This window comes from Aquitalea sp. USM4 (genome assembly GCF_004328945.1).
GTDB classification, from domain to species: domain Bacteria; phylum Pseudomonadota; class Gammaproteobacteria; order Burkholderiales; family Chromobacteriaceae; genus Aquitalea; species Aquitalea pelogenes.
In genome coordinates, this window is sequence record NZ_CP029539.1 from 917081 (window position 1) to 1378453 (window position 461373).

Genomic DNA, 461373 nt, shown 5'->3' on the forward strand with positions numbered 1-461373 from the left:
AGCGTCAACGGGACTTTGTTCATTCGGGTGCTCTCCTGAGGCGGTACCCCCGCCGTCATCAAAAACACAAGCCGCCGTACGAGACGGCGGCTTGGCTGTTGCAGTTCAATGTCTGGATTGTAACGGCAAATCGTCCGCGGTTCAAAGCTTCAACGCACAACTTGCCGTCACATTCCGACAGTCCACCACATCAAGGCTTGATGGAGGCGTGCAGTTCCTGAACGCTGTAGACATCAAACTCTTCCACATGGGCCATGCCCACGCACACTGCCTTGGCACCGGCCAGGGTGGTGTACTGCGGAATGCGCGCCTGCAGGGCACTGCGGCGGATGGAATGGCTGTCCTGAATGGCCTGACGCTTTTCGTCCACGGTGTTGACCAGCACGTCGATTTCGCCGTTCTTGATCATGTCGACGATGTGCGGACGGCCTTCGTTCACCTTGTTGACCACCTGCACCACGATGCCTGCTTCGGCCAGGGTCTTGGCAGTGCCGCGCGTTGCGCAGACGCCAAAGCCCAGACGTTGCAGCTCGCGTGCCACGTCAACCGCGCCGTTCTTGTCGGACTGACGTACCGACAGGAACACCTTGCCGGTGCGCGGCAGCTTGTCGCCGGCGGCCAGCTGGCTCTTGACGAAGGCTTCGGCAAAGCTCTTGCCCACGCCCATCACTTCACCGGTGGACTTCATTTCCGGTCCCAGGATGGTGTCCACGCCCGGGAACTTGATGAAGGGGAATACGGCTTCCTTCACTGCGTAGTACGGCGGGATCACTTCCTTGGTGAAGCCCTGCTCGGCCAGGCTGATGCCGGCCATGGCACGGGCGGCAATCTTGGCCAGCGGAGCGCCGGTCACTTTAGACACAAACGGTACAGTACGCGATGCACGCGGGTTCACTTCCAGCACGAAGATGGTGTCGCCCTGGATGGCGAACTGCACATTCATCAGGCCGACCACGTTCAGCGCACGCGCCATGGCTTCGGTCTGACGACGGATTTCGTCCTGTACGGCCGGGAACAGGCTGTACGGCGGCAGCGAGCAAGCGGAGTCACCGGAGTGCACACCAGCCTGTTCGATATGCTGCATGATGCCGCCGATGACCACGTCCTTGCCGTCGGAGATGCAATCCACGTCCACTTCGATGGCGTCGTTCAGGAAGCGGTCCAGCAGCACCGGGCTGTCGTTGGACACCTTCACCGCTTCGCGCATGTAGCGTTCCAGATCGGCCGGTTCGTGCACGATTTCCATCGCGCGGCCGCCCAGTACGTAGGACGGACGCACCACCAGCGGATAGCCGATTTCCTCGGCCAGCTTCATCGCGTCGGCCGGAGTGCGGGCGGTGCGGTTCGGCGGCTGTTTCAGGCCCAGTTCGTTCAGCAGCTTCTGGAAGCGCTCGCGGTCTTCGGCAGCGTCGATCATGTCCGGCGAGGTGCCGATGATGGACACGCCATTGGCTTCCAGCGCACGCGCCAGTTTCAGCGGGGTCTGGCCGCCGTACTGTACGATCACGCCGAACGGTTTTTCGATGCGGCAGATTTCCAGCACGTCTTCCAGCGTCAGCGGTTCGAAGTACAGACGGTCGGACGTGTCGTAGTCGGTCGATACGGTTTCCGGGTTGCAGTTGACCATGATGGTCTCGAAACCGGATTCGCGCAGCGCCAGCGCTGCATGCACGCAGCAGTAGTCGAATTCGATACCCTGACCGATACGGTTGGGGCCACCACCCAGTACCATGACCTTCTTGCGGTCGGTGGGCTTGGCTTCGCACTCTTCTTCGTAGCTGGAGTACATGTAGGCGGTGGAGGTGGCAAACTCGGCCGCGCAGGTATCCACACGCTTGTACACCGGATGCAGGCCCAGCGCCCAGCGCTTGGCACGCACGGCAGCCTGGTCGGTATTCAGCAGCTCGCCCAGGCGACGGTCGGAGAAGCCCTTGCGCTTCAGGCGACGCAGTTCGTCAAAGCCCAGTTCTTCCACCTTGCGGCCGGCCAGGGCTTTTTCTTCGCCCACGATGTCTTCGATCTGGGCCAGGAACCACGGGTCGATCTTGCTCAGCGCAAACACGTCGTCACGGCTCATGCCCACGCGGAAGGCATCGGCCACGTACAGGATACGTTCCGGTCCCGGGGTGCTGACTTCGTGACGGATGGTTTCTTCGTTGGTGGTGACCGGATTGAAGCCGGACAGGCCGGTTTCCAGGCCACGCAGCGCCTTGTGCATGGATTCCTGCAGGGTGCGGCCCATGGCCATCACTTCGCCCACCGACTTCATCTGGGTGGTCAGGCGGTTATCGGCCTGCGGGAATTTTTCGAAGGCGAAACGCGGAATCTTGGTAACCACGTAGTCGATGGACGGTTCGAACGAAGCCGGGGTGGCACCGCCGGTGATGTCGTTCTTCAGTTCGTCCAGGGTGTAACCCACGGCCAGCTTGGCGGCAACCTTGGCAATCGGGAAACCGGTGGCCTTGGAGGCCAGTGCCGAGGAACGCGATACACGCGGGTTCATCTCGATCACGATCATTTCGCCGTTCACCGGATTGGTGGCGAACTGCACGTTGGAACCGCCGGTGTCCACGCCGATTTCACGGAGTACCGCGATCGATGCATTACGCATGATCTGGTATTCCTTGTCGGTGAGGGTCTGTGCCGGGGCCACGGTGATGGAGTCACCGGTGTGCACGCCCATCGGGTCGAAGTTCTCGATGGAGCAGATGATGATGCAGTTGTCTTTCTTGTCGCGCACCACTTCCATTTCGTACTCTTTCCAGCCGAGTACGGACTGCTCGATCAGCAGTTCATGGGTGGGAGACGCTTCAAAACCGCGCTCGCAGATCGCCAGGAATTCTTCCTTGTTGTAGGCGATGCCGCCACCGGAGCCGCCCATGGTGAAGGACGGACGAATCAGCGTAGGGAAGCCTACCTTGGATTGCGCGTCCAGCGACTCTTCCATGGTGTGGCAGACGAAGGACAGCGGGCAGGACAGGCCGATCTTGGCCATGGCTTCCTTGAAGCGGCCACGGTCTTCGGCCTTGTCGATGGCGTCTTCGGTGGCACCGATCAGCTCGACGTTGTATTTTTCCAGCACGCCGTGCTTGGCCAGGTCCAGCGCACAGTTCAGTGCGGTCTGGCCGCCCATGGTGGGCAGAATGGCGTCCGGGCGTTCCTTGGCAATGATTTTTTCCAGAACAGGCCAGGTAATGGGTTCGATGTAGGTGACATCGGCCATGTTCGGGTCGGTCATGATGGTGGCCGGATTGGAGTTCACCAGGATGACTTTGTAACCTTCTTCACGCAGGGCCTTGCAGGCCTGTGCGCCGGAGTAGTCAAACTCGCAGGCCTGGCCAATCACAATGGGGCCAGCGCCGATGATGAGAATACTCTTGAGGTCGGTACGTTTCGGCATGTTATCGCTCAGTCAATTTCAATTGTTCAGTTCAGGCTGGCTGCCGCCAGTTTGGCCCCGAAGCCCAGAAACAGCGCGCCCACTCCGCCAGACATGACAGAGGACAGTTTGCGGCGGCGACGGAAGGCTTCGGCCAGTCTTGCTCCGGACACGATGATGGTGGCCAGATACAGGGCACTGCACAACTGCAGCAGCGTGCCCAGCGCAAGAAAGGTCAGCACCGGGTGCGGATAGGCCGGGTCGACGAATTGCACGAAGAAAGACACGAAGAACAAGATGGCCTTGGGGTTCATCAGGCTGATGACCAGCGCCTTGACGAAGGGACGGCTGGCGTCCACTTCGCGGCGCGCTTCCGGCGCAGCAGCATCCCCGCGGGAAGCATTGCGCCAGGCACGCCAGGCGCCACGCAGCATCTGCAGCCCTAGCCAGGTCAGGTAAGCACCGCCGGCGTACTTGACCATGGCAAACAGGGCCGGATTGGCCTTGAGCACCCCTGCCGCCCCTGTGGCGGCCAGCGTCATCAGGATGGCATCACCGGTAAATACCCCGCAGGCACCCACAAAGCCGCGACGGATGCCGCGCTGTGCCGCCACCGACAGCACATACATGGAGTTGGGGCCTGGCAGCAGCACGATGATGATGGTGCCGATCAGGTAGGTGGTGATATCGGTAATGCCCAGCATGCTTGTTCTCCGTATGCTCCGTTTACTTCGCCTGGCTCATCGCCGTGATGAAGCGGTCAAACAGATAGGCCACGTCTTCCGGGCCTGGGCTCGCTTCCGGGTGACCCTGGAAGGAGAAGGCCGGACGGTCGGTCAGCGCAATGCCCTGTACGGTCTGGTCGAACAGACTGCGATGGGTCACACGCACATTGGCCGGCAGGGTGGATTCGTCCACCTGGAAGCCGTGGTTCTGACTAGTGATCATCACGCGGCCGCTGTCCAGATCCTGCACCGGATGGTTGGCACCGTGGTGGCCGAACTTCATCTTGCTGGTCTTGGCACCGGTGGCCAGACCCAGCAGCTGGTGACCCAGGCAGATGCCGAATACCGGCAGACGGGTTTCCAGGATTTCGCGGATGGCAGCGATGGCGTAGTCGCACGGCTCCGGATCGCCAGGGCCGTTGGACAGGAACACACCATCCGGATTCAGCGCCAGCACGTCCTTGGCCGGCGTCTGCGCCGGCACCACGGTCAGCTTGCAGCCGCGTTCGGCCAGCATGCGCAGGATGTTGTGCTTCACGCCGAAGTCGTAAGCCACCACATGGAACGGGGTTTGGGCCTGCTCGCTGTAGCCGCTGCCCAGTTTCCATTCGCCCAGCTTCCACTGGTAGGACTCGGTGCAGCTCACTACCTTGGCCAGATCCTGACCGGCCATGGAACCGAAACCGCGTGCCAGTTCCAGTGCGCGGGCTTCGTCCAGATCGGCACCGGCCATGATGCAGCCGGCCTGTGCGCCTTTTTCACGCAGGATGCGGGTCAGGCGGCGGGTGTCGATATCGGCAATGGCCACGACATTGTTCTTGGCCAGGTAGTCGGACAGCGAATCTTCCGCGCGGAAGTTGCTGTGCAGCAGCGGCAGATCACGAATGATCAGACCGGATGCGAAAACGGCGCGGGATTCGGTATCTTCCGAATTCGCGCCGACATTACCGATGTGGGGATAAGTCAGGGTGACGATTTGTTTGGTGTAGGAGGGATCGGTGAGGATTTCCTGATACCCGGTCATGGCGGTATTGAATACCACTTCGCCGACCGTATGGCCGGTGGCTCCGATGGCACTGCCCTTGAAGAGGGTACCGTCAGCCAAGACGAGGATCGCTGGTACGGTTGACACTGACTAGCTCCTGTTGCGTTTCGCTTGTATGTTTTTGCGGATTTTTATGTGAATAACGGGACACGACGTTTTGCGCCTGTCCCGTTTGGTTAAACCTTACCATCATACCGCTTTCGGCCAGTTGAAACAAGTCACAAGCACCTGTTTTTGCATCACTTCCTGATTTGTCCTGCCTTGTTTCCAATACTTTTACATAAAGAAACAGCCACCCGCAGGTGGCTGTTCAGCACCATAAAACGCAAGATCAGAACAGGGTATCGTCCAGTTCCAGCACGCTGTCAGCCCCGTCAACAATGGCTGCGGCCAGGCCGCCAACCTGCGGCAGCAGGTGCTCGGCAAAGAAGCGGGCGGTGGTGATCTTGGCCTTGAGGAAATCCTCGTCCACACCATCTTCACCCAGCTTTTCGCGTGCGATCAGCGCGGTGCGGCCCAGCTGCCAGCCACCCAGCACAATGCCCATCAGCTTGAGGAAAGGCACCGAACCGGCGGCCGCCAGCTGCGGCTGCGTGCCAAAGCTGCCCAGGATGAAGGCAACGCAGCGCTCAGCCTCGGCAGCAGCCTGCTGCAGATTGCGCGCCATGCTGGCATAACCGGCAGCCGCCAGCTTGTCGGCAGTCGCTCGCGCCTCTTCCAGCAGCGCACGGGCCGTCGCGCCGCCTTCGCTGAAGGTTTTGCGGCCAATCAGGTCCAGCGCCTGGATGCCGGTGGTACCTTCGTAAATGGCGGTAATGCGCGCATCGCGGTAGTACTGGGCCACGCCGGTTTCCTCGATAAAGCCCATGCCGCCATGTACTTGCACCGCCAGGCTAGTCAGCTCGTTGGCCTGCTCGGTATTCCAGCCCTTGACGATGGGGATGAGGAAGTTCACCAGCGCCTGATTGCGCGCGGCTTCGCTGGCCACCGGGTGGCGCGAGGCGCGGTCCAGTGCCGCAGCGGTGTAGAAGGCCAAGGCACGCTGGGCTTCGATCTGGCTGCGCATGGTCATCAGCATGCGACGGATGTCCGGGTGCTTGATGATGGCCACACCAGCCGGGTCGGGCGAGCCAATGGCGCGGCTTTGCACGCGGTCACGCGCATACTCGACCGCCTTCTGGTAAGCGCGCTCGGATACCGACATGCCTTCCACCCCCACCCCGAGACGGGCGTGGTTCATCATGGTGAACATATAGCCCAGGCCCTTGTTGGCTTCGCCCACCAGATAGCCGACCGCACCACCGTTATCGCCAAAGCTCATCACCGCTGTCGGGCTGCCATGAATGCCCAGCTTGTGTTCCAGCGAGACGCAACGCACGTCGTTACGCGCACCCAGGCTGCCATCGACATTGACCAGGAACTTGGGCACGATGAACAGGGAAATGCCCTTCACCCCGGCCGGTGCATCCGGCAGGCGGGCCAGCACCAGATGGACGATGTTGTCGGCCATGTCGTGCTCACCCCAGGTGATGAAAATCTTCTGGCCGGTCACCAGATAGCTGCCATCCGCCTGCGGTACGGCACGCGAGCGCACCTGGGCCAGGTCGGAACCGGCCTGCGGCTCGGTCAGGTTCATGGTGCCGGTCCATTCGCCACTGGACATGCGCGGCAGGTAAACCGCCTTCAATTCTTCCGAGGCATGGTGGTGAATCGCCTCCACCGCACCCAGCGTCAGCAGCGGTGCCAGCGAAAAGGCCAGATTGGATGAGCACCACATTTCTTCGGCAGCAATCGCCACCAGCGCCGGCATGCCCTGCCCGCCAAAATCAGCCGGAGCACGCAGACCCACCCAACCGGATTCGACATATTGCTGCCAGGCTTCCTTGAAGCCAGGCGCGGCGGTCACTTCGCCGTCCTTCAGCGTGGCACCCTTGTCGCCCTGCTTGTTGATGGGTGCCAGCACGCCTTCGGCAAACTTGGCGGCTTCTTCCAGAATGGCATCCACCAGCTCGACCGAGCAGTCTTCATAACCCGGCAGGCTGCACACCGAGGTCAGTTCGGCCAATTCATTCAGTACAAAACGGATTTCCTTGACTGGCGCGTTATAGATCATGAATCTCTCCTCATTCTTGCTGCACAACAATCGTCGTAGATATGAAAAAACCGGCACGCCGTCTACCTGATGCATGAGCGCACCTTCCCGTTAGCGGGTAACGGGAAAGCTGGCTCCTCCACGAAGCAGACCGGTCGTTGCCGGTTGTTTTTTGTTTTGATCCGGCGGCTATCTTGCCTGCTCGGATGGGGAGGGTCGCCCCTCCCCGCACGCCATTACTTGGACAGCTCGGCCAACAGTTCCGGCACCACGGTGAACAGGTCACCCACGATGCCGTAATCGGCCACCTGGAAGATCGGCGCTTCTTCGTCCTTGTTGATCGCCACGATCACCTTGGAGTCCTTCATGCCGGCCAGATGCTGGATGGCACCGGAAATGCCCACGGCGAAGTACAGTTGCGGCGCAACCACCTTGCCGGTCTGGCCAACCTGGTAGTCGTTCGGTGCGTAGCCGGCATCAACGGCAGCGCGGGAAGCACCCACGGCAGCACCCAGCTTGTCCGCCAGCGGTTCGATCACGGACTTGAACTGCTCTTCCGAACCCAGCGCACGACCACCGGATACGATGATCTTGGCAGCGCCGAGTTCCGGACGATCCGACTTGGTCAGTTCCTGGCCGACAAAGCTGGACAGCTGTGCATCAGCCACAGCAGTCACGCTTTCCACAGCAGCACTGCCACCCTGAGCGGCAGCAGCGTCGAAAGCGGTGGTACGTACGGTGATTACCTTGATGGCATCAGCCGATTGCACGGTAGCCAGCACGTTGCCGGCATACACCGGACGTACGAAGGTGTCAGCGGATTCGATAGCGGTGATTTCGGAAATCTGTGCCACATCCAGCAAGGCAGCCACGCGCGGCAGCAGGTTCTTGCCAAAGGAGCTGGCCGGAGCCAGTACATGGCTGTAGCCCTTGGCCACTTCCACCACCAGGGCGGACAGCGACTCTGCCAGACCATGGGCGTACTGGGCGGCATCAGCCAGCAGTACCTTGGCCACACCAGCCACGCTCTTGGCCGCATCGGCAGCAGCAGCGGCGTTGTGGCCGGCCACCAGTACATGCACTTCGCCCAGCTTGGCTGCGGCGGTTACGGTATTCAGGGTGCCTGCTTTCAGGCTCTGGTTGTCGTGTTCAGCGATAACGAGAATGGCCATGGCTTACAGCACCTTTGCGTCGTTTTTCAGTTTGGCTACCAGCTCGGCAGCATTGGCTACCTTGATGCCGGCAGAGCGCTTGGCCGGTTCGGCCACTTTCAGCGTTTTCAGGCGCGGCGTGACGTCCACACCCAGGTCGGCCGGGCTGGTCTTGTCCAGCGGCTTCTTCTTGGCGGCCATGATGTTGGGCAGCTTGATGAAGCGCGGCTCGTTCAGGCGCAGGTCGGCGGTAACAACGGCCGGCAGACGCAGCTTGACGGTTTCCAGGCCACCGTCGATTTCGCGGATCACGTCCACGGTTTCGGCAGCGACATCCACCTTGGAGGCGAAGGTGCCTTGTGCCCAGCCCAGCAAGGCAGCAGCCATCTGGCCGGTCTGGTTGGCATCATCGTCAATGGCTTGCTTGCCGACGATCAGCAGCTGCGGCTGTTCCTTGTCAGCAACGGCTTTCAGCAGCTTGGCCACGGCCAGGGGCTGCAGTTCGGTTTCGGTTTCCACCAGGATGGCGCGGTCGGCACCCATGGCCAGGGCGGTGCGCAGGGTTTCCTCGCACTGCTTGACACCCATGGACACGACCACGATTTCGCTGGCCTTGCCGGCTTCTTTCAGACGGACGGCTTCTTCTACCGCGATTTCGTCAAAGGGGTTCATCGACATCTTGACGTTGGCGATATCCACATCAGAACCGTCGGCCTTTACGCGAACCTTCACGTTGTAATCGACAACGCGTTTAACAGCGACTAGAACTTTCATATTCCTCCAGCGAATAGCTCTCTGGGTTAATCGAACTGGGAAGGGACTTGCTACCGTGGTGTTTCCCGATTATGCCCTAACGCTTTTTCAAACGAGCGTTTGGTTGATTATTTGTGTGTGACACGTAGCAAAAAAACAACTGATTGCAGATACTACGTCATTTCCGCTTAATTTGCATTTCGTCTGCCGCATGGCACAATGCAGTGCAACAATTTCAACGTCATAGCCGGAGAATCATGCATGACTGTCTACTTTGAAGATATCAAGGTTGGCGACTCGGCCGAGTACGCCAAAACCATCACCGAAGCCGATATCCTGATGTTTGCCGCGGTCTCCGGTGATGACAACCCGGTGCACATCAACCAGGAATATGCCGAAACCACACCGTTCCAGACCCGCATTGCCCACGGCATGCTGACCGCCAGCCTGATCTCCACCGTGGTGGGCACCAAGCTGCCCGGCAACGGCACCATCTACCTGTCGCAATCCACACGTTTCAAGGCACCGGTGCGTATTGGTCAGACTGTCACCGCCCGCGCCACCGTGGTGGAAATTTTCCCGGACAAAAAGCGTGTGAAGCTGGCCACCCAATGCCTGGTGCAAGGCAAGGTGGTGCTGGATGGTGAGTCGCTGGTGATTGCACCAAGCCGAGCCGAATAAGGATGAAAACAGCTTTGCAGGTAGTGGCCCTGACCGATGAGCAGGGCCATGTCATTGCACCGGAGCTGCTGGCCAGCTGTAGCCAGCTGCATCATCAGCTGCGTCCCATGCTGCCCGTGGACGGTGCTGCATATGCAGCAAAAATGCAACGGGTGTGCAGCTACGGTGCCCGTATGGTTGCAGCGGTGGACAGCGAGGGCCGCCCTTTGGGCCTGGCCCTGTTCCGGGTATATGAAAATACCTACGAGGACCTGCGGCTTTATATTGACGACCTGGTCAGTGACGAAGCACATCGCTCACGCGGCATCGGCAGCCTGTTGCTGGACTGGTGTGCAACAGAAGCCCGTCGGCTGGGATGTGGCTATCAGGTGCTGGATTCCGGCACCTGGCGCACCGAAGCCCACCGCCTGTACTTCCGCCAGGGCTTCAGCATTTCCTCGTTTCACTTCACCAAGCCATTGAAGTAAACATTGGAGCAATCCGGGCCGTAGCCATGCCACAAGGGAGCACAAGCTCCCTTTTCTTATTTGGCTTGTGGTTGGCGCTGATGCTGGCAAGCCAGAGCCCAGCGCACCGGTTCGGCCACCAGTTCATCCGGGTAATCCTGCCGCTGCTGCAAAGCAGCCACGATGTCCGGATCATACGGCGCATTACCCAACCCCACGGCCAGATTGGAGAGCCATTTGGCATAGCCGATACGGTATATCGAGCTGCCGGCCAGTTTTTCCTTGAACATGGCCTCGCTCCAGCCAAACAACTCCAGCAGGCTGACCTGATCCAGACCATGCCGCACGGCAAAGTCCGGCTCGCGGGTATGCACGGAAAAGCGGTTCCACGGACAGGTCAGCTGACAATCGTCACAACCATAGACACGGTTGCCAATCATGGGGCGAAACTCAAGCGGAATGGCCGTTTTCAGCTCGATGGTGAGATAAGAGATGCAGCGGCGCGCATCCACTTTGTAAGGTGCGGTGATGGCCTGTGTCGGACAGACATCGATACAACGGGTGCAACGGCCGCAGTGTTCTGGCTCGGACACATCGGCAGGCAGAGGAAGGTCGGTAAACAACTCGCCCAGAAAATACAGCGAGCCTTGCTCGCGGCTCAACAGCAAGGTGTGCTTGCCGCGCCAGCCAAGGCCGGACTGCGCGGCCAGCGCCACTTCGGCCACCGGCGCACTATCGGTAAACACGCGGTAGCCAAACGGGCCGATATGCTCGGCCACTTTGTCTGCCAGTTTCTGCAAACGTGCCCGCAGCACCTTGTGATAATCCCGCCCCAAGGCATAGCGCGACAGATAGGCAAGTCGGCCATCTGCCAGCACGTCTTCGCTGGCCAGCGCCTCCGCCGGCCAGTAAGGCAGGCGCACGCTGACAATGGACAGGGTGCCGGGTACCAGGTCCGCTGGTTTGACCCGCAGGCTGCCATGCCGGGCCATGTAATCCATCTGGCCATGGCACCCCTCATCCAGCCAGGCCTGTAATTGCACCTCGGCCTGCACTGGCAGCTGGGCCTTGCTGATTCGAGCCGCGGCAAAGCCCAAATCTTGCGCCCAGGCTTTGATTTGCCCGGCCAATTCGGGATAATCCAGTTTTTGATAGGATTTCTCAGTCATATGGTCATGGATGATACCAGCGTTCGCAGTGGCAACCTGCCCGATGAGTCAGCAACCCTTGCGCTTGGCGCGAGCATGGCCACAGCACTGCAGGCAGGTGTAGTCATTTTCCTGCAAGGCGACCTTGGTGCAGGTAAAACCACATTTACCCGTGGCCTGCTGGCTGGCCTGGCCTATCATGGCAAGGTAAAGAGCCCCACCTACACGCTGGTGGAAAGCTACCCGTTTGCCGACTTCACCATCCATCATTTCGACCTGTATCGTTTTGCTGACCCGGAAGAATGGGATGACGCAGGTTTCCGTGATTACTTCGGCAAGGATAGCGTTTGTCTGGTCGAGTGGCCGGACAAGGCCGGTGCTTTGCTACCGCCTGCCGATCTGACACTGGAACTTGAAGTCAGCAACACAGGTCGCACGTATCGTTTAACTGCAAGAACAGAAACCGGACAGTCATGCCTGACTCGACTTTCGACCCCATCCGCCGCCGCCTGATTGGTGCGGCTGCCGCCACTTTCCTGCTTAGCGTCAGCAAGCTGGGCTTTGCCAGCAACAGCCAGGTGGTTGCCATCCGTATCTGGCCGGCATCCAGCTACACCCGCATCACGCTGGAAGCCAGTGACGCCATCAAGTTTAAACAGTTCACCATCAGCAATCCCGACCGGCTGGTGATTGATCTGGAAGGTGTGCAGCTAAACAGCGTGCTGAAAGACATCAGCAGCCAGATTGCCGATGCCGATCCGTATATCAAGACAGCCCGCGCCGGGCAATTCAGTCCGGATACCGTCCGCCTGGTGCTGGAACTCAAAACCGATGTCAAACCGCAGGCTTTCACCCTCAATCCGGTGGCGGAGTACAAACACCGTCTGGTGATCGACCTCTACCCCTCCAGTGGCGCACAAGATGACCCGCTGATGGCCTTGCTCGACGATTACAACAAGGGCAAGCTCACCGAGCCGCCGCCACAGGTAAAGCCGAAGAAAAACGACAGCAACCGCCCCATCGTGGTGATGCTGGACCCAGGCCACGGTGGTGAAGACCCAGGTGCCATCGGCATGAATGGCACTCGCGAAAAAGACATCGTCTTGCGCATCGGCAAGCAGCTGAAGCGCATGATTGATGCCGAGCGCAACATGAAGGCATTCATGACCCGCGAGGAAGACATTTTCATTCCGCTTGGCGTACGCGTGGCCAAGGCGCGCAAGCTGAATGCCGACCTGTTCATTTCCATCCATGCCGATGCCGCGCCCAACCGTAGCGCCCGCGGCTCTTCGGTTTTCGCCTTGTCCGAAAAAGGCGCTTCCAGTGCCTTCGCTAAAACCATGGCCCAGTCTGAAAACAGCTCGGACCTGATTGGCGGGGTGAAGATTGCCAGCAAGGACAAGTTCCTGGCGCATACCTTGCTCGACCTGACCCAGACCGCCACCATCAATGACAGCCTGAAACTGGGCAAGATCATGCTAGGCAAGGTAGGCGGTCTGAACAAGCTGCACAGCTCCCAGGTGGAACAAGCCGGCTTTGCCGTACTCAAGGCACCGGACATTCCGTCCATCCTGGTGGAAACCGCCTTCATCAGCAATCCGGAAGAAGAGCAACGCCTGCTGGACAGCGACTTCCAGCAACAGATGGCCGGCTCTATCCTCAGTGGCGTAAAAACCTACTTCACCCAGGGTGCCGCGCTGGCAGCGCGAGCCTGAGGCAGGAAGAGGACGCAAAAAAGCCCGCTTGAGCGGGCTTTTTTCTTGAATGGATCAGCGGTAGCGCGCCGGATCAATCTCGCTATCCGGGCTTTCCTCCACCGCAGGCACACGGTATGTCTCGTTGGCCCACTCACCCAGATCAATCATCTTGCAGCGCTCGCTGCAAAAGGGACGATACTGACTGGCTGGCTCCCAGCGCACGGCGGCGCCGCAAGTGGGACAGGACACAATACGAACAGCTTGGGACATAAGGCTTAGAACTTGCAGTTGGTCAAAGTGAATTCAACATCCGACTCGGTCTGGCGCGGACGGCTCTCACCGGTGACTGCGCTGACAAAACGGACATTGATGGCATATTTGTTGGCCGAGAGTTCCGGCAGCACGTTCAAGGCCGGATCGTAGGCAATACGAATCATCTGCACCACCTTGCCACCGGACATCTGCTGGAAGGCGCCATTGCGCGCAACATAATGATGCGTCTTGCCACTATCACGCAACAGATGAAGCAGGATGCGCGCAGCCTCGGCCGTCGGCATCAGCGGTGCCGCCCAGCGCCGCATGTCACGACGTCGCTCTTCAGCCGGCTTCTGCTGCCACAAATAGTAGGACGGCAGATCGAACTGGCAAGTCCCGCCGGGAATGCCTGCACGCTGCTTGATCGCCATCAGCCATTCGTTTTCGCGCAGATGCTGGCCGAACTTTCCGGTAATGCCATGCAGCTTTCCGGCAGCCAGCTCGATTTCATCCAGCACCTTGTCCAAGCTGTCTTCCGCCACATTCGGATTTTCGCGCAGCGCTTCGAGCACCTGCTTCTGACGTTCAAGCTCCTGCAGCAAGTCGGCTTTCAGGTCAGCACGGGATGCAGTTTCCAGCAATTCGAACAACACCAGCAATGCCGCATGGTGGTCCATTGCATGGTCTTTGCCCAGAAAATAGGCCAGGCGATCATACAACTGCTCCAGACGCAGCAATGTGCGGGTTCGCTCGGTGACAGGAAACTCGAAACTGATCACAAGACGTCTGCCCTTCTTGGTGGCTTGGAAAATGCCTTGTCACGCGCCGTGGGCAAGGTTTGCAAGATAATACTGGTGTTTGGCCTCGACTTGAAGCTGTAATGCTGCAAGTGTGCCGCCATTATCAATGACATCATCGGCCAGTGCCAGTCTTTGGGCGCGGCTCATTTGCGCTGCCATGATGGCGCGCACCGCTTCAGCAGTCAAACCACTGCGTGCCTGCACACGCTGTAGCTGTAAATCCTCATCACAGTCCACCAGCAGAGTACGCTGCACCAGCGCCCGATATTGCGGACTCTCAAACAGCAAAGGTACAACCAGCACTGCATATGGTGCTGTTGAATTTGCCAGCTGCTGCAGGCTCTGCTCCATGATCAGCGGGTGCAAAATGCCCTCGAGACGTTGCCTGCTCGCCGGATTGGCAAACACCAATTCACGCATGCACTTTCTATCCATGGCACCGTTGCCATCCAGCACACGCTCGCCAAATGCAGCCACAATCGGTGCAATCGCCCTGCCACCTGCGGCTGTGAGCTGATGGGCAATCACATCGGTATCCACCACATCCGCACCCAACAGGGCAAAATGATCGGCCGCTGCACTCTTGCCGGAGCCAATCCCGCCAGTCAGGCCCACCACCTTAATGGACATAGCTACCCAGATACCAACTGACGATTTGCTTGCCCCATAGCAGTGCAATCCACCCGGCAGCAGCCAGATATGGACCAAACGGCAATGCCTGGCCACGGCCAATACGCGACAGCAACATCAGGACAATGCCAACCACAGCCCCTACCAGGGAGGAAAGCAAAATGATCAGTGGCAACATGCTCCAGCCCAGCCAGGCACCGAAAGCTGCCAGCAACTTGAAGTCGCCGTAGCCCATGCCTTCCTTGCCGGTACATAACTTGAAAAGCCAGTACACCAACCATAAGCTCAGGTAGCCTGCTACTGCACCGATCACCGCATCCTCAAGCGGAACGACTCCGGTGTACAGATTGAATAACAAGCCAGCCCACACCAAGGGCAGGGTCAGATCATCAGGTAACAGCTGGGTATCCGCATCAATGAAGGTGAGTGCGACCAGCACTGCCGTCAACAGCAAGTAACCCAACATGGGCAGGCCCCAGCCAAAGCGCCATGCAACGGAAGCAAACAACAGGCCGGTGAGCAACTCAACTGCCGGATAGCGCCAGCTGATGCCGGTGCCACAGTGCGCGCAGCGACCGCGCAGCAAGGCATAACTGAGCAAGGGGATGTTCTGCCAGGCCTTCACATCCTGCTTGCAGCCAGGACAATGCGATGCAGGCACCAGCAGATTGTATCGCTCAGCATCCTGGACATCCCGACCGAGATATCGATCACATTCCCGCTGCCAGCCACGTTCCATCATGACCGGCAAACGGTGAATGACCACATTCAGGAAACTACCCACCAACAAGCCCAGCAACAACACCATCACCACCAGCAAGCCAGCATTTGCTGACAGCAGACTTCCGATTTCCGCCATGCTTAACCCACCACCTGGCCCATTTTGAAAATCGGCATATACATGGCAATAACCAGGCCGCCAATCAGTACACCCAGAATCACCATGATGGCGGGTTCCAACAGGCTGGAAAGCGAAGCAACAGCGTTATCCACTTCTTCTTCATAAAAATCCGCAATCTTGTCCAGCATCTGGTCGAGTGAACCCGACTCCTCACCAATGGAGGTCATCTGCAGCACCATATTGGGAAACAGCCCGGTACGCTGCATGGAATAGCTCAGGCTGGAACCGGCACTGACATCGTTTTGAATCAGTTTTGTCGCCTCGCTATATACCTGGTTACCCGATGCGCCACCGACAGAATCCAGCGCTTCAACCAGCGGGACACCCGCGGCGAACAAGGTAGACAAAGTACGCGACCAACGTGCGATGGTGGCCTTACGAATGATGTCACCGATGACCGGGAGCTTCAGCAGGATGCGGTCAAACTGTTCCTGCAACTTGGGCGTACGCTTGAATGCATAGAAAAACGCAAAGATTGCACCGAAAATGCTGCCGAATATCAGCCACCACCAATGAACAAAGAAGTCGGACAACCAGATGACAATCAGGGTTGGTGCAGGCAAATCAGCGCCAAAGCTGGAGAACAGATCCTTGAATGCCGGAATCACGTAAATCATGATCACGGCGGTAATGATGAAGGCCGTCGCCACAATGGCGGTGGGGTAGATCATGGCGGACTTGATCTTGCCCTTGATCGCCATCACCTTTTCTTTGTAGGTAGCCAGCTTGTCCAGCAAGGAGTCCAGTACACCACCGGTTTCACCTGCTGCAATCAAATTGCAGAACAACTTGTCGAAATACAGTGGACGCTTGCGAAAGGCCTCTGCCAGAGACAGGCCAGTTTCCACATCCGCGCGTACTTCAAGCAGCATTTTGGTAACTGCTGGATTGCCATGCCCTTTGGCGGCAATATCAAATGCCTGCAGCAAGGGCACACCCGCCCGCATCATGGTGGAAAGCTGACGGGTAAACAGCGTAATGTCTTTTTCGGTAATCTTGCGGCCAAAACCACTGCGACGGCGCTTGACCTTGACGACATTAATCCCCTGCCGACGCAACTGGGTCTTGGCGACAGCCTCGGTTTCGGCACGTAATTCCCCGCGCACTACCTTTCCTGCACGATCCTTGCCTTCCCATTCCCAGATAAAACCCGGGTTTACCTTTTTCGCCACGGTTGCCATGGTTTATATCTTTCTTATACCTAATCGTTGGTCACAGCCTCGATCTCGGCCAGCGAGGTCAGCCCACGCTTTACCTTCAGCAAACCGGCATGACGCAAATCAATCATGCCCTCTTGCAAGGCAAGGTCACTGATATCAATGGCAGTACCATTCTGCATGATCAGACGGGTCATGGCATCACTGATGGGCATGACTTCATAAATACCGGTACGTCCTTTATAGCCCGAGCCACGGCATTCGTCGCAGCCAACAGGACCGTATGGTTTCCAGCTGCCATCCAGTTCCTCCGGGCGGAAACCCGCCCGCAGCAATGCCGGTTCAGGAATATCGATCGGTGCCTTGCAGTGGTTGCACAAGCGTCTGGCCAGACGCTGGGCCATGATCAACAGTACCGAACTGGCTACGTTGAATGGTGCCACACCCATGTTCAGCAAACGAGTCAAGGTGGCAGGCGCATTATTGGTATGCAAGGTGGAAAACACCATGTGGCCGGTTTGTGCGGCCTTGATGGAAATGTCTGCCGTTTCGAAATCCCGGATTTCACCCACCATGATGACATCAGGATCCTGCCGCAGAAACGCTTTCAAGGCAGACGAGAAGGTGAGACCAGCCTTCTCGTTTACATTGACCTGGTTAATGCCAGGCAAATTGATTTCAACCGGATCCTCCGCCGTCGAAATATTGATATCCGGCTTGTTCAGGATATTAAGGCAAGTATAAAGCGAAACCGTTTTACCACTACCGGTAGGCCCGGTTACCAGCACCATCCCGTATGGACGCGCAATGGCTTCGAGCAGCATTTTCTTCTGCTCTGGTTCAAAACCCAGCTGTTCGATATCCAGTGATGCGGCAGAAGCATCCAGAATACGCATTACGATCTTCTCGCCAAACAGGGTTGGCAAGGTACTGACACGAAAATCAATTGAATGTGTCTTGGACAACACCAGCTTCAAACGACCATCCTGCGGTACGCGCTTCTCGGAAATATCCAAGCGCGATATCACCTTGATACGGGACGCGATTTTTTCTTTCAACAGCAAAGGCGGCTGCGCAATCTCTTTCAGCTGGCCATCCACACGATAACGAATGCGGTAAAACTTTTCGTAAGGCTCGAAATGGACGTCGGATGCCCCTCCGTTAATGGCGTCCAGCAGAACCTTGTGAATGAACTTGACGACAGGAGCGTCATCGACATCAGGCTGATTGGTTTCACTGTGCGGAGTGGGCTCATCCGGATCAACAAACTCCAGATCACCAAACTCCTCGTTCTCCAAGGCCTTGATCGCAGCAGTTGCATCTTCGGTGTACTTCCCAATCACTTTGGAAAGTTTGTCATCTTCAACCACGACCACTTCAACCGTCAGACCGGTCTTGAAAGTAATGGCGTGGAACGCGGATGTCTGGGTCGGATCAGACGTACCAATAAACAGCTTGTTACCACGCTTGAACAAAGGAACCAGACGACGACTGCCAATCAATTCATCATCAACCAGCCCTTTGGGCAGCTGAACAGGATCGATGGCACCCATGTCCAACAAAGGATAACCAAATACACCCGACGCAAAAGTGGCAACCTCCACTGCGGACATCTTCTTGCTGGCAATCAATTGCTCGACAAAACTGATGCCAGATGCCTGCGCCTGACGCTGGATAGCCTCTGCATCCTGTAACAGCAATGCATTGTTCTGCACCAGCGCTCTTCCCAGACCAGATATCCCAGCAGAAGCTTCCATAACTCCCCTTTGCGACTAGACGCTACCAATCAAGCCATATGGCATGCTGGCATTATATGCGCTGCACGGACAAAGTGGCAGGCCCCATGGCTAGGCTCGCTCACTATCTCGCTTCTACAGCAGAATAATGCAAAAAGGACTGCCGAAGCAGTCCTTTTATTAAGTTTAACTCTCTGAACGAGAATTAGAACTTGTGCTGAACACCAACAGCAACGGTGCGCTCGTTGGAGAACTTGTTATCGTTCGAATCACGATAGGTGTTCTGAACGTAACCGTAAGAAGCGTAAGCAGTGGTACGCTTGCTCAGAGCATAGTCAGCACCCAGTACGTACTGGTTCAGGTGACCCTTAACATCGGTACCGTCAACCGAAGCACCCCATACGCGACCGTAGGAGAATTTCGGAGTAATGGCGCCAAAGGTGTAACCCAGGGTCAGGCCAGCTTCTTTTTTCTTCAGCTCGGAACCGTTCGGCAGGTCAGTGGTAGAGGCGAAGCCGAAGGTAGCGTCGGTAGTACCGGAAGCCAGCTTGGATTGACCGTAGTAAGCAGCAGCCAGGATGTTGTTGGCATTGTAGCCAGCTTCCAGGCGCCAGTAGTTACCAGCCTTGTTACCAGCGATGTTGTTGTTGAAACGCTGATAGCCGAAGGTACCGAAGTAACCGGAGTTGGTATAGGTGGTACCGAAGCTGAAGGTGTTTTGCTTGTTGGTAGCGTTGGTTTCGTCAACACCGTAAACAACAGCACCGCTCAGGCCGGCAACGAATTCCGGAATATCGTAACGGATGGCGTTGTTAACACGACCGTCCAGCTGGTTGATGGAGCTGTAGGACTGACCGTTAACACCCTTGTTACCGTAGATCCAGGCATCCGGAGCGCCAGCGTCGGAGTTCAGGAAGGTGCTCAGCTTACCGATACGTACTTTACCGAAAGCACCTTGCAGACCAACGAAGGAATCGCGAGTAGCGAAGGTGTTGGAAGCGTTAACGGTGGTACCGTCGATGCTCAGGCCTTGCTCAACTTGCCAGATGGCTTTCAGGCCATTGCCCAGGTCTTCGTTACCCTTGAAACCGATCAGGGAACCGGTGTCGTCGATGCGGGAAACAGCCTTCGGCTTGCCGTTTACATCCTTAACGCCGTTAGCGTAGGTCTTGTTGCTTTCCACATCGGCTTCGATAGTGCCGTAAATGGTTACATCAGCCATTGCGTGAGCTACCGGCAGAGCGGCCAGAGCCAGGGCGATCAGCTTCTTGTTCATCGCTAATTCCTTTCGAAGTCAGTTAATGTAGTCCTGTTAGATTGCCTTGCCAGCGCAAGACACCCGGACATTTTTTCACCGCCGATTGATCGGCTGGTTGCTGGCTGAAATATAAAACGCCCGTTGCAAAAATACAAAACATCGCAGCGAAACCGTAGTAACAGCCAGAAGCACCCAGCCAGCAACAAAACGACAAGTCTTTGTTTTTATTGATATTTAATGAAAATTATCGCTTCAAACCGGCAAAACCAAAAAAACAACAACCCCAGCAAAGTGTTGCAAAAATGCTAATAATGGACTGTTTTTTTGCATACCCACCAACCACCTGACAACGCCCTATCATGTCCAACACCAACATATTCTGGTTCCGCCGCGACCTGAGGCTGGATGACAATGCAGCGCTGTACCATGCACTGAAAGCTGGCAAACCCGTCCGCTGCCTGTTTGTTTTTGACCGTGAAATTCTGGATGAACTTGCTGCCGATGACCGACGGATTGACTTCATCTGGCAGTCAATTGCCGAGCTACGACAGGAGCTGAGTCGCATAGGCAGCGATTTGCATGTGGCACAAGGGCGAGCCAGTGATGTTGTTCCGGCACTGGCGCAACAGTGGCAGGCAGATTCTGTATTTGCCAACCGTGACTACGAACCTGCAGCACGCGTGCGTGATCAGCACGTCGCTGAGCAGCTGGCACAACAGGGGCGTCAACTGCAGTTGTTCAAGGATCAGGTCATCTTTGAAACAGATGAAATTCTCACCACCACACGACGCCCCTACACGGTATTCACACCTTATAAGAATGCATGGCTGAAAAAACTGGATGGCTTTTACATGCAGGCCTATCCGACTCACCAGTATCTGCAGCACCTGGACCGATGGAGCTCCTCTCCCACTCCATCACTGGAAGAACTGGGTTTTAAAGCCGGCCTTGTGAGCCTGAAAGGTGGCAGTCATGCGGCACAGCAGCTGTTTGCCGACTTTTGTCAGCGCATCACACACTACAAGATATGGCGTGATTATCCGGCAACCAAAGGGGTGTCCTATCTTTCCACCCACTTGCGCTTCGGTACTATTTCCCTGAGAAAGCTGGTTCAATTTGCCTGCCTGCAAGGTGGAGAAGGGGCGGACTGCTGGCTGGGCGAGTTGATCTGGCGTGATTTCTATCAGCAGCTGATTTGGCACTTTCCCATTGCTGCCGGACAAAGTTTCAAGGAAGAGTATCGTCAGCTTGCCTTTGAGAATCGTGAAGAGTGGCTGATTGCATGGCAGGAGGGACGTACAGGCTATCCGATCGTAGATGCGGCAATGCGTCAACTGAACCAGAGCGGCTACATGCATAACCGCTTACGCATGATTACAGCCAGTTTTCTGGTCAAGGATTTGCTGATTGACTGGCGCAAGGGGGAAGCCTACTTCGCCGCCAAGCTGCTCGACTTCGACCTGGCAGCCAACAATGGTGGCTGGCAGTGGGCAGCCTCAACCGGCTGCGATGCACAGCCCTATTTCAGGATATTCAATCCGGTCACCCAGTCCGCCAAGTTTGATCCTGATGGCAAGTTCATCCGTCGCTATGTACCCGAACTGGCCCAGTTCAACGACAAGGACATTCATGCTCCATGGCTGGCAAAAAATCCGCCCATGGGCTTTCAACTGGGCAGAGACTACCCTAAGCCACTGGTTGACCATGCGGAACAGCGACAGAAGGCCTTGATGCTGTTTGGCAAAAACAAGGAATGACAATAGCAAAAGCGCCCATGTGGGCGCTTTGCTTTTACAACGACAGCTTCAGCAGCTCACTTTTTCGCCGGCGCGGCCTTGGCTGCTGGTGCAGCCGCCTTGGCAGGGGTTGCGGCCGCAGGAGCGGGAACGGTACTAGTCCCGGTGACACTGATGTCCTTCTTCAACTTTTCCAGTGTCTTGTCGCCGATACCGCTTACCTTCTTCAGATCATCTACCGTCTTGAATGCACCATTCTTGGTGCGGTAATCGATAATGGCTTTGGCCTTGACCGGGCCGATGCCATTGAGAGACTCAAGCTGCTGCTGGTTAGCCGTATTAATGTTGATGGCGGCCAGTGCGGAGGCGCAGATAAAAAACATACCAACAATCAGCGCAAACAGTTTTTTCATGAAACGAGGCTCCTTACATTGATTGAAAACATTCCAGTCAATAACGATGCAACAGTAATTCCAGTACTACTTTGCTACCGATGTAAGCAAGCAACAAGGTCCCGAAGCCAGCCAGTGTCCAGCGTATCGCAATCTTCCCGCGCCATCCCTTGAAGTGTCGCCCCAAGAGCAAAGCAGCGAACAATAACCAGGAGATAACGGAAAAGACTGTCTTATGGCTCAGGGCAACTGCTTTGCCAAACACCTCTTCAGAAAAAACGATGCCGGTCAGCAGGGATACCGTCAGCAGCAGGAAGCCGATGCCGATTACCTGAAACATCATTTTTTCCAATGAGAGCAAAGGCGGAAGCTGTCGTACCAGCGATAACCAACGCTTGTCGTGCAGGGCTTTCTCGAGGAACAACATCAATACGGCCAGCAACGCTGCAATGGCAAACAGACTGTAAGCCACAATCGATACCAAAACATGCAGGGCGAAAGCCGGATTGCCAAGGTCATGGATGATGTGCTCACCCGGAAATACCAATGAAAACACCAGTGTGAACACGGCCAATGGCATCATGAACAACTGCAGGCCCTCTACCCGGTAGAAAAAGCCGCATGTCCAGTAAATCACCAGCATCATCCAGACCACAACCGACAGGGCACGCCCCACTCCCAAGGAAAACATCACGCCTTCCGACAAAGGAGACACTACCGCATAGGCATGCACTAACAGCAGGAAACCCAGCGCGGTATGCTCCAGTTTCGGGTTACGCGGCAAACTGGCAACACCCTTCCAGTTACCGATGAAGTGCCATGAGAGCCCGGCATAGGCCAGACTCAGCAGAATAGTCAGGGAAAAAAGAAACGCGGTCATGGTGTTAGCGCCATCATTTGCGGGCGTCAACCCGGCAGCTCGTGGTAAAATCGTAAGTTTGAAAGTCTACACCAACCTGTCCCTTGTTGGCAGACAGAAGGACTCAGCATGTTAGACAACCTGACCAACCGCCTGTCCGGCGTCATCAAGAACCTGCGCGGCAATGCCCGCCTGACCGAAACCAACATCCAGGATGCACTGCGGGAAGTCCGCATGGCATTGCTGGAAGCCGACGTCGCACTTCCTGTTGTGAAGGCATTCATTTCCCAGATCAAGGAACGTGCTCTGGGTCAGGAAGTCATGGGCAGCCTGACACCGGGGCAAGCCCTGGTCGGCGTGGTCAACGAAGAACTTGTCAAATTGATGGGGGAGAAAAACGACGCCCTCAATCTGGCAGCTGTTCCACCAGCCATTGTACTGATGGCTGGCCTGCAGGGTGCAGGTAAAACCACAACCGTTGGCAAGCTGGCCAAATTACTGAAAGAAACCCAGAAAAAGAAAGTTCTGGTGGTTTCCGCTGACGTTTATCGTCCAGCTGCGATCGAGCAGCTGAAATTGCTGGCTGAACAGGTAGGTGTCGAGTGGTTCCCCTCCGACGGCAATCAAAAGCCGGTGGATATCGCACGTGCCGCTGTTGATCATGCCAAGCGCCACTTTTTTGATGTACTGATGGTGGATACTGCCGGTCGCCTGGCCATTGATGAAGCGATGATGGCCGAGATCAAGGCGGTGCACGCCGCCATCAATCCGGTCGAAACGCTGTTTGTGGTGGATGCCATGCAAGGCCAGGATGCAGTCAATACTGCGCAGGCCTTTAATGAAGCCCTGCCGCTGACCGGCGTTATCCTGACCAAGATGGATGGTGACTCGCGCGGTGGTGCTGCGCTGTCCGTACGCCACATCACGGGCAAACCGATCAAGTTTATTGGTGTTGGCGAAAAAGTAAGCGGGCTTGAAGCCTTCCACCCGGATCGTATCGCCAGCCGTATTCTGGGCATGGGTGATGTGCTGTCCCTGATCGAAGAAGTCCAGAAGGGCATCGATCAGGATGAAGCTGCTGCCATGGCCAAGAAGCTCAAGTCTGGCAAGGGCTTTGACCTGGAAGATTTCAAGGCACAGATGCAGCAGATGAAGAAAATGGGCGGCATGTCCAATCTGCTGGAGAAAATGCCTGGTCAGCTTGGTCAGATGGCCAAGGGTATTCAGGGTGCAGAAGCAGAAAAGTCCATGCGTCGCATTGAGGGCATCATCAATGCCATGACCATGGAGGAACGTCGCAAGCCCGAGTTGATCAAGGCCAGCCGCAAACGCCGCATTGCCGCAGGCTCCGGTGTGACGGTGCAAGAGGTCAACCGCCTGCTGAACCAGTTTGAGCAGACCCAGAAAATGATGAAGCAGTTTTCAGCCAAAGGCGGGCTGATGAAAATGATGCGCGGCATGAAAGGCATGATGCCGGGAATGTAAGCAAAACGGGTGCTCTGCACCCGTTTTGCTTGATGTGAAGGGAAATCATGTTGTTTGATGTAGTGGTACTCACCAAGCACAGCCTGCTGGAACTGGATACCGATGACTGGTACTGCAAACAGGTCCATCACGAAGATGGTTTGGTGCTGGATGCCCTGACAAAGCAGGGTTTGCGTGTCGCACGCAAAGCGTGGGATGACCCGGATTTTGACTGGCAGCAAACGCGAAGCCTGCTGTTTCGGACCACCTGGGACTACTTTGACCGCTATGCAGAATTCCGCCCTTGGCTAAACAAGGTGGCCAAGCAGACCACCCTGTTTAATAGTGCAGCACTCATCGACTGGAATATCGACAAGCATTACCTGCGCTTCATTGCAGAAAAAGGCATCAATGTCGTGAAGACCCACTACATTGAAAAGGGTGATAAGCGCCCCCTGGCACAATGCCTGGCGGAGAGTGGCTGGTCAGACGCCATTCTCAAGCCGGTTGTGTCAGGATCGGCACGGCATACTTACCGTCTTGCGCCTACGAATGCACTGGCACTGGAATGCACTTTTGCTGAACTGGTTCAACAGGAGGCACTGCTGTTACAGCCTTTCCAGCATGCAATCCTGACCGAAGGCGAGATATCGCTGATGGTGATTGATGGTCAGTTCAGCCATGCCATCCGCAAGGTGCCAAAAACTGGCGACTTCCGGGTACAGGATGATCATGGAGGCAGTGTCCATCCACACATGGCCAGCCATGAAGAGCAGCAGTTTGCGGAACATGCCGTTGCGGCGATTCCGTTTGATGTGCTTTATGCGCGTGTGGATATCGTGCGCGACAATGCCGGTCAGCTAGCCATCATGGAAGTTGAAATGATTGAACCGGAGCTTTTTTTCCGCTATCGGCCTGAAGCTGCCGATAGCCTGGCTAGCGGATTAGCACGCCGCCTGGCCGCGCTGTAAAAATAGATTTGTTTTGTACTGAAACCTGCCAGCATGTCTGGCACACCACGTTTGGAAATACCTCGTCATGAATCTGAACCCGCTGATCGCCCTGAGTCCTCTGGATGGCCGTTACGCCGCCCAGGTTGAAGGCTTGCGCAACCTGTTCTCCGAATATGGCCTGATGAAATTCCGTATCAAGGTTGAACTGGAATGGCTGAAAATGCTGGCCGCCGAGCCGGGCATCGAGGAAGTGAAACCTTTCTCCGAAGCGACTATCCGCGAAATCGATGACGTCATTGCCAACTTCACCGTGCAGCATGGTGAAGAGGTGAAAGCAATTGAAGCCCGCACGAACCATGACGTCAAGGCAATCGAATACTGGCTGAAAGAACGCCTCTCCGGCAATGCAGAAGTAATGGCAGCCAGCGAGTTCATTCACTTCGCCTGCACTTCCGAAGACATCAACAACCTGTCTCATGCCCTGATGCTGAAGACCGCACGCAATACCGTGGTCTTGCCTGCACTGGACGAAGTGATTCACAAGCTGCAACAACTGGCGCACGAACTGGCTGACCTGCCCATGATGTGCCGTACCCATGGCCAACCCGCCACGCCGTCCACCATGGGCAAGGAACTGGCCAACACCGTTTACCGCCTGAAGCGCCAACGTGAACAACTGGTGTCGCAGGAAATCCTGGGCAAGATCAACGGTGCCGTTGGCAACTACAATGCGCATCTGGTTGCCTACCCGCAAATCGACTGGGAAAGCCTGTGTGGCCGCTTCGTCTCCGGACTGGGCCTCACCTTCAATCCCTACACCATCCAGATCGAGCCGCATGACTACATGGCCGAGCTGTACCAGGTGGTAGGCCGCATCAATACCATCCTGATCGACCTGAACCGCGATATCTGGGGCTACATCTCGCTGGGCTACTTCAAGCAAAAAGTGAAGAAGGATGAAGTAGGCAGCTCGACCATGCCGCACAAGGTCAACCCGATCGACTTCGAGAACTCCGAAGGCAATCTGGGCATGGCCAATGCCATTCTGCAACACTTGGCAGAAAAGTTGCCGGTTTCCCGCTGGCAGCGTGACCTGACCGACTCCACCGTACTGCGCAATATGGGCGTTGGCTTCGGCTATACCATGCTGGGTTTCAAAGCCTGCCTCAAGGGTCTGAACAAGCTGGAAATCAATCCGGTAGCCATTACCGAAGAACTGGGTCGCAGCTGGGAATTACTGGCCGAACCGATCCAGACCGTAATGCGCCGCTACGGTGTACCCAACCCTTACGAGCAATTGAAAGAGTTGACCCGCGGCAAGGATGGCATTACCCGCGAAACTCTGTCTGCTTTCATCAAGGGGCTGGAGATTCCGGAAGCTGAAAAGGCACGTCTACTGGAGCTGACTCCGATTGCCTACGTTGGCAAGGCAGCAGAACTGGCAAAACGCATCTGATCATCCCTGACCAGCCAAGCAAACCGCCTTCGATGAAGGCGGTTTTTTATTGCCTATCGCATTAGGCATGAATCAGAAAAAGAAATGGGCCATCTTCCAAAGAAGACGGCCCGAAAATATGACTCGAGGGAATACGTTCCTGAACAGCAAACTGAACGTAATGGTGTGCTTGCGCACATACAAGAAAAGACCACTCTGCTGAGTGGTCTTTTCTTGAAAACTTGGTTGCGGGGGCAGGATTCGAACCTACGACCTTCGGGTTATGAGCCCGACGAGCTACCAGACTGCTCCACCCCGCGTCAGAGAAATGAATAGTACCTGTTATTTCTCGAAGCGTCAAGCTTTCGTCCGATAAAAGCAATTGCCTGCGAATGCAGGCATTGCCATCGGGACATGCATTACTTGATATTGCTTTCCGCCTTGGCTTTGGCAATGACGTCATTAAGCACTTCGATCAGACGCTCCGGAGCAGCCGGTGACAGCGCATACTTGCCATTCACGACAATGGTAGGCGTTCCTTCGATGTTGTAGGCACGAGTGATCTGGCTGGCGCGTGCAACCTGACTGTTGATACCGAAGGAGTTATAGGTTTGCATGAACTTGGCCAGGTTCACACCGGGCTGTTTCTTCAGCCAGTCATTCAGCACCGAAGGATCGGCCAGGTTGATTTTCTGCTGCATGACGGCGTCGAACACCGGCGCATTCAGCTTCTCCATATATCCCGTGACATTCAGCGTGGCAAACAGGCGGGCAAAACCTTCCATCGGCTTTTGCCAAACAATCTGTTCGCGACGGAAATCAACATAGGCCGGCTTTTTCCTTTCCCAGGCGGTGATCAGCGGGTCCAGATGAAAACAATGGATGCAGGTGTAGGAGAAAAACTCGATCACCTCAACCTTTTTGGGATTAGCCACCGGCTGCGGCTTGGCCATCAGCACATAATCCTTGCCCAGTTCGGAAGCAGCATTGGCAAAACCACTGACCAGCAACAAGGTCATCAACAACCATTTTTTCATTTTTTGTCCTCTAGACGTTTATTTGAATCACTCTGCCTTGACGACGGCAGCATTGATACCATCCTGCTTCAGCTGGGCACGCAGGCGATCGATATCTTCAGGCTTGCTCAATGGGCCGATACGGACGCGATGGACCATGCCCTTGTCAGGAATCGAAACAGACTGGATTTTGGCCTCAACACCCAGCAAGGCAAGCTTGGCCTTGAGGTTGTCAGCTTCATTTTCATTCTGAAAGGAACCCAGTTGCAGGAAGACCTTTTTGGCTGGTGCGGCAGTAGAAGGTTCCCGGTCTTTACCTGCTGCCTTGCCATCGGCAGGGACTGCATCCACCTGACCGGGCAGGATTTTGTAGAAGTCAAAACGCTGTTCATCCTTGGCCGTAGTGGCCGGGGACGTAGCCGGTTTGTTCTTGGCACTTGCCGCAGGGGCCGTGCTTGTGGCCGCCGGCTGCTCTGCGGGCATCGGTGGCGGTGCCGGCTGTTCGACTTTCACCGGAGCAGACGCAGCAGGTGCCGGCTGATTGGCTTGTACATCGGCAATCTTGGTACCCGGTTCCAGAAGTTCTGTCGATGGCGCCGAGCTTGCAGCAGAACCGGCTTTGCGATCCAGTTTTTCCAGATTGGAAAATGGCGTTGCAGAACGATTCAGATACATGGCGAGGCCCACTGCAACGGCAACGCCCACGATAAGGCCGATGACAATACCCGCTACCAGCCCCCCGCCTCCACTCTTGCGACCAGGACGTCCTCGCCCGGAAGCGCTGGTACGAGAGGAATTCTTCACATCACGATTTGCCATGTACTACTACCATTTCCATACAATCAATCGGTACATTATCTATTAAAACCAGACGAAAATATATTTACCGAATCACACACCAAAACCACTCCTTCTTAATTGAATGGCTTGCAGCATATGATGTCGTTCCAGTTTCACGCTTCCTTGCAGATCCGCCACCGTACGCCCGATGCGTAATATCCGGTGATAACTTCTGGCCGACAGTCCCAACTTTTCCAGAGCACCTGCCAGCAAGGCAAGTGCTGCCGGGTCTGCCGCGCCATATTGCTCCAGCGCCAATCCGGAAAGACGGGCATTACTGCATCCCTGACGCTGCAACTGCACATCACGCGCCTGCTGAACCCGAAGACGCACCAGCTCGCTTCCCTCGCCGGCCACCGCACTGGTGAGTTCATCCGCACCCAGTGCCGGAACCGGTACATGCATGTCGATCCGGTCCAACAATGGGCCCGATAATTTGCCAACATAGCGGGCAATTTGTTCCGGTGTACATTGACAGCGCCCGGAAGGCTGCCCCTGATACCCGCAAGGACAGGGATTCATGGCAGCAACCAGTTGAAAGTCGGCGGGAAAAATGGCTTGCCGGCTGGCGCGCGAAATATGGATTACTTTGGACTCCAAAGGTTCACGCAATACTTCCAATACCTTGCGATCGAATTCTGGCAACTCATCCAGAAACAACACGCCATGATGTGCCAGACTGATTTCACCCGGCCGCGGATCTGAACCGCCGCCAACCAGGGCAACGGCTGATGCGGTGTGGTGCGGAGCCCTGAATGGTCTTTGGCGCCATTGTTCCAGTAAAAAGCCTCGCGTGCCAAGTGACTGAACCGAGGCGGCCTCCAGCGCTTCTTCCTCATTCATCGTTGGCAGAATGCCCGGCAAACGCGATGCCAGCATGGACTTCCCCGTACCCGGCGGCCCTACCAGCAACAGGCTGTGTCCACCTGCAGCGGCAATCTCCAGGGCATAACGTGCTGCGGCCTGGCCTTTGACATCGGCCAAGTCCGGATAAACGGGCCGTGTGTCATTCTGGTTGACGACGATGGGTGAACAGGGCTGGGTGCCATTCAGGTGTGCACAAACTTGCAGCAAGCTATCCACGGCATAAACCTGATCTGCCAGCACCAACGCAGCTTCCTGAGCACAGTCTCGCGGCAACATGAAGGCACGGCCTGCACGACGGGTTTGGCATGCCATGGCCAGGGCACCGCGCACTGCACGCAGCTGGCCACTCAGTGCCAGTTCGCCGGCAAATTCATAGTCTGCAAGATGTGGGCATTGTATCTGGCCGGCGGCAACCAGAATGCCAATGGCAATGGGAAGGTCGAAACGGCCAGAGTCCTTGGGCAGATCAGCTGGTGCCAGATTGACCGTAATGCGACGCGCGGGGAATTCAAAACCAGAATTGAGAATGGCGGCCCGGACACGGTCCCGGCTTTCCTTCACTTCGGTGTCGGGCAAGCCGACGATGGTGAACTGCGGAAGTCCATTGGCCAGATGGACTTCAACGGCAACTTCCGGGGCATGCAGCCCGGCCAGGGCACGGCTCGCTACTACGGCCAGAGCCATCGTGCTCAGGAATGACCCAATTCAGCCTGGGCTTCGGTCCTGGCCTGGGCTTCCTCAGGGAAAACCTGGGCTTCAAGCTTGGCCAGGCGGGCTTCCAGTGCAGTCAGTTTTTCACGGGTACGCACCAGTACTTCCTGTTGCACATCGAATTCTTCGCGGGTCACCAGATCCATGCGGGAGAAAGTGGATGCCATCATGGCCTTGATGTTCTTCTCGATATCCTTGGCCGGACTGGCTGCGATGGTATCGCTGATCTTGCTGCTGATTTCTTCAAAAATCTTCTGACTCAACATCTTGGTGCTCCTTTGCAGGTAATCGATAGTCCGCTTCGAGTGTAGCAAAATCCATTCGGCGCTGCAGCGCAGCGAGCAACGCACCAATTGAGTGCAGAGGCTCAATAATAAATGCTCCGCCTTGGTGCTGACAGCCATTAATGCTCAGCAATTACAGATTTAATCGCGGAAAACACTTAGGTAACAGCAAGATAATAAGCTGGCACGGTTTATGCAGTAGTGTTTCTCAGTAACGCAAGCAACTAACCGGGTCCACCGAAAAGGAGTGAACATGAAACTGGTCACCGCCGTGATCAAGCCTTTCAAGCTTGATGAAGTACGTGAAGCGCTATCCGCCATTGGCGTGCAAGGCATTACCGTCACGGAAGTCAAAGGATTTGGCCGTCAGAAAGGTCATACCGAGCTGTATCGTGGCGCTGAATATGTCGTGGACTTCCTGCCCAAGGTCAAACTGGAAATTGCCATTGATGACAGTCTGCTGGACCAGGTTGTCGAGGCCATCGAAAAATCGGCACGTACCGGCAAGATTGGTGATGGCAAGATTTTTGTCTTCGATCTTGAACAAATCGTGCGGATCCGGACCGGGGAAACCGGTACCGACGCGGTTTAAGCCACGCTATAGCCATACAGGGGAAATCACATGAAGAAGAAACTTGCTGCCTTGGGTACCGGCCTGTTGTCACTGGCCCTGCCCGTTCTGGCTGATGCACCGGCAGGTCCGGCCATGGCTGACTTCAAGGTCATCAACTCCGGCGACACAGCCTGGATGCTGACCTCCACCGCACTGGTGCTGTTCATGACCATTCCGGGCCTGGCCCTGTTCTACGGCGGCATGGTCCGCAAAAAGAACGTACTGGCCACCCTGATGCAAAGCTTTGCCATCACCGCGCTGGTGACCGTACTGTGGGCCGTCGTTGGCTACAGCCTGGCCTTTACCGTTGGCAATCCCTACCTGGGTGACCTGAGCCGTGTCTTCCTGGATGGCATGGACTACATTGCCGACACCAAAAAAGTTGCCGTTCATCCGTCTGCTGGATCGATTCCGGAATCGGTGTTCATGATGTTCCAGATGACCTTTGCCATCATTACCCCGGCACTGATCACCGGTGCCTTTGCTGAACGGATGAAATTCTCTGCCCTGCTGATCTTTACTGCGCTGTGGTCCTTGCTCGTTTATGTACCGGTTGCCCACTGGGTTTGGGCACCGGGCGGCTGGATGAGCGGTCTGGGTGTGCTGGACTTTGCTGGCGGTACCGTGGTTCACATCAACGCTGGTATTGCCGGCCTGATCTGTGCCCTGGTGATGGGCAAGCGCGTGGGTTTTGGCAAGGAAGCCATGCCGCCGCACAACCTGATCCTGACCCTGATTGGCGCTTCCATGCTGTGGGTGGGCTGGTTTGGCTTCAATGCCGGCTCTGCGGTAGCCGCTGATGGTCGTGCCGGCATGGCCATGGTGACCACCCAGGTTGCCACTGGTATTGCTGCACTGGCCTGGACTTTTGCTGAATGGATCCACAAGAAAAAACCCTCGGTACTGGGCATTGCTTCCGGTGCTGTAGCTGGCCTGGTTGCCATCACTCCTGCAGCTGGTTTCGTGGATGTAAAGGGTGCCCTGATTATTGGTGCAGTGGCTGGCGTGGTTTGCTTCTGGGGTGCAACTGGCCTGAAACACATGCTGGGCTACGATGACTCGCTGGATGCCTTCGGTGTACACGGTGTTGGCGGTATCGTTGGCGCGCTGCTGACCGGTGTATTTGCGGTGAAGAGCATCAGCGGTGCCGAAGGTAGCCTGGCTACCCAGGCAATCGGTGTGGGTGTGACCGTGGTGTACTGCGCCATCATCACCTTCATCCTGCTGAAAATCATTGATGTGGTTGTTGGCCTGCGTGTGGCTGAAGACGAAGAACGCGAAGGTCTGGATGTGGTTCTGCACGGTGAGCGTGTGGAGTAAGCAGCCAACACCATCAACAAGTTGTGGTAAGGGACTTCGGGGCGCTTCGGCGCCCTTTTTTTCTGCCCACGTTAAACTGACATGAAAAAAGCACCGAATGAATCGGTGCTTTTTTGATCTTGCAACAACAGCTAACTGGTTTACAGACCAGCGTCAGCGCGCAGCGCTTCCACCTTGTCGGTGCGTTCCCAGGTGAATTCCGGCTCTTCGCGGCCGAAGTGGCCGTAAGCGGCGGTCTTGCCGTAGATCGGGCGCAGCAGGTCCAGCATCTGGATGATGCCTTTCGGGCGCAGGTCGAAGTGCTTCTTCACCAGTTCCACGATCTTTTCGTTCGGGATCTTGTTGGTGCCGAAGGTATCCACTGCAATCGAGGTCGGCTCGGCCACGCCGATGGCGTAGGAAACCTGGATCTGGCACTGACGGGCAAGGCCGGCAGCCACGATGTTCTTGGCCACGTAGCGGCCAGCATAGGCGGCCGAGCGGTCCACCTTGGACGGGTCCTTGCCGGAGAAGGCGCCACCACCGTGCGGTGCTGCACCGCCATAGGTGTCGACGATGATCTTGCGACCGGTCAGGCCGCAGTCGCCCATCGGGCCGCCAATGACGAAGCGGCCGGTCGGGTTCACCAGATACTTGGTTTCGGCAGTCAGCATTTCCGGCGGCAGGACCGGCTTGATGATGTCTTCGATGACGGCTTCGGTCAGCGTCTTGTGATCGATTTCCGGGCTGTGCTGGGTGGACAGCACCACGGTGTCGATACGCTTGGGCAGGCCGGTTTCACCATCGTACACGCAGGTGATCTGGCTCTTGGCGTCCGGGCGCAGCCACGGCAGGCGGCCGTCCTTGCGCAGTTCGGCCTGGCGCTGCACCAGACGGTGGGCGTAGTAGATGGGGAAGGGCATCAGCGTCGGGGTTTCGTCGCAGGCATAGCCGAACATCAGGCCTTGGTCGCCAGCGCCCTGGTTCAGGTCCAGGCCTTCGCCTTCGTTCACGCCTTGGGCGATGTCTTGCGATTGCTTGTCATAGCAGGCCATGACGGCGCAGCCGTGGTAGTCGAAACCCAGCTCGGAGTTGTCGTAACCGATGCGCTTGATGGTCTCGCGTGCAATCTTGATGTAGTCGACATTGGCCGAGGTGGTGATTTCACCAGCCAGCACCACCAAGCCGGTGTTGACCAGGGTTTCGGCTGCTACGCGAGCGTATTTGTCTTCGCGCAGGATGGCATCGAGGATGGCATCGGAGATTTGGTCGGCTACTTTGTCCGGATGGCCTTCCGATACCGATTCCGACGTAAACAGATATTCGCTCATTTGTTTGTTGATTCCCGAATAAAGCAAAACAGTGTGATGATAAAATAGGCCGCTTTACGATCACCACTGACTAAACCATGTCCAAGCTGGTCCAACTCGTGTTGTCCTTGCTGGCGCGTTTGCCGCTGTCGTGGCTGCAATGTCTCGGCGCCATTCTGGGGCGGCTTACTTACCTTTCATCCCCCCGCTATGCAGAGCGGATGAGAAGTAATCTGGCGTCGAGTAAAATCTGTGAAAATTATCAGGTTTTACAAGGACTAGTCAAACAATCCGCACTGGAAACCGGTAAAGGTGCACTGGAATTGTCAATAGCCTGGTGCCGGGAGCCGGAAGACATTGCCGCACTGGTGAAAGCCTGTCATGGCTGGGAGCATGTTGAGCGCGCCTTGCAAGCCGGCCATGGTATCGTTTTTGTCACCCCGCACCTTGGCAGTTATGACATTGCCGGCCGTTACATCAGCTCGCGCCTGCCCTTTCCGTTGACTGCCATGTACCGGCCGCCAAAACTGACCTGGCTGGAACCGGTAATGCAGGCAGGACGTGCCCGTGGCAAGGGCAAGACCGCGCCGGCAACCGGTGCCGGTGTGCGCATTCTGATGAAGGCTTTGAAATCAGGCGAAGCTACCATCATTCTGCCCGATCAGGTTCCCGGCAACGGGGAAGGGGTATGGGCACCTTTTTTTGGCAAACCGGCTTACACCATGAGCCTGGTGCCACGCCTCGCGCAGGTGAGCGGGGTGGAAGTGCTGTTTTTTGTTGGCGAGCGCCTGCCACGTGGCGAGGGCTTCGTCGTGCATATCGAAGCCATGTCCCAACCATTCAGTGGTGACAAGGATGCCGATTGTGCGCTGCTCAACCGGACCGTTGAGGACATGATCCGCCGCTTACCCAGCCAGTACCTGTGGAGCTACAACCGTTACAAATGTCCTGCGGGCGTTACTCCGCCGGACCATCAGCAAGGAAACCCATGAAGATTGTTTTTGCCCTGTTATGGCTGATTCGCCTGCTGCCCATGTGGGCGATTGGTTTGCTGGCGGATGGAATTGGCTTGGTGGCTTATCACCTGGCGGCAGACCGTCGCAAGGTGGGCCTCACCAATCTGCGCATTTGCTTCCCTGATATGAGTGAGGCTGAACGAAAACGCCTGATCAAGTCCAACTTCGGCTACATGATCCGCCTGGCGCTGGAATACGGCGTCGCCTGGTGGAGCTCTGCCGATCGTATCCGCAAGCTGGTCAGCATCAAGAATCTGCATATCGTGGAGGAGCTGCGCGCCAAGGGTGAGGATGTGATCCTGTTTTACCCGCACTTTGTCGGCTTCGAAATGTGTGTTTTCGCGCTGAACCAGGTACTGCCACTGGTGAGCGTTTACTCGCAGCAAAAGAACGACACGCTGGATGCCCAGATCTACGCTGGCCGTCAGCGCTACAACAATTGCTATATCGTGCCGCGTAATGAAGGCCTGCGTTCCATCATCAAGGCCATGCGCAAAGAACACACGCCCTTCCTCTACCTGCCTGACCAGGACTTCGGCGCGCGCGACTCGGTGTTCGTGAAATTCTTCGAGAAGGACGCCGCGACAATTACCGGACTGTCACGCATCAGCAAACTGGCCAAGGCGCACGTGGTTCCCTTAATCGCGCGCCGTGTTGGCAATCGCTTCGAGCTGGAATTTTATCCGGCATGGGAAAACTACCCGACCGATGATGTAGTAGCTGATACCCGGCGCATGAATGCCTTCCTGGAAGAGCGGATCCGCGAGATACCCGACCAGTACTTCTGGCTGCACAAACGCTTCAAAAGCCGTCCAGAAGGTGAACAGCGCATTTATTGAATGCCATGCCTTCAACAAAAAACCCGGCCCCGTGCCGGTTTTTTTTGTCTGTCGCAATTGGAAAGCCCGCAGATAAGGATCAATCCTTCTTTATAGGGTCTTTAATCCTCCAACCTGGCGCGTCTGCCCTCCCCTACTACCCTGCACTGCCATGCCCGGCGACTGCAAACCCAGTCGCTACCTGCAAGCAATCCTTTGTCCCGAACAGGCAATGACAGGCCATGAAAAAACCCGGCCGGGGCCGGGTTTTCTTTGCAAGCTGAACTGCCTAGTGACTGCGCTTTTTCCAGAACATCTGGTAGACGAAACCGGGAAACGCAAACACCACAAACAAGGCAACCGTCGTGACATAGAACTGCCAGTGCTGCTGTTGGACCGGCATCTGCTTGGCCTCGAGAAAACGGGCAAACAGGCCGACCAGCAGAAACAGCACGGCCATTTCCAGTAAACGCCAACCGAAATGCTTGTTGGCAACCGGCAGCACACCAGCCAGACGCGAGGTCAGGAACGGCAGGTTTGCCGCCATGAAGGCGACGATCAGCAAGGTAGCAACACTGGCTTGCATGTACAGGGCTCTCGCTTAGATGGCTGCCAGCGATTGCTTCATCGCTTGCATGCACAGCACGATTACACGTTCCGGCACTACGCCCAGTACCAGCAGCGCAATGGCATTCAGCGACAGCACCAGCTTCATGTCGGCACGCATCACGATGGCGGAAGTATCCTGTGCTTCGTCGAAGTAGATGTTCTTCACTACACGCAAGTAGTAGAAGGCACCAATCAGCGACATCATCACGGATACCACGGCCAGCCAGTACAGATGGATATCTGCAATGGCCTTGATCACGGCGAATTTGGCATAGAAACCTGCCAGCGGCGGAACACCGGCCATGGAGAACATGGTCAGCAGCATCAGCAGTGCATACCAGCTGTTGCGGCTGTTCAGGCCCTTCAGATCGTCCAGGGTTTCGCATTCGAAACCGGCACGGGACAGACCCAGCAGGATACCGAAGCTGACCATGGACATCAGCACGTAGATCAGGGCGTAGAACAGGGCAGCGGCGTAACCATCCGGGGTTCCAGCCAACAGGCCCAGCAGCAGGAAGCCCATATGGGAGATGGTGGAGTAAGCCAACATGCGCTTGATGTTGGTTTGTGCAATGGCAGTGATGTTACCGATTGCCATCGACAGCACAGCCACCAGGGCCAGCATGGCCTGCCAGTCGGCGACCATGGCTTCCAGGCCTTGTACCAGGATACGCAGTACAAATACAAACGCAGCCAGCTTCGGCGCTGCACCCACCATCAGGGTAACGGCTGTTGCCGAGCCTTGGTAAACGTCCGGTACCCACATGTGGAAGGGAACGGCACCCAGCTTGAAGCACAAACCAGCCACGATGAACACAAGGCCAAATACCAGCAGCATGTCGTTGGCGGTATGGGCCTTGATTGCCTTGGCAACCAGCGCCAGATCCAGCGTGCCAGTGGCACCGTAAATCATGGAAATACCGTACAACAGCAGACCGGAAGCCAGTGCACCAAGCACGAAGTACTTCATGGCCGACTCGGTTGCTTTCACCGAGTCGCGTTGCAGCGCAATCAGCGAATACAGCGACAGCGACAGCAGTTCCAGACCCATGTACAGCGACACGAAGCTGGAAGCAGATACCATGAAGTTCATGCCCAGCAGAGCGAACAGTGCCAGGGAGAAGAACTCGCCGCGCAGCAGGCCGCGGTCAGCAATGTACTGACGGCTGTATACCAGCACGATGGCGGTACTGCCGTACATTGCCAGTTTTACCAGACTGGACAGTGCATCGCTGACAAACATGCCAGAGAAGGTATGTACCGGCACCACCGGATAGGTTTGCACCTGCAACACGGCACAGACTGCCAACGTCAGCAAGGCGAGGCCGTAATGCATGCCGCGCTTTGCGTCCGAAATAAAGGCATCGAGCATGAGGATGACCAGAATTGCCCCGGACATGAACAGTTCGGGCAATGCAGGCATCAGGTTCAGATCAGCCCAATTCATTATGTTTTCCTTATGGCCTTAGCTTAGAGCTTGGTCTGCGCAACATGCGCAATCAGGTCATTTACCGACAGGTGCATCTTCTCGACGAAGCCTTGCGGATACAGACCCATGCCCAGCACCGCAATGGCCAGAACGACCAGCACCAGGAACTCGCGTTTGTTCACGTCAGCCATTTCTTCGACATGGTGATTGCTCACCTCGCCAAAGATCACCCGCTTGTACATCCACAGTGTGTAAGCAGCACCGAAGATCAGGGTGGTTGCGGCCAGCGCGGCGTACCAGAAGTTCACCTGTACCGCACCCATGATCACCATGAACTCACCGGCAAAACCGGAAGTCGCCGGCAGACCGGAGTTGGCCATGGCAAACAGCATCATGAAGGCAGCAAAGATCGGCATCTTGTTGGCCACACCACCGTAGTCGGCGATGTTGCGGCTGTGCACGCGGTCGTACATCACACCGATACAGAAGAACATGCCGGCGGAAACGAAACCGTGCGACACCATCTGTACCAGCGCGCCTTCAACCGCCCACTGGTTCAGATGCGAACCGGTGAACATGAACATGCCCAGGGTGACAAAACCCATGTGGGAAATGGAAGAGTAAGCCACCAGTTTCTTCATGTCGGTTTGCACCAGCGCCACCAGACCGATGTACACCACGGCCACCAGCGACAGGGCAACCATGATCCACGACAGTTCACGTGCGGCATCCGGCAGGATGGGCAGGGCAAACCGCAGGAAGCCGTAAGCACCAATCTTCAGGGTGATGGCTGCCAGCACCATGGAACCACCAGTCGGCGCTTCCACGTGGGCATCCGGCAACCAAGTGTGCACCGGCCACATCGGCACCTTCACGGCGAAGGACAGGAAGAAGGCGATGAACAGCAGGATCTGTACGTGCAGCGGAATCTTGGCAATTGCCTGGAAGGCCTGGATGTCGAAAGTCTTGCCAGCCTGGAAGTACAGGTAGATCAAGGCAACCAGCATCAGCAGCGAACCGAGCAGGGTATACAGGAAGAACTTGAAGGATGCATACACACGACGCGGACCACCCCAGACACCGATGATCAGGTACATCGGGATCAGCATGCCTTCAAAGAAGACATAGAACAGGATGGCATCCAGCGCGGCAAAGGCACCGTTGATCAGACCGGACATGATCAGGAAAGCGGCCATGTACTGCGACTGGCGCTTCTTGATCACTTCCCAGCCAGCCAGCACCACCATCAGGGTGGTGAAGCTGTTGAGGATGACAAACAGCATGGAAATGCCGTCAACACCCAGATGGTACTGGATGCCGAAGGAGGCAATCCACGGCTTTACTTCCTCGAACTGCATGCCGCCGTTCAGGTTGTCAAAGCCGGTAAACAGCGGCAGGGACAACAGAAAACCGATCAGGGCACCGGCTACGGCGACCCAGCGAGCCAAGGTGGCCCGTTGGTCTCCTCCCGTAGCCAGTACCAGCAACCCGGCCACGATCGGGGCCCAGATCACCAGACTTAACTGATTTGTGAACATAGTCAAAACCTAAGTAGTTATTCCAATTCCAGAGGTCTGGGCCTTAGCGCAGGATGATCTGCGAGAACCACAGCGTCATCAGAGCCAGCACGCCAATGATCATGGTCGTGGCATAACTGTAGATGAAGCCGGTCTGCAGCTTGCGAACCACTCTGGAGAAGGTTCCCACCAGCTTGGCTGCACCATTCACCACCAGGCCGTCGATCAGCAGCATGTCGCCCACCTTCCAGAAGAAGGTACCCAGAGCACGGGAGCCCTTGGCAAACACTGCGAAATACAGTTCGTCCAGGTAGTACTTGTTTTCCAGAATCTGGTTCACGAAGCTGAACTTCTGCTTGATGGCAGCCGGAATCTGCGGCGCCTTCATGTAGAAGAACCAGGCAGTCACCACACCGGCCAGGGCCAGCAGGAAGGGCAGCGAAGTGAATGCGTGAACGCCCATGGCAACAGAGCCGTGGAATTCGTGAGCCAGTTCTTCCAGCGCCGGGTGTGCTTCACTGTTGATGGTGATCACGCCCTTGAAGAAGGAACCGTACAGCAGCGGCTCGATGGCAAAGAAGCCCACCAGCACCGACGGAATGGCCAGCAATACCAGCGGCAGGGTCACTACCCACGGCGACTCATGCGGCTTGTCGTTCGGACCCAGGCCATGATGGTGGTCGTGATCGTCATGACCATGATGATGGTCGTCCTTTTTCTCCATCCAGCGTTCCTTGCCATGGAAGACCAGGAAGTACATGCGGAAGGAGTAGAAGGCAGTCACGAATACACCGGCAATCACCGCGAAGTAGGCAAAACCGGCTGCCGGCAGATGCGACAGCTGTACCGCTTCGATGATGGAGTCCTTGGAGTAGAAGCCGGAGAAGAACGGAGTACCGATCAGCGCCAGCGAACCCAGCAGCGAAGTCAACCAGGTAATCGGCATGTACTTGCGCAGGCCACCCATATTGCGCATGTCCTGGTCATGGTGCATGCCCATGATGACGGAACCGGCGCCAAGGAACAGCAAGGCCTTGAAGAATGCGTGGGTCATCACGTGGAACATGGCCACCGGGTAGGCGGAAACGCCCAGCGCAACGGTCATGTAACCCAGCTGCGACAGCGTGGAGTAAGCCACCACACGCTTGATGTCGTTCTGCACGATGCCAAGGAAGCCCATGAACAGGGCGGTGATGGAACCAGCCACCAGCACCACGTTCAGCGCGGTATCCGACATTTCAAACAGCGGGCTCATGCGCGATACCATGAAGATACCGGCAGTCACCATGGTCGCCGCGTGAATCAGCGCGGAGATCGGGGTCGGGCCTTCCATCGAATCCGGCAGCCACACGTGCAGCGGGAACTGTGCCGACTTACCCATCGCGCCGATGAACAGCAGGATGCAGGTGACGGTCAGCAGCGACCACTCACAACCCGGGATGATCTGGATGGTCTTGTGTGCCAGTGCCGGAGCCGCAGCGAATACATCGCTGTAGTTCAGCGAGCCACCGAAGTAGGCCAGTACCAGACCGATACCCAGCAGGAAACCGAAGTCACCCACGCGGTTAACCAGGAATGCCTTGAGGTTGGCATAGATGGCGGTCGGGCGCTTGAACCAGAAGCCGATCAGCAGGTAGGACACCAGGCCCACTGCTTCCCAACCGAAGAACAGCTGGATGAAGTTGTTGCTCATCACCAGCATCAGCATCGAGAAGGTAAACAGCGAGATGTAGCTGAAGAAGCGTTGATAGCCCGGGTCTTCCTGCATGTAGCCGATGGTGTAGATATGCACCATCAGCGACACGAAGGTCACCACGACCAGCATCATTGCTGTCAGCGAGTCCACCAGGAAGCCGACGGAGAACTCATAGCCCCCTACCGTCAGCCAGGTGTAGACCGGCGCATTGAAAACTTCAGCCTGCCCCGTGAGGAAGGCATAAAGTACCTTGAAGGACAGGGCTGCCGAGACTGCCACGCCGAGAATGGTCACGACGTGGGAAGCGCGGCGGCCGATTGCCCATCCAAACAAGCCTGCAATGATGGACCCCACCAGAGGTGAGAGCGCTATCAGCAGGTATAAGCTTTTCATATCCATGCTTGTGTGCTTTGTAGTTTGGTAACCGGTTTGCCTTAGCCCTTGAGGCTGCCCAGGTCTTCAACGTTGATGGTCCGCATATTGCGGAACAGCACCACCAGAATGGCCAAGCCAATGGCGGATTCTGCCGCTGCTACCGTCAGGATGAAGAACACGAAAATCTGGCCTGCTGTATCGGACAGGTAATGCGAGAAGGCAATGAAATTGAAATTCACCGCCAGCAGCATCAGTTCGATGGCCATCAACAGCACGATCAGGTTCTTCCGGTTCAGGAAAATCCCCAGCACGCTGATGGCAAACAGGATTGCGGCCAGCACCAGGAAGTGAGTTAGTGTCAGCACATTTCCTCCCTTATGTTGTTCGGCCGTCAGGCCTGTTGCTCACCGGACTCGGCAGTATCGGCCGCTTCCACGTTTTTCTCGGCTTGCATCTTCACGATGCGTACACGGTCCTGACTGCGAACCTTGACCTGATCGCCGGCATCCACCACCTTGGTATCCTTGCGGCTACGCTGGGTCAGACCGATGGCAGCCACCATGGCCACCAGCAGCACAACCGCAGCCAGCTCGAACGGCAGCAGGTAGGTGGTATACAGCTGACGACCCAGTACCTTCACATTGCTGGCATCGGCAGCCAGCGCGGCACCGGCTTTGTAATCAGCCAGGCCGGTGTGCGGGTTGGTCAGGATCAGTACCATTTCGAAAGCCATGATGAGGCCGACAGTGGCCGCCACCGGGAAATTGCGCCAGAAACCCTCACGCAATTGCTCGATATTGATGTCCAGCATCATCACCACAAACAGGAACAGCACCATCACCGCGCCCACATAAACCAGTACCAGGGTAATGGCCAGGAACTCGGACTGCAGCAGCAGCCAGTGTCCGGAGCTGGTGAAGAAGGCCAGTACCAGATACAGCACGGCGTGTACCGGGTTCTTGGCAGTGACCACCCGGACCGCCGCAAACAGCAGAATGGCGGACAGGATGTAGAAAATAACCGTAGTCATGCTCATGAGGCCCCCTTAACGGTACTTGGCATCGGCTGCCTTGTTGGCAGCGATTTCGGCCTCGTACTTGTCACCCACCGCCAACAGCATCGGCTTGGTGTAGTAGAGGTCGCCACGTTTTTCACCGTGGTATTCGAAGATGTGCGTTTCGACGATGGCGTCGACCGGGCATGCCTCTTCGCAGAAACCGCAGAAGATGCACTTGGTCAGGTCGATGTCGTAACGGGAAGTACGGCGGGTGCCGTCTTCACGCTGTTCCGACTCGATCGAGATCGCCATTGCCGGGCACACCGCCTCGCACAACTTACAGGCAATGCAACGCTCTTCACCGTTGGCGTAGCGACGCTGCGCATGCAGGCCGCGGAAGCGCGGGGAGATCGGCGTCTTCTCTTCCGGGAACTGGACGGTGATCTTGCGGGCAAAGAAATAACGCCCGGTCAGCATCAGGCCTTTGACCAGTTCCACCAGCAGGAAGGTTTTGAAAAAGTTGCGAATCGTATCCATGTTCTTTACCTATCCCCTCAGTTCCACAGCGACAGCGGGGTCATCATCCAGATACCCAGGACCAGGATCCACACCAGGGTAACCGGAATGAACACCTTCCAGCCCAGACGCATGATCTGGTCGTAGCGATAACGCGGGAATGTCGCGCGGAACCACAGGAAGCAGAACAGCACAAACGCCATCTTCGCAGCCAGCCAGAAGAAGCCACCAGCACCCAGCAGGCCCCAGCTTGCCGGGAAGGGCGACAGCCAGCCACCCAGGAACAGGATGGAAGTCAGGGCGGAAACCAGAATCATGTTGGCGTATTCGGCGAGGAAGAATACGGCGAATGCCATGCCGGAGTATTCCACGTGGAAACCGGCCACGATTTCGGATTCACCTTCGGCCACATCAAACGGAGCACGGTTGGTTTCGGCTACACCGGAGATCAGGTAGACGATGAACAGCGGGAACAGCGGCAGCCAGTTCCAGGAGAACAGCGAACCACCTGCCATGCCGTGTGCCTGCTGCTTGACGATGTCAACCAGGTTCAGGCTGCTGGACACCATCAGAACGCCAACCAGTGCGAAGCCCATCGCCAGTTCGTAAGAAACGATCTGTGCGGCAGAGCGCATGGCACCAAGGAAGGAGTACTTGGAGTTACCAGCCCAGCCGGCCACGATGATGCCGTAAACACCAATCGAGGACAGCGCCAGGATGTACAGCAAGGACGCGTTGATGTTGGCCAGAACCAGCGTATCGCTGAAGGGAACCACAGCCCAGGCCGCCAGTGCCGGGCCGATGGCCAGCACCGGAGCCAGCAGGAACAAGCCCTTGCTGGACTGCGTCGGCAGGATGATTTCCTTCATCAGCAGCTTCAGGCCGTCAGCCAGCGGCTGCAGCAAGCCCAGCGGACCAACCCGGTTAGGGCCGATACGGATCTGCATGTAGCCAATGACCTTGCGCTCGGCGTAGGTCAGATAAGCGACGGTAATCATCATCGGTGCCACGATGGCGATGATTTTCAGCAGGGTCCACACCGTGAGCCCCGCTTCATTACCGAGAATGCTTTGCAAGAACTCCATGTTTTACCCCTGTGAAAGCGCGATGGAATCGAACATGCCACCCAGACCAGCAGTCAGCGGGTGAGCTGTTGCCAGGCGCACCGTATCAGCCGGCAGACTGTCGTCGGCTTCAACCAGCACCTTCAGCTCGCCACTGCCCTGACGCAACACGGCCTGGGAACCGGCCGCCACATTCAGGCTGGCCAGTACGCTGGAGTGCGCGGAGGCGACCGGCGCAGCTGCATCAGCAGTCTTCTGCAAGGACGGCGCACGGCGGCAGATGGCATCAGCCTGGTACAGCGGCACTTCGCCAATGCGCACCAGACCGGTGGTCACGGCTGCATTGATGGCCACATCGCCCAGTGCATTGCTGAGGGAGGATTCGATGGAACCCATGGCCAGCAATTCGGCACGGACTTCTTCAGCACTGTTCTGCTCGAAGCCGGTCAGGCCCAGCATATTGCCCAGTACACGCAGGACCTTCCAGGCCGGACGGGTTTCGCCCAGCGGACGTACTACGCCGTTGAAGGACTGCAGCTTGCCTTCCATGTTGACGAAGGAACCGGCGGTCTCGGAGAACGGCGCGATCGGCAACAGCACGTCAGCGTAATCCAGCAGGCCTGCGCCCTTGTAGGCGGTCAGCGCAATCACGGTGGCAGCCTGTTTCATGGCGGCTACCGCAGCTTGCGGATTGTAGCTGTCGGACTCGACTTCGGTGTTGAGCAGGAAGTAAGCCTTGCGCGGCGCGGCAATCATTGCAGCAGCGTTCAGACCTGCAGTGGCCGCAGCACCAAAGGCGGCGCGGTGCGGCAAGGCACCAACCAGTTCAGCACCGGTGCTGTTGGCAGCTTCAGCCAGCAGGCCGAAACGTGCGCCGGTCAGCGCGGAGATTTCCTGTGCCAGCTTCAGCAGTTGGGCGAAGGCAGGATGATGTTGGGCCACATTGCCCAGCACGATGGCAGCCGATTCGGCACCACTCAGGCTGGCAGCAATGGCTTGTGCCTCGGCACCGACAGTAACAGCAGCCAGATCAACAGCGGTTTGAGCAGACTTGAGCTCAACCACAGCCTTCAGCACCTGGGCCAGTGCGTTGACCAGCGCCAGCGGCGATACGATCAGCTTGGCATTGACTGCGGTCAGCAGCGCATCGTCAGTCACGTGGATGACGTTGAGCGCACTGCCCTTCTTCACCGCCTGACGCAGGCGGGAAGCCAGCAGCGGCTGTTCCTTGCGCTGGGTGCTGCCCACCACCAGGATGGACTTGGCAGTAGTCAGCTCGACAATGCTGGAACCCAGCCATTGCGCACCTTGCTGGGCGGCATCGGCCGAGAAGTCGCTACGACGCAGACGGTAGTCGATGTTGTTCACACCAAAGCTGCGAGCCAGCTTTTGTGCCAGATACAGTTCTTCGGTGGTGGAATGCGGGCTGGTGAGGAAGCCGATGGCATCCTTGCCGTGATCGGCGGATACGCCGTTCAGGCCCTTGACCACGTAGGCCAGAGCGGTTTCCCAGTCGGTTTCGTGCCACTTGCCGTCAAACTTGATCATCGGCTTTTGCAGACGCTCGGCCGAATTCAGGCCCTCATACGAGAAGCGGTCGCGGTCGGCAATCCAGCATTCGTTGATGGCTTCATTTTCCAGCGGCAGTACACGCATTACTTCGTTGGATTTCACCTGAACGATCAGGTTGGAACCCAGACCATCGTGCGGGCTGACCGACTTGCGACGGGACAGCTCCCAGGCACGGGTGGTGTAGCGGAAAGGCTTGGATGTCAGCGCGCCAACCGGGCAGAGGTCGATGACGTTACCGGAGATTTCCGAATTAACGGTCTTGCCCAGGTAGGGCATGATTTCCGAGAATTCGCTACGGTTGGCCATGCCGATTTCCTGGAAACCGCCGATTTCTTCGGTGAAGCGCACGCAGCGGGTGCAGTGAATGCAACGCGCCATTTCCTCAGCCGATACCAGCGGGCCCATGTCCTTGGCCACCACAGTGCGCTTTTCTTCCTGATAGCGCGAGGTGGAGTTGCCATAGCCCACGGCCAGATCCTGCAGCTGGCACTCGCCGCCCTGATCGCAGATCGGGCAATCCAGCGGGTGGTTGATCAGCAGGAATTCCATCACGCCGGCTTGTGCCTTCTTGGCCAGGTCGGAATGGGTATGCACCTTCATGCCGTCGGTCACCGGCGTAGCGCAGGCTGGCAGCGGCTTGGGTGCCTTTTCCACTTCAACCAGACACATGCGGCAGTTAGCCGCGATGGACAGTTTCTTGTGGTAGCAGAAGTGAGGGATGTGCGTACCCACGGAATGGGCGGCATCCATCACGGTACTGCCTTGCGGGACAGTCAGTTTTTTACCGTCGATTTCGATTTCAAGCATCGCTCAACACCATTTGTGGTCCACCAAGGGCTTCTTGTGTTCGATCAGATATTCGAACTCATTGCGGAAGTGCTTGGTGAAACTGCGAACCGGGAACACGGCAGCATCTGCCAGTGCACAGATGGTACGGCCGGCCATGTTATTGCCTACCGAATCCAGGAGCTCCAGATCACCCGGACGGCCTTCGCCGTTGGCGATGCGATGGATCACCTTGTACAGCCAGCCGGTGCCTTCGCGGCACGGCGTACACTGGCCGCAGGACTCTTCGTGATAGAAGTAGGCCAGACGCTCCAGCGCCTTCACCATGCACACATCTTCATTCATCACGATGACAGCGCCAGAACCCAGCATGGAGCCGGCCTTGGAGATGCTGTCGTAGTCCATCGTGCATTGCATCATGACGTCGCCGGGCAATACCGGAGCGGACGAACCACCCGGAATCACTGCCTTCAGCTTCTTGCCATCACGCATGCCGCCTGCCATTTCCAGCAGTACCGAGAACGGGGTGCCCAGCGGAATCTCGTAATTGCCCGGACGGTTCACGTGACCGGATACCGAGAACAGCTTGGTACCGCCATTGTTCGGCTTACCCGCTTCCAGGAACTTCTGTGCACCATCACGAATGATGAAAGGCACGGAAGCGAAGGACTCGGTGTTGTTGATGGTGGTCGGCTTGCCGTACAGGCCGAAGCTGGCCGGGAACGGCGGCTTGAAGCGCGGCTGGCCTTTTTTGCCTTCCAGCGATTCGAGCAGCGCGGTTTCTTCACCGCAGATGTAGGCACCATAACCATGGTGGGCGAACAGATCGAAGCTGAAGTCGCTGCCGAGAATGTTCTTGCCCAGGAAACCAGCCTGACGGGCTTCATCCAGTGCTGCTTCGAACAGTTCATACTCTTCGAAGATTTCACCGTGGATGTAGTTGTAGCCAGCCTTGGTACCCATGGCGTAGCCGGCGATGATCATGCCTTCGATCAGCGCATGAGGATTGAAACGCAGGATATCGCGGTCCTTGAAAGTACCCGGTTCACCCTCGTCGGTGTTGCACACCACGTATTTGTCGCCCGGGAAAGAGCGCGGCATGAAGCTCCACTTCAGGCCGGTGGGGAAGCCCGCACCGCCACGGCCGCGCAGACCGGAATTTTTCACTTCGGCGATCACATCCTCTTGCGGCATCTTGGATTCGATGATGCGACGCAGGGCCTGGTAGCCGCCACGGGCCACGTAGGCCTCCAGCTTCCAGCAGTCCTGCGCAGAGGTGTCCACGCCGTCGAAAATCACACCATTGACGAAGATTGCCATCAGTTCAGCTCCGCCAGTTTCTTGTCGATTGCTTCGGGCGTCATGAAGCTGCACATCTTGTGGTTGTTCACCAGCAAGACCGGCGCATCGCCGCAGGCACCCATGCACTCCCCTTCCAGCAAGGTGTACTTGCCGTCAGCACTGGTTTCGCCAATGGCGATGCCAAGCTTCTTGGAGATGTACTCGGCAGCATTCACGCCACCGGACAGGGCACAGGGCAGGTTGGTACAAACGGTAATCTTGTACTTGCCCACCGGCTTCATGTCGTACATGTTGTAGAAGGTGGCGACTTCGTAAGCAGCTACCGGAGCGATATTCAGGTAGTTGGCAACGAATTCGATCACCTCGGTATTCAGGCAGCGCTCTTCCGGTGTCTTGCCGGTTTCCCGACGCTCCACCAGGGCAATGCGCAGCGCGCCCATGACCGCCGAACGAGCCTGGTCAGCCGGATACTTGGCGACTTCGCGGTCGATGGCGGCGAGTGATTGTGCGGATAGCATTAGCGGTCAATCTCCCCAAACACGATATCCTGGGTACCGATGATGGCCACCACGTCGGCAATCATGTGACCCGTTGCCATTTCATTCAGGGCTGCCAGATGGGCAAAACCCGGGGCACGGATTTTCAGTCGGTACGGTTTGTTGGCACCGTCGGATACCAGATAGATACCGAACTCACCCTTCGGATGTTCTACAGCCGCGTAGGCTTCACCTTCCGGCACATGCATGCCTTCGGTAAACAGCTTGAAGTGGTGAATCAGGTCTTCCATATTCGACTTCATGCCTTCGCGGGAAGGCGGAGCCACTTTATGGTTGTCGGTGATGACCGGGCCGGGATTGTCACGCAGCCATGCCACACATTGCTGGATGATGCGGTTGGACTGGCGCATTTCTTCCACGCGGACCAGGTAACGGTCGTAGCTGTCACCCTTCTTGCCCACCGGAATATCGAAGTCCAGACGGTCGTATACGTCGTAGGGCTGCTTCTTGCGCAGATCCCACTCGATGCCGGAACCACGCAGCATCGGGCCGGAGAAACCCAGGTTCTTGGCACGTTCCGGGCTGACCACGCCGATGTCCACGGTACGCTGCTTCCAGATACGGTTATCAGTCAGCAGGGTTTCGTATTCGTCAACGTAAGTCGGGAAACGCTTGGTGAAATCGTCGATGAAGTCCAGCATCGAGCCCTTGCGGCCTTCGTTCAGGCGCGCCAGCTCCTTGGCGTTCTTGATCTTGGATACGGTGTACTGCGGCATGGAGTCCGGCAGATCACGGTATACACCACCCGGGCGGAAGTAGGCGGCATGCATACGGGCACCGGACACGGCTTCATAGCAGTCCATCAGGTCCTCACGCTCACGGAAAGCGTACAGGAACATGGTCATGGCGCCGATGTCGATGGCGTGAGCGCCAATCCACAGCAGGTGGTTCAGGATACGGGTGATTTCAGCAAACATCACACGGATGTATTGCGCACGCAGCGGCACTTCGATTTGCAGCAGCTTTTCGATGGCCAGGCAGTAGGCGTGCTCGTTGCACATCATGGATACGTAGTCGAGACGGTCCATATACGGCAAGGACTGGATGAAAGTCTTGCTTTCAGCCAGTTTCTCGGTACCGCGGTGCAGCAGGCCAATGTGCGGGTCGGCACGCTGGATCACTTCGCCGTCCAGCTCCAGCACCAGGCGCAATACGCCGTGGGCTGCCGGGTGCTGAGGACCAAAGTTCAGCGTGTAGTTACGGATCTCAGCCACCGTAGTTCTCCTCACGAATGATGCGCGGAGTGATTTCGCGCGGTTCGATGGTGACCGGCTGGTAGATCACGCGCTGCTGGGTCGGGTCGTAACGCATTTCAACGTGACCGGACAGCGGGAAATCCTTGCGGAACGGATGGCCGACAAAGCCATAGTCGGTCAGGATGCGACGCAGGTCGGGGTGACCTTCAAACACGATGCCGTACAGGTCGAACGCTTCACGCTCGAACCAGTTGGCCGCATTCCAGATGGGGTTGACCGAGGCGAGCAGCGGGAAGCTGTCATCTTCGGCAAACACGCGCAGACGGATACGGACATTGTGCTTGAGTGACAGCAGGTGATAGACGGCAGCAAAGCGCGGGCCATCCCACGGCTCGTCACGGTAGGCACTGTAGTCCATACCGCACAGGTCGATCAGTTGTTCGAAGGAAAGTTCGGCATGATCACGCAGCGTGGTGGCCACGTCGGTCAGATCAGCCGCCTTGCAGACGATGGTCAGTTCATCGAGGGCCAGCGTGCTTGAAACAAGCTTGTCGCCCAGCACACGCTCGACGACCGATCCCAGTGCTTCCATTTTCTTGGAGGCCATAAGTGCTTACCTTATCGGGCGATGGTAGAGGTGCGTTTGATCTTGTTCTGCAGCTGGATAATGCCATACAGCAGTGCTTCGGCAGTCGGCGGACAGCCCGGCACATAGACATCGACCGGCACAATGCGGTCACAGCCACGGACGACAGAATAGGAATAGTGGTAGTAACCACCACCGTTGGCACAGGAACCCATGGAGATGACCCAGCGGGGCTCTGCCATCTGGTCATATACCTTGCGCAGCGCCGGTGCCATCTTGTTGCACAACGTACCAGCCACGATCATCAGGTCAGACTGACGGGGACTGGGGCGGAAAACGATGCCGAAACGGTCCAGGTCATAACGTGCGGCACCGGCATGCATCATTTCCACCGCACAGCATGCCAGGCCAAAGGTCATGGGCCACAGCGAACCGGTTCGGGTGTAGTTGATGAGCTTGTCGGCTGTCGTGGTCACGAAGCCTTTTTCCAGAATACCTTCTACTCCCATTCCAGCGCTCCCTTTTTCCACATGTAGACGAAGCCCAGCGTCAACACCGCCAGGAACTCCACCATTACGCCAAAGCCATAGGCACCAAGTTCTTTCAGGACCACAGCCCAGGGAAACAGAAATGCGATTTCCAGATCGAACAGGATGAACAGAATGGCGATGAGGTAGTAGCGAACGTCAAACTTCATGCGTGCGTCTTCGAAGGCTTCGAATCCACACTCATAAGGAGAGAGTTTCTCAGGGTCGGGACGATTGGGTGCGAGGACCTTGCCAAGGACAATAGGACCTACGCCGACCAACAAACCGACGATGACAAACAACAGAATGGGAAAATAATTTTGCAGCATTTCCCGTACACCCCCAAAAAAAGGAGGAATTACCCTCCTTGGCTCCAAATAAAATAGGCCACCGGAATCCCGGTGGCCTATTTTTGAATGGTGGTGCCGACAGTGAGACTCGAACTCACACAGCCTACGGCCACTACCCCCTCAAGATAGCGTGTCTACCAATTTCACCATGTCGGCACTATATAACTTTACTGTCACTCCGGAATTTTTGATGTAGTACCCGAAGCTTTGCCAGTGGTTGCCCCGACCGGGATTTGCGGCGCAACTTGCTCAACTTTGCCACCCATCACACCCAGATCTGTTTTTCCGCCCCCCGACAGATAAACAAGGGTGAGACTCGTGGAGAAGAATACAACCGCTGCAATTGCAGTGGTTCTACTCAAGAAATTCGCAGAACCAGACGCACCAAACAGACTACCGGAAGCGCCGCTACCGAAAGCTGCACCCATATCCGCACCCTTGCCATGCTGCATGAGGACAAGGACGATGATCGTCACTGCGGAAAGGAGGTTTATAACCCAAATAAGCGTCTTAATAAGTTCCATACTATATCAATTTTCCTGCGGCCTGGCAAATCATCCTGAATGATCCGGCGTCCAGAGATGCCCCACCAACAAGGGCTCCGTCGACATTTTCTGTCTTCAGAATTGACTCGGCATTCTCTGCCTTTACACTGCCGCCGTAGAGGACGCGAATATTAGCCGAGGGCTTGGCATTTTGCAAGCACCACGTTTTGATTGCGGTGTGAATCTCCGCAATCTGCTCCAGCGATGCCACCTTGCCGGTGCCGATCGCCCAGACGGGCTCATAAGCAATGACGTACTCGCCGTCGTTCACCTCGGACAGGATGGCCAGCTGGCTGAAAATCACCTCCAGGTACTGCCCGGACTCGCGTTCGCCCAGGGTTTCACCTACACACAGCACCGGCACCAGGCCCGCAGCCATGGCGTTGTTCATCTTGGAGAGCAAGGCCGGATTGGCCTCGCCAAAATACTGGCGGCGCTCGGAATGTCCAACCAGCGCATAGCGGCAGCCAACGTCACGGAGCATGTCGGCAGACACTTCCCCAGTAAAAGCACCGTCAGCGGCAAAGCTGCTGACATCCTGCGCCGACAATTGCAGCGACTGACCAGCAAGCTGCGCGCCCAGTGCTGCCAGATAGACTGCAGGAGCAGCAACACCCACCCAGGGCTGATTGCAGACCGGATCGGCCAGCAAGGCCGCAACCAGGGATTGTGCGCTTTGCGCGCGGGTATTCATCTTCCAGTTGCCGATGATCAGCTTGCCTGCCATGTCGCTTGTCTCCGTATTTGAGCTGCGGATTATATCCCCACTCGCGGTGGCGTCAAAACATCCCATACGGCTTTTCGACGACTTGTAATATTTCTGAAAACTTGGAGGGATAGGATGCGCCTCAACACTTAGCACGCCCTTACCCTAATACTCAGGAGCAAGCATGAAACAGTCTGTACGTCTGGTCGCTTCGCTGGCCTTGTCCGCCGGCTTTGTTGCTGGTGCAGCCATGGCAGCCGACATCACCGGCGCCGGCGCTACTTTCCCCTATCCCCTGTACGCTAAGTGGGCCACTGCCTACAAGGCTGGCAGTGGCAACAATATGAACTACCAGTCCATCGGCTCGGGTGGCGGCATCAAGCAAATCCAGTCCAAGACTGTTGATTTCGGCGCGTCCGACATGCCCCTGAAACCCGAAGAACTGGAAAAATCCGGCCTGACCCAGTTCCCGACCGTACTGGGCGGTGTTGTACCCGTAATCAATGTACCCGGCATCGCAGCAGGTCAGGTGAAGTTCACCGGTCCGCTGCTGTCCGAGATCTTCATGGGCAAAGTAGCCAAATGGAATGACCCGGCCATTGCCAGCCTGAACCCTGGCGTCAAGCTGCCGGATCAGAAGATCACTGTGGTACGTCGCTCCGACGGCTCCGGCACCACCTTTATCTTTACTAACTACCTGTCCAAGGTTTCCAGCGAGTGGGCCAGCAAGGTTGGCTCCAACACTGCGGTAAACTGGCCGACCGGCGTGGGTGGCAAGGGCAATGAAGGCGTAGCCAACTATGTAACCCGTATCAAGGGCTCCATCGGTTACGTTGAATATGCCTACGCCAAGCAGAACAAGCTGGCATACGGCGACCTGAAAAACGATGCTGGCAATTTTGTTGCCCCGAGCGATAAATCTTTCCGTGCCGCAGCTGCCAATGCCGACTGGAAAAAGGCTCCCGGCTTCTACTTGCTGCTGACCAACCAACCGGGCAAGGATAGCTGGCCGATCGCAGGTGCAACCTTCATCCTGATGCACAAGAAACAGGACAAGCCGGCACAGGGCACCGAAGTACTGAAGTTCTTCGACTGGGCTTACAAGAATGGCGACAAGACCGCTCTGGATCTGGACTACATCCCGATGCCTGACAATGTCAAAGCCGTCATTCGTACCAGCTGGAAGCAGATTACCGACGCTAGCGGTAAGCCGGTCTTTAATTGATAACAATCTGGCTACAACGAATGAGCGTGCTTGATGTGCACCTTTCTGATAGTTGTAGCCGCAAGGCCGGGGCTTACCACCCCGGCTTTTTGTCTGAGACGCGACCGAGTATCCCTCATGGAAAAGTTCAGCAATAACCAGCAAATGCAGCGGCAACTGCTGCTAGACAATCTGTTCAGAATAGCCACGCGCTGCTTTGCCTTTCTGGTACTGGCCTTGCTGGTAGGCATTCTGATCTCCCTGATCATTGGTGCCATGCCCAGCCTAAGCAAGTTTGGCTGGGGTTTCCTGACCGATAGCGACTGGGATCCGGTAGCACAGAAATTCGGTGCTCTGGTGCCGGTATTCGGCACGCTGGCCACCTCTTTCATTGCCTTGCTGATTGGCGTGCCGGTCAGCTTCGGTATTGCGGTATTCCTGACCGAGCTGTGTCCGAATGTACTCAAGCGTCCGCTGGGTATTGCCGTCGAGCTGCTGGCAGGCATTCCGTCCATCATTTACGGTATGTGGGGCCTGTTTGTGTTTGCCCCGATGTTTGCCGACCATATCCAGCCTATGCTGATTGACAACCTGGGTGACATTCCGTTGATCGGTCTGTTGTTCCAGGGTGCGCCGATGGGCATCGGTGTGTTTACTGCCGGCCTGATCCTGGCCGTGATGGTGATTCCGTTCATCGCATCCGTGATGCGTGATGTGTTTGAAGTGGTGCCCACCATGCTCAAGGAATCTGCCTACGGCCTGGGTTCCACTACCTGGGAAGTCGTGCGTTACGTGGTTCTGCCCTACACCAAGACCGGTGTGGTCGGTGGCATCATGCTGGGCCTTGGCCGTGCACTGGGCGAAACCATGGCAGTGACCTTCGTCATCGGTAACTCCTCCCGCTTTGCCGTCGGTCTGTTCGAGCCGGGTCAGTCGATTTCTTCCGCACTGGCCAATGAATTTGCCGAAGCCACCGGAGAATTCCACATGGCTTCGTTGATCGAGCTGGGCTTGATCCTGTTTTTCATCACCTTCGTCGTACTGGCCTGTGCCAAACTCCTGTTACTGCGCCTGCAGAAACAGGAAGGCAAGGCATCCTGACAAGGCGCCAACACCATGACCAACAGTACCATCAGCGAATCCGTGAAACTGCAGGGTCGCAGCGAAAGCAGCAGCACCATGAATACTTCGATCTATCGTCGCCGTCGCCTGGTGAATGCCTTCAACATGGGGGCCTCCACCCTTACCATGGCCTTTGGCCTGTTCTGGTTGCTGTGGATTCTGTTCACACTGCTGCAGCACGGCCTGTCCGGCCTGAGCCTGCAGGCATTCACGCAGAGCACGCCGCCGCCAGGCAGCCAGGGGGGCCTCGCCAATGCCATTTACGGCAGCCTGATGATGACCTTGTTCGGCACCGTGATCGGCACACCGATCGGCATTCTGGCCGGCATCTATCTGGCGGAATTCGGTCAGCGTGGCTGGCTGGCACCCACCACCCGCTTCATCAACGACATCCTGCTGTCGGCACCGTCCATCGTGATCGGCCTGTTCGTGTATGAAGTTTATGTGGTCAGCGTCGGTCACTTTTCCGGCTGGGCTGGTGCCTTCGCTCTGGCCCTGCTGGTGATTCCGGTAGTAGTGCGTACCACCGAAAACATGCTGCGCCTGGTTCCCAACACCCTGCGCGAAGCTGCCGCAGCACTGGGCACGCCGCAATGGAAAATCACCCTGTATGTGACACTGCGTTCGGCCAAGGCCGGGGTGCTGACCGGCATCTTGCTGGCGGTGGCACGGATTTCCGGTGAAACCGCACCGCTGCTGTTTACTGCCCTGAACAACCAGTTCTTCAACAACAACATGAACCAGCCGATGGCCAACCTGCCCATCGTGATTTTCCAGTTCGCCATGAGCCCGTACGAAGACTGGCACACTCTGGCCTGGACTGGTGCTTTGCTGATTACCCTGAGCGTGCTGACGCTTAATATCCTTGCCCGCTGGATGGGCAGCCAGAAAACCCAATCGCATTAAGGCATGACGACAATGGCTGATAACAACGTCAAGCTTCAGGTCAAGAATCTGAACTTCTTTTACGGTAATTTCCACGCATTGAAGAACATCAATCTGGAGATTGCACCGCGCATGGTCACGGCCTTCATCGGCCCTTCCGGCTGTGGCAAATCCACCCTGCTGCGCACCTTCAACCGCATGTACGAGCTGTATCCGGGCCTGCGCTCGGAAGGCGAAATCCTGCTGGACGGGCATAACATCCTGGGCCGCGATGTGGATATCAACCTCTTGCGCGCCAAGGTGGGCATGGTGTTCCAGAAGCCCACCCCGTTCCCGATGTCCATCTACGACAACATTACCTTCGGGGTGAAGTTGTACGAAAAACTGGCCAAGACCGAGATGGACGACCGCGTGGAATGGGCCTTGCGCAAGGCCGCGCTGTGGGATGAGGTGAAGGACAAGCTGAAGCAATCCGGCAATTCGCTGTCCGGTGGCCAGCAGCAACGTCTGTGCATTGCACGTGCTGTGGCATCCCGCCCGGAGGTATTGCTGCTGGATGAACCGACCTCGGCACTGGACCCGATTTCCACCGCCCACATCGAAGAACTCATTCATGAACTGAAAGAGGACTACACCATCGCCATCGTGACCCACAACATGCAGCAGGCGGCGCGGGTTTCCGATTTCACCGCCTACATGTATCTGGGTGAACTGGTGGAGTTTGGCGAAACCGACAACATCTTCACCGCGCCCAAACAAAAGGCCACCGAGGATTACATCACCGGCAAGTTCGGCTGATCCGCCATCTCGGCCCCCGCAACTGGTTTATCCAGGGCGGGGGCTTTTGCATTGCAGCTGATTTGCATGCTTTTATCCCAGATGATTACACCGCCAACAGCCTGAAAAAACCGGCGAAAACAGACACCTGTCAAGCAAGCTGTCAGTTGCGCGGCGGGAAAACGACAAGCCGGTTTTTTTTTGGTTCATTTACTTGACGCACGAAGGTCTGGACACAACAATCCCGGCTTTCCTTAACACGATTTTCATGATCATGCTGGACCTCTTTGCAGGGCTGGACACCCATGTGGCCATCACCCTGATCTTGTCGCTGGGCTTTGTCCTGGCCTTCGAGTTCATCAACGGTTTCCACGATACGGCCAACGCTGTTGCCACCGTCATTTACACTCAATCGATGAAGCCACGCCTAGCGGTATTTGCCTCTGGCGTATTCAACTTTCTGGGCGTACTGACCGGGGGCCTTGCGGTTGCCTATGCCATTGTTCACTTGCTGCCGGTTGATTTACTGGTATCGGTCAATACCGCCCGTGGCATGGCCATGGTGTTTGCCTTGCTGACTGCTGCCATTGCCTGGAATCTGGGTACCTGGTATTTCGGTTTGCCAGCTTCCAGCTCGCACACCCTGATCGGCGCCATCCTCGGCGTTGGCCTGGCCAATTGCCTGATCAACGGCACCCCGCTGTCGCAGGGCGTGAACTGGGGCAAGGCCATCGATGTGGGTTTGTCGCTGTTGTGCTCGCCGCTGGTCGGTGCACTGCTGTCCGGTCTGCTGGTGATTGCCCTGCGCCGCTCCCGTCCGCAAAGCAATATGCACAAGACGCCCTTCCAGCGTCAGCAGGTGGAAGGCCGCAAGCATCCGCCGTTCTGGATGCGCTTCATGCTGATTGTCAGCTCCATGGGTGTCAGCTTCTCACACGGTTCCAATGACGGACAGAAGGGTGTCGGCCTGATCATGCTGGTTCTCATTGGCATTGTCCCGGCCAAATACGTGCTGAATCTGGACAGTACGCCTTACCAGATCGAACGCACCCGTGACGCGGCCCTGCATTTGCAGCAGTTCTACAATCGCCACCAGACCGCGCTGGACGCCATGTTCAAGCCATCAGCCGCCGGTAGCAATGTGCATGACTGTCGCCCGCGTGACACCTTGCGCACTGCCGACAACCTGATTACTGCATTGGGCGATGGCAGCACCTATCGCAACCTGCCGGATAGCAAGCGCTGGGATGTTCGTACCGACCTGCTGTGTCTGGATGATGCAGCCAAGAAGGCCAGCTCGCTACCTAACCTGAGTGCGGATGACAAGCAGCTGCTGAGCAATCTGCGCAAGGACCTGACCGTTACCACCGAATACGCGCCCACCTGGGTGATCATTGCCGTGGCGCTGGCGCTGGGCGGCGGCACCATGATTGGCTGGCGTCGCGTGGTGAAGACTGTCGGCGAAGGCATTGGCAAGAAGGACATGACCTACGCTCAGGGCATGTCGGCCCAGCTGACTGCGGCGGTCTCGATTGGTCTGGCCAGTCAGTTTGGCCTGCCGGTTTCCACCACCCATGTTTTGTCCAGCGGCGTGGCGGGCACCATGGTGGCGGACAAAGCCGGCCTGCAATGGTCGACCGTGCGTTCCATCCTGCTGGCCTGGTTGTTTACCATGCCGGTTGCCATGCTGCTGTCGGGCAGCCTGTACTATCTGGCCAGCAACTGGCTCAAGTAAGCCCTGTTGCTGCGACATTGCCTGAAAAGCCGCCCGAGGGCGGCTTTTTCTATGATGGGCATCATGGCTGGTAGAGTTTGATCATGATCAAACAGCAAACAAAACACCATTGATTCGTTATTTAATTATTTGCTAATATTAACTCGCTTCATCATGGTTTCTCCTTTGTTGTTTGCAGCAATCCCTTGACGCCTCATTTCAGTCGGAATGGGGCGCTTTTTTTGTTTGATGGCAGGAAAAACAGCAAACCGGGGGACTTCAGGCCTTGAGGTATTGCTCACGTCCGGACAGCCAGCGTTCCAGATGTGCCTCTGCCGCTTCCGGCCAGCGTTGCAGTACTTCTGGTGCCAGCTCACGGGCAGCTTCCAGCAGCTCGATATCTTCTTCCAGATTGGCAAAGCGCAACATCGGCACGCCGCTTTGCCGTGCGCCGAGAAACTCACCCGGCCCGCGTATCAGCAAATCCTGCCGGGCAATCTCGAAGCCATCCACATTCTCGTAAATCACTTTCAGGCGCGCCTTGGCCAGTTCTGACAGTGGATTCTCAAACAGCAGCATGCAGACACTGCGTGCACTGCCCCGCCCTACCCGGCCACGCAGCTGGTGCAATTGCGACAAACCCATGCGTTCGGCGTGTTCAATCACCATCAGGCTGGCATTGGGGACATCCACGCCAACTTCGATGACGGTGGTAGCCACCAGTACATGCAGTTCCCGGCTGGTAAAAGCAGCCATCACCGCTGCTTTTTCGTCTGGCTTCATGCGGCCATGCACCAGGCCAACTTTCCACTGTGCCAGCTGGGCGGCCAGTACCCGATGGGTATCCACCGCTGTTTGCAATTGCAAGGTTTCCGACTCTTCAATCAAGGGACATACCCAGTACACCTGCTGGCCTTCGCTACAGGTCTTGTGGACATAGTCGATGACTTCTTCGCGCCGGCTGCTGTTGATCAGCTTGGTGACGATGGGGGTGCGGCCCGGTGGCAATTCATCAATGACGGACACGTCCAGATCGGCATAGAAGCTCATGGCCAGAGTACGCGGTATCGGCGTGGCCGACATCATCAGCTGATGGGGCTCCTGCCCCTTTTGCTTGAGTGCCAGCCGCTGGCCGACACCAAAGCGGTGTTGCTCGTCCACAATGACCAGCCCCAGCCGGGAAAAGCTGACGCCATCCTGAAACAAGGCATGGGTGCCAACTGCCAGTTGGGCTTCGCCATTGGCCATCTGTAGCAGCGACTGCTCCTTCTGCTTTTTGCGCAGACTGCCGGATAACCAGCATACGGTCAGTCCCAGCGGCTCCAGCCAGCCGGACAGCTTGCGGTAATGCTGCTCTGCCAGGATTTCGGTGGGTGCCATCAGCGCCACCTGAAAACCGGCCTCAATGGCGGTCAGCGCCGCCAGAGCAGCCACCACCGTCTTGCCGCTGCCCACATCTCCCTGCAGCAAACGATGCATGGGGTGCGACTGCCCCAGGTCGGCATCGATTTCAGCCAGTACTTTTTGCTGTGCACGTGTCAGCGCAAAGGGCAGCGTGGCAAACAGGGCTTGTCGCAGCTGGCCATTGCCCCGGATGGCGGCTGCCTGCCCTTGCCGTCGTGCGCGATAGGCCAGCCGCATGGAAAGCTGTTGTGCCATCAGTTCGTCGAATTTCAGCCGCTGCCATGCCGGCAGGCCTGGCTCGGACAGCTGGCTGGCACTGTATTCAGGCGGCGGTGAATGCAAGAGCTGCACGGCATCGGCAAAGCTTTGCAGGCCCAGCCGGGACATCACCGGCTCTGGTAAGGTTTCCGGCAGCGGCAGGGCCTTGAGTTCCTGGCGGATGAGCTTGCGCAACATGGGCTGGGTGACGCCATTTACCGTGGGATAGACCGGTGTCAGGCTTTCCGCCAGCGGGCTGCCTTCGACCACTTCGCGGGTTTTGGGATGCACCATCTCGTCGCCATGAAAGCCACGACGGATCTCGCCCATGGCGCGAATCAACACACCATCGGCAAATTGCTTGAGCTGGCTGGGATAGAAATGGATGAAGCGCAATACCAGCACGCCGCTGGCATCCTCCAGACGCACCATCAACTGCTTGCGCGGGCGGAACTGCACTTCATGACTGATGACCCGTCCTTCCACCAGTACAGGCTGCCCATACGGAGCAGCGCCAATCGGATAGAGATGGGTTTCGTCTTCGTAACGCAATGGCAGGTGCAAGACCAGATCGAGGCGACGGCGCAGGCCGAGCTTGTCCAGCTTCTTGGCCAGAGCGGGGGCCACATTCAGTGGCTGGTTGGCGAGGTCGTTGGCATGGGTCATCGACAGCGATTGTAACCAAAAAACAGGGCGGCGCACCGCCCTGGTACGCCGCCCTGCCCTGTCCTTGCTACAGAATGCTTACTGTCGTTCCCACACCTGGGTACGGCCCAGCAGCGAAACGCCCAGGAAACCGCGTACTTCAAGCTTCTTGCCGCCGTCCACCAATTTCATCTTGGCGCTGTATACCTTGCCATTGTGCGGGTCCAGAATCTTGCCGTTGGCCCAGGTATCGCCGTCCTTCTTCAGGCCCCACAGAATGGTCATGCCGTTGACCGGCTTGCCCTTGCGCTCGCCATCACACGCTTCGCACACCACATCCGGATTCTGGAACAACTTGACGATCTTGCCGGACAATTCGCCATTGGCCCCTTCGGCGATCTGCACCACGGCCTTGGCCTGCTTGGTGTCGTCGTCGATGGTTTTCCAGCTGCCAATCGGGCTGTCAGCCCATGCGGCGTGTGACAGCGCCATGAATCCGGCCGCCGCGACAGCGGCTTTCCACAATGTGCTCATGATGTCTTTCCTCGTGTTGTTTGTCTTATTGAAACGCTAGTTTGAAGCTTGGACTCTAGGATGCCAAGGGCTTGGTCAACCGTCAAGCATGGCTCCGGCTCACAAGACAAATTCGCCACGCGCCAAAGGAATGACGCAACCGCCGACATAAATACGACGCTGCTCATCCACCGTCAAGTGCAATACATTGGGGCGTTGCAGCACTGCCCCCTGCTCCACCCGCCATTGCACAGGATAGGTCTGATGCAGGCTGCACCAGCCACCCAGATTGGCGCAGGCCGAGCCGGTACCCGGGTCTTCCAGCACCACGCCGTCCTGTTCATAAAACAGGCGCACCGTGGCAAGGTTGTTGGACACGTGCCACAGATAGGCCACGCTGCGACCGGGATAGAGGCAGGCGTCCCGGACAAACAGTGCCGGGTCTGGCCGGGCGGCCAGAACGGCCTCTGCACTGGCTGCGCGGATCAGCAATTGCTCGCTGCCGGTATCCAGCCAGCTGGGGGCTGCGGCAATGGCGGAGACAGGCAGGCGCAACATGGCGGCGGCAGCTTCGCTGGTCAGCTCAGCGACGCGCTCCCTTGCAGGATTGGCCTGCAAGATGAACTGCCCGTCCTGATGCCGGATCGGAATCACCCCTGCATTGGTTTCCAGCGCAAAGCTCTCGCCCAATTGCCGCTGGTGATACAGCACGGCTGCCGCACCTATGGTTGGGTGTCCGGCAAACGGCAGTTCGTGGGCTGGCGTAAAAATGCGCAAGCGCGCATCAGCCTCGCTGGAGGGAAAGACAAAAACCGTCTCGGACAAATTCATCTGCCGGGCCAGTGCCTGCATGGTTGCATCCGACAGCGCTTGTGCAGCGGTAAATACTGCCAGCGGATTACCGCCAAACGTGGTTTCGGCAAAGACATTGACGATTTCAAACGGTAAACCCGACATGCACCTCTCCCATCAGCTTGAACAACGGGCATCCTGCAAGGCTTGTTGCAGCTTGGCAAGCTGGCGCTGGAAACGCTTTGTTTGCTTGGCAGAACGGCTGTGCGTCAGGTTTTGCCGCGCACGCTGTTCACGGGTCTGCAGGCTGGCACATGACTTGGCGGCTCGCTGCCGGGATGGCGCGGGAGTCAGCGTGCGTTTTGGCTTGCCACGCTCTTCCGCTACCAAGACCTGACGGCCATGAATCTGGTAATACTCCCGGCTGACCAGGCTGAAGCTGCCCGGCTGCATCAGCTGCGCCTGATGCCCAGCAGGACAGGGGTGATCCTGATACAGGATCTGCCTTTGCGGGCCCAGGCACTTGAATACCTGGGCCGATACGGGCAATGCACACAACAGCAACGCCAGATAGCCATGACACCACATGAGTCATCTCCAGGAAGCAAAGCGGACTGGAGATGAAACGGGATTTCCTTTGCCGTGGCTGCCGGACCAACTGGCAGTTGCCTGAAATGCAAACAGGCGACCGTAGTCGCCTGCTGCAATCACTGCACGGGCAAACAATCAGCCCAGGAACAGCACGGCTTCTGCTTCAACCTGCACACCCTTGGGCAGGCTGGCCACGCCAACGGCGGCACGCGCCGGGTAAGGCTGGCTGAAGTACTGGCCCATGATTTCGTTGAAAGTAGCGAAATTGGACAGGTCGGTCAGGTAGGCATTGAGCTTGACGATCTGGTCCAGGCTGCCGCCCGCGGCTTCGCACACGGCTTTCAGGTTCTTGAATACCTGATGGGTTTCGGCCGCAAAACCACCTTCCACCACGGTCATGGTGGCCGGGTCCAGCGGAATCTGGCCGGACAGGTAAACGGTGTTGCCAGCCTTTACGGCCTGGGAGTAAGCACCGATGGCGGCCGGAGCGTGTTCGGTATGGATGATTTCTTTGGTCATTTACTGGTCTCCATCCCTGAGAAACAGGGTTAACAGGTCATTGAGAAAACGCTGCCCCTGCAAAGTGGGGCGAATGGTGGTGGCATCCTGCTCCAGCAATCCTTGCTGGATGGCCTGCTGCAATTCATTCCGAATACAGGATACAGGCAAACCGGTACGCTCGGTGAACAGGCGCGTTTCAAAGCCGCCGGTCAGCCGCAACAGATTCATCATGAACTCGAACGGCAGTTCGTCGCGCGCCACCTTGCGGCTGCTTTGCACCGGCTGGCCGTCGGCCACTGCCTGGATATAGGCCGCAGGCTGCTTGTGGCGCATTTCCCGCACGATGCCCTCGTGGCTGCTGATCTTGCCATGCGCGCCGGCACCAATGCCCAGATAGTCGCCAAACTGCCAGTAATTGACGTTATGACGGCTGCGCTTGCCGGGCCGGGCAAAGGCCGAGGTTTCGTAATGTTCGAAACCGGCAGCGGCCAGTCGCGCTTCGATGGCATCCTGCATGTCGGCTGACACTTCGTCATCCGGCAGGTTTTGCGGTGTGCGCACAGCGTACAGCGTGTTGGGCTCGATGGTGAGGTGATAAGCCGACAGATGAGTGATGCCATGCGACAAGGCGGTGTCGATATCCTGCAGCGCCTGTTCCAGCGTCTGGCCGGGCAATGCGTACATCAGGTCCAGATTGACGTTGTCAAAGCAGGACAGTGCGATGTCGATGGCACGGCGCGCCTCGTCACCATCATGAATCCGCCCCAGCACTTGCAGATGCTGCGGATTAAAGCTCTGGATGCCGATGGACAGGCGATTGATACCGGCCTCACGGTAGCCACGGAATTTTTCCGCTTCAAAGGTGCCGGGGTTGGCTTCCATGGTGATTTCCGCCTCCGGCGACAGCCGCAGCCGGGCGCGAATGCCCGCCAGCAGCGTGTCCATGGCCTGGGCGGAAAACAGGCTGGGCGTACCACCTCCCATGAAGATGGTGCTGACGCTGCGGCCCCAGATGGCGGGCAGGCTGTATTCCAGATCGCGCAGCAGGGTTTCCACATAGGCCATTTCATCGAAACCACCGCTGGCGACGCCAGCTTGCGGGTTCCACTGTACGGTCTGGCCATTACCGCTTTTCAGCTCGTGCGAGTTGAAATCGCAGTACGGGCATTTGCGCACGCACCAAGGGAAATGGATGTAGAGCGATAGCGGCGGCAGTTCACGCAGGCCGCCCTTCAGCCCGGACAGGTCAATCACGCTCATGCCAGCTCACGCAGTTTGCCCAGCATGGCCTGCATGGCCTTGCCGCGATGGCTGACACGGTTCTTGTCCTCGGCCGCCAGCTGGGCCACGGTGCAGCCGAATTCCGACAGGTAGAAGTAAGGGTCGTAACCGAAGCCACCCTCGCCTGCTGCGGTATCCTGCACTTCGCCCAGCCACATGCCATCGGCCACCAGCGGTTGTGGGTCGTCGGCATGGCGTACCAGTACCAGCACGCAGTAATACCAGGCGCGGCGATTGTCCTTGCCTTGCAGCTTTTCGATCAGCTTGGCGTTATTGCGCTCGTCCGACTTGGGCTCGCCGGCATAGCGCGCCGACAACACACCGGGCTTGCCGCCCAGCGCTTCCACGCAGATGCCTGAATCGTCAGCCAGCGCCGGCAGACCGGTGACATGACTGGCATGACGGGCTTTTTCCAGCGCATTTTCCAGAAAGGTGTAATGCGGCTCCGGGCATTCCGGCACATTGAGTTGCCCTTGCGGGATGACGGTGACACCCAGCGGTGCCAGCAGGGCGGAAAATTCACGCAGCTTGCCAGCGTTATTGCTGGCGAGAACCAGTTTGTCGAACATGTGGATTCATCCTGTTGCGTACAGCGCAGAACAGCAGGGTAAGCGGCCAACCATGCCGCGTCCACCCTGCTGTCAGCACGGATTATTCAGTGTCGGACACGCGGGACGGCATGGCCGCCAATGCCTGCAACAGCAGGCCTTCGTCGGCACCATCCAACAGCTTGGCATCGGACAGCATGCGTCGCCACTGGCGTGCACCCGGCATACCCTGGAACAAGCCCAGCATATGGCGGGCAATATTACGCAGCTTGTGGCCCTCGGCCAGACGGGCCCGGATATAGGGCAGCATGGCATCCACCACCTGCTGGCGGGTCACCGCGCTGCTGTCATCACCATAGAAAGCAGCATCCCACTCGGCCATCAGCCAGGGGTTGTGATAAGCCTCGCGCCCCACCATCACGCCATCGACATGGCGCAGGTGTTCGGCGATTTCGGCATTGGTTTTTACCCCGCCATTGATCAGGATTTCCAGTTCCGGTCTTTCCTGCTTCAGGCGGTAGACATAGTCGTATTTGAGCGGCGGGATTTCGCGGTTTTCCTTGGGGCTGAGGCCCTTGAGGATGGCATTGCGCGCATGCACGATAAAGGTGTTGCAACCGGCGGCAGCCACCTGGTCGACAAAACCGGCCAGGTAGTCGTAATGCTCGATCTGGTCGATACCGATGCGGTGCTTGACGGTGACATCGATGTCCACCACATCGCGCATGGCCTTGACGCAGTCGGCCACCAGTTGCGGCTCGGCCATCAGGCAGGCACCAAACGCCCCCTTCTGGACCCGCTCGGACGGGCAGCCGACGTTGAGGTTCACCTCGTCATAACCCCACTGCTGCGCCAACCGCGCACACTGCGCCAGCTCGGACGGCTCGGAGCCACCCAGTTGCAGGGCCACCGGGTGTTCGGCTTCGTCAAAGCGCAGGTGCCGCTCCACATCGCCATACAGCAGCGCACCAGTGGTGACCATTTCGGTATACAGCCAGGTGTGGCGGCTGATTTGCCGGGCAAAGTAGCGGTAGTGGCGGTCGGTCCAGTCCAGCATCGGGGCGACAGACAGACGGCGTGAGGGCAAAACGGGCTTGGTGGCGTTCATCGTGGTCAGGGCTAGTGGGCCCGGCCTTGCAGGCCAGGGTGCATCAGAGGGCAGCGGCTGCTGACATGCTGCAAAAACAGAGACTTAACAGGGCGCACATTATCCGGCGCGCTCTGGTGCAGGGTCAAGCCTCGTCATGGTCAAAGCAGGCGGACAAAGAAAAACCTCCGCGGCAGGCAGGCTGCTGGCGGAGGTTTGATCTGACGTGAGCAGGACTCAGAGCATCCAGCCGATATGGGCCGGTACCTGGCCATCCACCGCCATCATCACCGACAGTGCGGTGACGGTGATGATGGAGAAGAAGAACACCTGACGCGCCCAGACGCGGTCGTCAGTGCTTTCCTTGTAACCGGACAGCGCCATCTTCAGCCACCACAGGCTGGTGGCACAGGCCACGGCCAGGTAGCCATAACCGGCGTAGCCGTAGAACACCAACAGCAAGGTAGCAACGGCAAAGGCCAGGATGTACAGCACAATCTGCTGCTTGGCCTCGGAAATGCCCTTCACCACCGGCAGCACCGGAATCTTGGCCGCTTCGTAGTCCTTGAAGCGGAAGATGGCGATGGCATAGGAGTGCGGCATCTGCCACAGGCAGAACATCAGCAGCAGGATGGCAGCACCGCTGTCAAAGCGGCCGCTGGCGGCACAGTAGCCCGCCACCGGCGGTACTGCGCCGGACAGACTGCCCACCAGGGTGCCGTATACCGACTTGCGCTTCATGTACAGGCTGTACACGCCAACATAGATCACGAAGCCAAACGCAGCACAGGCCAGCGCCAGCATGTTGGTCCAGATGGCCAGCGTGGCAAAGCCGGCAACACCCAGCACAAAACCATGTGCCAGCGCTGCCTTGGGGCTCATGTCGCCGGTCACCAGCACCCGTTTCTGGGTGCGGGCCATGCGTGCGTCGATATCGCGGTCGATGCAGTTGTTGATGGCGCAGCCGGAAGCCACCACCAGCGACAACCCGGCCACCGTGGCCAGCAGCAGGGTCCAGTCCAGACGCCCCTGCGATGCCAGCAAGAAACCACCCACGGTGGAGATGAGGTTGCCGAAGATGATGCCCGGCTTTGTCACCTGCAAATAGCGCTTGAGTTTCATCACGTCCCGGCTCAGCGCAACATCAGTGCATCGGCGGTGGAGATGATCCACACCGACAGGCCAACCAGCATCACGATGATCATCGCGGTGAACAGGAAGGAGAAGCTGTTGAGCTTGCCTTCCTTGGTGAAGTTCAGATGCAGGAAGTACTTGAGGTGCACGATGATCTGCACCACGGCGAAGCCGAAGATGCCGATAACGGTGGCCTGCTTGGTGAAGCTGCCACTCATCACCATCCAGAACGGAATGGCGGTGAGGATGACAGCCAGCACGAAACCGGTGAGGTAGCTTTTTACGCTGCCGTGGTCGGCGGCGTGTTCATGAGCCTGACTCATTACATGGCTCCTTTCAGGTACACGACGGTAAACACGCAGATCCACACGATGTCCAGGAAGTGCCAGAACAGGCTGAGGCAGCTCAGGCGGGTCATGGCGCGGCCGGTCAGGCCGGTCTTGGCCACTTCGAACATCATCACCGCCATCCACAGCAGGCCGGCGGTCACGTGCAGGCCGTGCAGGCCGACCAGGCCGAAGAAGGACGACAGGAAGGCGCTGACATTCGGGCCATGGCCTTCGGCGATCAGGTGGTGAAACTCGTTCACTTCCATGCCGATGAACACGGCACCGCAGACAAAGGTAACAGCCAGCCAGCCCAGCACGGCCGACTTGTTGCCCTTGTAACCTGCAATCATGGCAAAACCGTAGGTGATGGAGGACAGCAGCAGGGCTGCGGTTTCACCCATCACATAAGGCAGCTCGAAGATTTCCTTGCCCGAAACACCGGTGGCGATATTGCGATACAGCACTGCATAAGCCGCAAAAGCCGTGGCGAACAGAATGCAGTCGGTCATCAGATAGAACCAGAAGCCCAGCACGGTTTGCGAACCGCTGTCGTGGTGCTCGTGGTCATCATGCGCGTCGTGCGCGTGTTCTACATAAGTACTCATCTTGGCTCAACCTGTTAAGCAGTAGTGGTGGGACGGCTGCCACGACGCGGCTTGTCAGCATCGCGTTCGCTGTAGTTGTCCACATCAATGCCCATTTTTTCAAAGTGGGCACGCTCGATTGCTTCCACTTCATCCGGCTGTACGTAGTAGTCCAGATTGTTGTCGTAGGCGCGGGCCAGCATGGCACCGATGATGCCCACCAGGCCGACAATCGCCAGCCACCAGATATGCCAGATCAAGGCAAAACCCAGCAGGGTGGTGAAGCCGCCGATGTACACGCCGGTGGCGGTGTTGCTCGGCATGTGGATCGGTGCGTACTTCTGCGGCACCTTGTAAGCCTCGCCCTTTTCCTTCATGTCGGTGAAGGCGTCGATATCATGCACATGCGGCACAACGGCAAAGTTGTAGAACGGCGGCGGGGAGGAAGTGGACCATTCCAGGGTATGGCCATTCCACGGGTCGCCGGTCACGTCGGCCAGTTTCTTGCGGTCGCGGATGCTCACCACGATCTGCAGCAGCTGGCAGCCGATACCGCAGGCAATCAGCACGGCGCCCACGCAGGCGATGTACAGCCACGGGTCCCAAGCCGGATTGTCGGTATGGTTCAGACGACGGGTCATGCCCAGGAAGCCCAGGATGTACAGCGGGATAAAGGCAAACATGAAACCGCTCTGCCAGAACCAGAAGGCTGCCTTGCCCAGCTTTTCATTCAGCTTGAAGCCGAAGGCCTTGGGGAACCAGTAGGAGAAACCAGCCAGATAGCCGAATACCGCGCCACCGATGATGGTGTTGTGGAAGTGGGCAATCAGGAACAGGCTGTTGTGCAGCACAAAGTCGGCACCCGGAACGGCCATCAGCACGCCGGTCATGCCGCCGATGGAGAAGGTCACCATGAAGCCCATGGTCCACAGTACCGGCGGGGTAAAGCGGATACGACCCTGATACATGGTGAACAGCCAGTTGAACAGCTTCACGCCGGTCGGCACCGAAATCACCATGGTGGCGATACCGAAGAAGGCGTTCACATCCGCACCGGAACCCATGGTGAAGAAGTGGTGCAGCCACACCATGAAGCCCAGCACCGAAATCACGCCACTGGCGATGATCATGGAGGTATGGCCAAACAGGCGCTTGCCGGAGAAGGTGGAGATGACTTCGGAGAAGATACCGAAAGCCGGCAGCACCAGAATGTAAACTTCAGGATGGCCCCAGGCCCAGAACAGGTTCAGGTACATCATGGCGTTGCCACCGGCTTCCGCGGTAAAGAAGTGGAAGTCCAGGTAGCGGTCCAGGCTCAGCATGGCCAGGGCGCCCGTCAGGATGGGGAAGGAAGCCACGATCAGCACGTTGGCCCAGGTGCAGGTCCAGGTGAAGATCGGCATTTGCATCAGCTTCATGCCCGGTGCGCGCATCTTGATGATGGTGACCAGGAAGTTGATCGCCGTCAGCGTCGTCCCTATACCGGATATCTGTAGCGCCCAGGTGTAGTAATCCACCCCCACATCAGGACTGAACCCCAGCTCGGACAGCGGCGGATAGGCCACCCAGCCGGTACGGGCAAAGTTACCCACACCCAGCGACAGGTTGACCAGGATCACCGCCGACACCAGCAGCCAGAAGCTCAGCGAGTTCAGGAAGGGGAAGGCCACGTCGCGTGCACCGATTTGCAGCGGCACCACGATGTTCATCAGGCCGGTCATGAAAGGCATGGCCATGAAGATGATCATGATCACACCGTGCGCGGTGAAGATCTGGTCATAGTGTTCTGGCGGGAATACCCCCAGATGCCCGTCGGTGGCCATGGCCAGCTGGGCACGCATCATCAGTGCATCGGCAAAGCCGCGCAGCAGCATGATCATGGCGACGATGATGTACATCACGCCAATCTTCTTGTGGTCGACCGAAGTCAGCCACTCTTTCCACAAATAGCCCCATTTACCGAACTTGGTAATGAGCGCCATCACCACCAGGCCCATCAGGCCGGCGCCGGACAGCGCGGCCACGATGATGGGCTCATGCAGAGGGATGGCATCCAGAGTCAGTTTGCCTAACAACATCGATTATTACTCCTTGACGGCCGGGGTTTCGCACAGACGCTTGGTCAGCGCGGCCAGCTTCAGTTCGTCGTCGGTGGCAGCCAGCGACTGGCGGCCTGCCATGTACTTGTGCAGCACGGCATCAAACAGACGCGGTTCCGGCATGTTGTAGAACGCCACCGGATTGTTCTCGCTCGGCTTGGCCAGCGCGAGATAGGCATCTGCATTCAAGGACTTGCCAGCGGCACGTACCTTCTGTACCCAGGCATCAAACTGCTCGGGGGTTTCGGTAGCAATGGCATTGAACTTCATGCCGGAGAAACCGGCGCCGCTGTAGTTGGCCGACATGCCCTTGTAGGTACCGGCTTCATTGGCGATCAGATGCAGCTTGGTTTCCATGCCGGCCATGGCGTAAATCTGGCCACCCAGCTGCGGGATGAAGAAGGAGTTCATCGCGGCATCGGAAGTGATGCGGAAGTTAACCGGTACGTTCTTGGGGAAGGCCAGCTGGTTGACGGTGGCAATGTTCAGATCCGGGTAGATGAACAGCCACTTCCAGTTCATGGCAACCACCTGCACGTTGATCGGCTTCTTGTCCGAATCCAGCGGGCGGTACGGGTCCAGCTTGTGCGTGGTGTTCCAGGTCACCACGGCCAGACAGCTGACGATGATGATGGGGATGATCCAGACCACGGCCTCGATCTTGTTGGAGTGGGACCACTTGGGCGTGTAGATGGCGTCCTTGTTGCTGGCACGATACTTCCAGGCAAACAGGAAAGTCATCACGATGACCGGAATGACAACCAGCAACATCAGCACAGTGGCGGTGATGATCAGGGATTTCTCATCCGCTGCGACCTGCCCTTTCGGGTCAAGAATGCCACCCTGACAACCGGTGAGCAGTGCAGTCACGACTGGAGAAAGCCCCCACAACAGGCGGGTGGGTCTAGAGTTTCTCATCATACGACTTTACAGGTTAAAGATTCCTTGCTCGCCGCGGCGAGGGACGGCGTCATGTCAGCAGACGCCATCGTTCATGTCGGATGCGGGAGCCCCGCATCAGGAACAAGGCCGTCACATGCGGCCTTGTTACCGTTGAATACCGTTTGACTACCATTCCACACGACACTGCAGCCGTGTCATGACCCGTCGCCGCACACGCGGCACACCACTCGCGTGCCGGGAGTGGACCGGGTCGCCGGTGCCATCTGTCCTGGGTGGACCTGCTTGAAGAAAACGTGCGTCGTCACCATCTGCCATCTGCCTGATTTGCGGCATGGGCTGACAAGACTGCGACAATTTGTCACAGTGACGGGCGCGCTATTAAAAATCAGTTTTATTCTCCTTAGCAAGCTGACAGCGACTTTTCATTGGCATAAATGCGCGCAAAAATGGTGCATATTTGATTTGCATCAAGGTGCAAATGTCAGATTTATTGCAGCAACAGCAACGCTTTAAGCCATGTGCATTCGCGGTGCAGCGCAGCATTCCGGCTGTTACATTTCGTTGCAAAAAAGTTCCCCTTGCGTAACGCCACAGCTACAGGCAATAAAAAACCGCCGCTTGCAAACGCAAGGCGGCGGTTGGTGATCGGGGATCTGGTTTGTCGTGCGTCAGCTCAGCGTTCCAGCTCCAGAATGGCTTCCATATCCTGGTCTACCTTGCGCATGCGCTCGTAAAGTTCGCCGGTACTGCCCACCATCTGGTCCAGCTGTTCCTGACTGCTGCTGGATGAAGCGGTCAGCTTGCCCAGCAAGTTCACCACTTGCTGCATTTCGCCTGCAAAGCTGCTGACATGTTCGCTCATCAGCCGCATGTCCACGCCCACTTGCGCCACGCCGCTCATCACATGTTCCACTGCGCCACCGGTTGCATCCAGATTGGACTGAGTGTTGTTGGCCAGCTTGCGCACCTCGTCCGCCACCACGGCAAAACCACGACCGGCTTCCCCGGCACGTGCAGCTTCAATCGCCGCATTCAGGGCCAGCAGATTGGTCTGCTCGGCAATCTTCTTGATCATCAGCATCACATCGCCAATCTGGCGTGCATCTTTCTCCAGCTCGACAATGCGCAGGCTGACATTGGCTGAGGTCTTGTTGCCCTGCTCCACGCTGCCGGAGAAGCGCGAGATCTCGCTCTGGATGGCAATCAGGTGGGTCACCAGCTCGGCCGAGGCCTGACGGAACATCGGCAGGCTTTCCATCAGCTGGCTGGCAAAGCTCTTGTAGCCTTGCAATTCGTGAATCACCTGCGACTTCATCCGGTCGATGCAGCGGGCGCGAGACACTTCACGGCTGGCAAAATAGTTCTTGAAGTTGGCGTAATGAACGGGGAAACGCTGGATGAAGTCATCCTGAAAACCCTCGCGCGCCGGGTAGAAAAACACCGCGGTCTGGGTCTGGTTGATATTGACCCCCAGCAACTCGCCAAACGAGGAAAAACCTGCCACCGGGATATCGCCGTAGACATTGCTGCCGGACAGCGCGTTGCTGTTGTTGAGCCGGCGCAGGATGCAGTCGTTGAGCAGGCCACCGACAGCGGCCGGCTTGCCCTGGGTAAAGCGGCTGAAATCGCTCTGGGTTCTTTCCACCAGGCCTTCCTGTTTGAGCAGGTGCAGCTCTTCGCCAAAGCTCAGGTCACAGGCGAAGTGCAATACCCCGTTCTGGGCATCCACACTCAATACCGAGCGCACGAACATATCGTTCTTGATCTTGATGCCAAAGCTGTACTTGGCCAGTCTGTCACCCACTTCGCCAGGGCTGCAGGAGAAGTGACGCGCCAGCACTTCCACCACATTGGCCACCTTGCCGTCACGGTCGAATACCGACTCAACGGTGCGCAGTTCGGCACTGGCTTTGGCAATGGTGAATGCAGTACCGGTTTCCTGGAAGTTCTGCGACTTGAACACGCCATAGCGATAGGCCGGGGACAGCTTGATGAACACCAGTACCGCATGACCATCGCGCACGCTCTGGCCGTCATGCAGGCGGGTCATGGAGAAATCGAGCGGACCGCCGGCCGATCCACCGATGAACAGGTAGGGGAAGCGTTCCGATTCGTACACGGCTTCCATCAGATAGCTTTCACTGCTGGACAGGCCGTCCACCAGGGTCAGCACGAAGCCGTCCTGATAGCTCATGGAAAAGCCGGGTTGCACGCGGGACATGTTGTCCATGATGCGGCGCACCCGCTCGTCACGCCCCATCCTGCTCTGACCCGCCTTCAGGTCCTCACAGCCCAGGGGCACGCTGGCGACATGCACGGCAGACAGGATTTGCTTGTCAAACAGCTGGAACACCATGCTGTCCCAACCCGGATTAGCCGGAAGATACAGCGGGTCGTTTGCCTTGAGCGAACACAGTTCGCCCGCAGTGGTGGTCAGCACCACCTTGGCACCGGGAAAGGCGGCGGCGGCGCTACGCGCTACCTGGTCCAGATTGGCTGCCGGATTGATGAAGCCGAGCACCAGGGCGATGTCGTCCCGGCTGGCGGCACGCAGGTCGTTATCTACCGAAGAGGTGCGGCTGCGGATGATCTGGATGGGCGCAGAGCCCTGCTTGCCCGGCTCGCTTTGAATGGTGGGTTTATTGCGCTTGAAAAACATCCTGACACTCTCCCATTGGCAATGTGAATCATTATTATTTTCATGCTTATGACATGGTTTGAAATGAATATTAGCAAGAAAAACCGTACATTCCAGCCGGTTATTACGAATGTTCTGATCTAACTCACAATCAAGTCCTCGTGCTGTACGGTTGAGTCTGAGTCGGCCTCAGGCCATACTCCCCCCGTATTGTGTCAACCGGATGGATGAGCAGGCATGACCTACCGTATCGTATTTGTTGAAGATGACCCTGATCTGGCCGAATTGATCAGCGATTTTCTGGCCCGCCACGAAATGGACGTCGTGATAGAGCCGCGTGGTGATACGGCGCTGGCCACCATTGAAAGAGAAGCACCGGACATGGTGCTGCTGGACATCATGCTGCCGGGCAAGGATGGCTTGTCCATCTGCCGCGAGCTACGACCCAACTTTGACGGCCCCATCATCATGCTCACCTCGCTGGATAGCGACATGAACCAGATTCTGGGGCTGGAACTGGGCGCCAATGACTACATCCTGAAAACCACGCCGCCGTCGGTGCTGGTGGCCCGCCTGCGCTCGCAGCTGCGCAATATGCGCCCGGCCCAGGCCGCCAGCGAGAGCGCACCGGTCAAGACCCAGCGCAAACTGGTATTCGGCCAGCTGTCCATCGACCCGGTCAGCCGGGATGTGGTGCTGGGCAAGGAAAAGGTAGCGCTGTCTACTTCCGACTTCGACTTGCTGTGGTTGCTGGCCAATCATGCCGGCGAAACGCTCAACCGCGACATCCTGCTCAAGGAAATGCGCGGTGTCAGCTATGACGGACTGGATCGCAGCATTGACGTGGCCATTTCCCGCCTGCGCAAAAAGCTGGGCGACAACCCCACCGAGCCTTTCCGCATCAAGACCGTGCGCAATCGCGGCTACCTGTTCTCCTTGTCCGGCTGGGAATAATCCATGCGTCGTCTGTTCATCCAGTTTTACCTGCTGCTGGTCACCTGCTTCATGGTGGCGGTGGTCATGGTGGGTGCGGTTTACAAACAGGCAGTGGACGATGTGGGTGAGCGCTATTTGTCAGACTTGCTGCGCACCACCCTGTCGCTGATCGAAGCCGACCTGCACGGCGTGCCGGAAGATCGCTGGACCGAAACCCTGCAAAGCTCCAACCATGACTTTACCTTCAAGGTGACGGTGGAAAAGCAGAGCAACTACTTGCTGGATGAAGAATCGGAAGAAGCCCTCAACAATGGCGAAATCGTCATGCTGGAGGACAAGTACCTGTTCCTGCAGAAGATAGAGGACAGCAATTACTTGCTGGTAGCCGGCCCCTTGCGCTACCTGTTCTTCCTGCATCAGCTCAAGTCGGTGGATTACGCCTTGCTGGCCTTGCTGGGTTTGTCACTGGCCATTCCGGTGTTCTTGTGGATGCAACCGCACTGGAAAGACCTGGTCACCCTGGAAAAAACTGCCGGCAAACTGGCTGGCGGTGATTTTTCCGCCCGGGTGCATTTGCCCAGCCGTTCCGGTGTACGCCAGGTCGGTGTGGCGTTCAACCATATGGCAGACAGCATTGCCGCCCTGCTGGCCAGCAAGAAGGCACTGACCAATGCGGTGGCGCACGAACTGCGCACCCCGCTGGCACGCTTGCGCTACCGGCTGGCCCTGCTGGAAGGCGATGAGGACTCCCCGGCCAAGAAAGCCATCGAAAAAGACCTGTCCGCCATTGACTCGCTGGTAGAAGAACTGCTGTTTCATGCCAAGCTGGACCGGCCGGAAGCACCGTTGCAGCTGACGCAGTTTGATGCCGTCAGCTGGGCACGCGAGCGCATTCATGAGCAAGCCACGCTGGCCCCGGAACTGAACTGGCTGGAACCGGCGGAAGAAACGCTGAACTTTCTGGCTGACCAGTATCTGGTCACCCGCGCGCTGGACAACTTCCTGTCCAATGCACGGCGCTATGCAAAGAGCACGATCCAGACCACGCTGCGCATGGAAGACCGCAACTGCATCATCATGGTGGACGATGACGGCCCGGGTATTCCGGCAGAAGACCGGGACCGGGTGTTCGACCCCTTCATCCGGCTGGATGAAAGCCGTGGCCGCAAGACCGGTGGCCACGGGCTGGGGCTGGCCATTGTTGCCGGCATTGCGCGGCTGCACCATGGCGAGGTGAAAGTGGAAACCTCGCCCTTGGGTGGCGCACGCTTCATTATTCGTTGGCCAACATGAGAATGTACATTTAGTTACATTGAGAAACATGGCGTGGGTAGACGTTGCCGTGCAGCACCGTTAGGATGCCCCCCTGAATAGGACTATCTGTCCGCCTTCAAACTTGATTTTCAAGATGAACTTAGGAGTTTTACAAAAATGAAAAAGCTGGCTCTGCTCGCTCTGACCGCCGCCTTTGGCCTGACCTCCACTGCTTCCTTCGCTGCTGATACCTCCGCTCCGGTAGCTATCCACAAGGCCAAGAAGGCTGAGAAGAAAGTAAAGAAAGACGCTTCCGCTCAGAAGGCTCAAGCCGCAGAAGCTTCCGCTCCGGCCAAGAAAGCCAAAAAAGTAGCCAAGAAAGACGCTTCTGCTCAGAAAGCTCAAGCTGCTGAAGCTTCCGCTCCGGCCAAGAAAGCCAAAAAAGTAGCCAAGAAAGACGCTTCCGCTCAGAAAGCTCAAGCTGCTGAAGCTTCCGCTCCGGCCAAGAAAGCCAAGAAAGTAGCCAAGAAAGACGCTTCCGCTCAGAAAGCTCAGGCTGCTGAAGCTTCCGCTCCGGCCAAGAAAGCCAAGAAAGTAGCCAAGAAAGACGCCTCCGCTCAGAAAGCCCAAGCTGCTGCTTCCGCTGCTGACGCTTCCGCTCCGGCCAAGAAGGCTCACAAAAAGCACGCCAAAAAGCACGCTGCCAAGAAAGTAGACGCTTCCGCTCAGAAAGCCCAAGCTGCTGCTTCCGCTGCTGACGCTTCCGCTCCGGCCAAGAAAGCTCACAAAAAGCACGCTAAAAAGCACGCTGCCAAGAAAGTAGACGCTTCCGCTCAGAAAGCCCAAGCTGCTGCTTCCGCTGCTGACGCTTCCGCTCCGGCCAAGAAGGCTCACAAAAAGCACGCTAAAAAGCACGCTGCCAAGAAAGTAGACGCTTCCGCTCAAAAAGCCCAAGCTGCTGCTTCCGCTGCTGACGCTTCCGCTCCGGCCAAGAAAGCTCACAAAAAGCACGCCAAAAAGCACGCTGCCAAGAAAGTAGACGCTTCCGCTCAAAAAGCCCAAGCTGCTGCTTCCGCTGCTGACGCTTCCGCTCCGGCCAAGAAGCACGCTGCCAAAAAGCACCACGCTAAAAAGCACGCTGCCAAGAAAGCCGACGCTTCCGCTCAGAAAGCCCAAGCTGCTGAAGCTTCCGCTCCGGCAAAAAAGGCTAAAAAAGCCGCTTCCGCTGCCAAGTAATTCGCACGGATACGACAGCTGACCCAGGTTGGCTGTGAGTCTTACCTTCGGGGCGCTTCGGCGCCCCGATTGCATTGGAACCCACCCTATGTTGCGCACTACCCTGCTTGCCCTGAGTCTTTGTTTGCTCCCCCTGGCTGCACAGGCCAAACCCACGGCCGAACAACTGGTGTTGTTTTTCGGCAAGGATGATCGCGTCAAGACCGACCCGGACAGCGGCATGTGGCAGGCTGTCGGGCAACTGGAAACCAAGAGCCATCTGGTGTGCACTGCCACGCTGGTGGCAGAGGATGTGGTGGTGACCGCCGGGCATTGCTTCATCAACAAGCATGGGCGTTTCGACCCGGCCATCAGCTTTACGGTTGGCCTGGCCGGTAATGAATACAGCGAGCAAAGCGCCATCCGCGAAGTGCAGGTAGACAAGACTTTTCTGGCCGGGCTGGAGCATCGTCCGGACGGTACTTATATTCCCAAGAAAATCGCCGGGCGCGATTTTGCCTTTGTCCGGCTCAGCCAGCCGCTGGGCCGCAGCCGCGGGGTGATTCCGGTATTTGCCGGCGACAGCCAGGCGCTGAAACAGCAGCTGCAAGGCATCCACAACACGGTTACCAACGGCGGTTATCCGCTGGATGACCTCACCCACCTGCTGGTTCACAATAATTGCCAGGCGACCGGCCTGCTGGCCGATGGCCGCCTGACCCACCGCTGCGACACGCTGGAAGGCAACAGCGGTTCGCCCATTCTGGCACGCATCAATGGTCGCATGACGCTGATCGGCATCCAGAGCTCAGCCCCGGTGGCTGCGCGCCGCCGCAAGGAAGACAATATGGCGCTGTCCAGCCCGGTGTTCTACCAGCAGCTGCAGCAGTTCATCCAGCAAGGCCGTACCCGGAAATGACAACAGGGGCAAAAGCCCCTGTCGAACATAGCACCAGCGTCTGTTACTGGCTTACAGGTCGAGCGCCTGTCGTTGCAGGGCGATCAGTTCGCTGATGCCTTTTTTGGCCAGGCGCATCATGGCGGCCATTTCTTCCTCGCTGAACGGCTCGCCTTCGGCGGTGCCTTGCACTTCGACAAAGCGGCCATTGCCGGTCATCACCACATTCATGTCGGTTTCGCAGTCGGAATCTTCCAGATAATCCAGATCCAGTACCACTTCCCCCTGGTGAATGCCCACGGAAATGGCGGCCACGAAATCGCGCAGCGGGCTTTGTGTCAGCTTGCCCTGGGCGATCAGACAGCTGATGGCATCATGCAGTGCGACAAAAGCACCGGTGATGCTGGCAGTACGGGTGCCGCCATCCGCCTGAATGACGTCGCAGTCGATCTGGATCTGGCGTTCGCCCAGTTTTTCCATATCAACCACCGCACGCAGCGAACGGCCGATCAGACGCTGGATTTCCTGAGTACGGCCGCTTTGCTTGCCTGCGGCTGATTCGCGCCGCATGCGACTGCCTGTGGAGCGTGGCAGCATACCGTATTCCGCCGTCACCCAGCCCTTGCCCTTGCCTTTCAGAAAACCCGGTACCGACTCTTCCACGCTGGCCGTGCAAATGACTTTGGTATCGCCGAATTCAACCAGTACCGAGCCCTCGGCATGCTTGGTGTAATGGCGGGTAAGACGAACGGTACGCAAGGCGTCGTTATTTCGTTGAGAAGGTCGCATCTTCGGTGTCCTGTATGAAACAAAAACAGGTGATCTCCTGCGACATCACCTGTCTGATGAAAATTCGGAAGGTGGTCTCAGTCTGGTTTGCTACCCAGGATTTCCTGATGCATCAGCTCCAGATTGGGGTCGAGAATCTGGCGGCCGGCATAACGCGGCGGCGTGACCAGTGTATCGAGCGTATCGGGCTTGCCCGCCAGTTCGGCACCATCATCCAGCAAGGTTACTGCCACTGCGGACAAGTTATCGCCATTGCTGCCGGCGCGCCGCTCGGCCACATTCATCAGGGCCGGCATCACCTGGCCTACCGCCCGGCCGATGAACACCTTCTCCATCTCGCTATCGCTGATCTGCGACCACAGGCCGTCAGTACACAGCAGCACCGAACAACCGGGCTGCAGCAACTGCTTTTCACCAATGTCGATATCCGGATCGGTAGTGGCACCCAGGCAGTTGTAGATCTTGTTGCGCTCAGGATGGGTTCGCGCCCCCTCTTCGGTCAGCTTGCCCTGGTCGATCAGGCGCTGGACCTGTGAGTGGTCGCGCGAGCGCAAGCGCATGCCCTGCTTGCCGTCCAGCAGGTAGAGCCGCGAGTCGCCCACATGGCACCAGTGCAACATGCCCTGCTGGATGATGGCGGCCACTACCGTGGTACTGGGAATTTCCGGCAGGCGGTGATCTGCCGCATAGTCCAGAATGGCCTGATGCGTGGAGCTGATGGCATTCACCAGAAAGCGGTTGGGATGGGACAGACTGGGCGTTGCCTGCTGGTAAAACAGCTCGCTCATCAGGTCGATGGTGATTTGTGCGGCCACCTCGCCTTGCAAGTGTCCACCCATGCCATCGGCCACCACCAGCATTACCGCCTCGCGCGAGTGGGCAATGACCTGGCGGTCCTGATTGTAGGAGCGGCCTCCGATGCGGCTTTCCTGATACAGGGATAATTTCATCGCATGCTCCTCAGGAAGAACGGCCGCCGGCCAGGCCCTTGATCCAGCCTACCAGCCGCTTGGCCGCCACGGCGGGCTCCGGCATCGGTTCGGGTTGGCTGTAACTGGTATCCAGCAAACTTTTTTGTATGGCCAATACGGTGGAAGGACGGGCATCCGGTGCCAGGTTGAGGCATTGGTCGGTCAATTCGAGCAACTCTTTGGAATAATAGTGGCGAAACAGCTTGCTGGCCGGTACCAGTTTGTCCGCTTGCAGGCGCTGCTGGGCAGCCTGCGGGGTGCTGCCACCCATGCAGACATACAGGCAGGCTCCGACGGCGTAGATATCGGTCCACGGGCCAAGCGGCTGGTCTTTTTCATATTGTTCCGGCGCAGCAAAGCCGGGGGTGTACATGGAGGCGAAATGCTTGTCGCGCCGTGACAGGGTTTGCCGGGCCGCGCCGAAGTCCAGCAGCAGCGGGTAGCCGCTACGGCGCAGGTAGATATTGGCCGGCTTGATGTCCAGATGCAGCAGGCGGTGCAAATGCACTTCGCGCAGACCGGACAGCAGTGCGGCAAACCATTTGCGTATCCGGCGCTCTTCCAGACGACCGCCGGTCAGTTCCAGCTCGCGACCCAGCGAGCGGCCATCGGCATATTCCATCACCATGTAAACGGTCTGGTTGGCACGGAAAAAATTGCTCACGTGCACCACGCTCTTGTGGTTGATTTCCGCCAGGATACGGCCTTCTTCAAAAAAGCATTTCAGGCCCAGATTGAAGGCGTCACGGTCCAGTTCGTGCGGAACCGTCACCATGCCCTCTTCATCCCGCTGGGCCAGGTTGCGCGGCAGGTATTCCTTGATGGCGTATTTGCGGTCTGCATCGTCCAGCGCCAGGTAAACGACGCTGAAACCACCGACAGAGAGCTGGCGGACAATGGTGTACTCGGCCAGGCGATAACCTACCGGCAAGGCAGTCAGTTGGCTGGATTGAGTCATGACATGGCAGTTGCTATAGTGTTCGTTGGCCCGGAATTGAGCATTCACAGCAATTCGGGCCCTGTTCTGAATTTTAATGACACCACAAGCGGGGGCCCACAATGATCCTAAGTATGACAGGCTTTGCATCCATCAGCAGAGACTTTCCCGGCGGTTTGCTCAGCCTGGAAGTCCGTGCAGTGAATCACCGGTATCTTGATGTCCAGATGCGCCTGCCCGAAGAATTGCGCATCATCGAGCCACAGCTGCGTGAGATGGTGGCATCCCGCGTCAGCCGTGGCAAGCTGGAATGTCGTGTCGGTCTCAATCAGCTGGAGGCCGACAATCCGACACTGGAACTGAACAGCGACTTCCTCGCCAGCCTGCTGCAAGTGGCCGCCCAGGTTGAACAGCAAGCGCCTCAGGCCAAGGGCCTGTCCGTGGGCGAGCTGCTGCGCTGGCCAGGCATTCTCAAAACCAACACCCTGGCACCGGAAGTCCTGCAGCAACTGTGCCTGCAAAGCCTGACCACCGCCCTGGAGGACTTCAATGCCTCCCGCGCGCGGGAAGGTGAAAAGCTCAAGCAGATCCTGCATGACCGCGTCACGGCCATGGAAGCCATCATTGCCACCATCAAGCCCAAGCTGCCCCTGATTCTGGATGCCTACATGAACAAGCTGTCCAGCCGCCTGCAAGATGCGCTGGGCAATGTGGAAGATGACCGCATCAAGCAGGAATTCGCCCTGTTTGCCCAGAAGATTGACGTGGATGAAGAGCTGTCCCGCCTGACCACCCACCTGAGCGAAGTCAAACGCATCCTCAAGGCGGGCGGCCAGACCGGCAAGCGACTGGATTTCCTGATGCAGGAACTGAACCGTGAAGCCAACACGCTGGGTTCCAAGTCGGTTTCCACCGAAACCACCCAGGCATCCGTCGAGCTGAAAGTGCTGATCGAGCAGATGCGCGAGCAGATCCAGAACATCGAGTAAAGCAGCGTCTGCTGCCACGCACTGGCAGTGAATCAAGCCAAGCCCCGCCAGCCGGGGCTTTTTTGCGCGGTTTTCCGCGCGACAGCCTTACCTTTCTTTACTTGCCAGGCCGGCAACGCGTGCTGCCCCAGCCCTTAGAATGCGCACTGGCATACAGGGAGGCATCATGCGGAAACAATGGTTGATGATGGCGGCAGCGCTCAGCATGACGGGCTGCAGCTATGGCGACATGCTGGACACCATTCCGGCAGACCGGCATCAGCCCTATGCTCCCAGCCTGTCACGGCAGGCCGTCCGGTTAGCGGTTTCCCCGGCAGAGCAGCGCTTCCTGCAGGCCGAAGGCTGCCAGCAATGCCGGGCAGCCGACCAGTTCCATCGCTTCATCCATGACGACCCGGCGGTGCGCAAATCGCGTTTGCCGCGCAACCCCTTATTGGCCAGTGATGCCGGTGATGCAAAACGTCAGTGGGTGGATGAAGCCCGTACCGCCGTGTATTTCTCCCGGCACATCCGGCTGGCTGACGGGCAAAGCCTGTTCCAGCTGATCAGCCAATGCAGCAATGGTTGGGACAATCCGGCCACCGTCGCCACCTTCAGGCACCCGGCGGGAAAAGAAGCCGGGTTTGACATCGAATACCTGATACGCTTCAAGAAATACGGTCAGCCCATCGCCCTGGAAGTACGGGCGGCCTTCCTGCGTCAGGGGGCGCTGATCATTGCCAACAGCAGCTTTGCCGAAGCACTGCTCAATGCCCCGGACTTCATGCAGCAATACCAGTTACGCTGCTGGCAGGATTAGCCAGGCCCGGTGCACGGCCTGGTTTGCATTTATTTACTTCTTCGCGCCGGTCTGCGCGGCACGCCAGCGTCTGGAGCACGTTAAGATGCGGGCATCATTCATGCCTCGCTGGCGGACCCTGCCTGTAATGCTGCACTTCTCTTTTCCGACATCCATCCCTTCACCCTGCCGCCTGGCCAGACTGGCCTACCTGCTGCTGTGCACGGCCTTGTTGCCCGCCTGCACCACGACCGACTATACGATGTTCGAATACCGCAATGGCAGCAAGATCATTGACGGCGAAGGCGGCAGCAAACGCACCGTGGACGGGGTGGAAATCTGGGATGCTGGCGACCCGCCGCACCGTTACCGCATCATGGGCATGATACGGGTGAGCGATTACGACATGGCCTATGTCAACACCACCATGCTGCATGCCCTTGCCCAGCAGGTCAGGCGCTCTGGCGGCTCGGCCGCCATTCTGCTCAACAGCCATGGCGGCATGCGCACCGCGATAGACAGCATGACCTGGCATGAACGTCTGGGCACACCGCAGGAAAATGGCTATCGCATTCTGCGGGCGCTGGTGGTGCAATACCTGCCGGACCAGGCAGCCACGCCCTTGGCAGCATCCGCTCCGCAAACCAGCAAACCGGCCAAAGCACTCAAGGCGGTTCGCTAAGCTGCTTGACCAGCAAATCCGCCGCCACGCTGTCAAACTGCGGGTCTTGCTGATGGGCACACAGTGCAGCGCCAACGGCAATCAGGCGTTGCAGCTCAGTCACCGTCAGCTTGCCGGCAATGGCCACCAATGCCTGCGCCAACATCAAGGGAATGGACGTCAGGCTGACCGGCTCGGCTGGCGGGTGCTGGCGCATCAGGTTGAGGATATCAATGGCATCCATGTCGCTCTCCTGCGGACCTGTCATCAGGTCATGAGCAGTTAGAGTGGCAGAGCGGAGCGCCGTTCCGGGCCTGCATGCACTGTGCCTCAGCAAGCGTGTTCCTGTTTGGCCTGATGTGGGGTGGCCTGATGTGGCGGATCCTGGCATTACGCAAGCCTGCGGCCGTCAACATGGCGCGATCCGGCGGTGATGATGGCTGTATTTGCCCTGTGCAGCCGGGTAGAGGGCTGGCAAGCTGGCCTCTATCATTCCCGGGAGCCAACCATGCTGGAACTACGTCCGAATTGCGAACATTGCGGCTGCGCGCTGCCCGCCGACTCGCCACTGGCCCGTATCTGCTCGTTTGAGTGCACCTTCTGTGCCGACTGCGTGGCACTGCTACAGCATGCCTGCCCCAACTGTGGCGGCAACTTTGTACCACGCCCGATACGCCCCGCCACCGATACACGACATGGCAATGACTTGCAGCATTACCCTGCTGCCACTACCAGACGCTATCGCCCGGTGGACGTGGCCGCTCATCAGCAGTGGCTGGCGCAACAGCAGCAGCCGGAATAAAAAAGCCCGCACGGTGGCGGGCTCAAGATGTCACGGCAGGCAATCAGTTTTGCTGCCAGATCAGCCGGGCAATGGCTGAAGAGTCCAGCTCGCCCTCGCCTTGCTCAACCAGCTGGCCGATCAGGCCGGCCACACGCTCGGCCTCGGGCAAACGGATGCCCAGTTGTTGCGCGGTATCCAGCACAATGCCCATGTCTTTCAGGTGCAGGTGCGCCTTGAAGCCCGGCACATAATTGTCATCAATCATGCGCTGACCGTGGATATCCAGCACACGGCTCTGGGCAAAACCACCCAGCAATGCTTCACGCACCGGAGCCGGGTCCACCCCGCAGGCCTTGGCCAGCTTCATCACTTCGGCCACTGCAGCCACTCCCACACCAACCGCAATCTGGTTGCATGCCTTGGCCACCTGACCGGCACCGGAGTCACCGATGTGGGTGATGGTCTTGCCCATGGCTTCCAGTACCGGGCGAACCTTGTCCAGCGCCGCAGCCTTGCCGCCCACCATGATGGTGAGGGTGCCGTTGACCGCTCCCACCTGACCGCCGGACACCGGGCAATCCAGGAAGTCGACACCGTGCTCGGCCAGTTGCCGGGCAATATCGCGCGCACCGATCGGCGAGATGGTGCTCATGTCCACGCAGACCAGACCGGCAGCCGCGCCATGCACCGCGCCTTGTTCGCCCAGCAATACCTGCACTACATCCTTGGTGTCGGAAACATTGGTGATCAGTACATCAACCTGTGTGGCAAGCTGCGCCGGGCTGTCTGCCCAGGTGGCCCCGGCTTCCAGTGCGGCGTTTGCCTTTTGCTGCTGACGCGACCACACCGACACGGCATGACCGGCTTTCAGCAGATTCAAAACACAGGGCAATCCCATGATGCCCAGCCCGATATAACCGACTTTCATATCTACTCCAGCAGTGTGCAGGGGGAAAGCATAAGATTACCGCAAAGCCGGGGGCATGGCAGCGCTTTTGACGACCGACAAGGGCTGCCAGCATGAGGAGGAGGATTTCAGCAACAGGGATGGTCAGGACTTGCTTTTACGGCCAGCCAGCCAGGATTCAAACTCGAAGTCGGCACCGGTGGCCTTGTTTTCCAGGAAGTAAACAAAAGCCAGGATTTCGGCCACCGCGCGGTAAAGCTCTTCCGGAATGTGGCGGTCCAGATCCACCTGCATCAGCAGGGAAACCAGCTCCGGGGAGTCATGCACAAACACGCCGGCATCCTTGGCCCGGTCGATGATGCGCTCGGCCAGCTGGCCATAACCCTTGGCCACCACGGTCGGCGAGCGCTGACCTTCGCGGTAAGCCAGCGCAACCGCTGATTTGCGGCCTTCTTCAGTCTTGGGTGACTGTGCCATTTTTCACCACCAGGTTGGCCAGGGTCAGCCCGGCTGCCGCCATGCCGGTTTGCAATTGCTCGGCATGTTGCTGGATCAGCCCGCTGGCTTCGTCTTCCTCGGCCACAAAGGAAACCTGCACATTCTGCCCCACCAGGCGCACACGCGCCGCCACACCACCCAGGGCTGGCAGCTTGAGCGACAGGGAGGTACTCCACACCCCGACTTCATCCGCTCCCAGGCTGCCGGTACGTTCGTTGGTGTGTTCCTGTTGTATTTGCAGCTGCATGGGCTGGCCAGGCCAGGCATAGCCATTCAGTTGCAGTTGCTGGTTTTCCACGATGTCCAGCTGGCGTTGCACCAGATTGGCCAGTTCGGGCGCCACCGTGCGCGGGCTCAGGCTGCTGGCACTGGCGGTGTTACTGCGGCTGTCGTGGCTGGCCAGATCCTCATTGAGCTTGCTGAGCAAGCGCGATTGCGGTTCCTGCTGCACCTGGGACAGGTTATGCCTCCCGTCCAGCCATTCCTTGAGGTGCGATTCATAAAACAGGCCGCTCTGGCTGACGTTGTTCTTGAGGATTTGCGCTGTCTCGGCAGGTTGCTGTTTGGCAACGTCCAGACTCAGGTCTGTCGCCGGCAAACCGGGCTTGCTGGTTTGCAGCATGCCGGTCAGGTATTTGGATGCCGGGCTGAGCTGCACTTCAACCGAGCCGTCCTGTGCTGCCTCGCTTGTTTGCTCCTGCAAGGCAAAGCTGAGGGTCGGGGCCAGCGTGGCCACCTTGAGCGACAGGTTGTTGCCGCTTACCGTCATGCCTTGCGGCACGATCAGGTTGAACAGGCTGTTCTTGATCAGTACCGACAGCTGCTGGCCATTATCCTTGCTGTCCACCACCTGGGCACTGACCTGCTCGCCCAGCATCAGCGGGGGGAGCTTGGCAGGTACAACACTGGCATCCAGCAGTGCCCGTCCGCCCTCCAGCAGCAGGCGTACCGAAGAGACCGTTTGCGGCGCAAGGGTTCCTGTAGCAGCGGTGGTGGGCAGGGATGGAATCATGAGGTGGAATTGTTCCGGTAGAGGGAAATGATCAACTCGGCCTCACTGCGTGAAATGCCACACTGGCTGGCTACCTCGGAGGCGGGAATGCCTTGCTTGATCATCTCGATAGCCTGGTTGTAAGGGCTGAGGCTGGCAGGCTCGCTGCGCGATTGCTGTTCCAGCCGCGCCATCAGGCGTGACAAATCGCGCTGCAAAGTGCTGATTTGCTGCTGCTGCTGATCCAGATACATGGCCGTCAGGCTATCGCGACGGTTTTCCAGCAACTGCAAGCGCCAATACAGATAGCCGCAGACTGTGCACAAACCCAGCAGCAAGACCACGACGATATAGAAAAAGAGCGAACCGGACATGATAGGACCCCTCACGCAGCACTTTTTCTAAGTGTATGGTGAAACCGGCCGTAACCCAAGCCGCTCATTACGATGTATAGGTCTTGAGCAATCGGCTGTTCTGACTGACTGTCTGCATTTCCTCCCGCATCTGCGCAATCCATTCGCTGATGCGTTGCTGCACGACCTGACGCTGGGCAATGACCTGTTCCAGTTGCAGCTTTTCAGACTGGGCAAGCTGGGCCAGATCGCTGCGGGAAGACATGAAAGCAGCCAGTTCGGCTTCTTGCTGTTCGGCCAGACGAATCACCAGCTCGAAATCGCGTGCATCACAGGCTGCCAGCGCTTGTGACAGCGTTTGCAACATGGTGCCGATTTGCTCAGACCGGGTCTGCGTATGCATGTCCTGGGTTCCGTGTGGCATCAGTAGGCATTACTGGCCGCACCTGCGGACATGCCGGAACGGTTCAGCTCTTGCCAGGCCGGCAGGATGGTTTCCAGCAGCCGGCGGACTTCGGCCAGGATTTCCAGGTCATTCTTGAGGTTGGCAATGCTCAGACGCTGCTTCATGTAGATGTACAGGTCGTTCAGATTATTGGCGGCATCGCTGCCTTGCTGCAAATCCAGCGACTCGCGCAGGCCATCAATGATGTCGATGGTTTTGGAAACCAGGCGCGCCTTTTCATCATAACGCTGGGCTTCAATGGCATAACCCGCCTGGTTGATGGCCTTGATGGCACCTTCATAGAGCAACACCACCAGGCCCACCGGGCTGGCACCGTAAACGGCAGCTTTCAGGGCATCGTCTTCATATGCCTTGTTGAACTGCTTGAGCATTTTGGAGTTCAGCATGTTTATTTACCGTTCTAAGCTGTCCTAGGCCAGCAGGTTGGCCAGATTGCTGGTCGATTGCTGCATTTTCGACAATACGGCGTTCAACGCTGTGTATTGCTGGGTATACATGGTCTGGCGTGCGGTCAATTTGGCACTCAGATTGGTTTGCAAACTGGTTTCCGACGTGATCAGGCTGTTGATGGATGTCTTGCTGGTTTCTATCACCCCTTTCGGGCCTAGCAGATCATTCACCGCAGCACTGAGCCGATCACCAAAACCGGTACTGCTGGTATTGCCGAACAGGTTGGCCACCGCAGTAGGATTGGCACTGAGCGCCTTGTTAAAGGCTGTCTGGTCCAGCTTGAGCGTGCCATCTTTCTGGATGGCAATGCCCGCCTGTGCCAAGTAGGCATAGGATGTGGTGGCATCCACACCAGCCACCGGGGTACTCAGGATGCTGGTGAGCTTTTGCTGGATGGCCAGCACCGAGGCATTGGCCTTCAGACTGCCGGAACGTGCAGAGTCTACCGCAGATTTCACCTGATTGTAGGCGTCGACAAAACTTTGCAGCGAACTGGTGATGCCGCTGCTGTCCGAGGTCATGGTAATGGTGGACTGACCCAGTTTGGTGATGTCCACATTGGCACCGGAGATGACATTGGTCAGGTGGTTGCTGCCCGAGGATACGCTGACCCCGTTGACGGTGAGCAAGGCATCCGATGCTGCGGCAGATTCGCTGGCCGCTGTGGTGCTTTGCGTCAGCCCAAGCAAGGTGGAACCGGACGTGCTGCCCGAATCGGTCCCGCCGGCGCTGATGGTGAAGGCATTGTCACTGCCGGAATTGGTCGAAGCCAGTACCAGTTTGTACTGGCCATTGTTCTGAACCACCGAGGCACTGACCCCGGCACCGCTCTGGTTGATGCGGTCGGAAATGGATTGCAGGCTGACCGTATCGCTGGCGCTTGGTGTCAGGTTGATCACCGTGCTGTTGCCACCCACCGTTAGCGTCAGCGAGGTTGGTGCTCCACTCAAGGTGGCCTTGGGGTCGGTAATGGCACTGCCGCCAAACTGGTCGAACACCAGTTGGCGCGACTTGGCCAGCTGCGTCACGTTCAAGGCATAGCTGCCGGCCGTACCACCAGTTGTGGTGGTGACGGTGGCAATGCTGGTGTCGGTGGAGCCAGCCTTGAACTGCTGCAGGAAGGCACCGGTGGACATCTTGCTGGCCGAACTTTGCAAGGCGGACAGTGCGGAACTGATCTGACCGATCGAACTCAGTTGGGTATTGTATTTGCTGGAGCGCTGCTGGCTGGCTTGCAAAGGCTGCTGCTCAATGGTCATCAGCTGGCTGACGATAGACTGGACATCCAGCGTGCCGACACTAGTCGTGATTGAAGCCATCTGGCATTACCTCCCTTGCATGCGAGCGCTGCCGGACTCAGGCCTTGTCCTTGAGCAGCAAGCCCTTGAAATCGTCAATCGCCTTGGCAATGCGGATTGCATCTTCAGACGGGATCTGCCTGATGACCTGATGCGTCTCCTGATCCACCACCTTGACGACCTGGATGTTGGTTTCCTTGTCGACCGAGAACTCCAGCTGGCTGGAATACAGCTTGGCCACATCGTTCAGTTGCTTGACTGAATTCTGCAATTCCAGTGGATCCGGCTTTTTCTTCTGAGTTCCGTCATTGGTGGCATTTTGTGCCTGGCTCTGGCCTACGGCAACTACGCCACCCGGGGTATTGGGTGTGACCGAGCTGGCGGTGGCATCAGCCGTGTTGCCCTGAGTCAGCTGGTTTTGCTGACGCGCCGTCGGCGTAGCCGTCAGCGGAAGGACAGGGTTGTTCGTAGATGATATTTGCATGGCAACGACTCCCGGACAAACGGCCCCGGTCAGCATGCTGACCGAGGCCGGCTCTTCAGCTTAGGCTATTACTGTAGCTTACTGCAGCAGAGTCAGGGCGGACTGGGACAGGGAGTTAGCCTGTTTCAGGATGGAAGTACCGGCCTGTTGCAGAATCTGGTTCTTGGTCAGGTTGGCAGTTTCCGACGCGAAGTCCACGTCCACGATACGGCTGTTGGCTGCGGTCAGGTTGGTTACGTAGTTTTGCAGGTTGGCAACCACAGCGTCAAAACGGTTTTGTACGGCACCGAAGGTGGAACGGATGTTCGATACGGTACCGATGTCAGCGTCCAGAGCCGACAGCTGGGCCTGGGCACCGGTCTGGCTCAACACGTTGATGGTCGCGCTGTTGGTCAGCGAAGAGTTGTACGAGGACAACTGGGTGGTCAGGTCAGATGCCGATACCGATACGGTGTTGTCGGTCGAACCGGACGAACCCACCTGGAAAGTCAGCGTGTTACCACCAGACAGCAGCGAGGTGCCGTTGAACTGGGTGGTTTGTACGATACGCGAAATTTCCTGGGTCAGCTGGTCAACTTCTTTTTGCAGCTGCGAACGGTTGGTATCGCTAACCGAGCCGTTGGAGGACTGGGTGGCGATTTCACGGATACGTTGCAGGTTGTTGGCAATCTGGCCCAGCGCGCCTTCAGCCGTCTGGCCTACGGAAATACCGTCGTTGGCGTTACGGATGGCCTGGTTGTTACCGCGAATGGCGGAGGTCAGGGTCTGGGAAATGGCCAGACCGGCAGCATCATCCTTGGCACTGTTTACGCGCAGACCGGAGGACAGGCGTTGCAAGGACAAATTCAGCGAGGTGCTGGAGTTGCTCAGGTTGTTCTGCGCGGTGAGCGACGCAATATTGGTGTTGACGGTAAGTGCCATGATGATTCTCCTTAGAGCATTCGGGGGGGCGACTGTGTGGGCCTTGACTAGTTATCGACCCCCCGTTGGCAAACTTTAGTACCGGGATGATTATTTTTTTACAACTTGCCCGGAAAGTGCATGCTGCCAGTCATCCAGGTGGTCTTCGATCCAGTAATGCCGGTCCACCCAGGCACGCAGGGCATCCCCTTCCCGATAGGCGCTATCCAGATCATGCACACGGCTGCGGATGGCCTCGACCCACGCCTCGGTGGTATTGGGCACGCGGCACACCGGTGCGTCATTGGTGCGATACGGATAGATATCGGTGCAGATGACCGGCCAGCGCATCACACCGTATTCCAGCAAGCGCAGATTGCTCTTGGACTCGTTGAACGGATTGACTTCCAGCGGTGCAATGGCCAGGTCCAGATTCAGGCTGGCCATTTTTTCCGGATATTCCTGGAAAGACACGCAAGGATGTTCTTCCGCGATGTATGGCCGCATTTCCGGCAGGCACATGCCCATGAATACCCATTCGACTTCATCTGCCGTTTGCTTGACCACATCGATGATCAGCGACAGGTCGCCCTGATGCTGCTGGGCCCCCACCCAGCCTACCCGCGGCTTTTTCCCTTGCCCACGCAATGAAGAAACCTTGCCCCACATATGCCGTGCCAGGCGGTTAGGCACCACGCGGATATCTGCAATCATGTCGCGGCAGGCGTCGGCCAGTGGCTCGGTAGACACCACCAGGGTGTCAAAATGCTTGAGCATGGCACGCAGACGCGGGCGGGCATCAGGCATGGTCTTGCGCCATACCCGGTTGAGAATGCTCTTCTCCGGCAGTGCGCCTACCAGGTCATCCAGACCGAATACCAGACGCAGGTCCGGCATGAATTCACGGTATTGCTTCACGGCATGCAAAATGCCATCGGTCAGCATGGTGTGAATCAGCAAGGCGTCCGGGTTGAAACGTGCCATCTCCACCACCGACAGCAGCGGCGCGGCACCTTTCTCGGGCGAGATCATGGCGACATCCAGCCGCCCGCCTTCTTGCAGGGCATGGAAAGGCAAGGAAACCCGGTACTCGCCGCTGCCACCCGGAATGGGCAGGCCCAGCACCTTGTAACGGCCAGCCTGGTGCGGCAGCCAGTTCACATCCCGTGTCGGCTCGAACGCCATGTCCTTGGTACGGAAAGTCAGGTGTCGGTTGTAGGCCGGGTCACGCGCCAGCTGTGGCAGCCAGCGCTTGAGCACCACCGACAGCTCTTGCTGTTCGCGCACGGCGGCGGCCAGGGCAACCGCAGGCTCATAAGTGAGCTTGCCGATACTCTTGGCATGGTGGTGCACCATGGTGATATAGGGTGTGAACACGTTCAGCAAGCCCTGCTGTTGCAGCTTGAGGCAGAAGTCCACGTCGTTGAACAGCACGGTGAGCTGCTCGGCATCAAAGCCGCCGACTGCCTGGTACTTCTCGCGCGAGACCATCAGGCAGGCAGCGGTGACAGCGGAGTAATTCTGCTCGGTCAGCAGGCGATTCATATAGCCCGGCGTGTCCAGTTCCGACTTTTCAAACACGTGGTCGGCCACCGACAGCACACCTCCGGGCAAGCCCAGCACAATACCGGCATGCTGGATGCTGCCGCTTTCCGGATACACCAGCCGGATGCCCACGGCACCCACCTCCGGACGCTGGGCAATGCCTATCATCCGCTCCAGCCATTCCGGCTGGATGATTTCGGTGTCGTTATTGAGCAGGACAATGTATTCACCACGCGCCTGTTCCACCCCCAGATTGCACTGGGCGGAGAAATTGAAGGGCTGCGGGTAATCGATGATGCGGACCTGCTCCGGGTAATCCTGCTGCAAGTCCTGGTAGAAGCGGAAGGTATCCGGGTCTTGCGAGCCATTGTCGACGATCAGCAATTCGAAATGACGATAGCCGGTGCGGGCAAACAGGCTTTCCACGCATGGCTGCAGGTATTCCATCTTGTCCCGGGTGGGGATGATGACAGAGACCAGTGGCGTGCCGCTGACCTGGTATTCCACATGCAGGGTGTTGTCGGCATAGCCGTTGACCACACTGGCAGCAATCCCCAGACGCTGCAGGTGATTTTCCAGTGCCACCTGACGCGCAGCCTCGCGCTGATGCTGCACACCCAAGGGTTCGGCTGGCAGGTGCATCAGTACCTCGTCGATATGCTGCACCACGTTCAGGCCGAAGTTTTCGGCCAGACGCAGCAGATGGTTCCAGCTTTCGCAAGCCGGGTAGGCTTCGAAACCGCCCAGACTGGCCAGCCCCTGATAGGACAGCGCCACGGCGGCACCGACATAATCCTGCGCCCGCAGGTAATCCAGCGAGAAGTCCGGCTTCAGTTGTGGCAGTACACGGCACTCAGGCTGGGTATAGCTGTCATGGTCGGTGTAAATGGCCAGTGCTTGCGACTGGGCGTGAATGGTGTCACCCATGCGCAAGAACAGCTGTGGGGCAGGCATGGCGCCGGCCGGCAGCAGCATTACCCAGTCAGCCGGCACTTCGCCCAGCAAACCGTTGAGCGCCATGGTGAACAGCTGCGGGTCATCCAGCGTGTCCAGCTGCAGCCAGCCCAGGGTGTCGTTCTGGCTGAAAATGGGGTCCGGCATGTCCCAGTCGGCAATGACAATCAGCTTCCAGTTTTTGTACAGCTGCTGCTGCAGGGCGTCGATGGTATTGGCCAGCAGCTCGGCTTCGCTGGCGCGGATGGTCATCAGCATCAGGAACTGCGGCCGCTGCTGCCACTGCATCAACATGCGTTCGGCCATCATTTCGGCATCGATTTCACGCAGCTGATGCAATTTGTCCCAGTTTTGCCAGGCGCGATAAGTATTGGGCCACATCAGTTGCAGGCGCTGGCTTTCCACCACGCCATGCTGATCGGGATGATAGCCAGCCAGGGGTTCGAGCAAGGGCGTGGGCAACACTTCGCGCAGCAGGTCCACCCAGCGGTAGGCCTGGCTTTCCAGTGTGGCGTAGCGCAGCAGGTACTCTTGCGAGGCTTGTTGCAGCTTGCGCCGGTGCTCGGCGTCATCAATCAGCCGTGACAGCGCGGCATCCCAGCTGGCGGTATCGTTGCCAACCACTTCGGCCAGCCCCAGTGCCTTGGCCTCGCGATACGCAGGTACGTCGCTGAGCACGCAGGCGGCACCAACTGCGGTGTACTCCAGCCATTTGAGGTCCGACTTGGACTCGTTGAACACGGTGTCTTCCAGCGGTGCGATACCGATGTCGATTTCCAGCCGGTTCAGTTCCTTCATGTATTCAACATAAGTGACCGACTTGCCGACCACCTTGACGTTGGCCGCCCCCTCCAGGCCATGCAGGCTGCAACCCCAGAACACAAACTGCACCAGATGGGCGTATTTCTGCTGGATGTTAAGCAAGGCCTGGCCGATGACCTTCATGTCGTCGGCGTGGGTGGATGTGCCGGCAAAACCGATGGTAATGGGTGCATCCGGCCCCTTGAGGCTGCGTTGCAGGCCGGCGTAACGGCTGGCCGACAAGGCATTCGGAATGAGGTGGACATTCGGGTTCAGCTCACGCAGCCGTACTGCCAGCGGTTCGGTGCTGGCGCTGACTGCGGCAAACAGGTGCAGTTTGTCACGCCAGAAACGCAGCAGGCCGTAAGGGTCGAATTCGTAGAACTGGCGGTGCGAGGCCGGCATGCCGGGCAACCAGTCGTCCGCTTCGAAAATCATGGTTTTGCCGCTGGCAAAACACTTGTTGAGAAAATCGATATTGCGTTCGCTCAGAATGCCGCGCTGGATGATGAAGACATCGGCCCATTGCACCATGGTGTCGATGTCAAATTCCTCCCGACGGCAGGCATAGGCCGAGTTGCCCGGGAAGTAGGCGGTATCAATCCACGGCGACAGCAGCGTGAAGGCATCGTGCAGGCGCAGGCGCATGCAGGCACCATCCAGGAAGTCACCGGACAGGACCCCTACCCGCAAACGCTGCTTGGGCAAGGCCGGCGCTTCTGGCATGAGCGTGGGTGCGGGCAACTGGCGCTCGGTGCGTCCGGATTTGCCAATGGCCAACTGGACTGCAACATTGGCATAGGACTTGGCCTGCACCCGTCCCTGGGTGCTGGTGATGAAGTCTTGTAATTCGCGCAGGAAATCCTCATGGATGGCGTCGTAATGGGCACGCACCTTGTGTACCGTCGCCTTGGCATGGGCAATGGCTTCCGGGCTATCTCCCCAGGCTACGCCGTCATCCCCCAGGTAGCTGTGCAGCGGCTTTTCCAGGGTGAGCGGGTTGGGCAGATAGACTACCGGGCAACCGCAGAGCAGTGCCTCGAAGCAACCGGTGGTGTGCTCGTAGGTGTAAAACAGCTCGGCCTGGCGATACAGCTCGGCCAATTCCCTGGCGCTGCGAATCTTGCCGCGGAAGGAGATTTCAGTGGCATCCGCCACCACGTCGCCAGGTACGCCGCCCTTTTCCAGAAAGCGATGCAGCCACACCAGCTTGCCATGACGCTGGCCAACTCCATCAGCGTTGTACACCCGGGTATCAATCAGCGGTACTTGCAGCAAGGTAGCCGACCAGCCATCCGGTACGATATCCCAGCCGTGGGTATACACCATGTCACTGGCCGCCCAGCCCAGCTTGTCCAGCGGCGTGTTAGACAGCCGGCCGGGATAATTCAGCAGGTAGCGCACCACATGACGGGCCTGCAGCGGATTGCCACGGATGATTTCCGGATAGATGACCACCGGCTCTCGTCCTGCTTCACGATGCGCCTGATAGATTTCCTGTGTCAGCACCTGTGTATTCAGTCCATGGCTGGCATCCTGGTGCATGACATAGGCGTCCTGCCCTGCTTCGTTCAGCCAGTGGCACAAATGGTAGAGCGCACGCACACCACCGGAGGTTTCACGGTACGGTGGCGCATAGATGTAATAGGGTGCGTTGGCGTGTTGAACAGTTGCGGACAGGGTTTGAGACATACTGGCCTCGAAAAGAAATGGATGTGAACGACTTAAGCACGTGCGAGATAGAAGTCCTGGATCGCCAGGCAGACACGCCGGACCTGCTCCATGGTCATCTCGGAATACAGGGGCAGGCGCAGCAACTGGCCAGAAAGCGCCTCGGTCACCGGCAATGCGCCGCTGGTGCGGGCAAAGCGCTGCCCGGCCGGAGAGTCATGCAAGGGGACGTAGTGGAATACGGCGGCGATGTTTGCTTGCTGCAAATGCCGGATCAGCGCGGTACGCTCTTCCATGCTGCTGCATAACAGGTAAAAGATGTGGCCGTTTTCCGGGCGATTACCCGGTGACAGCGGCAGACGGAACAAACCGCGAGCGGCCAGCGGCTCCAGCAGGCTCAGGTATTTGCCGTAGAGCGCGCGGCGGTGGGCATTGATGCGCCTGGCCTGCTCCAGCTGGGCATACAGGAAGGCCGCACTCAATTCGCTGGGCAGAAAGGAAGAACCGATGTCCACCCAGGTGTATTTGTCTACTTCACCACGGAAGAATGCCTTGCGGTTGGTACCCTTTTGCCAGATCACTTCTGCCCGGTCGATCAAGGCCGGATTATTGATCAGCAATGCCCCGCCCTCGCCACAAATGATGTTCTTGGTTTCATGAAAGCTCAGGCAGCCCAGGTCGCCGATGGTCCCGAGCGAACGCCCTTCGGACTGGGCCAGAATGGCCTGAGCCGCATCTTCGATCAGCAACAGGCCATGGCGCTGGCAGATGTCCTTGAGCGCCTCCATGGCGCACGGCTGGCCGGCATAGTGCACGGCAACAACGGCCTTGGTACGCGGGGTAATGGCGGCCTCGACCAGAGTTTCATCCAGATTGAGCGTATCTGGCCGGATATCGATGAACACCGGAATACCACCGCGCAGCACAAATGCATTGGCAGTGGATACAAAGGTGAAGGACGGCATGATGACTTCATCACCCGGGCCGATGTCTGCCAGGATGGCCGCCATCTCCAGCGCAGCGGTGCAGGAGTGGGTCAGCAGGGCCTTGGGCGTGCCCAGATGCTCCTCCAGCCAATGCTGGCATTTGCGACTGTAAACACCGTCCCCGGCGATGGAACTGCTCATCACCGCCTGAGCGATGTAAAACAGCTCTTTGCCAACAATGAAAGGTTTGCCAAACGGGATACGCGGAAGATTCATGCCGCCACTTTCCGGTCAATGCCTGAACATGATTTGTGCATAATACAGCAAGCCATCACACCAGCCTGCCGGAATAAATCAGGCAAATCTGCCATTACGTCCGTTGATAACTAGCCAGCAGCGTGGCCATTTCATCCAGCGTCAAGCCACTGAGCGCTTGGGCGGTAATGTCCTCAAAGCAGCTGAAACGCTCTTCGACCGCCATCAGGAAACCCACCACACTGAAGGAGTCGATCTGTTCGAACAGGGGCAGGTCTGCTTGCAGATCAGTCTTGCCTTCGGCACGCAGGTAATCGCTTATCCAGTTGCGTATTTCTTCCATCTTTTTTTTCCTTGCAAGCACAGCAGACCGGTCTGCTGGCTCAGGGTAGTTGTACCGAGCGGATGCCCATGCTGACATAGCGCCCGCCATCAGCCACCTGGTCCTTGATCACGCAGCCCACGCCGATGGAGCAATGACGCCCGACCACGGCACCGGGGAGGATGACGCACTGCGCACCAAAGATGGTGTGCGCGCCGATCAGCACATCACCTTCCACCTTGTTGCGCGGGCCATCCGCCTGCTGCTGGTAGTCGTCGCTCTTGGTGAATACGCTGACATGGGTGGAGAAACCGACGCCCTCCTCCAGCACGATGCGCCCTCCGGTACCGCCCAGAAAGCAGAATGGGGAAATATGGGTACGCGGGCCGATGTCCACCCGGCCGGTGAGGATGGCAAAGTCGTCGATGCGCGCACCATCGCCGATATGGCCGTCAATAACATAAAACACGGCACGGCGTGATACCCGCACGCCTTCGCCTACGGTATGAAAGCCAATGGCCAGCAGTTCTTCGCGACTGAGCAATTCCATGGGCAGGCTTAGATGAACAGGTCGAAATCGGACACGCTATCCACCACCTCACCGGCGGCCATGCGTTCGAGCAGCAGGTTGGATTCGTGGCGGATGCAATGGAAGGTGCAGTGACGCGCCGGGTCCACCCGGTTCATCACCGTCTTGCGCCGATCGCCCTGCCACAGCTCTTCCAGCGACACCTTGGCAATGTCGCCGATGCGCATGTTGAGGTTGCCGCGATGATAAGGGCAAACATAGGCACCACTGGGGGTGATGACGGTGCGCAGCTCGGCGGTCAGGCAGCGGTTGTAGGGCTTGATCTGGGTGCCGACCCCGCGCAGGGCTTCTTCCAGCGTGAATGGCGCGATGATCTTGAAATTGTCATCTGCCAGTTCGTGAATGGCCTTGAGGTTGCGATTGACCAGATCCACCACCGACAGGTCCTGCTGCTGCAGGAAGTGCATCATGTCGAATGCGGGTTTGACTTCGAAATAGTCGCAACCGATGTCCTTGGCCAGTTGCGCGGCTTTTTCGATGTCGACCGCATTGGTACGGTGCAGGCTGCCGTCCGGATTGAACTTGGATAACAGCAGGAAGGAATAACCCAGCAGACCCTTCTTGCTGGTGGCCATCTGCCGCATGTTGTCGATCACCAGATTGAACTGTGACTTGCCGCTGGCATGGGGGCGGAATTCGGCAAACACCTCTTCGCTGCCGGCATCCACCGACACCCGCAACCAGCTGGTCATGTTGATGCACTGGTCCATGTAGCGTGGCATCAGGGTGCCGTTGGTGGTGACGCCCACCTTGATACCTGCCTGATAGAGGGACTCTACCAGCGCACCGAATTTGGGATGCGCCATCGGCTCACCGCCGCCAATCAACACCACGGCACGCACGCCGTGCTGGGCGAATTCCTCAGCCAGGCGCAGCAGGCGTTCGTTATCGATACCGCCCTGGTTGAGCAAATTGGCACTGATGCAGTCATGGCAAGCCAGATTGCACGCCGTCGTGGGGTCCAGTTCCACCACAAACGGTGCGCTATTGCTTTTGTTCCACAGGAATTTGTTGATGAACTCCTGTACCGACTCCTGCTTCAGCTTTTCGACCAGCGAAAGCGGACGGGATATCTGACCCATGGACTCACTCCTTGATGACCCGCTGTGCTGGCTTGCAGCCCGCTCACACCGGGTAAATGTCCCCCGTGCATGGCACGCGGGATGTTTGTTCAGTAAATGATGGCAGCCTTGGGCAGGGAGTAGGTATCCAGCGCCCGGATGCCCCCTTCGCGCCCTACGCCGGAATCGGCAAAACCGCCCACCGGCAACTCCGGCAGCCAGAATTCCGGATCGGCATTGACCCAGATCCGTCCGACTCTTAACTGCCGGACCGCCTGCAAGGCCGTGCTGCTTGCCGCCGTCCAGACATAGACGGCCAGCCCATACTGGTTATCGGCAACAATGGCATTAAATTGACTGGCAGCGACACGACAAATGGTGATGACCGGGCCGAACAGCTCCTGCTCACGCAAGGCAGAGTCCGGTGCCACATGGTCGATCAGCACCGGGCCGAGGAAATGGCCGGGGCCATCCAGCCGGGAGCCGGGCAAGGCGACGCCCCCCTGTGCCAGACCGGCTTGCACCAGCGACTGAATGCGCTGCTTGTGTGCCAGGGTGATCATGGGCTGCAATCCCTCGGGCACGGCATCGCCGCTGCAGGCAGGAAAACGACGCTGCAAGGCCTGCTGCAGCTGGCTGACAAATTCATCGGCCACTGCCGGGTCCACCAGCACATGGGTGCCGGCAATGCAGGCTTGTCCGCCATTGCGCAAAGCCCCGGCAATCACGCCGTCCGCCGCTGCGGCCAGGTCAGCATCGGGATACACCAGCACCTGGTTGTTGCCACCCAGCTCGGCCGTCACCCGCTTGCCACAGCTTGCCGCGGCGGTTTCGATGGCACGGCCGGTAGCGGTGGAGCCGACAAAGGCAATCATGTCGACCGCCGGGTGACGGGTGAGTGCCTGACCGGCTTCCTTGCCCACGCCGTACACCACCTGCACCACATCGGCAGGAAACAAGGGGTTCTGCTGCAAATGGGCGACCAGCAGGGCCAGCGAGCCGACCGCCAGTTCACTGGGCTTGAGAATGACGCAGCAACCGGCGGCCAGCGCAAAGGGCATGCGCTCGGCGGTGGTGATCAGCGGGTAATTCCACGGCACAATCAGCCCCACCACCCCCATCGGCTCGCGCAGTGTCAGGGCCAGTCCGCTACCGGTGGCACTGCCCAGGGTTTCGGTATGCTCCACACGCGCCAGGGCGGCGGCATATTCCCACAGTCCGGCAGCACCGGCCACCTCGCCACGGGCGGTGGCCAGCGACTTGCCGGTATCGGCCGCTTCGGCGGCGGCAAAGGCTTCCAGTTGCTCGCGCAGGTGGCGGGCGACACTCAGCAGGGCCTCGCTACGCCTGACGGCAGGCAGGGTACGCCAGTGCTGGAAAAATGCCTGCCGGGCACGCTGGCATATCTGGTCAATCTGCGTGGCATCGGTGCAGGCATGGCGTGCAACGGCAGTGCCGGTACGCGGGTCGTGAGTCAACAGCATTTGTGTCATTGCACCGCCTGATAGCTGATCAGCCGCTTGATGGGCTTGCCCGAAGCGGTACGCGGAATGCTGTCCACCGCCCGCACCTGATCCGGCCGCTGCACCTGTGGCAGCGCGCCATTGAACAGACGAATCAGTGCGTCACGAATGGCTTCGGCATTGCCATCGGCGCGCGGAATGAAAAACACATCGTAGGTTTCACCCCAGAACAGGTCCGGCTTGCCCACCGCATAACACTCTTCGCACAGGTCCGCCGCATGGACCATGTCTTCGATTTCGGAGAGATTGATCAGCTCGCCACCCTTCTTGATGGAGTCTTTGCGACGGCCGGAGACAAACAGTTCATTTGCTTCCAGATGGCCCAGGTCCCCGGTGCGGAAAGGCTGGCTGCGATCGAAGGGTTCGATATGGCCGTCTGCCCCCAGATAGCCCAGCGCCATGTAAGGCGACTGCACCAGCAGTTCTCCATCAGCCTGACTGTCGATGCTGACGCTGACCCCCGCCATGACCTGCCCTACCGAGAAAGGAGCACTCTGGCCGTGACCGATGGTAAACGAGCCACCCAGTTCGGTAATGCCGAAGCAAGGGCGGATTTCCACACCACACACCTTAAGAAACTCGTCCTTGATGGCCGGATAAAGAATGGAGCTGGTGGAAATGACGCTGGCGCGTTGCAAGGGCGCCAGATCAGCCTTGAAGAACTTGTAGGTCTTGCTCAAGGAGGCGGCCATGGTGGGGGACAGGTAGAGATAGTCTGGCTGATGACGCGCCACATCCTCCCAGAAGCCGCCCATGGATTTGGCACTAAAGCGCGGGCAAACCGCAATGCAACCACCACTCATCAGGGGGCAGGCAAACAGGTTGAACAGACCGGCGTTATAAAACATCGGCCAGTTGTGCAGGGTGATCTGCCCGGGCTGCTGCCCCACCGCACTGGCAAATGCCCCCGCAGCGGCAAAGAAATTGCCCAGCGATTGCACAATGCCTTTGGGCGCGCCGGTGGTGCCGGAGGAAAACACCACCAGGAATGGCTGGTCCATATCCCCCTGTGCCACGCAGTCCGGCAGACTGTTGTCCAGTGAATAGGCCAGCTGGTCGTAGGAGGTGATGCTCATCGCAGCACTGACCACCTGGCGGGTCTTGTTGAGCTGGGCGACGGTAATGTCCGGGTCCACCGGGCAGGCAGTCATGCCACCGAGCGCCAGCGCCAGCATCAGTTCCAGGTACTCCGGCCGGTTTTCCAGCCCGATGACGATACGGTCGCCATGGCGGGCACCTTGCTGCACCAAGTGGTTCAGCAGGCGGATGGCCCGGTCAAGAAACTCACCATAGCTGACACTGACGCCGTCATGCAGAATCAGCGGCTGCTCGCGCCGCGGCGCGAAAATGGCATCAAAGAAATCATATCGAACCGAAGACATTACCTTCTCCATATCTAGGCCGTGCCAGCAAAGCCGGGCCGGATTCAGGCCGGGGTATTGGCAGACAACAAGGCCAGCAGCACGGCAGTGACATCATTCATGCCGGCTTCGGCCGTGGCCGGGTCGAAATTCACCGTGGCACTGCCGCCCTTGCCTGCCGCCCAGTTCACCACCAGGCACAGATGGACATAAGGCAGGTTCATTTCACGGGCGAGGCAGGCCTCCGGCATGCCGGTCATGCCGACAATATCGGCACCATCCCGCTCCAACCTGAGGATTTCCGCTGCGGTTTCCAGCCGCGGGCCCTGGGTGCAGGCATACACGCCCTGATTCACCGCCGGTTTGCCGCTGGCATTGACGGCGGCAATCAGCTTGTTACGCAATGCATCGTCGTAAGGATTGCTGAAGTCGACATGCACGACCGGCCGCTCCGGGCCATCAAAAAAGGTGTGCTTGCGGCCCCAGCTGTAGTCGATGATGTTGTCCGGCACCACCAGGGTGCCAGGCCCCATGTCGGCGCGGATGCCACCGACCGAGCCGATGGACAGGATGCCCTTGACGCCCTGGTTGTGCAGCGCCCAGATATTGGCGCGGTAATTGATTTCGTGCGGGGCCAGCGAGTGACCGTGACCGTGACGGGCAATGAACACCACATTTTGCTGGCCGATATGGCCGAATGTCAGTGCGCAGGACGGGTCGCCATAGGGTGTTCGCACCACCTGACGATGGGTTACTTCCAGTAAGGGCAGCTTGGCCAGGCCGCTGCCTCCGATGATGGCCAACATAGTCGGTCCCCCCTTGTAATGACATGGCGTCAATGCAAACGCCATGCCGCTTGGTTTTTACCGCATTATGGCTGAATCGGACGGGGGGATAAATTGCTTTATCCCCGGACAGGGCAAACCGGGAATGATTTGTCCGGAGGAAAACCATCAGCCCGGCAGATGGCATCAAGCGGCTGCAGCCGCTTAATCAGCGCGCAACAGCAGCCAGGCCGCCACCGCGACAATCAGCAAGGCAATGGCCTTGCCAACCCATGCCGTCCAGTGCTGGCCGGTTTCAAGGCAAGCCTCGGCCGGATTGGCCGGGTTGTAATACACCCGCACCTGCGCGCCTGCCGGATAGCGCGCCAGAATGGCCGCCACTTCCTGCTGGCTGCGGCTGTAGCCGGGATTGGGAAAGCGGCGGTTGCCGGACTGGTAGGTTTTACCCTGCACCTGATACTGATACCGCAGCTGCGGGAAATATTCCCAGGTATTGTCGCGATCGCCGCCGGCATTGACCTGACGCTGTTCCTGACGGCTTTCCAGCACGCTGCCTACCGCACTGGGCCAACTGGCCGACGCATCGCCCTTGGCACCCAGCCACCACAAATAAGCGAAGGCGGCCAGCCCGGCCAGCAGCATCAGGCCTTGCAGCAGTTTCTCAACCATGGACACCAGCCCTCAGCCGCCGCACATGGCGCCAGCGTTGCAGCAAGCGGTCACACAAGGCCCAGCCGAACAGGGTGCTGAGCGCCGCCAGAATGAAACGGCCACTGCCGATGCTGCTGTCGCCCTCGCGGATCAGCACCGAGCGCGCCGGTTCTTGCGGGTTGTAATACACCACCACGGCCTTGCCGGTGGGAAAGCGCCGTGTCAGGTCTTCCGCACTGCTGTGATCGCCGGGCAAGGCAGTGGCAAGCGCATACAGCTGGTCGCCGTGATAGACCTCGCCATTCACGGTGTAGAGGTACTGCACGTAAGGCTCCCAGCGGGTCTGGTCCGGATGCCCTTCCGGGCTGCTGACCATGATGCGGCTGGATTCCACATGACCGGGAGCAGCCTGCCAGTGCCGTACGGCCTGGGCCGGGTCCAGCAGCAGGTTGATGAGACCCATCAGGCTGAGCAGGAATGCCAGCATCAGGATGGAAGTTTGCCAACGCGGGGAAAGATGCATGATGGACAGGTTCAGACGGCCGTACCGTGACTTTCAAACCAGGTGGTGAGAATGGCCTGGGCGGCAACCTGGTCCAGTGCCGGTTTCTGCTTGCGGCCACGCACGCCGGCCTCGGCCAGCATGGATTCGGCAATCACCGAGGTCAGCCGCTCGTCCACCAGCCACACCGGCAGGCCAAAGCGCCCTTTGAGCCGGTTGGCAAAGCGCCGGGCTAGCTGGGTCATCTGGTGTTCGGTATCGTCCTGATGCATGGGCAGGCCCACCACCAGCTGGGCGGGATGCCATTCGTCGATCAGCTTGCCGATGGCGGCAAAGCGGGCGTCGGTGATCTCGGTATCAATGGTGAGCAGCGGATGGGCAATGCCCAGCATGGTTTCGCCCATGGCCACACCGATACGACGTTCGCCAAAATCAAAAGCCAGTACCGTTCCCTCAGGCATGACCGACATCTCCGGACAGCAGGGACGGGTCAAAGCCCAGCAAGGCCATGGCGGCGTCGTAACGCGACTCGGCGGGAAGGTCAAACAGAATGTCCGGATCGGCCTTGACGGTGAGCCAGCTGTTGTCGCTGATTTCCTGCTCCAGCTGCCCGGCCGACCAGCCGGCATAACCCAGGGTCAGCAACATGCGCTGCGGGCCACGCCCTTCGGACACGGCAATCAGCACATCCTTGGAGGTAGTGAGCGCCAGGTCGTCCTTCACCACCAGGCTGGACTGCCAATGCCCCGCCGGCGCATGCAGCACGAAGCCGCGATCCGGCTGCACCGGACCGCCGAAGAACACCGACTCGCCGCGCAAGGGGTCGATCTCCAGCGGCAGGTCGATCTGGTCGAACAACTGTGCCATGGCAATGCCCGAGGGCTTGTTGACAATCAGGCCCATCGCCCCGTGGTCGCCATGCTCGCACAGGTACACCAGCGAGCGGGCAAACAGCGGGTCGGCCATATTGGGCATGGCAATCAGAAAGTGATCGGTGAGCGATAACGGTTCCATGAGGGCATTATGGCACAACACTTCTGACAAAAGTTCTGCCACGCCACAACAGCAGCCGCACCCTTGTCTTGCAGCAAAAGCAAACAAAAGCCGCCACCCTGATAAAATGCCGCGGTTGCTTCTTAATTCTTGCGAGAACGCCTTGCGCCTCACCCACGTCAAACTGTCCGGCTTCAAGTCATTTGTCGATCCCACCAGCATTCCGGTCCCCGGCCAGCTGGTAGCCGTGATCGGCCCCAATGGCTGTGGCAAATCCAATGTGATTGACGCGGTGCGCTGGGTGCTGGGCGAATCCAGCGCCAAGCAGCTGCGCGGCGAGTCGATGCAGGACGTGATTTTCAACGGCTCCTCCACTCGCAAACCGGTCAGCCGCGCCTCGGTGGAACTGGTGTTCGACAATGCCGACGGCCAGCTTACCGGCCCGTGGGGGCAATATGCCGAAGTCGCCATCAAGCGGGTACTTACCCGCCAAGGCGAATCCAGCTATTACATCAACAACCAGCAGGTGCGCCGCCGCGACATTACCGACCTGTTCCTCGGCACCGGCGTGGGTGCGCGTGGCTATGCGGTGATCGAACAAGGCATGATCTCGCGCATCATCGAAGCGCGGCCGGAAGAACTGCGTGCCTATCTGGAAGAAGCCGCCGGGGTGTCCAAATACAAGGAACGCCGCCGCGAAACCGAACACCGCATTGCCGATACCCGCGCCAATCTGGAACGCATCGAAGACCTGCGCCAGGAACTGGAACGCCAGGTAGAGCGCCTGAGCGAACAGGCCGAAGTAGCCGCCCAGTACCACGACCTGCGCGGCACCCTGACCCACAAGCAGAACCTGCTGGCACTGGCCCGGCGCGAAGAAGCCGGCCGCAACGAAGCCCATGCCCGCGCCGAACTGTCACGCATCGAAACCGAAGAAGCCGCCATGGAAGCGGCACTCACCCATCTGGACACCGAGCTGGAAACCGTGCGCGAAAGCCACTACGCCGCCAGTGACGCGGTGCACGAAGCCCAGCAGCAACTGTTTGAAGCCAATGCCGCGCTGGCCCGGCTGGAAGAACAACAACGCCATCGCCAGCAAAACCAGGTACGGGTAGAGCGCGAACTGGCCAGCGCCCGCAATGAGCGCCAGCAACTGGCGGAGAGTCGCCAGCAGGCCGCCATGGAGCTGGACGACTGGTTGCCACGGCGCGAAGAAGCACAAATGCGGCTGGAAGAAGCCCAGATGGCACTGGAAGACGGTGCCGACCTGCTGCCCAGTGCCGAAGCCGAATTCCGCGCCAAGGACCAGTTGCAAGCACAAATGCTGGCACAGCAAGCCAATCTCACCCGCGAACGCGATCTGGCCCGGCAAAAGGGCGAACACCAGCGCCGCACGCTGGAACAGCTGGCCAGCCGCCAGCAAGCCCTGCAACGCGAGCTGACCGAACTGAACCTGCCCGACCAAGACCAGCAAGCCGCCGCCCAGGCCGAAGTCGAGCGCGCCCGCGCCGCACTGGACGCTGTGCGCGCCCGCGTGGTGGCCGATGAAGCCAAGCTGGCCGATCTGGCTGCCGAGCGCGAAAAGCTGGATGAACAACTGGCGCAGCAACGTGCAGAACTGGCGCGCGCCGAAGCCGAAGTCGCCGCGCTGGCGGCCGTGCTGGCACGCGAAGCTGCCGGAGAAAAACTGGGCGACTGGCTGCACGAGCAAGGCCTGGCCGATGTCCCGCAGCTGTGGCAGGCAGTACAGGTTGCGCCACAGTGGCAAACCGCGCTGGAAGCAGTGCTGGGCGAACGGCTCAATGCCCGTGCCGCCTCCAGCCAGCACATTCCACCCGCCGCACTGACCCTGGTGGATGGTCAGGCCGCTCCCTTGCACAGCCCGGCTCAGGACTGGCCGCGGCTGCTGGATCAACTGACCGCCAGCGCACCCTTTGACGCCGCACTGCAAGACTGGCTGGCAGGCGTCTACCTGGCCGATGACCTGGCACAGGCCATCAGCCGTCGTGGCCAGCTGCGCGCCGGCGAATGCCTGCTCACCCCGCAGGGCCATCGGATCAGCGCCAGCAGCGTGTGCTTTTACAGTGCAGCCAGTGGCAGCGGACTGATGGAGCGCAAGCAGCAGCTGGAAGCCGCCCAGGCCCGCCAGCAGCAACTGCAACCGGATATCGACCGCCTGCAGAAGCGCCGCGAGTCGCTGCAAAGCATGAACGGCATGCTGGCCGAGGCAGTACGCGCACAAAAAGGTGCACTCACCCGGCTGGAAGCCGAACTCAACGCGGTGACGCTGGAGCACGTCAAGCTGGATCAGGCCGCGCGGCAAGGTGCCGCCCGCCTGTCCTTCATCCATGCCGAGCAACAACGCTTGCAGGAAGAACGCCAGCAAGCCCAGCTGGACATCGAAGAGAGCGAGCTGCAGGGCGAAGAAGCCACCATGACGCTGGAGGAGCTGGCGGTGCAGCTGGAGGAAGTACGGCTGGACCGGCTGAATGCCGAAACCGGCCTGCAACTGGCGCGCAACAAAACCCGCGATGCCGAACGCCAGCTGCATGAAATCCGCCTGGAACTGCACACCGCCGAACAAAAGACCGCCGAACTGGCCCGCCGCGCCCGCGAACTGGACGAGCGCGACCAGCAACTGGCCGAGCGGCTGGAAACACTGGCCGAAGAAGCCGAAGTGGTAGAAGAAACCGTGCCGGAAGAGGCCATGCAACAGGCCATCGAACTGCGTACCCGGCACGAGGCCGCCCTCGCAGCCACCCGCGACCGGCTGAACGGCCTGACCGAGCAGCTGCGCCAGCTCACCCAGCGCCAGCACGATACCAATGCCGCCCTGCCGGCACTGCGCGAGGCGCGCTCCGACTGGCTGCTCAAGCATCAGGAAGCGCGGCTGGCGATGGAACGCTTTGCCGAAGAACTGAAGGAAGCCCAGGCGGATGAAGCCGCCTTGCTGGCCGACCTGACCGACGCCATCAAGCCCAATGCGCTGGCTGCGGAAATCGCCCGCCTGGCCCGTGCACTGGAAGGACTGGGCGCAGTCAATCTGGCGGCACTGGAAGAGCTGGAAGAAGCACGCAAGCGTGGCGAATACCTAGCCAACCAGGCCGAGGACCTGAACCAGGCCATGGCCACGCTGGAAGAAGCCATCCAGAAGATCGACGGCGAAACCCGCCAGATGCTGCAGGGCACTTACGAGGCGGTCAACGCCAAGATGCGCGAGTTCTTCCCCACCCTGTTTGGCGGTGGCCGCGCCGAGCTGGTGCTCACCGGCGAGGACTTGCTGGATGCCGGGGTGCAAATCATCGCCCAGCCGCCAGGCAAGAAAAACAGCACCATCCACCTGCTGTCCGGCGGCGAAAAGGCGCTGACCGCCATGAGCCTGGTGTTCTCGCTGTTCTCGCTCAATCCGGCACCGTTCTGCCTGCTGGACGAAGTGGATGCTCCGCTGGATGACGCCAACACCAGCCGTTTTTGCGATCTGGTCAAGCAAATGTCGGAACGCACCCAGTTCCTCTATATTTCACACAACCGCCTCACCATGGAAATGGCCGAGCAGCTGGTGGGGGTGACCATGCAGGAACAGGGGGTCAGCCGCATCGTGGCAGTGGATATCGTGGAAGCCCTGAAGATGCGCGAAATTGCATGACGCATCTACGCAAGTTTCAGCGTAGCCCGGTTGATGCATCGCAATTTATCCTCTGACTGTCACGCTCATACTGCGCGACTTGCGTTGCAACGACGCGCCTTTTGACTTCTGCGAGACCTCTGGCATGACCGTCAGCATCAAGCGCTGGGAGCCGGAAAACATCATTTTCTGGCTGACCCGTGGCCGCAGGATTGCCAACCGCAATCTGCTGCTTTCCACTCTGGCCCTGCATCTGAACTTCAACGTCTGGATGATGTGGAGCATTGTCGTCAGCAATCTGCCGGCAGTGGGCTTTGCCATGACCGGTCAGCAGCAGTTCCTGCTGGTCTCCATTCCGCCCCTGGTAGGTGCCATCATGCGCCTGTTTTATGCCTGCATCTGGAGCTGGGTGGGCGGCGGCACCTGGCTGGGTATTTCCACCCTGTTCCTGCTGATTCCGGCGCTTGGCGTCGGCTGGCTGGTACAGGACATCAGTGCGCCCTTTCCGCTGCTATTGCTGGTGGCGGCCTGCTGCGGCATTGGCGGTGCGGCGTCCTCGTCCCACTTGTCCAACACCAGCTTTTTCTTCCCCAAATCGTCCAAGGGTTTTGCCATGGGACTGAATGCGGGCATGGGCAATCTTGGCGTGTCGGTGGTGCAGATCGTGGTGCCGCTGGTGATCAGCGTGCCGCTGTTCGGCAGTCTGGCCGGCGATGCGCAAATCTGGGGGCGTGGCGCACAGGTACACCCGGTGTGGCTGCAAAATGCAGGCTATATCTGGATTCTGCCGATTCTGCTGATGAGCATGTTTTGTCTGTTATATGCACACGACCTGCCCAAGCTGCGGCTGACCCTGCACGACCAGTGGCTGATGATGAAAGAACGCCATACCTGGTATATCTGCCTGCTTTACCTCAGCAGCTATGGCACCTTCATCGGCTTTTCCGCCGCCTTCCCGCTATTGGCCCATGCCCTGTTCCCGCAGGTGAATGCCACGCCCTATCTGTTTCTGGGGCCGATGATCTGCGCGCTGGCCCGCCCGATTGGCGGCTGGTGCGGCGACCGCATCGGCGGCGGCATCACCACGCTGATGTGCAATCTAGTGATGGCACTGGCCACGCTGGGCATTCTGTTCAGTCTGCCGGGCGACAGCGATGGCGGCAGCTTCAGCCTGTTTCTGGTGTCCATGCAGCTGATTTTCTTTGCCGCCGGCGTGGGCAATGGCTCGTCCTATCAGCTGTCGCCCAAGGTATTCCTGATCGAGGCCGGACGGCAGGCCAGGGATAGCGGCGAAAGCGTGGCCGATGCCTATGCGCGCGGTGGCCGCCGTGGCGTTGCCGCCATGAGCATCAGCTCGGTATCAGCCACGCTGGGCGGCTTTTTCATTCCCAAGGCGTTTGGCAATGCGCTGGACTGGTTTGCCAGCTTTGTTCCGGCATTTTTGCTGTTTCTGGCTTTTTATCTGGTTTCGATGGCGGTAGCATGGTGGCAATACGCCCGCCCACGCGCCAGCATGCGTTGCTGAGCCCCAAAGACCAACCGTGAAGCCTGTCATCTTTCTGCCCCGCTCCAGGCTGTCCACCGCCTTGCTGTTGTCCGGCCTGCTGCATGGCACATTGTTGTTCGGGCTGGCCCCTGCCCTGCTGCACGCACCACCGCCGCTGCCCGCCGCCTTGCCATTGCAATTACAAGCCGCTCCCGCCCCGACAGCCACCAAGGCAAGAACACGTGCAGCAGCCAGCCCGCCGCCGCTGCACAGCACAAACCACAGTGCTCATGCCACGATGACGGCACCAGCCATCACGCAGGTGCAGCCTATGGCCGACAGCAGCCCGCATCCGGCGGCCACTGCCACCCCGGCGGCAACAGTCAGCGCGGCACCGGGCAGCACCATGACCAATACTGGCGAGGGCAGCAACACCAAACCCGCAAGCAGCGGGGCAAGCGTGCATCAGCCTGCGCTGTACCGCTCGGCCTATCTGCATAACCCCGAACCACCTTATCCGGAACGCTCGCGCGAACTGGGCGAGCAAGGCCGGGTGATCCTGCAGGTCAGGGTCAGTACCGAGGGGCGTGCACTGCAAGTGGAAGTGATCGGCCACAGCCACAGCCGTCGTCTGGACGAAGCCGCCCGGCAAGCCGTGGCCGACTGGCGCTTCATTCCGGCACGGCAGGATGGGGTGGCGATCGAGTCCAGCCTGCAAGTCCCCATTACCTTCTCGCTGCAAGCACCCTGACCAGGCCGCCTGGCATGAAAAAAGCCGCCGGCAGTCAGACTGCGGGCGGCTTTCTGGCCGATCTGGCGTATGGCTTATTACTTCAACGCATGGATGGCCGGCAGGTTACGCCAGGCACCACGTACGTCCATGCCATAACCGAATACATAACGGTCCGGCACATCCAGGCCGACAAAGTCAGCAGCAATCGGCTTGTCCTTGGGGATCAGCTTGTTGGCAAACACGCCGCTGTAGAACTCCTTGGCGCCCATGCCCATCACCTTGTCGCGGATGGCTGCCATGGTGTGGCCTTCATCCAGGATGTCGTCCAGTACCAGTACCACGCGGTCCTGTACATCTTCTTTCGGAGCCTGTTTCCAAACCAGTTCGCCGCCATGGGTCTTGTCGCCATAGCGGGATACGTGCACATAGTCGAAATCCAGCGGGAAGTTCAGACGCGGCAGCAGCTGACCGGTAAACACCACGGCACCGCCCATCACGGACAGCACCAGCGGGTAGGTTTCACCCAGCTTGGCAGTGATTTCTTCTGCCATGCGATCGACGGCTGCGCTCACTTGTTCGGCAGTGAACAGAATGTCCGAACTGTTGATCAGGCCGCGGGCTTCGGCAATGTTAGGCATGTTGGCTCCTAGAGAAAATGCAAACGCCGCTCCGTCGCTGGAGCGGCGTGATGGTTAATAATGGATCAGCCCTGCAGTTCTTGCAGATAAGCCGAGAAATCTTTTGCTACTTCATGGTGCTTCAGGCCGTAGCTGACCGTGGCTTTCAGATAACCGAGCTTGGAACCGCAATCGAAGCGGGTTCCCTTGAACGGCAGCGCCAGTACTGCTTCTTCTTTCAGCAAGGCGGCAATACCGTCGGTCAGCTGGATTTCACCACCGGCACCCGGCGTGGTATTCAGCAATTTGTCGAAAATGCGCGGGGTGAGGATGTAACGCCCCACTACGGCCAGATTGGACGGTGCCACATCCGGATGCGGCTTTTCCACAATGCTGACCACACGCTGCCGGCCATGCGGCTGGCTGCTGACTTCCACAATGCCGTAAGAGCCGGTTTCTTCGCGCGCCACGGTTTCCACGCCCAGCACCGAGCTGTGGGTGGTATCGAACAGGCTGACCATTTGCTCCATGGCACCGACTTCGCCATCAATCAGGTCGTCCGCCAGAATCACGGCAAACGGCTCGTCCCCCACCACCGGGCGGGCGCACAGTACCGCATGCCCCAGGCCCAGTGCCTCGGACTGACGGATGTAGATGCAGCTGACCGACGGCGGAATGATGCCGCGCACCGTGTCCAGCAGCTTCTGCTTGTTCTTGTTTTCCAGCTCGGTTTCCAGCTCGTAGGCCTTGTCGAAATGATCCTCGATGGAGCGCTTGTTACGACCGGTGATGAAAATCAGTTCGGTAATACCGGCGGCAATGGCCTCTTCCACCGCATACTGGATCAGTGGTTTGTCCACCACTGGCAGCATTTCTTTCGGACTGGCCTTGGTTGCCGGCAAAAAACGGGTGCCAAGACCGGCAACCGGGAATACAGCCTTGCTGATTTTTTTCATCGTCGTAAAAAGTCTTCAATTGAAAATATTTCTGACTGGCGCGCATTCTATACCTGACTTGCACGCCGCTCCAAACAACAACTCAACAGGGGTGCCACTGACGCAGCGTTTTTGCCACGCTGTCAATCAGTGGCGGCCAGTCGCCCGGTATCTGCTGACGACAGATACGCATGCTGGCATACCAGGGTGACACTTCTGCACTGGCCATGAAAAACGGTGCGCTTTCCGCCCGCATCAACACCCACACCGGCTTGCCCAATGCACCGGCCAGGTGCACCACCGAGGTGTCGACGCTGATCACCAGATCCAGCTGTTCGATAATGGCGGCGGTATCGGCGAAATCGCCGATCTGCGCTGCATGGACACGTCCTTGCAATTCATCCGGCAGCGCGCCCAGCTGCAGCGAGACAAAATCCACCTGCGGCATGTCCAGCAAGGGCAGGAACTGCGCAAGCGGCACCGATTTGTTCTGACGGCCATGATCGGCAATGCCCACGCCCCAGCTGCCGGTTTCCCAGACTATGCCCACCCGCAGGCGGCCAGCCTGTCTGGCTGGCAAATGCTGCTCCTGCGCGGCACACAGCGCAGGGTCTGCCCGCAGATAGGGTTGGTCGGACAAGGTGTCCAGGGTGATATCCAGCCGCAGTGGCAAGGACATCAGCGGAATCTGCCAGTCGTAGACTGGCGGGGTATCTTCCAGCGGCACCAGGTCAATGCCCTCCAGCTGCCCGAACAGGCGCAGGCAGGCCGTCTGGCAGGCCAGCGTAATGCGGGCTGCCGGGTGCTGCTGGCGCAACACGGGCAGGAAGCGTGCCATTTGCAGGGTATCGCCCAGCCCTTGTTCGGCCCACACCAGCAAGTGCTGCTCGCCCAGCGGCTGGCCTTGCCAGGCATGTTCGCGGTAACGCGGCTGCATGATGGTGCGCCAGCGCTGTTCGTACAGCGGCCAGGCTGCGCGGTACTCGCCTTGCAGCAGCAAGGCCACCGACAGGTTGAAACCGAGGTAAGCATCGTCCGGCTGCAGTTCCAGACCCTGACGATAGGCACTCACCGCTTCATCCAGCCGCAAGGCGCAGGTCAGGGCATTGCCCAGATTGTTCAGCCGTCCGCCACTGGGGCCGGCCAGTTGCAAGGCATTCTGGTGGCAAACCACGGCATCGTCGTAACGCAGCGCGTATTGCAGCACCACGCCCAGATTGCTCCAGGCCTCGGCATGCTGCGGCTCGGCCTGCAACACTTCCAGCAGCAGGTTTTCCGCCAGGGTCAGCTCACCCAGTTCCTTCAGCAGCACCGCCAGATTGCACTTGATATTGCTGGAGGACGGATTCAGGCCAGCGGCAGCCAGATAATCCTCCAGCGCCTGCGGGTATTGTTTCAGCCGCATATGGGCCGTGCCGCGGTTGAACAAGGCCTGCCAGTCCTGCGGATTGTGCTGCAGGCAGCTACTGAAGGCGGCAATGGCCTGCTCTTGCTGATCGGCTGCCGCCAGACGGTTGCCGCGCTCGAATGCCGTTTCGCGCATGATGTCCCTTTCAGTCCGCGGTTTGCTGCAACATGGCTTGCAGGCCGGCTTCATCCAGAATGGCAATGCCCAGCTCTTCGGCCTTGGCCAGTTTGCTGCCGGCTTCGGCCCCCGCCACCACGAAATGGGTCTTTTTCGATACGCTGCCCGCCACCTTGCCACCGGCGGCCTCAATCAGCGCCTTGGCCGCATCGCGTGAAAGTGTGGGCAGGGTGCCGGTCAGGACAAAGGTTTTGCCGTCAAACAGCGGATGGGCAGCTGCCGTCTCGGATGGCAATTGCGCCAGAATCTCGTCGCGCAAGGCAGATAGTGCTTGCAGGCCGCTGCGCTGGGCCGGGACATCCAGCCAGTCGGCCAGCGCGTTGATGACTTCGGCCGGCAATTGCAACAGCAAGAGCTGACGTCTTTCCATGCGCGCCAGTTGCTCCAGCCCACTGACTTGTGCCGCCAGTTGCTGGCTGCGCACCTCGGTCAGCCGTGGAATATCCAGCCTTGCCAGCAGGACAGCCGGTTCGAGCCGCTCTGCGAGTTTGGCAGACGGGGCGTGCTCGTCGGCCGGGCTGACATACTGCAACAGGGCATCCAGTGCCGCTTCGTTATTGGCTTCGGCAAAAAAGTCGGCCAGCGATTGCGCCACCACACCACCAATATCGGGCAGCGCGGCAAACAGGGCGGCGGGCGCGCGGCGGATCAACGCCACGGAGCCCAACCAGTCGGCCAGCGTCTTGGCGGTGGATTCCCCGACATGGCGGATGCCCAGCGCAAACAGCAAACGCGCCAGCGGCGGGGTACGACTGGCGGCAATGGCCTCCAGCAGGTTTTCTGCCCACTTGCTGGCCACCTTGCCGGCTTTCACCGTTTCTGGCGTCACGCCTTCGTCTTCATCGGCCCGGCGTTTCATTTCCAGCAGATCATCCAGCGTCAGGCGGTACAGGTCCGCCACGCTGTGCACATAGCCATACTCCACCAGCTTGTCGATGTAACGCTCGCCCAGGCCATCGATATCCATCATGCGGCGACCGGCAAAATGCTGGATGGCCTGGCTGCGCTGCGCCCGGCAGGATAGCCCGCCCGAGCAGCGAGCCACCGCCTCGCCTTCCTCGCGTACCACATGGCTACCGCATACCGGGCAATGGCTGGGCAGACGATAGGCCGGGTACTGCGGTTCTTCACCCTGGCTGAACAGGTCGCCACCGGCTTGCGGGCGCATCGGGCGGCGCTCCAGCACCACCGCCACCACTTCGGGAATCACATCACCGGCCCGGCGTACGATGACGCTGTCACCAACGCGTACATCCTTGCGCCGCACTTCGTCTTCGTTGTGCAAGGTGGCGTTGGTGACGGTCACCCCACCGACAAACACCGGTTGCAGGCGTGCTACCGGGGTGATGGCACCGGTGCGCCCCACTTGCTCTTCGATGGCTTCCACCAGAGTAATGGCCTCTTCGGCCGGGAATTTGTGGGCAATGGCCCAGCGCGGCGCGCGCGACACAAAGCCCAGCTCCTCTTGCAGGGCGCGGCTATCCACCTTGTACACCACGCCGTCAATTTCGAACGGCAAAGTCGGACGGCGCTGCATGACCGTTTCGTAATAGCTGGCCAGGCCTGCCGCACCTTCCACCACCGGTCGCAAGTCTGCTGCCACCACCGGGAAACCCAGTTGCTGCAGCCAGTCCATTTCTGCGGCATGTGTGGCGGGCCAGCTGGCACCTTCCACCTGGGCGATGGCATAGGCGAAAAAAGACAGCCGGCGCTGGGCGGTGATGCGGGAATCCAGCTGGCGCAGACTGCCCGCTGCCGCATTGCGCGGGTTGGCAAAGGTCTTGTCGCCACGGGCCACTTGCTCGGCATTCAGGCGTTCGAAGTCCCGTTTGAACATCAGCACTTCACCACGCACCTCCAGCAAGGCCGGTGGCTGGCTGATGGCCAGTTTCAGCGGAATGGACTGAATGGTGCGGATGTTTTCCGTCACGTTTTCGCCGGTAATGCCGTCGCCGCGGGTTGCTGCCTGTTCCAGCACGCCGTCACGGTACAGCAGGCTGATGGCCAGACCGTCAAACTTGGGCTCGGTGGCATAGCGGATTACCGGTTCGCCCAGCTCGCGGCGGATACGCTCATCAAACTGGATCAGCTCGGCATGGCGCAGGTCAAAGTCAGCGGCCTGCATGTCAGAAAAGGCATTACCCAGCGACAGCATGGGCACGCGGTGGGTGACCTGGCTGAACGCTGGCAAGGGCGCACCACCCACCCGCAAGGTGGGAGAGTCCGGGGTTTTCAGTTCCGGATGGGCGTCTTCCAGCGCTTGCAGTTCACGGAACAGCCGGTCGTATTCGGCATCCGGGACGCTGGGAGCATCCAGCACATAGTATTCGTGGCCATAGCGCGTCAGCAGTTGACGCAAGTCGCTGGCACGGGCAACAAGATCGTTGGTACTCATCTCGTGGTCTCAAACAGAAAAAGGCCGGCATGAGCCGGCCTGCGTGCAATGGGTATCAGGCAAACAACCTGAGGGCAGCCACGCTGCCCGGCGCAATGCCCCGGTCATCCATGCTGCTGTAAATATGAACGAGTTGGTCACGGATGCGGGCCAGCCCCACATCGGACAGCACCCGGCGGTTGTCATCCACCAGCTGGGCATCAAACTCGGCCGCCAGTTGCTTGGCAAACAGCACGGCGCGGTCGAATACATCCACCCCACCGGCTACGCGCGGTACGTCAAACAGCAGGGTGAGCGCCGGGAAGGATTTGTCCAGCAGGGTATGGAAGGTGAAGGGCATCTGGTCTGCCGCCATCAGCGAATACAGGGTATTGCCGGAGTCGGCCAGATAGTGGAATGCGCCATCCGGCTCCAGTTGCAGGCCGCCAGCCTCGACGAAGCTGCGCAGGCGGGTGCCTTCCACCGCCACGCGTGGCACCACGTTGATGCCGATCAGCACGTCCACATCGGCGCAGAAGCGGTCCAGCTCGCGCGCGGCCACCAGCTTCTGCTGGCGTTGCGGGAAGCTGACGGCTGCATCGTGTTCTTCGGCAAAGCGGGAAACCTGCTGGCAAAAGCCGGCCAGTTCCGGTTCGGTGACAGCACCGCTGCGGTCCACCATCTGCATGCCGATGTTGATCTGCTTGTAGCGGGTACCCGGCACTGCTTCGGCCGGTTTCCACAAGCCCTTTTCGGTGCGGCCGATGATGTGGGTGCGCTTGCCGACATTGAAACGCGGCATGGCAGCCAGTTCGTGCGGCTCGTGGAATACCACCTCGGCGATGAAGTCCAGCGAGGGGTCAAGCAAGGCTGCGACCAGCGCCTGGTGATCGGCCGATTCGAAACCACTGTTCTCTTCGTCATCACGCGCGGGCAAGGGCATGGGTTCGGGCTGCGGCACCGGGCGTTCGACCGCTGCGGGCATGATCAGGCTGGTATCTTCCGGAATTTCCGGCTCGAATGGCTCGTCGTCGTATGCCGCCGGAACATGCACGCTATCAGCCAGCACCGGTTCCATGCGGTCGGCACGCACACCGTCGCGCACATTGTTTTTAGGGACATTCAGCAGTACGTCGTCATGAGGGCGCGCAAAAGCCTGGCTGGCCTTCTTGCGAAAGCGCCACTCTTGAAAAACATTGAATCCGAACACCAGGGCAATCACTGCCACGCCCAATATCAATACACCAATCTGCAATTCGCTCATTAGGCCGTCCGCGTTAAGGCGAATAATTTGCCAATAGTATAACGAAAGCGGGCCCGTGCAGGCTATGTCTGGCGCAAACTTGCAGCGTTTGTGCGCTTAACCGCCGGTCATCGACATGATACGGATGAGTTTGCCCGGCTTTTCGCGGAATTCGTGGCGCTCGGGTTTCAGTTCGATCGCCTCCCGGATAGCCATTTCCAGTCCGGCATCGCTGATCCCTGCCCGTAACAGCGGGCGCAGTGCGAAGCGTTCTTCCTGGCCAAGGCACATATAGAGTGTGCCATCTACTGACAGGCGAACCCGATTGCAAGTTGCACAGAAGTGCTGGGATATCGGTGTAATTACCCCCAGAGTGAAGGCGCCATCGGTACTGCGCCAATAGCGGGCAGGACCGCCGCCCAGCTCCAGGCTTTGCGGTAGCAGGTCAAAGCGCTGGCGCAGTTGCTCCAGTACGGGCTGCAAATCCAGGTAACTAGTGTTGCGACCGGTATCGCCCATCGGCATGGCTTCTATCAACCGCAGGATAAAGCCGTGCTCGATACAGAAACCCACCATGGTTTCAATATCGGCCTCATTGACACCTTTCATGGCGACCATATTGATCTTGATCGGAGAGAGGCCCGCCGCCTTGGCAGCCTGCAGGCCAGCCATGACCTGCGGCAGACTGTCGTGACCGGTGATGCTGTTGACGCATTCACGGCGCAAGGAATCCAGACTGACATTCACCCGGTTGACTCCTGCCGCATGCAAGGACTCGGCATGACGCGCAAGCTGGGTGGCATTGGTACTGAGCGACAGGTCCTGCAGCCCGGGCAGCGCAGCCAGGCTGGCCGCCAGCTGCGGCAGGTTGCGCCGCAACAGGGGCTCGCCACCGGTCAGGCGGACCCGACGCGTACCCAGACGGACAAACGCGGCCACCACGCGGGTGATTTCCTCAAAGGTCAGCCAGTACTCCGGTTCTTCGAAGTCCTTGAATCCTTTGGGAATGCAATAACTGCAGCGCAAGTCGCAACGGTCGGTCACTGACAGGCGGAGATAATCGATACTGCGGCCAAAACGATCCTGCAGAGTGTTCATGATGTTGCTGCCGGGTTGTAAGGTGTTAAACCGATTGCACACAAACGGATAGTATTCAGAATAGCGATTTCTTTTCCATGCCGACAGCCATCAGGAATTATTTTCGTTTAGTACAGTCAATCTGCGCCGGGATACAGCTGTGGCGTTTTTGTTGCTACGACGAGAATTATTCTCGAATGGCTTGTTATTTTGTACTAACAAGAACTATACTGATCAAAACAAAGGTTGCATCATGCCTCATGCCAACAAGGAGCTGTCCCTGTCTGTCATTCGTGAATTGGCCCGGACTTACCAGGCATTCGAACAATTATCGGCCTTCCACATCCGGCAGATGGATCTCACCCCGCCACAATTTGACGTTGTGGCGACCTTGGGGAATACACCCGGGATGAGCTGCAAGGAGCTGTCGGAAAAGACGCTGATTACCAAGGGCACGCTGACGGGTGTCATCGACCGCTTGATCGACAAGGGCATCGTCACCCGCTGCACCCTGGAGCAGGACCGCCGCAGCGTGATGGTGGCTCTGACAGCGCAAGGCGAGGCTTTGTTCCAGCAGGTTTTTCCGGCTCATCTTGCATTCATGAAGCCTGCATTCGAGTTGCTGGAGCCTGCCGACATGACTGAGCTTTGCCAGCAGCTGGCCCGCTTGCGTGCAGCCTTCAACCAAGTACTGGAGCAAAAGAAAAATGAAACCGAATGAACGCTACGCGCCGCCAGCCATTTTGCTGCACTGGCTGATTGCCGGCCTGATCATTGCCACTTTCATCTGGGGGCTGGTGGTGTCCGACATGCCGCTCTCTCCGGCCAAGTTCAAATATATCGCCTGGCACAAATGGGCTGGTATCTCGGTTCTGGCCCTGGTTGCAGTGCGGCTACTGGTTCGTTTGTTCAAGCGGCCACCGGCACTGCCGGCCCATATGAACAGCATGGAACGTTTGCTGGCACACGGTGGTCACCTGGCCCTCTACCTGCTGATGTTTGCCGTACCGCTGACCGGCTGGCTGATGAGCTCCGCCTATGGTTTCCCGGTGGTGCTGTTCAAACTGGTGCCATTGCCGGATCTGGTAGCTCAGAACGAACAACTGGCCGCCACGCTGAAAACCGTGCATGAAACCCTTAACTGGCTCATGGCAGCCTGTGTGGTCGGCCATGTACTGGCAGCAGTGAAACATCATGTGGTGGACAAGGACGGCATGCTCTACCGCATGAGCCTGCGCGGCCCCCGTCAATAAACCCGTTAACTGGAGCAAGAATGCGCATGCAACAACTGAAACTGATGGCAGCAGCCCTGATTGTTGCCGCCCCGCTGACCCAGGCCGCCGCACTGGATGCCGGCAAGAGCCAGATCAACTTCACCATGAAACAGCTGAATGTTCCGGTGAACGGCAGCTTCAAGAAGTTCAGCGGCAATGTAGTGCTGGACCTGAAAAAACCTGAAGCAGGCAAGGCGGACATCACCATCGACACGGCCAGCATCAACCTGCCCACTGCAGAAGCCGTGGGCGAGGCCAAAAAAGCCGACTGGTTCAATGTGGCCAAATTCCCCACTGCGCGCTTTGTCAGCAGCAGCATCAAGCCGCTGGGTGGTGGCAAATTGCAGGTGGCGGGCAAGCTGACCATCAAGGGCAATACCCGTGATGTGACTGCGCCCTTCACCGCACGCCAGGAAGGTGGCCTGACCGTGGTGGAAGGTGTACTGCCGGTTTCGCGCCTGGCTTACAAGATTGGTGAGGGCGATTGGGCCGATACCGGCACAGTGGCTGATGAAGTGCAAATCAAGTTCAAAGTGGCCATTCCGGCCAGCAAATAAACACTCAGGAGAGTTGAAGTCATGATGAAGAAAGCCCTGTTCGCTGCCGTGTTCTCTGCCATTGCAGGTGCTGCCGTTGCAGCTCCGGTAAGCTATAGCGTTGATCCGACCCACACCGTGGCCCAGTACGATGTGCGCCACCTGGGTTTCTCGGTACAGTCCGGTGTGTTCACCAAGGCCGCCGGCACCGTAGTGCTGGATACCGAAGCCAAGAAGGGTGCTGTTGATATCACCATCGATACCAACTCCCTGCAAACCTACCTGGCCGCCCGTGACAACCACCTGAAGAGCAAGGATTTCTTCAACGTGGCCCAGTTCCCCACCATCACCTTCAAGTCTACCGACCTGAAGTTTGCCGGTGACAAGCTGACTGCCGTAAATGGCAACCTGACCATTCTGGGCGTAACCAAGCCGGTTACCCTGACCGTTACCAACTTCGGCGGCGGCAAGAACCCGATGAGCGGCCAGGAAACCTATGGTGCCAACGCAGAAACCACCATCAAGCGTAGCGATTTCGGCATGAAAACCTTCCTGCCGGCCATTGCTGACGACGTGACCCTGAAAGTGGCCATCGAAGCTGTCAAGGCTCAGTAAGCAGCAACAGGTCTCAATAGGAAAAAACCCGCTACGGCGGGTTTTTTCTTGCCCAGAAAATGTACGCTCAGACCGCGTCTTCCGACTGCTGCAATAGTGGTGGAAGACAACGCAACACCCACTGTCGCTGCTGGTCGTAGGCATGTGCCAGCTGCAACACCGCCATGTCAGCATGTGGCCGCCCGATGATCTGCAAGCCCATGGGCAAACCATGACTACCAAAGCCGACCGGTACATTCATCACCGGCAAACCAGCCATGGTAGGACCAATCACCACCTCCATCCACCGGTGATAGCTACTCATCGCCCGCCCGGCAATCATGCGTGGCCAATGCTGTTCCAGTGCGAAGGGATAAACCTGGGCACTGGGCAAGAGCAGGAAGTCGTAGTTCTCGAACATACGCAGCACGGCACGATACCAGTCGCTACGGATACGGGATGCACGGTAGACATCCAGCGCAGTCAACTGCAACCCGCCTTCTATCTCCCACAGCAATTCAGGCTTGAGCTGGCAACGGCGTGCCGGGTCCTGATAATCGGCATACAGGCTGCCAGCCATCAGCCAGTGGCGGTGCACCTCCCAGCTTTCCCACAAGCTGGATGGGTCAAAATCGATGGTGCAGGCCTCCACGGAACAACCCAGCGCAGCGAAATCGGGCAGCACAGACTCGCATTGCGACAACACACCGTGTTCCATCGGCAAATAACCATTCCAGTCTCCCAGCCAGCCCAGGCGACAAGCATGGAAATCATGCTCCAGCGATTGCTCGGGCAAGGTCCGGGCGGAGGACAGCGGTGCGCGCGGATCAGGCCCCATCTGGGTGCGTAACAAGGCAAGAATGTCCGGAACATTGCGTCCCATCGGACCTTCGGTAGCCAGCTGCTGCAAGAACAACTCCGGGGACGGGCCTAGTGGCACAGCACCCCAACTGGGGCGAAAGCCGAATACATTGTTGAATGCCGCAGGATTTCGCAGGGAACCCATCATGTCACTGCCATCGGCCACCGGCAGCATACGCAAGGCCAGGGCTACCGCAGCGCCACCACTACTGCCTCCGGCGCAGCGACCGGGATCGTAGGCATTACCAGTGGCGCCAAACACCGCATTATAAGTATGCGAACCGGCACCGAATTCCGGCGTATTGCTCTTGCCGATGACAATGGCACCAGCGCTACGCATGCGCGCCACCATGATGCTGTCCGCTACAGGAACATGATTCTGATACAAGCGCGAACCCATGGTGGTGGGGATGCCCTGCGTGGCTGACAGGTCCTTGATGGCTTGTGGCATGCCGTGCATCCAGCCACGCGACTTGCCGGCATGCAGTTCGGCATCACAGTGTGCAGCCTGTTGCAGCAAGGCCTCTTCAGCCTGCAAGGACACCAGCGCGTTGACCCGGGGATTGAGCAAGGCGATATGGGACAGATAAGCCTGCATGACCTCGACGCAGGAATAGTGCCGCTGATGGATGGCATCTGACAATTCCAATGCATCCAGCGCTACGATCGGATTGAGAGAGGATGTACTGGCCAGCATGAAAACTCCTGAAAGATAGATGCAAATGCAGTTAAACCGCAGAAAGCAACGACCGAGAGCTACACATCAACTGCGAATAGCAAACAGCGCAACGCCATGATCGCGCTACAGCCAGATATGCCGGATGGGCCTCGCACACGCAGTGTCAGGAAGGATGCTGGCCGACAGGAATAGCGTCTGACCGTGGCTGCGTCCCGGCCTCTGCTTTTGGCAGGTAGTAGCAGGCCACCACACCCAAGGCAGTGGAAAACAACAGATAGTAAACAGGGGCAATGGGTGAACCGGTGGCACCGGACAGCCAGGTAACGATGAATGGCGCAAATCCGCCAAAGAGCATCACGGCCAGGTTGTAGCCGATTGAAACCCCGGTAGAACGCACCTTGACCGGAAATAACTCCGAAACTGCCGTGGGCGCCGGGCCAAAGCTCAAGCCCAGCAAGGTGCAAAACAGCAGCTGAACCAGCAACAAGCGCTCTATGCCGGGCGCGGCAGCCAACCAGGCAAAACCGGGATAAACGGCCAGCAACAAACCGACATAGGGCCACAGCAGCAATGGACGGCGCCCGATGCGATCCGACAGGGCGCCTGACAGCGGAATCAGCAATGTCATCCAGGCGACAACCAGCATCTGAATGGAAAAGACCTGATCCAGCGGCAAGCCGAACTGGCGATGCACATAAGCCGGCATGTTCACCAGCAATACATAGAAGGCAGCGGTTCCGGGGATGGTGAGTCCGATGGTGAGCAGGATCTGACGACGATTCTGCTGCAAGGCAGCCGGCATGGAGGGTGCCTCGGTTTTTGCATCTGCTTGTGAGGCATCGACAAATGCCTCGGTTTCATCCATGTAGCGGCGTATCCACAAGCCCACCGGAGCAATCAGCAGCCCAACGACAAAGGGCAGCCGCCAGCCCCAGTTCTCCAATTGGCCCTGATCCAGATTGTGGGTGATCAAGGCCCCCATTCCTGCCCCTCCCAGAATGGCCAGCATCTGCCCGACCAGTTGCCAGGAACCATACAAGCCACGCTGATGCGGTGGAGCCGCTTCAACCAGAAATGCCGTTGCGCTGGCATATTCCCCTCCGGTGGCAAAGCCCTGCAGCAAGCGGGCCAGCACGATGAGAAAGGGTGCGGCAATACCGATTGCTGCATAGGGTGGCGCGCAGGCGATCAGCAGCGAAACCAGCGCCATGATGGCCATGATCAGCTGCATGGCGGCCTTGCGGCCCTTGCGGTCGGCATAAATGCCCAGCAGCACCCCACCGACTGGCCGCATGAAGAAGCCGACCCCGAAGGTGGCGGTTGCCATCAGCAAGGAAATGAATTCATTACCATCTGCCGGGAAAAACAGTTTGGAAATGATGCTGGTCATGAAGCCGTAGACAATGAAGTCATACCACTCCAGCGTATTACCGATAACGGCGGCAAGAATCTGTCGTTTGCGGGAAACCGGTTTATGCGTACTGTTCACCTTGCCACCTCCAGCCAGCTGATTGGACTATTGCTCCGGGCCGACAGCGCACAAGCATCGAACAGGAACAAGCGGACGAAACAGTCCTGCAAGGTAGAGAGGGATCAAATCGTATGCTACTGGCCTATCTGCCAAGTCCAGTGCAGCCATGCGCAAGCGGACTGACTGCAAATCAAGCAGGAATGGTCAGCAAGGGATTGATATTGAAAACAAACAGATGTGAACTCGCCTGATTGGCGAGCACCATTTCAGGGACGGCGCTCACCGGCAGTAGCCGGTAGCAAGAACAGGAAGTATCAGGATGAGCAGGCTCAAACCGAAGGGGTTTGAGCCTGTAGCAGAAATTAGCTGTTGCGCGATGCGTGCTTGCGCTTTTCCTTTTCGCTGAGCATGGCTTCACGGGCAGCGGCCTTCTGGGCCGCCAGTTCCTTGGCGCGTTTTTCCCACACCACCCATTCTTGCGGACGTTCCAGTGTGATGCGGCCGGTATTGCCATCGCGAAAATCGGTGAGCACGATTTCAGCTGCTTTCTGGATATTGACGCGACCGCCGCCCAGCATGGCACCACGCTTGCGGCCAATCATTTCCAGCACCTGCCAGTCCTGCAGGCCATCCACATCATCCAGCTTGTAGCGGGCGGTCAGTTCGGGGACATAGTGTTGCAGCAGGTATTTGAGCAGCTCCAGCGACACTTCTTCCTCGTCCATGGCATTGCGGCCAACGGCACCGCTGGCGGCCAGATTGTAGCCACCCTCTTCCACTTCGATCTTGGGCCACAGCATGCCGGGGGTGTCGTACAGCTCGACGTCATCGGCCAGGATAATGCGCTGCTCGTTCTTGGTGACGCCAGGCATGTTGCCGGTCTTGGCTATCTTGCGGCTGCTCATGCTGTTGATCAGCGTGGACTTGCCGACATTGGGAATACCGCAAATCAGTACACGCAGCGGCTTGTCCAGCCCGCCACGGTTGGGTGCCAGTTCGCGACAGGCAGCCACCAGCTTTTGTGACGGCGCGCGTTCGCCGGCATCCAGGCCAATGGCCTGGGTCTGCTTTTTGGCGCGATACCATTCCAGCCACTGGCTGGTGATGGCGGGGTCGGCCAGGTCTTGCTTGTTGAGGATCATCAGGCGCGGCTTGCCTTTGGCCATGCGCGCCAGCATCGGATTGGCGCTGGACGCCGGCAAGCGCGCATCCAGCATTTCGATGACCACATCGATTTCTTTCAGGCGCTCCATCACATCTTTGCGCGCCTTGTTCATGTGGCCGGGAAACCATTGAATTGCCATGCTTTAACGCTTTCTTAACGGGTCCAGTAAATAACTCAGTCCATTGTGGTCTATCTCCTGCATCAATTGCAGCAGACGTCCGATCTCACTCTTGGGAAAACCCTCGCGGGCAAACCAGTTGAGGTAATTGCCGGGCAAATCACAAATCAGTACACCCTGGTGTTTGCCAAAGGGCATTGGGGTGGTAACCAGACGCTGCAGATCTTCTTGTTGCATGCTTTCAGACCGGACTGAAGGAGGCGCATTGTGCCAAAGGCTGCCATTTTACGCCACAGCCTTGTTTTGTCGGACTTTTATTGTCGAGTTGCCGGATTTGACCTGCGACAAGTGCCGTTGTCATTTTCCTGTCGAAAACCGGTGTGGACGGGATAGCATGGTGGCCATTCGTTACCAGGGTCTGGTCGGTTCCGATTGCGACCGCAATGCGAAGTCAGTTCAGTGATAGCGACGTAGGTTCTTTGGCGCAGGCAGCGTGCCCATGCCTGCTTGCACATGGCAGCAGGCGGTAGCCTGCTTTCGCGCTCAAGGCCTCTTCGGGCAGCCAGCCTTGGTTGCCCTTCTTTTTTTGCTCAGTGCGGCAGTGCCTTGCCGTCATTCAAGGCCAGAATGCCGCGCAATACCCGGTACAACCCCCACAGCCAGGTCAGGCCCCAAATGGCCAGGCCGACGAATAGCCACAGCAGTGCATAGCCCAATACGCTGCCCAGCAGGCAGAACCAGAAGGTACGGATCTGCCAGTCAAAATGGCTTTCGTACAGCGTTCCGCGACAATCATCGCGCTTGAGATAATTGATGATCACCGCCACCACCATGGGCAGGCCGGTAAACAGGCTGATGCCTTGCAAGATATACACCAGCAGGGTGAGGTTGTTCAGCCGGCGCTCATCTTCGCGGGTGAATAAATCCATGCTTGTCTTTCAGTTGCTGGCCGGGGCCTGCAGGCGCTGCCACAGCGGGTGCAGACGGTCGCGGCATTGCTGGGCCGCCAGACGCGATGCCATGAACAGGGATTGCATGCCGTGCGCCACGCCGACCATACCGCTCATGCGCTGGCGGCTCCAGCCCTGCAACATGCCCGGATTACGCTGGGGCGCAGTCAACAAAACCGGTGCGGCCGTTGGCAGCGTCATGTGCAGCTGGTCAGACAGCATCCGCAGGCGGCGGTTGGCTTCGTCCAGCAGGCTGAGTTCCGGCAAGGTAACGGCGACATGGCTCAATGCGAGGACGGCAATACGGGCAGCCAGCCAGTCGGCTTCATCGGCAAAGCGGCTAGGGGAGCAGGTGCTTTTGCTGCGTAGTGAAGACAGCAACATGGCCAGGGCGCGGATGTCCGGCAGCAGGGACTCCAGCACCGGGGTGGCTGCGGTCTGGTCGTGCTGTTGCAGGGTGTGATACAGGCTGTCCGTTTGTGGTGCCACGGTATTGGCCAGGGCCTCACCATCGGTCAACAGGGTTACGGACCATACGGCACCGTCCAGCACCAGATTGGCGCTTTCTCGGGCGATCTGCCTTGCATCACTGACTTCATTCATGACCTGGATCTCCAGTCTGCTTGCCTGGGTGGGTCCGGCGCCTGCTTTGTCTGGAAATAACAAATGCCGCCGGATTGACCGCGGCGGCATTGTTCGGGTTTGTTCGTTCTCTGTTACTTTTTACTGCTGCAGAGACGCCCCTTGGAGCCGCCGTGATGTGCGGTACCAATAAAAATAGGCGTTAAAGACTGCAGAAAAAGTAATCATGCCGACCATCCTGCCAACAAGGGCAGTGGGCTGTCAAGGCGGAATGCAAGAAATCGTTGCATTGCACAAAAAAACCCGGCCTTGGCCGGGTTTTTGCAACAGCAATACTGCGCGCTGCTTACATATTGGGATAGTTGGGACCGCCACCACCTTCCGGGGTGCACCAGTTGATGTTCTGGCTGGGGTCCTTGATATCACAGGTTTTGCAATGCACGCAGTTCTGCGCATTGATTTGCAGGCGCGGGCTGCCTTCTTCCTGACCGACGATTTCATACACACCGGCCGGGCAGTAACGCTGCTCGGGTGCATCATACTTGGCCAGGTTGAAGCTGATCGGCACGCTGGCATCTTTCAGCTTCAGGTGTGGCGGCTGGTCTTCGCTGTGATTGGTGTTGGAAATGAACACCGAGGACAGGCGGTCGAAGGTCAGCACCCCGTCCGGCTTGGGATAATCAATGCGCGTGCATTCGCTGGCCGGGCGCAGCGCTTCGTGGTCTGCATGCTTGTGACGCAGCGTCCACGGGGCCTTGCCACGGAACAGGAAGGTGTCGATGGCCGAATAGATCATGGCCGGCCACAGGCCCCAGCGGAAGGACGGGCGGATATTGCGCACCTGATGCAGTTCTTCGTGCAGCCAGCTTTGCTTGAAGCTGGCCGAGTAAGCGCTTGCTTCCAGCCCCTGGGCTTCCGGATTGGCCTGCAGCAAGGCAAACACGGCATCGGCCGCCAGGATGGCGGACTTCATCGCAGTGTGCGTGCCCTTGATCTTGGGCACATTGAGGAAGCCGGCGGTGTCGCCCACCAGCAAGCCACCGGGGAAGGTGAGCTTGGGCAGACTCTGGATGCCGCCTTCGGACAAGGCGCGCGCGCCATAGCTCAGACGACGGCCACCCTCGAACACACCCTTGATGGCCGGGTGGGTCTTGAAGCGCTGGAACTCTTCGAACGGTGACAGGTAGGGGTTGGTGTAATCCAGCCCCACCACATAACCCACCACCACCTGATTGTCTTCCAGGTGGTACATGAAGGAGCCGCCGTAAGTGGCGGTGTCCACCGGCCAGCCCACGGTGTGGGTGATGGTGCCGGGCTTGTGATTTTCCGGTTTGACTTCCCACAACTCCTTGATGCCGATGCCGTAGGTTTGCGGGTCGGCACCGTCACGCAGGCCAAAGCGCTCGAACAGCATCTTGGTGAGCGAGCCGCGACAGCCTTCGGCAAAAATGGTCTGTTTTGCCCACAGCTCCATGCCGGGTTCGCCCGGCTGGTCGCCGTTCTTGCCGGTGCCCATGGCACCCGTGGCCACGCCCTTGACCGAGCCGTCGGCATGGTAGAGCACTTCTGCGGCGGCAAAACCGGGGTAGATTTCCACGCCCAGGGCTTCGGCCTGCTCGCCCAGCCAGCGGCAGAAGTTACCCAGGCTGACAATGTAATTGCCGTGATTGTGCATCTGCGGCGGGGTCGGCAGCTGGATGGACTCGGTTTCCGTCAGGTAGAGGAAACGGTCGGACAGCGCCGGGGTATTCAGCGGTGCACCTTTTTCTTTCCAGTCCGGGATCAGTTCGGAAAGGGCCCCGGTTTCGATCACGGCACCGGACAGGATATGTGCGCCGATTTCCGAGCCTTTTTCCAGCAGACAGACACTGATTTCCTGGCCGTTCTGTTCGGCCACTTGCTTCAGGCGAATCGCGGCAGACAGCCCGGCAGGGCCGCCGCCGACGATCACCACGTCGTATTCCATATAATCGCGTTGCACCACATCTCCTTTGCGCCCGAAGGGCTGTCCTTATTAGCTGGCAGTCATCATGCAATGAAGCAGCCACGCTCGTCAAAATCAAACAAGCGTTTAAACGGTGCCTTGCTCACGCAGTGTGGCAATCGTGGCAGCGTCGTAGCCCAGCGCGCGCAGTACGTCGTCGGTATGTTCACCCAGTTTGGGAGGGGCCTGATTGTACTCGACCGGCGTACCGGAAAGTTTGATCGGACACCCTACCAGGGGCACATTTTGCCCCACACTGTCCTGCATGTGTATTTCCATGCCGCGATGGCGAATCTGCGGATCGCGGAAGGCCTCGTCCACTGTGTTGATCGGGCCACATGGCACTCCAGCCTCATCCAGCCGTTTCAGCCATTGTTCGCGGGTATTGCCCATGAAAGCTTCGGCCAGCAAGGGTACCACGCTGTCGCGGTGCTTCACCCGCTGCGGATTGCTGGCAAAGCGTTCGTCATCGGCCAGTGCCGGCAGGCCGATGACCTGGCATACCGCACGGAATTGCTTGTCGTTGCCGCAAGCCAGAATGAAATGGCCATCGGCGCAGGCAAACACCTGATACGGCACGATGTTGGCGTGGGCATTGCCCAGACGCGGCGGCACTTGCTGACCAATCAACCAGTTCATATTGATATTGGCCAAGGACGCCAGCGCGCAATCAAACAAGGCCATGTCGATGTACTGGCCCTTGCCACTGCTCTGGCGCGCAATGATGGCCGCCAGAATGGCATTGCTGGCATAGATGCCGGTGAACAGGTCGGTGACCGCCACGCCCACCTTGTGCGGTTCGCCATCGGCGGGGCCGGTAATGCTCATCAGGCCGGACATGCCCTGCACGATGTAGTCGTAGCCGGGCAGCTCGGCATAAGGGCCATCCTGACCGAATCCGGTGATGGAGCAATACACCAGCCGCGGATTGAGCTGGCTGAGGCTGTCGTAGTCCAGCCCGTATTTTTTCAGCCCGCCCACCTTGTAGTTTTCAATCACCACGTCGGCATCGCGTGCCAGCGCGCGGACAATCTCCTGCCCTTCCGGCCTGGTGATATCGACAGTCACCGAGCGCTTGCCGCGGTTGGCACACAAAAAGTAGGCTGCCGTGCCATCCGCCAGGCTGGGCGGTGCCCATTGGCGGGTGTCGTCCCCGGCACCCGGGCGCTCCACCTTGAGCACTTCGGCACCCAGATCGGCCAGCAACTGGCCTGCCCACGGCCCGGCCAGTACCCGGGAAAGATCCAGAACCTTGATGCCTGCAAGTGCGCCCGCCATGGTGTTCTCCTGATTGATTCGTTAGCGGCCGTCTGGCGGCCGGATGGACAGTGTGATGCCGCCGCTTAAACAGCCACATGACAATGTTCACCAAAAAAAGGGCCCGGTAAGCACCGGGCCTCGCAAGGACAGACAGGAACCAACAACGGGGGCAGGTGGAGCCACACCCCCGCTGTGCTATCAGGCAAATGCCTGAATACCGGTCTGGGCGCGGCCCAGAATCAGGGCATGCACATCGTGCGTGCCTTCATAGGTGTTGACGGCTTCCAGGTTCATCACGTGGCGGATGACATGGAATTCGTCGGCAATACCGTTACCGCCGTGCATGTCGCGGGCGATGCGGGCGATGTCCAGCGACTTGCCGCAGTTGTTGCGCTTGATCAGCGAAATCATTTCCGGCGCAGCCTTGCCTTCGTCCAGCAAGCGGCCGACGCGAATGGCTGCCTGCAGGCCCAGCGCGATTTCGGTCTGCATATTGGCCAGCTTCAGCTGGATCAGCTGGGTGGCGGCCAGCGGTCGGCCAAACTGCTTGCGGTCCAGCGTGTACTGGCGTGCGGCGTGCCAGCAGAATTCGGCGGCACCCATGGCGCCCCAGGCGATGCCGTAGCGGGCCTTGTTCAGGCAGCCGAACGGGCCTTTCAGGCCTTTCACACCCGGCAGGATGGCGTCTTCCGGCACCAGCACTTCGTCCATCACGATTTCACCGGTGATGGAGGCGCGCAGGCTGAACTTGCCGTGAATCTTGGGAGCGGACAGGCCCTTCATGCCTTTTTCCAGCACGAAGCCGCGGATTTCGCCTTCGTCATCCTTGGCCCACACCACAAACACATCAGCCACCGGACTGTTAGTGATCCACATCTTGCTGCCGGACAGGACATAACCGCCGTCTACCTTGCGGGCGCGGGTTTTCATGCCGGCCGGGTCGGAACCGGCATCCGGTTCGGTCAGGCCGAAACAGCCCACCCATTCGCCGGTGGCCAGCTTGGGCAGGTATTTGTCTTTCTGTGCTTCCGAGCCGTAGGCCCAGATCGGGTGCATCACCAGGCTGGACTGCACGCTCATGGCCGAACGGTAGCCAGAATCGACGCGTTCCACTTCACGCGCCACCAGACCGTAGGCCACGTGGCTCAGACCAGCGCAGCCGTAGCCATCGATGGTGCAGCCCAGCAGGCCCAGTTCGCCCATCTCGCTCATGATTTCGCGGTCGAAGCGCTCTTCGCGGTTGGCCGTCAGCACGCGCGGCAGCAGGCGGTCCTGACAGTAGGCTTCGGCAGTCTGCTGGACCAGGCGCTCTTCTTCGGTCAGCTGGTCGGCCAGCAGGAAGGGATCTTCCCAGGCAAAGGGTGCGCGGCTGTTGGATGCGGCCATCGAGAGTTCTCCTTGATTAGCTTGTTCCGCATTGCGGAATTGCGTTTTACATTGCAGAATAGACTAGCAACTCCAAAATCGGCTGTAAAGCGTTTTCTTTTATCGGCGTCGCAAGCAGGCTATCCTTGCCGCTCGCGCCAGACAGCCCGGAGGGAAAATCCGGCCCATCCAAACAGAATCGAGGAATGCAATGCAGGAAGAAGATGACAAGGACCGACTGTTCGTCACCGCGCTGGCGCGTGGCCTGCAGGTGATGGCCGCGTTCCGGCCTGGGGAGTCGGCACTGTCCAATCTGGAAATTGCCAAGCGCACCGGGCTGCCCAAGTCCACGGTATCGCGGCTGACCTACACCCTGACCACGCTGGGCTATCTGTCCCAGGACGAACACAGCGGTTTCTACCGCTTGGGCGTAGCCTTGCTGGCACTGGGTTCGGTAGTACTGGCCAGCTACGACATCCGCCAGGTCGCCGGGCCGCTGATGCGGGAATTTGCGCTGGAAAACAATGTTTCCATCAGTCTGGCCATGCGCGACGGCACAGACATGGTTTATCTGGAAACCTACCGCAGCCAGTCGCGTGTCAGCGTGCAACTGACCGTGGGCTCGCGCGTCCCGATTGCCACTACCGCCATCGGCCGGGCTTTTTATGCCGGACTGCCGGTAAATGTGCGCCAGCAACTGGATGGCGAACTGGCCACGCGTTATGGCGAGCGCTGGCCGGAGCTGCAGCAACGGCTGCAACAGGCGATGGCGGAATACCAGCGCTGCGGTTACTCCGCATCATTCGGCGAGTACGAACCGGACGTGATGGCCGTGGGCGTACACCTGCCCTCGCCCACACCCGGCCAGCCGCCGATGAGCCTGAACGCCAGTGGCCCGGCCTTTGCCTTCAGCGCCGAGGTGATGCAACAGCAAGTGGCACCAGCGCTGATTGCCTTGCGCCAGCGCATCGTGCCAGTGGCCTGATGCCTGACGCGAAATGCAAAAAAGCCCGCTTGTGCGGGCTTTTTGCATCATGCATGACTTCAGGCGCTCTGGATGTAATGCACCAGCTGGTTGATGACCTGCTCCTGCTCCTTGATGGTGGCGTGAACCAGATCGCCAATCGACAGCATGCCCAGCACCGTTTTGTCTTCCAGTACCGGCAGGTGACGGATGTGCTTTTCGGTCATCAGCGCCATGCATTGGTCGGAATTCTGTTCCGGTGTGACATACACCACCTTGCTGGTCATGATCTCGCGGATGCGGGTGCCAGCAGAAGTACGCCCCTGCAGCACAATACGACGCGCATAGTCCCGTTCGGAGAAAATGCCGACCACTTCGCCGCCCTCCATCACCAGCACCGCGCCGATATCATGTTCTGCCATCACCTGTAATGCCTGAAATACGGTACTTTCCGGCGTAACGGTAACCAGTACCCGCCCGGACTTTTGCTCCAGCAACTGTCTGACTGTCTGCATTGCACCCTCCTCATCGGCCAAGAGAACCTGAAACAGGCTGTTTCAATACTATAGAACAAGTTTGATCAACAACATGGCTGGCGGCAGGGCAAGAAAAAGGCCGGCGGGCATGACGCCCCCGGCCTGGTCAATTCAAAGCATTGGTTCAGCTGGCGCGAATCATGGTGCCCACGCCGTCATCGGTCATGATTTCCAGCAGCAGTGCATGCGGTACGCGACCATCAATGATGTGTACGGTATTCACGCCGCTGCGGGCGGCATCCAGCGCCGAGCTGATCTTGGGCAGCATGCCGCCGTGGATGGTGCCATCGGCAAACAGGGCATCCACTTGCTGGGCGGACAGGCCGGTCAGCAGCTTGCCTGCCTTGTCCAGCACGCCGGGAGTATTGGTCATCAGGATCAGCTTTTCGGCGTTCAGGGTTTCCGCCAGCTTGCCCGCCACCAGATCAGCATTGATGTTGTAGGCTTCGCCATTGGCACCCACACCGATAGGCGCCACTACCGGGATGAAGTCCTGGCGGTCCAGCAAGGACACCAGCGACGGGTCGATGCTGGAAATTTCACCAACCTGGCCGATGTCGATCTTTTCATCGCTCTCATCGCTGAGGAACATCTTTTCCGCACGGATGAAGTGGCCGTCCTTGCCGGTCAGGCCAACAGCCTTGCCACCATGGGTGTTGATCAGCGAGACGATTTCCTTGTTCACCAGGCCGCCCAGCACCATTTCCACCACGTCCATGGTTTCCTGGTCGGTCACGCGCATACCCTGGATGAACTTGCCTTCCTTGCCGACGCGCTCCAGCAGCTCGTTGATTTGCGGGCCACCGCCATGTACCACCACCGGGTTGATGCCCACCAGCTTGAGCAGCACGATGTCCTTGGCAAAGCCTTCCTTGAGCGCATCGTCGGTCATGGCATTGCCACCGTACTTGATCACGATGGTCTTGCCGGAAAAACGGCGGATATACGGCAGGGCCTCGGCGAGAACCAACGCTTTTTCAGCGGCATTTACAGACACAACGATCTCCTTCTGCAGGGTGAAGGCCGGAAGCGCTCCGGCCATGGGCGACAATGTGTTGCATTCTAATCAATCAAACTACTGAACACTGATTTATTAATTGTACTGGCCACTACTTTGCACTACATTGCACAGCATTAATGAACAGACATTCAGATAAATCCATGACAGAAAACTGCCCAATCGCACGCTGGCGCAGAAAAAAGGAAGCCCGCCCGGCCGAAATTCTGGACGCAGCACTGATCCAGTTTGTCGAGAAAGGCTATCGCGCCACCAAAATGGAAGACATCGCGCGGGCTGCCGGTGTTACCAAGGGCACGCCTTATCTTTACTTTCAGAACAAGGAAGAGATTTTCAAGGCCATCGCCCGCGGCACCATTGTGGCCAATCTGCAGCAGCTGGCGCAGGTTGCGGCTGACTTCCAGGGCAGTACCAGCGAACTGCTTCATCACATGATAGAGCACTGGTGGCAGGAGGTTGGCTCTGCGCCATCCGCCGGCCTGTGCAAGCTGATGATTGCCGAAGCGGCAAACTTCCCCGAGCTTGCGCAGTTCTACTTTGAAGAAGTGATTGCCCCCAGCAACCAGATGCTCAGCACGGTGCTGGAGCGCGGCATTGCCAGCGGCGAATTCCGCCAGGTACCGCTGGTACATACCGTGGATGCCCTGCTGGCCCCCCTGCTGACCACCATGATTTTCAACCACTCCTTCGCCCAGCTGCCCGGCTGCTGCATCGGCTCCACCAAGGACCCGCTCGGCTTCCTCAAGGATGCACTCGATCTGGTACTGCACGGCCTGAAAAAGAACTGACAGGAATACTGCCAATGTCCATTCCCTTCCGACTCGCCGGCCTTGTGGCACTCACCCTGCTGCTGAGCGCTTGCCAACAACCCGACAACAGCGTGGAAGAAATCCGCCCGGTGCGCGTGACCACGGTCGGTACCCTTGGCAACACGCCAAGCGATAGCTTTGCCGGGCAGATTCGCGCCCGCACCGAAACCGACCTTGCCTTCCGCATTGGCGGCAAGATGGTCGCAAAACTGGTGAACAGCGGCGAACACGTGAAAAAAGGCCAGGTTCTGGCGCGTCTCGACCCCAGCGACACCAGCCTGGATATCAGCGCCAAACAGGCCCAGCTGGCCGCAGCAGAATCCGATCTGGCCCAGCAGCAGTTGAACTTGCAACGTTATCAACAGTTGCTGGCCAAGCAATTCATCAGCCAGGCGCAGGTGGACAGCCAGCAAAATGGCGTCAACGCCGCCCGCGCCAAACGGGATGAAGCCCGTGCCCAACTGGCTGCCAGCCGCAATCAGGGCAGTTATACCCAGCTGCTTGCCGACGCCGACGGCATTGTCAGCCAGATGCTGGCTGAGCCGGGTCAGGTCGTGGCAGCCGGCCAGCCAGTGGCACGACTGGCACACGATGGCGAGCGGGAAGCTGCCATTCAGGTGCCGGAAAACGCCTTGCAACAAGTTCGTCAGCAAAAACAGTTTGTTGTCACCCTGTGGGCTGGCAAGCAGCAGTTCGAGGGCAGCTTGCGTGAACTGGCTGGTGATGCCGACCCGGCCACCCGCACCTACGCGGCCCGCATCAGCCTGCCTCATGCCAGCGCACTGGCACTGGGCCAGACCGTTACCGTCACCCTGAGCGGCAATGGTGCAAGCCAGAGCCAAAGCCTGCGCCTGCCGCTGACGGCCCTGCTGGATGAGCAGGGCAAGCATTATGTGTGGGTGGTGGATGACAAGACCTTGCGCGTCAGCCGTCGGGCAGTCAGCGTACAAAGCATTGACAGTCAGAGCGTCACCCTGCAGGGCGGGGTACGTCCGGGTGAAAAAGTGGTCAGCGCCGGGGTGCACCTGCTGCACGACCAGCAGCGCGTCACCTTGCTGCAAGGTGCCCTGTAAATGAAAAAACTCAATCTGTCGGAATGGGCGCTGCGTCATCAGGCGCTGGTGCTGTACTTCATGGTGATGCTGATGGTATCGGGCCTGTGGGCCTATACCCAGCTGGGGCAGAAGGAAGACCCCGAATTCACCTTCAAGGCCATGCTGGTACAAACCTATTGGCCGGGTGCCAAGGCGGTGGAGGTTGAACAGCAGATCAGCGACCGGCTGGAAGAAAAACTGCAGGAAATGCCGGAAATCAAGTACGTGCAAAGTTACAGCAAGCCGGGCGAATCCCTGCTGCTTGTCACCCTGCGCGAGGACGTCCCGGCAAAAAATGTGCAGTCACTGTGGTATCAGGTGCGCAAAAAGCTGGGCGATGTACGCCACAACCTGCCAGCCACCACCCAGGGGCCATTCTTCAATGACGAATTCGGCGATACCTTCGGCAACATCTATGCCTTTACCGGTGACGGTTTCACGGCAGAAGAACTGCGTCGCTACGTAGACCAGGCCAAGGAGGAAATCCTGCGGGTGCCGGATGTCGCCAAGGTCAGTCTGGTGGGCGAGCAGAGCGAGAACATCTATATCGACCTGTCCAGCAGCAAGCTCGCCTCGCTGGGCCTGGACACCAGCACCATCTGGAGCGCCCTGCAACAGCAAAACGCCATGATGCCGGCCGGCACCTATGAAACCGCCAGCGACCGCATCTGGGTGCGCCCGACCGGCAATTTCAGCACGGTGGAGTCCGTCGCCAACACGCCCATCATTGCCAATGGCAAGAACCTGCGCCTGGGCGACATCGCGCAGATTCATCGCGGTTTTGTCGACCCGCCCAGCTTCCGCATGCGCTTCAATGGCCAGGCGGCACTCGGGCTGGCCATCACCATGAAAAGCGGCGGCGATGTCCTGCAACTGGGCGAGCACCTGGATGCCACGCTCAAGCAGATCCAGTCCAAGCTGCCGGTGGGTATCGAGATTCACGCGGTTTCCGATCAGCCCAAGGTGGTGAAGGGCGCGGTCAGCGAATTCATGCGCTCGCTGATTGAAGCCGTGCTGATTGTGCTGGCGGTCAGCTTCTTCAGCCTGGGCCTGCGCACCGGCGTGGTGGTGGCGCTGTCGATTCCGCTGGTACTGGCCATGACCTTTCTCGCCATGTACTTCTTCAAGCTGGACCTGCAACGCATTTCGCTGGGCTCGCTCATCATCGCGCTGGGCCTGTTGGTAGACGATGCCATCATCGCGGTGGAAATGATGGCGCTGAAGCTGGAACAGGGCTGGAACAAATTCCAGGCCGCAACCTATGCCTACACCAGCACCGCTTTCCCCATGCTGACCGGCACGCTGATTACCGCCGCCACCTTCCTGCCGGTGGGGCTGGCCAAATCCGATGCCGGCGAATATGTATTCAGCCTGTTCGCGGTGGTGGGGCTCGCCCTCATCCTGTCCTGGATTGTCGCGGTGGTGTTCACCCCCTTCCTCGGCTACAAGTTGCTGCCGGAACAAAGCACGCATCACCAGCAGCATGACGTCTATCACAAGCCGTTCTATCTGCGCTTCCGCGCGGTGCTGGAATGGTGCCTGCACTATCGCAAGACGGTGATTGCCATCACGCTGGGCGTGTTCATCCTGTCCTTGCTGGCCTTCCGCCTGCTGGTGGCACAGCAGTTTTTCCCTTCCTCCAACCGGCCGGAGCTGATGGTGGACCTGTGGCTGCCACGCGGTACCAGCTATGCAGCGACCGAAGGCGAAGTGAAAAAACTGGAAGCGCTGATACGCCAGGACAAGAATGTACGCAGCGTCACCAGCTATGTCGGCAGTGGCAGCCCGCGCTTCTATCTGCCGCTGGATCAGCAGCAACAGCACCTGAACTATGCCCAGCTGATGGTGATGACCGGTGACGAGCATGTACGCGAACTGGTGAAGAGCCGTATCGAGCAGATTTTCGATCACGACTTCCCGCTGGTGCGCGGCCGCGTCACCCGGCTGGAAAACGGCCCGCCGGTCGGCTACCCGGTGCAGTTCCGCGTGATGGGGCCGGACCACGACAAGATCCGCGCCATTGCCGCCGAAGTGGAAAAACGGGTACGTGCCAACCCGGCCACCCGCCACGTCAACATCAACTGGGGCGAACAGCTGAAGGCGCTGCGCATCACGCTGGATCAGGACAAGATCCGCCTGCTGGGCATCAATAGCCAGTCGCTGTCCCAGCAGCTGCAAATGCTGATCTCCGGTGCCACCGTCACCGACTACCGCGACGGCAACCGCACCGTCGGCATCGTGGCGCGGCTGAACAAGCAGGAGCAGAGCGATGTGGCGGCACTGGGCAATTTGCAGGTGCAAACGGCCAGCGGTCGCTTTGTGCCGGTGTCGCAACTGGGCAAGATCGACTATCAGCCGGAGGAATCCATCATCTGGCGGCGCAACCGTCTGCCCACCATCACGGTCAACGCGGATGTCGCCGACGGGGTGCAGGGCGATGACGTCTCCACCGCGTTGTGGCCGCAAATGCAGCAGCTGGAGGCAAGCCTGCCCCTGGGCTATCACATCGAACTGGGAGGCTCGCTGGAGTCCAGCAGCAATTCGCAAACCGCCATTGCGGCAGTCGCGCCCTTCATGATCGTGGTGGTGCTCACCCTCTTGATGCTGCAATTGCACAGCTTCCAGCGCACCTTGATGGTATTGCTGACTGCACCGCTGGGCATGATAGGCGTCACGCTCACCCTTATCCTGTTCCAGGCACCGTTCGGCTTTGTCGCCATGCTGGGGGTGATTGCCCTGTCCGGCATGATCATGCGTAACTCGGTGATCCTGGTGGATCAGATCGAACATGACATCAGCGAAGGCATAGACCGTCACGAAGCCATCATCGGCTCGACGATCCGGCGCTTCCGCCCCATCATGCTTACCGCACTGGCGGCCATCCTGGCCATGATTCCGCTCACCCGCAGCACCTTCTGGGGGCCGATGGCGGTGGCCATCATGGGCGGACTGCTGGTGGCCACGGTACTGACCCTGCTGTTCCTGCCTGCCCTGTACGCCCAGTGGTTCAAGGTGGACCGTCCGCAAAAGAGAACAACATGAAACATCTTGTCCGCTTCACCCCGCTGCTGCCTGCACTGGCCCTGCTGCTGGCCAGCCCCGCCACCCTTGCCTTCGACCTGAGCGAGGCCTGGCAGGCGGCCCGCAGTTACAACAGCGACTACGCCGGCTCGCGCGCCGACCTGACTGCCGGGCGCGAACTGGCTGTGCAGGGCCGCGCCCAGTTACTGCCGCAAGTGGCCCTCACCGGCAGCTACAGCCACACCAACCCCACCCAGCCGGCCGGGCAGGCCAGCTACGACAGTTCCGGTTATGGCGTCCAGCTGGCGCAGCCCCTGTTTGATGTCAGCAAATACAGCGCTTACCAGAAGGGAAAGATCGCCAGCCAGCAGGCAGATACCAGCTTTGGTGCTGCCGAACAGCAACTGATGGTGGAAATTGCCCGCGCTTACTTCGACGTGCTGCTGGCCGAAGACACCCTGACCGCCACCCGTGCCAGCAAAAAGGCGTACCAGACCCAGCTGCAGCAGGCAAAAGCCGCCTTCGATCTGGGCACCGCCACCATTATTGACACCCACGAAGCCCAGGCCGGCTTTGATGCTGCCAGCGCCAGGGAAATCGTGGCGCTCAACCAGCAGGAAATCAGCCAGAACAACCTGCGCCGGCTCACCGGGCTGGACCCACGCGCCATCCAGCCACTGCAAGCGCAGCTCCCTCCTCCCCCGACCGGCGATCTGCAAAGCTGGCTGGAAGTGGCCACGCACAACAGCCTGGCGCTGCGCGCAGCCGAACAGGCCTTGCAATATGCCAGCCAGACCGTCACCGAAAAGCGCGGCAACCAGTTACCTGTCGTGGCGCTTAATGCCGGTTACAACGACAACCGCAGCAACCAGAACGGCGCACTGCCGGTCACCCGTGGTAGCAGCATCGGCGTATCGGTCAGCCTGCCGCTGTTTGCCGGTGGCGGCATCAACTCCCAAATCCGCGAAGCACTCGCCAAGGAGGAGTCAGCCCGTGACAAGCTGGAATCCACCCGCCGCCAGTTGCGCGAGGATGTGCGCAAGAGCTGGCTGGGCGTGACCAATGGCGCTGCCCTGGTAAGGGCGCAACAACAGTTGCTGGTTTCGGCCAAAAGCAAGGTGGACTCCACCAAGCTTGGCAAGGAAGTCGGCATCCGTACCAATCTGGATGTGCTGCAGGCCGAGCAGTCTTACTACGATGCCATGACCAGCCTGGCCACCGCCAAGTACGACTACCTCACTGCCCGCCTGCAATTGGAACAGGTGGCGGGGACGCTGGATGAAAGCCGGCTGCAAATCGTGAATGCGGCGATTCGACATTAGACAACTTGCCATTTTTGATCAAATAGGGCTACTGTTTGCGCAGCAGCCCTTTTTTCATGGTGTGCTTGTCTTGCAACAAGTGTTTAACTTTTTGATGCAGGTGTAGCTTTTTGCTAAACACCTGATTAGAATCAAACCACTCTGGAAAACGCCAGAATCTGGCCCAGCCAACTGGTTGACACTGATAAAAGCATCGCCAAATGCCATAGGTGCTCCAGCATTCATGTTCAGGACAATGCCACCAGGCACCCCAATCTTTAGGAGAGATGGAATGAGCAACAAAGATCTGATGCAACGCAAGGCCGATGCAACCCCGCGCGGCGTGGGCGTAATGTGTACTTTCTTTGCCGACAAGGCCAAGAACGCCGAAGTATGGGATGTTGAAGGCAATCGTTACATCGACTTTGCTGGTGGTATCGGCGTACTGAATACCGGCCATCTGCATGCCAAGGTACAGGCTGCCGTAGCCGAACAACTGAACAAGTTCAGCCACACCTGCTATCAGGTTGTGCCTTACGAATCCTACGTTACCGTGGCCGAAAAGCTGAACAAGCTGAGCCCCGGCAACTTCGCCAAGAAAGCCGCCTTCTTCAGCACCGGTGCTGAAGCAGTCGAGAACGCCATCAAGGTGGCGCGCGCTGCCACCGGTCGCCCAGGTGTGATCGCATTTGGCGGCGCCTTCCACGGCCGTACCATGCTGGGCATGGCACTGACCGGCAAGGTTGCCCCGTACAAAATCGGCTTTGGCCCGTTTGTAGGCGAGATCTACCACGCTGCTTACCCGAACGCCCTGCACGGTGTTTCGGTTGAAGACTCGCTGGCCAGCATCGAAAAACTGTTCAAGTACGACATCGAAGCCAAACGCGTTGCCGCCATCATCTTCGAACCGGTACAAGGCGAAGGTGGTTTCTACTCCGCACCGGCCGAATGGGTACGTGCCATCCGCAAGCTGTGTGACGACAACGGCATCGTGATGATTGCCGACGAAGTACAAGCCGGCTTCGCCCGTACCGGCAAGCTGTTTGCCATGGAACACTTCGACGTTGCCGCCGACCTGACCACCATGGCCAAGTCGCTGGCCGGTGGTTTCCCGCTGGCAGCCCTGGTAGGCAAGGCCGAACTGATGGACGCACCGGCACCGGGCGGCCTGGGTGGTACTTATGCTGGTAGCCCGCTGGGCCTGGCTGCTGCCAATGCCGTGATCGATGTGATTCAGGAAGAAAACCTGCTGGAACGTTCCAACAAGCTGGGCGACCTGCTGAAGGAAAAACTGCACAGCCTGAAGAAGGACATCCCGCAGATCGCCGACATCCGTGGCCTGGGTGCCATGGTGGCTGTTGAATTCAACAAGCCGGGCACTCACGAGCCGGATGCCGAATTCACCAAGAAGGTACAGACCAAGGCGCTGGAATCCGGCCTGATCCTGCTGACTTGCGGCGTGTACTACAACGTGGTTCGCTTCCTGTTCCCGCTGACCATCGAAGACGAAGTGTTCGCCGAAGCGCTGGCCAAGCTGGAAGCAGCCCTGAAGGCCTGATCCGTCACGGACTGATGATGACGGCCAATCCCGGCAACGGGGTTGGCCGTCTGCACACACACCATCCTCCACCCATTCTGGAGAGACACATGCTGAATCTGAAAGACCCTTCCCTGCTCAAGCAGCAGTGCTACATCAACGGCCAATGGCTGGATGCTGACAACGGCGAAACCATTCCGGTCACCAACCCGGCCACCGGCGAAGTGATTGCCACCGTCCCGAAAATGGGCAAGGCCGAAGCCGAGCGCGCCGTAGCCGGTGCCGCCGAAGCCTTCAAGAGCTGGAAAAAGAAATCCGCCAAAGAGCGCTCTGTCATCCTGCGCCGCTGGTTTGAACTGATGATGGCCAACCAGGACGACCTGGCCGTCATCCTCACCAGCGAACAAGGCAAGCCGCTGGCCGAAGCCAAGGGCGAAATCGCTTACGGTGCTTCCTATATCGAATGGTATGGCGAAGAAGCCAAGCGCCTGTATGGCGACACCATTCCGGCCCCGGCATCCGACCGTCGCATTCTGGTCACCAAGGAGCCGATCGGCGTTACTGCTGCCATCACGCCGTGGAACTTCCCCAACGCCATGATCACCCGCAAGGCAGCCCCGGCGCTGGCCGCTGGCTGCCCGATGGTGGTACGTCCGGCCAGCCAGACTCCGCTGTCCGCCCTGGCCATTGCCGTACTGGCCGAACGTGCCGGCATTCCGGCTGGCGTGTTCTCGGTACTGACCGGCAGCTCCAGCGAAATCGGTGCCGTACTGACCGGCAGCGACACCGTGAAGAAGTTCTCCTTCACCGGCTCCACCGAAGTGGGTCGCAAGCTGATTGCCCAATGTGCCGATACCGTCAAGAAAGTGTCGATGGAACTGGGCGGTAACGCACCGTTCATCGTATTTGACGATGCCGATCTGGATGCTGCTGTTGAAGGCGCCATGATTTCCAAGTACCGCAATGCCGGCCAGACCTGCGTCTGCGCCAACCGCATTCTGGTACAAGACGGCGTGTACGATGCCTTCGCCGAAAAGTTTGCCGCTGCCGTAGCCAAGCTGAACGTGGGCAATGGTCTGGAAGCAGGCATCACCCAAGGCCCGATGATCGACCAGAACGCCGTGGCCAAGGTGGAAGAGCACATTGCCGATGCGCTGGCCAAGGGTGGCAAGCTGATCGCCGGTGGCAAGCGCCACGCACTGGGCCACAGCTTCTTCGAACCGACCGTGATCACCGGCGTGACCCCGGCCATGAAGGTGGCCAAGGAAGAAACCTTCGGCCCGCTGGCTCCGGTATTCCGCTTCAAGACCGAAGAAGAAGCCATCCAGATGGCCAACGACACCGAGTTCGGCCTGGCCAGCTACTTCTACGCCCGTGACGTGGGTCGTATCTTCCGCGTTTCCGAAGGCCTGGAATACGGCATGGTTGCCGTCAACAGCGGCCTGTTGTCCAACGAAGCCGCACCGTTCGGTGGCGTGAAGCAATCCGGCCTCGGCCGCGAAGGCAGCAAGTACGGTATTGAAGACTACCTGGAAATCAAATACGTACTGCTGGGTGGCCTGGACAAATAAGTCCGGCTCCCGCCAAGCAAAAAGCCCGCATCAGCGGGCTTTTTGCTTATGGCGCCAGCACAGGTCAATGCAGCTTGACGATGGTTTCCGACAGCGGGATATCAGCCTCGCGCAGGCAGTCACACAGATCTTTCCAGCTGGCATCCTTGTCCGGCGCCACATCCGGCACCAGCAGCCAGGGCGAACGTGCCAGCAGCTCATCCTTGCCCTGCAGCTTGAGTCCTACTTCGTAACCCTGCATTTCCGGCTGGTATTCCGCCACGGCTTCCAGCTCCTGCAGCCCGCCCACCTTGCTGGCAATCAAGGCCACGGTGAGGCCCAGGCGCTTGCGGTTCCAGGCCCGCACCCCGGCGGACAAGGCCTCCCACCATGGCAGCGGGGCAAAAAGTTCGGCCTCGCCATATTCCATCTCGGCACCAATGGCCTGCTGCACCAAAGGCATCACCGCATCCAGCGCCTTGCGTGACAGCTGTCTTGCCTGGTCAATCGGCAAGGCACCACGCTCCACCAGGAAGGGCAGCCAGGAAATCACCAGTTGCGGATCCTGCGTCTTGCGCGCGGCCTCGTAAGTGGCACGTGAAGAGGCCGGGTCCAGCGGAGCAAAGTCACAACCGGCATCCATCACGCTGGCCAGATGCATCAGGTTCTGACAAGCACGCTCATTGAGCATGTCGACGGTAAACAGGGTCGGAGATATCCACAGGATGGCCTTTTCCGGTACATCCAGCGCATCCGCCAGCGGGGTTTCCAGCCGCTCCAGCAAGGGAAAATGCCACCAGACCCCGCCCTGTGCACGCGAGAAGGCAAAGGGCAGTGCCCATAATTCGAAAGACACCACAGAGCCATCTGCACGCACCACTTCGGGAAAGGCAATGGCATCACGCGCACTGTTCACCAGCAAGGCACGCGCTGCCGGTTCCGCCAGCAAGGAAAGCTGGGCTTCGGTGAACACGGCCTGGTCACCGCCCATCAAGGCCTGCTGCACCTGGGCGGCAAAACCGGCGCGATGCATGGGGTCAAGGGCGGCAGCACGGGCTGCATCACGCAGGGTGCGAATGGCAAGGCTACGCTCAGCAGGTGGCAGCGGCTCGGTCGGCCCTTGGCGCATTTCACGCGGACGCGGGCCAACCTCTCGCTCGGCATAAGCTTCATGCAGGCGCTGATAGGTACTCATGGCTTCATCGCAGATTGCCTGCAAGCGCGCCGCCGTCGGCACCTCGGCACTGAAGACAAAATCAAACAGCCGCAAACCGCGATTGCAGACATAAACACTCTGGTTGGCGACCGGATCAAACAGCAGGTCGCTGGCGAAGGCTTCGGTATCGCGACCGGCAAACTCGGTAAAATCATTGCCAACCAGGCGGCAAACAAAGGCGGGGGCTGCGGTGTGGATCAGATATTCGGTGGCCTCCAGGCCTGACGCGTCCACGGCATCGCCAAAGATGAAACGGTTAGGCGGCTGCGGCTCACCCTTGATACGGGCATTACGGGGATGCGGAGTCATCGATCAACCAAAAAAATCTGCAAAAACATCCCATTGTACCCGCCACCCCCATGTGGCGAAACCGCTGCAATGCGAAATGCCCTAGTTGCCTGTTACGCCGCTGTTACGCCAGTCGGACATCAACCGGGACAAGGCCAGTCGCTGCCGGCCGACCGCATCAAAGTTTTCCGGTGCCAGCCATTGCTCCAGCGCCTGGCGTACCGCCGGCCATTCGCCATCCAGGATCGAATACCAGGCGGTATCCCGATTACGCCCCTTGATCACCATGGACTGGCGGAACAGTCCTTCAAACAGAAAGCCCAGCCGCTCTGCCGCACGGCGCGATGGCAGGTTCAGAGCATTGCACTTCCATTCATAACGGCGGTAACACAGTTCGAAAGCATGGCGCATCATCAGGTACATGGCCTCGGTGGCAGCAGGTTTCTGCTGCAACAGGGGCGAATAGTTAAGATGCCCGACTTCAATCACCCCGTTGGCCGCATCGATGCGCAGATAGCTGGCCAGCCCCACCGGCTGCCCGCTGGCAGCGTCGATGATGGTATAAAACTGCGGATCGCTCAGACCTTCCATACTACGTAACCAGTCCGTATAGTCCGTGAGGCTGGCAAATGGCCCGTAGCCAAGATAAGTCCAGTTCGCCTCCGCGCCATCTTCTTGCATGGCGGCATACAGCCCTGCAGCATGCTGCGCCACCGACAAAGGCTCCACCCGGCAATACTGCCCGTGCATGACCACTGGCTGCGGCACCGGGCAAGCCTGCCACTCGGGCAAGGCCACACCATGTAACTGGCCATACTGGTTCAATTCACCCTGCGCCAGGCGTTGTGCAATGAATTCCTCAGACATACTGCCTCCTAACACGCACACTGAATGGCAGACCCGGCAGTCGCATGGCTGCCTGCTGTGGCAAAACCATCGCGCTTCCACCAGTCCAGCCCACCCTGCAGCTCCTTCACCCGGAAACCCAGCTGCAACAGCTTGATGGCACCATTGGTAGAGCCATTGCAACCAATGCCATCACAAAATGGCACCAGCAGTGCATCCCGAGGTAATGCGGCCGTGGTTTCCGCATTCATGGTGCGGTGTGGCAGGGATAAGGCACCGGGAATGCTTTCACGCTCGAATGCGGCGGTGGCACGCGTATCAATCAGAATCAGTTTCTCGCCCGCTTCCAGCGCCGCCTTGACATCGGCAGCGTCAATTTCATAGGCCAGCTTGGCCTGGTAGAACTCCAGTTGAGTCATTGGCTTCTCCTTGCTTGCTGTATTTGCAATAGCAACAGATTACGGGCAAATTGATTCCTTCAAAAGAACCACTCTTTGTACCAGCAAAGGAACCACTTCATTCATGCATGCCGACTGGATCATCGACTATCTGCAAGGACAGCTGCAGCGGCAAGGGCAATCAACGCTGTCACAGCAGGTGTACAAGCTGCTGCGCGAAGCCATTGCCCGGCAGCAGCTTGTCGCTGACACGGCACTGCCCGCCAGTCGCATGCTGGCGCAGGCCTTGCAGATCGGTCGCAATACCGTGCTGGCAGCCTACGATCAATTACTGGCCGAAGGCTATCTTTACAGTCGGCCAGGGGCCGGGACCTTTGTCAGCCCAGCCTTCAGCAGTCTTGGTCAACCCACGGCAACAGCACGCGGGCATGCCGGCCTGTCACAACGGGGGCAGGCATTATCCGAGCAATACCGGCTCCCCACCGGCCTGACCGGAGCCTTTGCTCCCGGCTTGCCGGAGTTGCGCCAATTCCCGCATGCCGTCTGGCAGCGACTGCAGCATCAGCATAACCGCCAGGCACCGTCGCACTGGTGGCACTATCAGCAAGAAGGCGGTCTGCCAGCCCTGCGCCAGGCCATATGCACCTATTTGCAACTATCACGCTCGGTGCACTGCCAGCCTGAGCAGATTCTGGTGGTGCAAGGTGCGCAGCAAGCGCTGGAGCTGACCGCACGACTGCTTACCGACCCGGCAGACCAGGCCTGGATGGAAGATCCGGGTTACGCCGGGGCACAGGCAGCCATGCAGGCAGCCGGTTTGCACATCATCCCGGTGCCAGTCGACAGTGAAGGGCTGAATCCCGCTGCCGCACCGCCAGATAGCCGGCCGCGGCTGGTTTACATCACGCCATCACACCAGTACCCCAGTGGCGTCGTCATGTCCCTCGCCCGCCGCCTGGAACTGCTGCAACATGCAGAGGCCGATAACAGCTGGATCATCGAAGACGACTACGACAGCGAATTCCGTTACGATGCCCAGCCCATCGCCTCGCTGCAGGGGCTCGCGGACAGCGCACGGGTCATCTACATCGGCACCTTCAGCAAAGTCATGTTTCCTGCCATGCGACTGGCTTATCTGGTCATCCCACCCGCGCTGGTCGATGCCTTCCGTTCTGCCTACGCCCGTCTTTATCGTGAGGGGTGCTATGCCCAGCAGGCTGCGCTGGCCGACTTCATCGAGCAGGGGCATTTTGCCCGCCACATCCGCCGCATGCGCGACCTGTACCGGATACGCCAGCAATTGCTGCGCAGCACATTACAGCAGGCCGTGGGAGAAGCCATTCCTCTCTCCTCCGGCCAGGCCGGCATGCACCTGGTGGCAAGTCTTCCTCCCTCGATCAATGACCAGCAGCTCAGTCAGCAAGCAGCACGAGAGCAATTATGGCTACGCCCGCTGTCACGCCATTTTCTGGGTGCACAACAGCGTAACGGGCTGGTCCTTGGTTATGCCGGGGTCGAGGATAACGACATTCGCCGGTCGGCATTGCGACTGGCACAACTGGTGGAGCCCTTATTGTGAGCACCAACAAACCCGCATTACTGATCAGCGCCTGTCTTCTGGGCGAAGCAGTTCGCTACGATGGTCAGGCAAAAGGACAAGCACCAGACCAACTGGCTGCATTGGCTGAGCGTTTCCGGCTGATTCCCACCTGCCCGGAATGCGCCGGAGGCCTGCCCGTCCCCCGCCCGGCTGCAGAAATCAGTGGCGGAGATGGTTCCGACGTATGGCAAGGCAAAGCAAAGGTCATGACTGCTGATGGCCAGGACCTCACCACGGCCTTTACCAATGGCGCAGAGCACAGCCTGGGTCTGGCGCAACAGCATGGCTGTCAACTCGCCTTACTCAAGGCCAATAGCCCGTCTTGCGGCAACCGGCACATCTATGACGGCAGTTTCACAGGTCAGCTACAGCCTGGCGAAGGTGTAAGCAGCAACCTGCTGCGTCAGCACACTATCCGGATATTCAATGAGGAAGAAATCAGCAGCTTGCTGGAGCTTGCCGCTCGAAAGACATGATCTTGCATCAGCAAAATGCAAAAAGCCCGGAACATGATGTCCGGGCTTTTTACTGCCAGCTGGCTGGCGAATGGTGAGTTTGGCGGTGTCCTACTTTCACATGGCGAATGCCACACTATCATCGGCGCTAAGGCGTTTCACGGTCCTGTTCGGGATGGGAAGGCGTGGGACCACCTTGCTATGGCCACCAAACATCAAGCTGTAAACCAACGCTTGCCGGAGAAACTCGACGGCAAGACATAGGGTAAATCTAAAGCCCAGCTCGTTTGAGCTGGGCTTCGAAGGGGGAGTCTGGCAGTGTCCTACTTTCACATGGCGAATGCCACACTATCATCGGCGCTAAGGCGTTTCACGGTCCTGTTCGGGATGGGAAGGCGTGGGACCACCTCGCTATGGCCACCAGACATAAACTGTCAACAAACTAAAAGAAGCTTTGTCATCCAGACATCGTCTGAATCACTGAATTAATTAGGTATCTTATCCTGGATCTTTGATCGCGTCGCACATTCACTATCCGTCAGCTCGGTCTCCCAAGCCACTCAAATGATAGGATCAAGCCTCACGAGCAATTAGTATCGGTTAGCTTAACGCCTCACAGCGCTTCCACACCCGACCTATCAACGTCCTGGTCTCGAACGACTCTTCAGGAGGGTCAAGCCCTCAGGGAAGTCTCATCTTCAGGCGAGTTTCGCGCTTAGATGCTTTCAGCGCTTATCTCTTCCGAACTTAGCTACCCGGCAATGCCACTGGCGTGACAACCGGTACACCAGAGGTTCGTCCACTCCGGTCCTCTCGTACTAGGAGCAGCCCCCGTCAAACTTCCAACGCCCACTGCAGATAGGGACCAAACTGTCTCACGACGTTTTGAACCCAGCTCACGTACCACTTTAAATGGCGAACAGCCATACCCTTGGGACCGGCTACAGCCCCAGGATGTGATGAGCCGACATCGAGGTGCCAAACACCGCCGTCGATGTGAACTCTTGGGCGGTATCAGCCTGTTATCCCCGGAGTACCTTTTATCCGTTGAGCGATGGCCCTTCCATTCAGAACCACCGGATCACTATGTCCTGCTTTCGCACCTGCTCGACTTGTCGGTCTCGCAGTTAAGCTACCTTTTGCCATTGCACTATCAGCACGATTTCCGACCGTACCTAGGTAACCTTCGAACTCCTCCGTTACACTTTGGGAGGAGACCGCCCCAGTCAAACTGCCTACCATGCACTGTCCCCGATCCGGATAACGGACCAAGGTTAGAACCTCAAAGGGGTCAGGGTGGTATTTCAAGGTCGGCTCCACAGGAACTAGCGTCCCTGCTTCAAAGCCTCCCACCTATCCTACACAAACCACTTCAAAGTCCAATGCAAAGCTACAGTAAAGGTTCACGGGGTCTTTCCGTCTAGCAGCGGGGAGATTGCATCTTCACAAACACTTCAACTTCGCTGAGTCTCAGGAGGAGACAGTGTGGCCATCGTTACGCCATTCGTGCGGGTCGGAACTTACCCGACAAGGAATTTCGCTACCTTAGGACCGTTATAGTTACGGCCGCCGTTTACTGGGGCTTCGATCAAGAGCTTGCACCCCATCACTTAACCTTCCAGCACCGGGCAGGCGTCACACCGTATACGTCCACTTTCGTGTTGGCACAGTGCTGTGTTTTTGATAAACAGTCGCAGCCACCGATTCTCTGCGACCTGTCGTAGCTCCCACCGCAGGGTGTTCACCACAACAGGCATACCTTCTCCCGAAGTTACGGTATCAATTTGCCGAGTTCCTTCTCCTGAGTTCTCTCAAGCGCCTTAGAATTCTCATCCTGCCCACCTGTGTCGGTTTGCGGTACGGTTCTTGTGTAGCTGAAGCTTAGTGGCTTTTCCTGGAAGCGTGGTATCAGTCACTTCAGGTCCGTAGACCCTCGTTATCACTTCTCGGCGTTAAAGAAGGGCGGATTTGCCTACCCTTCACGCCTACCGGCTTGAACGACCTATTCCAACAGGCCGCTGACCTAACCTTCTCCGTCCCCACATCGCACTACACAAAAGTACGGGAATTTTAACCCGTTTCCCATCGACTACGCTTTTCAGCCTCGCCTTAGGGGCCGACTCACCCTACGCCGATGAACGTTGCGTAGGAAACCTTGGGCTTTCGGCGAGCGGGCTTTTCACCCGCTTTATCGCTACTCATGTCAGCATTCGCACTTCTGATATCTCCAGCATCCCTTACGAGACACCTTCACAGACCTACAGAACGCTCCCCTACCATCTGCACTTACGTGCAAATCCGCAGCTTCGGTTATCAGTTTGAGCCCCGTTACATCTTCCGCGCAGGACGACTCGACCAGTGAGCTATTACGCTTTCTTTAAATGATGGCTGCTTCTAAGCCAACATCCTGGCTGTCTGGGCCTTCCCACTTCGTTTACCACTTAACTGATCATTTGGGACCTTAGCTGGCGGTCTGGGTTGTTTCCCTCTTGACGATGGACGTTAGCACCCACCGTCTGTCTCCCATGCTCGCACTTTCCGGTATTCAGAGTTTGCCATGGTTTGGTAAATCGCAATGACCCCCTAGCCATAACAGTGCTTTACCCCCGGAAGTGATACATGAGGCACTACCTAAATAGTTTTCGGGGAGAACCAGCTATCTCCGAGTTTGTTTAGCCTTTCACCCCTATCCACAGCTCATCCCCTAGTTTTGCAACACTAGTGGGTTCGGACCTCCAGTGCGTGTTACCGCACCTTCATCCTGGCCATGGATAGATCACTCGGTTTCGGGTCTACGCCCAGCAACTAAGACGCCCTATTCGGACTCGGTTTCCCTACGCCTCCCCTATGCGGTTAAGCTTGCTACTGAACGTAAGTCGCTGACCCATTATACAAAAGGTACGCAGTCACCCCTTGCGAGGCTCCCACTGTTTGTATGCATCCGGTTTCAGGTTCTATTTCACTCCCCTCCCGGGGTTCTTTTCGCCTTTCCCTCACGGTACTGGTTCACTATCGGTCGATCACGAGTATTTAGCCTTGGAGGATGGTCCCCCCATCTTCAGACAGGATTTCGCGTGTCCCGCCCTACTTTTCGTATGCTCAGTACCAAGAATGAAATTTCGTGTACGGGGCTATCACCCACTATGGCGGACATTTCCAGGTCCTTCCACTATCTCAATCTTTATCACATACAGGCTATTCCGCGTTCGCTCGCCACTACTGACGGAATCTCGGTTGATTTCTTTTCCTCGAGTTACTTAGATGTTTCAGTTCACTCGGTTCGCTTCCACGTACCTATGTATTCAGTACGGGATACCCTTGCGGGTGGGTTTCCCCATTCGGATATCGCGGGATCAAAGCTCTATTGCCAGCTCCCCCGCGCTTTTCGCAGGCTTACACGTCCTTCATCGCCTGTGATCGCCAAGGCATCCACCAGATGCACTTAGTCGCTTGACCCTATCATTTCAGTAACCTGAGTTACCAATCCGACAGGATTGTGTTTGTGCGACATGTCACACCGCCCCTTTTGGTATGGCGACATGACATTAGATACAATCAAATTCCCAAGATGACGATTTGTCCCACATACAGAATTAACTGCAGGTGTTTCATCTCGCCGTCTAATTAATTCGGCTTCTTCAGTTTGTTAAAGATCGGGCATTGTCTACACAACGCAAACAAAAATCCACGCAGCAATCAATCATGCTGTGTGCGCTTTTGTTTGCACTGTAAGGTGGTGGTGGAGGATGACGGGATCGAACCGACGACCCCCTGCTTGCAAAGCAGGTGCTCTCCCAACTGAGCTAATCCCCCAAACTGGTGGGTCTGGAAGGACTCGAACCTTCGACCCCTGCGTTATCAACACAGTGCTCTAACCAGCTGAGCTACAAACCCAGTCAAACCCTTAAAATCTCGAATAACCGATAGGCTGTGAATACTTGACGATCGCCTTCTCTAGAAAGGAGGTGATCCAGCCGCAGGTTCCCCTACGGCTACCTTGTTACGACTTCACCCCAGTCATGAATCCCACCGTGGTAAGCGGCCTCCTTACGGTTAGCCTACCCACTTCTGGTGAAACTCACTCCCATGGTGTGACGGGCGGTGTGTACAAGACCCGGGAACGTATTCACCGCAGCATGCTGATCTGCGATTACTAGCGATTCCGACTTCACGCACTCGAGTTGCAGAGTGCGATCCGGACTACGATCGGTTTTATGAGATTGGCTCCACCTCGCGGCTTGGCTACCCTCTGTACCGACCATTGTATGACGTGTGAAGCCCTGGTCATAAGGGCCATGAGGACTTGACGTCATCCCCACCTTCCTCCGGTTTGTCACCGGCAGTCCCATTAGAGTGCTCAACTGAATGGTAGCAACTAATGGCAAGGGTTGCGCTCGTTGCGGGACTTAACCCAACATCTCACGACACGAGCTGACGACAGCCATGCAGCACCTGTGTTACAGCTCCCTTTCGGGCACCAATCCATCTCTGGAAAGTTCTGTACATGTCAAGACCAGGTAAGGTTTTTCGCGTTGCATCGAATTAATCCACATCATCCACCGCTTGTGCGGGTCCCCGTCAATTCCTTTGAGTTTTAACCTTGCGGCCGTACTCCCCAGGCGGTCAACTTCTCGCGTTAGCTACGCTACCAAGGATTCAAACCCCCAACAGCTAGTTGACATCGTTTAGGGCGTGGACTACCAGGGTATCTAATCCTGTTTGCTCCCCACGCTTTCGTGCATGAGCGTCAGTGTCATCCCAGGGGGCTGCCTTCGCCATCGGTATTCCTCCGCATCTCTACGCATTTCACTGCTACACGCGGAATTCTACCCCCCTCTGACGCACTCTAGCTGTGCAGTCTCCAATGCAGTTCCCAGGTTAAGCCCGGGGCTTTCACATCAGACTTACACAACCGCCTGCGCACGCTTTACGCCCAGTAATTCCGATTAACGCTTGCACCCTACGTATTACCGCGGCTGCTGGCACGTAGTTAGCCGGTGCTTATTCTTCAGGTACTGTCATCCCCCAGCGATATTAGCGCTAGGGATTTCCTCCCTGACAAAAGTCCTTTACAACCCGAAGGCCTTCTTCAGACACGCGGCATGGCTGGATCAGGCTTGCGCCCATTGTCCAAAATTCCCCACTGCTGCCTCCCGTAGGAGTCTGGGCCGTGTCTCAGTCCCAGTGTGGCGGATCATCCTCTCAGACCCGCTACTGATCGATGCCTTGGTGAGCCTTTACCTCACCAACTAGCTAATCAGACGTCGGCCGCTCGAATAGCGCAAGGTCCTAAGATCCCCTGCTTTCCTTCTCAAAGCGTATGCGGTATTAGCTATCCTTTCGGATAGTTATCCCCCACTACTCGGCACGTTCCGACGCATTACTCACCCGTTCGCCACTCGTCAGCGGAGCAAGCTCCCTGTTACCGTTCGACTTGCATGTGTAAAGCATGCCGCCAGCGTTCAATCTGAGCCAGGATCAAACTCTTCAGTTCAATCTCATAGCAAATTTCTGGCACGCAAGATCAAAGAATAAACAAGTACTTCTTGGTCTGTTTACTTTCTCTCTCGCAGTGCAAGTATTTGGCTTTCGCCAAGCACTCACACCTATCGGTTATTCTGTTTTTTAAAGAGCGGTGCAGGTCGCTGCGTTTCGTTTCCGTCGCTGCGTTGTCTGCTGAGGAGGCGAACTATACCGCCCTGACCCACCCTCGTCAACACTTTGTGCGAAGAAATCTGCAGGATTTGCCAAAATTCCGTCGCACAGACCGCTAAGTCACTGAACGGTAATGCTTTATGAAATTCGGGTTTCATGAGTATTTTGCTGCGGGTGCACAGCCAGCGACGCACTGGCGTCCATCGTGACACTGACGAATGCAGGAAACTGGCGCAAAAAGCCGGTCTCAGCACCGACACAGGCAGCAAAAAGCCCGGCTGGGCCGGGCTTTTTGTATCAGGGACTACTGGATAGCTGTATCAGCTACGGTAGTCGGCATTGATTTTCACATAGTCATAAGAGAAGTCGCAGGTCCAGACCGTGGCCTGGGCCGCACCACGCCCCAGTACCACGCGAACGGTGATTTCGCTTTGGCTCATCACGCGCTGACCATCTTCTTCCTTGTATTCCGGGTTGCGACCGCCATTGCAGGCCACCAGTACATCATCCAGATACAAGGAGAGGCGATCGACATCCAGATCGCTGACACCGGCGTAGCCGATGGCGCACAGCAAACGGCCCAGGTTCGGGTCGGAGGCGAAAAAGGCAGTCTTGACCAGCGGCGAACGGGCGATGGCGTAGGCCACGTCCTTGCACTCGGCAACGGAGCGGCCGCCCTCTACCTTGACGCTGATGAACTTGGTAGCCCCTTCGCCGTCGCGGATGATGGCCTGCGCCAGTTCGGTAGCCACATCGACCAGCGCTGCCTTGAGGACGGCGTAAGCCGGGTGATTGACCGAATCGATACGCGGCGCTGCGCTCTTGCCGGTGGATACCAGGATGAAGCTGTCGTTGGTGGAGGTATCACCATCGACCGAGATGCAGTTAAAGGAGAGGTCGGCCACTTCCTTGACCAGTTGCTCCAGTACCGGACGGGTTACCGGCGCATCGGTGGCGACAAAGCCCAGCATGGTGGCCATGTTCGGGTGAATCATGCCGGCGCCCTTGGCGATGCCGGTGATGCTGACTTTCTGGCCGTCGATTTCCAGCGTGCGGCTGGTCGCTTTGGGCGCGGTATCGGTGGTCATGATGGCTTCGGCAGCCTCGGCCCAGTTGGCCGGGCGGCGGGTCGGCAATGCCTGGATGATCTTGTCGGCAGGCAGCGGTTCCAGGATGACCCCAGTGGAGAACGGCAGGATTTGTTCAACTGCACAGTCCAGTTCGCCAGCCAGCGCCTGACAGACCGACAGCGCACGCTGACGGCCGTCTTCTCCGGTACCGGCATTGGCATTACCGGTATTCACCACTAGCGCACGGATTTGCACACCGGCATCCAGATGATTCTTGCTGATTTGCACCGGCGCAGCGCAGAAGCGGTTTTGTGTGAACACGCCGGCAACGGTATTGCCCTTGTCGATGCGCACCACCAGCACATCCTTGCGATTGGCTTTTTTGATGCCGGCTTCCGCCACGCTCAGTTCGATGCCATCAATGATGGCCAGTTGATCGGCGCTAACCGGAGTCAGGTTGACTGCCATGATGAATTCTCCATGCCGGCACGCTGACACGTGCCTGTTGCTTGTATGTTGTGTGCCTAGATTGTAACGGAATCAGTCCTGCTGGCTATCGAGGATTTGTTGCAATGCATCGCCATAGCGCGCCAGCTTCAGTTCGCCCAGGCCGTATACCTTGCTCAGCTCGCGCAGGCTTTGTGGCCGACGCTCGACAATGTCGCGCAAGGTACGGTCTGAAAACACCGCATAAGCCGGGACGTTGTGTTCATCCGCAGTCTGACGTCGCCAGCGACGCAAGGCCTGCCACAGTCGTTCCTCCCGCTCGGTGCGCAACCAGCGGTCGGTATTGACGCTACGCGCCTTGCTGTCTTCCGCCAGCGGACGCAGATAGATTTTTTCCTGCCCTTTGAGCAGTGGGCGGCAGGCATCGGTCAATACCAGTGACTGCCCGCGGGCGATGTCCACTTGCAGAATCTTGCGTGCCACCAGCTGGCGGATGAGCGAACGCCACGCGCGCTGGTTGTAGTCACGCCCGATGCCGAAGGTGGACAGCTTGTCATGCCCGAAACTGAGGACCGACTGGTTGCTGCGCCCCAGCAGCACATCCACCACATGATTGGCAGCAAAGCGCTGCTCCACTCTATAGATACAGGACAGCAGCTTCTGCACCGGCACGGTGGCGTCAAAAGTGATGGGCGGGTTCAGGCAATTGTCGCAATGACCGCAGGGCTGGCTGGCCTCGCCAAAGTGGCTGAGGATTTGCTGGCGGCGGCAACTGGCGGTTTCGCAGAAGGCCAGCATGGCGTCCAGTTTGGACAGTTCTACCTGCTTTTGCAGCTCGGCCATCTCCGAGCCCTGGATCATCTGGTTGAGCTGCACCATGTCGTTCAGCCCATAACACAGCCAGCTGGAGGCAGGCAGGCCGTCGCGCCCGGCACGCCCCGACTCCTGATAGAAGTTTTCCGGACTCTTGGGCAGGTCGATATGGGCGACAAAGCGCACATCCGGCTTGTCGATGCCCATGCCGAAGGCCACGGTGGCCGCCATGACAATGCCTTCTTCGCGCAGGAATTCGCGCTGGTGCCGCTCACGTACCTCGTGGCTGAGGCCAGCGTGGTAGGGCAAGGCCGGAATGCCGTTCTGGCTGAGCCACTCGGCGGTCTCCTCCACCCGCTTGCGCGACAGGCAGTACACAATGCCGGAAGCGCCCGGATATTCATTATTGATGAAATCCAGCAGCTGCTTTTTGGCGTTGTGCTTTTCCACCACCTGATAAAACAGGTTGGGCCGGTCAAAGCTGGACAGGAACACCCGTGCATCGCCCAGCTTGAGGTAATGCAGGATGTCTTCGCGGGTTTGCGGGTCGGCGGTCGCGGTGAGCGCAATACGCGGCACTTGCGGGTATTGGTCGGCCAGCATGCCCAGTTGCTGGTATTCCGGGCGGAAGTCGTGCCCCCACTGGCTGACACAATGCGCTTCATCGATGGCAAACAGGGAAATGTCCAGCTGCGCGAGAAAATCGAGAAAGCGCGGCGTCAGCAAGCGCTCCGGCGCAACATACAACAACTGCAAGGAACCATCGCGGGCACGCCTTGCAATATCACGGGCATCGTCCGGCGCGGTAGCCGAATTCAGGCAGGCAGCGGCCACGCCAAGTTCGGTAAGCGCGGCAACCTGGTCCTGCATCAGGGCGATCAAGGGCGATACCACGATGGCCAGGCCCGGACGCATCAGCGCGGGAATCTGGTAACACAGGCTCTTGCCGCCGCCGGTGGGCATCAACACCAGCGCATGACCGCCATCCACAATGTGCTGCACGATTTGCGCCTGCTGACCACGAAAGGCCGGATAGCCGAAGATATTGCCAAGTAAGGTGAGTGCGTCCTGCATGCGGGGTAAGCACCAGGCCCGGCCGGAGCTTCCGGTCAGGACAAGGCCGATAGCCTGTTTGAAGTCATGGGAAGGGAGCCATTGTACGGCAAAGCGCTGCCGCACAAAAAAAGAAGCCGCCCAAAACGGGCGGCTTTCAAGTTTGGATGGAGACAATGTGAAACGAAGAGAAAGATGCTCTCGTTACTGACAGACCATCCGTAAATAGGGAAAGTTCCTTTTTTATATAATGACAATACTTAAACTTTTACATGAAAATACGGCCAATCAGCATGTCCGACCCAATGCGCGGGCTTGGAACCCAGCGCAAGCGCGCCAGGGCAGGCCAAGAGCCGGCATGATTTCCCCCCTGACGCAGCCTATGCGAAACTGTCGGCATCCAACCGGAGATTCAACATGTTTTATCGCCTGCTTGTACTGGCCGCGATGGGCAGCCTGCTGAGCGCCTGCAGCACCACACCAAACCAGACCAGTCCCATCAAACCCCGCCCGACCCCTGCAACTGTACCGGCCCCGGCCAATGCCGACTGGGAAAACCTGGGTGTGTCGCCCAATGGCAATATCCTGAACGAACTGGACAAGCTGTCGATCAAGCAGCAGGGCAATACCGTGACTTTCCGCGACCGGAAAACCATTTTCAATGTGAAAAAGGAAAACTTCCTGTCCACGCCAAGGCACAAGACTTCCATCAACAGTTGGCTGATTGACTGCTCTGCCCGCACTTTCCGCCTGACCAGCATGGTGTTGCTGGACGAGAACGGACGCCAGATCGCCAGCTACACGTACAATGACAACCAGATAAAACCGATGCCAGTGACCCAGAACTCGGCCAGCTTCCAGCAGATGCAATACGTCTGCAAAGGCCAGCCCGGCTTCTGATATATTCAAACAGCAAGTTTTGCGCCATGTTGCCCGCGCGCGAACATGGCAGGTCGTCCGTCACGTAGCAGACTTTGTCACAGGGGAAAATTCATGCAGGCTATCCGTCGGGTCGTGTTCAACCAGAAAGGTGGCGTGGGCAAATCCACCATTACCGCCAACCTGGCCGCTGTTGCCGCCCGGCAGGGCAAGAAGGTACTGCTGATCGATCTGGATGCCCAGGGCAATGCCAGTCATTACCTGACCGGCCAGGCAAACAGGCAGCAGGAACAGTCCGCCGCGGGCTTCTTTGGCCAGATGCTGAACATCAGCATGTATAGCAAGGAGCTGCATGAATTCGTGAGTGACACCCCGTTTGACGCACTGCAACTGCTGGGCTCCCACCCGGAGCTGAGTGAGCTGATGGTCAAGCTGGAAAGCCGCTACAAGATGTTCAAGCTCAAAGAGGCGCTGGACCAGGCCGCGAGCGAGTTTGACGAAATCTGGATCGACACCCCGCCTGCGCTCAATTTCTTCACCCGCTCGGCCCTGATTGCCGCCGATCGCTGCCTGATTCCGTTTGATTGCGATGCGTTCTCCCGCCAGGCCCTGTACAACCTGCTGGCCAACGTGGATGAAATCCGCGCCGACCACAACCCGGCCCTGCAAGTGGAGGGCATTGTGGTCAACCAGTTCCAGCCCCGCGCCAGCCTGCCGGTACGCCTGGTGGCCGAACTGCGTGCAGAAGGCCTGCCAGTGCTGGACCCGCCCTTGTCGGCCTCGGTGAAGATCCGCGAATCCCACGATGCCGCCAAGCCCATGGTTTACCTGGACCCCAGACACAAGCTGTCGCTTGAGTTCACCGCCCTTTACCAGGCGCTTGCCTGAGGCCTGCCTGCCAACATGCCAAGCCAGAGTCGCCTGACGTCCTTTCTCCTGGGTGCGGTTCTTACCATTGCCCTGCTGACAGCAGAATACCTGCTGCTGCTGGACAACGACCGTATCCGCGAGCAGGAAAAGCTGCAACACTGGGGCGAACTGGGTACCGAGCTGCTGGCGACCCGCCTGCAGGAAATGCTGGACCGCACCGACCTGCTGGCGCAAAGCCTGATTCGCCAGCGCCACACCACCGGCAGCGCCATCAACCTGAGCGAACTGGCTCCCACCGTACTGAAGGAAGAAAGCCGCTTTGGCGGCATCGGCATCGTACGGCGCATCGGCCCGGCACAGCGCGCCGAGTTTGAATCAAACATTGCCAACAGCATCCGCATGCTCAAGGACCGGCACCTGACACCCAGCCCGCAGCAGCCGATGTATTACCCGGTGGAAAGCTATTTGCCGGATGATGGCAATGCCCTGCCCCAAGGCATGGACCTTGGCAGCCTGGACAATGCCAGGCGCAAGATGGATCAGGCCCGCAATCGCAACCAGCCCATGCTGATGTTCAACACCCTGACGCCGGGTGCCATCCCGCGGCTGGACATCATGGCCAACCTGGGTGATGACGGCCACATGCTGCTGGTCAACCTGCGTAGCGACCTGCTGCTGCAAAGCAGCCAGAGCAATCCGGACCAGCCCAATCCGCTGCAGCATGTACGGCTGGTGGTATGGAACCAGGAAACACCCGACCACCCCAGCCTGGATTCGCTGCCCATGCAGCCCTTGCCATCGGGCAACCCCTTGCTGACCACGCGGCGCCAGATTGGTGGCTACGATTTGCTGTTTGGTGCTTATCCGCTGGAGGAAGACGCCCCGGCCCTCAGCCAGCAAGGCTATGCCATCCTGGGCAGCTCGGCTTTCATCCTGTGCCTGCTGCTGATCCTGCAACAACGCCAGATCAGCCATAACCGTGCCTTGCGTACCCTGCTGCGCCGACAACACCAGCAACTGGAACTGAACAATCGCACCCTGCGCGAGCAGATCAACGACCGCACCCACTCGGAACAGGCGCTGGCCGAAAGCGAAGCCCGCCAGCGCGCCATTCTGCAGGCCAGTTCCGACGCCATCATCCTGATCAACCGCAAGGGCCTGATTACCCATGTCAACCCGGCGGCTGCCAAGCTGATCGGCCAGAGTGCCGAATCCATCGAGCATTTGCCGGTGGGTTCCTTGCTGACCGAGCTTTACAGCCTGAATGTCGATTTCGAATCCATTGCCGCTGCGCGTGAAGGGCGGCCATTCGAGGCGCACCTGCTGTGCAGTGACAACCGGCAGATGCCGGTGGAACTGTCGCTCAGCCGGGTGGAAGTACCTGACGACTCCTTCTATGTCGCCGTCTGCCGTGACATCAGCCTGCGCAAGGAACAGGAAGCCGCGCTGATCCGCCTGAAAAACAGCCTGGCCGAGCAGGTGGAAGTGCAAAGCCGTCAGCTGGCGGCACTGCTGGAAGCCAGCCCCATGGCCATGGCCTATATTGTGGACCGGCACCTGCGCCGGGTGAACGGCGCCTTCCTCGACCTGTTCGAGCGCAAGGAAGACGAAGTCATCGGCCAGACCACCCTGCCCTACTTCGAAAGCCAGGAGCAATGGGAGCGCACCGGCCGCGCACTGTACAACCTGCTCAACGACGGCAAGGTGGTGCAGTCCGAAGTGAAGCTGCGCACCGGCAGTGGCAAGCTGATCTGGTGCCGCATGTTTGGCCGGGCGGTGAATCCGTCCGTGCCCAAGCTGGGCACCATCTGGCTGTACCAGGACTTTTCCGCCCAGCGCGAAATGGAAGATGCGCTGCGCCAGGCCAAGACCCTGGCCGAAGAAAACAGCCGCGCCAAAACCGAATTCCTGGCCAATATGTCGCATGAGTTGCGCACCCCGATGCATGCCATCCTGGGCTTTACCGAAATCGGTGAAGCGCGTTCGCGCCAGCTGCAGGATGACAAGCTGGCCCAGTATTTCCAGCGCATCCACAGCAGTGGCAACCGCTTGCTTCAGCTGCTGAACGACCTGCTGGACCTGGCCAAGATGGAAGTGGGCAAAATGGATTACCACATTGCCCATTACGACCTGTCGCACTGCCTGCGTGAGGCCTGCGATGAAATGACTCCGCTGGCAGGCAGCCGCAACATCAAGATTTACCTGTATTGCACGCCAGAGAAACTGACCGCCGATATCGACCCCTTCCGGCTTGGCCAGGTCGTACGCAACTTGCTGTCCAATGCCATCAAGTTCAGCCCGGATGGCGAAGTCATCCGCGTGACGGCACGCCTGCAAAAGGACGAGCAGCAACGCGAGCAGGTGATGCTGTGCGTGGAAAACTACGGCCCGGGTATTCCGTGCGATGAAATCGAAACCATTTTCGACAAATTCATCCAGAGCAGCGCCACCAAGACCGGGGCCGGTGGCACCGGCCTGGGCCTTGCCATCTGCCGCGAGATCATCCAGGCCCATCACGGGGTGATTTTTGCCGAGAACCTGGTGCCGCGCGGTGCCGCTTTCACTGCCCTGCTGCCGAGATTCCACAACACCAGCGGCCCTACCGGGGAAGACCATGTCCCATCGACTTTTGCTCGTTGATGACGAGCCCTTCAATCTGGAACTGATGACCGAGCTGCTGGAAGCCGACGGTTACGAAACCGTGTGTGCGGAAAGTGGCGAACAGGCCTGGGAAATCCTGCAACAGCAAGGCAGGAGCCTGTCCATGGTGTTGCTGGACAAGATGATGCCGGGCATGAATGGCTTTGATGTACTCAAGCGGATAAAAAGCACGCCCGAACTCAACTTCCTGCCGGTCATCCTGCAAACGGCCATCGGCTCACCGGCCAGCGTGCAGCAAGGCATGGAAGCCGGTGCATTTTATTATCTGACCAAGCCTTTCTCGCGCGACATGCTGCTGGCGGTGGTGAAAGCAGCGCAAAGCCACTGGGACCGCCACCAGGCATTTCGCGAACTGGCCAAGCAGCATCTGGATGCACTGGCCCATCTGCAGCAGGCAGAATTCCGCCTGCGCACGCTGAAAGAAGCCCAGACGGTTACCGCCCTGCTGGCCCGCACCTGCACCCAGCCGGAAAAAGTGGCCACCGGTCTGTTCGAGCTGATGGTGAACGCCATCGAACATGGCAACCTCGCCATCAGTTATCAGCAAAAAACCGAATTGCAGGCAGAAGGCGACTGGGAAGCCGAGCTGGAGCGCCGCCAGCAGGACCCGATACTCGGTCAACGCGAGGTCAGCATCAGCTTTAATCGCGATGAGGATTTCTTCAGCTTCACCATCCAGGACATGGGTGATGGCTTTGCCTGGCAGGACTATCAGGACACCCCGGCAACCTCACTGCTGTCCAGCCACGGGCGCGGCATCCTGATTGCCCGGAAATTGTCATTCGATGCCGTTGAATACCAGGGTAACGGCAACCGCGTGATTGCCCGGGTAAACCGCAAACCGTCCTGAGAACGGATAACAAAATAGCGTAGCGCCCCTGGGGCAAGGCGCACCGACGCCAACAGCACAAGGGTACGGCAAGGAGGCGCAACGCAGCAGCAGGGCTTTTGTTAGCGGCCCGGAGCAGCGCACTGACCACGACTGCGCCAGTAGCGCCCTGCCAGCTGGCGATAGCACTGCGGCAAGATGGCATCGCCCAGCGTCATGCTTAACAAACCGTCCTGATCGGTACGCAATACCCGCCCCTGCGCCTGCAGCGCTGCCAGCACCTGTGGCTGCGGATGGCGGTAGCGATTAAGAAAACCCACACTCAACACCAGCCAGTCCGGATTCACAGTGTCCAGCCATGATGCGGCCGAGGAAGTGCGACTGCCATGGTGCCCCACCACCAGAATGTCGCTGCGCAATTGCGCTCCGTAATCCGCCACCAGCCTTTCCTCCACCGATCGCGGCGCATCACCACTGATCAGGATGGCCTGCGTCCGGCTTGCCACCCGCAAGACACAACTGTGGCTGTTGTCATCACTCAATACCATATCCGCCACCGGCCACAGCACGTCAAAGCGGATACCATCCCACGCCCAGCTTTGCCCGCGCCGACACAGGCTGCCATGCAAGCCGTATTGCGTCAGCGTGGCCAACTGCCCGGCCAGCACCTGCCGCACCGGCATGGCCGCCACGATGTCTGCTGCCGCAGCATCGTGGTCCTTGTCGTTATGCGACAGCATCAACACATCCAGCTGACGCACGCCCAGACCACGCAGTTGCGGCAACACCCAGCGCTCCCCCTCCCCCGCCCCGGTATCAAACAGCAAGGCGTGGTTGCGTGTTTGCAGCAGTACCGACAGGCCCTGTCCGACATCAAGAACCTTGATGCGCAGCGTACCGGGCTCGGCTGCTGGCGGCTGATAGAACAAAACAGGCAGCAGCAGGCTGACACCCAGCAGGCGACCGGGCATGCCACGCGGTGCCAGCAACCACAAACTGCCGATGGCACCCGGCAACAACAGCGGCCAAGGCACAGCCGCCACCTGCCATGGCGGCCAGGCCGCCAGCCAGTCGACACCGCGATAAAACCATTCCGCCAACCAGCCCGCCCATTGCAAGGGCTGCGCCCACGGCAATGCCACGGCCAGCAGACTCAGCGGTGTCAGCAGCACGGAAACCAGCGGTATTCCCACAGCGTTGGCCAGCGGAGACACCAGTGGAAAACTGCCAAACAGCGTCAGCAAGGGCAGCAAGGAGGCCACCGTCGCCGCCCACTGGCCAGACAGTGCCTGCCAGTACTTGCCTGCAGGACGCCTGCGACCGACAGAAACCAGCATCAAGGCCGCCACCAGCCCGAATGACAACCACAAACCCGGAGCCAGCACGGCAAAAGGATCAATCAACAACACCAGTGCCAGCGCCAGCCACCAGATGTGCAAGCCCGACCAGACCCGCCGTGCCAACAGCATCAGGGCCATGCAGCACAACATGTACAAGGTGCGCTGGGTAGGGACGGAAAAACCGGCCAGCACCGCATAGGCAGTGGCGGCCATGACACCGGATAAGACAATGCACAACCGTGGCGCAAGGCCGGGCAATGGCCTGCGGCGCAAAACCAGGGCGACCAAACCTGCCACCATGCCGGCCACCATGGTGATGTGCAGGCCGGAAATCGACACCACGTGGGTCAGGCCGGTGCGCGCCAGGCTTTGCCATTCGGCACGGGCAATGCTTTGCTGCGCCCCAACCGTCAGCCCGGCCACCAGACTTGCAGCACGCGAGCTCCCCAGCACGGATTCGATACGCAGCACCTGCTGCTCGCGCAAACGGTCCACCCGCGCCAGCAGTCCATGGTCCTCCCCCAGGCGCACCGCACCGGGCAACATCGTGCCACTAGCCAGCACGCCCTCGGACCACAGCCATTGCTCGGCATCGAAACCAAAGGGATTGGCAGTGGACTGGCGCGGCCGGAAACGGGCGGTCAGCTGCCAGCGATCGCCTGCCCGCCATACGCCAGTCGGGGCCAGCTCGCCCTTGCGTACAAAGACCGACAGCTGCACCCGCTCCGGCAGGCTCGCCAGCGGCGTCAGCACCTGCTCCACCTGGAACTGCATGCGCACACCGTATTGCCCCTGCACAGGCAAGCCTCGCACCACACCGATCAAGGACACCGGTTTTTGCCACCAGACAGCCGGCAGGGCCTGCGCCATACGCCATTGTGCGCGGGCATCGGCATAGAACAGCCCCAGCAACAAGGCAGCCAGCAGCGCAGCAACACCGGCCAGCCGTGGTGCTGCCACGCGTTCCAGCAGATACATCAGCAGCCACAATCCACCCAGGCTCCACAGGGAAGGCAGGGTGGGCAAAAAGGCACAGCACACGATGCCGGCAACAAACAGGGCAAGTTTCAGCATCCGCCCCTTATGCCTTGCCTGATGTCATGCGGCAATGGCGACTGGGACAGGCAGCTTGCCGCACTGCCGCACATCCCGTATCGTGCCGGCATGATGCCAACTAGCCCTATTCAGCCCACCCCGCTGTTCTGTAGCGAGAGCGCCCGCCGCGAGCATGCCGCCGAACTGGCGCGGCGCTTTGCCCTGCCCCTCATCCACCACCGCCCGTCTGAAGGGTACTGGCTGGAGCTGGGGCCGGAACGGCTGGAGCTGGTCACCACCGGAAAACACGGTGCGGTGTATGCCGAGTTTGTCGAAGGTGCGGCCCGCCACCGGCGCGAGCAAGGCGGCGGACGTGGTCAGCCGGTAGCCAAGGCAGTAGGACTGAAAGGTGCCAAAGACCTGCCCAGCATTGTTGATGCCACCGCAGGCCTGGGACGCGACAGTTTTGTGCTGGCCAGCCTGGGTTGCCAGGTCACCATGGTGGAGCGCTCGCCGGTAGCCGCCGCCTTGCTGTTTGATGCACTTGAGAGGGCCGCACGCGCCGTCGACACCAGCGATATCGCCAGTCGCATGCGGCTGGTGCATGCCAACTCGGCTGACTGGCTGGCACAGCTGCCTGCCGACCAGCAACCGGACGTGGTGTTTGTCGACCCGATGTTCCCCGACACCGACAAGAAAAGCGCTGCCGCCAAAAAAGACATGCAGGCCTTCCAGCATGTGATTGGCGATGACATGGACAGCGCCCGCCTGCTAGAAGCCGCCATCAGCGCAGCACGGGTGCGGGTGGTGGTGAAGCGCCCGCGACTGGGTGCCGCTATCGCCGGGGTAAAACCTTCTGCCGTGCTGGATGGCAAATCCACCCGCTTCGACCTGTACATCATCAAGGCCTTGCGCCCAGCCGCCACGCCGGATTGATGACCGGCAACATCCCGACGCGAATTGTCTTGCTGCATGGCCCGCAGAGGCCTAGCCTGCAATGACGGTGAGATGAAAAATCAACAAGAAAGCCTGTCATGAGCGTCAGCTTTGTCGATCTGCTGGACCAATACTGGTCGGCACAAAAATGGGAAGTGAACTTACTGATTACCTGCAACCTGCTCGGTGGCCTGTTGCTGGGCTGCCTGGTGGGCTATGAGCGCTGGTCCAACGGGCGTGCCGCCGGCATGCGCACCTACGGGCTGGTTTCCATGGCTTCCGCCGGGGTCATCAGCATGGTGGGTTATTCCGGTTTCTGGTACGGCGGCATTCACGCCGACATCATGCATGGCGACATGACGCGGGTTGCGCAGGGTGTGCTGACCGGTGTGGGTTTTCTGGGTGCCGGGATGATCATGAAGGAAGGCATGTCCATCAGCGGCCTGACCTCGGCGGCCTCGGTATGGATGTCCTCGGTCATCGGCATTCTGGTGGGTGTGGGGTTTTATCTGTCCGCCATTGCAGTGACCGTGCTGTGCGTCATCTGCATGCGGCTGCTCAACTGGATGGAAAACCGCCTGCCGCGCCGCTTCAGCCTGTATGTGAACCTGACCGTGCTGCGCGAGCATCAATGGACGGTGGATAAATTATGCAGTGACCTGCTCACACTGGGCGTCGTGGTACACGAAGACAGCATTGCACTGAAGGTGGATGCCCGGATCAGCGACTGGGGCTTCATGGTTTCCGCCATCAACAAGCACCACATGATCAATGTGGTGGACCTGTCACGCGCCATCATGCAGCTGGAGGAGATTGAAAGCTTCAGCGTACAGCCGGCACGTAACTGAAGTTACTCAGGCCGGCTGCCAGCCATCATGCTGCAAGCGCTCGGCCACCGCGGTGGCCGAACGACGGCAGGCCAGTACCGGAATGCCACGGGCGGCGGCAGTGTCGCGGTAATGCCGCATGGCGTTGTGCCCCAGATAGTCAGTCAGCAGAATCAGCATCTGGGTATTCTTGGGCAGCGGCAATTTGCGCTGATGCAGTGTGTTGCGGCCGGTAATGTGGCGCGCGATCCGGATATCGTACAGTGCCAGCACTTCGGGAATCTGTCCCAGGCTGTCGCCGCCAACCAGCAAGGCATCCATGTCCATTCTCCTGTCGTGCCGCCGTACTGCGGCATTGGGTAATGGAAGCACTGTAATCGTAGCTTTTAATTCCGGAAAACAATAAAAACTGGAATTCTTATTCCATAACAACAACATCATCCGATAACCGGCCATGTGCCGGCCAAGGTAAAATGCACGCATGAATACCGAAGACCGCCTGACTGAACTGGAAGTGAAAATCGCCTTCCAGGACGACCTGCTCGACAGCCTCAACAACACCATTGCCCGCCAGCAACAGCAAATCGACTTGCTGCAACAGCAACTGCGCCTGGTGTATCAGCAATTCAAGGCCGCCCAGCCCGATAGCGGCAACAGCGGCGGCTCGCTGCGCGACGAAATACCGCCGCATTACTGATCCATCAGTTCTTTTTGCGCTTGCGTGACACCACCGCTTCAATGTTCTTGCGGGCAATCAGCGGGGCCGATGCCGTCAACGGCTTGTCCGCTTCGGGTGCTTGCAGCCATTTGTGCATGATCAGGCAGTCCACCAGGCCCAGGCTACGGTGCCGGTAAGCGCCCGGTACCCGGCCTACCTCGGCAAAACCCAGTTTCTTCCACAAGGCGACCGCCACGGTATTGCTGGCCACCACTGCATTGAACTGCATGGCAAGAAACCCCAGCGCGCGACCGCGCTGCTGCGAATGCGCACACAGCGCGGAAGCCACGCCCTTGCCACGCGCCGCCGGGGCCACCATATAGCCGCAATTGCACACATGGCCACCCGGCCCGGCGGCATTGGGCTTGATGAAATAGCTGCCCAGCACCACGCCGTCTTCTTCGGCCAGCCAGGTTTCCTGTGGCAGTTCACACCACAAGGCACGTGCCTGATCCTCAGTCAGTTGCGGGTCGTAGGCATAGCTTTCCTGCGCCTGGATGATGGCCTGGAAAACAGGCCAGAAAGCGCTAAAGTCCCCTGCCTGCATGGGCCGGATATTCATGTTTGCTCCTTGGCAGCCACAGGCTGCGTCATTTGGCCGGACAACAGACTGGCTCCGCCGATCAGCGCCGCACCCAGCCATTCCTGCAGCCGCATGGCCTCACCGGCCAACAGATAGGCCGAGATGGCAGCGAATACCAGTTCCAGCAGCATCAGGGTCATGGTCTGGTTGGCTGGCAGCAGGCTGACGCCATGCTGGGAGATGATGCTGGTGGCCAGCAAGGTTGCGCCTAACAGGGCCAGAATCAGCGCGGCCATCCACGATACATCCAGCAAGCTGCCCAGTTGCTGCCGGGCACCCAATGCCAGCAAGCCCATCAGCGCCACTCCCACCCAGATGGTGGCGGACTTGACCGGCACCGGCAGGTCGCGTGCCCGCTTGCTCAGCACATTTCCCAGGGCAAAGGTGATGCCGCCGGACAGCGCCAGCCACTCATAACGCTGGCTGAGCAATGCTGCGCCATCCAGCAGGCCGGGACGATACAGGATGATCATGCAACCGGCCAGTGACAGCGCCACCACCAGCCAGCCGCTGCGCGTCAGGCGTTCATGCAGCAGCAGGCGCGAAAAAAAGGCAGACCACAAGGGCGACAGGTAAAACAGCAGCAGCACCCGCATCACCATGCCCTCGGACACCGCCCAGGTGTAGCTGAAATTACACCAGCCAAACAAGAGCGCCAGCAGCGGCAATACCGGATGCCAGCGCAGCTGCTTGCGGTAGACGTCAAAGAACAGCACACCACCGAGCAAGGCAGCCAGCAGGTAAACCAGCAGCGAGGTATGCGCCGTGCTGATGCCCTGCTGGCTCAGCACGCGAAACGGGTACCACATCAGGCCCCAGACCAGCGCGGTAGTGACAACGGCAACAATGGCAAGAAGCTTTTGTTTTACAAGAGGCATCACGATTTCTTAAGATGGGCGATTCTGCGGCACTGCCATGCAGTCCGCCAAACCGGATCAGCGGCGGCCGACACCCCGGCCAGCCCCCACTGCAACAGAGAGAACCAAGCGTGAATCCCCACCTGGAAAGCCTGCAACCCTATCCCTTCCAGCGTTTGCGTCAGCTGATGGCTGGTGCGGTCCCGGCTGACAAGCCGCACATCAACCTGTCCATCGGCGAGCCCAAGCACCCGACACCAGAGGTCATCAAGCAAGCGCTGGTCGCATCGCTGGGCGGCCTGTCGGTTTACCCGGCCACGCTGGGCAGTGTGGAGCTGCGCCAGTCGTGTGCCGACTGGATGCAACGCCGCTACGGCCTGCAACTGGATGCAGAGAAGGAAGTACTGCCGGTCAATGGCAGCCGCGAAGCCCTGTTCGCTTTTGTGCAGACGGTGGTCAACAGCCAGCAGGCTGAAAAACCGGTGGTGATTTCACCCAATCCGTTTTACCAGATTTACGAAGGCGCGGCACTACTGGCAGGCGCGGAACCCTTCTATGTCAACTGTACCGCCAGCACGGGCTTTCAGCCCGACTGGGCCAGCGTACCGGAAAGCGTATGGGCGCGTACCCAGCTGGTTTTCGTATGCAGCCCGGGCAATCCCACCGGCGCGGTGATGTCGCTGGACGACTGGAAAAACCTGTTCGCGCTGTCCGACCGCTACGGCTTTGTGATTGCCAGCGACGAGTGCTATTCGGAAATCCACTTCGGCCAGCCGCCGCTGGGCGGACTGGAAGCTGCCAGCAAGCTGGGCCGTGGCTTTGAACGACTGGTGATGTTCACCAGCCTGTCCAAGCGCTCCAATGCACCGGGCATGCGCTCCGGCTTTGTTGCCGGCGACGCCGCCCTGCTGGCCAGCTTCATGCTGTACCGTACCTATCAGGGTGGCGCGATGAGCCCCACCATCCAGGCGGCCAGCGTGGCGGCCTGGAACGACGAAGCGCATGTAGAAGAAAACCGCGCCGCGTATATTGCCAAGTTCCAGGCCGTCACCCCCATGCTGGCTGAGGTGCTGGAGGTCAGCCTGCCGGATGCCAGCTTCTACCTGTGGGCCAGGGTACCCGGTGGCGATGACACTGCCTTTGCCCGTGCCCTGTTCGAGCAGGAACACATTACCGTGCTGCCTGGCTCCTTCCTGGCACGTACCGCCCATGGCGTGAACCCGGGTAGCGGCTATATCCGTATCGCTCTGGTCGCGACACTGGCAGAATGTCAGGCAGCCGCCGAACGCATCGTGCGTTTCGTCAAGACAACAACCATATAAACGACATCCACCAGCTATGACTGTTTCCATTCACATTGCCCAAGGACTCCATCACATGCATCCGATTCAAGCCCTGATCGAAGAAGCCTTCGAAAAACGTGCCGACATCACCCCGGCAACTGTTTCCGCCGAACTGAAGGCCGCCATTGGCCAGGTCATCACCGAGCTGGACAACGGCCGCCTGCGCGTGGCCGAAAAAGTGGACGGCGACTGGGTGGTCAACCAGTGGGTGAAAAAAGCCGTGCTGCTGTCCTTCCGTATCCGCGACAACGTGGTGCAGGACGATGGCGTGAGCCGCTACTTCGACAAGGTGGACACCAAGTTCCACGACTGGAGCGAAGCTCACTTCAAGGAAGCCGGTTTCCGCGTGGTGCCGGGCGCCGTGGCGCGCAAGGGCAGCTTCATTGCCAAGAACACCGTGCTGATGCCGTCCTATGTCAACATCGGCGCCTATGTGGATGAAGGCACCATGGTGGACACCTGGGCCACCGTCGGCTCCTGCGCCCAGATCGGCAAGAACGTGCACCTGTCCGGCGGCGTCGGCATTGGCGGCGTGCTGGAACCGCTGCAGGCCGGCCCCACCATCATTGAAGACAACTGCTTCATCGGCGCGCGCTCGGAAGTGGTGGAAGGCGTGATTGTAGGCGAAGGCTCGGTCATCTCCATGGGTGTTTACATCGGCCAGTCCACCAAGATCTACGACCGCGAAACCGGCGAAGTAAGCTACGGTCGCATTCCGCCGGGCTCGGTGGTGGTATCGGGCAACCTGCCGTCCAAGGATGGCAGCCACAGCCTGTACTGCGCCGTCATCGTCAAGAAAGTGGATGCGCAAACCCGTAGCAAAACCAGCATCAACGACCTGCTGCGCGGCGTATAACACACCATTGTCGTCTTGCTGACGGCAACATGGTGCAGGAACTGACCCGGCCTGGCCGGGTCTTTGTCTTTTGTTCCTGCCATGTTCAAGGGTGAACACGGCGTATCTGCCCCTGCAGTGCGCCACGACCGGGCACAAGCAATCCCTGTCTTGTTTCACTTCCTGCCCTGGGCCGACAGGCAGCATCGTTACATGTTGAAACCATGTTCATTTGGCGAGCAGCAGACAAGTCGATAAAATCCTGTTGTCTTGAACCCTGTAAAACCGTGACGCCAATCACGTTTTTCATCCGGAAAATCCGTGTCTTCAGACCATTTCATCGAATTCAGGAATGTCAGCTTCGCCTATGGTGAACGCCCCATCCTGAAAAACATCAGCCTGACCATCCCGCGTGGCAAGCTGGTTGCCATCATGGGTGGCAGCGGCAGTGGCAAGACCACCATGCTGCGGCTGATTGCCGGCCAGATCCGCCCCAGCGCCGGCCAGGTGCTGGTAGATGGCCGTGATGTCGCCGCCATGAACCATGCCGAACTGTTCGAGCACCGCCGCCGCATGGGCATGCTGTTCCAGTTTGGCGCGCTGTTCACCGACCTCTCGGTCGGGGACAACGTCGCCTTCCCCATCCGCGAACACACCCGCCTGCCAGAAAGCATGATTCATGATCTGGTGATCATGAAGCTGGCCGCCGTGGGCCTGCGTGGCACCCAGGCCTTGATGCCTGCCGAGTTGTCCGGCGGCATGGCCCGTCGCGTGGCACTGGCGCGTGCCATTGCGCTGGACCCGCAACTGATGCTGTATGACGAACCGTTTACCGGACTGGACCCGATCTCGCTGGGCGTGATTGCCCATCTGATCAAGAAACTGAACGATGCCCTGGGCACCACCTCCATCATGGTGACCCACGATGTGCACAAATCGCTGGATATCGTCGATTACGTCTACTTTGTTTCCAATGGTGAAATTGTGGCCGATGGCACACCGGAAGACATCCGCAGCTCGCCCTCGCCCTGGGTACACCAGTTCATGTGGGGCGAAGCCGACGGCCCAGTCCATTTTGCCTACCCTGCCAGCACCTCCCTGCAGCAGGATCTGGGCCTGAAAGGAAGCCAGCATGACTGAACTGCTGCTGTCACCGCTGCGTCGACTGGGTCACAGCACCATCAATGCCATCTGGCGGCTGGGTTTCATCACCCGCTTCCTGCTGGCCATCTTGCGTTATTCGGGCCAAAGCCTGCTGCGCTTCAACCTCACCATCCGCGAAATCTATTTCGCCGGCGTGATGTCCGTCATCATCGTGGTGGTGTCAGGCCTGTTCGTCGGCATGGTGCTGGGCCTGCAGGGCTACAACACGCTGTCGCGCTTCGGTTCTGCCGATGCACTGGGTGCACTGGTGGCCCTGTCGCTATTGCGCGAACTGGGCCCGGTACTGGCTGCCTTGCTGTTCTCCAGCCGCGCCGGCAGTGCCATGACGGCGGAAATCGGCCTGATGAAAGCCACCGAGCAACTGGATGCCATGAGCGTAATGGCGGTTAACCCCATCGCCCGCGTAGTGGCCCCCCGCTTCTGGGCCGGTGTCATTTCCATGCCCATCCTGGCCGCCATGTTCAATGTGATGGGCATTTTCGGTGGCTATCTGATTGGCGTGGTGATGATAGGCCTGGATTCAGGCACCTTCTGGTCGCAAATGCAGAACAATGTCGACCTGCACTATGACGTGATCAACGGCCTGATCAAGAGCCTGTGTTTTGGCATCGTCGTCACCCTGATTGCCGTTTTCGAAGGTTACGATGCCACGCCCACGGCGGCTGGCGTCTCCGCAGCCACTACCCGCACGGTAGTGACCTCCGCACTGGTTATCCTGGCGGTGGACTTCGTCCTCACCGCCTTCATGTTCTAGGAAATAGGGAATGAAACGCTCTACTATTGATTTGTGGGTCGGCCTGTTTGTGGCAATCGGCATTGCCGCCGTGGTGTTCCTGTCGCTGAAAGTGGCCAATCTCACGCCGCAAAGCGCTGATCAGACCTACACCCTGTACGCGGATTTCGACAATATCGGCGGCCTGAAAGTAAAAGCCCCCATCAAGGAAGCCGGGGTCGTGGTGGGCCGCGTGGCAGCCATCCAGCTGGATACCAAGACCTACCGCGCCCGTGTCACCCTGAATCTGGAAAAACAGTACACCTTCAGCCGTGATGCCAGTGCCGAAATCCTGACTGCAGGCCTGCTGGGTGAGCAGTACATCGGCTTGCTGCAAGGCGGCGACCCGGATGAACTGAAACCGGGTGAACATATCACCCTGACTTCTTCCGCCCTGGTGCTGGAACAGCTGATCGGCAAGTTCATGACCAGCTTCACCGGCGGCAACAACAAGAACAGCGCTTCCGCAGCGCAATAAACACAGACCTTGTGCACAACTCATCAAGAATGACCGATACCATGAAAAAACTGATCGCTACCTTCCTTGTCATGCTGGGCCTGAGCGCCCACTCCCTGGCCGCCACCGATAATCCGGTTGAACAGGTTCGTGAAACCTCGCGCCAGATCATGGATGTCCTGAAACAGGAAAACGGCAAGAACACCAAGCAGGTTCGCCAGCAAGTGGAAGCGCTGGCCGTTCCGCAGTTCGACTTCCAGCGCATGACCGCCCTGGCCGTCGGTCTGGGCTGGCGTCAGGCCAGTCCTGCGCAACAAAGTGCACTGGCTCAGCAATTCCAGAACCTGCTGGTCCGCACCTACTCCAGCACCATGACCCGTTTCAAGAACGCACAGATCGACATCCAGCCCAATGCCACCATGGGTAACAGCGGCCGCGAAGCGACCGTGAAATCGTCCGTCAGCCTGCCTGGCAACGACAAGGGCCCGGTTGCCGTTGACTACACCCTGTACAAGACCCCGCAAGGCTGGAAGGTATTCAATGTCAGCGTGGAAGGTGCCAGCCTGGTCACCGTGTACCGCAACCAGTTCAATCAGGAAATCAACAAAAACGGTGTTGATGGCCTGATCAAGATGCTGCAGGACAAGAACGCCGCCATCCCGGCCAGCAAATAAGCAGGAAACATAGCCATGTTTGAGGAAACCACGGCAGGTAACGGCCGCCTGACAGGCAAGCTGGACATGCGCAGCAGCGGCCAGCTTTTGAGCACGCTAACCGCCAGGGTGGCGCGTGGCCCACTGCAGCTGGACCTGTCCGGCATCAGCGAGGCCGACTCCTCTGCGCTGGCCTTGCTGCTGGCATGCAGGCGTGCGGCCCAGCAAGCGGAACAGCCATTGCAGTTGCTCAACTGGCCTGCCCGCCTTTCCGAACTTGTCGACCTGTACGCACTGCGTGGCCTGCTGACCGGGCCACAAGGAGACTGAACCATGACCTGCACGCGCCATGCACTGCGCAGCAGCCTGCTGGTAGCCAGCCTGTTACTGGCCGGCTGCGCCAGCCCCCACCCCAGCACACCGCAAGACCCGTACGAGTCGTTCAACCGCTCCATGTACGCCTTTAATGACAAGGCCGATCGCTGGGTGATCAAACCGGCGGCACAAGGCTACCGTGCCATTACCCCGGGCCCCTTCCGCACGGCAGTGAGCAACTTCTTTGACAACTTCAAGGATGTCTACAGTGCCGCCAACAACCTGCTGCAAGCCGAGCCGGAAAAGGCCGTCAATGACATCATGCGGGTTGCCCTCAACAGCACCTTCGGCTTATTTGGCCTTATTGATATTGCCACTCCGGCCGGCCTGAAAAACAACAAGACTTCACTGGGCGACACCTTTGCGCACTGGGGCTGGAAGAACAGTAATTATCTGGTGCTGCCATTCTTTGGCCCCAGCACGGTACGTGATGGTCTTGGTCTGGGTGTATCGCTGGGCATCAACGGACCGGAACATCTGGTCTATCACAACAGCAACGAAGCCATTGCCTTCTATGGCATGTACGGCGTCAACACCCGTGCCCGCTACCTGGACTTCGACGACAGCCTGGCCACGGCTGCCATCGACCCCTACACCTATATGCGCGATGGCTTCCTGCAACTGCGGGCCAAGCAACTGGGGCTGCCCAATCCTACACAGTCTGACGACGTCAATATTGATGAGCTGGTCAATGCACCATCGGCAGCGTCCGCGCCTGCCGGCGAAGCCGCACCGGCAGCTGTTGACGGCAGCCACCCGGAAGCCTCTGCAGCGGCCCATGCCGCAGCTTCTGCGGCACAATAAGATTCTGCCGTGTGTAAAAGAAAAGCAGCCATCTGGCTGCTTTTTCTTTGTCTCTCTTCTGTTTGATCCATGACAACAAGCCTGTCACCATAAATATTAGACTTTGCTGATCATCATATTTACCGATCATTCTTGCGGAGTACATCATGGAACAAAGCCAACTCTCCCAGCAGGCGCTGGAATACCTCACCCGCTACCTGCGCCACGCAGTTTCCAATGGACAGTACCTGACAGCAGAAATCCTGGAACAAGCCATTGCAGAATACAACGCCGAGCATTCGGACACACCGGCAGCGCTTTTGCACTGAGTCGTTAATTCCATTTTGTGAACCATGCCCGGTCAGCAGCAGCAATCACCACAAAAAAACACCCGGTCACTTGCCAGCTAGCAAAGTGACCGGGTGTTGTCTTTCAATGCCCCGGACGGGAAGCCCAGCGCTTAACTGATGCGCTCGATCTGGGCACCGACAGCACCCAGTTTTTTCTCGATGTACTCATAACCGCGGTCCAGATGGTAGATGCGGTCAACAATGGTCTCGCCCTGGGCCACCAGACCGGCAAGAACCAGACTGGCAGACGCACGCAGGTCGGTTGCCATCACCGTGGCACCAGACAGCTTCTCTACGCCATGCACCACTGCGGTATTGCCTTCCACCTCGATACGCGCACCCATGCGGTTCAGCTCGGGAACATGCATGAAACGGTTTTCGAAGATGGTCTCCGTCACCATGCCGGCACCCTCGGCAATACAGTTCAGCGTCATCAGCTGGGCCTGCATGTCAGTCGGGAACGCCGGGTAAGGCAGGGTACGGAAATTGATGGCTTTGGGACGACGCTTCATGTCCAGCGAGATCCAGTCATCACCCGCTTCTACCACAGCGCCGGCTTCCACCAGCTTGTCCAGCACGGCTTCCATGCTGCGCGGTGCGGCATTGCGCAATACCAGATGACCTTGCGTCATGGCTGCCGCCACCAGGAAAGTCCCCGCCTCGATACGGTCCGGCATGATGGCGTAGTCACAGCCATGCAGCTTTTCCACACCCTCGATCACCAGACGGTTGGTGCCGATACCGCTGATGCGTGCACCCATGGCCACCAGGCAATTGGCCAGGTCGGTTACTTCCGGCTCACGCGCAGCGTTTTCCAGAATGGTGGTGCCATCAGCCAGCGCAGCGGCCATCAACAGGTTTTCCGTACCGCCCACGGTCACCACATCCATCACGATGTGGGCACCGCGCAGGCGCTTGGCTTTGGCCTTCACATAACCGTGCTCGATCACCACCTCGGCACCCATGGCGACCAGGCCCTTGATGTGCTGATCCACCGGGCGGCTGCCAATGGCACAGCCACCGGGCAGCGAAACAGTGGCCTCGCCAAAGCGCGCCAGGGTCGGGCCGAGCACCAGAATGGAGGCTCGCATGGTCTTGACCAGATCATACGGTGCCACCAGGCTGTCCAGATGGTCGGCGGTGATTTCCATTTCATGCACATTGTCGGTCATCACCCGCACACCCATGCCTTGCAGCAATTTCTGGGTGGTGGAAATGTCGCGCAGCATGGGCACGTTGGTAAAGCGCATGGTGTCGGCGGTCAGCAAGCTGGTGCACAGAATCGGCAATGCAGCGTTCTTGGCACCAGATACGCGGATCTCACCATTCAGCGGACCATTGCCGCGAATTTTCAATTTATCCATGTAGGAATCAGCCTTGGAGTTTTTCCCATTCGTCCGGCGTAGCAGCCTTGACGATGGAAAGGGCGTGGATTTCGTTGCTGGCCAGACGGGTGGCAATCACCTCCTTGACCAGACGGTGGCGGTCAATCAGACGCTTGCCGGCGAAAGCCGGCGACACCACGGTGGCGTAAAAGTGATGACCATCGCCCTCCACCTCCAGGTGGGAGCATTGAAGACCAGCAGCAATATATTGTTTGACCTGTTCGGCAGAAATCATGTGTACATCCTGAAAGAGGATCCTAATGGCGCAGCTTGTAACCTGACTTGATCAGCCACAAAGCCAGCCCGGAAAGCAAAATAAAACTGCCACCCACCACGCTCAACGACAGCCACGGACTGACGTCAGCCTGGCCAAAGAAGCCGTAGCGAAACCCGTCGATCATGAAGAACACCGGATTGACATGCGATACGACATACCAGAATGGCGGCAAACTGTTGATGGAATAGAACACGCCAGACAAGAAAGTCAGCGGCATGATCAAAAAGTTCTGAAATGCAGCCAGTTGATCGAATTTTTCTGCCCAGATACCGGCAATTACGCCCAAGGTGCCCAGCACCCCGCAGCCCAGAATGGCAAACGACAGCACCCACAAGGGATGACTGGGCAAGGGCAGGCCGAACCAGGCCGTCACCAGCAGCACGCCAGCCCCGACCACCACACCCCGCACAATGGAGGCCAGCAGGTAAGCGCCAAAGAACTCCAGGGCAGTCAGCGGCGGCAGCAGCAGGAAAACAATATTCCCGGTGATCTTGGACTGGATCAGGCTGGACGAACTGTTGGCAAAGGCATTTTGCGCCATCGACATCATGGCAAGGCCAGGAATCAGGAAGGCGGTGTAGCTGACGCCAGGGTAGGCCTCAACGTGACGTGACAATACATGGGAAAAAATCAGCTGGTACATCAAGGCTGTCAGTACCGGGGCGGCCACGGTCTGGAATGCAACCTTCCAGAACCGCACCAGCTCCTTGCGGAACAAGGTCAAAAATCCCTGCATCAGACCTGTCCTCCGTGCATCATGTTGACAAAAACCGACTCCAGATCCACCTCGATCACATTCAGCTCGCGCACAGCCACACCGGCCTCGCGCAAGGCAGCCAGCACATGCTCCAGCTGCGCAATATCAGCCAGCTTCAGCACAATCCGGCCATCCTCCTCACGCACCTTGCGTGGCAGCAGACTATCCGGCAATGGACCGCCCAGCTTGAGAGCAATCTCGCGCTCCTTGCCATGCTGCAGCAGCTTGTCCTTGCTCTCCAATGCCACCAGCTTGCCACGCTTGAGCATGGCAATCCGATTGCACAAGGCTTCCGCCTCTTCAAGGTAATGTGTGGTCAACACAATGGTATGGCCGGCTTCATTCAGCTCTTTGACAAATGACCACAGGCTCTGGCGCAGCTCGACATCGACACCGGCAGTAGGCTCGTCCAGCACCATCACCGGAGGACGATGTACCAAGGCCTGCGCCACCATGACACGTCGCTTCATCCCGCCAGACAAAGCCCGCAAATTGACATTGGCCTTATCGGCCAGCCCCAGCTTGCTGAGCAGCTCGTCAATCCAGTCATCGTTACGTGTCAGACCAAAGTAGCCCGATTGAAAACGCAAGGTCTCTCTCACCGAGAGAAAGGGGTCAAACACCAACTCCTGCGGAACCACGCCAAGACTCATGCGTGCAGCACGAAAATCACGGATCACATCATGTCCCATGATCCGGATGCTGCCACTATCCGGACGCGACAATCCTGCCATGGCAGAAATCAGCGTTGTTTTGCCCGCCCCGTTAGGACCAAGCAAGGCAAAAAACTCGCCGGGTTCAACCGTGATACTGACATCATCCAGGGCCTGCAAAGCACCATAGCGCTTACTCACCGCTTTAATTTCGATCGCCGAGGCCATGACTTATCAAATGCTTTGAAAAAAGAGTGCGATTATACCGCCGACGCGGCATGGCAGGGAATCGCCGCCAGTGGTACACACTGTTGCACCAGGTTTTACAGTGCTAACTGTCTGGGCCAGTCAGGTAATCAACAGTGATCTGCCATTTCGCCCGCACTCAAAATGGCTCTGCAGCAGCATTCCACGCGCTGGATCCATACTGACCCAGTAATTTGCATGGCCGGGGAGGAAGGAGGGCCGGAACAGTCCATGTTGCAATTTATGCACACTACGCGATCAGGGACACAATACGAAACTCAAAGCTGCCACACAGCCACGAGGCATGGCTTGTTACCGCCGCCCAAAAGCACAAAGCCCAGCTCGTTTGAGCTGGGCTTCGAATGGGGAGTCTGGCAGTGTCCTACTTTCACATGGCGAATGCCACACTATCATCGGCGCTAAGGCGTTTCACGGTCCTGTTCGGGATGGGAAGGCGTGGGACCACCTCGCTATGGCCACCAGACATAAACTGTCAACAAACTCGAAGAAGCTTTGTCATCCAGACATCGTCTGAATCACTGAATTAATTAGATTGGGTCTTTGATCGCGTCGCACATTCACTATCCATTCGGCCTCGGTTTCCCAAGCCACTCAAATGATAGGATCAAGCCTCACGAGCAATTAGTATCGGTTAGCTTAACGCCTCACAGCGCTTCCACACCCGACCTATCAACGTCCTGGTCTCGAACGACTCTTCAGGAGGGTCTAGCCCTCAGGGAAGTCTCATCTTCAGGCGAGTTTCGCGCTTAGATGCTTTCAGCGCTTATCTCTTCCGAACTTAGCTACCCGGCAATGCCACTGGCGTGACAACCGGTACACCAGAGGTTCGTCCACTCCGGTCCTCTCGTACTAGGAGCAGCCCCCGTCAAACTTCCAACGCCCACTGCAGATAGGGACCAAACTGTCTCACGACGTTTTGAACCCAGCTCACGTACCACTTTAAATGGCGAACAGCCATACCCTTGGGACCGGCTACAGCCCCAGGATGTGATGAGCCGACATCGAGGTGCCAAACACCGCCGTCGATGTGAACTCTTGGGCGGTATCAGCCTGTTATCCCCGGAGTACCTTTTATCCGTTGAGCGATGGCCCTTCCATTCAGAACCACCGGATCACTATGTCCTGCTTTCGCACCTGCTCGACTTGTCGGTCTCGCAGTTAAGCTACCTTTTGCCATTGCACTATCAGCACGATTTCCGACCGTACCTAGGTAACCTTCGAACTCCTCCGTTACACTTTGGGAGGAGACCGCCCCAGTCAAACTGCCTACCATGCACTGTCCCCGATCCGGATAACGGACCAAGGTTAGAACCTCAAAGGGGTCAGGGTGGTATTTCAAGGTCGGCTCCACAGGAACTAGCGTCCCTGCTTCAAAGCCTCCCACCTATCCTACACAAACCACTTCAAAGTCCAATGCAAAGCTACAGTAAAGGTTCACGGGGTCTTTCCGTCTAGCAGCGGGGAGATTGCATCTTCACAAACACTTCAACTTCGCTGAGTCTCAGGAGGAGACAGTGTGGCCATCGTTACGCCATTCGTGCGGGTCGGAACTTACCCGACAAGGAATTTCGCTACCTTAGGACCGTTATAGTTACGGCCGCCGTTTACTGGGGCTTCGATCAAGAGCTTGCACCCCATCACTTAACCTTCCAGCACCGGGCAGGCGTCACACCGTATACGTCCACTTTCGTGTTGGCACAGTGCTGTGTTTTTGATAAACAGTCGCAGCCACCGATTCTCTGCGACCTGTCGTAGCTCCCACCGCAGGGTGTTCACCACAACAGGCATACCTTCTCCCGAAGTTACGGTATCAATTTGCCGAGTTCCTTCTCCTGAGTTCTCTCAAGCGCCTTAGAATTCTCATCCTGCCCACCTGTGTCGGTTTGCGGTACGGTTCTTGTGTAGCTGAAGCTTAGTGGCTTTTCCTGGAAGCGTGGTATCAGTCACTTCAGGTCCGTAGACCCTCGTTATCACTTCTCGGCGTTAAAGAAGGGCGGATTTGCCTACCCTTCACGCCTACCGGCTTGAACGACCTATTCCAACAGGCCGCTGACCTAACCTTCTCCGTCCCCACATCGCACTACACAAAAGTACGGGAATTTTAACCCGTTTCCCATCGACTACGCTTTTCAGCCTCGCCTTAGGGGCCGACTCACCCTACGCCGATGAACGTTGCGTAGGAAACCTTGGGCTTTCGGCGAGCGGGCTTTTCACCCGCTTTATCGCTACTCATGTCAGCATTCGCACTTCTGATATCTCCAGCATCCCTTACGAGACACCTTCACAGACCTACAGAACGCTCCCCTACCATCTGCACTTACGTGCAAATCCGCAGCTTCGGTTATCAGTTTGAGCCCCGTTACATCTTCCGCGCAGGACGACTCGACCAGTGAGCTATTACGCTTTCTTTAAATGATGGCTGCTTCTAAGCCAACATCCTGGCTGTCTGGGCCTTCCCACTTCGTTTACCACTTAACTGATCATTTGGGACCTTAGCTGGCGGTCTGGGTTGTTTCCCTCTTGACGATGGACGTTAGCACCCACCGTCTGTCTCCCATGCTCGCACTTTCCGGTATTCAGAGTTTGCCATGGTTTGGTAAATCGCAATGACCCCCTAGCCATAACAGTGCTTTACCCCCGGAAGTGATACATGAGGCACTACCTAAATAGTTTTCGGGGAGAACCAGCTATCTCCGAGTTTGTTTAGCCTTTCACCCCTATCCACAGCTCATCCCCTAGTTTTGCAACACTAGTGGGTTCGGACCTCCAGTGCGTGTTACCGCACCTTCATCCTGGCCATGGATAGATCACTCGGTTTCGGGTCTACGCCCAGCAACTAAGACGCCCTGTTCGGACTCGGTTTCCCTACGCCTCCCCTATGCGGTTAAGCTTGCTACTGAACGTAAGTCGCTGACCCATTATACAAAAGGTACGCAGTCACCCCTTGCGAGGCTCCCACTGTTTGTATGCATCCGGTTTCAGGTTCTATTTCACTCCCCTCCCGGGGTTCTTTTCGCCTTTCCCTCACGGTACTGGTTCACTATCGGTCGATCACGAGTATTTAGCCTTGGAGGATGGTCCCCCCATCTTCAGACAGGATTTCGCGTGTCCCGCCCTACTTTTCGTATGCTCAGTACCAAGAATGAAATTTCGTGTACGGGGCTATCACCCACTATGGCGGACATTTCCAGGTCCTTCCACTATCTCAATCTCTATCACATACAGGCTATTCCGCGTTCGCTCGCCACTACTGACGGAATCTCGGTTGATTTCTTTTCCTCGAGTTACTTAGATGTTTCAGTTCACTCGGTTCGCTTCCACGTACCTATGTATTCAGTACGGGATACCCTTGCGGGTGGGTTTCCCCATTCGGATATCGCGGGATCAAAGCTCTATTGCCAGCTCCCCCGCGCTTTTCGCAGGCTTACACGTCCTTCATCGCCTGTGATCGCCAAGGCATCCACCAGATGCACTTAGTCGCTTGACCCTATCATTTCAGTAACCTGAGTTACCAATCCGACAGGATTGTGTTTGTGCGACATGTCACACCGCCCCTTTTGGTATGGCGACATGACATTAGATACAATCAAATTCCCAAGATGACGATTTGTCCCACTTGCAGAATTAACTGCAGGTGTTTCATCTCGCCGTCTAATTAATTCGGCTTCTTCAGTTTGTTAAAGATCGGGCATTGTCTACACAACGCAAACAAAAATCCACGCAGCAATCAATCATGCTGTGTGCGCTTTTGTTTGCACTGTAAGGTGGTGGTGGAGGATGACGGGATCGAACCGACGACCCCCTGCTTGCAAAGCAGGTGCTCTCCCAACTGAGCTAATCCCCCTCTAAACCCGAAATACCGCGTTACATCGCTCCTCGTGTACATGATGTACACGTCGTCGCGCTGCGCCTTGTCTTTCGGCTTTATCTTTTTGTCCCAGATAGCATCTGAAACAAAAATGGATTATCCGTAGTGCTGTCTACAGCACCCAGATAAAAACTGGTGGGTCTGGAAGGACTCGAACCTTCGACCCCTGCGTTATCAACACAGTGCTCTAACCAGCTGAGCTACAAACCCAGTTGACGCTTACACCGCAGTTTTGCGTCTGCGATGTTCTTTCGATCAAAATCGCGTCAATCAAGGCGTGGACCGACGTCGTGTACTTCTTGTACACGAGGAGGTTCGCAACGCTGAGTGACGATGATTTTCATCGAAAGCTTTGCCCTCTTTCAGAACAACCGATAGGTTGTGAGTACTCGACGATCGCCTTCTCTAGAAAGGAGGTGATCCAGCCGCAGGTTCCCCTACGGCTACCTTGTTACGACTTCACCCCAGTCATGAATCCCACCGTGGTAAGCGGCCTCCTTACGGTTAGCCTACCCACTTCTGGTGAAACTCACTCCCATGGTGTGACGGGCGGTGTGTACAAGACCCGGGAACGTATTCACCGCAGCATGCTGATCTGCGATTACTAGCGATTCCGACTTCACGCACTCGAGTTGCAGAGTGCGATCCGGACTACGATCGGTTTTATGAGATTGGCTCCACCTCGCGGCTTGGCTACCCTCTGTACCGACCATTGTATGACGTGTGAAGCCCTGGTCATAAGGGCCATGAGGACTTGACGTCATCCCCACCTTCCTCCGGTTTGTCACCGGCAGTCCCATTAGAGTGCTCAACTGAATGGTAGCAACTAATGGCAAGGGTTGCGCTCGTTGCGGGACTTAACCCAACATCTCACGACACGAGCTGACGACAGCCATGCAGCACCTGTGTTACAGCTCCCTTTCGGGCACCAATCCATCTCTGGAAAGTTCTGTACATGTCAAGACCAGGTAAGGTTTTTCGCGTTGCATCGAATTAATCCACATCATCCACCGCTTGTGCGGGTCCCCGTCAATTCCTTTGAGTTTTAACCTTGCGGCCGTACTCCCCAGGCGGTCAACTTCTCGCGTTAGCTACGCTACCAAGGATTCAAACCCCCAACAGCTAGTTGACATCGTTTAGGGCGTGGACTACCAGGGTATCTAATCCTGTTTGCTCCCCACGCTTTCGTGCATGAGCGTCAGTGTCATCCCAGGGGGCTGCCTTCGCCATCGGTATTCCTCCGCATCTCTACGCATTTCACTGCTACACGCGGAATTCTACCCCCCTCTGACGCACTCTAGCTGTGCAGTCTCCAATGCAGTTCCCAGGTTAAGCCCGGGGCTTTCACATCAGACTTACACAACCGCCTGCGCACGCTTTACGCCCAGTAATTCCGATTAACGCTTGCACCCTACGTATTACCGCGGCTGCTGGCACGTAGTTAGCCGGTGCTTATTCTTCAGGTACTGTCATCCCCCAGCGATATTAGCGCTAGGGATTTCCTCCCTGACAAAAGTCCTTTACAACCCGAAGGCCTTCTTCAGACACGCGGCATGGCTGGATCAGGCTTGCGCCCATTGTCCAAAATTCCCCACTGCTGCCTCCCGTAGGAGTCTGGGCCGTGTCTCAGTCCCAGTGTGGCGGATCATCCTCTCAGACCCGCTACTGATCGATGCCTTGGTGAGCCTTTACCTCACCAACTAGCTAATCAGACGTCGGCCGCTCGAATAGCGCAAGGTCTTGCGATCCCCTGCTTTCCTTCTCAAAGCGTATGCGGTATTAGCTATCCTTTCGGATAGTTATCCCCCACTACTCGGCACGTTCCGACGCATTACTCACCCGTTCGCCACTCGTCAGCGGAGCAAGCTCCCTGTTACCGTTCGACTTGCATGTGTAAAGCATGCCGCCAGCGTTCAATCTGAGCCAGGATCAAACTCTTCAGTTCAATCTCATAGCAAATTTCTGGCACGCAAGATCAAAGAATAAACAAGTACTTCTTGGTCTGTTTACTTTCTCTCTCGCAGTGCAAGTATTTGGCTTTCGCCAAGCACTCACACCTATCGGTTATTCTGTTTTTTAAAGAGCGGTGCAGGTCGCTGCGTTTCGTTTCCGTCGCTGCGTTGTCTGCTGAGGAGGCGAACTATACCGCCCTGCCCCACCCTCGTCAACACTTTGTGCGAAGAAATCTGTAATATTTGCAAATTGAAAATTCAAGTCATTGATTTTAAAAAAACAACCAATCTCACGCGCGAAAGAGCATGGTACAAGATATGGCCGTCCTGGCTTTTGCTCATGATAATGGCGGCTTCCTAACCTTGCCCTAGCCGCCATCATGTCTGCTCCCACCTGGATTTTTGATCTCGACGACACGCTGCATCAGGCTAGCCTGGGCATCTTTGCCCAGATCAGTCGCATGATGAACCTGTATATGGAGCGGCATCTGGATATGTCGGCGGAGGAGGCCCGACAGTTGAGACTGCACTACTGGCATCGTTATGGTGCCACCCTGCAGGGACTGATGCGTCACCATGCTGTGGATGCCGGACATTTCCTGCAGGAGACCCACGTGCTGGATGAGCTGTATCGCTGGCTGGTATGGGAACCATCACTGGCAGCTACCCTGAAAGCACTGCCTGGCCGCAAGATTGTGCTGTCCAACGGACCGCAACACTATATAGAAGGTCTGCTGCAAAAAATGGATATCCGCCGGCAGTTTACCGCCTGCTATGGCATGGAAAAAATGCACTTCCACCCAAAGCCTGACCGGCGCGGCTTTCGCTCTATGCTGCAGGCAGAGCGGCTTGATCCGGCGCACTGCATCATGGTGGAGGATTCTCTACCCAATCTGTACGCAGCAAAATCTCTGGGGATGCGTACGGTGTGGATAAGCCGCCAGAGCCGCAAACCGGCTTTTGTCGATGTGCGGGTCAATAAACTGAGCCAGCTACTGCGGCAGCGCTGGTAGCCATTGCCGCAGCAATCCTTACTGACTTACCAGCGACCTTCAAAGAAAAAGCGACGATAGCGCTCCACCCAGGATGCGATGTGGTGACCGTTGCCCTCCAGCCACTGCGGGTTGTAGTAACTGTTGAGGTAGCGGTTGCCATCGTCGCAGATCAGCGTGACCACCGAGCCGTGCCGGCCATTACGTACCATGTCGCTGACCAGTTCACACACACCGAACAGATTGGTGCCGGTAGAACCACCACACTTACGCCCCATCACTTCTTCCAGGAAATGAATGGCAGCATAGCTGGCCACATTGGGTACGCGGATGACCTTGTCGATAACGGTGGGGATGAAAGATGGTTCGACCCGCGGACGACCGATGCCCTCCACGCCGGAACCACCTTCGCAGCGGCAGTCGGCGTTACCACTGTAATAGCTGTCGTAGAACACCGAGTTTTCCGGGTCGACAACGCAGATCTGCGTCGACAGTTTCTGATAGCGCACATAGCGGCCAAAGGTTGCTGATGTACCGCCGGTTCCTGCACCACAGACAATCCACTCCGGCACCGGGTTCGGTTCCAGTTCCATCTGCTTGAAGATGGTGTCGGCAATATTATTGTTACCACGCCAGTCTGTGGCACGTTCGGCATAGGTGAACTGGTCCATGTAGTGGCCATTCAGTTCTTGTGCCAGGCGACGGGATTCTTCATAGATGGTGGCCGGATCATCCACCAGATGACAGCGTCCACCGTAAAATTCGATGGCGCGGATTTTCTCTGCCGACGTGCCGCGTGGCATGACCGCGATGAAGGGCAGGCCCAGCAAGCGTGCAAAGTAGGCTTCCGAAACAGCGGTGCTGCCACTGGAAGCTTCGATGATGGTGGTGTTGTAGCGTATCCAGCCATTGCACAGGCCATACAGAAAGAGCGAACGCGCCAGGCGGTGCTTCAGGCTGCCGGTCGGGTGGGTGGACTCATCCTTGAAATACAACTGGATCTGCGGCAAGGCAGGAATCTGCAGTGGTATCAGGTGTGTGTCGCTGGAACGGTTGAAATCTGCTTCGATCTTGCGGATGGCTGTGCTGGCCCAATTGCCCATTTTTATCTCCTGAATGCATAAATTTAGAATACATTATTCTATTGCACGGAAATAAAAAAGCGCCTCCACGAGGAGGCGCTTTCTTGCGGCAAAACAAGTTGCTTAGAACTTGGTACCGATACCCAGACCAACAACCAGCGGGTCGATCTTCAGGGTGCCAACTTGAGTGCCGTTGGAAGCCAGGCTCACGTCGGTCTTCATCCAGATCTTTTTCACGTCAACGTTGACGAAGAAGCTCTTGCTGATCGGGAAGTCAGCACCGATTTGCAGGGCCGGACCGTAGCTGTTCTTCTTCACTTTCAGATCAGCATTCACGCCCAGGTTGGCAGCATTCAGACCGGTATTGTAAAAACGGGTGTAGTTGATACCAGCACCTACGTACGGACGGAATACGCTGCTATCCGGGGAGAAGTGGTATTGCACGGTCAGGGTCGGCGGCAGGGTGGATACCTTGCCCAGGCTCTGGTCACCAGTACCGGCGTTAGCGGTCACTTCGTGACGGCTGGTACCCAGAATCAGCTCAGCGCCGATGTTGTTGGTGATCATGTAGGTGAAGTCCAGTTCCGGAACGGTGTCGTCTTTTGCGTCGACACTCTTCAGGCCCAGGGAATTACCCAGAGCAGCGTTGCTCCAGGAAGAGGACGGATTCACGTTGATCACGCGGAAACGCGCGATGATGTCGCCTTGAGCGGCGAAGGCGCTAGCGGAAATCAGACCGATGGCCGCAGCCAGAGCAAGCTTTTTCATTTGTATTCTCCAAGAGTGTAGGCAAGTTCACGGTCTTGGGCTTCTACCGTAATTGACTTTCTAATAGGTCGGCAGTAGCTTGCGACGTTCATAGCGGAGGTTATCCAAACCTTCCGGTCAAAACTTTGCTTAAGATCATGAAACAGTCATGAAATATGCCGACCTGCGGGACTTTGTTGCTCAACTGGAACAGCAAGGCGAATTGAAAAGAATCGATGTACCGGTATCGCCACATCTGGAAATGACCGAAATCGGCGACCGGGTACTGAAAGCCGGTGGCCCGGCCCTGCTGTTCACGCAAGCCCGGCACGATACACAGTCCTATTCGATTCCGGTACTGGCCAATCTGTTTGGTACACCGACGCGCGTTGCCATGGGCATGGGTGCCAGTGACGTCATGCAGTTGCGAGAAATCGGCAAGACCTTGGCTTATCTGAAAGAGCCGGAACCGCCAAAGGGGCTGCGTGAGGCCTGGGACAAGCTGCCCTTGCTCAAGCAGGTATTGTCCATGGCACCCAAGGTGGTCAGCAAGGCGCCTTGCCAGCAGATTGTGTGGGAGGGTGACGAGGTTGATCTGTCGCGCCTGCCCATCCAGCATTGCTGGCCGGGCGATGTGGCGCCGCTGATTACCTGGGGCCTGACGGTAACCCGCGGCCCGAACAAGAAGCGACAGAACCTGGGCATCTACCGCCAGCAGGTGATCGGCAAAAACCGCGTCATCATGCGCTGGCTGGCGCATCGTGGCGGTGCGCTGGATTACCGCGAGTTCCGCCAGCAGAACCCGGACAAGCCCTACCCGGTGGCCGTGGTGCTGGGCTGCGACCCGGCGACCATTCTGGGCGCTGTCACTCCGGTGCCGGATACCTTGTCCGAATACCAGTTTGCCGGCTTGCTGCGCGGCAGCCGTACCGAGCTGGTGAAATGCATCGGCTCTGACCTGCAAGTACCGGCACGGGCCGAGATTGTACTGGAAGGCCATATCCATCCCGATGACATGGCGCTGGAAGGCCCGTATGGCGACCATACCGGTTATTACAATGAGCAGGACTACTTCCCGGTATTCACCATCGACCGCATCACCATGCGCGAAAATCCCATCTATCACAGCACCTATACCGGCAAACCACCGGATGAGCCTGCGGTACTGGGCGTGGCACTGAACGAAGTATTCGTGCCCATCCTGCAAAAGCAGTTTCCGGAAATTGTCGATTTCTACTTGCCGCCGGAAGGCTGCAGCTATCGCATGGCGGTCATCAGTATCAAGAAACAATATCCCGGCCATGCCAAGCGCGTGATGATGGGTTGCTGGAGCTTCCTGCGCCAGTTCATGTACACCAAGTTCATCATCGTGGTGGATGACGATGTGGACTGCCGTGACTGGAAGGAAGTGATGTGGGCAATCACCACCCGCATGGACCCGGTACGCGACACCACGCTGATCGAACACACGCCGATCGACTATCTGGACTTCGCCAGCCCGGTATCCGGACTTGGCGGCAAGATGGGACTGGATGCCACCAACAAGATGCCTGGCGAAACCAGTCGCGAATGGGGTGTGCCCATCGTGATGGATGACAGCATCAAGCAGAAGATTGATGTTTTATGGGCGCAACTGGGACTTTAAATGGACTGTCATCCCGGCTTGCTTACTGTCAGCCGGGAATGCCTGTTATCATCGCCGCGTCATTTAGTTACTGGAGTCATCATGTCTGATCTGCACAACCCCAATTCCGCCCAGCGCCTGAAGCGCCTGAACCATCGCCAGCGCAAGAAAATGCGTGTGGGCGAATACCGCGAGCTGGGTTTTCACCTGATCGCCACCATTGCCGCAGGTGTGGATGCAGATGCCCTGCTGGACGACTGGCTGAACTGCATTGATGAAGCTGCCATTAGCTTCGGTGGTCATTTTGATGGTAATGAAAGACTGGAAGGCGTGGTATTCCCGGTGGGCGAAGTTGCCATTACCGAAGAAATCCGCGCCAAGCTGGTTGCCTGGCTGCAAGCACGCAGTGAAGTATCCAATGTGGAAGCTGGCGAGCTGATCGACCTGTGGCACACGGTGTAAGCACACTGTGCCATACAAAAAACCGGCCTGGTGCCGGTTTTTTTACGTCTGCATATCATTGAAGACAAAGTCAGGACAGCTTGCGGAATACCCGGTACCCCACATACAGCCAGGTTTCCCGTGCCAGGAATTTCACCTTGTTGCTCCAGCTGACATAGCGGCTGGATTCGGTCGGTGCCGGTGCGGCGGCCATGCCCAGATCATGGGCCATCAGCACGGCACGGCGCATGTGCAGCGGGTCGCTCACAAGCAAGAATGAGCGGATGCCAAAGGGCGATGCCAGCTTGTGGGCGTTTTCCAGATTCTGCCAGGTGGTGCGCGATTCGTTTTCCGCCAGCATGGCCGTCATCGGCACGCCCTGGCGCAGGGCAAATTCACGACCGACATCGGCCTCGGTAGGATAGCCGGGCTCCGGCGTGCCGCCGGTAAACACAATCCAGCGCACCCTGCCCTGCTTGTACAGCGTCACTGCATGGTTGATGCGTTCACGCAGTACCGGTGAGGGTTTGCTGCCCCAAGCCGCGGCGCCCAACACCAGGGCGGCATCGGCAGGTTCGGTGGCGGGCTGGTCTGCGTAACGTGCGATGCCCCAGGCCATATAGCCAAAGCCGAGCAGCACCAACAGCACGGCCAGCAGAAAACCTTTGAGCATCAGACGCAAATAAAGCATGAAGCAGTGGCGGCAGCGGGAAATAAAACCTGATTGTAACCCCGTTGTCCTGCGGATGGCAGCCGTTGGCGTCAGAGGGCATGGTCATGCTGCGCCGGATGAACGTGGCAAGAACCGCCCTGCTGCTTACTTTTCCAGCTCCCAGATGGCGGCCTGCAGTGACTCCATGCGCTGACTCAGTGCCAGCTGGGCGTCCGCCAGTGCCTGGTTATAGATATCGCGGCCAATCTGCTGAGCGACAAATTCCAGCAGGAACTGGGCATCAAAACTGCCGATTTCAAGTTGCAACTGGCTGGACAAATAAGACTGCAGGGCAGGTGCCAGTTGTTGCAATTGTTGCGGGCTGAGCGTGACGTGCGCGGTCATGGGGTGAATCCCGGGTTGCAGGCCCCGCATTGTGCCTTGCAGGAAGATGGCTGCAAAGCAATTGTTCTACGCCCTTGACTCAATTTCAGCGCAAGAGGATGCGACCCAGATCGACCAGGCCTTGCAGGCAGAGCCTGCCACCTTGCTGCTGCAAATGCTGGCCGGAACGGTAGCAGGCACACTCGGCCAACAGCGGTGGCAGCGGCTCCTGACCCAGTTGTAACTGAAGCTGGCCATTGTCGTGCAACAAGGTGATGGCATCGGCGGTGGCACGCCGGGCCAGCCGGGCCAGTTTGTCACCGGCAGGGGCCGGGCTGCTAAGCACCCGGCCGGAATGGAAGAAGCCAGCGCGCAGGACTTCTTGCTGACTGCGGCCATGTGCCGTCAGGCAGGCCAGCCAGCGCGGACTGACTTCCAGCCACCAGATCAGGGCTTGTATCATGATGAACTCCATTGTGCACTGCACAATATTTTATACATCGCCAGCCGCTGCGAGACAAGCAGTAAAAAAAATGGCCGGGTATTTACCCGGCCAACACAGGAAAGTCGGTACCGGACAAGTACCGACAGCAGAACACCGTTAAGACAACCAGCGCGGCTGGGTCAATGCTTCGGGCAGCAGGGCTTCGTCCAGCTGGGCGCGCTGCATCAGCCCGCGTTCCAGCACGATATCGTAGACACTGCCACCGGTGGCGTGCGCCTCGGCAGCCACAGCGGTGGCGGCGGCGTAGCCGATGATGGGGTTGAGTGCGGTCACCAGGCCGATGGAGTTCAGTACATCAGCACGCAGCTTGGCCTCATTGGCGGTAATGCCCTTCACGCAGTGCTCGGTCAGCGTGCTGCAGGCGTTGGCCAGATGGCGCACGCTGCGGAACATGCTGTAGGCGATGACCGGCTCGAAGGCATTCAGCTGCAACTGGCCGCCTTCTGCCGCCATGGTGATGGTCATGTCGTTGCCGATCACTTCAAAAGCCACCTGGTTGACCACTTCCGGAATCACCGGATTGACCTTGCCCGGCATGATGGACGAACCGGCCTGACGCGCAGGCAGATTGATGTCGCCAATACCGGCACGCGGGCCGGAGGACAGCAGGCGCAAGTCATTGCAGGTTTTGGACAGTTTGACCGCCACGCGCTTGAGCACGCCGGAGAGTTGGACGAAAGCGCCGCAGTCCTGGGTGGCTTCGATCAGATTGGGGGCCGTCATCAGCTTGAGGCCGGTGAGTTCCGACAGATGCAGGCACACCAGACGGGCATACTCCGGATGGGCGGTAATGCCGGTGCCGATGGCGGTAGCACCCAGATTGATTTCCAGCATCAGCGCACGCGCTTCGCTCAGGCGTTGTTCGTCTTCACCCAGCATCACGGCGTAGGTCTGGAACTCCTGACCCAGCGTCATCGGTACGGCATCCTGCAATTGGGTACGGCCCATTTTCAGGATGTTCTTGAATTCTTCCGCCTTGGCCGCAAAGGCTTCGCGCAGCACGAACATGGTGCGTTGCAGACGCAGCACACCCCAGTAGGTGGCCAGGCGCAAGGCGGTGGGATACACGTCGTTGGTGCTTTGGCCCATGTTGACGTGTTCGTTGGGGTGCAGCTTGTCGTACTCGCCCTTGCCATGGCCCAGGATTTCCAGCGCGCGATTGGCAATGACTTCGTTGGCATTCATGTTGGTGGAAGTACCGGCCCCACCCTGAATCACATCCACCACAAACTGATCATGCAGCTTGCCTTCCACCAGCTCTTCACAAGCAGCCACGATGGCACGGGTACGCACTTCGTCCAGCAGGCCCAGATCGCGGTTGGCCAGGGCTGCCGCTTTCTTGATTTGCGCCAGGGCGACAATCAGGTCGCCATAGCTGGCAATGGTCTGGCCAGTAATGGGGAAGTTTTCCACGGCACGCAGGGTGTGGACACCCCAGTAGGCGTCAGCCGGAACGGCGCGATCGCCAAGCAGGTCGTGTTCGATACGTGTGGACATGCAGCAGCCTTTGTTGGTGGTCTCCGTCAATACGGAGCGATGGGGGCAGACTGTAGGCTGGCAACGGGGGGATTGGCCAATTCCGATTCGCAATCACATCATGCAAATTTTGCATAACCATGCGAAACAAGGGATGAGAATGCCGGCTGTCAGCCCGACAAGCCCCTCGCTGCCATGCCGCTACAGCAGTGCCTGGGAGCAAACCGGTCAGGGTTGGCGCTGGTAACTGACATCACCCACCTTGAGCAAATGGTACTGGCCATGCTGATAGCGCAGCACGGTAATGCTGCTATTGGGGATATCGCTGTGCTTGGCCTGCCCTGGCAGCAAAACTTCCAGAATGGTGAGAATGGCGCCGCCATGGCTGACCACCAGGACATTACCGCCGCCGGCCACCATGGCCTTGTCCACGATATCCTGCATGGCAGCACGCAACCGGGTGGTGATTTGCGGGTAGGTTTCCGCCCAGCCGCGCGGATCGGCGTCATGGATGGCCTGGGCAATGGCGCTGTCGCTCATCTTGCTGGTGAATTCCGGCCAGTTTCCCCACTGTGGATCAAACTGCATGCCCTGCCTTGCAAATAATGGCGTCCACATTTCGGCATCCGGCCGGCCCTCGAAGCTGCCGTAATTCCACTCGCGCAAGCGCTCGTCTTCTTGTACCGGCAGTTGCTGCTGCCGCCCCTGCGCCAGCACGATGCGGGCAGTGCTGCGTGCGCGTCCGAGGTCGCTGCTATGCACGGCAATGAAGGGAATGGATGCCAGACCACGGCCAGCCGCCTGTGCGCCTGCCACACCGGCGGCAGTCAACGGGGTATCAGACCAGCCCTGTACCTGATTGGTGGTATTGAACATGGTTTTGCCGTGGCGCAACAAATAGATGTCTACCACCGGCTCATTCGCAGCGATTGCCAGATGGCAAAGCAGCAGGCTCACACAGCAAACCAGCCATGACATGAATTTCATTTCATTCCCCTGGGCACGGTTACAGGACGCTGCAGATGTTAGGTAATCGCGTATACCGTGCCAGCAGGCAAGTGCCGAAATGTCATGCGGTTTACTCCGAAACACCATGCACCTACCCCTATGGAGGGCTTTGCCGTCGGAACATTCAGCCTGGTTCAGGCGCTGCGCGCTTGCAGATGACTACACCGGCTGTGCGCTGCTGGCCAGATAGTCCCAGAAGGCATCCAGCTCGGGACGGCTGCGCTTGGTGTCACGGTACAGGCGCACTTCCATGTCCACGCTCCAGCCACTGGGGGCGGCCAATACCAGCTGGCGGGAACGGACTTCACGCTGCACCGAGCTGGTTGGCAAAAACGCCACGCCATGCCCTTCCAGCACCATGTTTTTCAGTCCCTCGGCCATGTCGGTTTCGTAGCGCAGCGACAGGAAGGTGGGTTCAGGCGCCGCCTCCAGGATCAGGTCGGTCATCAGGCGGAAGTAGGCATTGCTGGCATAGCCCAGAAACGGCAGCGGCTGTGCGGCTGTGCCTGGCAGGGCGTAACGTGGCGTGTGGTCGGGATTGCTGCGCACATAGGGCCGCAGGGTTTCCACCCCCAGCCGCAGGCCGCTGTAGCGCGGATCACTAAAATCCACCGGCTGTTTGGGGTGGTGATAACACATCAGCAGATCGCAGCCACCCTCCACGAAAGCCAGCAAGGCATCGTGCACATTGCTGGCCTGCAGGCGGCAGGATAGCGGGCCAAAACCCTGCTCCATGCGGGTCAGCCATTTGGGAAAGAAGGAAAAAGACAGGGTATGCGGTACGGCCAGGCTCAGCGTGCCGGCCGGCAAGGGTTGCAAACCGCGTAACTGGGCGCGGGTGCTGTTGATTTGCGCCAGCATCTGTACCGCCTGTTCGCGCAGCAACTCGCCAGCCGCCGTCAGTCGGGTGGGATAGGTGGTGCGGTCGATCAGGTCGGCGCCGAACCAGCTTTCCAACGACTTGATACGCCGGGAAAAGGCCGGCTGCGTGAGGTGGCGGATCTCGGCAGAACGGGTAAAGCTGCCGGTATCGGCCAGCACCAGAAAATCTTCCAGCCAGCGGGTTTCCATTGACCGACTCTCCCCTATTGCATGACATGATTTGTTTTTTTAAATCAGCCAACTAATCAGACAATTCCCGGTCAATTCAGGCTGAATTTGATATTTTACAAGGTTGTACTGCGCATTGCCCCTACAATGCTGCAAAACCGAAAACTGTCTGACAATGAGAATCACACACACTATCTGGCGTGGCGTGCTGGGCCTGTTGCCCGGTGAAATTGCCAGCAACGAAACCGGCTGGCTGCTCAGCCCCCATCAACACATGCCCTTGCTGCAACAGCGCCGCGCGCTGATGCTGATCAATCGCGTACGCTTGTTTGCCTTGTTGTTTGCCCTGCTCACGCCCTTGTGGATTGTGGTGGACGTGCTGACCTTGCCTGCCGCGCTGTGGGAACGGTTGGTCACCATGCGCCTGCTGGCCACCGTGGCCTTTGCCGCCCTGGTGATGTGGTGTCCGCATGATGGCCGTCTGTTGCGGGCCTACCAGGGGATGGCTACCTTGTTTGCCATTCCCACGCTGTTTTACATCGGTTCGCACTTGTTGCTGACCCAGCATCATCTGGAGGGTATTTCAGCCGCCATTGGCACCGGCTATGCATTTTTGCCCTTTGTGCTGCTGGCCGCTTTTGCCATTTTTCCGCTGACTTTGCTGGAAAACCTCGCTTTTGTCATGCCGGTATTGCTGGCCTATGCGCTGGCCTGGGTCATGGACTGGTCGGTTGCCAGCTGGCCCTCGTTTGGCGGGGAGTTCTGGCTGCTGTCCTTGCTGGCCGGGGTATCGGCGCTGGCCGGCATCAGCCAGTTGGCCTTCATCATTGCGCTGGTGGGACAAACCATCCGCGACCCGCTGACCACGGCTTTCTCGCGCCGCAGCGGCATCGAAATGCTGGAACTGCAACTGGTGAATGCGGAAAGAAACCAGCTGCCGCTGGCCATTGCCTTCATCGACATGGATCACTTCAAAAGCATCAATGATGTGTTTGGCCATGCCGCAGGGGACAAGACCCTGAAGCTGCTGGTGCAGCAAATCCAGCAAAACATGCGCCGTGGCGATGTACTGGTGCGCTGGGGCGGGGAGGAGTTTTTGCTGTTGATGCCCAATACCGACCGGGTGCAGGCGGAGATTGCGCTGGAGCGGCTGCGCCAGCAGGGCCTCGGCCAGCGGCCGGATGGCAGCCCGCTGACGGCAAGTATCGGCCTGGCCGAGCGCCTGGCGGACAAGTGCAATGCGCGCCGCCAGCTGGTGGAGCTGGCCGATGCGCGCATGTACCGTGCCAAGCAGCTGGGGCGCAATCAGGTGGTCAGCCGCTAGGCGGCCCTTGTTTTATCCCTGTTGCAGTACCACCCAGTCCTGGGTTGCCGGAGCGGCGCGGAATTCGTGCACCACCTGCTGCATCAGCGCAAATGCCTGTGCGCCATCCAGCGCGCGGCAGGCCTCATCCAGCTGCTGCATGAAGTGTTGCAGCTCCTCTGCCGGCAGATGGTATTCCTGTGCCCGCAGGATGCGCGGGTGATCGGTGGGCAGTACGTTGTCGCCGATCAGCAGCTCTTCGTACAGCTTCTCACCCGGACGCAGGCCGGAGAAGCGGATTTCGATATCGCCGCCCGGATGCTTGTCGTCACGCACTTCCAGCCCGGACAGATGCACCATGCGCCGCGCCAGTTCGGCAATTTTCACCGGTTCGCCCATGTCCAGTACAAACACGTCCCCGCCCTCGCCCATCGCCCCAGCCTGAATCACCAGCTGGGCTGCTTCCGGAATGGTCATGAAGTAGCGGGTGATGTCCGGGTGAGTAACCGTCACCGGTCCGCCAGCCTTGATCTGCTTCTTGAACAGGGGCACCACCGAACCGGAGCTGCCCAGCACATTGCCAAAACGCACCATGACAAAACGGGTGTTGCTGCCACTGGCATGACGGCCCTGCAAGGTGAGTTCGGCCAGCCGCTTGGTGGCGCCCATCACATTGGTGGGGCGTACCGCCTTGTCGGTGGAAATCAGCACGAAGGTGTCCACGCCGCAGTCTTCTGCCGCACGTGCGGTGGTATCGGTACCAAAGGCATTGTTGACGATGCCGGCCACCGGATTGTGCTCCACCATCGGCACATGCTTGTACGCTGCGGCGTGATACACCGTTTCCACGGCAAAGCTGCGCATGATCTGGCACAGGCGGGCATAGTCGGTGACCGAGCCCAGCAAGGGCGTGCGCGGAATGTCCGGTGCCAGCTGCGACAGTTCCTGATCGATGGCGTAGAGGGCAAATTCCGTCAGTTCGAACAGCACGATGCGCGCCGGATTGTTGCGGGCAATCTGCCGTACCAGCTCGGAACCGATGGAACCACCGGCACCGGTCACCATCACCACCCGGCCCTGGATGTTGCGGGCCAGCAGTTCGGGACGCGGTGGTACCGGGTCGCGGCCCAGCAGGTCTTCGATTTCCACTTCCTTGAGTTCTTCCACCCGCGCTTCGCCCGATACCAGGTCAGCCATGCCGGGCAGACGCTTGATGGGTATGCGCAGGTGTTCCAGCGACTCCAGAATCTCGCGCTGACGGCCACGGCTGACCGAGGGCATGGCCAGCAGGATGCAGCTGGCGGCGGTTTCCTCGATCAGCAGCGGCAAATCTTCCGGCGCATGTACGGTCAGGCCGCGGTAAGTACGCCGCCAGCTTTCCGGATTATCATCGACAAAGGCCATCGGCCGGTATTCCTTGCCTGCCTGCAAGGCCAGCATCAGCTGTACACCCGCCTGACCGGCACCATAGATGATGACGTGTTCACGCGGGGCATCCACTGAATCGATCCGCCGTACCAGGCCGCGCAGCACAAAGCGGCTGCCACCGATATAGGCCATGGCGAACATCCAGAAAATGATGATGGAGGAACGCGGAAACGGCGCAATGCGCGCCATCACGATCACCGCTGTCAGCACCAGCACCGCCAGGCTCACCCCGGTGAACACGGTGTAGACGATCTTGTCGTCCAGATACTTCAGCACCGCGCGGTACAGCCCCAGTTTGACGAAGATGGGAATCACCCACAGCGGCGGCACGATGAAGATCCACAGGTAGGGGTCGAGCTTCGGGTCCCAGTAGCCGCCCAGGCGCAGCACCACGGCGCTCCACAGGGCCAGCGGCAGCAGCAGCGCATCCATCAGCGCCAGCAGGGCCATCTTGTTGTGACGGGAAAAGGTCAGCAGTTTGTCTAGCATGTCGAATCGACTTTCACGGCCATCAGCGCAGCACGATTTTCAGCAAGGTGGCGAAGATGATGCGGATATCTTCCAGCAGGCTGTGGGTTTGCGCATAGCGCACGTAATAGCCCAGCTTCTCCGGCAGGATCTGTTCGATATAAGCGCGCTCCGGGTCAGCCGCGCGGCCCAGGATCTCGTTTTCATCAATCATGCGGATGGAGGCCCAGTCGGTGATGCCGGGGCGTACCGACAGCACGATGTCTTTGACTTCATCCGGGTAGTGCGCCACATACTTGGGCACTTCCGGGCGCGGGCCCACCAGGCTCATGTCGCCGAACAGCACGTCCAGCAATTGCGGCAGTTCATCCAGCTTGCTCTTGCGCAAAAAACGCCCGGCACCGGTGACACGGCTGTCCGCACCCACGGTCAGCTGGCCCTGCACTTCGGTATTCACCTGCATGGTGCGGAATTTGTGGATGCGGAACAGCATGCCGCCCCGCCCTACCCGCACCTGGCGGAAAAACACCGGGCCGGGGGAATCGAGCTTGATCCACAAGGCAACCAGCAGCAGCGGCCCGGCCAGCAGCAGCAGGCCGATGCTGGATGCAATCAGGTCGAACAGGCGCTTGAGCAGTGCCGACCCGGCACCCGGCGGACGGCAGCATGGCGGTAACAAGGCCGGGCCTTCACCCGGCGCTAACGGCTTGCGCTGACTCATGCGCCCAGGATCTCACGCACGGCGGCAATCACGCGGGTCTGATCGTCCTCGGTCATGCGGGTGTACAGCGGCAGGGTGACTTCGGCCTCGAAGGCGGCATCCGCCACCGGGAAGGCGGCACGGTCCAGCTGGTAGCCATCGCACCATACCGGCTGGCGATGCAGCGGAATGAAGTGTACCGAGCAGCCAATGCCCTTTTCCGCCATGCGGACGATAAAGTCATCTCGGCTGATGCCGGCTTCCGGCTTGATGCGTACCGGGTAGAGGTGCCAGGCATGGCGATCCCCGGCATGGGCGGGGCGGGCCGGCAGGATCAAGGGCAGATCGGCCAGTTCGCGGTCGAAACGCTGGGCCATGACTTCGCGCTTTTCGCGGAAGGCGACAATCTTCTTCAACTGGTGGATGCCCATGGCAGCGGCAGTGTCCGGCATATTGTATTTGAAACCGGGGGCGATCACTTCGTAGTACCAGGCCGGGGTCTTGGACACGTAGCGGTCGAAGGCGTCCCGGCTGATGCCATGCAGACGCATGATCTTGCAACGGGCAATGATGTCCTTGTTCTTCGATACCACCATGCCGCCTTCGCCGGTGGTCATGGTTTTGTTGGCGTAGAAGCTGAACACGGTGACGTCCGAATCCAGCGTGCCCACCAGCTTGCCCTTGTAGGTGGTCGGCAGCGCGTGCGCAGCGTCTTCCACCACTTTCAGGCCATGTTCGCGGGCGATGGCGATGATTTCGTCCATCTCGCACGCGAGGCCGGCAAAGTGCACCGGCATGATGGCGCGGGTTTTCGGGGTGATGGCGGCACGGATGGCAGCAGGGCTGATATTGAAAGTGGCCGGGTCCACATCCACCACGACCGGGTCCGCGCCCAGATAGCGCACCACTTCGGCCGTGGCGGTAAAGGTGTAGCTGGGGACAATCACTTCATCACCCGGCTGGATGCCGATGGCTTCCAGCGCCAGATGCAGGCCGGCGGTGGCGGAGTTTACGGCAATCGCTTCCACGCCTTCGCCGATGAAGGCAGCAAAGTCGGCTTCGAACTGCTTGGTCTTGGGGCCGGTGGTCACCCAGCCGGAACGCAGGGCGTCGACCACTTCATTGATTTCGTCTTCACCGATATCCGGCAGGGCAAAGGGCAGGAATTTCTGTTCGCTCATTTTCGTCATCTTCAATAGGCGTCGTTGTTCATGGCTGGCAGCCGACGCATGGTTGCCAGTCGCGTATCCGGTCTTGTCAGCGGCGCTTGGAGCGGCTAACAAAATAGCGTAGCGGCTCTGGGACAAGGCACGCCGCAGCAGCAGTTTTTTTGTCAGCTGCTGTTACTGGCGGGCCAGATTGTCCGTCGCCGGCTTCTCTTTCAGCGCATCCGCCGCGCGCTTGCCCAACTTCTGTGTGGGCAGTTCCACCCAGCGGTTGATGGCCAGCGCCAGATACCAGGTCATCACGGTGGCGGCGGCCACCAGCAGCCACCACGGCAGATTGTACATAGCCAGCACTTCCATCAGCACGTAGCCCGCATTGGAATGACAGACATACCAGGCATAGCTGACCGCGGCCACGCGTGCCAGCCACGGGCTGCTCCACAGCGCCGGGCGCAGCACGCCCAGCACGAACAGGCTGATGCCGATGGCGTAGCTGCCGTACAGCTCGGGCGATGGCCAGTTGGTCACCCACACAAACAGGGCCAAGAGGCCGACAAAATGCAGCACGGTTTCCACGGCACCGGCCTGGCCGGTGAGGTAGAAATAACACCAGCACCCGGCAAACATCAGCGGGAAATAACACACCACCGAGGACAGGAAATACTGGTCATAGGCCCAGAAATGCGCCAGCTGGCCGTGCAGGCCTTGCGCATCCGGGCCACGGCACAGCATGGCCACCAACGGCAGCAGCAGCCAGATGGCCCACTTGATGCGTTTGCCGGTCAGCGCAAACGCCGTACCCAGCAAGGCGTAAAACCACAGTTCCACCTTCAGCGTCCACATCACCGGATCGATATTGCGCCCACCCAGCATGTCCTGAAAGGCAATGCTGACATGGCCGATGACATCGCGCCGGGTGATGTCGAAGTCGTTCTCGGCCAGCCAGGCGGCAATCCACAAGGCAATCAGTGTCACCACCAGCCCGGCCCAGTAGGTGGGGTAGATGCGGAACACCCGCGACACGGCAAAACGCAAGCCACCCATACGGGTGAGCGACAGCGGAATCAGCAGTCCGGAAATCAGCAGGAACAGCCCCACGCCTACCGCGCCCAGATTGAAGGGCAATACAAAAGATGCCCCGGCGTAACCTTCCAGCGGATCCATATTCAGGATGTCGCTGATGCGCTCGCGATGCTGCCAGAAGGTCTGGGTAAAGTGAAACAGGATCACACACAGGATGGCCACGCCGCGCAGGCCATCGGCAAAATCAAAACGGATATGCTGCTTCTTGCTACTCATCCACTACTCACCTGTCTCCCGGTGTTGCATCACGCCGGTCATGGAGGTTAAAACCGCTATTATCCTCGCCGTTAGTACAGGTTTGCACGGTTTTTTGTCTATCTTCTACACTCGCAAACGACTGCTGCAAATCAAACTGCGCCAGATTGGCAGTGAAGATATCCGTCGGAGCAGCCTCGGTGCGCTCACCGCGGCGACGCAGTTTCCTGACCAGCATTTCCACCAGCGTCAGTGGCAGAAACAGCAATACCAGCACGATCCAGCCCACCGCATGCCAATGCGCCAGCAGCTTCAGCCACTCCGGGGCTGGCTGCCCGCCACCGCCATACTTGTCCCAGAAAAACATCGCACCACAGAACAAGCCGAACCAGCCGACCAACAAGCCGGTCTGCAGACGTGGCCACTGCTGCCAGCTGGCCAGCGCATAGGCGGCCAGATACAGCAGCACCTGGGCCAGCCCCCAGCCCAGGCCGTTTTGCAAGGCCATGGCCAGCAACACCATGCTGACAAAAAATACCGCGAGGCAAGTAGCCAGCTTCAGGCCCAGCCGCAGCAGTTTTCCCAGCAGATGCAACATGGCATCAGCCCTGGCGCAGTACGGCTTGCAGGAAGCGCTGCGCCAGCACGCGGTAGTCGTGATGGGCCAGCACATATTGCCGTCCGGCAGCGCCCATGCGGCCGCGCTCGTTGGGCGTGGTGGCCAGCATGCGGCGCACGGCCTCGGCAATGGCGGCCGGGTCTTCCGCGCCTACGCTGAAACCGGCCCCGGCGTCCTTGACCATGTCGTTGCCCGCTTCCACCGAGTGGATCACCGGCTTGCCGGCCATCAGGTAGTCGAACAGCTTGTTGGGATTGATGCCGAAACGGTAGATGGGCAGCTTGCGCCAGCCGATGAACAGGCTGTCCATTTCCGCCAGAAAGGCCGGTACGGCGCGTTTGGGAATGCTGGGCAAAAACTGCACATTGGTCAGGCCCATTGCGGCAGCCTTCTCCACCAGCGCCGCCTTGTCCGGGCCGTCGCCCACCAGCACAAAGCTGGCTGACGTATCTTGCAGCCGGGCGGCGGCTTCCAGCAGGAAGTCCAGCGCATTGGCCAGACCATGGCCACCGGCGTAGCCAATCAGAAAGCGCTTGTCCGCCTTGAGTTTTGCCAGCGCAGCCAGGTGCTCGGCCGGTAGCGGCGTGTCCGCCCCCTGCCACTCGGCGACGTCCACGCCATTGGGCACCACATGATATTTTTCCGCCGCCATGCCGTGCTGCATCATGTAATCGCGCGCGCAGGGCAGCATGGAGATGACGGTATCGGCCTTGCGGTAGCCAAAATCCTCGGCCCACTGCATCAGGCGGATGAAGGGGTGGGAACGCGACATGCCGCCCACTTCCACCGGTGTCAGCGGCCACAGGTCGTGCACTTCATACACCAGCCGCGCCCCGGTCTTCCCGGCAATGAAGGCGGCGGGGATGGTATCCAGCGGGTAGGTAGAGGAGGCAATCACCACGTCCGGCTTCCACTGTTTCAGATAGCGCCCGGACAGGCCCATTACCTTGCCCAGGAAGCTGAAGATGTTGATCACCCGCTTGAGCCCGTTGCCCGGATAGGCCGGGGTCTTGCACCAGGTGTAGCGGATGCCGTCGATGTCTTCGTCCTGATACTTGGAGGACAGCTGCGGATTGGTCTGGCGCAGATGCGAGGTATCTGCCGCCAGCATATTAACTTCGTGGCCGGCCTTGACCCATTCACGCGCCAGGTAATAGGGGCGGAATTCCATGCCGTGGCGCGGGCTGCCGGCATAGTGATTGATATAGAGAATGCGCACGCTGCTGCTTTTCCGGATTTAAGTGTCCGCCGTTCAGAACAGCCCGGCGGCGATATTGATCATCATCGCCAGCACGGTGGTGTTGAACAGGAAGGACAGGATGCAATGCACGGAGCCGATGCGACGCATGGCCCGTGAGCTGAAACTGATGTCTGCCGTCTGGCCCGAGGTGCCGATGACGGCGGCAAAGTAAAAGAAATCGCTGTAATTGGGTTCTTCGTCCCCCGGGAATTCCAGCCCCGGCTTGCCGCAGCGAAACAGCGCCACGTAGTACTGGTGGGCGTAATGCAGGGCGAACATGGTTTGGGTAAACAGCCAGCTGGTGAAGATGGTGAGCACCGACAGGCCGATATGCAGGCCGCGGCTGCCACCGTGCAGGTCTTTCGCTACCGACAGCTCGGCCACGATGGACAGCAGGCAGACAATGGCCGCCAGCACCACCAGCATCAGGATGGCCAGTTCGCCTTCGTCCTGCCGTGCGGCACGGTGGCGGATCTGCTCGGCATCAGCACCGTGCATCATGTGCAGTGCCAACAGCAGGTACAGACCGGCACCTGCGTTCCAGCCAATCACATAGGCGGTGAGCGTGCGCATCGGGGTCAGCATGGTCAGCGCTTGCGCCATGCAGAGGCCAAACACGATGGCCGACAACAGGCGCGGACGTGTGCGCAGGATGTGGATCAGCCGGGCCAGCGGGCCGTGGTGATGACGTTGCGGCTTGTCCATGTCGGTCTTCCTCCAGCGTCCTCAGGAAAGTTGGGCGTACAGGTCCACCAGCTTGCGGCCTTCTGCCGCCCAGCTGTATTTCTGCAGTACCGCCTGCTTGCCCGCCTCGCCCAGTTGACGCATGCGGTCTTCATCCGCCATCAGGCTGTTGATGGCAGATGCAATAGCTTGCGGGTCTTGCGGGTCCACCAGCACGCCGCAGCCGGCGTCATCAACGATTTCGCGCCATACCGGGAAGTCACTGGCAATCACCGGCATGCCGGCCGCCATGTATTCGAACAGCTTGATCGGCAGCGCATCCACATAATTGGGGGTGGGGAACAGCGTTACCAGGCCGATCTTGCTTTGCGCCAGCACCTGGGCCACGCCCTTGCGGTCCAGCACGCCCAGGTCATTCACCCGCGCCCAGCCGGCTTGTGCTTCCAGCCTGGCGCGCAGGTCGCTCTCGCTCCAGATACCCGCCAGATTCAGCCGGGTGGAGGTATCCGGCAGCGCAGCGACGATGGGTTCGATACCGCGAATGCGGCTGATGCCGCCGATATAGCACACCTCGTTCTTGCGGCTGTCCCACGGCGTATCGCGCACCAGCTCTTCCAGAATGGGGAAGTTGCACACATCCAGCACCCGTCCGCCCAATTTGGCAAAACGGTTGCGAATGTGCGGCGTGGACGTCACCACCGCGTCAAAACGTTTGGCTGCCCAGTCTTCCACTGTTTCAAAGCTGCCGGACACCAGGGGACGGATGGCACCGGGAATCCAGTGCTTGGCCAGAATCTGGCGCGGCATGTCTTCGTGCACGTCGTAAATCACCTTGATACCAGCCTGCTTCAAACGCAATGCGGCGGGAATCAGCTCCGGGTCGTGAAAATGCACGATGTCCGGGCGCAGTGCCAGCGCCGCCTGGTATACCCGGCTGGTGGTGCCGGTCATGCGGGCAAAGCGACCGCCGGTCTTGGGGCCGACATCGTGAAAGCGCACGCCCTTGTTGATTTCCTCGCCCAAGCCATCGGCCACGATCAGGCTCACCTCGTGACCGGCAGCAGCCAGCGTGGCGCATTCCTTGACGAAAATGCGGATGTCGTGACGCGGGTGGGCAGAAGTGAGATGGGCTACTTTCATACGGCAGAATCCTTGTGTGCCGCCCCGGACAGCAGGCTGGCATAGAGATCGGCAAAGTGCTGCATATTGCTGTGATGCAGGGCTTTCTGGGCCACCAGCTGGCGGTTGAGCTGCACGGCCTGCGCCAGGCGGGCATTGTCCGCCGCCCAGTCCATGCCGGACAGCAGGCTGTCGCTCAGCCGGGCGATGTCTTCGGCAATCAGGCCGTTGAGGCCGTCGATCACCCACTCGCCATTGGCGGGCAGATTTGACAGCACGGGCAGGCAACCGTGCCCCATGGCTTCCAGCAGGCTGATGCTGGTGGCGTCCGAACGCGGCACGCTGACAAACAGGCGCGATTCCTGATACAGGCCAGCCAATACTGCGGACGAAACAAAACCGGTGAATTCCACCCTTTGCAGTTGCAGGCGGCTGGCCAGCGCTTTCAGGCTGTCGGTGGACTCGCCACTGGCGGCTACGGTGAGGCTCCAGTCCGGGTAACGGCCACTGGCCTCCACCTGCTGCCAGGCATGCAGGATGGCGTCGATGCGGTACAAGGGCTTGTGCAGGCGGCAGGACAGCACCTTGTTGGCCTTGGCCGCGATATCCGGCTGCGCCGGCAGCGCGTCCATGCCGAAATTCAGCACGTCGATACGGCAGTTATCCCCAGCCAGCTGGCGGATTTTCGCTGCCATATATAGCGAATCCGAGGTAATCGCCGTCGCGGCACGCAGATTGGCGCTCACCATCTGGCGCATCAGCCGGTTGCTGTCCGGCAGCAGCAGCACGTCCGAGCCCCAGGCGGTCAGCACCATGGGCACACGACTGCCACTCAGCGCCCGGCGTGCATGCCAGGCCACGCTATTGGCCTGATGCACATGGACAAGATCCGGCTTTATCTGGCTAATCCAGCGGCCCAGTTTTCCGGCGCTGCCCAGTGCCTTCAGGCCGAAGTCCAGCCGCAACTCGCCCTTGAGATTGGCCGGGCGCTTGTCGGCCGGGACTTCGCCATTGCAGGCCAGCCAGATTTCGTCCACATGCGGGGCGATACCGGCCAGGTAACGCCAGGTGTGTACCGAGGCCGAACCGATCAACAACAGCTTCATTGGATATTTTCTTTCTCGATGCGGCGCAGTTCTGCCAATAGCCGGTCCAGTTTGTGCGCCAGCGCGGCGTTGTCGGCCAGAGCAATATTCATCGGCAGGTTCAGCACCGTGGCCGCCAGCCGCTCGCCCTGCGGCGCACTACCGGCCACATAAGCATGGCGGAAAGAACCGGCCGGATGGATCACATCATCAAACCACACGCCGATATTCAGCCCGCTGGCCTGGCTCAGGCGCCGCGCCACGGCGGCCTTGTTGACCTGAGGACAAGACAGCGCAAACGGGTAACGCACCCAGTGGCACGCAGCACCGGCAGGCACGGCCCACTGGGTGATGGACGGCAGTGCCGCCAGTGCCTGTTGGTAACGCTGCGCCAGCGCCTGCTTGTGTGCCAGCGTGGCGGGCAGATGGGCCAATTGGCGGCGCACCAGCACGGTGGACAACAGCGGCATGGCGCGTACCGGATGCGGCATGCCTTGTGTCACTTCGGCATCGGCCGAGCGGTAAATCAGGCCCAGACGGCGGTTGATGGCCATGGTGATGCGACCCAGCAGCGGCCAGCGCGCACTCAGCAGATGGGCCTTGAGTGTGGCCAGCAAGCGCCATTCATCCGCACAGGACAGTTCCGGCCAGTCCTGCTGCGGGGTGGTCATGCCGGGCGGAAAGATGGCCAGGCCGCCGATGCCGCCAGTCAGGTTCTTGGAATATTCAAAACTGAAGAAAGCCCCGTCGTGATAGCTGCCCAGCCATTGGCCATCCAGCTGGCTGGCAAAGCCGTGGGCGGCATCATCGATGAACTTCACTTGCGGATGGGCTGCGCGCAGCGCCTCCGGTACCCGGCACGGCAGGCCGTAATTGTGCGGCACGATGACGGCGCGGGTGGCCGGGCCTATGGCAGCGGCCAGCACGTCCCAGTCAAAGTTCAAACTGTCTGCCGACACATCGACAAAGCGCAGCGTGGCGGACAGTGCCGGAATCTGGTTGGGCACCACCACGCAGGTATAGGCCGGGACAATCACCTCGCCCCCTGCCCCGATTCCGTGTTGCTGCAACAGTACGCGCAGCGCGGCACGGCCGGTGTCGTACAGGCCGATGCGCGCCTCGTCCACGCCAAAGCAGGCTGCCAGCTCGCGCCGCAGCGCGGCACGCTGGAATGCGCGGCCACGCAGCATGCCGGGCAAGGCGGACAGGTAACCGCACAGGCTCAGTGAATTAGCCGTGAGCATGGTCTTGCTCCAGTTGGCGACACAGCCGGAAGACCCAGACCATGTAGATGATGTAATAGATGGAAACCGTCACCGACAGCAGGCGGAATACCTGGTGGGCATTCTCCCCCGCCCAGTACACCACGCCCAGCGAGCCCAGGTTCACCACCACACCCAGCAGGGCAAACAGCAGCGACTGGCGTTGGCGCGACAGCACCATCGGCACCATGAAGCATGGTGCAGCCAGGAACATGCAGAAGAAGGACGGCGTCAGCGTGGCGGCAATCTGGCCGGCATCACGCCATTGTTCGCCAAAGGCAAAGGCAAACAGCGGGCCGCCCCAGGCCATGATGATGAGAAAGGGCACAATCGCCAGTGCCGACAACACCAGCAGCGCCTTTTTCAGCAAGGGCCGCAGGCTGTGGCCCTTGGCATGGGCTTCGGCCAGATCGCGGTACAGCACTTGCGACACGGCCTGTCCCAGCAAGGCGGCGGGCAGCTTCAGCACCCGCACCACCAGGCCGTAATGGCCCATCAGTTCGGCGGTAGCCAGCATGCCCAGCAGTTGCACCATCAAGGAATCCTGCAAGGCCACCACAAAGGCATGCGGGGTGTTGACCAGCGGGAATTCACGATAGCGGCGCAGGATGCGGCCCATGCCACCGGAGCGGGCGGTTCGTAGCCACTGCGGCAGTGCGCGCCAGTCCTGGCGTGCTTGCAGCAGCCAGGAGGCAGTCTGGCCAGCAATCTGCGCCAGCAGCAGGCCGAGCGCGCCCAGCTTGCCAAAGCCTGCTGCCAGTTGCACCGTCACCATGGCGGCGGATTGGCCCATGCGGCCCTGGGCATTGGCGCTGTAACGGCGCTGGCGGTTGTTCCAGTTGGTCCAGATCTGGTTATTGGCCGCCACCCAGATGCCCAGCGGCAGCAAGGGCAGCCAGGGTGCCATGGCCGGGGCATGTAACTGAGCGGCAATCCACGGCCCGGCAGCCAGCAGCGGAATGCTCAGCACCGCCAGCAGCAGGGTGTTGAACAACAGCGCCAGCACCATCAGGCGCATGGCGTCGGCTTCTTCTTCCGGCAGCACCACAGCCATGTCGTAGCGCCAGGTGGCAATCACCACCAGGTTGGACAGCCAGGCGACAAACTGCGTCAGCACGCCAAAATCGGCCGGGCTGTACAGCCGGGTGAGCAGCGGGGTGAACAATACCGGCAGGAACTGCGCCACGGCAGCGCCGCCAGCCAGGGTGGCGACATTGCGGGCAAAGCCGCCCTGCCCCAGCCTGGCCTTGAGTTTGGCCAGCACGCTCAGCCCAGTGCCTTTTTCACCGCAGCGACGATGGCATCCTGCGTGGCTTCATCCAGGAAGGGGTGCATTGGCAGGCTCATCACGCGCTTGCCGGCGGCTTCGGCCAGCGGGAAGCTGCCTTCGCCCTGGCCCAGATGGGCAAAGGCCGGTTGCAGGTGCAGCGGAATCGGGTAATGCACGGCGGTGGGCACGCCCAGTTCCTGCAGGGCTTTCTGCACCGCTTCGCGATTGTCCACCTCGATGGTGTACTGAGCGTAAACGTGGGTATTGCCCGCTCCGATCACCGGCACGCGGGCCACGTTCTGCAGCAGCGCGCTGTAGCGGGCACCAATGCGCTCACGCGCGGCCACTTCGTCGGCAAAGCTGGGCAGCTTGGCCAGCAGCACCGCGGCCTGGATGGTATCCAGACGGCCGTTCAGGCCGATCACCGGGTGGTGGTAGCGACGGTCCTGGCCGTGCACGCGGATTTCACGGATTTTCTTTGCCAGTTCGTCGTCATTGGTAAAGCAGGCACCGCCGTCGCCATAGCAGCCCAGGGGCTTGCTGGGGAAGAAGCTGGTGCAGCCGATGGTGGACAGGTTGCCGGATTTCTTGCCGTGCTGGCTGGCACCAAAGCTTTGTGCGCCGTCTTCGATCACCGCAATGCCGTGCTTCTCGGCAATGGCGTTGATGGCGGTAAAGTCCGCGCACTGGCCGTACAGGCTGACCGGCATGATGGCCTTGGTACGCGGGGTGATGGCGGCCTCCAGCAGCGCCGGGTCCAGGTTGTAGCTGACGGGGTCGATGTCGACAAACACCGGGGTGGCACCCAGCAGGGCAATCATTTCGCCGGTGGCGATGAAGGTAAAGGGCGTGGTGATGACTTCGTCGCCACGGCCCACGCCCAGCGCCATCAGTGCAATCAGCAGCGCCTTGGTGCCGTCACACACACCGATGGCGTGCTTGACGCCGGTGTAGGCGGCCAGTTGCTGTTCGACCTCTTTGACTTCCGGCCCCATGATGTACTGGCCGTGATCCAGCACCGCGTGGATGCGGGCGTCGATGTCGGCTTTCAGATGCTGGTACTGCGCTTTGAGGTCGATGAACTGGATGCTCATGGCTCGATTCCTTGCTGGGGCCGGGCTGCCGTGCGGGCAGCCGTCGGGATTATATGGTTTCAGGCGGTGCAGGCTGGTCCGGTTCAGGCCGGTGTGCAGTGATTGCCGCCAATCTGGTAAAAGCTGTCGCAGGCCGGGCAGGCATGGGTGCCGATGTCATTGGGCAGACGCTCGCCGCAGGCGCACATCCAGCCGATGCGTTTGGCCGGGGTGCCCACCATCAGCGCATAGGCCGGAACGTCGCGGGTTACCACCGCGCCGGCACCGATAAAGGCATATTCGCCCACCTGATGGCCGCAAACGATGGTGGCATTGGCACCGATGGAGGCACCGCGCTTCACCACGGTACGGCGGTATTCATCCTTGCGGCTGACATGGCTGCGCGGATTGTTGACATTGGTGAACACCATGGACGGCCCGCAGAACACGTCGTCTTCCAGCGTGACGGCATCGTAGATGGACACGTTGTTCTGGATCTTGACGTTGTTGCCGATCTCTACGTCATTGCCGACAAACACGTTCTGGCCGAAGGAGCAGCGCTCGCCAATGCTGGCGCCGCCGCAGATATGCACCCAGTGCCAGATGCGGGTGTCGGCACCGATTTGTGCGCCTTCATCAACAATGGCGGTGGGATGTACGGTGTATTGGGTCATGGGCGGGCCTCCGGACGGGGGTCAGAAAAACAGGAAAAAGCCATCGGCAAAATACACCAGGCCAAGCAGGCCGACCGGCAATGCCGCCAGCCACACCGCCTTGCGTTTGAACAGGCCGGCGATGGAGGAAATCAGGATGGCCACTTGCAGGAAAATCACCGCCACGCCAAACGGCTTGCCCTGACGCTGGGCGGCATCGCGCTCGGCTTCCAGACGGCGGGCTTCCTTTTCGATTTCCTTGCGTTCGGCCGCATAGCGGGCAGCCTTGTCGCCCACTTTTTTCAGCTGGGCCAGGTAGTGCTCGCGCTGGGCCGGGCTGGCGGAAACCGGCAGGTTGTCCAGCTCGAACTGCAGTCGTTCACGCTCCACATCATACAGATTGCCCTTGATGCCCTTGGCCTGATAGTAGGCCCACTGGTCCGAGGCCTGGGCCTGGGCGATCACGCTGCGGGTGGAGAAACCACCGCCCTTGAAGGTGGACAAGGTGGCGCACACGGCCAGGATGACGGTGGTGAGCGCCAAATAATTCAGCCAGGGGTCTTTCTTTTCTTCAGCCATGAGTGTGTTTCAGTATTGCGCAATACGAATGATGGGTTGGTGGAGCAAGCGGCCCGCACGGTGCGGGCCGGGGCGGACCTTAGTAATCCAGCGGCAGGCTGATGCGACGGCCATCACGTGCCGACAGATACATGGCAATCAGCAGTTCCAGCGACTTCAGCCCTTCGCGGCCATCGGTTTCCGGCTCGGCCTTGCCCTGCATCACGTTGATCACATTGTCGTAGTACAGCGGGTGACCAAAGCCGTAAACGCTGGTGGTGGCGTAGCTGGCGTTCTTGATTTCGTCGTCCATGGCATGCGGTTCGGCGAATTCCCAGTGCTGGATTTCATTCACCGCCACACCACCCACGCGTACCGAACCCTTTTCGCCCAGGATGGTGATGGAGCCTTCCAGATTCTTCGGGTAGGTGAGCATGGTCACGTTCATGCTGCCCAGCGCGCCGGAACGCCACTTGATGCTGACGGTGCCGGTGTCTTCCACTTCGATGTTGCGTGCCAGCGTGGCGGTGTAGGCCTGCACGCTTTCAACCGGGCCGATCAGCCAGTCCAGCAGGTCCACATAGTGGCTGGCCTGGTTCATGAAGGCACCACCGTCGAATTCCCAGGTGCCGCGCCAGCCGCCCTGGTCGTAATAGCTTTGCGGACGGGTCCAGAACACGTTGACGTTGACCATGTAGATGCGGCCAAAGCGTTTTTCCTGCATCGCGCGCTTGAGCAGTTGCAGGGTGTCGTTACGACGGTTCTGCTTCACCACGAACATGCGCTTGCCGGCCTTGTCGGCGGCTTTCACCATGGCCAGGCCGTCTTCCCAGCGGGTGGCCATCGGCTTTTCCGTCATCACGTGGAAACCGGCCTCGGAACATTCGATGCTTTGCGCCGGGTGCAAGCCGGACGGGGTGGTCAGTACGATGATGTCAGCATTGGTGGAAGCCAGCATGTCGGTGAGATTGCTGTGACCACGGGCGCCGGTGCGCTCTACCGCAGCTTGCAGTGCAGCCGGGTCGATGTCACAGACGTCTACCAGTTCGGCACGGTCTTCATGTTTTTCCAGCGAACCGAAATGGTTGTTGGCAATGCGGCCGCAGCCAACCAGCGCGAAGCGGATCTTGCGGTCGGTAATCGGGGCGTGATGTACGGTTTTCATGGTGTGTTCCGTTCTGTGCTTAAACGGCAAAAGGCGACCACGGGGTCGCCTGCTTGCGTCATGCCGTCAGGGTCAGGCCTTGACGATGTGGTCGGCGGGTTCCAGATACTTGCCACGGCTGTCGACGATCAGCTGGGCATGTTGCTTCAGCAGCGTGTAATCGAACTTGTCATGGTCGGTAGCCAGCAACACGCAGTCGTAGCTGGCAATGGTGGCCGCATCCAGCGCCACGCTGGACAGCTCGAAGTGGTGCTCGCGCATCTTGGGGAATACCGGCACGTGCGGGTCGCTGTAGGATACTTCCGCGCCCAGGTCGCGCAGTTTTTCCATCAGGAACACCGACGGGCTTTCGCGCATGTCGTCCACGTTCTTCTTGTAGGCAATGCCCAGCACCAGCACGCGGCTGCCGTTGATGGCTTTCTTGCGGTTGTTCAGCGCAGCGGCCACTTTCGCGACCACATAATCGGGCATGGCGCTGTTGACTTCACCTGCCAGCTCGATGAAACGGGTGTTCACACCGTATTCACGCGCTTTCCAGGTGAGGTAGAACGGGTCGATCGGGATGCAGTGGCCACCCAGGCCCGGGCCCGGATAGTAGGGCACGAAGCCGAAAGGCTTGGTGGCGGCAGCGCGGATCACTTCGTGAATGTCGATGCCCATCTTGTCGGCCACGATCTTCATTTCGTTGACCAGACCGATATTCACCGCACGGTGGATGTTTTCCAGCAGCTTGGTCATTTCCGCGGCGCGGGTGGAGGATACCGGCACCACCTTGTCGATCACCGCGCTGTACAGCGCCACGCCGATTTCCTGGCAAGCCGGGCTGTAGCCGCCGCATACCTTGGGAATGGTGCGGGTGGTGAAATTGGGGTTGCCCGGATCTTCACGTTCCGGCGAGAACACCAGGAAGGCGTTTTCGCCCACCTTGAAGCCGCGGGATTCCATGCGCGGCAGCAGTTCTTCGTCGGTGGTGCCCGGGTAGGTGGTGGATTCCAGCGATACCAGGTGGCCTTCGCGCAGATAGGGCACCAGGCTGTCCATGGTGTCCAGCACGAAGCTCAGGTCCGGCTCGCGGTATTTGTTCAGCGGGGTCGGCACACACAGAATCAGGGTGTCGGCTTCCGGCGCGCGGGAGAAGTCGGTGGTGGCTTCAAAGCCGCGCTCCAGCGCGGTGGCAATGCTGTCGGCGCTGATATGCTCGATATAGCTCTTGCCGGCCATCAGGGCGTCAACCTTGCTCTGGTCGATGTCAAAGCCCAGTACCTTGTAGCCCACTTCGGCAAAACGCAGCATCAGCGGCAGGCCGACATAGCCCAGGCCGACAATGCCGATGACGGCGGATTTGTCCGCGATACGGTTAAGCAATTGCTGCTTGATCACAATGATAGTCCCAACAAAGTAAAAACCTGCCATGGCTGCATCCGGGCAGCCATGCACTGAATTCGGTAAGGTCTGGCAGTGTGCCTCGCCTGGCTGGCGGGCTTGCTGATCTGGCTCAAACCGCGCTTGTGAAGTTGCAAGCGCAGCATTATACGCCTGCTTGGCAAGCCGCTGGCGTTACCAAACGTGACAACACAGCCGACAGCGCCACGCTCAGCCCGCTCAGATCAGCAGATGCCCGGCACTGCCCTGATTGTTCTGTTTCAGACGATTGACGAACTCGCCAAACTCCAGCCCGAAGCGGCACTCCAGCCGGTCGGCACGCTCTTTCAGCGCCTCCCACTGGGTAAGCGTGGGACTCTGGCGGAAGGCCAGCACCGCCACATTGCCGTGACTGGCCGAGGGCAGTTCCAGCACGCGGCCTTCAAACACTGACAGCAAGCGCTCGACAAAGCTGTGATAGCGCTTGTCGCCACTCCACCAGTTGGTGACAAACACGCCATTGGGGCTGAGCGCACGCTTGCAGTCTTCGAAGAAGTCTTCGGTGGTCAGTTCGTCCACAATCTGCAAGCCATCAAAACCGTCCACCAGAATGGCGTCGGTGGAACCACGGAAAATCTTCACGTAATCGGCACCGTCGGCCTCGATGATTTCAAAGAAATCACCCTCTTCCGGTAGCTTGAAAAAGGCACGTGCCACGGCAATGACCTGCGGGTTGATGTCCACCGCCACGCTGACGGCTTCCGGCAGGTACTCGTCGATGAAGCGGGCAAAGGAACCACCACCCAGGCCGATTTGCAGGATATGGCGCGGGTCGTCATTCCACAGCAGGAAGGCCATCATGGCGCGGCTGTAGGACAACACCAGCTCGGCCGGTTCGTCCATGTCCATCGAGCTCTGGATGGTTTCCGAGCCCAGATGCAAGGAGCGGATATTGCCGGCTTCGGAGATTTCCACTTCCGGCATGTCCTCCACCGCGGCACGCACGCGGCGGCGGAAAGGATGCAAGGCTCTACGCGCCACAGCCACCCTCCTCCTGCTGCGCCGGTTTGCGCGAATCCAGAATGCTGATGGTACGACGCGCCGGTGCGCTGACCGCTTCTTCTCGGTCTTCAAGCGGCATTGGCGGATCGCGGAACTCTTCCTTGTCGAAGGCGGTGTCGCCATTCTCGAAGGGGCTGTCACCGGTTTTCAGGCCGGCAAAGTCGAACAGGCCGGTATCGCACAAATGGGACGGCACCACGTTTTGCAGCGCGCGGAACATGCTCTCCACCCGGCCGGGGAAGCGCTTGTCCCAGTCGTTGACCATCTCCTTCACCACCTGACGCTGCAGATTGGGCTGCGAGCCGCACAGATTGCACGGAATGATGGGGAACTGGCGCAAGTCGGCGTAGCGGATGATGTCCTTTTCGCGGCAATAGGCCAGCGGGCGGATCACCATGTGCTTGCCGTCGTCCGACACCAGCTTGGGCGGCATGGACTTGAGCTTGCCACCGTAGAACATGTTGAGGAACAGCGTGTGCAGGATGTCGTCGCGATGGTGACCCAGCGCAATCTTGGTGGCACCCAGCTCGTCCGCCACGCGGTACAGGATGCCGCGACGCAGGCGCGAGCACAGGCTGCAGGTGGTCTTGCCTTCCGGCACCAGCTTCTTGACGATGGAATAGGTGTCTTCTTCGATGATGCGGTATTCCACCCCGATGGACGCCAGATAGCCGGGCAGCACATCTTCCGGGAAGCCGGGCTGTTTCTGGTCCAGGTTAACGGCGACGATGGAAAAGTCGATGGGGGCGGATTTTTGCAGACCCAGCAGGATGTCCAGCAGGGTGTAGCTGTCCTTGCCGCCGGACAGACACACCATGACCCGGTCACCCTGTTCGATCATGTTGAAATCATTGATGGCATCACCCACGTGGTGACGCAGGCGCTTGGCCAGTTTGTTGCCCTCGAACACGGCCTTTTTGGCCTTGTCGTCGAGCACGGTGTTCTGTTCGGACATGGGGTACGGCTAAGAAATTGAAAAACAGGCGATTTTACTGTTTTTCCCTGCAACAATCCATGCCATTTCCCGGCAAACCGCCCCAAGCCTTACAACACGATGCCGCGTCCGCCATCCACCGCCAGAATCTGACCGGTGACATAGCTGGCATCCAGCAGCAAAAAGGCCACTGCACGGGCAATGTCATCCGGCTGGCCGGTACGCTGCAAGGGAATGGTGGCTTCGATGGCGGCGCGCTCTGCCGCATCGAAAGACGCCTCGCCCTCCGGCCACAGGTTCACCCCCGGCGCTACGCCATTCACCCGCACATCCGGTGCCAGCTCCAGCGCCAGACTGCGAATCAGCTGGGCATGCCCGGCCTTGGCCAGGTTGTACACCACATGGCGCTTCATCGGCCGGTCCACGTGGATGTCTGAGATGCCGACAATGGCACCGCCGTTACGACGCAAGGCCGGGGCCACCGCCTGACTGAGAAACAGCGGGGCCTTGAGGTTGCTGCCCATCAAATCATGCCAGGCCGACTCGTCGATCTGGCCGATTTCGGTAGGGAAAAAACTGGAGGCATTGTTGACCAGACCATCCAGCCGTCCGAACGCGGCAATGGCCTGTGCTGCCAGCTGGCGCACCGCCTGCATGTCCAGCAAATCGGCCTGCAGCAGTACAACCGATTCCGCTCGCTGTGCATTCAGCTCGGCGGCCAAGGCTTCGGCATCCGCTTGCGAACCACGGTAATGCAATACCAGCCGCACCCCGCGCGCATGCAGCAGCCGGGCAATACCAGCCCCTACCCGGCGCGCACCGCCGGTAATCAGTACCACACGCTGTTCATTCACTTGCATCAAGCGCTCTTGCTGTTGCTTCATATCCTGTTCAGCCTTTCCTGCCTGCCTTGCAGCGCCGTGTTTGCTGGCTGCGCCGACAACAAAATGCGCAGTGCCTCTTCACCCCTGCGCCGCTTTCGACCACAATCGCCGCACATTGTAGCAGGATGCACGTCATGACCACCCTACCCGCCCCAAGCGCCGAGGCGCTTGCCACCAGCCAGGCGCTGTGCGCCCATATCCGCCAGACCATCACCCAGGCCGGTGGCTGGATTCCCTTTTCCCGTTACATGGAACTGGCGCTGTACGCGCCGGGCATGGGCTATTACTCGGCCGGCAGCCACAAGCTGGGCAGCGCCGGTGACTTTACCACCGCACCGGAAATGTCGGCCTATTTTGGCCGAACCCTGGCCCGGCAGATTGCCGAACTGCTGCCGCAAACTGGCGGCACGGTATACGAATTCGGTGCCGGCACCGGCAAGCTGGCCATTGATATCCTGACCGAACTGGAAAAGCTGGACTGCCTGCCTGAGCATTACATCATCATCGACCTGTCGGCCGACCTGATCGAGCGCCAGCAAACGGCCATTCGCAGCGCCTTGCCCCATCTGGCCGACCGGCTGCAATGGCTGAGCGTGCTGCCGGAGCAGCTGGACGGCGTGGTGATTGGCAATGAGGTGCTGGATGCCATGCCCTGCGAGCTGCTGCACTGGACACCTGAACCGCTGCAACGCGGGGTGGCGCTGGATGGCGACAACTTCATCTGGCAGGACCGCCCGATTCAGGACCCGACACTGCTGCAACAGGCTGCGGCACTGAACATCCGGCAGGCGGGCTATATCAGCGAGCTGAGCCTGAGCAACACCGCCTTCATCCACACCCTGGCACGCCATCTGGTGCGCGGTGCCATCCTGCTGGTGGATTACGGCTATCCGGCGGGCGAGTTCTATCATCCGCAACGCCATATGGGCACGCTGATCGGCCATTACCGTCATCACACGGTGGATGACCCCTTCTTCCTGCCCGGCCTGATGGACCTCACCTGCCACGTGGACTTCACCGCCATTGCCCAGTCCGGCATCGACGCCGGGCTGGACCTGATCGGCTACACCACCCAGGCGCAATTCCTGATCAATACCGGCATCACCCAGCTATTGGGCGAACTGGATGCTGACGACAGTGCCAGCTACCTGCCGGTGGTGGCCATGGTGCAAAAGCTGCTGTCCATGCAGGAGATGGGCGAACTGTTCAAGGTGATCGGTTTTGGCCGTGGCGTCAGCATCGACTGGCAAGGCTTTACCCAGGGCGACCGCTGCCACACCCTGTAAGCCGGACTGCAGGTGATTTGTCTGCAAATGTGGTTGACAGCCTAAAAAACGCTGCGTATAGTTCGCGTCTCGGTGCAAGCGCATCGAGAAACGTGGCGAATTAGCTCAGTCGGTTAGAGCGACGGAATCATAATCCGCAGGTCCGGGGTTCGAGTCCCTGATTCGCCACCACAGTTTGCGAAGTCTGACTTGTCAGGCTTCACGGCGAATTAGCTCAGTCGGTTAGAGCGACGGAATCATAATCCGCAGGTCCGGGGTTCGAGTCCCTGATTCGCCACCAGTTTCAGCAAAAGGCCAGCTCTCAGGAGTTGGCCTTTTGTTTTGCCCCTCTCATACCCTTCTTCGCTGCCACTCACCCTTTTGCTTGCCGCCCGGCACACTGCTTGTCAGCAGGCTGTTACGCCATGCACACCAATTCCATTGGAATAGTTTGTCCATTTGACAGCAAAACACTTGTGCTTTTGATCAAATATAGGCATAACTACTGCGCCTGCCCTCACCCTGCGGCTGGCATGGTGCGGCTCATCACACCCTGAACGTAGCCAAAATCCGGATAAAAACAAAACAAGCTGGCTGCCACGGCATGCAATGCTGCACGCAGCATGGCGAATATCCCCCACAGCAAAAATCAGAAAAGATCAAATATCATCTCTGCTGCCCATCAGCCGGAGAGGGGGGCCGCTGCCTGCAGGCAGACGGCAATCGTTGAGCATGTCCACAGGAAGGCATCATGCAAATCAAGTCCAGGCTTACCATGCTGGCCCTTGTCACCACGCTCGGTCTTTGCGTGCAAGGCGGGGTAATGGTTTACACCCAGTTCAGTCTTGGCCAGTTCATCCGGCATCTGGTGACGGGCGATCTGCCCAGCTTGCAAACCTTGCAGCGTTTTCAGACCGACACGCTGAAAATGACGGTGAACGCCCTGCTGCTGGGCGCCACCGACAATGCCAATGAATTGCAGCAACTGCCCAAGGCCATCAGTGATGCCGAGCAGGATGCCCGCAGCGCACTGCGCGCGTACCGGACCCAGGCACTGGACAGTCAGGCGCAGCAACTGTTGCAGCAGGACCAGGCCCGGCTGGACGACTATGCCAAGGCACTGAAGCCCTATCTGGAAGCGACAGAATCAGGTGACATCGTCGCGGCCAAGTCGGCGCTGCGCCAGGTGGTGCCCAGCGCCCGTGCCGTGCTGGCGGCGGGGGATGCCCACCTGCAAGCCAATTACCGGCAAGCGGCAAATCAGGCGGAACAGGCCACTGGCCTGCTGCGCTTCGTGCAGTGGCTGAGCCTGGCCACCGTGGTGCTGTGCCTGCTGGTGGTGGGCAGCATGAGCTGGTCGCTCACCCGCTCCCTGTCCCGTGCCATTCAAGGCCTGCAAAGTGCGATTACCGGCATTGCCGAATCGCTGGACTTCACCCGCCGTGCACCACAAAACAGTCAGGATGAACTGGGTGCCACCGCCAGCGCATTCAACGGGCTGATCGGCAAACTGCATGACAGCCTGCAAGCCTTGAGCGGGCAGATCAGCCAGCTGACCCAGGCCTCGGCCGGGCTGGCATCCTCAGCCGGAGAAGTTGCCGGCACCGTTGCGCGCCAGAGCGAAATTTCCGCCAGCGTGGCGGCAACCGTGCAGCAGTTGACCGTGAGCATCAATCATGTGGGCATGCAGGCGGCCGCCACCAACGAGCAGGCATTGCAAACCGGGGCGCTGGCCAATACCGGCGGCGCGGTGGTCAGCAGTACGGTGAGCGACATCCGCGATATTGCCGACACAGTGGGCACCGCCTCCAGCAGCGTGCGCCAGCTGGGCGAGCAGGCACGCTCCATTGTCGCTGCGGTCTCGGTCATCAAGGACGTGGCCGATCAGACCAATCTGTTGGCACTGAACGCAGCCATCGAGGCCGCCCGCGCCGGCGAACAGGGTCGCGGCTTTGCCGTGGTGGCCGACGAAGTGCGCAAGCTGGCCGAGCGCACCAGCAGCATGACCAACCAGATCAACACCGTCATCAACGCCATTGCCGGCAGCAACGAAGACACCGGCAAGGCCATGGCCGCCACCGAAACCCGGGTGGAAACCGGCCTGCAGCGGGCCGATGCCGCGCAAGACGCCATCGAGCGCATTGCCCACACCACCCAGGAACTGGTGCAACTGGTGGGCAGCATCACCACTGCCATCCGCGAGCAGGCCAGCGCCAGCACCGACATTGCGGTGCAGGTAGACCACATCGCCCAGATGGCACAGCAAGCCAACGGCAATGCTTCGGCAGCCTCCGGCTCGGCGCTGGCGCTGGATGCCACTGCCCGCCGCATGCAGGAGATTGTGGCGGCCTATCGCCTGTAAGCCTGATCCAGCGCAGAAAAGCAGGTTTCGGGCCGGGTAATCTTGCATTAGATTGAACACATGGCATGCCATCTGGCTGCCATGTTTCCCGTCTTGCGAAAGTGCACCCATGTCCGCTCCCATCCTTCCCCCCGCCTGCGACGACAGCATCCATGTCGATTTGCGTGAAGTCATCCATGCCCTGTCCGACGCACTGGACCTGGTGGGGATTGATGATGTGGCACACGGCAAGCGGGTGGGCATCATGGCCTGGAATTGCGCGCTGGTCTTGCAGCGTAGCCGCCAGCAGGCTGACTTCCTGTTCGACCTGGGCCTGTTGCACGATATCGGCGTATCGTCCACCCGCACTCATCAGCATCTGGTCAGCGAATTCGACTGGGCCGGCTCGCAACAGCACTGTCAGGATGGCGCCAGCCTGCTGGCAGGCTTTGCCCCGCTCGCGGCCATGGTGGAACCGGTGCGCTACCATCACACGCCATGGCAAACCCTGTCCGGACTGGACTTGCCGCTTGAGGTGGCCGAGCAGGCCAACCTGATTTATCTGGTGGACCGGGTGGATGCCATGGCTGCGGCCTACTATCAGGGGGGTGAGTTGCTGATGCATACCGGAGCCATCCGCGAGCGCATTGCCAGCTACCGTGGCAGCCATTTTGCCCCGCAACTGGTGGATGCCTTCTTGCAGGCTTCCCGCGCGGAAGCCTTCTGGCTGCAACTGGAGCCGCGCGGCATTGCCGGCATGCTGCACGACCGGCGTGGCGAGCGCCATCCCTGCACTGCCACCACCACCCAGCTCAAGCAACTGGCCACGCTGTTTTCCCGCATCGTGGATGCCAAGAGCCCGTTCACCGCACGTCATTCGCAGGGGGTGGCCGGGCTGTCGCGCTGGCTGGCCGAACGCGCCGGGCTGTCACCCGGCCGCTGCGACCAACTGGAAATTGCCGCGCTGCTGCATGACCTTGGCAAACTGCGGGTGCCGGACGAGGTCCTGGACAAGCCCGGCGGGCTGGATGCGCATGAGCGCAGCCTGATCAATGCCCACAGCTTTGAAACCTACCAGATCCTGCGCCATATCAGCGGCTTCGAGGAAATTGCCTGCTGGGCGGCGTATCACCACGAAGAACCCGATGGCCATGGCTACCCCTTCCACCTGAGTGGAGCCAGCATGAGTCTGGAAGCCCGCATCCTGCGGGTGGCAGATATATTCCAGGCGCTGGCGCAGGACCGCCCCTACCGCACCGGCCTGAGCGCAGCACAAGTGCTGGCCACCTTGCAGGACTTTGCCGCGCACGGGCGCATCGATCCGGAGATTCTGGCCATTGCTGCCGGGGACATGGCTGGTGCCATGGCGGCAGCCCTGCCGGTGGCCAGTACACACTGACCGGCTTGCCATGATTTGCCAGCCCGCCAGCGGGGGCGGATAATCGCCAGCCCCAACCCTGGGTCAACCCGAGCGGAGAATCTGCAAGATGAGTGATGAGCAACTGCGTCTGTCCAAACGCATGGTGGAACTGGGACTGTGCTCGCGTCGCGAAGCCGATGCCTTTATCGAGCAAGGCCGGGTGCGGGTCGACGGACAGGTGGTGCAGCAGTTGGGCAGCCGGGTAAGCCCGCAGCAGCGCATCGAGCTGGATGCCCCGCGCATGAGCCTGGACGGGTTGAGCATCAGCCTGCTGCTGCATCGTGCTGCGGATAGCCGCTTGCCTCTGGCCGGGCTGATTACCCCGCAGCAACGCCATGCCCGGGACAACAGCGAAGTCAGCTTCAATCCGCGCCATCTGAAAGCCTTGCAACAGGCCGGGGCGCTGGACGAAAACAGCCATGGGCTGGTGGCACTCACCCTGGACAAGAAACTGGCACGCAAACTGGCGGATGCCGAACAGGAATACCTGATCCAGCTGGAAGCAGCCCCGGCGGCCGAGCTGCTGAAACAACAGTTGCAAGCCTTGCAACTGCCGGGCAAGCCACCACGCGGCCTGAAAATCAGCCGCCAGAGTGACCGCCAGCTGCGCATGGTGCTGTCAGCCGTGCAGCCCGGTCAGCCCATGGCCATCTGCCACGCGCTGGGTCTGCAGCCGCTGGCGCTGCGCTGCATCCGCATTGGCAAACTGGGTATCGGCGACCTTCCCGCCGGACAATGGCGCTACCTGCTGCCAATGGAATCCTTCTAATCTACTTGCCCGCCAGTGCAGCCAGTGCCGACTGCAAGGCAGCAGCCAGTGCAGCCGGCTGGCTGATGGCCTCTGGCCAGTTGAGACGCTCATGCCCGGCGCCGCTCTGGCGCCGGTAATCCACGCCGTAAGCATCCAGCCCCAGCAGGGTGATGCCTTCAGGCACCCGGGCCTGCTGCAACAGCGTGGCCTCCTGTGCCAGCGGCAGCACATCCGGGCTTAATTCCTCCGCCTCCAGCCAACCCATGCGCCCCACGCCACCGATATAGCGCAGGCGCTGCGGCAGCAGGCGGAAGAACATGAAATCCAGTTGCAGCAGATCCTCTGCCTGCGGCTGGTAGCGCAAAAAGCGCTGTAGCAACGAGTCATCCGCCTCGATGCGCTGCGCATCGGCCAGCAAGGTCAGCCGTGCTTCGGCCTGCACATCCTCGGCACCCTTTTGCAGTACTGCCAGGCTGCAACGTCCATCGGCCAGCAGATTGCGCGTGTGTTCGGCCAGCGCGCTGATCAGCAGCAGCGGGCGGTGCTGTTCATCCAGTACATAAGGCAGCACCGTGGCATAGGGATAACCGGCCAGCTGACCGGAGTGGGTGGCCAGCGTGGCATGATGCTGGGCGTGCATCAGCTGCAAGGCGGCGATGGGCGCGATTTTCATCAGTATTTCTCCTGAAACCTGCAAACAGTCATGTCGGCCATTTTATGGCAGCTGACTGCGCCATGCCCGGTCATGCGCCGTCATCATCTTGCGCCAGGACAAACTCAGTGCGGGTCGACCGGCTGCTGCAGGCTTTGCACATACTCCAGCAACTGGGCGGCCGGCATGGGGCGGGCAAAATGGAAGCCTTGCATCACGCGACACCCCAGCGCCAGCAGGCGCTCGCTTTGCGCCTGTGTTTCCACGCCCTCGGCCACCACCTCCATGCCCATGTCGCGCGCCATCGACAAGGTGGCACGTACCACGGCTTCATCGTCAGTGGGGCCGGGCAAGGTGCGGACAAAGCTGCGGTCTATCTTGAGCCGGCTGATGGGGAAACGGCGCAGGCGGGACAGCGAGGAATACCCGGTGCCAAAGTCGTCCAGCGCAAAGCGGCAACCCAGAGCCACCAGCGCATGGAATACGTCCAGATGGTGGCTTTCTTCATGCATCAGCGCACCTTCGGTCAGTTCCAGTTCCAGCGCACCGTCCTTCAGCCCGTAACGCTGCATCAGGCCTTGCACATAGGGTTGCAGGTCGCTGCGTTCCAGCTGCACCGGGGAAATATTGACCGAAACCGGCAGTTGCAGGCCATGCGCCCGCCAGCTGGCCTGTTCGGCACAGGCCTGGGCCAGCACCCAGCGTCCCAGCTCGACAATCAGGCCGGAGCGCTCCGCCAGCGGAATGAATTCGCCCGGCGGCATGAAACCACGTACCGGATGCTGCCAGCGGACCAGCGCTTCGCAGCCTATGCACTGGCCGCTGACGGCGTCAATCTGCGGCTGGTAGTACAACACCAGCTGGCCGGGTTCGTCTTGCAGCGCCCGGCGCAAATCGCGCTCCAGTGTCAGACGTTCCAGCACCAGCACATTCATTTCCGGCGTGTAATAACGCAGGGTATCGCGCCCGGCTTCCTTGGCCGCATACATGGCCATGTCTGCGTGGCGCAGCAGGGTGTCTGGGTCCTGGCCATCCTGCGGGTACAGCGCCACGCCGATACTCACGGTGCAGCGCAGTTCATGTGCATCCACCAGCACGGCCTGATCAAACAGGGCCAGCAGCGCACTGCCCAGCGCCTCCAGCTGCGACTGATGGGTATAGGGCATCAGGATGACAAATTCGTCCCCGCCCAGACGGGCCAGCATGGCCTCTGGCGGCAGCGGTTGTTGCAAACGGCGCGCAATGTTCACCAGCAGCTGATCCCCCACCGGATGGCCCAGGCTGTCATTCACCGTCTTGAACTCATCCATGTCCAGGAACAGCACCGCCAGCTGGCCTTGCTGGCCGGCGGCATCCAGCTCGCGGCGTGTCATGCTGAGCCAGCACGGCCGGTTGGGCAGGCCGGTCAGGCTGTCATGCAAGGCCAGATAGCTGACATTGGCCTCGGCCTTGCGGGTGGCATCCAGCTGCACTTGCAACTGCTGGTTGGCATCGGCCAGCTCGGCAGTGCGCTGCTGCACCTCGCCCTCCATCCGCCGGGTATAACCGGTGACAATCAGCAAGAAACCGCCAAACAGGCCGGTCATGGCCAGGCCCACCACAAAGGTGATCCACTCCAGCCAGCTGCGCAGACCGTCCAGGTATTCTTCGCTGGCACGCAGGCGCAAGGCCCAGTTGCGCCCGGCAAACACAAAGCGGCTTTCCAGATGTGGCCGCTGACCGAACCAGCCACCCTTGCCGCAATTTTGCGGGCCGGACAGACGGTGGAAACCCGGCATGCCGTCGATGTCGATCAGGCAGACTTCAATATCATGTCGCACATCGTGCTGCAGCGTGGTTTGCACGATGTCGTCCATGCGGAACAGGCTGGAAATCACCCCGCGCAATACCTGGTGCTGCATGGCATCGGCCGGGGCATACACCGCCTGATAGAGGGCAATGGCTTTCTGATGGCCCACTTCCTGCACCAGGCGGATGGCCGGGCTGGCTTCCGCCTGACCGCTTTGCATGCTGCGGCGAATGGTGCTGGCCAGTATGGGTGAGGACAGGATATCCAGCCCCTGAGCGCGCAGATTGCGCTGCAGCGGTTCATTGAAACGGATGGGCAGATAGGATGGCCGCTGGGGCGACGGCTGGATGTTTCCCGCCGGATCCCGCGCCTGGATGGCACGTCCGCCCAGCACATCCCGCTCGAAAGCCTTGCGCTCGGCATCATTCACCAGCGGACTCCAGCCCAGGCTTTGCGTACCGGGCAAACGCCCCAGCCAGGGCGAAGTCAGCTCTGCCCATTGCTCGGTCGAGGATACCGGGGCGCTGCTTTGCAATTGCTTCAGTGCCAGCATCACGTCCAGCTGCATTTCCAGACGCTTGCGCAGGGCCAGTTCGATCTGGTTGGCATCGCGGTTGAACTGGCTTTGCACCCGCAGCGCTTCCCAATGGTGAATCAGCACGCTGAGGCTGGCCATGGTGAGCGCCGTCAGCAGCATGGGCCACAGCAAGGCACGGCTGCGCGCCTGCCATTCACTGCGCGGCCGGCCAAAACGCGCCAGCATCAAGGGCAGCATGATCAGGCAGCCAAAGGTATCGCCCAGCCACCAGTTCCAGGCGTTGAACAGGGCATCGGTACGGGGCAGCACGCCCAGCATGGCCAGCAAGGGCACACTGATGCCACTGCATGCCAGGCAGGAAAGCGGAATCACCAGCAACATCAGGCGGATCACGCTGGCGGCATTATCCAGACGGTTGGGCCAGCCTATGGTGCGGGTAATCAGCCAGCGGCCTGCCAGCGCCTGCAAGGTTGCGGCCGCCGGCACGATCAGCAGGGACAGAAACCCCCAGCCCTGCACGCCGGACTGCCAAGCCGCCGCCACTTGCACCAGCAAGGAGCCCAGCAGCACACCCGGCCACAATGATCGCCCCCACAGCAGCAAGGACATCAGGGCCAGGCCGGCAGCAGGAAAGACAGGTGCGGTATAGCCAGGCGGAATGGCGCTATACAGCGAGGGGATGCCGATCAGGGCATACACCACGGCCAGCCGCAAAATGGCAGGAAGTCGAACAGGCACTAGGCACCTTGCAGTTATAAATGACAGCTTGCTGACATTAGCATGATGTACCGTAAGCGTCACTTGTCATGCTCAACATCAGCCTGTACGAATAAAAAAACCAAAGCGTGCAGGTAAAAAACGGCAAATCTTCCGACAATACAAGGCGATTGCTACGGTGGCGTGGCTAACGCTGAATGATGTGCGCGGCAACTGCCCGATCAGCCGGTAACGGTGCGCGGCCTTCCAGCAGGGCGAAAATCTGCGCCAGACAGTGCTCTGCCATGCCCTGACCATCCTGCACGATGGCATCCACCGGAATGGGCAGGCAGTCGAGCAAGGGGTGATCGTCAAACGTCATCAGACAGGACGGCGCTTCGCGCAGATGGTGGGTCTGGCTCATGAAGGACAGCACCCCTTCAAGCAAGGTAATGGAAGCGGTGAACAAGGCTTGCGGGTAGCGCCCTGTGGCGGCATACCATTGCTGCATCATGGCAAAACCGGAAGCGCGCTGGAAATCGCGCTCCACCACCCACTCAGCCGGGGCCTGCATGCCATGCTGTTGCAGCGCCTGACGGAAACCTGCCAGCCGGTCGCGGCTGGGAGAAAGCGTGGGCTGACCACCGAAATACACTACCTCCTGCACACCCTGCGCCAGCTTGCTGCCAATCAGCCGGGCCACGGTATCGGTGGCGTCAGTCACCACCGACGGAATGCCACTGCCATCGATGCGGCGGTCAACAAACACCAGCGGCAGACGGCTGGTCCATTTCTGATACAGGGCGGCATCACTGCTGCAAGGCACCACGGCCATGCCATCCACCTGCCGCGCCACCAGGTGCGCCATGCCTTCGGCTTCGCGCTGCGGGTCCTCGTCACTGGTCACCAGCACCAGCTGGTAGTCACGCTCGCGGCACAGGTTTTCCATGGCCTGCGCCAGCGTGGCATGGGCCGAGTTGGTCAGGTCGGGAATCACCAGTCCGATGCTGTTGCTACGTTTGCTGCGCAATGACCGTGCCGATTGCGAAGGGTTGAAATGGTGCTCGCGTGCCACTTTCTCCACCCGTTCCACCGTGGCTGGCGAAATGCGATAACGCTCGGCATGGCCATTGAGCACCATGCTGGCCGTGGTACGGGATACGCCGGCCAGGCTGGCAATGTCATCGATGGTGAGGCGCTTGTAGGCAGTCACGCAAGACTTTCTGTAAGAGGTTGGTCACCGGCAGCAACAACCCCCGCAGCCTTGTCAGCAGCGGGGGTTGGCTGGCTTGTAGCGATTGTATTACAAGCGGGCGGGCACAGGAAAACCCTGTACCTGGCATGGCTTCCCGCTTACTGCTTGATCAGGTTCAGCGGTACCGGAATGAACTTGTCCACGCTCTGGCCGGCTGCCAGTTTCTTGGCAGTCTGGATGCCATACTGGCCGATCAGCTCAGGCTGTTGCTGCACGGTGGCGGCCAGGGTACCGGCTTTCACTGCGGCAACGGCGTCAGCGGTGGCATCAAAGCCCACCACCACCACGTTTTTCAGACCGGCAGCCTGAATGGCCTTGAGCGCGCCCAGCGCCATTTCGTCGTTATGCGCAAACACACCCTGGATGTCCTTGTTGCCCTGGATGATGTTTTCCATCACCGACAGGCCCTTGGCGCGGTCGAAATCTGCCGGTTGCTTGGCCAGCAGTTTCACATCAGCCTTGCCATCCACCACCTTGTGGAAGCCTTCGCCGCGCTCACGTGCTGCGGAGGAGCCGGCAATACCTTCCAGTTCGACGATACGGCCCTTGCCACCCAGTTTTTCCAGCAGGTACTCACCGGCCATCTTGCCGCCTGCCACGTTATCCGAGGCAATGTGGGCGCTGACTTCGGCACCGTTCACGCTGCGGTCCAGCGACACCACCTTGATGCCCTTGCCGGTCGCTTCCTTCACCACATTGGCCACGGCAGAGGAGTCAGTCGGGTTGATCAGGATGACGTTCACCTTTTTCTGGATCAGGTCTTCCACGCTGGCCTGCTGCTTGGCCGGGTCGTCCTGGGCATCCACGGTAATCAGGTTGACACCGTCTTTCTTGGCTTCGTCTTCAGCGCCCTTGCGCAGCGACACGAAGAAGGGGTTGTTCAAGGTGGATACGGCCAGGCCGACGGTCAGCTTGCCATCGGCGGCAGCGGCAGGTGCACTGGCGGCAGCCGGCGCAGCGCTGTCCGGACCTTGCTTGGAGCAGGCGGCAATGCCGAACACCAGCATGCTGGCCAGCAGCGGATGAAGAATGCGATTCATGGTGAGTCTCCCTGATATTGACTACGTTGCGTTAAACAGCCCTGGACAGGACTTTTGTTGATTCAAACCCTGCGTTTACTTTTTGCCGCTGCGGTCGATCAGCACCGCCAGCAAGATGACCACACCCTTGATCACCTGCTGGTAGAAGGACGATACGCCCAGCAGGTTAAGGCCATTGTTCAGCACGCCAATCAGCAGCGCGCCCATCAGCGTGCCGAAAATCCAGCCGCGGCCGCCGGTCAGGCTGGTACCGCCCAGCACCACGGCGGCGATGGCATCCAGCTCGTAGCCGCTACCGGCGGTGGGCTGGGCGGAATTCAGGCGCGAGGTCAGCACCACCCCGGCCATGGCTGACATGGCACCGGAAACGGTATAGACCCACAGCTTGATCTGATCCACCTTCACGCCGGACAGCCGAGCGGCTTCCTCATTGCCACCGGTGGCATACACATGGCGGCCGAACACGGTTTTCTTCAGCAGGAAGGCAAACAGGCCGAACATGATCAGCATCCACACCACCGGAATCGGCACCAGCCCGGCCACATAGCCGCCGCCCAGCATGGAGAACAGATCGCTGTTGAAGCCGGTGATCGGGCTGCCGCCGGACACCACCAGCGCGAGACCGCGCAGGATGGTCATGGAAGCCAGGGTGGCAATGAACGGCGCCACCTTGCCCTTGCTCACCACCAGGCCGTTGAGCAGGCCCATCACACCACCGCCGATCACCCCCAGCAGGGTAGCCAGCATCGGGTTGACGCCGGACTGGATCAGCGTGGCAATGCCCACCGAGGACAGCGCCAGGATGGAACCCACCGACAAGTCGATGCCGCCCAGCAGGATCACCAGCGTCATGCCGAAGGCAATCAGCGCATTGATGGACACCTGGCGCATCACGTTCAGCAGGTTGGCCACGGTCAGGAAGTCCGGGCTGAGTACGGCCAGCCCCACCGACACCAGCACCAGGGCGATGAAGGGCCCCAGCTTCTGCAGGGTGGCTTTTTGTTTTGGAGTCATTATTTGTTCCCTTGCTCTTGTTCAGGCGGCGTGCGCCGTACCGGTGGCCGCAGCCATGATGCCTTCCTGGGTGGCCTCGGCGGCCTCGAACAGGCCGGTCTGGCGGCCTTCGTGTATCACCAGGATGCGGTTGCTCATGGCCATGACTTCCGGCAATTCCGACGACACCATCACGATGGCCACACCCGCTGCGGCCAGTTGGTTGATGATGTGATAAATCTCGGCCTTGCCACCCACGTCCACCCCACGGGTGGGTTCGTCCAGCAGCAACACCTTGGGCGGCTGGGCCAGCCATTTGGCAAACACCACTTTTTGCTGATTGCCACCGGACAGCGATTTCACTTCCAGTTCGGCGTCGCGGGTGCGGATACGCAATTGCTCGATCAAGCCGGCCACCGCCTGCTGCTCGGCCGCATCCGACACCACACCCAGCCGGGCGTACTGCGGCAGATGCACCAGGGTGGCGTTTTCGCGCAGCGACATGCCCAGTACCAGGCCCTGGCTCTTGCGGTCTTCCGTTACAAAGGCGAGGCCAGCGGCAATGGCCGCGCCCGGACTGTGCAGGCTGACCGCCTCGCCATCCAGCAACACCGTGCCCGCCGTGCGGCGGTTCAGGCCAAACAGGGTCTTGAGGATTTCACTGCGCCCCGCGCCCATCAGCCCGGCCACGCCCAGCACTTCACCAGCCCGTACGGCAAAGCTGATGTCGCGCACATGATGTTCGTCAGCCAGCCCATCCACCTGCAGGCGCACGGCACCGGGCTGTACGGTACGGCGCGGAAAGCGGTCACCGATTTCGCGGCCCACCATCATGTGCACCACTTCATCAAAATCGGTGTGGGCAATCACCCGCTCGCCAACAAAGCGGCCATCGCGCAGCACGCTGATCTTGTCGCAGATACGGAAGATTTCTTCCATGCGGTGTGACACATACACAATGGCGACGCCACGTGCCTTGAGCGACTGCATCAGGCCGAACAGGGTGTCGATCTCACGTTCGGTCAGCGCGGCGGTAGGCTCGTCCATGATCAGCAAACGTGCATCCATGGCCAGTGCCTTGGCAATTTCCACCATCTGCTGCTGACCGATGGACAGGCTGCCGGCTTCGGCTTCCGGGTCGATATTGCCAGCCCCAAGCGACGCCAGCTGTGCCTGTGCCTCGCGCCGCATGCGGGCGCTGTCGATTACGCCAAAGCGCGATGGTTCACGACCAAGGAACAGGTTTTCCATCACCGACAGTTGCGGAATCAGGTTCAGCTCCTGATGGATGATGGCAATGCCGCAGGCTTCGGCCTGACGGGTGGAGCGGATGTCCACCGCCTTGCCGTCAATCACGATGCTGCCGGCATCGCTACGGTACACCCCGCTGAGTATTTTCATCAGCGTGGATTTGCCGGCACCGTTCTCGCCCATCAAGGCGTGGATTTCCCCGCCGGCAATGGCAAAGTCCACTTGTTCCAGCACCCGCACCGGGCCGAATGCCTTGCTGATGCCCTGCATGACAACATTCATCACCAGGCCCTCAGAAAATCACGCCGGAGTGCAGGATCACATTGGCGTACGGCGTACATTCACCGGTACGGATGATCACCTTGGCTTCCTGGCAGCGCTGTTTGAATTGTTCATGGCTGACAAACTCCAGTGCCACGCCCTGCGCGGCCAGTGCGGCCGCCTGCTCGACAACAGCCGGGTTGCGGCTGCGGCATTCGTCGGCAAAGACGGCACGTTCGCACTGGAAATCCGCCAGCACGGTGTCCAGCACGCGGGCAAAGCCCGGCTCGCCCAGCGCCAGCGCGAGGTCGATGCATTCCACACCAGCCGGAATCGGCAGGCCGCAGTCGGCAATCACCAGACTGTCGGTATGGCCCATGCCAGCCAGCACGCGCGCGATGTCGCGATTCAGATGTCCCAGCTTTTTCATGCTTGTTGTTCCAGAAAATGTTGCAGCTCGGCCAGGGTGGGCATGCCGCTTTGCGCGCCCTGCTTGGTCACCGACAGTGCGGCGGCGGCATTGGCACGGCGGACAGCCTCGCTCAGGCCCAGCGCCCAGAATGCCGCCAGCGCACCATTGAAGGTATCGCCGGCACCGGTGCTGTCGACGGCGAATACCGGAAAACCATTCACCTGCCGGAGTACACCATCGGCATCAGCATAGCTGGCACCCAGGCTGCCCTGTGTCATCACGATGCCCGCCGGACGACTGGCCAGCAGTTGCTGCCAGGGCTGCTGGCTGCCCATTGCCACCGCCAGCTCGTATTCATTGGGCGTCAACAGGGAAACCTGTTGCAGCAAGGTGGCAGGCAGCGGCTGGGCCGGCGCGGGGTTCAGGATGAAGGGCTTGCCGTGGCGCGCCGCCAGCATGGCAGCATGCTCGACGGTAGCCAGCGGCACTTCCAGTTGGGCCAGCACCACATCGGCCTCGGCAAAGGCGGCTTCGGCGGCATCCAGCTGGGCGGGGGACACGGCATTGTTGGCACCGGGCACCACCATGATGGCATTGTCACCACCAGCCAGGGTGATGCTGGCCATGCCGGTGGCTTCACTGACCTGCGCTACCCAGCGGGTGTCCACGCCTTCGGCCTGCAAGCCACTGAGCAATTGCGCACCAAAGGCATCCTGCCCGACACAGGCAATCAGGCTGACATTGGCACCCAGACGGGCAGCCGCCACGGCCTGATTGGCCCCCTTGCCACCGGGATAGGTGGCAAAGCGGCGACCAAACAGGGTTTCACCCTGACGCGGAAAGCTGTCTGCTTCCACCACCAGGTCCATGTTGATGCTACCGATCAGCAAAACGCGGCTCATGTTTTGTCTTTCTTGCGGCAAACCATGTGCTATGCCCGCTGCCCGGGCCGGGCAGAACGGCAAGCACGGTCTGCTGTTGATCAAACGCTAAAACGTACTCAGCAATGCGGTGAACTTATAGCAGAGCCCGCATGTCGGTGGAAGCGCAAAACGCAAAAAATGTAAGTTTTCAACTACATGGCGACAGAAAAAAACCACACCGTGGTGCATGCCAGGGCCGGCAAGGCCTTGCCAGCGCCTGGATTTGCACCGTCACAGTGCCATTTGCCGCGCGGCTGTAGTTGCGGCGCACAATTCATCAAGCCCAAATTCCATGAGGCTTTGCGCATTTTCATGCCGCACTGCAATACCGACTCAGCCGGCATTACCCACCCGCACAAGTCCCCTGCGCCGGCGCTGCGGCTGTGCTAAACTCCCGGCAACACATTCATTTGATTATGAAAACACTCATCACCGCCCTCTTGCTCTGTCTGTTCTCACTGCCAGCCATGGCCGTGAACAGACTGCTGCCCGCCAATATCGTGGCCGGCACGCTCTCCAGTGTGGACAACAATGTCGTCACCTTCGCCAAAAGCGAAAGTTCGCTGCTGAACACGCTGGTTGCCATGGTGATTCCCAGCGGACAGAGCTATACCACTGCGCCCGGGCTGCGCATCTACGATGCCAACAACCTGTTCGTGCTGTCCGGACAATTGCCCACGCTGGTGGGTAAAACGGTAGGCATCACACTGGACTTGCAAGGCAACATCAATCGCATCTGGGTATTGAGCGATGAAGAAATCGCCCAATTGCAACAGCGCCAGCAGTAAGGCGCCCTTCCCCATGAACCAGCTGGAATTCCTGTAAGCAATGAAGAAGGTATACATCAAGACCTTCGGTTGCCAGATGAACGAATACGACTCGGACAAAATGGTCGACGTTCTGGGCGATGCCGAAGGCATGATCAAGACAGACAATCCGGAAGAAGCCGACGTCATCCTGTTCAACACCTGTAGCGTGCGGGAAAAGGCACAGGAAAAAGTATTCTCCGATCTGGGCCGCATCCGCCCGCTGAAAGAAGCCCGGCCCGACCTGATCATTGGCGTTGGCGGCTGCGTGGCCAGCCAGGAAGGCGACACCATCGTCAAGCGTGCGCCTTATGTGGATGTGGTATTCGGCCCGCAAACCTTGCATCGCCTGCCGGACATGATTCGCGCCCGCCAGCACAGCGGTGCGGCGCAGGTGGATATCTCCTTCCCGGAAATCGAAAAATTCGACCACATTCCGCCAGCCAAGGTGGATGGAGCCGCGGCTTTCGTCTCCATCATGGAAGGCTGCTCCAAGTACTGCTCCTTCTGCGTGGTGCCCTATACCCGTGGCGAGGAAGTCTCCCGCCCGTTTGAAGACGTGCTGACCGAAATTGCCGGCCTCACCCAGCAAGGGGTAAAGGAAATCACCCTGCTGGGGCAAAACGTCAATGCCTACCGTGGTGTGATGGCCGATGGTGAAATCGCCGACTTCGCCCTGCTGCTGGAATACGTGCACGAAATTCCGGGCGTGGAACGCCTGCGTTTTACCACCAGCCATCCGCGTGAATTCACCCAGCGCATCATCGACTGCTACGGCAAGCTGCCCAAGCTGGTATCGCACCTGCATCTGCCGGTGCAAAGCGGTTCCGACCGCATCCTTACCGCCATGAAGCGTGGCTATACCGCACTGGAATACAAGTCCATCATCCGCAAGCTGCGTGCACTGCGTCCGGACCTGTGCCTGTCATCGGACTTCATCGTCGGCTTCCCCGGCGAAACCGAAGCTGATTTCGCCCAGACACTGAAGCTGGTCAAGGACCTGGAATTCGACTTCAGCTATGTGTTCATCTACAGCGCCCGCCCTGGCACCCCGGCGGCCAACCTCACCGACGACACCCCGCATACCGAAAAGGTACGCCGGCTGGAAGCGCTGAACGATGTGATCGAAGCGCGTGGTTTTGCCATCAACCAGAGCATGGTGGGCAGCGTGCAGCGCGTGCTGGTGGAAAACATCTCCAAGAAGGACCCGAACATGCTGGCAGCCCGTACCGCCAACAACCGGGTCGTCAACTTTGTCGGTCACCCGCGTCTGCTCAAGCAAATGGTGGATGTCGTCATTACTGAAGCGCGTCCGCATTCGCTGGCAGGGGAAATCCTGCTGCAGGAAGACCGCTGAACTACATAAAGGCACAGACCCGTCATGTTCATCGTTTCACTCAGTTATATCGCCCCGCTGGAGGAAATCGACGCCCAGCTGGAACAGCATGTGCTGTGGTTGAAGCAATGCTATGCCGACGGTCTGTTCCTGGCCTCCGGCCGCAAGGAACCACGCACCGGTGGCATCATTCTGGCGCGCGGTGATCGCCATGTGCTGCAACAGCGGCTGGCGCAGGACCCCTTCGCCCTGGCCGGACTGGCACGCTACGACATCACCGAGTTTCACCCCAGCATGACGGTTGCCGGGCTGGAAATCCTGCAAGACCGGCCAAGCGCATGAGCAATACCATCAGCGCCCACCAGCCGCCACCACTGCGCCGCCATGCAGCCAGGGTGGTGCGCTACAGCCTTATTGCCCTGCCCATCCTGCTGGTGCTCAGCCTGCTGGTGGGCCAGCCCGGCAACAATGGCAACTGGGGTAGCCGTTCGCTCTTGCTGCTGACCGGCCCGGCCGCGCTGCTTCCCACCGCCTTGCTGTATGCTGCCCTGCTGTGCGTGCTGGACAAACTGGCTTCGGCCGGGCTGCGTAACGGCCTGTTCATGTTGCTGACCTTGCTGGTCTGCGTTTTGCTTGTACTGGAAGCCAGCTTCTGGCTGGCGCTGCTGTTCAGCCACTGACACCTGACCCTGACTCATGAATACCACTCCTCTCAGTTTCAATCCGGTCGATAACGAACGGCTGGCCCGCTTGTGCGGCCCGCTGGATGAAAACCTCAAGCAGATCGAAACCGGTCTGGATGTGCTGATCCAGCGCCGTGGCGAACACTTCAAATGCAGTGGCGAGCAGGCCGATCTGGCGGTTTACAGCCTGACCCGCCTCTACCTGCTGGCGGAAAAGCAGGACATCTCGATTGACGATGTACAGCTGGAGCTGGTGGAAGCCCGCCAGCACAATCATGAAGCCGATGCCGACGCCCCCGTGCTGCTGACCCGTCGTGGCGACCTGCGTGGCCGTACTCCGCGCCAGAGCGGTTACATCAAGGCCATCAGCCAGCACGACATCACCTTCGGCATCGGCCCGGCCGGTACCGGCAAAACCTACCTCGCCGTGGCCTGCGCGGTGGATGCCATGGAGCGCGATGCCATCAAACGCATCGTGCTGGTGCGCCCGGCGGTGGAAGCCGGTGAAAAGCTGGGCTTTCTGCCCGGCGATCTGGCACAAAAGGTCGACCCCTACCTGCGCCCGCTGTATGACGCCCTGTACGACCTGATGGGCTTTGACCGTGTCACCCGCCTGTTCGAAAAAAACCTGATTGAAATTGCACCGCTGGCTTATATGCGTGGCCGCACGCTGAACAATGCCTTCATCATTCTGGATGAGGCGCAAAACACCACGCCGGAACAGATGAAGATGTTCCTCACCCGCATCGGCTTTGGCTCACGCGCGGTGATTACCGGTGACGTGACGCAGATCGACCTGCAACGCCATCAGAAAAGCGGACTGGTGGAAGTGGAGAAGATTCTGGGCCACGTGCGCGGCATCCACTTTCACCATTTCCAGAGCGAAGACGTGGTGCGCCACCCGCTGGTGCAGAAAATCGTCGATGCCTACGACAACTATCAACTGAAACACGATGAAACAAGCCAAGCGAAATAACCCGCTGCCGCGCCTTGCCGCCCGTCTGCAACTGACGCTGGAAGACCGCAGCCAGGCACAACAGCTGCCTGAAGCCAGACTGATCCGCCGTTGCTGCCAGGCTGCCTTGCAGGCCGATGTGAAGCAGGCCCAGGTCAGCATCCTGCTGGTAGGCAGCGAAGAAGGCCGCAGCCTCAACAACACCTACCGCGGCAAGGACTACGCCACCAATGTGCTGTCTTTCGCACTGAACGAAGGCGAAAACATTGCCGATCTGCCCTTGTTTGGCGATCTGGTGCTGTGCACCGAGGTGGTGGAAAGAGAAGCTGCCGAGCAAGGCATTGAGCTGATGGCCCACTATGCCCACCTGCTGGTACACGGCATGCTGCACTTGCAAGGCTTTGACCACGAGGATGACGAAGAAGCCCAAATCATGGAAACGCTTGAAACTGTCATTCTCGCGAAGTTAGGATATCCCGATCCCTATCTAGAGGAAAAACGCTAACCCCATGGAAGACCCCAGTAAACACAAGCCCAGCCTGTTGGAACGCTTGTCCGCCATGCTCCTGCGCGAACCGGAAGACCGCGAGGAGTTGATCACCCTGCTGCACTCCGCCTTTGAACGCAATCTGCTGGACGCCGAAGCGCTGGCCATGATTGAAGGCGTACTGGAAGTCAGCGACCTGACCGCCCGCGATGTCATGGTGCCCCGCAGCCAGATGGACGTCATCCGCATTGACGACCCCATCGAACGCCTGCTGCCGGATGTACTGCGCACCGGGCACTCGCGTTTTCCGGTGATCGGCGACAACAAGGACGACGTGCTGGGCATCCTGCTGGCCAAGGACCTGTTGCATTACTTCCATGCCCCTGCCCGCTTCGACCTGCGGGCCACCCTGCGCGCCAGCGTGTTTGTGCCGGAATCCAAACCTCTTGATGTCCTGCTGCGCGAATTCCGCTCCAACCGTAACCACATGGCCATCGTGGTGGATGAGTATGGCGGCGTGTCCGGCCTCGTCACCATCGAGGATGTGATCGAACAGATCGTCGGCGACATCGAAGACGAATACGACTTCGAAGAGGACGACAACAATATCGTGCCGGTTCGCGACCAGCGCTACCGCGTGAACGCCCTCACCGAAGTGGCGGACTTCAACGAGTACTTTGCCACCAGCTACGACGACGACGATGTCGATACCGTAGGCGGCCTGGTAATTTCACTGTTTGGCCACCTGCCCAAACGCGGGGAGACGGTCGAGTCCGGTTCGCTACGCTTTACCGTGCTGCGCGCCGACAGCCGTCGCCTGCAGACCCTGCTGGTGGAACGGCTGCACAGCAATACCGCCGACAGCACACAGGACTGACATGCGTACCCTGCTTGTACTGATTGCCGCCGCGCTTGCCGGGGCGTTTACCCTCTACGGCTTTGCGCCTTACCGGCTGTACGGCTTGCTGCCCTTGTCGCTGCTGGCACTGGCGCAATTGGTACAACGCAATCCCACCCTTGCCTTCCGTACTGGCTATGTCTGGGGTGTTGCAGCCTATACCAGCAACTTCAACTGGATATACAACAGCCTGCATGACATTGCCGGCCTGCCGGCGCTGCTGGCCGCGCCGCTGGTGCTGTTGCTACCGGCCTATCTTGCCATCTGGCCCGGCCTTGCCTGCTGGCTGGTCATCCGTATCGACCAGCGAACATGGGTGCGCTGGCTGCTGGCGTTTCCGGCCCTGTGGGAGCTGGGCGAATGGCTGCGCAGCTGGGTGATGACCGGCTTCCCCTGGGGAGCCGTCGGCTATTCACAGGTAACAGAAAGCCCCTTGTCAGGCTTTATCCCGCTGGGCGGTATCCATCTGGTCAGCTATCTGGTGGCATTCAGCGCCGGCGCCTTGCTGCTGCTGGCCAATGGCCAGCGCCTGCAACGCGCACTGGCTGCGACATTCCTGCTGGCAATATGGAGTGCCGGCTTCTGGCTGCAATCGGTCAACTGGACGGAACCGGTAGGCAAGCCCTATCGGGTTGCTCTCGCCCAAGGGGATATTGCGCAAGTGCTGAAGTGGGATCCGGCCGCTTTTGAACAGACCCTCAAAACTTACTACCAGCAGGTTGCCAGCACCCAGGCTGACGTGATGATCCTGCCCGAAACTGCCCTGCCGGTGTTTCTGGATGACCTGCCTTCCGGCTACCTGACCATGGTGGCAGGCGATGCCCGGCGCAAGAACATGGCCCTGGCTACCGGCATTCCACGCCGCACCCCGGATGGCCGTGGTTATCTGAATGCTGTGGTGGTGCTGACCGATCCGGCGCTACCCTCTTACGCCAAAGATCATCTGGTGCCATTTGGTGAGTTCATCCCGCTACCCGGCCTGATTGGCTGGATTTACCAGTACATGAACATGCCACTGTCGGGCTTTAGTCGCGGTGGTGCCAATCAGGCTCCGCTGTTGCTGGCAGGCCACCACATTGCTTTCAATATCTGTTATGAGGACAGCTTTGGCGAAGAGTTGATCGGCCCCGCTGCCCACGCAGGCATTCTTGCCAATGTCAGCAATCTGGCCTGGTTTGGAAAAAGCGTTGCCATGAGTCAGCATTTGCAGCTCTCCCAGGCGCGCGCACTGGAAACCGGCCGCTTCATGCTGCGCGCCACCAATAACGGCATGACGGCGATTGTGCGTCCCAATGGTGAAATTTCCAGCGTGGCAGCACCGTTCTCCCAGCAAGTGCTGGAAGGCATGGTGCAGGACTACCAGGGCCTGACGCCTTATATGCAGCTGGGCAATCAACCGGTGATCATCGCTTGTGTCAGCTTGCTGTTACTGGCCATGGCACTCGGTGCATACCAGCGTTACCGGGAAAAGCCCAAACAACAGCCAGCCGCTGAAAACAACGGGTCCTGACCAAAAACGACGAGCAGCTGAACTAATCCACAGCAGTCAGCGCTGCGGTAACTGAATAAAAAAGCCCTCCTGATGGAGGGCTTTTGCTTGGCATGGCGGGGTTCTTACACGTGGAACTTGGATACCAGCTGACGCAAATCGTCTGCCAATGCATGCATGGCCTGCACTTCCTTCGAGGTACCTGCCGCCTCCTCTGCATTACCACTGGCGCTGCGGGCGATCAATTCCACCTGCTGTGCAATTTCGGTGCTGGCACTGCCCTGTTCTTTCAGCGCATGTGATATCTCGTTCACCACATCCACCACACTGGTGGCGCTATCACGGATGTGGGATATCGCTTCCCCACCCTGAACCGCCAGTTGCAAACCATTCTTCACACGGCCAACCGCTTCTTCCATACAGGCACGTGACTGATCGGAGCTGCTCTGGATTTCCTGGATCATGCCGGCGATTTCCTGCGTAGCCTGGCCGGTGCGCTCCGACAGTTTGCGCACTTCATCTGCTACCACGGCAAAACCACGCCCCATCTCACCCGCACGCGCAGCCTCAATAGCGGCATTAAGCGCCAGCAAGTTGGTCTGGTCGGCAATATCCTTGATCACCTGCATGATGCTGGAAATGGTCTGGGTCTTGCTGGCCAGATCAGCAATGGTTGCTGCCGCCTGATCAACCGACTCGTTGATACGGTGCATTTCGTTGACTGCGCTGGAGATCACCTCGCCACCTTCACGCGACAGGCGGCCGGACTCTTGAGACAGATTGCGCGCATCATGTGCATGGCTGGAAATATGATTGATACTGACCGTCAGTTGCTCGATGGAAGCTGCCATGGCTGCGGCTGCCTCACTTTGCTGATCAGAACCACGCACTACCGCATCTGAGCGGCGGGCCACATCAGAACTCATGCCGGACAAGCGCGCCGCTTCATCGGCAATTTCCCGCACCAGCGACTTCAGATGCTGCTGCATTTGCTGAACCGCTGCCATCACGCTGCTTGTGTCACCTGACGCCACGTTCACCTGGGTATCCAGATGACCATCCGCAATGCGACGGACCACCTGCATGGTTTCGCCAGGATCCGCCCCCAGTTGTCCCAAGACGCTGCGCATCAGGAACAGCCCGGCAATCAGCAACAACACAAGGATGGCGGCCACTTCGGCCAGGGTCAGCCATAGTTGTTTCATGAACGCGGCCTGGACATCGTCCAGATAAATGCCGGTACCGATAATCCAGTGCCAGCGCTGGCTGGTCATCAGGTAGGAAATCTTGGGTTGCGGCTGGTCGAAGCCGGGCTTGTCCCACACATAGGCGGCAAAACCTTGTCCATTGCCCTTGGTGACCGTATCCATGAACAACTGCCCCAGATCCACACCGGTCGGGGTCTTCAAGCCCTGGAGATTCTTGCCCAGCATGGCTGCCTTGGCACCGTGAATGACATAGTTCCAGTTCTGGTCGTAACCGAAGAAGTACTCCTTGCCGTCATAATGGCTGGCCATCAGGGCGGCGGCAGCCATTTGTTTGGCTTGGGGTTCACTCAGCTTGCCACTCGCCTCCAGGGCTTCATAGCTGCTGATGATGCCCATGGCAGATTCAACCAGATTTCGTGTTTTATCCTCTCGGTCCTGTAACAAGCTATTACGCTGGTTATACAGAGCCAGCCCACTCAGACAGCAAATCAGCAAGGCCACCAGCAACAGCCAGGCGATAAGGCGGCTGCGTAATGACATTCCGGCAGTTGTGTTCATTTTTTTCTCTCTGTTCCCGTTGTCAGTCTCTAGCAAGCAACTGCTCTATTTGTCAGTTTTTGTCATTCTACATCTTTATAGACAAAGATATAGCCGGGTTTACCCATGCGCCATTTAAAAGTAGCCAGTACATTCAGCAGATGCCAGCTGCAAATCTGCAATGGGCGATCAGCTGCAAGCAAGCTTGCCATCGTAGCAAGAATGCATGCCGAAAATACTGATCTGATACAACTGCATTAAAGATATTGTCATATTAGATATGCAGGCCGCATGCCAATACCACCTTTCTGCGACAAGGCGGACACCGCAGCTAGTACAACAATGCTAGGATCATGGCTCGGACATTGCCAGAAAGAGCACCCATGAAACTGACACAGATGTTTGTGCACCCAATGAAATCTGCACGAGGGATTGCCTATGACAGGGCTTTTGCCAGTGCACAAGGCTTGCTGCATGACAGGGAGTGGTTGCTCAGCACAGCGGATGGTCAGTTCCTGACCGCACGGCAATATCCACAGATGTTGCAAATTACAACAGCCCTGATACCTGGTGGTTTGTTGCTGAGTGCTCCGGGACGCTCACCGATCCTTGCCATGACCCAGGTCTACAAGCAAAAGGTGGCAGCAACCGTATGGCGTGCCAACTTCACCGCCTGGCATGGGGACGAACACGTGGATGCCTGGCTGTCTGATTACATGGGTAGGGACTGCCGTTTGCTATGGCTGGGCATGCAGTCCACACGCGTGTTGGATGGAGCACAGACCCCCATGTCATTTGCGGATGGCTATCCCTATCTGCTGGTGAATCAGGCCTCGCTGGACGCACTGAATCAGGAATTGCGCAAACCGGTGACGGTGCAACATTTCAGGCCCAATCTGCTGGTCAGTGGCGCACTGCCATATGAGGAGGATGACTGGAAGGTGATTCAGATCGGGGACATCGTATTTGATGTAGCCAAGCCTTGCACCCGCTGCCAGATGATTACCACCGACCCGATCAGTGCAGAAGTTGATGCAGACAATGAACCGATGCGGACACTCAGCAAAACCAGGCAACTGGCGGAGGGAATTTGCTTTGGCGTGAATCTGGTGGCACGGAACGAAGGAATGCTGGAGCTTGGTGCGCCCATGCAGGTGCTTGAATCCAGGTATGAATTCTGATCACCACCTAAGGGCTGGAACAACAGCTTGATGCAGAAATGAAAAAAGCCAGCTTTCGCTGGCTTCTTTCATAACTTCACCGAATATTATTCAGCGGAGTCATCTACAACGGCAACGGCATCTTCAGCACGGTCAACCAGCTCAACCAGAGCCAGCGGGGCATTGTCGCCCTTACGGAAACCGTACTTCAGGATACGCACATAACCACCATTGCGGGCGGAGAAGCGCGGGCCGAGAACGTCGAAGAGTTTAACCACGATATCGCGGTCACGAGTGCGGTCAAACGCCAGACGACGGTTGGCGAGAGACGGCTTTTTGCCGAGCGTAATCAGCGGCTCGGCCACACGACGCAGTTCCTTGGCTTTCGGCAGCGTGGTCACGATAACTTCGTGCTTCAGCAGCGAATTCGCCATGTTGCGCAGCATCGCCAGACGATGGCTGGTCGTGCGGTTCAGTTTACGATTACTGTAACGATGACGCATTGTTAATGTCCTTTAGTCTCAAACTTACGGCTTTTCCAGACCAGCCGGAGGCCAATTCTCAAGCTTCATGCCGAGAGTCAGACCCTTGGAAGCGAGAACTTCTTTGATCTCGTTCAGCGATTTGCGACCGAGGTTCGGAGTCTTCAGAAGCTCGGTTTCAGTACGCTGAATCAGATCGCCGATGTAATAAATGTTCTCAGCCTTCAGGCAGTTGGCCGAACGAACCGTCAGTTCAAGATCGTCTACCGGACGCAGCAGGATCGGATCGATCGGCGGCGCCTTTTCAACGACTTCTTCAACCGCTGTGCCTTGGAGGTCAGCAAAGATCGACAGCTGATCCATCAGAATACGTGCAGCATTGCGCACGGCCTGTTCCGGTTCGATCACGCCATTGGTTTCGATATCGAGAACCAGGCGGTCGAGGTCGGTACGTTGTTCAACACGGGCGCTTTCCACAGCAAAGCTCACACGGCGAACCGGCGAGAAGGAAGCATCCAGTTGAATGGTACCGATGGAACGGTTTTCTTCATGAATGGAACGAGCAGACACAGGCTGATAGCCACGGCCTTTTTCGACCTTGATCTCCATGTCGATTTTGCCGCCAACAGAGAGGTGGGCAATCACGTGTTCCGGATTGATCACTTCAACATCATGCGGCAACTCGATATCGCCAGCCAAGACAGCACCTTCACCTTCCTTTTTCAAGGTCAGCACGACACTGTCACGACCATGCAGCTTAAGCACTACGCCCTTGAGGTTGAGGAGGATGTCTACGACATCCTCGCGCACGCCATCAAGTGCGGAATACTCATGCAAAACGCCAGCGATAGTCACTTCGGTAGGAGCAAAGCCCGGCATCGACGACAGCAGGATACGGCGCAGCGAGTTGCCAAGAGTGTGAGCATAGCCACGCTCGAACGGCTCCATCGAAACGCGTGCATGGGTAGCAGATACCGGCTGCACGTCAATCAGACGAGGTTTCAAAAATTCCGAAGCGCTGTTTTGCATAGTCATTCCCTAAGAGCTAGCGATTACTTGGAGTAGAATTCCACAACGAGCTGTTCGTTGATATCGCTAGACAGTTCGGAACGTTCCGGAGCAGATTTGAAGACGCCTTCCATCTTCTTGGAGTCAACAGACACCCAGGAAGGGAAACCACCTTGCTCAGCCAGAGCCAGACCCTCTACGATACGGGCTTGCTTCTTGGCTTTTTCGCGGACAGACACTACGTCACCAGCTTTAACCTGGAAAGACGGAATGTTAACTACCTGGCCGTTCACAACGATAGCCTTGTGGCTTACCAGCTGACGTGCTTCTGCACGAGTGGAGCCAAAGCCCATGCGATATACAACGTTGTCCAGACGTGCTTCGAGCAGCTTCAGCAGGTTTTCACCAGTGGAGCCTTTACGACGTACAGCTTCCGCAAAGTAATTGCGGAACTGACGCTCGAGTACGCCATAGATACGGCGGATTTTCTGCTTTTCACGCAGTTGGACACCGTAGTCGGACAGACGACCCTTACGGGCGCCGTGTTGACCAGGCGGGGTATCCAGTTTGCACTTGGAATCCAGTGCACGACGCGCGCTCTTCAGGAAAAGGTCGGTGCCTTCACGACGAGCGAGCTTACATTTTGGGCCGATATAACGTGCCATGTTCTCACACTCTCCGAATTAGATACGACGTTTTTTGGGCGGACGGCAACCGTTGTGCGGTACCGGCGTCACGTCGGAGATGCTGGTGATCTTGAAACCCAGCGCGTTGAGTGCGCGAACAGCGGATTCACGGCCCGGACCCGGGCCCTTGATACGAACTTCGAGGTTCTTCACACCGTATTCTTGGGCAACTTTACCAGCATGCTCTGCTGCTACCTGAGCAGCAAAGGGTGTACTTTTGCGCGAGCCCTTAAAACCAGCGCCGCCAGAGGTAGCCCAAGACAGTGCATTGCCTTGACGGTCGGTGATAGTGATGATGGTGTTGTTGAACGAAGCGTGAACATGCACGATACCTTCGCTAACAGACTTGCGCACTTTTTTGCGTACACGGACAGCTGTGTTTGCTTTAGCCATTTCTGTGTTCCTTTAGTTACTTCTTGCCGGCGATCGCCTTACGCGGTCCCTTACGGGTACGCGCGTTAGTGCGAGTGCGCTGACCGCGGCACGGCAGGCCACGACGATGGCGCATGCCGCGATAGCAGCCCATGTCCATCAGACGTTTGATGCTCATCGTGATTTCGCGGCGCAGGTCACCTTCAACAGTGAACTTCGCTACTTCTTCACGCAGAGTTTCCATCTCAGCGTCAGTCAGATCCTTCACCTTGGTGGAGGGGTTCACGCTAGCAGCAGCACAAATCTGCTGGGCGCGAGTTTGACCGATGCCGAAAATTGCCTGCAGGCCAATAACGGCATGCGCATGATTGGGGATGTTTACCCCTGCAATACGGGCCATACTCTTTCCTTAAGCCTTAAGACCTTGAAAAGTTTGCGATTGTAACACGCAAAGTCAGGTCTAACAAATGTTAGCCTTGTTTTTGCTTGTGACGCGGGTCCGTGCAGATCACGCGTACAACGCGATTGCGACGGATAATTTTGCAGTTACGGCAAATCTTCTTTACCGAAGGCTGTACTCGCATGTCAGTTCCTTTCGTTACTCTAAAAGAGCGAGTGCGTAATTTCGCACGGAACACGATACGGGCAGCGGTCTGTCCAGGCGGTTTTGGCCACCCTGACCTTGTAATCAATAAGCGTGCTTTGAAACAAGCTTGCTGATCATGCCCAAGTACGACGTGTCCATTCTCAAGTTTGATCCAGCAGTAGGGCAGCTGCTCTACTGCCAAATCTCACCCTGCATCTGGATGGTTTCTTACCTAGCCATATAACCCAGCGAGAACACGTATGTCACCGGCCGAGCGCATTGCCTTTGAAGTTAGCCTTCTTGAGCAAGCTTTCGTACTGATGCGACAGAACGTAGGACTGTACCTGAGCCATGAAATCCATGGTGACCACTACAATGATCAGCAGTGATGTGCCACCGAAGTAGAACGGTACATTCCACTTCAGGATGAGGAATTCCGGCAACAGACAAACCAGCGTAATGTAGATTGCACCGATCAATGTCAGCCGCAGAATGATCTTCTCGATATAACGCGAAGTCTGCTCACCTGGACGGATACCTGGGATGAAAGCACCACTTTTCTTCAGGTTATCTGCCGTCTCTTTTGGATTGAAAACGAGCGCGGTGTAGAAGTAACAGAAGAAAATGATGGCCGTTGCATACAGCAGCACATAGATCGGCTGACCGGGATGCAGCTTGTCAGCCACGCCCTTGAGCCAACCCAGGCTTTCATTGTTACCAAGCCAGCCAAGAATGGTGGCAGGGAACAGAATGATGCTGGATGCAAAAATCGGCGGGATCACCCCTGCCATGTTGAGCTTGAGCGGCATGTGCGTGCTCTGGCCCTGCATGACACGATTACCAACCTGACGTTTGGCGTAGTTGACCAGAACCTTGCGCTGGCCGCGTTCTGCGAACACGACTACGTAGGTCATCAGTGCAACACCAACAAACAGCACGATGGTAAACAGGATGGGCAGCGAGCCTTGACTGGTCAGCGTGAGCGTCTTGCCAATGGCAGCCGGAACACCTGATGCAATACCTGCACAGATGATCAGCGAGATACCGTTGCCGATACCACGCTCGGTAATCTGTTCACCCAGCCACATGAGGAACATGGTGCCGGTTACCAGAGATACCACGGTTGTCAGGTAGAACTCCCACTGGGCAGTCACCACCAGGTTAGGCTGCTTAAACAGCATCACCGCAATACTGAAACTCTGGAAAGAGGCCAGCAAAACGGTTGCATAACGTGTGTACTGAGTTACCTTACGACGTCCCGCGTCGCCTTCCTTCTTCAGCTGCTTCAGGCTCGGAAGAACCTCAGAGGCAAGCTGAAGAATGATGGAAGCAGAGATGTACGGCATGATGCCCAGGGCAAATACCGTAAACCTCGAGAGGGCGCCGCCCGAGAACATGTTGAACATGTCGAGCAGGCCCGTCTGCGACGTGTGGAACAACTTCGCTAGTTCGGCAGGATTGATACCAGGCACCGGAATATGCGCACCAATACGGTAAACAATCAAAGCTCCGATCAAGAACATGATACGGCGCTTCAAATCACCAAATTTATTGGCATTTCCAACTAGAGAAGTATTCGACACGTAAGTGCGCCTTATTCAATACTGCCGCCGGCAGCTTCGATAGCAGCGCGAGCGCCAGCAGTCGCAGCAATGCCACGCAGCTTAACGGCACGTTCGATCTTGCCGGACAGGACAACCTTGGCTACCAGAGCCTGAGCGTCAACCAGACCAGCTTGCTTCAGTGCCAACAGATCGATTTCGTCAACCGGCAGCAGGTTCAGTTCGGACAGGCGTACTTCTGCATTGAAGCGAGCAGTCAGCGACTTGAAGCCACGTTTCGGCAAGCGACGTTGCAGCGGCATTTGACCGCCTTCAAAACCGACCTTGTGGAAACCACCTGCACGGCTCTTTTGACCCTTGTGGCCACGACCGGAAGTCTTGCCCAGGCCGCTACCAATGCCGCGACCTACACGACGCTTGGCATGCTTGGCGCCGGCACCGGGTTGAATGGTGTTCAGCAGCATCTCTTAGCCCTCGAATTTCAACAGGTAGCTGATCTTGTTGATCATGCCACGGTTTTCAGGGGTATCGAGCACTTCCACAGTCTGGCGGATCTTTTTCAGACCCAGGCCACGGGCGCAAGCCTTGTGGGATTCCAGACGACCGATCAGGCTCTTTACCAGAGTTACCTTAACAGTGTTGGTGTTACTCATGATCAACCCCCAGGATCTCTTCTACGGTCAGACCACGCTTGGCGGCAACCTGAGAAGCGGTGTTAATCTTGTTCAGGCCGTCCAGAGTTGCACGAACCACGTTGTACGGGTTGGTGGAACCATGAATCTTGGCCGAAACATTGTGAACACCCATTGCGTCGAAGATTGCGCGCATCGGGCCACCGGCCTTAACGCCAGTACCTTCCTTGGCCGGCTGGATGAACACGGTGGTAGCACCATGCTTGCCGGTTACGGTGTGATGCAGCGTACCATTACGCAGCGGGATCTTTACCAGATTGCGGCGGGCTTGTTCCATTGCCTTCTGTACGGCAACAGGAACTTCCTTGGAACGACCCTTGCCCATACCGATGCCGCCATCGCCATCACCAACGACGGTCAAGGCGGAGAAAGCCATGATACGGCCGCCCTTAACCACTTTGGTGACGCGGTTGACGCTGATCATCTTCTCGACCAGACCGTCGCCACGATCTTCCATTTCGTGCTTAGCCATTCTTCACTCCGAATTAGAATACGAGACCGTGTTCACGGGCTGCGTCTGCCACAGCCTTCATACGGCCATGGTATTTGAAACCGGAACGGTCAAATGCCACGGTCGAAATACCGGCTGCCTTGGCTTTTTCAGCGATGCGCTTACCGACTACGGCTGCAGCGGCCACATTGCCACCATTGGAAACGTCAGCGCGTACTTCGGCTTCCAGAGTGGAAGCGCTTGCCAGTACCTTGCTGCCAGTTTCATCAATGATCTGGGCATAAATGTGGCTGTTGGTGCGGTAAACAGTGAGACGCACCATCTTGAGCTCCGCAATCCGAGCACGGGTTTTACGTGCACGGCGGAGTCGAGCTTGTTTCTTGTCCATGTCAGTGCCTCAGTTACTTCTTCTTGGTTTCTTTCAGAACCACAACCTCATCAGCGTAACGAACGCCCTTGCCCTTGTAGGGTTCCGGGGAACGATAAGCGCGGATTTCGGCAGCGATCTGGCCAACGAGTTGCTTGTCAGCACCCTTGATCAGGATCTCGGTCTGAGTCGGAGTCTCAGCCTTGATGCCAGCAGGCATCTGGTGAGCTACCGGATGGGAGAAACCCAGAGACAGGTTCAGGGTGTCGCCTTGAGCCTGGGCACGGTAACCCACGCCAACCAGCTGCAGCTTCTTCTCGAAGCCCTTGGATACACCAATCACCATATTGTTCAGCAGGGCGCGCAGGGTACCGGACATGGCACGTGCGAACTTGCTGTCGTTTTTAGCCGCGAAAGTCAGTTCGTTGTTGTCGAACTTGATTTCAACGTCATTGCACAGAGCGGCGCTCAGGGAGCCCAGGGCACCCTTTACGGTCACTTCTGCAGCACCGAATTTAACTTCGACGCCAGCCGGAATGGCTACGGGATTCTTAGCTACGCGAGACATTTGACCCCCTTATGCCACTACGCACAGCAGCTCACCGCCGATACCGGCAGCGCGTGCTTTGCGATCGGTCATGATGCCCTTGGAAGTAGACAGGATAGCTACGCCCAGACCATTCATTACCTTCGGGATTTCGGTGGAGCCCTTGTACACGCGCAGGCCAGGACGGGAAACGCGGTCAATGCGCTCGATCACCGGACGGCCAGCGTAGTACTTGAGCTGGATATCAAGAACAGGCTTTTTGGCTTCGCCGGCAACGGCGAAGTCTTCGATGTAGCCTTCTTCTTTCAGCACCTGTGCCAGCGCAACTTTCAGCTTCGAAGACGGCATAGCAACAGCCACCTTGGAAGCCATTTGGCCGTTACGGATGCGGGTCAACATATCGGAAATAGGATCGTGCATGCTCATTTATGGTTCTCCTATTACCAGCTGGCCTTAACAACACCCGGAATCTCGCCCTTCATGGCGATTTCACGGAGTTTGTTACGACCCAGACCGAATTTACGGAACACGCCACGCGGACGACCGGTAATGGCGCAGCGACGACGCTGGCGTACCGGGGAAGCATTGCGCGGCAGCTGCTGCAGTTGCAGGCGAGCGGCGAAGCGTTCTTCTTCCGAGAGGCTTTGATTGTTGATGGTAGCGATGAGGGCTTCGCGCTTAGCGGCAAATTTTTCAGCCACCTTAACGCGCTTCTCTTCACGCTTGATCAGTGCAAGTTTTGCCATGTGCTTAACCCTTGAACGGGAACTTGAACGCAGCCAGCAGAGCGCGGGCCTCTTCGTCAGTCTTCGCCGTAGTGGTAACAGTAATGTTCATACCACGCAGAGCATCGATCTTGTCGTACTCGATTTCCGGGAAGATGATCTGTTCCTTGACACCCATGTTGTAGTTGCCGCGGCCGTCAAAAGACTTGGCGGAAACACCACGGAAGTCACGAACACGCGGCAACGCGATGGTTACCAGACGGTCCAGGAATTCGTACATGCGTTCACGGCGCAGGGTAACCTTGCAACCAACCGGATAGTCATCACGAATCTTGAAGCCGGCGATGGATTTGCGAGCGGTGGTAACTACCGGCTTCTGGCCAGCAATCTTTTCCATGTCGCCCACGGCGAATTCCATTACCTTTTTATCGGCAACAGCTTCACCAACACCCATGTTGACGGTGATCTTCTCGATGCGCGGAACTTCCATGATCGACTTGTAGCCGAACTGTTTCATCAGTTCCGGCACTACGCTGTCTTTGTAGAAATCGTAGAAACGTGCCATGTTTGCTTTTCCTTACGCGCCGATAACTTCGCCACTGGACTTGAACACGCGTACCTTGCGGCCGTCTTCAAGAGTCTTGAAGCCTACGCGGTCAGCCTTCTGGCTAGCCGGGTTGAAAATAGCAACGTTGGAAGCGTCAACAGGCATAACCTTTTCAACGATACCACCAGCAACGCCACGCACCGGATTCGGCTTCTGGTGTTTCTTGGCAACATTCACGCCTTCAACAACCAGTTTTTCATCCAGGACGCGCAGAACGGTGCCGCGTTTACCCTTGTCTTTACCGGTGATTACTACGACTTCATCACCTTTACGAATTTTGCGCATGCGACCTCCTTACAGCACTTCAGGAGCAAGCGACACGATCTTCATGAAACGCTCGGTACGCAGTTCACGCGTCACGGGTCCGAAGATACGAGTGCCAATCGGCTCAAGCTTGTTGTTGAGCAGAACGGCAGCATTGCTATCAAACTTGATCAACGAGCCGTCCGGACGACGCACGCCTTTGGCGGTGCGTACTACTACTGCGTTGTACACGTCGCCTTTTTTGACGCGACCGCGCGGAGCAGCATCCTTGATGCTCACCTTGATGATGTCGCCAACGCTTGCATAGCGACGCTTGGAACCGCCCAATACCTTGATGCACATAACGTGACGCGCACCAGTATTGTCAGCGACCTCAAGCATGGTCTGCATTTGGATCATTTGATGATTACCTTTCTAATCCAACTTTATCCGTCACTTTCACCTGCCGGTTTCTCGCATAAGAGCAAGACCAAACAGACGAAACGCCACAGATCAAGCTGTGGCGTATCAAACGGCCAGTTTTGGACCCCGTAAGGGCGGAATTCCTATCCGACACGGATAAGAAGATGGCCATTATACAAGGGACTTTCGTCCCTTGCAAGTCTTATACCTGGCGAGATTTCTCGACCAGGGCAGTCACCACCCACGATTTGGTCTTCGAGAGAGGACGGGACTCGCTGATTACTACGATGTCGCCGGCCTTGAACTCGTTGTTCTCGTCGTGTGCGTGGAACTTCTTAGAACGACGGATAATCTTGCCGTAGATCGGGTGCTTAACCTTGCGCTCGACCAGAACGGTTACAGTCTTATCCATCTTGTCGCTGACAACGGTACCGGTCAGCGTACGTACCACTTTGGTTTCGCTCATCTTAAACTGCCTTTTCTTTCAGAACGGTGCGAACACGAGCGATGTCGCGACGCACTTTCTTCAGTTCAGAGGTCTTGGCGAGTTGCTGAGTAGCGTGCTGCATACGCAGGGCAAACTGGGCCTTCAGGAGGCTCAGCAGTTCCGCTTTCAGCTCGTCAACAGTTTTGGCTTTCAGTTCGGACGCTTTCATTACTGACCTACCTGTCTAGTTACAAACACAGTGGCGATCGGCAACTTGGCTGCGGCCAGACGGAAAGCTTCACGAGCGAGTTCCTCGTTAACACCGTCCATTTCGTACAGCATCTTGCCAGGCTGGATTTCGGCCACGTAGTATTCCGGAGAACCCTTACCCCCACCCATACGCACTTCAGCAGGCTTGGAAGTGATCGGCTTGTCCGGGAAAATACGGATCCAGATACGACCGCCACGCTTGATGTGACGGGTCATGGCACGACGGGCCGCTTCGATCTGACGCGCGGTCAGACGACCACGACCAACAGCCTTCAAACCGAAATCACCAAAGCTCACTTTGTTGCCACGGGTAGCGATACCAGTGTTGCGGCCTTTATGCTGTTTACGGTACTTGAGTCTAGTTGGCTGCAGCATTGCGCGGGCCCTTTCTCGTTTTCTTCTCGGTCGCAACTGGAGCCGGTGCTACTTGACCCGGCTTCAGCTCACCTTTGTAAACCCATACCTTGATGCCGATGATACCGTAGGTGGTCTTGGCTTCAGAGGTAGCGTAGTCAACATCGGCACGCAGGGTATGCAGCGGCACACGGCCTTCGCGATACCATTCGCTACGAGCGATATCGATGCCGTTCAGACGACCGGAGGACATGATCTTGATGCCCTGGGCGCCCATGCGCATGGCGTTCTGCATGGAACGCTTCATGGCACGGCGGAACATTACACGCTTTTCCAGCTGGGAGGCGATGCCATCAGCAATGATTTGCGCGTCCAGTTCCGGCTTGCGAACTTCTTCGATATTCACGTGAACCGGCACGCCCAGACGAGCTTGCAGTTCGCGCTTCAGAACTTCGATGTCCTCACCCTTTTTACCGATCACAACACCCGGACGGGCACTGTGAATGGTAATGCGTGCGGACTTGGCCGGACGCTCGATGGTGACACGACCAACAGCCGCATGACCCAGGCGCTTCTTCAGGTATTCGCGAACTTCCAGGTCTTGCATCAGCATTTCCGGGAAATTCTTCGAGTTGGCGAACCACTTGGAAGACCAGTTTTTGTTAACGGCAAGACGGAATCCCGTCGGATGAATCTTCTGACCCATTTCTTACCCCTTAATTGCCAACGGTCAACGAGATGTGGCAGGTCTGCTTTTCGATGCGATTGCCACGACCCTTAGCACGGGCAGTGAAACGCTTCAGACTAGCGCCTTTGTCAACAAAGATGCTGGTGACACGCAGGGTGTCGATGTCAGCGCCTTCGTTGTGCTCGGCGTTAGCGATGGCAGATTCCAGCACTTTCTTCACAATAACCGCGCCCTTCTTCGGGGAGAAGGCCAGGATATTCAGAGCCTGACCAACGGATTGACCGCGGATCAGATCGGCCACCAGGCGGCACTTTTGTGCCGACAGGCGGACGCTTTTCAGATTTGCAGATACTCTCATCGCTTCACCTTATCTCTTCTTCGCCTTCTTATCGGCCGCGTGGCCTTTGAAGGTACGAGTCAGCGAGAATTCGCCCAGTTTATGACCGACCATGTTTTCGGAAACATAAACAGGCACATGGGTGCGACCGTTGTGTACCGCGATGGTCAAACCAATGAAGTCCGGCAGGACGGTCGAACGACGCGACCAGGTCTTGATCGGACGCTTGTCATTGGTTGCACGCGCCGCGTCGACCTTCTTCAGAAGGTGCAGATCAACGAACGGGCCTTTTTTCTGCGAACGTGCCATTGTCAATTACCCTTTAGTAGAATAGCGGCGGCGTACGATCATGTTGTCGGTACGCTTGTTGCGACGGGTACGGAAGCCCTTAGTCGGAGTGCCCCATGGGCTAACCGGCACACGGCCTTCACCAGTACGGCCTTCACCACCACCATGCGGGTGATCAATCGGGTTCATCGCAGTACCGCGAACGGTCGGACGAATACCACGCCAGCGGCTAGCACCAGCCTTACCCAGCTTGCGCAGGGAATGCTCTTCGTTGCTTACTTCGCCAACAGTAGCGCGGCAGTCAACATGCACCAGACGAATTTCGCCGGAACGCAGACGCAGCTGAGCGTAGACACCTTCACGGGCCAGCAGCATGGCGGAACCGCCAGCCGAACGGACCATTTGGGCACCCTTGCCAGGTTGCAGCTCTACGCAGTGGATGGTAGTACCCACCGGGATGTTGCGGATCGGCAAAGCGTTACCAGCCTTGATCGGAGCTTCGGCACCGGACAGCAGAACTGCACCAGCCTTAACACCGCGCGGAGCGATGATGTAGCGGCGTTCGCCATCGGCGTAGCACAACAGGGCGATGTGGGCAGTGCGGTTCGGATCGTATTCGATACGTTCCACTTTTGCCGGGATGCCATCCTTGTTGCGACGGAAGTCGATCAGACGGTAGTGCTTCTTGTGACCACCACCCATATGACGGGTAGTAATGTGGCCATTGTTGTTACGACCGGCAGTGGCAGACTTTTTCTCTACCAGAGCGGCGTGCGGAGCGCCTTTGTGCAGATCAGGGTGAACCACCTTGACAACAGCACGACGACCCGCGGAAGTCGGTTTTACTTTAACGATAGGCATGCTCTATCTCCTTACTCCGCAGCGGCCGGGGTGGCGGTCAGATCGATTTCCTGACCCTGAACCAGGCTAACGTAAGCCTTTTTCCAGTCTTTACGACGGCCAAAGGTACGGCCAAAGCGTTTCACTTTGCCCTTAACGTTAACAGTGGATACGCCTTCAACTTTTACATTGAACAGCATTTCAACTGCAGCCTTGATCTCCGGCTTGGTAGCATCGGTAGCAACACGGAAAACAACTTGCTGATGCTTCTCAGCAACCATGGTGCTCTTTTCGGAAACAACCGGGGCCAGAATTACTTGCAACAGACGTTCTTGATTCATGCCCACTGCTCCTCCAGATGCTGCACCGCCTCACGGGTGATGACGATCTTCTTGAAACGCAGCAGGCTGTACGGGTCAGCTTGTTGTGCTTCGATCACCAGCACGTTCGGCAGATTGCGCGAAGACAGATAGAGGTTTTCGTCCAGTTCACGGGTAATGAACAGAGCCTGTTCCAGACCCATGGACTTAACCACACCTACGAATTCCTTGGTTTTCGGCGATTCAACCGACAGCGAATCAACCACGATCAGACGCTCGTCGCGAACCAGCTGGGACAGGATAGCTGCCATGCCAGCGCGGAACATCTTGCGGTTAACCTTCTGAGAGAAATTCTCGTCCGGGCTGTTCGGGAAAGCACGACCACCACCACGACGGTTCGGAGTGGAAGTCATACCGGCACGTGCGTTACCAGTACCCTTCTGCTTGAACGGCTTCTTGGTGGAGTGGTTTACTTCGGCACGAGTCAGCTGAGCGCGGTTACCGCTGCGAGCATTCGCCAGGAATGCAGTCACAACCTGGTGAACCAGGGCTTCGTTGTATTCGCGACCGAACAGAGTCTCGGATGCCTGCAGGCTGCCAGCAGCCTGACCTTGGCTATTGATTACTTTCAATTCCATCACGCACCTGCCTTCACGCTAGGACGAACGACAACATCGCCGTTCTTGGCACCAGGAACGGCACCCTTAACCAGAAGCAGCTGACGCTCGGCGTCAACACGAACAACTTCCAGGCACTGAACAGTGCTCTTGACGTTGCCGTACTGACCAGCCATGCGCTTACCCGGGAAAATACGACCCGGATCCTGTGCCTGACCGATAGAACCCGGCGTGTTATGCGAACGGGAGTTACCGTGCGAAGCGCGGTTGGAAGAGAAGTTGTGACGCTTGATCACACCGGAGAAACCCTTACCCTTGGAGGTACCGGTTACATCAACCAGTTGACCTACGGTGAAGATTTCAACGGACAGTGCATCACCCGGCTTCAGGGAGGAGAGAGCTTCTGCGGACAGAACGAATTCGTTCAGACCCAGACCTGCTTCAACGCCAGCCTTGGCAAAGTGACCAGCTGCCGCCTTGTTAACGCGGCTAGCTTTACGGGCACCGAAAGTAACTTGAACGGCAGTGTAGCCGTCAACTTCGGCAGTTTTGATTTGCGTGACGCGGTTAGCGGACATGTCCAGCACAGTTACCGGGATGGATGCACCATCTTCGGCAAAAATGCGGGTCATGCCGACTTTGCGACCGACAAGACCTAAACTCATGTTTATATCCTTTTGCAGGCGCCGATTACGATTGACCGGCATAAAAAACAAAAGCGGACTCGCAAAATTGCGAGTCCGCTAATGTATCACAAGATTTTCAGCAATCGCAAGCACTTAACCTGCGAGCGCTGCATTTCCTGTCATTACTGCAGCTTGATTTCCACATCCACACCGGCCGGCAGGTCGAGCTTCATCAGAGCATCAACAGTCTTGTCGGTCGGATCTACGATGTCCATCAGGCGCAGGTGAGTGCGGATTTCCAGCTGGTCGCGGGAAGTCTTGTTCACGTGCGGGGAACGCAGAACGTTGAAACGCTCGATTTTGGTCGGCAGCGGAACCGGGCCCTTAACAACAGCGCCGGTACGCTTGGCAGTTTCAACGATTTCCTGGGCGGAACGATCGATCAGGTTGTAATCGAAGGCCTTCAGGCGGATGCGGATTTTCTGGCTTTGCATATTATCTGCTCCGATTAGGCGATGATCTTGGCAACAACGCCGGCGCCAACAGTACGGCCACCTTCACGGATCGCGAAACGCAGACCTTCTTCCATAGCGATCGGGGCGATCAGTTCTACGGTGATTTCCACGTTGTCACCCGGCATTACCATTTCCACGCCTTCGGCCAGGCTTACAGCACCGGTCACGTCGGTAGTACGGAAGTAGAACTGCGGACGGTAGTTAGCGAAGAACGGGGTGTGACGACCGCCTTCATCCTTGCTCAGCACGTATACGGATGCGCCGAACTTGGTGTGCGGGGTGATGGTGCCCGGCTTAGCCAGTACCTGACCACGCTCTACGTCTTCACGCTTGGTACCACGCAGCAGTACGCCTACGTTGTCACCAGCCTGACCTTGGTCCAGCAGCTTGCGGAACATTTCAACGCCGGTGCAGGTGGTCTTCGCAGTTGCCTTCAGGCCTACGATTTCCAGTTCTTCACCAACTTTAACGATACCGCGCTCTACACGACCGGTAACTACAGTACCACGACCGGAGATGGAGAATACGTCTTCGATCGGCAGCAGGAACGGCTTGTCAACAGCACGTTCCGGAGTCGGAATGTAGGAGTCCAGAGCAGCAGCCAGACGGAAGATGGACGGTTCGCCCATTTCGGATTGGTCGCCTTCCAGTGCCAGACGAGCGGAACCGATCACTACCGGAGTGTCGTCGCCCGGGAAGTCGTAGGAAGACAGCAGATCGCGCACTTCCATTTCAACCAGTTCCAGCAGTTCAGCGTCGTCAACCAGGTCAGCCTTGTTCAGGTAAACGATGATGTACGGAACGCCAACCTGACGGGACAGCAGGATGTGTTCGCGAGTTTGCGGCATCGGGCCGTCAGCTGCGGAGCACACCAGGATAGCGCCGTCCATCTGGGCAGCACCGGTAATCATGTTCTTAACGTAGTCAGCGTGACCCGGGCAGTCTACGTGAGCGTAGTGACGGGACTCGGTTTCGTATTCTACGTGTGCGGTATTAATGGTAATACCACGTGCCTTTTCTTCCGGCGCGCTGTCGATCTGGGAGTAGTCCTTGGCTTCGCCACCGAACTTCTTGGACAGAATGGTGGTGATCGCTGCGGTCAGGGTGGTCTTACCGTGGTCAACGTGACCGATGGTGCCGACGTTTACGTGCGGTTTGGTCCGCTCAAACTTTTCTTTTGCCATTTTGCAAAAATCCTTAATTAAAGAACATTAGATCAGAGTTGGCCAGCCGAAGCCGGCCAACTTCAGCGCGCATTACTTCTTGGCGGCCATTACGGCTTCAGCAATATGCTTCGGCGCTTCGGAGTAGTGCTTGAACTCCATGGAGTAGGTAGCACGACCCTGAGTAGCGGAACGCAGGTCGGTGGAGTAACCGAACATCTCGGCCAGCGGTACTTCGGCCTTAATCTTCTTGCCACCCAGACCATCATCGTCCATACCTTGCACGATGCCGCGACGACGGTTCAGGTCACCCATCACGTCGCCCATGTACTCTTCCGGCGTTTCAACTTCAACAGCCATCATCGGTTCGAGGATGCACGGGCCGGCACGGCGCATGGCTTCCTTGAAGGCGATGGAACCGGCCAGTTCGAAGGCGATCTGCGAGGAGTCAACGTCATGGTAGGAACCGAAGGTCAGACGTACGGTTACGTCAACCACCGGGAAGCCAGCCAGAATGCCGTTGTTCAGCGAGTTGCGGATACCCTTGTCAACGGAAGGAATGAATTCACGCGGAATCACACCACCCTTGATCTCGTCGATGAACTTGTAGCCATTACCTTCGCCAGACGGCTCCAGGGTAATCGTACAATCACCGTACTGACCCTTACCGCCGGACTGCTTGGCGTGCTTACCTTGCACGTCGGTAACAGTCTTGGTAATGGTTTCGCGGTAAGCAACCTGCGGAGCACCCACGTTGGCTTCAACGCCGAACTCACGCTTCATGCGGTCAACCAGAATTTCCAGGTGCAGTTCACCCATACCGGAAATGATGGTCTGACCGGATTCTTCGTCAGTGCGTACGCGGAAGGACGGGTCTTCCTTGGCCAGGCGGTTCAGGGCAACGCCCATCTTTTCCTGGTCGGCCTTGGTCTTCGGCTCAACGGCAACGTGAATAACCGGATCCGGGAATTCCATGCGTTCCAGCACGATCGGTGCATCAACGGAACACAGGGTTTCACCAGTGGTCACTTCCTTCAGGCCGATAGCAGCAGCGATGTCACCAGCGCGTACTTCTTCGATTTCCTTACGGTCGTTGGCGTGCATCTGTACGATACGGCCGATACGTTCCTTCTTGCCCTTCACGGAGTTCATTACGGTATCACCGGATTGAACCACACCAGAGTAAACGCGGAAGAAGGTCAACTGACCTACGTACGGGTCATTCATCAGCTTGAATGCCAGCGCGGAGAACGGCTCGTCATCCGAAGCGTGACGCTCGGCTTCAACACCGTCGACTTCACCCTTGATCGCCGGAACTTCAGTCGGCGACGGCAGCAGTTCGATCACGGCGTCCAGCATGCGCTGTACACCCTTGTTCTTGAACGCGGAACCACACAGCATCGGCTGGATTTCGCAACGCAGGGTACGTGCACGCAGACCAGCAACGATTTCTTCCTCGGTCAGCGTTTCGCCGCCCAGGTACTTGTCCATCATTTCGTCGCTGACTTCGGCAGCGGCTTCAACCATCTTCTCGCGCCATTCTTCAGCAACGGAAACCAGGTTAGCCGGGATTTCGCCGTATTCGAACTTCATGCCCTGGGAAGCTTCATCCCAGATGATGGCCTTCATCTTCAGCAGGTCAACCACACCTTCGAAGCCATCTTCAGCACCGATCGGTACAACGATAGGTACCGGATTGCCACGCAGACGGGTTTTCACCTGTTCTACGGCACGGAAGAAGTTGGCACCCTGACGGTCCATCTTGTTCACGAAGGCAATACGCGGAACCTTGTACTTGTTGGCCTGACGCCATACGGTTTCGGACTGCGGCTGAACACCACCCACAGCGCAGTAAACCATTACGGCACCGTCCAGTACACGCATGGAACGCTCTACCTCAATGGTAAAGTCCACGTGGCCCGGGGTATCGATGATGTTGAAACGATGTTCCGGGAACTGCATGCCCATACCTTTCCAGAAGGTAGTGGTAGCAGCGGAGGTGATGGTAATACCACGCTCCTGTTCCTGTTCCATCCAGTCCATGGTGGCGGCGCCATCATGCACTTCACCGATCTTGTGGTTAACACCGGTGTAAAACAGAATACGCTCGGTAGTAGTGGTCTTACCGGCGTCAATGTGAGCGGAAATACCGATATTACGGTAGCGCTCGATGGGGGTCTTTCTAGCCACGATCTACACCTTATTGTGTGGTTGAGCTTAGAAGCGGAAGTGAGAGAAGGCCTTGTTGGCTTCTGCCATACGATGCACTTCGTCACGCTTCTTCATGGCGCCGCCACGACCTTCGGCAGCGTCGATCAGCTCACCGGCAAGGCGCAGGTCCATGGACTTTTCGCCACGCTTACGCGCAGCATCACGCAGCCAGCGCATGGCCAGGGCCATACGACGGGACGGACGAACTTCAACAGGAACTTGATAGTTTGCACCACCTACACGGCGGCTTTTTACTTCTACGATCGGCTTGGCATTGGACAGTGCTGCGTTGAACACTTCCAGTGCGCTCTTGCCGGTTTTCTTTTCAATCTGTTCCAGTGCGCCGTAGATGATGCGTTCTGCAACGGCTTTCTTGCCATCGATCATCACTACGTTCATGAACTTGGACAGATCTTGGGAACCGAACTTCGGATCCGGCAGAATCTCGCGCTTGGGGACTTCTCTGCGTCTTGGCATGTTACTTCCTTCGTTATTCAGTTGAGCTTGGGCTCATGACCACCCATATCAAAGCAGTCACTTACTCGACGACCTCAGGCCGCCGCCAGTACATCCCAATTATTTAGGACGCTTAGCACCGTATTTGGAACGGGACTGTTTACGGTCCTTAACACCTGCGGTGTCCAGGGAGCCGCGTACGGTGTGGTAACGCACACCCGGCAAGTCTTTTACACGACCGCCACGGATCAGTACTACGGAGTGTTCCTGCAGGTTGTGGCCTTCACCACCGATGTAGGAAATCACTTCGAAGCCGTTGGTCAGACGAACCTTGCACACTTTACGCAGCGCGGAGTTCGGCTTTTTCGGGGTGGTGGTGTAAACACGGGTGCACACGCCACGCTTCTGCGGGCAGGCTTCCAGCGCAGGCACCTTGCTGTTCACGGTCAGGACCGCACGGCCCTTGCGAACGAGTTGGTTAATGGTTGGCATTACTATCAGTTCCTAGTTGATTCATTCTGCAGACAACACGCCTCCAGAAGGACGGAGGATTATATTTTAGTCAAATACTTACCGTCAATTGAAAAACGCCGCGCCCCAGCATCTGCTGCTGGTAGCGCGGCGTTTTTTCAACAAACAGCCGGTTTGTGATGCTTAGCTGTTGTTTTCCACTTCATCGACCTGTTGCTCATCCAGCAACTGGGACTGGGAGATATCCAGACCTTGTCCCTGGCGGCGACGGGTACGATGGTAGGCCAGACCGGTACCGGCCGGAATCAGGCGACCCACGATCACGTTTTCCTTCAGACCGCGCAGATCGTCCTTCTTGCCCATGATGGCCGCTTCGGTCAGCACGCGGGTGGTTTCCTGGAAGGAAGCCGCCGAGATGAAGGAGTCGGTGGACAGGGAAGCCTTGGTAATACCCAGCAGGATGTTTTCGTACTGGGCAGGTTCCTTGCCTTCGGCCAGCATCTGGTCGTTCATTTCCAGAACGTCCGCACGTTCAACCTGTTCACCCTGGATGAACTCGGTATCACCGCTGTCGGAGATGATGACACGACGCAGCATCTGGCGAATGATCACTTCGATGTGCTTGTCGTTAATCTTCACGCCCTGCAGACGGTACACTTCCTGAACTTCCTGGACGATGTAACGCGCCAGCGCTTCGATACCTTGCAGACGCAGGATGTCGTGCGGGTCAACCGGACCGTCGACGATCAGTTCACCACGGTTGACGACCTGACCATCGTGCACCAGTACGTGCTTGTCTTTCGGGATCAGGTTTTCGTAACCGTTACCTTCCAGATCAGTGATGATCAGACGCTGCTTGCCCTTGGTGTCCTTACCGAAGGAAACAGTACCGGTCACCTCGGCCAGCATACCGGCATCCTTCGGCGAACGGGCCTCGAACAGCTCAGCCACACGCGGCAGACCACCGGTAATGTCACGGGTCTTGGAGGATTCCTGCGGGATACGGGCCAGCACTTCACCCTTGCCCACTTCCTGACCGTCACGCACGGTAATGATGGCGCCTACCTGGAAGGTGATGGATACCGAAGCATCCGAACCTGCCAGCTTCACTTCCAGACCATTTTCGTCCAGCAGCTTCACCAGCGGACGCAGCATCTTGGACTGCGAACCGGCACGACGCTTCGGATCGATAACCACCAGTGTGGACAGACCGGTCACTTCGTCGGTCTGCTTGGCAACGGTGTTGCCCTCTTCCACGTTTTCGAACTTCACGCGGCCAGCGTACTCGGTGATGATCGGACGGGTGTGCGGGTCCCAGGTCGCCAGGACTGCACCAGCCTTGATCACCAGACCGTCGGTCACCATCAGGGTGGCGCCATACGGTACTTTGTGGCGTTCGCGCTCACGGCCCATATCGTCATGGATCACCACTTCACCGGAACGGGTGATGACAATCAGCTCGCCCTTGGTGTTGGCAACATAACGCATCTGGCTGGAGAAGCGTACGGTACCATTCGACTTACCTTCAACCTGGCTGGCTGCGGCATTTCGGGACGCGGCACCACCAATGTGGAAGGTACGCATGGTCAGCTGGGTACCCGGCTCACCAATCGACTGGGCGGCAATCACACCGACTGCTTCACCGGCGTTCACGCGCTTGCCGCGTGCCAGGTCACGACCGTAGCACTTGGCGCACAGACCATAACGGGTGTCGCAAGTGATGGCAGTGCGGACCTTGACTTCGTCGATACCCAGGCTGTCGATGACGTCAACCATGTGTTCGTCCAGCAGGGTGCCGGCTTCCAGAACGGTTTCGCCAGTCGACGGATCAACCACGTCAACAGCGGTAACACGACCCAGAATACGGTCACGCAGCGCTTCGATCACGTCACCGCCCTGCAGGACAGCCTTCATGGTGAAGCCATTGCTGGTGCCGCAATCATCTTCGATCACCACCAGATCCTGCGTCACGTCTACCAGACGACGGGTCAGGTAACCGGAGTTGGCAGTCTTCAAGGCCGTATCCGCCAGACCCTTACGGGCACCGTGGGTGGAGATGAAGTACTGCAGAACCGTCAGACCTTCACGGAAGTTGGCAGTAATCGGCGTTTCGATAATCGAGCCGTCCGGCTTGGCCATCAGACCCCGCATACCGGCCAGCTGCTTGATCTGTGCTGCGGAACCCCGCGCACCAGAGTCGGCCATCATGTAAATGGAGTTGAAGGATTCCTGATCGACTTCCTTGCCTTCGCGGTCCAGCACCTTCTGCTTGGACAGCTCGTCCATCATGGCCTTGGCGATCTTGTCGCCGGTACGGCCCCAGATGTCCACTACCTTGTTGTAGCGTTCGCCCTGGGTGACCAGACCTTGACGGTACTGTTCTTCGATTTCCTTGACTTCCTTCTGGGCTTCGCCCAGCAGCTCGACCTTCTTGCCCGGGATTTGCATGTCGTCCACGCAAATGGAGATACCGCCACGGGTGGAGTAGGCAAAACCGGTGTACATCAACTGGTCGGCGAAGATCACGGTATCGCGGATGCCGCAACGGCGGAACGATACGTTGATCAGCTTGGAGATTTCCTTCTTCTTCAGCGCCTTGTTGATGTGCTCGAACGGCAGGCCCTTCGGCAGGATATCGGACAGGATGGCACGACCAACGGTGGTCTCGTAACGCTTGATCACCGGCTGGAATTCGCCCTGCTCGTCCTTTTCCCATTCTTTCAGACGAACGGTAATACGGGTAGCCAGTTCAACCTGACGGGTTTCGTAAGCGCGATGCACTTCCTTGGTGTCGGCAAATACCATGCCTTCACCCTTGCCGTTTACCTTGTCGCGGGTCATGTAGTACAGACCCAGCACGATATCCTGGGACGGTACGATGATCGGGTCGCCGTTGGCCGGGGACAGCACGTTGTTGGTGGCCAGCATCAGGGTGCGGGCTTCCATCTGTGCTTCCAGCGACAGCGGCACGTGAACGGCCATCTGGTCACCGTCAAAGTCGGCGTTGAATGCCGCGCAGACCAGCGGATGCAGCTGGATGGCCTTGCCTTCGATCAGCACCGGCTCGAACGCCTGGATACCCAGACGGTGCAGGGTCGGCGCACGGTTCAAGAGGACCGGATGTTCGCGGATCACGTCTTCCAGGATGTCCCATACTTCCGGCACTTCCTGCTCTACCAGCTTCTTGGCTGCCTTGATGGTGGAGGCCAGGCCCATGACTTCCAGCTTGTGGAAGATGAAGGGCTTGAACAGTTCCAGCGCCATTTTCTTCGGCAGACCGCACTGATGCAGACGCAGGGTCGGGCCTACGGTAATCACGGAACGGCCGGAGTAGTCGACACGCTTACCCAGCAAGTTCTGACGGAAGCGACCGCCCTTACCCTTGATCATGTCGGCCAGGGACTTCAGCGGACGCTTGTTGGCGCCAGTCATGGCCTTGCCGCGACGACCGTTGTCCAGCAGCGAGTCAACCGATTCCTGCAGCATGCGCTTTTCGTTGCGCACGATGATGTCCGGTGCGCGCAGTTCCAGCAGGCGCTTCAGACGGTTGTTACGGTTGATGACGCGGCGATACAGATCGTTCAGGTCGGAAGTGGCGAAACGGCCACCATCCAGCGGTACCAGCGGACGCAGTTCCGGCGGCAGTACCGGCAGGACTTCCAGAATCATCCATTCCGGCTTCATGCCGGAGCGCTGGAATGCTTCCAGTACTTTCAGACGCTTGGCGATCTTCTTGATCTTGGTGTCGGAATTGGTGGCTTCCAGTTCGCGACGCAGGGTCTCGATCTCGGTATCCAGATTCAGACGCTTCAAGAGTTCGCGTACGGCTTCGGCACCCATCATGGCGACGAATTCTTCGCCGTACTGGTCTTCCTTGTCCAGGAAGTCTTCTTCGGTCAGCAGCTGACGGTATTGCAGCGGGGTCATGCCCGGATCGGTCACGACGAATGCTTCGAAGTACAGTACGCGTTCGATGTCGCGCAGGGTCATGTCGAGCACCATGCCCAGACGGGACGGCAGGCTCTTCAGGAACCAGATGTGCGCAGTCGGGCTGGCCAGTTCGATGTGGCCCATGCGTTCGCGACGCACCTTGGACAGGGTGACTTCAACGCCACACTTTTCGCAGATGACGCCACGGTGCTTCAGGCGCTTGTATTTGCCGCACAGGCATTCGTAGTCTTTTACCGGCCCGAAGATACGGGCGCAGAACAGGCCGTCACGTTCCGGCTTGAAGGTACGATAGTTGATGGTTTCCGGCTTTTTGACTTCACCATAAGACCAGGAACGGATCTTGTCGGGCGAAGCGATGCCGATTTTAATCGCATCAAACTCTTCTTCTTGCGTTACTTGCTTAAAGAGGTCGAGCAGAGCTTTCATTGCGTCTCCAGTCAGGGGACAGGAGGCGCGGCATGATGCCGCGCCTTCTCACCCAATCAATAACGTTCCAGGTCGATATCCAGGCCGAGCGAGCGGATTTCCTTCACCAATACATTGAAGGATTCCGGCATGCCGGCGTCGATCTTGTGTTCGCCCTTGACGATGTTTTCGTAAACCTTGGTACGACCGGTGACATCGTCAGACTTCACCGTCAGCATTTCCTGCAGGGTGTAGGCGGCGCCATAAGCTTCCAGCGCCCACACTTCCATTTCACCGAAACGCTGGCCACCGAACTGTGCCTTACCACCCAGCGGCTGCTGGGTAACCAGGGAGTACGGACCGGTGGAACGGGCGTGCATCTTGTCATCAACCAGGTGATGCAGCTTCAGGTAGTGCATCACACCCACGGTAACCTTGCGGTCGAAGGCTTCGCCGGAGCGGCCATCGTACAGGGTCATCTGGGTTTTGGACTCGTTAAAGCCCATCTTCTCCGTCAGTTCGTCGCCGCTCGGGTAAGCCAGATCCAGCATGTGCTTGATCTCGGTTTCCTTGGCACCGTCGAATACCGGCGTGGCAAACGGCATGCCCTTGCGCAGGTTGTCTGCCAGATCCAGGATCTCGGCATCGGACAGGCTGGCGAGGTCTTCGGACTTGCCGGTTTCGTTATAGATGCGCTCCAGGTAGCCGCGCAGTTCGGCAACATCCTGCTGTTGCTTGATCATGCGGTCGATGCGCTCGCCAATACCCTTGGCAGCCCAACCCAGATGCACTTCCAGAATCTGACCGATGTTCATACGCGACGGTACGCCCAGCGGGTTCAGCACGATGTCGACCGGACGACCGTCGCCCATGTAAGGCATGTCTTCGATCGGCAGGATGCGGGAGACCACACCCTTGTTACCGTGACGACCGGCCATCTTGTCACCAGCCTGCAGACGACGCTTAACAGCCAGGTAAACCTTGACCATCTTCTGTACGCCCGGCGGCAGTTCGTCACCCTGGGTCAGCTTGCGCTTCTTGTCTTCGAACTTGAGGTCGAATTCTTCGCGCTTCTGTACCAGGCTTTCCTTGATCAGTTCCAGCTGCTTGGCGATGTCTTCATCAGCCATGCGGATGTCGAACCAGTCGTGCTTGACCGGCAGGCTTTCCAGGTACTCGGCATCAATGGCGGTACCCTTGGCCAGACGCTTCGGACCACCGTTGGCCAGCTTGCCAACGATCAGACGTTCGATACGGCTGAAGGCGTCGTTTTCGAAAATGCGCAGCTGGTCGTTCAGGTCGAGGCGGTAGCGCTTCAGTTCGGCATCAATGATGGACTGTGCACGCTTGTCGCGCTCGATACCTTCGCGGGTGAACACCTGTACGTCGATCACGGTACCCACGGTGCCGGTCGGCACGCGCAGGGAGGTATCCTTCACGTCGGAGGCTTTTTCACCGAAGATGGCGCGCAGCAGTTTTTCTTCCGGCGTCAGCTGGGTTTCACCCTTCGGCGTTACCTTGCCCACCAGTACGTCACCGGCTTCCACTTCAGCACCGATGTAAACGATGCCGGATTCATCCAGACGACCTGCCATGCGCTCGGACAGGTTCGGAATATCACGGGTGATTTCTTCCGGTCCCAGCTTGGTGTCACGCGAAACAACCGACAGTTCTTCGATGTGGATCGAGGTGTAGCGGTCTTCAGCAACCAGCTTTTCCGAGATCAGGATCGAGTCTTCGTAGTTGTAGCCGTTCCACGGCATGAAGGCGATGGTCATGTTCTGACCCAGTGCCAGTTCGCCCAGGTCGGTGGAAGCACCGTCGGCCACCACGTCGCCGCTGGCGATCTTGTCACCCACCTTCACCACCGGACGCTGGTTGATGTTGGTGTTCTGGTTGGAACGGGTGAACTTGGTGAGGTTGTAGATATCCACACCCACTTCACCGGCGATGGCTTCTTCGTCGTTAACGCGTACCACGACACGGCCAGCATCAACGTAATCCACCACGCCGCCACGACGGGCAACTACGGTAGTACCGGAGTCAACAGCCACCGAGCGCTCGATACCGGTACCGACGAACGGCTTTTCCGGACGCAGGCACGGTACGGCCTGACGCTGCATGTTGGCACCCATCAAGGCACGGTTGGCGTCATCGTGTTCCAGGAACGGAATCAGCGAAGCGGCAACGGATACTACCTGACCGGTGGCCACGTCCATGTACTGTACGCGGTCCGGGGTAGCCAGAATGGTTTCACCCTTTTCACGGCAGGTTACCAGTTCGTCAACCAGGGTACCGTCTTCGCCCAGCTCGGCGTTGGCCTGAGCAATGACGTAACGGCCTTCCTCGATGGCGGACAGGTAGTCGATCTCGTTGGTTACCTTGCTGTCCACGACCTTGCGGTACGGGGTTTCCAGGAAACCGAACTCGTTGGTACGTGCAAACACTGACAACGAGTTGATCAGACCGATGTTCGGACCTTCCGGCGTTTCAATCGGGCATACACGGCCGTAGTGGGTCGGGTGTACGTCACGTACTTCGAAGCCGGCACGTTCGCGGGTCAGACCGCCCGGGCCAAGAGCCGATACACGGCGCTTGTGGGTGATTTCCGACAGCGGGTTGGTCTGGTCCATGAACTGGGACAGCTGCGAGGAACCAAAGAATTCCTTGATGGCAGCGGACACCGGCTTGGCGTTGATCAGGTCGTGCGGCATCAGGTTGTCGGACTCGGCCTGATTCAGGCGTTCCTTCACTGCGCGCTCAACACGTACCAGACCGGCACGGAACTGGTTCTCGGCCAGTTCACCAACGGAACGGACACGACGATTACCCAGATGGTCGATGTCATCCACTTCGCCGCGGCCATTGCGCAGTTCGCACAGGATGGCAATGACGGAAACGATGTCTTCAGTCGACAGGGTGCCTTCCATCACGTCACGACGATGGGCGAATTTTTCGCCGATCAGCGACTTGAACCACTCCGGAGTCTTCTCATCGAACTTGTACTGATAGGTACGCGAGCTGAACTTCATGCGGCCTACGCGGGACAGATCGTAGGTTTCTTCGCTGAAGAACAGGCGCTGGAACAGGGCTTCCACCGCATCTTCGGTCGGCGGTTCGCCAGGACGCATCATGCGGTAGATGGCAACACGCGCTTGCAGGCGGTCCAGGCTGTCATCGGTACGCAGGGTTTGCGAAATGTACGCGCCTTGATCCAGATCGTTGGTGAACAGCACTTCAACCTGTTCGATCTCGGCCAGTGCCAGCTTGGCCAGCAGCTCTTCGGTGATTTCTTCGTTGGCGCGCGCCAGTACTTCGCCAGTGTCAACATTGGTGACATTGTGCGACAGCACCTTGCCCAGCAGGACATCAGCCGGTACTTCGATGCGATCGAGCTGGGCGGTCTGGATGTCGCGGATGTGCTTGGCAGTGATGCGCTTGTCCTTGGCCACGATCAGCTTCCCATCGGCAGCGACGATGTCGAACTTGGCCACTTCGCCCTTCAGACGCTCCGGAACCACGCGCATGAACACGCCGGACTTGGTCAGGTAGAAGGTATCGAAGCTGTAGAACTCGGACAGGATTTGTTCGTTGCTGTAACCCAGTGCCTTCAGCAGAATGGTCACCGGCATCTTGCGGCGACGGTCGATACGGAAGTACAGCAGGTCTTTCGGGTCAAACTCGAAGTCCAGCCAGGAACCGCGGTACGGAATCACGCGGGCGGAGAACAGCAGCTTGCCAGAGGAGTGGGTCTTGCCGCGGTCATGCTCGAAGAACACGCCCGGGGAGCGGTGCAGCTGGGAAACGATAACGCGTTCGGTACCGTTGATAATGAAAGAACCATTGGTGGTCATGAGCGGAATCTCGCCCATGTAAACTTCATTCTCGCGCACTTCTTTTACCACCGGCTTGGACGACTCTTTGTCCAGGATGGTCAGACGGATACGGGCGCGCAGCGGAGCAGCATAGGTAATGCCACGCAGCTGACATTCCTGCACGTCAAACGGCGGCTCACCAAGAATGTAGTGAGCAAAATCAAGGCGGGCATAGCCATTGTGGCTATGGATCGGGAAGATCGACTTGAACGCGGCCTGCAGACCAGCATCCTTGCGCTGATCTAGCGGTACACCCAGTTGCAGGAAATCGGCATAAGAATCAATCTGGGTCGCCAACAGGAATGGGACATCGAGAACACTGGCGCGTTTCGCAAAGCTCTTACGAATACGCTTCTTCTCAGTAAACGAATAACTCATAGAGTCTCCATCGAGGTGGTAGTGGCGCAAGAAACCAAAAGTCAGCAGCCACGCCGGTAAGTGCTGGCTTTTACTATCTTTGTTTCGGCCAATTACAAGCGCAATAAGGCTGGCGGATTTCTCCGCCAGCCTCACCTTCTTTTTTCAAAGAAGATTATTTGATTTCAGCCTTGGCACCGGCTTCGGTCAGTTGCTTCAGAACTTCTTCGGCTTCAGCCTTGGCTACGCCTTCTTTCACGGTCTTCGGAGCGCCGTCAACCATGTCCTTGGCTTCCTTCAGGCCCAGGCCGGTGATAGCACGAACAACCTTGATCACGTTAACCTTGTTGTCGCCAGCAGCGGTCAGAACAACGTCGAACTCGGTCTTTTCTTCAGCAGCAGCAGCGCCACCAGCAGCCGGGCCAGCAACGGCAACGGCAGCAGCGGAAACGCCGAACTTCTCTTCGAACGCCTTAACCAGATCGTTCAGTTCCATAACGGTCAGGCCAGCAACGGCTTCGAGGATGTCTTCTTTGGTGATTGCCATGTAAAAATCTCCTGAATTCTATAAGAATCAAATAAGTTAAGCGGCTTCGGCTTGCTTCTCTGCCAATGCAGCCAGGGCGCGGGCGAAGCCAGCAACCGGAGCTTGCATAACGTAGAGGAGCTTGGACAGCAGTTCTTCGCGGCTCGGGATGGACGCCAGCTCAGCAACCTGAGCAGCATTCAGTACCGCGCCATTGTAGGAACCTGCCTTGACGATGATCTTGTCGTCAGCCTTGGCAAATTGATGCAGCACCTTGGCAGCAGCAACCGGATCGGCAGAGATACCGTAAACGAGCGGGCCAACCATTTGTTCGGCCAGCGCTTCGAATTGGGTACCAGCAACCGCACGGCGAACCAGCGTGTTCTTCAGAACGCGCAGGTAAACGCCTTGCTCACGCGCCTGAGCGCGCAGCTTGGTCATGCTGCTTACCTCGATGCCCCGATATTCGGCGATGACGAGGGTCTGTGCAGCGGCCAGCTCGGCAGCTACAGCAGCAACGACTGCCTTTTTATCTTCGATATTGAGACTCAAGGTCTATCTCCTAGACTGAAATGAAGCAGAATGATTTCTGCTCCGCTTTGCAGCGGCGACCTGTATCAGGAGACAACATAGAGAAGGGAAACTGGTGCTCATGGGCGGAATTGAACCGCCGACCTCTCCCTTACCAAGGGAGTGCTCTACCCCTGAGCTACATGAGCCCTGAACTCTTCAGAAGCCTACTTTCGGGTACACCATCTGCGCAGGATGCAGGCCACCGGGAAGCGACTTGCGATTAAGCCTTGCGGCTCCTACGGTCTTTGACAATCTGGCAGACAAGCCTGCCAGCCCAAAGCCAGTGGCAAGGTGGCGAACCACCCTGCCGGACTCACATCAACTTAAGCGCTGACGGAGCTGGTATCTACACGAGCGCCAATACCCATGGTGCTGGATACGGCGATCTTTTTCAGATACACACCCTTGGAAGCTGCCGGCTTGGCTTTCACCAGGGCATCTACCAGAGCAGTAAAGTTTTCACGCAGGGCTTCGGCTTCGAAGGAAGCACGGCCGATAGTGGCGTGAATGATACCGGCCTTGTCGGTACGGTATTGAACCTGACCGGCCTTGGCGTTTTTAACCGCTTCAGCAACGTTCGGGGTAACAGTACCAACCTTCGGGTTCGGCATCAGGCCACGCGGGCCGAGGATTTGACCCAACTGACCAACAACGCGCATTGCATCCGGAGAGGCAATCACAACGTCGAAGTCCAGGTTGCCAGCTTTTACTTGCTCGGCCAGGTCGTCGAAACCGACAACTTCAGCACCGGCGGCCTTGGCAGCTTCGGCGTTGGCACCTTGAGCAAATACAGCAACGCGTACGGACTTACCGGTGCCGCGCGGCAGAACTACGGAGCCACGTACAACCTGGTCGGATTTACGCGGGTCAACACCCAGGTTAACGGCCACATCAATGGACTCGTCAAACTTGGCGGTAGCAGCAGACTTAACCAGAGCAATTGCTTCTTCAACAGCGTACAGCTTGTTGCGATCAACAGTTGCCTTCAGGGTTTGCAGGCGCTTGGAAATCTTGGCCATTTACACACCCTCCACTTCAAGACCCATCGAACGGGCGGAGCCGGCGATGGTGCGAACAGCAGCGTCCAGATCAGCAGCGGTCAGGTCCGGCTGCTTGGTCTTGGCGATTTCTTCCAGCTGAGCACGGCTTACCTTGCCAACCTTGTCGGTATGCGGCTTGGAGGAACCGGACTTGATGCCAGCAGCCTTCTTCAGGAGAATGGTCGCCGGCGGCGTCTTCATGATGAAGGTGAAGGACTTGTCTGCATAAGCAGTGATCACAACCGGAATCGGCAGACCCGGCTCGATGCCTTGAGTCTGGGCGTTGAACGCCTTGCAGAATTCCATGATGTTCAGACCACGCTGACCCAGGGCCGGACCGATCGGAGGAGACGGGTTGGCCTTACCAGCGGGCACTTGCAGCTTTACATAGCCGACAATTTTCTTTGCCACGATTAAAACTCCTAAAATGGGTATAGCGCGAGCGTGCACTCGCTTCCCGGACGAAAGCGCAACAGTATATACGCTTACAAACTAGCTGCCAAGTAAAATTACAGCTTTTCTACCTGACTGAAATCCAGCTCAACCGGCGTGTCACGACCGAAGATCTGTACCGACACGCGCAGCTTGTTACGTTCGTAGTTGACTTCATCGACAGAGCCGTTGAAGTCATTGAAAGGACCGTCAATGACGCGAACCTTTTCACCCACTTCAAACAATACCTTCGGCTTCGGCTTTTCCACACCCTCTTGCATTTGCTGCATGATGGCATCGACTTCCTTCTTGGAAATCGGTGCCGGACGGTTGGCGGTACCACCGACAAAACCAGTTACCTTGGGGGTGCTCTTCACCAGGTGCCAGGTATCATCCGTCATGTCCATTTCAACCAAGACATAACCGGGGAAAAACTTGCGCTCGGTAATGGAGCGGCGGCCATTCTTCACATCCACCACTTCTTCTACCGGAACGAGGATCTGGCCGAACAGGTCTGCCACCTCGGAACGTTCGATGCGCTCACGCAGCGCCTTCTGCACACTCTTCTCAAAACCGGAATAAGCATGCACAACGTACCAGCGCTTTGCCATTATCTACCTCGACCAAGAATTACATCGTAGAACAACCAGGACAGACCCGAATCCACCATCCACATGAACAGGGCCAGCACCAGAACGAAGACGAAAACCATGCCGGTCATTTGCATGGCTTCCTTGCGGGTTGGCCATACGACCTTGCGCGCTTCAACCAGCGAGTCATTGGCGTAGGCAACGAACTCCTTGCCCGGAGTCGACAGCCAGACAGCACCGGCCGCCAGCACAACACCAACAATGAATGCCAGAGCACGCAATACACCCTGATCTTCGGGAATCATGTAGAAGCCAACAACACCGGCCACCACCAGCAGACCGGCCAGAGCCAGTTTGAGTTTATCTTGCATTTCCATGTGCGGAATGTTCTCTGCGCGTATGCGACAAAAGACCAACCGGCGCACAAGCGCCGGCTGGTCTTAATTGGCAGGCCAGGAGGGTCTCGAACCCCCAACCCTCGGTTTTGGAGACCGATACTCTACCAATTGAGCTACTGGCCTATAAACCTATTAATCAAGCAATGATCTTTGCTACCACGCCGGCGCCAACAGTACGGCCACCTTCACGGATCGCGAAACGCAGACCTTCTTCCATAGCGATCGGGGCGATCAGTTCTACGGTGATTTCCACGTTGTCACCCGGCATTACCATTTCCACGCCTTCGGCCAGGCTTACAGCACCGGTCACGTCGGTAGTACGGAAGTAGAACTGCGGACGATAGTTAGCGAAGAACGGGGTGTGACGACCGCCTTCATCCTTGCTCAGCACGTATACGGATGCGCCGAACTTGGTGTGCGGGGTGATGGTGCCCGGCTTAGCCAGTACCTGACCACGCTCTACGTCTTCACGCTTGGTACCACGCAGCAGTACGCCTACGTTGTCACCAGCCTGACCTTGGTCCAGCAGCTTGCGGAACATTTCAACGCCGGTGCAGGTGGTCTTCGCAGTTGCCTTCAGGCCTACGATTTCCAGTTCTTCACCAACTTTAACGATACCGCGCTCTACACGACCGGTAACTACAGTACCACGACCGGAGATGGAGAACACGTCTTCGATCGGCAGCAGGAACGGCTTGTCAACAGCACGTTCCGGAGTCGGAATGTAGGAGTCCAGAGCAGCAGCCAGACGGAAGATGGACGGTTCGCCCATTTCGGATTGGTCGCCTTCCAGTGCCAGACGAGCGGAACCGATCACTACCGGAGTGTCGTCGCCCGGGAAGTCGTAGGAAGACAGCAGATCGCGCACTTCCATTTCAACCAGTTCCAGCAGTTCAGCGTCGTCAACCAGGTCAGCCTTGTTCAGGTAAACGATGATGTACGGAACGCCAACCTGACGGGACAGCAGGATGTGTTCGCGGGTTTGCGGCATCGGACCGTCAGCTGCGGAGCACACCAGGATAGCGCCGTCCATCTGGGCAGCACCGGTAATCATGTTCTTAACGTAGTCGGCGTGACCCGGGCAGTCTACGTGAGCGTAGTGACGGGACTCGGTTTCGTATTCTACGTGTGCGGTATTAATGGTAATACCACGTGCCTTTTCTTCCGGCGCGCTGTCGATCTGGGAGTAGTCCTTGGCTTCGCCACCGAACTTCTTGGACAGAATGGTGGTGATCGCTGCGGTCAGGGTGGTCTTACCATGGTCAACGTGACCGATGGTGCCGACGTTTACGTGCGGTTTGGTCCGCTCGAACTTTTCCTTAGCCATGGCAAAATTTCCTGAATTGAGTCTCTAACAAACAAATGGGTGGTGCCCATGGGCAGAATTGAACTGCCGACCTCTCCCTTACCAAGGGAGTGCTCTACCCCTGAGCTACATGGGCCCTTAAACAGGCAATAACGCTTGGAGCGGGTGAAGGGAATCGAACCCTCGTCGTAAGCTTGGAAGGCTTCTGCTCTACCATTGAGCTACACCCGCCTGCAACAACTAAACGGCTTTCATACTACACGCCGCCAAGACGTAATTAATTCTGGTGGGGGGAGAAGGATTCGAACCTTCGAAGGCTGAGCCGCCGGATTTACAGTCCGGACCCGTTGACCGCTGGGGTAACCCCCCCTGAGAGACCCGAATAGTATAGATACCCGTTTCCTCCGTCAACACCTGTAGCGCATTTTTTTTAATTATTTTTGCCGGAAAATGCACAAAGCCCCGCACCGGGCGGGGCTCTGCTTTTTGCATCAAGCACTTAGCCTTGATCAGGCCTTGCCGGAAATCTGCAGATATTTTGCGTGCAGCTCTTCCTGGGTTTCCGGATGCGCCGGATCCAGCGGGATGCAATCCACCGGACAGACTTGCTGGCACTGCGGTTCGTCGTAATGACCAACACACTGGGTGCACAGGTTGGGGTCGATCTGATAGATCTCTTCGCCTTGCGAAATGGCGTTGTTCGGGCATTCCGGTTCACAGACGTCGCAGTTGATGCATTCGTCGGTAATCATGAGAGACATAGTAATTTCCTCAAGTATTCACAGTATTGATTCTGTCATCCACCTGCCGCAGTCGCAAGTTCGCCCCGTTATATCTTTATGCGGCGACCTGCAGGTGCATTACAGCGATTCTTCTTCCAGCGGCCTTGCCAGTGCGTAATGCACGGATGCCGCCTTGTCCTGCTTGATGACTTCCCAGCCGCTGAGGGCTTCAGGCCAATGCCTAGCCTCGAAATACACCACACCGTCTTCTGCCAGCAGCGCTGCTGTCAAAGGCAGCACCTGCTGCAATAGTGTCGAGTCGTATGGCGGATCCAGGAAGATGACATCGAATTTTTCACGACAGCCTTGCACATAGTGCATTGCATCCATGGCAACTACATCTATATGCGTTGCGGCGAGCAGCTGACGATTCGCCTTGAGCGACTCGACCACCTTGCGCGACTTCTCCACCATGACCACGCGAGCTGCCTCGCGCGATGCGGCTTCGAACCCCAGTGCCCCGCTACCGGCAAACAGGTCGAGGCAGCGTTTGCCATAGAGTTCCTGACCCAACCAGTTGAATACGGTTTCCCTGACGCGGTCCGGTGTGGGCCGCAAGCCCTCGGCATCCGGGAAAGGTAACAAGCGGCGGCGGTACTGCCCACCGATGATACGGACTTTGTTTCGCTGCTGATTCATGATGCATGGGCTGAAAACACAAGGGCGAGAGTTTACTCTTTTCCCGCCTGGCATGCTGCATCGCAAGCAGTTTGACGCTCAAGGTGTAGCGCCTGCCGTCACAATCTGCATTTGCTGCGGGTCAATCCGGCGTTGCCAGGCATCACGAATCTGCGCAATGCTCACCTGGGCTACGGCGCGCGGGTAATCTTCCAGATAGCTCAATGGCAAGTGGTACTGACCGATAACAGCGAGATAGGGCAGCAATTTGCTGTTGCTGTCATAGCGCAATGGAAAGCCGCCAATGATATTGGCCTTGGCCTGGTTCAACTCTGTTTCTGTCGGTCCTTCCTTTATAAAGCGTCCCAGTACCTCACGTGTTGTCTGCAGCGCCAGTCCGGCCTCTGCATTGCGGGTGGCCAGTGAAATGACAAATGGCCCTGCTTGTTGCAATGGTGTGAAGTGGCTGCGCACACCGTAGGTCAAACCGCGCCGCACACGCAGCTCCTGCATCAGGCGGGAGTCAAAGCCACCACCACCCAGAATGTAATTTCCCAGCAGCAATGGGTAGTAGTCCGGATCGTCACGCCTGAGTACCGGCATGCCCAGTGCAATATGGGCCTGGCTGCCTGGTCGTGTCAGGTGAACCCGGGCAACAGGCTGCGGTGTTGCTTGTGCAATATCCGGCAAAGGCTGCGTGCTTTGCGGCAAGTTACGCAGCATGGTATTGACTAGTAATTCAGCATCCTGACGTTTTATGTCTCCGACAATGGATACCACGGCCCCTGCTGCGCGGTAATGTTGTTGCCAGAACTGCAGCAGATCTTCGCGCTGGATGGCTTGCAGGCTGTTGACCGTGATGTATGCGGGCCTGGCGTAGGGGTGATCACCATACATGCGTTGTTGCAAGGTGATGTCTGCGCTTGCCCCGGCATCTTCCTGCCTTTGCAGCAGGCTTTCTATGGCGCGTTGCCGTTCGCGATTCAACACGGCCACGGCAAATGTCGGCTGGGTAAGCAGCTGGGTGGCCAGTCCGGTGACGCGCTCTTGCAGATCAGGACGACTCAGGCTGCGCATGCGCAGGCCGGCGGTTTCCAGTTCGGCAAAGCCGTTCAGCTGTGCAGCACTGTTGGCCAGCTGTTGCTGGATGGCATCTTCATCCAGCCGGGTGGTACCACTATCCAGCAGGCCTGCCACCATGGCTGCCAGCCCTTCTTTACCTGGCGGGTCGCGCCGGCTACCTGCGTCAAAGTCAACCCGCACATCCAGTATCGGGTTGTCATGTGCTTCTACCAGCAAAACGCGGGCGCCTTGCTGTGTAATCCACGACTGAATCTCGACTGCACTTGCCAGCGAGCTGCACAGGGCCATCACGGCAGCCAGGGTCATTGTTTTAACGGACAAGTCCATCTCCCTTCAATTGACCGGCCATTGTATTTACACCGCCTTTGCCCAGCAGGGTGACAACAGTAAGCTGGCCATCCTGCAAGGAAGCTGCTGCCTGGCGTACTTGTTCCGCAGTCACCTGCTGCATTTGCTGCCGGATACGGTCGGCATCACGCCAGGAAAAGCCGACAGACTCAAGCGTACCTAAGCGCATGGCCTGGGCAAACAGTGAATCACGCTGGTAAATCTCATCCGCATCCAGCCGGAGCCGGGCACGTGCCAGTTCTTGCTCACTGACACCACGCTCGACAATGTCCCGCAACTGCTGACGGATGGCAGCTTCCAGTTCTGCCGGCTGCCTGCCACGTGCTTGTGTGGCGGTAATGACAAACAAGGCCTCACCCCGGCCCAGCATGCTGTAATCGGCAGCTGCCGCATGTGCCAGCGCCTTTCCCCTTTCCATCTGACTAGGCAGCCGTGCAGCGGCATCTCCCGACAACACGGCCTCCAACAGGGCGTAGGCATATGCCTGACCATCCGCCCCGGGCCTGAGCCCAGGCACATGCCAGGCCATGCTCAGATAATTGAACTGTGACGGCGCATTCAGCTCCACCCGCTTGATGCCTTGCTGCAAGGGTTCGCGCTGCGGATTACGCACCGGCAATGCTTTGGCCGGAAGACCGGCAAAGTAATGCCTGACCTGCTCAAATACACGAGGCGGATCGACATCACCGACAATCACCAGGGTGACATTGTTTGGCACATACCACTGGCGATACCACTGGCGCAGGTCATCCGCTCTGGCATGCACCAGATCATCCATCCAGCCAATCACCGGGTAACGAACAGGATTTGCCACAAAGGCATTGGCATACAGCGCTTCTTGCAACAGGCCGACGGGCTGGTCGTCAGTGCGCAGGCGACGTTCTTCCTTGACGACTTCCAGTTCACGCCGGAAAGCTGCTTCATCTATCTGCAGATTGGCCATGCGGTCGGCTTCAAGCTCCAGTAGCAAGGGCAGCTTGTCGGCAGACAGCTGGGCGAAGTACACCGTGTAATCGCGACTGGTGAAAGCATTCTCCTTGCCACCGGCCTGGGCAATCCGTCTGGAGTATTCGCCATCCGCAACGCTGGCCGTACCCTTGAACATCATGTGCTCCAGCAAATGTGACAGGCCGGTATGCCCATTGACCTCATCCACGCTCCCCACCCGGTACCACAACTGGGAAACCACCACGGGTGATCTTGCATCGCGTACCACCACCACCTTCATGCCGTTGGGCAGTATTGTCTCTTGCGGCGCCGCCATCACCACGCCTGCCAATAGCAGGAGCATGCCCAGGATCAGCCCTGATTTTGCTTTCATCACCATCGTTTCTGCCCAGTTGCTCATTTAAGGATACAATTTAGCCATTTATCGCTTCCCCAGACTACACAGACGCATGTTTAGTTTCTTCAAGAAAAAGCCAAAGCCGGTTGAAACCCCGGTTATCGAACCGCAAACCGAGCCGACCCAGAGCACGGCTGTCGAATCGCCTGTTGCCGTACCGGAAAACAATCCAGCTCCTGTCGTGCAGGCTGAAGCCGTTGCACCGGTTGTCGCCAGCACGGTGACTGCAGCGGAAATCCCGACAACAGAAAGCGCCGCACCCGCCAAAAAACTCAGCTGGACCGAGCGCCTGAAGGCCGGCCTTTCCAAAACCCGCGACAAGCTGGGCAAATCCTTGGCCGGCTTGTTTGGTGGCGGCAAGATTGATGAGGATCTGTACGAGGAGCTGGAAACCGTCCTCTTGACCGCCGACATGGGCATGGATGCCACCTTGCATCTATTAAAGGATGTGCGCGAGCGCGTCAGCCTGAAAGGTCTGAAAGACGGCAGCGAACTGAAAGGCGCCTTGAAGGATTCGCTGAACGAGCTGATTCACCCGCTGGAGAAGCCGCTGGATGTCAACGGCAAGAAGCCGTTTGTCATCATGATGGCCGGGGTGAATGGTGCTGGTAAAACCACTTCCATTGGCAAACTGGCCAAGTACTACCAGCAGCAAGGCAAGAGCGTGCTGCTGGCAGCCGGCGATACCTTCCGCGCGGCTGCGCGCGAGCAGCTGATGGCCTGGGGCGAACGCAACAACGTCACCGTGATTGCCCAGCAAGGCGGTGATGCCGCCGCTGTTTGTTATGACGCCATCCAGGCCGCCACGGCGCGTGGCATTGATATCGTACTGGCAGATACCGCTGGCCGCTTGCCCACCCAGTTGCACCTGATGGAAGAAATCAAGAAGGTGAAGCGCGTCATCCAGAAGGCCCTGCCGGATGCCCCGCATGAGGTGATTCTGGTGCTGGACGCCAATATCGGCCAGAACGCCATCAGCCAGGTCAAGGTATTCGATGACGCGCTGGGCCTCACCGGCCTGATTCTGACCAAGCTGGATGGCACCGCCAAAGGTGGCGTGATTGCCGCCATTGCCAAGCAGCGCCCCATTCCGCTACGGTTTGTCGGCGTGGGTGAAAGCATTGACGATTTGCGGCCGTTCAACAGCAAGGACTATGTCGACGCCTTGTTCGACTAAGTCAGCAACACAATCTTTGAGCACCGGCAGGCCACTGCCGGTGATGTCTTTCCGGATCAAGGGGAATCCAGCGCATGATTCAGTTCGACCAGGTCACCAAGCGTTATCCCGGTGGCAACGAGGCCCTGAAGAACCTTTCCTTTACCATCGATACCGGTGAAATGGTGTTTCTGGCCGGGCATTCCGGTGCAGGCAAATCCACCTTGCTCAAACTGGTGGCCGGGATAGAACGCGCCACCAGCGGCAGCGTGATTGTCAGCGGGCAAAACCTGTCCAAGCTGCGTAACAGCCAGATTCCTTATGTCCGGCAGCATATCGGCATGGTGTTTCAGGACCACAAGCTGCTGTTTGACCGCTCGGTATTCGACAATGTGATGTTGCCGCTGGACATCATCGGCTTTGATCGCCGCGATGCCGCGCGCCGCGTACGTGCCGCACTGGACAAGGTAGGCTTGCTGTCAAAAGAGAAAACCATGCCCATCCGCCTGTCCGGTGGTGAACAGCAACGTCTGTGCATTGCCCGTGCCGTAGTACACCGCCCCAGCCTGCTGCTAGCCGATGAGCCATCGGCCAACCTGGACCGTGCCTATGCACTGGACATCATGGAATTGTTCAAATCCTTCCATCAGGTAGGTGTCAGCGTGGTGATTTCCGCACATGATGAAACACTGATGGAAGACTATGGTCGCCGTATCATCCGGTTGAAAGAAGGGCAGTTCGCCGCATGAAACATTATCTGTATCTGAACTGGCAAAGTGCACGGCAGGCTTTGGGCAAGATTGTCCGTCAGCCATTTGGCAGCCTGCTTACCCTGCTGATGTTGTCGATTGCGCTGGCCCTGCCGCTATCGCTATACCTGAGTGTGAGCAGCATCCAGGAATGGGCCGGCCGACTGACCGCCACGCCGCAGATCACCCTGTTCATGGAGCAGTCTGCCGAAGAAGCCGACCTGGCTGCTGTCTCCAGCACCCTGACCAAGCACCCGCGCATCCAGAGTTTCCAGTTCATTGGCAAGAAACAGGCGCTCTCTGACCTGGAAAAGCGCAATGGACTGGCTGGCTTAAGCGAAGGACTGACTGACAATCCGCTGCCGGACGCCTTTGTGGTTACCCCTAAGACGCTGGAACCGCACGAACTGGAAATGCTGCAAAAAGAGCTGTCCGGCCTGCCCATGGTGGAGACCGCCCAGTTTGATGCCCGCTGGGCCAAACGCCTGTACGGCATGGTGGAAATGGGCAAGCAACTGACCTGGTTTCTGGGTGCTGCGCTAGGCATCGCACTGGTGCTGGTCACCTACAATGCGGTGCGGATGCAGATTCTGGCACGGCGTGACGAAATTGAAGTGGCCAAGCTGATTGGTGCACCGGACAGCTTCATCCGCCGCCCCTTCATGTATCACGCCATGTGGCAGGGCTTGCTGGCCGGACTGGCTGCCTGGGGGCTGACTAGCTGGCTGGTGGTGACGGCCAACCCGGCCATTCACGAGTTTGCCCAGCTTTATAACGAAGCCGTCTCGCTGCGGGGCCTGACGCCGGTGGAGCTGGCCGTGGTACTGGCTGTTTCTGCCGTGCTGGCCATGCTGGGTGCCCGCCTGGCGTCCGACCATCACCTGCGCCAGATACAACCTCGTTAACAATCCTCCCCTTCCCGCCTCGGCCGGTTTTCACTTAAGGTGACAACTGGCCGTCCCTGATGAATACCCGCTAGCGACTTGAAAAAAGCTATCGGCATCATAGAAAAATTCATTGACGGTGGAACCTTTGCTTGCTAGCACTCTCTATATGCGAGTGCTAAGATAGCACTACCCAAGGAGGTAGTTACACTGATGACCACAACATTTGCCTTGCCCGTTCCGTCGTCCAGCGGCAGCCTGGAGCAATACATCCAGGCGGTGAACAGTGTTCCCATGCTGACCCCCGAACAGGAAACAGAACTGGCCACCCGCTTCCAGGAAGAAAACGACCTGGATGCCGCTCGCCAGATGGTTCTGTCGCACCTGCGTGTCGTCGTATCCATTTCCCGTGGTTATGCCGGTTACGGCCTGCCACAAGCCGACCTGATCCAGGAAGGCAATATCGGCCTGATGAAAGCGGTAAAGCGCTTCGAGCCCGGTCGCGGTGTTCGCCTGTTTTCCTTTGCCGTGCACTGGATCAAGGCAGAAATCCACGAATTCATCCTGCGTAACTGGCGTCTGGTGCGCATTGCCACCACCAAGCCGCAACGCAAGCTGTTCTTCAACCTGCGCAGCATGAAAAGCAGCTTTTCTGCCCTGAGTGAGCAGGAAGCGCAGCAGATTGCCGAAGACCTTGGCGTGAAGCCGGAAGAAGTACGTGAAATGGAAACCCGCATGAGCGGGCAGGATATCGCGCTGATGGCCGATGATGGTGACGATGAGTCTTACGCACCTATCGACTGGCTGGCAGATGCCCACCATGAACCGACACGCGCACTGGAACGCAAGGCTTTCGATCACCTGCAGACCGAAGGCATCGAATATGCGCTGTCCACCCTGGATGCCCGTAGCCGCCGCATTGTGGAAGCCCGCTGGCTGGCAGACGATGGCGGTTCCACCTTGCACGAACTGGCTGCCGAGTTTGGTGTTTCGGCGGAACGCATTCGCCAGATCGAAGCCAAGGCGCTGGGGAAAATGAAGGCTGCACTGAGTGAAGGTGTGGTGATCGACGACTAAGCCGTCACCCGTAATAACAAAAAGCCCGCGCCAAACGACGCGGGCTTTTTCATTTTCTTCACGGCTTTACCACCTGAGAGATATAACCGCCACCTTACGGATGGCGGTTTGCCGCAACACTCACTCCCCTTCCCCACCCCGGTACTTGGCAGGCAGCTTGTCAAAGACAGCTTGCGCCTCTACACGCAGCCCCTGCCACTCGGGTACATCCTCGTCAATCTCGTCGAGATAATCCTTGGCATAGGTCGGGAAGGATGCCAGTGCCGTAGCCACGGTTTTGCGCGCCTCATCCTGCTTACCCGCCAGCGCCAGCATCTGCGCCTTCTTCATCATCACATCCGGATAGGGGCGGAAAGCAGTCAAACGTTCTTCCCACTGCAATTTCTGCGTCAGGTTGCTGCGATCCGCAGTCAGATAATCATCCAGCGTGCTAAGGGCGTGATAGGCAAACAGCGGATGCTCATCCATGATCTGCGCCAGGCGCTGCTGGCGCTTGGCATCGCGTGCCGGGTTATCCGTCTGGGTATACAAGCCCACCAGCTCGTTGTAAGTGGACCAGGTGACAATCGACAAATAGCCCACATACACCATACCCAACAACCAGGCTGCCCGCACCAGCAAGCCTGCACGCGCAGTCCGTGCCGGTGCCATCGAAGCAAACACCACCAGCATGGCGAGGAAATACAGATACCACAGCGGGTATTCCAGCATGCTGTGAATCAGCGTCACCGCCATGCAACCCAGCGCCAGCATGCCTTCAGCTTCGGCACGCTCGCTGAAGAATGGCCATACCACCCAGGCAAAGCCGACTACCACGGCCAGGGTGATGGGCAGGCCCATTTCCGCCAGCAATTGCAAAATGAGGTTATGGCAATTGGTGAACAGGCCGCTATTGAAGCCGGCACTGGCAAACTGCGGCAGCGGCTGCAAACGTACGCTTTCCGCTGCATATTGCGACCAACCCACCCCCCACAACGGGTGGGTTTTGAAGGTCATCCAGGCCTTGGTCATTTCGGCAATACGGCGCGAACCCATGTCATCCCCATTAGCCGCCAGCCGCTCCACGCCGGAGGCATTGGTCACATTGGCATGGGTGAACAGCGAAATCAGGTGATTGACCAAAGGCAAAGCAAACTGCGCGGCGAAGATCACCACACAGCCCAGCAACATGGCCCACATCAGGCGGCGCGACTCCTGGCTACGCATGCGCCAGTGCCATACAAAGCCAAGCATGGTCAGTGCCAGCAGATACAACAGCGTGGTACGCGATGCAGCATAAGCCAGCATCAGGCCGAACCAGACCACCAGCAAGGCCAGCCAGCCGCGCGCCATGCGGTCCACCGCAAACAGGTATACCCCGCTCACCACCGACCACATCAGATAATGCGCGTACTGATTACGTTGACCGATATGCCCAAAGATATTGGTAGTGGGGTGCGCACTGTCATAAAACAGGCCCAGCGTGTGGGCAAGGCCGGTCAGCTGTGCGAGGCCTATCAGCGACTGCACCAAACCACCCACAATCACTGCCCGCGCCAGCCAGATGGCAAAGTCACGCGGCCCGAATGTCTGCTGCAGGCTGTAGGACAGCCCCGCCAGCAAGGCCACCACCAGCCAGGCCAGTGCGGTGGCATAGGTCATGCCGGGAAACAGGGCCTGCACCAGCTGCGGCTGCACACCCCACAGCAGTGCGAGCAACAAACACCACCAGCTGGCGCGTGGTACACGTTCAAACAAAGTTGCCGACGGTAGCAGGAATACGGCGGAAGCCAGCATCAACCACACCACATTCATCTCACCAAACCATTGCGGCAGCGGGACAAAATGAATGCGGGATGCAAAGGGCAGGATGGCAATCAGGCAAAACGCCAGCAAAGCCATGCGGCGGGAGAGCGTCGGAAAGGACATGATGAAATAGGGGAGCTGAAAGCAAAACAAGGAGGATACCGCATGTCTGACAGGAAGACACCGCCAGCCTGGGCCGACGGTGCCTGTGGACGATCAGAACAGCGCTTTGCGGGTGACAGGGGCGGCGACGGTCATGACCGCAGCAGTTCTTCCTTCCGGAGTTTGCACACCATGCTGTACGTAGGCCTTTGCCGCAATATCTGCAATCTTTCTCAGATTGTTCAGATCGGATTCTTTCATCATGGACAGCCGGTAACTGAAATTGGGTGAGAAGTCAGGATAATTGGCAATTGCCAGCTTGAGTGCATGCTCCGCTTTGTCAGCCTGATGATCCAGCCCATACAACATGGAAAGTCGCAGCAAGACTTCAGGATAAGGGCGAAACTGCGCCAAGCGATCAAAGTGCTGCAGCTTCAGCTTGAGATCTGCCTTGGAGGCAACCAGATAGTTGACCAGGACAAAATCCGCATCCGTAGCCCACAGCGGATCTTTTTCCATTTCAAACAGACTTTGCAGGCGTTGCGAATTTTCCTGTGCATTACCGGCCGGCATGTTGTATATCACCAGTGTCCGGAAATTGACCGCCCCATTCACCACATACCCGATGGCCAAGACACAAGCCACCAGTCCTGTAACTCTCAGGATGGAGGAGCGCACGGGCACATTGACACGCTCCAGCGGGGCCAACAGCAAGACAATGGCAAACATGGCAAGGAAGGGCAGATACCACAGCGGGTATTCGAACATGCTGTGGGTCATGGCAACCAAACCAATGCATAACAGCAACATGTTTTCGGCAGTTTGCTGCCCGCCACGCACATAGGACAACAGGCAAAGCAACGTGGGGATGAAAATGATCAATACACCAAGCAATCCCGTTTCGGCCAGCAACTGAAAAAACAGGTTATGGCAATGGATGAATAACCAGCTTTCTGGCGACTTGGGAAAACCACCAGTCAATTCAAGCTCTGCAGAATAAGCAGCGAACCGTCCCCAGCCAACACCTGTCCACGGATGCTGGATAAAAATCTCGATGGCCTTGGTCCATTCAATCCAGCGGCGGATACCAAAACCGGCAGCAAAGAAGCGTTCCGTGCCGCTGACGCTGTGCGTGGTGAGTCCAACCAAGGACAGCAGTCCGGCAATCTGCTTGCTGGCCAGTTGCAGAAAAATCATCATTATCACTGCAATTAACGCCGCTTTCGCCATCCTTACCGCCATGCCATTCTGACGGCGCACAAGCCAGAACACAGAGAGCGCTCCCAGAACAAAAGCATAGGCCCACACCAGCCGCGCACCAGAACAAGCTGACAGCCAAGCCATAAAGAGCACTGACAGCACAAAAAATGGCATGCGCAGTTTGCCCGCTGCATGCAGATAACTGGCAGAGACAATCCCCCAGCACAGGAACTGGGCATACTGGTTGCGCTGGCCAATATTTCCCATGATGTTTGAATCTGCGGCGTTTGGGTCATACACCACAAAACCTTGCAACAAAGGAGCAAGGCTAAATAACTGCGCCATTCCCAACGCAACCTGAAACAGGGCAAAAACCAGAATCAATGACGCAAGAATTCGAATGAAACGCTCTCGGTCCAAAGACTGCGCATGCCCGGAAAACAACACGGACCAAACCGACAGGAACAGGATAAAGACGATGCTGGCAATCGCACTATCCAGATGTCGTGAAGACAGCAAAAGATAAACAGCAAACGCCCAGATTGGCAGACAGAACCAGCTGATCGACAGATTCGTCTTACCACATGCGGGCAATATCAGTGGCAAGGAGCAAGCCAGCAGGGCGAGTGCGGCGGTATCCGACACCCAGTCGGTCAGCGGAGCAACACGGAACCAGCTCAGGAAGGGCAGCGTTACCGCCAGTGCAAGCAAGACCGCCAGGCAGTCATTCTTTTTGATCATGACAAAAAAAGGTGCTCTTTGCAGAGCACCTTCCTGTTTAACCTGCACTAAACAATTAGCGGCAGTTGGACGGCAGCCAGTTGCTCGGAACACCATTGGTAGCAGGAGCAGCACATTTCCAGGTCACCGCACCGGAACCGGCAGTCGGGGTCAGCTGCAACTGATTAGTAGTCGCATCCACAACCGGCTTGTAAGTGATGGTGATCACACCACTGGTACTCAGCTGTACATCAGACACCGAAGTACCGGAAATGGTGGTTGCCAGACCTGCGGAAGCATTGTTGTCCGGGAATGCATTGTTGGATGCGTAGTATTCGGAAACTGAAGTCTTGGCAGCGGAAGCCAGCGACAGACCTTCCGTCACACGTGCACGCTTGGTGTAATCCTGATAGGCCGGGATGGCGATGGCGGCGAGAATACCGATAATGGCCACCACGATCATCAGTTCGATCAGGGTAAAACCTTGCTGGATCTTGCTGTTCATGTTCATTCCTTTGCTTGATGGTTAACGACAACTGGAAGGTAAATACTGGGTTGATGACGTATTCGACTGGCACGACCAAGTGATGGATCCACTCGAAATGACAGGCGTCAACGTTACCGTAAGCCCACTTAACACTGTACTTGCATTAAAACTGACAACAATCTGGCTTACCGAAGAAGCTGACACGATATTGATGCTGTCGATGTACTTCGTGGCAAAAGCCGTTGCCGAGGCAATCCCTGCTGAAGCGTTACTGCCAGGCCAACTGTTATTCGTGGTGTAGCTATCCCACATCGCAGACTTGATTGCATCGGCGGAGGTCAGACCCTCGGAAATCTTGGCCCTGATGGTGTAGTTCTGATACGCCGGTATCGCAATCGCAGCCAGAATGCCGATGATGGCTACCACAATCATCAGTTCAATCAAGGTAAAACCGTTATTGCGTCGCATGCCCCTCTCCGTGGTATGCACGGGCTACATAATGCAGAAAGCGTGCCAGGTGGCTGCACACTGTGTTTTCAGGGAGGTACGCCATCACTCACCCTGCATAGTCTGTCAGCATGTGACGTTTTTTGTCAGTTCCGGCTGCCGGGACTGGCTGTGTTAGCATCCTGCCATTCCCGCATACAGGAGCCCTCATGAGCAACCAGGACTGGCTGAACCGCAGCCGCGACAGCGTCTGGCACCCTTGCACCCAGATGAAACGCCACGAAACCCTGCCCATCATCCCCATCGCCAAAGCCGAAGGGGTATGGCTGGAGGATTTCGACGGCAATCGTTACCTGGATGCCGTGAGTTCCTGGTGGGTGAACCTGTTCGGTCATGGCCATCCGCGTATCAAGCAGGCCATCAGGCAGCAACTGGATGAGGTGGAACATGTGATCCTGGCCGGTTTCACCCACAGGCCGGTGATCGAACTGTCCGAGCGCCTGTCGGCGCTGACCGGGCTTGGCCATGTGTTCTATGCCTCGGATGGTGCCAGCGCCACCGAAATTGCCCTGAAGATGAGCTTTCATTACTGGAAGAACATCGGCCAGCCGGAGAAGTGCCGTTTCATCAGCCTGGATAACAGCTACCACGGTGAAACCGCCGGTGCGCTGGCCGTCACCGATGTTCCACTGTTCTCCGCCACCTATGCGCCGCTGCTCAAGCCTGGCGTGCGGGTGCCATCGCCGGATGCAAGACTGGCACGACAAGGGCAGAGCGCTGAAGATGTCGCGATGACGGCGATTCGCTCGCTGGAAAATGTGCTGACAAAGAAGGCTGGCGAAATGGCGGCCATCATTGTGGAACCGCTGGTACAGGGTGCGGCCGGCATGGCCATGTACCACCCGGTCTACCTGACAGAACTGCGCCGCCTGTGCGATCAGTACCAGGTACACCTGATTGCCGATGAAATTGCCGTTGGCTTTGGCCGCACCGGCACGCTGTTTGCCTGCGAGCAGGCCGGTATCAAACCGGACTTTCTCTGCCTGTCCAAAGGCATTACCGGTGGCTTCCTGCCCCTGTCCTGTGTACTGAGCACCGACACCATCTATCAGGCGTTTTATCACGATGATGTCACCCGCGGCTTTTTGCACTCCCACAGCTACACCGGCAATGCCCTGGCTTGCAGCGCCGCCCTGGCGGTGCTGGACATTTTTGCCGACGAAGACATCATTGCGCGCAACCGCGAACTGGCCGCCACCTTTACCGACATTCTGGCACCGCTGGCTGAACGGGCGGATGTGCGTCACTTCCGCCATACCGGCATGATCTGGGCGTTTGATGTAGAAAGCCCGCGCGCCGACTTTGCACAAGCATTTTTCTCAGCCATGCTGAAACTGGGCTGTCTGGTCAGACCGATCGGCAAGACGGTGTACTTCATGCCGCCTTATGTCATGCAGCCCGCGGAAATGATGCAGCTGTTCCAGGCCACCAGCACCGTACTGGATGCCCTGCATCAAGAAAACACGATTTTGACCGGGCCGGTCACCGCGTTGCCGTGAGGATTACCTTGCCTAGGCGGGCTTGATTCAAATAGCATGAGCGATACAAGGAATGGCAGATCAACCATCCATATGGTTTGTCATTCCGCCAGAACTCATTCCCTTACCCGCCTAGCCACAGGATGCACGATGCAGCTTGCCTTGCCCGCTCTGGATATGGACCCGAGATTGGTAGACACCAACCCTGACAGCGTTGCCAGCTGGGTAGAACGCTTGCCCTACACCGACCTGCATGAATGCGGCCGCCAGATGCTGGATGCCTTGCGCAATCTCAGCCGTACCCCGATGGAAGTGGCCAACCGCCACAAGCTGCTGCTGCAATACCTGAAAGGGCTGGACCGCTACTACCCGGCGCTGGAAAGTGAAATCATCCAGACCGATCTGACCTCGGCACCGCGCACCCGCCAGCTGGCCATGCTGGGTGCAGCCCTGTTCGAAGCCATTTTCATTGCCTTCAAACGCACGCTGAGCGAGCGGCTGGCCAAACGTGGCCTGCTGGAACGCGAGCAACAACGCATCGAACTGCTGTTGTACACCATGATGTCGGCACGCCAGTTGCTGAGCATCTGCTGCCAGAGCTACAGCCCGCCACCGGCACACTTCTGGTACGACTGCCACCAGCTGTTCAGCTTTGCCCTGGCGCGTGGCTGGCAGGACAAGCATCTGGAAAACGACGATTCACCAGCCACCATTTACCGCCAGATCCTGCTGTTGGGGCTGACCTCCACCAACCGGCTGTCCATGCCGGAATTACTGGTGGCCAAGCAGTTGATCATGGATCTGGCCCATCAAACCGGTCTGGTTCCGGTTGAGGCAATCCAGGGCCAGGCCCATGGCTATCTGGTGGATGCCAGCCGTGACGAACCGCCGCGCTTTCTGCGTATCCAGGCGGAAACCCTGGAAGCGGGATGTTATCTGCTGGACCTGGTACCGGCCATTACCGTGCTGAATCACAGCATCGAGCAATTGACCAAGGTACAGAACACCAGCAGCAACCCCAGCCAGACTTACGATGAGCTGCACCTGCTGCAATCGCTGGCTGCCGAATGGCAGCAACCGCGCCGCCGCCGACACCAGCGCCTGCCGATCCAGGAAGTAATCGAACTGATTTCCACCGTGCCGGCCATCTGGTATCGCAGCAACGGCATGAGCTGGGTGCAGGCCGGCAACGAAGAAGCCGCACCGCCCCCCACCACCCGCGCACCGCCGCCGCCCAGCCTGTTTGTGGTGGTGAACCAGAGTGCCACCGGCTTTCTGCTGCGCGGCCAGCCACGCGGCCAGACCCTGCGCGCTGGCGAAGCTGTGTTGCTGACTCATCCGGGCAAACCTGACAGCGCCCAGTTGTGCATGGTGTGCTGGGTATCCTTGCTGCCGGATGGGGTAGATGTGGAATGCGGGGTGGAAATCATCGCGGCCAAACCCGAAGCCGTCATGGTGATTCCCACCATTACCCATCCCAGCGACACCCCGCAATTTGCCCTGCGCCTCCCGGCCATTGCCAGCCTGCGCCGTCCGGCCCTGCTGTTGATGCAAGGCCGCCCGTTCAGCCGGCTGCGCGAATTCCGCCTGTGGGATGACAAGGGTGACATGCTGGTACGCTCCTCCAGGCTGGACAAGCAATCCCCCCATTTCCAGCTGATGGAATTTCGCGATAGCGACCACTTCTGAGCCACGCCCAGGCTGTCCGGTTTGCGGTAAACTCTTCAGCTTCTTCATTTATTGCAGCAGAAGGGTTTTGTATGCGCTCGGTGATTCATGCCGCCAACCGGATTGTGGTCAAGGTAGGTTCCAGCCTGGTCACCAATGATGGCAAGGGACTGGACCTGGCGGCGCTGGCGCGCTGGGCCGCTGAAATTGCCGAACTGAAACGCCGTGGCAAACAGGTGGTGCTGGTTTCCAGCGGGGCCATTGCCGAAGGCTGTCAGCGCCTGGGCTGGTCGGTACGCCCCAAGGGGGTTCACGAACTGCAGGCCGCTGCAGCCGTGGGCCAGATGGGTCTGTGTCAGGCCTATGAAACTGCGTTCCGCTCTTTCGGCCTGAAAACCGCCCAAATCCTGCTGACCCACGAAGACCTGGCCGACCGCACCCGTTACCTGAATGCGCGCACCACACTCACCACCCTGCTCAATCTTAATGTCGTCCCCATCATCAATGAGAATGACACGGTGGTCACCGACGAAATCCGTTTTGGCGACAACGACACGCTGGGTGCATTGGTCACCAACCTGATTGAAGCCGATGCGCTGATCATCCTGACCGACCAGCAAGGCCTGTACACTGCCGACCCGCGCAAGCATCCGGATGCGGTATTCGTGCACGAAGCGCAGGCAGGTGATGCTGCGCTGGAAGACATGGCCGGTGGTGCAGGCTCCAGCATTGGTACCGGCGGCATGATTACCAAGATCCTCGCCGCCAAGCGTTCGGCCCGCAGTGGTGCCGACACGGTGATTGCCTGTGGTCGCGAACATGATGTGCTGTCCCGCCTGGCCGATGGCGAAGGCATTGGCACCCAGCTGCTGGCACCGACCAACCGCATGGCAGCACGCAAGCAATGGCTGGCTGACCACCTGAAGCTGACCGGTCGGATCGTGCTGGACAATGGTGCGGCACTGGCAGTACGCGAACGTGGTACCAGCCTGCTGCCGGTTGGGGTTACCGCCATCGAAGGCGACTTCCTGCGCGGTGAAGCGGTGGCCTGCGTGGACCCGCAAGGGCTGGAAGTAGCACGCGGCCTGGTGAACTACAGCTCGGACGAAGCCCGGCTGATCATGAAGAAAACCACGCGCGAGATTGAAGCCACACTGGGCTATATGGTGGAGCCGGAACTGATTCACCGCGACAATATGGTCACCCTGTAAATCCTGGCTTCAGGGTAGTGACAGGCACAAAAAAGGCGGCGCAAGCCGCCTTTTTTGTGGCACAAGGGCTTCAGAAGGAATACGCCACACTCACACCCACTTCCTTGGTGGTGTTTTGTGGTTCCATCCCGGAAACAATGAAATTGCCACATACGGTAGTGGCCGTATCACTGTCCTTGATGCTCCAGTAACGGTAAAACGGTGTGATGCTCAGTGCGGTTCCGCCTGCAAGCTTGCGGTCGAAAGCCAGGTTGGCTTCATAGCCATAGCCATTCTTCTGGCTGTTGTGCAAGTCGCCACAAGAACTGCTGATTTCACTTAAACGTGATACCTGGGTACCCGCCAGCATGTATTTGTAGGTCAGACGCGGGGCAATCATCCAGTCGGCATTCAGGCTGTTGCGGGTACTCATCCCCAGCAGCAAATAGCTGTACATGGAATTGCGTCCGTAGCCGCCACTGCCGGCCTGATCCAGGTGGTCATCCAGACGGCGATAACCCAGACCGATTTCCGGCGTCAGCGTGGTAGCGCTCAATTCAAATGCATGCTGGTAAACCAGGCTGAAGTCATAGCTCTTGCGGCGCAAATCGCTGAACTGGCCGGAAGCACTCGAGTAGTCGGAACTACCCCACGCATAGCGACCGCGCAGTACAAAGGCATCCCTGTCGTTGATATCTTCGCGCAAGGTCATGTTCAAGCCGAACATGTTTGCCTTTTCTGTCATGAAGCTCGCGCCGGCCACAGTCTCGTGGTAGGTCTCGTGATAGCCTTCAATACCGAGTTGTGCTGCAGGCATGGGATTGGCGGCATACAAGCTGGCCGAACAGGTTGCCAGCGCCAGAAAGAGTGCTGTTTTTTTCATCGGGGACTTTCGTTAACATTTTTTCACACTATGCGATTGTCCTGAATAGCCATGCCAATGTCAAAAAACAGCACCTGCAACATGCAGTATCACTCCTGTCCGGACGCATCCACGTTTTTGCCAGTCTCCAGCTCGCGAGCGCGGCACAATTCCAGCGCACGGGCAATCACATAAGCCATCATCAGGCAGATGAAGAACAGGAACATTACCAGCGCCATCGAGCGCAGGGTTTCGGTCAGCGCGTTCCACAATTCCAGCACCCAGCGCGCACCGGTCAGTTCCAGCTGGGTACTGCCCTTGCCGGCAGTAGGCGGCAGATACTGCTCCAGATTCCAGGGGCGGACGCCGCCGGAGATCCCTGCCACCACGATGGCAAAGCTGATGTAGTAGCGCCAGGCATCGGCCAGGTCCTGTCCCAGAGTACGGCGCAGGATCTTGACGATGGCGGGGTCAAAAAAACGCACTACTGCCAGCGAAGTAGCCAGGGCAACCACGACAATGGCAGCAAACAGTGCATAAAACATGATGTTTCCTTTCTGGAAAACCAAATCAGGTTCAGATAACAGATCAATTCATGTACAGCGCGCCACGCTCAGACCGATGGCTGTTGCAGCAGGCGGGCAAACCGCTGCAACACAGCCGCAGCCTGTGGCGTGGGGCACAACCGTGTCCGCAACGCTTCTGGTGCCAGACCTGCCGCTTGCAGCGTGGGTGCCAGATGCGCCAGATAAGCGTCCATGGCGGCAAGATCGAACTCGGGATGAAATTGTACGCCCCAGGCCGAACCCAGGCGGAATGCATGATTGGGTTCGAATGCGTTGGCTGCCAGCCGTACCGCCCCCGGAGGCAAGGCACTGACGGACTGCCAGTGAATGACCGCCGCCGGAAAGCTGGCGGGCATGCCGGCAAACAGCGGGTCTTCTGCTGCCGCAGGTAACAGGTCGACCTCAACTACCCCTGCCTCCGGCCCCTTGGGGTGGTAGCCCACGCTGCCGCCCAGGGCATCGGCCAGCAACTGGTGGCCATAACAGATACCCAATACCGGAAGCGCACGCGCCACCGCCTGACGCAGCCACTGTGCGGTGGACACGCTCCAGTCCTCGCGATCGCTCACCATGGCCGGGGATCCGGTAATCACCGCCGCGGCGCAGTCCTCCACTGCGGGGAGGGTTTCGCCACGCTGCACGTCCACCACGCGCCACTCACCGGGAGCAGCTTGCAATTCGCGGGCAATCCAGTGTTCAAAATCACCCAGTTTTTCGGCCAGCGCCGGGTAGGTACGCCCGGTCTTGATGATGATTTTCTGCATGGGACTAGTCTTTCAGCGGCAGGCCAAAATGGGTGTACGCCAAAGCCGTGGCCATGCGGCCGCGCGGGGTACGTTGCAAATAGCCTTGCTGGATCAGGAAGGGTTCGATCACGTCTTCAATGGTGTCGGTGGATTCACCAATGGCCGCACCGACATTGTCCAGCCCCACCGGGCCGCCACCGAATTTCTCCAGAATGGCAGCCAGCAGCTTGCGGTCCATCACATCCAGACCGGCCGGGTCGACATCCAGCATGGCCAATGCAGCATCGGCCACCTGGGCCGTGACAACGCCATCGGATTTCACTTCGGCATAGTCACGTACCCGACGCAGCAGGCGGTTGGCAATGCGCGGTGTGCCGCGCGAGCGGCGTGCCACCTCGAAAGCGCCGTCTTCGCCCAGTGTGACATTCAGCAGCCCGGCAGAACGGCTGACAATCCGTGTCAGTTCTTCCGGAGTATAAAACTCCAGCCGCGCCACAATGCCAAAGCGGTCCCGCAGCGGGTTGGTCAGCATGCCGGCACGGGTGGTGGCCCCCACCAGGGTGAAGGGCGGCAGGTCCAGCTTGACCGAGCGTGCGGCCGGGCCTTCGCCAATCATGATGTCGATCTGGTAATCCTCCAGCGCCGGGTAGAGGATTTCCTCGACAACCGGGCTCAAGCGGTGGATTTCGTCGATGAACAGCACATCGTGCGGCTCCAGATTGGTCAGCAGGGCGGCCAGGTCGCCTGCACGTTCCAGCACCGGGCCGGAGGTCTGGCGCAGGTTCACGCCCATCTCGCGCGCCACAATGTGCGCCAGCGTGGTCTTGCCCAGGCCGGGCGGGCCAAACAGCAGCACGTGGTCCAGCGCTTCGCCACGGCGCTTGGCGGCCTCGATGAAGATTTCCAGCTGCTCGCGTGCCTTCTTCTGGCCCACATATTCATCCAGCTGCTTGGGGCGCAGCGCGCGCTCCAGTGCTTCTTCCTGCGAGGACAGGCTTTGCTGGGTAACGATGCGTCGCTCGGGTGCGCCGCCAATCAGCTTGTCGGTTTCGATCATGGGTACTGCCGTGGTGGCTGGATTTTGAATCCGTCCATCTTACCACCTGCCCCAACAGGCCGCAGGCTAGCCCTTCATCAAATTCTTCAAAGCGAGGCGCACACCGTCGCTGACAGTCACGTCGGCAGGCAGGCCCTTGGTAGCGGCGGCAGCTTCCTTCTCGTTGTAACCCAGTGCCAGCAGGGCATTGACGATATCGCTCTTTTCGTCCGGCGTGGCGGCAAAGGGCAGGCCGCCGGGTACGGCCAGATTACTACCGGTAGCCAGCTTGCCACGCAGCTCCAGCACCAGCCGTTCAGCGGTTTTCTTGCCGATGCCGGGAACAGAAGACAGGCGCTTGATATCCTCACTGGCAATGGCCACCGCCAGTTCATCCGCCGTCATGCCGGACAGGATGGCCAGCGCAATCTTGGCACCGATGCCACTGACCTTGATCAATTGGCGGAAGGTCTCCCGTTCTTCCTTGCTGGCAAAACCGAACAGCAGGTGGGCATCCTCCCGCACCACCAGATGGGTGAACAACGTGGCCTTCTGGCCCAGGGCCGGGAGCTGGTAAAACGTTGTCATCGGCACATCCACTTCGTAACCGACGCCATTGACGTCCACCACCACCTGCGGTGGCAGCTTTTCGATAAGAGTGCCGCTGAGGCGTCCGATCATGACAAAAATACTCCAGTGAAATTGATTGCTCAGGCCAGCAGCAAGGCCACGGCCAACAACAGTGGATACAGATTGGCCGCCATGATGGTGGCGATGATGGCCGGGCGCAAGTGTGACGGTTCGCCCGCATGCTGCCATAACTGCACGCTGGCAAAGCCGGACAGCGGCAAGGTCAGCAAACCCAGCGCGGTAAACAGCGGCAGACGCTGCTGCCACAGCAGCATGGCCAGCAGGCCATAGGCCAGCACGACAAGCAGGGCGTAGACCATGCGGGCCTGCGCCAGTGGCAAGCGCACCACCCAGTGCCATTTGCCGGCCTGCCGGTCGGCGTCGCGATCGGGAAACTGATTGATATACAACAGCAGGCTGGTGAGGAGGGCATAAGGCAAGCTGGCCCATAGCAAGGTGCTCTGCCAGCCCCCCGTCAGCAATACCGCCATGCCCTGTGGCAACAACAGAAAGCAGGCTGCCACACTGGGCTCTCCCAGACCGCGGCTGTTCAGCTGCAAGGGCGGTGCTGAATACGCCCAGCCCAGCAGCACGCCAGCCACACCAATCAGCAAGAGCGGCAGGCCACGCAAGCTGACCAGATACAGCCCACCGACAATGACGAGAGCAAACAGCCCATAGGCGAGGCTGCGCATCTGTGTTGCGCTGAGCACACCGTTCTGGATGAAACGGCTGCCACCGGTAAACGGAAACAGCCGCGCGGTATTGGCGGCATCCGTGCCATTGTGATGGTCGGCCACATCATTGATGACATTGACCGCAGCATGGGTGAGCAAGGCCAGGATCAGGCCCAGCAGTGCCAAGGGCCAGTGCTGTTGCAATGCTGCCCAGCCGCTGGCGGCGATGCCAAGCAATGCACCGGCCAGGGTGATGGTGAGAAAGGCAGGCCGGGTGGCCAGCCACCAGCGCACCGGGTGATGCGCCAGATCAGCCGCTTGCGGTTCGATGGCAACAGGAGAAGGGGGCATGCAGTGCTCCGTCAGGACGATGACCACAGCATAGCGCAGCCACGACCAACTGTGCTTGCGCTAAACCAGACGCCCGCCACGCACTTTCAGGCCCTGCCGTGCCAGCTGGCCGATGGCACCGCCACTGAGGTTGGCATGTGCCAGCGCCACGGCCAGCGCATCCGCCGCATCGGCCTGTGGCGTGCCGGACAGATTGAGCATGCGCACCACCATGTGCTGCACCTGCTCCTTGGCCGCCTTGCCATGACCGACCACCGATTGCTTGACCTGCAAGGCGGTGTAGTCCGAGACAGCCAGATTGCGCAACACCAAGGCGGAAACACAGGCACCACGCGCCTGGCCCAGCATCAGCGTGGCCGCCGGATTGACGTTGACGAACACCTGCTCGATGGCCGCTTCGTGTGGCTGATAGGTGTCGATCACGCCGAACAGCCCGTCGATGATGACCTTGATGCGCTCGGCCAGCGGCGCACCCTGCGGAGTGCGGATGCAGCCGGAAGCCACATAATGACGCTGCTGGCCAATCAGGTCGATCACGCCGAAACCGGTAATGCGGCTACCGGGGTCCACGCCCAGAATGCGCCGACTCACGCTGTCCAGCCCGCGGCAATGGCATCAGCCTCGGCCAGCCGTTCCGGCGTGCCCACATCCAGCCACAAGCCATCCAGTCGGCTGCCACTCACCTGCCCCTGCGCCATGACAGCACGCAGCAGCGGTGCCAGCTTGGCCGGCTGGCCAGCGGGCGTATCGGCAAACAAGGCCGGATGGTAGGCGGCAATGCCGGAGAAGGTCAGCCCGTTACCCGCATCTGGCCTGGCTGCCAGCAGGCCATTAGCCAGCAGGCCGAAATCACCGGCCGGATTGTGCGGCGGATTGTCCACCAGCAGCAGGTGGGCCAGACGGGTTCTGCCATCCAGCTGTGCTGCCTGTTGTTGCAAGGCAGCGAAATCGACATTGCTCAGCACATCGCCATTCACCACCAGAAACGGTGCATCGCCCAGCAAGGGCAGCGCGGTGGCAATGCCACCTGCTGTTTCCAGCGCGGTACTCTCCGGCGAGTAGGCAATCTCCACACCAAGGCGACTACCGTCGCCCAGCACCTGTTCGATTTGCGCACCCAGCCAGGCGTGGTTGATCACCAGCTGGCGGACACCCGCGGCCGCCAGACGGCGGATATGCCACTCGATCAGCGGCCTGCCACCAGCCGGCAGCAAGGGTTTGGGCGTGTGGTCGGTCAGCGGGCGCATGCGCTCGCCACGACCGGCCGCCAGAATCATCGCTTTCATGCCCACGCCATCAGCCCTTGACGCTCAGTACCGGGTAGGCCGATTGCAGCTCGGCATCGGTCTCGTCCTTGCCCACCAGTTGCAGCAGCAACTGATACAGCGGAGCCAGTTCCTGATAGCGGCGGGTGGTGCGTTTGAGGTATTTGATGAAGCGCGGAATCTCGCTACGGTACTTTTCCTTGCCGTCACGGTGGTAAAGTCTTGCAAAGATTCCGGCCACTTTCAGGTGGCGCTGCACGCCCATCCATTCGAAATCACGGTAGAAATCATCCACGCTTTCCGGCACCGGCAAGCCAAGGGCCCGGGCTTTTTCCCAGTAGCGGATGGCGATATCCAGCACGAAATCCTCTTCCCACTCGATGAAGGCATCGCGCAGCAAGGACACCAGATCGTAGCTGATCGGGCCGTACACCGCGTCCTGGAAATCCAGCACGCCGGGGTGGCCGGAGGTCAGCATCAGGTTGCGGACAATGAAGTCGCGATGCACGAAAACCTTGTTTTGCGGCAGGATGGCCGCCAGCAGTTTTTCACAGCCGGCATCCCATAACTGGCGCTGCGCGAAGTTGAGCGGCTTGCCCAGTTCCTTGGCGCAATACCATTCCGGAAACAGGCTGAGTTCCCGGCGCAGCAAGGCTTCGTCGTACTCTGGCAACACATCGGGACGGCTGGCTTGCTGCAGGGCCAGCAGGGTATCCACCGCCTCCAGCAGCAGATGACGATGCACCAGCGGACGTGTGTCATGTTCCAGAGCCGCCAGCAGGGTGATCTTGCCCAGATCCTCCAGCAACATGAAGCCTTGCTCGCGGTCACGGGCGATGATTTGCGGGACATTCACCACCGAAAAAATCTCACGAACCTTCACGTAAGGATCGGTGTCCATTTTCTCTGGCGGCGCATCCATGACGATGCGCGAAGTGCCATCCGGGAAGTGGGCACGGAAGTAGCGACGGAAGTCGGCGTCGGCCGCGGCAAACTCCACCATGATGTCGGTTTGCGGATACAGGCTGTCAAGCCAGCTCTTGAGTTGTTCCAAACGTTGCATGTCGGTTCGTCACGATGCTGATAGAATCTGCTGATTTTAACCTGCTCACCTGTCCACACGATATGGCTTTGTGCATGCTCAAACTGCAGCCCACGAAAATGACGCTGGCTCTGGCAGCCGCTTTCTCGGTTTCTGCCGCCCAGGCCGCAGACAATGCGCCGGAAGCGCTTAATACCACGCCCACCACCCAGGGGCAGACGCATGTCACTGCCGACCACATGGACGGGCAGATGCAGGACAAGCTGAAAGCCAGTGGCGATGTGGTGGTGATTCGCGACAACCAGACCCTGGAAGCGGACTGGCTGGACTACTACCAGCAACAAAACCGGGTGAAGGCGGGCAACCACTTCCGTCTGACGCGTGACAAGGACGTTGTCACCGGCACCACGCTTGACTACTGGATGGACGAACATACCGGTTCGGCCCAGCAGCCTTCCTTCCAGATGGGCAGCCCGGATACCAATAACAAGCCCGGCGGTGCCAAGCGCAGTCTGGCACAATCCGGCATTGCCTTCCGTGGCGATGGCAGTGAAGCCCAGTTCACCGGGCCGGACCAGTACCGCCTGATCAACAGCCGGGTCAACTCCTGCGTGGTGGGGGATGACTCGTGGTATCTGAAGTCCTCCACGCTGGACCTGAACTACGCCACCAATATCGGTGTTGCCCGCAATGCCCGACTGGAATTTCAGGGCGTCCCCATCCTGTATACACCCTGGATCGACTTCCCGCTGGACGGTAGCCGCAAATCGGGCCTGCTCACGCCCACCTTCCGCTCCGGCACCACCGGTTTTGACATTGCGCTGCCCTACTACTGGAACATCGCGCCCAATTTCGATGCCACCTTCACCCCGCACATCAACCTCAAGCGGGGCACCATGCTGGCCGGTGAGTTCCGTTACCTGGAGCCGGACTACGAGGGCAGCATTTATACCGAGCAGCTGCGCAACGACAAGCTGACCCACACCAATCGCTACGCCTGGTACGCCACCCACAAGCAAAACCTGCTGCCGGGGCTGACCTTTGGCTACGACTACAACTACGTCTCCGACACGAAATACTTCGACGATTTTGGTGACCGCACCCTGCAGGCCATCAATGTCAACCTGCTGCGCCAGGCCTGGACCAAGTACAACACCAACTGGCAGGGCGGCAATCTGGAAGCCATGCTGCGCGTGCAGCGCTACCAGACGCTGGAAGACCCGCTGATTCCGGCCGACCAGCCCTATGCCCGCCTACCGCAGCTGACCCTGGTGGCCAACCAGCAGCTGCCATCCGGTTTCAGCTTCAATCTGCAAGGCGACCTGACACGTTTTTCGCACCCCACCTTGCAGACCGGTGACCGCTTTGTCGCCTATCCCAGTGTCACCTGGAATCTGCTGGACAAGAGCTGGGGCTTCTTCCGCCCCAAGTTCGGCGTCAATTACACCAAGTACGACCTGAATCCGCTGAGCAACAATACGACACCGGGCAGCACCATTACCCGCACCTTGCCGATTTTCAGCACCGATTCCGGCCTGCACTTCGAGCGCGACACCAGCTTCAATGGCAGCAATTATGTGGAAACGCTGGAACCGCGTTTGTTCTACGTTTACATCCCGGCGAAGGACCAAAGCAAAATTCCGAACTTTGACAGCTCGGAAAACGACTTCAACTTCGCCCAGCTGTTCTCGGAAAACCGCTTTTCCAGCTGGGACCGCATCAATGCCGCCAACCAGCTGACCGCAGCGCTGACCAGCCGCCTGATCAGTGCTGAAACCGGTATCGAACGGCTGCGCCTGATGCTGGGTCAGCGCTATTACTTCCGCAACGAAGACACCTCGCTGTACGGCAACCAGATCACCCTGCAGAACAACAGCAAGGGCCTGCTGGGTAGCCTGGGCGGCGATCTTGACCAGGCCTGGCGTCTGGACAGTACCTATGAGTACAACCAGGATCTGGCCAAAACCCAGCGCTACAATCTGCAAGTGCGCTACAACCCGGCTCCGGGCAAAACCGTCAGCCTGCGCTACCGCTATGGCCGTTACGACCAAATTGGTGATACAACCCAATACGGCCCGCTACGCATGGTCGACCTGGGTGTGCAATGGCCTATCGTGCGTCAATGGTATGCCGTGGGCCGCGAGAGCTATTCCCTGATCGACAGCAAGCCACTTGAGCATCTGCTCGGGGTAGAGTACAACGACGGCTGCTGGACGGCGCGTGTGGTGGTGAAGCGTACCAACACCCTGGCAACCACCATTTCTTCCGCCTCCAAGAGCACCGGTATTTTCTTCCAGCTGGAATTGCGTGGTCTGGGCAGTCTGGGCAGCAGCCCGACATCCGACCTTAAGCTGGCCATCCCGGGCTACTCCAACATTTCCGATATCCGATCCAATTGACCATGAAAAAAACCCTGCTTGCTCTGTTGATTGCAACATTCGTCCAGACGACCCACGCAGCACCGGCCAACCCGGTCAATGAAATGGATCGCATCGTGGCGGTGGTCAACAAGACCGTCATCACCAATCTGGACCTGCAAAACCGTATTGATGCCGTCATCCAGCAACTGAAAGGACAGAATGTCACCCCGCCGTCGCGTGACGTTCTGGCGCATCAGGTGCTGGAGCAGATGATTACCGAGCAGACACAGCTGGAATACGCCAACAGCAACGGCATCCGCGTGGATGACCATGACCTGGACCTGGCCATTGCCGACCTCGCCAAGCAGAACAAGCTGGACGTAAAAGGCCTGCAAGCGCAGCTGGCCAAGGAAGGCGTGCCGTTTGCCCGCTTCCGTGAGGAAATCCGCCGCGAAATCATTCTGGCCCGTCTGAAAAACAATGAAATCGGCTCGCGCATCAATGTGACTGACAGCGAAGTGGATCAGGTACTGAAAAGTGCCCAGAGTGCCAATCGCAACGAATACCACCTGGCCACCATTCTGGTCAGCACCCCGGAGCGTGCCGACGCCAAGCAGCTGGACAACCTGGCAGCCAAGGCCAGCAAGGCACTGGCCGAGCTGAATGACAAGCAGCCGTTTGCCAAGGTGGCAGCCACTTACTCCGATGCACCGAACGGCATCAAGGGTGGCGATCTGGGCTGGCGTCCGGCTGCCACCTTGCCGCAGGAATTCGTATCGCTGCTGGACAGCCTCAACCCGGGCCAGCACACCGGCGTCATTCGCACGCCGCAAGGCTTCATGATTTTCCAGCTGATCGAGAAGCGTGGCGGCAACCAGCCGCTGGTGGTCGAGCAATACCACACCTCGCATATCCTGATCCGCACCAATGAAGCGGTTTCCGATACCGACGCCAAGAACCGCATCCTGCAAATCCGCGACCGTATTCTGCGCGGTGCCAAGTTTGCCGAAATGGCCAAGCTGTATTCCGAAGATGGCAGCAATGTCAAAGGCGGCGATCTGGGCTGGGTGAACAAGGGCGACATGGTGCCGGAATTCGAAAAAGCCATGCTGGCCCTGCCGGTGGGCACGGTGTCCGAGCCAGTACGCAGCCCGTTTGGCTGGCACCTGATCCTGGTGGATGCCAAGCGCAACCAGGATGTCTCCGCCGATCGCGAACGTCAGACCATCAAGCAGCAGCTGCGCCTGCGCAAGCTGGACCAGGCTTATCTGGACTGGGTGCGTCAGCTGCGTGATTCCGCCTTTGTCGAACAGCGCCTGGATGACAAGTAAGCCATGACTGCGGCACGCCCCCTGCTGGCTGTCACCGCCGGAGAACCGGCCGGCATCGGCCCGGATCTGGTACTCACCTTGGGCCGCCTCACGGTAAATGCCCGGCTGGTGGTGATTGCCGACCTGCAGCTGCTGCAACAGCGCGCACTGCAGCTGGGCCTGCATCAGCTGTCATTCCAGCCTTACCAGTCCGGCCAGCCGGCCCCCGCGGCCGGTACGCTGGAAGTGCTGCATGTGCCGCTGGCCGCACCGGTTACCCCTGGCGTGCTGGATAAGCGCAATGGCCGTTATGTGCTGGATACGCTGGATGCAGCCATTGCCGGCTGTCTGTCCGGTGAGTTTGCCGGCATGGTAACTGCGCCCGTACACAAGGGCGTGATCAACGATGCGGGCGTGGCATTCAGTGGCCATACCGAATATCTGGCAGAACACACCGCCACCCCGCGCGTGGTGATGATGCTGGCCGGGGCCGGCATGCGGGTGGCGCTGGTCACCACCCATCTGCCGCTGCGTGCCGTGGCCGACGCCATCACCAAGCCGGAGCTGGAAGCCGTCATCCGCATCCTGCATGGCGATTTGCAGCACAAGTTCGGGCTGCAGAATCCGCGCATTCTGGTGGCGGGCCTCAACCCGCATGCCGGAGAATCCGGCCACATGGGACGTGAGGAAATCGACGTCATCGAACCGGTATTGCAAGACTTGCGCGCCGAAGGCATGCAGCTGATCGGCCCGCTACCGGCTGACACCCTGTTCAACCCGGACAAGCTGGCCACGGCCGATGCGGTACTGGCCATGTACCACGACCAGGGCCTGCCGGTACTCAAGCACGCCAGCTTCGGGGCCGGCATCAACATCACGCTGGGTCTGCCCATCATCCGCACCTCGGTGGACCACGGCACGGCACTGGACCTGGCCGGCAGCGGCCGGGCCGATCCGGGCAGCCTGTATGAAGCCGTGCGTCTGGCTGCACAGCTGGCTGTCACACAGCAGTGAAACTGCCGCCAAAACACCACAGCCCCTGCTAATAACAGGGGCTTTTCCTTTTGTGGCAATACCTTAAGGCAGACGGGCCTGTTTTGTCGGACAACATCCAGAACAGGTCGGTATCTTTATATCAAAATGTAAAAATGACGTGAACGGCATTTTTCGCAACGCAGCAATTGGGCTAAACTAGCCGCTAATGTATTCAAACAATTACAGCAGCACGGACCATGACCACCAGCACCCATCAGCGTCTCCGCGAGATCCCCTATAACTACACATCGTATTCGGACCGGGAAATCTTCATCCGGCTTCTGGGCGCACCCATGTGGGCGCTGCTGGAAGAGTTGCGCAGCGAGCGCAAGACCGGCCGTTCTGCCCGCATGTTGTTTGAAGTGCTGGGGGATATCTGGGTAGTGGACCGTAACCCCTACCTGGTAGACGATCTGCTGGACAACCCCAAGCGCCTGTCCGCGCTGGTGGAAGCCATGCACCACCGCCTGCAGGAAGTGGAAAAGCGCCGCGAAGGCAATGACAAGGTGGGCCAGCTGATTGCTGCCGCCCGCCAGGCGGTGAATGCTTTCGAGCAGCAATTTGCCGAAACCCGCGAACTGCGTCAGGCCATCCTGAAAAAGCTCAGCCGACACACCCGCCGCGACAACATCCTGTTTGATGGCCTGGCGCGTGTCTCGCACGTGACCGACGCCACCGACTGGCGCGTGGAATACCCATTCGTGGTGCTGTCACCGGATACCGAAGAAGAAATCGCGCCGCTGGTGCGGGCGCTGATCGAACTGGAACTGACCATCATCCCGCGTGGCGGTGGTACCGGCTACACCGGCGGTGCAGTGCCGCTGGACCGCCGCAGCGCCGTCATCAACACCGAAAAGCTGGTGCAGCACAACGGCGTGGAATACATCGCCCTGCCCGGCCTGGATGGCCAGCGCGCCACCATCCAGTGTGGTGCCGGTGTGGTCACCGCCCGCGTGGCCGAGGCAGCCAGTGCTGCCGGGCTGGTATTTGCCGTGGACCCCACCTCCGCCGAAGCCTCCTGTATTGGCGGCAACGTCGCCATGAATGCCGGCGGCAAGAAAGCCCTGCTGTGGGGGACTGCGCTGGACAATCTGGCCAGCTGGAAAATGGTGGACCCCAACGGTAACTGGATGTTTATCGAACGGGTCGGCCACAACTACGGCAAGATCCACGACGTGGACGTGGCCAGCTTCCGCATCACCCGCTACAAGGAAGACGACAAGACCGTCCTGTCCACCGAGCAGCTGGACATCCCTGGCCCCACCTTCCGCAAGGTCGGCCTGGGCAAGGACGTGACCGACAAATTCCTGGCCGGCCTGCCTGGCGTACAGAAGGAAGGTACCGACGGCATCATCACCAGCGCGCGCTTCGTACTGCACCGCATGCCGGCGCACACCCGCACCGTGTGTCTGGAATTCTTCGGCACCGTGGCCCAGGCCACCCCGGCCATCGTGGAAATCACCGACTACTTCAAGCAAGGCGGTGCCGGTCATGCTGCCGGTGTGCAACTGGCCGGTCTGGAACACCTGGACTGGCGCTACGTGCGTGCCGTGGGCTATGCCACCAAGGCCAAGAGCAAGGGGCGCCCGAAAATGGTGCTGATCGCCGACATTGTCTGCGACGATGAGAACGCGGTAGCCGAAGCCGCCAGCCAGGTGGTGCGCTTTGCCAATGCCCGTACCGGCGAAGGCTTTATCGCCGTCACCGCGGAAGCACGCAAGAAGTTCTGGCTGGACCGCTCGCGCACTGCCGCCATCTCGCGCCATACCAATGCCTTCAAGATCAACGAAGACGTGGTGATTCCGCTGCCGCGCCTGGGTGATTACTCCGACGGTATCGAACGCATCAATATCGAATTGTCCGTCGCCAACAAGCTGCGCCTGCTGGATACGCTGAGCGAATACTTCCAGGGCAACCTGCCGGTGGACACCGAAGGCGGCGCCGTTTCGGCCGACGAAATCATCGGCGAGCGTCGCAGCTCCGCACTGGAGCTGATTGCCACCCTGCGTCAGCGCTGGCAGTGGTTGCTGGACAATCTGGATGCCCCGTTTGCCCAGTACCGCAGCCTGTGGCCGGATGCGCCACTGGTGGATGCCAATGCCAGTCCGTCCAGCGTGTTCATCGCCATGCGTGACTTCCAGCTGCGCGTCAGCTGGAAGGACGAGTTGCTGAACGATCTGGAAAACCTGTTCTCCGGCAAGGCCGATGCGCCGATCCTGGACGCCGTGCACGCACTGCACCAGAAAGTGCTGCGCGGCCGCGTGTTCGTGGCGCTGCACATGCATGCCGGTGACGGCAATGTGCATACCAACCTGCCGGTCAACTCCGACGACTACGACATGCTGCAAACCGCGCACAAGGCGGTGGCCCGCATCATGGAACTGGCACGCAGCCTGAACGGCGTGATTTCCGGCGAACACGGCATCGGCATCACCAAGCTGGAATTCCTCACCGAAGAGGAAATCGCCCCCTTCCGCGCCTACAAGCAACGCGTGGACCCCAACGGTCATTTCAACCGCGGCAAGCTGTTGCCGGGTGCCGACCTCACCATGGCCTACACCCCGTCGTTCTCGCTGCTGGGGGCGGAATCGCTGATTCTGGAACAATCCGACATTGGTGCCATTTCCAACAGCGTCAAGGACTGCCTGCGTTGCGGCAAGTGCAAACCGGTGTGTTCCACCCACGTACCGCGCGCCAACCTGCTGTACAGCCCGCGCAACAAGATTCTGGGCGTCGGCCTGCTGACCGAGGCCTTCCTGTACGAAGAACAGACCCGCCGTGGCGTCAGCCTGAAGCACTTTGACGAGCTGTCCGACGTGGCGGATCACTGCACGGTATGCCACCGCTGCGTGAAACCCTGCCCGGTGAAGATCGACTTCGGCGATGTGTCGGTCGCCATGCGCAACTTCCTGCGCAAGACCGGCAACAAGCGCTTCAATCCCGGCACCGCGCTGGGCATGGCCTTCCTCACCGTCAAGGACCCGTCCACCATCAAGGCCATCCGTGGCGGCCTGGTCGGCTTTGCCTACAAGGCACAGCGCCTGGGTTACAGCGTGGGCAAGAAGCTGCACCTGACCGGCGGACAAACCAAGCAGCCGCCGTCCACCGTCGGCAAGGCACCGGTGAAGGAACAAATCATTCACTTCATCAACAAGCCGATGCCGGGCGGCCTGCCGAAGAAAACCGCCCGTGCGCTGCTGGATGTGGAGGATGCCAATGTGGTGCCGGTCATCCGCAACCCGCAGGTGGCGGAAGATGCCGAAGCGGTGTTCTACTTCCCCGGCTGCGGCTCGGAACGCCTGTTCAGCCAGGTGGGCCTCGCCACCCAGGCCATGTTGTGGCATGTCGGCACCCAGACCGTGCTGCCGCCAGGCTATCTGTGCTGTGGTTACCCGCAAACGTCGGCAGGCTACGCCGACAAAGGCGAAGCCATCACCACGGAAAACCGCGTGCTATTCCACCGTCTGGCCAACACGCTGAACTACCTGGACATCAAGACCGTGGTGGTGAGCTGTGGTACCTGCTACGACCAGCTGGCGAAATACCGCTTCGAGGACATTTTCCCGGGCTGCCGCATCATCGACATCCATGAATACCTGATGGAGAAGGGCCTGAAGCTGGACGGGATTGGCGGTCAGAAGTATATGTACCACGACCCCTGCCACACCCCGATGAAGGCCTATCAACCGCTGGACGTGGCCAACAAGCTGTTGGGCGGTGGCGTGACGCTGAACGACCGTTGCTGCGGCGAATCCGGCACCTTTGCCGCCAGTCGTCCGGACATTGCCACCCAGGTGCGCTCGCGCAAGGAAGAGGAAATCAACAAGGATCTGGCCAAGATCGGTGCTACCGAACAGCCGGTGAAGATTCTCACTTCCTGCCCGTCCTGCCTGCAGGGCCTGTCGCGCTACAGCCCGGATACCGGCACCGAAGCCGACTACATCGTAGTGGAAATGGCCAAGCACATCCTGGGCAAGAACTGGATGAAGGACTACGTGGAAAAAGCTCGCAACGGTGGTATCGAACGCGTGCTGCTATAAGCCATCACCCTGGTACTACCCTACAAACCGCAGGCTCCGGCCTGCGGTTTTTTCATGGCTGAATGCAAGATACGGGGCGATGCAGGCGGTAGGTGCGCTGCAGCCAGCCATACAGCGGACGCTGCGTGAAGCCCTGCCGCCATTGCCTGATCACCTCGGGCAGGCAGGCCTGCATGGCCGTCTCATCCCCACTCCACGGCAGCATCGGCCACAGCAGGGAAGCGGCGGTCAGATCGGCTCGGCTGAAGGCATCCCCCACCAGATAATCCCGCCCTTGCAAGGCAGCTTCCAGCGTATCCAGTGCCCGCTCCAGCTGTGGCAAGGCGGCAGCAGCGCTCTGCGGGTTGATCCACATCTTGTAAAACATGGCGTGGCGGATCAGGCCGAACAGCGCCTGAAACACCAGTCCCTGGCCACGCGACGCGCCCCGTAGCAAAAAAGCCATCGCGTACTGACGCTGACGCAACACGTGGGAATAGAACCACAAGCGCAAGGGCACGCCGATTTCATCGCCCAGCCATTGCTCCCATTGCCGCGCCTGCCGGGCCAGGTTCCCGTCTGTCGGTGTCAGGCTCTGCTGTGGCCAGCGCTGATCCAGATAGTCGATGATGGCGGACGAATCCTGCACGATATACGGCCCGTCGCGCAAAATGGGCAGCGAACTGGCACTGGCCATGCGCCGGCTCCAGGCCAGATGCAAGGCGGGTAACAGGTTGACCGCGCGGTAGGGCTGCTGCTTGAGGTCCAGCGCCCAGCAGGCTTTTTCGCAAAAATGGGAAAAGGGGAATTGGTAGAGTGTCAGCATCAGCCCATCCGGCCCGTATTGGCAGAGCCAGCATGATGCCACGCAATGACATGAGCATTGTCGGTATATGCTGGGATATTGCGCCAGATCAGACCGGTAACTCCGGACTAGCCAAAAGCAAAAGGAGGCTTGCGCCTCCTCTTGCTTGAGCACTACATACTGCGAGTGAGCTGCCGCTGTGCGGCTTATGGCTTATTGGTTCAGCTTGCGCGGGGCATGCTGGTGATGCTTCACCGCATGGCGGTGGTGATGCTTGTGCACATGCTTTTTGGCAGCTTGTGCCTTTTGTGCGGCAGGTGCCGAAGCGGCCTTGCGGGCCTTCTTCACCTGATGATGTTTTTTCTTGCCATGGTGTGCCTTGGCATGGGCCTTGGCCGGCGCAGCGACAGCAGGCTTGGCAGCCGGAGCAGAGGCATCGGCAGCAAAACCGGCAGCGGAAGCCAGACCAAACACGGCGGCAAGGGCAAGGGCGGCGATCTTTTTCATGGTCATTCTCCCGTAAGGCGACTTTGTTGGGTTCCGGGGGCAGCGTGTTTGCTGTCTCCATGAACTGCATCTTAGGGAGGGGAAAGCTGCGCGTCTGTGAGACTCTTGTAAGCCCGTGTAAGCGTTCGTAACCGCCTCAGCCCCCAGCCGGAGCGGGTGCCTGCACACGGGTGACCAGCAGCTGGTCGATACGGTAATTGTCGATGTCCACCACTTCAAACTTGTAGCCGGCGTACTCGACATGGTCGGTGCGCTTGGGAATCTTGCGCAGCATGTACATCATGAAACCGGCAATGGTTTCGTAGTTCTCGTCATCCGGGAAGCCATCGATATCCAGCGCGCGCAGCACATCTTCCACCGGCGAGGCGCCATCCACCAGCCAGCTGTCGGCATCACGCTGCACAATCTGGTCTTCCTGGCTTTGCGACACCAGGTCGCCCATCACCGTGCTCATCACGTCGTTCAGCGTGATGATGCCCACCACCAGCGCGTACTCGTTCATCACCACGGCAAAGTCCTCGCGCGAGGCCTTGAAGCGCTCCAGCAGCTCGGACAGGGTCAGGCTGTCCGGGATGATCAGCACATTGCGGATGGTCAGCTCACGCTTGATCGACACGCTTTGCTGGTTCACCAGCCGGGTCAGGATGTCTTTGGAATCCACATAGCCAACGACAGCATCCACCACGCCGTCACACACCAGATACTTGGCATGCGGGCTTTCGGCAATCTTGCGCTTGATGCTGGCTTCTTCTTCCTGCAGGGTGAAATACACCACGCTTTCGCGCGCGGTCATCGACGACGGCACGGTGCGGCTTTCCAGCTCGAACACGTTTTCGATCAGGTGATGTTCCTGCTCCTGCAGCACGCCAGCCTCGGCCCCGGCTTCCATCATCGCCACGATATCGTCCGGCGTCAGGTCGTCCGGCCGCGCGGTGGGCAGGCCAAACAGGCGGAACAAGGCATTGGCCAGGCTGTTGAACAGCCACACCAAGGGCATGAACAGCCGCACACAGGCCTGCATCGGCCGTACCACGCGCACCGCAATCTGCTCCGGTGCCGACATGCCCAAGCGCTTGGGCATCAGGTCGGCAAACAGTACGAACAGCGCCGTGACAGTGACGAAAGACAGCAGAAAGCTGACCCGTTCCACCCAGTCGGCGGAAAACACCAGATGCAGTGCCTGGGCAAAATAGGGGGTAAAGGCCGCCTCGCCCATGATACCCGCCATGATGGCCACGGCATTCAGGCCGATCTGCACCACGGTAAAGAACAAGCCCGGCTGCGCCTGCAAGGCCAGCACGCGTTCGGCACGCACGTCGCCCTCTTCGGCCATTTGCCGCAGTTTGATCTTGCGTGCCGCCGCCAGCGAGATTTCCGATACGGAAAAGAAGGCACTGATCAAAATCAGTACGGCAATCACCATCAGGTTCTGAACCAGATTCACACAGTATTTCCAGGGGGTTAGCGACGGGATGTCTTGTACAGGATAGCCATTCCGCATGACAGGACTGAACACGCGGACAGTGGAATCAGTATAACAGACGAAAAAAAACCGCAAGGCCGTGGCACGGTAGAATGAGCGACATCCTTCAACAGAATAAGGCGATCCGCTCATGACTTGTCCGCTTTGCACCCTGCCTGCCGGCGAATTGCTGTACGAAGATGCCCGTCTGTGGGTCTTGCTGGTAGAAGAAGCCGGCTATCCCGGCTTTTGCCGCGTCATCTGGAAACAGCATGTACGCGAAATGAGTGACCTGCCTCCGGCCGACAGCGCCCATGTGCTTGACTGGGTACTGCGCACCGAAAAGGCCATCCGCCACGTCATGCAGCCAGACAAGATCAATCTGGCCAGCCTGGGCAATGTGGTACCGCACCTGCACTGGCATGTGATTCCGCGCTTTGCCGATGATGCCCATTTCCCCAGCCCGATCTGGGCCAGCCCGCAGCGCGAAGGAGCCGACCACAGCCAGCCGCAACTAGCCGGACTGCTGCGCACTGCCCTCTTGCAGCAAGCGGCCAGCTGAGCGCGCCATCCCCGGCAACTTGCCCGCGGCCATGGCTTCTGTGTAGGCTAGAGCGATCATGCTGGTGGCAAATGCTGCCAGCGATGACGCGGAACCGCTTTCAAGCCGGCCCCTGGGCCGGCTCGTAAGCGGCTCCTCCCAAGACAGGCAGGCCGATACGACCAGCCCATCACGCCCACAGGAGTAGCCGATGTACACCACCCTCATCAGCCCGGCCCAGTTACAGACACTGGACCCGGAACACACCGTCATCCTCGACTGCCGCTTCCAGCTGACCGACCCGGAATACGGCTCGCATGCTTACGAAGCCGGCCATATTCCCGGTGCCCTTTACCTCAACCTGGATTACCACCTGTCCGGCGTGAAAACCGGCAGCAATGGCCGTCACCCGCTGCCGGACGGCCAGCGTCTGGCAGTAGACCTGGGTGCCGCCGGCATTACCGCCGATGTACAAGTAGTGTGCTATGACGACGCCGGAGGCATGTACGCCGCCCGCGCCTGGATGCTGCTGCGCTGGCTGGGCCATGCTGCGGTAGCGGTACTGGATGGCGGCATCCAGGCCTGGCAACAGGCCGGTGCCACGCTGGAAACCGACAAGAAGCGCCATATGCCGCGCCGCTTCCCGGTGAAGGCCAGCCTGATCGAAACCGTCGATGCCGATCAGGTACTGGCCAATCTGGAAGAACAGGATTTTGTCGTGGTGGATGCCCGCAGTCCGGAGCGCTTCCGTGGCGAAGGCGAAACCATGGATCCGGTCGGCGGCCATATCCCCGGCGCACGCAACCGCTTCTTCCAGCACAATCTGGATGGCAATGGCCGCTTCAAGGACCCGGCGACCCTGCGCAGCGAATGGGAGGCCGTACTGGCTGGCATCAGCCCGGAAGAAATCGTGCATCAGTGCGGTTCCGGCGTCACCGCCTGCCACAACCTGTTGGCGATGGAACATGCCGGGCTGACCGGCAGCCGCTTGTATCCGGGCTCATGGAGCGAATGGTGCAGCGATCCGGAGCGCCCGGTCGCCCGCTAAGTTAACCAAGTTACCACCATGAAACAACCGCCGTCTTCGCTATCCGGGACGGCGGTTTTTCGTCACAGGCCAGTTCAGGCCAGGATGAAACGTTGCAACAACTGCTGGCCAGCCGCCCAGCTACCCAGCCCGGCATGACTGCCCATGTGACCGGCCTTGCCGGCATCCAGCAAACGTACCCCCCAGCCTGAGGCCATGGACTCGGCAGTGGCGAAATCACAAAACAGATCATCCCGACTGGCCACCATCACCGCCGGAACCGGCAATGCGCCAGCGTCAGGTTGTTCGAAACCGGTAAAAGCCGGCATGGCCGCAGCAGCCGGCAGTTCGCCACTGGCGCGCGCCCTTGCCTCGGTAATCGGCAGTGCCGGTGGTGCCACCAGCAGCACGCCCTTGATGCGCCGCTGGGTGACCAAATCCACCGACCGCAGCCAGGCCACCGTGGTATGACAGCCCAGACTGTGCGCTGCCAGCACGATACGGCCGGGCGTGTCCCGCACCAGCTGATCCAGCGCCGCCACCCATGCTTCGCGCTCCGGGTACAGCCAGTCCTGCTGCTGCACGCGCCGCGCCAGCGGGTAGGTCAGCTCCCACAGGGTTTGCCAGTGCTTATCACCGGAATTACCCCACCCAGGCACGGTAATCAGCACCACATCATCATCGTCCAGCATCATCACCCTTGCTTGTTGCCGGTGCATCAGGCGTACTCATGCTGCACCGTGGTTGCGCCCTGTCTGCCAGGACGGGTTAGTCATTCTGAGCACAGGCTAGAACGCTTTGCCACAGAATGCAAAACCGCCGGCATGACCGGCGGTGTGCAAGGGAAAACGACAAGCTCAGTGGCGGCCCGGTCCACCCTGATCCGGCCAGGGCTCGCCCGGACGTCCGTCCCGAGGTCCATGCCCGCGGTGGTCATCGCCCTCATGCCAACCATTGTCATGGTGACCATGCGGGTGCTCGCGCAGATAGCGCGGCGCATATTCCTGGCGATACCACTGATCCTGCACGAAATACACCCGGCGATCGCAGGCATGGTAACGGCTGCAATAGCGATCCCAGTGCCGGGCATGGCCCGGTGGCACCCGCAGGTAGATGGGTGGCTGTGCCACCACCACCGGGCTGACAATCACCGGTTGCGGGTACAACAAGGCCGGTGGCGGATAATCACCAATATCCAGCTGGCCGTAGAAGCCCGGCTCTCCGATATTGACCGAAATACCGACATTGGCCGCCAGCGCCGGAGTGGCGGCGGTCAATGCCAGCAAGCAAAACAGCAGACGATGTTTCATGGCGCGTCCTGAGATAAGTGTTGTTCACGCTCACCTGCGGCAGGCCAAAGGCAGCGCAGGCGATCTGCCCCGATGCCTTCATCCTAGTCCCGGCAAGCTGCCACCGGTGAAAACAATCATTGCGATGTGTTAGCAATCGCAACCGGCTCAACACAAATTCATCAAGCAGCGCCCGGCAGCGCTCAGGCTGGCAGCTCCAGCGCGTAATCCACAATCAGCGGGGCGTGGTCGGAAAACTTCTCCTCCTTGTATACCGATGCGCTTTTGGCCAAGGCCATCAAGGACGGGGTGACGATGTGGTAATCGATACGCCAGCCCACATCCTTGGCATAAGCCTGACCGCGGTTGCTCCACCAGCTGTAGCCGGGCTGATCCGGGTACAGGGCACGCCAGACATCGCACCAGCCCACGCGCCCCAGCAAGTCGCTCATCCAGGCCCGTTCCTCCGGCAGGAAACCGGAATTCTTCAGATTGCCCTTCCAGTTTTTCAGGTCGATTTCCTGATGGGCAATGTTCCAGTCCCCGCAGATGACGATATCCCGACCCGCTGCCTTGAGTTGCTCCAGGTGCGGCATGAACACATCCAGAAACTGGAACTTCACCTGCTGGCGCTCATCGCTGCTGGAACCAGACGGCAGATAGAGCGAAATCACACTGAGATTGCCAACATCCAGCTGCAGGAAGCGTCCCTCGGCGTCGATCCAGTCCACGCCCAGCCCTTCGATCACCGCATCCGGCTGGCGGCGCGTGTAGACCCCCACGCCGCTATAACCTTTTTTCTCGGCATAGTGGAAATAGCCGGTCATGCCGTCCGGTGCCCGCATGCGCTCGCTCAGGTCCCCTGCCTGCGCCTTCAGCTCCTGCACACAAACGAAATCCGCCCCGATGGTGGACATCCAGTCAAAAAAACCCTTCTTGTCCGCCGAGCGGATACCATTGAGGTTGGCTGAAACGATTCGAAGCAATGCAGTCTCCTGTGCTATCCTTGCCGGCAAATTTTCCAGCCGTTCAGATAGTTAACTAGTTTCTAAGAGGAATGATATGAGCGATTTCCGCCAAGATTTTATCCGTTTTGCACTCGACAAGCAGGTTTTGAAATTTGGCGAGTTCATCACCAAGGCAGGGCGCAAATCGCCGTACTTCTTCAATGCCGGCCTGTTTAACGACGGCCTGTCCACCCTGCACCTGTCTCGCTTCTATGCCAAATCCATAATAGCGAGTAATATCGAGTTCGACATGCTGTTCGGACCGGCCTACAAGGGTATCATTCTGGCAGCCGGTGCCACCATGGCCATGGCCGAACAAGGCCGCAACGTTCCGTTTGCCTATAATCGCAAGGAAGCCAAGGATCACGGCGAAGGCGGCACGCTGGTTGGTGCCCCGCTGCAAGGCCGCGTGCTGATCATTGATGACGTGATTTCCGCCGGAACCTCGGTGCGCGAATCGGTTGAATTGATTCGTGCTGCAGGTGCCATCCCGGCCGGTGTTGCCATTGCACTGGATCGCATGGAGCGCGGCACGGGCGAGCTGTCTGCAGTACAGGAAGTGGCACAGCAATATGGCATGCCGGTGGTCGCCATTGCCACCCTCAAAGACCTGCTGGGCTTCCTCGAAGGCAGCCCGGAGCTGGCACAACATCTGGCTGCGGTACGTGACTACCGCGCCCAATATGGAGTGAATGACTAAATGACCAAGCACCTGCCCGCCCTGTTGATTCTGCTGAGTTGCGGTGCCGCCATGGCTGATGGCGGCCTGTACAAGTGGGTGGACGATGCGGGCAAGGTGCATTACAGCGATGCACCGCCCTTGCAGCACCAGAAGCAGGGCGTGGCGGAACTGAACCGTCAGGGCGTGGTACGCAAGCAGGCAGAAAGCGAGCAGGCACGTCAACAACGCGAAGCCAGCGAAGCCGTGCGCAAGCAGGAGCAGCAACGCCAGCTGGATAGCGCCCGCTATGACAAGAGTTTGCTGGAAAGCTATCGCAATGTGGACGAGCTGCGCCAGGATCGCGAAAAACAGCTGGGGATTCTGCAAGCCTCGCTGGATGCCCAGTATTCCCGCATGAAAACCCTGAACCTGCAGTTGCGCGACATGCTCAAGGAGCAAACTGTCAACCAACAGCAGCATCGTCCGGTGCCTGCCGGCCTGCAGCACAATATCCAGGTCATCCAGCAGGAACAGAAGGGCTTGGGCACACTGATCGCCACCAAACAGGCGGAATACAACAACGTGCGCCAGAAAATGCAGGAAGACATCGCGCGCTACCAGCAGATCTCGCGTAGCAAGCAGTAAAGCAAAAAGCCGGACTAACCGGCTTTTTCAATTCAGGAGCGGGCTCTTACTGACCACCAGCTTCCTTGCGTTTCCAGGCTTCATTCAATTGCTGGGTCTGCTGCTGCATTTGCTGTTTGGCAGCCACATCGGCACTGGTGGCCGCAGCCAGTTCATCTGCCGCCTTCTGTACTGCATTCTGGGCATCAAGCAAGCGCTGGTCGGCTTGCTGCTTGGCCGCTTGTGCCTGCTTGAGCCGCTCGGCGGCCTGCTCCTGTTGGTTGTTGGCCTGCTGGTAAGCCATCTGTGCCGACAGCAATTGTTCATCGACCGTCTGCGCCAATAGCGGCAGCGGTGCTGCCAGCAACAGTACAACAGCAAATTGTTTGATCATTGCCTGGTCCCTCTCACAGCCATGGTTGACCCCGTCATTATCCACACCACGGCCAGCCTTGACGACCCTGGCGTGCGCCAGCCACAAAACAAAAGCCCGGTCACCTTGGCGACCGGGCTTTTGCTGATTCTGGTGGGTTGTGAGTGGCTCGAACACTCGACCTACGGATTAAGAGTCCGCTGCTCTACCAACTGAGCTAACAACCCGCATGAAGCGGTGGTGGGTCGGGCGAGATTCGAACTCGCGACCAACGGATTAAAAGTCCGCTGCTCTACCGGCTGAGCTACCGACCCGAGTCTTGCCATACAGCAAAACCGGAAAAACTGGTGGGTTGTGAGTGGCTCGAACACTCGACCTACGGATTAAGAGTCCGCTGCTCTACCAACTGAGCTAACAACCCGGATGAAACGTGGTGGGTCGGGCGAGATTCGAACTCGCGACCAACGGATTAAAAGTCCGCTGCTCTACCGGCTGAGCTACCGACCCACGAAAGAGTTCGCAACTATAATAAAACAGCCTTTTTCAGTCAATACTTTTACCGAATTAATTTGAAAAAACCGAGGCATAGACCCGAAATTCGTGCACATTCACCGGAACCTGACAATCAGCAAAGCAGTCGAAAATAATTGTCGCCCCGGCTCAGCACTCTCTTGAAACCACCTCGGAAGATACCCATGTCAGATAGGCAGGCAAGCCCTGTGCGACTGGCAATGCAATGATTTCCGGCACATCATACGGATGCAGGGCTTGCAAGCGCTGCTCCAGTGCGGCATAAGCCGCAGCCGTGGTTTTGATGAGCAAGGGATATTCGCTGCCTTCCTGCAGCGCACCTTCCCAGCGATACACCGCCTGACAGGGCGGAAGAATATTGACGCAGGCAGCCAACTGCTCCTGCACCAGAACATGGGCAATGTGTCTGGCCGTTGTTTCATCCGGCACATTGCAGAACACCATCAGACAATTCATACGGGTACCTCGATTCATGCGCGCAATTCTGTTGCTGTTACTGCTTTATCCCTTACTGGAAATCGCCACGCTGGTCACACTGGCCCACCATCTTGGTGGCGGGGTGGTCTTCCTGCTGGTCGTGGCCAGCAGCCTGCTGGGGATCTGGATGCTGCGCAACCAGAAACTGGGCGCACTGATCACCCTCACCAGCGTCGTGCGTCAGGGGCAGCAAGTTTCCCTGTATTCCTTGCTCTGGCCCTTGCGCTATGCGCTATCAGGCCTGCTGTTTGCCATTCCGGGCATTCTGAGTGATGTGCTGGCCATCTTGTTGCTGCTGCCATTCAAGGGGCCGAAGCTGAACACGATGGCAAATCCCGGCGCAATGGCCGATGATGTGATAGAAGGCGAGTTCAGCCGGGTTGACCCCAAGCGCAGTGACACGCAACGTCACCTGCCCTGAGGCCACACTCACTGGACATGTAGCAGCTTGAGCACGGCAGCTTCATCCAGCACCGTGTCAATGGAAACCACTTTGTGGCGACTCTTGTCACCGGCCTGCAGGCTGACCGCACGCTTGCCAACCGAAAAACAGTCTGCCAGCCAGGCCAGCAAGGCAGCATTGGCCTTGCCATCCACCGGTGGCGCGGCCAGACGGATTTTCAGGCAGTCACCATGCTCACCGGCGACTTCGGTTTTTCTGGCGCCGGGCTGAACATGCAGCGTCAGACGCACGGTATTGCCGCTACAGACCAGCCAGGGTTTCATGGTGTATTTTTTCGCAAAATGGCAATTCTAGACGATCCGGGCCTCATACTGGCAAACCGTCGTTCCGGAATGGCTACCAACAGGAGTTTGCATATGGATATCGGCATCAACGAACAAGACCGTCACGACATTGCACATGGCCTTTCCCGGCTGCTGGCTGACACGTATACCCTGTACCTGAAAACCCACAACTTCCACTGGAACGTGACCGGGCCGATGTTCAACACCCTGCACCTGATGTTCGAAACCCAGTACAACGAATTGTCACTGGCTGTCGACCTGATTGCAGAGCGCATCCGCGCCCTTGGGCATTTTGCACCGGGCAGCTATGCCGACTATGCCAAGCTGACCGCCATTGCCGAAGCCAACGGCGTACCCAAGGCCGAGGAAATGCTGGCCCAACTGGTGGATGGCCATGAAATCCTCTGTCGCACCGCCCGCAGCATTTTCCCGCTGGCTGAGCGCGCCTCGGACGAACCCACCGCCGACCTGCTGACCCAGCGCCTGCAAGTACATGAGAAAACGGCCTGGATGCTGCGCAGCATGCTGGACAAATAAGTCCACGCAGTATCCCGCCAACGCCGCGCCAGTCGCGGCGTTTTTCTTGCGGATGGCTGCTGCATGTTAAACTGCAGCAGACCTACGGAGCCTGCCGCACAACCATGACTGCCCATCTGCGCAACCCTGCCAGCCACAACCAGAAACTGACGCTGATCATCATGATCGCCGTTTCGGTACTGGCTCATGTCTTGCTGTTCGGTTCCAGCATGATTTCATGGGTCCGCCCGCTGCGACTGGCAGAAAGCCACACCATCAGCGTGAACCTGGCCAGCACGCCCAGCAAGAGCGCGCCGGACACCCGCCGCCTGGGCACCGACAATAATCAGGGCAGTGGCAATACCACCGAAAAATTCCGCCAGGCCAGCCATCGCAATCTCAACGAACAACCGACACCCGCCGCACAAGCGGCGGAGCCTGCCCAGGCTGCGCCACAGCAACGCCAGGTACATACCATCCGCAAAGCGGACAACAAGCAGGCGGCAACCTTGCCTGCCCCCAGTCCCGGTGACAACAGCAGCCCGCCAGCGGCAGTGAATGCAGCCGCATTGCTGGCACAGGTGGGCGGACTGAACAGTGTGCAACGGGGTGATGTGGCACTGAACGACAGTGCGCAGGAGTCCGGTAGCAAAAACGGGAGTGGCGACAGTACCCACCGCTATGAATGGGCGCGCTACCAGACCGACTGGCGCTTGCGCATCGAACGGATCGGCAACCTGAATTATCCGGAAGAGGCACGCCGTCAGAACGTTCATGGTTCGGTGACGCTGGAAGTGACCGTGGCCGCGGATGGCAGCCTGCTCAAATGCCGCATCCTGCGCGGCTCTGGACACAGCGTGCTCGATGAGGGTGCGCGGCGCATCGTCCAGATGAGTGCACCATTCAGTCCCTTCCCACCGGCACTGGCTCAGCAAGGTGCCAAAATCATTGTGCAAACCTTCGCTTTCACCCGCGACAACCAGCTTTCCAGCCATTAATGCAAGGATTCACCATGTTTGAAGTCAATCGCAGCATCGCCCTGATCCGTCCCCGGGCACCGTTTCTCGCATGGCTGCAACAATTGCCGGGCGATCTGGACGGCCAGCTGGAGCTCGACAGCCTTACCCGGGATTGCAACGCCCTGCTGATTCCGGCGGCGGACGATTATGAATCCGCCCACGATTTTGTGCTGCAACACTACCGCATGCTGTTTCAGGCCGAGCTGGCCGACTGGTGCGATGACGAAACACTGTGGCCGGAGCAACTGACACCGGCCCTGTTCCTGGAGTGGTTCGATGTTGAAATCCACTCCGTTCTTACCGATATGGTCGAGACGCCACTAGAGCGCGAGCCATTCGTTCCGCTGGACCTCAATGCCGAGGATTGAGACCCAGCATCACACCGAGGGGAAACACATGACACATGAAACAAATATCAAGGTCCGTGGTTATCACCTGGACCTGTACGGCCACGTCAACAACGCCCGATACCTGGAATTCCTGGAAGAAGCCCGCTGGACTTTCTTTGAAGAACGCGGCGACCTGCCCTGGTTCCTGCAGTCCGGGCTGGCACTGGTGGTGGTCAACATCAATATTGACTACCGCTATCCGGCCACCATGGGCGATGCGCTGGCCATTGCCACCTCGGTCAAATCCATTGGCAGCCGCAGTGCGGTGATGCACCAGCGCGTCACCCTGGCAGGCACCGACAAGGTGGTGGCGGAAGCCGATGTCACCTTTGTAGTGTTTGACGCCAAGCAGAACAAGGCGGTGACACTTGAGGGACAATTGAAGGAACTCCTGCAATCCATGCTGGACCAATAGTGCCGGTTGCCCCACGCGTGTGGGGCTGCCGTTTTCCCACCTCCCGGATGACCCCGCATGAAAAAGGTTCTGCTCTCGCTCCTGGCCGTGGCCGTAGTCGGCCTGATTGCCTACACCACCCTGTTCGACCGCAATGCAGCACCGCAGGTCAGCTACACCTCGCTTGGCGGACAGCACGCCGATACCACCTCGCTCAAGGGCAAGGTGGTGCTGGTGAATTTCTGGGCCACCAGTTGTTCGGGCTGTGTGGAAGAAATGCCGGAAATCAAGAAGCTGCACCAGCAATATGGCAGCAAGGGCTTGCAGATCATGGCGGTCGCCATGAGCTATGACCCGCCCAACTACGTACAGGCCTTTGTGCAGAAATACCAGCTGCCCTTCTTTGTCGCCCTGGATGGCGAAGGCAGCATTGCCAAGGCATTTGGTGACATCCAGCTGGCACCCACCACTTTCCTGATCGACAAGCAGGGCAATATCCTGAAGCGCTATGTCGGGGTAATGGATTTCAAGGAAGTACACCAGATACTGAACCAGCAACTGGGTGCCTGAGCCCGGTCAGCAGAAAGCCCCGCCAGAGCGGGGCTTTCTGCTGCTTAGACAGTGATTTGATGCGACTCTACTGGACCCGGCAAGGCCGGGCCTTTCGTCTAAGCCATTTCTTCGGCAGCCTTCCCATCCATTCCCCCCGCCCGGACCCCGTAAGGGTTGGCTTTCCTTACAGAAAGCGAGAGGCGTCTGCCAATAATCGCAACCGAGGCCCGGTCAACGCACCGCACATACCGTGCAGGCCGGATCCCGGCTGAACTTCATCTGGCGGAATTCACCGCTCAGTGCATCGTACAGGGTCAGACGGCCAAGTACCGGTGCGCGGCCTGCCAGCAGTTTCACCGCTTCCACCGCCTGCAAGCTGCCGATTACCCCAACCAGCGGTGACAACACGCCAAAGGTCGCACACGGGCCATCAGCTGCCTCCCCTTCCTCGGCAAACAGGCAGTGATAACAGGGTGAGCCGGCAACACGCGGATCAAACACCGCCAGCTGTCCGGCAAAGCGCACGGCCGCGCCAGATACCAGCGGCACCCCGGCAGCCACGCTGGCGCGGTTTACTGCATGGCGGGTGGCGAAATTGTCCGAACAATCCAGCAGCAGATCATGCGCTCGGGCTTCCTCCAGCAGGCGCGTGGCATCCAGCCGTTCACCCAGCGCCATCACGGAAATATCCGGGTTGAGTGCCAGCATGCGGGCACGGGCTGATTCAGCCTTGTTCTGCCCCAGTGAGGCCATATCATGCACCACTTGGCGCTGCAGATTGCTCAGTTCCACCGCGTCATCATCCGCCAGCGTGATGTGGCCGATACCGGCACTGGCCAGATACAGCGCCACCGGCGAGCCCAGCCCGCCGGCACCAATCACCAATACCCGCGAGGCAGCCAGCCGCTGCTGGCCTTCGATATCGATTTCCGGCAGCAGGATATGCCGGCTATAGCGCAGCAGCGCCGCATCGTTCAGATCTGTCATGAGGGTGAAGCTTAGTGAAATCAGTCGCCAGACGCCATAGTTCCTGCGAGCTAGCCGGAAAAACAAAACGCCAGCGCGAGGCTGGCGTCTGGTTGGGCAAGCGGCGGATTATTCCTCCACCACCTTGCGGGCGAACTTGATGCCCAACTGCTTGAGCTTGCGATACAGGTGAGTACGCTCCAGGCCCACTTTCTGTGCCACGCGGCTCATATTGCCGTTTTCCAGCGAGATGTGGTACTCGAAGTAACGACGCTCCAGCTGTTCACGCAACTCACGCAAAGGCATGTTGAAGTCGAAGCCGGACTCTTCCACCGGTTTTTCATGGCGGAACTGGGCCAGCACCTTGTTGACTTCCGGTGCGTCCACATCATCCGACTCGGAGGTCAGCGCCAGGCTCTTGATGATGCTGCGCAGCTGCTCCAGATTCCCCGGCCAATCATACTGACGCAGGGCATTCAGCGCCGCGGTGGTCAGTTTCTTGTTGGGGATCTGCCGTGACTCCACCAGCTCGATCAGGATCTGTTCGGCGATGAAGATGATGTCTTCCGCATGCTCACGCAGCGGCGGAATCGGCACGATCACGCTGGACAGTGCAGTCAGCAAGCGGTTATCGCATTCCGGGTCCACCAGCAGTTCCTGCAAGGGACGGCTGCAGGAGCACAGCAGGCGCACATTGAAGCGATCCAGCTTGGACAGCAGGAACAGCAAACCTTGCTGCACCCGGCGGTTGTACTGGCCGATTTCCGGCAGGAACAACACGCCGTTATTCGCCTTTTGCAGTAACTCCAGCGGCGCATCAGCCAGTTGTTCCGGCTTGGCAGGCGTTACCCAAGGGGTATTGCCCTGATGGAAAAAGCGCGCCACCAGTTCGAAACCGGAGCCAGGCTCACCGGTCAGCAACACCGGCGACTTGACCTTGGCCACCCGTTCCAGCTGACGCTTGAGTTCCTGGATGGGTTCGCTGCGGCCCAGCTTGTCCAGGTTCAGCGAAGTATTGGCTTGCATGTCGCCATACTTCAGAGCCCGCTGTACGGTAGTCAGCAGCTTTTGCAGGGCAATCGGCTTTTCCAGGAAATCGAAAGCACCGATGCGGGTGGCTTCCACCGCCGTATCAATACTGGCATGACCGGACATCATGACCACCGGCATGTTCAACTGGCCGGACTTGGCCCATTCCTTCAACAGTGTCACACCGTCGCAGTCGGGCATCCAGATATCCAGCAACACCAGCGCCGGACGTGTCTGGTTGCGCAACTGTCTGGCTACCTCGGCGTTTTCCGCCAGGGCGACCGTGTATCCCTCATCCTGCAGGATCTCCGAGAGCAGTTCACGAATCCCGATCTCGTCATCAACAATCAATATATCGCTGCTACGCATTAGGCCTCCAGCAATGGCAGGGTGAGAAGAATGCGCGCGCCGTGCTGCTCGCCATTCCCCAATGTGACCTGACCATGGTGTTCCTCCGCTATTTTCTTCACCACCGCCAGTCCCAGCCCCGTGCCCTTGGGCTTGCTGGTCACATAGGGCTCGAACGCGCGTGGCAGGAGCTCGGCGGGAAAGCCCGAACCGTTGTCCTGCACGCAGACGATCGCGTTTCTTCCTTCTTGTCGGCTGCTAATGTGAATCATCGGGATGTCAACGTCAAGGACCGCATCCTGTGCATTCTGCATCAGGTTATGCAATACCTGCCGCAGCAGTGCGGCATCCCCCATGATCATCAGCGGCCTTTCTTCCAGTTCAATCTTAACAGCCGGATTGGATTCGTACAGCGTACTTACCTCTCGCACCACCTGATTGAGATCAAGTTCACTGAGTTTGATGCGCGGTGCCCGGGCATAATCGCGGAAGGCATCCACCATGTTCTTCAGTGCCGCCACCTGCTTGATGATGGTGTCGGTAGAGCGTCTGAGCATGTCCGCATCGGCAGTTTCAAGCTTGGCGGAAAGCTTCATCGCCAGGCGCTCGGCCGACAGCTGGATGGGCGTGAGCGGATTGCGGATTTCATGCGCCAGCCGCTTGGCCACTTCGCCCCAGGCCGCATCCCGCTGCGCCCGCGCCAGCTCGGTAATGTCGTCGAACACCACAACATAACCGCTTCCGGAGCGTTCGGGCAAGCGGGCACCGCGTACCAGCAGGCTGCGCGCGCCCTGCCCGGTCATGTAATCCAGCTGGGTTTGCCACTCTTCTTCCTGCTTGTTTTCACCATGTTGCAGCATGGTATCCACCAGGGGAATCAAGGCCGGAACCCGGGTGGACCACTGCTCTACCGGGTAGGGCACCAACTCGGAAAAATCCACGCCCAGAATGCGTCCGGCACTGGTATTGGCCGCGCGCAGCTGCCAGGCCGCATCCAGTGCAATCACCCCGGCAGAGAGATTGGCCAGAATGCTTTCCAGGTAAAGCTTGCCGCTTTCCAGCGCCTGTTGGGTCTGGTTGGCCGTCTGGCGTGCTTCATCCAGCTGCTGGGTCATACGGTTGAACAGCGTGGTGAGCATGCCCAGTTCGTCACGGCGGTATACCGGGTGGCGTTTGGAGAAGTCACCTTGCGCCACCGCACGGGTACCTGCGGCCAGCTCGGACAGCGGCGCGGACAGGCGTTCTGACAGAAACAGGGCAAATGCCAGCGCTGAGGTCAGCGCCAGCAGACAGGCCAAGGCCAGCGTCAGCATGTAAAAGGTTTTCAGCCCATCCCGCGACAACAGCAGCTGGTGGTATTCGGCACGGGCGGTTTCGATCTGCTCGGCATCGCGGGCAATGGATTGCGGCGCAGCCTGCACCACTTGCAACACGCGCCATTCGCCTTCCAGCGTGCGATAGGGCAGCAATACGCGCAGAGTGAGTCCGGCCGCGTCATTCTCCACCGATTTGCTGCCCTGCCGCAGCTTCAGGCCGCGCAGGGCATCGCGGGATGGGGCCTGCGGCAATTGCCGGGTATTGCTGCTGGCAAAGTTGAGCAGTTGTCCGGATTTGTTGAAGATGGCCACCTCGCGCAAACCCAGTTGTTCGCGCAGGCGCTCCAGCCGGGACGGCAGCATCAGGGACGGCATGCCGTCAATATCGTCCAGCACCACGCGGCTCTTGCGGGCCACATCTTCCAGTACGTAGTTGAGCGCGCCCTTGCCCAGCTCCAGCCCGCGATCCAGCGCGGACTCTACCCGCACGTCAAACCAGCTTTCGATACTGCGCGTCAGGAATTGTGCGGAAATGGTGAACACCAGCATGCCCGGCACCAGGGCGACCACGGCAAACATCATCACCAGACGCTGGGTCAGCTTGGCACCGAACACCCGGCCCTTCACCCGCTGACGCAGCCGCAAGAGCTGCCGCCCCACCACGGCCAGCAGGCCGACCAGCAACAGGCTGTTGAGCCCGAACACCCACCAGTAGTATTCGGCCAGCTTGGAGGCATTGCCGGTGGCAATGGCCAGCAGGTAGAGCATGATGGCCCCGAACGTCGCCAGCGCAATGGCGGCGTAGCGCATCAGCTACCTTCTTTCATGGTGATGCTGGTCCAGTTGGAGGACAGGCTCCATTCGCCGGAGCCAAGGGCATTGAGCTGGAAGGGCTTGGGTAGCTCGCTGATATCCAGCACCAGTCGCACCCGGCCTGCCACGCTGCCGGAGTTGCGCGGATCGAGCGCACCGCTTTGCAAGACGCGCCAGTCCTGGATGGAACCCAGGGCACCCATGGCCTCGGACAGGGAACGGTAATAATTTGAAAAACTGCCGATGGTGACGCGATAGCGGCTGGTCAGGGACTGATAGGACAGCTTGAACGTGAGGCTGGCGTGTGGCTCGAACCACTCTTTCAGATTGAGGTAATAGGCGGTGCTGCGTGGCCGGGTCAGTTCGAACTCCAGCCGGAAGGTCAAGGTGACACCTTGTGCCAGCGCATCATTCAGGCTGCTGGATAACTTGGTCTGGAAGCGGGTGCTGAGCGAAAGCTGGCCATCTTGCGTCAGCTCGGCATCGGCACGGCGCGCCAGAATGCCATCGGCCTGCGCCGTGGGAACGGCACAGACCAGTAGCCATAACACCAGGCTAATGCTTCGCAAGCAGCGCGTAATAGAAACCGTCATGACGCTCACAGGGCAACAATTGCTGCTGATTCAGGCATTCGGCATCGGCATGACGCGCCAGGAATGCAGTCAACTGCTGCTGATTTTCTTCCGGAAAAATCGAGCACGTAGCGTATAGCATTTTCCCGCCGGGCGCGAGTAGCCCCCATAGCGTGTCAACCATCTGCGCCTGCTGGGCGGCCAGGGTGGAAAAGTCGCCCGGACGGCGCAGCCACTTGATGTCCGGGTGACGACGCACGACGCCGGAAGCCGAGCACGGCACGTCAGCCAGAATGCGATCGAAGGGCTTGCCATCCCACCAGTCAGCCGCCTGCCCGGCATCGGCCGCGTGCAGGCTGGCGTGCAAGCCACCGCGCTGCAGGTTTTCCGCCACCCGTTGCAATCGCTGCGGGTCGATATCCAGCGCGGTCATCTCCACATCTGCCATTTCCAGCATATGACATGTTTTGCCACCCGGCGCGGCACAGGCATCCAGCACGCGCTGTCCGGCGTGCAGGTCCAGCAGGCGGGCAGCCTGCTGTGCGCCCCAGTCCTGTACCGACACCACGCCGTCAGCAAAGCCGGGCAGTTCGCGTACATTCACCGGCTTGTCCAGCAGGATGCCGCTGGCGTCATCCAGTGCAGTCGCCCCCATGCCCAGCGCTTCGAGCTGGGCCAGATAGGCGGCCACCGTGCTCTTGCGGACGTTGACGCGCAGCGTCATCGGCGGATGGCTGTTATTCCACTCCAGGATGGACGACCACTCTTGCGGGTAGGCCTGCTGGATGGCTTTCACCCACCAGCGCGGGTGATTGGTGGCGGCTTCCAGATCTTTCTGCGCCAGGCGCAGCATTTCCTCGCGCTGGCGCAAGAAGTTGCGCAGCACGCCATTGACCAGCGCCTTGAACTTGCCGCGGGCCAGCCGCTCTGCCAGCTTCACTGCCTCGTTGACGACGGCGTAATCGGCCGCACGGGTGTATACCAGCTGATAGAAAGCCACCTGCAATACCCGCTCCAGCTGGGCATCCGGCAAGGCCTTGGGCACCAGGCGGCGCAACCAGAAGCGCAGGCGTGCCAGTTGACGCAGGCTGCCGTAGCAAATGTCCTGCAAGGCCGTGCGCTCTTGCGCAGTCAGGTCGGCGCCCTGGCGTTGGGCCTGGGCCAGCGCCTCGGTCAGGGTACGGCCGGATTCCACCTGGCCCAGCACTTCGGCGGCCAGTTGCTGTATGCGATGCATGTCAAAACCTTGAAATGGCAAACGGCGAGGACTGTGCTCTCGCCGTATGAAAACGGCCGGTATCCGTCTGGCGGTACCGGCCCGTGTGTTCGTTCAGATGCGCATGATACGTTCAGCCCACGCCGCGCGCCATAGCGTGCAAGCGGGCAATGCGCTCCTCGGTATGCGGGTGGGTACGGAACAGCTCGCCCACATCCAGCCCGGCCAGCGGGTTGATGATCATCATCTGGGCGGTTTCCGGATGGGCCTGCGCAGTGGGCATGGCAATACCTTGAGCGTAGTACTCGATTTTCTGCAATGCACCCGCCAACGCGAGCGGATCGCCGGAAATTTCGGCTCCGCCGCGGTCTGCCTCGAATTCGCGGGCGCGGGAAATGGCCATCTGGATCAGGCTGGCCGCCAGCGGCGCCAGGATGGCCAGCAAGATGCCGGCCAGTGGATTGACCGGTCGACCGTTTTCGTCCCGCCCGCCAAAGAACATGGCAAAGTTGGCCAGCGCCGACACCGCACCGGCCATGGTGGCGCTGATGGTTGAAATCAGGGTGTCACGATGCCGCACATGGGCCAGCTCATGCGCCATCACGCCACGCAGCTCGCGATAGTCCAGCATGCGCATGATGCCCGTGGTGGCTGCGACGGCGGCATGTTCCGGGTCTCGCCCGGTGGCAAAGGCATTGGGTTGCTCTTCGTGGATGACGTAAACCCGTGGCATGGGCAGGCCGGCACGCTGTGCCAGCTCGGCCACCATGCCGTAAAACTCGGGTGCCGACCGGGCATCCACCTCCTGGGCGTTGTACATACGCAACACCATTTGGTCTGAATTCCAGTAGGCAAACAGATTCATCCCGCCAGCAAACAACAATGCCAGCATCAAGCCGTTCCGCCCCCCGATAAGGGCACCGATCACACCGAGAAAAGCGACAAACGCGGCCATCAGCATGGCCGTTTTGAACATATTGTTCATTTACCCTCCTTTTGCTGTGACCGTTGAAAGACGCTTACTGTCCCAGACGGGTTCCCGCCAGCGTGGCGCGGCCTGCGGCAAAGTCGCGTGCACCCAGACGTTTGCCACCAGCGGCCTGCAGTTGCGTCAGCACCACCAGTCCCTCGCCACTGCCCACCACCACGCCATCGGCATCCGCACGCACCACCAGGCCAGGCTCGGCCTGACCGGCAATGGCATGGGCCAGCCACAGTTTCAGCGGCTCGCCAGCCAGCTGGGTAAAGGCACCCGGTGCCGGGTTGTAGGCACGGATGGCGCGGGCAATGTCGGCGGCTGGCAGTTGCCAGTTCACCTCGGCTTCGGCCTTGGTCAGCTTGTGCGCGTAGGTGACGCCTTGTTCCGGCTGCGGCTGCGCATTCAGGCCATCCAGTGTCGCCAGGGTGCTGACAATGGCTTCGGCACCGCACACAGCCAGCTTGTCATGCAGGCTGGCCGCGGTATCGTCCTGGGTAATGACCAGCGGGTGTACCGATAACATGGCACCGGTATCCAGCCCCACATCCATCTGCATGATGGTGATGCCGGTTTCACTATCGCCGGCCAGAATGGCGCGCTGAATGGGAGCGGCACCGCGCCAACGCGGCAGCAAGGAGGCATGGATGTTCAGGCAACCACGCGGCGGAATGTCCAGCACCGCCTTGGGCAGTAGCAGGCCGTAGGCCGCCACCACCATCAGTTCGGCACCGATCTCGCGCAGCATGGCCTGGGCTTCGTCGGTCTTGAGCGACAGCGGCTGCTCCACCCGCAAGCCGTGTTCCAGCGCCACTTCCTTCACCGGACTGGGCTTGAGCTTCATGCCACGCCCGGCCGGACGGTCCGGCTGGGTCAGCACCAGGGCAATTTCATGACCGGCGGCCAGCAAGGCGCGCAGCGCGGCCGCGGCAAATTCCGGCGTACCGGCAAAAATCAGTTTCATCGTCAACCCGCAATCAGCAAGACAGGACGCGCCTGTCTTTATCAGCATCACCCGTCCGACCAGTACCGGACAGGTTCATTCATCACATATTCTGTTTTTCGCGCTTTTTCAGCTTGGTGCGAATCCGGCCTTGCTTGAGTTCGGACAGGTATTCGACAAACACCTTGCCATCCAGATGATCAATTTCATGCTGAATGCAAATGGCCAGCAAGCCGTCGGCTTCCAGTTCATACTTGGCACCGGTGGCATCCTGTGCACGCACCTTGACCCGCTCGGCCCGGGTAACCTTGTCGTAGATGCCGGGCACCGACAGGCAGCCTTCTTCGTATACGGTTTCACCTTCTTTTTCGATGATGACCGGGTTGATGAAGACACGGCGTTCGTTGTGGTCCTCGGAAATATCCATCACCACCAGCCGCTTGTGATAGTCCACCTGGGTGGCAGCCAGGCCGATACCCTTGGCCTCGTACATGGTTTCAAACATGTTGTCGATCTGGGTCTGCAAGGCAGCGTCAAAGGTCTCGACCGGCGTGGCCACGGTATGCAGACGCGCATCCGGATAATGCAAAATGTTCAGCAGCGCCATCGGTTTTATTGCTCCAAGTTGTCTTAATGCCATCAGCACATCGATAATAGACATGTCTGACGCATGCTCGTTTGTCAAAGGAGCGCTCGCGGGCGCTCATTACACTCAATATTGGGGCACTTTTCATGCGTAAAAGTATTATATCGCTTGCTTTGGCTCTGGGACTGGCTCTCCCGGCTTTTTCCGACACCCTGACCATCAAGCCCGGCGCACCGGCGCGTTATACCGTGGTGAAGGGTGACACGCTGTGGGGTATTTCCGGCCGTTATCTCAAGAGCCCGTGGAAATGGCCCCGCCTGTGGCAGATGAACAAGAGCGAAATCAAGAACCCGCACTGGATTTACCCGGGCGACGTACTGGTACTGACCTATGTCAACGGCCAACCGCGCCTGACGCTGGAAAAAGGCCGCCAGGGTGATGTACGCCTGTCGCCGCAGGTCCGCATGTCCGACATCGACAAGGCCATCGCCAGCATTCCGGCCAAGGCCATCGAGCCTTTCCTCTACCGTCCGCTGGTGGTCAACGAGGAAGAATTCCTGACCTCGCCGCGCCTGGTGGCCGGTCCGGGAGAACGTCTGGCTTTTGGCTCCGGTGATCGCATTTTTGCCAATGGCATTGCCAGCACCGGCACCTGGCAGGTGTACCGTGCCAGCAAGCCACTGATTGATCCGGTTACCAAGGAAAACCTCGGCTACGAGGTGATGTATGGCGGTGATGCCGTGGTGGACAAGCTGGGCGAAGAAATCCAGACCATGCACCTGACCAAGGTGAACAGCGAGATTCTGGTAGGCGACCGCCTGATCAAGGCCCCCAGGGACCAGTTTGTCAGCTATGTGCCGCATAGCCCGGATGCCAATATCCAGGGGCAGATCATCTCGGTTTATGACGGTGTGGACGGCGCGGCCCAATACTCCAACGTAGTGATCAACCGTGGCCAGCGCGAGCAGGTGGAGCCGGGTGATGTGTTCAACATCGTCAAGAACGCCAAGCCGGTTACCCTGATCATGGCGGATGGAGAGAAAAAAGAAGTCACCCTGCCCGGTCAGAGCATTGGCAAGATCTTCATCTACCGCGTATTTGACAAGGTTTCCTATGGCCTGGTGCTGGACAGCACCGACGCGGCCAGCGTGGGGGATGTAGTCAACTCGCCGGAAAGCGAATGAGCCAGCAGAACGAAGACTGGCTGCTGCTGGCCCTGACACCGGGTATAGGCCCGGCCGGTTTTCTCAAGCTGATTGCCGCCTTTGGCTCCGCCAGCCATGTGCTGGCGGCCAGCACCGCACAAACCGCACCGCTGATCGGGCAGGACATCGCCCAGGCACTGCGCGAGAGACGTGCCGAGGCGGACGCCAAGGCGGCCCTCGCCTGGGCCGAACAAGAGAATTGCAGCCTGCTGAGCCTGCTGGATGACGATTACCCGCAAGCACTGGCAGAAACTGCCGCCCCGCCTCCGCTGCTGTTTGCCCGCGGGCAGCGCGCCTTGTTGCAACACCCGATGCTGGCCATGGTAGGCAGCCGCAGTGCCACCCCGCCGGGCAAGCAGATCGCCGAGGACTTTGCCCGCCAGCTATCCGCCCACGGTTACACCATCGTCAGTGGCCTCGCCAGTGGCATTGATGCCGCCGCACACCGTGGTGCCTTGCAGGAATCAGGCTCCACCATTGCCGTCATCGGCACCGGGATTGACCGGGTGTATCCGGCCAGCAACCGCGAGCTTGCCCATCAGATCGGCCGCGCAGGCCTGATTTTGTCCGAATTTCCGCTTGGTGCCGGTCCGGTTGCCGGCCATTTCCCGCGCCGCAACCGCATCATCGCAGGCTTGTCCCGCGGCTGTCTGGTAGTGGAAGCCAATATCAATTCCGGCTCGCTGATTACCGCGCGGCTGGCTGCAGAAAGCGGGCGCGAGGTCATGGCGGTTCCCGGTTCGATTCACAACCCGCAAGCGCGCGGCTGTCACCGCTTGCTGCGTGATGGTGCCCGCCTGATCGAAACCGTGGATGACGTGCTGGATGAAATCGGCCGGGTGGCTTCGCCCCCGATCACGCCGGCAGCGACAGCAGGGGAAAATCAGCCGGTGGACGACCCGATTCTGGCGATCATGGGCTTTGATCCGGTGAGCAGCGAGGCGCTGGCAACACAACTCGGGTTGACGCAGGGAGAGGTTTACGCGATGCTGCTGGAGCTGGAACTTGCCGGCAAGCTGACCAGCCTGCCCGGCGGACGGGTTCAGCGACTGGTCTGATCCGGACCAGCCCCTGTAGTAGTTCATTTGAAGAAGACCTGATGTTTGACGTTCTCACTTATTTGTTCGAGCAGTATCGTGATCCGGATGCCTTTGGCGACCGCGGCTCGCTGATGCGCCAGCTGGAAGCCGCCGGCTTCGAAGACGAAGAAATCAACGATGCACTCGACTGGCTGGACAATGTCGCCAATATGGTTGACGGCCTGTATGCCAGCGCGGATGACGCGGTGGGCATGCGCATTTACGCCGATGCCGAACTGGAACGCCTGCCCACCGATGTGCGCGGCCTGATCCAGTTTCTGGAAGATCACGGCGCGCTGTCGCCATCGCAGCGGGAAATGGTGATAGACCGGCTGTGCGAACTACCCGATGACGACATCAATGTCGGCTCGGCCAAGCTGGTGGCACTGATGGTGCTGTGGGCACAAAAAGCGGAACTGCCCATCCTGTTGGGTGAAGAACTGCTGGATGCCATTCATGGCGAACCCACCATGCAATGACTTGTCAGCGCTGGCGCTACGGGCTTACCATCCCGCCTCGCCTGACAGTTACGGCAGGGAATTTTTACAAGAGCGCCAATTGCGCTCTTGTTTTATTTGCGCTCTTGCTTTATTTGATAGATAGAACCGCTATCAACCGGATGTTTCCGGTACACACTGAAACGAAAACATGCCCTCCAGCCTCTTGATCGTTGAGTCGCCATCCAAGGCAAAAACGCTGAAGAAATACCTGGGACCGGACTTTGAAGTCCTGGCCTCCTACGGTCACGTGCGCGATCTGGTACCGAAAAACGGTGCGGTAGACCCTGAAAAGGGCTTCGCCATGAAATACCAGCTGATCGCCCGCAACAGCAAACACGTTGATGCCATCGTCAAGGCCGTGGCCGAAGTCGACCATGTCTACCTGGCAACTGACCCGGACCGCGAAGGCGAAGCCATTTCCTGGCACCTGGTGCAAATCCTCAACAGCAAGAAGCTGCTGAAGGACAAGACCGCCCAGCGCGTGGTGTTCCACGAAATCACCAAGAATGCGGTGCTGGAAGCCATCGGCAACCCGCGCGAAGTGGCACAGGACCTGGTGGATGCCCAGCAGGCACGCCGGGCGCTGGACTATCTGGTGGGTTTCAACCTGTCGCCGCTGCTGTGGAAGAAAATCCGCCGTGGCCTGTCGGCAGGACGGGTGCAAAGCCCGGCGCTGCGCCTGATCTGCGAACGCGAGAACGAGATCAAGGCCTTTGTGCAGCAGGAATACTGGTCGGTACATCTGGACAGCCACAAGGGCCGTACCAAGTTTTCCGCCAAGCTGACCCAGCTTGCCGGCAAAAAGCTGGACCAGTTCGACATTCCCGGTGATGCCGAACACGCCGACATTCTGGCCCGTTTGCAAGACCAGCCGGCCACCGTCACCAGCATCGAGAAGAAAAAGAAGTCGCGCAGCCCCGCCGCGCCCTTCACCACTTCCACGCTGCAACAGGAAGCCGTGCGCAAGCTGGGCATGACCACCGACCGCACCATGCGTACCGCGCAGCAGCTGTATGAAGGTATCGACATCGGCCAGGGCACGGTCGGTCTGATCACCTACATGCGTACCGACTCGGTGGCACTAGCCAACGAAGCCGTTGAAGAAATCCGTACTTATATCGGCGACACCTTCAACAACGACTTCCTGCCGAAAAACCCGGTTGCCTACAAGAACAAGTCCAAGAACGCACAGGAAGCGCACGAGGCCATCCGCCCGACGTCCATCCTGCGCACGCCGGAATCGGTCAAGCCCTTCCTCACCACCGACCAGTTCAAGCTGTACGACATGGTGTGGAAACGTACGCTGGCCTGCCAGATGGCTCCGGCCAAGTTTGACACCACCAGCGTGGACATCACCGTGGGTGAAGGCATCTTCCGCGCCAGCGGTCAGGTACAGACCTTTGCCGGCTTCCTGGCCGTGTACGAAGAAGACGTGGACGATGCCGAGGACGAGGACAACGCCAAGCTGCCGCTGCTGGAAGAAGGCGACAGCCTGCCGGTGGACAAGCTGTACGGTGAACAGCACTTCACCCAGCCGCCGCCGCGCTTCTCCGAAGCCAGTCTGGTAAAGGCTCTGGAAGAGTTCGGCATCGGCCGGCCGTCCACCTACGCCAGCATCATTTCCACGCTGAAAGACCGTGAGTACGTGATCCTGGACAAGAAACGCTTCTTGCCCACCGATACCGGCGACATCGTCAACAAGTTCCTGACTGAGCACTTCAGCCAGTACGTGGACTACAACTTCACCGCCAAGCTGGAAAACCAGCTGGACGATATCGCCAGCGGCCAGCGCGAGTGGGTGCCGGTGATGGACAGCTTCTGGAAGGGCTTCTCCAAGCAGATTGCCGAGAAGGAAAGCATCTCCCGCGCCGAAGTCACCACCGAGAGCCTGGACGAAGCCTGCCCGAAATGCAGCAAGCCCTTGTCGATCAAGTTTGGCAAGCGTGGCCGCTTCATTGCCTGTACCGGTTATCCGGACTGCGACTACACCCGCAATATCGGTGAAACCGCAGAGCAGGCGGCAGAAGAAGCCGAAGCACCAACAGTGATCGAAGGCCGGGTCTGCCCGGACTGCGGTGGTGAGCTGCACATCAAGAAGGGTCGTTACGGCAAGTTCATCGGCTGCGCCAACTACCCCAAGTGCAAGCACATCGAACCGCTGGAAAAGCCGCGTGACACCGGCGTGGAATGCCCGGAGTGCAAATCCGGTCACCTGATCGAGCGCAAGAGCCGCTACGGCAAGCTGTTCTACAGCTGCAATACCTATCCCAAGTGCAAGTACGCCACCTGGAACCCGCCGGTGGCTGAGCCCTGCCCGAAGTGCAACTGGCCGATTCTCACCATCAAGACCACCAAGCGTCGAGGTACCGAGAAAGTCTGCCCGCAGAAGGAATGCGGCTACAGCGAGGTGATTGCCCCGCCGGAAGCCAAGCCAGCGGAAGAATAAAGCCCCGCCAGCGGATTGCAGCAAATAACGCCACCTTCGGGTGGCGTTGCTTTTTTGGCCATGGCAGCCAAACCATGCAAGCAGAGGCGCTACGCCATCAGCATTGGTAATATGCTGATTTTATTAATCAAGTTCAGAAAAGCCGCCATATAATTCAGAAATCAGGCTAAACCGTAAACAGCTAAACAGCCTGATGGCTCTTGCGACGGGCCACATCGTTTCCGAACCATACGCCGCCGCCATCACAGGCGGCGTTCGTCGTTTTACGGGCCATCCCCGGCAAAGCACACATCATGAAAACACACAGCAGCTTCTTTTTTACCGGCGCATCGGTACTGACTCTGTTTGGCCTGGCCAGTGGCCATTGGCTGATGCTTCCCATTGCCTTCCTGCTGGCATTCTGCGGCATGGTGGTGGCCGACCGCGAACAACTGGCGGACATGGATGAACGTACCGCCGCCATGTTGCTGGTGCTTCCCAGCCAGCACCCGCTCTTGCCGCTGGACCATTTCCACGGCAACGACCTGATGTTTTACCAGGCTGGTAGCCCGGTTTACCGCGTTTTGCAGGCCGATGGCGCCCGTTGGGAACTGGTTGGTGAATACGGCAAGGTAGAAGACGATAGTGGCTGCATCCGCGTTTACCCGGGCTATCTGTACCGCCGCCAGCCTCACGTGACTGCTCAGGACTGATCCGTCCGCCGCCCTTCACCCTCGTGCTCGGTATCGCGGATTTCCTTGCCCAGGAAAAAGTTGAGCGCGGTACGCAGCACGGCAATGGCAGCCAGCTTGCCGATCTGGTCCCAGCTTGGCGCCACGGCGGTGGACAGGATGTCAGCCGCCAGTTGCAATTCCAGCGCCAGAGCCAGAAAGCGGGCAAAACTCAGCCGCACCGCATTGAATTGCGCCATGCCAGGCTCAAGGCAGCGCTGCAGGTAGCGCACCCCGGCCACCAGTACGCCAATGCCGATCACCACGGCACCACTGGCTTCCACCGCCAGTTTCAGCCATAGCACCAGATTGAGCACCAGTTTTTCCACTCCGGATTCGGCAGGTGACAGCATGCGTTTTCCTTGTGCTTGTTGGGGAATGCCCAGCATACACACAAGGCGGACAAGCGACAGCTGCTGAGCGCCTGACCATGCAGGCAGCATGTTATGCTATCGGATTATCCAGCCTACCCCACCGCATGCTGTTACTGAAACTGACGCTGGTTCCTGCCTTTCTCTATCTGCTGGCTCTGGTAGCCCGCTACTGGGGGCCACAGCGCGCGGGCTGGATGGCCGGCCTGCCTGTGGTGGCCGGGCCCATCCTGTGGCTGCTGATGCGGGAACATGGCCCCGCCTTTGCTGCCAGTGCGGCGTTGCAGGCCATTGCCGCCATTGCGGCCTCCGAGTTGTTCAACCTGATCTATGCCCGCCTGGCTGCCCGCCTTGCCTGGCCGCTGACGCTGATCTCTGCCCTGTGCGGCTGGTTAGCAGGGGCCTGTCTGCTGCAAAGCCTGATACTGACTCTCCCCGTCGCACTGCTCATGGCGGTACTGGCAGTGCTGATCAACAGCGTCTGCCTGCCCCGCCCACCCCTGTCAGGCGTGGTGGCTACTGTGAATGAAACCCTGGGCTTGCGTATGCTGGCCGCCGCCGTGCTGACCTTGCTGGTCAGCCTGGCCGCCAGTCATCTGGGGGCGCGCTGGAGTGGAATGCTGGCTGTCTTCCCGCTGCTGGCCGTGGTGATGGCGGTGGCAACCCAGCGGGCACAGGGGGTGGCCGCCACCCAGGCATTGTTGCGCGGCATGCTGCTGGGTCGGCTTGGCTTTGCCGGCTTTTGTCTGGCCTTGTGGCTCTTACTGCCGCTGATGAACGGCAATCTGGCGTTCTTGCTGGCTGCCGCCACGGCCATTGGCTTGCAGCTGCTGTCACGCCGTTTGCTGGCAGCCTAGTGGCCGAACAACACCAGCGACCACATGGCCGCCAGGTTGATCAGGCCAAGCAACTGGGCCGCGCTGCCCATGTCCTTGGCGCGCTTGGCCAGCGGGTGGCGCTCTAGTGAAGTGTGGTCCACTGCTGCCTCGATGGCGGAATTGAGCAGTTCGATCACCAGCGTGGCCAGCGAACTGGCCACCAGCAGCGCACGGGCCAGCGGGCTGGCCGGTACGATGAACAGGGCGGTGGGGATGAGGATGATGGCCAGCAAGGCCAGCTGGCGGAAGGCATCTTCATGGCGGAAGGCCGCCTTGATGCCGTCCAGCGAATAGCCAAATGCGTTGATCAATCGGCGAATGCCGGTCTTGCCCTTGAACGGGCTTTCCTCATGCTTGCTCATGTCGGGTCCTGTGATTGCGCAGTGTCAGCCGGGTGGTGCCAGTCTGGCGAGCGGCATGTTAAGCCCTGCACTCCGGTGCAGCAAGCCTGGCTTGCCAGATGGCCAGCGGCGATGGTGCCGCTGGCAGATGACAGGCTGATGGCAAGGCTTAATGTGCGGTGGCGCGTTCCAGTGCGTCGATGTACAGGCCGGCAACGTTCAGGCCGGTCTGATCCATGATTTCGCGGAAGCAGGTGGGGCTGGTGACATTCACTTCGGTCAGGTAATTGCCGATGACATCCAGACCGGCCAGCAGGATGCCGCGTTTTTTCAGCTCCGGGCCCACCGCTTCGGCAATTTCGCGGTCACGGGCACTCAGCGGTCGGGCTTCGCCACGGCCACCGGCAGCCAGGTTGCCACGGGTTTCACCGGCGGCCGGAATGCGTGCCAGGCAGTAGTCCACCGGCACGCCGTCAATCACCAGCACGCGCTTGTCGCCATCGCGGATTTCCGGGATATAGCGCTGGGCCATGATGGTGCGCTTTCCGCGCAGGGTGATGGTTTCCAGAATCACCGACAGGTTGGGGTCGTTCGGGGTCACCCGGAAAATGCTGTCGCCACCCATGCTGTCCAGCGGCTTGAGAATCACATCCAGATGCTGGCGGATAAAGGCTTTCAGACGCGGGGTTTCACCGGTGATCATGGTGGGCGCGGTCAGCTCCGGGAAATTCAGGATGGCCAGCTTTTCGTTGAAATCACGCAGGGCCTGACCGCTGGTGAATACCTTGACGCCCTGTGCTTCGGCCAGCGTGAACAGCTGCGAGGCATACAGGTATTCCATGTCGAACGGCGGGTCCTTGCGCATCACCACCGCATTGAAGGCGGTCAGCGGCTGGCGATGCACATCATCCAGCTTGTACCAGGCCGGATGATCGCCCTTGCGCTCATCGGTGACGGTAAGGCCTCGGGCATCGACCAGCAGACGGCCGCCCTCTACCGACAGCTGGTGCGCCTGGGCATAGCTGATGGCATGACCGCGTCGCGCCGCCTCTTCCATCATGGCAAAGGTGGTGTCCTTGTAAATCTTGAACTGTTCCAGCGGGTCGGCGATGAACAGGATACGCATGCTGCTCTCCAGAGTTGGGGGCGGCCAGCTGGGGCCGTCGGATTCATTGATGATAGTAGGCGTCCAGTGCATAGCGCCGGGTCGATGTTTTCCAGCGGCCATTGACCAGGGTTTCGCGGGTGACACGCACCTGTTTGCCTTCCGGGTCCTGCGCGTCCTCAATCAGCCGCTCCACGGCCTGCAAATGGTGGCGGGCGTCGAACTGGTAATCGGTGGTTTCGTGGTAACAGCAGCCGCTCTTGGCAAAGGTGCGCAGGCGCTTGCGCTTGGCATCCACCTGGAACAGGCCCAGGTTTTCTTCGGTCAGCGTTGATAATTCATCGTTGAACACAAATTGCTTGCGGGCCGTGTCGTACAGGTAAACCCGGTAGGTGGGGCCGCCATAGGGGCCGTCATTACCGTTCTGCACCGCGAAATCGATATGACCGTCGAAGTCAAAATCGGCCGCATTGATCACACCCTGCAAATCATACAGCCGTGCGCTATTGACCAGCGGCTTGCCATTGTCGCCACGCGCCATGTGGACATTGTCCAGCCGCAGTTGCTGGATACGCTGCTGGCTGCGCTGGTCGATGATGTTGATGATGGCCGGGCCTTCGGCTGCCCAGTCACGCTCACCCCAGTCGAGCAGCGTGATGTCAAAGCGGTATGCCGGCATGGCATTGTCGATTTGCTGACGGACCAGCTGCGCGTGCTGCAATTGCGCCAGCCGCTCTTGGTAACGACCTTGCAGGCAGGCCCCATCCGCCTTGCACTCGGCTCGCGGGCCAGCCAGCCACTGGCGCTGGTTATCTTGCAGCAGGCCTTGCTGATTGTGCTGCCGGTAGGCGGCAGCCACTTGCTCGTCCAGCGCAGAGAGTTCCGGCTGGCGGCAGATAGCCTGCTCGGTGGCCGTTGCCGCCTTGCTGCAGTCGAAGCTTGCCGCTGTCGCCAGCATCGGCAACAGAAGCGGCAGCCACAGCAGCAAGCGGCGCAAGGTCGGCATGGACTCAGTCGCGCTCGGGGTCGGTGTTTTCCAGCTCCAGCGAAGCGGCCAGCAGCGCCAGACGGGCAATCACGCCGTAGGCGTAGAAGCGGTTGGGCGCACAGTCCGGCGAGCCGTGCTTGTCCGGCAGGCAGGGGGTTTCGAACGACAGCGGTACAAACTGCATGCCCGGTGCGTTGAGGTTTTCGTCAATGCCACGGCCGGTATGCACGCGGTAGAAACCACCAGTGACAAAGCGGTCCATCATGTATACAACCGGCTCAGCCACCGCATCATCCACGGTTTCGAAGGTGTACACCCCTTCCTGCACGATGACTTCGGAAACTTCCAGCCCTTCTTTCACCACCGACATCTTGTTGCGCGCCTTGCGGTTCAGCCCGATGACTTCTTCCGGGCTCTTCACGCTCATCACGCCCATGCCATAGGTGCCGGCATCGGCCTTGACGATGACGAAGGGGTCGTTCTTGATGCCGTATTCACGGTATTTCAGCTTGATCTTGTCCAGCGTGCCGGCCACGGCTTCGGCCAGCGCGTCCTCGCCCTGGCGGGCATGGAAATCCAGCCCGTTACAGTTGACGAAGTAGGGGTTGATCATCCACGGGTCGATGGAAATCAGCTGGGCAAACTGGTCGGCCACCTGATCGTAGGCGGTGAAGTGGTTGCTCTTGCGGCGCACCGCCCAGCCGGCATGCAGCGGCGGCAACAGGTTTTGTTCCAGATCCTTCAGGATGTCGGGAATGCCACCGGACAGATCGTTATTCAGCAACACCACGCAGGGGTTGAAGCCATCGGCCAGCTTGAGGCGGTTGCCTTGGCGCAGGATGGGTTCGAGCTTGACGATGTCGCCGCCAGCGCTGGTCAGCTCGGTAACTTCGGTGATTTCCGGGTTCAGCGTGCCCAGGCGCACCTTGAGGCCAGCCTGCTCGAAAATGTGCACCAGCGTGGCCACATTTTGCAGATAGAAGGTATTGCGAGTGTGGTTTTCCGGAATAAGCAGGATGCTGCGTGCTTCCGGACAAACCTTCTCCACCGCAGCCTGCGCCGCCTGGATGGATAGCGGCAGGAAGTCCGGATTCAGGTTGTTGTGTCCGCCAGGGAACAGGTTCATGTCTACCGGGGCCAGCTTGAAACCGCTGTTGCGCAGGTCAACCGAGCCGTAAAACGGTGCGGCATGGTTATGCCACTGACTGCGGAACCAGTGCTCGATATGGGGTTGGGCGGTCAGGATGCGGCTTTCCAGCTCCAGCAACGGGCCGGTCAATGCGGTGGACAGATGTGGGACGGTCATGGGCTCCCCTAGGCGTCGGATGACTTGCGAGTAATTGGTCTATGGTGGGGGTTGGCCTTGGGGAATTCAACCCTCTGCCATGAAGGAAAGCTTCATCGCGTGCCATGGGGAAGCGCGCGGAGTGCCATCCGGCACGCTCTTCCCCCGGCCTGGAGCTGGCCGCTCAAGCCAGTGGCCATACTTCCCCATAGGTGCGCTGGTACATGGCCTGCAGTTGTTCCCAGTCGAAAAAGTGGTTCTGGCAACCGGCGGTGGTGACCTTGATGGCGCCGATCATATTGGCCAGACGCCCGGTCAGCTGCCAGTCCAGCTGGCGGCTGATGCCGAACATCAGCCCGGCGCGGAAGGCATCGCCACAGCCCATCGGGTCCACTGGCGGTTGCGGCATTTCCACCCGAGGCAGGTGGATGTGGTCGGCCCCCACGTAGAGATCGGCCCCGCGCGAGCCACGGGTCACCACCACCGCCTGCACCTTGCGCCGCAAATCCTCCACCGTCAGCCCGGCGCGTTCGCGCATCAGCTCGCTTTCGTAGTCGTTGATAGTGATGTAGCTGGCCAGCTCGACAATCTGGTGGATTTCCTCACGCGACAGCAGCGGCAGCTCCTGGCCCGGGTCGAAAATGAAGGGAATACCGGCAGCGGACAGCTCCTGCGAGTGCTGCAGGAAGGCACGATGACCACCGGGCGACAGGATGGCCAGCTCTACCGGCTGCTGGATATCCGCGATGTGATTCTCGGTGGAAAAATCCATCGCGCCGGGATGAAATGCCATCAGCTGGTTGCCGTCTTCATCGGCAATGCCGAAGCACTGGGCGGTGTATTGCTTGCGGATCAGCCGGATGTGGCTGTCGTCCACCCCGGCACGCAGCAGGTGCTGACGGTAGGGCTGGAAGTCCTCGCCCACCGTGCCCATCACCAGCGGCTTTTCGCCCAGCAGGGTGAGGCTGTAGGCGATATTGCCCGCCATGCCGCCAAATTCGCGTCGCATGGTGGGAGCCAGGAAAGTGGTGGAAATCTTGTGCAGCTGATCGGGCAGGATCTGACTGTCGAATCGACCGTGAAACGAGAACAGCGTATCGTAGGCGAGCGCCCCGCATACCAGGAGAGACATGCTCACTCCGAATAAAATTCAACTGAACATTTTAACATGAAACTTTTTTGTGCATGCGGAGCGAAACTTGCACCTGCGCCCTCTCTCCAAAGGCAGCAAACCCGTTTTCCCATTCTGCAAGCTCGTTCCGGAGGCCACATGAACCTGACATCCTTGCGCGCCACGCTGCTGGCCGCCCTGCTCTGCCTACTGCCACTGGCTGCCAGCGCTGCGCCCACGCTGGCGCAAACCCGTTTCACCGACCAGAGCGGCAGCTCGGTATCGCTACGTGCGTATCAGGGCAAGGTGGTGCTGGTGAACTTCTGGGCCACCTGGTGCAGCCCCTGCCGCGAAGAAATGCCCATGCTCAATGCGCTGCGCGAGAAGCTGGCTCCCAAAGGTGTGGAGGTGGTGGGCGTGGCGCTGGACAACAAGGCGGAAACCTATAACTTTGCCCGCCAGCTGAAAATCAACTACCCCATCGTGCTGGGCGACAGCGACACCCTCAGCCTGCTGCGCAGCCTGGGTAATCCGGCTGGTGCGCTGCCTTACAGCATCATCCTGGACCGCAATGGCAAGCAGGTGGGCAGCTTGCTGGGCCGTCTGAACGAAAAGAACCTGGAAGACACGCTGCGTCACTTCCTGTAAGCCCTGCGCCAGCCCGACAACAAAAATCCCCGCCATTGCCGGCGGGGATTTTCATTTCTGCCAGCGGGTGGCTGAAGTCATCAGAGACTGGCCGCCAGCTCGCTGCCCTGACGGATGGCACGTTTCGCATCCAGCTCCGCCGCCACATCGGCACCACCAATCAGGTGTACCGTCTTGCCGGCATCCTGCAGCGGCTGCTGCAATTCGCGCAGCGGGTCCTGACCGGCACAGATGATGACGTTATCCACGGCCAGTACTTGCGGCTCGTCCTTGATGATGACATGCAGGCCGGCATCATCGATTTTCTGATAGCTGACGCCGGACAGCATCTTCACCTTTTTCATTTGCAGGCTGGCGCGATGGATCCAGCCGGTGGTCTTGCCCAGGCCATCTCCCACCTTGCTTTGCTTGCGCTGCAACAGGCAAACCTCACGCGGGCTGGCATGCGGCTGCGGGCCTTGCGGGCTGAGGCCACCGGGGTGTGCCACCTGCATGTCCACGCCCCATTCCTGCATGAAGGCCGCCACATCCAGCGAGGTGGATTTGCCTTCATGGGTGAGGAATTCCGCGGTATCAAAACCGATGCCACCGGCACCGATGATGGCGACACGCTTGCCCACCGGCTTGCCGTGCTTGAGCACATCCAGGTAATTGAGCACCTTGGGATGGTCGATGCCGTCGATCTGCGGCAGGCGCGGCGCAATGCCGGTGGCCAGTACCACCTCGTCGAAGTCGCGCAGCATGGCGGCATCGGCGCGGGTGTTCAGTCGCAATGTCACGCCGGTCGCGGCCAGACGGCGGTCGAAATAACGCAGGGTTTCGTAGAATTCTTCCTTGCCAGGAATGCGCTTGGCCACATTGAACTGGCCACCGATTTCGCCTGCGGCATCGAATAGCGTCACCTGATGGCCGCGTTCGGCGGCAACGGTGGCACAGGCCAGGCCTGCCGGGCCAGCGCCCACCACGGCAATCTTCTTGCGCTGCAGCGCCGGGGTGTAGTTGAGTTCGGTTTCGCGGCAGGCGCGCGGGTTCACCAGACAGCTGGTGAGCTTGCCCTGGAAGATGTGGTCCAGACAGGCCTGATTGCAGCCGATGCAGGTGTTGATTTCATCGCCCTTGCCGGCTGCCGCCTTGTTGACGAAATCCGGGTCGGCCAGGAAGGGACGCGCCATCGACACCATGTCGGCACAGCCGCTGGCCAGGATGTCTTCTGCCACTTCCGGGGTGTTGATGCGGTTGGTGGTGATCAGCGGAATGTTCACCTTGCCCATCAGCTTTCTGGTGACCCAGGCAAAGCCGCCACGCGGCACCATGGTGGCAATGGTGGGGACACGGGCTTCGTGCCAGCCGATGCCGGTATTGATGATGCTGGCACCGGCGCGTTCGATCTCCTGCGCCAGTTGCACCACCTCGTCCCAGCTGCTGCCGTCCTGCACCAGGTCCAGCATGGACAGGCGGTAGATGATGATGAAGTTGCTACCCACGGCGGCACGCACGGCCTTGACCGTTTCGATGGCGAAGCGGATGCGGTTTTCAAAGCTGCCGCCCCAGTCATCGGTGCGCTTGTTGGTGGCGCGGGCGATGAACTGGTTGATCAGATAGCCTTCCGAGCCCATCACCTCGACGCCGTCATAGCCGGCCTGCTGGGCGAGTCTGGCACAGCGGGCGAAGTCGGCAATGGTTTGCCACACCTCGGCGTCGCTCAATTCACGCGGGCGGTAAAAGTTGATGGGCGCAATCAGCGGCGAGGCCGACACGCATTTTTCCTGAAAGCTGTAACGGCCGGAGTGCAGGATCTGCAAGGCAATCTTGCCGCCTGCGGCATGGACGGCATCGGTCACCTTGCGGTGGTCCGGCACATGCTGTTCATCGGCCAGCATGGACGCGCCTTCGGCCACACAGCCTTCCGCATTCGGCCCCACCCCGCCGGTCACGATCAGGCCGACACCACCACGGGCGCGTTCGGCGTAGAAGGCAGCCATCTTGTCGAAACCACCGGGCGCTTCTTCCAGCCCGGTATGCATGGAGCCCATCAACACGCGGTTTTTCAGTGTGGTAAAGCCCAGGTCCAGCGGGGCCAGCAAATGCGGATATGCAGTCATGTTTCGTCCTCGTCGACGTGGCGAGCAGGCGCTCACCCTGATTGTGGTTCAGCAGCCGGTCATTTGCCGGCATGGCATGCATTATTGTCACTCGACAATACTTACTAGTAAGTAAGTTGTCAACGCAAGCCATCGCCCGGATGTGCTCCTGCACTGCGCATGCGCGCTCACCTTGCTTGGCGTGTACAGGCAGCCTGCTTACACTGTGTCTTTTCTGCTGGAAAACCCATGTCCCTGCCCCGCCCACTGGCCAATCTGCTTGCCCTGCCACCCTTGCTGGCCGCTGGCAGCTTTGCGCTCACCGACAGCCTGTTCTGGCCCGTCCTGCTGTATCTGGCCATGAGCCTGCTGACCTTTGCCGTATATGGCTGGGACAAACGCCAGGCCGTGCATCACGGGCGTCGTACACCGGAAAAACTGCTGCACTGGCTGGAGCTGTTGGGCGGCTGGCCGGGCGGCTTGCTGGGCCAGTACTGGCTGCACCACAAATCCAGCAAGGGCAGCTACCAGCTGATGTTCTGGCTGATCGTGGTGGCACACTGGCTGCTATGGGGCAGCTGGATTGCCTGGCGCTGGCATGTGGCGCATGCGGTCTAGGTGCGCCGTCGCGTTGCCGCCTGAATGGCCGCATCCAGCCATTGCAGCAGGTCGGTCACCACTTCATCCCGATTGGTTTCGTTGAACATCTCATGCCGCCCGCCAGGGTAAACCTTGCTGCTGACATTCAGCAGGCCGGCCTCCCGATAGCGGATTTCCAGCTGGCCCAGCGCCAGGCGTCCCAGGCTGACCGGGTCGCGGCTGCCCGCCAGCAGGTAGACCGGGCAATGCCGTGGCAGATTATCGCCGGCCCTGGCCTCACCCCTCTCCAGCGCGATGATGCCGCTAAACAGGTCCGCCCATAGTCCGGGTGCGGGGTCGAAACCGCATAAGGGATCGGCCAGATAAGCATCCACTTGTGCCGTATCGCGTGACAGCCAGTCCACCTTGGTGCGGGCCGGGAAAAAGCCCAGATTGAAGCTGCCAAAAATCAGCCTTGCCATGAAGGCGGATGGCACATCGTCCCCGCCGAGCCGGCCTGCCAGCCAGGCCAGCTGACGCAGCAGCCAGGCCAGCGGGCGCTGCCGGTAACCGGTGGCCGACAACACCAGCCCGTCAAGCCTGGCACCATGTTGCAAAAAGTAATGGCGGGCAATGAAGGAGCCCATGCTGTGCCCCAGCAGGATGAGCGGCACCGCGGGATGCTGGCTGGCGACTAACTGGCGCACGTGGTCGACATCCGCCACCACCTTGTTCCAGCCATCCTCGGCGGAAAACCAGCCATGACGGGCAGCGTGCGGGCCATGGCCGCGATGGTCGTGGGCGTAGACCGCAATTCCGTGTTGCGCCAGTTGCAGGGCCAGCGGCTGGTAACGGGCAGCGTATTCGCTCATGCCGTGGCAGATCAGCAGTGCGGCCCGTACCGCCACGCCTGCCGGCGGCTGCCAGCTGCAGCCATGAATGCGGTGGCCATCGGCCACCTGCAAGGTGAAGTGCTCCATGTTTTCCTCGTTGCCGGTTGTGCGCTTGCCGGCAAGGCCGGGGACGCAACTGTTTCCATCAGGCTGCGCAGGCGCAGGCATGGCTTAAGAAAACACGAATCGGCAGGACATGACAACCGCAATGCTGCAATCAGGCCAGCATCCGCGCCGGATCGAACTGCAGATTGGTCAGTGAGGTAAGCACATGGTCGCGCCATGCGCCGTTGATATACAGGTAATCGCGCGCCAGGCCTTCCTCGACAAAGCCCAGGCGCCGCAGCAGGGCGGCGCTGCGCTGGTTGTGCGGCTGGTAATTGGCTTGCAGGCGATGCAGGCGCAAGTCGTCAAAGGCAAAGCGGATGATCTCGCTGACCGCTTCGTGCATCAGCCCCTGCCCTTGCAGGCTGTGGTCGATGCCATAACCCAGATGTGCCGCCTGAAACACCCCGCGCACGATATTGCTCAGGCTCACTGTCCCGACAATGCGCTGCGGCTCTTCCGGCAGGGTAAGCAAATAGCGCGCGCACATGCCCTGCTCCCAGCCCAGCGCCTGCTGGCGCAACTGCATGGTCCAGTACAGCTCGGTGTAGAACATGTCTCCGGGCTTGGGGTCCCACGGGGCAAAGTGCTGGCGGTTGGCTACCTGATAATCCAGCATGGCGCGGGCCAGCCCGGTATGGGGCGGCAGCAAGTGCAAACGCGGGGTGACCAGCACGGCTTGCAAGGTGGTCATGAGGCACATCCTTCGACAATGGCGGCAGACAGGCAGTGTAAGCGTTGCGCCATGCCTCACTCAAGCGCCACGCCGGATGCGACAACGCCCGGACAGGGCCGGGCGTCGGGTCTGGCTGTGCTGCGCGTGGCGGCTTAGTTGCCGGTCAGGCGTTCCAGTGCCTCGCGGTATTTGGCCGCGGTTTTTTCGCGCACGTCCAGCGGTACTGCCGGGGCCGGCGCCTGCTTGTTCCAGCCGGAGGCTTCCAGCCAGTCACGCACGAACTGCTTGTCGAAGGACGGCGGATTGGTACCGGCAGCGTAGCTGTCGGCCGGCCAGAAACGGCTGGAGTCCGGGGTCAGCGCTTCGTCCATCAGTACCAGGGTGCCGTCTTCATCCAGGCCGAACTCGAACTTGGTGTCGCAGATGATGATGCCGCGCTTGGCGGCGAATTCGGCAGCCGTCTTGTACAGCAGGATGGCGGTGTCACGCACCTTGGCAGCCAGCTCGGCACCAACGATGCCCACGCACTGCTCGTAGCTGATGTTTTCGTCGTGATCGCCCACGGCCGCCTTGGTGGACGGGGTGAAGATGGGTTCGGGCAGCTTGCTGGATTCCTGCAGGCCGGCCGGCAGTGCAATGCCGCACACGGTGCCGGACTTCTGGTATTCCTTCCAGCCGGAACCGGCCAGATAACCACGCACCACGGCTTCGATCGGCACCGCTTTCAGGCGCTTGGCCACCACGGCACGGCCTACTACTTGCGGCAGGTCTTCGGCGGACACCACGTCTTCCGGCTTGTCACCGGTCAGGTGGTTGGGTACCACGTCCTTCAGGGTTTCAAACCAGAAGTTGGAAATGGCAGTGAGGATCTGGCCCTTGGCAGGAATCGGGTCGTCCAGAATCACGTCAAAGGCGGACAGACGGTCGGTGGCGATCATCAGCATGCGCTTGTCGTCGATCTCGTACAGATCGCGTACCTTGCCGGAGTAGATTTTCTTCAGGCTTTTCAGATTGGTGGTGTTGAGTCCGCTCATGACACGTCCTTGCTAAAGGCTGGGCCGGCCTGCCTTGTGGGCGGGCTGGCGATTTTGAAAACGGGTGGGCTCCGCCGCCAACCGGTAGTCGACTGGCGGAGCCGGAATGGCTTACAGCGTATCCTTCAAGGCCTGCGCCTGTTCCAGTGCCTCGTCGGCAGTGGCGGCCATCACGTTGAAGTGGCCCATCTTGCGCCCCGGACGCGCCTGCTTCTTGCCGTACAGGTGCAGCTGGGCGTTGGGGGCCTCGGCCAGTACGTCCCAATTGGGCTCGCCGCCGTCTTCCTTCCATACATCACCCAGCAGGTTCACCATCACCACCGGGCTGAGCAGGTCGGTACGGCCCGGCAGCAGGCCGCACATGGCGCGTACTTGCTGCTGGAACTGGTCGGTGAGACAGGCAGTCAGGGTGTAATGGCCGGAGTTGTGCGGGCGCGGGGCGATTTCATTCACCACCAGGCTGTCGTCGGCCAGCACGAAGAATTCCACCGCCAGTACGCCAACGTAGTCCAGCGCTTCGGCCAGATTCTGCGCCATCTGCTGGGCGGATGCCGCCAGCGCCGGAGCAATGCGTGCCGGGACAATGGACACGTCCAGAATGCCGTTTGCGTGGCTGTTTTCCGCGACCGGAAACACCGCCATCTGCGCCGCACTGACGCGGGTGACAATGGCCGATACTTCCAGCTTCAGGTCCAGCATTTTTTCCAACACACAGGCCTGACCACCCAGATTGGCATAGGCTGCGCGGGCTTCGTCCTGAGTGCTGACCCGTACCTGGCCCTTGCCGTCGTAACCCAGACGCGCGGTTTTCAGGATACCGGGCAGGTAGGGCGTGAGGTCGACCTGGATGTCTTCCACGCTTTCAATGGCCAGATAGGGCGCAGTCGGCAGACCGGCCTTGTTGATCCAGGCTTTTTCGGCAATGCGGTCCTGGGCGATGGCCACACAGTCACCCGAGGGCGATACACGGGTGGTACGGGCCAGTTCGCGCATGGCGTCGGCATTGACGTTTTCAAACTCGGTGGTGACGGCGGCACAGGTCTGCGCCAGCGTCTTGAGTGCATCGGCGTCGTTGAACGGGGCGCACAGGTGCACATCGGCGAACTGGGCGGCCGGCGCATTGGCATCCGGGTCCAGCACCGTCACGCGGTAGCCCATGGTCTTGGCAGCCACGGCAAACATGCGGCCCAGCTGGCCGCCGCCGAGAATGCCCAGCATGGACGGTGGCAGGATGGCCGCCATTTATTCCACCTCCGGCAAGGTCATGCCCAGCACGGTTTCTTCCTGGCGCTTGCGGAAGGCGATCAGTTTCTCGGCCAGTTCCGGTACGGCATTGGCCAGCATGGCCACGGCAAACAGCGCGGCATTGGCGGCACCGGCTTCACCGATGGCAAAGGTGGCCACCGGAATGCCCTTGGGCATTTGCACGATGGACAGCAGCGAATCCTCGCCACGCAGGTATTTGGACGGCACCGGCACGCCCAGCACCGGCAGGTGGGTCTTGGCGGCCAGCATGCCCGGCAGGTGGGCAGCACCGCCGGCACCGGCGATGATGGCTTTCAGACCGCGCTCGGCGGCGGTTTCAGCGTATTGGAACAACAAATCCGGGGTACGGTGGGCGGAGACGACGCGGGTTTCGAAAGCGACACCGAAGTCTTTGAGCACGCGCGCGGCGTTCTGCATGACTTCCCAGTCGCTATTGCTACCCATCACGATGCCGACTTCAATCATGGCGGTGAAGCTCAGGGAGGAATAAAGACGTGATTTTACCTGAGAGCCGGGTGCTGCCGGAATGGTTTTTTATTTTGATATCAAGACAGTTGCACCAACTGTCGCACGCGCTGTCTCTGGCTCAGCCCGGACGCGGGTAGGTAAACAGCAGCAAGTGCGCGGTATTGAAGGCCAGATGCGCCAGCGCAGCCAGCGCCACCTGCCGGGTGGCGGCATACACCAGGCCATAACCCAGCCCGGCCAGCGTGGCCAGACCCACCCAGCCCCAGCCGCCCGCCACATGGGCGGCACCAAACAGCAGTGAGGCAGCAATCAGCGCAGGCAGGGGCTCCACCCGGTTTTCCAGCCAGCGTTGCAGGCCATGACGGAACAAGGCCTCCTCCGGCATGGCAGTCAGGAAGAAATTGGCAAACAGCCACGGCAACAACCAGGCCGGCAGCTTGGGGGCATAGGCAACCATGCCGCTTTCCTGCGCCAGCGCCAGCACCAGTACCAGCAACAACACCCCCACCGCCGCCACAGTACCGCCCCAGGCCCGGCCATGGTGGGGCGCATCATGCAGGCCCAGCAACAGCAGCCAGCCGGCCACGCCCTTGTCAAAACTCCAGAACAGGCGGTAGGGCTGACTGTCCGGCGTCAGCTTGCCCTGCCACAGCAGCGGATTGTCAAAACCGGGCAGCACATGCAAGGCCAGCGCCAGCAAGAGTGCCAGCCACAAGGCAGTCCAGGCAGGACGGGGAAAGCGGTACACCACATAACTGAGCCCACCGGCCAGCACAACCGCCAGCAGGCCCAGCAGCTGCAGCAAGCCGCAATAAGCCGCCAGCCCGATGGCTGCGGTACCGGCAAGCAGCGACGAACGTGGCAGACCGAGGCATTGCAGCAGCAAGGCCATGGCCAGCAGGCCGAAGCTGGCCAGTTCGATGGGGGCGGGTAGCATCATGAGGTGAGCCCAGCCCGCCGGGCGGCATCTGCCGTGTGGCGGGCTGTGGTGACTTACATCTTGGTGAGCTGCTCGCGCGCCTTCTGCGCAGCAGAGCTGGACGGATACAGCTTGATCAGGCGCTTGAGCGTGGCCTTGGCAATATCCACCTGACCCAGGTCACGCTGGCAGTTGGCCACATTGCGCAGCGCGTCCGGTGCCTTGGGGTTGTCCGGGTATTGCTCGGCAAAGCGGCGGTGGATTTCAATGGCGGCATCGTACTGGCGCTGCGCGGTATGCGCCACACCAAGCCAGTACAGGGCATCAACCGCCTGCGGCGCATTGGGGTTCTGCTGGATGTACAGGCTGAGCGCGGCTGTTGCCTTGGCAAAATCACGTGCGCGCAGCAGGTTCAGCGCCTTGTCGTAGTCCGGGCTGGTCTGGGTATCGGTCGCAGCGGCAGGCTGGCTGCTGGCCGGCTGGCTGGCCGCCTGCTGGGCGGCAGCTTCCTTGCCGGCGCTCTCCAGATGGCTCAGTCGGCCATCCAGATCGTTATACAAATCGTTCTGGCGTTTTTGCGTGGTTTGCAGATTGTAGTTGGCCACTTCCACTTCGCCGCGCAGCTTGGCGACTTCGGCTTTCAGGCTTTCCACCTGATTGACCATTTCCAGCAGCTTCTCGTTGGACAGCTTGCTTTCCACTTCGGTAAGGCGCGCATTGGCCTGACGATTGACCTGGTCGATCTGGTAGCGGGTGGCTTCGATATCGCTGGTGGTGGCGCAGGCAGACAGGGTAAGCAGCAGCGCCGCGCTGAGGGCAAGGCGTTTCATGGGGCGGTTCTCGGTCCGTTGCATACAGGATGGCCGGACATCATAGCAGCCTGAAACAGGTTTCTGGCTAGATGTCCGGCCTGATGGAGTGGCAAGTCGGCAAGGCCGCAACAGCCTGCCCTACCCTGCCTTATTCGCCGTTATACAGAATGTCGGCGCGGCGGTTCTCGGCGTAATCAGCCTCGGTATTGCCGGTAGCCTTCGGCTTTTCCTTGCCCAGGCTGACTGCTTCAACCTGGCTGTCCTTCACGCCCAGCACTTCCAGCGAGCGCTTCACGCTTTCGGCACGGCGCTGACCCAGGCCCAGGTTGTATTCGCGGCTGCCGCGGGCGTCAGTATTACCCTGGATGATCACCTTGCGGTCGGCATGGTCCTTCAGGTAGCCGGCATGGGCTTCCACAGTGGGCTTGTCGCTGCTCTTGACGGTGGAGGAGTCAAAGTCGAAATACACGCTGCGCTTGGACAGCGGGCTGTTCGGGTCGTGCAGCGGGTCGGCATTCAGCTTGCCCTGATTGCTGCTGCCGGTATCAGCCGGAGCCACGCCCTGATTGGCGGTGGCCGGGGTGGTGTTGCTGGTGACGGCGGCCGGCTTGGTGCTGGCGCAAGCAGCCAACAGGGTAACCGTAGCGGTGCCGAGTACGAGTTGTTTCCAGTTCATGCCTTCGCTCCTTGGATTTGAATGCACTACATCATTGCGGATTGTTGAAAGGGCCCCACGACGGGTCCTGCACTTCGCCATTAATCACTGCCAGTCTGACCTTGCTGCTGCCATCCAGCGTGGTGGCATACAACACGCTCTTGCCGCCGGTGTCGCTGGCATACAGCACCATGCGGCCATTGGGGGCAAAACTGGGTCGTTCGTTATAACCACTTTCCGACAGCGCACGGACGTCCCCGGTGGTGAGATCCTGCGCCATCACCCGGAAACGCCCGGATTCGCGCCGGATGAAGGTCAGGGTGCGACCATCCGGCGATACGCGCGGTGAAACATTGTAGTTACCTTGCCAAGTAACGCGCTGGGCGGCTCCGCCGCTGACAGCCATGCGATAAATTTGTGGCCCGCCGGTACGGTCGGACACAAAGTAGATCTGGCTGCCGTCCGGGGTGAAGGTCGGTTCGGTATCGATGCCATCGCTGTAACTGATACGGCGCGGCGCTCCACCCAGGGTGTTGACCAGGTAAATCTGCGAATTGCCGGTGGTGGTCAGTACCACTGCCAGCTTGCTGCCATCCGGACTCCAGGCCGGTGCCGAGTTGCTGCCCTTGAAATTGGCCACTGCACGGCGCTGGCCGGTGGCCAGATCCTGCACCCATACCACCGGCTTCTTGCTCTCGAAGGAGACATAAGCCAGATAACGGCCATCCGGACTCCAGCTGGGCGAGATGATGGGCTCTTTGGAGCGCAGGATGGTTTGCGCCCGGTTACTGTCCACATCAGTGATCAGCCCGACTTGCAGCATGTAGTTGCGGCCACTCTTGAGCACATACACCACGCGGGTATTGAAAATGCCCTTCTGCCCGGTGATGGCCTCGTAAATCATGTCGGCAATGGTGTGTGCCACTTCGCGGCTGCGGTCCGGCGTCACGGTGAACTCGCCAGAGGTCAGCTGCTTTTTCTGCGCCACATCCATCAGCCGGAAGCTGACCTTCACCTGACCACCGGCCACCGCTTCGACCTTGCCGATGGCGATGGACTGCGCGCCGGCGGCCTGCCACAGCGGGTAACGGATATCCACCGGCTCGACCGGCACATTGGCAATGGCCGAACCATCCACCATGCGGAATACACCGGAGAGTTCCAGATCACTGCGGATGATGGGGGTGAGCGCCTCACGCATGCGCGTGGTCTCATCCTTGAACGGCACCACGGCAATGGCGTGCTTGCTGGTACCACCACCGACAATTTCGATGGTCATCTCGGCACGGGCAGACTGGCCGGCGAGCAAGACAAACATTAGCAATAGCTTAAACAGAGTACGAATGCCCGGCATGAGTTCCCTCTGAGGCTGAAATTTTTGCAAAAACACGGTATTCCTCCCGGCGCTGTTGCTCAGCGCGGGCGGAATTCCATCTTGAACTGACGGTAGCCATCGTTGAAATTGGCACCTGGCGGCAAGCTGGGGAAGGTGCGTGCTTCCCAGATAGCACGTTGCACCGCCTCGTTGTAAGCATTGTTGCTGCTCGGCCCGATCACCTGCACCTTGCTCACTTCCAGCGTGGGCAACAGCGTGACCAGCACCACCACCTTGGGGTTGCCGCTCAGGTCGGGCGGCAGTTGCACCAGCGGGGTGATCTTGGCCTTGACCTTGTCGATCCAGCCGCCCTTGGCTGCGGCCGAACCATTCACCGCACCGCCGGCCACGCCATTGGCACTGCCGGCCTGGGTGCTGCGTGCATTGGCCTTGTGGCCGGTATTGGGGGCATCCAGTTGCGACAATAAATCGTCAGCCTGATTGTCATAGGTTTTCGACTGTTTGCTGCCCTTGCCCGGCGTGGTGGCTGGCGGCAGTTTGACCGGCTTTTTCTCCGTCACAAGCGGTGTAACGGGCTTGGCCGGGGCTTTTTCTACCGTTTTGGCTGGTTTTTCCTGCTTTTTCGCGGGTTCAGGCTGTTTGGCTGGCGGTGTTTTCACCGGCTCCGGCTTGGGTTTTTCCGGCAGCAGCTTATGTACCGGCTCCGGCTTTTTCGGTACTTCAACCGGTGGTTTTACCAGATGCTGCGGCTTGGGTTCCGGCTTTTTCCTGCCACCCAGATTCACCTCGGCAGGCGGCTCCGGCGGCGGGGCGGGGGGAGTTGGGGGAGGTGCAACACGAAGCGGCTTGCTGACCGGCACCGGTTCTACCACGGCAGCGGGGGCTGGCGGCGGACTGCTCCACAACTCCAGCGCCAGCGGGACTTCGCTCACCGGCTGCTTGCTGGCAAGGCCGGCCCACAGCATCAGGCCAATCACTGCACCATGCAGCAGCAAGGAGGCAAGCAAGGACCAGGAAGAAGAAGGAGAACGGTTCATGCCTTACTGATGATTCTGCTGCTTGACGGTGAGGGCAACGCGCTTGATGCCGGCCTTGTGCAGATCATCGGCTACGGACACCACATCGGCGTACTTGAGGTCTTTGTCGGCCGAGATGGCCACCGGACGGTCGGCTCCGGCCAGCATGGCGGCAACCTGGCTGGCGAGCGTGCTGCGCGAATCCACCGGCGTCACCTTGTCGCCATCCTTGATTTGCATCTTGTCACCGGCATCCAGCACCACTTCCAGCGGCGGCGCATCCAGCGTGGCGGCCTGCGATACGCTGGGCACCTGAATGACACCGGGGGTGAACATGGGAGCTGTCACCATGAAAATGACCAGCAGCACCAGCATGACGTCGATGTAGGGCACCACGTTCATCTGGTTCATTTGACGGCGGGGACGGCGGTTGAGCATGACAATCCAGACCAAAGTTCAGCTTGCCATCATAGCACCGCAAGCACAGCGGCCGGATGACAAACATCTTGCTTAACAAAAAACCGGTCAGACTTGCCGGACGGGCGGAAAGTTCTGACCGGTCAGCCGGCCATCAGCGCAGACGGGTGCACAGGGTCAGGCCGTCACCAATGGGCAGCACGCAGTGACGGATGCGCGCATCCTGCTGCAATCGGGCATTGAAGGCGTGCATCAGGTGTACGCCGGGCGGGTCTTGCGGCCGTGGCGATACCACGCGGCCGGACAGGAAGATATTGTCGATGGCAATGACACCACCGGGCCGTACCAGTTGCAGGCAGGCTTCAAAATAGTCCTGGTAGGAGGGCTTGTCCGCGTCGATGAACACCAGATCAAACTGACCGGCCTGCCCCTCTGCCAGCAGTTGCTGCAAGGTGAGCAGGGCGGGCTGCAACTCCAGCCGGATACGCCCGGCCACCCCGGCACGCTGCCAGTAGTCGCGGGCAATGCTGGTGAACTCTTCGCTGACGTCGCAGGCCACTGCGTCGCCATCTGCCGGCATCGCCAGCATCGCGGCCAGCATGCTGTAACCGGTGAATACGCCGATTTCCAGATAACGGCGCACGCCCAGCACATGCACCAGCCAGCCCATGAACTGGCCCTGCTCCGGGGCGATCTGCATCTTGGCCATGCGATGGCCGGCGGTGAATTCGCGCAGCTCACGCATCACCGGGTGTTCGGTCAGGCCAATGGCCATCAGGTAATCATGCAAGGTGCCGTCCAGCGGCACGGTACGACTGGTCATGGATACTCTCGGAAAAATGACAAAACGCCCGCTGGTAGCGCCGGTCCGACAGGGAGGACCATCGGTGGCAACAGGGGGCGTTGGCAAATGGCCACGGCGAGCGCCGGGCCGGGACTGCTTATTCCGGCTGGTAGACGTAAGGCTTTTGCGGTACGCGCGATTCTTTCCAGCGGCGCTGGTCGTCCAGATTGACCTTGCGATCCCACAGGGTGAGGCGCAGTTCGCGACGTTGCTGGTCTACTTCCGGATGCTTGTCCAGAAATTCGCTCATGAATTTGGTGAAGTCGGACTGGTACATGGTGTTCCCCTGGCTATGATCGCAGGATTCTAATGCATAAGCGGCGGCGCTGACCACGGTGAGGCCGGATATTTGCGCTGCATGGCAGCACAAACACCACAGCATTCAATGGCGTTCGATGGCAGGCGCCTTGTCGCCATACATCTTGCGGTCGGCCACATCCAGCAGTTCCTCGATCAGCATGCCGTCCTGTGGATAATAGGCAATGCCTATGCTCACACCCAGCAACACGGTATGGCCATCCACCTCGTAAGGCTGCTGGATGGCATGCTTGAGCCGCTCCACCACCCGGTCCGCCTCGCGGTTGGACTCCACATCTTCCATCAACAGGACAAACTCATCGCCGCCCAGCCGCGCCACCGTGTCTTCATTACGCATCACCGCCAGGATGCGGGCGGCAATCAGTTGCAACACCTTGTCGCCTACTGCATGACCGAAGCGGTCGTTGACCGGCTTGAAGCGGTCCAGATCCAGAAACAGTACGGCAAGTCGTCTGTCACTGCGCTTGAGGCGCGAGATGGCATGCTGCAGGCGGTCGTAGAACAGGTTGCGGTTGGCAAGCCCGGTCAGGCGGTCGTGATTGGCCAGATGAAACAGATGGTTCTCGCGCCGTTGCTGCTTGGTGAGCTGGCCGCAGTAAAAGCGCAGCCCCAGACCCAGCAACACCAGCAACAACAGTGACTGCCACAGGATGACGCTGCGCTCGAAACCACTGAGCAGATACCAGCCCAGCTGCCAGTCCAGTTGCAGCAGCAAGGGCTGCGAATCGTTGCCGACGGCCCGCTCCAGCCGCAGTCGCGGAAAACCCAGGGTGTCCAGCCAGCCATGGTTCTGGCCCGGTATGGTCACATAAGGCTCCAGGCCCTGACTGCCAGGCCCGCGCGCGCGCAGGCTCAAACTCAGCCCGACCGGCAGAGCGGTATTGGCCGGGCGCAGGTAATCGGTGCGTAACACCAGCGCCACGAATTGATCGGCCAACTGGCCACGTAAGAGCACGCTGCTGGTATTGAGTGGCTGCAACAGCAAATGGCCGCGATAGCCCTCGCGCAGGGTGAAGGCAGCCGACATCGCGGTGCGGCCAAAATGCTGTGCCTCCTGCAAAGCCCGGCGGAAGCGCTCATCCACCGACAATTCGGTGCCCAGCAAGGGGCGCACGGTAGGGTTCATCGGCAGAATCGACACGACCGGGTAGTACTCGGCCTGTACCGGCATGGCGGTCAGTGGAGCCTGTCCCTGCCGGGTATAGGCGTGCAGGTGGAAATCGCTGCCCAGGCTGGCCTGCATGGCCCGATGCCAGGACGGCACATCCTGCGCCCGCACCCGCTCGATGCGCTCCAGCGAGACCAGTTGCGGATAACGCTCCGCCATTTGCTGGACAAACAGCAGCTCCTGTTCACCGGCGTGCTGGGCATCAAGCATGCTGAATGCAGCATAGCTGTCGAGGATGGTCTGGTTGACCAGCAACTTCTGGTTCAGTTGCTCGGACAGGCGCTCGCCCAGCATGTCGAACTCTTGTTCGGCACTGAGTACGGCACGACTGATGAAGGCCAGGGAAATGAGCAGGCTGAGCAAAAGCCACAGCAGCACGCATCCCAGCGTGGTCAGTTTTATCCGCATGGACGAGGGAGGAGAAGGGAAAAACGGAATTCTATAGAAAGCGCTGGCAGCCCGGATGGGCAAAGCCGAACTCAGCCGCCAACTAAGTAATTACACCTAGACTTATTGGTCCTTAATCTAAATAGCGGGCTTTAGCTGTGTAAACCAATGCTGACGAACCATGAAAAGTGACTGACAGCACGCTTGCGGCCGGGGGAAATCAGCGCTCAGGGCAGGTGGTCTGCCTGACGCAAGCAGGCACGAATCTGGGGTAACTGCCGCCGGCTGATGGCCAGTGGCTGTGCGATATCCCGCAGCTGCACACCCCATTGCTCATCTTCTTCATTCCCGATGCGCAGCAGCGCCAGCAAGGCATGGCGCATCACCAGACAATTGCGGTGTATGCGCAGCACGCTGTCACCCAGTCGCTGTTCCAGCGCTACCAGTGATTCGTCCAGCAGGTATTCACCATTGGCCGTGACCAGGCTGACGTATTTCTGCTCGGCTTTCAGATAGCGCACGGCGGAAATGGGAATGTTCAGCAGGCTGTCGCGATGGCGCACGGTGAAATGGGCTTCGATGGCCGGGAGTTGGCCACGACGGGCGGCGGCTTTGTCCAGTGCCTGTCGCAATCGTTCCAGCCGCACCGGCTTGAGCAGGTAGTCAGCGGCATCCAGCTCGAAGGCATCCACCGCATACTGCTCATGCGCGGTGGTGAACACCAGTTGCGGAGGCAGTTGCTGGGTACGCAGTTTGCGGGCCAGTTCCACCCCGCTCATGCCGGGCATGGAGATGTCCAGCAGTACCACATCCACCGTCTGCCGTTCCAGCCAGCGGGCAGCCTCGGCAGCATCCGGCAAAGCTGCCACCGCAGTGGCACCGCACTGGGCCACCTGCCCCACCATGCGTTCGCGCGCCAGTGGTTCGTCATCCACCACCAGCACGCGCAGCCTGTTTACAGCACCCATTGCGGTTTGCCCAGCTTTTCCACCAGTTGCCGCCAGGCCTTGAGGATTTTCTGGAACTTGTTGTTGGTCGGCGCCAGGTCCCGTACCTGGGTCAGCATGTCATAGGCACGCCGCATATGGCTTTCGTGCCAGCCATTGCCGTGGACATAGGCCATGGTGGCATTGGCCAGGTTGAGCATCACCTGCACATTGTGCGGCATTTCCTCGTGCGCCTTGACGAAGCGCTCGATGGCCTGCTCGAAACGTCCGGCCTGGGCTTCACGTACCGCCTGGTTGTTGAGCTCCAGTACCGACTGCACATTTTCGGCAATCAGCTGGCGGCCGACATCACCCAGCCCCACTTCCTCGAACAGGCTGCCAATGCTGGACAGCAGTTCTTCATCATCATGATTGTTACGCACCAAGTCGCGCATGGCGGCATTGCCGCTGTCCTGCTTGCCCTGGGCAAAGCAGGCACGGGCAAATTCCATTTGCGCCTCGGCAGGCAGATTGCTGCCCAGCTTCTGGTAAGCCGTTTCGGCACTGGCCAGCAGGGTGCGCGCCTTTTCGTGATTACCCAGCCTGGTTTGCAACTGGCTGTCGATGACATTGCACATCCACTCGCCCATCTGGTTGTAGCGGTAATCACGGCGCAAATTACCCAGGGTGCGGGCGGCGGTGCCGGTTTCGCCACGTGCCAGCTGCACCCGCGCCAGCATGGCGTAATGAGTGGGGCTGCGATGCCAGGTGTATTTGGCAATATTGAGGGTTTCTTCGCTGGCAGCCTCGGCGGTTTCCAGATCCTTGTTCAGCAAGGCCACTTCGGCCAGCTGCTTTTGCCGACGCAATACCACCGGGGACAGCGCGGTGGCCTTTTGCAGGGTGTCCTGCGCGCCGGGCAGGTCGTGATGAATGCGATGCAGCTTGGCCAGCCAGTCGTAGGCTTCCATCACCCTTTCGTTGTCGGCCAGTACTTCTTCGAACAACAGCTTGGCTTCGTCGTAGGCTTTCAGGCCGGTGAGCGATTTGGCCAGACCCAGCTTGGCCCAGGCCAGCGGCTTGAGTCGCAACACATCCATATACAGGCTGCGGGCGGTGTCAAAATCGCCAATCTTCTGCGCCAGACTGCCCTTGAGCTTCATGAAGTCCAGCGTGAACTCGCCACGCTGGCTGATGCGCCGGCTACAGGCATCGATGGCAGTCAGATATTCGTGGCGCATGATGGCTTCGTCCACCACGCGAAAGGCCTCGCGGCGGCGCATGGCCTTTTCCAGACGCTGGCTGAGCACTTCGCCGGTAAAGGGTTTGAGCAGGTAGTCATCCGGGGCCAGTTCGGCCGCGGAAATCACCCGTTGTGCCCGCCGTTCGCCGGTGACAATCATGAACACGCAGGACTGCTTGATCAGGTTGCGTTCCTTGACCTCTTCAAACAGGTAGAGACCGTCGTAACCATTGCCCAGATCGTAGTCGCACAGCACCACGTCGAATTCGAACTTGGCCATCTTGGCCAGCGCATCGCCAGCCTTGCTAGCGTATTCGACCTTGTCGGCACCAAACGAGGCCAGCGTCATGGCCAGCGCGCGTTGCATTTCCGGCAGGCTGTCGATGATGAGGAACAGCCGGTTGGCGTACGGGTCCTCATAGGGGCGGCGCGTCGCATCAGCGCCGCTCTGCCCTGCTGTCAGGCTCTGGTAGGTGGTGGAAGGTAGTTTGTCACTCATGGCGTCATCATCTGCCAGCCTGGCTGAAATGTCATTATTCGGCGGTCAGTTTGGCATAGCGTAAATCCAGCCACTTCAACCCGTGTTCGGCAAAATTGATTTGCAAGCGCACATCACTGCCACTGCCTTCGGCATTGATCACCACGCCGGAACCGAACTTGGCGTGACTGACACCCTGGCCAATGCGAAAGCCCTGCAAGGAGACGCTGGCAGCCGGCGCAGCCGCCTCGTCCAGCCAGGGCGCGCGACGCGGGCTTGCTGGCGGCACAGGTTTCACTGTAGCAGACAGTATCCGTACCAGCTCGGCCGGTATTTCCTCAACAAAGCGCGAACGGATGGGATAGCGGCTCTGGCCATGCAGCATGCGGCTCTGGGCGCAACTCAGGTACAGGCGTTTGCGGGCACGGGTGACGGCCACGTACATCAGGCGGCGCTCTTCCTCCAGCCCCTTGCTGTCGTTCATGCTGTTTTCGTGCGGGAACAGCCCTTCTTCCAGACCGGACACAAACACGGCGTCGAACTCCAGGCCCTTGGCCGCATGCACCGTCATCAGTTGCAGGGCGTCCTCGCCGGCTTCGGCCTGATGCTCTCCCGCTTCCAGACTGGCCGCACTGAGGAATTCGACAATGGCCAGCTCCGGCTGATCCGGGAAGAAACCGGCCGCGGCGCTGACCAGTTCGTCCAGGTTGGCCAGCCGCTCTTCGCCTTCTTTCTTGTCCTGCTCGTACATGGCGCGCAGGCCGGAGTGGTCGATGATCAGGCTGACCGTTTCCGCCAGCGTCATGTCAGTGCTCTTGTTGCGCAAGGCTTCGATCAGCAGCACAAACTCGCCCAGCTTGGCGGCGGTACGGCCACCACCCGCGGCGCAGCAGGCCTGCCACAGGGTGACACCCTGCTCGCGGCTGATGGCTTGCAGGTTTTCCACGGTGCGGGCACCGATGCCGCGCGCCGGTACATTGATGACACGCAACAGGGCATTGTCATCATCCGGATTGCTCACCAGACGCAAGTAGGCCAGTGCATGCTTGATTTCCTGGCGCTCGAAGAAGCGCAGGCCGCCATAAATGCGGTAGGGCAGCTGGGCATTCACCAATACATGTTCCAGCACCCGTGACTGGGCATTGGAGCGGTACAGGATGGCCATGTCCGACAGATTCATGCCTTCGCGCTGCAGGCTCTTCACTTCATCGATGATGAACTGGGCTTCGTCACCATCGGAATAGGCTTCGTACAGGCGGATCTGCTCGCCCTCGCCCGCGTCGGTCCACAAATTCTTGCCCAGCCGGCCATCGTTGCGTTCGATCAGGGCATTGGCGGCATTGAGGATGGTGCCCACCGAGCGGTAGTTCTGCTCCAGCCGCACCGGCTCGGCTACCTGGAAGTCGGTCAGCAAGGCGCGCATATTGCCCACTTCGGCACCGCGGAAGGCGTAGATGGACTGGTCGTCATCGCCCACGGCAAACAGGACGTTGTGCTCGCCGGACAACAGCTTGAGCCAGGCGTATTGCAGACGGTTGGTATCCTGGAACTCGTCCACCAGGATATGGCGGAAGCGCCCCTGATAATGGGCGCGCAAGGCGGCATTGGCCTGCAGCAGTTCGTAGCTGCGCAGCAGCAGCTCGGCAAAATCCACCACGCCTTCGCGACGGCACTGGGCATCGTAGGCGGCGTACAGTTCCACCAGCTTGGCTTCGTACGGCGTCAAGGCTGGCGGCAGGCGGTCGGCGCGCAGCCCGGCTTCCTTGTTGCCGTTGATGAAGCTTTGCACCGCACGCGGCGGATATTTTTCGTCCGACAGCTCCAGGCTTTTGAGCAGGCGCTTGATCGCGGCTTGCTGGTCGGCGGAATCCAGAATCTGGAACGCCTGCGGCAGTCCGGCATCGCGGTAATGGGCACGCAAGAAGCGGTTGCACAGGCCGTGGAAAGTACCAATCCACATGGTGCGCACATTGACCGGCACCATGGACCCCAGCCGGGTATGCATTTCTCGCGCCGCCTTGTTGGTAAAGGTAACCGCCAGAATGCCGGAGGGATTGACCTGGCCGGTGGCTATCAGCCAGGCAATGCGGGTGGTCAGTACCCGTGTCTTGCCACTGCCCGCACCTGCCAGTACCAGCGCACTTTTGGCCGGCCAGGTGACGGCACGCAGCTGTTCATTATTCAATCCGGCTAAAAGCTCACTCATGACAGGTATTTCTTCTGGGCGTGGTTGATGGGTGGCATTTTACACCAGCTGACCGGCAAGCCGTGGGCAGGCTTGCCTGACAGGCGGCGACAGGTTAATTTCTGTCAAACAACTGCCCCCTTCCCCATGCGCTCACGCCTGCTTGTCGCGTTATTCCTGCTGCTGCACTTCCCTGCCCACGCGGCGGGGCTGACTGCCTATACCGAGGAATTGCCGCCGCTGAATTATCTGCAAGGCCAGCAGGTGAGTGGCTTTGCCAGCGAATTGCTGACTGCCATGGCCAGCAAGGCCGGCCTGGCGCTCAGGCTGCAACTGCTGCCCTGGTCGCGCGCTTATGCCACGGTGCAATCCACGCCGGACACCATCCTGTTCAGCACCGTACGCACCGCTGAGCGGGAGAACCAGTTCCGCTGGGTTGGCCCCATCGGCAAACGCCATATTTATCTGTACCGCTTGAGCAAGCGCGAGGACATCCGGCTCACCGATATCCGGCAGCTGGCGCAATGGCGTGTCGGGGCCATTTTTGCTTCTGCCTCGCAAAAGCAGTTGGAGCAACTTGGTTTGCGGCCGGGAATAGAGCAGGACAATGCGCCGGATGATGCCAGCAACCTGGCCAAGCTGAGAATGGGGCGCGTGGACATGGTGGCCATGCTGGACTGGGCCATGCACTGGCAGACACGGCAAACCGGCATGCCGGACAATCAGGTCCGCCCGGTAGCGCTGCTGGATGGTCAGGCACAGTACTGGTTTGCCCTGAACCGGCAAACCCCGGATGCCACCATCCGGCAGCTGCAGAATGCACTGGATGCGCTGGTGAGAAACGGTGAGCTCAAACGGCTGCGCCAGAAATACATCGGCACGGAAGAGTTCCCTGGCGAGCTGGTCGATCTCTATGCGCAACTGCGTCAGGATGGCCCGCTCTTGCTGGCGGACAACGACAAGCCTTCCGCCCGTTGCCCCGAACCCGGCCAGGGCAGTGGCTGGCGCCACAAGCACCGGGCCGGGCCGGAAGGCATTTGCCCGCTCAAACCAGGGTATTGATGGTACGCCCCAGCGTGCTCAGGCCGTCGCCCGCCGCGGTCAGGCCATGCGCGATGGCGCTGCCGGTACCGCTGGCACCACTTGCCAGGCCACTTCCCGCCGCCCTGGCCACTGACTCCACATCATCTGCCACCTTCTTCGCACCCTGCTTCAGCACCTGGTAAGTCGTGGGTGCCTGATTAGTGATACCGCCGATTGTGCTCATTTTGTTCTCCCCATACCGTTAATTGGCTGTTGTCCGCCATTACATGGTCAGTACCGGCTGCCATGTAAATTTACGTTATGCAGGGTTAAGAGTCAGAGCCAATTGCTTTACATCTTATTACCTTAATTTGGCATCGGTAACCCTAATTAACTTTCCATGCCAATAGAATTAATAAGGAGTAATCAAAGAGAAAGCAGGTGATATCGTGAAAAATCAGGCAATCAAGATAATGGCTGGTTTGCTCATTTCCGGTTTCGTCACCGGCTGTTCTTCTCCGCAAATGCTGGTGACTGCACCGGTACATATTCGTCCACAATTTACCCCGGTGGCATTAGAAGACAGCCCAGGCTCCATTTATCAGCCAAACAAGGCCATGCTGCTGTTTGAAGAGCCGATTGCCAGCCATGTGGGTGATGCGCTGAAAATCAATATTGCGGAAAACCTGACTTCCAGCAATAACGCCAATACCACCTCCAACCGCACGTCCACCATTTCCGAATCCGGCCCCGGTGCCTTGTCCTCCATGGGTGGCTTGCTGAAGGAAATCTTTGATTACAGCGGCAAGGCATCCGGCAGCAGCAGCCTTAAAGGCACCGGTCAGGTCAGCAACTCCAACCAGATCAGCGGCAGCCTGATGGTGTCGGTCACCGATGTATTGCCCAATGGCTATCTGGCGATTGCCGGGGAGAAGGCCGTGGCGGCCAGTGGCAATACCACCGTGCTGCGCTTTTCCGGCATTGTGAACAAGCGTGACATCAAGGTGGGCAATGTGGTGTCTTCCAGTGATGTGGGCGATGCCCGCATCGAGCAGATCGTCAACGGGATCGCCAGCGAAGTGGCTTCGCGCACCGATGCCCAGCGCTTCTTCGCCGGGCTGATCAATTTCTGGTAGTCGTTGCACCGGCCCGCTTGCTGACATCCTGCTCAAAGCGGGCCGCGCCATTGGCACCGTCTCCGCTGCCCTGCCACTGGGTCATGTTTTCGCCGGAAAACATCTTGTTCAGCAAGGGTGACAGCTTCCTGCCAGTCGAACTCCACTTGTCATAGGCCATGCCATCCAGCCGGTAAGCGGCATTGGCCAGCACCTTGCCATTCTTTTTAAGCAGCAGGTTGATGTCGGTGATGTAGGGCCGCAATTCATCGGTGAACATGGGCGAGCCCCATTGCGTGAGCACGGTGTAATACAGCATGGCTTCGCAATCTGACGGCGCATTGCCGGGTGCATAAATGCGGCTTTCCACTTCGCGGTCGCGCAATTGCTTTTGCAATTCGGGAATGAAATCCGCCACGATCACATTGGCATTCAATTCGATGCAGATATTGCGCAGCTCATCATGCGGATGAGCCATGCCATTGGTACTGGTATTGGGTGCCATATTGGCAATCGATGTGACGGCGGTACTGGCCAATTGCACACCGGCCACCAGCGGTGAGGTAATCAGGCTGCAGGCACTTAAAGAAAGGGCCACAGGTGCAATAAGACAGCGCCACAGAACATTCACCTTGAAACTCACCGGACAATTGAAACAGAGCCACCCTAGCAGCAAAAAAAAATGCCCCGAAGGGCATTTACAGTCATTTACACCGGATTGACCGGTCTTACTTTTTCACGCCCAGTTCGCGCAGGCGTTCATCCAGATAACTGCCTGCCGTGTGGCGTTCCGACAGTACCACCTCCGGGCGCGGATGCAGGAACAGCGGCAGCGACACCCGGCTGCTGCGCGCGGCCTCTCCTTGCGGATTCACCACCCGGTGCCGGGTGGACGGGTAGTAGCCGCGTGATGCCTCTTGCAGCATGTCGCCGATATTGATGATGAGCATGCCAAAGTCACACGGCACGTCCACCCAGTTGCCTGTCTTGTCCTGCACTTGCAGGCCGGGTTCGCTGGCAGCAGGCAGGATGGTGAGCAGATTGATGTCGCCATGTGCGGCGGCACGCAATGCGCCGGGCGCTTCCTGCCCGGTCAGCGGCGGATAATGCAGCACCCGCAGCAGGGTTTGCTGGCTGTCGGCAATCATGCCGGACAGCGGTTCGCTGTAATGGGCTGCAATGTCGGCCGGGGTGTACTGCTCTACCCAGCCCAGCAGCTCGCGCGCCAGCGCATTGGTACTGGCATAGTAGCGGCGGGCATCATCGGCCAGCTGTGGCGGCACACGGCCCCAGGGGTAGATGTGGAAGTATTCCTTGATGTCCTTCAGGCTGGCGCCCTTGGCCGTTTCGGAAATGGCCGGGGAAAAATAACCGTCCTGCTTCTCTACGGAAAAAGCGTAATCGTGCTTTTGCGGGGTGCCGAAGAAGGCCAGCCAGTCGCTGTAGATCTTTTCCACCAGTTGCTGGTCGATGGGGTGGTTCACCAGCACGCCAAAACCGGTTTCGTGCAGGGAACGGGTGAATTGTTCGGCAGCATCGGCTGCGCGGTAGTCGACAATGCGGACGTTCATGGGAGGGTATCCTCGCGGAATGCGGCCGTCAGGCAAGATCGGGACGGACCGCGGCGGCGGATTCTACCCTTGCCGCCGTCGCAGGCAAAGCACAGCGCAGTGAACTCAGCGCAGGGCCACGTGGGGCGGGCCATCCGCTTGCGGCGTCAATACCACAAGGCAGGCTTCCGCCAGCATGGCCAGCCGCCAGAACAGATACGTGTCGGGCACAAAGGCCGTGACATGTTGCGCCATGACGCCACCCACCAGCCGGGCGGCGGCCTGCGGCCCATCACGACGCAATGCATCAAGCAAGGCAGCATCGAAACAGTCGGCGGACTGCTGTAGCAGCTGGCCATGGTGCAATTCACGCCAGCCGGCCGGGGCCTGCTGCCAGTGTTCCCATTCGGCGGCAAGGTGCTGGCGCTCTGCCTGCCCGACAGGCCTTGCTGTGCCGATCAACTGCCGGATTTCCTGCTGGCCGCACATGCCCATGGCAACACGGCCATTGTGCTGGATAGCCACCTTGCCACCGGCTTCCACCAGCGACAGCGGCTGGCTGGCGTGGGCATGCGCGCACACCATGGCCAGCAGCAGGCGGTCATGCGCGCCATCGCCCAGCCACAAGCAGAGCGGCTGGCGCTGGGCAAACACGCGGAACAACTGCTTGCGACAGTGCCAGTAGTCCTTGAGAAAGGCCTCGTCGATGTCCGGCAGCCAGCGCATGGACCACCAGATGCGGTTCCACCACGCCACCCGCGCCTGCGGGTCGATGGCATCGGCATCGGCCAGCGGGCCGTGGGCGAAGTCTTCCACCACCTCCAGCACCTCATCGCCCGGTAACAGGGTACGCAAGGCCTGGGCGGCTGAAGGGCCGGTCAGCAGCTGCACGGTGGACTGGGTCACACGCGCTGGTCCATGTCGAGGGCGGGCATGGCGCCTTCCACCGTTTGCGCCACCACGCGGGCGGGTACACCGGCTACCGTGGTGTGCGGCGGTACGTCTTCCAGCACCACGCTGCCTGCGCCCACTTTGGCACAGTCTCCCACGCGGATATTACCCAGCACGGCGGCACCGGCACCCAGCATCACGCCGTCGCCGATCTTGGGGTGACGATCGCCCCGCTCCTTGCCGGAACCACCCAGCGTCACGCCATGCAGGATGGACACGTTATTGCCGATGACGGCGGTTTCACCCACCACCAGCGCAGTGCCGTGATCAAGCATCACGCCCTGGCCGATACGCGCTGCCGGGTGGATATCCGCCCCGGTGACTTCGGAAATGCGGTTCTGCAGGAACAAGGCCAGGGTCTTGCGCTGCTGCTGCCACAGCCAGTGGGTGATGCGCTGGCTTTGCAGCGCATGAAAGCCCTTGAAATACAGCAAGGGGGTGGAATAGCTGTCACAGGCCGGGTCGCGCTCGAAACAGGCGCGGATGTCGGCCCGCACCGAGGCGCTGATCACCGGGTCGGATGCCAGTGCTTCACGGAACAGTTCCATCAGGGCGCGGGCGTCCATCACCGGGCTGGCCAGCTTGCTGGACAGGTGAAAGGCCAGCACGTCTTCCAGCGTGCTGTGCCGCAAAACCGTCATGTGCAGGAAGCTGGCCAGCAGTGGCTCGTCACGCGCGGCCTGTTCGGCTTCCTGCAAAATGGCGAGCCACAGGGCGTCGCCGGAATCTTGCTTCATGCTTGTTACTCCATTACCACGCGGCCCGGACCATGCCGGGCCGGTGCTTACAACAGGACCACGTCAAACTGTTCCTGGGTATAGGTGCTTTCCACCGACAGCGAAATCGGCTTGCCGATGAAGTCCACCAGCATGGCCAGGCTTTGCGATTCCTCGTCGAGGAACATGTCGATCACCGGCTGGGCCGCCAGGATGCGATAGCCCTTGGCATCGAACTGGCGTGCCTCGCGCACGATCTCGCGTTGCACCTCGTAACACACGGTCTGGGCGGTCTTGATTTCACCACGGCCCTGGCAGGTGGGGCAGGGTTCGCACAACACGTGTGCCAGGCTCTCGCGGGTGCGCTTGCGGGTGATTTCCACCAGCCCCAGGCTGGTAAAGCCGTTGAGGGTGACCCGGGTGCGGTCGCGCGCCAGTGCCTTGGCCACTTCACTCAATACCGCAGTCTGGTGCTCTTCATTGTCCATGTCGATGAAATCGACAATGATGATGCCGCCCAGATTACGCAGCCGCAGCTGGCGGGCAATGGCCTGGGTGGCTTCCAGATTGGTCTTGAAGATGGTTTCGTCGAAATTGCGGTTGCCGACAAAGCCGCCGGTGTTGACGTCGATGGTGGTCATCGCCTCGGTCTGGTCGATGATCAGGTAACCGCCAAACTTCAGGTTCACCCGCCGCGACAATGCCTTGTCGATTTCCGCCTCGATGGAAAACAGCTCGAACAGCGGGCGCTCACCGGAATAGCGCTCGATCTTGCGCACGGCAGACTGCACGTATTGCTCGGCAAATTCCACCATGCGGCTGTAGTTTTCGGTCGAGTCGACAATCACGTGCTCGGTGGTGTCGCTCACCATGTCGCGCAGCACGCGCACCGCCAGCGGCAGGTCTTCGTACAACAGGCTTTGCGCCGGCAGGTGCTGCGATTTGTGGCGGATGTCGGCCCACAGCTTGGACAGGTATTCGATGTCGGCCTGCAGCTCGGTATCAGTGGCGGTTTCCGCGCTGGTGCGGATGATGTAGCCACGCGGCGTGCTGGGCGGCAGCAACTTTTCCAGCCGCGCCTTCAGGCTGTGGCGTTCCGACTCGCTCTCGATCTTTTGCGAGATGCCGATGTGTTCTTCCTGCGGCAAATGCACCAGGAAACGCCCGGCCAGCGAGATTTGCGTGGACAGCCGCGCACCCTTGGTGCCGATCGGGTCCTTGATCACCTGTACCAGCACGGTCTGGCCTTCGAACAGCATTTTTTCGATGCGTTGCGGTTCGGTGGGGTGCTGGCGCTGTTCCAGTACATCGGCAATGTGCAGGAAAGCCGCGCGTTCCAAGCCAATTTCGATGAAAGCGCTCTGCATGCCGGGCAGCACGCGCTTGACCTGGCCCAGATAGATATTGCCGACAATGCCGCGGCTGGCGGCGCGTTCCACGTGCAGCTCCTGCACGATGGAGTCCTCCAGCACCGCCACGCGGGTTTCCTGCGGGGTGATGTTGACGAGGATTTGTTCCTTGGGGCGCTGGATGTCGCGCGGCAGCGGAATGGACTGATGCAGCATGGTCTTGTCTCCGCTCAAGGGAATGGGTGGCCGAACAGGCCCAGCAGTTCTGCGGTTTCAAACATCGGCAGGCCCATCACACCGGTATAGCTGCCGGCGATATGGTCGATGAACACCGCCGCCAGGCCCTGGATGCCATAGGCACCAGCCTTGTCAAACGGCTCGCCGCTGTCGATGTAACGCTGGATATCGCTGTCGCTCAGTGCACGGAAATGCACTTCGGTGATGCTGGTGCGCAGTTCTACACGCTCGTCCTGACGCACGGCCACGCTGGTGACCACCTGATGGCTGCGACCGGAAAAAGCCCGCAGCATGCGCGCAGCGTCGGCCGCATCGGCCGGCTTGCCGAAGATTTCGCCGTCCAGCACCACGGTGGTGTCGGCAGACAACAGCGGGCGCGAAGGCAAACCACATTTTTGCACCACGGCCCAGCCGGCAGCGGCTTTTTCACGCGCCAGGCGCTCGGTATAGGCTACGGCGTTTTCACCGGGCAGCACCGATTCGTCGATGTCGGCGTGGATGCGTTCCAGGTGCACGCCCAGCTGTTCCAGCAGTTCGCGACGACGCGGGCTGCCGGATGCCAGGTAAATTCGGGTATCGCTTGGGGTCATGATGTTGTCGCTGCCAGTGTTATCAATATTTATGAGCTGCAAGGGTAGCAGAGCGGCCCTTGGCCCACCATCTGCTGCGCCGCAAAATGTACCCGGCTACGTAGCTGCACCTACGCAAAACGCCCTGCATAAAGCAGGGCGTTTGCTGGTTCATGGCATGGTCAGACGAGGTCGGACTCAGGCCAGACGGCCGTGGCACTGCTTGTATTTTTTACCGCTGCCGCAGGGACAAGGGTCGTTGCGGCTCACGCGCAGGCCCTGCTCGGCCAGCGCTTCGGGCGACAAGGGATTGTCCTCTTCGTCCGCGGCACCCAGCGAAGAGCCCGGCTCGGCATGCTGCATTTCGTACTCGCCATGCTGATGCGGTTCGACCGCGTCAACGTCTTCCTGACCGCGAATCTGCACGGTCATCAGGACATTGACCACGCTGCGCTTGATACGCTCCAGCATGTCGGCAAACAGCTCAAACGCTTCGCGCTTGTATTCCTGCTTCGGGTTCTTCTGCGCATAGCCGCGCAGGTGAATGCCCTGACGCAGGTGGTCCATGGCGGCCAGATGTTCGCGCCAGTGGGTATCCAGCATCTGCAGCACCAGGCTGCGTTCGAACTGGCGCATCACCTGCTCGCCAGCCAGCTCCACCTTTGCCTGATAGGCATCGGCAGCCTGCTGGATGATGCGGGCCTTGATATCCGGAATGTCCAGCGTGGATTCGGCCTTGATCCAGTCGGCCACCGGGGCGGCCAGCTGGAATTCGGCTTCCAGTGTTTTCTCCAGACCGACCAGGTCCCACTGCTCTTCCATGGATTCCGGAGGCAGGTGCAGGTCTACCAGGTCGGACAGCACGCCTTCGCGCATATTGATCACCACCGCGCTGACGTCTTCATCCTGCAGGATGTCGTTACGCTGCTGGTAGATCACCTTGCGCTGGTCGTTGGCCACGTCATCGTATTCCAGCAATTGCTTGCGGATGTCGAAGTTACGGCCTTCCACCTTGCGCTGGGCATTTTCGATGGAGCGCGATACCCACGGGTGTTCGATGGCTTCGCCGTCCGGCATTTTCAGACGGTCCATGATGGCGGCCACGCGGTCGGAGGCAAAAATGCGCAGCAGCGGGTCTTCCAGGCTCAGGTAGAAGCGGGAGGAACCCGGGTCGCCCTGACGGCCGGAACGGCCACGCAGCTGGTTGTCGATACGGCGCGATTCATGACGCTCGGTACCGATGATGTGCAGGCCGCCGGCAGCCAGCACTGCGTCGTGGCGTTGCTTCCACTCGGCACGGATGGCTTCGATGCGGGCGTTCTGCTCGGCCTCGGACAGGCTGTCGTCCTTCTGTACCGCGCGGATTTCCGGTTCCGGGTTGCCACCCAGCACGATGTCGGTACCACGACCGGCCATATTGGTGGCCACGGTGATCACACCCGGACGACCGGCCTGCACCACGATGTCGGCTTCACGCGCATGTTCCTTGGCGTTCAGCACATTGTGCGGCAGCTTGGCCTGCTTGAGCAGCTCGGCAATCAGCTCGGAGTTTTCGATGCTGGTGGTACCCACCAGCACCGGCTGGCCACGCTCGTGGCAGTCCTTGATGTCGGCCAGGATGGCGTCGTACTTCTCGCGTGCCGAACGATACACCTTGTCCTGCGCGTCCTTGCGCTGCATCGGACGGTTGGTGGGGATCACCACCGTTTCCAGGCCGTAGATGCTCTGGAATTCGTAGGCTTCGGTATCGGCCGTACCGGTCATCCCGGACAGCTTGCCGTACAGGCGGAAGTAGTTCTGGAAGGTAATGGACGCCAGGGTCTGGTTTTCGCGGTTGATTTCCACGCCTTCCTTGGCTTCCACCGCCTGGTGCAGGCCTTCGGACCAACGGCGGCCAGCCATCAGGCGGCCGGTGAATTCATCCACGATCACCACTTCGCCATCCTGCACCACGTAGTGCTGGTCCAGATGGAAGAGCGAATGGGCGCGCAAGGCGGCCATCAGGTGGTGCATCAGGGTGATGTTGGTGGCGGAATACAGGCTGTCGCCTTCCTTCAGCATGCCCAGCTGTACCAGGATGTCTTCGCAATGCTCGTGACCGGCTTCGGACAGCAGCACGCTATGGGCTTTTTCATCCACCCAGTAGTCGCCCTCGCCGTCTTCGGTTTCCTGACGCTTGAGCAGCGGCGGTACCGCGTTCATGCGCTGGTACATGTCGATATTGTCTTCGGCCGGGCCGGAGATGATCAGCGGGGTACGCGCTTCGTCAATCAGGATGGAGTCCACTTCGTCGACCACGGCAAAGGCCAGCTTGCGCTGCACTTTTTCGCCGGTGGTGAACACCATGTTGTCGCGCAGGTAGTCAAAACCGAATTCGTTATTGGTACCGTAAGTGATGTCGCAGGCATAGGCAGCCTGTTTGTCGTCATGCGCCATCTGCGACAGGTTCACGCCCACGGTCAGGCCGAGGAAGTTGTACAGGCGACCCATGATGCCGGCGTCACGGCTGGCCAGGTAGTCGTTGACGGTGATGACATGCACGCCGTTGCCGGTCAGCGCATTCAGGTACACCGGCAGGGTGCCCACCAGGGTCTTGCCCTCACCGGTACGCATTTCGGCAATCTTGCCGTTGTGCAGCACCATGCCGCCAATCAGCTGCACGTCGAAGTGACGCATGCCCAGCACGCGGCGCGAGGCCTCGCGGCAGACGGCAAAGGCCTCCGGCAGGATACTGTCAAGCGTTGCGCCATCAGCGATGCGCTTCTTGAACTCGGCGGTTTTTCCCGCCAAAGCCTCGTCGGACAGCGCTTTCATGCCATCTTCGAGGGCATTGATGCGCGCCACTTCCTGACGATACTGCTTCAGCAGACGGTCGTTGCGGCTGCCAAATACTTTCTTGAGTAGCGAGGAAATCATGTATTCCAATCCAGAGGCCCGGACGGGCCGATAAAACAAAATAGGCGAAAGTGTAGCACATCCCGAGAACAAGGTTATGGGGGCGAGCTTGCGCTGAATCAAGCCATGTGGGCCAAACTTGTCGCCGCCATATGGCAGTCATGACAAGCTGTCATCGCAGCAATGACAAGCCAAAGCCCGGCATGGCAATGACGACGGATTTGCCAGTAAAGCCCAAACCCGCATAAAGACTGGCAAATGGCTGATTTCCCGCTATTTTTCTACCGAATCATGTCGTTACATAATCCATACAAAAAAATGTCAAATTTCATCAAAATTTTATGAGCGCCTTGTTATCATTCGTGCGCATTTGCAGAGCCAGTTTGATGTTTGCCCACGGCATGCCGTGCCATAACAAAAGATGGTGCTCATCTGATGAAGAAGCGGAACGGGGCCTGCACCGTGCCGCCAGGTTAACCACACCAATCGGAGAGGCCTGATGACTAGCGTTATCCGTCCGTTTATTCCCGCCACAGCCAAGCGGCTGCTGCCCAATCGCTGGGACTTGATTGCTTTCCCGCTGATCCTGGGTTTCCTGTTGTTTGCCACCACCGGCATTGAAGGAACCTGGGCCCCGATCAGCGCCTTGCAGACCGAACCCATTTCGCTGGATGCGGCCAATCTGCCCGAATACGCCTTGCGTACCACCTTGCGCATGCTGGCCGCCATGTTTGCGTCCATCGTGTTCACGCTGATCTACGGCACGCTAGCAGCAAAAAGCCGCCGCGCCGGCCAGTTGCTGGTGCCCATCCTGGACATCCTGCAATCGGTGCCGGTGCTGGGTTATATCTCGTTTTCCGTGACATTCTTCCTGGCGCTGTTCCCCGGCCGGGTGCTGGGCGCTGAATTTGCCGCCATTTTTGCGATTTTCACCTCGCAAGCCTGGAACATGACCTTCAGCTTTTACCAGTCGCTGCGCACCGTGCCCAACGACCTGAAAGAAGTGTCGCAAAACCTGCGCCTGTCCGGCTGGCAGAAGTTCTGGAAACTGGAAGTGCCCTTCTCCATGCCGGGCATGATCTGGAACATGATGATGTCCATGTCCGGCGGCTGGTTCTTCGTGGTGGCGTCCGAAGCCATCACCGTGGGCGACAAGACCGTCACCCTGCCGGGGGTGGGTTCCTATCTGGCCATGGCCATTGCGCAGAAAAACCTGACGGCGGTTGGCTGGGTGATTCTCACCATGACCGTGGTCATCATCATCTACGACCAGTTCCTGTTCCGCCCGCTGGTGGCCTGGGCCGACAAGTTCCGCCTGGAAGACACCATGTCGCAGGCGGCACCGGAATCCTGGGTGCTGAACCTGATCCAGCGCACCCGCGTCATCCAGCAGATCCTGCGTCCGTTTGGCAAGCTGCTGAAAAAGCTGGCGCGCCTGCGCCTGAACATCAGCCTGCCGCGTGCCATCCACACCGAATCCCACGCCGGCGTATCCCGCGGGCTGGATATCATATGGGGTGCCTTCATCACCCTGCTGGTAGGCTATGTCTGCTGGCGGCTGTACAGCTTCATCAGCAGTGAAGTGGGGCTGGGTGAAACCTTCAAGGTGGTTGGTCTGGGCTTCATCACCCTGATCCGCGTCACCTTGCTGATTGCGCTGGCCTCCGTCATCTGGGTGCCGCTGGGCGTGCTGATCGGCCTGCGCCCGCGCCTGGCCGAGATGATCCAGCCGGTTGCCCAATTCCTGGCAGCCTTCCCGGCCAACCTGCTGTTTCCGGTATTCGTGGTGTTCATTGTCCACTTCAAGCTGAACCCGGATATCTGGCTGTCGCCGCTGATCGTGCTGGGTACCCAGTGGTACATCCTGTTCAATGTGGTGGCCGGTGCCAGCGCCTTCCCCAATGACTTCCGCGAAGCGGCCACCAATTTCCACATCAAGGGCTGGCAATGGTGGCGGCAAGTGATGCTGCCGGGCATTTTCCCCTACTACATCACCGGGGCCATCACCGCTTCCGGCGGTGCCTGGAATGCCAGCATCGTGTCGGAAATGGTGTCCTGGGGCGATGACAAGCTGGCAGCCCACGGCCTGGGCGCGTATATCGCCCAAATGACCGCTGCTGGTGACTTTCCCAAGATTCTGCTCGGCATCTGCGTGATGTCGCTGTTTGTCGTGTTGTTCAACCGTCTGCTGTGGCGTCCGCTGTACGCCATTGCCGAAAACAAACTCCGTCTCAACTGACCAGGGGGAAAATCATGCACAACGAAACCACAACCCTGCGGCAGGAAATCTTCTCCCTCAAGCATGTCGACAAGGGCTATCACAAGGGTTGCGAAGACGATATCCAGGTGCTGGACGACGTCAACCTCACCTTGCATGAAGGCGAAATCGTCGGCCTCTTGGGCCGTTCCGGTTCGGGCAAGTCCACCTTGCTGCGTATCATTGCCGGGCTGATTCAGGCCAGCAGTGGCGAAGTGAACTACTGCGGCCAGCCGCTGACCGGCCCGGCCGAAGGCGTGGCCATGGTATTCCAGACCTTTGCCCTGTTCCCGTGGCTGACCGTGCTGCAAAACGTGGAAGCCGGGCTGGAAGCCCTGGGCGTGGAACCCAAAGAGCGCCGCCGCCGCGCACTGGCCGCCATCGACCTGATCGGCCTGGACGGTTTTGAAAACGCCTACCCGCGCGAATTGTCCGGCGGCATGCGCCAACGTGTGGGCTTTGCCCGTGGCCTGGTGGTGAACCCCACCCTGCTGCTGATGGATGAACCGTTCTCGGCGCTGGACGTGCTGACTGCCGAAACCCTGCGTACCGACCTGCTCGACCTGTGGAACCAGAAGCAGCTGCCGATCAAGTCCGTGCTGATCGTCACCCACAACATCGAGGAAGCGGTGTTCATGTGTGACCGCATCATGGTGCTGTCGTCCAATCCGGGCCGTGTGGTGGCGGAAATCAAGGTGCCGTTTGCCCATCCGCGCAACCGGCTGGACCCGGCATTCCGCAAGATGGTGGATGACATCTACGCGCTGATGACCCAGCGCCGCAGCGCCGACACCCTGCACAAGGTGCAGCTGGAAATCGGCAGTCCCTTGACCGAGGTGTCCACCAACCTGATGGCCGGCCTGATGGAAGCGCTGGCCGCCGCACCGTACAACGGCCGTGCCGACCTGCCGGAAATCGGCAGCAAGCTGCTGCTGGAAGTGGACGACCTGTTCCCGGTGGCCGAAACGCTGGAACACCTGGGCTTTGTCGAACTGCGCGACGGGGATATCGAACTGACCGCCGCTGGCAAGCTGTTTGCCGACTACGGCACACAGGAACGCAAGGTGCTGTTTGCCGAGCATCTGCTGCGTCATATTCCGCTGGCCGCCCGTATTCGCCGCGTGCTGCAGGAACGTCCGGGCCAACGCGCGCCGCGCCTGCGCTTTGAACAGGAGCTGGAAGACTCACTGAGTGACGGTGCCGCCGAGGAAACGCTGGATACCGTGATCAGCTGGGGCCGCTACGCGGAAATCTTCTCCTACAACGACCACAGCGAAACCTTCAGTCTGGAAGACATGGAGGGTGGGCAGTAAACAAGCCGAGTACTCAACACAAGGCCACATCTCACGATGTGGCCTTTTTTGTTTCCCACCTCAATACAAGCAACGCAGCCATATCATGACAATTAAATAATGAAGCCATACTCAACGGTATCAATGCATACCAACGCAGATCTTCCAGCAAGCACAAGTGTGTAAAGGAAACCCCCCTATGCAAGCTCGGAATTTTCCATTTGAAAATTCTGGAACAGCTACTAACAATAAAAGATCAAATACTGCACCAAAATTCAAGGCACGCCAGTGTATATCAAGGCTAGTTCACCCACTTCCCAGAAACAATAACAGCCAATTAAAAGAAATCCAAATAACAGCCAAAATCTTGCATGCCGTTTACTACGACTATTTTACAGGCAACACCAGCAAGCACAAAGGGTTAAACTGATGAAATCAACCATTATCCGCATACTATTTATTATCGGTTGCCTTTTTCAGGCACAAACCAGCCTGGCGTGTACCGGAACCTATAGCCAATACATCGCAACCCCTTTTTCGATCACCGTGCCTGGCCGTGATGCACCGCTCGTGACACCACTGACTCCATGGTACACATACACCACACCCATTTATTCCGGCTGTCCCACTACACAAGCCATCCAGATCGGCATGATTAGGCAAGCAGGTTATGATGTTGGCATTAATTACTACGACCCCTCAGATGGAATTAGCCATCCCATCCAAAAAATAACATCGCCGGCATTGGTTGGAATCGGCTTTATTGTAGCTGCGGGCTCATCCCCATCAGCATGGCAAACTTTAAGTTTATACGACTCGTCAGGAATAGCAAATTACAATGGCTTTGTCACAACATCTTCAAATGGAATTATTACTGCCTCTGTCAAAATTCGCCTTATACGCTACTCCCCATTACAAAATACAAACTCTTTTACCATCATCAGTGGTCAACCAATTATTACATTTCCATGGAAGTATGCAACCTGGTCTTCATGGGACAGAACAATGTCTACTACTTTTCGAACAAGTGCAACCGGCACCTTCACCAATAGCTTATTTCAAACATGCAGCGTACTGACCCCCAATTTACAAGTTAACCTGCCCTCCATAGAGGGAAACAAACTTAACGCCATTGGAGCCACTGCCGGTGACACGCCATTCAATTTATCGCTCAATTGCCCTAGCGGAGTTAATTTGTACATTACCATGACTGATAAAACCAATCCGGGACAGACCAGCAATATTATCAATTTAACCAGCGACTCCACTGCCAAGGGTGTTGGCATACAGATTAAAAAAAATGGCCAGACCATTTCGATGGGGCCTGATTCCAGTGCAGCAGGCAATACCAATCAGTTCTGGGCGGGGAGTATTAATGGCGTGGCAACCATTCCTCTCAGTGCCAATTACATCCGGACAGATACCGTCTCCGGCGGCAGTGTCAAAGCCACCACCACGTTTACCTTGTCTTATCAATGATGAACAAGGAAAGATATCAGCCGTACTGTGTATATTTATTTACCTTCTGAGGTTGCCTGGCCCAAAGCGGGTAGCAGATTCAGGAAAACGGGCCTACCGATTGGCAACCGTATCAGACAAGAAATGACGGACAAGAATAGTAAAGCCGCAGCTTGAGGGCATCAGTTATAATAGTGCCTATCATTTGAGCCCAGAAGCCCCATGTCAGAACGCCAGTTTGAAGATATCGCCCGTGGTGACAGCACGCTGCGCCAGCTCACGCGTGAGGCCAATGCGCTGATGGCGCTGGACCAGGTATTCCGCAGCCAGTTGCCGCCGCAGCTGGCCGAGGCCTGCCGCGCTGTGCGCATTCGCGATGGCGAGCTGGTGGTGTTTGCCAATAACGGCATTGTCGCTGCCCGCTTGCGCATGATGGGCAACAGCTTGCTGGCCCCGCTGGAGGCGCGCGGCTACAGCGCCAGCAAGGTGCGTATCAAGGTGGACATCCACCTGACGCCACCGCCACCGCCACCCAAGCGCATCGGTATCAGCCAGCAGGCGCTGGCCGAAATTGAAGCCGGAGCCCGGCAAGTAAGCAATCCGCTGGTCAGCGCGGCGCTGGCACGGCTGATTGCCCATCACAAATCCTGCTCCTGAGCCCTGCTCCAGCATGAAAAAAGGCCGTATACCAGCTGGTATGCGGCCTGTTGCATTCAGATTGTCCGGTCGAGGTCAGATCACATAGTCTTGCTGGCCGGAGGCATCTTTCAGGAATACCGCCAGCTTGCGCGGGGTGACATAAACGGTGTCGCCCGGCACGATGCCCAGCGCGCGGAAACGCTCCTTGCTGACTGCGGCCTCGATGGTCTGGCCATCGGTTTGCTGCAACTCCACCCGCACCACCGGCCCGACAGCATGAATGTGCTCGACCCGGCCTTGCGCCAATGCACCTTCGGCCTGCAGGCTGAGGTCCAGATCATGTGGGCGTACATAGGCCACGGCAGCGTCGCCGTCGGCATCCTGATGCTGGCTCAGTGCCTGCTCGTAATTGCCGATGGTGAGCTGACCGGCATCCACCCGGCCGTGGAACAGGTTCACATCGCCCAGGAACTGCGTGACGAAAGGCGTGGCCGGATGTTCGTAGATATCATCCGGACGGCCCACTTGCTCGATATGACCGTGATCCATCACCACCACGCGGTCGGACACTTCCAGTGCTTCTTCCTGATCGTGGGTCACAAACACGCTGGTGATGTGCATGTCGTTGTGCAGGTCGCGCAGCCAGCGGCGCAAGTCCTTGCGCACCTTGGCATCCAGCGCACCAAAGGGTTCATCCAGTAGCAGCACCTTGGGTTCCACCGCCAGTGAGCGGGCCAGGGCGATGCGCTGGCGCTGGCCGCCGGACAACTGGCCGGGATAGGCATCGGCCAGCCAGTCCAGCTGCACCATCTTCAGCAACTTCATCACCCGCTCGCGGATTTCCTCTTGTGACGGGCGTTCGCGGCGCGGCTTCACCGACAGGCCGAAGGCCACGTTGTCGAATACCGTCATATGGCGGAACAGCGCGTAATGCTGGAACACGAAGCCCACCTGACGCTCGGCCACATGGGTATTGGTGGCGTCGGTTCCGCCAAACAGCACCTGGCCGGCATCCGGCTTTTCCAGCCCGGCAATGATGCGCAGCAAGGTGGTCTTGCCGCAGCCGGACGGCCCCAGCAACGCCAGCAGCTCACCGGAAGCGACATCAAGACTGACATTGTCCAGCGCGGTGAACTGGCCAAACTGTTTGCGGATATTGCGGATTTCAATGCTCATCGTGGTTCTCCGGCCGCCGCCTGTGGCAGCGGTTCACATCATTCGGTTCAGGGCTGTGCCGCCTGGGCTTGCATGCGGGCTTCGGCAGTACGCAGGGTGGAGGCCTGTTGCTGGCGGTGCAGCCGCCATTCCACCAGCGACTTCACCAGCAGGGTCACCAGCGCCAGCAAGGCCAGCAGCGAGGCGCAGGCAAAAGCACCAACAAAGTTGTATTCGTTGTAAAGGATTTCCACATGCAGCGGGATGGTGTTGGTTTCGCCACGAATATGGCCGGACACCACGCTGACCGCGCCAAATTCGCCCATGGCGCGGGCATTGGTGAGGATGACCCCGTACAGCAGACCCCACTTGATATTGGGCAGGGTCACCTTGCGGAAGGTCTGCCAGCCGCTGGCCCCCAGCACGATGGCTGCCTGTTCTTCATCCGCCCCTTGCGACTGCATCAGCGGAATCAGCTCGCGGGCAACAAAGGGGAAGGTGACGAATACCGTGGCCAGCACAATGCCCGGCACGGCAAAAATCACCTGCAGACCGTGGTCCTGCAGCCAGCCGCCCACCACCGTATTGGCACCGAACAGCAGGATGAACATCAGCCCCGCCACCACCGGCGACACGGCAAACGGCAGGTCGATCAGCGTGGTGAGCAGGCTTTTGCCGCGGAATTCAAAGCGTGCAATCGCCCAGGCCGCCGCCACACCAAACACCAGGTTGAGCGGCACCGCGATGGCGGCGGAAATCAGTGTCAGCTTGATGGCGGACAGTGCTTCCGGCTCCACCAGCGCAGTCAGGTACAGCTGCCAGCCCTTGTGCAACGCTTCCCAGAACACGCCAATCAGGGGCAGCAGCAAGAACAGGAACAAAAATACCAGCGCCACGGCAGTCAGGACATAGCGTACCGGGCGGCTTTCAGTCGTCAGAGTGGCCATGTTTACCCCTTAACGCGCACCGTGGCGGCGTGCGGCCCACCACTGGATCAGGTTGATCAACAACAGGAAGACAAAGGAAATGCCCAGCATCACCAGTGCCACCGCGGTAGCGCCTTGCTGGTCGAACTGGTCCAGCTTGGAGACGATGATCAGCGGGGCGATTTCCGACACCATCGGAATATTGCCAGCAATGAAAATGACCGAGCCGTATTCACCAGTGGCACGGGCAAAGGCCATGGTGCCACCGGTAATCAGCGAGGGCAGCGTGGCCGGGAAAATCACCCGGCGGAAAATGTCCCAGCGGCTGGCACCCAGGCAGGTGGCGGCTTCTTCCAGTTCCTTTTCCAGGTCTTCCAGTACCGGCTGTACGGTTCGCACCACAAAGGGCAGGCCGATGAAGGTGAGCGCCACGATGATGCCCAGCGGGGTGAACGCCACCTTGATGCCCAGCGGAGCCAGAAACTGGCCGATCCAGCCATTGGGCGCATACAGCGTGGTCAGCGCGATACCGGCCACTGCGGTAGGCAGGGCAAAGGGCAGGTCCACCAGCGCATCCACCAGCCGCTTGCCGGGGAAGGGGTAGCGCACCAGCACCCAGGCCACCAGAAAGCCGAATACCAGGTTGATGAGGGCGGACAGACCGGCCGTGGCAAAGGACAGCCGGATGGATGCCATGACCCGCGGGCTACCCACCGCAGCGGCGAAACCGTCCCAGCCCATGCCGACGGTGGAATACACCAGCGCGGCAAAAGGCAGCAGCACGATCAGCGCCAGCCAGAACAAAGTAATGCCGAAGCTGAGCCGGAAACCCGGCAGCACGCTATGGCGCAGATTGAGGATATTGCTCACAGACACTCCGCTTAACGCTTGCTGTAGATCTGGTCAAACACGCCGCCATCGGCAAAGTGCTTTTGATTGACCGCCGCCCAGGAACCGAACACGCTTTGCACGGTAAAGGTTTTCACATAGGGAAACTGGGCATCGAATTTCTGCGCCACGGCCTTGTCCTGCGGACGCAGATAGTTTTGTGCGGCAATGGTCTGGCCTTCGGTACTCCACAGGAAGCGCAGATAGTCTTCCGCCTGTTTGCGGCTACCTTTCTTGTCCACCACCTTGTCGACAATGGCCACCGGGTTTTCCGCCAGCACCGACAGCGGCGGGTAGACGATTTCAAAGCTGCCACGGCCGAATTCGCGGGCAATCAGCTCGGCTTCGTTCTCGAAGGTCACCAGCACATCGCCGATCTGGCGCTGCATGAAGGTGGTGGTGGCGGCACGGCCACCGCCATCCAGCACCGGTACGTTCTTGAAGATGCCCGTCACCAGTGCGCGCGCCTTGGCTTCGCTGCCGCCCGGCTGCTTCAGCCCGGCACCCCAGGCCGCCAGATAGGTATAGCGGCCATTGCCGGAGGTTTTCGGATTGGGGATGATCACCTGCACACCCGGCTTGGCCAGGTCATTCCAGTCGTGCACCTTGTGCGGATTGCCTTTGCGCACCAGGAACACTGTGGTGGAAGTAAACGGCACCGATGCATTGGGCAGTCGGCTGGACCAGTTGGCCGGAATCAGGCCGCGCGTGGCCAGCAGGTCGATGTCCGAGGCCTGGTTCATGGTGATGACATCCGCCGCCAGGCCATTGGCCACCGACAAGGCCTGCTTGCTGGAACCGCCGTGCGACTGCTGGATGGTGACGGTTTCCCCGGTCTTCGCCTTGTAGGCTTTCTGGAAGGCCGGGTTGTAGTCCTTGTAGAAATCGCGCATCACGTCGTAAGACACATTCAGCAAGCTGGCATCAGCCAGAACATGAGCGGATAGCAAAGCTGCCAGAACACCGGCAAACGCGCGCAATTTCATGATGGACTCCAGAATGGTGAGGTTGCATCATGCTAACCCGACAGCTTTATTCGATTTAATAATATTATTACCTACACTTATACAAAATTAATCTATCAATCCTGTGGCGGGTGACAAGCAAGTTTCCACTCGGCCATGCTGGCTATCCGGAAACCAACACAGCCCGCTAGCGCAGAATGGCGCCATCACAGCGCCAGGCCTTGCTGAATGGTGCTCAGTGCCGGCTCTGGCGCGCTGGCGTGGTAATTGCATGGTATGCCAGGGCGACGTTCGGGTATGCTGATGCGCGCAAGCGGTTTGAGTACTGGGCAGGCTGGCGGCCACCCCAGTCCTGAAACCGTTTCTTTTTCAGGACCTGTCATGACCACACTCACCCCGCATCACCTGCGCCGTGAACTGAACGAAGAGGCGCATGCCCGGCCCTATGCCGCCATTCCCTCGCCTGCCCGGCTGACCTCGCTCAGCCTGTATTACGACTTTGACGACGCACCACAACGTGCGGCACTGGCCGACCTGGCCCAGCGCATGGGCCTGCCTGCGCCCCTGCCCGGCCAGGCTTATTACTCGGCCAGCGCAGGCGACTTGCTGGTGCGCTGGTCCTTGCATGCCGAATTTGCCCGTTACACCTTTATTGTCAGTGGCGATTGCAACGACCCGTTCGACCGCACCCCGCTGGACCGCATTCCTTCAGCCTGGCTGCGCGAGCTGCCCGGCGTGGTGCTGGTGGCACTGCACGCGGTACTGTTGCCGGCCGAGCGGGAAACCGAGCTGGCCGACATGTCCAGCCGCTGGTTTGGCGGCCGCGAGCTGATTGGGGCCGAAATCGGCGATGGCAACGGCGCGGCCTATACCGACCTGCGACTGCATCCAGATGCCCGTCTGGCCGAAGGCTTCTCCCGTTATGTGGTGGTGGACCGCGCCATGGGCCCCAACCAGTCCGGCCGCATGCTGCAACGGCTGTTCGAGCTGGAAACCTACCGCATGCTCACCTTGCTGGCGCTGCCCATTGCCAAGAAGCAAATGCGCGATCTGGACAATCTGGGCATCGCGCTGCGTGCCATCACCGAACGCATGGCCAGTGGCGAGGGCAATGGCTCGGACGCTCAACTGCTATCCGAGCTCACCGGCCTTGCCACCCGGGTGGAACAGCTGATTTCGGAAAGCCAGTACCGTTTTTCCGCCTCACAGGCTTACTACCGCCTGGTGGAAGCCCGCATTGGCGAATTGCGCGAACAGCGCATCTCCGGCATGCAGCCCTTCCGTGAATTCATGGAACGGCGGCTGTCCCCGGCCATGAACACCTGCGACACCGTGCTGCGGCGGCAAGACCGCATCACCGCCCGCCTGCAACGCACCACTGCGCTGCTGCGTACCCGGGTGGAAGTGCTGCATGAAGAACAGAACCGCGCCTTGCTGGCCAGCATGGACCGCCGCGCCGCCCTGCAACTGCGCTTGCAGGAAACGGTGGAAGGCCTGTCGGTGGGGGTGCTGACCTATTACATGGTGAGCCTGCTGCACCACCTGCTGGCTGCGGTGGAGTCCGTCGGCATTCATCTGAATGTGGAGCTGCTCACCGGCATCGCCATTCCGCTGGTGGCACTGGTGGTGTGGTTCAGCATGCACAAGCTGAAAGCCTCGCTGGGAAGCGGGCACGATTGAAGCCTGTCGGCCCGCCACCATCAGGCGGGCCGATTTGTCAGGATACGCCGGGCCGCAACCCGTCCTTCCGGCCCAAGCAAGCCATTGTTTGACAATTATGATTGTCATTACACAGGCATTCCCGGAAAATCCCCGGTCTTTAACAGGGTCAGTGCCGTTTAGCCAGCACACACCTTCAAGCAAACCGGCAAATCAACATTCCAACAGGCTCAGCCTCACCCCCGCACGGATTCACGCCATGACTCACCAGAACCAGAAGCTAAAACCCGTCCTGACCGGCTTTATTGCCATTGTTGTCGTCCTGCTGCTTGCCCTTGGCGGCATCACGCTGTTCAGCCTGCAACGCATAGACCAGAGCGCCCATTACGAGCAGGACGTCACCAATGCATTGGTGCAGCACATGACGGACGTGCGCTACCACGTGGTGCAGATCCAGCAGTTTCTGACCGATGTCAGCGCCACCGGCGACGCCGATGGCTACAAGGACGCGGAAGAGCACTACCAGGCCCTGCAGAAAAACCTGCCGGCCATGATCAGCCTCGATCCGCAGCTCAGCAGCCAGGTTAATGGCATGCAACAGTCGCTGGACCAGTTTTACGCGGTGGGCAAGCGCATGGCCAAGGCCTATATCGATGGCGGACGGGAAGCGGGCAATGTGCTGATGAAGGAAAAAGGCAGCGGCTTTGATGACCGCGCCGAAGCACTGACCAAACAGGTTGAAGCCCTGAACGAGCACATCCATAAGGCCGATGACGCAGCTTATGCCGCCATGAACAAGACGGCGAATGACTTGCGCAACATGATGCTGGGCCTGACCGCCATGCTGGTGGTGGTGGTGGTGCTGGGCGGTGTGCTGTTGTACCGCCGCGTGTTTGGCGTACTGGGCGGCGAACCCGCCCTTGCCATGGAAGTGGCCAACCGTATTGCCAGCGGCGACCTGAGCCAGCGCATCGAGCTGTCGTCTGCCAGCCAGGGCAGCCTGATGGACAGCCTGTCCACCATGCAACGCCAGCTGCGCAATATCACCAGCAATATCCGCACCCTGTCTGGCGAACTGGACAGCAGCGCCGACAGCATGAGCAGCGCCGCGCACAATCTGCAGCAAAGCAGCACGGTACAAAGCGAATCTACCCGCTCGATGAGCGTGTCGGTGGAGGAAGTGCTGCAAAGCATCCAGCAACTGGGCAGCCAGAGCGACGACGTCGGCCACGAAGCCCGCAATGCCGGCGCCATGGTGAGCGATTGCGAACAGCTGATCCATGCCACCGCCAGCGACATCAGCCACATTGCCGAGCGCATCAGCAGTGCCGCCAGCGCGATTGACGATCTGGACAAGCAGACCGACGCCATTGCCTCCATTACGCGCACCATTCATGACATTGCCGACCAGACCAATCTGCTGGCGCTCAATGCCGCGATTGAAGCGGCACGCGCCGGGGAAATGGGCCGTGGCTTTGCCGTGGTGGCCGATGAAGTGCGCAAGCTGGCCGAGCGTACCGGCGTGGCCACGGTGGAAATTTCCGGTCAGATCGACACCATCCGCCAGGGTATGGGCAGTGTGGTGGGGGTGATGCAAAGCAGTGTGGATGCGTCCAATCACGGGGTGGAACAAACCCACAAGGCACGCGAAGCCATCAGCGGCATCCGCCAGAATACCGATCAGATCGCCCAGCACATCCAGGGCATCAGCCTGGCCTTGCATGAGCAGCAAACCGCCATGACCGACATGGCCCAGCGTATCGAAGTGGTGGCCAACATGACCGAGGCCAACCAGGCCACGGTGGAAGCTTCCGCCGCCGCGTCCGACCAGCTGAGCAGCCATGCCAAGGCGCTGCATGCCGCCGTTGGTGTGTTCCGCTCCTGATCAGCAGCCGTAAAAAAACCGCATCCTGCAAAGGATGCGGCTGAATCCACAGCCGGAAACTGACCCGTACCGGCTGCTTCCACCCAATCTGTTATCGGCTCAGGACTGCACCGCCTCGCGCACTTGCTCCAGCCCGGTCGGGTCGTCCAGCGTGGTCAGGTCACCCGGGTCACGCCCCTCGGCCAATGCCTGGATGGAGCGACGCAGCACCTTGCCGGAACGGGTCTTGGGCAGCTGGTTGACGAAATAAACCCGTGCCGGATTGGCAATGGCCCCCAGCTGGGATGCCACCTTGGCAATCACTTCTTTTTCCAGTGCGGCTTTCTTTTCCGGGTCTTTCAACACCGACGGGTCGCGCAGCACGGCAAAGGCCTGCGGCACCTGCCCCTTCAGCGTGTCATGCACGCCCACCACCGCCACCTCGGCAATGGCGGAGTGACCGGACACGGCTTCTTCGATTTCCCGCGTACCCAGGCGGTGGCCAGCGACGTTGATCACGTCATCGGTGCGGCCAAGAATGGTGAAGTAACCGTCGGCATCACGGATGCCCCAGTCGAAGGAGGAGTACACCTTGCGGTCCTGGAACAGGCTGAAATAGGTGTTCACAAAACGCTCGTCCTGCCCCCACACCGTGCTCATGCAGCCCGGCGGCAGCGGCGGAATCACCGCAATCACGCCCTTCTCGCCGGCTGGCACTTCCTCGCCGGTAGCCTCGTCCAGCAGCTTCACGTTATAGCCATACACCGGTAAGCCGGGGCTGCCCAGCTTGGTGGGCAGGGCTTCCACGCCATTGCACACGGTCAGCATCGGCCAGCCGGTTTCGGTCTGCCAGTAGTTGTCCAGCACCGGGATTTTCAGTTCTTCGGAAATCCAGCTGGCGGTGGGCTCGTCCAGCGGCTCACCGGCCATGAACAAAGCCCGCAGGCTGGACAGATCGTATTTGTGCAGCCATTCCGGATCCTGCTTTTTCAGCACACGGATGGCGGTGGGGGCGGAAAACATCACCGTGGCGCGGTATTTTTCCACCAGCTGCCACCAGATGCCCGGATCGGGACGAATCGGCAGGCCTTCGTACACCAGCGTGGCCATGCCACAGATCAACGGGGCGTACACGATGTAGGAATGGCCCACCACCCAGCCGATGTCCGAGGTGGAGAAGAAGGTTTCCCCCGGCTTGCCGCCGTAGATGTATTCCATGCTGGACGCCAGCGCCACGGCATAGCCGCCGGTGTCGCGCTGCACACCCTTGGGTTTGCCGGTGGTGCCGGAGGTATACAGGATGTAGCTGGGATGGTTGGACTCCACCCACACCACCTCGGCGCGGTCGTCCTGATGCTGCTGACGCAGGGTGGCGTAATCCAGATCGCGCCCCGGCTTCATCATCGGCGCTTCGGCAAGGCCACGGTTGACCAGAATCACCTTGGCCGGGGCGGCGGCACCTGCCAGCTCCATGGCCTCGTCCACCAGCGGCTTGTAGGCAATCACCTTGCCACCGCGCATGCCGGCATCGGCAGTTACCAAGAGCTTGGGTGCCGCGTCTTCGATGCGGGTGGCCAGGCTGGCCGAGGCAAAGCCGCCAAACACCACCGAGTGAATCGCACCCAGCCGCACCGTGGCCAGCATGGCAAACACGGCTTCGGGAATCATCGGCATGTAGATCAGTACCCGGTCGCCCTTGCCCACGCCCTGTGCCTGCATGATGGCGGCAAAGCGGCTGACTTCTTCGTGCAGCTGGCGATAGGTGTAGGTGATTTCGGCACCGGTTTCGCTGGAGACATGAATCAGCGCGGCCTGGTCAGGCCGGGTTTCCAGGTGGCGGTCTACCGCGTTGTAACAGAGGTTGGTCTCGCCACCGGCAAACCATTGGCGAAACGGTGGATTGTCGTATTGCAGCACCTGCGTACAGGGCTTGTGCCAGTGAATCCGCTGTGCCTCGGCACCCCAGAAGACATCTGGCTGCTCGATGGAACGGCGGTGGAATTCTTGATAGGCGCTCATGCAGTCTCCCGAGGATGTAGGCTAGTTCATTGTTTTATTTATCAACCAAGCGGTTGCTAGATTAACAAAATAAGCCCTTTGCCTCACAGGGTCAAGCCTGATCACAGCCAAAGCCATCCGCGCAAGCTGGCCGGTGGGCCCAAAGCAACAACCCTGGCCCTGCAATTACCGTAACTTCACTTGCAACAAGTAATTACCAATTGATGCGTATTTGATTAGCGATAAAGCAAAATTCATGGTGTCGTAACCGAATCATCATGCGGGAATTTTAGACTGCCGCCAGTCACTTCTTGCCGAGACACACCATGCCGCTAGACAGCACGCCCCAGCCCGCACACACCGCCACGATGGCTGGTCATCTGTTGCAAACGCCGCCAACCGTGAGCCCTTCTGACAATAACTACCACGTACTGGAGCTGTTCTCGCAGGACGAATCACTGGCCAACATTCCGGTGGTGGAACAGCAGCGCGCGGTCGGCATCATCAACCGCAATACCTTCATGAGCACGCTGGCACGGCCCTTCCACCGCGAAATTTTCGGCCGCAAGCCCTGCACCTCGTTCATGAATGCCAGCCCGCTGATCGTGGACTACCTCACCCCCATCACCGAGCTGTCCTTCATGGCGCTGGAAGCAGACCGCAAGGTACTGTCCGACGGTTTCCTGATCAATCTGGACAATGCTTATGCCGGCATGGGCCAAGGGGTGTCGCTGATGCAGGCGCTGGCCGACCAGCAGGCGGAAAAGCACCGTCAGATGATGGAGAGCATCAACTACGCCAGCGTGATCCAGCAGTCTTTCCTGCAAAGTTCGCGCCGCGACATGGCCGCCGCGCTGGACGACTACTTCATGGTATGGGCCCCGCGCGACATCGTTGGCGGCGACTATTACTACTTCGTCAAACGGCCAGACGGTTTCTTTGTGGCGGTCATCGACTGCACCGGCCATGGCGTGCCGGGTGCCTTCATGACGCTGATCATGGCCTCTACGCTCAAACAAGTACTGAGCAGCCACGACCTGCACAACCCGGCCGCCCTGCTGCGCGCCATCAACCAGCAGGTCAAGCAGTCGCTGGGCCAGCTCACCCCGGAAGAAGCCGGCCTTGCCGATCACCCGGAGCTGAACTCGGACGACGGCATGGACGGTGCCTTCTGCTGGTTCGACAACGCCAGCCGCACCCTCACCTACGCCTCGGCCAAGACGCCGCTGTTTGTACTGCAGCCGGGTAAGGACGAAGTGGACACACTGGACGGCAACAAGAAGGGCGTGGGCTATGTCGGCACCCCGCTGGACTATCACTGGGACAACCATCAGGTGCAATTGCCGCCGGGCAGCCGGCTGTATATCAGCACCGACGGCATCATCGACCAGATCGGCGGCCCCAAGCGCATCTGCTTTGGCAAAAAGCGGCTGAAGGAAAACATCCTCAAGCACGCTGGCAAGCCGATGCAGCAACAACAAAAACTGCTGATCGACGCCTTCCTCAAGTGGCAGGGCGAGAACAGCCGCCGCGACGACGTCAGCCTGTTCGGCGTCCACCTGGCCTGACCCATCAACATTGCAAGTGAGCACAGCATGAGCCTGACCGACTTTCACCGATTCAAGGAACTGGCCCGCCAGGAAAACGTGGTGTTTTTCTATACCGGCTACTTCTCGCAAAGCATTGTCACTGCCATGGGCGATTCGCTGCGCCTGCGGCTGGCCAGCCTGGATGCCAGCCAGACCGCCCGCCGCAAGCTGTTTTCCGTCTTCGTGGAAATGGCACAAAACGTGGTGCATTACTCTGCCGACCATCTGAGCGCCAGTGCTGCTGACGACCACGAAATCCGCATGGGCTCGTTGTGGGTGGGCGAAACCGACGGCCAGTTTTACGTGGTCTGCGCCAACCCCATCACCCCGGAAGGGGTGGAGCACATCCGCGCCAAGCTGGAACCGCTGCGCACCATGACCAATGAAGAAATCAAGGCACGCTACAAGGAAAAGCTGCGCGCGGAAGGCGAAGCCGGCAGCAAGGGCGCCGGCCTTGGTTTTCTTACCGTGGCCCGTGACTCCAGCAATCCCATCGAATTTGATTTTGTTGAAGAAAACGACGGCAAACCCTTCACCACCTTCTACCTCAAAGCCACCATTTAAAAGCAGCCATCATGCAAAACCTGTATATCGCGCCCACTTCGTCCACCCCGGAAGTGAATTTCCAGTTTGACCGCCACCAGTTGAGCCTGCGCGGCGAGAGCTATCCGGAAAATGCCCACGCCTTCTTCGGCCCCATCATGCAGGCCATCAATGCCTACCTGCCCACCCTGCAATCCACCCAGGTCACGGTGGACGTGCAGCTGGCCTACTTCAACAGTTCCAGCACCAAGGTACTGCTGGAATTGTTCAGCCTGTTCAATGACGCAGCAGTGGCAGGCAATTACGTCACCCTCAACTGGCACTACATCGAGGACGACGAAACCATTCTGGAATTCGGCCAGGAAGTGGCGGATGACTTCACCGCGCTGGATTTCCACCCCTGCGCACTGGTGGAATAAGCCCCTGTCCGACAATATCCATCTGGCGGCTGACTGGATACGGCAGCAGGTTTTGGGGTAATCTGGCTGACTACCCCGTCGAGATCTGATTCAGGACATCCGCCATGAATGTGAAGGACTACATGCAGCGCGTCGGCCAGGCGGCGCGCAAAGCCAGCCGCGCCATTGCCAAGGCCGATACCCGCCAGAAAAACCAGGCACTCAATGCCATGGCCGATGCCATCGTGCGTGACAGCGCCAAATTGTTGGCGGCCAACCGGCAAGACCTGGACGCTGCCCGCGCCGCCGGGCTGGACGCCGCCTTCATCGACCGTCTGGCCCTGTCTGACGCCACCGTGGCCAGCATGGCCGAAGGCCTGCGCCAGATCGCCGCCCTGCCGGACCCGGTGGGTGAAATGGACGATTTCTGCTACCGCCCTTCCGGTATCCAGCTGGGCAAGATGCGTGTGCCGCTGGGCGTGGTGGGCATCATTTACGAAGCCCGCCCCAATGTCACCGCCGATGCCGCCGGCCTGTGCCTGAAATCCGGCAATGCCACCATCCTGCGTGGCGGCTCGGAAGCCTTCCACAGCAACCAGGCCATTGCCGCCTGTGTCAGCGAAGGCCTGCGGGTGGCCGGTCTGCCCGCCGAAGTGGTGCAGGTGGTGGAAACCACTGACCGCGCCGCCGTGGGCGAGTTGATCACCATGCAGCAATATGTCGACGTGATTGTGCCGCGTGGCGGCAAGAGCCTGATTGCCCGCATCAGTGCCGAAGCCCGTGTGCCGGTGATCAAGCATCTGGATGGCAATTGTCATGTCTACATCGACGACACCGCCAATCCGGACAAGGCCTTCAACATCGCGATGAATGCCAAGACCCAGCGCTATGCACCGTGCAACACCATGGAAACCCTGCTGGTGCACACCGCGTTTGCCGAATTCATCCTGCCGCGCCTGGCTGAGGCCTACTGGGAAAAGGGCGTGGAACTGCGTGGCTGCGAACGCACCCGCGCCATCCTGGGCGACAAGGTACTGACCGCGACGGAAGAGGACTGGTTTACCGAATACTCCGCCCCGATTCTGGCCATCAAGGTGGTGAAGGATCTGGACGAAGCCATCGAGCACATCAACCACTATGGCAGTCATCACACCGATGCCATCGTCAGCGAAGACTACGGCCGCGCCCGTCGCTTCCTGCGCGAAGTGGATTCCTCCAGCGTGATGGTGAACGCCAGCACCCGCTTTGCCGATGGCTTCGAATATGGCCTGGGTGCGGAAATCGGCATCTCCACCGACAAGATCCACGCCCGTGGCCCGGTAGGACTGGAAGGCCTCACCAGCCAGAAATGGGTAGTACTGGGTGACGGTCAGGTGCGCGGCTAAGCCGGACTGACGGTTGGCCCCCTCTCGCTTTCCGAAAGGAAAGCGAGGCTCCCTTGCAGGGCAAGGGCGGGGGGATTGGGATCAGATGGTTAAGGCTGTGAAATCAAATACTTATTCGAAAGGACCGGCTTTGCCGGGTCCAGTGCAATCGTATCAAATTACGTTGTCTGCAGCCTGAGAAAACCGGCCCCGGCCGGTTTTTTTGTGCCTGTCACATGCACCGGCAGCGGCAATTTCCCCACAGGCAGTCCGGGGACCAGGACAAAATCCGGCCACCGCTTGCCAGCCCGCAACGGCTTCTCTAGTGTAGGAAAACTTGGCAGACCGGGGGGTCATCATGCTGCAATGGCTGCTTGCCACGCTTCATCTGCTGGCGCTGGGCTGCGGCCTGGGTGCCATCGCCGCACGCGGGCGGAATCTGGCTGATCAGCCCGATGCCCCGGCCTGGCAGCGCAGCCTGCGCGCCAATAACTGGTGGCGTCTGGCACTATGCCTGTGGCTGGCAAGCGGCCTGCCCATGCTGGGCCAGCACCCGGAGCAGCTGTGGATGACTGGCAGGCTGCCGCCAGTGGCCCTAGCCAAGCTATTAGGCTGCCTGCTGCTGTTCATGCAGGAATGGCGCAGCCTGTCCCTGCTGCACCAATGCCGCGAACGACTGGAAAGGGGCCGCTTGCCAGCAGATGAGCTGCGCAGTCGGCTATACCGCGCCAGCCGCCGGCAACTGGCCTTGCTGCTGCTGTTGCTGCTGTTGTCCACCGCCTGGCATACCGGGCTGTTCAACACTCCTTAACATCTGCCCGCCCGGAGGGTGGAACCAGCCCCCAGGCACAGCACTCCATCCGTTTTTATTGTCGGGAAATCAACCCATGCCACCACAGACCCTGTCCCGCATCCTGCCTGTCCTGGCCTGCCTTGGCATTTTTTCCGCCAGCTTCAGCGCGCAGGCAGAAAGCACCTTGCAATTACAGTCCGCCAAAGCCCCGGCAGAAATTGCCGAATGCTTGCAGCAGGGCATGCGCCGGCTGAAGATTCCCGACGATTATGTAAAACGGGACACCGCCAGTGACGGTGCCGCCGCCGTCCGTCTGCTCAATCCGGTCAGCAACAACACCAGCCTGCAAGTCAGCATCACACCGCAAGCATCGGGAAGTCAGGTGCAGGTGGACCAGAACGGCATCCCGCTCACCCCGCCCTGGCAACGGATGATCAAACGCTGCGCCGAATGAACACACAGGCTATCCCAGGTCTGCCATGACAACCCAGCCGTCCTGCCGGATGGCTGTGGATAATATAAAAAACTGCTGAAGATCAGTGGATAGCCTGAATAGTTTCTGCACAAGCTGTGGATAAATTGTGTTTTTATGCAGATTTGCGTGACAAGCCCCACCACTGACGACGTAACACGCTGTGTACAAAGCGTAAGGAAACACCTGTACCGGTGGATACTGTGCACAGCCTGTGGATGTTTCTGTGGATAACATCCACATGACAAACGCCTGTACAAGGGGCAAGATTCCCGTTTTGCCCTCCCCCTTTCACCGCCATGTCCTTGTTCCCGCTGCCCTGTGGCGACCATCTGCTGCACGGCGATCAACTGCATTGCGCGCAACCACGCACCCACCTGCTGTTGCTGCACGGCGCAGGCAATGGTCAGCGCGCGCCTTTTCAGCCCCTGCGCCAGACCTTGCAACAACAAGGCATTGCCAGCACCGCCTTTGATTTTGTCGGCCATGGCGACACCGGCGGCAGCCTGACCGGCTCCAGCCTGGCACACCGGGTCAGCCAGACTCATGCAGTGCTGGCGGCCAGCGGGCTGCACGGCATGAGTCTGGCCTTGCTGGGCAGCAGCATGGGTGCTTATATCGCCATCCGGCTGCTGGACGACATTCAATGCAGCCACCTGATCCTGCAAGTGCCCGGCGCTTACACGCCAGATGCCTTTGCCGTCCCATTCGGCCCAGCGTTCAGCGCCGTGCTGCGCCAGCAGGACAGCTGGCTGGATAGCGATGCCTGGGACAGGCTGGCTGGTTTTCGCGGCCATCTGCTGCTGGTGGAGGCAGAACATGATGCCGTGATTCCCCGCGCGCTGAGCCAGCGGCTGCATGACAGCGCCAGTCAGGCCAAAAGCCGCAGCCGCTTGCTGATTGACGGTGCCAGCCACCTGCTGGCTGCCCACTGGCAAGCCCATCCGGACGCCGCCCGGCGCTATCAGCAGCACATTGCCCGCTTCCTGCTGCAGGACTGAAGCCGCCGCAAGCAGCGCGCCATGCCGCCAATCATAAAAATTTCATGACTTAACCATTACACTGGGGCTGACTGTCATCTATCAGGTTGCCTGCCATGCCCAGCACTACCCATCCTCAATATGAAAACGGACTTGCCGCCGGCAAGGCCAGACGTGAACACTGCCCGCGCACCCGGCAGGCAGAATGCGTACTCAGCCCCAGCCGCGATGTGCTGGCCATGCTGCGCCAGAGTTCGGCGGACCGCGTACCCGGACTGATTGGCCTGCGCTACCAGCGCATGCAGGCCTCCCCGTTTGCCTTTTTCCGCGGCATGGCCATGATCCAGGCCGCGGACCTGGCCGCCGGCCCTGACAGCGGCATCCACCTGCAAGTATGTGGCGATGCCCATCTGATGAATTACGGTTTTTTTGCCTCGCCGGAACGCCAGCTGATGTTCGACATCAACGATTTCGACGAAACCCATCACGGCCCCTGGGAGTGGGACCTGAAACGCCTCGCGGTCAGCGTGGTGCTGGCCGCCCGCCAGCGCGGCTTTGGCACCGTCAGCGGCGCACAGGCGGTTTATCAGTTGGTGGGCACCTACCGCCGCCGCATGCAGGACTACGCCCGCATCAGCCAGCTGGAGTTGTGGTACAGCAAGGTGGGTTTCGAACAATTGCTGGAACGCTCACCCAGCGACGCGGTGCGCCAGCAATTGCTCAAGCTGGCGGACAAGGCCAGAAACCAGACACAGGAGAAGCTGCTACCCAAGATGACGGTGCTGGACAATGGCAATCTGCGTCTGCTGGACAATCCGCCAGTCATTTTCCACATGCAGCAGCAAGACCAGGTATGGGGCAATGACGAACACTGGCTGGGCGAAGGGCAGGCTCACGACCTGCTGCGTCCCATGCTGGCCGCCTACCGTACAACGCTGAAGGAAGATCGCCAGACGCTGCTGGACCGCTTCCGGCTGGTGGACGCGGCCTTCAAGGTGGTGGGTGTGGGCAGTGTCGGGACACGCTGCCTGGTGATGCTGCTGCAGGACAACTACGACCAGCCGCTGTTCTTGCAACTGAAAGAAGCGCGCCGCTCGGTGCTGGAGCCCTACACCGCGGCCTGCGTGCATGGCCATCAGGGCAAGCGGGTGGTATTTGGCCAACGACTGATGCAGGCCGCCAGCGATGTGTTTCTGGGCTGGACGAGCGGGCCGGGTGAACGGCACTTCTATGTGCGCCAGCTGCGCGACATGAAGGCCGCACCGTCACTGGAGTCATTCGCCAGCGCGGACAGCCTGGCTGCCTTTGGTCAGGCCTGCGCCTGGGCACTGGCCAGGGCGCATGCCAAATCCAGCGGCCGCGCGGCCGAACTGGCCGGCTATATCGGCCAGTCGGACAAATTCGACCAGGCCATTGCCAGCTATGCCACCGCTTATGCGGATCAGGTAGAACGTGACTTTGCGGTTTTCACTGCCGCCCTAGCAAAACAGGAGCTATAAACAAAAGAGTTGAAAAAACGACACAAGCGTTTGCCGGATTGGGGTTTTCAGCAGTTATTTTCCCCGGCGAACACGGTTTAGTATTAAAAATGCCACGGTATACTTTTAATGCCGATTGCAAAAGCGGACTCACTGCATCACCCCTCACCGTCCTTTGCCTGAATAACAAGCTGCGCTGCCTGACTTGGTAGTCTGGGAAAGCGCAGCAATAAATAGGGCCATGACGGTGTTTGACAAAACCAATACAGCCAACCGGGAAGACAACCGTGCGAGTCAATACCCGCCTCATCATCATCGTTGCAGCCAGCCTTTTTGCCCTGATCGCGCTGGCGGCATCGTCCCTGTACATCACGCGCAGCACGCTGCAGAGTGAAAAACGCGAGCAGATCACCATGCTGTTGCGCATGGCGGAAAACACGCTGGACTACTATGCCAAGCAGGAAGCCAGCGGCAAGCTGAGCCTCCAGCAGGCGCAAGACCAGGCACGCAAGACGCTCAAGGCACTGAAGGTGGATGACATTTACTTCTTTGCCCGCGACAAGGATAACCGGCTGGTGCTTCATCCCAAGGCGGAGCGCGAAGGCAAGGTGGACATGGGCAGCACCGTACCCGACGGCCGCACCACGGTAGCGGTGTATGACGAAGCGCTGCAAAAGGACCACTACGGCATCGTCACCATTCTCACCTCGCGCGGGGCCAACAAAGAGCAATTGCCCAAGCTCAATGGCGTGGTGCGCTTCGACCCATGGGGCTGGACGGTTGGCACCGGCTTCTTCATCGACGACATTGATGCCCTGTTCTGGAAGCAAGGCACGGTGCTGCTGGTGCTCAGCGCCGTGGCCGTGGTGACGCTGATTCTGCTGGGTGCCGCCATGTCGCGCAGCATCGTGCGCTCGCTGGGTGGTGAGCCGGCCTATGCCGCGCAGGTGGTGCGCCATATTGCCCAGGGCGACCTGACCGAGCGGATCGAGGTCAATGGCCCGCCGGAAAGCCTGTTGGCCGCCATGCAGGAAATGCAGCAAAAGCTGAGGGAAATGATCAGCCAGATCCGCCAGTCCACCGATGACATCGGCCATGCCGGCCAGCAGTTGTCGGAACAAATGCAGAAAGTGGACGAGGTATCCGGCATTGCCAGCAACTCCACGGCATCCGCAGCGGCCTCCATCGAACAGCTGTCAGTCAGCATTGATCACGTCAAGGACAATGCCGGCGGTTCGGAAGAAGGGGCCCGTCGTTCCAGCCAGCTGGCGCGCGAAGGCGAAGTGGTGGCCAAGGAAGCGGCCAGCGGTATCCAGTCCATTGCCACCCAGGTGGGCGATGTCAGCGACATGGTGGGCAGCCTGGCCGAACGCACCCGCAATATCAGCGGCATTGCCGAAACCATTCGCGACATTGCCAACCAGACCAACCTCCTGGCGCTGAATGCCGCCATCGAAGCGGCACGCGCCGGGGAAATGGGCCGCGGTTTTGCCGTGGTGGCCGACGAAGTGCGCAAACTGGCCGAGCGTACCGCGACTGCCACTGATGAAATCACCCACATCGTCCAGGCGGTGGTCAACGAAACCGGCACGGTAGCTGGCCGCATGGAAGAAATCCGCCCGGCAGTGCAACTGGGGGTAGGCAAGGCCAACCAGGCGGCAGAAACGCTGGACACCATCAGCCAGCAGGCCCATGCCGCACTGGAAAGCCTGCACGCCGTGGTCAGCGCCATGACCGAACAAAGCCAGGCCGGTGCCAATATTGCCGTCAGCGTGGAACAGGTGGCCGGGGTGGTGGAGGAAACCCAGTCCTCGGTACAACTGGCGGTGGAAGCCATGCACAACATCGACAACCATGCACGGCAACTGAACGCTTCGGTATCCCGCTTCCGGCTGTGACGCGGCAAACCCGCCCCATGGCAAGCGGATGCCAGCCTGCTGGCCAGGGGGTTTGAAGATACAGGGCTGAACCTGGCATTGCAGGGATGATTCGGGAAGGCTGGTTGTCAGCACGGCCTTCCCGTTTCATTCCCACCACGCCGCCCTTGGCTGATATCTCAGCGCTGCACTGCTCCGCAGGCTTGATGAATTTGTGATCACACGATAGCACCACCCCATGTGTGCCGAGCAAACAGCCCAAGACCGCGACAGGCCCCGGCATCATCCAGCCTTCCTGGCAAAGCCTTTACCTGAACACTCTTCCCGATAGATTCCCATCCATCCGCTCTTGCGCGGCCAGAATGCCGCGCATTCCACACCAAACACGTGCTGCCATTTGTGATCATACTGTGGCCTGCCACATACAACAGCCTTGTATTTGGGCCACATCCGATCAACAAGGCGACGCCACGCTTGCCCTCCCCCCTGCCGGTGGCATAATGCCCACAGGGCCAAGCCCGCAAAATCAAAAAAATGCATGACAGACAGACAGGCAGATAGATAAAACAATCGAGAACGCTCCAAGGGAGACCTGCATGTCCCAACTCTCCATCACGGCCGCTCAGGCCGAATGGTTGACGCAACAAAACGTCCGCGACGTAGAACTGGCCTTTGCCGACGTCAGCGGCTTCCCGCGTGGCAAGACCCTGCCCGCTCAGGCGCTGATCAAAGGCCAGGAATTGCGTATTGCCCGCGCCGTGGCCATCCAGACTTGCGTGGGCGAATTCCCCGATTACCGTTTTTACGGCGAGAACGATCCGGACGTGGTACTGCGCCCGGACTTTGCCACCCTGCGCCCGGTACCCTGGGCCAAAACCCCGCGCGCGCTGGTGGTGTGCGACAACATCGACCATGACGGCAGCCTGTCGCCGCTGGCCCCGCGCTCGGCACTGAAAAACATCCTGGCCCGCTATCAGGCGCGCGGCTGGACCCCGGTGGTGGCACCGGAGCTGGAGTTCTACATTTTCGCCGCCCATGCCGACGCCAATCAGCCCTACCAGGCACCGGCGCTGCGCACCGGCCGGCGTGAAAGCGGCTTCGATGCCTTCAGCTTTTCCACGCTGAACGATCTGGAAGGCTTCTTCGACGACCTGTATCGCGCCTGTGAACAGCTGGGCATCGACACCGATACCTATGTCCATGAAATGGGCCCCAGCCAGTTCGAGATCAACCTCAAGCACGGCAATGCGCTGGAACTGGCCGACCAGACCTTCCTGTTCAAGTACGCGCTGAAGGAAATCGGCTATCAGCACGGGCTGAACGTGGTGTGCATGGCCAAACCGCTGTCCGGTCAGCCCGGCAGTTCCATGCACCTGCACCAGAGCGTGGTGGATGGCCAGGGCAACAATGTGTTCAGCCTGGCAGATGGCGAAGCCAGCCCGGACTTCTTCCACTACATTGGCGGCCTGCAGCAATATCTGCCGCACCTGATGCCGCTGTTCTGCCCCAGCCCCAACTCCTTCCGTCGCTTCGTCAAGGGTCTGGCCGCGCCGGTCAATGTCAGCTGGGGCGTGGACAACCGTTCGGTGGGCATCCGTGTGCCGGTATCCGGCCCGGCCGCGCGCCGCGTGGAAAACCGCCTGCCCGGCTGCGATGCCAACCCCTATCTGTCGCTGGCCGCCAGCCTGGGCGCCGGCTTGTTGGGTGTGGAAGAAAAGCGCAGCCCGAGTGAGGCCGCCATCGGTAATGTCTTCAACAACGACGATGCCGCCACCCTGCCCAACACCCTGGATGCCGCCTGCGCCCTGATGGCCGGGCACGACACCGCCAAGCGGCTGTTCGGTCAGGAATTCACCGATGCCTATCTGGCAGTGAAGGACATCGAGCTGAGCCACTATCACAACCAGATCACCGCCTGGGAGCGCCAGTACCTGACCACGCTGGCCTGATCCTCCGTCAGCCTGCCAAGCTGCCAGCCGCCCTGTTGCGACTGGCAGCTTTTTTGTTGCCAACCGCGCTGGATTGACCCTGCCGAACGCCTGAGCCACCATGCTGCTGTCCTGTCCGGACCAGACTGCCAACCCCGCCCCCGAGGAATGACATGCGTTTTACCGCCCTGCTCTTGTTGCTGGTGCCGCTGTGCGCACTGGCCGATACCGCAGCACCGGAAGCGGCCAGCGGCTTTCAAACCCGCCCTGCCGTTTACAGCCGCCACAGCATGGTCAGCACGGCCAATCCCTACGCCAGTGCAGCCGCACGCGATATCTTGCGCCGTGGCGGCAGTGCCATTGACGCAGCCATCGCCGCACAACTGGTGCTGGGGCTGACCGAGCCACAATCCTCCGGCATTGGCGGTGGTGCTTTCATGCTGTATTTCGATGGCCGCAAGCTCACCAGCTTTGACGGCAGGGAAACCGCCCCCGCCACTGCCGAGGCAAACCTGTTCCTGCAAAAAAACGGCCAGCCGATGGATTTTTACCGCGCAGTAGTAGGTGGCCGTTCGGTTGGCGTGCCCGGTGTGGTGGCCATGCTGAAACTGGCGCACCAGCGCGGCGGCAAGCTCGCCTGGGCCAGTCTGTTCCAGCCTGCCATTGCGCTGGCACGCAACGGTTTTGCCATGTCACCGCGCCTGCACACCTTGCTGGGTTCGGAACGCTTCTTGCAGCAAGACCCGCAGGCGCGGGCTTATTTTTATCAGGCTGATGGCAGTCCGTTGCCGGTTGGCTCCCGGCTGAAAAACCCGGACTATGCCACCACGCTGGAGCTGCTGGCGAAGCAAGGCCCGGCAGCGTTTTATCAAGGAGAGATCAGCCGGGCCATCATCGATGCGGTCAACCATCACCCGGTCAACCCCGGCCGCATGCTGGCGGCCGATCTGGCCGCTTACCAGGCCATCGAACGCAAACCGCTGTGTGGCCCGTATCGCAGCTGGCAGGTATGCGGCATGGATGCACCCAGCTCTGGCGGGGTTGCCGTCTTGCAGATGCTGGGCGTGTTGCAGCGCTTACCGCTGTCTTCCATGTCTCCCACCGGCAGCAACACCATCCACCTGTTTGCCGAGGCAAACAAGCTGGCTTTTGCCGACCGCAACCGCTATCTGGCCGACCCTGGCTTTGTCAGCGTGCCCAGCCAGGCCCTGATTGCAACGGACTACCTGCAACAGCGCAGCCAGCTTATCAACCCGTCCCGCAGCATGGGACGCGCCACGGCGGGCGAGCCTTCCGGCATCCGGCTCAGCCGTTACGGCCGGGACAACGCTCCCGAACTGCCCTGCACCTCGCATCTGAACATTGTGGATGGTGCCGGGCGGGTGGTCAGCATGACCACCTCCATCGAAGACCAGTTTGGCAGCCGGCTGATGGTGAAGGGCTTTTTGCTGAACAACCAGCTCACCGATTTTTCTTTCCGTCCGGATGAAGACGGCACGCCGGTTGCCAACCGGGTGGAAGCACGCAAGCGCCCGCGCAGCAGCATGTCGCCCACTGTGGTGTTTGATGCCCGCGGGCAATTCCTGCTAGCCACCGGTTCACCGGGTGGCAGCCAGATCATCGGCTATGTCGGCCAGACGCTATTGGGCCTGCTGGACTGGAAACTGGACCCGCAGCAAGCGGTCAGCCTGCCGCACTACGGCAACCGCAATGGGGATACCGAACTGGAAAGCGGACGCGGTCTGGATGCACAGGCCAGTACCTTGCAAGCCATGGGGCATGTGGTGCGTCAGGTGGAGATGACCAGTGGCCTGTCGGCCATCGTCAAAACCCCGCGTGGCTATGTCGGCGGGGCCGATCCGCGCCGGGAAGGCGTGGTGCTGGGTGATTAGACGGCTGGCCGCGCTCAGCGACGGCTGGCCTGCAGGCGCTGGGCCAGTTCGGCAATGGCGCTGTCCCGGTCCAGTGGCGGCATGCTTTGCTGCTGGGTGGCGCTGATCCACTTTTCCACTTGCGACCGATCTCCACGTGCCGCCTTGAGCAACAGGCCAAAAGCCTGACCGGTGCTGTGTTCCAGCGGCTCCACCGGGCGTGACTGGGTATGGGCTGCATAAATGCGGCTGTCCACAGCCCGGCCCTGCTTGTTGCGTTTGCCGGTGTGACGCAACCACAGCAGCAACAGGATGATGCTCAACAGGCTTAGCAGGACGAAAGTCAGCATGACGTAGAAATTTCCCCTGAAAAAGAATGAAATTCGCAACATCAGTCGGTGTCGACTTATGTGCTTATTTTAATATTTGTGATAGATCAACTGCCTGCCAATTAGTTCGAGAGACGCCAGTCTGCTCCCGAGTATGCTAAAACCAAACACAAGATGCTGTCGCCACCCATGCCGACATCATGGCATGCCTTGCGTACAGTACAGGCCAGCGCAGCTGGTTTACCGCCGGTATAGAAGAGGAGTATGCCATGTATCAACATATCGTGATTGCCGTAGATGGCAGCAAGACGGCAGAAAAAGCACTGGATGAAGCAATCCGCATTGCAAAAATAGCCAAATCGTCGATATCGCTGGTACATGTCGCCAGCTTGCGCGACATGGCGATTGAAGGCGTGGGCGCGCTGGATACCCACCAGTTGCACGATCTGGCTTTCAGGCAGGCGCGCGAGCTGCTGGAGAAAGCAGAAAAGCGCATCATCAACGAAGGCATTGGCCGGGTGGAATGCCATATTGCGGAAAGCTGGGAGGGCGGCAAGGATATGGCCGAATCACTGATCCGCTTTGCCGACAGCCGCCATGCCGAACTCATCGTCATCGGCACGCATGGCCGTACCGGCCTCGCGCATCTGCTGCTGGGCAGCTTTGCCGAAAACGTGATGCGCAAGACACATTGTCCCTTGCTGGTTGTACGCGGCAGCGAGGACTGACACAGCGTTTTTCATCCCACCGCACCACAACGCCACAGGCAAGGTGGCGGGTGCCATCCGCAGCGGCCCACGCCCCTGCGGATTTTCTTTGCCGGTTCAGAACAGCGGACGCGCCAGCACAAAGAATTCCTTGTTGCCATCGGCACCGGTAATCGGGCTGTCAAACCAGCGCTCCACCTTCCAGTCCAGCTCGTCCAGGCAATCGGTGATCTTGTCCTGCACACCGGCAAACAGGCTTTCATCGCGGACGATGCCGCCATGCCCCAAGGCTCCGCGCCCCACCTCGAACTGGGGTTTCACCAGGCCAAGCAGGCAGCCGTTCTCGCCCAGCAAGGGCAAGGCAGACGGCAGGATCAGGGTGAGCGAGATAAAGGACACATCGCACACCATCAGGTCGAAGGGCAAACCGTCATTGGCCTGCAACAGGCGCTGGCGGTCCAGCTCACGTGCATTCACCCCTTCAAAGCAACGCACGCGCGGGTCATCCCACAGGCGCGGATGCAGCTGGTCGTGCCCTACATCCACGCCAACCACATAAGCGGCACCGGCCTGCAGCACACAGTCGGTAAACCCGCCGGTGGACTGGCCCACATCCAGCACCCGCCAGCCATGGATATCCAGCCCGGCTTCCTGCAGGGCGGCATCCAGCTTCTGTCCGCCGCGAGAGACAAAGCGGTCGGACGGGTCCGGCCGCACTTCCAGCGGCGTCCCCGCCGGAAACTTGCTGCTGGCCTTGCTGATGACCTGCCCGTTCAGGCTGACCCGGCCGGATTCCAGCAGGTGTTGGGCCGCGGTGCGCGAAGTGGCAAGTCCTTGTTCCACCAACAGAAGATCTACCCGCTTCATCCCGTTTTCCTTGCTTGCATTTCAAAAGGCGACAGGGTGGCCAGTCCGCTGCGGCCTGTCAAGCCTCACGCCGGTGCAAGGCCGTACTGCAAGTCGGCTTGGTGCCTTGCCGTGCTTGGTGCGATGATGTGCGCATTGCCATAAGGAGCACCGCCATGGACACACATCAACTGGATGCCGCCGAAGTACGCGTACTGGGTGCCTTGGTCGAAAAACAGGCCCTGACGCCAGACAGCTACCCCCTGACGCTCAACAGCCTGTCATCCGCCTGCAATCAGCTCACCAGCCGTGAGCCGGTGATGCAGCTGTCGGATGCCGACCTGAGCCGGGCGCTGGACAGCTTGCAGACCAGAAAACTGATTGCCGAGCGCCTGCCCGCCGGCAGCCGGGTGGCCAAGTACGAACACCGGCTGAACTATGAATGGAATATCGACGGCGCCAGACTGGCCGCCCTGGCCCTCTTGATGCTGCGCGGCCCGCAGACCAGCGCCGAAATCCGCACCCGCGCCGGACGGGTATATGGCTTTGCCAGCGTGGAAGAAGTGGAAACCGCGCTGGAAGCCCTGGCCGACAAATACCCGCCGCTGGTGCAAAAGCTGGCGCGGCAACCGGGCGAGCGCGAAGCGCGCTGGTGCCATTTGCTGAGTGGAGAACCGGTGCTGGCCGAAACGGTCAGCAGCGCGGTGATTGATGTCGGCCTGACCGGCCGCGTGGCGGCACTGGAAGCCGAAGTGACGGCACTCAAGGCGCGCCTGCAACAGCTGGAACAAAGCCTGGGCGAATGACAACCAGCCTTACCATGAACAAGCCCCGCCACGGCATCAGCCGCTGCGGGGCTTTTTTCTGTCTGGCCGGTATGGCTTACCTGGGCTCGAAAATGGCGTAGGTCTTGCGGGCGGGCTCCAGCACTTCCCACTCGCCTTCGAAACCGGCGGGAATGACAAAGTGATCGCCAGCATACAGCTCGACACTGTCCCCTTGCAGGTCGGTTAGGCGGACATAGCCTTCCAGCAAGGTACAGAATTCGTGTTCGTGGTATTTCACGCGCCAGCGTCCGCAGCCGCCACTCCAGATACCGGCGTGAAACTGGCCGCTGGGGTCGGAATAGTGGTTTTCTACCGTCTGGGCGCATTCACCTTCCAGCTGCCGGTCTGCCGGGGCGTTGAATTGTTCAACCCGCACCGGGTTGCGCTGAAACACGATGATGTCACTGGCCTTGCCCATGTCTTTCGCTCCATTGAGAAATTATTTGATCAAATTTCTCACAAAGCGGACGCTGGCGCAATTGTCGCCACGCACCAGTCTGGTGAAACGACGGATCACAACAGGGCAGCGTGCTCAGGCACCAGGTGGCCCTTCATTGAGGCGCAGTTCCCAGTAGCCGACATCCAGCCAGCGTTCCGCCTTCCAGCCAACCTGGTGGAATGTCGCCACCTGCTGAAAACCCAGACTCTGGTGCAGGGCAATGCTGCCGGGGTTGGGCAGGGCAATGCCCGCAATGGCCAGGTGCAGCCCCAGGCTGCGCAAATGCTGCAACAGGCTGCGGTACAGGCGCCCGCCCAGGCCCTGGCCACGGGCCTCGGGAGCAAAGTACACCGAGGTTTCCACGGCATAACGGTAAGCAGGACGCACCCGCCAGCGGGTGGCATAGGCGTAGCCCAGCAACTCGCCATGCAGTTCCACCACCAGCCAGGGCAGCCCGTACTCTTCCACCTTGGCCAGCCGTGCCACCATGTCCTCCACCGTCACCACTTCTTCCTCGAAACTGATGGTGCTATCCAGCACATAGGGGTTGTAGATGGCAGCCATGGCCGCGGCATCTGCAGGTGTGGCGGGGCGGATCAGGATGTCACGACTCATGGCAAGGCTTTCGGGCTGACGGGGGTCTGCATGGCTTGCAAGAATCACGCCAGTCATGGCTACACCTGCCATTCCGGGAAGTACTGCTGGCGCAGGCGGCTCACATAGTCCACCAGATTGGGATACTGGCTGACCACCTGCCGACTGGGGGTGTCACCCAGCGTGGCCAGCTGGGCCGAGGCGACAAAGGCAAAAACCGTGGCATCCAGCCAGCTGGGGGTCGCGCCAAGCATGTAGGGCTTGTCTGCCAGCAGGGTGGACAAGCTGGCGATATCCAGTTGCAGCAGGCGCTGGCGTTCCGCCGGGCTGAAACGCCCCAGGCCCTGGCCGTGCAGATTGCCGCGTACCTTGCGCCGGATCATGCGGATGACCATGCCGCGCAGCAAGAATGGCACACGCTGGAAAAACACCCCCGGGCCGCGGGCAAACACCGCGTCATCCAGCCAGCGTTCATGCACCACACACCAGTACAGATGGTCGCTGCACAGGCACTCCACGCTCCAGGCCACGGCCTTGTCGGCATCGGACAGGCCGGCATCCAGCGAGATGCCATGCTTGCTGGCCAGATAGAGGCGGATCAGGGTGGAGTCCGGCACCTGCGCACCGGCGTCGTCGATATAAGGCAGCTTGCCCTTGGGCGCTGTGCGCATGCTGCCGCGCTGCTTGCGGTAAGGCAGGCCGGAGAGCTTGAGCAGCATCTCGGCCTTGATGACAAAGGGGCTGGGGTCGGGCAGGCCGAATGCTGGTCCGAAGGTGTAAAGCGTGATCATGCAAGCTTCTCCACAGGGCGGGAATCGCCCAGACTAGCACCGCCGCCCGCCGATGACGATGGCTTTAATCCATCAGTTGCTGATACAGGTACACCAGCACCCGCGCCAGTTCCGCTGCGGTCTGCTCCTGACCGGCATTGCCGGTATGGCCACCGGCATCGGTTTCCATCAACATGGCCGGATGCCCCAGCGCCTGCATCTGCGCCACCATCTTGCGCGCATGGCCGGGGTGTACGCGGTCGTCGCGCGTGCTGGTGGTGAACAAGGGCAGTGGGTAGCGCGCAGCGGCTTGCAGCTGGTGATAGGGAGAATAGGCCTGCAAGGCTGCTGCCTGTTGCGGGTCTGCCGGGTCGCCGTATTCGTCTATCCAGCTGGCACCGGCCAGCAGCTCGGTATAGCGCAGCATGTCCAGCAGCGGCACCTCGCACACCACGGCCTTGAACAATTCGGGCCGACGTACCATGCAGGCAGCCACCAGCAGGCCGCCATTGCTGCCGCCTTCTATGCCCAGCTTGTCCGGGCTGGTCAGGCCGCTGCCAATCAAGGCCTCGGCCACGCTGCAGAAGTCATCAAACGATACCGGGCGCTTGATGCCCTGCGCGGCCTGATGCCAGCCGGGGCCGAATTCCCCGCCACCACGAATGCAGGCCAGCACGAAGGCTCCGCCCTTTTCCAGCCAGTGTGCGCCGAAGTTTTCCACGTAGTAGGGCATCATCGGCACTTCAAAACCGCCATAGCCGTACAACAGCGTCGGGGTTTGGCCATCAAGTACCGTATCGCGGGCGCGCACCACAAAATAGGGAATGTCCACGCCATCGGACGCGGTGGCCCAGCACTGCTCGGCCATAAAGCGGCTGGCGTCAAACGCAGCAGGCTGCTGGCGCAGGCAGTCCTGCTCGCCGGTGGCCACATTCAGCCGGTACAGGCCGGTGGGCGTGAGGAAGTCGCTGAAGCTGTAGCACAGCACATCGCTGTTCCAGGGCTGGTCGGCAAATTCGATGACGCCGCTGTCGGGCACCGGCAGGCTGCGGGCATGCCAGCTGCCATCCTGCCAGTCGAAAGCCAGCAGACGACTGCGCACATTGTCGATCAGGTTCACCACCACGCTGCTGCGGGTGGTTTCCACCGACTCCACCGCCAGTCTGGCTGCCGGGGCCACCAGTTGCTGAATGCGGCCTTCATCACCCAGCAAGCATGTCAGTGGCACCGCCAGCAGACTGCCGGCGGCATGGGTTTTGTCCTGCCAGCACCAGTCTTCCGCCAGTTTGACGATGAACTGGCCATGCAGATAGGCCTCGATATCGGCCTTGGGCGGCAAAGGCAGCGGGTGGGTCTGCAAGGCAGCGTCGATCAGGTGGTAAGTCTTGCTGTAAAAGCCGTCCGCTGCTTCGATCAGGTCCAGCCAGCCATCCGGCCCGTCCAGATAACGCCAGGCGGCCACCATCATGGCCTCCTGGTCGGCCACAAACAGCTGCTGCCATTGGTGCTGACCATCCACACCCCGCTCTACCAGCCACACTTCGCGCGGATAGCCGGAACGGCTCAGTGGTGCGCCCTTCCAGCCGGGGCACACCAGCACGCTGTCGGGGTCGCGCCAGGCGATATGGTTTTTGCCGTGCGGAAATCGAAAGCCCTGCTCTACCCAGCTGGCGGTTTCCAGATCGTACTCCCAGGCCAGGCTGGCATCGCCTCCACCCTCGCTCAAGTGCACCAGCACGCGGGAGGGCTGCACCGTGCAGTGCGCCACCCCGTCCAGATACCAATCCTTGCCGGCAGCGGCGGCAATGGCATCCACGTCCAGCACGGTATGCCATTGCTGGCTGGCCGCCTGGTAGTCCGCCAGCGTGGTGCGGCGGTAAATGCCGCGCGGGTGGTGTTCATCCTGATGAAAGTTGTACAGCCATCCGGCGTGTTCGGAAAAGAAGGGAATCTGCCGGGTATCGCGCAGATGACTCAGGATTTCCTGGCGCAAGGGCGCATAGCGTTGATCAGCATCCAGTACCGCCTGGGTACGCTTGTTTTGTGCGGCAACCCAGCTGTCTACGACGGGGTCGTCCAGGCTTTCCAGCCACTGGTGGGTATCGGGGAGGTGGGACATGGGAGAACCAGAAATGCAAACAGGCGCACAGCTTAGCATCGACAGCCTGGCTTGCTGCAGCCACGTGAGGTTTGGCCATTAAGCGGCATCTGTCTTTGGTACGGTAGCAAATAAAAATTTGATGACTATAAGCGAATTTCTAAGGCTCTGATTTAATTGATTTTCATTTAAAATGACTGAATAAAATGACAATAAAATCAATAATTAATAATTTTCCATTTAAAATTAGATTTTTAATTAAAGAATCTTGCTGATTTTTAAAATATTTGTTTAATAACAGCTATTGCGCAACAGCACTGATGAGTCCTATAAATTCGGTAGAAATTTCTGAATTGATCAGGAAAAAATCTCAGCAAGGAGCTCATCATGAAAAAAGTCATCGCTGCCACCACTTTGGCCTCCCTGCTTCTCGCGCAAGCAGCATTTGCCTCCACCGGCACCATCACTTTTCAGGGAGCCATTGTCAAAACCCCCTGCGCCATTCCGGCTGCCACCTGGGTAAGCTATGCGCAAAAACCTGCCAGCTACCGGATGGCACGCCAGGCGGCACCAACACCCTACTGTGCCGATGCGACGGCCACCCAATCAGTGCAGATCAGCCGCATTGTCACCACTGAGGATCGTGCTGGCGATGTCCGCAACGAGCCGGTCAGAAGCATGGTGACTGTTGTGTATAACTGAGCACGCCTCATGAAACATGCAGATCAGACCAGCCTGCCCTCCCGATTGGTGCAGGCCTGGTTGGCAAGTCAGTGCTGACGAATCCAGCGCGCCACCTTGTCCACCACTTCCGCTTCGATACCGTTATAGCCATGCGCTGCCCACGGCTGGCAGGGGTCGCCCTTGTCCATGCCGCCATCCACCAGCAGCAGTTCCTTGCTGCGGGATGATGGCAAGCCATCCATCACCGGCTGGAGATTCTGATAGAGCGTCACCTTGCACTGGTCATGCTGGTGCTGCACCACCAGCACCGGCTGGGTCAGTTGTGGCAGGGCCAGGTCGACCACACTGCCCCGATCACGGTTGATGGTAGAGGTCAGCACCACGCCATCCACTTTGTCCTGCAGGCGAATGGCGACGGCGGCAGCTGAGGTGGTACCGCGACTGGTGCCCACCAGCCATACCGGCACAGCGGCCCGCTGGCGCAGTTGGGCGATGACCACCGCAATGTCCTGTGCATGTTCGGCACTGCTGCGAAAATCCCCCCGGTTGAGATTGTCCGGGTGGTCGGACGGGGCATCCACCACCGCCACCTGAAAGCCCTGCGCGGCCCACTGCTGGCGGGTACGCACCAGGAAATTGCCGGCCCCAGCATGCAGCTGGCCGTCATCCCCCAGCCTGAGCACCCCTTCGCCGCCGGTAAACAGAATCACGCTGGCCTGCGGTTTGCCTTCCGGCTCCAGCAGCAACATGCGCAGCGTGACTGATGGACGGGTTTGCAGTGTCAGCATCTGTTCCTGTGCCTGCACCGCTCCACAACAGAAGAACAGCAAGGCTGTCAGCAAGTGTTTCATGGTTCCTCCGGCAAGTATCCCGACATGGCGCAGCAGATTCCGGTCAGCGGCACTCAGTCGCTCAATACGCGCTGGAACACTTCCAGCACCCGGTCGATGTCGCTGCGGCTGGTCTGCCAGTGCGTCACCAGCCGCATGCGGCCACCCTCGGGCGGATTGACCTTGATGCCGGCCGCAGTCAGCGCGGCCATCAGCTCGCTGACATCAATATCGGCCAGAAAACGGAACCACACCATATTGATGTGGACATCGTCCAGCTCGACTTCGATGCAGGGCATGCCATGCAGGCGCTCGGCCAGATAACGGGCATTGGCATGGTCTTCGCCCAGCCGCTGAGTCATCTCGGTCAGTGCCAGAATGCCCGGTGCGGCCAGCACGCCAGCCTGACGCCAGCCGCCGCCCAGCAGCTTGCGCTTGTAACGGGCACGGGCGATGAAATCGGCCGAACCGGCCAGGATGGAGCCCACCGGCGCGGCCAGTCCCTTGGACAGACAGCACATCACGCTGTCGGCATGGCGGGTAATGTCCTGCACCTCACAGCCAAGATGGACCGCAGCATTGAACACGCGGGCGCCATCCAGATGCACCGGCACACCCTGGCGGCGGGCTATGTCGGCAGTGCGCTGCATGATGTCCAGCGGAATCACCCGGCCATTGCTGTGGGCGTTTTCCAGGCAGATCAGCCCGGTTTGCGGCCAGTGGACGTCGTGGCCCACCCGGATACGCGCTGCGATTTCGTCCGGGTCCATCACCCCCTTGTCACCGGCAATGGTGCGCAACTGCACCCCGGCAATCACCGCCGCGCCGCCGGTTTCGTGCCACACGATATGGCAGTCGTCCCCCAGAATTACCTCGTTGCCGCGCTGACAGTGGGTGAAGATGGCCAGCTGGTTGCCAAAGTTGCCGGTAGGCACAAACAGCGCGGCTTCCTTGCCCAGCAAGCGGGCGGCCAGGTTTTCCAGTTCAGCCACGGTCGGGTCGTCACCATAGACATCGTCGCCCACCACGGCATGGGCCATGGCATGACGCATGGCTTGGGTAGGTTGGGTGACGGTATCGCTGCGCATATCAATCCACTGCATGCTGTGCTCCTGCAAATGAAAGCGGCGGCCACATGGGCCGCCGTGTAGGGAAATGCCAGATCAGGCCTTGCCTGATTGTGCCAGCAAACTGCTTGCCGGGGGTGATACACAAATTGTCGGCGTCACTCCATCAGGCTATTCGATAGGCCTGCTTCAATGCGCTCACACGGCGCTGGGCCGCCTGCATGGCGGTGTGCGTCATGGAGATGTCGCTGCCGCACTGGCAGCGCAGGCTGTGGTCGGGGGAGAGGGATTTCAGATGATGGCGGTTTTCATGACCGCAGGCCACGCAGGCAATCACCACGGTGGCGTTGTAGTGCTTGTCCAGATCGATATCGAAACTCGGGTGCTTCATGGGGAACTCCCTTGAGATCACTCAGGCCGGCCCGGATCAGAGGAATGCCGACATGCATTCGTGACGGACCTATGCAGAAGAATAGGAAAGCATGCGGAAAGTTCCAGTAAATCAGCTGCTTGCTTTTTTCCGGGCAAACACTGGTCAGCCCCGGCGCTCTTGGTTATGCTTGGCCGTTTTTTGGTTCCGGATATACAGCAGATGTCGCACGACGCAGATCTTGACCGCCGCTTTGGCGGTATTGGCCGCCTGTATGGCCCCGATGCACTCAGCCGCTTTCAGGCAGCCCATGTCTGTGTGGTGGGAGTAGGTGGCGTTGGTTCCTGGGCGGTGGAGGCGTTGGCCCGCAGCGCAATCGGCCGCCTGACGCTGATTGATCTGGACAATATTGCCGAATCCAACACCAACCGCCAGCTGCCGGCGCTGGACCCGCACTACGGCATGGCCAAGGTGACGGCGCTGGCCGAACGCGTGCGCGCCATCAACCCGGCCTGCGTGGTGCAGGAAATCGAGGACTTCGTGACCGAAGACAATCTGGATGCCATGCTGGACCAGGGCTTCGACTTCATCATCGACTGCATCGACAATCTGCGGGTCAAGACTGCCATGGCCGCCTGGTGCGTGCGCCGTCGCCAGCCGTTCATCGTGTCCGGCGGTGCCGGTGGCCAGATGGACCCGACCCTGATAAAGCTGGCCGACCTGGGCGAGGTGACTTACGACCCGCTGCTGTCCAAGCTGCGTTACAACCTGCGCCGTTATCACGGCTTCCCGCGCGATGCCGGCAAGAAGCTGCATGTTCCCTGCGTGTTTTCTACCGAACAGCTGGTTTATCCCGACACGCAAAGCTGCGATGCCGACAGCAGCCGTGGCCCGCAGGGCCTGTCCTGCGCCGGCTTTGGTGCCGGCATGGTGGTGACCGCCAGCTTCGGGCTGGTGGCGGTTTCCCATGCGCTGAAACAACTGGCCAAGCCGCCAAAGAAGCGCTGAACCGCGCTGACTCAAATATGCAAAAAGGCCTCCATGCGGAGGCTTCAGATTATTGACAAACCCCTCTCGCTTTCTGGAAGGAAAGCGGGGCTCCCTTGCAGGGCAAGGGCGGGGGGATTGGGAATAGATGGGAAGGCTGCGGAATCAATTACTCAGTCGGAAGGCCCGGCTTCGCCGGGTCCAGTGCAATCGAACCAAATAACTTTGTCAGCAGCCTGAGGCCTCCATACGGAGGCCTTTTTTGTGTCAGTTGCCTGATCAGTTGGCGATCAGCTTTTCCACCTTGGCAGCACGTTCGCCCGGAGCCGGGTGGCTGGCCAGCATGCTGCTGTCGTTGCCGTACAGCTCAGCCAGCTTGCGCAGGGCCGACGGTGCGCCTTGCACATTGTAGTTGTGGCGCTTGAGGAAGCCTACGCCATAGGCATCGGCATCGCTTTCCTGCGATTGCGAGAACTGGGCGTTGACGATGGCTTCGGCAAAGTTGCCCAGATCGGACTCACTCAGGGCCACGGCAGTGCTGTTGCCGCTGCTGCCGGCTGCCTTGCGTGCTGCGGAGGCAGAGTAAGCCAGTTGCATGGCTTTCTTGGTATGGCCCAGTTTCACGTGGCCGATTTCATGGCCGATGACGAAACGCACCTGGTCGTCATCCATCTTGTCCAGCAGGCCGCTGTACACGCGTACCGTGCCATCGGCCATGGCGAAGGCGTTGACGTCCTTGGTCTGGTAAACCTTGAAGTTGAGCTTGGTGCCGTCTTCACTGTCCAGACCCTTGACGATCTTGGCCAGGCGCTTGCCATAAGCGCTGGAAGGCGGAGCAACCTTGTTCTTCTTGTCCATGGCGGCGCTGGATTCTGCCGCCAGGTTCTTCACGTCAGCGTCGCTGAGCGTGGCGGCCTTGAGCAGGTCGCTGCCCGAGCTGAGCATGCCGTTGAGGTCGAAAGCCTGGGCGGTGCCAGACAGGGACAGTGCAAAAACGAGAGCAAGGGGCAATTTTTTCATATCAAAATTCCTTTTTTAAAAGCGCCATCATGCTAACGTAATTTAGCAAAAATTAACATACAGCCTGATTCCGCCAGCTTGCGGGCAAGAAAAAGCCCCGCTTTGCTTCAGCGGGGCTGGGAACCGGGCATTGGCTGCATCAAGCCAGCAGGCAGGAACTCTGGCTCTGCTCACTGATACGGCGCAGCTGGATGGTTTCCTTGCTGCAACGGTCCTCGGCCTGCGGGCAGCGGGTGCGGAACACGCAGCCGGACGGCGGATTGATCGGGCTGGGCAGATCGCCTTGCAGGATCTGGATCACCTTGCCCTTTTCCAGCTTCGGGTCCGGAATGGGAATGGCCGACAGCAAGGCGCGGGTGTACGGGTGGGCAGGCGTGTCATACAAGGCATGCTTTTGCGCCAGCTCCATCTCGCGGCCCAGATACATCACCAGGATGCGGTCGGAAATATGCTTCACCACCGCCAGGTCGTGGGCGATGAAGATCAGCGCCAGGCCCATCTCGCGCTGCAACTCCTTCAGCAGGTTGATGATCTGTGCCTGGATCGACACGTCCAGCGCCGATACCGGTTCGTCGCAGATGATCAGCTTGGGCTCCAGAATCAGCGCGCGGGCAATGCCGATACGCTGGCACTGGCCGCCGGAAAATTCGTGCGGATAGCGGTTGATCATCTGCTCGCGCAGGCCCACCTTGCGCATCATGCTGCGTACGCGCTGCATGATGTCCTCGGCGGACAGCTCCGGCTTGTGCACGCGCAGCGGTTCGCCAATGATCTGCGCCACGGTCATGCGCGGGTTGAGCGAGGCCAGCGGATCCTGGAAGATCATCTGGATATCCTTGCGCACTGCATGCCAGTCCTTGTCACTACCACGGGTGAGGTCCTTGCCCATCCACACGATTTCACCAGCGGTGGCCGGAATCAGGTTGAGGATGGCGCGCGACAGGGTGGACTTGCCACAGCCGGACTCGCCCACCACCCCCAGGGTTTCACCGGCGTAGAGGTCGAAGCTGACGCCATCCACCGCCTTGAGCGTGCGCCTGGCGCTCCACGGCCAGCGGCCGTCGCCCTTCACCTGAAAATGCACTTTGACATCACGTACCGACAGAATCGGCTGCTTGGCTTGTTCAGACATGTGCCACCTCCTGTGCGGCCAGCTGCAATTCGGCTACCGGCTTGTGACAGGCGCGCAGCACCTGCGGATTGCTGGTGCTGGCAGCCAGTGCCGGCAGCTCGTCGGCGCAGCGGCTGCTGGCATGGGTGCAACGCTCGGAGAACGGGCAGCCCTTGGGCATGTGCGCCATATTGGGCGGATTACCCGGAATGCTCACCAGCTCGCTGCCGTCGTGGTCCAGCCGCGGCAAGGCGCCCAGCAGGCCGATGGTGTAGGGATGGCTGGGCTGATAGAAGATGTTGTCCGCCGTGCCGTATTCCATGACGCGGCCGCCATACATCACCATCACTTTTTCGCACAGGCCGGCCACCACGCCCAGATCGTGGGTGATCATCACGATGGAGGTGCCAAAGTCACGCTGCAGGTCTTTGAGCAGGGTGAGGATCTGCGCCTGTACCGTCACGTCCAGCGCAGTGGTGGGTTCGTCGGCAATCAGCACTTCCGGCTCGCACAGCAGGGCCATGGCAATCATTACCCGCTGGCGCATGCCGCCGGAGAATTCGTGCGGATACATATTGATGCGACGCGCGGCCTCGGGAATGCGCACTGCGTCCAGCAGCTCGATGGCGCGCTTTTTCGCATCGCGGCGGCTGATGCCCTTGTGCAGCTCCAGTACCTCGGTCATCTGGCGCTCTACCGTCAGATAGGGGTTGAGCGAGGTCATCGGGTCCTGGAAGATCATTGCCAGCCGGTCGCCACGGATGCGGTTGAGCTCGGTCGGGCTCATGGCCAGCAGGTTCTGGCCCTGGTACAGCGCCTCACCGGTGGTTTTGCCGTTACGCGCCAGCAGGCCCATCATGGCCAGCACGGTCTGGCTCTTGCCGGAACCGGATTCGCCGACGATGCCCAGGGTCTGGCCCTTTTCCAGCTCGAAGCTGACGCCGTTGACGGCGCTGACCACGCCGTCGTTGGTCTGGAACTGTACGCCCAGATTACTTACTTTCAATAGACTCATCTGTTGCTACCTCAACGATCTTTCGGATCGAGCGCATCGCGCAGGCCGTCGCCGATATAGTTGGCGCAATACAGGGTGACCGACAGCATGCCGGCCGGGAACAGCAGAATCCACGGGCTGGCATCCATCACCCCGGCCCCGTCCTGGATCAGCACGCCCCAGCTGGTCATCGGCTCCTGCACCCCCAGGCCCAGGAAGGACAATACCGATTCGGTGAGGATCACACCCGGCACGGTGACGGTGGTGTAGATCACCACGATGCCCAGCAGATTGGGCACGATGTGGCGGAAGATGATCTTGGGCGTGGACACGCCAATGGCGTGGGCCGCCTCGACATATTCCTTGGACTTGATTGCCAGTGTCTGGCCGCGCACCACCCGTGCCATGTCCATCCAGGAGAACACGGTAATGGTGAGCACCACCAGGTAGAAGTCGCGGCCCAGCAGGGTCACCATCAGGATGGCAATCAGCAGGTAGGGCACGGCATACATCATGTCGACGATACGCATCATCAGCGCATCCACCTTGCCGCCCATGAAACCGGCAGTGGCACCCCAGACAATACCCAACGCCACCGAGGCAATGGTGGCCAGTGCGCCCACCATCAGCGAAATGCGCCCGCCAATCAGGCAGCGCACCAGCAGGTCACGCCCCAGCGCATCGGTACCGAACCAGTGGGTATTCACCAGCGTCGGGGCAATGCCCATCGCATCCCAGTCGGTGTCTTCATAAGTGTGTGGCAGCACCATCGGCCCGAACACACAGGCCAGGGTGATGAAGGCCAGCACGATCAGGCTGATGACGGCCGCCTTATTGCGGAAAAAGCGCAACCGCGCATCACGCCACAGGCTGCGGCCTTCTACGGCGGCATCGGTCAGGCCATTGTCCAGCGCAGCCGTCATGGCTTTCTGTTTGCTTTGCATCATGATTTTGCTCCCGCTCAGTAGCGAATCTTCGGGTCCAGCAGCGCATAGGCCAGATCCACGAGCAGGTTGAGAACAACGGTAATCACCGTCACCAGCACCACCAGGCCAAGCACCAGCGTGTAGTCGCGGTTGGCGGCACCATTGACGATGAGCTTGCCAAGGCCGGGCAGGCCGAACACGGTTTCGGTCACCACTGCAGCGGTGATGGAGGAAATGGCCAGCGGGCCGATTACCGACACCACCGGCATCAAGGCCGGCTTGAGCGCATGACGCAGCACGATGGTGCGCATGGGCAAGCCCTTGGCGCGGGCGGTACGGATGAAGTTGCTGCCCAGCACCTCGATCATGCTGCCGCGCATCACGCGGCCGATGGTGGAAATGTTGATGAACACCAGCAGGGCCATCGGCAGCACCATGTAGCGCAGCGAGAAATCATCCCAGCCGCCAGCGGGCAGCCATTCCAGGCCGATGGCAAACACCATCACCAGCACCGGGCCCAGCACGAAGGACGGAAAGGCACCGCCGATATTGCCCAGCAGCATCACCAGATAGTCGATGATGCTGTTCTGGCGCAGCGCGGCCACAATGCCCAGCGCCACGCCGATGAACAGGGAAATCACGATGGCACCGCCACCGATGGCGGCAGACACCGGCAGGGCCTTGCCCACCAGATCGTTCACGCTCCAGTCGGCATAGCGGAAGGAAGCACCCAGATCACCCTGCAACAGGCTCTTGATGTAATACAGGTATTGCTGCCACAGCGGCAGGTCGAGATGGTATTTGGCCTGCAGATTGGCCAGCACGGCAGCAGACACCTTGCGTTCCCCGTCAAACGGGCCGCCCGGGGTCAGGTGCAGCAGCAGATAGCAAACGGTAATGACGGCCAGCAGTGTGGGAATGGTCGCCAGCACGCGTCGGAAAGTATAGGACCACATGGGGATACTCCAGCCAGGCTCGTCCGCCAGCGCAGCACACGTCTTGTGAACATGGCTGTACGGCAAGGCGCGCCGGCATGATGCGCTACATCACAAGCCGGATGTCCGTCTGGCGGACATCCGGCCTCTGTTCAACCGGGGGCCGCAGCCCCCTCCTCTTGCATCACTCAGTCAAGCGCAAGGCTCAGTGCTGGATGATGTAGAGGTCCTTGCCGCGGTAGCGGTCCATCGGGTTCTTGCCGTAGCCACCCACATAGGACTTCACCAGACGCGGTGCGGTGTATTGCAGCAGCGGGATCATCGGATAGTCATCCATGATCATCTTCACAGCCTGGGTGAACAGTTGCTTGCGCTTGGCCTGATCGGTGGTATCGCTACCCTGCTTGATCAGTGCTTCGGCCTTGGCATTGCAGTTCTTGTTGTCGTTCTGGTCGTTGTCACACTGCACCAGCGCGAGGAAGGTGGTGGCGTCGTTGTAGTCAGCCACCCAGCCGTTACGGGCGATCTGGTAATCGGCATCGTGACGCTTCTTCAGCAACACCTTGAATTCCAGGCTTTCCAGCTCGGTATTCAGACCCAGCTTGGATTTCCATTCGGAAGCGGCAAAGATGGCCATCTTCTTGTGGTAGTCACTGGTGTTGTAGGCAAACTTCAGCTTGGTGCCAGGCTGTACACCGGCCTGGGCCAGCAGCTTCTTGGCCTCTTCCACCCGCTTGGCCATCGGCCATTTTGCCCAGTCGTAGCTGGTGACATCGGCACCGGCAGTACCGGCCACGATGGCGCTGTAGGCCGGAGCCTGACCGTCGGCAGTCACTTTCTTGGCCAGGATGTCACGGTCGATCACCATGGACAGTGCCTTGCGCACGCGCACGTCTTTGAGCAGCGGGTCCTTGTTGTTCAGCGAGTAGTAACGCAGGCCCAGGAAAGGCGCATTGCGGATTTCCTTCGGATACTGGGTCTTGTACTTGTCGTAAGTGCCGGACGGCAGTTCCAGTACCCAGTCGTTTTCGCCGGATTCATACAGCTTCACGTCGGCGTTGTGGTCTTCGATCGGCAGATAGGTGATCTTGCCCAGCTGCACGTTCTTCACGTCCCAGTACTGGGCGTTCTTTTCCACCACCACCTTGCTGTTGACCTGCCAGTCCTTCAGCGCAAAAGCGCCGTTGGATACCATCTTGCCCGGCTTGGTCCAGTCCTTGCCGAACTTGTCGATGGTGGCCTTGGGCAGCGGAGCCAGCTGGGTATTGGCTACCAGCGACGGCATGAACGGTACCGGGTACGGGGTTTGTACTTCCAGCGTGTACTTGTCCACGGCCTTCACGCCCAGCGCAGAAGCGGGCTTCTTGCCTTCGGTGATTTCCTTGCCGTTGAGGATGAAGATGCCGTAGGTAGAGGCATAGGGAGATGCAGTCTTGGGCTCGACAAAACGCTGCCAGCCATAGACGAAATCGCTCGCGGTCACCGCGGAACCATCCGACCACTTGGCATTCTTGCGCAGCTTGAATACCCAGGTGGTGGGGCTGGTCTGCTTCCAGGACTCGGCCACACCCGGCACAACCTTGCCAAAGCTGTCGGTGGCGGTGAGGCCTTCAAACAGGTCGGCGGTAATGGTGTTGGCCGGAACCGATTCGGCCAGTACCGGGTCCAGCGACTCGGGCTCGGAACCGGTGTTGCGGGTGAGTTCCTGTTTGGCAGCCAGTTTGACACCAGCCGGTACCTGCGCGGCCAGCGCCAGGCCAGAGCAAGCAGCCAGCGCCAGTGCCACTGCGGATGCGGTAATACGGAGCGATTTATTGTGATGCATTCGCCTATTCTCCTGTTCTGTAGAGCCCCGCTTATTGCGGGTGCGCAAATTCTTATATCCGAATTTTGTTCGGAACTATCTGTTTAACTATCCGAAACGGACGGGAAATTATGCGCCAGCGCTTTTGCAATTCTCAAGCCTCACCAGAAACAATATGACAATCGTTTTGCAAAATCCGTGTCATTTCAACGACTAGGCCTTAATTTCCAGCATTTTTTCGCAATATTTCCGCAGTAACAGCAACTATTCTCACCCAGCCCATGAGTAATGGTATTGGCAGGTATTAATATCTTGCATGCATGGCTTATTTAACAGGCAGTCCAGCCACCCTCCCCGCGCCAATATGGGCGATTTAGCCATCCGGCATTAATTGCCTGCGTATGCAGGCCGTGCCGTCACGGGTAGTCAGCGGCGTAATAAGCCGCAACGCCTTTAAATACGGGGCTTTCATTACAGCCTGTAAATAGGGCCAGTCTTTGCTCAGAGACGGACGGATTGCCCGACAACCCGGCAATACCAATAAAAAAGCTCCCTTGCGGGAGCTTTTTCGACTCTGGCCAAGCGGGACTGACTTCAGTCCTGCATGCGCCAGTGGATGGCCTCGCCGGCACGCAGCGGCACCAGCACATCGTCGCCATAGGCCAGCTCGGTCGGCACGGTCCAGCTTTCCTTCACCAGGGTAATGGTGTCGGCATTGGGGGCCAGGCCATAGAAGGCCGGGCCGTTCAGGCTGGCAAAGGCTTCCAGCTTGTCCAGCGCGCCGGCCACTTCGAAGGCTTCGGCATACAGCTCGATGGCGGCATTGGCGGTGTACATGCCGGCACAGCCGCAGGAAGCTTCCTTGGCGTGACGGGCATGCGGTGCGCTGTCGGTGCCAAGGAAGAACTTGGCCGAACCAGAGGTGGCCGCGGCGACCAGCGCCTGGCGGTGCAGCTCGCGCTTGAGTACCGGCAGACAGTAATGATGCGGTCGAATACCGCCAACAAAGATGGCGTTACGGTTCATCAGCAGATGATGCGCGGTGATGGTGGCGGCAATATTGTCCGGCGCGCTGGCCACATATTCGGCGGCATCCTTGGTGGTGATGTGTTCGAACACCACGCGCAGGGACGGCAGGCGGGCCAGCAGCGGCTGGAAGACCTGTTCGATGAACACGGCTTCGCGGTCGAAGATGTCGATGGCGGAGTCCGTCACTTCACCATGCACCAGCAGCGGCATGCCGCATTCGGCCATGGCTTCCAGCGCCGGCATGGCTTTATCGATGCTGCTGACACCAAAGTCGGAATTGGTGGTGGCACCGGCCGGATACAGCTTGATGCCATGCACGAAACCGCTGGCGCGCGCCTTGCGCACTTCTTCGGCACTGGTGTTGTCGGTGAGGTAAAGCGTCATCAGCGGTTCGAAGCAGCTGCCAGCCGGCAGTGCGGCCAGAATGCGCTCACGGTAGGCGGCGGCAGCTTCCACCGTGGTCACCGGCGGTTTCAGGTTCGGCATGATGATGGCACGGCCCATCTGGCGGGCGGTGTCGGGCAGTACGGCAGCCAGGGCTGCGCCATCGCGCAGGTGCAGGTGCCAGTCGTCGGGGCGGATCAGGGTCAGTGTCGTCATGCGCTCGGGCTCTATGTCGGGTCTATGTCTGGGCTGGCAGTATCGGTTGCGGTCAGGCTTACTTGCGACGCAGCACCATGCGGAACTTGCCTTCCGCCGTGGTGGTGGACTCCAGCAGGGCATTGCCGGTCTGGCGGCAAAAAGCCTCGAAATCCTTGGGTGCACCGGCATCGGTGGCAATCACTTCCAGCACGGTACCGCTTGCCATATCGGCCAGCGCCTTCTTGGCGCGCAGGATGGGCAAGGGACAGTTGAGGCCGGACAGGTCAATCAGGCGGTCGGGAGTCATGGGGCGTGTCGCTCAGTCTTTACGTTACAATGCAGAGGTGAAGGCAGTATTCTACCGGCTATCCATCCGAGTAGTTTACGCCACCCGTCAAGCCCTTCCCAAATCGGAATGCCCGCCATGTGCGTGATTGCTTTTGCCTACAAGATGCCCGGCCTGGGCCAGCTGGTTTTGCTGGCCAACCGCGACGAATACTATGCCCGCCCGGCCGCAGCGCTGGACTGGTGGGAAGGCCATACCGATACCCTTGGCGGGCGCGACCTGCAAGCCGGTGGCAGCTGGCTGATGGTGGATGGCCGTGGCCGCTTTGCCGCGCTGACCAACTTCCGCGAAGGCTATGGCAAGAGCGGGGAACGCTCGCGCGGCGAGCTGGTCCAGCGCTTTGTCACCGGCGATGACGACCCGTTTGCCTTTGCCGACTGGCTGCGCGACAACCACCAGCACTATGCGCCGTTCAACCTGCTGTACGGCAAGGTGGACGACCTGTTCCACTTTCACAGTCGTGGCGCACGCATTGCCCGGGTGACACCCGGCATCCACACCCTGTCCAATGCCACGCTGGACACCCCGTGGTTCAAGAGCGAACGCCTGGCCGAACACTTGCGCGGCCTGCGCCGTCCGCCCGGCGAGGATGAAGCCTTTGCCTGGCTGGCCGATACCACCGCGGCCGGGCCGGGCCAGTTGCCCAACACCGGGGTGGGGCTGGCGCTGGAAAAGGTGTTGTCGCCGGTTTTTATTCAGGGCCGCGATTACGGCACCCGCGCATCGATGCTGCTCAACGTATCAGCCCGTGGTGATGTAAGCTTGTCCGAACTTACCTGGGGGTTGGCCGGCCGCGAAGCCGGTCGCCGCCGTTATACCATCCGGCCGGGGCAAATCCAGCACCCGGCCAAGCCTTGAGCAGGAGATGTGCGTGAATCTGTCCCGATTTGGTCTGGCCCTGGCCGGACTGCTGCTGGCGCTGGCGGCCCAGGCCAGCGAATACAACAAGGGCTTCAACAACACCAACTACGCGCTGGAAGACGTAAAGCCCTGGGAAGAAGGCAAATACAGCATTCCGGCTTACCCGGCTGCGCCAGACTGGATCGGTTTTTATGTCGGCCCGGAAGTGGCCAACAAATACTTTGCCGACAGCAAGAGCATGACGGTGGGTGAAGATGGCGTGGTACGGCTGATCCTGCGCGTGCAAAGCCCGGCCGGTGCCGAGAACCTCAGCGTGGAAGGCATCCAGTGCAGTGCCAATACCTACCGTAGCTATGCTTTTGGCGACAGCATCAACAAACGCTGGATTGAATCCATGCGCGAGGAATGGCGCAAGATTGAATACGATGACAAGGCCCGCCGCGCCCTGCGCGAGGACCTGTGTGTAGAGAAGACTGCACCGAAATCTGCCGAACAGGCGGTCAAGCTGCTGCGTGCCGCGCCCTGGCGCTGAAGCAGCGGCGCTGAAAAGCTGACGCCCTGCCACAGGGCGATGCCTGGCTGTTGCGGCCTGTGTCGCCCTGCCTGCACCAGCGCGGTGCATTCGTCATGACAAGCAAGTGAAATTGCGGTATCAATAAGGCTTTCCCCCATCTGGCCGTATTGTGTCTTCACCTGCCCCCTCCCCGCGCAGCGCCCTGGCGCTGGCCCAGTTCAAGATCCTGCTTTCCGCACTCGGTTTTGGCAGTATGGCCATTCTGGCGCGCTTTGCCTACGCCGATGGCGTGTCCACGCCCAGCCTGCTGTTCCTGCGCTTTTTCCTGGCTGGCATCCTGCTGCTGCCCTGGGTGTTATGGAAGAAGCTGCCGTGGCCACGCGGCCGGGCACTGCTGGTGCTGATCGCCATGGGCAGCATGGGCTATGCCGGCATGGCCGCCTGTTATTTTTCCGGCCTGCACTATGCCAGCGCCGGCACCATCGCCCTGCTGCTCTACCTGTTTCCTGCCATCGTGCTGGTGCTGTCCACCCTGTTGCTGGGCGAACGCTTTAGCAGCAGACGCCTGCTGGCGCTGGCACTGGCGCTGGGCGGGCTGGTGATCACCATCGGTCTGGAACTCTCCGCCCAACCGCTGGGACTGCTGCTGGGTCTGGGTTCGGCCATCATCTATTCGCTGTACATCCTGGCCGGCAGCCGTTACACCAGCGAGTGTGATCCGCTGACGTCCTCTTGCGTGGTGGTGTTTTCCGCTGCCAGTTGCTACGGGGTGTATCTGGCCAGTACCGGTTTTCACGGCCCGACCAGCGTGCACGGCTGGCTGTCGGTATTGGGCATTGCCTGCTTTGGCACAGTGGCAGCACTGGCACTGTTCCTGTCCGGACTGGCCCAAACCGGTGCCACCCAGGCCTCGCTGATTTCCACCGCCGAACCGGTGGTCACCATCCTGCTGGCCTGGCTGTTACTGGGCGAACCGCTGGGCTGGAGCCAGGTGCTGGGTGGCGGGCTGATTCTGGCAGCGGTGGTGTTGATCAGCCGCGAAGCGCGGCCGGAGCAGGTGCAACTGACCGAGCTGCATGACTGAAACCGGGCGATACAAAGGGAACATCAATGAAATACGGTCTGACCGGCCTGCTGCTGGCAGGGCTGTGCAGCAGCATGGCGCTGGCTGCCAGCGACAGCTGCCAGAATGCCATGACGCAGACGGACATGAATGTCTGCGCGGCCAAGGCGCATGACCTGGCGGATACACAGCTGAACAGCCTCTACAAACAGTACCGCCAGCGCCTGGCTGCCGACGACCAGCAACGGCTGACTGTTGCCCAGCGTGCCTGGATAGGCTACCGGGATGCTGCTTGTCGTTTTGAAACCGCCCAGGTCAGTGGTGGCAGCATCTTCCCGACCATCTGGTTGCAATGCCTGACCGGCAAGACGGAGAACCGCATCAAGGAGCTGCAAAAACTGATGCAATGCAAGGAAGGCGACCTGGACTGCCCGTCATTGCAATAAGTCGCTACACGGCATGGCGGAAAATGCCGGTGGCTCAGGCACCTGCCTTCCAGTGCCCGCTCTTGCCGCCTTCTTTTTCCTGCAACTGCACGGCAGATATCACCATGCCACGGTCCACCGCCTTGCACATGTCGTAAATGGTGAGCAGGCCGACGCTGGCTGCGGTAAGGGCTTCCATTTCCACACCGGTCTGGCCGCTGCACTCGGCAGTCACGGTAATACCGACACTGCTGGCGGCTTCGTCCAGCGCAAATTCAACAGCCACGCGGGTGAGCGCGATGGGGTGACAGAGCGGAATCAGGTCGGCAGTGCGTTTGGAAGCCATGATGGCGGCGATGCGGGCAATGCCCAGCACGTCGCCCTTTTTATGATTGCCATCGCGGATCAGGGCCAGGGTGGCAGGCAGCATGCGGATACTGCCCTGCGCCACCGCACGGCGACGGGTGACCTTTTTGTCACCCACGTCCACCATGTGGGCCTGGCCACTGGCGTCGAAATGAGTCAATCCGGACATCAAAACCTCCAGCAAGCGGCAGCACTGACTGCCATCTGATTTGAATGGCTGGCAGTGTGCGGCTATCGGATCAATTTGCCAATCAGCCAGAAGAGGGAGAGCAGCAGTCCCAGGCCGCCCGTCCATTTGCACAGCCGCAGGCTGAGCTGGAGGTAGCGCGGATTGCGGGTGAGCGCATAGCAGATGGCCGCCCAGCCAAACGCAAGGATGATGACAATCGCCCACAACCGCCACCACAGCATGCTTACACCGCCTCGGGCAGACGATGGAAGCTGGACGGGGCGTCCAGCGGGTCGACAAAGCTGGCGTATTCCCAGGCATCCGGGGTTTCCAGCAGTTTGCGCAGCAGCTTGTTGTTCATCGCATGGCCGGATTTATGGCCGGAGAAGGCGGCAATCAGCGGGTGGCCAACAATGTAGAGGTCGCCGATGGCGTCCAGAATCTTGTGACGCACGAATTCATCGGGGAAGCGCAGGCCTTCCGGATTGAGCACGTATTCATCATCAATCACGATGGCGTTATCCAGGCTGCCGCCCAAGCCCAGTCCATGCTGGCGCATGTATTCCACTTCATGCATGAAGCCGAAGGTGCGGGCGCGGCTGATTTCATCCAGATAAGAGCTGCTGGCAAAGTCGATTTCGACTTTTTGCGGTGCCAGATTGAAAGCCGGGTGATTGAATTCGATGGACAGGGTGATCTTGAAGCCGTCCAGCGGGTCCAGCCTGACCCATTTGTCGCCTTCGACGATTTCCACCGGCTGTTTCACCCGGATGAAGCGTTTGGGCACGGACTGCTCGACCACACCAGCACTTTGCAGCAGGTAAATGAAGGGGGCGGCGGAGCCATCCATGATGGGGATTTCCGCCGCCGTCACCTCGACGACAAGGTTGTCGATGCCAAAGCCGGCAAAGGCTGACATCAAATGCTCGATCGTGCCGACACGCACGCCGGTGTCTGTCACCAGCGTGGAGGAGAGGCGCGTGTCGTTGACGAGCGCAGGCTCGACTTTCACATCCACCGGCTCGGGCAAGTCGGTTCGGCGAAAGACGATGCCGGTGTCGGGCGCTGCCGGCAGCAGGGTGAGTTTCACCCGCTCGCCAGAATGCAAGCCGACACCTGTGGCGCTGATCGCTTGTTTTAGCGTGCGCTGGAATATCATGTGAAGCTCTCAGGCAATCGGGAAAACCCGATTCTAGCACAGGCTTTCGCCATGCTTTATTGATTGCTCGTCACACGTTAATAGTATTTAACTATTTATCCTGGCAGACCTTTCTTAATCTGCCTGCTTGCGCAGGAAGGCCGGAATGTCATAGCTGTCGCTCACTTCCGGGTTGGAGAAGTCGGTGGACGGCGCAGCGCGGCGACGGCCCTGACGCATGATGGCCGGGGTATCGAAATCGTCGTAGTTGATGACTTCCACCGCACGGTCGTCGGTGCCGGTCTTGACGATCTTGATGTACTCCGGACGCTCTTCGCGTACCGGCTTTTGCTGACCCAGGCCGGTGGCAATCAGGGTGACACGGATGGTGTCTTCCGGCATTTCTTCCACTTCGGCGGTACCGAACTTGATCTGTGCATCTTCGTCGGCGTACTGACGGATGATGCCCATGATTTCGCGGTATTCGCTCATCTTCAGGCAGCCCGGTGCGGTGGAAATGTTCACCAGCACGCCACGTGCGCCTTCCAGGGTGATGTTGTCCAGCAGCGGGCTGGCCACGGCTTGCTCGGCGGCCACGCGGGCACGGTCGATGCCGGAGGCGTAGGCAGAACCCATCATCGCCAGGCCCATTTCACCCATCACGGTGCGTACGTCGGCAAAGTCGACGTTGATCAGGCCGGGGCAGGTAATCACTTCGGCGATACCGGCCACTGCGCCCTTGAGCACGTCGTCGGCAGCACGGAAGGCTTCACGCATGGTCACGTCGTCGCCCAGTACTTCCATCAGCTTTTCGTTGGGGATGACGATCAGCGAGTCAACATGCTTTTTCAGGTCTTCGATACCGCTCTGGGCCACTTTCAGGCGCTTGCCTTCGTGCTCGAACGGGCGGGTGACCACACCTACGGTCAGGATGCCCAGTTCCTTGGCCACTTCAGCCACCACCGGGGCTGCACCGGTACCGGTACCACCACCCATGCCGGCAGTCACGAATACCATGTTGGCGCCACGCAGGGCGTCGGCAATGCGCTCGCGGTCTTCCAGCGCGGCGCTGCGGCCCACTTCCGGGTTGGCACCGGCACCCAGACCACGGGTCAGGTTGTTACCCAGTTGCAGTTTCTGCGGCGACTTGTTGCGCTGCAGGGATTGCGCGTCGGTATTGGCGCAGATGAATTCAACGCCATGCACATGGCTGCTGATCATGTTGTCGATGGCATTGCAACCGCCGCCACCTACACCGATCACTTTGATCACAGCCGCGTTGGCGGTCTCTTGCATTACTTCAAAAACCATTCCGCTCATTTGCCTCTCCTCAAGTTTAAGATGAGCTTGCATTCCACTATTTACTGCTGCCCGAAAAACAAAAATCACAGCAGCGGCCACCCGGCCGCCGTTGCTTAGAAATTACCGGCGAACCAGGCCTTCATGCGGCCAAACAGCTGGCCCACACCCGCGCTTTCCACTTTGGGTCCGCTATGGGTCTGGATCTGGTCCTTGCCGTACAACAACAGGCCTACACCGGTCGAGAAACGTGGCGTCTTCACCACCTCGGCCAGGCCGCCTACATACTTGGGCACGCCCACGCGTACCGGCATGTGGAACACTTCTTCTGCCAGTTCCACCATGCCCGGCATCAGGCTGGCACCGCCGGTCAGCACGATGCCGGAGGACAGCAGGTCCTCGAAGCCGCTGCGGCGCAGCTCCTGCTGTACCAGCTGGAACAGCTCTTCCACCCGTGGTTCCACCACTTCGGCCAGCGTGGCGCGCGACATCTGGCGCGGCCCGCGCTCGCCCACACCCGGTACTTCGATCATCTGGCCCGGATCGGCCATGCTCACCAGTGCCACGGCATGCTGGATCTTGATGTCTTCCGCTTCCTTGGTAGGCGTGCGCAGCGCCATGGCGATGTCGTTGGTGATCTGGTCACCGGCAATCGGAATCACCGCGGTATGACGGATGGCACCGTTGGCATACACGGCGATGTCGGTGGTGCCGCCACCGATGTCGATCAGGCATACGCCCAGGTCTTTTTCGTCTTCCGACAGCACGGCAATGGCCGAGGCCATCGGTTGCAGTACCAGGTCGGACACTTCCAGACCGCAGCGACGCACGCATTTGGTGACGTTTTGCGCGGCAGACACCGCGCCGCTGACGATGTGTACCTTGGCTTCCAGGCGCACACCGCTCATGCCCAGCGGTTCGCGCACGCCTTCCTGGCCGTCGATGCTGTATTCCTGGGTGAGGATGTGCAGCACCTGGTGGTCCGGCGGGATGGTGACGGCGCGTGCGGTTTCAATCACGCGGTCGATGTCCATCTGGGTGACTTCGCGGTCCTTGATGGCCACCATACCGTGCGAGTTGATGCTCTTGATGTGCGAACCGGCAATTCCGGCAAACACCTCGTGAATCTTGCAGTCGGCCATCAGTTCGGCCTCCTCCAGTGCACGCTGGATGGCCTGCACGGTGGATTCGATATTCACCACCATGCCGCGCTTCAGACCACGTGACGGGGTCTGGCCCATGCCGATGATGTTGAGCTGGCCGTCATCCAGGACCTCCGCGACAATCGCCACGATCTTGGACGTTCCGATGTCCAGGCCGACCAGCATGTTCTTGCTTTCCTTAGGTTTGCTCACCTGTCGCTCCAGCTAGGTATTACTTTTTCACTTGTGCCGGCGGCGCCTTGTAATCAGGCATCCGCACAGCAAATCCATTGGGGTAGCGCATGTCCACGTAATCGATGTGGTACGGCAGCGCTGCCAGTTCGTTTTTCCAGTACAGGGCGAATCGCTCCACCCGCAAATCCACATCGCCCCGGCCCAGGTCCAGCTTGATGCCGTTATCCAGGTCCACTTGCCAGGCCCGACGCGGTGACAGCCAGATTTCCTGCGGGGCCAGCCCCGTCGGTTTCAGTCCCTGACGCAAACGCGCCAGCATGGCTGTCATGTCCTTTTCTGCCCCTGCCGGGCCATGAAACACCGGCAGTTGCTGGTCGCTGGCGGCGTCGAAGCGGTCGCCGTGGCTGTCCACCAGCCCGTTTTCGCCCCAGCGCGCCTGCGCCACATGTTCTTCCACTGCAATTTCCAGTGCATCCGGCCAACGCCGGCGCACCTGTGCATCCCGCACCCAGGGCAGCTTGCCAAACGCCGCCCGGGTCTTGTCGATGTCCAGCGTGAAGAAAGTACCCGTCAGCTCGTGCTCGGCAATGAAGCGCAGCTGTTCCGGCGTCACTCTTTTCATCTGTCCCTGGATCTGGATTTTCTTCACCGGAAACACCGGTGCGTGTGTCACCCAGAATCCACCTGCATACAACAGCATCAGCAGCGAGGCACCCAGCAGGAAATTGGCCAGGCCTTTCAGCAGCTGATGGTTATCCCACATGCACCATATCCAGCACGTTCAGGCACAGGTCCTCATAGCTGATGCCCTGGGCGCGCGCGGCCATCGGCACCAGGCTGTGGCTGGTCATGCCCGGATTGGTGTTCACTTCCAGCAGATAAATGCCACCTGCTTCATCCATCAGGAAATCCACCCGGCCCCAGCCCTGACCGCCCAATACCTGGAAGGCTTGCAGGCACAGTGCGCGGGCGCGCTGTTCCACTTCTTCGCTCAGGCCGGACGGGCAGCGGTATACCGTGTCGTCGCGGAAATACTTGGCCTGGTAGTCGTAATACTCGGTGGCCGGTTCGATCTTGATGGTGGGATAGGCCTGGCCATCAATCACGGCACAGGTGTATTCGCCACCACCGACAAAACGCTCGGCCAGCACCAGCGGGTCGTACTTGCGGGCTTCCGCAAACGCTGCTTTCAGTTCGCCCGGCTGCTTGACCTTGGTCACGCCAATGCTGGAGCCTTCGGTCGCCGGCTTCACGAACAGCGGCAGGCCCAGTCGTGCTTCCACGGCGGCAAAGTCGCTGTTTTCGTCCAGCAGTTCGAACTCCGGAATCGGCAGGCCGGCACCGCGCCACAACAGCTTGGTACGCCATTTGTCCATGCAGATGGCCGAAGCCATCACGCCGCAGCCGGTATACGGAATACCCAGTGTTTCCAGTGCACCTTGCAAGGTGCCGTCTTCGCCAAACGGGCCGTGCAGGATGATGAACACACGCTCGAAGCCTTCTTCTTTCAGCGCTGCCAGCGGTTTTTCGGCCGGGTCGAAGGCATGGGCGTCCACACCGCGCGAACGCAGCGCGTTCAATACGCCGTTGCCGCTCATCAGCGAGATTTCACGCTCGGCGGAGCTGCCACCCATCATCACTGCCACTTTGCCGTACTGCTTCATTTCTCTTCCTTACTGGGAGAGCCTGTCCCCTCCCGCCAAAATTCGCCTGCCGCTTACAGCTTGCCGGCCACCAGCTTGCCCGGCACCGCACCGATGGAACCGGCACCCATGGTGATCACCACATCGCCATCGCGGGCGATGTCCATGATGGTGCGCGGCATGTCGGCAATCTGCTCGACAAACAGCGGCTCCACCTTGCCCGACACGCGCACCGCGCGGGCCAGTGCACGGCCATCGGCGGCCACGATGGGCGCTTCACCGGCGGCGTACACTTCGGACAGCAGCAGCGCATCCACGCCGTTCAGCACTTTGACAAAATCTTCAAACAGATCGCGGGTACGGCTGTAACGGTGCGGCTGGAAAGCCAGCACCAGCCGCTTGTCCGGGAAGGCACCGCGTACTGCGGACAGCGTGGCGGCCATTTCCACCGGGTGGTGGCCGTAGTCGTCCACCAGGGTGAAGCTGCCACCGGCAGGCAGGGCGACTTCGCCATAACGCTGGAAGCGACGGCCCACGCCGGCAAACTCGGCCAGACCACGCTGGATGGACGGAATATCCGCACCGCATTCCAGCCCGATGGCAATGGCCGACAAGGCATTCAGCACGTTGTGACGGCCCGGCAGGTTGAGCACCACCGGGAAACGCTGTTGGCTGCCGTTGTTGACCACCACGTCAAAATGCATCTGGCCACCGGCCGCAACCACGTTGTCGGCATAGATGTCGGCAGAGTCATCCAGACCGTAAGTGGTGACCGGCTTGGTGATGCGGCTGCGGATTTCACGCACGTTCGGGTCATCCACGCACAGCACGGCACGGCCATAGAACGGCAGGCGGTGCAGGAAGTCGACAAAAGCCTGTTTGAGCTTGTCGAAGCTGTGGTCGTAGGTGTCCATGTGGTCGGCGTCGATATTGGTGACCACCGCCATCACTGGCGTCAGGTGCAGGAAGGATGCGTCCGATTCGTCGGCCTCGGCCACCAGGAACTCACCGGAACCCAGCTTGGCATTGGTGCCAGCCGCGGTCAGCTTGCCGCCGATCACGAAAGTCGGGTCCAGCCCGGCTGCCGCCAGCACCGATGCCGTCAGGCTGGTGGTGGTGGTTTTGCCGTGGGTACCAGCAATGGCAATACCCTGCTTGAAGCGCATCAGCTCGGCCAGCATCATGGCGCGCGGAATCACCGGGATGCGGCGCTCGCGGGCGCGCAGGACTTCCGGGTTGTCTGCCTTCACTGCGGTGGAAGTCACCACCACATCGGCACCTTCCATATAGGTTGCATCATGGCCAAAGAACACGCGTGCGCCCTGGCTTGCCAGGCGCTGGGTGGCGGCACCATCGGCCATGTCCGAACCGGACACGGTGTAGCCCAGGTTCAGCAGAACCTCGGCGATGCCGCACATGCCGACACCACCGATGCCGACGAAGTGAATGTGTTTGACCCTGTGTTTCATGTTCTTTCTCGTTGCTTCCGGCCGCTTGTGGCTGCCGTATTACTGTTCGTCCGCCAGCGCCTGGCACAGATCGGCCACCCGGGCAGCTGCGCCGGGCCGGGCCAATGCATGGGCATGGCTGGCAAGTTCCAGCAGACGGGGCCGGTCAAGACCAGCCAGAACGTCTGCCAGCTTTTGTGCTGTCATTTCCTGCTGCGGCAAATGGATGGCCGCGCCTTCCGCTGCCATCCACTTGGCGTTGTCACGCTGGTGCGCGGTGGTGGACACCACCAACGGCACCAGAATGCTGGCCACGCCAGCTGCGCACAGCTCGCTTACCGTAATGGCACCGGCGCGGCAGATGATCAGGTCGCAGTCGGCCAGGCGGCTGGGCATGTCATCGATAAACGGCAACAGCGTCACATCCTGCTCCAGCCCGGCGGCACGATAGGCTGTCTGCACCTCGGCAAAGTTCGCCTCCCCGGTCTGATGGGTCAGCTGCGGCCGCTTGTCCTCTGGCAGCAGTGCCAGCGCCTGCGGCAGGGTCTGATTCAACACCCGCGCACCCAGGCTGCCACCCACGATCAGCACCCGTAGCGGGCCGCTGCGTCCGGCCATACGCTGTGCCGGAGCCGGCAGGGCTTCGATTTCCTGGCGTACCGGGTTACCCGTTACCAGCGCCTTGGGTCCGCTCTTGGCTGCACTGCCGTCAAAACCACACACCAGCTTGCGGGCAAACGGCAGTAAGGCCTTGTTGCTCAACAGCAGGCTGGCATCGGCATTCACCAGTACCAGCGGCTTCCACAGCAGGCCGCTCATCACGCCACCGGGCAGGCAGACATAGCCGCCCATGCCCAATACCACATCCGGGCGATGACGCAGCAACAGCTGCGCCGAACGCACGAACGCGCCGCACAGCTGCAGCACGCCCTTGAGCGAGCCGATCAGGCCCTTGCCGCGCACACCATGGAATGCAAGGCGCTCCAGCGGAATACCGGTGGGCGGCACCAGCTTGTTTTCCATGCCGCGCTCGGTACCCAGCCACACCACTTTCCAGCCGCGCGCTTGCAGCGCTTTGGCCACGGCAAGGCCGGGGACAATGTGTCCGCCCGTACCTGCTGCCATTACCATGACCGTTCTGTTCGTCATCTTCATCAAACCTTGTAACCGCGCATGATGCGCTGATTTTTGCTTCGTCCTGCAGCCTCGCAGAAACCGCCACCACCCGGCTTGCGCCCTTACGCGCCTGTCGGCGCTTATCCTGCGCGACTACACTTTGTAGCCGCGCATGATGCGGCGGTTTTCATAATCAACCCGCAGCAGCACGGCCATGGCGATGAGGTTCATCAGCATGGCCGAACCACCAAACGACATCAGCGGCAGGGTCAGGCCCTTGGTGGGCAGCAAGCCCATGTTCACGCCGATATTGAAAAACACCTGAATACCCAGCCAGATGCCCATGCCCTGCGCCACCAGCGCCTGGAAGAACCGTTCCAGCTTTTTCGATTCCACGCCGATGTGAAACGCACGCCGCACCACCCAGGCATACAGGCCGATCACCACGCAGATGCCGACAAAGCCGAACTCTTCCGAAATCACCGCCATGATGAAGTCGGTATGGGCCTCGGGCAGGTAGAACAGCTTTTCAATGCTGGAGCCCAGCCCCACGCCATACCACTCACCCCGGCCAATGGCGATCAGCGAGTGCGACAGCTGGTAGCCCTTGCCATACGGGTCGTCCCACGGATCCATGAAGCCCAGTACCCGCTTGAGCCGGTATGGCGAGGAGATGATCAGCAGCACGATGGCCACCGCCGCCATCACCGCGAGGCCCGAGAAAATGCGCATATTGATGCCGCCGAGGAACAGCACGCCCATGGCAATGGACATCACCACCATCAAGGCACCGAAGTCCGGCTCGCGCAGCAACAGGAAGGCCACCATCACCATGGCGGCAAACATCGGGGCAAAGCCTTCTTTCAGGCTGTGCAGCTTGTGGGTTTTGCGCACGGTGTAATCGGCGGCGTAAATCACCGTGGCGAACTTCATGATTTCCGACGGCTGCAAGTTGAGCACGAACAGGTTGATCCAGCGGCGCGAACCGTTCACCACCCGGCCGATACCGGGAATCAGCACCAGCACCAGCAGCACGATGCCCAGCAGGAACAACTTGCCGGCGTATTTCTGCCAGATGCGGGTAGGTACCTGGAACATCACGTAGGATGCGGAAAGGCCGATCACCATGAAAATGATGTGGCGGATCAGGTAGAAATAACGGTTCTGCGTGGCAACATCGGCCTCGGCATAGGCAATCGACGCCGAATACACCATCACCAGGCTGATGGACAGCAGCAGGGCCAGGGCCCAGGCCAATGCCTCGTCAAACGGTTTGATGGCGGTGTAGCGGCGCGCCGAGTGCACGATCATGGCTGCCCCTTTCCGGTCGCGGCCTTGATCTGTGCCACGGTGTCGATAAACACCTGGGCGCGATGGGCGTAGTTGCGGAACATGTCCAGGCTGGCGCAGGCAGGCGACAGCAGCACCACATCACCCGGCTGAGCCAGTTCAGCGGCGGCGCGGGTGGCTTCTTCCAGCGTGGCGTAGTCGTGCAGCGCAACGCCGCTGTCGGCCAGTGCGGCACGGATGCGACCAGCATCGCGGCCAATCAGCAATACGGCGCGGGCAATGCGCTGGCAAGCCGGTGCCAGCGGGCTGAAATCCTGGCCCTTGCCATCGCCACCGGCAATCAGCACCACCTTGCGGGTCATGCCATTGAGGGCGGCCTCGGTAGCGCCGACATTGGTGCCTTTGGAATCGTCAATCCAGGCGATGCCGTCAAATTCGTCCACCAGCTCCACGCGGTGGGCCAGGCCCTCAAAGCTTTGCAAGCCTTGCAGCAGGGCAGTGCGGTCCAGTCCGATGCTGTCGCACAAGGCCAGTGCGGCCAGGGCGTTGGCGGCATTGTGCAGGCCTTGCAGTTGCAGGCTGGCTTGTGGCAGCACGGCCTCGCCCTGTGCGCTGAGCCAGTATTGACCGTCTTGCTGGATCAGGCTGTATTCCACCGGCTGCTTGAGCGAGAACCACTTCACCACATGACCGGGGCGCACCATGGCCGGGGCCAGGATGTCGTCGCGGTTCAGCACCTGCACACCCTGGCCGTTAAACACGGCCGTCTTGGCGTGGGCGTAGTCCAGCAGGTCGTTGTAGCGGTCCAGATGGTCTTCGGAAATATTCAGCACCGTGGCGGCATCGGCCGCGAGGCTGTACGTGGTTTCCAGCTGGAAGCTGGACAGCTCCAGCACCCACACGTCCGGCTGCTTGCCGGACTGTTCGCGTTCCAGCAGGGCTTCCAGTACCGCCAGGCCGATATTGCCGGCCACGATGGTATCCAGCCCGGCCTGCTGGCACAGATGGCCGACCAGACTGGTGACGGTGGTCTTGCCATTGGAACCGGTAATGGCAATCACCTTGCTGCCATTACCCTTGATGGCGCGGGCCAGCAATTCCACATCGCCCACCACTTCGCCACCGGCGCGACGGAAAGCATCCACCGCCGGGTTTTTCAGCGGCACGCCGGGGCTGAGCACCAGCATGTCGAAACCGGCAAAGGTGCTGGCATCGAATGCGCCGGCGCGCAGTTCGGCATCCGGCACATGGCGCTGCAGTTCGGCCACGCGCTCGGGCGCGGGCTTGCTGTCGGCCACCACCACGCGTGCGCCGTGGGCAGCCAGATAGCGCGCGGCAGCCAGCCCCGAGCCTCCCAGCCCCACTACCGCGATGTGTCGATCAGCAAAGTTCATGAGCCCTAATCCTTAACGCAATTTCAGTGAAGCCAGGCCAGCGAGCACCAGCATCATGGTGACAATCCAGAAGCGCACCACCACCTGGGTTTCCTTCCAGCCCTTCAATTCGTAGTGGTGATGCAGCGGTGCCATGCGGAACACGCGCTTGCCGGTCAGCTTGAACGAAGCCACCTGGATCATCACCGACAGTGCTTCCATCACGAACAGACCGCCCATGATGAACAGCACGATTTCCTGACGCACGATCACCGCCACGGTGCCCAGTGCCGCGCCCAGCGCCAGTGCGCCGACATCGCCCATGAACACCTGTGCCGGATAGGCGTTGAACCACAAGAAGCCCAGGCAAGCCCCGCAGATGGCGGCACAGAACACCACGACCTCATGTGCACCGGGAATGAAGGGCAGGCCCAGATATTTGGAAAACACCACGTGACCGGCCACGTAAGCGAAGATGGACAGGCCGGAGGCCACCATCACCACCGGCAGCGCCGCCAGGCCATCGAGACCGTCGGTCAGATTGACCGCATTGGAGGTGCCGACAATCACCAGATAGGTCAGCACGCAGAAGCCGACCACGCCCAGCGGGTAGGCTACGGTCTTGAAGAAGGGCACGATGAACTCGGTGGAGGCCGGCAGCTTGGCGGTGGCAATCAGGAAAATACCCGCCGCAATGGCGATGGTGGATTGCCATACCATCTTGAATTTGGCCGACACGCCTTTCGGGTCCTTGTACACCACCTTGCGCCAGTCGTCGTAAAAGCCCAGCGCACCGGTGCCCAGCATCACACCCAGCAGCAGCCAGACATATTTGTTGGACAGGTCAGCCCACAACAGGGTGGTGATGGTGATGGACAGCATGATCAGCGAACCGCCCATGGTCGGCGTACCGGCCTTGACCAGATGGCTTTGCGGACCGTCGTTGCGCACGGCCTGGCCGACTTTCAGCTCGGTCAGTTTGCGGATGACCCACGGCCCCATCAGCAGCGAGATGGTCAGCGAGGTGAGCGCAGCCATCACCGCACGCAGGGTGACGTAGTAGACAACGTTGAAAGTCCGGATATGAGAACCCAGCAGATCGGCTAGCCAGAGCAGCACCTTACACTCCCTCTTCTTGTTGTTTTGCGGTCGTCAGGTGTTCCACCACCCGTTCCATACGCATGAAGCGCGAGCCTTTCACCAGCACGGAAGCTCCCGCTTGCAAATTGGCGTCCAGCCAGCTGGCCAACGCCGTGAAATCATCAAAACTGTGTGCGCCGTCGCCAAAGGCGGCGGCAGCGTGATGGCTGAGTTCGCCCAGCGTCACCAGCTGTGCAATGCCGCGCAGGCGGGCGTGCTCGCCCACCTCGGCATGCATTTGCGCTGCAGTCTCGCCCAGCTCGCCGATATCACCCATGACAAAGCAGTGTGGTGCGGGCAAACCGGCCAGCACGTCGATACCGGCTTTCATCGAATCCGGATTGGCGTTGTAGCTATCGTCAATCACCACGCCGCCGTGACGGCCGGTTTTCTGTTGCAGACGGCCCTTGGCATTGCCGAACACCGCCAGACCGGCAGCAATGGCCGCCAGTGGCACGTCCAGCGCCAGGGCCATGGCCGCTGCGGCCAGCGCATTGCGCACATTGTGTTCGCCCGGTGCCGGCAGGCTGATGGCCTGCTCGCCTTGCGGGCTGCACAGGGTAAAGCGGCTGCCCAGTGCCTGCAGGCTGATGTCACGCGCGCTGATGTCCGCCTGCTGCTGCAGGCCGAAGCTGCAGATGCGGTGCGTACCGGCGGCAACACGGAACAGCGCAATATTGGCGTCATCGGCATTGACGATGGCCACGCCGTCCGCTGGCAGGCCGGAGAAAATTTCCGCCTTGGCTCGGGCGATGTCGGCGGTATCGGCAAAATGGCCGATGTGGGCACGCATGGCGTTGTTGACCAGTGCCACTTGCGGACGGGCCAGGCTGCTCAGATAAGTCAGCTCGCCGTGGTGGTTCATGCCCATTTCCAGCACCGCATAACGGTGGGCGGCAGTCAGCCCCAGCAAGGTCAGCGGCAGGCCGATGTCATTGTTGAAGTTGCCGGCGGTAGCGTGCACCGCCTGCTCTCCGGCATGGGCCTTGAGAATGGCGCTGAGCATTTCCTTGACCGTGGTCTTGCCGTTGGAGCCGGTAATGCCCACGCGCAGTGCCGGCAGGGCGGCGGCCCAGCCTGCGGCCAGACGGCCCAGCGCCAGCCGGGTGTCGTCCACCTTGATCAGGCTGGCGTTGTCGAGCGCAAAGTCCTCTGCCACCAGTGCAGCGACAGCACCACGCGCCAGTACATCGGCCACAAAGTCGTGTGCATCAAAACGCTCGCCCTTGAGCGCGACAAACAAATCGCCCGGCTGTACGGCACGGCTGTCGGTCACCACGCGGCTCAGACGGACTTGCCCGTCTGCGCCCGACAGGGTGCCAACTGCCCAGTGCGCGGCCTGCTGCAAGGTCATCATGCCTTGTCTCCCCAGGCCGTCAGCGCTTCTTCGGCAATGCGGAAATCGGAGAACGGGTGTTTCACACCGCCGATATCCTGGTATTCCTCGTGACCCTTGCCGGCAATCAGCACGATATCGCCCGCCTGCGCCTGACTCACCGCCCAATGAATGGCGGCGGCGCGATCGGCTTCAACATGACCGGGATGGCTCATGCCGGCCAGAATGTGGTCGATGATGGTTTGCGGGTTTTCGGTACGCGGATTGTCGCTGGTCACCACCGCCACATCGGCGATGCGCTCGGCGATTTCGCCCATCATCGGGCGCTTGCCCGGATCGCGGTCGCCACCGCAACCGAACACGCAATACAGCTTGCTGCCTGCGGGGCGGATATCGGCCAGCGTGGCCAGTGCCTTTTCCAGCGCATCCGGGGTATGAGCGTAATCAATCACCACCAGTGGTTCGTGACTGCCGCCAATGCTCTGCATGCGGCCACGCGCCGGCTGGATGCGTGCCATCACGGCGGCGGCATCTGTCAGGCTGATGCCGTTGACACACAGGGTGGCGAGACAAGCCAGCAGGTTGCTGGCATTGAACCGGCCTACCAGACCGGTGCGTACCTCTACCTCGCCCCATGGTGTGGTGACCCGCAGTTGCAGACCATCCAGATTTGCCGTCAGGCTGAGCGGGCGTACATCGCCCTGGGTCAGGCCGTAGCTCACCACCCGGGTCTGGCTGGCATCAATGTCCTGCACCAGCTGGCGGCCAAACGGGTCGTCCACATTGATGACCGCATGCTTGAGCCCTTCCCAGTGGAACAGCTTGGCCTTGGCCGCGCCGTAGGCTTCCATGCTGCCGTGGTAGTCCAGATGGTCGCGGGTCAGATTGGTGAACACCGCGGTGGCAAAACTCACACCATTCACCCGTGCCTGGTCCAGGCCATGGCTGGATACTTCCATGGTCACCACATGCGCGCCCTGACGACGGTATTCGGCCAGCTTTTGCTGCACGGTGACCGGGTCCGGTGTGGTGTGCGTGGTTTGGGTCAGCTCGCCATAAAAACCGTTACCCACGGTGCCGATCAAGGCGGCTTTCTGGCCCAGCAAGGAAAACGCCTGCGCCAGCCAGTGGGAAATGGAAGTCTTGCCATTGGTGCCGGTAATGCCAATCACCGTCATCGCCTGGCTGGGCTGGCCATAAACATGTGCGGCCACCATGCCGGCCCGCTCGCGCAGGGCGGGGACAGGCAGGTTGGGGATTTGCCAGTCCGGATTCCAGCTGAATCCGTCGGCGGCATCCCACAGTACGGCAGCCGCACCTTTTTCCAGCGCGGCAGGGATGAAGTCGCGGCCATCGGTGTATTCACCGCGGCAGGCCAGGAAGACATCGCCGGGCAATACACGGCGGCTGTCCGCTTCTACCCGTCTGATGGGGAAGTCCAGCTGGTTCAGTTCTGCCGGATCCCAGTCCGGCAAGCTTGTCAGGCGACTTTTCATGTTCTGTTTCTTCAAAAATCCGCAGGGACCGGAGTGGAATCCGGCAGCAAGCTGTTATTGGACGGCTCGTCCGGCTGCACATTCAGCACGCGCAGCGCGCCGCCAGCCACCTGGGAAAACACCGGTGCGGAAATGGCACCGCCGTAGTATTTGCCGGCCGTGGGTTCGTCAATCATCACGGCCACGATCAGTTTGGGGTTCTTGCCCGGGGCAAAGCCGATGAACAGTGCGCGGTGCTTGTTGGCCACATAGGTGCGGCCTTCCAGCTTGCGCGCGGTACCGCTCTTGCCTCCGATGCTGTAACCGATGATGCGGCCACCAACGGCACCGCCACCCGGTTCGCTGTTGGCAACCAGCAGGTCGTGCATTTCGTGGGCGGTTTTTTCGCTCAGCACCCGCTTGCCCGGCATCGGGTTATTGGTCTTGTACAGCGAGATGGGCAACATCACCCCATCATTGGTAAAGATGGTGTAGGCGCGGGCCATCTGGATCAGGCTGACCGACACGCCATAGCCAAAGGACATGGTGGCCTGTTCGATGGGCCGCCAGTTCTTCCAGTCACGCAGGCGTCCGGCTGCTTCACCAGGAAAGCCGGTATTGGGTGCGCGGCCAAAGCCCAGCGAGTCGTAGTAGGTCCAGAAATCCTGCGGGCTGCTCAGCAGCGCCAGTTTGCTGGTGCCCACATTGGACGATTTCTGGATGATGCCCAGAATGTTCAGGCTGGGCTGGGCCGATACGTCGCGGATGGTGGCCGGGCCAATCATGTAGCTATGGGTGTCCAGCACGGTGTTGACGTTGGCCTTGCCGTGTTCCAGCGCCAGCGAAATCGACAGCGGCTTCATGGTGGAGCCCGGCTCGAACAGGTCGATCACCGCACGGTTGCGCAGCATTTCCGGCGTGGTGCCAACCCGGTTATTGGGGTTGAACGAAGGGTAATTGGCCAATGCCAGCAGCTCGCCGGACTTGGCATCCAGCACCACCACACTGCCGGCCTTGGCCTTGTTCTCTTCCACGGCTGCCTTGATTTCGCGGTAAGCCAGGTACTGGATGCGGTGATCCACCGCCAGGGCCAGGGTCTGCCCGTCCTTGGGCGGTTCAATGGCGGCGACATCTTCAATGATGTGGCCACGGCGATCCTTGATCACCACGCGGCGACCATCCTTGCCAGCCAGCATTTTTTCGCGTGCCAGCTCTACCCCTTCTTGGCCTTTGCCATCCACCCCGGTGAAACCGATGATGTGGGAGATGATTTCGCCAGCCGGGTAAAAACGGCGGTATTCCTGTTGTTTGGCAATGCCGGGAATGCCCAGCGCCATCACCTTGTCAGCCAGCTCCGGGCTGATCTGGCGCTTGATGTAGACGAATTCCTTCTTGCGGTCAGACAGCTTGGTAGCCAGCTCTTCCGGGCTGATGTCCAAAAGGCTGCCCAGCTCGCGCAGCTTGGCCGGGGGGATGGGCTCCATGTCGGCCGGGCTGGCCCAGATGGTTTGCACCGGCGAGCTGATGGCCAAGGGTTCGCCATTGCGGTCGGTAATCACCCCCCGGTTGGCTTCCAGCGTCATCGCACGGCGGAAACGGGCCTCACCCTGGCCTTGCAGGAAGTCCTGCTGCACCACTTGCAGGTAAATGGCGCGGCCGATCAGCGCCAGAAACAGCATGCCCAGCATCAGCAAGACAAAACGCACACGCCCTGCCGTCATTTTCAGGGCAGGGCTGGCATCCGCAATGCGTTCACGCTGGTGGGCCGAGTAGCTGGTGCGCATCAGGCTCCTCCCCGCGGGGTAATGACCTGGATCTGGCGCGGGTCGGGCGTGTGCATGCCCAGACGGGTGCTGGCGGCTTTTTCAATTACCGCATGGGCACCCCAGGTGCTTTGTTCCAGTTGCAACTGGCCAAACTCCACTTCCAGCTGCTGGGCGGATTTCTGCTCTTTCTGCAGGTCGCTGTACAGCCTGCGCGACACGTGCTGGGACGTGACCACCGACCAGGCGGACACCACCACAAGAGTCAGGAGAATCGCGCACAGACGGTTCATGCATCCCCCTCACGCCACGGCGCAGCCGTGCGTTGGGCAACACGCATGATGGCACTGCGCGAACGGGGGTTTTCACGGATCTCTTCTTCGCTGGCGCGCACGGCCTTGCCTACGCTGTTGAGTGGGGGCTGGGCCATGTCTTCGGCCCGCACCATCACCCAGCTGGGCAGCTTTTCCACACTGCTGGCATCGCGCAGGTATTGCTTGACGATGCGGTCTTCCAGCGAGTGGAAGCTGATGATGGCCAGACGGCCGTCTTCAGCCAGATGGCGCGCCGCCTGCGGCAGGACGGCCTTGAGCTCGTCCAGCTCGCGGTTCACAAAGATCCGGATCGCCTGGAAGGTACGCGTGGCTGGGTCCTGACCCGGTTCCCGAGTACGGACGTTTTTCCCAACGAGCAAGGCGAGCTCACGCGTGGTCTGGATGGGAGCGAGCTCCCGTTGCGCAACAATGGCTGCTGCGATCTTGCGAGCAAACCGCTCTTCACCATAAGTCTTGATGACCTCTTTGATTTCGTCTTCTTCCGCACTGGCCAGCCACTGGGCGGCGGTAATGCCGCGGGTGGTGTCCATGCGCATGTCCAGCGGCGCGTCGAAACGGAAACTGAATCCGCGACGGCCATCGTCGATCTGTGGCGAGGACACGCCCAGATCCATCAATACACCATTCACCGTGGCCACACCCAGGCGGGCCAGTTCCTGACCCAGGGTCTCAAAACCGTTGTGGACAATGGTGAAACGGCTGTCTTCTGCCGCCAGCCGTTCGGCTTCGGCGATGGCTTCCGGATCCTTGTCAAAGGCAATCAGCCGGCCCTCGGGGCCCAGCCGTGACAGGATCAAGCGGCTATGACCACCTCGGCCAAAGGTGCAGTCGACGTACACGCCATCAGGCTTGATGGCGAGTGCTTCGACAGCCTCGGCAAGCAGCACCGTGCGATGCACGAACGGGGTGGGGTTCACAGCGTAAAGTCTCCAAGATGTTGTGCCAGGTCGGCTTGGTCTATTGCCAGGGCGTCATTGGTCTGGCTGTCCCATTCCTCGGCATTCCACAGCTCGAAGCGGTTACCCATGCCCACCAGTGCCACGTCCTTGTCGAGGCCGACCAGATCGCGCAGGCGGGAGGGAAGCAGGATGCGTCCGGCGCTGTCCATTTCCAGCGTTTCTGCGTGGCCAAGCACGAGGCGCTGGTAGCGTTTCAGCGTGGGATTGCCGGTGGGAAGGGCGAGAAGGCGGGCTTCGACCGGACGCCAGTTGGGTTCGGGGTAAATCAGCAGATGATCGGGAGATTCGAGGGTCACCACCAGCTTGTGGCCAAACGCGGACAGCAGTGTCTCACGGTGTCTGGCCGGAATGGCCAAACGACCCTTGCTATCAAGAGAGACAATGCTGACGCCACCAATCATGAGCTGGAAACCACCGCTGAAAGTTGAGGGGCCGTCGCCCCACTTTTACCCACTTCACCCCACTTTCCGCCACTATAAGAAAGAACTGCACTACGGTCAACATCACTTGGTGCTAATTCACCTTTTGCGACAATGACTTAGCGGCACGGTGAAAATGTGCTTTCCGTGTCAAATCAGTGAGTTAATAAGCACTGTCAAAGTGAGCTATGAACTGGAATGGTGCAGGAAGGCAACACAATGATTTTTAATGACAAGAACATCAGACAGCGTGCGATGATTGCGCAGCACCTGAAAGAAATGCTTGAAAAAGAAAAAACGGAACGGCATGCGCTATACATGCCGTTCCGCTTGCTGAAGCTCAAAGGCCCGGATCAAGCCAGTTTCTGCTTCAGGATTTCCTGCACCTGGGCCGGGTTGGCCTTGCCCTTGGAAGCTTTCATCACCTGACCGGCCAAGGCATTCAGTGCCTTTTCCTTGCCGGCGCGGAATTCCTCCACCGCCTTGGGGTTAGCGGCAATGGCTTCTTCCACCATCTTCTCGATGGCACCCACGTCAGACACCTGCTTGAGGCCATCACGCTCGATGATAGCATCGGCAGACAGATCGCTATCCCACAAGGCATCGAACACTTGCTTGGCCAGCTTGCTGGACAGGGTGTTGTCGGCAATGCGCTGGATCAGGCCGGTCAGGCGTTCGGCCGAGATCGGGCAATCGCCAATATCCTTGCCTTCGCGGTTCAGGCGGGCGGCGATTTCACCATTCACCCAGTTGGCAGCCAGCTTGCCCTGACCGGAGGCCTGGGCAACGGCTTCGAAATATTCTGCCGTGGCGCGGTTGCCGGTCAGCAGGGCCGCGTCGTAGGCTGATACGCCGAAGACTTCGACAAAGCGGGCCTTCATGGCGCTGGGCAGTTCCGGCATTTCGCTGCGGATGCGGGCGATCTGCTCGTCGCTGATGCGTACCGGCAGCAAGTCCGGATCGGGGAAGTAGCGGTAGTCGTGCGCGTCTTCCTTGCTACGCATCATGCGGGTTTCGCCGCTGTCCGGGTCGAACAGCACGGTTGCCTGTTCCACGCGGCCGCCATCTTCCAGGGTGTCGATCTGCCACTGGATTTCATACTTGATGGCCTGCTCCAGGAAGCGGAAGGAGTTCAGGTTCTTGATTTCGCGGCGGGTACCGAATTCCTGCTGACCGAACGGGCGCACCGAAACGTTAGCGTCCACGCGGAAGCTGCCTTCCTGCATGTTGCCGTCGCAAATGCCCAGCCACATCACCAGGCTGTGCAGGGCGCGGGCATAGGCCACGGCCTCTTCCGGCGAGCGCATGTCCGGCTCGGACACCACTTCCAGGAGCGGGGTGCCGGCGCGGTTGAGGTCGATGCCGGTCATGCCGCTGAAGTCTTCATGCAGCGATTTGCCGGCATCTTCTTCCATGTGGGCACGGGTCAGCTTGACCAGCTTTTCTTCCTCGCCCACCAGAATCGGCAATACGCCGCCTTCGACGATAGGCAGCTCCATCTGGCTGATCTGGTAGCCCTTGGGCAGGTCGGGGTAGAAGTAGTTTTTGCGCGCAAATACGTTCTTCTGGTTGATCTTGGAACCCAGTGCCAGGCCCAGGCGGATGGCTTTTTCCACCACGGCCTTGTTCATCACCGGCAGCACGCCGGGAAAGGCCAGTTCCACGGCCGAGGCCTGGGTGTTCGGCTCGGCACCAAAGGCGGTGCTGGTGCCGGAAAAAATCTTGGTAGCGGTGTTGAGCTGCACATGCACCTCAAGACCGATGACGACTTCCCATTTCATCGCGGAGAAATCCTTTTGCTATGCCGACAGGGGCGGACGCTGCGCCGCCCCGCTACGGTCTTGATTACAGGGCGGGAGCGCGGGTGTGCCAGTCGGTAGCCAACTGGAACTGGTGCGCCACATTCAGCATTTTTGCTTCGCCAAAATAATTGCCGATGATCTGCAAACCCACCGGGCGGCCCTGACGGTCGAAACCGGCCGGCACGCTCATGCCGGGCAGGCCGGCCAGGTTGACCGACAGGGTGTAGATGTCGGACAGGTACATCTGTACCGGATCGCCGGATTTCTCGCCGATATTGAAAGCAGCAGTCGGTGCCACCGGCCCCAGGATCACGTCACACTGCGCAAATGCGGCGGTGAAGTCGTTGGCAATCAGGCGGCGGATTTTCTGCGCTTTCAGGTAGTAAGCATCGTAATAGCCGTGCGACAGCACATAGCTGCCCACCAGAATGCGGCGCTTGACCTCGGCGCCAAAGCCTTCGGCGCGGGTCTTCTCATACATGTCCACCAGGTCTTTGTAATCGGCCGCACGGTGGCCGTAACGCACGCCATCGTAACGCGACAGGTTGGTGGAGGCCTCGGCCGGGGCAATCACGTAGTAGGCCGGAATGGACAGCTCCGTATTGGGCAGGCTGATGTCCACCACCTGTGCGCCCTGCTTTTTCAGCTCGGCCACGGCGTCTTCAATCACCTTGGCTACGTCGCCATCCAGGCCGTCGGCAAAGTACTCGCGCGGCAGACCCACGCGCAAACCGGCCAGCGGCTGGTTCAGGTCGCGGGTGTAGTCTTCGCGGGCACGTTCCAGGCTGGTGGAGTCACGCTCGTCGAAACCGGCCATCACGTTCAGCATCAGCGCGCAGTCTTCGGCGGTCTGGGCAATCGGGCCGCCCTGATCCAGCGAGGAGGCATAAGCCACCATGCCGTAGCGCGATACCACACCATAAGTGGGCTTGATGCCGGTGACGCCACAGTGGCTGGCCGGTTGGCGGATGGAACCACCGGTGTCGGTGGCGGTGGCCACCGGCGTCAGGCGCGCAGCGACAGCAGCGGCGGAACCACCGGACGAGCCGCCAGGAATGGCGTTCAGGTCCCACGGGTTTTTCACGGCACCGTAGTAGCTGTTTTCATTGGACGAGCCCATGGCGAATTCGTCCATGTTGGCGCGGCCCAGCGTCACCAGGCCGGCGGCATTGCACTGTTCCACCACATGCGCGCTATAGGGCGAGATGAAGTTGTCCAGCATTCTGGAGCCACAGCTGGTTTTCCAGCCCTGCTGGCAGAAGATGTCCTTGTGGACCATGGGCACACCGGTGAGCAGGCCGGCATTGCCAGCCGCACGGGCAGCATCGGCCGCCGCGGCATCGGCCAGGGTACGGGCGCGGTCCACGGTGATGAAGGCGTTCAGCTGCTGGTTCAGCGCCTCGATGCGGTCCAGGTATTGCGTGGCCAATTCCACGCTCGACACCGCACCCGCCGCCAGTTGTTGCGACAGTTGCTTGAGGGTGGCGTTCGTCATTTTGTCTTGATATCCGGTTAAGCTGGGATCAGTGAGCAGAAGCACCCGGCCTGCAGGACGGGTTTCGCAATTCGGAAAAAAGCGATTCCCAGGCGGGAACCATCCGAACAGCGATGGCTCTGAAACTCACTCGATTACCTTGGGAACGAGGAACAAACCCTTTTCCACCTGCGGGGCAATGGCCTGAAAAGCCTCCCGCTGATTGGTCTGGGTCACGATGTCTTCACGCAGGCGCAGGCTGACATCCTGCGGATGCGCCATCGGTTCGATGCCATCGGTGTTGACGGCCTGCATCTTCTCGATCAGGCCAAAAATATTGTTAAGCTGGTTGCCAACCGCGACGATTTCTTCGTCGCTTACGTTGATGCGGGCAAGCTTGGCAATCCGCGCGACATCCTGGTGCGTCAGAGACATGGCGTCCTCGTTAAAACCTTTAATATTTCAAGCTTTATAGGGTATCATAAGGGGTTTGATTCTCCCAAGATCGACATCACACATCGCAGCAGGAAAAACGCAGCTGACAACAGGGTTTTCTGTCTGTCATGCCTGTTGTTCATTTCCGTGTTGCAATGCAACAATGATGTCCCCGGAATGCCGCCGTCCGCTGCCTCAGGCCTGCGCCGCGACGGGCCCGGGAAGCCAAGCCCATGCTAAGAATTTGCCGGACGCGCATCGCGCCCGACTGACGGAAACTGAACCAGGACCGCCCAATGTTTCGTTCGCTCACCGGATACTTCTCCAACGACCTTGCCATCGACCTTGGCACGGCCAACACCCTCATTTACATGCGTGGCAAGGGCATCGTGCTTGACGAGCCGTCGGTGGTCGCCATTCACAGCGACGCGCCCACCAACAAGAAATCCATCCTGGCCGTCGGCCTGGAAGCCAAGAAGATGCTGGGCCGCACTCCCGGTTCCATCCAGGCCATCCGCCCGATGAAGGACGGCGTGATTGCCGACTTCACCGTGACCGAGCAGATGCTCAAGCAGTTCATCAAGAAGGTGAACCCCAACCGCTTCTTTGCCGCCAGCCCGCGCATCGTGATCTGCGTGCCCTGCGGTTCCACCCAGGTGGAACGCAAGGCGATCCGCGACTCGGCCCTGGCTGCCGGTGCGCGCCGTGTCGAGCTGATCGAAGAGCCGATGGCTGCTGCCATCGGTGCCGGCCTGCCGGTTGAGGAACCGACCGGCTCCATGGTGGTGGACATCGGTGGCGGCACCACCGAAGTGGGCGTGATTTCGCTGGGTGGCGTGGTGTACTCCAACTCGGTACGCGTGGGTGGTGACAAGTTCGACGAAGCCATCATCAATTACATCCGCCGCAACTACGGCATGCTGATTGGTGAAACCACTGCCGAAGAAATCAAGAAGACCATCGGCTCGGCCTTCCCCGGTGCCGAAGTACGCGAAATGGAAGTCAAGGGCCGCAACCTGGCTGAAGGCATTCCGCGTGCCTTCACCGTGTCGTCCAATGAAATCCTGGAAGCACTGACCGAACCCCTGAACCAGATCGTCTCCGCCGTGAAGATCGCGCTGGAACAGACTCCGCCGGAACTGGGTGCCGACATTGCCGACAAGGGCATGGTACTGACCGGTGGCGGTGCACTGCTGAAGGATATCGACCGCTTGCTGGCCGAAGAAACCGGCCTGCCGGTATTCGTGGCCGAAGAGCCGCTGACCTGCGTGGTACGCGGTTCGGGCAAGGCGCTGGAAAAAATGGACAAGATCGGCACCATTTTCACCAACGTACCCTGATTGTTGCCTAAACGGAGTTGCTGCCGCCCCGTCAAGGGGTGGCATACCGCCTGATGGACTTCGCCAACACCCCCAGCTTTTTCCGCTCCGGGCCCAAGCCCGGTACGCGCCTGTTCCTGTGCGCGCTGGCCTCCATCGCGCTTCTGGTGGGCGACAGCCGTTACGGACTGATGGAGCAGGCCCGCGATGGCATGTCCCTGGTGCTCTATCCCTTGCAGCGGGTGGTCAACATGCCGCTGGGCATGGTGCGCCATTTCGGTGACTACTTCACCGTCCAGGCCGATCTCAAAAACGAAAACGACCAGCTGCGTACCCGCCAGCTGGAAATGTCCGCCCGGCTGGCCAGGCTGGAAACGGTGGAACGGGAGCTGAACGAGTTGCGTCAGCTCAACAGCATCAAGGCCACGCGCACTGATGCACCGCAGCTGGCCGAGACGTTGTACACCGGCCGCGACCCTTTCTCTTACAAGATCATCATCGACAAGGGTGCCGATGCCAATTTGCAGCCGGGACAACCGGTGGTGGATGCGCGCGGCCTGCTGGGCCAGATTACCCGCGTACAGCCGCTGACGGCGGAAGTCACGCTGATCATCGACAAGAACCAGATGGTGCCGGTGATGATTGCCCGTACCGGCGAGCGTGCCATCCTGTACGGTTATGGCGGCGGCGTGGAAATCCGCTACCTGCCCTTGCATGCCGACGTGCGTGAAGGCGACAGCATTGTCACTTCCGGCATTGACGGCCTGTATCAGGAAGGAACGCCGGTGGCGCGGGTCAGCAAGGTAGAACGCAATGCCGGCGCGGCATTCAGCCGTATCACCACCGAGCCGCTGGCCGGGGTGCAGCAAACCCGCTATGTGCTGGTATTGCAGCAAAAGGGCCAGACACCGCCACGCCCGGCCGAACCGGTCGTGCCTGTGAAAAAGACCAAGGGCAAGAAGCCCGCCGATTCGGAGTAAGCATGTCGTTCGACCGCCCCAAGGAATTACTCAAGCCGGTCAAGCGCCGCTTCATTTTCATGACCTTTCTGCTGGCAGTGCTGGTGGAAATGGTGCCGCTGCCGCATGGCTCCACCCGCTGGCTGCCGGACTTCATCAGCCTGGTACTGCTGTACTGGGTGATCAACCAGCCGCGCCGGGTGAATGTAGGCCTGGCCTTCCTGATGGGGCTGGTGGCCGACATTGCCACCGCTGGCATGCTGGGCCAGCACGCGCTGGCCTATTCGGTCACCGCCTATCTGGCACTGAGCCGTCAACGCCAGCTGATCATGTTCAACCTTGGCCAGCAGGCCTTGAGCGTGCTGGCGCTGATGCTGTGCAACCAGAGCATCATGGTGGTGGCGCGCATGCTGACCGGCTCGGCCTTTGTCGGCTGGAGCTATTTCCTGCCGCCGCTGATCGGTGCCCTGTTGTGGCCGCTGCTGACCAAGCTGCTGCTGTTGCCCTACCGTCATCACTCGGTGTAAGTCGTGCGCCCTACCCGCTTCAAGAACCCGCAGGCTGAAGATGGCCAGTTCCAGCTTCGGCTGGTTGTGGCTTATGTCTTCATGCTGCTGATGTTCTGCCTGCTGATTGCCCGTTTTGTCTGGCTGCAGGTATACCAGTACGAGCACTTTTCCACGCTGGCGCAGAACAACCGCATTTCGCTGCTGCCCATCCTGCCCAACCGCGGCCTGATCATGGACCGCAACGGCGTCATCCTGGCGCAGAACTATTCCGCCTACACGCTGGAGCTGGTGCCCAGCAAGATGCCGGACATGAATGCCACCATTGCCGAGCTCTCCAAGCTGGTGAACATCACCCCGCGTGACGAAAAGCTGTTCAAGAAGCTGCTGGGCGAATCCAAGGATTTCGAATCCATCCCGCTCAAGGTGAAGCTGACCGAGGAAGAAGCCGCCCGCGTGGCCGCGAATGCCTGGCGCTTTCCCGGCGTACAGGTGAAGGCGCGGCTGTTCCGCGACTACCCGTACAAGGAACTCACCAGCCATGTGCTGGGTTATATCGGCCGCATCAACCAGAAAGACCAGGAGCGGCTGGACGACGAAGACAAGAGCACCAATTACAAGGGCACCAATTACATCGGCAAGACCGGCCTGGAAGCGGTGTACGAGGATGATCTGCACGGTCAGGTGGGCTTTGAAGAAGTGGAAACCGACTCCGGTGGCCGCGCCATCCGCAGCCTGCGCCGCACGCCGCCGGTCAACGGCAACAACCTGAAGCTGGCGCTGGACATCCGCCTGCAGGAAGTTGCCGACAAGCTGTTCGGCAACCGTCGTGGCGCGCTGGTGGCCATCGACCCGCAAACCGGCGGGGTGCTGGCCTTCCTGTCCAAGCCGGGCTTCGACCCCAATCTGTTCATCGACGGCATCGACAGCCAAAGCTGGGCGGCGCTGAACAACGACTGGCAAAAGCCGATGATTAACCGTGCGCTGCGCGGTACCTATCCGCCCGGCTCCACCTTCAAGCCCTTCATGGCCATGGCTGCGCTGGAAACCCACTCCATCGGCATGCATGATGTACGCCCGGCACCGGCCTTCTTCACCCTGCCCGGCTCCAGCCACCAGTTCCGCGACAGTAACAAGAACGGCAACGGCTCGGCCAACCTGGCCAAGGCCATCCAGGTGTCCAGTGATACCTTCTTCTACAAGCTGGCCTGGGACATGGGCATCGACAAGATTGCTCCCACCGTCGGCCAGTTCGGCCTTGGCCGTCCCACCGGCATCGACCTGGACGGCGAAGCCAGTGGCGTACTGCCCACCAAGGAATGGAAAGCCAAGCGCTTTGCCCGCTACAAGGAAGAATTCCGCCGCTGGTACCCGGCTGACGTGGTGAGTATCGGCATCGGCCAGGGCTTCAACTCCTACACCCCGCTGCAAATGGCGAACGGCATCGCCACGCTGGCCAATGACGGCGTGGCCTACAAGCCGCACCTGGTACAGGAAGTGGTGGATGCGCGCAGCGGCAAGAGCCGGCTGATTGCCGCCAAGCCCGACCATGTACTGCCCTTCAAGCAGGAAAACTTCGAGTACGTGAAAGCCGCCATGCAGTCGGTGCTCAAGCCCGGTGGCACCGCCTGGCGGCTGGGTGTGGGCCTGCCCTATACCATGGCGGGCAAAACCGGTACCGCCCAGGTGGTGGCCATCAAGCAGGGTGCCAAGTACAACGCCTCGGCCCTAGCCGAGCAATATCGCGACCATTCCTGGTTTGTCGCCTTTGCCCCGGTGGAAAAACCACGCATTGCCGTGGCCATCATCGTGGAAAATGCGGGCTTTGGTGCCGCTGCTGCCGCGCCGATTGCCCGCGGCCTGTTCGACTACTACATCACCGGCAAGGTGCCGGGTTCCATTAGCGGGGACCTGAAAACCGTGCCCATGGATACTGCCGATGACGCTGCAGCCGCATCTGATTAAACGCCTGTGGCTGGCCATCAAGGCCCCGCTGGATGGCCCGCTGATGATCATTCTGGGCCTGATCTTCGCCCTGAGCCTGGTGGTGCTGTATTCGGCCAACAACCAGGGCCTGGACAAGATCGACAACAAGCTGGTCTACACCCTGTTGTCACTCAGCATCATGTGGCTGCTGGCGCGCAGCCGGCCGCAAAGCATCATGAACTTTGCCCCGCCCATTTACGGCATCGGGGTGGTATTGCTGCTGGCCGTGCATTTCAAGGGCGTGACGGTGAACGGTTCCACCCGCTGGCTGGAGCTGGGCATCACCCGCATCCAGCCGTCGGAAATCATGAAGATTGCCCTGCCGATGATGCTGGCCTGGTTCTTCCAGAAATACGAACTGTCGATGCGCTGGTGGCATTACCTGGTGGCGGCGGTGATGATTGCCATTCCCTGCGCGCTGGTGCTGAAGCAGCCCGACCTTGGCACCACCATGCTGATTGCGGCATCCGGCTTTTTCGTGCTGTTCTTTGTCGGCCTGCCGTGGAAGGTGATTCTGGGCGGGATGATTGCCGCCGGGGCCAGCATGCCGGTGGTGTGGAACATGCTGCATGACTACCAGCGCCGCCGGGTGATGACCATGATAGACCCGATGGAAGACCCGCTGGGCGCGGGTTACCACATCATCCAGTCCATGATTGCCATCGGTTCCGGTGGCCCCTGGGGCAAGGGCTGGCTCAATGGCACCCAGACCCATCTGGACTACATTCCGGAACGCACCACCGACTTCATCTTTGCCGTGTATTCCGAGGAATTCGGCCTGGTGGGCAATATCGTACTGGTGATTCTTTATACTCTGGTGCTCAGCCGCGCCATGATGATCACCGCCGGGGCGCAAACCCTGTACGGCCGCGCCATGGCCGGTGCCATCACCCTGTCCTTCTTTGTCTATGCCTTTGTCAACATGGGCATGGTGGCGGGTATCCTGCCGGTGGTGGGCGTGCCGCTGCCCTTTGTTTCCTATGGCGGCACCGCCACCGTCACCCTGTTTGTCGGTATGGGCATGCTGATGAGCATAGGCAATGCCCGACGCTAAGCGGTCGCCAGACCGTCCACACCGGTCTGGCCATCACACGTTACCTGACGCTACTGACCAAACCGCGTAGACCATCCGCGCCAAGGCGCACCGATGCAGACTGTGCGGCTAGCAAGGCTATGTCCGCCAGCCTTACAGCCCCAGCCCCCAGCGCCACACCCCGTACACCACAAAGCTGATCACAATCGCCAGCAAGGTCTTGCCGCTTTTCCATGCCACCAGTGCCGCCACGATGATGCCGGGCAAATAGGCATTGTGCAGGCTGATCTCCACCGTGCCGGCCGGTGCCAGCGCCATCGGTACCACCAGTGCCGACAATACGGCAGCCGGCACATAATGCAGCGCACGGTTCAGCCAGTCGGGAAATGCCAGTCGCTGGCCGAACACCAGAAAACTGGCACGAATCAATACAGTCAGCAGCATCATGCCGCCAATGGCAAGCCAGTGATTCATGCTGTCTGCTCCTTGCCCTTGTGCCATTGCTCCAGCAGCAGGCCGGTGGCCACGCCCACCACGGCTGCGAGCATCAGGTCCAGCTTGTAGGGCAGGCCGCGCGCCAGCATGGCCACGGCACTGGCGGCCAGTGCCGCACCCAGTGCCGGACGGCGTTTGAGCTGCGGTGCCACGATGGCAGCAAAGGTTGCCCCCATGGCAAAGTCCAGCCCCAGCGTGGCCAGACCGGGCAAGGACTGCCCCAGGCTCACCCCCACCATGGTCCAGAACAACCAGTTGCCATACATGGCGAGTGACGACGCCAGCCAGTACCACTGGCCGCCATCCGTACCCTTGGTGCGAAAGCGGTGCTCCACCACGGCAAAGGTTTCATCGGTCAGCCAGAAAGCCAGCGGCCAGCGCCAGCGCAAGGGCCAGTCACGGGCATAGGGCAGCAAGGTGGCGCTGTACAGCGCATGGCGCAGGTTGACCACAAAGGTGGTGAGCCACAACACCGGCAAGGCAGTGCCGGCACCGATCAGGCTGACGCCGATGAACTGGGAAGAACCGGCAAACACCAGCACCGACATGCCAAGCGCAGTGGCCGGGGACAAGCCGGCCGCAATGGCCAGCGTGCCGAAAATCACCCCGAACGGGGCTGCCCCCACCAGCATGGGCACGGTATCGCTCGCGCCTTCCAGCAACAGCGCGCGACGGTTGAGGGCATGCATCATGATGCCTCCCGCGGGCCGGGCCATACCGCGCGCAGGCTGTCGCCATGCAGGCTCATGCTGGCCCCTTCTGTGGCACGTACCGGCAAGTGGCGGTGATCGAAATCATCCAGACAATGAATGTTCACGCCGTAGTGATCCGGCATCGCCCGCTTGCGATGGAAGGTGTAGATACCGCAGTGCTGGCAAAAGAAATGGCGGGCAATGCCGGTATTCCAGCGGTACTCGCTCAGTGCATCGCTACCGGACAGGATCTCCAGCTGGCTTTCATGCACCCGTGTCATCAGCGCATTCTTTTTCACGCACAGCGAACAATCACAGGTAGTCAGTTCTTCGGGTTCGGCATGCAGGCGAAAGCGCACTGCGCCGCAATGACAGGAGCCGGTATAAGACATGGGCAGGGAATCATGATTGGGAAAGTCCTACCCTACCATGCCAATTGCTTGCCAGCTTGAACGATCTTGCGCTCAGCGCCGGAGGCTGCGCTGGTAGGCCGCCGGGGTGATGCCCAGCGCCTGACGGAAGATGCGGGTGAGGTGTGGCTGGTCGGCAAAGCCCAGTGCCTGAGCCGCAGCCGCCGGACTATGACCGCCAGCCAGCATTTGCCGGGCACGTACCACGCGCAACTGATTGCGCCAGGCTACCGGCGGTAAACCCAGATGCCGGGAAAACTGCCGGTTGAGCTGCCAGGGCGACAGGCCCACGGCCGCTGCCAGCGTGGCCAGCGACAGATTGTCCGCCACACAGTCGGCCAGCATCTGTCGGGCCCGCTCCACCGCCTGTGGCCAGGGACGCTGCGGACGCTCGGCAATCTGCATATGGCGTAATACCACCTGACTGAACACGGCATACAGGGCAGATTCGCGCTGCAAGGTGTCCCGGCTGTCACGCAGCAGGGCATGTAGCTGGTTCAGCTGCGCAGCCAGCTGCGGGTCCAGCACCACGGTGTCGCGAAAATAGGGCGTAGCAGCTGGCTGGCCGCTGATTTCGGCTGCCAGCTGGCAGATCAGGCTGGCTGACGGATAAAAGCCGCGATAGGCCCAACCTTGCTGGTGCGCACACTCGCCGGTGTGGACTTCGCCGGGGTTCATCAACACCAGCGCACCCACCCCGGCAATATGATTGCCCCCGCGGTGGCGGTAAGCCTGTGCCCCGGCCAGCAGGGCATTCACCACATATTCTTCGTGAAAATGCGGTGCAAATACCTGTTCGCGGTAAAAGGCATCCAGGCATTCCAGCGGCGCGATGTCATCGGCGCGGAAGAAACGTGAAAATTCGTGCTCGGATTGGGGCATGGAAGCGGGCGGGACAGACAATGTCCCTTGCATTCTGGCATAGCCCCGGACAGAAAACTTGAACGATCTTGCTCAGGAACCGGCCATGAAGGTACGGATGCCGGAACCGACAAACTGCACGCCAACGCAGATCAGCAAGAAGCCCATCAGCCGGGTGGTGACTTCGCGGCCACCGCGCCCTAGCCGGGCGGAAATCATGGCCGAGGAGCGCAACACCAGCCACATGCCCAGGCTGGTAGCGGCAATGGCGACAAAGGTCATGCCGAAGGCCAGTGTCTTGGCCGTCCAGCCCGACAATTCGGCGATTTCGGTGGAAATGCCGATCACCACCGCAATGGTCCCCGGCCCGCTGATGCCGGGCATGGCCAGCGGGAAAAAGGCATAGTCTTCCCGCTCGCCGGTTTTCGGTGCCATGCCCGGGTCCTGCGACAAAAACAGCATGCGGTAACCCAGCACCGCCACCACCAGCCCGCCGGCAATGCGCAGCGCGCCATAGGAAATGCCGAAGGCCGCCATGATGAGGTTACCGGCCAGCAGGCTGACCAGCATGATGGCTGCGGCAAACAGGCAGGCACGACGCGCCTGGTTGGCCCGCCCGGCTTCGCTCATGTCCTGGGTCAGGGAAATGAACAGCGGAATCTTGGACAGCGGGTTGGTAATGGTGATCAGGCTGAGCAGACCACCAAACAGGAATTTCAACGACAGGGTTTCCAGCATGATGCCAATACCATTAAATATAAGCCGACGATTATAGTCATCTGCCCGGCAAATGATAGCCCGGCGTCGTGTCTGTGCCTGTGCCGTGTCGCATCCTCTTTGCACCCGCCTGCGGCACTTTGTCGCAGCCTGTGCGGTCTGAACTGTGCTAATTTGCCCGCAACCCAATTCAGGAGAAGCTCATGTCCCTTTCCCGTCTGTTCGCCTTGCTGGCCGGCCTCATGCTGGCGGCAACCGTTTCTGCCCACGGTTTCAAACTGGGTGCACTGGAACTGGGTCATCCCTGGAGCCGGGCCATGCCGGAAGCCAGCCCCACCGGCGCGGCCTACCTGAGCATCAAGAACACCGGCAAACAGGCCGACACGCTGATTTCTGCCAGCACACCACGGGCGGACAAAGCCGAGCTGCATGTGCACATCAACGACAATGGCGTAATGCGCATGCGTGAAGTCAGCGGCGGTGTTGCTGTTGCCGCTGGCAGCGAGGTGAAATTTGCCCCCGGTGGCTATCACATCATGCTGATGGGCCTGAAGCAGCCGCTCAAGGCCGGCGACCATTTCCCGCTGACGCTGAAGTTTGCCAAGGCAGGCAGCATCACGGTGGAAGTCCAGGTTGAAAAGGATGCGCCGATGGAGATGGAACACAGCAGCCACTAAGGCCTTGGCCAGTGAAATTCACTGCCGGAGTAGCGAATTTCACTGGCCAAATCAGCCACTTGCCCGCGAAAGCGGGCATTTTTCTGCCCAACGTTGCGCCAATGTGACATCGTGCAATGCAGCATCCGCTACTTGTTAGAGTATTCGCTTTACCGTTGCACCAAGCTTGGGCAAACTGACGTCCGGAAATTGAGTTGAACAACGCTCTGTACTGCTCAGTCCGCCGGTTACCCTACACAGTAGTAAGCGCCAAGTCTGCACCAAGGAAGAGTCAACACGATGGAGGAGCGGACCTTGCTCAGCGAGGCCCGTCAAATAAATAGATCGACTCAGGGAACCGGCGGATTTTTCCTCATTCTGCGTTATGCTATCCGGCATTGTTCCATTGCCAGCCTGCCATGACCGCCACCACGCACTCCCCCTCTGCATTGCCCCGTATCAGCATCGAATACTGCACCGGTTGCCGCTGGATGCTGCGCGCCGCCTGGATGGCGCAGGAACTGCTCACCACCTTTGAAAAAGAACTGGCCGAAGTGGCGCTGCGCCCCGGCAGTGGTGGCGTATTCCGTATCTGTGTCGATGGCGAGCAAATCTGGGACCGCAAGCAGGACGGCGGCTTTCCCGACATCAAGCAACTGAAGCAGCTGGTGCGCGACCGGGTGGCACCGGACAAGTCACTGGGCCACAGCGAGCGCGCTGCCGACTGATAGCCGCTGCATGACCGGCCAACGCAAGATCATCCACGTCGATTGCGACTGCTTTTATGCCGCCATCGAAATGCGCGACAACCCGGTGCTGCGTGATATCCCGCTGGCGGTGGGCGGGCAGCCGGACAGCCGCGGGGTGATTGCCACCTGCAACTACATCGCCCGTCGCTTTGGCGTGCACAGCGCCATGTCTTCGGCACGCGCGCTGCGCCTGTGCCCGCAATTGCTGATCCTGCCGCCGGACATGGCCCGCTACCGCGCGGCCAGCCAGCAGATCATGGCCATCTATGAACGCTACACCCCACTGATCGAACCGCTGTCGCTGGATGAGGCCTATCTGGATGTCAGCACCCAGCCGCACGAGCAAGGCAGCGCCACCCTGATGGCCGCAGCCATCCGTCGCCAGATTCAGGCCGAAGTCGGCATTACCGCCTCGGCCGGCATTGCGCCCAACAAGTTTCTGGCCAAGATTGCCAGTGACTGGAACAAACCGGACGGTCAATTCGTGATCCGCCCGCAGGATGTCGACGCCTTTGTGCTGCAACTGCCGGTAGAGAAGATTCATGGCGTGGGCAGGGTGACGGCGGCGCATCTGAAAAAGCTGGGCATTCACCGCTGCAGCGAGCTGCGCCAATGGGAAATGAGCGACCTGATGCGGCATTTCGGCCGCTTTGGCGAGCGGCTGTACGAGCTGGCACGCGGCCGTGACGAGCGGCCGGTCAGTACCGACCGCAGCCGCAAATCCATCAGCGTGGAAGAAACCTATGCGCAGGACCTGCCGGACCTCGCCGCCTGCCTGGACAAGCTGCCAGAGCTGATGGCCAAATTGCAGGGCCGCATTCAACGGGCTGGCAATCCGCCGTTCAAGGGTTTGAGTGTGAAGCTGAAGTTTGCCGATTTCAGCCAGACCACCGCCGAGCATGTCGGCCAGCAGTTGAGCAGCGCCGCTTACACCGACTTGCTGGGCGTAGCATTTGCCCGCGGCAACAAGCCGGTCCGGCTGGTGGGGGTGGGGGTCAGGCTGGCCGACGAGGCCGACCAGCCACAGCAATTACCGCTGTTTGAGGAAATGTAGACAGCCTTCAACCTACTGCTTGCTGGCTTCCAGATAGGCTGCGCGGGCGGCGGCGCTGTCCTGCCACATGCGGGCCACGCTGGCACGCTTGCCCAGCAAGGCCAGGTATTCTTCAATACCCGGAATGATGGTGGTGAGGTCCTCGCCATACACTTCGCGGGTAGACCAGGCCACCAGCGGCAATACACAGGCGGCGGAAATATCGGCGAAGCTGAAATACTCGCCTGCCAGCCACGGGCCATATTGCACCAGACGCGACACGGCCAAGAGGCTGCGCTCGATGGCGGCCTTGGCCGTCGCCTTGCCGGCTTCATCCAGCGCTGCACCAAACAGCAGATGACGGTACAAGGGTGCGGTGGCCGGCATCAGGTACAAGTCCAGCATGGTCATCAGTTCGCGCGCACTGGCCCGGCCATTCGGCGTCGGCGGCAGCAAGGCGGCGGTCGGGTAGGCATCTTCCAGCCATTCCAGAATCACTGTCGATTCCGACAAGGCATGGCCGTTGATATCGACATAGGGAATCTTGCCCATCGGGCTTTGTTCCAGCATGGCCGGTTCCTGCGAGGGACGGGTCGGCACTTCCTGGAAGTTGACGCCCTTTTCCAGCAAGGCAATCTTTACCTTGTTGTAGTAGGCAGACAGCTGCACGCCGTAGAGCTTGATCATGCGGATTTCCTTGCGGGCCTGGCCCTGAAGTGAACATGGATGCTTTGCCTTGCAACGCACGCGGCACAAGGCAAAACAGGCGCTGACAGGCCTCATGGCCGGACAACGCCTGCATTATGCCAGTTTTCGGCCGGACAGCCAGCCGGGCCGGATTTAACGGGCCAGCGCCTGTGCCTTTTGCTGCAAACGGCTGCGAATCAGCGGAATCAGCTGCTGCGCGGCTTTTTCGCCTTCCAGAATGGCCTGATGACGGGCTTCGAAATCGGCCGAGCCGATATTCAGCACATTGGGCCGCACCACCACATCCGCCTGTTTCAGTTCGGCGGCCAGCGTGGGGCCGCTCATGATGTTGAAGCTCTGATCCAGCATGGAGAACAGGCCGGTGGCCTTGCCCGGCTTGGGCTTGGCGGAAATATCCACGGCAATGACAAAATCCGCCCCCATCTCGCGCGCGGCCGATACCGGCACCGGGCTGACCAGCCCGCCATCGACATAGCGTTTACCAGCAATCACCACCGGCAGGAAGACATTGGGAATGCTGGCCGAAGCCCGCACGGCCTGACCGGTGTTACCCATGCGGAATACCACTTTCTGGCCGGAGTCCAGTTCGGTGGCGACAATGCCCAGTTTGCGCGGCAGTTTTTCAATGGGCCGGTTGCCTAGCTGGGTGTTGATGTAGTTTTCCAGCTTCTCACCCTTGAGGAAGCCCTTGGTGGACAGCGTCCAGTCGGTCAGTTCGGATTCGTCCAGCTGCATGGCCTTGGCTTGCAGCTGCATGCCATTCAGGCCGGAAGCATACAGGCTGCCCACCACGCTGCCGGCGCTGGTGCCGGTGATGATGTCCGGCACGATGCCATTGGCTTCCAGCACCTTGATGACGCCAATATGGGCAAAGCCCTTGGCGGCGCCACCACCCAGGGCCAGCGCAACACGCGGCTTGACCGGGGTTTTGGGAATGCTGATTTCGGTTGGAGCTTGGGTAATGGTACAGGCGGCCAGCAGGACCAGCAGGCTGGCCGGCATCAGGCGGCGAAGAAGCGTCATGATAGCGGGTACGGGTAGTGACGGGGTTGAATGCGTAATGGGCTCATTCGATTATTGCGGCGCAACATGGTTCCCGGCAATGCTCAGATATCTGCCTGCCGGTGCAGGAAGTGACCTCCCTCACCGGCCTGGCAACCAAGCATCCTGAACAGCTAGACCTTGCCCGGCCAGCTGCCCGGTTTGACGAATTCGATCACCTGACGGCCATCCGGCAGGGTATTGCCTTTTTTCTTCAGCGTGCTTTTCCAGGCATGGCCATACACCACTTCATAAGTGGCAGGCAGCTTGCCATCGCGGCGGCGGGTTTCATAAGCCGCTTCCACCCGCTGCCAGGCCTGCTTGCCCATCAGGCCGCGGCTGCGGTCACGTGTGGCATTGTGTGCGCCGATGGCCTTGAGGTCGTGCATCACGTCGCGCACCTTGTCGTAGGTCAGCACGATCTTGTCCATGTCCATCACCGGCTCGGAAAAGCCTACCCGCATCAGCGCATCGCCCAGGTCGTGCATGTCGATGAACTGGTTGACGTGGGTAGCCTTGTCCACACCGCCAAAGGCCTCGCGCAGCTCGAACAGGGTATCGGGGCCGAGGGTGGAAAACATCAGCATGCCATCTGGCTTGAGCACGCGCTCGAATTCGCTGAACACGCTGTCCGGAATGTTCACCCATTGAATGGTGAGGTTGGACCAGATCATGTCCACGCTGTTATCGGCCAAGGGCAGTCTTTCCACATCGGCACACACTTGCCAGGGCTGGCTGCGCTTGAACAGCTTTTTCAGCAGGCCGTCACCGGCGCGCTGACGCTCGCGCGAGGCACACAGCATGGCGTGGGCCAGGTCCAGCTCGACAATCTGGGCATCCGGGTATTGGGCGCGCAGCTGGGCTGCACCATAGCCGGTGCCGGTGCCGGCATCCAGAATCACTTGCGGCTGGTGCTTGATGTAGGACAGGCGCTCGGCCATGCGGTCGGAGACTTCACGCTGCAACACGGCGGCGGCGTCATAACTGGCGGCCGCGCGCTCAAAAGAGGCACGGATTCGGTCTTTGTCGGTATAAAACGCTTCGCTCATGCAGAGGCTTCCAGATGCGGGGCCAGCTTGGCGACAAACTCGTCCTGATGGGACAAAAATGGCGCATGCGAAGCCTGGGTGAATTCATGCAGGGTGGCATCGGCCAGCGCGGCTTGCAGCCAGCGGCCTGCGCCTATCGGGGTAATGGCATCGCGCACACCGTAAAACAGCGCCACCGGACAGCGGATCTGCCCGGCCAGTGCACGGGCGTCGGCGTCCAGCAGCAATTGCAGCGCAGGCAACAAGCCTTGCGGACGGCCATGGGCAAACAATTGCTCGCGCACGGCTTTGACCGTGTCGCGTGCCGCCGGGGCTCCCATCATCTGCAAGGCCAGAAAGCGCTCCAGCGTTTGCTCGAATGCACCGTCCAGGCTGGCACCCACCGCTTCGATGGCGGCACGTTGCTGGGCATGCGGCCAGGAGTCGTCACGCACAAAGCGCGGGCTGGTGGCCACCAGCGCCAGGCTCTTTACCTTGTCCGGGTGACGGGCGGCCCAGTGCTGGGCAATCAGCCCGCCCAGCGACCAGCCGACAACTTGTACCGGAAAGGGGAATTGGGCATCGACCAGGTCGGCTACTTCGTCGGCATCAAAGCGTACCAGGGGGGCGGATGCACCATGGCCGGGCAGGTCGACCAGATGGACGCAGTAATGGTCGGCCAGCTGGCTGGCGACGCGGTCGAACACTCCGCCATGCAGGCCCCAGCCATGCAGCATGACCACATCCGGGCCACGGCCACGGCTTTCAACAAACAGATTCATGGGCAGTTAAATGGGGGAACAGGGCCTGTTTCGCAAGCCCTGCCGGTAAAAGAAAAGCCACTGTCTGGCAAAACTCAGGCAGCACGGCGGAATTCCTGCACAAAGCGCGCCAGCCGTTCCCAGTCGATGGCTTCCGCCGGGCAGGGGGTGGCAAAGTAATAACCCTGCAATTTGGCGCAGCCCATTTCCTGCAGGCGGGCCAGCTGGGCAGCGGTTTCCACGCCTTCGGCCACCACGTCCAGCCCCAGCGCCTGGGCCAGCGCCAGAATGGCACGCACAATGGCGACCGATTCTTCCTTGCGGTCCAGATCAAACACAAAGCTCTGGTCGATCTTGAGGACATCAAAGCGGTAGCGATGCAGGTAGGACAACGCAGAATAACCGGTGCCAAAGTCATCCAGTGCCAGCTTGACCCCCAGCTGATGCAGCGCGTGCATCACCGTGGCGGCAATTTCCGGCACGTCGATCAGCGCACTTTCGGTAATTTCCAGATGCAGGATGGCGGCGGGCAACTGGTAGCCCTCGATGATGCTGCGCACCCAGCTCACCAGTTCCGGGTCGTGGAAATTGGCCGACGACAGATTGAGGTGCAGTGCAATGTCGCTACCCACCAGGCCGGCATCCAGCCATTGGCGCAACTGGCGGCAGGCGGCATTGATCATGTAGCGGTCCACCCGGGTGATCAGCCCGCTTTCTTCGGCAACCGGCAGGAACAATGCCGGTGAAATCAGGCCGCGTTGCGGGTGCCGCCAGCGGACCAGCGACTCAAACCCCACCAGCTCGCCACTGCGCGCGTCGATGAAAGGCTGGAAGAAGGGTTGCAACTGGTCTTCCGCATCCAGCGCGCGGCGCAGCTCGCTTTCCAGCGCCAGCTGGTCAGCCTGGTTGATGCGCAGCTGGTGATTGAACACGGTATAACCTTGCCGCCCCTGCTGCTTGGTGCAGTACATGGCATGGTCGGCATCGCGCAGCAGTTCTTCGGCCTTGTGGTAGTGGTCGCGGTCTGCCAGCACCACCCCGACGCTGGCGGTGGAGAACACTTCGCGGCCTGCCAGAATCACCGGCCGTTCGAACTCGCTGACGATACGCCGCGCAATCATCTCGCAGCCATCCAGCGTTTCGGTGCCAAACAGCAGGATGGCAAATTCGTCGCCACCCAGCCGGGCGAGGAAGTCATAGTGCCGCAGGCAGGAGCGGATACGGGCACCGGCTTCAAACAAGAGATGGTCGCCAGCCAGGTGGCCCAGGGTATCGTTCACCAGCTTGAAGCGGTCCAGGTCGATGAAAATGACGCTGAAGCGGGCACCGTTGCCGGACAGATAACTGTCCCACGCCCGGCGCAGCGTCTTGGCAAAGTAGTTGCGGTTGGGCAGCTTGGTCAGCGGGTCGTGCAGACTGTCGAACTCCAGCTGGGCGTTCACCGCATCCAGTTCGCTGGTGCGCTCGCGCACGCGCTCTTCCAGCTCGGCATAGGCATTTTGCAGGTCATGCATGGCGCGGACACGGGCCAGTGCGGTGCCGATATTGTTGGCAACGAACTCCAGCACTTCCTGATCGCGATAGCTGTAAATCACGTCGTTCTGGTAGCTGTGTACCGACAACACCCCCAGCAGCTCGTGCCCGCAATACAGTGGTACGCCTAGCCAGCTGCACATGGGAGGGGCCGTGCTTTCTTCCGTCGGGTTCAGCTGTGCAGGGGTACGGTCCAGCAATAATGGCCGACCACTATGCAATACCTGCTCTACCAGTCCCCTGCCGGGACGACGGGTCTGGCTGACCTGCTGGAAGTCATCGGCACAATAGGGAAAGCTCAGCATGTCGCTGTTCATGTCGTACAGGGCAACCTGGCAGTTGCGCCCGGCCACCAGCTCCATCAGCAAGCGATGCACGCCCGCCAGGAAGGCTTCCAGCGACAGGCTGGTATTGGACAGGTCGGCAATGCGGAACAGCACGTCCTGAAAACGCTCGGCACGTTGCCGGTCGGAAATCTCCGAACGCAAACGCGCATTCACGCCTTCAAGTTCGCAAGTACGCAACCAGACCTGGCGCTCCAGCTGGCTGCGATACAGCATGCGGTCCAGCGCATAGGCAATATGCCGGGTGACAAACAGGAACAAGGCCTGCTCGGCCGAGGTGCAAGGCGCCTGGTTGGCATAGAACTGCAATACGGCAGCACCGATCACCGCATTGCTGACATTGGTCAGCGGCACCCCCATCCACAACTCGGGCAGCGGACCTTCCAGTACCAGCTGTTCTTGCTGGCAGACTTCCAGCAGGCGTTGCCGGGTCAATACCAGCGGCTTGCCCATGCGCATCAGCCAGGCTGTCAGCGAGCGGGTGGTCTGTTCCTTGCTGAAGACGGCTTCGGGTGAGGGCGGGGCCGGGTCTTGCTGATCGGCATAAAAGGGGTAGTACAGCTGGCCGCCTTGCTCGTCAAACAGCGCAATGTAGAAATTGCTGGCGTCCATCAGCCGCATCAAGAGCCGGTGCAGCTTGGGCAGCATTTCATCCAGCGTATTGCACTCGCCCGGTAGCTGGCTGATTTCCAGCAGGGTTTCATTCATCACCCGGGACTGGGACTGGGCAGAATTCAGGCTGGCACTGTGCAAATGCCCCACCAGCAAGGCAAGTACCGCATCGGCGTTATCGGCAATCTTGCCGCGCCACACCAGCCAGCCCAGGGTAGTGCCATGCAGGTCCAGCGGCAGGGCAGCGCCGTCCGGTCCGGGCAAGCGCCCTGCCGACAAGGCCTGGGCACTGGGCAGGCTGTCTGCCGCACCGAGTGTTGCCAGACATTGCCAACTGGAGCCCACCAGTGCCCATAGCGCAGCAGCCGTTGTTTCGCCCTGCCGCTGGATCAGTTCCAGCGCAGTGCGGGCAGCCTCTTGCTGCGTGGACAGGTAATCCGCCGTACTCTTCATGTCGTTATCGTAGTATGAGTTAGCCGGGAAATCCGGTCATGCTACGAACAGACACAGTCATCCCCTATGACTGTATTGCTGACACCACGCTGTCCAGCAAGCCCTCCAGCTGGTCCGGCGTATGGGCTGAGGACAAGGTCAGACGCAAACGGGCTGTTCCCTCGGGAACAGTGGGGGGGCGTATCGCCGGCACCCAGTACCCACGCTCTTTCAGTTGTGCAGCCAGCAACATTGCCTGCTCGTTCCTGCCTATGATAATCGGCTGTATCGGCGTACGGGATGACATCAGCTGAAAATTTACATCAGCCAACCTTTCCCTCACCCTGCTGATGTGTTGCTGCAGGCGTTCCCTGCGCCAGGGTTCACTGGCAATCAGCTGCAAGCTGGCCAGTACGGCTGCTGCCAGTGCAGGTGGTTGCGCGGTGGTATAGATGTAGGTGCGGGCACTGTTCACCAGCCATTGCACCAGCTGGGCAGTACCGGCGACAAAGGCACCAGCCACACCGGCAGCCTTGCCCAGTGTCGCCATGTAAACCAGCCGTTCACCACTGATACCCTGTTCCACCGCCGAGCCATGTCCATTGCCAAGCACACCAAAACCGTGCGCATCGTCGATATAAAGCCAGGCATCGTATTTATCGGCCAGTTGCAGCAGTTTCTTTAGCGGTGCTTCGTCACCATCCATGCTGTACACCGCATCCACTGCAATCAGCCGGGTCCGGGCCGGCGTGCTGGCCAGCAGTTCTTCCAGATGCTGCAGATCGTTATGGCGGAAACGGCGGAAGCTGGCGCGCGACAACAAGCAGGCATCGTTCAGGGAAGCATGATTCAGCTTGTCGGCAAAAACGGCGTCCCCCCGTCCCACCAGACTGGTAATCACCGCCTGATTGGCCGCATAGCCCGAGCTGAACAACAGCGCGGCCTCGCTACCGCAAAACTCGGCCAGGGCCTGTTCGGCCTGTTCGTGAATGGCAAAATGTCCGGCCACCAGATGCGAAGCACCACCCCCTACCCCCCATTGCTGCAATGCCGCCCGCGTGGCTTCGATCAAGGCCGGGTGATTGGCCAGGCCCAGGTAGTCGTTGCTGGCAAATGCGATGTAGTTTTTACCATCGATCACCACCTGGCTGGACTGCGGTGTTTCCAGCAAATGACGCTGTCGCAAACGGTGCTGTTGCTGCAATTGCAGCAAGGCAGTGGAGAGGTCTTGGGCGCGCATGGCTCTTTCAGAAAAAAAACGTCAAAATCGGCCGGATTTTCACAAAAGTATTCCTTATATATACATTGCAAAAATCCGACCGATCCGGGCAGTAAAAATCAGGCTGATTTACAGCGGCGACAGGTCGAGTTTTTCCATCAGTACCCGATCGGCATCCACCTCCGGATTCCCGGTGGTCAACAGCTTGTCACCATAGAAAATCGAGTTGGCACCCGCCAGGAAGCACAGGGCTTGCATGGCCTCCGGCATCTCGCGCCGACCGGCAGAAAGACGCACGTAACTTCTGGGCATAGTGATACGGGTAACCGCAATGGTACGCACGAATTCGGTCCAGTCCAGCGGGTCCGCCCCTTCCAGCGGCGTGCCACCCACTTTCACCAGATTATTGATCGGCACCGACTCCGGCTGCGGCTCCAGATTGGCCAATTGGGCAATCAGCCCGGCACGGTCCGCACGGGTTTCATTCATGCCGACAATACCGCCACAGCACACCGACAAACCGGCACCGCGCACCTTGCCCAGGGTGTCCAGCCGGTCTTCATATTCACGGGTATGGATGATGTCGCCATACTTTTCCGGTGCGGTATCCAGATTATGGTTGTAGTAATCCAGACCGGCCTGTTTC

The 461373-nt window shown here is 59.3% G+C and carries 444 protein-coding genes, 17 tRNA genes, 7 rRNA genes and 1 pseudogene (2 of these 469 only partly in view); 140 read left to right on the plus strand and 329 right to left on the minus strand.

Annotated elements, in window-relative coordinates:
• The 7 genes from greA to DKK66_RS04335 form a co-directional block, all read right to left on the minus strand.
• Positions 1 to 23: the beginning of a transcription elongation factor GreA gene (gene greA, locus DKK66_RS04305; protein WP_045845402.1), read on the minus strand. 454 nt of this gene lie to the left of the window's left edge; only the first 23 of its 477 coding nucleotides appear in the window; it begins with the start codon at positions 21 to 23; the stop codon falls past the left edge of the window.
• Between the two features lie 167 nt (positions 24 to 190).
• Positions 191 to 3400: a carbamoyl-phosphate synthase large subunit gene (carB, locus tag DKK66_RS04310; protein ID WP_131355801.1), complete on the minus strand. Its 3210-nt coding sequence runs from the start codon at positions 3398 to 3400 to the stop codon at positions 191 to 193.
• 26 nt (positions 3401 to 3426) lie between these two features.
• Complete coding sequence (leuE, locus tag DKK66_RS04315) at positions 3427 to 4083, minus strand: leucine efflux protein LeuE (protein WP_062786336.1); 657 nt, start codon at positions 4081 to 4083, stop codon at positions 3427 to 3429.
• Between the two features lie 22 nt (positions 4084 to 4105).
• The gene (carA, locus tag DKK66_RS04320; protein ID WP_131355804.1) at positions 4106 to 5236 is read right to left on the minus strand and encodes a glutamine-hydrolyzing carbamoyl-phosphate synthase small subunit; all 1131 of its coding nucleotides are present in this window, start codon (positions 5234 to 5236) and stop codon (positions 4106 to 4108) included.
• Positions 5237 to 5480: 244 nt separating this feature from the next.
• Positions 5481 to 7262, minus strand: a complete 1782-nt coding sequence (locus DKK66_RS04325; RefSeq protein WP_131355807.1) for an acyl-CoA dehydrogenase — start codon at positions 7260 to 7262, stop codon at positions 5481 to 5483.
• 215 nt (positions 7263 to 7477) lie between these two features.
• Positions 7478 to 8413, minus strand: coding sequence for an electron transfer flavoprotein subunit alpha/FixB family protein (locus DKK66_RS04330; protein ID WP_131355810.1), 936 nt, complete (start codon positions 8411 to 8413; stop codon positions 7478 to 7480).
• Between the two features lie 3 nt (positions 8414 to 8416).
• Complete coding sequence (locus DKK66_RS04335) at positions 8417 to 9166, minus strand: electron transfer flavoprotein subunit beta/FixA family protein (RefSeq protein WP_045845408.1); 750 nt, start codon at positions 9164 to 9166, stop codon at positions 8417 to 8419.
• Between the two features lie 240 nt (positions 9167 to 9406).
• On the opposite strand from DKK66_RS04335, the gene DKK66_RS04340 reads away from it, so the two are divergent.
• Positions 9407 to 9826, plus strand: a complete 420-nt coding sequence (locus DKK66_RS04340; RefSeq protein ID WP_131355813.1) for a MaoC family dehydratase — start codon at positions 9407 to 9409, stop codon at positions 9824 to 9826.
• Between the two features lie 2 nt (positions 9827 to 9828).
• Positions 9829 to 10293: a GNAT family N-acetyltransferase gene (locus DKK66_RS04345; protein WP_052693773.1), complete on the plus strand. Its 465-nt coding sequence runs from the start codon at positions 9829 to 9831 to the stop codon at positions 10291 to 10293.
• 56 nt (positions 10294 to 10349) lie between these two features.
• Here DKK66_RS04345 and queG read toward each other — a convergent pair whose 3' ends face one another.
• A complete protein-coding gene (queG, locus tag DKK66_RS04350) occupies positions 10350 to 11441 on the minus strand; it encodes a tRNA epoxyqueuosine(34) reductase QueG (RefSeq protein WP_131355815.1) in 1092 nt (363 codons plus the stop codon).
• A gap of 6 nt (positions 11442 to 11447) precedes the next feature.
• On the opposite strand from queG, the gene tsaE reads away from it, so the two are divergent.
• Positions 11448 to 11933 carry a tRNA (adenosine(37)-N6)-threonylcarbamoyltransferase complex ATPase subunit type 1 TsaE gene (tsaE, locus tag DKK66_RS04355; RefSeq protein WP_131355818.1) on the plus strand — a complete coding sequence of 162 codons (486 nt, stop codon included), beginning with the start codon at positions 11448 to 11450 and terminating at the stop codon, positions 11931 to 11933.
• Positions 11894 to 13135: an N-acetylmuramoyl-L-alanine amidase gene (locus DKK66_RS04360; protein ID WP_045845411.1), complete on the plus strand. Its 1242-nt coding sequence runs from the start codon at positions 11894 to 11896 to the stop codon at positions 13133 to 13135. Before tsaE ends, DKK66_RS04360 begins: the two co-directional genes overlap by 40 nt.
• A 54-nt stretch (positions 13136 to 13189) precedes the next feature.
• Here the strand turns inward: DKK66_RS04360 and yacG are convergent, their stop codons facing one another.
• The 7 genes from yacG to DKK66_RS04395 all read right to left on the minus strand — a co-directional run bounded on the left by yacG (position 13190) and on the right by DKK66_RS04395 (position 19872).
• Positions 13190 to 13387 (minus strand): DNA gyrase inhibitor YacG, encoded by a 198-nt coding sequence (gene yacG / locus DKK66_RS04365; protein WP_045845412.1) that lies wholly within the window; start codon positions 13385 to 13387, stop codon positions 13190 to 13192.
• Between the two features lie 5 nt (positions 13388 to 13392).
• Positions 13393 to 14151 (minus strand): cell division protein ZapD, encoded by a 759-nt coding sequence (zapD, locus tag DKK66_RS04370; RefSeq protein WP_045845413.1) that lies wholly within the window; start codon positions 14149 to 14151, stop codon positions 13393 to 13395.
• Positions 14152 to 14190: 39 nt separating this feature from the next.
• Positions 14191 to 14880, minus strand: coding sequence for a dephospho-CoA kinase (coaE, locus tag DKK66_RS04375; RefSeq protein ID WP_370302793.1), 690 nt, complete (start codon positions 14878 to 14880; stop codon positions 14191 to 14193).
• A complete protein-coding gene (locus DKK66_RS04380) occupies positions 14792 to 15661 on the minus strand; it encodes an A24 family peptidase (RefSeq protein ID WP_131355821.1) in 870 nt (289 codons plus the stop codon). The genes coaE and DKK66_RS04380 overlap by 89 nt, the downstream gene beginning before the upstream one ends.
• 2 nt (positions 15662 to 15663) lie before the next feature.
• Positions 15664 to 16884, minus strand: a complete 1221-nt coding sequence (locus DKK66_RS04385) for a type II secretion system F family protein (RefSeq protein ID WP_131355824.1) — start codon at positions 16882 to 16884, stop codon at positions 15664 to 15666.
• Between the two features lie 20 nt (positions 16885 to 16904).
• Positions 16905 to 18617, minus strand: coding sequence for a type IV-A pilus assembly ATPase PilB (gene pilB, locus DKK66_RS04390; RefSeq protein ID WP_131355826.1), 1713 nt, complete (start codon positions 18615 to 18617; stop codon positions 16905 to 16907).
• A 184-nt stretch (positions 18618 to 18801) separates the two neighbouring features.
• Entirely contained in the window at positions 18802 to 19872 is a 1071-nt protein-coding gene (locus tag DKK66_RS04395) for a porin (protein ID WP_131355829.1), read from the minus strand.
• 341 nt (positions 19873 to 20213) lie between these two features.
• Here DKK66_RS04395 and DKK66_RS04400 point away from each other — a divergent pair, with 341 nt between their 5' ends.
• On the plus strand, positions 20214 to 21611 hold the full coding sequence (locus DKK66_RS04400; RefSeq protein WP_131355832.1) for a deoxyribodipyrimidine photo-lyase: 1398 nt from the start codon (positions 20214 to 20216) through the stop codon (positions 21609 to 21611).
• A gap of 56 nt (positions 21612 to 21667) precedes the next feature.
• Here the strand turns inward: DKK66_RS04400 and DKK66_RS04405 are convergent, their stop codons facing one another.
• Positions 21668 to 22003 (minus strand): ComEA family DNA-binding protein, encoded by a 336-nt coding sequence (locus DKK66_RS04405; protein WP_045845420.1) that lies wholly within the window; start codon positions 22001 to 22003, stop codon positions 21668 to 21670.
• Positions 22004 to 22040: 37 nt separating this feature from the next.
• Positions 22041 to 22862 carry an inner membrane protein YpjD gene (locus DKK66_RS04410; protein ID WP_062786365.1) on the minus strand — a complete coding sequence of 274 codons (822 nt, stop codon included), beginning with the start codon at positions 22860 to 22862 and terminating at the stop codon, positions 22041 to 22043.
• A 108-nt stretch (positions 22863 to 22970) separates the two neighbouring features.
• Between DKK66_RS04410 and ffh the strand changes: the two genes are divergently transcribed.
• The 3 genes from ffh to purB all read left to right on the plus strand — a co-directional run bounded on the left by ffh (position 22971) and on the right by purB (position 26714).
• Positions 22971 to 24326 carry a signal recognition particle protein gene (gene ffh, locus DKK66_RS04415; RefSeq protein WP_045845422.1) on the plus strand — a complete coding sequence of 452 codons (1356 nt, stop codon included), beginning with the start codon at positions 22971 to 22973 and terminating at the stop codon, positions 24324 to 24326.
• Positions 24327 to 24469: 143 nt separating this feature from the next.
• Complete coding sequence (locus DKK66_RS04420) at positions 24470 to 25276, plus strand: RimK family alpha-L-glutamate ligase (RefSeq protein ID WP_242673568.1); 807 nt, start codon at positions 24470 to 24472, stop codon at positions 25274 to 25276.
• A gap of 67 nt (positions 25277 to 25343) precedes the next feature.
• The gene (purB, locus tag DKK66_RS04425; RefSeq protein ID WP_062786374.1) at positions 25344 to 26714 is read left to right on the plus strand and encodes an adenylosuccinate lyase; all 1371 of its coding nucleotides are present in this window, start codon (positions 25344 to 25346) and stop codon (positions 26712 to 26714) included.
• Between the two features lie 222 nt (positions 26715 to 26936).
• On the opposite strand, the gene DKK66_RS04430 is transcribed toward purB, so the two are convergent.
• From DKK66_RS04430 to DKK66_RS04450, 5 genes are all read right to left on the minus strand, one after another.
• A tRNA-Met gene (locus DKK66_RS04430) sits at positions 26937 to 27013 on the minus strand.
• 99 nt (positions 27014 to 27112) lie between these two features.
• A complete protein-coding gene (locus DKK66_RS04435; RefSeq protein WP_131355838.1) occupies positions 27113 to 27730 on the minus strand; it encodes a thiol:disulfide interchange protein DsbA/DsbL in 618 nt (205 codons plus the stop codon).
• A 27-nt stretch (positions 27731 to 27757) separates the two neighbouring features.
• On the minus strand, positions 27758 to 28528 hold the full coding sequence (locus DKK66_RS04440; RefSeq protein WP_131355841.1) for an SPOR domain-containing protein: 771 nt from the start codon (positions 28526 to 28528) through the stop codon (positions 27758 to 27760).
• Positions 28529 to 28600: 72 nt separating this feature from the next.
• Complete coding sequence (locus DKK66_RS04445; RefSeq protein WP_131355844.1) at positions 28601 to 30100, minus strand: YifB family Mg chelatase-like AAA ATPase; 1500 nt, start codon at positions 30098 to 30100, stop codon at positions 28601 to 28603.
• A gap of 5 nt (positions 30101 to 30105) precedes the next feature.
• Entirely contained in the window at positions 30106 to 30393 is a 288-nt protein-coding gene (locus DKK66_RS04450) for an accessory factor UbiK family protein (RefSeq protein WP_062786388.1), read from the minus strand.
• A gap of 271 nt (positions 30394 to 30664) precedes the next feature.
• On the opposite strand from DKK66_RS04450, the gene glnK reads away from it, so the two are divergent.
• Entirely contained in the window at positions 30665 to 31003 is a 339-nt protein-coding gene (glnK, locus tag DKK66_RS04455; RefSeq protein WP_045845429.1) for a P-II family nitrogen regulator, read from the plus strand.
• A 30-nt stretch (positions 31004 to 31033) separates the two neighbouring features.
• On the plus strand, positions 31034 to 32344 hold the full coding sequence (locus DKK66_RS04460; RefSeq protein WP_131355847.1) for an ammonium transporter: 1311 nt from the start codon (positions 31034 to 31036) through the stop codon (positions 32342 to 32344).
• Between the two features lie 140 nt (positions 32345 to 32484).
• On the opposite strand, the gene metK is transcribed toward DKK66_RS04460, so the two are convergent.
• Positions 32485 to 33654: a methionine adenosyltransferase gene (gene metK, locus DKK66_RS04465; protein WP_062786391.1), complete on the minus strand. Its 1170-nt coding sequence runs from the start codon at positions 33652 to 33654 to the stop codon at positions 32485 to 32487.
• A 77-nt stretch (positions 33655 to 33731) separates the two neighbouring features.
• On the opposite strand from metK, the gene DKK66_RS04470 reads away from it, so the two are divergent.
• Positions 33732 to 34625 (plus strand): lysophospholipid acyltransferase family protein, encoded by an 894-nt coding sequence (locus DKK66_RS04470; RefSeq protein WP_131355850.1) that lies wholly within the window; start codon positions 33732 to 33734, stop codon positions 34623 to 34625.
• Positions 34622 to 35488 carry a lipid A biosynthesis lauroyl acyltransferase gene (locus DKK66_RS04475; protein ID WP_131355853.1) on the plus strand — a complete coding sequence of 289 codons (867 nt, stop codon included), beginning with the start codon at positions 34622 to 34624 and terminating at the stop codon, positions 35486 to 35488. The genes DKK66_RS04470 and DKK66_RS04475 overlap by 4 nt, the downstream gene beginning before the upstream one ends.
• Before the next feature lie 268 nt (positions 35489 to 35756).
• Here the strand turns inward: DKK66_RS04475 and DKK66_RS04480 are convergent, their stop codons facing one another.
• The 18 genes from DKK66_RS04480 to tpiA all read right to left on the minus strand — a co-directional run bounded on the left by DKK66_RS04480 (position 35757) and on the right by tpiA (position 51818).
• Positions 35757 to 36053, minus strand: coding sequence for a DUF2818 family protein (locus DKK66_RS04480; protein ID WP_131355857.1), 297 nt, complete (start codon positions 36051 to 36053; stop codon positions 35757 to 35759).
• A gap of 15 nt (positions 36054 to 36068) precedes the next feature.
• Entirely contained in the window at positions 36069 to 37523 is a 1455-nt protein-coding gene (nuoN, locus tag DKK66_RS04485) for an NADH-quinone oxidoreductase subunit NuoN (RefSeq protein WP_045847639.1), read from the minus strand.
• Between the two features lie 23 nt (positions 37524 to 37546).
• Positions 37547 to 39043, minus strand: coding sequence for an NADH-quinone oxidoreductase subunit M (locus DKK66_RS04490; RefSeq protein ID WP_045847640.1), 1497 nt, complete (start codon positions 39041 to 39043; stop codon positions 37547 to 37549).
• Between the two features lie 43 nt (positions 39044 to 39086).
• A complete protein-coding gene (nuoL, locus tag DKK66_RS04495; RefSeq protein WP_045847641.1) occupies positions 39087 to 41117 on the minus strand; it encodes an NADH-quinone oxidoreductase subunit L in 2031 nt (676 codons plus the stop codon).
• A gap of 35 nt (positions 41118 to 41152) precedes the next feature.
• Positions 41153 to 41458: an NADH-quinone oxidoreductase subunit NuoK gene (gene nuoK / locus DKK66_RS04500; protein ID WP_045847642.1), complete on the minus strand. Its 306-nt coding sequence runs from the start codon at positions 41456 to 41458 to the stop codon at positions 41153 to 41155.
• Between the two features lie 26 nt (positions 41459 to 41484).
• Positions 41485 to 42129 (minus strand): NADH-quinone oxidoreductase subunit J, encoded by a 645-nt coding sequence (locus DKK66_RS04505; RefSeq protein WP_045847643.1) that lies wholly within the window; start codon positions 42127 to 42129, stop codon positions 41485 to 41487.
• Between the two features lie 9 nt (positions 42130 to 42138).
• A complete protein-coding gene (gene nuoI, locus DKK66_RS04510; RefSeq protein ID WP_197077215.1) occupies positions 42139 to 42618 on the minus strand; it encodes an NADH-quinone oxidoreductase subunit NuoI in 480 nt (159 codons plus the stop codon).
• Between the two features lie 26 nt (positions 42619 to 42644).
• Positions 42645 to 43691: an NADH-quinone oxidoreductase subunit NuoH gene (nuoH, locus tag DKK66_RS04515; protein WP_045847645.1), complete on the minus strand. Its 1047-nt coding sequence runs from the start codon at positions 43689 to 43691 to the stop codon at positions 42645 to 42647.
• 3 nt (positions 43692 to 43694) lie between these two features.
• Positions 43695 to 46049, minus strand: coding sequence for an NADH-quinone oxidoreductase subunit NuoG (nuoG, locus tag DKK66_RS04520; protein ID WP_131355859.1), 2355 nt, complete (start codon positions 46047 to 46049; stop codon positions 43695 to 43697).
• Between the two features lie 3 nt (positions 46050 to 46052).
• Complete coding sequence (gene nuoF / locus DKK66_RS04525; protein WP_045847647.1) at positions 46053 to 47348, minus strand: NADH-quinone oxidoreductase subunit NuoF; 1296 nt, start codon at positions 47346 to 47348, stop codon at positions 46053 to 46055.
• On the minus strand, positions 47348 to 47848 hold the full coding sequence (gene nuoE, locus DKK66_RS04530; RefSeq protein WP_045847648.1) for an NADH-quinone oxidoreductase subunit NuoE: 501 nt from the start codon (positions 47846 to 47848) through the stop codon (positions 47348 to 47350). The genes nuoF and nuoE overlap by 1 nt, the downstream gene beginning before the upstream one ends.
• Positions 47848 to 49101, minus strand: coding sequence for an NADH-quinone oxidoreductase subunit D (locus DKK66_RS04535; protein ID WP_045847649.1), 1254 nt, complete (start codon positions 49099 to 49101; stop codon positions 47848 to 47850). Before DKK66_RS04535 ends, nuoE begins: the two co-directional genes overlap by 1 nt.
• Positions 49094 to 49690, minus strand: coding sequence for an NADH-quinone oxidoreductase subunit C (locus DKK66_RS04540; protein ID WP_062786415.1), 597 nt, complete (start codon positions 49688 to 49690; stop codon positions 49094 to 49096). The genes DKK66_RS04535 and DKK66_RS04540 overlap by 8 nt, the downstream gene beginning before the upstream one ends.
• An 11-nt stretch (positions 49691 to 49701) precedes the next feature.
• Positions 49702 to 50178, minus strand: a complete 477-nt coding sequence (locus tag DKK66_RS04545; RefSeq protein ID WP_045847651.1) for an NADH-quinone oxidoreductase subunit B family protein — start codon at positions 50176 to 50178, stop codon at positions 49702 to 49704.
• Positions 50169 to 50525 carry an NADH-quinone oxidoreductase subunit A gene (locus DKK66_RS04550; protein WP_045847652.1) on the minus strand — a complete coding sequence of 119 codons (357 nt, stop codon included), beginning with the start codon at positions 50523 to 50525 and terminating at the stop codon, positions 50169 to 50171. The genes DKK66_RS04545 and DKK66_RS04550 overlap by 10 nt, the downstream gene beginning before the upstream one ends.
• A gap of 91 nt (positions 50526 to 50616) precedes the next feature.
• Positions 50617 to 50702 (minus strand) — tRNA-Leu (locus DKK66_RS04555).
• 17 nt (positions 50703 to 50719) lie between these two features.
• On the minus strand, positions 50720 to 51070 hold the full coding sequence (gene secG / locus DKK66_RS04560; RefSeq protein ID WP_045847653.1) for a preprotein translocase subunit SecG: 351 nt from the start codon (positions 51068 to 51070) through the stop codon (positions 50720 to 50722).
• Between the two features lies 1 nt (position 51071).
• Positions 51072 to 51818, minus strand: coding sequence for a triose-phosphate isomerase (gene tpiA, locus DKK66_RS04565; protein ID WP_131355863.1), 747 nt, complete (start codon positions 51816 to 51818; stop codon positions 51072 to 51074).
• A gap of 163 nt (positions 51819 to 51981) precedes the next feature.
• Between tpiA and pstS the strand changes: the two genes are divergently transcribed.
• The 5 genes from pstS (at position 51982) to DKK66_RS04590 (ending at position 57520) form a co-directional block, all read left to right on the plus strand.
• Entirely contained in the window at positions 51982 to 53022 is a 1041-nt protein-coding gene (gene pstS, locus DKK66_RS04570; protein WP_131355866.1) for a phosphate ABC transporter substrate-binding protein PstS, read from the plus strand.
• Positions 53023 to 53139: 117 nt separating this feature from the next.
• Positions 53140 to 54102 (plus strand): phosphate ABC transporter permease subunit PstC, encoded by a 963-nt coding sequence (pstC, locus tag DKK66_RS04575; protein WP_045847655.1) that lies wholly within the window; start codon positions 53140 to 53142, stop codon positions 54100 to 54102.
• Positions 54103 to 54117: 15 nt separating this feature from the next.
• Positions 54118 to 55029 carry a phosphate ABC transporter permease PstA gene (gene pstA, locus DKK66_RS04580; protein ID WP_062786418.1) on the plus strand — a complete coding sequence of 304 codons (912 nt, stop codon included), beginning with the start codon at positions 54118 to 54120 and terminating at the stop codon, positions 55027 to 55029.
• Positions 55030 to 55041: 12 nt separating this feature from the next.
• Positions 55042 to 55806 carry a phosphate ABC transporter ATP-binding protein PstB gene (pstB, locus tag DKK66_RS04585; protein ID WP_045847657.1) on the plus strand — a complete coding sequence of 255 codons (765 nt, stop codon included), beginning with the start codon at positions 55042 to 55044 and terminating at the stop codon, positions 55804 to 55806.
• Between the two features lie 253 nt (positions 55807 to 56059).
• Positions 56060 to 57520 (plus strand): inorganic phosphate transporter, encoded by a 1461-nt coding sequence (locus DKK66_RS04590; protein ID WP_131355869.1) that lies wholly within the window; start codon positions 56060 to 56062, stop codon positions 57518 to 57520.
• 258 nt (positions 57521 to 57778) lie between these two features.
• Here DKK66_RS04590 and recG read toward each other — a convergent pair whose 3' ends face one another.
• From recG to DKK66_RS20725, 15 genes and pseudogenes are all read right to left on the minus strand, one after another.
• Positions 57779 to 59827 carry an ATP-dependent DNA helicase RecG gene (gene recG, locus DKK66_RS04595; RefSeq protein ID WP_131355872.1) on the minus strand — a complete coding sequence of 683 codons (2049 nt, stop codon included), beginning with the start codon at positions 59825 to 59827 and terminating at the stop codon, positions 57779 to 57781.
• A 78-nt stretch (positions 59828 to 59905) separates the two neighbouring features.
• Positions 59906 to 60340: a DUF2147 domain-containing protein gene (locus DKK66_RS04600; RefSeq protein WP_131355875.1), complete on the minus strand. Its 435-nt coding sequence runs from the start codon at positions 60338 to 60340 to the stop codon at positions 59906 to 59908.
• A gap of 99 nt (positions 60341 to 60439) precedes the next feature.
• Positions 60440 to 61276 carry a PhzF family phenazine biosynthesis protein gene (locus DKK66_RS04605; RefSeq protein WP_131355878.1) on the minus strand — a complete coding sequence of 279 codons (837 nt, stop codon included), beginning with the start codon at positions 61274 to 61276 and terminating at the stop codon, positions 60440 to 60442.
• Positions 61277 to 61288: 12 nt separating this feature from the next.
• Positions 61289 to 61699: a DUF4124 domain-containing protein gene (locus DKK66_RS04610; protein ID WP_131355880.1), complete on the minus strand. Its 411-nt coding sequence runs from the start codon at positions 61697 to 61699 to the stop codon at positions 61289 to 61291.
• Positions 61700 to 61837: 138 nt separating this feature from the next.
• Complete coding sequence (locus tag DKK66_RS20300) at positions 61838 to 62221, minus strand: RidA family protein (protein ID WP_045847662.1); 384 nt, start codon at positions 62219 to 62221, stop codon at positions 61838 to 61840.
• On the minus strand, positions 62222 to 63463 hold the full coding sequence (gene hemW, locus DKK66_RS04615; RefSeq protein WP_207389850.1) for a radical SAM family heme chaperone HemW: 1242 nt from the start codon (positions 63461 to 63463) through the stop codon (positions 62222 to 62224).
• Complete coding sequence (rdgB, locus tag DKK66_RS04620; protein WP_131355883.1) at positions 63460 to 64053, minus strand: RdgB/HAM1 family non-canonical purine NTP pyrophosphatase; 594 nt, start codon at positions 64051 to 64053, stop codon at positions 63460 to 63462. The genes hemW and rdgB overlap by 4 nt, the downstream gene beginning before the upstream one ends.
• Positions 64054 to 64135: 82 nt before the next feature.
• Positions 64136 to 65140 (minus strand): tRNA dihydrouridine(20/20a) synthase DusA, encoded by a 1005-nt coding sequence (gene dusA / locus DKK66_RS04625; RefSeq protein ID WP_131355886.1) that lies wholly within the window; start codon positions 65138 to 65140, stop codon positions 64136 to 64138.
• A gap of 216 nt (positions 65141 to 65356) precedes the next feature.
• Positions 65357 to 66241, minus strand: a complete 885-nt coding sequence (gene cyoE / locus DKK66_RS04630; protein WP_131360846.1) for a heme o synthase — start codon at positions 66239 to 66241, stop codon at positions 65357 to 65359.
• A gap of 11 nt (positions 66242 to 66252) precedes the next feature.
• Entirely contained in the window at positions 66253 to 66576 is a 324-nt protein-coding gene (cyoD, locus tag DKK66_RS04635) for a cytochrome o ubiquinol oxidase subunit IV (RefSeq protein ID WP_045847667.1), read from the minus strand.
• Positions 66576 to 67187 carry a cytochrome o ubiquinol oxidase subunit III gene (cyoC, locus tag DKK66_RS04640; RefSeq protein WP_131355889.1) on the minus strand — a complete coding sequence of 204 codons (612 nt, stop codon included), beginning with the start codon at positions 67185 to 67187 and terminating at the stop codon, positions 66576 to 66578. Before cyoC ends, cyoD begins: the two co-directional genes overlap by 1 nt.
• Before the next feature lie 14 nt (positions 67188 to 67201).
• Positions 67202 to 69244 carry a cytochrome o ubiquinol oxidase subunit I gene (gene cyoB, locus DKK66_RS04645; protein WP_131355892.1) on the minus strand — a complete coding sequence of 681 codons (2043 nt, stop codon included), beginning with the start codon at positions 69242 to 69244 and terminating at the stop codon, positions 67202 to 67204.
• A 6-nt stretch (positions 69245 to 69250) separates the two neighbouring features.
• Positions 69251 to 70135 (minus strand): ubiquinol oxidase subunit II, encoded by an 885-nt coding sequence (cyoA, locus tag DKK66_RS04650; RefSeq protein WP_242673569.1) that lies wholly within the window; start codon positions 70133 to 70135, stop codon positions 69251 to 69253.
• Positions 70136 to 70841: 706 nt separating this feature from the next.
• On the minus strand, positions 70842 to 71483 hold the full coding sequence (locus DKK66_RS20720; protein WP_370302986.1) for a methyl-accepting chemotaxis protein: 642 nt from the start codon (positions 71481 to 71483) through the stop codon (positions 70842 to 70844).
• A 171-nt stretch (positions 71484 to 71654) separates the two neighbouring features.
• A pseudogene (locus tag DKK66_RS20725) lies at positions 71655 to 72827 on the minus strand (FIST signal transduction protein); the annotation flags it as partial.
• 216 nt (positions 72828 to 73043) lie between these two features.
• Here DKK66_RS20725 and rstA point away from each other — a divergent pair.
• The 4 genes from rstA (at position 73044) to DKK66_RS04675 (ending at position 77130) form a co-directional block, all read left to right on the plus strand.
• Positions 73044 to 73760 (plus strand): two-component system response regulator RstA, encoded by a 717-nt coding sequence (gene rstA / locus DKK66_RS04660; protein ID WP_045847672.1) that lies wholly within the window; start codon positions 73044 to 73046, stop codon positions 73758 to 73760.
• A 3-nt stretch (positions 73761 to 73763) separates the two neighbouring features.
• Positions 73764 to 75035, plus strand: coding sequence for a two-component system sensor histidine kinase RstB (rstB, locus tag DKK66_RS04665; RefSeq protein ID WP_131355898.1), 1272 nt, complete (start codon positions 73764 to 73766; stop codon positions 75033 to 75035).
• 138 nt (positions 75036 to 75173) lie between these two features.
• A complete protein-coding gene (locus DKK66_RS04670; protein WP_131355900.1) occupies positions 75174 to 76232 on the plus strand; it encodes a hypothetical protein in 1059 nt (352 codons plus the stop codon).
• A gap of 88 nt (positions 76233 to 76320) precedes the next feature.
• Positions 76321 to 77130 carry a serine protease gene (locus tag DKK66_RS04675; protein ID WP_131355903.1) on the plus strand — a complete coding sequence of 270 codons (810 nt, stop codon included), beginning with the start codon at positions 76321 to 76323 and terminating at the stop codon, positions 77128 to 77130.
• Between the two features lie 51 nt (positions 77131 to 77181).
• On the opposite strand, the gene rph is transcribed toward DKK66_RS04675, so the two are convergent.
• From rph to DKK66_RS04690, 3 genes are all read right to left on the minus strand, one after another.
• Positions 77182 to 77898 (minus strand): ribonuclease PH, encoded by a 717-nt coding sequence (rph, locus tag DKK66_RS04680; RefSeq protein ID WP_131355906.1) that lies wholly within the window; start codon positions 77896 to 77898, stop codon positions 77182 to 77184.
• Positions 77899 to 77975: 77 nt separating this feature from the next.
• A complete protein-coding gene (locus DKK66_RS04685; protein WP_045846820.1) occupies positions 77976 to 78848 on the minus strand; it encodes a PP2C family serine/threonine-protein phosphatase in 873 nt (290 codons plus the stop codon).
• Between the two features lie 10 nt (positions 78849 to 78858).
• Positions 78859 to 79827, minus strand: a complete 969-nt coding sequence (locus tag DKK66_RS04690; RefSeq protein ID WP_131355908.1) for a serine/threonine-protein kinase — start codon at positions 79825 to 79827, stop codon at positions 78859 to 78861.
• Positions 79828 to 79928: 101 nt separating this feature from the next.
• On the opposite strand from DKK66_RS04690, the gene DKK66_RS04695 reads away from it, so the two are divergent.
• From DKK66_RS04695 to DKK66_RS04705, 3 genes are all read left to right on the plus strand, one after another.
• A complete protein-coding gene (locus DKK66_RS04695) occupies positions 79929 to 80795 on the plus strand; it encodes a YicC/YloC family endoribonuclease (protein ID WP_045846818.1) in 867 nt (288 codons plus the stop codon).
• Positions 80796 to 80961: 166 nt separating this feature from the next.
• Positions 80962 to 81594 (plus strand): hypothetical protein, encoded by a 633-nt coding sequence (locus DKK66_RS04700; RefSeq protein WP_131355911.1) that lies wholly within the window; start codon positions 80962 to 80964, stop codon positions 81592 to 81594.
• A 127-nt stretch (positions 81595 to 81721) separates the two neighbouring features.
• Positions 81722 to 82255, plus strand: coding sequence for a hypothetical protein (locus DKK66_RS04705; RefSeq protein WP_131355914.1), 534 nt, complete (start codon positions 81722 to 81724; stop codon positions 82253 to 82255).
• On the opposite strand, the gene DKK66_RS04710 is transcribed toward DKK66_RS04705, so the two are convergent.
• Entirely contained in the window at positions 82239 to 82478 is a 240-nt protein-coding gene (locus tag DKK66_RS04710; protein ID WP_131355917.1) for a hypothetical protein, read from the minus strand. The two genes, DKK66_RS04705 and DKK66_RS04710, sit on opposite strands and share 17 nt — an antisense overlap.
• A gap of 264 nt (positions 82479 to 82742) precedes the next feature.
• Between DKK66_RS04710 and DKK66_RS04715 the strand changes: the two genes are divergently transcribed.
• The gene (locus DKK66_RS04715; RefSeq protein ID WP_045846826.1) at positions 82743 to 83036 is read left to right on the plus strand and encodes a DUF1272 domain-containing protein; all 294 of its coding nucleotides are present in this window, start codon (positions 82743 to 82745) and stop codon (positions 83034 to 83036) included.
• A gap of 43 nt (positions 83037 to 83079) precedes the next feature.
• On the opposite strand, the gene DKK66_RS04720 is transcribed toward DKK66_RS04715, so the two are convergent.
• The 21 genes from DKK66_RS04720 to DKK66_RS04820 form a co-directional block, all read right to left on the minus strand.
• Positions 83080 to 83946 carry an NAD(P)-dependent oxidoreductase gene (locus DKK66_RS04720; protein ID WP_131355920.1) on the minus strand — a complete coding sequence of 289 codons (867 nt, stop codon included), beginning with the start codon at positions 83944 to 83946 and terminating at the stop codon, positions 83080 to 83082.
• Between the two features lie 123 nt (positions 83947 to 84069).
• On the minus strand, positions 84070 to 84402 hold the full coding sequence (locus tag DKK66_RS04725; RefSeq protein ID WP_131355923.1) for an EscU/YscU/HrcU family type III secretion system export apparatus switch protein: 333 nt from the start codon (positions 84400 to 84402) through the stop codon (positions 84070 to 84072).
• Positions 84380 to 85435, minus strand: coding sequence for a flagellar hook-length control protein FliK (locus DKK66_RS04730; protein ID WP_131355926.1), 1056 nt, complete (start codon positions 85433 to 85435; stop codon positions 84380 to 84382). Before DKK66_RS04730 ends, DKK66_RS04725 begins: the two co-directional genes overlap by 23 nt.
• Positions 85432 to 85788, minus strand: a complete 357-nt coding sequence (locus DKK66_RS04735) for a DUF2802 domain-containing protein (RefSeq protein WP_045846812.1) — start codon at positions 85786 to 85788, stop codon at positions 85432 to 85434. Before DKK66_RS04735 ends, DKK66_RS04730 begins: the two co-directional genes overlap by 4 nt.
• 67 nt (positions 85789 to 85855) lie before the next feature.
• Positions 85856 to 86170 carry a hypothetical protein gene (locus tag DKK66_RS04740; RefSeq protein ID WP_131355929.1) on the minus strand — a complete coding sequence of 105 codons (315 nt, stop codon included), beginning with the start codon at positions 86168 to 86170 and terminating at the stop codon, positions 85856 to 85858.
• Between the two features lie 20 nt (positions 86171 to 86190).
• Positions 86191 to 86619: a flagellar export chaperone FliS gene (gene fliS / locus DKK66_RS04745; RefSeq protein WP_062786496.1), complete on the minus strand. Its 429-nt coding sequence runs from the start codon at positions 86617 to 86619 to the stop codon at positions 86191 to 86193.
• 24 nt (positions 86620 to 86643) lie between these two features.
• Positions 86644 to 88002, minus strand: a complete 1359-nt coding sequence (gene fliD, locus DKK66_RS04750) for a flagellar filament capping protein FliD (RefSeq protein WP_131355932.1) — start codon at positions 88000 to 88002, stop codon at positions 86644 to 86646.
• Between the two features lie 37 nt (positions 88003 to 88039).
• Entirely contained in the window at positions 88040 to 88465 is a 426-nt protein-coding gene (locus tag DKK66_RS04755) for a flagellar protein FlaG (protein WP_131355935.1), read from the minus strand.
• Positions 88466 to 88543: 78 nt separating this feature from the next.
• Complete coding sequence (locus DKK66_RS04760; protein ID WP_062786505.1) at positions 88544 to 89386, minus strand: flagellin; 843 nt, start codon at positions 89384 to 89386, stop codon at positions 88544 to 88546.
• Between the two features lie 90 nt (positions 89387 to 89476).
• Positions 89477 to 94357 carry a glycosyltransferase gene (locus DKK66_RS04765; RefSeq protein WP_131355938.1) on the minus strand — a complete coding sequence of 1627 codons (4881 nt, stop codon included), beginning with the start codon at positions 94355 to 94357 and terminating at the stop codon, positions 89477 to 89479.
• Positions 94358 to 94389: 32 nt separating this feature from the next.
• The gene (gene rffA / locus DKK66_RS04770; RefSeq protein WP_131355941.1) at positions 94390 to 95538 is read right to left on the minus strand and encodes a dTDP-4-amino-4,6-dideoxygalactose transaminase; all 1149 of its coding nucleotides are present in this window, start codon (positions 95536 to 95538) and stop codon (positions 94390 to 94392) included.
• 94 nt (positions 95539 to 95632) lie between these two features.
• Positions 95633 to 95860, minus strand: a complete 228-nt coding sequence (locus DKK66_RS04775; RefSeq protein ID WP_131355944.1) for a hypothetical protein — start codon at positions 95858 to 95860, stop codon at positions 95633 to 95635.
• A gap of 40 nt (positions 95861 to 95900) precedes the next feature.
• Positions 95901 to 96389, minus strand: coding sequence for an acyltransferase (locus DKK66_RS04780; RefSeq protein ID WP_045846803.1), 489 nt, complete (start codon positions 96387 to 96389; stop codon positions 95901 to 95903).
• An 8-nt stretch (positions 96390 to 96397) separates the two neighbouring features.
• Positions 96398 to 97510: a radical SAM protein gene (locus DKK66_RS04785; protein WP_131355947.1), complete on the minus strand. Its 1113-nt coding sequence runs from the start codon at positions 97508 to 97510 to the stop codon at positions 96398 to 96400.
• A gap of 89 nt (positions 97511 to 97599) precedes the next feature.
• Positions 97600 to 98982 (minus strand): aldehyde dehydrogenase, encoded by a 1383-nt coding sequence (locus DKK66_RS04790; RefSeq protein ID WP_131355951.1) that lies wholly within the window; start codon positions 98980 to 98982, stop codon positions 97600 to 97602.
• A complete protein-coding gene (locus tag DKK66_RS04795) occupies positions 98979 to 100394 on the minus strand; it encodes a class I adenylate-forming enzyme family protein (protein ID WP_131355954.1) in 1416 nt (471 codons plus the stop codon). Before DKK66_RS04795 ends, DKK66_RS04790 begins: the two co-directional genes overlap by 4 nt.
• Positions 100395 to 100438: 44 nt before the next feature.
• Complete coding sequence (locus tag DKK66_RS04800; RefSeq protein ID WP_045846799.1) at positions 100439 to 101179, minus strand: S-methyl-5'-thioinosine phosphorylase; 741 nt, start codon at positions 101177 to 101179, stop codon at positions 100439 to 100441.
• A 183-nt stretch (positions 101180 to 101362) separates the two neighbouring features.
• Positions 101363 to 101827, minus strand: coding sequence for a DUF3592 domain-containing protein (locus tag DKK66_RS04805; RefSeq protein WP_062786526.1), 465 nt, complete (start codon positions 101825 to 101827; stop codon positions 101363 to 101365).
• Complete coding sequence (locus tag DKK66_RS04810; protein ID WP_062786529.1) at positions 101820 to 102332, minus strand: DUF3592 domain-containing protein; 513 nt, start codon at positions 102330 to 102332, stop codon at positions 101820 to 101822. Before DKK66_RS04810 ends, DKK66_RS04805 begins: the two co-directional genes overlap by 8 nt.
• An 11-nt stretch (positions 102333 to 102343) precedes the next feature.
• On the minus strand, positions 102344 to 102781 hold the full coding sequence (gene ruvX / locus DKK66_RS04815; protein ID WP_045846796.1) for a Holliday junction resolvase RuvX: 438 nt from the start codon (positions 102779 to 102781) through the stop codon (positions 102344 to 102346).
• Positions 102765 to 103325 (minus strand): YqgE/AlgH family protein, encoded by a 561-nt coding sequence (locus DKK66_RS04820; RefSeq protein ID WP_045846824.1) that lies wholly within the window; start codon positions 103323 to 103325, stop codon positions 102765 to 102767. The genes ruvX and DKK66_RS04820 overlap by 17 nt, the downstream gene beginning before the upstream one ends.
• A gap of 142 nt (positions 103326 to 103467) precedes the next feature.
• On the opposite strand from DKK66_RS04820, the gene smc reads away from it, so the two are divergent.
• The 3 genes from smc to DKK66_RS04835 all read left to right on the plus strand — a co-directional run bounded on the left by smc (position 103468) and on the right by DKK66_RS04835 (position 109166).
• Positions 103468 to 106950 (plus strand): chromosome segregation protein SMC, encoded by a 3483-nt coding sequence (gene smc, locus DKK66_RS04825; protein WP_131355957.1) that lies wholly within the window; start codon positions 103468 to 103470, stop codon positions 106948 to 106950.
• Positions 106951 to 107074: 124 nt separating this feature from the next.
• On the plus strand, positions 107075 to 108454 hold the full coding sequence (locus DKK66_RS04830) for an MFS transporter (RefSeq protein WP_062786541.1): 1380 nt from the start codon (positions 107075 to 107077) through the stop codon (positions 108452 to 108454).
• A 16-nt stretch (positions 108455 to 108470) separates the two neighbouring features.
• Complete coding sequence (locus DKK66_RS04835) at positions 108471 to 109166, plus strand: energy transducer TonB (RefSeq protein ID WP_131355960.1); 696 nt, start codon at positions 108471 to 108473, stop codon at positions 109164 to 109166.
• 77 nt (positions 109167 to 109243) lie between these two features.
• On the opposite strand, the gene DKK66_RS04840 is transcribed toward DKK66_RS04835, so the two are convergent.
• The 6 genes from DKK66_RS04840 to moaA form a co-directional block, all read right to left on the minus strand.
• On the minus strand, positions 109244 to 109786 hold the full coding sequence (locus DKK66_RS04840; protein WP_045846793.1) for a hypoxanthine-guanine phosphoribosyltransferase: 543 nt from the start codon (positions 109784 to 109786) through the stop codon (positions 109244 to 109246).
• 65 nt (positions 109787 to 109851) lie between these two features.
• Positions 109852 to 110721, minus strand: a complete 870-nt coding sequence (gene galU / locus DKK66_RS04845; protein ID WP_045846792.1) for a UTP--glucose-1-phosphate uridylyltransferase GalU — start codon at positions 110719 to 110721, stop codon at positions 109852 to 109854.
• A gap of 82 nt (positions 110722 to 110803) precedes the next feature.
• On the minus strand, positions 110804 to 112243 hold the full coding sequence (locus DKK66_RS04850; RefSeq protein ID WP_131355963.1) for a tetratricopeptide repeat protein: 1440 nt from the start codon (positions 112241 to 112243) through the stop codon (positions 110804 to 110806).
• Positions 112244 to 112253: 10 nt separating this feature from the next.
• Positions 112254 to 114680 (minus strand): NAD-dependent DNA ligase LigA, encoded by a 2427-nt coding sequence (gene ligA, locus DKK66_RS04855; RefSeq protein WP_131355966.1) that lies wholly within the window; start codon positions 114678 to 114680, stop codon positions 112254 to 112256.
• 55 nt (positions 114681 to 114735) lie between these two features.
• The gene (locus DKK66_RS04860; protein ID WP_045846789.1) at positions 114736 to 115923 is read right to left on the minus strand and encodes a cell division protein ZipA C-terminal FtsZ-binding domain-containing protein; all 1188 of its coding nucleotides are present in this window, start codon (positions 115921 to 115923) and stop codon (positions 114736 to 114738) included.
• Between the two features lie 96 nt (positions 115924 to 116019).
• Complete coding sequence (gene moaA, locus DKK66_RS04865; RefSeq protein WP_131355969.1) at positions 116020 to 117000, minus strand: GTP 3',8-cyclase MoaA; 981 nt, start codon at positions 116998 to 117000, stop codon at positions 116020 to 116022.
• A gap of 139 nt (positions 117001 to 117139) precedes the next feature.
• Between moaA and DKK66_RS04870 the strand changes: the two genes are divergently transcribed.
• The 4 genes from DKK66_RS04870 to DKK66_RS04885 are packed head-to-tail and all read left to right on the plus strand — an operon-like array spanning position 117140 to position 119404.
• The gene (locus DKK66_RS04870; protein WP_242673570.1) at positions 117140 to 117700 is read left to right on the plus strand and encodes a MarR family winged helix-turn-helix transcriptional regulator; all 561 of its coding nucleotides are present in this window, start codon (positions 117140 to 117142) and stop codon (positions 117698 to 117700) included.
• Complete coding sequence (locus DKK66_RS04875) at positions 117687 to 118232, plus strand: cytochrome b (protein ID WP_045846786.1); 546 nt, start codon at positions 117687 to 117689, stop codon at positions 118230 to 118232. The genes DKK66_RS04870 and DKK66_RS04875 overlap by 14 nt, the downstream gene beginning before the upstream one ends.
• Before the next feature lie 26 nt (positions 118233 to 118258).
• Positions 118259 to 118810: a YceI family protein gene (locus tag DKK66_RS04880; RefSeq protein WP_242673571.1), complete on the plus strand. Its 552-nt coding sequence runs from the start codon at positions 118259 to 118261 to the stop codon at positions 118808 to 118810.
• A 21-nt stretch (positions 118811 to 118831) separates the two neighbouring features.
• A complete protein-coding gene (locus tag DKK66_RS04885; protein WP_045846784.1) occupies positions 118832 to 119404 on the plus strand; it encodes a YceI family protein in 573 nt (190 codons plus the stop codon).
• Positions 119405 to 119471: 67 nt separating this feature from the next.
• Here DKK66_RS04885 and DKK66_RS04890 read toward each other — a convergent pair whose 3' ends face one another.
• From DKK66_RS04890 to DKK66_RS04930, 9 genes are all read right to left on the minus strand, one after another.
• Positions 119472 to 120941, minus strand: coding sequence for an amidase (locus DKK66_RS04890; protein ID WP_131355975.1), 1470 nt, complete (start codon positions 120939 to 120941; stop codon positions 119472 to 119474).
• Positions 120942 to 121086: 145 nt separating this feature from the next.
• Positions 121087 to 122412 (minus strand): citrate-proton symporter, encoded by a 1326-nt coding sequence (locus DKK66_RS04895; protein WP_131355978.1) that lies wholly within the window; start codon positions 122410 to 122412, stop codon positions 121087 to 121089.
• 344 nt (positions 122413 to 122756) lie between these two features.
• Complete coding sequence (ylqF, locus tag DKK66_RS04900; RefSeq protein WP_131355981.1) at positions 122757 to 123698, minus strand: ribosome biogenesis GTPase YlqF; 942 nt, start codon at positions 123696 to 123698, stop codon at positions 122757 to 122759.
• A gap of 3 nt (positions 123699 to 123701) precedes the next feature.
• Complete coding sequence (locus DKK66_RS04905) at positions 123702 to 123914, minus strand: DUF3820 family protein (RefSeq protein WP_131355984.1); 213 nt, start codon at positions 123912 to 123914, stop codon at positions 123702 to 123704.
• Positions 123915 to 124267: 353 nt separating this feature from the next.
• On the minus strand, positions 124268 to 124606 hold the full coding sequence (locus tag DKK66_RS04910) for a hypothetical protein (protein ID WP_131355987.1): 339 nt from the start codon (positions 124604 to 124606) through the stop codon (positions 124268 to 124270).
• Positions 124607 to 124615: 9 nt separating this feature from the next.
• On the minus strand, positions 124616 to 125230 hold the full coding sequence (locus DKK66_RS04915) for a hypothetical protein (RefSeq protein ID WP_131355990.1): 615 nt from the start codon (positions 125228 to 125230) through the stop codon (positions 124616 to 124618).
• Positions 125231 to 125555: 325 nt separating this feature from the next.
• Positions 125556 to 127175 carry an electron transfer flavoprotein-ubiquinone oxidoreductase gene (locus tag DKK66_RS04920; protein ID WP_062786640.1) on the minus strand — a complete coding sequence of 540 codons (1620 nt, stop codon included), beginning with the start codon at positions 127173 to 127175 and terminating at the stop codon, positions 125556 to 125558.
• A gap of 105 nt (positions 127176 to 127280) precedes the next feature.
• Positions 127281 to 128471 carry a CaiB/BaiF CoA-transferase family protein gene (locus tag DKK66_RS04925; protein WP_131355993.1) on the minus strand — a complete coding sequence of 397 codons (1191 nt, stop codon included), beginning with the start codon at positions 128469 to 128471 and terminating at the stop codon, positions 127281 to 127283.
• A gap of 180 nt (positions 128472 to 128651) precedes the next feature.
• Positions 128652 to 129839, minus strand: coding sequence for an acyl-CoA dehydrogenase (locus tag DKK66_RS04930; RefSeq protein ID WP_062786581.1), 1188 nt, complete (start codon positions 129837 to 129839; stop codon positions 128652 to 128654).
• Between the two features lie 190 nt (positions 129840 to 130029).
• Between DKK66_RS04930 and DKK66_RS04935 the strand changes: the two genes are divergently transcribed.
• Entirely contained in the window at positions 130030 to 130803 is a 774-nt protein-coding gene (locus DKK66_RS04935; protein WP_045846775.1) for an IclR family transcriptional regulator, read from the plus strand.
• Between the two features lie 59 nt (positions 130804 to 130862).
• Here DKK66_RS04935 and DKK66_RS04940 read toward each other — a convergent pair whose 3' ends face one another.
• Both DKK66_RS04940 and argB read right to left on the minus strand, forming a co-directional pair.
• On the minus strand, positions 130863 to 131297 hold the full coding sequence (locus tag DKK66_RS04940; protein WP_131355996.1) for a CBS domain-containing protein: 435 nt from the start codon (positions 131295 to 131297) through the stop codon (positions 130863 to 130865).
• Between the two features lie 145 nt (positions 131298 to 131442).
• Positions 131443 to 132315: an acetylglutamate kinase gene (gene argB, locus DKK66_RS04945; RefSeq protein ID WP_231588865.1), complete on the minus strand. Its 873-nt coding sequence runs from the start codon at positions 132313 to 132315 to the stop codon at positions 131443 to 131445.
• A 164-nt stretch (positions 132316 to 132479) separates the two neighbouring features.
• Here argB and DKK66_RS04950 point away from each other — a divergent pair, with 164 nt between their 5' ends.
• The 6 genes from DKK66_RS04950 to DKK66_RS04975 all read left to right on the plus strand — a co-directional run bounded on the left by DKK66_RS04950 (position 132480) and on the right by DKK66_RS04975 (position 141669).
• Complete coding sequence (locus DKK66_RS04950; protein ID WP_045846772.1) at positions 132480 to 133124, plus strand: TetR/AcrR family transcriptional regulator; 645 nt, start codon at positions 132480 to 132482, stop codon at positions 133122 to 133124.
• Between the two features lie 14 nt (positions 133125 to 133138).
• Complete coding sequence (locus DKK66_RS04955; RefSeq protein WP_131355999.1) at positions 133139 to 134218, plus strand: efflux RND transporter periplasmic adaptor subunit; 1080 nt, start codon at positions 133139 to 133141, stop codon at positions 134216 to 134218.
• Positions 134219 to 137281 carry an efflux RND transporter permease subunit gene (locus tag DKK66_RS04960; protein WP_131356002.1) on the plus strand — a complete coding sequence of 1021 codons (3063 nt, stop codon included), beginning with the start codon at positions 134219 to 134221 and terminating at the stop codon, positions 137279 to 137281.
• On the plus strand, positions 137278 to 138582 hold the full coding sequence (locus DKK66_RS04965; protein ID WP_131356004.1) for a TolC family outer membrane protein: 1305 nt from the start codon (positions 137278 to 137280) through the stop codon (positions 138580 to 138582). The genes DKK66_RS04960 and DKK66_RS04965 overlap by 4 nt, the downstream gene beginning before the upstream one ends.
• Positions 138583 to 138853: 271 nt before the next feature.
• Positions 138854 to 140119, plus strand: coding sequence for a 4-aminobutyrate--2-oxoglutarate transaminase (gabT, locus tag DKK66_RS04970; RefSeq protein WP_045846768.1), 1266 nt, complete (start codon positions 138854 to 138856; stop codon positions 140117 to 140119).
• Positions 140120 to 140208: 89 nt separating this feature from the next.
• Positions 140209 to 141669 carry an NAD-dependent succinate-semialdehyde dehydrogenase gene (locus DKK66_RS04975; RefSeq protein WP_045846767.1) on the plus strand — a complete coding sequence of 487 codons (1461 nt, stop codon included), beginning with the start codon at positions 140209 to 140211 and terminating at the stop codon, positions 141667 to 141669.
• A 64-nt stretch (positions 141670 to 141733) separates the two neighbouring features.
• On the opposite strand, the gene DKK66_RS04980 is transcribed toward DKK66_RS04975, so the two are convergent.
• The 3 genes from DKK66_RS04980 to DKK66_RS04990 all read right to left on the minus strand — a co-directional run bounded on the left by DKK66_RS04980 (position 141734) and on the right by DKK66_RS04990 (position 144417).
• Entirely contained in the window at positions 141734 to 143173 is a 1440-nt protein-coding gene (locus DKK66_RS04980; RefSeq protein WP_045846766.1) for a hypothetical protein, read from the minus strand.
• Between the two features lie 81 nt (positions 143174 to 143254).
• Positions 143255 to 144019 (minus strand): GNAT family N-acetyltransferase, encoded by a 765-nt coding sequence (locus DKK66_RS04985; protein ID WP_131356007.1) that lies wholly within the window; start codon positions 144017 to 144019, stop codon positions 143255 to 143257.
• An 8-nt stretch (positions 144020 to 144027) separates the two neighbouring features.
• The gene (locus tag DKK66_RS04990) at positions 144028 to 144417 is read right to left on the minus strand and encodes a rhodanese-like domain-containing protein (protein WP_062786615.1); all 390 of its coding nucleotides are present in this window, start codon (positions 144415 to 144417) and stop codon (positions 144028 to 144030) included.
• A 103-nt stretch (positions 144418 to 144520) separates the two neighbouring features.
• Here DKK66_RS04990 and DKK66_RS04995 point away from each other — a divergent pair, with 103 nt between their 5' ends.
• Both DKK66_RS04995 and DKK66_RS05000 read left to right on the plus strand, forming a co-directional pair.
• Positions 144521 to 145975 (plus strand): PLP-dependent aminotransferase family protein, encoded by a 1455-nt coding sequence (locus tag DKK66_RS04995; protein WP_131356010.1) that lies wholly within the window; start codon positions 144521 to 144523, stop codon positions 145973 to 145975.
• Complete coding sequence (locus tag DKK66_RS05000; RefSeq protein ID WP_131356013.1) at positions 145972 to 146472, plus strand: DUF523 domain-containing protein; 501 nt, start codon at positions 145972 to 145974, stop codon at positions 146470 to 146472. Before DKK66_RS04995 ends, DKK66_RS05000 begins: the two co-directional genes overlap by 4 nt.
• 77 nt (positions 146473 to 146549) lie before the next feature.
• Here the strand turns inward: DKK66_RS05000 and rrf (DKK66_RS05005) are convergent.
• The 8 genes from rrf (DKK66_RS05005) to recQ all read right to left on the minus strand — a co-directional run bounded on the left by rrf (DKK66_RS05005) (position 146550) and on the right by recQ (position 155510).
• Positions 146550 to 146664: ribosomal RNA gene (rrf, locus tag DKK66_RS05005) — 5S ribosomal RNA — on the minus strand.
• A gap of 97 nt (positions 146665 to 146761) precedes the next feature.
• Positions 146762 to 146876 (minus strand): 5S ribosomal RNA (gene rrf / locus DKK66_RS05010).
• 144 nt (positions 146877 to 147020) lie between these two features.
• Positions 147021 to 149907 (minus strand): 23S ribosomal RNA (locus DKK66_RS05015).
• Positions 149908 to 150188: 281 nt separating this feature from the next.
• Positions 150189 to 150264, minus strand: a tRNA-Ala gene (locus tag DKK66_RS05020).
• 4 nt (positions 150265 to 150268) lie between these two features.
• Positions 150269 to 150345 (minus strand) — tRNA-Ile (locus DKK66_RS05025).
• A 64-nt stretch (positions 150346 to 150409) separates the two neighbouring features.
• Positions 150410 to 151945: ribosomal RNA gene (locus DKK66_RS05030) — 16S ribosomal RNA — on the minus strand.
• The 16S, 23S and 5S rRNA genes sit together here with 2 tRNA genes alongside, the layout of an rRNA operon.
• A 481-nt stretch (positions 151946 to 152426) precedes the next feature.
• The gene (gene argJ, locus DKK66_RS05035; RefSeq protein ID WP_089083832.1) at positions 152427 to 153644 is read right to left on the minus strand and encodes a bifunctional glutamate N-acetyltransferase/amino-acid acetyltransferase ArgJ; all 1218 of its coding nucleotides are present in this window, start codon (positions 153642 to 153644) and stop codon (positions 152427 to 152429) included.
• Between the two features lie 72 nt (positions 153645 to 153716).
• Entirely contained in the window at positions 153717 to 155510 is a 1794-nt protein-coding gene (gene recQ / locus DKK66_RS05040; protein ID WP_131356016.1) for a DNA helicase RecQ, read from the minus strand.
• Positions 155511 to 155906: 396 nt separating this feature from the next.
• On the opposite strand from recQ, the gene DKK66_RS05045 reads away from it, so the two are divergent.
• The 4 genes from DKK66_RS05045 (at position 155907) to DKK66_RS05060 (ending at position 160749) form a co-directional block, all read left to right on the plus strand.
• Entirely contained in the window at positions 155907 to 156389 is a 483-nt protein-coding gene (locus DKK66_RS05045; RefSeq protein ID WP_045848766.1) for a surface-adhesin E family protein, read from the plus strand.
• Between the two features lie 102 nt (positions 156390 to 156491).
• A complete protein-coding gene (locus tag DKK66_RS05050) occupies positions 156492 to 157256 on the plus strand; it encodes a ParA family protein (RefSeq protein WP_045848772.1) in 765 nt (254 codons plus the stop codon).
• Positions 157257 to 157271: 15 nt separating this feature from the next.
• Complete coding sequence (locus DKK66_RS05055; RefSeq protein WP_131356018.1) at positions 157272 to 159878, plus strand: ATP-binding protein; 2607 nt, start codon at positions 157272 to 157274, stop codon at positions 159876 to 159878.
• Entirely contained in the window at positions 159853 to 160749 is an 897-nt protein-coding gene (locus tag DKK66_RS05060; RefSeq protein WP_131356021.1) for a response regulator, read from the plus strand. The genes DKK66_RS05055 and DKK66_RS05060 overlap by 26 nt, the downstream gene beginning before the upstream one ends.
• Before the next feature lie 101 nt (positions 160750 to 160850).
• On the opposite strand, the gene DKK66_RS05065 is transcribed toward DKK66_RS05060, so the two are convergent.
• On the minus strand, positions 160851 to 163142 hold the full coding sequence (locus tag DKK66_RS05065) for a DNA internalization-related competence protein ComEC/Rec2 (protein ID WP_131356024.1): 2292 nt from the start codon (positions 163140 to 163142) through the stop codon (positions 160851 to 160853).
• Between the two features lie 108 nt (positions 163143 to 163250).
• Here DKK66_RS05065 and DKK66_RS05070 point away from each other — a divergent pair, with 108 nt between their 5' ends.
• Both DKK66_RS05070 and DKK66_RS05075 read left to right on the plus strand, forming a co-directional pair.
• Positions 163251 to 164039, plus strand: coding sequence for a class I SAM-dependent methyltransferase (locus DKK66_RS05070; protein WP_131360852.1), 789 nt, complete (start codon positions 163251 to 163253; stop codon positions 164037 to 164039).
• Positions 164040 to 164137: 98 nt separating this feature from the next.
• Complete coding sequence (locus DKK66_RS05075) at positions 164138 to 164887, plus strand: MgtC/SapB family protein (protein WP_131356027.1); 750 nt, start codon at positions 164138 to 164140, stop codon at positions 164885 to 164887.
• 6 nt (positions 164888 to 164893) lie between these two features.
• On the opposite strand, the gene DKK66_RS05080 is transcribed toward DKK66_RS05075, so the two are convergent.
• A complete protein-coding gene (locus DKK66_RS05080) occupies positions 164894 to 165187 on the minus strand; it encodes a DUF2325 domain-containing protein (RefSeq protein WP_045848761.1) in 294 nt (97 codons plus the stop codon).
• 160 nt (positions 165188 to 165347) lie between these two features.
• On the opposite strand from DKK66_RS05080, the gene DKK66_RS05085 reads away from it, so the two are divergent.
• Complete coding sequence (locus DKK66_RS05085; protein ID WP_045848760.1) at positions 165348 to 165563, plus strand: SlyX family protein; 216 nt, start codon at positions 165348 to 165350, stop codon at positions 165561 to 165563.
• 4 nt (positions 165564 to 165567) lie between these two features.
• On the opposite strand, the gene DKK66_RS05090 is transcribed toward DKK66_RS05085, so the two are convergent.
• The gene (locus DKK66_RS05090; RefSeq protein WP_045848759.1) at positions 165568 to 166146 is read right to left on the minus strand and encodes a GNAT family N-acetyltransferase; all 579 of its coding nucleotides are present in this window, start codon (positions 166144 to 166146) and stop codon (positions 165568 to 165570) included.
• On the minus strand, positions 166143 to 167045 hold the full coding sequence (locus tag DKK66_RS05095) for a DMT family transporter (protein ID WP_131356030.1): 903 nt from the start codon (positions 167043 to 167045) through the stop codon (positions 166143 to 166145). The genes DKK66_RS05090 and DKK66_RS05095 overlap by 4 nt, the downstream gene beginning before the upstream one ends.
• A gap of 110 nt (positions 167046 to 167155) precedes the next feature.
• Here DKK66_RS05095 and dapC point away from each other — a divergent pair, with 110 nt between their 5' ends.
• The 9 genes from dapC (at position 167156) to DKK66_RS20125 (ending at position 173735) form a co-directional block, all read left to right on the plus strand.
• Positions 167156 to 168346: a succinyldiaminopimelate transaminase gene (gene dapC, locus DKK66_RS05100; RefSeq protein WP_131356033.1), complete on the plus strand. Its 1191-nt coding sequence runs from the start codon at positions 167156 to 167158 to the stop codon at positions 168344 to 168346.
• Between the two features lie 55 nt (positions 168347 to 168401).
• Positions 168402 to 169223 carry a 2,3,4,5-tetrahydropyridine-2,6-dicarboxylate N-succinyltransferase gene (dapD, locus tag DKK66_RS05105; protein ID WP_062790934.1) on the plus strand — a complete coding sequence of 274 codons (822 nt, stop codon included), beginning with the start codon at positions 168402 to 168404 and terminating at the stop codon, positions 169221 to 169223.
• Positions 169224 to 169523: 300 nt separating this feature from the next.
• On the plus strand, positions 169524 to 170342 hold the full coding sequence (locus tag DKK66_RS05110; protein ID WP_045848755.1) for an ABC transporter ATP-binding protein: 819 nt from the start codon (positions 169524 to 169526) through the stop codon (positions 170340 to 170342).
• The gene (mlaE, locus tag DKK66_RS05115) at positions 170335 to 171120 is read left to right on the plus strand and encodes a lipid asymmetry maintenance ABC transporter permease subunit MlaE (protein ID WP_045848754.1); all 786 of its coding nucleotides are present in this window, start codon (positions 170335 to 170337) and stop codon (positions 171118 to 171120) included. Before DKK66_RS05110 ends, mlaE begins: the two co-directional genes overlap by 8 nt.
• Before the next feature lie 10 nt (positions 171121 to 171130).
• Positions 171131 to 171616, plus strand: coding sequence for an outer membrane lipid asymmetry maintenance protein MlaD (mlaD, locus tag DKK66_RS05120; protein WP_062790930.1), 486 nt, complete (start codon positions 171131 to 171133; stop codon positions 171614 to 171616).
• 41 nt (positions 171617 to 171657) lie between these two features.
• The gene (locus DKK66_RS05125) at positions 171658 to 172269 is read left to right on the plus strand and encodes a phospholipid-binding protein MlaC (protein WP_045848770.1); all 612 of its coding nucleotides are present in this window, start codon (positions 171658 to 171660) and stop codon (positions 172267 to 172269) included.
• 15 nt (positions 172270 to 172284) lie between these two features.
• Complete coding sequence (locus tag DKK66_RS05130; protein WP_052694353.1) at positions 172285 to 172578, plus strand: lipid asymmetry maintenance protein MlaB; 294 nt, start codon at positions 172285 to 172287, stop codon at positions 172576 to 172578.
• 3 nt (positions 172579 to 172581) lie between these two features.
• Positions 172582 to 173427: a VacJ family lipoprotein gene (locus DKK66_RS05135; protein WP_131356036.1), complete on the plus strand. Its 846-nt coding sequence runs from the start codon at positions 172582 to 172584 to the stop codon at positions 173425 to 173427.
• Between the two features lie 146 nt (positions 173428 to 173573).
• Positions 173574 to 173735 (plus strand): iron-containing alcohol dehydrogenase, encoded by a 162-nt coding sequence (locus DKK66_RS20125; RefSeq protein ID WP_165494105.1) that lies wholly within the window; start codon positions 173574 to 173576, stop codon positions 173733 to 173735.
• A gap of 131 nt (positions 173736 to 173866) precedes the next feature.
• On the opposite strand, the gene murA is transcribed toward DKK66_RS20125, so the two are convergent.
• The 9 genes from murA to DKK66_RS05180 form a co-directional block, all read right to left on the minus strand.
• Positions 173867 to 175120, minus strand: coding sequence for a UDP-N-acetylglucosamine 1-carboxyvinyltransferase (murA, locus tag DKK66_RS05140; protein WP_045848752.1), 1254 nt, complete (start codon positions 175118 to 175120; stop codon positions 173867 to 173869).
• A 7-nt stretch (positions 175121 to 175127) separates the two neighbouring features.
• Complete coding sequence (locus DKK66_RS05145; protein WP_062790924.1) at positions 175128 to 175376, minus strand: BolA family protein; 249 nt, start codon at positions 175374 to 175376, stop codon at positions 175128 to 175130.
• Positions 175377 to 175398: 22 nt separating this feature from the next.
• The gene (locus tag DKK66_RS05150) at positions 175399 to 176154 is read right to left on the minus strand and encodes an ABC transporter permease (RefSeq protein ID WP_045848750.1); all 756 of its coding nucleotides are present in this window, start codon (positions 176152 to 176154) and stop codon (positions 175399 to 175401) included.
• Entirely contained in the window at positions 176154 to 177056 is a 903-nt protein-coding gene (locus DKK66_RS05155; protein WP_131356042.1) for an ABC transporter ATP-binding protein, read from the minus strand. Before DKK66_RS05155 ends, DKK66_RS05150 begins: the two co-directional genes overlap by 1 nt.
• A gap of 387 nt (positions 177057 to 177443) precedes the next feature.
• A 5S ribosomal RNA gene (gene rrf, locus DKK66_RS05160) occupies positions 177444 to 177558 on the minus strand.
• A gap of 137 nt (positions 177559 to 177695) precedes the next feature.
• Positions 177696 to 180582 (minus strand): 23S ribosomal RNA (locus DKK66_RS05165).
• A 281-nt stretch (positions 180583 to 180863) separates the two neighbouring features.
• A tRNA-Ala gene (locus DKK66_RS05170) sits at positions 180864 to 180939 on the minus strand.
• A gap of 157 nt (positions 180940 to 181096) precedes the next feature.
• Positions 181097 to 181173: transfer RNA gene (locus DKK66_RS05175), tRNA-Ile, on the minus strand.
• 199 nt (positions 181174 to 181372) lie between these two features.
• A 16S ribosomal RNA gene (locus DKK66_RS05180) occupies positions 181373 to 182908 on the minus strand.
• Between the two features lie 387 nt (positions 182909 to 183295).
• On the opposite strand from DKK66_RS05180, the gene DKK66_RS05185 reads away from it, so the two are divergent.
• On the plus strand, positions 183296 to 183928 hold the full coding sequence (locus tag DKK66_RS05185; protein ID WP_207389852.1) for a pyrimidine 5'-nucleotidase: 633 nt from the start codon (positions 183296 to 183298) through the stop codon (positions 183926 to 183928).
• A 26-nt stretch (positions 183929 to 183954) separates the two neighbouring features.
• On the opposite strand, the gene DKK66_RS05190 is transcribed toward DKK66_RS05185, so the two are convergent.
• Positions 183955 to 185010: a PLP-dependent cysteine synthase family protein gene (locus DKK66_RS05190; protein ID WP_131356046.1), complete on the minus strand. Its 1056-nt coding sequence runs from the start codon at positions 185008 to 185010 to the stop codon at positions 183955 to 183957.
• 102 nt (positions 185011 to 185112) lie between these two features.
• A complete protein-coding gene (locus tag DKK66_RS05195) occupies positions 185113 to 185757 on the minus strand; it encodes an OmpW family protein (protein ID WP_131356048.1) in 645 nt (214 codons plus the stop codon).
• Positions 185758 to 185905: 148 nt separating this feature from the next.
• On the opposite strand from DKK66_RS05195, the gene ubiD reads away from it, so the two are divergent.
• Both ubiD and DKK66_RS05205 read left to right on the plus strand, forming a co-directional pair.
• On the plus strand, positions 185906 to 187381 hold the full coding sequence (gene ubiD / locus DKK66_RS05200) for a 4-hydroxy-3-polyprenylbenzoate decarboxylase (protein WP_131356051.1): 1476 nt from the start codon (positions 185906 to 185908) through the stop codon (positions 187379 to 187381).
• Between the two features lie 81 nt (positions 187382 to 187462).
• Complete coding sequence (locus tag DKK66_RS05205; RefSeq protein ID WP_131356054.1) at positions 187463 to 187822, plus strand: YggL family protein; 360 nt, start codon at positions 187463 to 187465, stop codon at positions 187820 to 187822.
• A 70-nt stretch (positions 187823 to 187892) separates the two neighbouring features.
• Here DKK66_RS05205 and DKK66_RS05210 read toward each other — a convergent pair whose 3' ends face one another.
• The 6 genes from DKK66_RS05210 to DKK66_RS05235 form a co-directional block, all read right to left on the minus strand.
• The gene (locus DKK66_RS05210) at positions 187893 to 188492 is read right to left on the minus strand and encodes a YdcF family protein (protein ID WP_045848855.1); all 600 of its coding nucleotides are present in this window, start codon (positions 188490 to 188492) and stop codon (positions 187893 to 187895) included.
• A 126-nt stretch (positions 188493 to 188618) separates the two neighbouring features.
• Positions 188619 to 188858, minus strand: coding sequence for a DUF2164 domain-containing protein (locus DKK66_RS05215; protein WP_045848861.1), 240 nt, complete (start codon positions 188856 to 188858; stop codon positions 188619 to 188621).
• Between the two features lie 85 nt (positions 188859 to 188943).
• Positions 188944 to 189300, minus strand: coding sequence for a hypothetical protein (locus DKK66_RS05220; protein ID WP_131356057.1), 357 nt, complete (start codon positions 189298 to 189300; stop codon positions 188944 to 188946).
• 138 nt (positions 189301 to 189438) lie between these two features.
• Entirely contained in the window at positions 189439 to 190839 is a 1401-nt protein-coding gene (gene aspA / locus DKK66_RS05225) for an aspartate ammonia-lyase (protein WP_131356060.1), read from the minus strand.
• A 207-nt stretch (positions 190840 to 191046) separates the two neighbouring features.
• Positions 191047 to 191805, minus strand: coding sequence for a histidine phosphatase family protein (locus DKK66_RS05230; protein WP_165494106.1), 759 nt, complete (start codon positions 191803 to 191805; stop codon positions 191047 to 191049).
• Between the two features lie 180 nt (positions 191806 to 191985).
• Complete coding sequence (locus tag DKK66_RS05235) at positions 191986 to 192897, minus strand: LysR family transcriptional regulator (protein WP_062790835.1); 912 nt, start codon at positions 192895 to 192897, stop codon at positions 191986 to 191988.
• 154 nt (positions 192898 to 193051) lie between these two features.
• Here DKK66_RS05235 and DKK66_RS05240 point away from each other — a divergent pair, with 154 nt between their 5' ends.
• Complete coding sequence (locus tag DKK66_RS05240) at positions 193052 to 194200, plus strand: diguanylate cyclase (RefSeq protein WP_131356066.1); 1149 nt, start codon at positions 193052 to 193054, stop codon at positions 194198 to 194200.
• 12 nt (positions 194201 to 194212) lie between these two features.
• Here the strand turns inward: DKK66_RS05240 and DKK66_RS05245 are convergent, their stop codons facing one another.
• The 19 genes from DKK66_RS05245 to DKK66_RS05335 form a co-directional block, all read right to left on the minus strand.
• Positions 194213 to 196096: a nucleoside-diphosphate sugar epimerase/dehydratase gene (locus DKK66_RS05245; RefSeq protein WP_045848849.1), complete on the minus strand. Its 1884-nt coding sequence runs from the start codon at positions 196094 to 196096 to the stop codon at positions 194213 to 194215.
• A 22-nt stretch (positions 196097 to 196118) separates the two neighbouring features.
• The gene (locus tag DKK66_RS05250) at positions 196119 to 196796 is read right to left on the minus strand and encodes a sugar transferase (protein WP_131356069.1); all 678 of its coding nucleotides are present in this window, start codon (positions 196794 to 196796) and stop codon (positions 196119 to 196121) included.
• Positions 196793 to 197956, minus strand: coding sequence for a DegT/DnrJ/EryC1/StrS aminotransferase family protein (locus tag DKK66_RS05255; RefSeq protein WP_131356072.1), 1164 nt, complete (start codon positions 197954 to 197956; stop codon positions 196793 to 196795). Before DKK66_RS05255 ends, DKK66_RS05250 begins: the two co-directional genes overlap by 4 nt.
• 162 nt (positions 197957 to 198118) lie before the next feature.
• Positions 198119 to 199240 (minus strand): acyltransferase, encoded by a 1122-nt coding sequence (locus DKK66_RS05260; RefSeq protein WP_131356075.1) that lies wholly within the window; start codon positions 199238 to 199240, stop codon positions 198119 to 198121.
• A 7-nt stretch (positions 199241 to 199247) separates the two neighbouring features.
• Positions 199248 to 199817, minus strand: a complete 570-nt coding sequence (locus DKK66_RS05265; RefSeq protein ID WP_131356078.1) for a hypothetical protein — start codon at positions 199815 to 199817, stop codon at positions 199248 to 199250.
• 4 nt (positions 199818 to 199821) lie between these two features.
• Entirely contained in the window at positions 199822 to 201057 is a 1236-nt protein-coding gene (locus DKK66_RS05270) for a glycosyltransferase family 4 protein (RefSeq protein WP_131356081.1), read from the minus strand.
• A gap of 33 nt (positions 201058 to 201090) precedes the next feature.
• Positions 201091 to 201783 (minus strand): DUF1345 domain-containing protein, encoded by a 693-nt coding sequence (locus DKK66_RS05275; RefSeq protein WP_131356084.1) that lies wholly within the window; start codon positions 201781 to 201783, stop codon positions 201091 to 201093.
• 21 nt (positions 201784 to 201804) lie between these two features.
• Positions 201805 to 202902: a glycosyltransferase family 4 protein gene (locus tag DKK66_RS05280; RefSeq protein ID WP_131356087.1), complete on the minus strand. Its 1098-nt coding sequence runs from the start codon at positions 202900 to 202902 to the stop codon at positions 201805 to 201807.
• Positions 202899 to 203987, minus strand: a complete 1089-nt coding sequence (locus tag DKK66_RS05285) for a glycosyltransferase family 4 protein (RefSeq protein ID WP_131356090.1) — start codon at positions 203985 to 203987, stop codon at positions 202899 to 202901. The genes DKK66_RS05280 and DKK66_RS05285 overlap by 4 nt, the downstream gene beginning before the upstream one ends.
• Positions 203984 to 205210, minus strand: a complete 1227-nt coding sequence (locus DKK66_RS05290) for a DegT/DnrJ/EryC1/StrS family aminotransferase (protein WP_131356093.1) — start codon at positions 205208 to 205210, stop codon at positions 203984 to 203986. Before DKK66_RS05290 ends, DKK66_RS05285 begins: the two co-directional genes overlap by 4 nt.
• Positions 205197 to 206492 carry a lipopolysaccharide biosynthesis protein gene (locus DKK66_RS05295; RefSeq protein WP_207389853.1) on the minus strand — a complete coding sequence of 432 codons (1296 nt, stop codon included), beginning with the start codon at positions 206490 to 206492 and terminating at the stop codon, positions 205197 to 205199. Before DKK66_RS05295 ends, DKK66_RS05290 begins: the two co-directional genes overlap by 14 nt.
• A gap of 2 nt (positions 206493 to 206494) precedes the next feature.
• The gene (locus DKK66_RS05300; RefSeq protein ID WP_131356096.1) at positions 206495 to 207592 is read right to left on the minus strand and encodes a DegT/DnrJ/EryC1/StrS aminotransferase family protein; all 1098 of its coding nucleotides are present in this window, start codon (positions 207590 to 207592) and stop codon (positions 206495 to 206497) included.
• A gap of 83 nt (positions 207593 to 207675) precedes the next feature.
• On the minus strand, positions 207676 to 208245 hold the full coding sequence (locus DKK66_RS05305; RefSeq protein ID WP_045848837.1) for an acyltransferase: 570 nt from the start codon (positions 208243 to 208245) through the stop codon (positions 207676 to 207678).
• Between the two features lie 21 nt (positions 208246 to 208266).
• On the minus strand, positions 208267 to 208803 hold the full coding sequence (locus DKK66_RS05310) for a DUF4337 domain-containing protein (RefSeq protein WP_131356099.1): 537 nt from the start codon (positions 208801 to 208803) through the stop codon (positions 208267 to 208269).
• 79 nt (positions 208804 to 208882) lie between these two features.
• Entirely contained in the window at positions 208883 to 209947 is a 1065-nt protein-coding gene (locus DKK66_RS05315) for a Gfo/Idh/MocA family protein (protein ID WP_045848835.1), read from the minus strand.
• A gap of 72 nt (positions 209948 to 210019) precedes the next feature.
• On the minus strand, positions 210020 to 211324 hold the full coding sequence (locus tag DKK66_RS05320) for a nucleotide sugar dehydrogenase (RefSeq protein ID WP_131360856.1): 1305 nt from the start codon (positions 211322 to 211324) through the stop codon (positions 210020 to 210022).
• A gap of 225 nt (positions 211325 to 211549) precedes the next feature.
• The gene (locus tag DKK66_RS05325; RefSeq protein WP_082086443.1) at positions 211550 to 212350 is read right to left on the minus strand and encodes a polyamine aminopropyltransferase; all 801 of its coding nucleotides are present in this window, start codon (positions 212348 to 212350) and stop codon (positions 211550 to 211552) included.
• Positions 212340 to 213326 carry a tRNA 2-thiocytidine(32) synthetase TtcA gene (gene ttcA / locus DKK66_RS05330; protein WP_131356102.1) on the minus strand — a complete coding sequence of 329 codons (987 nt, stop codon included), beginning with the start codon at positions 213324 to 213326 and terminating at the stop codon, positions 212340 to 212342. Before ttcA ends, DKK66_RS05325 begins: the two co-directional genes overlap by 11 nt.
• Positions 213327 to 213415: 89 nt before the next feature.
• A complete protein-coding gene (locus DKK66_RS05335; RefSeq protein ID WP_082086442.1) occupies positions 213416 to 214189 on the minus strand; it encodes a pteridine reductase in 774 nt (257 codons plus the stop codon).
• Positions 214190 to 214323: 134 nt separating this feature from the next.
• Here DKK66_RS05335 and DKK66_RS05340 point away from each other — a divergent pair, with 134 nt between their 5' ends.
• The 6 genes from DKK66_RS05340 to DKK66_RS05365 all read left to right on the plus strand — a co-directional run bounded on the left by DKK66_RS05340 (position 214324) and on the right by DKK66_RS05365 (position 219984).
• Positions 214324 to 215475 (plus strand): class I SAM-dependent methyltransferase, encoded by a 1152-nt coding sequence (locus tag DKK66_RS05340; RefSeq protein WP_131356106.1) that lies wholly within the window; start codon positions 214324 to 214326, stop codon positions 215473 to 215475.
• A 94-nt stretch (positions 215476 to 215569) separates the two neighbouring features.
• Positions 215570 to 215646 (plus strand) — tRNA-Met (locus DKK66_RS05345).
• A gap of 32 nt (positions 215647 to 215678) precedes the next feature.
• A tRNA-Met gene (locus tag DKK66_RS05350) sits at positions 215679 to 215755 on the plus strand.
• 450 nt (positions 215756 to 216205) lie between these two features.
• Entirely contained in the window at positions 216206 to 217816 is a 1611-nt protein-coding gene (locus tag DKK66_RS05355; protein ID WP_131356109.1) for a methyl-accepting chemotaxis protein, read from the plus strand.
• Between the two features lie 109 nt (positions 217817 to 217925).
• Positions 217926 to 219194, plus strand: coding sequence for an HD-GYP domain-containing protein (locus DKK66_RS05360; RefSeq protein WP_131356112.1), 1269 nt, complete (start codon positions 217926 to 217928; stop codon positions 219192 to 219194).
• An 88-nt stretch (positions 219195 to 219282) separates the two neighbouring features.
• Positions 219283 to 219984, plus strand: coding sequence for a S4 domain-containing protein (locus DKK66_RS05365; protein ID WP_131356115.1), 702 nt, complete (start codon positions 219283 to 219285; stop codon positions 219982 to 219984).
• 1 nt (position 219985) lies between these two features.
• Here the strand turns inward: DKK66_RS05365 and DKK66_RS05370 are convergent, their stop codons facing one another.
• The 8 genes from DKK66_RS05370 to rbsK all read right to left on the minus strand — a co-directional run bounded on the left by DKK66_RS05370 (position 219986) and on the right by rbsK (position 229755).
• A complete protein-coding gene (locus DKK66_RS05370) occupies positions 219986 to 220639 on the minus strand; it encodes a HugZ family protein (RefSeq protein WP_131356118.1) in 654 nt (217 codons plus the stop codon).
• A gap of 104 nt (positions 220640 to 220743) precedes the next feature.
• Entirely contained in the window at positions 220744 to 223683 is a 2940-nt protein-coding gene (locus DKK66_RS05375; RefSeq protein ID WP_165494108.1) for an EAL domain-containing protein, read from the minus strand.
• A gap of 166 nt (positions 223684 to 223849) precedes the next feature.
• The gene (locus tag DKK66_RS05380; RefSeq protein WP_131356123.1) at positions 223850 to 224854 is read right to left on the minus strand and encodes a LacI family DNA-binding transcriptional regulator; all 1005 of its coding nucleotides are present in this window, start codon (positions 224852 to 224854) and stop codon (positions 223850 to 223852) included.
• 140 nt (positions 224855 to 224994) lie between these two features.
• Positions 224995 to 225936, minus strand: a complete 942-nt coding sequence (gene rbsB / locus DKK66_RS05385; protein WP_045846902.1) for a ribose ABC transporter substrate-binding protein RbsB — start codon at positions 225934 to 225936, stop codon at positions 224995 to 224997.
• Between the two features lie 75 nt (positions 225937 to 226011).
• Positions 226012 to 226950, minus strand: coding sequence for an ABC transporter permease (locus DKK66_RS05390; RefSeq protein WP_045846901.1), 939 nt, complete (start codon positions 226948 to 226950; stop codon positions 226012 to 226014).
• 21 nt (positions 226951 to 226971) lie between these two features.
• The gene (locus tag DKK66_RS05395) at positions 226972 to 228462 is read right to left on the minus strand and encodes a sugar ABC transporter ATP-binding protein (protein WP_131360858.1); all 1491 of its coding nucleotides are present in this window, start codon (positions 228460 to 228462) and stop codon (positions 226972 to 226974) included.
• 10 nt (positions 228463 to 228472) lie between these two features.
• Positions 228473 to 228871 (minus strand): D-ribose pyranase, encoded by a 399-nt coding sequence (gene rbsD / locus DKK66_RS05400; RefSeq protein ID WP_045846899.1) that lies wholly within the window; start codon positions 228869 to 228871, stop codon positions 228473 to 228475.
• Positions 228868 to 229755, minus strand: a complete 888-nt coding sequence (rbsK, locus tag DKK66_RS05405; RefSeq protein ID WP_131356126.1) for a ribokinase — start codon at positions 229753 to 229755, stop codon at positions 228868 to 228870. Before rbsK ends, rbsD begins: the two co-directional genes overlap by 4 nt.
• A 437-nt stretch (positions 229756 to 230192) precedes the next feature.
• On the opposite strand from rbsK, the gene DKK66_RS05410 reads away from it, so the two are divergent.
• The 8 genes from DKK66_RS05410 to lnt are packed head-to-tail and all read left to right on the plus strand — an operon-like array spanning position 230193 to position 236451.
• Positions 230193 to 230564, plus strand: coding sequence for a hypothetical protein (locus DKK66_RS05410; protein WP_045846896.1), 372 nt, complete (start codon positions 230193 to 230195; stop codon positions 230562 to 230564).
• 40 nt (positions 230565 to 230604) lie between these two features.
• Entirely contained in the window at positions 230605 to 231939 is a 1335-nt protein-coding gene (gene miaB, locus DKK66_RS05415) for a tRNA (N6-isopentenyl adenosine(37)-C2)-methylthiotransferase MiaB (RefSeq protein ID WP_131356129.1), read from the plus strand.
• Between the two features lie 24 nt (positions 231940 to 231963).
• A complete protein-coding gene (locus tag DKK66_RS05420) occupies positions 231964 to 232260 on the plus strand; it encodes a YciI family protein (protein WP_131356132.1) in 297 nt (98 codons plus the stop codon).
• Positions 232257 to 232598: a hypothetical protein gene (locus DKK66_RS05425; RefSeq protein WP_131356135.1), complete on the plus strand. Its 342-nt coding sequence runs from the start codon at positions 232257 to 232259 to the stop codon at positions 232596 to 232598. The genes DKK66_RS05420 and DKK66_RS05425 overlap by 4 nt, the downstream gene beginning before the upstream one ends.
• Positions 232599 to 232614: 16 nt before the next feature.
• Positions 232615 to 233577: a PhoH family protein gene (locus tag DKK66_RS05430; RefSeq protein WP_131356138.1), complete on the plus strand. Its 963-nt coding sequence runs from the start codon at positions 232615 to 232617 to the stop codon at positions 233575 to 233577.
• Positions 233555 to 234061, plus strand: a complete 507-nt coding sequence (gene ybeY, locus DKK66_RS05435) for an rRNA maturation RNase YbeY (RefSeq protein WP_131356140.1) — start codon at positions 233555 to 233557, stop codon at positions 234059 to 234061. Before DKK66_RS05430 ends, ybeY begins: the two co-directional genes overlap by 23 nt.
• 4 nt (positions 234062 to 234065) lie before the next feature.
• On the plus strand, positions 234066 to 234920 hold the full coding sequence (locus DKK66_RS05440; RefSeq protein ID WP_131356143.1) for an HlyC/CorC family transporter: 855 nt from the start codon (positions 234066 to 234068) through the stop codon (positions 234918 to 234920).
• 1 nt (position 234921) lies between these two features.
• A complete protein-coding gene (gene lnt / locus DKK66_RS05445) occupies positions 234922 to 236451 on the plus strand; it encodes an apolipoprotein N-acyltransferase (RefSeq protein WP_131356146.1) in 1530 nt (509 codons plus the stop codon).
• A 104-nt stretch (positions 236452 to 236555) separates the two neighbouring features.
• Here the strand turns inward: lnt and DKK66_RS05450 are convergent, their stop codons facing one another.
• The gene (locus DKK66_RS05450; RefSeq protein ID WP_131356149.1) at positions 236556 to 238196 is read right to left on the minus strand and encodes a methyl-accepting chemotaxis protein; all 1641 of its coding nucleotides are present in this window, start codon (positions 238194 to 238196) and stop codon (positions 236556 to 236558) included.
• A 362-nt stretch (positions 238197 to 238558) separates the two neighbouring features.
• Between DKK66_RS05450 and DKK66_RS05455 the strand changes: the two genes are divergently transcribed.
• Positions 238559 to 239356 carry an MOSC domain-containing protein gene (locus DKK66_RS05455; RefSeq protein WP_131356152.1) on the plus strand — a complete coding sequence of 266 codons (798 nt, stop codon included), beginning with the start codon at positions 238559 to 238561 and terminating at the stop codon, positions 239354 to 239356.
• An 86-nt stretch (positions 239357 to 239442) separates the two neighbouring features.
• Here DKK66_RS05455 and rplQ read toward each other — a convergent pair whose 3' ends face one another.
• From rplQ to DKK66_RS05705, 50 genes are all read right to left on the minus strand, one after another.
• The gene (gene rplQ / locus DKK66_RS05460; protein ID WP_045846886.1) at positions 239443 to 239838 is read right to left on the minus strand and encodes a 50S ribosomal protein L17; all 396 of its coding nucleotides are present in this window, start codon (positions 239836 to 239838) and stop codon (positions 239443 to 239445) included.
• A gap of 24 nt (positions 239839 to 239862) precedes the next feature.
• Complete coding sequence (gene rpoA / locus DKK66_RS05465) at positions 239863 to 240846, minus strand: DNA-directed RNA polymerase subunit alpha (RefSeq protein ID WP_045846885.1); 984 nt, start codon at positions 240844 to 240846, stop codon at positions 239863 to 239865.
• A gap of 23 nt (positions 240847 to 240869) precedes the next feature.
• A complete protein-coding gene (gene rpsD, locus DKK66_RS05470) occupies positions 240870 to 241490 on the minus strand; it encodes a 30S ribosomal protein S4 (protein WP_045846884.1) in 621 nt (206 codons plus the stop codon).
• A gap of 18 nt (positions 241491 to 241508) precedes the next feature.
• Positions 241509 to 241904 carry a 30S ribosomal protein S11 gene (gene rpsK / locus DKK66_RS05475; protein ID WP_008955659.1) on the minus strand — a complete coding sequence of 132 codons (396 nt, stop codon included), beginning with the start codon at positions 241902 to 241904 and terminating at the stop codon, positions 241509 to 241511.
• Positions 241905 to 241920: 16 nt separating this feature from the next.
• Positions 241921 to 242283, minus strand: coding sequence for a 30S ribosomal protein S13 (rpsM, locus tag DKK66_RS05480; RefSeq protein ID WP_045846883.1), 363 nt, complete (start codon positions 242281 to 242283; stop codon positions 241921 to 241923).
• A 70-nt stretch (positions 242284 to 242353) separates the two neighbouring features.
• On the minus strand, positions 242354 to 242467 hold the full coding sequence (gene rpmJ, locus DKK66_RS05485) for a 50S ribosomal protein L36 (protein WP_011137711.1): 114 nt from the start codon (positions 242465 to 242467) through the stop codon (positions 242354 to 242356).
• 265 nt (positions 242468 to 242732) lie between these two features.
• Positions 242733 to 244052 (minus strand): preprotein translocase subunit SecY, encoded by a 1320-nt coding sequence (gene secY / locus DKK66_RS05490; protein WP_045846882.1) that lies wholly within the window; start codon positions 244050 to 244052, stop codon positions 242733 to 242735.
• Positions 244053 to 244063: 11 nt separating this feature from the next.
• A complete protein-coding gene (gene rplO, locus DKK66_RS05495) occupies positions 244064 to 244495 on the minus strand; it encodes a 50S ribosomal protein L15 (protein WP_045846881.1) in 432 nt (143 codons plus the stop codon).
• Positions 244496 to 244498: 3 nt separating this feature from the next.
• On the minus strand, positions 244499 to 244684 hold the full coding sequence (gene rpmD, locus DKK66_RS05500; RefSeq protein WP_045846880.1) for a 50S ribosomal protein L30: 186 nt from the start codon (positions 244682 to 244684) through the stop codon (positions 244499 to 244501).
• Positions 244677 to 245195 (minus strand): 30S ribosomal protein S5, encoded by a 519-nt coding sequence (gene rpsE, locus DKK66_RS05505; RefSeq protein ID WP_045846879.1) that lies wholly within the window; start codon positions 245193 to 245195, stop codon positions 244677 to 244679. The genes rpmD and rpsE overlap by 8 nt, the downstream gene beginning before the upstream one ends.
• A 13-nt stretch (positions 245196 to 245208) precedes the next feature.
• A complete protein-coding gene (rplR, locus tag DKK66_RS05510; protein ID WP_045846878.1) occupies positions 245209 to 245562 on the minus strand; it encodes a 50S ribosomal protein L18 in 354 nt (117 codons plus the stop codon).
• Between the two features lie 13 nt (positions 245563 to 245575).
• Positions 245576 to 246109, minus strand: a complete 534-nt coding sequence (gene rplF / locus DKK66_RS05515) for a 50S ribosomal protein L6 (RefSeq protein WP_045846877.1) — start codon at positions 246107 to 246109, stop codon at positions 245576 to 245578.
• Between the two features lie 9 nt (positions 246110 to 246118).
• A complete protein-coding gene (gene rpsH / locus DKK66_RS05520; protein WP_045846876.1) occupies positions 246119 to 246514 on the minus strand; it encodes a 30S ribosomal protein S8 in 396 nt (131 codons plus the stop codon).
• A gap of 14 nt (positions 246515 to 246528) precedes the next feature.
• A complete protein-coding gene (gene rpsN / locus DKK66_RS05525; RefSeq protein WP_045846875.1) occupies positions 246529 to 246834 on the minus strand; it encodes a 30S ribosomal protein S14 in 306 nt (101 codons plus the stop codon).
• Between the two features lie 4 nt (positions 246835 to 246838).
• Entirely contained in the window at positions 246839 to 247378 is a 540-nt protein-coding gene (gene rplE, locus DKK66_RS05530) for a 50S ribosomal protein L5 (RefSeq protein ID WP_045846874.1), read from the minus strand.
• Between the two features lie 12 nt (positions 247379 to 247390).
• Positions 247391 to 247705 carry a 50S ribosomal protein L24 gene (gene rplX, locus DKK66_RS05535; protein WP_045846873.1) on the minus strand — a complete coding sequence of 105 codons (315 nt, stop codon included), beginning with the start codon at positions 247703 to 247705 and terminating at the stop codon, positions 247391 to 247393.
• Positions 247706 to 247714: 9 nt separating this feature from the next.
• Positions 247715 to 248083 (minus strand): 50S ribosomal protein L14, encoded by a 369-nt coding sequence (gene rplN, locus DKK66_RS05540; RefSeq protein WP_043579386.1) that lies wholly within the window; start codon positions 248081 to 248083, stop codon positions 247715 to 247717.
• Between the two features lie 205 nt (positions 248084 to 248288).
• Complete coding sequence (rpsQ, locus tag DKK66_RS05545; RefSeq protein ID WP_045846872.1) at positions 248289 to 248552, minus strand: 30S ribosomal protein S17; 264 nt, start codon at positions 248550 to 248552, stop codon at positions 248289 to 248291.
• Position 248553: 1 nt separating this feature from the next.
• Positions 248554 to 248742, minus strand: a complete 189-nt coding sequence (gene rpmC / locus DKK66_RS05550) for a 50S ribosomal protein L29 (RefSeq protein ID WP_011137725.1) — start codon at positions 248740 to 248742, stop codon at positions 248554 to 248556.
• On the minus strand, positions 248742 to 249158 hold the full coding sequence (gene rplP / locus DKK66_RS05555) for a 50S ribosomal protein L16 (protein WP_045846871.1): 417 nt from the start codon (positions 249156 to 249158) through the stop codon (positions 248742 to 248744). The genes rpmC and rplP overlap by 1 nt, the downstream gene beginning before the upstream one ends.
• Positions 249142 to 249843: a 30S ribosomal protein S3 gene (gene rpsC, locus DKK66_RS05560; RefSeq protein WP_045846870.1), complete on the minus strand. Its 702-nt coding sequence runs from the start codon at positions 249841 to 249843 to the stop codon at positions 249142 to 249144. Before rpsC ends, rplP begins: the two co-directional genes overlap by 17 nt.
• Before the next feature lie 10 nt (positions 249844 to 249853).
• Positions 249854 to 250183 carry a 50S ribosomal protein L22 gene (gene rplV / locus DKK66_RS05565; RefSeq protein ID WP_045846869.1) on the minus strand — a complete coding sequence of 110 codons (330 nt, stop codon included), beginning with the start codon at positions 250181 to 250183 and terminating at the stop codon, positions 249854 to 249856.
• A 9-nt stretch (positions 250184 to 250192) separates the two neighbouring features.
• On the minus strand, positions 250193 to 250471 hold the full coding sequence (gene rpsS / locus DKK66_RS05570; protein WP_024301222.1) for a 30S ribosomal protein S19: 279 nt from the start codon (positions 250469 to 250471) through the stop codon (positions 250193 to 250195).
• 6 nt (positions 250472 to 250477) lie between these two features.
• Positions 250478 to 251311 (minus strand): 50S ribosomal protein L2, encoded by an 834-nt coding sequence (gene rplB, locus DKK66_RS05575; protein ID WP_045846868.1) that lies wholly within the window; start codon positions 251309 to 251311, stop codon positions 250478 to 250480.
• An 11-nt stretch (positions 251312 to 251322) separates the two neighbouring features.
• Positions 251323 to 251637: a 50S ribosomal protein L23 gene (gene rplW / locus DKK66_RS05580; protein WP_197077176.1), complete on the minus strand. Its 315-nt coding sequence runs from the start codon at positions 251635 to 251637 to the stop codon at positions 251323 to 251325.
• A complete protein-coding gene (gene rplD, locus DKK66_RS05585; protein ID WP_045846866.1) occupies positions 251628 to 252248 on the minus strand; it encodes a 50S ribosomal protein L4 in 621 nt (206 codons plus the stop codon). Before rplD ends, rplW begins: the two co-directional genes overlap by 10 nt.
• A complete protein-coding gene (gene rplC, locus DKK66_RS05590) occupies positions 252248 to 252892 on the minus strand; it encodes a 50S ribosomal protein L3 (protein WP_045846865.1) in 645 nt (214 codons plus the stop codon). The genes rplD and rplC overlap by 1 nt, the downstream gene beginning before the upstream one ends.
• Positions 252893 to 253035: 143 nt before the next feature.
• Positions 253036 to 253347, minus strand: coding sequence for a 30S ribosomal protein S10 (gene rpsJ, locus DKK66_RS05595; protein ID WP_017507377.1), 312 nt, complete (start codon positions 253345 to 253347; stop codon positions 253036 to 253038).
• A 14-nt stretch (positions 253348 to 253361) separates the two neighbouring features.
• Positions 253362 to 254552: an elongation factor Tu gene (gene tuf, locus DKK66_RS05600; protein ID WP_119313285.1), complete on the minus strand. Its 1191-nt coding sequence runs from the start codon at positions 254550 to 254552 to the stop codon at positions 253362 to 253364.
• Positions 254553 to 254624: 72 nt separating this feature from the next.
• Positions 254625 to 256721 carry an elongation factor G gene (fusA, locus tag DKK66_RS05605; protein ID WP_131356155.1) on the minus strand — a complete coding sequence of 699 codons (2097 nt, stop codon included), beginning with the start codon at positions 256719 to 256721 and terminating at the stop codon, positions 254625 to 254627.
• Between the two features lie 27 nt (positions 256722 to 256748).
• Positions 256749 to 257219, minus strand: a complete 471-nt coding sequence (gene rpsG, locus DKK66_RS05610; RefSeq protein ID WP_045848783.1) for a 30S ribosomal protein S7 — start codon at positions 257217 to 257219, stop codon at positions 256749 to 256751.
• A 99-nt stretch (positions 257220 to 257318) separates the two neighbouring features.
• On the minus strand, positions 257319 to 257690 hold the full coding sequence (rpsL, locus tag DKK66_RS05615; protein WP_045848782.1) for a 30S ribosomal protein S12: 372 nt from the start codon (positions 257688 to 257690) through the stop codon (positions 257319 to 257321).
• Positions 257691 to 257852: 162 nt separating this feature from the next.
• Positions 257853 to 262046 carry a DNA-directed RNA polymerase subunit beta' gene (gene rpoC / locus DKK66_RS05620; protein WP_045848781.1) on the minus strand — a complete coding sequence of 1398 codons (4194 nt, stop codon included), beginning with the start codon at positions 262044 to 262046 and terminating at the stop codon, positions 257853 to 257855.
• A 56-nt stretch (positions 262047 to 262102) separates the two neighbouring features.
• Positions 262103 to 266278 carry a DNA-directed RNA polymerase subunit beta gene (gene rpoB / locus DKK66_RS05625; RefSeq protein ID WP_045848780.1) on the minus strand — a complete coding sequence of 1392 codons (4176 nt, stop codon included), beginning with the start codon at positions 266276 to 266278 and terminating at the stop codon, positions 262103 to 262105.
• 154 nt (positions 266279 to 266432) lie between these two features.
• A complete protein-coding gene (rplL, locus tag DKK66_RS05630) occupies positions 266433 to 266804 on the minus strand; it encodes a 50S ribosomal protein L7/L12 (protein ID WP_045848779.1) in 372 nt (123 codons plus the stop codon).
• Between the two features lie 36 nt (positions 266805 to 266840).
• Positions 266841 to 267335: a 50S ribosomal protein L10 gene (rplJ, locus tag DKK66_RS05635; RefSeq protein ID WP_045848778.1), complete on the minus strand. Its 495-nt coding sequence runs from the start codon at positions 267333 to 267335 to the stop codon at positions 266841 to 266843.
• Positions 267336 to 267427: 92 nt separating this feature from the next.
• Positions 267428 to 267502 (minus strand) — tRNA-Thr (locus DKK66_RS05640).
• A gap of 177 nt (positions 267503 to 267679) precedes the next feature.
• Complete coding sequence (gene rplA / locus DKK66_RS05645; protein ID WP_045848777.1) at positions 267680 to 268375, minus strand: 50S ribosomal protein L1; 696 nt, start codon at positions 268373 to 268375, stop codon at positions 267680 to 267682.
• On the minus strand, positions 268376 to 268807 hold the full coding sequence (gene rplK / locus DKK66_RS05650) for a 50S ribosomal protein L11 (protein ID WP_045848776.1): 432 nt from the start codon (positions 268805 to 268807) through the stop codon (positions 268376 to 268378). It abuts the gene before it with no gap.
• Between the two features lie 98 nt (positions 268808 to 268905).
• Positions 268906 to 269439, minus strand: coding sequence for a transcription termination/antitermination protein NusG (gene nusG, locus DKK66_RS05655; protein ID WP_045848775.1), 534 nt, complete (start codon positions 269437 to 269439; stop codon positions 268906 to 268908).
• Positions 269439 to 269795: a preprotein translocase subunit SecE gene (secE, locus tag DKK66_RS05660; protein WP_082086642.1), complete on the minus strand. Its 357-nt coding sequence runs from the start codon at positions 269793 to 269795 to the stop codon at positions 269439 to 269441. Before secE ends, nusG begins: the two co-directional genes overlap by 1 nt.
• Before the next feature lie 68 nt (positions 269796 to 269863).
• Positions 269864 to 269939: transfer RNA gene (locus tag DKK66_RS05665), tRNA-Trp, on the minus strand.
• A 13-nt stretch (positions 269940 to 269952) separates the two neighbouring features.
• Positions 269953 to 271143, minus strand: coding sequence for an elongation factor Tu (gene tuf, locus DKK66_RS05670; protein WP_119313285.1), 1191 nt, complete (start codon positions 271141 to 271143; stop codon positions 269953 to 269955).
• Between the two features lie 40 nt (positions 271144 to 271183).
• Positions 271184 to 271258 (minus strand) — tRNA-Thr (locus tag DKK66_RS05675).
• A gap of 21 nt (positions 271259 to 271279) precedes the next feature.
• A tRNA-Gly gene (locus DKK66_RS05680) sits at positions 271280 to 271353 on the minus strand.
• A gap of 53 nt (positions 271354 to 271406) precedes the next feature.
• Positions 271407 to 271492 (minus strand) — tRNA-Tyr (locus DKK66_RS05685).
• Between the two features lie 139 nt (positions 271493 to 271631).
• Positions 271632 to 271883, minus strand: coding sequence for a YfhL family 4Fe-4S dicluster ferredoxin (locus DKK66_RS05690; protein WP_045846381.1), 252 nt, complete (start codon positions 271881 to 271883; stop codon positions 271632 to 271634).
• A 99-nt stretch (positions 271884 to 271982) separates the two neighbouring features.
• Positions 271983 to 272543, minus strand: coding sequence for a 16S rRNA (guanine(966)-N(2))-methyltransferase RsmD (gene rsmD / locus DKK66_RS05695; protein ID WP_045846380.1), 561 nt, complete (start codon positions 272541 to 272543; stop codon positions 271983 to 271985).
• A gap of 78 nt (positions 272544 to 272621) precedes the next feature.
• Positions 272622 to 273926 (minus strand): pitrilysin family protein, encoded by a 1305-nt coding sequence (locus tag DKK66_RS05700; RefSeq protein ID WP_242673572.1) that lies wholly within the window; start codon positions 273924 to 273926, stop codon positions 272622 to 272624.
• The gene (locus tag DKK66_RS05705; protein WP_242673573.1) at positions 273916 to 275274 is read right to left on the minus strand and encodes a pitrilysin family protein; all 1359 of its coding nucleotides are present in this window, start codon (positions 275272 to 275274) and stop codon (positions 273916 to 273918) included. The genes DKK66_RS05700 and DKK66_RS05705 overlap by 11 nt, the downstream gene beginning before the upstream one ends.
• A 76-nt stretch (positions 275275 to 275350) precedes the next feature.
• Between DKK66_RS05705 and ftsY the strand changes: the two genes are divergently transcribed.
• The 4 genes from ftsY (at position 275351) to rpoH (ending at position 279164) form a co-directional block, all read left to right on the plus strand.
• Complete coding sequence (gene ftsY / locus DKK66_RS05710; protein WP_131356161.1) at positions 275351 to 276475, plus strand: signal recognition particle-docking protein FtsY; 1125 nt, start codon at positions 275351 to 275353, stop codon at positions 276473 to 276475.
• Positions 276476 to 276549: 74 nt separating this feature from the next.
• Positions 276550 to 277203: a cell division ATP-binding protein FtsE gene (gene ftsE / locus DKK66_RS05715; RefSeq protein ID WP_045846377.1), complete on the plus strand. Its 654-nt coding sequence runs from the start codon at positions 276550 to 276552 to the stop codon at positions 277201 to 277203.
• Complete coding sequence (gene ftsX / locus DKK66_RS05720) at positions 277200 to 278108, plus strand: permease-like cell division protein FtsX (protein WP_045846376.1); 909 nt, start codon at positions 277200 to 277202, stop codon at positions 278106 to 278108. The genes ftsE and ftsX overlap by 4 nt, the downstream gene beginning before the upstream one ends.
• A gap of 192 nt (positions 278109 to 278300) precedes the next feature.
• Positions 278301 to 279164, plus strand: coding sequence for an RNA polymerase sigma factor RpoH (gene rpoH, locus DKK66_RS05725; RefSeq protein ID WP_045846375.1), 864 nt, complete (start codon positions 278301 to 278303; stop codon positions 279162 to 279164).
• A gap of 120 nt (positions 279165 to 279284) precedes the next feature.
• Here rpoH and DKK66_RS05730 read toward each other — a convergent pair whose 3' ends face one another.
• The 4 genes from DKK66_RS05730 to DKK66_RS20580 all read right to left on the minus strand — a co-directional run bounded on the left by DKK66_RS05730 (position 279285) and on the right by DKK66_RS20580 (position 283926).
• Complete coding sequence (locus DKK66_RS05730; protein WP_131356163.1) at positions 279285 to 281072, minus strand: PglL family O-oligosaccharyltransferase; 1788 nt, start codon at positions 281070 to 281072, stop codon at positions 279285 to 279287.
• A 93-nt stretch (positions 281073 to 281165) separates the two neighbouring features.
• A complete protein-coding gene (locus DKK66_RS05735) occupies positions 281166 to 282992 on the minus strand; it encodes a PglL family O-oligosaccharyltransferase (RefSeq protein WP_165494109.1) in 1827 nt (608 codons plus the stop codon).
• Positions 282993 to 283047: 55 nt separating this feature from the next.
• A complete protein-coding gene (locus DKK66_RS05740; protein WP_131356169.1) occupies positions 283048 to 283476 on the minus strand; it encodes a pilin in 429 nt (142 codons plus the stop codon).
• A gap of 21 nt (positions 283477 to 283497) precedes the next feature.
• Positions 283498 to 283926 carry a pilin gene (locus DKK66_RS20580; RefSeq protein ID WP_131356172.1) on the minus strand — a complete coding sequence of 143 codons (429 nt, stop codon included), beginning with the start codon at positions 283924 to 283926 and terminating at the stop codon, positions 283498 to 283500.
• Positions 283927 to 284114: 188 nt separating this feature from the next.
• On the opposite strand from DKK66_RS20580, the gene DKK66_RS05750 reads away from it, so the two are divergent.
• The 3 genes from DKK66_RS05750 (at position 284115) to proB (ending at position 288322) form a co-directional block, all read left to right on the plus strand.
• Positions 284115 to 285464: an adenosylmethionine--8-amino-7-oxononanoate transaminase gene (locus DKK66_RS05750; protein WP_131356175.1), complete on the plus strand. Its 1350-nt coding sequence runs from the start codon at positions 284115 to 284117 to the stop codon at positions 285462 to 285464.
• A gap of 129 nt (positions 285465 to 285593) precedes the next feature.
• A complete protein-coding gene (locus tag DKK66_RS05755; RefSeq protein ID WP_131356177.1) occupies positions 285594 to 287132 on the plus strand; it encodes a hypothetical protein in 1539 nt (512 codons plus the stop codon).
• A 71-nt stretch (positions 287133 to 287203) separates the two neighbouring features.
• Positions 287204 to 288322: a glutamate 5-kinase gene (gene proB / locus DKK66_RS05760; protein ID WP_045846370.1), complete on the plus strand. Its 1119-nt coding sequence runs from the start codon at positions 287204 to 287206 to the stop codon at positions 288320 to 288322.
• A 70-nt stretch (positions 288323 to 288392) separates the two neighbouring features.
• Here the strand turns inward: proB and DKK66_RS05765 are convergent, their stop codons facing one another.
• From DKK66_RS05765 to amgK, 9 genes are all read right to left on the minus strand, one after another.
• Positions 288393 to 289184: a hypothetical protein gene (locus DKK66_RS05765; protein WP_131356180.1), complete on the minus strand. Its 792-nt coding sequence runs from the start codon at positions 289182 to 289184 to the stop codon at positions 288393 to 288395.
• 89 nt (positions 289185 to 289273) lie between these two features.
• On the minus strand, positions 289274 to 289708 hold the full coding sequence (locus DKK66_RS05770; RefSeq protein ID WP_131356183.1) for a hypothetical protein: 435 nt from the start codon (positions 289706 to 289708) through the stop codon (positions 289274 to 289276).
• 68 nt (positions 289709 to 289776) lie between these two features.
• Complete coding sequence (locus DKK66_RS05775) at positions 289777 to 290493, minus strand: glutamine amidotransferase (RefSeq protein WP_131356186.1); 717 nt, start codon at positions 290491 to 290493, stop codon at positions 289777 to 289779.
• A 4-nt stretch (positions 290494 to 290497) separates the two neighbouring features.
• Positions 290498 to 291532 (minus strand): Holliday junction branch migration DNA helicase RuvB, encoded by a 1035-nt coding sequence (gene ruvB / locus DKK66_RS05780; RefSeq protein WP_045846367.1) that lies wholly within the window; start codon positions 291530 to 291532, stop codon positions 290498 to 290500.
• 66 nt (positions 291533 to 291598) lie between these two features.
• Entirely contained in the window at positions 291599 to 292192 is a 594-nt protein-coding gene (gene ruvA / locus DKK66_RS05785) for a Holliday junction branch migration protein RuvA (RefSeq protein ID WP_045846366.1), read from the minus strand.
• Between the two features lie 29 nt (positions 292193 to 292221).
• Entirely contained in the window at positions 292222 to 293169 is a 948-nt protein-coding gene (locus DKK66_RS05790; RefSeq protein ID WP_131356190.1) for a prenyltransferase, read from the minus strand.
• 60 nt (positions 293170 to 293229) lie between these two features.
• Positions 293230 to 293760 carry a crossover junction endodeoxyribonuclease RuvC gene (gene ruvC / locus DKK66_RS05795; RefSeq protein ID WP_045846364.1) on the minus strand — a complete coding sequence of 177 codons (531 nt, stop codon included), beginning with the start codon at positions 293758 to 293760 and terminating at the stop codon, positions 293230 to 293232.
• Positions 293757 to 294455: an N-acetylmuramate alpha-1-phosphate uridylyltransferase MurU gene (gene murU, locus DKK66_RS05800; protein ID WP_131356193.1), complete on the minus strand. Its 699-nt coding sequence runs from the start codon at positions 294453 to 294455 to the stop codon at positions 293757 to 293759. The genes ruvC and murU overlap by 4 nt, the downstream gene beginning before the upstream one ends.
• A 10-nt stretch (positions 294456 to 294465) precedes the next feature.
• Positions 294466 to 295497: an N-acetylmuramate/N-acetylglucosamine kinase AmgK gene (amgK, locus tag DKK66_RS05805; protein ID WP_062788340.1), complete on the minus strand. Its 1032-nt coding sequence runs from the start codon at positions 295495 to 295497 to the stop codon at positions 294466 to 294468.
• A gap of 74 nt (positions 295498 to 295571) precedes the next feature.
• On the opposite strand from amgK, the gene DKK66_RS05810 reads away from it, so the two are divergent.
• The 4 genes from DKK66_RS05810 (at position 295572) to DKK66_RS05825 (ending at position 304221) form a co-directional block, all read left to right on the plus strand.
• Positions 295572 to 297875 carry an LPS-assembly protein LptD gene (locus tag DKK66_RS05810; RefSeq protein ID WP_131356196.1) on the plus strand — a complete coding sequence of 768 codons (2304 nt, stop codon included), beginning with the start codon at positions 295572 to 295574 and terminating at the stop codon, positions 297873 to 297875.
• A gap of 2 nt (positions 297876 to 297877) precedes the next feature.
• Positions 297878 to 299167 carry a peptidylprolyl isomerase gene (locus DKK66_RS05815; RefSeq protein WP_242673574.1) on the plus strand — a complete coding sequence of 430 codons (1290 nt, stop codon included), beginning with the start codon at positions 297878 to 297880 and terminating at the stop codon, positions 299165 to 299167.
• Between the two features lie 3 nt (positions 299168 to 299170).
• Positions 299171 to 300160, plus strand: a complete 990-nt coding sequence (pdxA, locus tag DKK66_RS05820; protein ID WP_131356203.1) for a 4-hydroxythreonine-4-phosphate dehydrogenase PdxA — start codon at positions 299171 to 299173, stop codon at positions 300158 to 300160.
• A gap of 218 nt (positions 300161 to 300378) precedes the next feature.
• Positions 300379 to 304221: a DUF3683 domain-containing protein gene (locus DKK66_RS05825; RefSeq protein WP_062788347.1), complete on the plus strand. Its 3843-nt coding sequence runs from the start codon at positions 300379 to 300381 to the stop codon at positions 304219 to 304221.
• 52 nt (positions 304222 to 304273) lie between these two features.
• Here the strand turns inward: DKK66_RS05825 and DKK66_RS05830 are convergent, their stop codons facing one another.
• The 3 genes from DKK66_RS05830 to DKK66_RS05840 all read right to left on the minus strand — a co-directional run bounded on the left by DKK66_RS05830 (position 304274) and on the right by DKK66_RS05840 (position 306956).
• Positions 304274 to 305026 carry a glutathione S-transferase family protein gene (locus tag DKK66_RS05830; protein WP_131356206.1) on the minus strand — a complete coding sequence of 251 codons (753 nt, stop codon included), beginning with the start codon at positions 305024 to 305026 and terminating at the stop codon, positions 304274 to 304276.
• A gap of 192 nt (positions 305027 to 305218) precedes the next feature.
• Positions 305219 to 305512, minus strand: coding sequence for a hypothetical protein (locus DKK66_RS05835; RefSeq protein ID WP_045846384.1), 294 nt, complete (start codon positions 305510 to 305512; stop codon positions 305219 to 305221).
• 136 nt (positions 305513 to 305648) lie between these two features.
• Positions 305649 to 306956, minus strand: a complete 1308-nt coding sequence (locus DKK66_RS05840; RefSeq protein ID WP_207389854.1) for a hemolysin family protein — start codon at positions 306954 to 306956, stop codon at positions 305649 to 305651.
• Between the two features lie 169 nt (positions 306957 to 307125).
• On the opposite strand from DKK66_RS05840, the gene DKK66_RS05845 reads away from it, so the two are divergent.
• Together DKK66_RS05845 and DKK66_RS05850 are read left to right on the plus strand one after the other, a co-directional pair.
• On the plus strand, positions 307126 to 307536 hold the full coding sequence (locus DKK66_RS05845; protein ID WP_131356209.1) for an HIT family protein: 411 nt from the start codon (positions 307126 to 307128) through the stop codon (positions 307534 to 307536).
• A gap of 190 nt (positions 307537 to 307726) precedes the next feature.
• Positions 307727 to 308563, plus strand: coding sequence for a sulfurtransferase (locus DKK66_RS05850; protein WP_062788356.1), 837 nt, complete (start codon positions 307727 to 307729; stop codon positions 308561 to 308563).
• 74 nt (positions 308564 to 308637) lie between these two features.
• Here the strand turns inward: DKK66_RS05850 and DKK66_RS05855 are convergent, their stop codons facing one another.
• The 3 genes from DKK66_RS05855 to DKK66_RS05865 form a co-directional block, all read right to left on the minus strand.
• Positions 308638 to 309261, minus strand: coding sequence for an alpha/beta hydrolase (locus DKK66_RS05855; protein ID WP_242673575.1), 624 nt, complete (start codon positions 309259 to 309261; stop codon positions 308638 to 308640).
• A 138-nt stretch (positions 309262 to 309399) separates the two neighbouring features.
• A complete protein-coding gene (locus DKK66_RS05860; protein ID WP_062788358.1) occupies positions 309400 to 309852 on the minus strand; it encodes a hypothetical protein in 453 nt (150 codons plus the stop codon).
• A gap of 182 nt (positions 309853 to 310034) precedes the next feature.
• Positions 310035 to 310817, minus strand: coding sequence for an exodeoxyribonuclease III (locus tag DKK66_RS05865; RefSeq protein ID WP_131356210.1), 783 nt, complete (start codon positions 310815 to 310817; stop codon positions 310035 to 310037).
• 76 nt (positions 310818 to 310893) lie between these two features.
• On the opposite strand from DKK66_RS05865, the gene pyrE reads away from it, so the two are divergent.
• A complete protein-coding gene (gene pyrE / locus DKK66_RS05870; protein WP_131356213.1) occupies positions 310894 to 311538 on the plus strand; it encodes an orotate phosphoribosyltransferase in 645 nt (214 codons plus the stop codon).
• Positions 311539 to 312144 (plus strand): DUF4124 domain-containing protein, encoded by a 606-nt coding sequence (locus DKK66_RS05875; protein ID WP_062788365.1) that lies wholly within the window; start codon positions 311539 to 311541, stop codon positions 312142 to 312144.
• A gap of 46 nt (positions 312145 to 312190) precedes the next feature.
• Here DKK66_RS05875 and DKK66_RS05880 read toward each other — a convergent pair whose 3' ends face one another.
• From DKK66_RS05880 to cutA, 6 genes are all read right to left on the minus strand, one after another.
• Positions 312191 to 312517: a hypothetical protein gene (locus tag DKK66_RS05880; protein WP_131356216.1), complete on the minus strand. Its 327-nt coding sequence runs from the start codon at positions 312515 to 312517 to the stop codon at positions 312191 to 312193.
• Positions 312518 to 312647: 130 nt separating this feature from the next.
• Positions 312648 to 312723, minus strand: a tRNA-Lys gene (locus DKK66_RS05885).
• An 11-nt stretch (positions 312724 to 312734) separates the two neighbouring features.
• A tRNA-Lys gene (locus tag DKK66_RS05890) sits at positions 312735 to 312810 on the minus strand.
• 31 nt (positions 312811 to 312841) lie between these two features.
• Positions 312842 to 312917, minus strand: a tRNA-Lys gene (locus tag DKK66_RS05895).
• Positions 312918 to 312927: 10 nt separating this feature from the next.
• Positions 312928 to 313003: transfer RNA gene (locus DKK66_RS05900), tRNA-Lys, on the minus strand.
• Positions 313004 to 313156: 153 nt separating this feature from the next.
• Positions 313157 to 313501, minus strand: coding sequence for a divalent-cation tolerance protein CutA (gene cutA, locus DKK66_RS05905; RefSeq protein ID WP_062788369.1), 345 nt, complete (start codon positions 313499 to 313501; stop codon positions 313157 to 313159).
• On the opposite strand from cutA, the gene DKK66_RS05910 reads away from it, so the two are divergent.
• Positions 313500 to 313925: an FxsA family protein gene (locus DKK66_RS05910; RefSeq protein WP_045846390.1), complete on the plus strand. Its 426-nt coding sequence runs from the start codon at positions 313500 to 313502 to the stop codon at positions 313923 to 313925. The genes cutA and DKK66_RS05910 overlap by 2 nt on opposite strands.
• Positions 313926 to 313933: 8 nt before the next feature.
• On the opposite strand, the gene DKK66_RS05915 is transcribed toward DKK66_RS05910, so the two are convergent.
• The gene (locus DKK66_RS05915) at positions 313934 to 314230 is read right to left on the minus strand and encodes a DUF167 domain-containing protein (protein ID WP_045846391.1); all 297 of its coding nucleotides are present in this window, start codon (positions 314228 to 314230) and stop codon (positions 313934 to 313936) included.
• Between the two features lie 93 nt (positions 314231 to 314323).
• Between DKK66_RS05915 and DKK66_RS05920 the strand changes: the two genes are divergently transcribed.
• The 5 genes from DKK66_RS05920 (at position 314324) to DKK66_RS05940 (ending at position 317139) form a co-directional block, all read left to right on the plus strand.
• Positions 314324 to 314788: a Dps family protein gene (locus tag DKK66_RS05920; protein ID WP_131356219.1), complete on the plus strand. Its 465-nt coding sequence runs from the start codon at positions 314324 to 314326 to the stop codon at positions 314786 to 314788.
• Positions 314789 to 314892: 104 nt separating this feature from the next.
• Positions 314893 to 315765 (plus strand): energy transducer TonB, encoded by an 873-nt coding sequence (locus DKK66_RS05925; RefSeq protein ID WP_131356222.1) that lies wholly within the window; start codon positions 314893 to 314895, stop codon positions 315763 to 315765.
• 14 nt (positions 315766 to 315779) lie between these two features.
• Entirely contained in the window at positions 315780 to 316154 is a 375-nt protein-coding gene (locus DKK66_RS05930; protein WP_045846394.1) for a hypothetical protein, read from the plus strand.
• Positions 316155 to 316182: 28 nt separating this feature from the next.
• Complete coding sequence (locus DKK66_RS05935) at positions 316183 to 316590, plus strand: thioesterase family protein (RefSeq protein ID WP_045846395.1); 408 nt, start codon at positions 316183 to 316185, stop codon at positions 316588 to 316590.
• Positions 316591 to 316647: 57 nt separating this feature from the next.
• Entirely contained in the window at positions 316648 to 317139 is a 492-nt protein-coding gene (locus DKK66_RS05940; RefSeq protein ID WP_045846396.1) for a TlpA disulfide reductase family protein, read from the plus strand.
• A gap of 213 nt (positions 317140 to 317352) precedes the next feature.
• Here the strand turns inward: DKK66_RS05940 and DKK66_RS05945 are convergent, their stop codons facing one another.
• The 8 genes from DKK66_RS05945 to def form a co-directional block, all read right to left on the minus strand.
• Positions 317353 to 318108 (minus strand): molybdopterin-synthase adenylyltransferase MoeB, encoded by a 756-nt coding sequence (locus DKK66_RS05945; RefSeq protein ID WP_131356225.1) that lies wholly within the window; start codon positions 318106 to 318108, stop codon positions 317353 to 317355.
• Positions 318109 to 318216: 108 nt separating this feature from the next.
• Positions 318217 to 319485 (minus strand): sigma-54 dependent transcriptional regulator, encoded by a 1269-nt coding sequence (locus tag DKK66_RS05950; RefSeq protein ID WP_045846398.1) that lies wholly within the window; start codon positions 319483 to 319485, stop codon positions 318217 to 318219.
• A complete protein-coding gene (locus tag DKK66_RS05955) occupies positions 319485 to 321590 on the minus strand; it encodes an ATP-binding protein (RefSeq protein ID WP_131356228.1) in 2106 nt (701 codons plus the stop codon). The genes DKK66_RS05950 and DKK66_RS05955 overlap by 1 nt, the downstream gene beginning before the upstream one ends.
• Positions 321590 to 322144 carry a DUF4390 domain-containing protein gene (locus DKK66_RS05960; protein WP_242673576.1) on the minus strand — a complete coding sequence of 185 codons (555 nt, stop codon included), beginning with the start codon at positions 322142 to 322144 and terminating at the stop codon, positions 321590 to 321592. Before DKK66_RS05960 ends, DKK66_RS05955 begins: the two co-directional genes overlap by 1 nt.
• A 4-nt stretch (positions 322145 to 322148) precedes the next feature.
• A complete protein-coding gene (gene rsmB / locus DKK66_RS05965; RefSeq protein ID WP_131356234.1) occupies positions 322149 to 323402 on the minus strand; it encodes a 16S rRNA (cytosine(967)-C(5))-methyltransferase RsmB in 1254 nt (417 codons plus the stop codon).
• A gap of 112 nt (positions 323403 to 323514) precedes the next feature.
• On the minus strand, positions 323515 to 324366 hold the full coding sequence (gene htpX, locus DKK66_RS05970) for a zinc metalloprotease HtpX (RefSeq protein ID WP_062788386.1): 852 nt from the start codon (positions 324364 to 324366) through the stop codon (positions 323515 to 323517).
• 34 nt (positions 324367 to 324400) lie between these two features.
• Positions 324401 to 325321 carry a methionyl-tRNA formyltransferase gene (gene fmt / locus DKK66_RS05975; RefSeq protein ID WP_131356236.1) on the minus strand — a complete coding sequence of 307 codons (921 nt, stop codon included), beginning with the start codon at positions 325319 to 325321 and terminating at the stop codon, positions 324401 to 324403.
• 82 nt (positions 325322 to 325403) lie between these two features.
• The gene (def, locus tag DKK66_RS05980; RefSeq protein WP_131360865.1) at positions 325404 to 325907 is read right to left on the minus strand and encodes a peptide deformylase; all 504 of its coding nucleotides are present in this window, start codon (positions 325905 to 325907) and stop codon (positions 325404 to 325406) included.
• A gap of 125 nt (positions 325908 to 326032) precedes the next feature.
• On the opposite strand from def, the gene DKK66_RS05985 reads away from it, so the two are divergent.
• The 5 genes from DKK66_RS05985 to DKK66_RS06005 all read left to right on the plus strand — a co-directional run bounded on the left by DKK66_RS05985 (position 326033) and on the right by DKK66_RS06005 (position 331808).
• Positions 326033 to 327070, plus strand: coding sequence for a LysM peptidoglycan-binding domain-containing protein (locus DKK66_RS05985; RefSeq protein WP_131356239.1), 1038 nt, complete (start codon positions 326033 to 326035; stop codon positions 327068 to 327070).
• The gene (dprA, locus tag DKK66_RS05990) at positions 327067 to 328149 is read left to right on the plus strand and encodes a DNA-processing protein DprA (protein WP_131356242.1); all 1083 of its coding nucleotides are present in this window, start codon (positions 327067 to 327069) and stop codon (positions 328147 to 328149) included. The genes DKK66_RS05985 and dprA overlap by 4 nt, the downstream gene beginning before the upstream one ends.
• 41 nt (positions 328150 to 328190) lie before the next feature.
• The gene (locus DKK66_RS05995) at positions 328191 to 328649 is read left to right on the plus strand and encodes a DUF494 family protein (RefSeq protein ID WP_045846407.1); all 459 of its coding nucleotides are present in this window, start codon (positions 328191 to 328193) and stop codon (positions 328647 to 328649) included.
• Between the two features lie 169 nt (positions 328650 to 328818).
• Positions 328819 to 331116, plus strand: coding sequence for a type I DNA topoisomerase (gene topA / locus DKK66_RS06000; protein WP_045846408.1), 2298 nt, complete (start codon positions 328819 to 328821; stop codon positions 331114 to 331116).
• 293 nt (positions 331117 to 331409) lie between these two features.
• On the plus strand, positions 331410 to 331808 hold the full coding sequence (locus DKK66_RS06005) for a hypothetical protein (RefSeq protein ID WP_045846409.1): 399 nt from the start codon (positions 331410 to 331412) through the stop codon (positions 331806 to 331808).
• Here DKK66_RS06005 and DKK66_RS06010 read toward each other — a convergent pair.
• Complete coding sequence (locus DKK66_RS06010; RefSeq protein WP_131356245.1) at positions 331799 to 332179, minus strand: DUF1622 domain-containing protein; 381 nt, start codon at positions 332177 to 332179, stop codon at positions 331799 to 331801. The genes DKK66_RS06005 and DKK66_RS06010 overlap by 10 nt on opposite strands.
• Before the next feature lie 125 nt (positions 332180 to 332304).
• Here DKK66_RS06010 and DKK66_RS06015 point away from each other — a divergent pair, with 125 nt between their 5' ends.
• Positions 332305 to 333054: a hypothetical protein gene (locus tag DKK66_RS06015; RefSeq protein ID WP_131356248.1), complete on the plus strand. Its 750-nt coding sequence runs from the start codon at positions 332305 to 332307 to the stop codon at positions 333052 to 333054.
• Here the strand turns inward: DKK66_RS06015 and DKK66_RS06020 are convergent.
• From DKK66_RS06020 to DKK66_RS06040, 5 genes are all read right to left on the minus strand, one after another.
• A complete protein-coding gene (locus tag DKK66_RS06020) occupies positions 333051 to 333437 on the minus strand; it encodes a diacylglycerol kinase (protein WP_045846412.1) in 387 nt (128 codons plus the stop codon). The genes DKK66_RS06015 and DKK66_RS06020 overlap by 4 nt on opposite strands.
• A 148-nt stretch (positions 333438 to 333585) precedes the next feature.
• Positions 333586 to 334542 (minus strand): glutathione synthase, encoded by a 957-nt coding sequence (gene gshB, locus DKK66_RS06025; protein WP_062788398.1) that lies wholly within the window; start codon positions 334540 to 334542, stop codon positions 333586 to 333588.
• Between the two features lie 43 nt (positions 334543 to 334585).
• Positions 334586 to 335527 (minus strand): lysozyme inhibitor LprI family protein, encoded by a 942-nt coding sequence (locus DKK66_RS06030; protein WP_131356251.1) that lies wholly within the window; start codon positions 335525 to 335527, stop codon positions 334586 to 334588.
• 4 nt (positions 335528 to 335531) lie between these two features.
• Entirely contained in the window at positions 335532 to 336815 is a 1284-nt protein-coding gene (gene gshA / locus DKK66_RS06035) for a glutamate--cysteine ligase (RefSeq protein ID WP_131356254.1), read from the minus strand.
• A gap of 163 nt (positions 336816 to 336978) precedes the next feature.
• A complete protein-coding gene (locus tag DKK66_RS06040; RefSeq protein ID WP_131356256.1) occupies positions 336979 to 337926 on the minus strand; it encodes a carbohydrate kinase family protein in 948 nt (315 codons plus the stop codon).
• A 138-nt stretch (positions 337927 to 338064) separates the two neighbouring features.
• Between DKK66_RS06040 and DKK66_RS06045 the strand changes: the two genes are divergently transcribed.
• On the plus strand, positions 338065 to 338553 hold the full coding sequence (locus tag DKK66_RS06045) for a TlpA disulfide reductase family protein (RefSeq protein ID WP_131356259.1): 489 nt from the start codon (positions 338065 to 338067) through the stop codon (positions 338551 to 338553).
• A gap of 80 nt (positions 338554 to 338633) precedes the next feature.
• Here the strand turns inward: DKK66_RS06045 and DKK66_RS06050 are convergent, their stop codons facing one another.
• On the minus strand, positions 338634 to 340655 hold the full coding sequence (locus tag DKK66_RS06050) for an NADPH-dependent 2,4-dienoyl-CoA reductase (protein WP_131356262.1): 2022 nt from the start codon (positions 340653 to 340655) through the stop codon (positions 338634 to 338636).
• A gap of 228 nt (positions 340656 to 340883) precedes the next feature.
• On the opposite strand from DKK66_RS06050, the gene DKK66_RS06055 reads away from it, so the two are divergent.
• Positions 340884 to 341252 (plus strand): DUF1294 domain-containing protein, encoded by a 369-nt coding sequence (locus DKK66_RS06055; RefSeq protein ID WP_131356265.1) that lies wholly within the window; start codon positions 340884 to 340886, stop codon positions 341250 to 341252.
• On the opposite strand, the gene DKK66_RS06060 is transcribed toward DKK66_RS06055, so the two are convergent.
• From DKK66_RS06060 to uvrD, 17 genes are all read right to left on the minus strand, one after another.
• Positions 341249 to 342193, minus strand: a complete 945-nt coding sequence (locus tag DKK66_RS06060; protein WP_131356268.1) for an alpha/beta hydrolase — start codon at positions 342191 to 342193, stop codon at positions 341249 to 341251. The genes DKK66_RS06055 and DKK66_RS06060 overlap by 4 nt on opposite strands.
• A gap of 130 nt (positions 342194 to 342323) precedes the next feature.
• Positions 342324 to 342905 carry a GNAT family N-acetyltransferase gene (locus DKK66_RS06065; protein WP_045846419.1) on the minus strand — a complete coding sequence of 194 codons (582 nt, stop codon included), beginning with the start codon at positions 342903 to 342905 and terminating at the stop codon, positions 342324 to 342326.
• Between the two features lie 134 nt (positions 342906 to 343039).
• Positions 343040 to 343921 (minus strand): phosphoribosylaminoimidazolesuccinocarboxamide synthase, encoded by an 882-nt coding sequence (locus DKK66_RS06070; RefSeq protein WP_131356271.1) that lies wholly within the window; start codon positions 343919 to 343921, stop codon positions 343040 to 343042.
• A 111-nt stretch (positions 343922 to 344032) separates the two neighbouring features.
• On the minus strand, positions 344033 to 345163 hold the full coding sequence (locus tag DKK66_RS06075) for a 5-(carboxyamino)imidazole ribonucleotide synthase (RefSeq protein ID WP_131356274.1): 1131 nt from the start codon (positions 345161 to 345163) through the stop codon (positions 344033 to 344035).
• Positions 345164 to 345652 carry a 5-(carboxyamino)imidazole ribonucleotide mutase gene (gene purE, locus DKK66_RS06080; RefSeq protein WP_131356277.1) on the minus strand — a complete coding sequence of 163 codons (489 nt, stop codon included), beginning with the start codon at positions 345650 to 345652 and terminating at the stop codon, positions 345164 to 345166.
• A gap of 121 nt (positions 345653 to 345773) precedes the next feature.
• Positions 345774 to 346595: a CPBP family intramembrane glutamic endopeptidase gene (locus tag DKK66_RS06085; RefSeq protein ID WP_131356280.1), complete on the minus strand. Its 822-nt coding sequence runs from the start codon at positions 346593 to 346595 to the stop codon at positions 345774 to 345776.
• A gap of 53 nt (positions 346596 to 346648) precedes the next feature.
• Positions 346649 to 347404 carry a tol-pal system protein YbgF gene (ybgF, locus tag DKK66_RS06090; protein ID WP_062788440.1) on the minus strand — a complete coding sequence of 252 codons (756 nt, stop codon included), beginning with the start codon at positions 347402 to 347404 and terminating at the stop codon, positions 346649 to 346651.
• A gap of 130 nt (positions 347405 to 347534) precedes the next feature.
• On the minus strand, positions 347535 to 348062 hold the full coding sequence (gene pal / locus DKK66_RS06095; RefSeq protein WP_131356283.1) for a peptidoglycan-associated lipoprotein Pal: 528 nt from the start codon (positions 348060 to 348062) through the stop codon (positions 347535 to 347537).
• A 31-nt stretch (positions 348063 to 348093) separates the two neighbouring features.
• Entirely contained in the window at positions 348094 to 349359 is a 1266-nt protein-coding gene (gene tolB / locus DKK66_RS06100) for a Tol-Pal system beta propeller repeat protein TolB (protein ID WP_242673577.1), read from the minus strand.
• 95 nt (positions 349360 to 349454) lie between these two features.
• Positions 349455 to 350414 (minus strand): TonB C-terminal domain-containing protein, encoded by a 960-nt coding sequence (locus DKK66_RS06105; RefSeq protein WP_131356289.1) that lies wholly within the window; start codon positions 350412 to 350414, stop codon positions 349455 to 349457.
• Positions 350415 to 350417: 3 nt separating this feature from the next.
• On the minus strand, positions 350418 to 350831 hold the full coding sequence (locus DKK66_RS06110) for a biopolymer transporter ExbD (RefSeq protein WP_131356292.1): 414 nt from the start codon (positions 350829 to 350831) through the stop codon (positions 350418 to 350420).
• A gap of 133 nt (positions 350832 to 350964) precedes the next feature.
• The gene (locus DKK66_RS06115) at positions 350965 to 351633 is read right to left on the minus strand and encodes a class I SAM-dependent methyltransferase (protein WP_045846428.1); all 669 of its coding nucleotides are present in this window, start codon (positions 351631 to 351633) and stop codon (positions 350965 to 350967) included.
• 118 nt (positions 351634 to 351751) lie between these two features.
• The gene (locus DKK66_RS06120) at positions 351752 to 351931 is read right to left on the minus strand and encodes a DUF3460 family protein (protein ID WP_045846552.1); all 180 of its coding nucleotides are present in this window, start codon (positions 351929 to 351931) and stop codon (positions 351752 to 351754) included.
• Positions 351932 to 352036: 105 nt separating this feature from the next.
• Entirely contained in the window at positions 352037 to 353518 is a 1482-nt protein-coding gene (locus DKK66_RS06125; protein WP_052693968.1) for a sensor domain-containing diguanylate cyclase, read from the minus strand.
• 236 nt (positions 353519 to 353754) lie between these two features.
• Entirely contained in the window at positions 353755 to 354495 is a 741-nt protein-coding gene (locus DKK66_RS06130; RefSeq protein WP_131356295.1) for a LytTR family DNA-binding domain-containing protein, read from the minus strand.
• Entirely contained in the window at positions 354483 to 356195 is a 1713-nt protein-coding gene (locus DKK66_RS06135) for a tetratricopeptide repeat-containing response regulator (protein ID WP_131356298.1), read from the minus strand. The genes DKK66_RS06130 and DKK66_RS06135 overlap by 13 nt, the downstream gene beginning before the upstream one ends.
• Before the next feature lie 34 nt (positions 356196 to 356229).
• Positions 356230 to 358380 (minus strand): DNA helicase II, encoded by a 2151-nt coding sequence (gene uvrD, locus DKK66_RS06140; RefSeq protein ID WP_131356302.1) that lies wholly within the window; start codon positions 358378 to 358380, stop codon positions 356230 to 356232.
• Between the two features lie 126 nt (positions 358381 to 358506).
• Here uvrD and DKK66_RS06145 point away from each other — a divergent pair, with 126 nt between their 5' ends.
• The gene (locus DKK66_RS06145; protein ID WP_131356305.1) at positions 358507 to 359421 is read left to right on the plus strand and encodes an ABC transporter substrate-binding protein; all 915 of its coding nucleotides are present in this window, start codon (positions 358507 to 358509) and stop codon (positions 359419 to 359421) included.
• On the opposite strand, the gene DKK66_RS06150 is transcribed toward DKK66_RS06145, so the two are convergent.
• A complete protein-coding gene (locus DKK66_RS06150) occupies positions 359405 to 359626 on the minus strand; it encodes a hypothetical protein (RefSeq protein WP_062788424.1) in 222 nt (73 codons plus the stop codon). The genes DKK66_RS06145 and DKK66_RS06150 overlap by 17 nt on opposite strands.
• Before the next feature lie 229 nt (positions 359627 to 359855).
• Between DKK66_RS06150 and DKK66_RS06155 the strand changes: the two genes are divergently transcribed.
• Positions 359856 to 360518, plus strand: a complete 663-nt coding sequence (locus DKK66_RS06155) for a flagellar basal body L-ring protein FlgH (RefSeq protein WP_045846434.1) — start codon at positions 359856 to 359858, stop codon at positions 360516 to 360518.
• Here the strand turns inward: DKK66_RS06155 and DKK66_RS06160 are convergent.
• From DKK66_RS06160 to secA, 7 genes are all read right to left on the minus strand, one after another.
• On the minus strand, positions 360505 to 361095 hold the full coding sequence (locus tag DKK66_RS06160) for a cell division protein FtsI (protein ID WP_131356308.1): 591 nt from the start codon (positions 361093 to 361095) through the stop codon (positions 360505 to 360507). The two genes, DKK66_RS06155 and DKK66_RS06160, sit on opposite strands and share 14 nt — an antisense overlap.
• Positions 361096 to 361225: 130 nt before the next feature.
• Positions 361226 to 362068: an isopenicillin N synthase family oxygenase gene (locus DKK66_RS06165; RefSeq protein WP_131356311.1), complete on the minus strand. Its 843-nt coding sequence runs from the start codon at positions 362066 to 362068 to the stop codon at positions 361226 to 361228.
• Between the two features lie 105 nt (positions 362069 to 362173).
• A complete protein-coding gene (locus DKK66_RS06170; RefSeq protein WP_131356314.1) occupies positions 362174 to 362953 on the minus strand; it encodes a DUF3658 domain-containing protein in 780 nt (259 codons plus the stop codon).
• A complete protein-coding gene (gene cysE / locus DKK66_RS06175; RefSeq protein WP_045846437.1) occupies positions 362950 to 363735 on the minus strand; it encodes a serine O-acetyltransferase in 786 nt (261 codons plus the stop codon). Before cysE ends, DKK66_RS06170 begins: the two co-directional genes overlap by 4 nt.
• A gap of 47 nt (positions 363736 to 363782) precedes the next feature.
• The gene (gene rng / locus DKK66_RS06180) at positions 363783 to 365279 is read right to left on the minus strand and encodes a ribonuclease G (protein WP_045846438.1); all 1497 of its coding nucleotides are present in this window, start codon (positions 365277 to 365279) and stop codon (positions 363783 to 363785) included.
• A gap of 14 nt (positions 365280 to 365293) precedes the next feature.
• Positions 365294 to 365890 carry a nucleoside triphosphate pyrophosphatase gene (locus DKK66_RS06185; RefSeq protein ID WP_045846555.1) on the minus strand — a complete coding sequence of 199 codons (597 nt, stop codon included), beginning with the start codon at positions 365888 to 365890 and terminating at the stop codon, positions 365294 to 365296.
• A 177-nt stretch (positions 365891 to 366067) separates the two neighbouring features.
• Complete coding sequence (gene secA, locus DKK66_RS06190) at positions 366068 to 368785, minus strand: preprotein translocase subunit SecA (protein WP_045846439.1); 2718 nt, start codon at positions 368783 to 368785, stop codon at positions 366068 to 366070.
• A gap of 478 nt (positions 368786 to 369263) precedes the next feature.
• On the opposite strand from secA, the gene DKK66_RS06195 reads away from it, so the two are divergent.
• From DKK66_RS06195 to DKK66_RS06210, 4 genes are all read left to right on the plus strand, one after another.
• A complete protein-coding gene (locus DKK66_RS06195) occupies positions 369264 to 371003 on the plus strand; it encodes an ABC transporter permease subunit (RefSeq protein ID WP_131356317.1) in 1740 nt (579 codons plus the stop codon).
• A 14-nt stretch (positions 371004 to 371017) separates the two neighbouring features.
• On the plus strand, positions 371018 to 372334 hold the full coding sequence (locus tag DKK66_RS06200) for an AAA-associated domain-containing protein (protein ID WP_131356319.1): 1317 nt from the start codon (positions 371018 to 371020) through the stop codon (positions 372332 to 372334).
• 408 nt (positions 372335 to 372742) lie between these two features.
• Positions 372743 to 373792, plus strand: a complete 1050-nt coding sequence (locus DKK66_RS06205; protein WP_131356322.1) for a fimbrial protein — start codon at positions 372743 to 372745, stop codon at positions 373790 to 373792.
• Between the two features lie 201 nt (positions 373793 to 373993).
• Entirely contained in the window at positions 373994 to 374428 is a 435-nt protein-coding gene (locus tag DKK66_RS06210; RefSeq protein WP_131356325.1) for a DciA family protein, read from the plus strand.
• 75 nt (positions 374429 to 374503) lie between these two features.
• Here the strand turns inward: DKK66_RS06210 and DKK66_RS06215 are convergent, their stop codons facing one another.
• The 4 genes from DKK66_RS06215 to DKK66_RS06230 are packed head-to-tail and all read right to left on the minus strand — an operon-like array spanning position 374504 to position 378365.
• Positions 374504 to 375586 carry a sulfate/molybdate ABC transporter ATP-binding protein gene (locus tag DKK66_RS06215; protein WP_131356327.1) on the minus strand — a complete coding sequence of 361 codons (1083 nt, stop codon included), beginning with the start codon at positions 375584 to 375586 and terminating at the stop codon, positions 374504 to 374506.
• Positions 375587 to 375633: 47 nt separating this feature from the next.
• On the minus strand, positions 375634 to 376512 hold the full coding sequence (gene cysW, locus DKK66_RS06220) for a sulfate ABC transporter permease subunit CysW (RefSeq protein WP_131356330.1): 879 nt from the start codon (positions 376510 to 376512) through the stop codon (positions 375634 to 375636).
• Between the two features lie 9 nt (positions 376513 to 376521).
• On the minus strand, positions 376522 to 377352 hold the full coding sequence (gene cysT / locus DKK66_RS06225; protein ID WP_131360866.1) for a sulfate ABC transporter permease subunit CysT: 831 nt from the start codon (positions 377350 to 377352) through the stop codon (positions 376522 to 376524).
• A gap of 20 nt (positions 377353 to 377372) precedes the next feature.
• Positions 377373 to 378365, minus strand: a complete 993-nt coding sequence (locus DKK66_RS06230) for a sulfate ABC transporter substrate-binding protein (RefSeq protein WP_131356333.1) — start codon at positions 378363 to 378365, stop codon at positions 377373 to 377375.
• Positions 378366 to 378725: 360 nt separating this feature from the next.
• Here DKK66_RS06230 and DKK66_RS06235 point away from each other — a divergent pair, with 360 nt between their 5' ends.
• Both DKK66_RS06235 and DKK66_RS06240 read left to right on the plus strand, forming a co-directional pair.
• Complete coding sequence (locus tag DKK66_RS06235; protein ID WP_131356336.1) at positions 378726 to 380024, plus strand: DUF3422 family protein; 1299 nt, start codon at positions 378726 to 378728, stop codon at positions 380022 to 380024.
• 238 nt (positions 380025 to 380262) lie between these two features.
• A complete protein-coding gene (locus DKK66_RS06240; protein WP_131356338.1) occupies positions 380263 to 381888 on the plus strand; it encodes a methyl-accepting chemotaxis protein in 1626 nt (541 codons plus the stop codon).
• Between the two features lie 99 nt (positions 381889 to 381987).
• Here the strand turns inward: DKK66_RS06240 and DKK66_RS06245 are convergent, their stop codons facing one another.
• Positions 381988 to 383886: a propionate--CoA ligase gene (locus DKK66_RS06245; RefSeq protein WP_131356341.1), complete on the minus strand. Its 1899-nt coding sequence runs from the start codon at positions 383884 to 383886 to the stop codon at positions 381988 to 381990.
• A gap of 380 nt (positions 383887 to 384266) precedes the next feature.
• Here DKK66_RS06245 and DKK66_RS06250 point away from each other — a divergent pair, with 380 nt between their 5' ends.
• The 11 genes from DKK66_RS06250 to ggt all read left to right on the plus strand — a co-directional run bounded on the left by DKK66_RS06250 (position 384267) and on the right by ggt (position 397179).
• Positions 384267 to 385433, plus strand: coding sequence for a PP2C family protein-serine/threonine phosphatase (locus DKK66_RS06250; RefSeq protein ID WP_197077155.1), 1167 nt, complete (start codon positions 384267 to 384269; stop codon positions 385431 to 385433).
• A 27-nt stretch (positions 385434 to 385460) separates the two neighbouring features.
• On the plus strand, positions 385461 to 386018 hold the full coding sequence (locus DKK66_RS06255; RefSeq protein ID WP_045846451.1) for a SiaB family protein kinase: 558 nt from the start codon (positions 385461 to 385463) through the stop codon (positions 386016 to 386018).
• A gap of 11 nt (positions 386019 to 386029) precedes the next feature.
• Positions 386030 to 386416 (plus strand): DUF1987 domain-containing protein, encoded by a 387-nt coding sequence (locus tag DKK66_RS06260; protein WP_045846452.1) that lies wholly within the window; start codon positions 386030 to 386032, stop codon positions 386414 to 386416.
• Between the two features lie 104 nt (positions 386417 to 386520).
• The gene (locus tag DKK66_RS06265; protein ID WP_131356343.1) at positions 386521 to 387780 is read left to right on the plus strand and encodes a glutamate-5-semialdehyde dehydrogenase; all 1260 of its coding nucleotides are present in this window, start codon (positions 386521 to 386523) and stop codon (positions 387778 to 387780) included.
• A 337-nt stretch (positions 387781 to 388117) separates the two neighbouring features.
• A complete protein-coding gene (locus tag DKK66_RS06270; protein WP_131356346.1) occupies positions 388118 to 388570 on the plus strand; it encodes a DUF2214 family protein in 453 nt (150 codons plus the stop codon).
• Between the two features lie 76 nt (positions 388571 to 388646).
• Positions 388647 to 389006 carry a hypothetical protein gene (locus DKK66_RS06275; protein WP_131356349.1) on the plus strand — a complete coding sequence of 120 codons (360 nt, stop codon included), beginning with the start codon at positions 388647 to 388649 and terminating at the stop codon, positions 389004 to 389006.
• A gap of 317 nt (positions 389007 to 389323) precedes the next feature.
• Positions 389324 to 390025 carry a S9 family peptidase gene (locus DKK66_RS06280; RefSeq protein WP_131356352.1) on the plus strand — a complete coding sequence of 234 codons (702 nt, stop codon included), beginning with the start codon at positions 389324 to 389326 and terminating at the stop codon, positions 390023 to 390025.
• A 95-nt stretch (positions 390026 to 390120) separates the two neighbouring features.
• The gene (locus DKK66_RS06285) at positions 390121 to 391503 is read left to right on the plus strand and encodes a DUF2252 domain-containing protein (RefSeq protein WP_131356354.1); all 1383 of its coding nucleotides are present in this window, start codon (positions 390121 to 390123) and stop codon (positions 391501 to 391503) included.
• Positions 391504 to 391769: 266 nt separating this feature from the next.
• Positions 391770 to 393380, plus strand: coding sequence for a methyl-accepting chemotaxis protein (locus DKK66_RS06290; protein WP_165494111.1), 1611 nt, complete (start codon positions 391770 to 391772; stop codon positions 393378 to 393380).
• A 575-nt stretch (positions 393381 to 393955) separates the two neighbouring features.
• Positions 393956 to 395308, plus strand: coding sequence for a glutamine synthetase family protein (locus tag DKK66_RS06295; RefSeq protein WP_131356357.1), 1353 nt, complete (start codon positions 393956 to 393958; stop codon positions 395306 to 395308).
• 152 nt (positions 395309 to 395460) lie between these two features.
• Entirely contained in the window at positions 395461 to 397179 is a 1719-nt protein-coding gene (ggt, locus tag DKK66_RS06300; protein ID WP_131356359.1) for a gamma-glutamyltransferase, read from the plus strand.
• Positions 397180 to 397193: 14 nt separating this feature from the next.
• On the opposite strand, the gene DKK66_RS06305 is transcribed toward ggt, so the two are convergent.
• The gene (locus tag DKK66_RS06305; protein WP_045846461.1) at positions 397194 to 397508 is read right to left on the minus strand and encodes a hypothetical protein; all 315 of its coding nucleotides are present in this window, start codon (positions 397506 to 397508) and stop codon (positions 397194 to 397196) included.
• A 248-nt stretch (positions 397509 to 397756) separates the two neighbouring features.
• On the opposite strand from DKK66_RS06305, the gene DKK66_RS06310 reads away from it, so the two are divergent.
• Positions 397757 to 398215 (plus strand): universal stress protein, encoded by a 459-nt coding sequence (locus DKK66_RS06310; protein WP_165494112.1) that lies wholly within the window; start codon positions 397757 to 397759, stop codon positions 398213 to 398215.
• A gap of 96 nt (positions 398216 to 398311) precedes the next feature.
• Here the strand turns inward: DKK66_RS06310 and DKK66_RS06315 are convergent, their stop codons facing one another.
• On the minus strand, positions 398312 to 399061 hold the full coding sequence (locus tag DKK66_RS06315; protein WP_062788705.1) for a TlyA family RNA methyltransferase: 750 nt from the start codon (positions 399059 to 399061) through the stop codon (positions 398312 to 398314).
• 155 nt (positions 399062 to 399216) lie between these two features.
• Here DKK66_RS06315 and DKK66_RS06320 point away from each other — a divergent pair, with 155 nt between their 5' ends.
• The gene (locus DKK66_RS06320) at positions 399217 to 399846 is read left to right on the plus strand and encodes a YceH family protein (protein WP_045846464.1); all 630 of its coding nucleotides are present in this window, start codon (positions 399217 to 399219) and stop codon (positions 399844 to 399846) included.
• Between the two features lie 76 nt (positions 399847 to 399922).
• On the opposite strand, the gene DKK66_RS06325 is transcribed toward DKK66_RS06320, so the two are convergent.
• The 4 genes from DKK66_RS06325 to DKK66_RS06340 form a co-directional block, all read right to left on the minus strand.
• Positions 399923 to 400285 carry a cupin domain-containing protein gene (locus tag DKK66_RS06325; protein ID WP_045846465.1) on the minus strand — a complete coding sequence of 121 codons (363 nt, stop codon included), beginning with the start codon at positions 400283 to 400285 and terminating at the stop codon, positions 399923 to 399925.
• A 114-nt stretch (positions 400286 to 400399) separates the two neighbouring features.
• Positions 400400 to 400921 carry an arsinothricin resistance N-acetyltransferase ArsN1 family B gene (locus DKK66_RS06330; protein ID WP_207389855.1) on the minus strand — a complete coding sequence of 174 codons (522 nt, stop codon included), beginning with the start codon at positions 400919 to 400921 and terminating at the stop codon, positions 400400 to 400402.
• A 59-nt stretch (positions 400922 to 400980) separates the two neighbouring features.
• Positions 400981 to 401691 carry a glutathione S-transferase family protein gene (locus DKK66_RS06335; RefSeq protein ID WP_131356365.1) on the minus strand — a complete coding sequence of 237 codons (711 nt, stop codon included), beginning with the start codon at positions 401689 to 401691 and terminating at the stop codon, positions 400981 to 400983.
• Between the two features lie 64 nt (positions 401692 to 401755).
• Positions 401756 to 403789: a prolyl oligopeptidase family protein gene (locus DKK66_RS06340; RefSeq protein WP_131356367.1), complete on the minus strand. Its 2034-nt coding sequence runs from the start codon at positions 403787 to 403789 to the stop codon at positions 401756 to 401758.
• Between the two features lie 366 nt (positions 403790 to 404155).
• Here DKK66_RS06340 and DKK66_RS06345 point away from each other — a divergent pair, with 366 nt between their 5' ends.
• A complete protein-coding gene (locus DKK66_RS06345; RefSeq protein ID WP_045846468.1) occupies positions 404156 to 404470 on the plus strand; it encodes a hypothetical protein in 315 nt (104 codons plus the stop codon).
• A gap of 68 nt (positions 404471 to 404538) precedes the next feature.
• Here DKK66_RS06345 and DKK66_RS06350 read toward each other — a convergent pair whose 3' ends face one another.
• The 3 genes from DKK66_RS06350 to DKK66_RS06360 form a co-directional block, all read right to left on the minus strand.
• The gene (locus tag DKK66_RS06350) at positions 404539 to 405303 is read right to left on the minus strand and encodes an alpha/beta hydrolase (protein ID WP_131356370.1); all 765 of its coding nucleotides are present in this window, start codon (positions 405301 to 405303) and stop codon (positions 404539 to 404541) included.
• Positions 405304 to 405356: 53 nt separating this feature from the next.
• Positions 405357 to 406385: a low-specificity L-threonine aldolase gene (gene ltaE, locus DKK66_RS06355; RefSeq protein WP_131356372.1), complete on the minus strand. Its 1029-nt coding sequence runs from the start codon at positions 406383 to 406385 to the stop codon at positions 405357 to 405359.
• Between the two features lie 130 nt (positions 406386 to 406515).
• A complete protein-coding gene (locus DKK66_RS06360; protein WP_045846471.1) occupies positions 406516 to 406740 on the minus strand; it encodes a hypothetical protein in 225 nt (74 codons plus the stop codon).
• Positions 406741 to 406941: 201 nt separating this feature from the next.
• On the opposite strand from DKK66_RS06360, the gene DKK66_RS06365 reads away from it, so the two are divergent.
• Complete coding sequence (locus DKK66_RS06365) at positions 406942 to 407727, plus strand: ThiF family adenylyltransferase (RefSeq protein ID WP_131356375.1); 786 nt, start codon at positions 406942 to 406944, stop codon at positions 407725 to 407727.
• 258 nt (positions 407728 to 407985) lie between these two features.
• Here DKK66_RS06365 and DKK66_RS06370 read toward each other — a convergent pair whose 3' ends face one another.
• From DKK66_RS06370 to DKK66_RS06405, 8 genes are all read right to left on the minus strand, one after another.
• Complete coding sequence (locus DKK66_RS06370; RefSeq protein WP_045846472.1) at positions 407986 to 408726, minus strand: M48 family metallopeptidase; 741 nt, start codon at positions 408724 to 408726, stop codon at positions 407986 to 407988.
• Between the two features lie 139 nt (positions 408727 to 408865).
• Positions 408866 to 409858 carry a murein tripeptide/oligopeptide ABC transporter ATP binding protein OppF gene (oppF, locus tag DKK66_RS06375; protein ID WP_131356378.1) on the minus strand — a complete coding sequence of 331 codons (993 nt, stop codon included), beginning with the start codon at positions 409856 to 409858 and terminating at the stop codon, positions 408866 to 408868.
• Positions 409851 to 410852, minus strand: coding sequence for an oligopeptide/dipeptide ABC transporter ATP-binding protein (locus DKK66_RS06380; protein ID WP_045846474.1), 1002 nt, complete (start codon positions 410850 to 410852; stop codon positions 409851 to 409853). Before DKK66_RS06380 ends, oppF begins: the two co-directional genes overlap by 8 nt.
• 11 nt (positions 410853 to 410863) lie before the next feature.
• Positions 410864 to 411778, minus strand: coding sequence for an ABC transporter permease subunit (locus DKK66_RS06385; protein ID WP_131356381.1), 915 nt, complete (start codon positions 411776 to 411778; stop codon positions 410864 to 410866).
• 14 nt (positions 411779 to 411792) lie between these two features.
• On the minus strand, positions 411793 to 412713 hold the full coding sequence (gene oppB / locus DKK66_RS06390) for an oligopeptide ABC transporter permease OppB (protein ID WP_045846475.1): 921 nt from the start codon (positions 412711 to 412713) through the stop codon (positions 411793 to 411795).
• Positions 412714 to 412897: 184 nt separating this feature from the next.
• Positions 412898 to 414517, minus strand: coding sequence for a peptide ABC transporter substrate-binding protein (locus DKK66_RS06395; RefSeq protein WP_131356384.1), 1620 nt, complete (start codon positions 414515 to 414517; stop codon positions 412898 to 412900).
• Between the two features lie 573 nt (positions 414518 to 415090).
• Positions 415091 to 416125 (minus strand): dihydroorotase, encoded by a 1035-nt coding sequence (gene pyrC, locus DKK66_RS06400; protein WP_131356386.1) that lies wholly within the window; start codon positions 416123 to 416125, stop codon positions 415091 to 415093.
• Positions 416126 to 416183: 58 nt separating this feature from the next.
• The gene (locus DKK66_RS06405) at positions 416184 to 416414 is read right to left on the minus strand and encodes a sulfurtransferase TusA family protein (protein ID WP_045846478.1); all 231 of its coding nucleotides are present in this window, start codon (positions 416412 to 416414) and stop codon (positions 416184 to 416186) included.
• 117 nt (positions 416415 to 416531) lie between these two features.
• On the opposite strand from DKK66_RS06405, the gene DKK66_RS06410 reads away from it, so the two are divergent.
• The 4 genes from DKK66_RS06410 to DKK66_RS06425 all read left to right on the plus strand — a co-directional run bounded on the left by DKK66_RS06410 (position 416532) and on the right by DKK66_RS06425 (position 419337).
• On the plus strand, positions 416532 to 417311 hold the full coding sequence (locus tag DKK66_RS06410) for an NRDE family protein (protein WP_131356389.1): 780 nt from the start codon (positions 416532 to 416534) through the stop codon (positions 417309 to 417311).
• Positions 417312 to 417324: 13 nt separating this feature from the next.
• A complete protein-coding gene (locus DKK66_RS06415; RefSeq protein WP_165494113.1) occupies positions 417325 to 417846 on the plus strand; it encodes a CNP1-like family protein in 522 nt (173 codons plus the stop codon).
• Between the two features lie 151 nt (positions 417847 to 417997).
• Positions 417998 to 418912 carry a DMT family transporter gene (locus DKK66_RS06420; protein WP_242673578.1) on the plus strand — a complete coding sequence of 305 codons (915 nt, stop codon included), beginning with the start codon at positions 417998 to 418000 and terminating at the stop codon, positions 418910 to 418912.
• A gap of 26 nt (positions 418913 to 418938) precedes the next feature.
• On the plus strand, positions 418939 to 419337 hold the full coding sequence (locus tag DKK66_RS06425; protein WP_207389856.1) for a lysozyme inhibitor LprI family protein: 399 nt from the start codon (positions 418939 to 418941) through the stop codon (positions 419335 to 419337).
• 34 nt (positions 419338 to 419371) lie between these two features.
• Here DKK66_RS06425 and moaC read toward each other — a convergent pair whose 3' ends face one another.
• The 21 genes from moaC to gatC form a co-directional block, all read right to left on the minus strand.
• Positions 419372 to 419851, minus strand: coding sequence for a cyclic pyranopterin monophosphate synthase MoaC (moaC, locus tag DKK66_RS06430; protein WP_131356395.1), 480 nt, complete (start codon positions 419849 to 419851; stop codon positions 419372 to 419374).
• A gap of 62 nt (positions 419852 to 419913) precedes the next feature.
• The gene (locus DKK66_RS06435) at positions 419914 to 420093 is read right to left on the minus strand and encodes a hypothetical protein (RefSeq protein ID WP_045846484.1); all 180 of its coding nucleotides are present in this window, start codon (positions 420091 to 420093) and stop codon (positions 419914 to 419916) included.
• A 2-nt stretch (positions 420094 to 420095) separates the two neighbouring features.
• Positions 420096 to 421007 carry a UDP-3-O-acyl-N-acetylglucosamine deacetylase gene (gene lpxC, locus DKK66_RS06440; protein ID WP_062788799.1) on the minus strand — a complete coding sequence of 304 codons (912 nt, stop codon included), beginning with the start codon at positions 421005 to 421007 and terminating at the stop codon, positions 420096 to 420098.
• 117 nt (positions 421008 to 421124) lie between these two features.
• A complete protein-coding gene (gene ftsZ / locus DKK66_RS06445; RefSeq protein ID WP_045846485.1) occupies positions 421125 to 422309 on the minus strand; it encodes a cell division protein FtsZ in 1185 nt (394 codons plus the stop codon).
• Between the two features lie 95 nt (positions 422310 to 422404).
• Positions 422405 to 423616 carry a cell division protein FtsA gene (gene ftsA, locus DKK66_RS06450; protein WP_218645090.1) on the minus strand — a complete coding sequence of 404 codons (1212 nt, stop codon included), beginning with the start codon at positions 423614 to 423616 and terminating at the stop codon, positions 422405 to 422407.
• A 46-nt stretch (positions 423617 to 423662) separates the two neighbouring features.
• Positions 423663 to 424388, minus strand: a complete 726-nt coding sequence (locus DKK66_RS06455) for a cell division protein FtsQ/DivIB (RefSeq protein ID WP_131356398.1) — start codon at positions 424386 to 424388, stop codon at positions 423663 to 423665.
• The gene (locus DKK66_RS06460) at positions 424378 to 425289 is read right to left on the minus strand and encodes a D-alanine--D-alanine ligase (protein ID WP_062788738.1); all 912 of its coding nucleotides are present in this window, start codon (positions 425287 to 425289) and stop codon (positions 424378 to 424380) included. The genes DKK66_RS06455 and DKK66_RS06460 overlap by 11 nt, the downstream gene beginning before the upstream one ends.
• Before the next feature lie 53 nt (positions 425290 to 425342).
• Positions 425343 to 426737: a UDP-N-acetylmuramate--L-alanine ligase gene (gene murC, locus DKK66_RS06465; RefSeq protein ID WP_131356402.1), complete on the minus strand. Its 1395-nt coding sequence runs from the start codon at positions 426735 to 426737 to the stop codon at positions 425343 to 425345.
• A gap of 39 nt (positions 426738 to 426776) precedes the next feature.
• Entirely contained in the window at positions 426777 to 427865 is a 1089-nt protein-coding gene (gene murG, locus DKK66_RS06470; protein WP_131356404.1) for an undecaprenyldiphospho-muramoylpentapeptide beta-N-acetylglucosaminyltransferase, read from the minus strand.
• Between the two features lie 120 nt (positions 427866 to 427985).
• Positions 427986 to 429143, minus strand: a complete 1158-nt coding sequence (gene ftsW / locus DKK66_RS06475) for a putative lipid II flippase FtsW (protein WP_045846490.1) — start codon at positions 429141 to 429143, stop codon at positions 427986 to 427988.
• On the minus strand, positions 429140 to 430516 hold the full coding sequence (gene murD, locus DKK66_RS06480; RefSeq protein WP_131356407.1) for a UDP-N-acetylmuramoyl-L-alanine--D-glutamate ligase: 1377 nt from the start codon (positions 430514 to 430516) through the stop codon (positions 429140 to 429142). The genes ftsW and murD overlap by 4 nt, the downstream gene beginning before the upstream one ends.
• Positions 430517 to 430528: 12 nt before the next feature.
• Positions 430529 to 431614, minus strand: a complete 1086-nt coding sequence (gene mraY, locus DKK66_RS06485) for a phospho-N-acetylmuramoyl-pentapeptide-transferase (RefSeq protein ID WP_131356410.1) — start codon at positions 431612 to 431614, stop codon at positions 430529 to 430531.
• 1 nt (position 431615) lies between these two features.
• Positions 431616 to 432992, minus strand: coding sequence for a UDP-N-acetylmuramoyl-tripeptide--D-alanyl-D-alanine ligase (murF, locus tag DKK66_RS06490; protein WP_131356412.1), 1377 nt, complete (start codon positions 432990 to 432992; stop codon positions 431616 to 431618).
• The gene (locus DKK66_RS06495; protein ID WP_131356415.1) at positions 432989 to 434467 is read right to left on the minus strand and encodes a UDP-N-acetylmuramoyl-L-alanyl-D-glutamate--2,6-diaminopimelate ligase; all 1479 of its coding nucleotides are present in this window, start codon (positions 434465 to 434467) and stop codon (positions 432989 to 432991) included. Before DKK66_RS06495 ends, murF begins: the two co-directional genes overlap by 4 nt.
• Positions 434468 to 434478: 11 nt before the next feature.
• Positions 434479 to 436230, minus strand: a complete 1752-nt coding sequence (locus tag DKK66_RS06500) for a penicillin-binding protein 2 (RefSeq protein ID WP_131356418.1) — start codon at positions 436228 to 436230, stop codon at positions 434479 to 434481.
• On the minus strand, positions 436230 to 436502 hold the full coding sequence (ftsL, locus tag DKK66_RS06505) for a cell division protein FtsL (protein ID WP_131356421.1): 273 nt from the start codon (positions 436500 to 436502) through the stop codon (positions 436230 to 436232). The genes DKK66_RS06500 and ftsL overlap by 1 nt, the downstream gene beginning before the upstream one ends.
• Entirely contained in the window at positions 436499 to 437461 is a 963-nt protein-coding gene (gene rsmH / locus DKK66_RS06510; protein ID WP_045846496.1) for a 16S rRNA (cytosine(1402)-N(4))-methyltransferase RsmH, read from the minus strand. The genes ftsL and rsmH overlap by 4 nt, the downstream gene beginning before the upstream one ends.
• Positions 437458 to 437904, minus strand: a complete 447-nt coding sequence (mraZ, locus tag DKK66_RS06515) for a division/cell wall cluster transcriptional repressor MraZ (RefSeq protein WP_045846497.1) — start codon at positions 437902 to 437904, stop codon at positions 437458 to 437460. Before mraZ ends, rsmH begins: the two co-directional genes overlap by 4 nt.
• A 371-nt stretch (positions 437905 to 438275) precedes the next feature.
• The gene (gene gatB, locus DKK66_RS06520; RefSeq protein ID WP_131356424.1) at positions 438276 to 439703 is read right to left on the minus strand and encodes an Asp-tRNA(Asn)/Glu-tRNA(Gln) amidotransferase subunit GatB; all 1428 of its coding nucleotides are present in this window, start codon (positions 439701 to 439703) and stop codon (positions 438276 to 438278) included.
• 64 nt (positions 439704 to 439767) lie between these two features.
• On the minus strand, positions 439768 to 441219 hold the full coding sequence (gene gatA / locus DKK66_RS06525; RefSeq protein ID WP_131356427.1) for an Asp-tRNA(Asn)/Glu-tRNA(Gln) amidotransferase subunit GatA: 1452 nt from the start codon (positions 441217 to 441219) through the stop codon (positions 439768 to 439770).
• 126 nt (positions 441220 to 441345) lie between these two features.
• The gene (gene gatC / locus DKK66_RS06530; RefSeq protein ID WP_045846500.1) at positions 441346 to 441633 is read right to left on the minus strand and encodes an Asp-tRNA(Asn)/Glu-tRNA(Gln) amidotransferase subunit GatC; all 288 of its coding nucleotides are present in this window, start codon (positions 441631 to 441633) and stop codon (positions 441346 to 441348) included.
• A gap of 296 nt (positions 441634 to 441929) precedes the next feature.
• On the opposite strand from gatC, the gene DKK66_RS06535 reads away from it, so the two are divergent.
• From DKK66_RS06535 to rodA, 5 genes are read left to right on the plus strand one after another with little or no spacing between them, the layout of a single operon-like run.
• A complete protein-coding gene (locus DKK66_RS06535; protein ID WP_045846501.1) occupies positions 441930 to 442973 on the plus strand; it encodes a rod shape-determining protein in 1044 nt (347 codons plus the stop codon).
• A gap of 53 nt (positions 442974 to 443026) precedes the next feature.
• Positions 443027 to 443932, plus strand: coding sequence for a rod shape-determining protein MreC (gene mreC, locus DKK66_RS06540; RefSeq protein ID WP_062788758.1), 906 nt, complete (start codon positions 443027 to 443029; stop codon positions 443930 to 443932).
• A gap of 2 nt (positions 443933 to 443934) precedes the next feature.
• Positions 443935 to 444438, plus strand: coding sequence for a rod shape-determining protein MreD (gene mreD / locus DKK66_RS06545; protein ID WP_045846502.1), 504 nt, complete (start codon positions 443935 to 443937; stop codon positions 444436 to 444438).
• A 3-nt stretch (positions 444439 to 444441) separates the two neighbouring features.
• On the plus strand, positions 444442 to 446382 hold the full coding sequence (mrdA, locus tag DKK66_RS06550) for a penicillin-binding protein 2 (RefSeq protein ID WP_242673579.1): 1941 nt from the start codon (positions 444442 to 444444) through the stop codon (positions 446380 to 446382).
• Positions 446357 to 447457 carry a rod shape-determining protein RodA gene (rodA, locus tag DKK66_RS06555; RefSeq protein ID WP_197077158.1) on the plus strand — a complete coding sequence of 367 codons (1101 nt, stop codon included), beginning with the start codon at positions 446357 to 446359 and terminating at the stop codon, positions 447455 to 447457. The genes mrdA and rodA overlap by 26 nt, the downstream gene beginning before the upstream one ends.
• 132 nt (positions 447458 to 447589) lie before the next feature.
• Here rodA and DKK66_RS06560 read toward each other — a convergent pair whose 3' ends face one another.
• The 5 genes from DKK66_RS06560 to DKK66_RS06580 all read right to left on the minus strand — a co-directional run bounded on the left by DKK66_RS06560 (position 447590) and on the right by DKK66_RS06580 (position 450632).
• The gene (locus DKK66_RS06560; RefSeq protein ID WP_131356430.1) at positions 447590 to 447910 is read right to left on the minus strand and encodes an AzlD domain-containing protein; all 321 of its coding nucleotides are present in this window, start codon (positions 447908 to 447910) and stop codon (positions 447590 to 447592) included.
• The gene (locus DKK66_RS06565; RefSeq protein WP_242673580.1) at positions 447907 to 448623 is read right to left on the minus strand and encodes an AzlC family ABC transporter permease; all 717 of its coding nucleotides are present in this window, start codon (positions 448621 to 448623) and stop codon (positions 447907 to 447909) included. Before DKK66_RS06565 ends, DKK66_RS06560 begins: the two co-directional genes overlap by 4 nt.
• Positions 448620 to 449015 carry a GFA family protein gene (locus DKK66_RS06570; protein ID WP_045846506.1) on the minus strand — a complete coding sequence of 132 codons (396 nt, stop codon included), beginning with the start codon at positions 449013 to 449015 and terminating at the stop codon, positions 448620 to 448622. The genes DKK66_RS06565 and DKK66_RS06570 overlap by 4 nt, the downstream gene beginning before the upstream one ends.
• Before the next feature lie 72 nt (positions 449016 to 449087).
• A complete protein-coding gene (locus DKK66_RS06575) occupies positions 449088 to 449915 on the minus strand; it encodes an AraC family transcriptional regulator (RefSeq protein ID WP_131356433.1) in 828 nt (275 codons plus the stop codon).
• A 72-nt stretch (positions 449916 to 449987) separates the two neighbouring features.
• Positions 449988 to 450632 (minus strand): MarC family NAAT transporter, encoded by a 645-nt coding sequence (locus DKK66_RS06580; protein ID WP_045846508.1) that lies wholly within the window; start codon positions 450630 to 450632, stop codon positions 449988 to 449990.
• A gap of 182 nt (positions 450633 to 450814) precedes the next feature.
• Here DKK66_RS06580 and DKK66_RS06585 point away from each other — a divergent pair, with 182 nt between their 5' ends.
• The 3 genes from DKK66_RS06585 (at position 450815) to dinB (ending at position 453070) form a co-directional block, all read left to right on the plus strand.
• A complete protein-coding gene (locus tag DKK66_RS06585) occupies positions 450815 to 451288 on the plus strand; it encodes a copper chaperone PCu(A)C (protein ID WP_131356436.1) in 474 nt (157 codons plus the stop codon).
• 398 nt (positions 451289 to 451686) lie between these two features.
• Positions 451687 to 451995 (plus strand): SelT/SelW/SelH family protein, encoded by a 309-nt coding sequence (locus DKK66_RS06590; protein ID WP_131356439.1) that lies wholly within the window; start codon positions 451687 to 451689, stop codon positions 451993 to 451995.
• Positions 451996 to 452005: 10 nt separating this feature from the next.
• A complete protein-coding gene (gene dinB / locus DKK66_RS06595; protein WP_131356442.1) occupies positions 452006 to 453070 on the plus strand; it encodes a DNA polymerase IV in 1065 nt (354 codons plus the stop codon).
• Between the two features lie 12 nt (positions 453071 to 453082).
• Here dinB and DKK66_RS06600 read toward each other — a convergent pair whose 3' ends face one another.
• From DKK66_RS06600 to bioB, 7 genes are all read right to left on the minus strand, one after another.
• Positions 453083 to 453736 carry a glutathione S-transferase family protein gene (locus DKK66_RS06600; RefSeq protein WP_062788772.1) on the minus strand — a complete coding sequence of 218 codons (654 nt, stop codon included), beginning with the start codon at positions 453734 to 453736 and terminating at the stop codon, positions 453083 to 453085.
• A 153-nt stretch (positions 453737 to 453889) separates the two neighbouring features.
• Complete coding sequence (locus tag DKK66_RS06605; RefSeq protein ID WP_131356445.1) at positions 453890 to 454780, minus strand: patatin-like phospholipase family protein; 891 nt, start codon at positions 454778 to 454780, stop codon at positions 453890 to 453892.
• A 152-nt stretch (positions 454781 to 454932) separates the two neighbouring features.
• Entirely contained in the window at positions 454933 to 455847 is a 915-nt protein-coding gene (gene bioC, locus DKK66_RS06610) for a malonyl-ACP O-methyltransferase BioC (protein WP_131356448.1), read from the minus strand.
• On the minus strand, positions 455844 to 456608 hold the full coding sequence (gene bioH, locus DKK66_RS06615; RefSeq protein ID WP_131356451.1) for a pimeloyl-ACP methyl ester esterase BioH: 765 nt from the start codon (positions 456606 to 456608) through the stop codon (positions 455844 to 455846). Before bioH ends, bioC begins: the two co-directional genes overlap by 4 nt.
• 74 nt (positions 456609 to 456682) lie before the next feature.
• Positions 456683 to 459529, minus strand: coding sequence for a bifunctional diguanylate cyclase/phosphodiesterase (locus DKK66_RS06620; RefSeq protein WP_131356454.1), 2847 nt, complete (start codon positions 459527 to 459529; stop codon positions 456683 to 456685).
• 64 nt (positions 459530 to 459593) lie between these two features.
• Positions 459594 to 460748 carry an 8-amino-7-oxononanoate synthase gene (gene bioF, locus DKK66_RS06625; RefSeq protein WP_131356457.1) on the minus strand — a complete coding sequence of 385 codons (1155 nt, stop codon included), beginning with the start codon at positions 460746 to 460748 and terminating at the stop codon, positions 459594 to 459596.
• 108 nt (positions 460749 to 460856) lie between these two features.
• Positions 460857 to 461373 carry the 3' portion of a biotin synthase BioB gene (bioB, locus tag DKK66_RS06630; protein WP_045846519.1) on the minus strand. The gene runs 467 nt beyond the window's last position, so 517 of the gene's 984 nt are visible here — the last part of the coding sequence; its start codon lies off the right edge, out of view; its stop codon occupies positions 460857 to 460859.

Coding starts and splice junctions, on each gene's coding strand:
- carB (WP_131355801.1), bottom strand. CDS start 3,400: ATGCCGAAACGTACCGACCTCAAGAGTATTCTCATCATCGGCGCTGGC.
- ylqF (WP_131355981.1), bottom strand. CDS start 123,698: ATGGCAATTCAATGGTTTCCCGGCCACATGAACAAGGCGCGCAAAGAT.
- DKK66_RS06380 (WP_045846474.1), bottom strand. CDS start 410,852: ATGAGTCTATTGAAAGTAAGTAATCTGGGCGTACAGTTCCAGACCAAC.
- DKK66_RS05755 (WP_131356177.1), top strand. CDS start 285,594: ATGCAGCTTGCCTTGCCCGCTCTGGATATGGACCCGAGATTGGTAGAC.
- DKK66_RS06570 (WP_045846506.1), bottom strand. CDS start 449,015: ATGTCTTATACCGGCTCCTGTCATTGCGGCGCAGTGCGCTTTCGCCTG.
- def (WP_131360865.1), bottom strand. CDS start 325,907: ATGGCGCTGCTGAACATTTTGCATTATCCGGATGCGCGTCTGCATACC.
- DKK66_RS05360 (WP_131356112.1), top strand. CDS start 217,926: ATGTCCGCTCCCATCCTTCCCCCCGCCTGCGACGACAGCATCCATGTC.
- pstC (WP_045847655.1), top strand. CDS start 53,140: ATGGAAAAGTTCAGCAATAACCAGCAAATGCAGCGGCAACTGCTGCTA.
- ftsL (WP_131356421.1), bottom strand. CDS start 436,502: ATGAACCGTCTGTGCGCGATTCTCCTGACTCTTGTGGTGGTGTCCGCC.
- DKK66_RS04915 (WP_131355990.1), bottom strand. CDS start 125,230: ATGAATGAAGTCAGTGATGCAAGGCAGATCGCCCGAGAAAGCGCCAAT.
- DKK66_RS05875 (WP_062788365.1), top strand. CDS start 311,539: ATGACCAAGCACCTGCCCGCCCTGTTGATTCTGCTGAGTTGCGGTGCC.
- DKK66_RS05305 (WP_045848837.1), bottom strand. CDS start 208,245: ATGACCCAATACACCGTACATCCCACCGCCATTGTTGATGAAGGCGCA.
- moaC (WP_131356395.1), bottom strand. CDS start 419,851: ATGTCCGGATTGACTCATTTCGACGCCAGTGGCCAGGCCCACATGGTG.
- DKK66_RS06285 (WP_131356354.1), top strand. CDS start 390,121: ATGCCCAGCACTACCCATCCTCAATATGAAAACGGACTTGCCGCCGGC.
- DKK66_RS05215 (WP_045848861.1), bottom strand. CDS start 188,858: ATGACCGCGCACGTCACGCTCAGCCCGCAACAATTGCAACAACTGGCA.
- pyrC (WP_131356386.1), bottom strand. CDS start 416,125: ATGACGACACTGACCCTGATCCGCCCCGACGACTGGCACCTGCACCTG.
- DKK66_RS05275 (WP_131356084.1), bottom strand. CDS start 201,783: ATGGACAAGCCGCAACGTCATCACCACGGCCCGCTGGCCCGGCTGATC.
- DKK66_RS05135 (WP_131356036.1), top strand. CDS start 172,582: ATGACCTGCACGCGCCATGCACTGCGCAGCAGCCTGCTGGTAGCCAGC.
- rplL (WP_045848779.1), bottom strand. CDS start 266,804: ATGGCAATCACCAAAGAAGACATCCTCGAAGCCGTTGCTGGCCTGACC.
- rpsS (WP_024301222.1), bottom strand. CDS start 250,471: ATGGCACGTTCGCAGAAAAAAGGCCCGTTCGTTGATCTGCACCTTCTG.
- DKK66_RS04885 (WP_045846784.1), top strand. CDS start 118,832: ATGATGAAGAAAGCCCTGTTCGCTGCCGTGTTCTCTGCCATTGCAGGT.
- DKK66_RS05690 (WP_045846381.1), bottom strand. CDS start 271,883: ATGTCTCTCATGATTACCGACGAATGCATCAACTGCGACGTCTGTGAA.
- DKK66_RS05790 (WP_131356190.1), bottom strand. CDS start 293,169: ATGCCCCCTTCTCCTGTTGCCATCGAACCGCAAGCGGCTGATCTGGCG.
- DKK66_RS04395 (WP_131355829.1), bottom strand. CDS start 19,872: ATGAACAAGAAGCTGATCGCCCTGGCTCTGGCCGCTCTGCCGGTAGCT.
- DKK66_RS05280 (WP_131356087.1), bottom strand. CDS start 202,902: ATGAAAGTAGCCCATCTCACTTCTGCCCACCCGCGTCACGACATCCGC.
- DKK66_RS04935 (WP_045846775.1), top strand. CDS start 130,030: ATGCAGGAAGAAGATGACAAGGACCGACTGTTCGTCACCGCGCTGGCG.
- DKK66_RS05775 (WP_131356186.1), bottom strand. CDS start 290,493: ATGCAGAAAATCATCATCAAGACCGGGCGTACCTACCCGGCGCTGGCC.
- yacG (WP_045845412.1), bottom strand. CDS start 13,387: ATGTCCCAAGCTGTTCGTATTGTGTCCTGTCCCACTTGCGGCGCCGCC.
- DKK66_RS06270 (WP_131356346.1), top strand. CDS start 388,118: ATGCTGCAATGGCTGCTTGCCACGCTTCATCTGCTGGCGCTGGGCTGC.
- DKK66_RS06045 (WP_131356259.1), top strand. CDS start 338,065: ATGAACCTGACATCCTTGCGCGCCACGCTGCTGGCCGCCCTGCTCTGC.
- DKK66_RS06070 (WP_131356271.1), bottom strand. CDS start 343,921: ATGAGCGGACTCAACACCACCAATCTGAAAAGCCTGAAGAAAATCTAC.
- DKK66_RS05425 (WP_131356135.1), top strand. CDS start 232,257: ATGAGCAATACCATCAGCGCCCACCAGCCGCCACCACTGCGCCGCCAT.
- DKK66_RS06130 (WP_131356295.1), bottom strand. CDS start 354,495: ATGGGTGCTGTAAACAGGCTGCGCGTGCTGGTGGTGGATGACGAACCA.
- rpsJ (WP_017507377.1), bottom strand. CDS start 253,347: ATGCAAAGCCAGAAAATCCGCATCCGCCTGAAGGCCTTCGATTACAAC.
- rplA (WP_045848777.1), bottom strand. CDS start 268,375: ATGGCCAAGATTTCCAAGCGCCTGCAAACCCTGAAGGCAACTGTTGAT.
- DKK66_RS04810 (WP_062786529.1), bottom strand. CDS start 102,332: ATGCATCTTTCCCCGCGTTGGCAAACTTCCATCCTGATGCTGGCATTC.
- DKK66_RS06360 (WP_045846471.1), bottom strand. CDS start 406,740: ATGAAGCACCCGAGTTTCGATATCGATCTGGACAAGCACTACAACGCC.
- DKK66_RS05145 (WP_062790924.1), bottom strand. CDS start 175,376: ATGATTTCTGCCGAACAGGTCAAACAATATATTGCTGCTGGTCTTCAA.
- rpsK (WP_008955659.1), bottom strand. CDS start 241,904: ATGGCTAAAGCAAACACAGCTGTCCGTGTACGCAAAAAAGTGCGCAAG.
- DKK66_RS06320 (WP_045846464.1), top strand. CDS start 399,217: ATGGACACACATCAACTGGATGCCGCCGAAGTACGCGTACTGGGTGCC.
- DKK66_RS06305 (WP_045846461.1), bottom strand. CDS start 397,508: ATGCTGACTTTCGTCCTGCTAAGCCTGTTGAGCATCATCCTGTTGCTG.
- rplR (WP_045846878.1), bottom strand. CDS start 245,562: ATGGACAAGAAACAAGCTCGACTCCGCCGTGCACGTAAAACCCGTGCT.
- DKK66_RS05880 (WP_131356216.1), bottom strand. CDS start 312,517: ATGATCAAACAATTTGCTGTTGTACTGTTGCTGGCAGCACCGCTGCCG.
- DKK66_RS05090 (WP_045848759.1), bottom strand. CDS start 166,146: ATGAATATCCGGCCCATGCAGGCAGGGGACTTTAGCGCTTTCTGGCCT.
- DKK66_RS04910 (WP_131355987.1), bottom strand. CDS start 124,606: ATGGATTTATTCACCCGCGAAGATGAGCGCCGGCTGAACAACCTCACC.
- purB (WP_062786374.1), top strand. CDS start 25,344: ATGAATCTGAACCCGCTGATCGCCCTGAGTCCTCTGGATGGCCGTTAC.
- DKK66_RS05735 (WP_165494109.1), bottom strand. CDS start 282,992: ATGATCAAAAAGAATGACTGCCTGGCGGTCTTGCTTGCACTGGCGGTA.
- DKK66_RS05730 (WP_131356163.1), bottom strand. CDS start 281,072: ATGTCCTTTCCGACGCTCTCCCGCCGCATGGCTTTGCTGGCGTTTTGC.
- rpsH (WP_045846876.1), bottom strand. CDS start 246,514: ATGAGCATGCACGATCCTATTTCCGATATGTTGACCCGCATCCGTAAC.
- DKK66_RS04550 (WP_045847652.1), bottom strand. CDS start 50,525: ATGCTGCAAAATTATTTTCCCATTCTGTTGTTTGTCATCGTCGGTTTG.
- DKK66_RS20125 (WP_165494105.1), top strand. CDS start 173,574: ATGGAACAAAGCCAACTCTCCCAGCAGGCGCTGGAATACCTCACCCGC.
- DKK66_RS05080 (WP_045848761.1), bottom strand. CDS start 165,187: ATGGATGCCTTGCTGGTTGGCGGCGACAGCCTGGGACAGATTCCCGAA.
- DKK66_RS05390 (WP_045846901.1), bottom strand. CDS start 226,950: ATGACTCCAAAACAAAAAGCCACCCTGCAGAAGCTGGGGCCCTTCATC.
- cysW (WP_131356330.1), bottom strand. CDS start 376,512: ATGGCCACTCTGACGACTGAAAGCCGCCCGGTACGCTATGTCCTGACT.
- rplP (WP_045846871.1), bottom strand. CDS start 249,158: ATGCTGCAGCCAACTAGACTCAAGTACCGTAAACAGCATAAAGGCCGC.
- rpsL (WP_045848782.1), bottom strand. CDS start 257,690: ATGCCAACCATTAACCAACTCGTTCGCAAGGGCCGTGCGGTCCTGACC.
- DKK66_RS04335 (WP_045845408.1), bottom strand. CDS start 9,166: ATGAAAGTTCTAGTCGCTGTTAAACGCGTTGTCGATTACAACGTGAAG.
- DKK66_RS05210 (WP_045848855.1), bottom strand. CDS start 188,492: ATGCTTTATTTGCGTCTGATGCTCAAAGGTTTTCTGCTGGCCGTGCTG.
- dinB (WP_131356442.1), top strand. CDS start 452,006: ATGACCGGCCAACGCAAGATCATCCACGTCGATTGCGACTGCTTTTAT.
- DKK66_RS06425 (WP_207389856.1), top strand. CDS start 418,939: ATGAAATACGGTCTGACCGGCCTGCTGCTGGCAGGGCTGTGCAGCAGC.
- cyoD (WP_045847667.1), bottom strand. CDS start 66,576: ATGAGTCAGGCTCATGAACACGCCGCCGACCACGGCAGCGTAAAAAGC.
- DKK66_RS04480 (WP_131355857.1), bottom strand. CDS start 36,053: ATGCAAGCCAGTGTTGCTACCTTGCTGATCGTCGCCTTCATGGCGGCA.
- mlaD (WP_062790930.1), top strand. CDS start 171,131: ATGAAACGCTCTACTATTGATTTGTGGGTCGGCCTGTTTGTGGCAATC.
- DKK66_RS05055 (WP_131356018.1), top strand. CDS start 157,272: ATGCCAAGCCAGAGTCGCCTGACGTCCTTTCTCCTGGGTGCGGTTCTT.
- rpoA (WP_045846885.1), bottom strand. CDS start 240,846: ATGCAAAACAGCGCTTCGGAATTTTTGAAACCTCGTCTGATTGACGTG.
- DKK66_RS04700 (WP_131355911.1), top strand. CDS start 80,962: ATGCGGAAACAATGGTTGATGATGGCGGCAGCGCTCAGCATGACGGGC.
- nuoN (WP_045847639.1), bottom strand. CDS start 37,523: ATGAATTGGGCTGATCTGAACCTGATGCCTGCATTGCCCGAACTGTTC.
- DKK66_RS05985 (WP_131356239.1), top strand. CDS start 326,033: ATGCGTAAAAGTATTATATCGCTTGCTTTGGCTCTGGGACTGGCTCTC.
- DKK66_RS06405 (WP_045846478.1), bottom strand. CDS start 416,414: ATGACTCCCGACCGCCTGATTGACCTGTCCGGCCTCAACTGTCCCTTG.
- DKK66_RS06210 (WP_131356325.1), top strand. CDS start 373,994: ATGTCAGAACGCCAGTTTGAAGATATCGCCCGTGGTGACAGCACGCTG.
- DKK66_RS04775 (WP_131355944.1), bottom strand. CDS start 95,860: ATGGAAGAAATACGCAACTGGATAAGCGATTACCTGCGTGCCGAAGGC.
- nuoE (WP_045847648.1), bottom strand. CDS start 47,848: ATGCTATCCGCACAATCACTCGCCGCCATCGACCGCGAAGTCGCCAAG.
- pstA (WP_062786418.1), top strand. CDS start 54,118: ATGACCAACAGTACCATCAGCGAATCCGTGAAACTGCAGGGTCGCAGC.
- DKK66_RS04435 (WP_131355838.1), bottom strand. CDS start 27,730: ATGAAAAAATGGTTGTTGATGACCTTGTTGCTGGTCAGTGGTTTTGCC.
- DKK66_RS05255 (WP_131356072.1), bottom strand. CDS start 197,956: ATGAGCGAACAGAAATTCCTGCCCTTTGCCCTGCCGGATATCGGTGAA.
- rsmD (WP_045846380.1), bottom strand. CDS start 272,543: ATGAATCAGCAGCGAAACAAAGTCCGTATCATCGGTGGGCAGTACCGC.
- DKK66_RS04960 (WP_131356002.1), top strand. CDS start 134,219: ATGAAAAAACTCAATCTGTCGGAATGGGCGCTGCGTCATCAGGCGCTG.
- rplN (WP_043579386.1), bottom strand. CDS start 248,083: ATGATCCAAATGCAGACCATGCTTGAGGTCGCTGACAATACTGGTGCG.
- DKK66_RS05410 (WP_045846896.1), top strand. CDS start 230,193: ATGAAAACACTCATCACCGCCCTCTTGCTCTGTCTGTTCTCACTGCCA.
- DKK66_RS04720 (WP_131355920.1), bottom strand. CDS start 83,946: ATGAAAGTCGGTTATATCGGGCTGGGCATCATGGGATTGCCCTGTGTT.
- ftsY (WP_131356161.1), top strand. CDS start 275,351: ATGTTTAGTTTCTTCAAGAAAAAGCCAAAGCCGGTTGAAACCCCGGTT.
- DKK66_RS04740 (WP_131355929.1), bottom strand. CDS start 86,170: ATGCATACGCAGACCCGGTCTGAGCAAATCGGCACCATGTTGCAAACG.
- murA (WP_045848752.1), bottom strand. CDS start 175,120: ATGGATAAATTGAAAATTCGCGGCAATGGTCCGCTGAATGGTGAGATC.
- DKK66_RS04790 (WP_131355951.1), bottom strand. CDS start 98,982: ATGACACAAATGCTGTTGACTCACGACCCGCGTACCGGCACTGCCGTT.
- rpsQ (WP_045846872.1), bottom strand. CDS start 248,552: ATGAGCGAAACCAAAGTGGTACGTACGCTGACCGGTACCGTTGTCAGC.
- rbsD (WP_045846899.1), bottom strand. CDS start 228,871: ATGAAAAAGCTGGGACATCTGAATCGCGACATCGCGCGCGTGCTGGCT.
- DKK66_RS04505 (WP_045847643.1), bottom strand. CDS start 42,129: ATGAGCATGACTACGGTTATTTTCTACATCCTGTCCGCCATTCTGCTG.
- rplQ (WP_045846886.1), bottom strand. CDS start 239,838: ATGCGTCATCGTTACAGTAATCGTAAACTGAACCGCACGACCAGCCAT.
- DKK66_RS06055 (WP_131356265.1), top strand. CDS start 340,884: ATGTCCCTGCCCCGCCCACTGGCCAATCTGCTTGCCCTGCCACCCTTG.
- miaB (WP_131356129.1), top strand. CDS start 230,605: ATGAAGAAGGTATACATCAAGACCTTCGGTTGCCAGATGAACGAATAC.
- oppB (WP_045846475.1), bottom strand. CDS start 412,713: ATGTGGTCCTATACTTTCCGACGCGTGCTGGCGACCATTCCCACACTG.
- DKK66_RS05265 (WP_131356078.1), bottom strand. CDS start 199,817: ATGTTGCATCTGCTGGGAAAACTGCTGCGGCTGGGCCTGAAGCTGGCT.
- dapD (WP_062790934.1), top strand. CDS start 168,402: ATGCATCCGATTCAAGCCCTGATCGAAGAAGCCTTCGAAAAACGTGCC.
- DKK66_RS05340 (WP_131356106.1), top strand. CDS start 214,324: ATGACCACCCTACCCGCCCCAAGCGCCGAGGCGCTTGCCACCAGCCAG.
- ybeY (WP_131356140.1), top strand. CDS start 233,555: ATGAAACAAGCCAAGCGAAATAACCCGCTGCCGCGCCTTGCCGCCCGT.
- tolB (WP_242673577.1), bottom strand. CDS start 349,359: ATGTTTGTCTTGCTCGCCGGCCAGTCTGCCCGTGCCGAGATGACCATC.
- ttcA (WP_131356102.1), bottom strand. CDS start 213,326: ATGTCCGAACAGAACACCGTGCTCGACGACAAGGCCAAAAAGGCCGTG.
- DKK66_RS05370 (WP_131356118.1), bottom strand. CDS start 220,639: ATGAAAATCGCGCCCATCGCCGCCTTGCAGCTGATGCACGCCCAGCAT.
- DKK66_RS05915 (WP_045846391.1), bottom strand. CDS start 314,230: ATGAAACCCTGGCTGGTCTGTAGCGGCAATACCGTGCGTCTGACGCTG.
- ltaE (WP_131356372.1), bottom strand. CDS start 406,385: ATGCAGTGGATTGATATGCGCAGCGATACCGTCACCCAACCTACCCAA.
- DKK66_RS04875 (WP_045846786.1), top strand. CDS start 117,687: ATGAAACCGAATGAACGCTACGCGCCGCCAGCCATTTTGCTGCACTGG.
- DKK66_RS04385 (WP_131355824.1), bottom strand. CDS start 16,884: ATGGCAACCGTGGCGAAAAAGGTAAACCCGGGTTTTATCTGGGAATGG.
- ybgF (WP_062788440.1), bottom strand. CDS start 347,404: ATGAAACGCCTTGCCCTCAGCGCGGCGCTGCTGCTTACCCTGTCTGCC.
- DKK66_RS04490 (WP_045847640.1), bottom strand. CDS start 39,043: ATGTTCACAAATCAGTTAAGTCTGGTGATCTGGGCCCCGATCGTGGCC.
- ftsW (WP_045846490.1), bottom strand. CDS start 429,143: ATGATCGTGCACTCGGCGCGCCGCTACACCGCCATCAAACCGTTTGAC.
- DKK66_RS05285 (WP_131356090.1), bottom strand. CDS start 203,987: ATGAAGCTGTTGTTGATCGGTTCGGCCTCGGTACACACCTGGCGTTAC.
- rsmB (WP_131356234.1), bottom strand. CDS start 323,402: ATGCATCGCATACAGCAACTGGCCGCCGAAGTGCTGGGCCAGGTGGAA.
- gshA (WP_131356254.1), bottom strand. CDS start 336,815: ATGACCGTCCCACATCTGTCCACCGCATTGACCGGCCCGTTGCTGGAG.
- murF (WP_131356412.1), bottom strand. CDS start 432,992: ATGATGACCTTGCAGCAGGCCGCGCACTGGGCAGTTGGCACCCTGTCG.
- DKK66_RS04460 (WP_131355847.1), top strand. CDS start 31,034: ATGAAGAAGAAACTTGCTGCCTTGGGTACCGGCCTGTTGTCACTGGCC.
- rplF (WP_045846877.1), bottom strand. CDS start 246,109: ATGTCTCGCGTAGCTAAGAATCCCGTAGCCATTCCGGCTGGCGTCGAA.
- aspA (WP_131356060.1), bottom strand. CDS start 190,839: ATGTCCACACGTATCGAACACGACCTGCTTGGCGATCGCGCCGTTCCG.
- DKK66_RS05455 (WP_131356152.1), top strand. CDS start 238,559: ATGAAACTGACACAGATGTTTGTGCACCCAATGAAATCTGCACGAGGG.
- DKK66_RS06245 (WP_131356341.1), bottom strand. CDS start 383,886: ATGAGCGCCTATCAAGAATTCCACCGCCGTTCCATCGAGCAGCCAGAT.
- DKK66_RS04715 (WP_045846826.1), top strand. CDS start 82,743: ATGCTGGAACTACGTCCGAATTGCGAACATTGCGGCTGCGCGCTGCCC.
- amgK (WP_062788340.1), bottom strand. CDS start 295,497: ATGCAACGTTTGGAACAACTCAAGAGCTGGCTTGACAGCCTGTATCCG.
- DKK66_RS06315 (WP_062788705.1), bottom strand. CDS start 399,061: ATGAAGCGGGTAGATCTTCTGTTGGTGGAACAAGGACTTGCCACTTCG.
- DKK66_RS05220 (WP_131356057.1), bottom strand. CDS start 189,300: ATGATACAAGCCCTGATCTGGTGGCTGGAAGTCAGTCCGCGCTGGCTG.
- rplX (WP_045846873.1), bottom strand. CDS start 247,705: ATGCGCAAAATTCGTAAAGGTGATGAAGTCGTAGTAATCACCGGTAAA.
- DKK66_RS05130 (WP_052694353.1), top strand. CDS start 172,285: ATGTTTGAGGAAACCACGGCAGGTAACGGCCGCCTGACAGGCAAGCTG.
- DKK66_RS04940 (WP_131355996.1), bottom strand. CDS start 131,297: ATGCAGACAGTCAGACAGTTGCTGGAGCAAAAGTCCGGGCGGGTACTG.
- ubiD (WP_131356051.1), top strand. CDS start 185,906: ATGAAATATGCCGACCTGCGGGACTTTGTTGCTCAACTGGAACAGCAA.
- ruvB (WP_045846367.1), bottom strand. CDS start 291,532: ATGATCGAAACCGACAAGCTGATTGGCGGCGCACCCGAGCGACGCATC.
- DKK66_RS05235 (WP_062790835.1), bottom strand. CDS start 192,897: ATGGAAACCCGCTGGCTGGAAGATTTTCTGGTGCTGGCCGATACCGGC.
- DKK66_RS05950 (WP_045846398.1), bottom strand. CDS start 319,485: ATGCGTAGCAGCGATATATTGATTGTTGATGACGAGATCGGGATTCGT.
- recG (WP_131355872.1), bottom strand. CDS start 59,827: ATGACCCATGCCAACGACCTCGCCAACCAGCCACTGAATGTGGCCCCC.
- ffh (WP_045845422.1), top strand. CDS start 22,971: ATGTTAGACAACCTGACCAACCGCCTGTCCGGCGTCATCAAGAACCTG.
- DKK66_RS06200 (WP_131356319.1), top strand. CDS start 371,018: ATGCACAACGAAACCACAACCCTGCGGCAGGAAATCTTCTCCCTCAAG.
- DKK66_RS04805 (WP_062786526.1), bottom strand. CDS start 101,827: ATGGTTGAGAAACTGCTGCAAGGCCTGATGCTGCTGGCCGGGCTGGCC.
- DKK66_RS05300 (WP_131356096.1), bottom strand. CDS start 207,592: ATGAGCATCCAGTTCATCGACCTCAAAGCGCAGTACCAGCATCTGAAA.
- DKK66_RS04725 (WP_131355923.1), bottom strand. CDS start 84,402: ATGGCACAGTCACCCAAGACTGAAGAAGGCCGCAAATCAGCGGTTGCG.
- rpsN (WP_045846875.1), bottom strand. CDS start 246,834: ATGGCAAAACTTGCACTGATCAAGCGTGAAGAGAAGCGCGTTAAGGTG.
- DKK66_RS04670 (WP_131355900.1), top strand. CDS start 75,174: ATGAAAAAGCTGGCTCTGCTCGCTCTGACCGCCGCCTTTGGCCTGACC.
- DKK66_RS04965 (WP_131356004.1), top strand. CDS start 137,278: ATGAAACATCTTGTCCGCTTCACCCCGCTGCTGCCTGCACTGGCCCTG.
- mreC (WP_062788758.1), top strand. CDS start 443,027: ATGGACTTCGCCAACACCCCCAGCTTTTTCCGCTCCGGGCCCAAGCCC.
- DKK66_RS06620 (WP_131356454.1), bottom strand. CDS start 459,529: ATGAAGAGTACGGCGGATTACCTGTCCACGCAGCAAGAGGCTGCCCGC.
- DKK66_RS06335 (WP_131356365.1), bottom strand. CDS start 401,691: ATGATCACGCTTTACACCTTCGGACCAGCATTCGGCCTGCCCGACCCC.
- DKK66_RS04325 (WP_131355807.1), bottom strand. CDS start 7,262: ATGATCTATAACGCGCCAGTCAAGGAAATCCGTTTTGTACTGAATGAA.
- cysE (WP_045846437.1), bottom strand. CDS start 363,735: ATGAAGCAAGATTCCGGCGACGCCCTGTGGCTCGCCATTTTGCAGGAA.
- DKK66_RS04690 (WP_131355908.1), bottom strand. CDS start 79,827: ATGACTCAATCCAGCCAACTGACTGCCTTGCCGGTAGGTTATCGCCTG.
- DKK66_RS04360 (WP_045845411.1), top strand. CDS start 11,894: ATGCCTGACTCGACTTTCGACCCCATCCGCCGCCGCCTGATTGGTGCG.
- pyrE (WP_131356213.1), top strand. CDS start 310,894: ATGAGCGATTTCCGCCAAGATTTTATCCGTTTTGCACTCGACAAGCAG.
- glnK (WP_045845429.1), top strand. CDS start 30,665: ATGAAACTGGTCACCGCCGTGATCAAGCCTTTCAAGCTTGATGAAGTA.
- DKK66_RS06590 (WP_131356439.1), top strand. CDS start 451,687: ATGACCGCCACCACGCACTCCCCCTCTGCATTGCCCCGTATCAGCATC.
- rbsB (WP_045846902.1), bottom strand. CDS start 225,936: ATGAATCGCATTCTTCATCCGCTGCTGGCCAGCATGCTGGTGTTCGGC.
- nuoF (WP_045847647.1), bottom strand. CDS start 47,348: ATGGCAATCTTCGTCAATGGTGTGATTTTCGACGGCGTGGACACCTCT.
- DKK66_RS05935 (WP_045846395.1), top strand. CDS start 316,183: ATGACACATGAAACAAATATCAAGGTCCGTGGTTATCACCTGGACCTG.
- pstB (WP_045847657.1), top strand. CDS start 55,042: ATGGCTGATAACAACGTCAAGCTTCAGGTCAAGAATCTGAACTTCTTT.
- DKK66_RS04330 (WP_131355810.1), bottom strand. CDS start 8,413: ATGGCCATTCTCGTTATCGCTGAACACGACAACCAGAGCCTGAAAGCA.
- lnt (WP_131356146.1), top strand. CDS start 234,922: ATGCGTACCCTGCTTGTACTGATTGCCGCCGCGCTTGCCGGGGCGTTT.
- DKK66_RS05085 (WP_045848760.1), top strand. CDS start 165,348: ATGAATACCGAAGACCGCCTGACTGAACTGGAAGTGAAAATCGCCTTC.
- DKK66_RS05830 (WP_131356206.1), bottom strand. CDS start 305,026: ATGCTGACACTCTACCAATTCCCCTTTTCCCATTTTTGCGAAAAAGCC.
- nuoL (WP_045847641.1), bottom strand. CDS start 41,117: ATGGATATGAAAAGCTTATACCTGCTGATAGCGCTCTCACCTCTGGTG.
- rpsD (WP_045846884.1), bottom strand. CDS start 241,490: ATGGCACGTTATATCGGCCCAAAATGTAAGCTCGCTCGTCGTGAAGGC.
- gshB (WP_062788398.1), bottom strand. CDS start 334,542: ATGCGTATCCTGTTCATCGCCGACCCGCTGGAACAGTTCAAGATTTAC.
- DKK66_RS04730 (WP_131355926.1), bottom strand. CDS start 85,435: ATGATTCCATCCCTGCCCACCACCGCTGCTACAGGAACCCTTGCGCCG.
- DKK66_RS05925 (WP_131356222.1), top strand. CDS start 314,893: ATGACTGCCCATCTGCGCAACCCTGCCAGCCACAACCAGAAACTGACG.
- DKK66_RS20580 (WP_131356172.1), bottom strand. CDS start 283,926: ATGCGACGCAATAACGGTTTTACCTTGATTGAACTGATGATTGTGGTA.
- fmt (WP_131356236.1), bottom strand. CDS start 325,321: ATGAAACTGATTTTTGCCGGTACGCCGGAATTTGCCGCGGCCGCGCTG.
- DKK66_RS06565 (WP_242673580.1), bottom strand. CDS start 448,623: ATGATGCATGCCCTCAACCGTCGCGCGCTGTTGCTGGAAGGCGCGAGC.
- DKK66_RS05955 (WP_131356228.1), bottom strand. CDS start 321,590: ATGCGCTACGCCGCCATTGCGCTGGCGACGTTCGGGGCCATCATGCTC.
- DKK66_RS06600 (WP_062788772.1), bottom strand. CDS start 453,736: ATGATCAAGCTCTACGGCGTGCAGCTGTCTGCCTACTACAACAAGGTA.
- leuE (WP_062786336.1), bottom strand. CDS start 4,083: ATGCTGGGCATTACCGATATCACCACCTACCTGATCGGCACCATCATC.
- murG (WP_131356404.1), bottom strand. CDS start 427,865: ATGACGAACAGAACGGTCATGGTAATGGCAGCAGGTACGGGCGGACAC.
- rplD (WP_045846866.1), bottom strand. CDS start 252,248: ATGGAATTGAAAGTAATCAATAGCCAAGGTCAGGCTGCTGGCAGCCTG.
- DKK66_RS06585 (WP_131356436.1), top strand. CDS start 450,815: ATGTCCCTTTCCCGTCTGTTCGCCTTGCTGGCCGGCCTCATGCTGGCG.
- DKK66_RS05765 (WP_131356180.1), bottom strand. CDS start 289,184: ATGAAAAAAACAGCACTCTTTCTGGCGCTGGCAACCTGTTCGGCCAGC.
- DKK66_RS04760 (WP_062786505.1), bottom strand. CDS start 89,386: ATGGCACTTACCGTCAACACCAATATTGCGTCGCTCACCGCGCAGAAC.
- rph (WP_131355906.1), bottom strand. CDS start 77,898: ATGCGACCTTCTCAACGAAATAACGACGCCTTGCGTACCGTTCGTCTT.
- DKK66_RS04930 (WP_062786581.1), bottom strand. CDS start 129,839: ATGGCCGCATCCAACAGCCGCGCACCCTTTGCCTGGGAAGATCCCTTC.
- secA (WP_045846439.1), bottom strand. CDS start 368,785: ATGATTTCCTCGCTACTCAAGAAAGTATTTGGCAGCCGCAACGACCGT.
- DKK66_RS06145 (WP_131356305.1), top strand. CDS start 358,507: ATGCGCTCACGCCTGCTTGTCGCGTTATTCCTGCTGCTGCACTTCCCT.
- DKK66_RS06085 (WP_131356280.1), bottom strand. CDS start 346,595: ATGATGCTACCCGCCCCCATCGAACTGGCCAGCTTCGGCCTGCTGGCC.
- DKK66_RS06435 (WP_045846484.1), bottom strand. CDS start 420,093: ATGCTGTGGTGGCGGTTGTGGGCGATTGTCATCATCCTTGCGTTTGGC.
- rpsE (WP_045846879.1), bottom strand. CDS start 245,195: ATGGCTAAGCACGAAATGGAAGATCGTGGCGACGGTCTGGTCGAGAAG.
- mlaE (WP_045848754.1), top strand. CDS start 170,335: ATGACTGAACTGCTGCTGTCACCGCTGCGTCGACTGGGTCACAGCACC.
- DKK66_RS04950 (WP_045846772.1), top strand. CDS start 132,480: ATGACAGAAAACTGCCCAATCGCACGCTGGCGCAGAAAAAAGGAAGCC.
- rpoH (WP_045846375.1), top strand. CDS start 278,301: ATGACCACAACATTTGCCTTGCCCGTTCCGTCGTCCAGCGGCAGCCTG.
- rpmD (WP_045846880.1), bottom strand. CDS start 244,684: ATGAGTAACACCAACACTGTTAAGGTAACTCTGGTAAAGAGCCTGATC.
- DKK66_RS04345 (WP_052693773.1), top strand. CDS start 9,829: ATGAAAACAGCTTTGCAGGTAGTGGCCCTGACCGATGAGCAGGGCCAT.
- DKK66_RS05335 (WP_082086442.1), bottom strand. CDS start 214,189: ATGAAGCAACAGCAAGAGCGCTTGATGCAAGTGAATGAACAGCGTGTG.
- DKK66_RS04710 (WP_131355917.1), bottom strand. CDS start 82,478: ATGGATGCCATTGATATCCTCAACCTGATGCGCCAGCACCCGCCAGCC.
- DKK66_RS04830 (WP_062786541.1), top strand. CDS start 107,075: ATGACCGTCAGCATCAAGCGCTGGGAGCCGGAAAACATCATTTTCTGG.
- DKK66_RS04545 (WP_045847651.1), bottom strand. CDS start 50,178: ATGGGAGTAGAAGGTATTCTGGAAAAAGGCTTCGTGACCACGACAGCC.
- DKK66_RS05195 (WP_131356048.1), bottom strand. CDS start 185,757: ATGAAAAAGCTTGCTCTGGCTGCGGCCATCGGTCTGATTTCCGCTAGC.
- DKK66_RS06350 (WP_131356370.1), bottom strand. CDS start 405,303: ATGAAACACTTGCTGACAGCCTTGCTGTTCTTCTGTTGTGGAGCGGTG.
- nusG (WP_045848775.1), bottom strand. CDS start 269,439: ATGGCAAAGCGCTGGTACGTTGTGCATGCTTATTCCGGTTTTGAGAAG.
- DKK66_RS04860 (WP_045846789.1), bottom strand. CDS start 115,923: ATGAGCGAATTGCAGATTGGTGTATTGATATTGGGCGTGGCAGTGATT.
- DKK66_RS05075 (WP_131356027.1), top strand. CDS start 164,138: ATGAGCGTCAGCTTTGTCGATCTGCTGGACCAATACTGGTCGGCACAA.
- DKK66_RS04990 (WP_062786615.1), bottom strand. CDS start 144,417: ATGACTCAACTGGAGTTCTACCAGGCCAAGCTGGCCTATGAAATTGAC.
- DKK66_RS05395 (WP_131360858.1), bottom strand. CDS start 228,462: ATGAATGTTGTCATGCAGGGCATCAGCAAGGCATTCGGCCCGGTGCGG.
- rpmC (WP_011137725.1), bottom strand. CDS start 248,742: ATGAAAGCGTCCGAACTGAAAGCCAAAACTGTTGACGAGCTGAAAGCG.
- DKK66_RS06310 (WP_165494112.1), top strand. CDS start 397,757: ATGTATCAACATATCGTGATTGCCGTAGATGGCAGCAAGACGGCAGAA.
- DKK66_RS06255 (WP_045846451.1), top strand. CDS start 385,461: ATGAGCCTGACCGACTTTCACCGATTCAAGGAACTGGCCCGCCAGGAA.
- secE (WP_082086642.1), bottom strand. CDS start 269,795: ATGGAAATGCAAGATAAACTCAAACTGGCTCTGGCCGGTCTGCTGGTG.
- DKK66_RS06230 (WP_131356333.1), bottom strand. CDS start 378,365: ATGAAATTGCGCGCGTTTGCCGGTGTTCTGGCAGCTTTGCTATCCGCT.
- moaA (WP_131355969.1), bottom strand. CDS start 117,000: ATGAACACTCTGCAGGATCGTTTTGGCCGCAGTATCGATTATCTCCGC.
- ftsA (WP_218645090.1), bottom strand. CDS start 423,616: ATGCTGGTCGGCCTGGACATCGGAACGTCCAAGATCGTGGCGATTGTC.
- topA (WP_045846408.1), top strand. CDS start 328,819: ATGCCCTCCAGCCTCTTGATCGTTGAGTCGCCATCCAAGGCAAAAACG.
- DKK66_RS04920 (WP_062786640.1), bottom strand. CDS start 127,175: ATGGAATACGACGTGGTGATCGTCGGCGGCGGCCCTGCCGGGCTGTCT.
- DKK66_RS06215 (WP_131356327.1), bottom strand. CDS start 375,586: ATGAGCATTGAAATCCGCAATATCCGCAAACAGTTTGGCCAGTTCACC.
- DKK66_RS05095 (WP_131356030.1), bottom strand. CDS start 167,045: ATGCCTCTTGTAAAACAAAAGCTTCTTGCCATTGTTGCCGTTGTCACT.
- DKK66_RS06185 (WP_045846555.1), bottom strand. CDS start 365,890: ATGACCCCAAGCGATACCCGAATTTACCTGGCATCCGGCAGCCCGCGT.
- ftsE (WP_045846377.1), top strand. CDS start 276,550: ATGATTCAGTTCGACCAGGTCACCAAGCGTTATCCCGGTGGCAACGAG.
- DKK66_RS04840 (WP_045846793.1), bottom strand. CDS start 109,786: ATGCCTAACATTGCCGAAGCCCGCGGCCTGATCAACAGTTCGGACATT.
- fliS (WP_062786496.1), bottom strand. CDS start 86,619: ATGCTGAACTCCAAAATGCTCAAGCAGTTCAACAAGGCATATGAAGAC.
- DKK66_RS04540 (WP_062786415.1), bottom strand. CDS start 49,690: ATGGCCTCCAAGAAAATGGAAGCACTGGGATCGGTCGTCGAGCGTGTG.
- DKK66_RS04890 (WP_131355975.1), bottom strand. CDS start 120,941: ATGCTGGCCAGTACATCCTCTCTCAATCCGATCGTAGCGCTGGATGCA.
- DKK66_RS06005 (WP_045846409.1), top strand. CDS start 331,410: ATGAAAACACACAGCAGCTTCTTTTTTACCGGCGCATCGGTACTGACT.
- rdgB (WP_131355883.1), bottom strand. CDS start 64,053: ATGTTCGACAAACTGGTTCTCGCCAGCAATAACGCTGGCAAGCTGCGT.
- DKK66_RS04980 (WP_045846766.1), bottom strand. CDS start 143,173: ATGACTCCGCATCCCCGTAATGCCCGTATCAAGGGTGAGCCGCAGCCG.
- DKK66_RS06605 (WP_131356445.1), bottom strand. CDS start 454,780: ATGACGCTTCTTCGCCGCCTGATGCCGGCCAGCCTGCTGGTCCTGCTG.
- pdxA (WP_131356203.1), top strand. CDS start 299,171: ATGACTGCGGCACGCCCCCTGCTGGCTGTCACCGCCGGAGAACCGGCC.
- DKK66_RS04765 (WP_131355938.1), bottom strand. CDS start 94,357: ATGTCTCAAACCCTGTCCGCAACTGTTCAACACGCCAACGCACCCTAT.
- purE (WP_131356277.1), bottom strand. CDS start 345,652: ATGATTGAAGTCGGCATCGTGATGGGTAGCAATAGCGACTGGGAAGTC.
- DKK66_RS05945 (WP_131356225.1), bottom strand. CDS start 318,108: ATGACAGATCTGAACGATGCGGCGCTGCTGCGCTATAGCCGGCATATC.
- DKK66_RS06410 (WP_131356389.1), top strand. CDS start 416,532: ATGTGCGTGATTGCTTTTGCCTACAAGATGCCCGGCCTGGGCCAGCTG.
- DKK66_RS05705 (WP_242673573.1), bottom strand. CDS start 275,274: ATGAAAGCAAAATCAGGGCTGATCCTGGGCATGCTCCTGCTATTGGCA.
- cyoE (WP_131360846.1), bottom strand. CDS start 66,241: ATGAAACTCAAGCGCTATTTGCAGGTGACAAAGCCGGGCATCATCTTC.
- DKK66_RS06135 (WP_131356298.1), bottom strand. CDS start 356,195: ATGAGTGACAAACTACCTTCCACCACCTACCAGAGCCTGACAGCAGGG.
- DKK66_RS05770 (WP_131356183.1), bottom strand. CDS start 289,708: ATGTTTTATGCACTGTTTGCTGCCATTGTCGTGGTTGCCCTGGCTACT.
- rodA (WP_197077158.1), top strand. CDS start 446,357: ATGACGCTGCAGCCGCATCTGATTAAACGCCTGTGGCTGGCCATCAAG.
- DKK66_RS04440 (WP_131355841.1), bottom strand. CDS start 28,528: ATGGCAAATCGTGATGTGAAGAATTCCTCTCGTACCAGCGCTTCCGGG.
- DKK66_RS05995 (WP_045846407.1), top strand. CDS start 328,191: ATGTTTGACGTTCTCACTTATTTGTTCGAGCAGTATCGTGATCCGGAT.
- DKK66_RS04800 (WP_045846799.1), bottom strand. CDS start 101,179: ATGTTGGCCATCATCGGAGGCAGCGGCCTGGCCAAGCTGCCCTTACTG.
- DKK66_RS04695 (WP_045846818.1), top strand. CDS start 79,929: ATGATCCTAAGTATGACAGGCTTTGCATCCATCAGCAGAGACTTTCCC.
- nuoG (WP_131355859.1), bottom strand. CDS start 46,049: ATGCTTGAAATCGAAATCGACGGTAAAAAACTGACTGTCCCGCAAGGC.
- DKK66_RS05260 (WP_131356075.1), bottom strand. CDS start 199,240: ATGAGTAGCAAGAAGCAGCATATCCGTTTTGATTTTGCCGATGGCCTG.
- DKK66_RS04380 (WP_131355821.1), bottom strand. CDS start 15,661: ATGGCGGAAATCGGAAGTCTGCTGTCAGCAAATGCTGGCTTGCTGGTG.
- DKK66_RS04850 (WP_131355963.1), bottom strand. CDS start 112,243: ATGCGCGAAACGGCATTCGAGCGCGGCAACCGTCTGGCGGCAGCCGAT.
- uvrD (WP_131356302.1), bottom strand. CDS start 358,380: ATGAGTGAGCTTTTAGCCGGATTGAATAATGAACAGCTGCGTGCCGTC.
- DKK66_RS06010 (WP_131356245.1), bottom strand. CDS start 332,179: ATGCTGTCACCTGCCGAATCCGGAGTGGAAAAACTGGTGCTCAATCTG.
- DKK66_RS05315 (WP_045848835.1), bottom strand. CDS start 209,947: ATGAAAACCGTACATCACGCCCCGATTACCGACCGCAAGATCCGCTTC.
- DKK66_RS04985 (WP_131356007.1), bottom strand. CDS start 144,019: ATGTCTGAGGAATTCATTGCACAACGCCTGGCGCAGGGTGAATTGAAC.
- DKK66_RS04590 (WP_131355869.1), top strand. CDS start 56,060: ATGCTGGACCTCTTTGCAGGGCTGGACACCCATGTGGCCATCACCCTG.
- DKK66_RS06295 (WP_131356357.1), top strand. CDS start 393,956: ATGTCCCAACTCTCCATCACGGCCGCTCAGGCCGAATGGTTGACGCAA.
- rpoB (WP_045848780.1), bottom strand. CDS start 266,278: ATGAGTTATTCGTTTACTGAGAAGAAGCGTATTCGTAAGAGCTTTGCG.
- DKK66_RS06060 (WP_131356268.1), bottom strand. CDS start 342,193: ATGGAGCACTTCACCTTGCAGGTGGCCGATGGCCACCGCATTCATGGC.
- rpsG (WP_045848783.1), bottom strand. CDS start 257,219: ATGCCAAGACGCAGAGAAGTCCCCAAGCGCGAGATTCTGCCGGATCCG.
- DKK66_RS06115 (WP_045846428.1), bottom strand. CDS start 351,633: ATGACCAGTCGTACCGTGCCGCTGGACGGCACCTTGCATGATTACCTG.
- DKK66_RS04785 (WP_131355947.1), bottom strand. CDS start 97,510: ATGGGTCAGATATCCCGTCCGCTTTCGCTGGTCGAAAAGCTGAAGCAG.
- DKK66_RS06260 (WP_045846452.1), top strand. CDS start 386,030: ATGCAAAACCTGTATATCGCGCCCACTTCGTCCACCCCGGAAGTGAAT.
- argJ (WP_089083832.1), bottom strand. CDS start 153,644: ATGGCAGTCAACCTGACTCCGGTTAGCGCCGATCAACTGGCCATCATT.
- DKK66_RS05750 (WP_131356175.1), top strand. CDS start 284,115: ATGAGCAACCAGGACTGGCTGAACCGCAGCCGCGACAGCGTCTGGCAC.
- DKK66_RS06365 (WP_131356375.1), top strand. CDS start 406,942: ATGTCGCACGACGCAGATCTTGACCGCCGCTTTGGCGGTATTGGCCGC.
- rplO (WP_045846881.1), bottom strand. CDS start 244,495: ATGCTGCTGAACACCATTCAACCCGGTGCCGGCGCCAAGCATGCCAAG.
- DKK66_RS06560 (WP_131356430.1), bottom strand. CDS start 447,910: ATGAATCACTGGCTTGCCATTGGCGGCATGATGCTGCTGACTGTATTG.
- DKK66_RS20300 (WP_045847662.1), bottom strand. CDS start 62,221: ATGACCAAAGAAATCATCCATACCGAACACGCTCCGGCCGCCATCGGT.
- DKK66_RS05355 (WP_131356109.1), top strand. CDS start 216,206: ATGCAAATCAAGTCCAGGCTTACCATGCTGGCCCTTGTCACCACGCTC.
- DKK66_RS06150 (WP_062788424.1), bottom strand. CDS start 359,626: ATGAGCACAATCGGCGGTATCACTAATCAGGCACCCACGACTTACCAG.
- DKK66_RS05940 (WP_045846396.1), top strand. CDS start 316,648: ATGAAAAAGGTTCTGCTCTCGCTCCTGGCCGTGGCCGTAGTCGGCCTG.
- DKK66_RS06495 (WP_131356415.1), bottom strand. CDS start 434,467: ATGAAAAGTCGCCTGACAAGCTTGCCGGACTGGGATCCGGCAGAACTG.
- DKK66_RS04975 (WP_045846767.1), top strand. CDS start 140,209: ATGCTGAATCTGAAAGACCCTTCCCTGCTCAAGCAGCAGTGCTACATC.
- DKK66_RS04600 (WP_131355875.1), bottom strand. CDS start 60,340: ATGAGCACATTGTGGAAAGCCGCTGTCGCGGCGGCCGGATTCATGGCG.
- DKK66_RS06120 (WP_045846552.1), bottom strand. CDS start 351,931: ATGTACCAGTCCGACTTCACCAAATTCATGAGCGAATTTCTGGACAAG.
- DKK66_RS06195 (WP_131356317.1), top strand. CDS start 369,264: ATGACTAGCGTTATCCGTCCGTTTATTCCCGCCACAGCCAAGCGGCTG.
- DKK66_RS05065 (WP_131356024.1), bottom strand. CDS start 163,142: ATGCTGAAACTTGCCCTGTTTGTTGCCGGCATCGTGTGCTGTGCCTTT.
- gatA (WP_131356427.1), bottom strand. CDS start 441,219: ATGACGAACGCCACCCTCAAGCAACTGTCGCAACAACTGGCGGCGGGT.
- DKK66_RS06340 (WP_131356367.1), bottom strand. CDS start 403,789: ATGTCCCACCTCCCCGATACCCACCAGTGGCTGGAAAGCCTGGACGAC.
- DKK66_RS06110 (WP_131356292.1), bottom strand. CDS start 350,831: ATGCTCAACCGCCGTCCCCGCCGTCAAATGAACCAGATGAACGTGGTG.
- pilB (WP_131355826.1), bottom strand. CDS start 18,617: ATGGAAGCTTCTGCTGGGATATCTGGTCTGGGAAGAGCGCTGGTGCAG.
- nuoH (WP_045847645.1), bottom strand. CDS start 43,691: ATGGAGTTCTTGCAAAGCATTCTCGGTAATGAAGCGGGGCTCACGGTG.
- DKK66_RS05240 (WP_131356066.1), top strand. CDS start 193,052: ATGAGAATCACACACACTATCTGGCGTGGCGTGCTGGGCCTGTTGCCC.
- DKK66_RS06105 (WP_131356289.1), bottom strand. CDS start 350,414: ATGAACCGTTCTCCTTCTTCTTCCTGGTCCTTGCTTGCCTCCTTGCTG.
- rbsK (WP_131356126.1), bottom strand. CDS start 229,755: ATGAGCCGCGTTTTGCTGATCGGTAGCATCAACATGGACCTGGTGGTG.
- DKK66_RS05440 (WP_131356143.1), top strand. CDS start 234,066: ATGGAAGACCCCAGTAAACACAAGCCCAGCCTGTTGGAACGCTTGTCC.
- DKK66_RS05310 (WP_131356099.1), bottom strand. CDS start 208,803: ATGGCTGAAGAAAAGAAAGACCCCTGGCTGAATTATTTGGCGCTCACC.
- DKK66_RS04610 (WP_131355880.1), bottom strand. CDS start 61,699: ATGTGGTGTCATGGCTATCTGGCGTTGCTGTTGTGTGCATTGCCCGTA.
- DKK66_RS06455 (WP_131356398.1), bottom strand. CDS start 424,388: ATGTGGGATAACCATCAGCTGCTGAAAGGCCTGGCCAATTTCCTGCTG.
- rplV (WP_045846869.1), bottom strand. CDS start 250,183: ATGAGAGTATCTGCAAATCTGAAAAGCGTCCGCCTGTCGGCACAAAAG.
- DKK66_RS05230 (WP_165494106.1), bottom strand. CDS start 191,805: ATGAAATTCATGTCATGGCTGGTTTGCTGTGTGAGCCTGCTGCTTTGC.
- tuf (WP_119313285.1), bottom strand. CDS start 271,143: ATGGCTAAGGAAAAGTTCGAGCGGACCAAACCGCACGTAAACGTCGGC.
- tuf (WP_119313285.1), bottom strand. CDS start 254,552: ATGGCAAAAGAAAAGTTTGAGCGGACCAAACCGCACGTAAACGTCGGC.
- DKK66_RS06330 (WP_207389855.1), bottom strand. CDS start 400,921: ATGAGTCGTGACATCCTGATCCGCCCCGCCACACCTGCAGATGCCGCG.
- tpiA (WP_131355863.1), bottom strand. CDS start 51,818: ATGGCAGGCAAGCTGATCATCGGCAACTGGAAGATGAATACCCGCGCG.
- DKK66_RS06500 (WP_131356418.1), bottom strand. CDS start 436,230: ATGCGCACCAGCTACTCGGCCCACCAGCGTGAACGCATTGCGGATGCC.
- bioC (WP_131356448.1), bottom strand. CDS start 455,847: ATGAGCGAAGCGTTTTATACCGACAAAGACCGAATCCGTGCCTCTTTT.
- DKK66_RS04755 (WP_131355935.1), bottom strand. CDS start 88,465: ATGCAAATATCATCTACGAACAACCCTGTCCTTCCGCTGACGGCTACG.
- cutA (WP_062788369.1), bottom strand. CDS start 313,501: ATGAATCGAGGTACCCGTATGAATTGTCTGATGGTGTTCTGCAATGTG.
- htpX (WP_062788386.1), bottom strand. CDS start 324,366: ATGAACAATATGTTCAAAACGGCCATGCTGATGGCCGCGTTTGTCGCT.
- DKK66_RS05420 (WP_131356132.1), top strand. CDS start 231,964: ATGTTCATCGTTTCACTCAGTTATATCGCCCCGCTGGAGGAAATCGAC.
- metK (WP_062786391.1), bottom strand. CDS start 33,654: ATGAGCGAATATCTGTTTACGTCGGAATCGGTATCGGAAGGCCATCCG.
- DKK66_RS05850 (WP_062788356.1), top strand. CDS start 307,727: ATGTACACCACCCTCATCAGCCCGGCCCAGTTACAGACACTGGACCCG.
- DKK66_RS04880 (WP_242673571.1), top strand. CDS start 118,259: ATGCAACAACTGAAACTGATGGCAGCAGCCCTGATTGTTGCCGCCCCG.
- bioF (WP_131356457.1), bottom strand. CDS start 460,748: ATGCGCGCCCAAGACCTCTCCACTGCCTTGCTGCAATTGCAGCAACAG.
- DKK66_RS06385 (WP_131356381.1), bottom strand. CDS start 411,778: ATGATGCAAAGCAAACAGAAAGCCATGACGGCTGCGCTGGACAATGGC.
- DKK66_RS04445 (WP_131355844.1), bottom strand. CDS start 30,100: ATGGCTCTGGCCGTAGTAGCGAGCCGTGCCCTGGCCGGGCTGCATGCC.
- DKK66_RS05810 (WP_131356196.1), top strand. CDS start 295,572: ATGCTCAAACTGCAGCCCACGAAAATGACGCTGGCTCTGGCAGCCGCT.
- DKK66_RS04410 (WP_062786365.1), bottom strand. CDS start 22,862: ATGACCGCGTTTCTTTTTTCCCTGACTATTCTGCTGAGTCTGGCCTAT.
- DKK66_RS04450 (WP_062786388.1), bottom strand. CDS start 30,393: ATGTTGAGTCAGAAGATTTTTGAAGAAATCAGCAGCAAGATCAGCGAT.
- rstB (WP_131355898.1), top strand. CDS start 73,764: ATGCGTCGTCTGTTCATCCAGTTTTACCTGCTGCTGGTCACCTGCTTC.
- ligA (WP_131355966.1), bottom strand. CDS start 114,680: ATGAGTACCAACGATCTTGTTGCCCGTGCCAGCGACTTGCGTCAACTG.
- DKK66_RS05430 (WP_131356138.1), top strand. CDS start 232,615: ATGAATACCACTCCTCTCAGTTTCAATCCGGTCGATAACGAACGGCTG.
- DKK66_RS05125 (WP_045848770.1), top strand. CDS start 171,658: ATGAAAAAACTGATCGCTACCTTCCTTGTCATGCTGGGCCTGAGCGCC.
- cyoB (WP_131355892.1), bottom strand. CDS start 69,244: ATGTTGTTAGGCAAACTGACTCTGGATGCCATCCCTCTGCATGAGCCC.
- ruvA (WP_045846366.1), bottom strand. CDS start 292,192: ATGATCGGACGCCTCAGCGGCACTCTTATCGAAAAGCTGCCACCGCAG.
- DKK66_RS06050 (WP_131356262.1), bottom strand. CDS start 340,655: ATGACTGCATATCCGCATTTGCTGGCCCCGCTGGACCTGGGCTTTACC.
- DKK66_RS04795 (WP_131355954.1), bottom strand. CDS start 100,394: ATGTCTTCGGTTCGATATGATTTCTTTGATGCCATTTTCGCGCCGCGG.
- mraZ (WP_045846497.1), bottom strand. CDS start 437,904: ATGATTGGTGGCGTCAGCATTGTCTCTCTTGATAGCAAGGGTCGTTTG.
- fliD (WP_131355932.1), bottom strand. CDS start 88,002: ATGGCTTCAATCACGACTAGTGTCGGCACGCTGGATGTCCAGTCTATC.
- DKK66_RS04340 (WP_131355813.1), top strand. CDS start 9,407: ATGACTGTCTACTTTGAAGATATCAAGGTTGGCGACTCGGCCGAGTAC.
- queG (WP_131355815.1), bottom strand. CDS start 11,441: ATGACTGAGAAATCCTATCAAAAACTGGATTATCCCGAATTGGCCGGG.
- rpoC (WP_045848781.1), bottom strand. CDS start 262,046: ATGAAAGCTCTGCTCGACCTCTTTAAGCAAGTAACGCAAGAAGAAGAG.
- DKK66_RS06205 (WP_131356322.1), top strand. CDS start 372,743: ATGAAATCAACCATTATCCGCATACTATTTATTATCGGTTGCCTTTTT.
- DKK66_RS06580 (WP_045846508.1), bottom strand. CDS start 450,632: ATGCTGGAAACCCTGTCGTTGAAATTCCTGTTTGGTGGTCTGCTCAGC.
- bioH (WP_131356451.1), bottom strand. CDS start 456,608: ATGAATCTGTTTGTTGAAAGCCGTGGCCGTGGCCCGGATGTGGTCATG.
- pal (WP_131356283.1), bottom strand. CDS start 348,062: ATGAACTGGAAACAACTCGTACTCGGCACCGCTACGGTTACCCTGTTG.
- rng (WP_045846438.1), bottom strand. CDS start 365,279: ATGCTGCATCAGTCCATTCCGCTGCCGCGCGACATCCAGCGCCCCAAG.
- mreD (WP_045846502.1), top strand. CDS start 443,935: ATGTCGTTCGACCGCCCCAAGGAATTACTCAAGCCGGTCAAGCGCCGC.
- DKK66_RS06535 (WP_045846501.1), top strand. CDS start 441,930: ATGTTTCGTTCGCTCACCGGATACTTCTCCAACGACCTTGCCATCGAC.
- ruvX (WP_045846796.1), bottom strand. CDS start 102,781: ATGTCGGTCATGCCTGAGGGAACGGTACTGGCTTTTGATTTTGGCGAA.
- DKK66_RS05835 (WP_045846384.1), bottom strand. CDS start 305,512: ATGAAAAAGATCGCCGCCCTTGCCCTTGCCGCCGTGTTTGGTCTGGCT.
- DKK66_RS05825 (WP_062788347.1), top strand. CDS start 300,379: ATGACCACCAGCACCCATCAGCGTCTCCGCGAGATCCCCTATAACTAC.
- DKK66_RS05815 (WP_242673574.1), top strand. CDS start 297,878: ATGAAAAAAACCCTGCTTGCTCTGTTGATTGCAACATTCGTCCAGACG.
- rpmJ (WP_011137711.1), bottom strand. CDS start 242,467: ATGCGAGTACAGCCTTCGGTAAAGAAGATTTGCCGTAACTGCAAAATT.
- DKK66_RS06370 (WP_045846472.1), bottom strand. CDS start 408,726: ATGAAAAAATTGCCCCTTGCTCTCGTTTTTGCACTGTCCCTGTCTGGC.
- murU (WP_131356193.1), bottom strand. CDS start 294,455: ATGAAAGCGATGATTCTGGCGGCCGGTCGTGGCGAGCGCATGCGCCCG.
- rffA (WP_131355941.1), bottom strand. CDS start 95,538: ATGAATCTTCCGCGTATCCCGTTTGGCAAACCTTTCATTGTTGGCAAA.
- DKK66_RS06155 (WP_045846434.1), top strand. CDS start 359,856: ATGGCTGGTTTGCTCATTTCCGGTTTCGTCACCGGCTGTTCTTCTCCG.
- gatB (WP_131356424.1), bottom strand. CDS start 439,703: ATGAAATGGGAAGTCGTCATCGGTCTTGAGGTGCATGTGCAGCTCAAC.
- ftsZ (WP_045846485.1), bottom strand. CDS start 422,309: ATGAGCGGAATGGTTTTTGAAGTAATGCAAGAGACCGCCAACGCGGCT.
- DKK66_RS06075 (WP_131356274.1), bottom strand. CDS start 345,163: ATGGCGGCCATCCTGCCACCGTCCATGCTGGGCATTCTCGGCGGCGGC.
- DKK66_RS06325 (WP_045846465.1), bottom strand. CDS start 400,285: ATGGGCAAGGCCAGTGACATCATCGTGTTTCAGCGCAACCCGGTGCGG.
- DKK66_RS05290 (WP_131356093.1), bottom strand. CDS start 205,210: ATGCTCACGGCTAATTCACTGAGCCTGTGCGGTTACCTGTCCGCCTTG.
- DKK66_RS06165 (WP_131356311.1), bottom strand. CDS start 362,068: ATGAACGTCCGCATTGTCGACTACCGCGCAGCCGATGCTGCCGAACAA.
- DKK66_RS04470 (WP_131355850.1), top strand. CDS start 33,732: ATGTCCAAGCTGGTCCAACTCGTGTTGTCCTTGCTGGCGCGTTTGCCG.
- DKK66_RS04400 (WP_131355832.1), top strand. CDS start 20,214: ATGTCCAACACCAACATATTCTGGTTCCGCCGCGACCTGAGGCTGGAT.
- DKK66_RS06575 (WP_131356433.1), bottom strand. CDS start 449,915: ATGCCCCAATCCGAGCACGAATTTTCACGTTTCTTCCGCGCCGATGAC.
- DKK66_RS04475 (WP_131355853.1), top strand. CDS start 34,622: ATGAAGATTGTTTTTGCCCTGTTATGGCTGATTCGCCTGCTGCCCATG.
- DKK66_RS05845 (WP_131356209.1), top strand. CDS start 307,126: ATGACTTGTCCGCTTTGCACCCTGCCTGCCGGCGAATTGCTGTACGAA.
- DKK66_RS05450 (WP_131356149.1), bottom strand. CDS start 238,196: ATGAACACAACTGCCGGAATGTCATTACGCAGCCGCCTTATCGCCTGG.
- DKK66_RS06040 (WP_131356256.1), bottom strand. CDS start 337,926: ATGTCTCTCCTGGTATGCGGGGCGCTCGCCTACGATACGCTGTTCTCG.
- proB (WP_045846370.1), top strand. CDS start 287,204: ATGCGCTCGGTGATTCATGCCGCCAACCGGATTGTGGTCAAGGTAGGT.
- DKK66_RS04705 (WP_131355914.1), top strand. CDS start 81,722: ATGCTGCACTTCTCTTTTCCGACATCCATCCCTTCACCCTGCCGCCTG.
- DKK66_RS06345 (WP_045846468.1), top strand. CDS start 404,156: ATGAAAAAAGTCATCGCTGCCACCACTTTGGCCTCCCTGCTTCTCGCG.
- DKK66_RS06460 (WP_062788738.1), bottom strand. CDS start 425,289: ATGAAGCAGTACGGCAAAGTGGCAGTGATGATGGGTGGCAGCTCCGCC.
- DKK66_RS05920 (WP_131356219.1), top strand. CDS start 314,324: ATGGATATCGGCATCAACGAACAAGACCGTCACGACATTGCACATGGC.
- DKK66_RS05860 (WP_062788358.1), bottom strand. CDS start 309,852: ATGAAACATCGTCTGCTGTTTTGCTTGCTGGCATTGACCGCCGCCACT.
- DKK66_RS05855 (WP_242673575.1), bottom strand. CDS start 309,261: ATGCACCGGCAACAAGCAAGGGTGATGATGCTGGACGATGATGATGTG.
- DKK66_RS05155 (WP_131356042.1), bottom strand. CDS start 177,056: ATGGCCTCGGCGATCGAAATTAAAGCGGTGAGTAAGCGCTATGGTGCT.
- DKK66_RS06275 (WP_131356349.1), top strand. CDS start 388,647: ATGCCACCACAGACCCTGTCCCGCATCCTGCCTGTCCTGGCCTGCCTT.
- ftsX (WP_045846376.1), top strand. CDS start 277,200: ATGAAACATTATCTGTATCTGAACTGGCAAAGTGCACGGCAGGCTTTG.
- rpsC (WP_045846870.1), bottom strand. CDS start 249,843: ATGGGTCAGAAGATTCATCCGACGGGATTCCGTCTTGCCGTTAACAAA.
- DKK66_RS05060 (WP_131356021.1), top strand. CDS start 159,853: ATGTCCCATCGACTTTTGCTCGTTGATGACGAGCCCTTCAATCTGGAA.
- rplE (WP_045846874.1), bottom strand. CDS start 247,378: ATGGCACGTTTCTACGATTTCTACAAAGACAGCGTAGTGCCGGAACTG.
- gatC (WP_045846500.1), bottom strand. CDS start 441,633: ATGTCTCTGACGCACCAGGATGTCGCGCGGATTGCCAAGCTTGCCCGC.
- DKK66_RS06395 (WP_131356384.1), bottom strand. CDS start 414,517: ATGCATCACAATAAATCGCTCCGTATTACCGCATCCGCAGTGGCACTG.
- gabT (WP_045846768.1), top strand. CDS start 138,854: ATGAGCAACAAAGATCTGATGCAACGCAAGGCCGATGCAACCCCGCGC.
- DKK66_RS06030 (WP_131356251.1), bottom strand. CDS start 335,527: ATGCCGACCTTGCGCCGCTTGCTGCTGTGGCTGCCGCTTCTGTTGCCG.
- rplB (WP_045846868.1), bottom strand. CDS start 251,311: ATGCCTATCGTTAAAGTAAAACCGACTTCCGCGGGTCGTCGTGCTGTT.
- recQ (WP_131356016.1), bottom strand. CDS start 155,510: ATGCAGGACGCACTCACCTTACTTGGCAATATCTTCGGCTATCCGGCC.
- dprA (WP_131356242.1), top strand. CDS start 327,067: ATGAGCCAGCAGAACGAAGACTGGCTGCTGCTGGCCCTGACACCGGGT.
- tsaE (WP_131355818.1), top strand. CDS start 11,448: ATGGATGATACCAGCGTTCGCAGTGGCAACCTGCCCGATGAGTCAGCA.
- DKK66_RS05740 (WP_131356169.1), bottom strand. CDS start 283,476: ATGAACAGCAAGATCCAGCAAGGTTTTACCCTGATCGAACTGATGATC.
- DKK66_RS04675 (WP_131355903.1), top strand. CDS start 76,321: ATGTTGCGCACTACCCTGCTTGCCCTGAGTCTTTGTTTGCTCCCCCTG.
- DKK66_RS04820 (WP_045846824.1), bottom strand. CDS start 103,325: ATGGAACCGTTATCGCTCACCGATCACTTTCTGATTGCCATGCCCAAT.
- murC (WP_131356402.1), bottom strand. CDS start 426,737: ATGAAACACAGGGTCAAACACATTCACTTCGTCGGCATCGGTGGTGTC.
- DKK66_RS04905 (WP_131355984.1), bottom strand. CDS start 123,914: ATGCAACAAGAAGATCTGCAGCGTCTGGTTACCACCCCAATGCCCTTT.
- DKK66_RS20720 (WP_370302986.1), bottom strand. CDS start 71,483: ATGAAGTCGCAGGTGATTCACGAATTGCAAGGCTACAAGAGCTTTGCC.
- dusA (WP_131355886.1), bottom strand. CDS start 65,140: ATGAACGCCACCAAGCCCGTTTTGCCCTCACGCCGTCTGTCTGTCGCC.
- DKK66_RS04605 (WP_131355878.1), bottom strand. CDS start 61,276: ATGTCGGGTTTACCGTTTGAAATCGTCAATGTCTTTGCCGAAACCACG.
- DKK66_RS04925 (WP_131355993.1), bottom strand. CDS start 128,471: ATGGCGGGCGCACTTGCAGGCATCAAGGTTCTGGATCTTTCCCGGGTA.
- DKK66_RS06020 (WP_045846412.1), bottom strand. CDS start 333,437: ATGAGCAAGCATGAGGAAAGCCCGTTCAAGGGCAAGACCGGCATTCGC.
- ggt (WP_131356359.1), top strand. CDS start 395,461: ATGCGTTTTACCGCCCTGCTCTTGTTGCTGGTGCCGCTGTGCGCACTG.
- DKK66_RS04735 (WP_045846812.1), bottom strand. CDS start 85,788: ATGTCCGGTTCGCTCTTTTTCTATATCGTCGTGGTCTTGCTGCTGGGT.
- DKK66_RS05185 (WP_207389852.1), top strand. CDS start 183,296: ATGTCTGCTCCCACCTGGATTTTTGATCTCGACGACACGCTGCATCAG.
- oppF (WP_131356378.1), bottom strand. CDS start 409,858: ATGTCTGAACAAGCCAAGCAGCCGATTCTGTCGGTACGTGATGTCAAA.
- DKK66_RS06015 (WP_131356248.1), top strand. CDS start 332,305: ATGCTGTTACTGAAACTGACGCTGGTTCCTGCCTTTCTCTATCTGCTG.
- rpsM (WP_045846883.1), bottom strand. CDS start 242,283: ATGGCCCGTATTGCAGGGGTAAACATCCCCAATCATGCGCATGCCGTT.
- DKK66_RS04955 (WP_131355999.1), top strand. CDS start 133,139: ATGTCCATTCCCTTCCGACTCGCCGGCCTTGTGGCACTCACCCTGCTG.
- galU (WP_045846792.1), bottom strand. CDS start 110,721: ATGAAAAAAATCAGCAAGGCTGTATTCCCGGTTGCCGGTCTTGGCACC.
- DKK66_RS06235 (WP_131356336.1), top strand. CDS start 378,726: ATGACCACACTCACCCCGCATCACCTGCGCCGTGAACTGAACGAAGAG.
- DKK66_RS05250 (WP_131356069.1), bottom strand. CDS start 196,796: ATGAGTCAGCGCAAGCCGTTAGCGCCGGGTGAAGGCCCGGCCTTGTTA.
- rplC (WP_045846865.1), bottom strand. CDS start 252,892: ATGAGTTTAGGTCTTGTCGGTCGCAAAGTCGGCATGACCCGCATTTTT.
- DKK66_RS05190 (WP_131356046.1), bottom strand. CDS start 185,010: ATGGGCAATTGGGCCAGCACAGCCATCCGCAAGATCGAAGCAGATTTC.
- DKK66_RS05365 (WP_131356115.1), top strand. CDS start 219,283: ATGAGTGATGAGCAACTGCGTCTGTCCAAACGCATGGTGGAACTGGGA.
- DKK66_RS06265 (WP_131356343.1), top strand. CDS start 386,521: ATGAATGTGAAGGACTACATGCAGCGCGTCGGCCAGGCGGCGCGCAAA.
- DKK66_RS06240 (WP_131356338.1), top strand. CDS start 380,263: ATGACTCACCAGAACCAGAAGCTAAAACCCGTCCTGACCGGCTTTATT.
- DKK66_RS05910 (WP_045846390.1), top strand. CDS start 313,500: ATGCGCGCAATTCTGTTGCTGTTACTGCTTTATCCCTTACTGGAAATC.
- DKK66_RS05930 (WP_045846394.1), top strand. CDS start 315,780: ATGTTTGAAGTCAATCGCAGCATCGCCCTGATCCGTCCCCGGGCACCG.
- pstS (WP_131355866.1), top strand. CDS start 51,982: ATGAAACAGTCTGTACGTCTGGTCGCTTCGCTGGCCTTGTCCGCCGGC.
- DKK66_RS06280 (WP_131356352.1), top strand. CDS start 389,324: ATGTCCTTGTTCCCGCTGCCCTGTGGCGACCATCTGCTGCACGGCGAT.
- DKK66_RS04995 (WP_131356010.1), top strand. CDS start 144,521: ATGCATGCCGACTGGATCATCGACTATCTGCAAGGACAGCTGCAGCGG.
- DKK66_RS04405 (WP_045845420.1), bottom strand. CDS start 22,003: ATGAAAAAACTGTTTGCGCTGATTGTTGGTATGTTTTTTATCTGCGCC.
- DKK66_RS04780 (WP_045846803.1), bottom strand. CDS start 96,389: ATGGAATTGCTCAGTCGCGAAGAACTGCTGGCCATTGGCTTTCATACC.
- DKK66_RS05045 (WP_045848766.1), top strand. CDS start 155,907: ATGTTTTATCGCCTGCTTGTACTGGCCGCGATGGGCAGCCTGCTGAGC.
- rstA (WP_045847672.1), top strand. CDS start 73,044: ATGACCTACCGTATCGTATTTGTTGAAGATGACCCTGATCTGGCCGAA.
- DKK66_RS05150 (WP_045848750.1), bottom strand. CDS start 176,154: ATGCAGGGATTTTTGACCTTGTTCCGCAAGGAGCTGGTGCGGTTCTGG.
- hemW (WP_207389850.1), bottom strand. CDS start 63,463: ATGAGCGTGATTGACCTGTCCGGGCTGAAGGGCGGCCTGCGTGAACTG.
- DKK66_RS04685 (WP_045846820.1), bottom strand. CDS start 78,848: ATGAAATTATCCCTGTATCAGGAAAGCCGCATCGGAGGCCGCTCCTAC.
- DKK66_RS05205 (WP_131356054.1), top strand. CDS start 187,463: ATGTCTGATCTGCACAACCCCAATTCCGCCCAGCGCCTGAAGCGCCTG.
- murD (WP_131356407.1), bottom strand. CDS start 430,516: ATGAACTTTGCTGATCGACACATCGCGGTAGTGGGGCTGGGAGGCTCG.
- DKK66_RS06065 (WP_045846419.1), bottom strand. CDS start 342,905: ATGACCACCTTGCAAGCCGTGCTGGTCACCCCGCGTTTGCACTTGCTG.
- secG (WP_045847653.1), bottom strand. CDS start 51,070: ATGGAACTTATTAAGACGCTTATTTGGGTTATAAACCTCCTTTCCGCA.
- cyoC (WP_131355889.1), bottom strand. CDS start 67,187: ATGAGTACTTATGTAGAACACGCGCACGACGCGCATGATGACCACGAG.
- DKK66_RS05245 (WP_045848849.1), bottom strand. CDS start 196,096: ATGCTAGACAAACTGCTGACCTTTTCCCGTCACAACAAGATGGCCCTG.